Annotated in this window: 459 protein-coding genes, 3 tRNA genes, 2 rRNA genes, 3 pseudogenes and 1 riboswitch (2 of these 468 running past the window's edge); of the genes and pseudogenes, 250 read left to right on the forward strand and 217 right to left on the reverse strand. The window is 58.1% G+C overall.

Features of this window, described 5'->3' with window-relative positions; genetic code table 11:
- The 3 genes from ACR3E0_RS04920 to ACR3E0_RS04930 all read left to right on the forward strand — a co-directional run.
- Window positions 1–2,245 (forward strand): 23S ribosomal RNA (locus ACR3E0_RS04920); it begins 697 nt to the left of the window's first position.
- 188 nt (window positions 2,246–2,433) lie between these two features.
- Window positions 2,434–2,548, forward strand: a 5S ribosomal RNA gene (gene rrf, locus ACR3E0_RS04925).
- A gap of 125 nt (window positions 2,549–2,673) precedes the next feature.
- Window positions 2,674–2,750 (forward strand) — tRNA-Met (locus ACR3E0_RS04930).
- 552 nt (window positions 2,751–3,302) lie between these two features.
- On the opposite strand, the gene ACR3E0_RS04935 is transcribed toward ACR3E0_RS04930, so the two are convergent.
- From ACR3E0_RS04935 to ACR3E0_RS04950, 4 genes are read right to left on the reverse strand one after another with little or no spacing between them, the layout of a single operon-like run.
- Window positions 3,303–3,866, reverse strand: a complete 564-nt coding sequence (locus ACR3E0_RS04935; RefSeq protein ID WP_480476736.1) for a DUF1190 domain-containing protein — start codon at window positions 3,864–3,866, stop codon at window positions 3,303–3,305.
- 28 nt (window positions 3,867–3,894) lie between these two features.
- Window positions 3,895–4,305, reverse strand: coding sequence for a DUF350 domain-containing protein (locus tag ACR3E0_RS04940; RefSeq protein WP_480476738.1), 411 nt, complete (start codon window positions 4,303–4,305; stop codon window positions 3,895–3,897).
- A 20-nt stretch (window positions 4,306–4,325) separates the two neighbouring features.
- Window positions 4,326–4,970, reverse strand: coding sequence for a DUF2491 family protein (locus ACR3E0_RS04945; protein WP_480476740.1), 645 nt, complete (start codon window positions 4,968–4,970; stop codon window positions 4,326–4,328).
- Window positions 4,951–6,000, reverse strand: coding sequence for a potassium channel family protein (locus ACR3E0_RS04950; RefSeq protein ID WP_480476742.1), 1,050 nt, complete (start codon window positions 5,998–6,000; stop codon window positions 4,951–4,953). The genes ACR3E0_RS04945 and ACR3E0_RS04950 overlap by 20 nt, the downstream gene beginning before the upstream one ends.
- A 149-nt stretch (window positions 6,001–6,149) precedes the next feature.
- On the opposite strand from ACR3E0_RS04950, the gene ACR3E0_RS04955 reads away from it, so the two are divergent.
- From ACR3E0_RS04955 to ACR3E0_RS04965, 3 genes are read left to right on the forward strand one after another with little or no spacing between them, the layout of a single operon-like run.
- Entirely contained in the window at window positions 6,150–6,596 is a 447-nt protein-coding gene (locus ACR3E0_RS04955; RefSeq protein WP_480476744.1) for a DUF2170 family protein, read from the forward strand.
- Window positions 6,593–7,264 carry a PspA/IM30 family protein gene (locus ACR3E0_RS04960; protein WP_480476746.1) on the forward strand — a complete coding sequence of 224 codons (672 nt, stop codon included), beginning with the start codon at window positions 6,593–6,595 and terminating at the stop codon, window positions 7,262–7,264. The genes ACR3E0_RS04955 and ACR3E0_RS04960 overlap by 4 nt, the downstream gene beginning before the upstream one ends.
- A gap of 5 nt (window positions 7,265–7,269) precedes the next feature.
- Complete coding sequence (locus tag ACR3E0_RS04965; RefSeq protein ID WP_480476748.1) at window positions 7,270–8,433, forward strand: glutathionylspermidine synthase family protein; 1,164 nt, start codon at window positions 7,270–7,272, stop codon at window positions 8,431–8,433.
- A 353-nt stretch (window positions 8,434–8,786) separates the two neighbouring features.
- Here ACR3E0_RS04965 and ACR3E0_RS04970 read toward each other — a convergent pair whose 3' ends face one another.
- The gene (locus ACR3E0_RS04970; protein ID WP_480476750.1) at window positions 8,787–10,235 is read right to left on the reverse strand and encodes an NCS1 family nucleobase:cation symporter-1; all 1,449 of its coding nucleotides are present in this window, start codon (window positions 10,233–10,235) and stop codon (window positions 8,787–8,789) included.
- 169 nt (window positions 10,236–10,404) lie between these two features.
- Here ACR3E0_RS04970 and ACR3E0_RS04975 point away from each other — a divergent pair, with 169 nt between their 5' ends.
- Both ACR3E0_RS04975 and ACR3E0_RS04980 read left to right on the forward strand, forming a co-directional pair.
- Window positions 10,405–11,061, forward strand: a complete 657-nt coding sequence (locus ACR3E0_RS04975) for a GntR family transcriptional regulator (protein WP_480476752.1) — start codon at window positions 10,405–10,407, stop codon at window positions 11,059–11,061.
- A 603-nt stretch (window positions 11,062–11,664) separates the two neighbouring features.
- Window positions 11,665–12,422, forward strand: a pseudogene (locus ACR3E0_RS04980) (IS5 family transposase).
- An 86-nt stretch (window positions 12,423–12,508) separates the two neighbouring features.
- On the opposite strand, the gene ACR3E0_RS04985 reads toward ACR3E0_RS04980, so the two are convergent.
- The 3 genes from ACR3E0_RS04985 to ACR3E0_RS04995 form a co-directional block, all read right to left on the reverse strand.
- Window positions 12,509–13,801, reverse strand: a complete 1,293-nt coding sequence (locus ACR3E0_RS04985) for an O-antigen ligase domain-containing protein (RefSeq protein ID WP_480476754.1) — start codon at window positions 13,799–13,801, stop codon at window positions 12,509–12,511.
- Window positions 13,801–15,036 carry a GumC domain-containing protein gene (locus ACR3E0_RS04990; protein ID WP_480476756.1) on the reverse strand — a complete coding sequence of 412 codons (1,236 nt, stop codon included), beginning with the start codon at window positions 15,034–15,036 and terminating at the stop codon, window positions 13,801–13,803. Before ACR3E0_RS04990 ends, ACR3E0_RS04985 begins: the two co-directional genes overlap by 1 nt.
- Before the next feature lie 360 nt (window positions 15,037–15,396).
- Window positions 15,397–16,011 carry a LuxR C-terminal-related transcriptional regulator gene (locus ACR3E0_RS04995; protein ID WP_480476758.1) on the reverse strand — a complete coding sequence of 205 codons (615 nt, stop codon included), beginning with the start codon at window positions 16,009–16,011 and terminating at the stop codon, window positions 15,397–15,399.
- Between the two features lie 252 nt (window positions 16,012–16,263).
- Between ACR3E0_RS04995 and ACR3E0_RS05000 the strand changes: the two genes are divergently transcribed.
- The 4 genes and pseudogenes from ACR3E0_RS05000 (at window position 16,264) to ACR3E0_RS05015 (ending at window position 21,730) form a co-directional block, all read left to right on the forward strand.
- Entirely contained in the window at window positions 16,264–17,637 is a 1,374-nt protein-coding gene (locus ACR3E0_RS05000; protein WP_480476760.1) for a WecB/TagA/CpsF family glycosyltransferase, read from the forward strand.
- 20 nt (window positions 17,638–17,657) lie between these two features.
- A pseudogene (locus ACR3E0_RS05005) lies at window positions 17,658–18,538 on the forward strand (UTP--glucose-1-phosphate uridylyltransferase).
- A gap of 102 nt (window positions 18,539–18,640) precedes the next feature.
- The gene (locus ACR3E0_RS05010; protein WP_480476762.1) at window positions 18,641–19,147 is read left to right on the forward strand and encodes a putative pterin-binding protein; all 507 of its coding nucleotides are present in this window, start codon (window positions 18,641–18,643) and stop codon (window positions 19,145–19,147) included.
- Between the two features lie 45 nt (window positions 19,148–19,192).
- Window positions 19,193–21,730 carry an ATP-binding protein gene (locus tag ACR3E0_RS05015; RefSeq protein ID WP_480476764.1) on the forward strand — a complete coding sequence of 846 codons (2,538 nt, stop codon included), beginning with the start codon at window positions 19,193–19,195 and terminating at the stop codon, window positions 21,728–21,730.
- 1 nt (window position 21,731) lies between these two features.
- On the opposite strand, the gene ACR3E0_RS05020 is transcribed toward ACR3E0_RS05015, so the two are convergent.
- Window positions 21,732–22,892: a polysaccharide biosynthesis/export family protein gene (locus tag ACR3E0_RS05020; RefSeq protein WP_480476766.1), complete on the reverse strand. Its 1,161-nt coding sequence runs from the start codon at window positions 22,890–22,892 to the stop codon at window positions 21,732–21,734.
- Window positions 22,893–23,156: 264 nt separating this feature from the next.
- Between ACR3E0_RS05020 and ACR3E0_RS05025 the strand changes: the two genes are divergently transcribed.
- The 4 genes from ACR3E0_RS05025 to ACR3E0_RS05040 are packed head-to-tail and all read left to right on the forward strand — an operon-like array spanning window position 23,157 to window position 27,238.
- Entirely contained in the window at window positions 23,157–24,395 is a 1,239-nt protein-coding gene (locus ACR3E0_RS05025) for an oligosaccharide flippase family protein (protein WP_480476768.1), read from the forward strand.
- Complete coding sequence (locus tag ACR3E0_RS05030) at window positions 24,392–25,306, forward strand: glycosyltransferase family 2 protein (protein WP_480476770.1); 915 nt, start codon at window positions 24,392–24,394, stop codon at window positions 25,304–25,306. The genes ACR3E0_RS05025 and ACR3E0_RS05030 overlap by 4 nt, the downstream gene beginning before the upstream one ends.
- 20 nt (window positions 25,307–25,326) lie before the next feature.
- A complete protein-coding gene (locus ACR3E0_RS05035) occupies window positions 25,327–26,313 on the forward strand; it encodes a glycosyltransferase family 2 protein (protein ID WP_480476772.1) in 987 nt (328 codons plus the stop codon).
- 13 nt (window positions 26,314–26,326) lie between these two features.
- Window positions 26,327–27,238, forward strand: coding sequence for a glycosyltransferase family 4 protein (locus ACR3E0_RS05040; RefSeq protein ID WP_480476774.1), 912 nt, complete (start codon window positions 26,327–26,329; stop codon window positions 27,236–27,238).
- 395 nt (window positions 27,239–27,633) lie between these two features.
- Here the strand turns inward: ACR3E0_RS05040 and ACR3E0_RS05045 are convergent, their stop codons facing one another.
- Complete coding sequence (locus ACR3E0_RS05045) at window positions 27,634–29,079, reverse strand: autotransporter outer membrane beta-barrel domain-containing protein (RefSeq protein WP_480476776.1); 1,446 nt, start codon at window positions 29,077–29,079, stop codon at window positions 27,634–27,636.
- Between the two features lie 57 nt (window positions 29,080–29,136).
- Between ACR3E0_RS05045 and ACR3E0_RS05050 the strand changes: the two genes are divergently transcribed.
- A complete protein-coding gene (locus tag ACR3E0_RS05050; RefSeq protein ID WP_480476778.1) occupies window positions 29,137–29,391 on the forward strand; it encodes a hypothetical protein in 255 nt (84 codons plus the stop codon).
- A gap of 503 nt (window positions 29,392–29,894) precedes the next feature.
- On the opposite strand, the gene ACR3E0_RS05055 is transcribed toward ACR3E0_RS05050, so the two are convergent.
- From ACR3E0_RS05055 to ACR3E0_RS05065, 3 genes and pseudogenes are all read right to left on the reverse strand, one after another.
- Complete coding sequence (locus tag ACR3E0_RS05055; protein ID WP_480476780.1) at window positions 29,895–31,871, reverse strand: pyridoxamine 5'-phosphate oxidase family protein; 1,977 nt, start codon at window positions 31,869–31,871, stop codon at window positions 29,895–29,897.
- Between the two features lie 113 nt (window positions 31,872–31,984).
- Window positions 31,985–32,463, reverse strand: a pseudogene (locus tag ACR3E0_RS05060) (DUF1348 family protein).
- Between the two features lie 12 nt (window positions 32,464–32,475).
- Complete coding sequence (locus ACR3E0_RS05065; RefSeq protein ID WP_480476782.1) at window positions 32,476–33,099, reverse strand: glutathione S-transferase family protein; 624 nt, start codon at window positions 33,097–33,099, stop codon at window positions 32,476–32,478.
- Window positions 33,100–33,208: 109 nt separating this feature from the next.
- On the opposite strand from ACR3E0_RS05065, the gene ACR3E0_RS05070 reads away from it, so the two are divergent.
- Window positions 33,209–34,123 (forward strand): LysR family transcriptional regulator, encoded by a 915-nt coding sequence (locus ACR3E0_RS05070; protein ID WP_480476784.1) that lies wholly within the window; start codon window positions 33,209–33,211, stop codon window positions 34,121–34,123.
- 400 nt (window positions 34,124–34,523) lie between these two features.
- Here the strand turns inward: ACR3E0_RS05070 and ACR3E0_RS05075 are convergent, their stop codons facing one another.
- Genes ACR3E0_RS05075 through ACR3E0_RS05090 form a run of 4 tightly spaced genes read right to left on the reverse strand, consistent with a single transcriptional unit; the run spans window position 34,524 to window position 36,622 of the window.
- The gene (locus tag ACR3E0_RS05075; protein WP_480476786.1) at window positions 34,524–34,958 is read right to left on the reverse strand and encodes a c-type cytochrome; all 435 of its coding nucleotides are present in this window, start codon (window positions 34,956–34,958) and stop codon (window positions 34,524–34,526) included.
- Window positions 34,959–34,969: 11 nt separating this feature from the next.
- On the reverse strand, window positions 34,970–35,836 hold the full coding sequence (locus ACR3E0_RS05080; RefSeq protein ID WP_480476788.1) for a copper resistance D family protein: 867 nt from the start codon (window positions 35,834–35,836) through the stop codon (window positions 34,970–34,972).
- Between the two features lie 2 nt (window positions 35,837–35,838).
- On the reverse strand, window positions 35,839–36,180 hold the full coding sequence (locus tag ACR3E0_RS05085) for a copper resistance CopC family protein (protein ID WP_480476790.1): 342 nt from the start codon (window positions 36,178–36,180) through the stop codon (window positions 35,839–35,841).
- A 10-nt stretch (window positions 36,181–36,190) separates the two neighbouring features.
- Window positions 36,191–36,622, reverse strand: coding sequence for a c-type cytochrome (locus ACR3E0_RS05090; protein ID WP_480476792.1), 432 nt, complete (start codon window positions 36,620–36,622; stop codon window positions 36,191–36,193).
- 689 nt (window positions 36,623–37,311) lie between these two features.
- On the opposite strand from ACR3E0_RS05090, the gene ACR3E0_RS05095 reads away from it, so the two are divergent.
- Window positions 37,312–37,932 (forward strand): thermonuclease family protein, encoded by a 621-nt coding sequence (locus ACR3E0_RS05095; protein ID WP_480476794.1) that lies wholly within the window; start codon window positions 37,312–37,314, stop codon window positions 37,930–37,932.
- 24 nt (window positions 37,933–37,956) lie between these two features.
- The gene (locus ACR3E0_RS05100; protein ID WP_480476796.1) at window positions 37,957–38,568 is read left to right on the forward strand and encodes a hypothetical protein; all 612 of its coding nucleotides are present in this window, start codon (window positions 37,957–37,959) and stop codon (window positions 38,566–38,568) included.
- 184 nt (window positions 38,569–38,752) lie between these two features.
- Here the strand turns inward: ACR3E0_RS05100 and ACR3E0_RS05105 are convergent.
- Together ACR3E0_RS05105 and ACR3E0_RS05110 are read right to left on the reverse strand one after the other, a co-directional pair.
- Window positions 38,753–38,828, reverse strand: a tRNA-Ala gene (locus ACR3E0_RS05105).
- A gap of 140 nt (window positions 38,829–38,968) precedes the next feature.
- Entirely contained in the window at window positions 38,969–39,298 is a 330-nt protein-coding gene (locus tag ACR3E0_RS05110; RefSeq protein ID WP_480476798.1) for a TIGR02300 family protein, read from the reverse strand.
- A gap of 100 nt (window positions 39,299–39,398) precedes the next feature.
- On the opposite strand from ACR3E0_RS05110, the gene ACR3E0_RS05115 reads away from it, so the two are divergent.
- The 3 genes from ACR3E0_RS05115 to ACR3E0_RS05125 all read left to right on the forward strand — a co-directional run bounded on the left by ACR3E0_RS05115 (window position 39,399) and on the right by ACR3E0_RS05125 (window position 42,034).
- Window positions 39,399–40,094 carry a M48 family metallopeptidase gene (locus ACR3E0_RS05115; RefSeq protein WP_480476800.1) on the forward strand — a complete coding sequence of 232 codons (696 nt, stop codon included), beginning with the start codon at window positions 39,399–39,401 and terminating at the stop codon, window positions 40,092–40,094.
- Window positions 40,095–40,124: 30 nt separating this feature from the next.
- Window positions 40,125–40,772 carry a GntR family transcriptional regulator gene (locus tag ACR3E0_RS05120; protein WP_480476802.1) on the forward strand — a complete coding sequence of 216 codons (648 nt, stop codon included), beginning with the start codon at window positions 40,125–40,127 and terminating at the stop codon, window positions 40,770–40,772.
- A gap of 122 nt (window positions 40,773–40,894) precedes the next feature.
- Window positions 40,895–42,034: a lytic murein transglycosylase gene (locus tag ACR3E0_RS05125; RefSeq protein WP_480476804.1), complete on the forward strand. Its 1,140-nt coding sequence runs from the start codon at window positions 40,895–40,897 to the stop codon at window positions 42,032–42,034.
- A gap of 5 nt (window positions 42,035–42,039) precedes the next feature.
- Here the strand turns inward: ACR3E0_RS05125 and ACR3E0_RS05130 are convergent, their stop codons facing one another.
- Window positions 42,040–43,002 carry an acetyl-CoA carboxylase carboxyltransferase subunit alpha gene (locus ACR3E0_RS05130; RefSeq protein ID WP_480476806.1) on the reverse strand — a complete coding sequence of 321 codons (963 nt, stop codon included), beginning with the start codon at window positions 43,000–43,002 and terminating at the stop codon, window positions 42,040–42,042.
- A 124-nt stretch (window positions 43,003–43,126) separates the two neighbouring features.
- Between ACR3E0_RS05130 and ACR3E0_RS05135 the strand changes: the two genes are divergently transcribed.
- Window positions 43,127–43,960 (forward strand): AraC family transcriptional regulator, encoded by an 834-nt coding sequence (locus tag ACR3E0_RS05135; RefSeq protein ID WP_480476808.1) that lies wholly within the window; start codon window positions 43,127–43,129, stop codon window positions 43,958–43,960.
- 1 nt (window position 43,961) lies between these two features.
- Here ACR3E0_RS05135 and ACR3E0_RS05140 read toward each other — a convergent pair whose 3' ends face one another.
- Window positions 43,962–44,558, reverse strand: a complete 597-nt coding sequence (locus ACR3E0_RS05140) for a LysE family translocator (protein WP_480476810.1) — start codon at window positions 44,556–44,558, stop codon at window positions 43,962–43,964.
- A gap of 73 nt (window positions 44,559–44,631) precedes the next feature.
- Between ACR3E0_RS05140 and ACR3E0_RS05145 the strand changes: the two genes are divergently transcribed.
- Together ACR3E0_RS05145 and ACR3E0_RS05150 are read left to right on the forward strand one after the other, a co-directional pair.
- Entirely contained in the window at window positions 44,632–45,084 is a 453-nt protein-coding gene (locus ACR3E0_RS05145; protein ID WP_480476812.1) for an Lrp/AsnC family transcriptional regulator, read from the forward strand.
- A gap of 119 nt (window positions 45,085–45,203) precedes the next feature.
- On the forward strand, window positions 45,204–45,782 hold the full coding sequence (locus ACR3E0_RS05150) for a PA14 domain-containing protein (RefSeq protein WP_480476814.1): 579 nt from the start codon (window positions 45,204–45,206) through the stop codon (window positions 45,780–45,782).
- A gap of 74 nt (window positions 45,783–45,856) precedes the next feature.
- On the opposite strand, the gene ACR3E0_RS05155 is transcribed toward ACR3E0_RS05150, so the two are convergent.
- Window positions 45,857–46,819, reverse strand: coding sequence for an L-malyl-CoA/beta-methylmalyl-CoA lyase (locus tag ACR3E0_RS05155; RefSeq protein ID WP_480476816.1), 963 nt, complete (start codon window positions 46,817–46,819; stop codon window positions 45,857–45,859).
- Between the two features lie 294 nt (window positions 46,820–47,113).
- Between ACR3E0_RS05155 and dgcN the strand changes: the two genes are divergently transcribed.
- The 3 genes from dgcN to ACR3E0_RS05170 all read left to right on the forward strand — a co-directional run bounded on the left by dgcN (window position 47,114) and on the right by ACR3E0_RS05170 (window position 50,027).
- Window positions 47,114–48,115, forward strand: a complete 1,002-nt coding sequence (gene dgcN, locus ACR3E0_RS05160; RefSeq protein ID WP_480476818.1) for an N-acetyltransferase DgcN — start codon at window positions 47,114–47,116, stop codon at window positions 48,113–48,115.
- Between the two features lie 75 nt (window positions 48,116–48,190).
- Window positions 48,191–49,156, forward strand: a complete 966-nt coding sequence (gene dgcA / locus ACR3E0_RS05165; RefSeq protein WP_480476820.1) for an N-acetyl-D-Glu racemase DgcA — start codon at window positions 48,191–48,193, stop codon at window positions 49,154–49,156.
- A 10-nt stretch (window positions 49,157–49,166) separates the two neighbouring features.
- The gene (locus ACR3E0_RS05170) at window positions 49,167–50,027 is read left to right on the forward strand and encodes a D-amino-acid transaminase (RefSeq protein ID WP_480476822.1); all 861 of its coding nucleotides are present in this window, start codon (window positions 49,167–49,169) and stop codon (window positions 50,025–50,027) included.
- 70 nt (window positions 50,028–50,097) lie between these two features.
- Here ACR3E0_RS05170 and ACR3E0_RS05175 read toward each other — a convergent pair whose 3' ends face one another.
- The 3 genes from ACR3E0_RS05175 to ACR3E0_RS05185 form a co-directional block, all read right to left on the reverse strand.
- Window positions 50,098–50,412 (reverse strand): DUF1244 domain-containing protein, encoded by a 315-nt coding sequence (locus ACR3E0_RS05175; RefSeq protein ID WP_480476824.1) that lies wholly within the window; start codon window positions 50,410–50,412, stop codon window positions 50,098–50,100.
- Window positions 50,413–50,492: 80 nt separating this feature from the next.
- Window positions 50,493–50,732, reverse strand: a complete 240-nt coding sequence (locus ACR3E0_RS05180; protein WP_480476826.1) for a DUF6868 family protein — start codon at window positions 50,730–50,732, stop codon at window positions 50,493–50,495.
- Between the two features lie 87 nt (window positions 50,733–50,819).
- Complete coding sequence (locus ACR3E0_RS05185) at window positions 50,820–51,557, reverse strand: N-formylglutamate amidohydrolase (protein WP_480476828.1); 738 nt, start codon at window positions 51,555–51,557, stop codon at window positions 50,820–50,822.
- Window positions 51,558–51,674: 117 nt separating this feature from the next.
- On the opposite strand from ACR3E0_RS05185, the gene pyk reads away from it, so the two are divergent.
- The 5 genes from pyk (at window position 51,675) to rplT (ending at window position 56,166) form a co-directional block, all read left to right on the forward strand.
- On the forward strand, window positions 51,675–53,120 hold the full coding sequence (pyk, locus tag ACR3E0_RS05190; protein ID WP_480476830.1) for a pyruvate kinase: 1,446 nt from the start codon (window positions 51,675–51,677) through the stop codon (window positions 53,118–53,120).
- A gap of 276 nt (window positions 53,121–53,396) precedes the next feature.
- On the forward strand, window positions 53,397–53,834 hold the full coding sequence (locus ACR3E0_RS05195) for a universal stress protein (RefSeq protein WP_480476832.1): 438 nt from the start codon (window positions 53,397–53,399) through the stop codon (window positions 53,832–53,834).
- Between the two features lie 14 nt (window positions 53,835–53,848).
- Window positions 53,849–55,402, forward strand: a complete 1,554-nt coding sequence (locus ACR3E0_RS05200) for an alanine/glycine:cation symporter family protein (protein ID WP_480476834.1) — start codon at window positions 53,849–53,851, stop codon at window positions 55,400–55,402.
- A gap of 182 nt (window positions 55,403–55,584) precedes the next feature.
- A complete protein-coding gene (gene rpmI, locus ACR3E0_RS05205; RefSeq protein ID WP_039523697.1) occupies window positions 55,585–55,785 on the forward strand; it encodes a 50S ribosomal protein L35 in 201 nt (66 codons plus the stop codon).
- Window positions 55,786–55,800: 15 nt separating this feature from the next.
- Window positions 55,801–56,166, forward strand: coding sequence for a 50S ribosomal protein L20 (rplT, locus tag ACR3E0_RS05210; protein WP_480476836.1), 366 nt, complete (start codon window positions 55,801–55,803; stop codon window positions 56,164–56,166).
- A 150-nt stretch (window positions 56,167–56,316) separates the two neighbouring features.
- On the opposite strand, the gene ACR3E0_RS05215 is transcribed toward rplT, so the two are convergent.
- Together ACR3E0_RS05215 and ACR3E0_RS05220 are read right to left on the reverse strand one after the other, a co-directional pair.
- Window positions 56,317–56,934: a LysE family translocator gene (locus ACR3E0_RS05215; protein WP_480476838.1), complete on the reverse strand. Its 618-nt coding sequence runs from the start codon at window positions 56,932–56,934 to the stop codon at window positions 56,317–56,319.
- A gap of 268 nt (window positions 56,935–57,202) precedes the next feature.
- A complete protein-coding gene (locus ACR3E0_RS05220; RefSeq protein WP_480476840.1) occupies window positions 57,203–57,664 on the reverse strand; it encodes a hypothetical protein in 462 nt (153 codons plus the stop codon).
- A 186-nt stretch (window positions 57,665–57,850) separates the two neighbouring features.
- On the opposite strand from ACR3E0_RS05220, the gene ACR3E0_RS05225 reads away from it, so the two are divergent.
- Window positions 57,851–58,243 (forward strand): GFA family protein, encoded by a 393-nt coding sequence (locus ACR3E0_RS05225; RefSeq protein ID WP_480476841.1) that lies wholly within the window; start codon window positions 57,851–57,853, stop codon window positions 58,241–58,243.
- Between the two features lie 120 nt (window positions 58,244–58,363).
- Here the strand turns inward: ACR3E0_RS05225 and ACR3E0_RS05230 are convergent, their stop codons facing one another.
- Entirely contained in the window at window positions 58,364–59,755 is a 1,392-nt protein-coding gene (locus tag ACR3E0_RS05230; protein WP_480476843.1) for an aminotransferase family protein, read from the reverse strand.
- 219 nt (window positions 59,756–59,974) lie between these two features.
- Here ACR3E0_RS05230 and ACR3E0_RS05235 point away from each other — a divergent pair, with 219 nt between their 5' ends.
- Together ACR3E0_RS05235 and ACR3E0_RS05240 are read left to right on the forward strand one after the other, a co-directional pair.
- Entirely contained in the window at window positions 59,975–61,603 is a 1,629-nt protein-coding gene (locus ACR3E0_RS05235; RefSeq protein WP_480476845.1) for an acyl-CoA synthetase, read from the forward strand.
- Between the two features lie 114 nt (window positions 61,604–61,717).
- Window positions 61,718–62,482, forward strand: coding sequence for a hypothetical protein (locus tag ACR3E0_RS05240; RefSeq protein ID WP_480476847.1), 765 nt, complete (start codon window positions 61,718–61,720; stop codon window positions 62,480–62,482).
- A gap of 51 nt (window positions 62,483–62,533) precedes the next feature.
- On the opposite strand, the gene ACR3E0_RS05245 is transcribed toward ACR3E0_RS05240, so the two are convergent.
- The 8 genes from ACR3E0_RS05245 to hmgA all read right to left on the reverse strand — a co-directional run bounded on the left by ACR3E0_RS05245 (window position 62,534) and on the right by hmgA (window position 69,805).
- On the reverse strand, window positions 62,534–62,797 hold the full coding sequence (locus ACR3E0_RS05245; protein WP_480476849.1) for a DOPA 4,5-dioxygenase family protein: 264 nt from the start codon (window positions 62,795–62,797) through the stop codon (window positions 62,534–62,536).
- A 151-nt stretch (window positions 62,798–62,948) separates the two neighbouring features.
- Window positions 62,949–63,587 (reverse strand): maleylacetoacetate isomerase, encoded by a 639-nt coding sequence (gene maiA / locus ACR3E0_RS05250; RefSeq protein ID WP_480476851.1) that lies wholly within the window; start codon window positions 63,585–63,587, stop codon window positions 62,949–62,951.
- The gene (locus ACR3E0_RS05255) at window positions 63,584–63,808 is read right to left on the reverse strand and encodes a DUF2783 domain-containing protein (RefSeq protein ID WP_480476853.1); all 225 of its coding nucleotides are present in this window, start codon (window positions 63,806–63,808) and stop codon (window positions 63,584–63,586) included. Before ACR3E0_RS05255 ends, maiA begins: the two co-directional genes overlap by 4 nt.
- A 5-nt stretch (window positions 63,809–63,813) precedes the next feature.
- The gene (locus ACR3E0_RS05260) at window positions 63,814–65,424 is read right to left on the reverse strand and encodes an FAD-dependent oxidoreductase (protein ID WP_480476855.1); all 1,611 of its coding nucleotides are present in this window, start codon (window positions 65,422–65,424) and stop codon (window positions 63,814–63,816) included.
- A 132-nt stretch (window positions 65,425–65,556) separates the two neighbouring features.
- Window positions 65,557–66,507, reverse strand: a complete 951-nt coding sequence (locus ACR3E0_RS05265) for an MBL fold metallo-hydrolase (protein WP_480476857.1) — start codon at window positions 66,505–66,507, stop codon at window positions 65,557–65,559.
- A 10-nt stretch (window positions 66,508–66,517) separates the two neighbouring features.
- Window positions 66,518–67,774 carry a fumarylacetoacetase gene (fahA, locus tag ACR3E0_RS05270; RefSeq protein ID WP_480476859.1) on the reverse strand — a complete coding sequence of 419 codons (1,257 nt, stop codon included), beginning with the start codon at window positions 67,772–67,774 and terminating at the stop codon, window positions 66,518–66,520.
- A gap of 45 nt (window positions 67,775–67,819) precedes the next feature.
- Complete coding sequence (locus tag ACR3E0_RS05275) at window positions 67,820–68,443, reverse strand: LysE family translocator (RefSeq protein WP_480476861.1); 624 nt, start codon at window positions 68,441–68,443, stop codon at window positions 67,820–67,822.
- A 6-nt stretch (window positions 68,444–68,449) separates the two neighbouring features.
- On the reverse strand, window positions 68,450–69,805 hold the full coding sequence (gene hmgA / locus ACR3E0_RS05280; RefSeq protein ID WP_480476863.1) for a homogentisate 1,2-dioxygenase: 1,356 nt from the start codon (window positions 69,803–69,805) through the stop codon (window positions 68,450–68,452).
- Window positions 69,806–69,862: 57 nt separating this feature from the next.
- Between hmgA and ACR3E0_RS05285 the strand changes: the two genes are divergently transcribed.
- Together ACR3E0_RS05285 and ACR3E0_RS05290 are read left to right on the forward strand one after the other, a co-directional pair.
- Window positions 69,863–70,315, forward strand: a complete 453-nt coding sequence (locus tag ACR3E0_RS05285; protein WP_480476865.1) for a MarR family winged helix-turn-helix transcriptional regulator — start codon at window positions 69,863–69,865, stop codon at window positions 70,313–70,315.
- Between the two features lie 60 nt (window positions 70,316–70,375).
- Window positions 70,376–71,611: an adenylate/guanylate cyclase domain-containing protein gene (locus ACR3E0_RS05290; RefSeq protein WP_480476867.1), complete on the forward strand. Its 1,236-nt coding sequence runs from the start codon at window positions 70,376–70,378 to the stop codon at window positions 71,609–71,611.
- Here ACR3E0_RS05290 and ACR3E0_RS05295 read toward each other — a convergent pair.
- Window positions 71,608–72,417: a division plane positioning ATPase MipZ gene (locus ACR3E0_RS05295; RefSeq protein WP_480476869.1), complete on the reverse strand. Its 810-nt coding sequence runs from the start codon at window positions 72,415–72,417 to the stop codon at window positions 71,608–71,610. The genes ACR3E0_RS05290 and ACR3E0_RS05295 overlap by 4 nt on opposite strands.
- 218 nt (window positions 72,418–72,635) lie before the next feature.
- Between ACR3E0_RS05295 and ACR3E0_RS05300 the strand changes: the two genes are divergently transcribed.
- The 4 genes from ACR3E0_RS05300 (at window position 72,636) to ACR3E0_RS05315 (ending at window position 77,118) form a co-directional block, all read left to right on the forward strand.
- Window positions 72,636–73,523, forward strand: coding sequence for an AEC family transporter (locus tag ACR3E0_RS05300; RefSeq protein WP_480476871.1), 888 nt, complete (start codon window positions 72,636–72,638; stop codon window positions 73,521–73,523).
- Window positions 73,524–73,860: 337 nt separating this feature from the next.
- The gene (locus tag ACR3E0_RS05305; protein WP_480476873.1) at window positions 73,861–73,986 is read left to right on the forward strand and encodes a hypothetical protein; all 126 of its coding nucleotides are present in this window, start codon (window positions 73,861–73,863) and stop codon (window positions 73,984–73,986) included.
- A 195-nt stretch (window positions 73,987–74,181) separates the two neighbouring features.
- Window positions 74,182–75,777 carry an MFS transporter gene (locus tag ACR3E0_RS05310; protein WP_480476875.1) on the forward strand — a complete coding sequence of 532 codons (1,596 nt, stop codon included), beginning with the start codon at window positions 74,182–74,184 and terminating at the stop codon, window positions 75,775–75,777.
- A gap of 366 nt (window positions 75,778–76,143) precedes the next feature.
- Entirely contained in the window at window positions 76,144–77,118 is a 975-nt protein-coding gene (locus ACR3E0_RS05315; protein WP_480476877.1) for a nuclear transport factor 2 family protein, read from the forward strand.
- 146 nt (window positions 77,119–77,264) lie between these two features.
- Here ACR3E0_RS05315 and rpmE read toward each other — a convergent pair whose 3' ends face one another.
- The 3 genes from rpmE to ACR3E0_RS05330 all read right to left on the reverse strand — a co-directional run bounded on the left by rpmE (window position 77,265) and on the right by ACR3E0_RS05330 (window position 78,217).
- Window positions 77,265–77,486, reverse strand: coding sequence for a 50S ribosomal protein L31 (gene rpmE / locus ACR3E0_RS05320; protein ID WP_480476879.1), 222 nt, complete (start codon window positions 77,484–77,486; stop codon window positions 77,265–77,267).
- 11 nt (window positions 77,487–77,497) lie between these two features.
- Entirely contained in the window at window positions 77,498–77,881 is a 384-nt protein-coding gene (gene rplS, locus ACR3E0_RS05325; RefSeq protein WP_117869922.1) for a 50S ribosomal protein L19, read from the reverse strand.
- Between the two features lie 174 nt (window positions 77,882–78,055).
- Window positions 78,056–78,217: a hypothetical protein gene (locus tag ACR3E0_RS05330; protein WP_480476881.1), complete on the reverse strand. Its 162-nt coding sequence runs from the start codon at window positions 78,215–78,217 to the stop codon at window positions 78,056–78,058.
- 42 nt (window positions 78,218–78,259) lie between these two features.
- Here ACR3E0_RS05330 and ACR3E0_RS05335 point away from each other — a divergent pair, with 42 nt between their 5' ends.
- Window positions 78,260–79,063: a glycoside hydrolase family 25 protein gene (locus ACR3E0_RS05335; protein ID WP_480476883.1), complete on the forward strand. Its 804-nt coding sequence runs from the start codon at window positions 78,260–78,262 to the stop codon at window positions 79,061–79,063.
- On the opposite strand, the gene ACR3E0_RS05340 is transcribed toward ACR3E0_RS05335, so the two are convergent.
- The 13 genes from ACR3E0_RS05340 to ACR3E0_RS05400 form a co-directional block, all read right to left on the reverse strand.
- Window positions 79,060–79,485 (reverse strand): hypothetical protein, encoded by a 426-nt coding sequence (locus tag ACR3E0_RS05340; RefSeq protein WP_480476885.1) that lies wholly within the window; start codon window positions 79,483–79,485, stop codon window positions 79,060–79,062. The two genes, ACR3E0_RS05335 and ACR3E0_RS05340, sit on opposite strands and share 4 nt — an antisense overlap.
- A gap of 134 nt (window positions 79,486–79,619) precedes the next feature.
- Window positions 79,620–80,429, reverse strand: a complete 810-nt coding sequence (trmD, locus tag ACR3E0_RS05345) for a tRNA (guanosine(37)-N1)-methyltransferase TrmD (RefSeq protein ID WP_480476887.1) — start codon at window positions 80,427–80,429, stop codon at window positions 79,620–79,622.
- Window positions 80,426–81,241, reverse strand: a complete 816-nt coding sequence (locus ACR3E0_RS05350) for a hypothetical protein (protein WP_480476889.1) — start codon at window positions 81,239–81,241, stop codon at window positions 80,426–80,428. Before ACR3E0_RS05350 ends, trmD begins: the two co-directional genes overlap by 4 nt.
- The gene (rimM, locus tag ACR3E0_RS05355) at window positions 81,241–81,744 is read right to left on the reverse strand and encodes a ribosome maturation factor RimM (RefSeq protein ID WP_480476891.1); all 504 of its coding nucleotides are present in this window, start codon (window positions 81,742–81,744) and stop codon (window positions 81,241–81,243) included. The genes ACR3E0_RS05350 and rimM overlap by 1 nt, the downstream gene beginning before the upstream one ends.
- Window positions 81,737–81,886: a hypothetical protein gene (locus tag ACR3E0_RS05360; protein ID WP_480476893.1), complete on the reverse strand. Its 150-nt coding sequence runs from the start codon at window positions 81,884–81,886 to the stop codon at window positions 81,737–81,739. Before ACR3E0_RS05360 ends, rimM begins: the two co-directional genes overlap by 8 nt.
- Window positions 81,887–81,890: 4 nt before the next feature.
- Complete coding sequence (gene bluB, locus ACR3E0_RS05365) at window positions 81,891–82,526, reverse strand: 5,6-dimethylbenzimidazole synthase (protein ID WP_480476895.1); 636 nt, start codon at window positions 82,524–82,526, stop codon at window positions 81,891–81,893.
- Between the two features lie 12 nt (window positions 82,527–82,538).
- Window positions 82,539–82,934: a 30S ribosomal protein S16 gene (gene rpsP, locus ACR3E0_RS05370; RefSeq protein ID WP_480476897.1), complete on the reverse strand. Its 396-nt coding sequence runs from the start codon at window positions 82,932–82,934 to the stop codon at window positions 82,539–82,541.
- 42 nt (window positions 82,935–82,976) lie between these two features.
- A complete protein-coding gene (locus ACR3E0_RS05375; RefSeq protein WP_039541590.1) occupies window positions 82,977–83,273 on the reverse strand; it encodes a chorismate mutase in 297 nt (98 codons plus the stop codon).
- Entirely contained in the window at window positions 83,270–83,824 is a 555-nt protein-coding gene (locus ACR3E0_RS05380) for a GNAT family N-acetyltransferase (protein WP_480476899.1), read from the reverse strand. Before ACR3E0_RS05380 ends, ACR3E0_RS05375 begins: the two co-directional genes overlap by 4 nt.
- Window positions 83,821–84,372, reverse strand: coding sequence for a GNAT family N-acetyltransferase (locus ACR3E0_RS05385; RefSeq protein WP_480476901.1), 552 nt, complete (start codon window positions 84,370–84,372; stop codon window positions 83,821–83,823). Before ACR3E0_RS05385 ends, ACR3E0_RS05380 begins: the two co-directional genes overlap by 4 nt.
- Window positions 84,369–84,926 carry a GNAT family N-acetyltransferase gene (locus ACR3E0_RS05390; RefSeq protein ID WP_480476903.1) on the reverse strand — a complete coding sequence of 186 codons (558 nt, stop codon included), beginning with the start codon at window positions 84,924–84,926 and terminating at the stop codon, window positions 84,369–84,371. Before ACR3E0_RS05390 ends, ACR3E0_RS05385 begins: the two co-directional genes overlap by 4 nt.
- On the reverse strand, window positions 84,923–86,431 hold the full coding sequence (ffh, locus tag ACR3E0_RS05395; RefSeq protein WP_480476905.1) for a signal recognition particle protein: 1,509 nt from the start codon (window positions 86,429–86,431) through the stop codon (window positions 84,923–84,925). Before ffh ends, ACR3E0_RS05390 begins: the two co-directional genes overlap by 4 nt.
- A 207-nt stretch (window positions 86,432–86,638) precedes the next feature.
- Window positions 86,639–87,157: a hypothetical protein gene (locus ACR3E0_RS05400; RefSeq protein WP_480476907.1), complete on the reverse strand. Its 519-nt coding sequence runs from the start codon at window positions 87,155–87,157 to the stop codon at window positions 86,639–86,641.
- Between the two features lie 88 nt (window positions 87,158–87,245).
- Between ACR3E0_RS05400 and ACR3E0_RS05405 the strand changes: the two genes are divergently transcribed.
- Entirely contained in the window at window positions 87,246–87,776 is a 531-nt protein-coding gene (locus ACR3E0_RS05405; RefSeq protein ID WP_480476909.1) for a prolyl-tRNA synthetase associated domain-containing protein, read from the forward strand.
- Here ACR3E0_RS05405 and ACR3E0_RS05410 read toward each other — a convergent pair whose 3' ends face one another.
- Together ACR3E0_RS05410 and ACR3E0_RS05415 are read right to left on the reverse strand one after the other, a co-directional pair.
- Window positions 87,777–88,517: an aspartate/glutamate racemase family protein gene (locus tag ACR3E0_RS05410; protein ID WP_480476911.1), complete on the reverse strand. Its 741-nt coding sequence runs from the start codon at window positions 88,515–88,517 to the stop codon at window positions 87,777–87,779. It lies immediately after the preceding gene.
- A gap of 72 nt (window positions 88,518–88,589) precedes the next feature.
- Window positions 88,590–89,171, reverse strand: a complete 582-nt coding sequence (locus tag ACR3E0_RS05415; RefSeq protein WP_480476913.1) for an FMN-dependent NADH-azoreductase — start codon at window positions 89,169–89,171, stop codon at window positions 88,590–88,592.
- A gap of 121 nt (window positions 89,172–89,292) precedes the next feature.
- Here ACR3E0_RS05415 and ACR3E0_RS05420 point away from each other — a divergent pair, with 121 nt between their 5' ends.
- The 4 genes from ACR3E0_RS05420 to ACR3E0_RS05435 all read left to right on the forward strand — a co-directional run bounded on the left by ACR3E0_RS05420 (window position 89,293) and on the right by ACR3E0_RS05435 (window position 91,968).
- Complete coding sequence (locus ACR3E0_RS05420) at window positions 89,293–90,171, forward strand: LysR family transcriptional regulator (RefSeq protein WP_480476915.1); 879 nt, start codon at window positions 89,293–89,295, stop codon at window positions 90,169–90,171.
- Window positions 90,168–91,082: a DMT family transporter gene (locus ACR3E0_RS05425; RefSeq protein ID WP_480476917.1), complete on the forward strand. Its 915-nt coding sequence runs from the start codon at window positions 90,168–90,170 to the stop codon at window positions 91,080–91,082. Before ACR3E0_RS05420 ends, ACR3E0_RS05425 begins: the two co-directional genes overlap by 4 nt.
- Before the next feature lie 82 nt (window positions 91,083–91,164).
- The gene (locus ACR3E0_RS05430) at window positions 91,165–91,446 is read left to right on the forward strand and encodes a hypothetical protein (RefSeq protein WP_480476919.1); all 282 of its coding nucleotides are present in this window, start codon (window positions 91,165–91,167) and stop codon (window positions 91,444–91,446) included.
- Window positions 91,447–91,554: 108 nt separating this feature from the next.
- The gene (locus tag ACR3E0_RS05435) at window positions 91,555–91,968 is read left to right on the forward strand and encodes a universal stress protein (protein WP_480476921.1); all 414 of its coding nucleotides are present in this window, start codon (window positions 91,555–91,557) and stop codon (window positions 91,966–91,968) included.
- Between the two features lie 3 nt (window positions 91,969–91,971).
- On the opposite strand, the gene ACR3E0_RS05440 is transcribed toward ACR3E0_RS05435, so the two are convergent.
- Window positions 91,972–92,304, reverse strand: a complete 333-nt coding sequence (locus ACR3E0_RS05440) for an ArsR/SmtB family transcription factor (protein WP_480476923.1) — start codon at window positions 92,302–92,304, stop codon at window positions 91,972–91,974.
- A gap of 232 nt (window positions 92,305–92,536) precedes the next feature.
- Between ACR3E0_RS05440 and ACR3E0_RS05445 the strand changes: the two genes are divergently transcribed.
- The 7 genes from ACR3E0_RS05445 (at window position 92,537) to ACR3E0_RS05475 (ending at window position 97,447) form a co-directional block, all read left to right on the forward strand.
- Window positions 92,537–92,869: an AtpZ/AtpI family protein gene (locus ACR3E0_RS05445; protein WP_480476925.1), complete on the forward strand. Its 333-nt coding sequence runs from the start codon at window positions 92,537–92,539 to the stop codon at window positions 92,867–92,869.
- A gap of 2 nt (window positions 92,870–92,871) precedes the next feature.
- On the forward strand, window positions 92,872–93,630 hold the full coding sequence (locus ACR3E0_RS05450) for a F0F1 ATP synthase subunit A (protein WP_480476927.1): 759 nt from the start codon (window positions 92,872–92,874) through the stop codon (window positions 93,628–93,630).
- Between the two features lie 48 nt (window positions 93,631–93,678).
- On the forward strand, window positions 93,679–93,903 hold the full coding sequence (locus ACR3E0_RS05455) for a F0F1 ATP synthase subunit C (RefSeq protein WP_005981269.1): 225 nt from the start codon (window positions 93,679–93,681) through the stop codon (window positions 93,901–93,903).
- Between the two features lie 86 nt (window positions 93,904–93,989).
- A complete protein-coding gene (locus ACR3E0_RS05460; protein WP_480476929.1) occupies window positions 93,990–94,541 on the forward strand; it encodes a F0F1 ATP synthase subunit B' in 552 nt (183 codons plus the stop codon).
- 5 nt (window positions 94,542–94,546) lie between these two features.
- Window positions 94,547–95,107, forward strand: a complete 561-nt coding sequence (locus ACR3E0_RS05465; RefSeq protein WP_480476931.1) for a F0F1 ATP synthase subunit B — start codon at window positions 94,547–94,549, stop codon at window positions 95,105–95,107.
- Window positions 95,108–95,204: 97 nt separating this feature from the next.
- A protein-coding gene (locus ACR3E0_RS05470) for an IS3 family transposase (RefSeq protein ID WP_480424917.1) occupies window positions 95,205–96,331 on the forward strand; the annotation gives its coding sequence in 2 pieces (ribosomal slippage) (window positions 95,205–95,469 and window positions 95,469–96,331; 1,128 coding nt in all).
- A 366-nt stretch (window positions 96,332–96,697) separates the two neighbouring features.
- Entirely contained in the window at window positions 96,698–97,447 is a 750-nt protein-coding gene (locus tag ACR3E0_RS05475) for a phosphate ABC transporter ATP-binding protein (RefSeq protein WP_480480950.1), read from the forward strand.
- 63 nt (window positions 97,448–97,510) lie between these two features.
- Here the strand turns inward: ACR3E0_RS05475 and ACR3E0_RS05480 are convergent, their stop codons facing one another.
- Window positions 97,511–98,281 carry an FCD domain-containing protein gene (locus ACR3E0_RS05480; protein ID WP_480476933.1) on the reverse strand — a complete coding sequence of 257 codons (771 nt, stop codon included), beginning with the start codon at window positions 98,279–98,281 and terminating at the stop codon, window positions 97,511–97,513.
- 153 nt (window positions 98,282–98,434) lie between these two features.
- Here ACR3E0_RS05480 and ACR3E0_RS05485 point away from each other — a divergent pair, with 153 nt between their 5' ends.
- From ACR3E0_RS05485 to ACR3E0_RS05515, 7 genes are all read left to right on the forward strand, one after another.
- Entirely contained in the window at window positions 98,435–99,634 is a 1,200-nt protein-coding gene (locus ACR3E0_RS05485) for an aminotransferase-like domain-containing protein (RefSeq protein WP_480476935.1), read from the forward strand.
- A gap of 43 nt (window positions 99,635–99,677) precedes the next feature.
- Window positions 99,678–100,064, forward strand: a complete 387-nt coding sequence (locus ACR3E0_RS05490; RefSeq protein ID WP_480476937.1) for a hypothetical protein — start codon at window positions 99,678–99,680, stop codon at window positions 100,062–100,064.
- Between the two features lie 140 nt (window positions 100,065–100,204).
- The gene (locus tag ACR3E0_RS05495; RefSeq protein WP_480476939.1) at window positions 100,205–103,660 is read left to right on the forward strand and encodes a chromosome segregation SMC family protein; all 3,456 of its coding nucleotides are present in this window, start codon (window positions 100,205–100,207) and stop codon (window positions 103,658–103,660) included.
- Window positions 103,661–103,714: 54 nt separating this feature from the next.
- Window positions 103,715–104,068, forward strand: a complete 354-nt coding sequence (locus ACR3E0_RS05500; RefSeq protein ID WP_480476941.1) for a hypothetical protein — start codon at window positions 103,715–103,717, stop codon at window positions 104,066–104,068.
- Between the two features lie 322 nt (window positions 104,069–104,390).
- Window positions 104,391–107,789 carry a DUF3857 domain-containing transglutaminase family protein gene (locus tag ACR3E0_RS05505; RefSeq protein ID WP_480476943.1) on the forward strand — a complete coding sequence of 1,133 codons (3,399 nt, stop codon included), beginning with the start codon at window positions 104,391–104,393 and terminating at the stop codon, window positions 107,787–107,789.
- 81 nt (window positions 107,790–107,870) lie between these two features.
- On the forward strand, window positions 107,871–108,290 hold the full coding sequence (locus ACR3E0_RS05510; RefSeq protein WP_480476945.1) for an Imm50 family immunity protein: 420 nt from the start codon (window positions 107,871–107,873) through the stop codon (window positions 108,288–108,290).
- Window positions 108,291–108,555: 265 nt separating this feature from the next.
- Window positions 108,556–109,575: an IS110 family RNA-guided transposase gene (locus ACR3E0_RS05515; RefSeq protein ID WP_480476947.1), complete on the forward strand. Its 1,020-nt coding sequence runs from the start codon at window positions 108,556–108,558 to the stop codon at window positions 109,573–109,575.
- A gap of 262 nt (window positions 109,576–109,837) precedes the next feature.
- Here the strand turns inward: ACR3E0_RS05515 and ACR3E0_RS05520 are convergent, their stop codons facing one another.
- The 3 genes from ACR3E0_RS05520 to ACR3E0_RS05530 are packed head-to-tail and all read right to left on the reverse strand — an operon-like array spanning window position 109,838 to window position 112,908.
- Window positions 109,838–111,001 (reverse strand): lytic murein transglycosylase, encoded by a 1,164-nt coding sequence (locus ACR3E0_RS05520; RefSeq protein ID WP_480476949.1) that lies wholly within the window; start codon window positions 110,999–111,001, stop codon window positions 109,838–109,840.
- 18 nt (window positions 111,002–111,019) lie between these two features.
- Window positions 111,020–111,940 carry an adenosylcobinamide-phosphate synthase CbiB gene (cbiB, locus tag ACR3E0_RS05525; RefSeq protein ID WP_480476951.1) on the reverse strand — a complete coding sequence of 307 codons (921 nt, stop codon included), beginning with the start codon at window positions 111,938–111,940 and terminating at the stop codon, window positions 111,020–111,022.
- Window positions 111,937–112,908, reverse strand: coding sequence for a threonine-phosphate decarboxylase (locus ACR3E0_RS05530; protein ID WP_480476953.1), 972 nt, complete (start codon window positions 112,906–112,908; stop codon window positions 111,937–111,939). The genes cbiB and ACR3E0_RS05530 overlap by 4 nt, the downstream gene beginning before the upstream one ends.
- A 178-nt stretch (window positions 112,909–113,086) precedes the next feature.
- On the opposite strand from ACR3E0_RS05530, the gene ACR3E0_RS05535 reads away from it, so the two are divergent.
- Complete coding sequence (locus ACR3E0_RS05535; protein WP_480476955.1) at window positions 113,087–113,449, forward strand: response regulator transcription factor; 363 nt, start codon at window positions 113,087–113,089, stop codon at window positions 113,447–113,449.
- Here the strand turns inward: ACR3E0_RS05535 and ACR3E0_RS05540 are convergent.
- On the reverse strand, window positions 113,431–114,420 hold the full coding sequence (locus ACR3E0_RS05540) for a glutathione S-transferase family protein (RefSeq protein ID WP_480476956.1): 990 nt from the start codon (window positions 114,418–114,420) through the stop codon (window positions 113,431–113,433). The two genes, ACR3E0_RS05535 and ACR3E0_RS05540, sit on opposite strands and share 19 nt — an antisense overlap.
- A gap of 210 nt (window positions 114,421–114,630) precedes the next feature.
- Here ACR3E0_RS05540 and ACR3E0_RS05545 point away from each other — a divergent pair, with 210 nt between their 5' ends.
- Window positions 114,631–114,984, forward strand: coding sequence for a hypothetical protein (locus ACR3E0_RS05545; protein WP_480476957.1), 354 nt, complete (start codon window positions 114,631–114,633; stop codon window positions 114,982–114,984).
- Here ACR3E0_RS05545 and ACR3E0_RS05550 read toward each other — a convergent pair.
- Together ACR3E0_RS05550 and ACR3E0_RS05555 are read right to left on the reverse strand one after the other, a co-directional pair.
- Window positions 114,981–115,508 (reverse strand): L,D-transpeptidase family protein, encoded by a 528-nt coding sequence (locus ACR3E0_RS05550; protein WP_480476958.1) that lies wholly within the window; start codon window positions 115,506–115,508, stop codon window positions 114,981–114,983. The genes ACR3E0_RS05545 and ACR3E0_RS05550 overlap by 4 nt on opposite strands.
- A gap of 3 nt (window positions 115,509–115,511) precedes the next feature.
- On the reverse strand, window positions 115,512–116,684 hold the full coding sequence (locus ACR3E0_RS05555) for a MalY/PatB family protein (RefSeq protein ID WP_480476959.1): 1,173 nt from the start codon (window positions 116,682–116,684) through the stop codon (window positions 115,512–115,514).
- Window positions 116,685–116,784: 100 nt separating this feature from the next.
- On the opposite strand from ACR3E0_RS05555, the gene def (ACR3E0_RS05560) reads away from it, so the two are divergent.
- Genes def (ACR3E0_RS05560) through ACR3E0_RS05580 form a run of 5 tightly spaced genes read left to right on the forward strand, consistent with a single transcriptional unit; the run spans window position 116,785 to window position 119,194 of the window.
- Complete coding sequence (gene def / locus ACR3E0_RS05560; RefSeq protein WP_170435152.1) at window positions 116,785–117,303, forward strand: peptide deformylase; 519 nt, start codon at window positions 116,785–116,787, stop codon at window positions 117,301–117,303.
- Complete coding sequence (gene def, locus ACR3E0_RS05565; RefSeq protein WP_480476960.1) at window positions 117,300–117,794, forward strand: peptide deformylase; 495 nt, start codon at window positions 117,300–117,302, stop codon at window positions 117,792–117,794. Before def (ACR3E0_RS05560) ends, def (ACR3E0_RS05565) begins: the two co-directional genes overlap by 4 nt.
- 2 nt (window positions 117,795–117,796) lie before the next feature.
- Complete coding sequence (gene fmt / locus ACR3E0_RS05570) at window positions 117,797–118,711, forward strand: methionyl-tRNA formyltransferase (protein WP_480476961.1); 915 nt, start codon at window positions 117,797–117,799, stop codon at window positions 118,709–118,711.
- A 5-nt stretch (window positions 118,712–118,716) separates the two neighbouring features.
- Window positions 118,717–118,953: a hypothetical protein gene (locus tag ACR3E0_RS05575; RefSeq protein ID WP_170435158.1), complete on the forward strand. Its 237-nt coding sequence runs from the start codon at window positions 118,717–118,719 to the stop codon at window positions 118,951–118,953.
- Between the two features lies 1 nt (window position 118,954).
- Window positions 118,955–119,194, forward strand: coding sequence for a GlsB/YeaQ/YmgE family stress response membrane protein (locus ACR3E0_RS05580; RefSeq protein WP_480476962.1), 240 nt, complete (start codon window positions 118,955–118,957; stop codon window positions 119,192–119,194).
- A gap of 7 nt (window positions 119,195–119,201) precedes the next feature.
- On the opposite strand, the gene ACR3E0_RS05585 is transcribed toward ACR3E0_RS05580, so the two are convergent.
- From ACR3E0_RS05585 to ACR3E0_RS05615, 7 genes are all read right to left on the reverse strand, one after another.
- A complete protein-coding gene (locus ACR3E0_RS05585) occupies window positions 119,202–119,804 on the reverse strand; it encodes a COG3904 family protein (RefSeq protein ID WP_480476963.1) in 603 nt (200 codons plus the stop codon).
- A 62-nt stretch (window positions 119,805–119,866) separates the two neighbouring features.
- Window positions 119,867–120,490: a trimeric intracellular cation channel family protein gene (locus ACR3E0_RS05590; RefSeq protein ID WP_480476964.1), complete on the reverse strand. Its 624-nt coding sequence runs from the start codon at window positions 120,488–120,490 to the stop codon at window positions 119,867–119,869.
- The gene (gene rnhA / locus ACR3E0_RS05595) at window positions 120,487–120,954 is read right to left on the reverse strand and encodes a ribonuclease HI (protein WP_480476965.1); all 468 of its coding nucleotides are present in this window, start codon (window positions 120,952–120,954) and stop codon (window positions 120,487–120,489) included. Before rnhA ends, ACR3E0_RS05590 begins: the two co-directional genes overlap by 4 nt.
- The gene (locus ACR3E0_RS05600; RefSeq protein ID WP_480476966.1) at window positions 120,947–121,534 is read right to left on the reverse strand and encodes a class I SAM-dependent methyltransferase; all 588 of its coding nucleotides are present in this window, start codon (window positions 121,532–121,534) and stop codon (window positions 120,947–120,949) included. The genes rnhA and ACR3E0_RS05600 overlap by 8 nt, the downstream gene beginning before the upstream one ends.
- A gap of 2 nt (window positions 121,535–121,536) precedes the next feature.
- Window positions 121,537–121,989, reverse strand: coding sequence for a DUF3429 domain-containing protein (locus ACR3E0_RS05605; protein WP_480476967.1), 453 nt, complete (start codon window positions 121,987–121,989; stop codon window positions 121,537–121,539).
- Window positions 121,986–122,936, reverse strand: coding sequence for a 4-hydroxy-3-methylbut-2-enyl diphosphate reductase (gene ispH / locus ACR3E0_RS05610; RefSeq protein ID WP_480476968.1), 951 nt, complete (start codon window positions 122,934–122,936; stop codon window positions 121,986–121,988). The genes ACR3E0_RS05605 and ispH overlap by 4 nt, the downstream gene beginning before the upstream one ends.
- 189 nt (window positions 122,937–123,125) lie before the next feature.
- Complete coding sequence (locus ACR3E0_RS05615; RefSeq protein ID WP_170435173.1) at window positions 123,126–123,701, reverse strand: LabA-like NYN domain-containing protein; 576 nt, start codon at window positions 123,699–123,701, stop codon at window positions 123,126–123,128.
- A gap of 135 nt (window positions 123,702–123,836) precedes the next feature.
- On the opposite strand from ACR3E0_RS05615, the gene folK reads away from it, so the two are divergent.
- The 12 genes from folK (at window position 123,837) to ACR3E0_RS05675 (ending at window position 133,204) form a co-directional block, all read left to right on the forward strand.
- Window positions 123,837–124,406 carry a 2-amino-4-hydroxy-6-hydroxymethyldihydropteridine diphosphokinase gene (gene folK, locus ACR3E0_RS05620; protein WP_480476970.1) on the forward strand — a complete coding sequence of 190 codons (570 nt, stop codon included), beginning with the start codon at window positions 123,837–123,839 and terminating at the stop codon, window positions 124,404–124,406.
- 94 nt (window positions 124,407–124,500) lie between these two features.
- Window positions 124,501–124,854: a DNA-directed RNA polymerase subunit omega gene (gene rpoZ / locus ACR3E0_RS05625; protein ID WP_480476972.1), complete on the forward strand. Its 354-nt coding sequence runs from the start codon at window positions 124,501–124,503 to the stop codon at window positions 124,852–124,854.
- 25 nt (window positions 124,855–124,879) lie between these two features.
- Entirely contained in the window at window positions 124,880–127,012 is a 2,133-nt protein-coding gene (locus ACR3E0_RS05630) for a RelA/SpoT family protein (protein WP_480476974.1), read from the forward strand.
- 16 nt (window positions 127,013–127,028) lie between these two features.
- Window positions 127,029–127,727 (forward strand): DUF2062 domain-containing protein, encoded by a 699-nt coding sequence (locus ACR3E0_RS05635; RefSeq protein WP_480476976.1) that lies wholly within the window; start codon window positions 127,029–127,031, stop codon window positions 127,725–127,727.
- The gene (locus tag ACR3E0_RS05640) at window positions 127,720–128,466 is read left to right on the forward strand and encodes a pyridoxine 5'-phosphate synthase (RefSeq protein ID WP_480476978.1); all 747 of its coding nucleotides are present in this window, start codon (window positions 127,720–127,722) and stop codon (window positions 128,464–128,466) included. The genes ACR3E0_RS05635 and ACR3E0_RS05640 overlap by 8 nt, the downstream gene beginning before the upstream one ends.
- A complete protein-coding gene (locus ACR3E0_RS05645) occupies window positions 128,463–129,083 on the forward strand; it encodes a LysE family translocator (protein WP_480476980.1) in 621 nt (206 codons plus the stop codon). The genes ACR3E0_RS05640 and ACR3E0_RS05645 overlap by 4 nt, the downstream gene beginning before the upstream one ends.
- Entirely contained in the window at window positions 129,080–129,703 is a 624-nt protein-coding gene (locus ACR3E0_RS05650) for a LysE family translocator (RefSeq protein WP_480476982.1), read from the forward strand. Before ACR3E0_RS05645 ends, ACR3E0_RS05650 begins: the two co-directional genes overlap by 4 nt.
- A gap of 193 nt (window positions 129,704–129,896) precedes the next feature.
- Window positions 129,897–130,316 carry a holo-ACP synthase gene (acpS, locus tag ACR3E0_RS05655; RefSeq protein ID WP_480476984.1) on the forward strand — a complete coding sequence of 140 codons (420 nt, stop codon included), beginning with the start codon at window positions 129,897–129,899 and terminating at the stop codon, window positions 130,314–130,316.
- Between the two features lie 57 nt (window positions 130,317–130,373).
- Window positions 130,374–131,213 (forward strand): signal peptidase I, encoded by an 840-nt coding sequence (gene lepB / locus ACR3E0_RS05660; RefSeq protein ID WP_480476986.1) that lies wholly within the window; start codon window positions 130,374–130,376, stop codon window positions 131,211–131,213.
- Window positions 131,210–131,887 carry a ribonuclease III gene (rnc, locus tag ACR3E0_RS05665; protein ID WP_480476988.1) on the forward strand — a complete coding sequence of 226 codons (678 nt, stop codon included), beginning with the start codon at window positions 131,210–131,212 and terminating at the stop codon, window positions 131,885–131,887. The genes lepB and rnc overlap by 4 nt, the downstream gene beginning before the upstream one ends.
- A gap of 82 nt (window positions 131,888–131,969) precedes the next feature.
- On the forward strand, window positions 131,970–132,878 hold the full coding sequence (gene era / locus ACR3E0_RS05670) for a GTPase Era (RefSeq protein ID WP_480476990.1): 909 nt from the start codon (window positions 131,970–131,972) through the stop codon (window positions 132,876–132,878).
- Window positions 132,875–133,204: a DUF1491 family protein gene (locus ACR3E0_RS05675; RefSeq protein WP_480476992.1), complete on the forward strand. Its 330-nt coding sequence runs from the start codon at window positions 132,875–132,877 to the stop codon at window positions 133,202–133,204. Before era ends, ACR3E0_RS05675 begins: the two co-directional genes overlap by 4 nt.
- Before the next feature lie 2 nt (window positions 133,205–133,206).
- On the opposite strand, the gene ACR3E0_RS05680 is transcribed toward ACR3E0_RS05675, so the two are convergent.
- Both ACR3E0_RS05680 and ACR3E0_RS05685 read right to left on the reverse strand, forming a co-directional pair.
- Window positions 133,207–133,512, reverse strand: a complete 306-nt coding sequence (locus ACR3E0_RS05680; protein ID WP_480476994.1) for a hypothetical protein — start codon at window positions 133,510–133,512, stop codon at window positions 133,207–133,209.
- Window positions 133,513–133,655: 143 nt separating this feature from the next.
- Window positions 133,656–134,483, reverse strand: a complete 828-nt coding sequence (locus ACR3E0_RS05685) for a class II glutamine amidotransferase (RefSeq protein WP_480476996.1) — start codon at window positions 134,481–134,483, stop codon at window positions 133,656–133,658.
- A gap of 275 nt (window positions 134,484–134,758) precedes the next feature.
- Between ACR3E0_RS05685 and recO the strand changes: the two genes are divergently transcribed.
- A complete protein-coding gene (recO, locus tag ACR3E0_RS05690) occupies window positions 134,759–135,484 on the forward strand; it encodes a DNA repair protein RecO (RefSeq protein WP_480476998.1) in 726 nt (241 codons plus the stop codon).
- Here recO and ACR3E0_RS05695 read toward each other — a convergent pair.
- Window positions 135,468–135,860 (reverse strand): META domain-containing protein, encoded by a 393-nt coding sequence (locus tag ACR3E0_RS05695; protein WP_480477000.1) that lies wholly within the window; start codon window positions 135,858–135,860, stop codon window positions 135,468–135,470. The two genes, recO and ACR3E0_RS05695, sit on opposite strands and share 17 nt — an antisense overlap.
- 252 nt (window positions 135,861–136,112) lie before the next feature.
- Between ACR3E0_RS05695 and ACR3E0_RS05700 the strand changes: the two genes are divergently transcribed.
- Entirely contained in the window at window positions 136,113–137,327 is a 1,215-nt protein-coding gene (locus ACR3E0_RS05700) for a hypothetical protein (protein WP_480477002.1), read from the forward strand.
- Between the two features lie 126 nt (window positions 137,328–137,453).
- Here the strand turns inward: ACR3E0_RS05700 and ACR3E0_RS05705 are convergent, their stop codons facing one another.
- The gene (locus ACR3E0_RS05705) at window positions 137,454–139,145 is read right to left on the reverse strand and encodes an acyl-CoA dehydrogenase family protein (RefSeq protein ID WP_480477004.1); all 1,692 of its coding nucleotides are present in this window, start codon (window positions 139,143–139,145) and stop codon (window positions 137,454–137,456) included.
- Between the two features lie 144 nt (window positions 139,146–139,289).
- On the opposite strand from ACR3E0_RS05705, the gene ACR3E0_RS05710 reads away from it, so the two are divergent.
- The gene (locus ACR3E0_RS05710; protein WP_480477006.1) at window positions 139,290–140,054 is read left to right on the forward strand and encodes a sulfite exporter TauE/SafE family protein; all 765 of its coding nucleotides are present in this window, start codon (window positions 139,290–139,292) and stop codon (window positions 140,052–140,054) included.
- 4 nt (window positions 140,055–140,058) lie between these two features.
- Here the strand turns inward: ACR3E0_RS05710 and ACR3E0_RS05715 are convergent, their stop codons facing one another.
- The 3 genes from ACR3E0_RS05715 to ACR3E0_RS05725 all read right to left on the reverse strand — a co-directional run bounded on the left by ACR3E0_RS05715 (window position 140,059) and on the right by ACR3E0_RS05725 (window position 142,875).
- Complete coding sequence (locus ACR3E0_RS05715) at window positions 140,059–140,601, reverse strand: hypothetical protein (protein ID WP_480477008.1); 543 nt, start codon at window positions 140,599–140,601, stop codon at window positions 140,059–140,061.
- A 33-nt stretch (window positions 140,602–140,634) separates the two neighbouring features.
- Complete coding sequence (locus ACR3E0_RS05720; RefSeq protein WP_480477010.1) at window positions 140,635–140,925, reverse strand: hypothetical protein; 291 nt, start codon at window positions 140,923–140,925, stop codon at window positions 140,635–140,637.
- Between the two features lie 351 nt (window positions 140,926–141,276).
- A complete protein-coding gene (locus tag ACR3E0_RS05725) occupies window positions 141,277–142,875 on the reverse strand; it encodes a phosphoenolpyruvate carboxykinase (RefSeq protein WP_480477012.1) in 1,599 nt (532 codons plus the stop codon).
- Between the two features lie 346 nt (window positions 142,876–143,221).
- On the opposite strand from ACR3E0_RS05725, the gene ACR3E0_RS05730 reads away from it, so the two are divergent.
- Genes ACR3E0_RS05730 through ACR3E0_RS05760 form a run of 7 tightly spaced genes read left to right on the forward strand, consistent with a single transcriptional unit; the run spans window position 143,222 to window position 148,646 of the window.
- On the forward strand, window positions 143,222–143,926 hold the full coding sequence (locus ACR3E0_RS05730) for a response regulator (protein ID WP_480477014.1): 705 nt from the start codon (window positions 143,222–143,224) through the stop codon (window positions 143,924–143,926).
- Between the two features lie 32 nt (window positions 143,927–143,958).
- Complete coding sequence (locus ACR3E0_RS05735; RefSeq protein WP_480477016.1) at window positions 143,959–145,677, forward strand: ATP-binding protein; 1,719 nt, start codon at window positions 143,959–143,961, stop codon at window positions 145,675–145,677.
- Window positions 145,678–145,681: 4 nt separating this feature from the next.
- On the forward strand, window positions 145,682–146,152 hold the full coding sequence (locus tag ACR3E0_RS05740; protein WP_480477018.1) for an HPr kinase/phosphorylase: 471 nt from the start codon (window positions 145,682–145,684) through the stop codon (window positions 146,150–146,152).
- Window positions 146,137–147,030: an RNase adapter RapZ gene (gene rapZ / locus ACR3E0_RS05745; protein WP_480477020.1), complete on the forward strand. Its 894-nt coding sequence runs from the start codon at window positions 146,137–146,139 to the stop codon at window positions 147,028–147,030. Before ACR3E0_RS05740 ends, rapZ begins: the two co-directional genes overlap by 16 nt.
- Complete coding sequence (locus tag ACR3E0_RS05750) at window positions 147,027–147,419, forward strand: PTS sugar transporter subunit IIA (RefSeq protein ID WP_480477022.1); 393 nt, start codon at window positions 147,027–147,029, stop codon at window positions 147,417–147,419. The genes rapZ and ACR3E0_RS05750 overlap by 4 nt, the downstream gene beginning before the upstream one ends.
- 17 nt (window positions 147,420–147,436) lie before the next feature.
- Window positions 147,437–147,706, forward strand: coding sequence for an HPr family phosphocarrier protein (locus tag ACR3E0_RS05755; protein WP_480477024.1), 270 nt, complete (start codon window positions 147,437–147,439; stop codon window positions 147,704–147,706).
- A gap of 40 nt (window positions 147,707–147,746) precedes the next feature.
- Entirely contained in the window at window positions 147,747–148,646 is a 900-nt protein-coding gene (locus tag ACR3E0_RS05760; protein WP_480477026.1) for a lysophospholipid acyltransferase family protein, read from the forward strand.
- 48 nt (window positions 148,647–148,694) lie between these two features.
- On the opposite strand, the gene ACR3E0_RS05765 is transcribed toward ACR3E0_RS05760, so the two are convergent.
- Complete coding sequence (locus ACR3E0_RS05765; protein WP_480477028.1) at window positions 148,695–149,570, reverse strand: 3-hydroxybutyryl-CoA dehydrogenase; 876 nt, start codon at window positions 149,568–149,570, stop codon at window positions 148,695–148,697.
- Window positions 149,571–149,732: 162 nt separating this feature from the next.
- Here ACR3E0_RS05765 and ACR3E0_RS05770 point away from each other — a divergent pair, with 162 nt between their 5' ends.
- On the forward strand, window positions 149,733–150,542 hold the full coding sequence (locus ACR3E0_RS05770; RefSeq protein WP_480477030.1) for a DUF6473 family protein: 810 nt from the start codon (window positions 149,733–149,735) through the stop codon (window positions 150,540–150,542).
- Between the two features lie 50 nt (window positions 150,543–150,592).
- Here the strand turns inward: ACR3E0_RS05770 and ACR3E0_RS05775 are convergent, their stop codons facing one another.
- The 6 genes from ACR3E0_RS05775 to ACR3E0_RS05800 form a co-directional block, all read right to left on the reverse strand.
- Complete coding sequence (locus tag ACR3E0_RS05775; protein ID WP_480477032.1) at window positions 150,593–151,522, reverse strand: electron transfer flavoprotein subunit alpha/FixB family protein; 930 nt, start codon at window positions 151,520–151,522, stop codon at window positions 150,593–150,595.
- Window positions 151,473–152,279: an electron transfer flavoprotein subunit beta/FixA family protein gene (locus tag ACR3E0_RS05780; RefSeq protein ID WP_480477034.1), complete on the reverse strand. Its 807-nt coding sequence runs from the start codon at window positions 152,277–152,279 to the stop codon at window positions 151,473–151,475. The genes ACR3E0_RS05775 and ACR3E0_RS05780 overlap by 50 nt, the downstream gene beginning before the upstream one ends.
- A 236-nt stretch (window positions 152,280–152,515) precedes the next feature.
- The gene (locus ACR3E0_RS05785) at window positions 152,516–153,088 is read right to left on the reverse strand and encodes a cob(I)yrinic acid a,c-diamide adenosyltransferase (protein ID WP_480477036.1); all 573 of its coding nucleotides are present in this window, start codon (window positions 153,086–153,088) and stop codon (window positions 152,516–152,518) included.
- Window positions 153,089–153,292 (reverse strand): twin transmembrane helix small protein, encoded by a 204-nt coding sequence (locus tag ACR3E0_RS05790; RefSeq protein WP_480477038.1) that lies wholly within the window; start codon window positions 153,290–153,292, stop codon window positions 153,089–153,091. It abuts the gene before it with no gap.
- 83 nt (window positions 153,293–153,375) lie between these two features.
- Window positions 153,376–154,203 carry an SDR family NAD(P)-dependent oxidoreductase gene (locus ACR3E0_RS05795; protein ID WP_480477040.1) on the reverse strand — a complete coding sequence of 276 codons (828 nt, stop codon included), beginning with the start codon at window positions 154,201–154,203 and terminating at the stop codon, window positions 153,376–153,378.
- Window positions 154,204–154,271: 68 nt separating this feature from the next.
- Entirely contained in the window at window positions 154,272–154,892 is a 621-nt protein-coding gene (locus tag ACR3E0_RS05800; RefSeq protein ID WP_480477042.1) for an SH3 domain-containing protein, read from the reverse strand.
- A gap of 199 nt (window positions 154,893–155,091) precedes the next feature.
- Here ACR3E0_RS05800 and ACR3E0_RS05805 point away from each other — a divergent pair, with 199 nt between their 5' ends.
- The 3 genes from ACR3E0_RS05805 to tuf all read left to right on the forward strand — a co-directional run bounded on the left by ACR3E0_RS05805 (window position 155,092) and on the right by tuf (window position 159,420).
- Window positions 155,092–157,440, forward strand: a complete 2,349-nt coding sequence (locus tag ACR3E0_RS05805; RefSeq protein WP_480477044.1) for a DNA topoisomerase IV subunit A — start codon at window positions 155,092–155,094, stop codon at window positions 157,438–157,440.
- Between the two features lie 97 nt (window positions 157,441–157,537).
- Window positions 157,538–158,128: a hypothetical protein gene (locus ACR3E0_RS05810; protein ID WP_480477046.1), complete on the forward strand. Its 591-nt coding sequence runs from the start codon at window positions 157,538–157,540 to the stop codon at window positions 158,126–158,128.
- A gap of 116 nt (window positions 158,129–158,244) precedes the next feature.
- Complete coding sequence (gene tuf / locus ACR3E0_RS05815) at window positions 158,245–159,420, forward strand: elongation factor Tu (protein ID WP_480477048.1); 1,176 nt, start codon at window positions 158,245–158,247, stop codon at window positions 159,418–159,420.
- Between the two features lie 255 nt (window positions 159,421–159,675).
- Here tuf and ACR3E0_RS05820 read toward each other — a convergent pair whose 3' ends face one another.
- Window positions 159,676–160,107 carry a hypothetical protein gene (locus ACR3E0_RS05820; protein WP_480477050.1) on the reverse strand — a complete coding sequence of 144 codons (432 nt, stop codon included), beginning with the start codon at window positions 160,105–160,107 and terminating at the stop codon, window positions 159,676–159,678.
- Between ACR3E0_RS05820 and ACR3E0_RS05825 the strand changes: the two genes are divergently transcribed.
- The gene (locus ACR3E0_RS05825) at window positions 160,095–161,456 is read left to right on the forward strand and encodes a tetratricopeptide repeat protein (RefSeq protein WP_480477052.1); all 1,362 of its coding nucleotides are present in this window, start codon (window positions 160,095–160,097) and stop codon (window positions 161,454–161,456) included. The two genes, ACR3E0_RS05820 and ACR3E0_RS05825, sit on opposite strands and share 13 nt — an antisense overlap.
- 62 nt (window positions 161,457–161,518) lie before the next feature.
- On the opposite strand, the gene rpe is transcribed toward ACR3E0_RS05825, so the two are convergent.
- A complete protein-coding gene (gene rpe, locus ACR3E0_RS05830; RefSeq protein ID WP_480477054.1) occupies window positions 161,519–162,208 on the reverse strand; it encodes a ribulose-phosphate 3-epimerase in 690 nt (229 codons plus the stop codon).
- A 195-nt stretch (window positions 162,209–162,403) separates the two neighbouring features.
- Between rpe and phnC the strand changes: the two genes are divergently transcribed.
- The 5 genes from phnC (at window position 162,404) to ACR3E0_RS05855 (ending at window position 167,147) form a co-directional block, all read left to right on the forward strand.
- The gene (gene phnC / locus ACR3E0_RS05835) at window positions 162,404–163,225 is read left to right on the forward strand and encodes a phosphonate ABC transporter ATP-binding protein (protein ID WP_480477056.1); all 822 of its coding nucleotides are present in this window, start codon (window positions 162,404–162,406) and stop codon (window positions 163,223–163,225) included.
- A 65-nt stretch (window positions 163,226–163,290) separates the two neighbouring features.
- Window positions 163,291–164,193 carry a phosphonate ABC transporter substrate-binding protein gene (gene phnD, locus ACR3E0_RS05840; protein ID WP_480477058.1) on the forward strand — a complete coding sequence of 301 codons (903 nt, stop codon included), beginning with the start codon at window positions 163,291–163,293 and terminating at the stop codon, window positions 164,191–164,193.
- Between the two features lie 67 nt (window positions 164,194–164,260).
- Window positions 164,261–165,142: a phosphonate ABC transporter, permease protein PhnE gene (phnE, locus tag ACR3E0_RS05845; protein ID WP_480477060.1), complete on the forward strand. Its 882-nt coding sequence runs from the start codon at window positions 164,261–164,263 to the stop codon at window positions 165,140–165,142.
- A complete protein-coding gene (phnE, locus tag ACR3E0_RS05850) occupies window positions 165,139–166,506 on the forward strand; it encodes a phosphonate ABC transporter, permease protein PhnE (RefSeq protein ID WP_480477062.1) in 1,368 nt (455 codons plus the stop codon). Before phnE (ACR3E0_RS05845) ends, phnE (ACR3E0_RS05850) begins: the two co-directional genes overlap by 4 nt.
- A gap of 26 nt (window positions 166,507–166,532) precedes the next feature.
- Entirely contained in the window at window positions 166,533–167,147 is a 615-nt protein-coding gene (locus tag ACR3E0_RS05855) for an LbetaH domain-containing protein (RefSeq protein WP_480477064.1), read from the forward strand.
- Window positions 167,148–167,165: 18 nt separating this feature from the next.
- Here ACR3E0_RS05855 and phnF read toward each other — a convergent pair whose 3' ends face one another.
- Window positions 167,166–167,876: a phosphonate metabolism transcriptional regulator PhnF gene (phnF, locus tag ACR3E0_RS05860; RefSeq protein WP_480477066.1), complete on the reverse strand. Its 711-nt coding sequence runs from the start codon at window positions 167,874–167,876 to the stop codon at window positions 167,166–167,168.
- A gap of 103 nt (window positions 167,877–167,979) precedes the next feature.
- Here phnF and phnG point away from each other — a divergent pair, with 103 nt between their 5' ends.
- From phnG to phnN, 8 genes are read left to right on the forward strand one after another with little or no spacing between them, the layout of a single operon-like run.
- A complete protein-coding gene (gene phnG, locus ACR3E0_RS05865; protein ID WP_480477068.1) occupies window positions 167,980–168,438 on the forward strand; it encodes a phosphonate C-P lyase system protein PhnG in 459 nt (152 codons plus the stop codon).
- On the forward strand, window positions 168,438–169,013 hold the full coding sequence (gene phnH / locus ACR3E0_RS05870) for a phosphonate C-P lyase system protein PhnH (protein ID WP_480477070.1): 576 nt from the start codon (window positions 168,438–168,440) through the stop codon (window positions 169,011–169,013). The genes phnG and phnH overlap by 1 nt, the downstream gene beginning before the upstream one ends.
- Before the next feature lie 3 nt (window positions 169,014–169,016).
- A complete protein-coding gene (locus ACR3E0_RS05875) occupies window positions 169,017–170,108 on the forward strand; it encodes a carbon-phosphorus lyase complex subunit (RefSeq protein WP_480477072.1) in 1,092 nt (363 codons plus the stop codon).
- Window positions 170,105–170,701 carry an HAD family hydrolase gene (locus ACR3E0_RS05880; protein ID WP_480477074.1) on the forward strand — a complete coding sequence of 199 codons (597 nt, stop codon included), beginning with the start codon at window positions 170,105–170,107 and terminating at the stop codon, window positions 170,699–170,701. The genes ACR3E0_RS05875 and ACR3E0_RS05880 overlap by 4 nt, the downstream gene beginning before the upstream one ends.
- Window positions 170,698–171,558, forward strand: coding sequence for an alpha-D-ribose 1-methylphosphonate 5-phosphate C-P-lyase PhnJ (locus tag ACR3E0_RS05885; RefSeq protein WP_480477076.1), 861 nt, complete (start codon window positions 170,698–170,700; stop codon window positions 171,556–171,558). Before ACR3E0_RS05880 ends, ACR3E0_RS05885 begins: the two co-directional genes overlap by 4 nt.
- The gene (gene phnK, locus ACR3E0_RS05890; RefSeq protein ID WP_480477078.1) at window positions 171,555–172,325 is read left to right on the forward strand and encodes a phosphonate C-P lyase system protein PhnK; all 771 of its coding nucleotides are present in this window, start codon (window positions 171,555–171,557) and stop codon (window positions 172,323–172,325) included. The genes ACR3E0_RS05885 and phnK overlap by 4 nt, the downstream gene beginning before the upstream one ends.
- Before the next feature lie 10 nt (window positions 172,326–172,335).
- Window positions 172,336–173,019, forward strand: coding sequence for a phosphonate C-P lyase system protein PhnL (gene phnL, locus ACR3E0_RS05895; RefSeq protein ID WP_480477080.1), 684 nt, complete (start codon window positions 172,336–172,338; stop codon window positions 173,017–173,019).
- On the forward strand, window positions 173,016–173,564 hold the full coding sequence (phnN, locus tag ACR3E0_RS05900) for a phosphonate metabolism protein/1,5-bisphosphokinase (PRPP-forming) PhnN (protein ID WP_480477082.1): 549 nt from the start codon (window positions 173,016–173,018) through the stop codon (window positions 173,562–173,564). Before phnL ends, phnN begins: the two co-directional genes overlap by 4 nt.
- Here phnN and ACR3E0_RS05905 read toward each other — a convergent pair.
- Window positions 173,546–174,229, reverse strand: a complete 684-nt coding sequence (locus tag ACR3E0_RS05905) for a DUF1045 domain-containing protein (protein WP_480477084.1) — start codon at window positions 174,227–174,229, stop codon at window positions 173,546–173,548. The two genes, phnN and ACR3E0_RS05905, sit on opposite strands and share 19 nt — an antisense overlap.
- Window positions 174,230–174,281: 52 nt before the next feature.
- Here ACR3E0_RS05905 and ACR3E0_RS05910 point away from each other — a divergent pair, with 52 nt between their 5' ends.
- Window positions 174,282–175,424 (forward strand): alpha-D-ribose 1-methylphosphonate 5-triphosphate diphosphatase, encoded by a 1,143-nt coding sequence (locus tag ACR3E0_RS05910; protein ID WP_480480952.1) that lies wholly within the window; start codon window positions 174,282–174,284, stop codon window positions 175,422–175,424.
- A gap of 18 nt (window positions 175,425–175,442) precedes the next feature.
- Here ACR3E0_RS05910 and ACR3E0_RS05915 read toward each other — a convergent pair whose 3' ends face one another.
- The 7 genes from ACR3E0_RS05915 to ACR3E0_RS05945 are packed head-to-tail and all read right to left on the reverse strand — an operon-like array spanning window position 175,443 to window position 181,939.
- The gene (locus ACR3E0_RS05915; protein ID WP_480477086.1) at window positions 175,443–175,919 is read right to left on the reverse strand and encodes a class I SAM-dependent methyltransferase; all 477 of its coding nucleotides are present in this window, start codon (window positions 175,917–175,919) and stop codon (window positions 175,443–175,445) included.
- Window positions 175,920–175,938: 19 nt separating this feature from the next.
- Window positions 175,939–176,691, reverse strand: coding sequence for a polysaccharide deacetylase family protein (locus tag ACR3E0_RS05920; protein ID WP_480477088.1), 753 nt, complete (start codon window positions 176,689–176,691; stop codon window positions 175,939–175,941).
- Window positions 176,688–177,830 carry a glycosyltransferase family protein gene (locus ACR3E0_RS05925; RefSeq protein WP_480477090.1) on the reverse strand — a complete coding sequence of 381 codons (1,143 nt, stop codon included), beginning with the start codon at window positions 177,828–177,830 and terminating at the stop codon, window positions 176,688–176,690. Before ACR3E0_RS05925 ends, ACR3E0_RS05920 begins: the two co-directional genes overlap by 4 nt.
- Complete coding sequence (locus ACR3E0_RS05930; protein WP_480477091.1) at window positions 177,830–178,411, reverse strand: histidine phosphatase family protein; 582 nt, start codon at window positions 178,409–178,411, stop codon at window positions 177,830–177,832. Before ACR3E0_RS05930 ends, ACR3E0_RS05925 begins: the two co-directional genes overlap by 1 nt.
- The gene (locus tag ACR3E0_RS05935) at window positions 178,408–179,481 is read right to left on the reverse strand and encodes a glycosyltransferase family 4 protein (RefSeq protein WP_480477093.1); all 1,074 of its coding nucleotides are present in this window, start codon (window positions 179,479–179,481) and stop codon (window positions 178,408–178,410) included. The genes ACR3E0_RS05930 and ACR3E0_RS05935 overlap by 4 nt, the downstream gene beginning before the upstream one ends.
- Window positions 179,481–180,728 (reverse strand): glycosyltransferase family 4 protein, encoded by a 1,248-nt coding sequence (locus ACR3E0_RS05940; RefSeq protein WP_480477095.1) that lies wholly within the window; start codon window positions 180,726–180,728, stop codon window positions 179,481–179,483. Before ACR3E0_RS05940 ends, ACR3E0_RS05935 begins: the two co-directional genes overlap by 1 nt.
- Window positions 180,725–181,939, reverse strand: coding sequence for a glycosyltransferase family protein (locus ACR3E0_RS05945; RefSeq protein ID WP_480477097.1), 1,215 nt, complete (start codon window positions 181,937–181,939; stop codon window positions 180,725–180,727). The genes ACR3E0_RS05940 and ACR3E0_RS05945 overlap by 4 nt, the downstream gene beginning before the upstream one ends.
- 391 nt (window positions 181,940–182,330) lie before the next feature.
- Between ACR3E0_RS05945 and ACR3E0_RS05950 the strand changes: the two genes are divergently transcribed.
- Window positions 182,331–184,715 (forward strand): mechanosensitive ion channel domain-containing protein, encoded by a 2,385-nt coding sequence (locus ACR3E0_RS05950; protein ID WP_480477099.1) that lies wholly within the window; start codon window positions 182,331–182,333, stop codon window positions 184,713–184,715.
- A gap of 87 nt (window positions 184,716–184,802) precedes the next feature.
- On the opposite strand, the gene ACR3E0_RS05955 is transcribed toward ACR3E0_RS05950, so the two are convergent.
- Genes ACR3E0_RS05955 through ACR3E0_RS05975 form a run of 5 tightly spaced genes read right to left on the reverse strand, consistent with a single transcriptional unit; the run spans window position 184,803 to window position 192,026 of the window.
- On the reverse strand, window positions 184,803–186,158 hold the full coding sequence (locus ACR3E0_RS05955; RefSeq protein ID WP_480477101.1) for a CoA transferase: 1,356 nt from the start codon (window positions 186,156–186,158) through the stop codon (window positions 184,803–184,805).
- Window positions 186,155–187,309 (reverse strand): ABC transporter permease, encoded by a 1,155-nt coding sequence (locus ACR3E0_RS05960; protein ID WP_480477103.1) that lies wholly within the window; start codon window positions 187,307–187,309, stop codon window positions 186,155–186,157. The genes ACR3E0_RS05955 and ACR3E0_RS05960 overlap by 4 nt, the downstream gene beginning before the upstream one ends.
- Window positions 187,306–188,334 (reverse strand): ABC transporter permease, encoded by a 1,029-nt coding sequence (locus ACR3E0_RS05965; protein WP_480477105.1) that lies wholly within the window; start codon window positions 188,332–188,334, stop codon window positions 187,306–187,308. Before ACR3E0_RS05965 ends, ACR3E0_RS05960 begins: the two co-directional genes overlap by 4 nt.
- Window positions 188,335–188,347: 13 nt before the next feature.
- Window positions 188,348–190,261 (reverse strand): ABC transporter substrate-binding protein, encoded by a 1,914-nt coding sequence (locus ACR3E0_RS05970; protein WP_480477107.1) that lies wholly within the window; start codon window positions 190,259–190,261, stop codon window positions 188,348–188,350.
- Window positions 190,254–192,026, reverse strand: coding sequence for an ABC transporter ATP-binding protein (locus ACR3E0_RS05975; protein ID WP_480477109.1), 1,773 nt, complete (start codon window positions 192,024–192,026; stop codon window positions 190,254–190,256). The genes ACR3E0_RS05970 and ACR3E0_RS05975 overlap by 8 nt, the downstream gene beginning before the upstream one ends.
- Before the next feature lie 232 nt (window positions 192,027–192,258).
- Here ACR3E0_RS05975 and ACR3E0_RS05980 point away from each other — a divergent pair, with 232 nt between their 5' ends.
- The 7 genes from ACR3E0_RS05980 (at window position 192,259) to ACR3E0_RS06010 (ending at window position 200,311) form a co-directional block, all read left to right on the forward strand.
- A complete protein-coding gene (locus ACR3E0_RS05980) occupies window positions 192,259–192,756 on the forward strand; it encodes a class I SAM-dependent methyltransferase (protein WP_480477111.1) in 498 nt (165 codons plus the stop codon).
- A 77-nt stretch (window positions 192,757–192,833) separates the two neighbouring features.
- Entirely contained in the window at window positions 192,834–193,463 is a 630-nt protein-coding gene (locus ACR3E0_RS05985) for a glutathione S-transferase family protein (RefSeq protein WP_480477113.1), read from the forward strand.
- Window positions 193,464–193,576: 113 nt separating this feature from the next.
- Window positions 193,577–195,979: a GcvT family protein gene (locus ACR3E0_RS05990; RefSeq protein WP_480477115.1), complete on the forward strand. Its 2,403-nt coding sequence runs from the start codon at window positions 193,577–193,579 to the stop codon at window positions 195,977–195,979.
- 2 nt (window positions 195,980–195,981) lie between these two features.
- Window positions 195,982–197,532 (forward strand): trimethylamine methyltransferase family protein, encoded by a 1,551-nt coding sequence (locus ACR3E0_RS05995; protein WP_480477117.1) that lies wholly within the window; start codon window positions 195,982–195,984, stop codon window positions 197,530–197,532.
- Window positions 197,533–198,207, forward strand: coding sequence for a TetR/AcrR family transcriptional regulator (locus tag ACR3E0_RS06000; RefSeq protein ID WP_480477119.1), 675 nt, complete (start codon window positions 197,533–197,535; stop codon window positions 198,205–198,207).
- Window positions 198,204–199,508 (forward strand): NAD(P)/FAD-dependent oxidoreductase, encoded by a 1,305-nt coding sequence (locus tag ACR3E0_RS06005; RefSeq protein WP_480477121.1) that lies wholly within the window; start codon window positions 198,204–198,206, stop codon window positions 199,506–199,508. The genes ACR3E0_RS06000 and ACR3E0_RS06005 overlap by 4 nt, the downstream gene beginning before the upstream one ends.
- Window positions 199,509–199,564: 56 nt before the next feature.
- Window positions 199,565–200,311: a hypothetical protein gene (locus ACR3E0_RS06010; RefSeq protein WP_480477123.1), complete on the forward strand. Its 747-nt coding sequence runs from the start codon at window positions 199,565–199,567 to the stop codon at window positions 200,309–200,311.
- Here the strand turns inward: ACR3E0_RS06010 and ACR3E0_RS06015 are convergent.
- Entirely contained in the window at window positions 200,308–200,667 is a 360-nt protein-coding gene (locus ACR3E0_RS06015; RefSeq protein ID WP_480480954.1) for a DUF3307 domain-containing protein, read from the reverse strand. The genes ACR3E0_RS06010 and ACR3E0_RS06015 overlap by 4 nt on opposite strands.
- Before the next feature lie 245 nt (window positions 200,668–200,912).
- Here ACR3E0_RS06015 and ACR3E0_RS06020 point away from each other — a divergent pair, with 245 nt between their 5' ends.
- The gene (locus ACR3E0_RS06020; protein WP_480480956.1) at window positions 200,913–203,909 is read left to right on the forward strand and encodes a cyclic nucleotide-binding domain-containing protein; all 2,997 of its coding nucleotides are present in this window, start codon (window positions 200,913–200,915) and stop codon (window positions 203,907–203,909) included.
- A gap of 3 nt (window positions 203,910–203,912) precedes the next feature.
- Here ACR3E0_RS06020 and ACR3E0_RS06025 read toward each other — a convergent pair whose 3' ends face one another.
- The 8 genes from ACR3E0_RS06025 to ACR3E0_RS06060 form a co-directional block, all read right to left on the reverse strand.
- Window positions 203,913–204,200, reverse strand: coding sequence for an ArsR/SmtB family transcription factor (locus ACR3E0_RS06025; RefSeq protein WP_480480958.1), 288 nt, complete (start codon window positions 204,198–204,200; stop codon window positions 203,913–203,915).
- A gap of 111 nt (window positions 204,201–204,311) precedes the next feature.
- Window positions 204,312–205,544, reverse strand: a complete 1,233-nt coding sequence (locus ACR3E0_RS06030; RefSeq protein WP_480477125.1) for a mandelate racemase/muconate lactonizing enzyme family protein — start codon at window positions 205,542–205,544, stop codon at window positions 204,312–204,314.
- 24 nt (window positions 205,545–205,568) lie between these two features.
- Window positions 205,569–206,663 carry a Zn-dependent alcohol dehydrogenase gene (locus ACR3E0_RS06035; protein WP_480477127.1) on the reverse strand — a complete coding sequence of 365 codons (1,095 nt, stop codon included), beginning with the start codon at window positions 206,661–206,663 and terminating at the stop codon, window positions 205,569–205,571.
- Window positions 206,664–206,847: 184 nt separating this feature from the next.
- Entirely contained in the window at window positions 206,848–207,561 is a 714-nt protein-coding gene (locus ACR3E0_RS06040; protein WP_480477129.1) for an alpha/beta fold hydrolase, read from the reverse strand.
- Between the two features lie 13 nt (window positions 207,562–207,574).
- Window positions 207,575–208,363, reverse strand: a complete 789-nt coding sequence (gene pcaD, locus ACR3E0_RS06045) for a 3-oxoadipate enol-lactonase (RefSeq protein WP_480477131.1) — start codon at window positions 208,361–208,363, stop codon at window positions 207,575–207,577.
- A gap of 58 nt (window positions 208,364–208,421) precedes the next feature.
- Complete coding sequence (locus ACR3E0_RS06050) at window positions 208,422–209,396, reverse strand: threonine ammonia-lyase (RefSeq protein WP_480477133.1); 975 nt, start codon at window positions 209,394–209,396, stop codon at window positions 208,422–208,424.
- Window positions 209,393–210,220 (reverse strand): alpha/beta fold hydrolase, encoded by an 828-nt coding sequence (locus ACR3E0_RS06055; protein WP_480477135.1) that lies wholly within the window; start codon window positions 210,218–210,220, stop codon window positions 209,393–209,395. Before ACR3E0_RS06055 ends, ACR3E0_RS06050 begins: the two co-directional genes overlap by 4 nt.
- Window positions 210,220–210,906 carry a haloacid dehalogenase type II gene (locus ACR3E0_RS06060; RefSeq protein WP_480477137.1) on the reverse strand — a complete coding sequence of 229 codons (687 nt, stop codon included), beginning with the start codon at window positions 210,904–210,906 and terminating at the stop codon, window positions 210,220–210,222. The genes ACR3E0_RS06055 and ACR3E0_RS06060 overlap by 1 nt, the downstream gene beginning before the upstream one ends.
- A gap of 125 nt (window positions 210,907–211,031) precedes the next feature.
- Between ACR3E0_RS06060 and ACR3E0_RS06065 the strand changes: the two genes are divergently transcribed.
- Window positions 211,032–211,460: an FKBP-type peptidyl-prolyl cis-trans isomerase gene (locus ACR3E0_RS06065; protein WP_480477139.1), complete on the forward strand. Its 429-nt coding sequence runs from the start codon at window positions 211,032–211,034 to the stop codon at window positions 211,458–211,460.
- Window positions 211,461–211,493: 33 nt separating this feature from the next.
- Here the strand turns inward: ACR3E0_RS06065 and ACR3E0_RS06070 are convergent, their stop codons facing one another.
- The 4 genes from ACR3E0_RS06070 to fabA are packed head-to-tail and all read right to left on the reverse strand — an operon-like array spanning window position 211,494 to window position 214,300.
- Window positions 211,494–211,673, reverse strand: a complete 180-nt coding sequence (locus ACR3E0_RS06070; RefSeq protein WP_480477141.1) for a hypothetical protein — start codon at window positions 211,671–211,673, stop codon at window positions 211,494–211,496.
- A gap of 59 nt (window positions 211,674–211,732) precedes the next feature.
- A complete protein-coding gene (locus ACR3E0_RS06075) occupies window positions 211,733–212,524 on the reverse strand; it encodes an enoyl-ACP reductase FabI (protein ID WP_480477143.1) in 792 nt (263 codons plus the stop codon).
- 5 nt (window positions 212,525–212,529) lie between these two features.
- Window positions 212,530–213,759, reverse strand: coding sequence for a beta-ketoacyl-ACP synthase I (gene fabB, locus ACR3E0_RS06080; protein WP_480477145.1), 1,230 nt, complete (start codon window positions 213,757–213,759; stop codon window positions 212,530–212,532).
- A 31-nt stretch (window positions 213,760–213,790) separates the two neighbouring features.
- Window positions 213,791–214,300 (reverse strand): bifunctional 3-hydroxydecanoyl-ACP dehydratase/trans-2-decenoyl-ACP isomerase, encoded by a 510-nt coding sequence (gene fabA, locus ACR3E0_RS06085; RefSeq protein ID WP_480477147.1) that lies wholly within the window; start codon window positions 214,298–214,300, stop codon window positions 213,791–213,793.
- Between the two features lie 188 nt (window positions 214,301–214,488).
- On the opposite strand from fabA, the gene irrA reads away from it, so the two are divergent.
- A complete protein-coding gene (gene irrA, locus ACR3E0_RS06090) occupies window positions 214,489–214,905 on the forward strand; it encodes an iron response transcriptional regulator IrrA (protein ID WP_480477149.1) in 417 nt (138 codons plus the stop codon).
- A 4-nt stretch (window positions 214,906–214,909) separates the two neighbouring features.
- On the opposite strand, the gene ACR3E0_RS06095 is transcribed toward irrA, so the two are convergent.
- Window positions 214,910–215,806: a LysR family transcriptional regulator gene (locus ACR3E0_RS06095; RefSeq protein ID WP_480477151.1), complete on the reverse strand. Its 897-nt coding sequence runs from the start codon at window positions 215,804–215,806 to the stop codon at window positions 214,910–214,912.
- Between the two features lie 85 nt (window positions 215,807–215,891).
- On the opposite strand from ACR3E0_RS06095, the gene ACR3E0_RS06100 reads away from it, so the two are divergent.
- Complete coding sequence (locus ACR3E0_RS06100; protein WP_480477153.1) at window positions 215,892–216,689, forward strand: phytanoyl-CoA dioxygenase family protein; 798 nt, start codon at window positions 215,892–215,894, stop codon at window positions 216,687–216,689.
- Between the two features lie 6 nt (window positions 216,690–216,695).
- Here ACR3E0_RS06100 and ACR3E0_RS06105 read toward each other — a convergent pair whose 3' ends face one another.
- Window positions 216,696–217,559, reverse strand: a complete 864-nt coding sequence (locus tag ACR3E0_RS06105; RefSeq protein ID WP_480477155.1) for a glycosyltransferase family 2 protein — start codon at window positions 217,557–217,559, stop codon at window positions 216,696–216,698.
- 122 nt (window positions 217,560–217,681) lie between these two features.
- Between ACR3E0_RS06105 and miaB the strand changes: the two genes are divergently transcribed.
- The 12 genes from miaB (at window position 217,682) to ACR3E0_RS06165 (ending at window position 230,823) form a co-directional block, all read left to right on the forward strand.
- On the forward strand, window positions 217,682–219,001 hold the full coding sequence (gene miaB, locus ACR3E0_RS06110; protein WP_480477157.1) for a tRNA (N6-isopentenyl adenosine(37)-C2)-methylthiotransferase MiaB: 1,320 nt from the start codon (window positions 217,682–217,684) through the stop codon (window positions 218,999–219,001).
- A gap of 179 nt (window positions 219,002–219,180) precedes the next feature.
- Window positions 219,181–219,948 carry an outer membrane protein gene (locus tag ACR3E0_RS06115; protein WP_480477159.1) on the forward strand — a complete coding sequence of 256 codons (768 nt, stop codon included), beginning with the start codon at window positions 219,181–219,183 and terminating at the stop codon, window positions 219,946–219,948.
- A gap of 138 nt (window positions 219,949–220,086) precedes the next feature.
- Window positions 220,087–221,109 carry a PhoH family protein gene (locus ACR3E0_RS06120; RefSeq protein ID WP_480480959.1) on the forward strand — a complete coding sequence of 341 codons (1,023 nt, stop codon included), beginning with the start codon at window positions 220,087–220,089 and terminating at the stop codon, window positions 221,107–221,109.
- A gap of 43 nt (window positions 221,110–221,152) precedes the next feature.
- Window positions 221,153–221,647 carry an rRNA maturation RNase YbeY gene (ybeY, locus tag ACR3E0_RS06125; RefSeq protein ID WP_480477161.1) on the forward strand — a complete coding sequence of 165 codons (495 nt, stop codon included), beginning with the start codon at window positions 221,153–221,155 and terminating at the stop codon, window positions 221,645–221,647.
- A 36-nt stretch (window positions 221,648–221,683) separates the two neighbouring features.
- Entirely contained in the window at window positions 221,684–222,571 is an 888-nt protein-coding gene (locus ACR3E0_RS06130; RefSeq protein WP_480477163.1) for a hemolysin family protein, read from the forward strand.
- Entirely contained in the window at window positions 222,568–224,097 is a 1,530-nt protein-coding gene (gene lnt / locus ACR3E0_RS06135; protein WP_480477165.1) for an apolipoprotein N-acyltransferase, read from the forward strand. Before ACR3E0_RS06130 ends, lnt begins: the two co-directional genes overlap by 4 nt.
- A gap of 18 nt (window positions 224,098–224,115) precedes the next feature.
- Window positions 224,116–224,164: riboswitch (SAM-SAH riboswitch) on the forward strand.
- A 5-nt stretch (window positions 224,165–224,169) separates the two neighbouring features.
- The gene (gene metK, locus ACR3E0_RS06140; protein WP_480477167.1) at window positions 224,170–225,351 is read left to right on the forward strand and encodes a methionine adenosyltransferase; all 1,182 of its coding nucleotides are present in this window, start codon (window positions 224,170–224,172) and stop codon (window positions 225,349–225,351) included.
- 104 nt (window positions 225,352–225,455) lie between these two features.
- On the forward strand, window positions 225,456–226,166 hold the full coding sequence (gene trmB / locus ACR3E0_RS06145; RefSeq protein ID WP_480477169.1) for a tRNA (guanine(46)-N(7))-methyltransferase TrmB: 711 nt from the start codon (window positions 225,456–225,458) through the stop codon (window positions 226,164–226,166).
- 67 nt (window positions 226,167–226,233) lie between these two features.
- Entirely contained in the window at window positions 226,234–227,586 is a 1,353-nt protein-coding gene (gene aroA / locus ACR3E0_RS06150) for a 3-phosphoshikimate 1-carboxyvinyltransferase (RefSeq protein WP_480477171.1), read from the forward strand.
- Between the two features lie 5 nt (window positions 227,587–227,591).
- Window positions 227,592–228,218, forward strand: a complete 627-nt coding sequence (locus ACR3E0_RS06155; protein WP_480477173.1) for a (d)CMP kinase — start codon at window positions 227,592–227,594, stop codon at window positions 228,216–228,218.
- A gap of 91 nt (window positions 228,219–228,309) precedes the next feature.
- On the forward strand, window positions 228,310–228,825 hold the full coding sequence (locus tag ACR3E0_RS06160; RefSeq protein ID WP_480477175.1) for a type III secretion system chaperone: 516 nt from the start codon (window positions 228,310–228,312) through the stop codon (window positions 228,823–228,825).
- A 312-nt stretch (window positions 228,826–229,137) separates the two neighbouring features.
- Window positions 229,138–230,823, forward strand: a complete 1,686-nt coding sequence (locus ACR3E0_RS06165) for a tryptophan halogenase family protein (protein WP_480477177.1) — start codon at window positions 229,138–229,140, stop codon at window positions 230,821–230,823.
- Between the two features lie 48 nt (window positions 230,824–230,871).
- On the opposite strand, the gene ACR3E0_RS06170 is transcribed toward ACR3E0_RS06165, so the two are convergent.
- Complete coding sequence (locus ACR3E0_RS06170; RefSeq protein ID WP_480477179.1) at window positions 230,872–231,330, reverse strand: hypothetical protein; 459 nt, start codon at window positions 231,328–231,330, stop codon at window positions 230,872–230,874.
- A gap of 296 nt (window positions 231,331–231,626) precedes the next feature.
- Here ACR3E0_RS06170 and rpsA point away from each other — a divergent pair, with 296 nt between their 5' ends.
- The 7 genes from rpsA (at window position 231,627) to ACR3E0_RS06205 (ending at window position 237,239) form a co-directional block, all read left to right on the forward strand.
- Complete coding sequence (rpsA, locus tag ACR3E0_RS06175) at window positions 231,627–233,303, forward strand: 30S ribosomal protein S1 (RefSeq protein WP_010438032.1); 1,677 nt, start codon at window positions 231,627–231,629, stop codon at window positions 233,301–233,303.
- A gap of 271 nt (window positions 233,304–233,574) precedes the next feature.
- Complete coding sequence (gene ihfB / locus ACR3E0_RS06180; protein WP_050603110.1) at window positions 233,575–233,859, forward strand: integration host factor subunit beta; 285 nt, start codon at window positions 233,575–233,577, stop codon at window positions 233,857–233,859.
- Between the two features lie 7 nt (window positions 233,860–233,866).
- Window positions 233,867–234,217: a LapA family protein gene (locus ACR3E0_RS06185; protein ID WP_480477182.1), complete on the forward strand. Its 351-nt coding sequence runs from the start codon at window positions 233,867–233,869 to the stop codon at window positions 234,215–234,217.
- A gap of 9 nt (window positions 234,218–234,226) precedes the next feature.
- Window positions 234,227–234,868 (forward strand): phosphoribosylanthranilate isomerase, encoded by a 642-nt coding sequence (locus tag ACR3E0_RS06190; RefSeq protein ID WP_480477183.1) that lies wholly within the window; start codon window positions 234,227–234,229, stop codon window positions 234,866–234,868.
- A gap of 46 nt (window positions 234,869–234,914) precedes the next feature.
- Window positions 234,915–235,250 carry a hypothetical protein gene (locus ACR3E0_RS06195; RefSeq protein WP_480477185.1) on the forward strand — a complete coding sequence of 112 codons (336 nt, stop codon included), beginning with the start codon at window positions 234,915–234,917 and terminating at the stop codon, window positions 235,248–235,250.
- A 67-nt stretch (window positions 235,251–235,317) separates the two neighbouring features.
- Window positions 235,318–236,565, forward strand: a complete 1,248-nt coding sequence (gene trpB / locus ACR3E0_RS06200) for a tryptophan synthase subunit beta (protein ID WP_480477187.1) — start codon at window positions 235,318–235,320, stop codon at window positions 236,563–236,565.
- Between the two features lie 50 nt (window positions 236,566–236,615).
- Entirely contained in the window at window positions 236,616–237,239 is a 624-nt protein-coding gene (locus tag ACR3E0_RS06205) for a class I SAM-dependent methyltransferase (RefSeq protein ID WP_480477189.1), read from the forward strand.
- Between the two features lie 29 nt (window positions 237,240–237,268).
- Here ACR3E0_RS06205 and hmuQ read toward each other — a convergent pair whose 3' ends face one another.
- The 8 genes from hmuQ to ACR3E0_RS06245 form a co-directional block, all read right to left on the reverse strand.
- Window positions 237,269–237,589 carry a heme-degrading protein HmuQ gene (gene hmuQ, locus ACR3E0_RS06210; RefSeq protein ID WP_480477191.1) on the reverse strand — a complete coding sequence of 107 codons (321 nt, stop codon included), beginning with the start codon at window positions 237,587–237,589 and terminating at the stop codon, window positions 237,269–237,271.
- Between the two features lie 86 nt (window positions 237,590–237,675).
- A complete protein-coding gene (locus ACR3E0_RS06215) occupies window positions 237,676–238,053 on the reverse strand; it encodes a DUF2237 family protein (RefSeq protein WP_480477193.1) in 378 nt (125 codons plus the stop codon).
- Window positions 238,054–238,062: 9 nt separating this feature from the next.
- A complete protein-coding gene (locus ACR3E0_RS06220) occupies window positions 238,063–239,226 on the reverse strand; it encodes a serine hydrolase domain-containing protein (RefSeq protein WP_480477195.1) in 1,164 nt (387 codons plus the stop codon).
- A gap of 83 nt (window positions 239,227–239,309) precedes the next feature.
- Window positions 239,310–239,993 carry an aminoacyl-tRNA hydrolase gene (pth, locus tag ACR3E0_RS06225; protein WP_480477197.1) on the reverse strand — a complete coding sequence of 228 codons (684 nt, stop codon included), beginning with the start codon at window positions 239,991–239,993 and terminating at the stop codon, window positions 239,310–239,312.
- A gap of 136 nt (window positions 239,994–240,129) precedes the next feature.
- Window positions 240,130–240,786: a 50S ribosomal protein L25/general stress protein Ctc gene (locus tag ACR3E0_RS06230; RefSeq protein WP_480477199.1), complete on the reverse strand. Its 657-nt coding sequence runs from the start codon at window positions 240,784–240,786 to the stop codon at window positions 240,130–240,132.
- 247 nt (window positions 240,787–241,033) lie between these two features.
- Window positions 241,034–242,200 (reverse strand): alpha-hydroxy acid oxidase, encoded by a 1,167-nt coding sequence (locus ACR3E0_RS06235; RefSeq protein ID WP_480477201.1) that lies wholly within the window; start codon window positions 242,198–242,200, stop codon window positions 241,034–241,036.
- 135 nt (window positions 242,201–242,335) lie between these two features.
- Window positions 242,336–243,127, reverse strand: coding sequence for a tryptophan synthase subunit alpha (gene trpA / locus ACR3E0_RS06240; RefSeq protein WP_480477203.1), 792 nt, complete (start codon window positions 243,125–243,127; stop codon window positions 242,336–242,338).
- Window positions 243,128–243,206: 79 nt separating this feature from the next.
- Window positions 243,207–243,695: an acyloxyacyl hydrolase gene (locus tag ACR3E0_RS06245; RefSeq protein ID WP_480477205.1), complete on the reverse strand. Its 489-nt coding sequence runs from the start codon at window positions 243,693–243,695 to the stop codon at window positions 243,207–243,209.
- 201 nt (window positions 243,696–243,896) lie between these two features.
- Between ACR3E0_RS06245 and ychF the strand changes: the two genes are divergently transcribed.
- Window positions 243,897–244,994, forward strand: coding sequence for a redox-regulated ATPase YchF (gene ychF, locus ACR3E0_RS06250; RefSeq protein WP_480477207.1), 1,098 nt, complete (start codon window positions 243,897–243,899; stop codon window positions 244,992–244,994).
- Between the two features lie 136 nt (window positions 244,995–245,130).
- Here ychF and ACR3E0_RS06255 read toward each other — a convergent pair whose 3' ends face one another.
- On the reverse strand, window positions 245,131–246,006 hold the full coding sequence (locus tag ACR3E0_RS06255) for a hypothetical protein (RefSeq protein ID WP_480477209.1): 876 nt from the start codon (window positions 246,004–246,006) through the stop codon (window positions 245,131–245,133).
- A 435-nt stretch (window positions 246,007–246,441) separates the two neighbouring features.
- On the opposite strand from ACR3E0_RS06255, the gene ACR3E0_RS06260 reads away from it, so the two are divergent.
- From ACR3E0_RS06260 to ACR3E0_RS06275, 4 genes are all read left to right on the forward strand, one after another.
- A complete protein-coding gene (locus ACR3E0_RS06260; RefSeq protein WP_480477211.1) occupies window positions 246,442–247,323 on the forward strand; it encodes a LysR family transcriptional regulator in 882 nt (293 codons plus the stop codon).
- An 84-nt stretch (window positions 247,324–247,407) separates the two neighbouring features.
- The gene (locus tag ACR3E0_RS06265; RefSeq protein ID WP_480477213.1) at window positions 247,408–249,111 is read left to right on the forward strand and encodes an NAD(P)H-dependent oxidoreductase subunit E; all 1,704 of its coding nucleotides are present in this window, start codon (window positions 247,408–247,410) and stop codon (window positions 249,109–249,111) included.
- Between the two features lie 14 nt (window positions 249,112–249,125).
- Window positions 249,126–251,909, forward strand: a complete 2,784-nt coding sequence (gene fdhF, locus ACR3E0_RS06270) for a formate dehydrogenase subunit alpha (protein WP_480477215.1) — start codon at window positions 249,126–249,128, stop codon at window positions 251,907–251,909.
- A 113-nt stretch (window positions 251,910–252,022) separates the two neighbouring features.
- A complete protein-coding gene (locus ACR3E0_RS06275; RefSeq protein WP_480477217.1) occupies window positions 252,023–252,538 on the forward strand; it encodes a thioesterase family protein in 516 nt (171 codons plus the stop codon).
- A 21-nt stretch (window positions 252,539–252,559) separates the two neighbouring features.
- Here the strand turns inward: ACR3E0_RS06275 and ACR3E0_RS06280 are convergent, their stop codons facing one another.
- The 3 genes from ACR3E0_RS06280 to ACR3E0_RS06290 form a co-directional block, all read right to left on the reverse strand.
- The gene (locus ACR3E0_RS06280) at window positions 252,560–256,612 is read right to left on the reverse strand and encodes a translocation/assembly module TamB domain-containing protein (RefSeq protein WP_480477219.1); all 4,053 of its coding nucleotides are present in this window, start codon (window positions 256,610–256,612) and stop codon (window positions 252,560–252,562) included.
- A 29-nt stretch (window positions 256,613–256,641) separates the two neighbouring features.
- Window positions 256,642–258,447: an autotransporter assembly complex protein TamA gene (locus ACR3E0_RS06285; protein ID WP_480477221.1), complete on the reverse strand. Its 1,806-nt coding sequence runs from the start codon at window positions 258,445–258,447 to the stop codon at window positions 256,642–256,644.
- Window positions 258,448–258,596: 149 nt separating this feature from the next.
- Window positions 258,597–259,820, reverse strand: coding sequence for a urate hydroxylase PuuD (locus ACR3E0_RS06290; protein ID WP_480477223.1), 1,224 nt, complete (start codon window positions 259,818–259,820; stop codon window positions 258,597–258,599).
- Window positions 259,821–259,915: 95 nt separating this feature from the next.
- Here ACR3E0_RS06290 and ACR3E0_RS06295 point away from each other — a divergent pair, with 95 nt between their 5' ends.
- Window positions 259,916–260,830, forward strand: coding sequence for a LysR family transcriptional regulator (locus ACR3E0_RS06295; RefSeq protein ID WP_480477225.1), 915 nt, complete (start codon window positions 259,916–259,918; stop codon window positions 260,828–260,830).
- Between the two features lie 3 nt (window positions 260,831–260,833).
- Here ACR3E0_RS06295 and uraH read toward each other — a convergent pair whose 3' ends face one another.
- Window positions 260,834–261,190 carry a hydroxyisourate hydrolase gene (gene uraH, locus ACR3E0_RS06300; RefSeq protein ID WP_480477227.1) on the reverse strand — a complete coding sequence of 119 codons (357 nt, stop codon included), beginning with the start codon at window positions 261,188–261,190 and terminating at the stop codon, window positions 260,834–260,836.
- A 164-nt stretch (window positions 261,191–261,354) separates the two neighbouring features.
- On the opposite strand from uraH, the gene puuE reads away from it, so the two are divergent.
- The gene (puuE, locus tag ACR3E0_RS06305) at window positions 261,355–262,773 is read left to right on the forward strand and encodes an allantoinase PuuE (RefSeq protein ID WP_480477229.1); all 1,419 of its coding nucleotides are present in this window, start codon (window positions 261,355–261,357) and stop codon (window positions 262,771–262,773) included.
- Window positions 262,770–263,258, forward strand: coding sequence for an ureidoglycolate lyase (locus ACR3E0_RS06310; protein WP_480477231.1), 489 nt, complete (start codon window positions 262,770–262,772; stop codon window positions 263,256–263,258). The genes puuE and ACR3E0_RS06310 overlap by 4 nt, the downstream gene beginning before the upstream one ends.
- A 17-nt stretch (window positions 263,259–263,275) precedes the next feature.
- On the opposite strand, the gene ACR3E0_RS06315 is transcribed toward ACR3E0_RS06310, so the two are convergent.
- The 3 genes from ACR3E0_RS06315 to ACR3E0_RS06325 all read right to left on the reverse strand — a co-directional run bounded on the left by ACR3E0_RS06315 (window position 263,276) and on the right by ACR3E0_RS06325 (window position 265,574).
- Window positions 263,276–264,262, reverse strand: a complete 987-nt coding sequence (locus ACR3E0_RS06315) for a type I glyceraldehyde-3-phosphate dehydrogenase (RefSeq protein ID WP_480477233.1) — start codon at window positions 264,260–264,262, stop codon at window positions 263,276–263,278.
- A gap of 54 nt (window positions 264,263–264,316) precedes the next feature.
- The gene (locus ACR3E0_RS06320; RefSeq protein WP_480477235.1) at window positions 264,317–264,640 is read right to left on the reverse strand and encodes a hypothetical protein; all 324 of its coding nucleotides are present in this window, start codon (window positions 264,638–264,640) and stop codon (window positions 264,317–264,319) included.
- A 100-nt stretch (window positions 264,641–264,740) separates the two neighbouring features.
- A complete protein-coding gene (locus tag ACR3E0_RS06325) occupies window positions 264,741–265,574 on the reverse strand; it encodes a bifunctional allantoicase/(S)-ureidoglycine aminohydrolase (protein WP_480477237.1) in 834 nt (277 codons plus the stop codon).
- 175 nt (window positions 265,575–265,749) lie between these two features.
- Between ACR3E0_RS06325 and ACR3E0_RS06330 the strand changes: the two genes are divergently transcribed.
- On the forward strand, window positions 265,750–266,106 hold the full coding sequence (locus tag ACR3E0_RS06330) for a hypothetical protein (protein ID WP_480477239.1): 357 nt from the start codon (window positions 265,750–265,752) through the stop codon (window positions 266,104–266,106).
- 18 nt (window positions 266,107–266,124) lie between these two features.
- Here ACR3E0_RS06330 and ACR3E0_RS06335 read toward each other — a convergent pair whose 3' ends face one another.
- On the reverse strand, window positions 266,125–267,060 hold the full coding sequence (locus ACR3E0_RS06335) for a 2-hydroxyacid dehydrogenase (RefSeq protein ID WP_480477241.1): 936 nt from the start codon (window positions 267,058–267,060) through the stop codon (window positions 266,125–266,127).
- Window positions 267,061–267,187: 127 nt separating this feature from the next.
- Here ACR3E0_RS06335 and ACR3E0_RS06340 point away from each other — a divergent pair, with 127 nt between their 5' ends.
- The 4 genes from ACR3E0_RS06340 to ACR3E0_RS06355 all read left to right on the forward strand — a co-directional run bounded on the left by ACR3E0_RS06340 (window position 267,188) and on the right by ACR3E0_RS06355 (window position 270,859).
- The gene (locus ACR3E0_RS06340) at window positions 267,188–268,423 is read left to right on the forward strand and encodes an acyl-CoA dehydrogenase family protein (protein WP_480477243.1); all 1,236 of its coding nucleotides are present in this window, start codon (window positions 267,188–267,190) and stop codon (window positions 268,421–268,423) included.
- Window positions 268,424–268,429: 6 nt separating this feature from the next.
- The gene (locus ACR3E0_RS06345; RefSeq protein WP_480477245.1) at window positions 268,430–269,239 is read left to right on the forward strand and encodes a thioesterase family protein; all 810 of its coding nucleotides are present in this window, start codon (window positions 268,430–268,432) and stop codon (window positions 269,237–269,239) included.
- A 73-nt stretch (window positions 269,240–269,312) separates the two neighbouring features.
- Entirely contained in the window at window positions 269,313–269,960 is a 648-nt protein-coding gene (locus ACR3E0_RS06350; RefSeq protein ID WP_480477247.1) for a DUF1007 family protein, read from the forward strand.
- Window positions 269,945–270,859 carry a nickel/cobalt transporter gene (locus tag ACR3E0_RS06355; RefSeq protein ID WP_480477249.1) on the forward strand — a complete coding sequence of 305 codons (915 nt, stop codon included), beginning with the start codon at window positions 269,945–269,947 and terminating at the stop codon, window positions 270,857–270,859. The genes ACR3E0_RS06350 and ACR3E0_RS06355 overlap by 16 nt, the downstream gene beginning before the upstream one ends.
- A gap of 1 nt (window position 270,860) precedes the next feature.
- On the opposite strand, the gene truA is transcribed toward ACR3E0_RS06355, so the two are convergent.
- Entirely contained in the window at window positions 270,861–271,628 is a 768-nt protein-coding gene (gene truA / locus ACR3E0_RS06360; RefSeq protein WP_480477251.1) for a tRNA pseudouridine(38-40) synthase TruA, read from the reverse strand.
- A gap of 113 nt (window positions 271,629–271,741) precedes the next feature.
- Between truA and ACR3E0_RS06365 the strand changes: the two genes are divergently transcribed.
- The 10 genes from ACR3E0_RS06365 to ACR3E0_RS06410 all read left to right on the forward strand — a co-directional run bounded on the left by ACR3E0_RS06365 (window position 271,742) and on the right by ACR3E0_RS06410 (window position 284,340).
- Window positions 271,742–273,157, forward strand: a complete 1,416-nt coding sequence (locus tag ACR3E0_RS06365; RefSeq protein ID WP_480477253.1) for a YcjX family GTP-binding protein — start codon at window positions 271,742–271,744, stop codon at window positions 273,155–273,157.
- Window positions 273,154–273,609, forward strand: a complete 456-nt coding sequence (locus tag ACR3E0_RS06370; RefSeq protein ID WP_480477255.1) for an N-acetyltransferase family protein — start codon at window positions 273,154–273,156, stop codon at window positions 273,607–273,609. The genes ACR3E0_RS06365 and ACR3E0_RS06370 overlap by 4 nt, the downstream gene beginning before the upstream one ends.
- Window positions 273,602–274,591: a YcjF family protein gene (locus tag ACR3E0_RS06375; RefSeq protein WP_480477257.1), complete on the forward strand. Its 990-nt coding sequence runs from the start codon at window positions 273,602–273,604 to the stop codon at window positions 274,589–274,591. The genes ACR3E0_RS06370 and ACR3E0_RS06375 overlap by 8 nt, the downstream gene beginning before the upstream one ends.
- A gap of 59 nt (window positions 274,592–274,650) precedes the next feature.
- Window positions 274,651–275,361, forward strand: coding sequence for a VIT1/CCC1 transporter family protein (locus tag ACR3E0_RS06380; protein ID WP_480477259.1), 711 nt, complete (start codon window positions 274,651–274,653; stop codon window positions 275,359–275,361).
- Between the two features lie 85 nt (window positions 275,362–275,446).
- Complete coding sequence (locus ACR3E0_RS06385; RefSeq protein WP_480477261.1) at window positions 275,447–276,763, forward strand: SDR family oxidoreductase; 1,317 nt, start codon at window positions 275,447–275,449, stop codon at window positions 276,761–276,763.
- Window positions 276,763–277,242 carry a DUF2269 family protein gene (locus ACR3E0_RS06390; protein ID WP_480477263.1) on the forward strand — a complete coding sequence of 160 codons (480 nt, stop codon included), beginning with the start codon at window positions 276,763–276,765 and terminating at the stop codon, window positions 277,240–277,242. Before ACR3E0_RS06385 ends, ACR3E0_RS06390 begins: the two co-directional genes overlap by 1 nt.
- Before the next feature lie 102 nt (window positions 277,243–277,344).
- Window positions 277,345–280,062 carry a DUF2339 domain-containing protein gene (locus ACR3E0_RS06395; RefSeq protein WP_480477265.1) on the forward strand — a complete coding sequence of 906 codons (2,718 nt, stop codon included), beginning with the start codon at window positions 277,345–277,347 and terminating at the stop codon, window positions 280,060–280,062.
- A gap of 164 nt (window positions 280,063–280,226) precedes the next feature.
- Window positions 280,227–283,187, forward strand: a complete 2,961-nt coding sequence (gene ileS / locus ACR3E0_RS06400) for an isoleucine--tRNA ligase (RefSeq protein ID WP_480477267.1) — start codon at window positions 280,227–280,229, stop codon at window positions 283,185–283,187.
- Window positions 283,188–283,340: 153 nt separating this feature from the next.
- Window positions 283,341–283,796 (forward strand): methylated-DNA--[protein]-cysteine S-methyltransferase, encoded by a 456-nt coding sequence (locus tag ACR3E0_RS06405; protein ID WP_480477269.1) that lies wholly within the window; start codon window positions 283,341–283,343, stop codon window positions 283,794–283,796.
- A gap of 76 nt (window positions 283,797–283,872) precedes the next feature.
- A complete protein-coding gene (locus ACR3E0_RS06410; RefSeq protein WP_480477271.1) occupies window positions 283,873–284,340 on the forward strand; it encodes a hypothetical protein in 468 nt (155 codons plus the stop codon).
- Between the two features lie 20 nt (window positions 284,341–284,360).
- Here ACR3E0_RS06410 and ACR3E0_RS06415 read toward each other — a convergent pair whose 3' ends face one another.
- From ACR3E0_RS06415 to fsa, 4 genes are all read right to left on the reverse strand, one after another.
- Window positions 284,361–285,056, reverse strand: a complete 696-nt coding sequence (locus tag ACR3E0_RS06415) for a CDP-alcohol phosphatidyltransferase family protein (RefSeq protein WP_480477273.1) — start codon at window positions 285,054–285,056, stop codon at window positions 284,361–284,363.
- An 88-nt stretch (window positions 285,057–285,144) separates the two neighbouring features.
- Window positions 285,145–286,065: a tyrosine recombinase XerC gene (locus tag ACR3E0_RS06420; protein WP_480477275.1), complete on the reverse strand. Its 921-nt coding sequence runs from the start codon at window positions 286,063–286,065 to the stop codon at window positions 285,145–285,147.
- Complete coding sequence (locus tag ACR3E0_RS06425) at window positions 286,062–286,769, reverse strand: DUF484 family protein (RefSeq protein WP_480477277.1); 708 nt, start codon at window positions 286,767–286,769, stop codon at window positions 286,062–286,064. The genes ACR3E0_RS06420 and ACR3E0_RS06425 overlap by 4 nt, the downstream gene beginning before the upstream one ends.
- 195 nt (window positions 286,770–286,964) lie before the next feature.
- Window positions 286,965–287,618, reverse strand: coding sequence for a fructose-6-phosphate aldolase (gene fsa, locus ACR3E0_RS06430; protein WP_480477279.1), 654 nt, complete (start codon window positions 287,616–287,618; stop codon window positions 286,965–286,967).
- Between the two features lie 88 nt (window positions 287,619–287,706).
- On the opposite strand from fsa, the gene ACR3E0_RS06435 reads away from it, so the two are divergent.
- The 4 genes from ACR3E0_RS06435 (at window position 287,707) to ACR3E0_RS06450 (ending at window position 292,602) form a co-directional block, all read left to right on the forward strand.
- The gene (locus tag ACR3E0_RS06435) at window positions 287,707–289,902 is read left to right on the forward strand and encodes a primosomal protein N' (protein ID WP_480477281.1); all 2,196 of its coding nucleotides are present in this window, start codon (window positions 287,707–287,709) and stop codon (window positions 289,900–289,902) included.
- Window positions 289,903–289,980: 78 nt separating this feature from the next.
- Window positions 289,981–291,213: an MFS transporter gene (locus tag ACR3E0_RS06440; RefSeq protein ID WP_480477283.1), complete on the forward strand. Its 1,233-nt coding sequence runs from the start codon at window positions 289,981–289,983 to the stop codon at window positions 291,211–291,213.
- 65 nt (window positions 291,214–291,278) lie between these two features.
- On the forward strand, window positions 291,279–292,157 hold the full coding sequence (locus ACR3E0_RS06445) for a 50S ribosomal protein L11 methyltransferase (protein WP_480477285.1): 879 nt from the start codon (window positions 291,279–291,281) through the stop codon (window positions 292,155–292,157).
- A gap of 100 nt (window positions 292,158–292,257) precedes the next feature.
- Window positions 292,258–292,602 carry a hypothetical protein gene (locus ACR3E0_RS06450; protein ID WP_480477287.1) on the forward strand — a complete coding sequence of 115 codons (345 nt, stop codon included), beginning with the start codon at window positions 292,258–292,260 and terminating at the stop codon, window positions 292,600–292,602.
- A 107-nt stretch (window positions 292,603–292,709) separates the two neighbouring features.
- Here the strand turns inward: ACR3E0_RS06450 and ACR3E0_RS06455 are convergent, their stop codons facing one another.
- Entirely contained in the window at window positions 292,710–292,922 is a 213-nt protein-coding gene (locus ACR3E0_RS06455) for a DUF1127 domain-containing protein (protein WP_480477289.1), read from the reverse strand.
- A gap of 332 nt (window positions 292,923–293,254) precedes the next feature.
- On the opposite strand from ACR3E0_RS06455, the gene ruvC reads away from it, so the two are divergent.
- The 18 genes from ruvC (at window position 293,255) to ACR3E0_RS06545 (ending at window position 309,694) form a co-directional block, all read left to right on the forward strand.
- Window positions 293,255–293,752: a crossover junction endodeoxyribonuclease RuvC gene (gene ruvC / locus ACR3E0_RS06460; RefSeq protein ID WP_480477291.1), complete on the forward strand. Its 498-nt coding sequence runs from the start codon at window positions 293,255–293,257 to the stop codon at window positions 293,750–293,752.
- A complete protein-coding gene (gene ruvA / locus ACR3E0_RS06465; RefSeq protein ID WP_480477293.1) occupies window positions 293,749–294,426 on the forward strand; it encodes a Holliday junction branch migration protein RuvA in 678 nt (225 codons plus the stop codon). Before ruvC ends, ruvA begins: the two co-directional genes overlap by 4 nt.
- Before the next feature lie 4 nt (window positions 294,427–294,430).
- Window positions 294,431–295,450, forward strand: coding sequence for a Holliday junction branch migration DNA helicase RuvB (gene ruvB / locus ACR3E0_RS06470; RefSeq protein ID WP_480477295.1), 1,020 nt, complete (start codon window positions 294,431–294,433; stop codon window positions 295,448–295,450).
- A gap of 61 nt (window positions 295,451–295,511) precedes the next feature.
- A complete protein-coding gene (locus tag ACR3E0_RS06475) occupies window positions 295,512–296,135 on the forward strand; it encodes a hypothetical protein (protein ID WP_480477297.1) in 624 nt (207 codons plus the stop codon).
- The gene (gene ybgC / locus ACR3E0_RS06480) at window positions 296,132–296,515 is read left to right on the forward strand and encodes a tol-pal system-associated acyl-CoA thioesterase (RefSeq protein ID WP_480477299.1); all 384 of its coding nucleotides are present in this window, start codon (window positions 296,132–296,134) and stop codon (window positions 296,513–296,515) included. The genes ACR3E0_RS06475 and ybgC overlap by 4 nt, the downstream gene beginning before the upstream one ends.
- A 109-nt stretch (window positions 296,516–296,624) precedes the next feature.
- A complete protein-coding gene (gene tolQ / locus ACR3E0_RS06485; RefSeq protein WP_170431975.1) occupies window positions 296,625–297,320 on the forward strand; it encodes a protein TolQ in 696 nt (231 codons plus the stop codon).
- Between the two features lies 1 nt (window position 297,321).
- Complete coding sequence (tolR, locus tag ACR3E0_RS06490; protein WP_480477301.1) at window positions 297,322–297,792, forward strand: protein TolR; 471 nt, start codon at window positions 297,322–297,324, stop codon at window positions 297,790–297,792.
- 15 nt (window positions 297,793–297,807) lie between these two features.
- Window positions 297,808–298,911: an energy transducer TonB gene (locus ACR3E0_RS06495; RefSeq protein ID WP_480477303.1), complete on the forward strand. Its 1,104-nt coding sequence runs from the start codon at window positions 297,808–297,810 to the stop codon at window positions 298,909–298,911.
- Window positions 298,908–300,227 carry a Tol-Pal system beta propeller repeat protein TolB gene (gene tolB / locus ACR3E0_RS06500; RefSeq protein ID WP_480477305.1) on the forward strand — a complete coding sequence of 440 codons (1,320 nt, stop codon included), beginning with the start codon at window positions 298,908–298,910 and terminating at the stop codon, window positions 300,225–300,227. The genes ACR3E0_RS06495 and tolB overlap by 4 nt, the downstream gene beginning before the upstream one ends.
- 83 nt (window positions 300,228–300,310) lie before the next feature.
- On the forward strand, window positions 300,311–300,814 hold the full coding sequence (pal, locus tag ACR3E0_RS06505) for a peptidoglycan-associated lipoprotein Pal (RefSeq protein ID WP_480477307.1): 504 nt from the start codon (window positions 300,311–300,313) through the stop codon (window positions 300,812–300,814).
- A gap of 4 nt (window positions 300,815–300,818) precedes the next feature.
- A complete protein-coding gene (gene ybgF, locus ACR3E0_RS06510) occupies window positions 300,819–301,643 on the forward strand; it encodes a tol-pal system protein YbgF (protein WP_480477309.1) in 825 nt (274 codons plus the stop codon).
- Window positions 301,634–302,893, forward strand: a complete 1,260-nt coding sequence (gene tilS / locus ACR3E0_RS06515; RefSeq protein ID WP_480477310.1) for a tRNA lysidine(34) synthetase TilS — start codon at window positions 301,634–301,636, stop codon at window positions 302,891–302,893. Before ybgF ends, tilS begins: the two co-directional genes overlap by 10 nt.
- A 76-nt stretch (window positions 302,894–302,969) precedes the next feature.
- Window positions 302,970–304,886 (forward strand): ATP-dependent zinc metalloprotease FtsH, encoded by a 1,917-nt coding sequence (gene ftsH, locus ACR3E0_RS06520; protein ID WP_480477312.1) that lies wholly within the window; start codon window positions 302,970–302,972, stop codon window positions 304,884–304,886.
- Between the two features lie 105 nt (window positions 304,887–304,991).
- The gene (locus tag ACR3E0_RS06525; RefSeq protein ID WP_480477314.1) at window positions 304,992–305,567 is read left to right on the forward strand and encodes an MOSC domain-containing protein; all 576 of its coding nucleotides are present in this window, start codon (window positions 304,992–304,994) and stop codon (window positions 305,565–305,567) included.
- 165 nt (window positions 305,568–305,732) lie between these two features.
- Window positions 305,733–307,409 (forward strand): formate--tetrahydrofolate ligase, encoded by a 1,677-nt coding sequence (locus ACR3E0_RS06530; RefSeq protein WP_480477316.1) that lies wholly within the window; start codon window positions 305,733–305,735, stop codon window positions 307,407–307,409.
- 57 nt (window positions 307,410–307,466) lie between these two features.
- Entirely contained in the window at window positions 307,467–307,772 is a 306-nt protein-coding gene (locus tag ACR3E0_RS06535) for a chorismate mutase (protein WP_480477318.1), read from the forward strand.
- 50 nt (window positions 307,773–307,822) lie between these two features.
- A complete protein-coding gene (gene folD / locus ACR3E0_RS06540; protein WP_480477320.1) occupies window positions 307,823–308,713 on the forward strand; it encodes a bifunctional methylenetetrahydrofolate dehydrogenase/methenyltetrahydrofolate cyclohydrolase FolD in 891 nt (296 codons plus the stop codon).
- A 234-nt stretch (window positions 308,714–308,947) separates the two neighbouring features.
- Window positions 308,948–309,694, forward strand: coding sequence for a LytTR family DNA-binding domain-containing protein (locus ACR3E0_RS06545; RefSeq protein WP_480477322.1), 747 nt, complete (start codon window positions 308,948–308,950; stop codon window positions 309,692–309,694).
- Window positions 309,695–309,696: 2 nt separating this feature from the next.
- Here the strand turns inward: ACR3E0_RS06545 and pdeM are convergent, their stop codons facing one another.
- The 15 genes from pdeM to ACR3E0_RS06620 form a co-directional block, all read right to left on the reverse strand.
- Window positions 309,697–310,359, reverse strand: coding sequence for a ligase-associated DNA damage response endonuclease PdeM (pdeM, locus tag ACR3E0_RS06550; protein ID WP_480477324.1), 663 nt, complete (start codon window positions 310,357–310,359; stop codon window positions 309,697–309,699).
- A gap of 40 nt (window positions 310,360–310,399) precedes the next feature.
- Window positions 310,400–312,811 carry a ligase-associated DNA damage response DEXH box helicase gene (locus ACR3E0_RS06555; protein ID WP_480477326.1) on the reverse strand — a complete coding sequence of 804 codons (2,412 nt, stop codon included), beginning with the start codon at window positions 312,809–312,811 and terminating at the stop codon, window positions 310,400–310,402.
- A gap of 40 nt (window positions 312,812–312,851) precedes the next feature.
- Window positions 312,852–314,159 carry an ATPase gene (locus tag ACR3E0_RS06560; protein ID WP_480477328.1) on the reverse strand — a complete coding sequence of 436 codons (1,308 nt, stop codon included), beginning with the start codon at window positions 314,157–314,159 and terminating at the stop codon, window positions 312,852–312,854.
- A gap of 117 nt (window positions 314,160–314,276) precedes the next feature.
- Window positions 314,277–314,822, reverse strand: coding sequence for a prepilin peptidase (locus ACR3E0_RS06565; protein ID WP_480477330.1), 546 nt, complete (start codon window positions 314,820–314,822; stop codon window positions 314,277–314,279).
- Between the two features lie 3 nt (window positions 314,823–314,825).
- Window positions 314,826–315,674 carry a tetratricopeptide repeat protein gene (locus ACR3E0_RS06570; protein WP_480477332.1) on the reverse strand — a complete coding sequence of 283 codons (849 nt, stop codon included), beginning with the start codon at window positions 315,672–315,674 and terminating at the stop codon, window positions 314,826–314,828.
- A gap of 31 nt (window positions 315,675–315,705) precedes the next feature.
- A complete protein-coding gene (locus tag ACR3E0_RS06575; RefSeq protein WP_480477334.1) occupies window positions 315,706–316,287 on the reverse strand; it encodes a tetratricopeptide repeat protein in 582 nt (193 codons plus the stop codon).
- A gap of 7 nt (window positions 316,288–316,294) precedes the next feature.
- A complete protein-coding gene (locus ACR3E0_RS06580) occupies window positions 316,295–317,272 on the reverse strand; it encodes a type II secretion system F family protein (RefSeq protein ID WP_480477336.1) in 978 nt (325 codons plus the stop codon).
- Between the two features lie 10 nt (window positions 317,273–317,282).
- On the reverse strand, window positions 317,283–318,251 hold the full coding sequence (locus ACR3E0_RS06585; protein WP_480477338.1) for a type II secretion system F family protein: 969 nt from the start codon (window positions 318,249–318,251) through the stop codon (window positions 317,283–317,285).
- A gap of 11 nt (window positions 318,252–318,262) precedes the next feature.
- Entirely contained in the window at window positions 318,263–319,702 is a 1,440-nt protein-coding gene (locus ACR3E0_RS06590; protein WP_480477340.1) for a TadA family conjugal transfer-associated ATPase, read from the reverse strand.
- Window positions 319,703–319,725: 23 nt separating this feature from the next.
- Window positions 319,726–320,961, reverse strand: a complete 1,236-nt coding sequence (locus ACR3E0_RS06595; RefSeq protein WP_480477342.1) for a CpaE/TadZ family protein — start codon at window positions 320,959–320,961, stop codon at window positions 319,726–319,728.
- A 200-nt stretch (window positions 320,962–321,161) separates the two neighbouring features.
- Window positions 321,162–321,785 (reverse strand): OmpA family protein, encoded by a 624-nt coding sequence (locus tag ACR3E0_RS06600; RefSeq protein WP_480477344.1) that lies wholly within the window; start codon window positions 321,783–321,785, stop codon window positions 321,162–321,164.
- Window positions 321,786–321,802: 17 nt separating this feature from the next.
- Window positions 321,803–323,209: a type II and III secretion system protein family protein gene (locus ACR3E0_RS06605; protein WP_480480961.1), complete on the reverse strand. Its 1,407-nt coding sequence runs from the start codon at window positions 323,207–323,209 to the stop codon at window positions 321,803–321,805.
- A gap of 194 nt (window positions 323,210–323,403) precedes the next feature.
- Window positions 323,404–324,288, reverse strand: coding sequence for a Flp pilus assembly protein CpaB (cpaB, locus tag ACR3E0_RS06610; protein WP_480477346.1), 885 nt, complete (start codon window positions 324,286–324,288; stop codon window positions 323,404–323,406).
- Between the two features lie 290 nt (window positions 324,289–324,578).
- Window positions 324,579–324,821, reverse strand: coding sequence for a hypothetical protein (locus ACR3E0_RS06615; protein ID WP_480477348.1), 243 nt, complete (start codon window positions 324,819–324,821; stop codon window positions 324,579–324,581).
- A 376-nt stretch (window positions 324,822–325,197) separates the two neighbouring features.
- On the reverse strand, window positions 325,198–325,434 hold the full coding sequence (locus tag ACR3E0_RS06620; RefSeq protein WP_480477350.1) for a Flp family type IVb pilin: 237 nt from the start codon (window positions 325,432–325,434) through the stop codon (window positions 325,198–325,200).
- Between the two features lie 354 nt (window positions 325,435–325,788).
- On the opposite strand from ACR3E0_RS06620, the gene ACR3E0_RS06625 reads away from it, so the two are divergent.
- Window positions 325,789–326,655: a lytic transglycosylase domain-containing protein gene (locus tag ACR3E0_RS06625; RefSeq protein ID WP_480477352.1), complete on the forward strand. Its 867-nt coding sequence runs from the start codon at window positions 325,789–325,791 to the stop codon at window positions 326,653–326,655.
- Between the two features lie 46 nt (window positions 326,656–326,701).
- On the opposite strand, the gene ACR3E0_RS06630 is transcribed toward ACR3E0_RS06625, so the two are convergent.
- The 5 genes from ACR3E0_RS06630 to tldD form a co-directional block, all read right to left on the reverse strand.
- Window positions 326,702–327,328 (reverse strand): CoA transferase subunit B, encoded by a 627-nt coding sequence (locus ACR3E0_RS06630; protein WP_480477354.1) that lies wholly within the window; start codon window positions 327,326–327,328, stop codon window positions 326,702–326,704.
- Window positions 327,328–328,032, reverse strand: a complete 705-nt coding sequence (locus ACR3E0_RS06635; protein ID WP_480477356.1) for a CoA transferase subunit A — start codon at window positions 328,030–328,032, stop codon at window positions 327,328–327,330. Before ACR3E0_RS06635 ends, ACR3E0_RS06630 begins: the two co-directional genes overlap by 1 nt.
- A gap of 122 nt (window positions 328,033–328,154) precedes the next feature.
- A complete protein-coding gene (gene topA / locus ACR3E0_RS06640; RefSeq protein WP_480477358.1) occupies window positions 328,155–330,791 on the reverse strand; it encodes a type I DNA topoisomerase in 2,637 nt (878 codons plus the stop codon).
- 184 nt (window positions 330,792–330,975) lie between these two features.
- On the reverse strand, window positions 330,976–332,124 hold the full coding sequence (gene dprA / locus ACR3E0_RS06645; RefSeq protein ID WP_480477360.1) for a DNA-processing protein DprA: 1,149 nt from the start codon (window positions 332,122–332,124) through the stop codon (window positions 330,976–330,978).
- Window positions 332,125–332,363: 239 nt separating this feature from the next.
- Window positions 332,364–333,785, reverse strand: a complete 1,422-nt coding sequence (gene tldD / locus ACR3E0_RS06650) for a metalloprotease TldD (RefSeq protein ID WP_480477362.1) — start codon at window positions 333,783–333,785, stop codon at window positions 332,364–332,366.
- 176 nt (window positions 333,786–333,961) lie between these two features.
- On the opposite strand from tldD, the gene coxB reads away from it, so the two are divergent.
- The 11 genes from coxB to ACR3E0_RS06705 all read left to right on the forward strand — a co-directional run bounded on the left by coxB (window position 333,962) and on the right by ACR3E0_RS06705 (window position 343,945).
- Window positions 333,962–334,873 carry a cytochrome c oxidase subunit II gene (gene coxB, locus ACR3E0_RS06655; RefSeq protein WP_480477364.1) on the forward strand — a complete coding sequence of 304 codons (912 nt, stop codon included), beginning with the start codon at window positions 333,962–333,964 and terminating at the stop codon, window positions 334,871–334,873.
- A gap of 87 nt (window positions 334,874–334,960) precedes the next feature.
- Window positions 334,961–335,929 (forward strand): heme o synthase, encoded by a 969-nt coding sequence (gene cyoE / locus ACR3E0_RS06660; RefSeq protein WP_480477366.1) that lies wholly within the window; start codon window positions 334,961–334,963, stop codon window positions 335,927–335,929.
- Window positions 335,926–336,087 (forward strand): hypothetical protein, encoded by a 162-nt coding sequence (locus tag ACR3E0_RS06665; protein ID WP_480477368.1) that lies wholly within the window; start codon window positions 335,926–335,928, stop codon window positions 336,085–336,087. Before cyoE ends, ACR3E0_RS06665 begins: the two co-directional genes overlap by 4 nt.
- Window positions 336,087–336,662, forward strand: a complete 576-nt coding sequence (locus ACR3E0_RS06670) for a cytochrome c oxidase assembly protein (RefSeq protein ID WP_480477370.1) — start codon at window positions 336,087–336,089, stop codon at window positions 336,660–336,662. The genes ACR3E0_RS06665 and ACR3E0_RS06670 overlap by 1 nt, the downstream gene beginning before the upstream one ends.
- A 22-nt stretch (window positions 336,663–336,684) precedes the next feature.
- Entirely contained in the window at window positions 336,685–337,500 is an 816-nt protein-coding gene (locus tag ACR3E0_RS06675) for a cytochrome c oxidase subunit 3 (protein WP_480477372.1), read from the forward strand.
- A gap of 162 nt (window positions 337,501–337,662) precedes the next feature.
- On the forward strand, window positions 337,663–338,340 hold the full coding sequence (locus tag ACR3E0_RS06680; protein ID WP_480477374.1) for an SURF1 family protein: 678 nt from the start codon (window positions 337,663–337,665) through the stop codon (window positions 338,338–338,340).
- Window positions 338,337–339,725, forward strand: a complete 1,389-nt coding sequence (gene thrC, locus ACR3E0_RS06685; RefSeq protein ID WP_480477376.1) for a threonine synthase — start codon at window positions 338,337–338,339, stop codon at window positions 339,723–339,725. The genes ACR3E0_RS06680 and thrC overlap by 4 nt, the downstream gene beginning before the upstream one ends.
- Window positions 339,722–340,984 carry a M16 family metallopeptidase gene (locus ACR3E0_RS06690; protein ID WP_480477378.1) on the forward strand — a complete coding sequence of 421 codons (1,263 nt, stop codon included), beginning with the start codon at window positions 339,722–339,724 and terminating at the stop codon, window positions 340,982–340,984. The genes thrC and ACR3E0_RS06690 overlap by 4 nt, the downstream gene beginning before the upstream one ends.
- The gene (locus ACR3E0_RS06695; RefSeq protein ID WP_480477380.1) at window positions 340,984–341,568 is read left to right on the forward strand and encodes a GNAT family N-acetyltransferase; all 585 of its coding nucleotides are present in this window, start codon (window positions 340,984–340,986) and stop codon (window positions 341,566–341,568) included. The genes ACR3E0_RS06690 and ACR3E0_RS06695 overlap by 1 nt, the downstream gene beginning before the upstream one ends.
- 104 nt (window positions 341,569–341,672) lie before the next feature.
- Window positions 341,673–342,491, forward strand: a complete 819-nt coding sequence (locus ACR3E0_RS06700) for an MBL fold metallo-hydrolase (protein ID WP_480477382.1) — start codon at window positions 341,673–341,675, stop codon at window positions 342,489–342,491.
- A 38-nt stretch (window positions 342,492–342,529) separates the two neighbouring features.
- Entirely contained in the window at window positions 342,530–343,945 is a 1,416-nt protein-coding gene (locus tag ACR3E0_RS06705; RefSeq protein WP_480477384.1) for an FAD-binding oxidoreductase, read from the forward strand.
- Between the two features lie 39 nt (window positions 343,946–343,984).
- Here ACR3E0_RS06705 and ACR3E0_RS06710 read toward each other — a convergent pair whose 3' ends face one another.
- A complete protein-coding gene (locus ACR3E0_RS06710; protein WP_170432101.1) occupies window positions 343,985–344,467 on the reverse strand; it encodes a fasciclin domain-containing protein in 483 nt (160 codons plus the stop codon).
- Between the two features lie 172 nt (window positions 344,468–344,639).
- Complete coding sequence (locus tag ACR3E0_RS06715) at window positions 344,640–345,179, reverse strand: adenine phosphoribosyltransferase (protein ID WP_480477386.1); 540 nt, start codon at window positions 345,177–345,179, stop codon at window positions 344,640–344,642.
- 324 nt (window positions 345,180–345,503) lie between these two features.
- On the opposite strand from ACR3E0_RS06715, the gene ACR3E0_RS06720 reads away from it, so the two are divergent.
- A complete protein-coding gene (locus ACR3E0_RS06720; protein ID WP_170432107.1) occupies window positions 345,504–345,677 on the forward strand; it encodes a hypothetical protein in 174 nt (57 codons plus the stop codon).
- Window positions 345,678–345,683: 6 nt separating this feature from the next.
- Here ACR3E0_RS06720 and ACR3E0_RS06725 read toward each other — a convergent pair whose 3' ends face one another.
- The gene (locus tag ACR3E0_RS06725) at window positions 345,684–346,313 is read right to left on the reverse strand and encodes a LysE family translocator (protein WP_480477388.1); all 630 of its coding nucleotides are present in this window, start codon (window positions 346,311–346,313) and stop codon (window positions 345,684–345,686) included.
- A gap of 191 nt (window positions 346,314–346,504) precedes the next feature.
- Between ACR3E0_RS06725 and ACR3E0_RS06730 the strand changes: the two genes are divergently transcribed.
- The gene (locus ACR3E0_RS06730) at window positions 346,505–347,371 is read left to right on the forward strand and encodes an alpha/beta hydrolase (protein ID WP_480477390.1); all 867 of its coding nucleotides are present in this window, start codon (window positions 346,505–346,507) and stop codon (window positions 347,369–347,371) included.
- Window positions 347,372–347,386: 15 nt separating this feature from the next.
- Here ACR3E0_RS06730 and ACR3E0_RS06735 read toward each other — a convergent pair whose 3' ends face one another.
- Window positions 347,387–348,259: an S-methyl-5'-thioadenosine phosphorylase gene (locus ACR3E0_RS06735; RefSeq protein WP_480477392.1), complete on the reverse strand. Its 873-nt coding sequence runs from the start codon at window positions 348,257–348,259 to the stop codon at window positions 347,387–347,389.
- A gap of 217 nt (window positions 348,260–348,476) precedes the next feature.
- Between ACR3E0_RS06735 and ACR3E0_RS06740 the strand changes: the two genes are divergently transcribed.
- Entirely contained in the window at window positions 348,477–350,111 is a 1,635-nt protein-coding gene (locus ACR3E0_RS06740; RefSeq protein WP_480477394.1) for a SulP family inorganic anion transporter, read from the forward strand.
- Window positions 350,112–350,141: 30 nt separating this feature from the next.
- Here the strand turns inward: ACR3E0_RS06740 and ACR3E0_RS06745 are convergent, their stop codons facing one another.
- Both ACR3E0_RS06745 and ACR3E0_RS06750 read right to left on the reverse strand, forming a co-directional pair.
- Entirely contained in the window at window positions 350,142–350,783 is a 642-nt protein-coding gene (locus ACR3E0_RS06745) for a CatB-related O-acetyltransferase (protein WP_480477396.1), read from the reverse strand.
- Entirely contained in the window at window positions 350,783–351,388 is a 606-nt protein-coding gene (locus ACR3E0_RS06750; RefSeq protein ID WP_480477398.1) for a flavin reductase family protein, read from the reverse strand. Before ACR3E0_RS06750 ends, ACR3E0_RS06745 begins: the two co-directional genes overlap by 1 nt.
- Window positions 351,389–351,459: 71 nt before the next feature.
- On the opposite strand from ACR3E0_RS06750, the gene ACR3E0_RS06755 reads away from it, so the two are divergent.
- The 5 genes from ACR3E0_RS06755 to ACR3E0_RS06775 all read left to right on the forward strand — a co-directional run bounded on the left by ACR3E0_RS06755 (window position 351,460) and on the right by ACR3E0_RS06775 (window position 354,524).
- Window positions 351,460–351,954 carry a GNAT family N-acetyltransferase gene (locus tag ACR3E0_RS06755; RefSeq protein WP_480477400.1) on the forward strand — a complete coding sequence of 165 codons (495 nt, stop codon included), beginning with the start codon at window positions 351,460–351,462 and terminating at the stop codon, window positions 351,952–351,954.
- Window positions 351,955–352,007: 53 nt separating this feature from the next.
- A complete protein-coding gene (locus ACR3E0_RS06760) occupies window positions 352,008–352,751 on the forward strand; it encodes an EcsC family protein (protein WP_480477402.1) in 744 nt (247 codons plus the stop codon).
- Window positions 352,752–352,892: 141 nt separating this feature from the next.
- A complete protein-coding gene (locus ACR3E0_RS06765) occupies window positions 352,893–353,354 on the forward strand; it encodes an NUDIX hydrolase (RefSeq protein WP_480477404.1) in 462 nt (153 codons plus the stop codon).
- Between the two features lie 72 nt (window positions 353,355–353,426).
- Window positions 353,427–353,882, forward strand: a complete 456-nt coding sequence (locus tag ACR3E0_RS06770) for a DUF1178 family protein (protein WP_480477406.1) — start codon at window positions 353,427–353,429, stop codon at window positions 353,880–353,882.
- A gap of 3 nt (window positions 353,883–353,885) precedes the next feature.
- Window positions 353,886–354,524: an SDR family NAD(P)-dependent oxidoreductase gene (locus ACR3E0_RS06775; protein WP_480477408.1), complete on the forward strand. Its 639-nt coding sequence runs from the start codon at window positions 353,886–353,888 to the stop codon at window positions 354,522–354,524.
- Here ACR3E0_RS06775 and ACR3E0_RS06780 read toward each other — a convergent pair.
- Window positions 354,518–354,874 (reverse strand): hypothetical protein, encoded by a 357-nt coding sequence (locus tag ACR3E0_RS06780; protein ID WP_480477410.1) that lies wholly within the window; start codon window positions 354,872–354,874, stop codon window positions 354,518–354,520. The two genes, ACR3E0_RS06775 and ACR3E0_RS06780, sit on opposite strands and share 7 nt — an antisense overlap.
- Window positions 354,875–355,039: 165 nt before the next feature.
- On the opposite strand from ACR3E0_RS06780, the gene ACR3E0_RS06785 reads away from it, so the two are divergent.
- The 6 genes from ACR3E0_RS06785 to ACR3E0_RS06810 all read left to right on the forward strand — a co-directional run bounded on the left by ACR3E0_RS06785 (window position 355,040) and on the right by ACR3E0_RS06810 (window position 363,874).
- Entirely contained in the window at window positions 355,040–356,278 is a 1,239-nt protein-coding gene (locus ACR3E0_RS06785; RefSeq protein WP_480477412.1) for an aspartate kinase, read from the forward strand.
- A gap of 46 nt (window positions 356,279–356,324) precedes the next feature.
- Window positions 356,325–358,568 carry a phosphoenolpyruvate--protein phosphotransferase gene (gene ptsP / locus ACR3E0_RS06790; RefSeq protein WP_480477414.1) on the forward strand — a complete coding sequence of 748 codons (2,244 nt, stop codon included), beginning with the start codon at window positions 356,325–356,327 and terminating at the stop codon, window positions 358,566–358,568.
- A 163-nt stretch (window positions 358,569–358,731) separates the two neighbouring features.
- Window positions 358,732–360,177: a glucose-6-phosphate dehydrogenase gene (zwf, locus tag ACR3E0_RS06795; RefSeq protein ID WP_480477416.1), complete on the forward strand. Its 1,446-nt coding sequence runs from the start codon at window positions 358,732–358,734 to the stop codon at window positions 360,175–360,177.
- A 2-nt stretch (window positions 360,178–360,179) separates the two neighbouring features.
- Complete coding sequence (gene edd / locus ACR3E0_RS06800) at window positions 360,180–361,985, forward strand: phosphogluconate dehydratase (protein WP_480477418.1); 1,806 nt, start codon at window positions 360,180–360,182, stop codon at window positions 361,983–361,985.
- Window positions 361,986–361,990: 5 nt separating this feature from the next.
- On the forward strand, window positions 361,991–362,626 hold the full coding sequence (locus ACR3E0_RS06805) for a bifunctional 4-hydroxy-2-oxoglutarate aldolase/2-dehydro-3-deoxy-phosphogluconate aldolase (protein ID WP_480477420.1): 636 nt from the start codon (window positions 361,991–361,993) through the stop codon (window positions 362,624–362,626).
- Between the two features lie 51 nt (window positions 362,627–362,677).
- Entirely contained in the window at window positions 362,678–363,874 is a 1,197-nt protein-coding gene (locus ACR3E0_RS06810; protein ID WP_480477422.1) for a pyridoxal-phosphate-dependent aminotransferase family protein, read from the forward strand.
- Here ACR3E0_RS06810 and ACR3E0_RS06815 read toward each other — a convergent pair.
- Window positions 363,871–364,983: a pyridoxal phosphate-dependent aminotransferase gene (locus ACR3E0_RS06815; protein WP_480477424.1), complete on the reverse strand. Its 1,113-nt coding sequence runs from the start codon at window positions 364,981–364,983 to the stop codon at window positions 363,871–363,873. The genes ACR3E0_RS06810 and ACR3E0_RS06815 overlap by 4 nt on opposite strands.
- A gap of 140 nt (window positions 364,984–365,123) precedes the next feature.
- Between ACR3E0_RS06815 and ACR3E0_RS06820 the strand changes: the two genes are divergently transcribed.
- Complete coding sequence (locus ACR3E0_RS06820; protein ID WP_480477426.1) at window positions 365,124–365,906, forward strand: crotonase/enoyl-CoA hydratase family protein; 783 nt, start codon at window positions 365,124–365,126, stop codon at window positions 365,904–365,906.
- A complete protein-coding gene (locus tag ACR3E0_RS06825; protein ID WP_480477428.1) occupies window positions 365,903–366,274 on the forward strand; it encodes a VOC family protein in 372 nt (123 codons plus the stop codon). The genes ACR3E0_RS06820 and ACR3E0_RS06825 overlap by 4 nt, the downstream gene beginning before the upstream one ends.
- Here ACR3E0_RS06825 and ACR3E0_RS06830 read toward each other — a convergent pair.
- The 4 genes from ACR3E0_RS06830 to ACR3E0_RS06845 form a co-directional block, all read right to left on the reverse strand.
- Complete coding sequence (locus ACR3E0_RS06830; protein ID WP_480477430.1) at window positions 366,271–366,603, reverse strand: DnaJ family domain-containing protein; 333 nt, start codon at window positions 366,601–366,603, stop codon at window positions 366,271–366,273. The genes ACR3E0_RS06825 and ACR3E0_RS06830 overlap by 4 nt on opposite strands.
- Before the next feature lie 38 nt (window positions 366,604–366,641).
- The gene (locus ACR3E0_RS06835) at window positions 366,642–367,805 is read right to left on the reverse strand and encodes a benzoate/H(+) symporter BenE family transporter (protein WP_480477432.1); all 1,164 of its coding nucleotides are present in this window, start codon (window positions 367,803–367,805) and stop codon (window positions 366,642–366,644) included.
- A 138-nt stretch (window positions 367,806–367,943) separates the two neighbouring features.
- Window positions 367,944–370,973 (reverse strand): valine--tRNA ligase, encoded by a 3,030-nt coding sequence (locus tag ACR3E0_RS06840; protein WP_480477434.1) that lies wholly within the window; start codon window positions 370,971–370,973, stop codon window positions 367,944–367,946.
- Between the two features lie 92 nt (window positions 370,974–371,065).
- A complete protein-coding gene (locus tag ACR3E0_RS06845; RefSeq protein WP_480477436.1) occupies window positions 371,066–371,962 on the reverse strand; it encodes a phytanoyl-CoA dioxygenase family protein in 897 nt (298 codons plus the stop codon).
- Window positions 371,963–372,337: 375 nt separating this feature from the next.
- On the opposite strand from ACR3E0_RS06845, the gene ACR3E0_RS06850 reads away from it, so the two are divergent.
- Together ACR3E0_RS06850 and ACR3E0_RS06855 are read left to right on the forward strand one after the other, a co-directional pair.
- The gene (locus ACR3E0_RS06850) at window positions 372,338–372,625 is read left to right on the forward strand and encodes a hypothetical protein (protein ID WP_480477437.1); all 288 of its coding nucleotides are present in this window, start codon (window positions 372,338–372,340) and stop codon (window positions 372,623–372,625) included.
- A complete protein-coding gene (locus ACR3E0_RS06855) occupies window positions 372,603–373,679 on the forward strand; it encodes a DUF2235 domain-containing protein (protein WP_480477439.1) in 1,077 nt (358 codons plus the stop codon). The genes ACR3E0_RS06850 and ACR3E0_RS06855 overlap by 23 nt, the downstream gene beginning before the upstream one ends.
- Before the next feature lie 2 nt (window positions 373,680–373,681).
- Here the strand turns inward: ACR3E0_RS06855 and ACR3E0_RS06860 are convergent, their stop codons facing one another.
- Entirely contained in the window at window positions 373,682–374,443 is a 762-nt protein-coding gene (locus ACR3E0_RS06860) for a hypothetical protein (RefSeq protein WP_480477441.1), read from the reverse strand.
- 138 nt (window positions 374,444–374,581) lie between these two features.
- Window positions 374,582–375,151 (reverse strand): GcrA family cell cycle regulator, encoded by a 570-nt coding sequence (locus ACR3E0_RS06865; protein WP_480477443.1) that lies wholly within the window; start codon window positions 375,149–375,151, stop codon window positions 374,582–374,584.
- 126 nt (window positions 375,152–375,277) lie between these two features.
- On the opposite strand from ACR3E0_RS06865, the gene ACR3E0_RS06870 reads away from it, so the two are divergent.
- Window positions 375,278–376,081: an ABC transporter permease gene (locus ACR3E0_RS06870; RefSeq protein ID WP_480477445.1), complete on the forward strand. Its 804-nt coding sequence runs from the start codon at window positions 375,278–375,280 to the stop codon at window positions 376,079–376,081.
- On the opposite strand, the gene ACR3E0_RS06875 is transcribed toward ACR3E0_RS06870, so the two are convergent.
- Window positions 376,063–376,956 carry a DMT family transporter gene (locus ACR3E0_RS06875; protein ID WP_480477447.1) on the reverse strand — a complete coding sequence of 298 codons (894 nt, stop codon included), beginning with the start codon at window positions 376,954–376,956 and terminating at the stop codon, window positions 376,063–376,065. The two genes, ACR3E0_RS06870 and ACR3E0_RS06875, sit on opposite strands and share 19 nt — an antisense overlap.
- A 301-nt stretch (window positions 376,957–377,257) precedes the next feature.
- Here ACR3E0_RS06875 and ACR3E0_RS06880 point away from each other — a divergent pair, with 301 nt between their 5' ends.
- Both ACR3E0_RS06880 and argF read left to right on the forward strand, forming a co-directional pair.
- Window positions 377,258–378,445 carry an acetylornithine transaminase gene (locus tag ACR3E0_RS06880; RefSeq protein WP_480477449.1) on the forward strand — a complete coding sequence of 396 codons (1,188 nt, stop codon included), beginning with the start codon at window positions 377,258–377,260 and terminating at the stop codon, window positions 378,443–378,445.
- Between the two features lie 75 nt (window positions 378,446–378,520).
- Window positions 378,521–379,447 carry an ornithine carbamoyltransferase gene (gene argF, locus ACR3E0_RS06885; RefSeq protein ID WP_480477450.1) on the forward strand — a complete coding sequence of 309 codons (927 nt, stop codon included), beginning with the start codon at window positions 378,521–378,523 and terminating at the stop codon, window positions 379,445–379,447.
- Window positions 379,448–379,453: 6 nt separating this feature from the next.
- Here the strand turns inward: argF and ACR3E0_RS06890 are convergent, their stop codons facing one another.
- Window positions 379,454–380,065 (reverse strand): ferric reductase-like transmembrane domain-containing protein, encoded by a 612-nt coding sequence (locus ACR3E0_RS06890; protein ID WP_480477452.1) that lies wholly within the window; start codon window positions 380,063–380,065, stop codon window positions 379,454–379,456.
- A 19-nt stretch (window positions 380,066–380,084) separates the two neighbouring features.
- On the reverse strand, window positions 380,085–380,573 hold the full coding sequence (locus ACR3E0_RS06895; RefSeq protein ID WP_480477454.1) for a twin-arginine translocation pathway signal: 489 nt from the start codon (window positions 380,571–380,573) through the stop codon (window positions 380,085–380,087).
- Here ACR3E0_RS06895 and ACR3E0_RS06900 point away from each other — a divergent pair.
- The 3 genes from ACR3E0_RS06900 (at window position 380,573) to ACR3E0_RS06910 (ending at window position 382,873) form a co-directional block, all read left to right on the forward strand.
- On the forward strand, window positions 380,573–380,716 hold the full coding sequence (locus ACR3E0_RS06900) for a hypothetical protein (protein WP_480477456.1): 144 nt from the start codon (window positions 380,573–380,575) through the stop codon (window positions 380,714–380,716). The two genes, ACR3E0_RS06895 and ACR3E0_RS06900, sit on opposite strands and share 1 nt — an antisense overlap.
- A 145-nt stretch (window positions 380,717–380,861) precedes the next feature.
- Window positions 380,862–381,824, forward strand: coding sequence for a pirin family protein (locus ACR3E0_RS06905; RefSeq protein ID WP_480477458.1), 963 nt, complete (start codon window positions 380,862–380,864; stop codon window positions 381,822–381,824).
- Between the two features lie 74 nt (window positions 381,825–381,898).
- Window positions 381,899–382,873 carry a 2-dehydropantoate 2-reductase gene (locus ACR3E0_RS06910; RefSeq protein ID WP_480477460.1) on the forward strand — a complete coding sequence of 325 codons (975 nt, stop codon included), beginning with the start codon at window positions 381,899–381,901 and terminating at the stop codon, window positions 382,871–382,873.
- Window positions 382,874–383,150: 277 nt separating this feature from the next.
- Here ACR3E0_RS06910 and ACR3E0_RS06915 read toward each other — a convergent pair whose 3' ends face one another.
- A complete protein-coding gene (locus ACR3E0_RS06915) occupies window positions 383,151–383,609 on the reverse strand; it encodes an NUDIX hydrolase (RefSeq protein ID WP_480480963.1) in 459 nt (152 codons plus the stop codon).
- Window positions 383,610–383,800: 191 nt separating this feature from the next.
- Window positions 383,801–386,254 carry an ATP-dependent helicase HrpB gene (hrpB, locus tag ACR3E0_RS06920; protein WP_480477462.1) on the reverse strand — a complete coding sequence of 818 codons (2,454 nt, stop codon included), beginning with the start codon at window positions 386,252–386,254 and terminating at the stop codon, window positions 383,801–383,803.
- A gap of 246 nt (window positions 386,255–386,500) precedes the next feature.
- Between hrpB and meaB the strand changes: the two genes are divergently transcribed.
- From meaB to ACR3E0_RS06945, 5 genes are all read left to right on the forward strand, one after another.
- Window positions 386,501–387,478, forward strand: a complete 978-nt coding sequence (meaB, locus tag ACR3E0_RS06925; RefSeq protein WP_480477464.1) for a methylmalonyl Co-A mutase-associated GTPase MeaB — start codon at window positions 386,501–386,503, stop codon at window positions 387,476–387,478.
- A 159-nt stretch (window positions 387,479–387,637) separates the two neighbouring features.
- Window positions 387,638–388,774, forward strand: coding sequence for a Hint domain-containing protein (locus tag ACR3E0_RS06930; protein WP_480477466.1), 1,137 nt, complete (start codon window positions 387,638–387,640; stop codon window positions 388,772–388,774).
- Window positions 388,775–389,003: 229 nt separating this feature from the next.
- Entirely contained in the window at window positions 389,004–389,291 is a 288-nt protein-coding gene (gene rpmB / locus ACR3E0_RS06935; protein WP_008756960.1) for a 50S ribosomal protein L28, read from the forward strand.
- Window positions 389,292–389,695: 404 nt separating this feature from the next.
- On the forward strand, window positions 389,696–390,046 hold the full coding sequence (locus tag ACR3E0_RS06940; RefSeq protein ID WP_480477468.1) for a hypothetical protein: 351 nt from the start codon (window positions 389,696–389,698) through the stop codon (window positions 390,044–390,046).
- Between the two features lie 43 nt (window positions 390,047–390,089).
- The gene (locus tag ACR3E0_RS06945) at window positions 390,090–390,557 is read left to right on the forward strand and encodes a copper chaperone PCu(A)C (protein WP_480477470.1); all 468 of its coding nucleotides are present in this window, start codon (window positions 390,090–390,092) and stop codon (window positions 390,555–390,557) included.
- Between the two features lie 102 nt (window positions 390,558–390,659).
- On the opposite strand, the gene ACR3E0_RS06950 is transcribed toward ACR3E0_RS06945, so the two are convergent.
- Together ACR3E0_RS06950 and ACR3E0_RS06955 are read right to left on the reverse strand one after the other, a co-directional pair.
- Window positions 390,660–391,268, reverse strand: coding sequence for an HdeD family acid-resistance protein (locus ACR3E0_RS06950; RefSeq protein WP_480477472.1), 609 nt, complete (start codon window positions 391,266–391,268; stop codon window positions 390,660–390,662).
- 76 nt (window positions 391,269–391,344) lie between these two features.
- Complete coding sequence (locus ACR3E0_RS06955; RefSeq protein WP_480477474.1) at window positions 391,345–392,043, reverse strand: NAD-dependent deacylase; 699 nt, start codon at window positions 392,041–392,043, stop codon at window positions 391,345–391,347.
- A gap of 28 nt (window positions 392,044–392,071) precedes the next feature.
- On the opposite strand from ACR3E0_RS06955, the gene ACR3E0_RS06960 reads away from it, so the two are divergent.
- Window positions 392,072–392,521 (forward strand): low molecular weight protein-tyrosine-phosphatase, encoded by a 450-nt coding sequence (locus ACR3E0_RS06960; protein ID WP_480477476.1) that lies wholly within the window; start codon window positions 392,072–392,074, stop codon window positions 392,519–392,521.
- Window positions 392,522–392,885: 364 nt separating this feature from the next.
- Window positions 392,886–393,386, forward strand: coding sequence for a DUF7486 family protein (locus ACR3E0_RS06965; protein WP_480477478.1), 501 nt, complete (start codon window positions 392,886–392,888; stop codon window positions 393,384–393,386).
- Between the two features lie 51 nt (window positions 393,387–393,437).
- On the opposite strand, the gene ACR3E0_RS06970 is transcribed toward ACR3E0_RS06965, so the two are convergent.
- From ACR3E0_RS06970 to ACR3E0_RS06980, 3 genes are all read right to left on the reverse strand, one after another.
- A complete protein-coding gene (locus ACR3E0_RS06970) occupies window positions 393,438–394,391 on the reverse strand; it encodes a LysR family transcriptional regulator (protein WP_480480965.1) in 954 nt (317 codons plus the stop codon).
- Between the two features lie 73 nt (window positions 394,392–394,464).
- Window positions 394,465–394,776, reverse strand: coding sequence for a hypothetical protein (locus ACR3E0_RS06975; protein WP_170432237.1), 312 nt, complete (start codon window positions 394,774–394,776; stop codon window positions 394,465–394,467).
- A gap of 150 nt (window positions 394,777–394,926) precedes the next feature.
- Window positions 394,927–396,321 (reverse strand): hypothetical protein, encoded by a 1,395-nt coding sequence (locus tag ACR3E0_RS06980; RefSeq protein ID WP_480477480.1) that lies wholly within the window; start codon window positions 396,319–396,321, stop codon window positions 394,927–394,929.
- A gap of 36 nt (window positions 396,322–396,357) precedes the next feature.
- On the opposite strand from ACR3E0_RS06980, the gene lepA reads away from it, so the two are divergent.
- Window positions 396,358–398,172, forward strand: coding sequence for a translation elongation factor 4 (gene lepA / locus ACR3E0_RS06985; RefSeq protein WP_480477482.1), 1,815 nt, complete (start codon window positions 396,358–396,360; stop codon window positions 398,170–398,172).
- A 22-nt stretch (window positions 398,173–398,194) separates the two neighbouring features.
- On the opposite strand, the gene ACR3E0_RS06990 is transcribed toward lepA, so the two are convergent.
- From ACR3E0_RS06990 to ACR3E0_RS07010, 5 genes are all read right to left on the reverse strand, one after another.
- The gene (locus ACR3E0_RS06990; protein ID WP_480477484.1) at window positions 398,195–398,956 is read right to left on the reverse strand and encodes a hypothetical protein; all 762 of its coding nucleotides are present in this window, start codon (window positions 398,954–398,956) and stop codon (window positions 398,195–398,197) included.
- Entirely contained in the window at window positions 398,901–399,416 is a 516-nt protein-coding gene (locus ACR3E0_RS06995) for a DUF488 domain-containing protein (protein ID WP_480477486.1), read from the reverse strand. The genes ACR3E0_RS06990 and ACR3E0_RS06995 overlap by 56 nt, the downstream gene beginning before the upstream one ends.
- Before the next feature lie 395 nt (window positions 399,417–399,811).
- On the reverse strand, window positions 399,812–400,912 hold the full coding sequence (locus tag ACR3E0_RS07000; RefSeq protein WP_480477488.1) for a manganese-dependent inorganic pyrophosphatase: 1,101 nt from the start codon (window positions 400,910–400,912) through the stop codon (window positions 399,812–399,814).
- A 371-nt stretch (window positions 400,913–401,283) separates the two neighbouring features.
- On the reverse strand, window positions 401,284–401,643 hold the full coding sequence (locus ACR3E0_RS07005; protein ID WP_480477490.1) for a hypothetical protein: 360 nt from the start codon (window positions 401,641–401,643) through the stop codon (window positions 401,284–401,286).
- Between the two features lie 88 nt (window positions 401,644–401,731).
- Entirely contained in the window at window positions 401,732–402,454 is a 723-nt protein-coding gene (locus ACR3E0_RS07010; RefSeq protein WP_480477492.1) for a class I SAM-dependent methyltransferase, read from the reverse strand.
- A 248-nt stretch (window positions 402,455–402,702) separates the two neighbouring features.
- Between ACR3E0_RS07010 and ACR3E0_RS07015 the strand changes: the two genes are divergently transcribed.
- Complete coding sequence (locus ACR3E0_RS07015) at window positions 402,703–403,152, forward strand: hypothetical protein (protein ID WP_480477494.1); 450 nt, start codon at window positions 402,703–402,705, stop codon at window positions 403,150–403,152.
- Between the two features lie 1,124 nt (window positions 403,153–404,276).
- On the opposite strand, the gene ACR3E0_RS07020 is transcribed toward ACR3E0_RS07015, so the two are convergent.
- Window positions 404,277–404,414, reverse strand: coding sequence for an entericidin A/B family lipoprotein (locus ACR3E0_RS07020; protein ID WP_170432259.1), 138 nt, complete (start codon window positions 404,412–404,414; stop codon window positions 404,277–404,279).
- A gap of 161 nt (window positions 404,415–404,575) precedes the next feature.
- Window positions 404,576–404,917, reverse strand: coding sequence for an ArsR/SmtB family transcription factor (locus tag ACR3E0_RS07025; protein WP_480477496.1), 342 nt, complete (start codon window positions 404,915–404,917; stop codon window positions 404,576–404,578).
- A 327-nt stretch (window positions 404,918–405,244) separates the two neighbouring features.
- Here ACR3E0_RS07025 and ACR3E0_RS07030 point away from each other — a divergent pair, with 327 nt between their 5' ends.
- The 6 genes from ACR3E0_RS07030 to ACR3E0_RS07055 all read left to right on the forward strand — a co-directional run bounded on the left by ACR3E0_RS07030 (window position 405,245) and on the right by ACR3E0_RS07055 (window position 409,012).
- Window positions 405,245–405,877 (forward strand): ATP-dependent Clp protease proteolytic subunit, encoded by a 633-nt coding sequence (locus tag ACR3E0_RS07030; RefSeq protein ID WP_480477498.1) that lies wholly within the window; start codon window positions 405,245–405,247, stop codon window positions 405,875–405,877.
- A 132-nt stretch (window positions 405,878–406,009) separates the two neighbouring features.
- A complete protein-coding gene (gene clpX, locus ACR3E0_RS07035) occupies window positions 406,010–407,278 on the forward strand; it encodes an ATP-dependent Clp protease ATP-binding subunit ClpX (RefSeq protein WP_480477500.1) in 1,269 nt (422 codons plus the stop codon).
- 69 nt (window positions 407,279–407,347) lie between these two features.
- Window positions 407,348–407,719 (forward strand): Rid family hydrolase, encoded by a 372-nt coding sequence (locus tag ACR3E0_RS07040; RefSeq protein ID WP_480477502.1) that lies wholly within the window; start codon window positions 407,348–407,350, stop codon window positions 407,717–407,719.
- A gap of 79 nt (window positions 407,720–407,798) precedes the next feature.
- On the forward strand, window positions 407,799–408,182 hold the full coding sequence (locus ACR3E0_RS07045; RefSeq protein WP_480477504.1) for an NADH:ubiquinone oxidoreductase subunit NDUFA12: 384 nt from the start codon (window positions 407,799–407,801) through the stop codon (window positions 408,180–408,182).
- Window positions 408,183–408,194: 12 nt separating this feature from the next.
- Window positions 408,195–408,647, forward strand: a complete 453-nt coding sequence (gene mlaD / locus ACR3E0_RS07050; protein ID WP_480477506.1) for an outer membrane lipid asymmetry maintenance protein MlaD — start codon at window positions 408,195–408,197, stop codon at window positions 408,645–408,647.
- Entirely contained in the window at window positions 408,644–409,012 is a 369-nt protein-coding gene (locus ACR3E0_RS07055) for a DUF2155 domain-containing protein (protein WP_480477508.1), read from the forward strand. The genes mlaD and ACR3E0_RS07055 overlap by 4 nt, the downstream gene beginning before the upstream one ends.
- Here ACR3E0_RS07055 and aat read toward each other — a convergent pair.
- The 4 genes from aat to ACR3E0_RS07075 all read right to left on the reverse strand — a co-directional run bounded on the left by aat (window position 408,967) and on the right by ACR3E0_RS07075 (window position 412,200).
- Entirely contained in the window at window positions 408,967–409,599 is a 633-nt protein-coding gene (gene aat, locus ACR3E0_RS07060; protein WP_480477510.1) for a leucyl/phenylalanyl-tRNA--protein transferase, read from the reverse strand. The genes ACR3E0_RS07055 and aat overlap by 46 nt on opposite strands.
- A 48-nt stretch (window positions 409,600–409,647) precedes the next feature.
- Window positions 409,648–410,997 (reverse strand): acetyl-CoA carboxylase biotin carboxylase subunit, encoded by a 1,350-nt coding sequence (gene accC / locus ACR3E0_RS07065; RefSeq protein ID WP_480477512.1) that lies wholly within the window; start codon window positions 410,995–410,997, stop codon window positions 409,648–409,650.
- Between the two features lie 9 nt (window positions 410,998–411,006).
- Window positions 411,007–411,513, reverse strand: coding sequence for an acetyl-CoA carboxylase biotin carboxyl carrier protein (accB, locus tag ACR3E0_RS07070; protein ID WP_480477514.1), 507 nt, complete (start codon window positions 411,511–411,513; stop codon window positions 411,007–411,009).
- A 150-nt stretch (window positions 411,514–411,663) separates the two neighbouring features.
- Window positions 411,664–412,200 (reverse strand): helix-turn-helix transcriptional regulator, encoded by a 537-nt coding sequence (locus ACR3E0_RS07075; RefSeq protein WP_480477516.1) that lies wholly within the window; start codon window positions 412,198–412,200, stop codon window positions 411,664–411,666.
- 224 nt (window positions 412,201–412,424) lie between these two features.
- Between ACR3E0_RS07075 and ACR3E0_RS07080 the strand changes: the two genes are divergently transcribed.
- The 5 genes from ACR3E0_RS07080 to ACR3E0_RS07100 all read left to right on the forward strand — a co-directional run bounded on the left by ACR3E0_RS07080 (window position 412,425) and on the right by ACR3E0_RS07100 (window position 418,357).
- Window positions 412,425–413,720, forward strand: coding sequence for a helix-turn-helix domain-containing protein (locus tag ACR3E0_RS07080; RefSeq protein WP_480477518.1), 1,296 nt, complete (start codon window positions 412,425–412,427; stop codon window positions 413,718–413,720).
- A gap of 78 nt (window positions 413,721–413,798) precedes the next feature.
- Window positions 413,799–414,179 carry a response regulator transcription factor gene (locus ACR3E0_RS07085; RefSeq protein WP_480477520.1) on the forward strand — a complete coding sequence of 127 codons (381 nt, stop codon included), beginning with the start codon at window positions 413,799–413,801 and terminating at the stop codon, window positions 414,177–414,179.
- Window positions 414,176–414,487, forward strand: coding sequence for a hypothetical protein (locus ACR3E0_RS07090; RefSeq protein WP_480477522.1), 312 nt, complete (start codon window positions 414,176–414,178; stop codon window positions 414,485–414,487). The genes ACR3E0_RS07085 and ACR3E0_RS07090 overlap by 4 nt, the downstream gene beginning before the upstream one ends.
- Window positions 414,487–417,165: an ATP-binding protein gene (locus ACR3E0_RS07095; RefSeq protein ID WP_480477524.1), complete on the forward strand. Its 2,679-nt coding sequence runs from the start codon at window positions 414,487–414,489 to the stop codon at window positions 417,163–417,165. Before ACR3E0_RS07090 ends, ACR3E0_RS07095 begins: the two co-directional genes overlap by 1 nt.
- A gap of 79 nt (window positions 417,166–417,244) precedes the next feature.
- Window positions 417,245–418,357 carry a FliM/FliN family flagellar motor switch protein gene (locus tag ACR3E0_RS07100; protein WP_480477526.1) on the forward strand — a complete coding sequence of 371 codons (1,113 nt, stop codon included), beginning with the start codon at window positions 417,245–417,247 and terminating at the stop codon, window positions 418,355–418,357.
- A 12-nt stretch (window positions 418,358–418,369) separates the two neighbouring features.
- On the opposite strand, the gene ACR3E0_RS07105 is transcribed toward ACR3E0_RS07100, so the two are convergent.
- From ACR3E0_RS07105 to ACR3E0_RS07120, 4 genes are read right to left on the reverse strand one after another with little or no spacing between them, the layout of a single operon-like run.
- Window positions 418,370–418,801, reverse strand: coding sequence for a protein tyrosine phosphatase family protein (locus tag ACR3E0_RS07105; RefSeq protein WP_480477528.1), 432 nt, complete (start codon window positions 418,799–418,801; stop codon window positions 418,370–418,372).
- A gap of 9 nt (window positions 418,802–418,810) precedes the next feature.
- Window positions 418,811–419,242 (reverse strand): DUF6691 family protein, encoded by a 432-nt coding sequence (locus ACR3E0_RS07110; protein WP_480477530.1) that lies wholly within the window; start codon window positions 419,240–419,242, stop codon window positions 418,811–418,813.
- Window positions 419,242–419,670, reverse strand: coding sequence for a YeeE/YedE family protein (locus ACR3E0_RS07115; protein ID WP_480477532.1), 429 nt, complete (start codon window positions 419,668–419,670; stop codon window positions 419,242–419,244). Before ACR3E0_RS07115 ends, ACR3E0_RS07110 begins: the two co-directional genes overlap by 1 nt.
- A 34-nt stretch (window positions 419,671–419,704) precedes the next feature.
- A complete protein-coding gene (locus tag ACR3E0_RS07120; protein ID WP_480477534.1) occupies window positions 419,705–420,568 on the reverse strand; it encodes an MBL fold metallo-hydrolase in 864 nt (287 codons plus the stop codon).
- Window positions 420,569–420,814: 246 nt separating this feature from the next.
- Between ACR3E0_RS07120 and ACR3E0_RS07125 the strand changes: the two genes are divergently transcribed.
- A complete protein-coding gene (locus ACR3E0_RS07125) occupies window positions 420,815–421,030 on the forward strand; it encodes a hypothetical protein (RefSeq protein ID WP_480477536.1) in 216 nt (71 codons plus the stop codon).
- Between the two features lie 9 nt (window positions 421,031–421,039).
- Here the strand turns inward: ACR3E0_RS07125 and ACR3E0_RS07130 are convergent, their stop codons facing one another.
- The gene (locus tag ACR3E0_RS07130) at window positions 421,040–421,258 is read right to left on the reverse strand and encodes a hypothetical protein (protein ID WP_480477538.1); all 219 of its coding nucleotides are present in this window, start codon (window positions 421,256–421,258) and stop codon (window positions 421,040–421,042) included.
- Between the two features lie 164 nt (window positions 421,259–421,422).
- Between ACR3E0_RS07130 and ACR3E0_RS07135 the strand changes: the two genes are divergently transcribed.
- The gene (locus ACR3E0_RS07135; protein WP_480477540.1) at window positions 421,423–421,689 is read left to right on the forward strand and encodes a DUF2312 domain-containing protein; all 267 of its coding nucleotides are present in this window, start codon (window positions 421,423–421,425) and stop codon (window positions 421,687–421,689) included.
- A gap of 20 nt (window positions 421,690–421,709) precedes the next feature.
- Here ACR3E0_RS07135 and ACR3E0_RS07140 read toward each other — a convergent pair whose 3' ends face one another.
- A complete protein-coding gene (locus tag ACR3E0_RS07140; RefSeq protein ID WP_480477542.1) occupies window positions 421,710–422,630 on the reverse strand; it encodes a hypothetical protein in 921 nt (306 codons plus the stop codon).
- A 130-nt stretch (window positions 422,631–422,760) separates the two neighbouring features.
- On the opposite strand from ACR3E0_RS07140, the gene ACR3E0_RS07145 reads away from it, so the two are divergent.
- A tRNA-Thr gene (locus ACR3E0_RS07145) sits at window positions 422,761–422,836 on the forward strand.
- Here the strand turns inward: ACR3E0_RS07145 and ACR3E0_RS07150 are convergent.
- The 8 genes from ACR3E0_RS07150 to ACR3E0_RS07185 form a co-directional block, all read right to left on the reverse strand.
- Entirely contained in the window at window positions 422,799–424,346 is a 1,548-nt protein-coding gene (locus ACR3E0_RS07150) for a recombinase family protein (RefSeq protein ID WP_480480967.1), read from the reverse strand. The genes ACR3E0_RS07145 and ACR3E0_RS07150 overlap by 38 nt on opposite strands.
- Window positions 424,343–424,666 carry a hypothetical protein gene (locus ACR3E0_RS07155; protein WP_480477544.1) on the reverse strand — a complete coding sequence of 108 codons (324 nt, stop codon included), beginning with the start codon at window positions 424,664–424,666 and terminating at the stop codon, window positions 424,343–424,345. Before ACR3E0_RS07155 ends, ACR3E0_RS07150 begins: the two co-directional genes overlap by 4 nt.
- Window positions 424,667–424,793: 127 nt before the next feature.
- Complete coding sequence (locus ACR3E0_RS07160) at window positions 424,794–425,081, reverse strand: hypothetical protein (RefSeq protein ID WP_480477546.1); 288 nt, start codon at window positions 425,079–425,081, stop codon at window positions 424,794–424,796.
- A 123-nt stretch (window positions 425,082–425,204) separates the two neighbouring features.
- Window positions 425,205–425,453, reverse strand: a complete 249-nt coding sequence (locus ACR3E0_RS07165) for a hypothetical protein (protein ID WP_480477548.1) — start codon at window positions 425,451–425,453, stop codon at window positions 425,205–425,207.
- A 55-nt stretch (window positions 425,454–425,508) separates the two neighbouring features.
- Entirely contained in the window at window positions 425,509–425,787 is a 279-nt protein-coding gene (locus ACR3E0_RS07170) for a hypothetical protein (RefSeq protein WP_480477550.1), read from the reverse strand.
- A 23-nt stretch (window positions 425,788–425,810) separates the two neighbouring features.
- Window positions 425,811–427,418 carry a type IV secretory system conjugative DNA transfer family protein gene (locus ACR3E0_RS07175; protein ID WP_480477552.1) on the reverse strand — a complete coding sequence of 536 codons (1,608 nt, stop codon included), beginning with the start codon at window positions 427,416–427,418 and terminating at the stop codon, window positions 425,811–425,813.
- A 270-nt stretch (window positions 427,419–427,688) separates the two neighbouring features.
- A complete protein-coding gene (locus ACR3E0_RS07180; protein ID WP_480477554.1) occupies window positions 427,689–427,955 on the reverse strand; it encodes a hypothetical protein in 267 nt (88 codons plus the stop codon).
- A gap of 100 nt (window positions 427,956–428,055) precedes the next feature.
- A complete protein-coding gene (locus ACR3E0_RS07185) occupies window positions 428,056–428,496 on the reverse strand; it encodes a hypothetical protein (RefSeq protein ID WP_480477556.1) in 441 nt (146 codons plus the stop codon).
- 170 nt (window positions 428,497–428,666) lie between these two features.
- On the opposite strand from ACR3E0_RS07185, the gene ACR3E0_RS07190 reads away from it, so the two are divergent.
- Both ACR3E0_RS07190 and ACR3E0_RS07195 read left to right on the forward strand, forming a co-directional pair.
- On the forward strand, window positions 428,667–429,134 hold the full coding sequence (locus tag ACR3E0_RS07190; RefSeq protein ID WP_480477558.1) for a toxin-antitoxin system YwqK family antitoxin: 468 nt from the start codon (window positions 428,667–428,669) through the stop codon (window positions 429,132–429,134).
- A gap of 29 nt (window positions 429,135–429,163) precedes the next feature.
- Complete coding sequence (locus tag ACR3E0_RS07195) at window positions 429,164–430,819, forward strand: hypothetical protein (protein WP_480477560.1); 1,656 nt, start codon at window positions 429,164–429,166, stop codon at window positions 430,817–430,819.
- Window positions 430,820–430,841: 22 nt separating this feature from the next.
- Here the strand turns inward: ACR3E0_RS07195 and ACR3E0_RS07200 are convergent, their stop codons facing one another.
- On the reverse strand, window positions 430,842–431,300 hold the full coding sequence (locus tag ACR3E0_RS07200; protein WP_480477562.1) for a recombinase family protein: 459 nt from the start codon (window positions 431,298–431,300) through the stop codon (window positions 430,842–430,844).
- A gap of 294 nt (window positions 431,301–431,594) precedes the next feature.
- Here ACR3E0_RS07200 and ACR3E0_RS07205 point away from each other — a divergent pair, with 294 nt between their 5' ends.
- Window positions 431,595–432,116, forward strand: a complete 522-nt coding sequence (locus ACR3E0_RS07205; RefSeq protein ID WP_480477564.1) for a hypothetical protein — start codon at window positions 431,595–431,597, stop codon at window positions 432,114–432,116.
- Here ACR3E0_RS07205 and ACR3E0_RS07210 read toward each other — a convergent pair.
- From ACR3E0_RS07210 to ACR3E0_RS07225, 4 genes are all read right to left on the reverse strand, one after another.
- Window positions 432,113–433,060: a hypothetical protein gene (locus ACR3E0_RS07210; RefSeq protein ID WP_480477566.1), complete on the reverse strand. Its 948-nt coding sequence runs from the start codon at window positions 433,058–433,060 to the stop codon at window positions 432,113–432,115. The genes ACR3E0_RS07205 and ACR3E0_RS07210 overlap by 4 nt on opposite strands.
- A 237-nt stretch (window positions 433,061–433,297) precedes the next feature.
- Complete coding sequence (locus ACR3E0_RS07215) at window positions 433,298–433,804, reverse strand: hypothetical protein (protein ID WP_480477568.1); 507 nt, start codon at window positions 433,802–433,804, stop codon at window positions 433,298–433,300.
- 284 nt (window positions 433,805–434,088) lie between these two features.
- Window positions 434,089–437,973, reverse strand: a complete 3,885-nt coding sequence (locus tag ACR3E0_RS07220; RefSeq protein WP_480477570.1) for a hypothetical protein — start codon at window positions 437,971–437,973, stop codon at window positions 434,089–434,091.
- Window positions 437,974–438,030: 57 nt separating this feature from the next.
- Complete coding sequence (locus ACR3E0_RS07225; RefSeq protein WP_480477572.1) at window positions 438,031–439,470, reverse strand: ATP-binding protein; 1,440 nt, start codon at window positions 439,468–439,470, stop codon at window positions 438,031–438,033.
- 479 nt (window positions 439,471–439,949) lie between these two features.
- On the opposite strand from ACR3E0_RS07225, the gene ACR3E0_RS07230 reads away from it, so the two are divergent.
- On the forward strand, window positions 439,950–440,468 hold the full coding sequence (locus ACR3E0_RS07230) for an antirestriction protein ArdA (RefSeq protein WP_480477574.1): 519 nt from the start codon (window positions 439,950–439,952) through the stop codon (window positions 440,466–440,468).
- A 155-nt stretch (window positions 440,469–440,623) separates the two neighbouring features.
- On the opposite strand, the gene ACR3E0_RS07235 is transcribed toward ACR3E0_RS07230, so the two are convergent.
- From ACR3E0_RS07235 to ACR3E0_RS07250, 4 genes are all read right to left on the reverse strand, one after another.
- Window positions 440,624–440,857: a hypothetical protein gene (locus ACR3E0_RS07235; protein WP_480477576.1), complete on the reverse strand. Its 234-nt coding sequence runs from the start codon at window positions 440,855–440,857 to the stop codon at window positions 440,624–440,626.
- Entirely contained in the window at window positions 440,854–441,648 is a 795-nt protein-coding gene (locus tag ACR3E0_RS07240; protein WP_480477578.1) for a colicin E5-related ribonuclease, read from the reverse strand. Before ACR3E0_RS07240 ends, ACR3E0_RS07235 begins: the two co-directional genes overlap by 4 nt.
- Entirely contained in the window at window positions 441,645–443,180 is a 1,536-nt protein-coding gene (locus tag ACR3E0_RS07245) for a hypothetical protein (protein ID WP_480477580.1), read from the reverse strand. Before ACR3E0_RS07245 ends, ACR3E0_RS07240 begins: the two co-directional genes overlap by 4 nt.
- A 186-nt stretch (window positions 443,181–443,366) precedes the next feature.
- A protein-coding gene (locus ACR3E0_RS07250) for a relaxase/mobilization nuclease domain-containing protein (protein WP_480477582.1) crosses the window boundary here: on the reverse strand, window positions 443,367–444,344 show its 3' portion. The gene runs 330 nt beyond the window's last position; the window shows 978 of its 1,308 coding nt (coding positions 331–1,308); its start codon lies off the right edge, out of view — the gene reads right to left on this strand; the stop codon is at window positions 443,367–443,369.

Below are 444,344 nucleotides of genomic sequence, written 5' to 3' on the forward strand. Positions count from 1 at the left end.
AACCGAGTGATCTAGGCATGGCCAGGTTGAAGGTAAGGTAACACTTACTGGAGGACCGAACCCACATCCGTTGAAAAGGATCGGGATGAGCTGTGCCTAGGGGTGAAAGGCCAATCAAACTCGGAGATAGCTGGTTCTCTGCGAAATCTATTTAGGTAGAGCGTCATCCGAATACCCCGGGGGGTAGAGCACTGGATGGGTAATGGGGCCCCACAGGCTTACTGATCCTAACCAAACTCCGAATACCCGGGAGTACTAGATGGCAGACACACTGCGGATGCTAACGTCCGTAGTGGAGAGGGAAACAACCCTGACCTACGACTAAGGCCCCCAATTCATGGCTAAGTGGGAAAGCAGGTGGGACGACCAAAACAACCAGGAGGTTGGCTTAGAAGCAGCCATCCTTTAAAGATAGCGTAACAGCTCACTGGTCTAAATAAGTTGTCCTGCGGCGAAGATGTAACGGGGCTCAAGCCATGAGCCGAAGTCTAGGGATGCGTAAGCATCGGTAGCAGAGCGTTCTGTGAAAAAACGTCCTGCCTCTTCATAAACCTTTGTTTGACGGAAGATCGGGCCGCCGCGACGCTGGGGCGGGTTCCTGTGGAGAGATCTGCAGGGCCTCAAGTAGCGAAGCGATAGGCCAACAAAAGATCTTCTGATCTGCAACATGTGGTTTATGCGCAGGCATGGACGTTTGCGATGAAGCCAGGCTGTGAGGCACTGGTGGAGCGATCAGAAGTGAGAATGATGACATGAGTAGCGACAAAGAGTGTGAGAGACACTCTCGCCGAAAGTCCAAGGGTTCCTGCTTAAAGCTAATCTGAGCAGGGTAAGCCGGCCCCTAAGCCGAGGCCGAAAGGCGTAGGCGATGGGAACTAGGTTAATATTCCTAGGCCAGGAGGATGTGACGGATCACAGGTGTAGTTCAATCTTATCGGATTGATTGGGCTGCTGAGTGGTTCCTGGAAATAGCCCTCCATCAGACCGTACCCTAAACCGACACAGGTGGACTGGTAGAGCATACCAAGGCGCTTGAGAGAACGATGTTGAAGGAACTCGGCAAAATACCTCCGTAAGTTCGCGAGAAGGAGGCCCGGTTCCTAGGCAACTAGGGGCTGGGGGCACAAACCAGGGGGTGGCGACTGTTTATTAAAAACACAGGGCTCTGCGAAGTCGCAAGACGACGTATAGGGTCTGACGCCTGCCCGGTGCCTGAAGGTTAAAAGGAGAGGTGAGAGCCTTGAATTGAAGCCCAGGTAAACGGCGGCCGTAACTATAACGGTCCTAAGGTAGCGAAATTCCTTGTCGGGTAAGTTCCGACCTGCACGAATGGCGTAACGACTTCCCGCTGTCTCCAACATCGACTCAGCGAAATTGAATTGCCTGTCAAGATGCAGGCTTCCCGCGGTTAGACGGAAAGACCCCGTGCACCTTTACTACAGCTTCGCACTGGCATCAGGATTGTGATGTGCAGGATAGGTGGTGGGCTTTGAAGCCGGGACGCAAGTCCCGGTGGAGCCTCCCTTGAGATACCACCCTTCGCACTCTTGATGTCTAACCGCGGTCCGTTATCCGGATCCGGGACCCTGCGTGGCGGGTAGTTTGACTGGGGCGGTCGCCTCCTAAAGCGTAACGGAGGCGCGCGAAGGTTGGCTCAGAGCGGTCGGAAATCGCTCGTTGAGTGCAATGGCAGAAGCCAGCCTGACTGCGAGACTGACAAGTCGAGCAGAGTCGAAAGACGGCCATAGTGATCCGGTGGTCCCGAGTGGAAGGGCCATCGCTCAACGGATAAAAGGTACGCCGGGGATAACAGGCTGATACTGCCCAAGAGTCCATATCGACGGCAGTGTTTGGCACCTCGATGTCGGCTCATCTCATCCTGGGGCTGGAGCAGGTCCCAAGGGTACGGCTGTTCGCCGTTTAAAGAGGTACGTGAGCTGGGTTTAGAACGTCGTGAGACAGTTCGGTCCCTATCTGCCGTGGGTGTAGGAGACTTGAGAGGAGTTGCCCCTAGTACGAGAGGACCGGGGTGAACGATCCACTGGTGGACCAGTTGTCGTGCCAACGGCAGTGCTGGGTAGCTATGATCGGACAGGATAACCGCTGAAGGCATCTAAGCGGGAAGCCCCCCTCAAAACAAGGTCTCCCTGAGGGCCGTGGAAGACCACCACGTCAATAGGCCGGAGATGTAAGCGCAGTAATGCGTTCAGTTGACCGGTACTAATCGCCCGATAGGCTTGATTTGATCCAGTAATGGAAAGACAAATCACCAGAAGCATACACACCTTGAACAAGGACAGCGTCGCAGCGCCAAGCCGCGATGTTGGTTGATTATATAACCGTGCGGCAACGCGCCTTTATCTGCGATAAAGACGCTGCCTGCCGCGCGTCGCGCTTTTGCTCCGCAAAAGTCGCGACGTGGGCTTTCCTCGGTTTGGTGGTCATAGCGCAAGTGAAACACCCGGTCCCATCCCGAACCCGGTCGTTAAGCACTGCAGCGCCAATGGTACTTGGGCTTAAGCCCCGGGAGAGTAGGTCACCGCCAAACCTAGCAAAAGCCCACAATCTCTCTAAAACGATATCAGAATTACCGACCCCGGCCTCAAGTAGCGTAAGCGATAGGCCAACAATGGTCTCAAGTAGCCGAATAGGCGGTAGACCAAACCAAAGTGTCGCGGGATGGAGCAGCCCGGTAGCTCGTCAGGCTCATAACCTGAAGGTCGCAGGTTCAAATCCTGCTCCCGCAACCAAATCGGAATAGCCCAGATCAGCCCATTCAGGCTACAATTGATCGTAAGCGTTGCATCTGACCCCCTAAATATCACCTCATCCGGCCACTCTGAGCAGTCTATGATGCATCCAAAAGGATACAGGCATCATGAATTCTCTAGCTTTAGGTGAGCTCGCAAGTGACCAGAAAATCGAAAAAGTTTTCCATGCCTATGGCTACTCAATTCCCGTTGGGAAGGACGGCCGTCGACTGTGGCCCAGAAAATTCAAAAATGAAGTGGGTCAATGCATGAGAACCGGACGTCTATCAACACGCGATGTCGCAAAGCTGCCGCAAAGGGGGCCCGATGCAACGCTTACGACGTTTGGGATTTTACGCCAGCGACATAAGATGACGTAGCCCGACGGGCGCGTAAATTGCCCGTCAATAAGCATTGGTCAGATGTCGAGTACAGGAGAGAATTAGAGTGAATTCAGCCGTTCGGCGTTTGAGATGTGAGCCTACAACTTTCGCAAGCGCGTGAAATCGCAAAACTGTACATCGACGGAACAGAAGCCGATCAGCAAACTAGTCAACTCCCGAATGAACTTCCGCTGCGCGAGCCAAAGCCGCTGCGAGACGCTACGGTCGTTCTTGTTTGAACCCTGGGTGGCGCTTGTTTTACAGAGGGATTGTACTGCTGAATGTTGCTTCGAGACGTACCAAAACGTCCGTTGTCCATGTATCGGAGATAGCCACCTCCGGTCATGAAATAGCCTCTTCGGTCGCGCTCTCGGTAGACGGGCCGCACGAGATCGGAAATTGCTCCTCCTGCAATGGCGCTAGTGACGAAATAGCCAATGGGATTAGGCGAGTAGTACGTCTGCGCAGCGCCAGTCTCCCGCAGACACTCGCTGCGACCGTGTTCCGCTTCACACAGAGTCATGGTGTTGTATCTTGGGGCCGTAGCGACATGTATTCGCTGCCCTTCTTCCAACAGCGGAGTGCAATCACCATCCGGGACGAACTCCGCTTGTTCGCAATCAGAAACTGTCCGATAGACTTCGCCCTCGGTATCAACCTTCTCTTCGCATGCGGCGAGAGATAGCGAGGCTGACGCCATTGTGAGCAGTGTAATTGAGCGTGAACGTTTCATCAGCGTTTTCTCCGATCAGCCACGTGGGTCAATAGGTTATGCACGCTGCGTTCAGCAGCCCGACTGTAATCGCAAGACCTGCGAGCTTGATACTGACCGCGATTTCGCCCCGCGAAATGCGTTCGGATACCAGTGGATAAAACCGTCTGAAGACTTGATAAACCAACAACTGTGCGATCCCAGCGATGATACCCCATAGAATAAAGTCGATCAGGTTAATCGAATTGGCCGCTGCGCTAGCCAAGGGCAAAGAAAATCCAATAAACGCCGAACTAAGAACAACCGATGCCGCCGCGTTGTTTTCCTTGATCAATGCTACTTCGTCATTGGGCGTCATGCGCATGTAGAGCGCTACGAATGCAAGCAGCAAGAGAAGTGCGGTTGCAAAGTAAATCAGGAAGGGAGCGAGACCGGCCAGCGTGGCCATGATTGTCGTCATTTTTTTTGTCCTTTGCTGGATCAGATAATCAATGTGTGCTGCGGAAGCGCGCGACCAACTAGAAAGGATGCCGCGCGATCGCCGCTCTCGGGCTCTTCGAGATTGACAAGAAGCATCTCGTCGCGACCGTCGCCAAGACTGCGTCCAAATAGCATGGCCGTTTGGAAAATGCGCTTTTCTTTTTCGCTGTCGCGTTTCTCTCGCACCTCTTCCCAATAAGTCATTGGTTCTTCATCGGCATCGCTATGATCGAACCAGACTCGCTGAAAAGTCACTGAGCCAGTTTCGGTCGGTAGATCGAACTTGCGCCGGCGTTGCATAGACTTAATTTCCGACCATTCGCTATCTCGCGATAGATACCGAACATCATAGACGTACCAAAGAACAATCTCGTCGACGCGCGTGTCTCGGATGCCATCGCCTCCCTGAATCTGAAGTAGGTAACGGTCATCGTCAGGATAAAATCGATGAAGATGTGATTGCTCTCCCAGATCGCAATGCCCTTGCGCAGTGATCATGAAGCCGGTCGAGGGTGGTTCGAGTAATGAATCATCACTCTGCAGCTTGAGTTCAAGAGGGTCGATGGTCACGCTTCGCCCGATGGTCAGGCCAAGCATCTCTGGAATATTCTGCGGCTCTTCGCGGTTAAATAGTGATCGAAACATCGTCCTCCCCCAATCCACTCGCAATCTGTGCTGCCGACAGCCTTGTTTGGCACAGGTAATAGAATGTACCCTCTGCCTCCAACTGATCGGGAAACGGCGCAAACAGAAATGCAGGGTCATCCGATAGAGACATTGCGATCAATGTGGCGTCGTTGTTCTGAAGCGATGACCGCAAAGTCTCGACGGTCAGGGCCGATGCTGTTTTGGCAGAGAAGATGGTGGCGCCCACGTTTGCCGCGGAGAGCGCCATGAGGATCTGCCCCGCACCTGGGTCTTGCGCCGCGCGCACCAGCGCCTCAGACGCATTTGAAACGATCGCCTCCAGACCTGCAATCTTGGCGGCCCTTCGCGCGGTATCACGATCTTCAAAGAAAGCGGCAATGTGCAGCTTTTCGTTCAACTCGCGGATCGCCAGGCAGGTGTTGAAGGTTTCGGCATCAGAATGGGCATAGACCAGCACCTTTTCGGCGAATGGGATAGCCGCACGTTTCAACGAAGAAAGAGCATCGAGCCGGTCGGTCTTCACCAAGTATATCCCGTCGGGTAACTCAGCTTTGCTGCTTTTGGTCAACAATACAATTTTGTCGTCACCATCCTGACCAGCAATCAGGTTCTCAACCATAAGAGGCGTGTGATCCCGGTTGTAACCGACAATTACCGTCGCGCCTCGCATTTTTTCATAGCTGCCATGTCCATCAGTCATTCGCCTGATCCTTTCAACCATACCTCCCGCCAGCCACCCGAGCGCCGCAGAGAAAATGAGCAGTGAGCCGGGAAAAAACCAAAATGCAGCGATCAATCGCCCCGCTTCGGTTTGCGGAGAGTAATCTCCATATCCAACGGTCGATGCCGTTGTGGCTGCAAAGTATACGTAGACCGAAAAATTGCTTGTGAGTTCGTGCTCGCCAGCAAACCAGAACAGTACCCAGGAAACAACGAAGAAAACAAGTGCCATGAGGCACAAAAGCCACCATTTGAGCTCCAGAAATTCGCGATAAAATTTGGTGAGAAGCCTGTAGAAAATCGGCACGCGGCCTTGCCCTTGTTATTTTGAGTTCTGTGCAATCTTTGGTGCCTCTTCAGAAGGTTGTCAATTACACGAACGGCTTCGCCTTCTTGAAACCGGCGCCCCCGATGACTAGGAATGCATGTAGCAAAATTACCCTTTGGAGTAGCAAAATGTCAGACAATGCCCGCTCTTGGACTGTCTCATCCTTGAAGGAGGCGCTCACCGCGTCAGGCCCGGAGTACGGGCTTCGCTGCGCGCACGCCATCGGAACGAATATACTGGAAATCACAGTCGACAGCGCCGGCGATTTTGTTCTCCACGTGTCCGTTGGTGAAAGTCAAATTTTGACCTCGGCGATCTTGTGGCCACGCGACGCACAGGAGGATCCAACGAGCTTCGAAGCTATGATGCTGCGCAGCCATAAATCGCTTCTACCTCTCTGCGCTCTCTCGATCGATGTCATCGACGGACGGGAGTACTATGAGTTGTTCGGCGCTATGTCGTTGGATGCCTCTTTGAATGAAATTGTTACCGAATTCCTGACCATCTCTGATAGCGCACTTGAATTGGCGCGTGACATCGGGCCGCGTGGCCCCCGTTTGGAGGAAACAGCATGAGCGTCTGGAGAAAGCTTGTCACCGCTGTCAAAGGCACGGCCAACGACGCAGCCGAGGCCGTTGTTGATGCCAATCTGCTGAAAATTCTTGATCAGGAAATGCGCGAAGCGAAAGCCGCAATCTCAAAAGCCCGCGACGAGAAATCTCGCATGACGGCCAATCGTATCATGAAGGAAAAGTCAGTCGCCGAGATGATGACGGAGATAGAGCGGCGTACAGAAGCTGCGCGAAACGCCAAGCAGCAGGGCGATGAGCCTCTTGCGGTCGAAATCGTCGAGAGTGTTTTGAAGCTTCGCGATAGAGTGGAAGCCGACCAATCGCTTGCGGATCAATACCGGAAGACAGAAGACGGCATGGACAATGCACTGAAACTGTCCCAGGGCCGGATCGAAACGTTACAGCGCAAGATCGAGGCAGCCAAAGCAAACGAAGCACTGATTTCTGCGCAGAAGGCAACCGCTATCAATTCATCGTCTTCGAATGATCGATTGTCTAATGCGATGGCAAGCTTAGAACGGCTGGAACAGAGGCAGGTCCACCAACAAGCCATGTTGGATGCTGCTGAGGAAGAAGCCCAACAGATATCAGGCGAAGCCCTCGAAGATCGGATCAAAGCTTTGGAGAACCCGGCTAAGAACGACGTGCAAGCCATACTCGCCAAGCTGTAAAGCTGATGAAGAGGCATTTGTTGCCTGAGCGTCCCGGATGGCGGGCGCTGGCAGAGAGTTTGGGCTTTGGCTTTCATTCCATGTATGGAGCACCCTACTGGGATGAAAGCCGAGCCTATGTTTTCACCCTGGAGCAAATCGAAGCCAAGATCGAAGAGCCCACCGCCGAACTTTGGCAGATGTGCTTGGCTCTGGTGGCAGAGGTTGTGGCGGATCCATCGCTCATGCGTCGAATGGCGATCCCGGAGAGCTATCACTCCTGGATTGCCGAAAGCTGGCGTCGAGGCGATCCGTCGCTCTATGGCAGATTCGATTTTCACTACGATGGTTCTGGTCCGGCCAAGATGCTGGAATTCAACGCCGATACGCCTACTGCTCTATATGAAACGGGCTTTTTCCAGTGGGTATGGCTCGAACAGCAGATTGAGGCTGGCGTGCTGCCCAAAGATGCGGATCAGTTCAATTCGGTCCAGGACCAGTTGATTGATCGCCTCGGGAAGATGTTTGCTCCGGGCTATCACCTTCACTTCGCCAGCGTACAGGAAAACGAAGAAGAACGTGCGACGGTACGCTATCTTGAAGATTGCGCTAGGCAAGCGGGATTGATTCCGCATTTTGTAGCGCTTCAGGAAATCGGGCTTGATCTGCTCGGGCGTTTCGCGGACGGCGAGAGCTTTGTAATCGATACGGTTTTCAAGCTTTATCCATGGGAAGACATGTTTCGCGAAGAGTATGGCATCGCACTTCCTGATGCCCCAACGCGATGGCTCGAACCACCCTGGAAAGCGATCTTGTCCAACAAGGCAATTCTGCCGCTGCTTTGGGAGATGTACCCTGCTCACCCAAATCTTCTCCCCGCTTGGTTTGAAGCAAATGTGCCTGCGGAAGCCATCGAAGCTGCGCATGTAGTCAAACCCTTTTTCAGTCGCGAAGGCGCGAATATCATTCTCAAGCGTCCAGGTCAGCCGGACTTGGCGACGCCAGGAAACTACGGTGCCGAAGGTCGGATCATACAGAGCTATCAGCCTCCGGCGCGCTTCGATGGTTCCAACGCAATGTTGGGCTCTTGGATCGTTGGGGACGTGGCGTGTGGCCTTTGCATTCGAGAGGACAACCAGGAAATCACCCAGGACCTCTCGCGTTTTGTGCCGCACTTCATTCACGGGTAGCGACTTTGCGCCCATTCGCACAGTGCGCAGTATTGGTCGAAATGGGTTCCGTTCGGGCGCGGCGCAGCGGGTTCAACAACTGAGCCCATTTTTCCGAATGCTGCTCATTCCATAAAGGGGTATAGAGGGAGCGGGCCGAGTTTCGCAGCCGGTCAAAGAATGCCCCTCGCCTGCGCTCATCAACAAGCCCGTGAATCGTGAGAAGTTTCTACCCGACGATGCCGGCCGGACAAACAACTGGGGCTTGCTGTCGGTTCGTCTGCTATGCCTTACTTCTTCGCGAAGACACTGGTTTCAGGTCAATCACGCTGCCGGTGGAGATTGACCCCACCGGCAGATATCTCAGACCGTAGTCAGACTTTGACGTTGCCCTTGGCCAGGACGTTGTAGATCAAACCGCCCAATACGGCTCCAATCACCCAGGCATAGCCCGACAGCAACGAGAACCAGGGCACCCAGACGGTTGCGACCGAGAAGATGGCAGCCAGGCCGAAAGCCTTTACCGCGGCATGGTTCCAGCCGTTCTGGTAGTGATAGGTGCCCCCCTCCATGTTGTAGAGGTCATCCTCGTTCAGCTGCTCTTTCCGGTGCCAATAATAGTCAACGATCATGATGCCGAAGATCGGTGCCAGCGTCGCGCCCAGCGTGTTGACGAAACCGCTGATCCCGAATTGACTGATAAAGCTGTTCCAGAAGCCACCGATCACCAGTGCAAACACCGATGTGATCAGGCCCGCGTTCCGAAAGCTGATCTTTCCGGGTGCCACGTTGGAGATGCCATTTACCGCCGGGATGAAGTTGGCCACCAGATTGATGCCGACAGTGGCGGCAAAGAAGGTGATGGCTGCGATCACGCCCAGAAGCACGCTGTCGGTGCGTTCAACGATCTCGGTCGGGTTGATGATCTCTTCGCCGAAGACGACGGCCGCGCCGCCGGTCGTCAGCAAGGCAAGGGCCGAGAACAGGATCATATTCAGTGGCAACCCGGCAAGGTTGCCGATGATCATGGTTGGCTTGTCCTTGGCGTAGCGTGAGAAGTCGCTGAAGTTGATCATCACAGCCGCGAAATAGGCCACCATTGTGCCGACAATCGCAACAAAGCCTTTCAACTCGGTCCAGAAAGTGCCCTCCGGATTGGCAAAGATCGTTGCGGTGGCTTGCAGAAGCTGCCCGTCCGAACGCTGCCAAAGTACGACCACAAGGCCAATCATCACGACGTAGACGAAGGGGCCTGCGATGTTCAGGAAGGTTTCGACCCAGCCCATGCCACGCCAGAAGATGAAGATGTGAAAGGCCCAGACGATAACAAAAGAAAGCCAGTCGATACCGGTCAGGCCCAGGATTTCGGCACCGCCCGCTTCGGCGCCAGTGATAGACCGAATGAGAAGCGCCAGTGCGGTCGAGGCAAAATAGACCTGCACGCCATACCAGAACACAGCGACGGTGGCACGCAGAATGGCCGGCAGATTGGACCCTGCGGTGCCGAGACTGGCGCGCGCGAAGACCGGGTAAGGAATTCCGTATTTTTCACCCGCTGCGCCGGACAGGTTGACCATCCACATCACAAACAATCCGGCAAAGATCAAAGCCGCAAAGGCGGTCCAGCCGCCAACGCCGTAAGAGATGAAGAGAGACGCCACGAGCGAGTAGCCGAACAGCGATTGCACGTCATTTGCCCAGATGTTGAAGATGGCGAACCATCCCCAGGTTTTCTCGTCATCACCGACAGGGTTGAGCGTGTGCGTGCTCTCCCCCGCAATCGTATCACCATGGGCAACATGTATTTCTTCCGTTGACGCCATTTTTTCCTCCCAGTGTGCCTCACGAAGGGTGATTGCCGGTATGGCCGGACCCCTGTGAGAAGTTGTACTTGCAACTGACATTTTACATATTATCTTATTATGTATACTATCAATAATTTCATGTAGCACTTTAGCGAATTCAAAGATAATGCCGATGAGGAAGGCTGCGATGCACCAATTGAACGAGGTCCAACTTATGGCAACCCAGGCTCAGGAGGCTTTGTGGGCCGCGTTGCTTGCAGGAGAATTGCGTGAAGGGCAGTTTCTGTCGATGTCGCAACTTGTTGAAATTCTGGATTTTCCGATAGCTCCCATTCGGGAGGCGGTAAAGGTGGCAAGCGCGCAAGGGTTGCTGAGCGCGGTGCCGAAACGCGGCATTCGGATCATGGAAGCCCGCCCCGAAACGATCCGCGAATGTCTTGATTTCCGAATGGTGTTGGATCAGGAAGGTGCGCGGCGCCGGATCGCCGCCAACGCGCTTTCCGGGCTGGATGCGCTGCGGACACGGCATGTGGAGATGCGGGACGCCGCCAGAACCGACGCGGTGAAATCGCTGCCACCGAAGGCCACCGGGATCGATTTGTCATTGCACGATTTCCTGGCCGGAGGGCTGGACAACGCGCAGCTTGCAACGGTTTATGAGGCGAACCGGATACGCATCGGTATTATCCAGAATTCACGCCCGTTCCTGCAGGACCGGATCGTTTCGGCAATGGAGGAGCATATTGCCATTATCGATGCTCTGGAAAATGGCGACATTGAAACGGCGACAACCGCGATCCGACATCATTTTGATCAGACGCTTCGTTGGTGGGGTGTAACTTGAGTTCCGGCCCATTTCCAACTTCCGGGTGTTTGTCGCATACAAGATCACCTGAAGGTGATCTTGATAGTCATATCACAACAATTCGCGGCATAGTCATCGGTCCCAAGCGCAATTCCGATTTCGAAAATTTCGAGATTGATAGACGATTCAATCAAGTTTCCTCGGGGGTGTCTTCTCAATACCAATTGTCACGGCGCGCAAGCTCCATCTTCCCCCACGATGCAGAGCAGATCCATTCTCCCCTTAATTGGATCGCGCCTTGGCGATTGCTGCTCAAAACTCTTCCCATTTGGCAGCGGGGCGTACCCGCCTTGCGCCTGCGTCTCGTTGTGTCTGAACGAAGCGTAAGAAGCCAAGGCGAACTAACTCCTGATGTAAGGGAACGATCCTGCTCTTTCCGAACTTGACACGTTGGTATCCGCCCCCCTCTGGTGTGGGGTTGTATTAGAGTGTCCGGTAGTGGCCAACGGAAGTAATACATGCCGTGTCTGGACAGTGAGCGATACGCATGCAGCTTCATTTTGTGTCACACCGCTCTAGGCTCGGAATCCATTGATTTTTGCTTGGCTGCGTGATTCATTGCGCAGCAAGCAAGCGGTGACGATTTCTGATCTCTTCTGGTTAAGCGACGAGCAATTGGCCCGTCTTGAGCCCTACTTTCCCAAATCCCACGGCATGCCTCGCGTCGATGACCGACGCGTCTTGAGAGGCATTATCTTCATCAATCGCAACGGTTTGCGGTGGCGCGATGCATCCAAGGAATATAGCCCACACAAGACCCTTTATAACCGCTGAAAGCGATGGAGCGAGTAGGGCATATTTGCTGAGATGATGATGGGCTTGTCGGCTGACCATGGCGACGAAAAGACGGTCATGATCGATGCAACATATCTCAAGGCTCACCGCACGGCGTCCAGTCTTGCGGTGAAAAAGGGGACGTGGACGCCTGATAGGCCGAACCAAGGGCGGCATGAATACCAAACTGCATGCCATCTGCGACAGCCAGGGCCCGCCCTCTGAACCTTTTCATGACCGCCGGGCAGGTCAGCGATTACACCGGCGCGAAGGCTTTGTTGAGCAGTTTGCCAGCTGTTGATTGGCTACTGGGAGACCGAGGCTATGACGCTGATTGGTTCAGAGAAGCGTTGAAAGACAAGGGGATACGCGCCTGCATCCCCGGTCGAAAACAGCGCAAGAGACCGGTGCGATACGACAAACCGCGCTACAAGCGGCGAAATAGGATCGAGATCATGTTCGGCAGGTTGAAAGGCGGGCGGCGTGTGGCGACAGGCTATGACCGATGCCCCAAGGTCTTCTTATCAGCCATCGCATTGGCCGCACTCGTGATCTACTGGTTATGAGTCCTGACCCTAGAAACTTTGCAACAAAGCCCGCTACGACCGGTGCCCACAAGTCTTTCTGTCTGCCATCGCACTCGCAGCGCTCGTCATTTGCTGGCTATATGTCCAGAACCTCGATATACTGATTTGATCTCTCTCAGATGACAGCCGAGCGCCAATAGGGTTGGCCAGAGCAAATAGGTTTGAACCTCAACGTTTTCTCCAAAGGTAAGGAGGAGAATGGTAAGTAGCAGCCCCACCGGGAGTTTGCCTCGCTCAAACCTTATTGCGTCCAGGGTGACGACCGAGAAATGAACCAGAAACGGTATGAGAAACGCGGCAAATCCGGTCAGGCCTTTGACAAATAATAGCCCGTACCAGGTGTGATGGCTGCCGATCGGCATGTACTCAACAAGATGCGCTCCGGGTCTGACTGTGCCGTGCCCGAAAACCATCGCATCCGATTGCCAGCGCTCATACGCAATGCGCTGCAACGTTTCGCGTACGCGGGTGCTGTCGCCGCGCGCGGATTTGAAGCTGTAAAGGACCCGGTTGCCGAACTCGACAAAGACTGCGCCCCAAACGGCTACGGCGGTGGTGACTGCAGACAAAAGAATCCACCCCAAGCTGCGGGCTACAAGTGGCAACAGGCGGGGTGACAGCGAGCAGATCACCAATCCAACCAAACCCATTCGGGACTTGGACATCAGGATCATCAGAGCTCCGGCAGCCAAGCCGATGACCTTCCAACTGCGGTGCTTTTCTTCTAGGGCAAATAGGACCATGCAGACGCCCAACAAGGCCGCGAATGGCGACCAGGGCGCAAAGAACTGCCACCGTGGCGTGCCGCTGGCGGGGTCGATTGTATAGAGGTAGATCGAGAAATACTCGGGCCCCGGGCCGCCCACCGCTTTCAACGGGGACGTAAACAGCAGATGCGGCAGACCGGCATAGGGGGCGACAATGAACAACGGCAGAAGGCACAAGGTCCAAAGGCCCAGCACGCATTGCCCTCTGACTAGAAGCGCGCGCCGGATTGGTAAGACCGCCCCGGCAAGGATGAACAACGGAATCAACGCCCAACCCTTGGCCCATCCGATACTCGATTTGATCGTTTTGGTGGTGCCGAGGTTCCAATCTGCGTGACCAGCCCAAAGTGAGACAAGCATTACCAGCATGCCCGCGCTCCAAACCCAGACCAAAGCGGGTACAGGGCCGGTTGCACGCATATCCGAGCGGATCGCGGGGCCGAGATAAAGAGACAACCCAGCCATTGCAGCCAACATCCAACCCAGCACCGGACCAACAACATACAGCGCGCCAAGCCCGTAGAACGGCCATGTCCAGATCAGCGTGTACCAGACGATCTTTTCGGTTGGGGTTTCAGGGGCCACATGCATTAGACTTCGGCCTCTTTCTGGTCTTTCAGCAGCTTTGAGATCAGCGGGTTTCGGATCCAGGCCAGCACCAAACCCATCAGCAGCATAAGGCTTGCGGCGATCCCGGCGGTGATCGAGATTTTCTTGTTCGGTGAAGACGGGCGGGTCGGCAGAGACGGGTTCTCCAGCACTTGGATCAACGGGTAGGAGGCGTAGACATCGGTCTTTTTCGACTCGGACCGGGCGATGGCAGAGGCGAACACGGCTTCTGCCACGGCGAAATCTCTCTGCCGGTCCTCCAATTCAGCGGCGATGGGGGCGAGGTCTGACAAGTGCTGGGTTTCCAGACGAATTTGTTCGCGCAGTGTCGCGACCTGTTGTTCCAATCCGGCCCGTAAGGCATCTTCGCGCACCAACTCACTGAGCAACTGCGCCCGTTGCCCTTCCGGCGCGCGATCCAGTCCACCGAGCTGCTCGACCTCAAGACCAGTCACTTGCGACGCGCGTTGTAAGGCAACTGAACGCGCCCCTTCATAGTCGTTTTGGGCATTCACGTAGATCGGGTGGCGCGATCCGTAGGTCGCGTCGGCTTGTGCCAGCTTTGCAGCCCCCACCGACACGTCCTCAAGCAAGGATAAATACTGTGCATCGGCATAGAGTTTCAGCGTTGCCGCTGCTACATCAGAGGGCAGATTCAACGCGACCTGAAGTGCGGCGACACGTTCCGATTGGCGTGCCAGCTCGCTCTCCTGCTTTCGCAGTTCCTGCTTTGCACGGTCATTAGCGGCGACCTGCTCTTGGTATTGCGCGACTGATATCAGACCGCTTTGCGACTGCAGCTGTTTGATCTCGGCCCGCGTGGCCTGAATTGCGCGGGTATAGTCTTCGATCGCGCCTGTATTGCTGGCCTCGCGGGTGGCAATTTCATCGGCCCGCAGGGCGTCAATCTCAGCGAAAAAGGCGGCCACCAAGGCGTCACCATATTGCTGGGCATCCGCAGGAGAGGCCGCCTGAAGCTCGATATGTATAAGGCTGGTTTGATCGACCAGTTGCACCCGCGGCTTGCCAAACGCATCACGGTCAGCCTCTACAGCCTTGGCTGCCGCATCTAGAATGCGATCGGCCGACAATAGACGTTTATACGTCTCAGTTGGGCTGATCGACCCGTTGGCAAAGGCAGAATTCGCGTATGAAGATGCCTGACCGATATTGGCCAGATTGACCGATGCCGAAGCGCCAGATCCTGGCAGGATCAATGATGCGTTAGAGGTGTATTTGACAGGCGCGGATGCCAAGTAGCCGCTGATCGGGGCCCAGATGCAGCTCGCCCCTAGAAGAAATAGCGCCACGTAACGGGGCAGGCGGCCTGCATCGCTGAGGCGCCCTCCCTTTACGATGCGACGCCACCCGAGCGATCTGAAATTGGATCGCGAAATGCGCGCCCAATGCAGAAATTCTGTGTCGCGCGTGGAATCAGAGGAGTTCGAAATTTGTTGCGGCATGGAAAAACCCTTTCGTACAAGGGTGATACACCGCATCTGATCGCTGATCATTTGCTCAGCAGGCTAGGGGGCGAGGGGATTTGGAGCGCCCCCTATCCCTTCGGATAGTGAGGACTAGAACAACCCCGCCTCGCGTGCGGCCAAGGCGGCCTGCGTTCGATTGCTGACACCAACTTTGCGATAGAGCGTCTTCATATGCAGCTTGATCGTCGGCTCTGACAGATCCAGATCGCGGGCGATTTCCTTATTGGATTTGCCTTCAGTCAGCCCTTTCAGAACCTGCCGCTCACGCTCAGTCAGTTTTTGAGCCATAGGGTGGGAGTCTTCCGGCTGCTCTGCGTTCATGAAACCTGCAGGAAGGTATTGCTCTCCCATCGCCATAAAGCGGATCGCGTTGACGAGGGATTTGGCCGGTAGAGTTTTGGGGACGAAACCGGCCGCGCCAAGTTCCAGCGCGCGTTGCGCCAGATCGCGCGAGGTGTCGCCGGTAAACAGGGCCACGTGTTGGGCGCCGTCCAAAGCGATGCAGGTTTCAAGCCCGCTCAAACCGTTCATGCCAGGCATGTTCAGGTCCAGAAGGACCAAATCAAAGGCTCCGTCGTTCTCAATCAGAGTTTTCGCGGCCGGCAAATTCGGCGCGGTCTCAACCTCGATCCCGCCTGCAGCATCAATAAAGGCAACGAGCGTGTCCAAAATAAGCTCGTGGTCGTCAGCAATAAGAACTTTCATCTCAAATCTCCGTCTGCCCCCAACCACACCCAGATGTGTTAATAAATCATTGAACGCATGGCATGAAGCCTGCCCGACGGACAGGTGAATATCCAATCGGATAGGTCAGCGGGCCGTTTCCTCCACGCTATGTGCTGCGGGGTCGTTTGAATAGACCTATTCTCCGATCCCTCTCCGGATGCTCGCCTATCGGTTGCGAGATCACATTGGCAGTCTGAAGCCACAGATTGTCATACTTGATCGGAGAGTTCCATGCAGTTCCTGTCAGTCCAAGATATGTACAAAGGCGCGCAGCCGACACCCATACCAACTCTGGAAAAGACTGAGATTTTGGGTTTGCCAGTTGTGAATGCGCAATCCGGACAGGTGATTTCAAAACTGCTGGATGGGGCGCGCCGGACGGTGTTTTTCCTGAATGCACATTGCGCAAACATACGGGCCCGCAACCATACCTATCGAGCAGCATTGGCCCGGGCAGATATGATCCTACCTGACGGAATTGGGGTAGAGGTCGCGGCAAAGTTGCAAGGCGTCCAGTTGGCCGAGAACCTAAACGGCACTGATTTTATTCCCAAACTTCTGAAACGTGCGGCGCGTCTTGGGCAATCAGTCTACCTGTTGGGGGGACGTCCGGGAACAGCTCAGGCAGCGGCGGCGCGGTTGCAGCACATGATCCCCGAATTGGCCGTGGCCGGTACGCGCGATGGCCACCAAGGGGCCGCGCGGGTTAGTGAGGCGATCGACGATATCAACCAGTCCGGCGCAGACATCTTATTGGTCGCGATGGGCGTCCCGCTGCAGGAGCTTTGGATCACGCAGAACCGTCACAGGCTGGGCTCTCGCATCGCGCTGGGCGTGGGGGCTTTGTTCGACTTCCTGGCCGGCAATGTGCGGCGGGCACCGCGCATCGTTCGGCGCGCCCGGATGGAATGGGCATGGCGGCTGGCGATGGAGCCCCGCCGCATGGCCCGCAGATATCTACAGGGCAATTTTGAATTTCTCGGGCGTGCTGTGCACAATGCTCTTCCCAGGGTCTCAGCATGTCGCCTGCTGGACCTCACTCTGGCGGCGGTCGTGCTGTCTCTCCTGGTCCTGCCCATGGCCGCAATCGCCGCATTGGTGCGATTGGACAGTCGCGGCCCCGCCTTTTTTCGGCAGACACGCATTGGCCGAAACGGGGTGCCCTTCACGATGTACAAGTTCCGCTCGATGACGCAGGACGCCGAAGCGCGGCGTGCGGACCTGCTCATCCAATCGGATCGTGAGGGCGTGTGCTTTAAAGCCAAAAATGACCCGCGCATTACCCGTGTCGGGAAAGTTCTGCGCCGGTTTTCGTTGGATGAACTGCCGCAAGTCTTCAACGTGCTGAAAGGGGATATGTCGCTGGTCGGCCCGCGCCCGGCCTTGCCCGAAGAGGTTGCCGCTTATCCCGAACAAGCGCTGGAGCGCCTGCAGGTGCGCCCCGGTATCACCGGCCTCTGGCAGGTTTCGGGTCGTGCGGGCATCGGTTTTGATCGCATGATCGAGCTGGATAGGGCCTATGTCCGCTCCCGCTCGCCCCTTCTGAACCTCATCCTTATTGCGATGACCGCCCGCGCTGTCGTGTCGGGTAACGGCGCTTACTAATCAAACCTAGGAGCATTGAAATGGCGCGTATTCGCAAAGCCGTTTTCCCGGTCGCAGGTCTGGGCACAAGATTTCTGCCCGCCACCAAATCGGTGACCAAGGAGATGTTGCCGCTGATCGACCGCCCTTTGATCCAGTATGCGGTGGACGAGGCCCGCGCCGCCGGGATTGATGAATTCATTTTCATTACCTCAACCGGCCAATTCGCGCTGGAGGCGTATTTCGGGCGCAACTCGGGGTTGGAGCGCAAACTGAAGGATGGCGGCAAAACCACCCTGCTGAACCGCTTGCGCAGCACGAATCTTGAGGATGAGGCATATAGCTTTATCCAACAAGACAGCCCGCGCGGTTTGGGCCACGCCGTGTCTCTGGCGCGCGACTTTGTCGGTGATGAACCTTTTGCGGTGATCCTGCCGGATGATGTGATCCATGCGCAGCGTTCGGTCCTGGCGCAAATGGTACAGGACTTTGAAGGCAGCCATATGATCGCAACCGAAGAGGTTCCATCCGACCGCATCAGTGCCTATGGCGTGGTCGATATCGAGCATAGGACAGGGCAAGTGCAACATCTGAAAGGGCTGGTTGAAAAGCCATCCGCTGATCAGGCCCGTCCGAGTTTGGCATTGTCGGGCGCTATCTGCTGCACCCTTCGATCTTCGACCAACTGGATGGTTTGGCACCCGGCGCGGGTGATGAAATCCAACTGACCGATGCGATTGCGGCGGATATCGAAAGGACCGGATGCAATGGCTTCACATTTCAGGGAGAGCGCTTCGATTGTGGGTCGGTCGCCGGGTATCTTGAGGCAACCACCGTCTTTGCGTTGCAACGTGCCGAGCTGCGTGACGGGTTCAAATCCATGTTGCGTCAGCGCATGAACCTCCTGTCTGCCGCCGCATGAGACCGAGGCACCTATCCGTTCGGATAGGTGCGTAATCCCCATGCCCATCTGTCGCTACGGACCTCGTTCTGGTTTCTTTAGGTCAAAGAAATGGAGACTAAGATGCGTCTGTTTTTTACGATCCTCACAGCGGCGTTCGCTTTTTGCCTGACGTCTGCGCATGCCGAAGATTTGGCGACCCCGACAGGTGAGGTTGTCCTGACCATTTCGGGCAACATTGCACAGACCGGGCCCAATGGGGCGGCGCAGTTCGATATGGAAATGTTGCAGGCGCTGCCGCAGCGCAGCTTTGAAACCTCGACGATCTGGACCGAAGGTGGGACCAGCTTTGTCGGCGTTCCCCTGTCTGTCTTACTGGAACAAATTGGAGCAGAGGGCGCGACGATCCGGGCAACGGCGATCAACGACTACGCGGTTGAGATCCCTTTGGACTCAATCTCGGCGCAGGACCCGATTATCGCCTATGAGATGGACGGCGCGGCGATGTCCCGGCGGCAGAAGGGGCCGCTTTGGATCGTTTATCCCTATGATAGTGATACCAAGTACCAGACCGAGGTGATTTACTCTCGCAGCATTTGGCAACTCGACAGGTTGGAGATCGTTAAATAGCGTGGAGTTACAACACAGTATGACGTGGTTGATGCAGGAAAGATATTGACGGCTCAAAAACCTAACCAATCGCGGCGCCGGTGGGCTTTCGGGCTCATCGGTATCGCGGTTTTGGGTGCCCTTGCTTTGGTCGTGTTGCTGTCGGTCAAGGTGATGTCCGACCTGCGCGATCGGCAATCTGCCCGAACAGATAATGTGCAGTGGACGCTGACGCAAGTCGAGGTCGAATTCCTGTTCTACTTCAACGCGCTTGAGGCGAGTGTTTCGGATGCAGAGCCAAGCCCCGAAAACCTGGACCTTGTCCGTCGCCGTTTTGATCTTTTGTACAGCCGTATCGATATTCTGGACACCTCGCGTCTGTTTGAAACGCTGCGCGGTGACCCGAAATTCGCTGAACCTCTGAACGACGTATCCGCCTATCTGGAGGCCTCGGTACCTACAATTGACGCTGAGGATCCTGGCCTGATTGCGGGGCTGCCGGATCTCTATGAGGGCGCGCAGGGGATCGCTCCAAAGGTGCGAGAGCTTTCGGTCTCAGCGATCTCTTACTTCGCGGGCCAGTCAGATCAGCGCCGTGAAGACACCGCGCTGAGCCTGTTTCAACTGGCCGTTTTGTCCGGTGGGTTGTTTCTGATCCTGACTGCGGTCAGCGCCTATCTCTTGGTGGTCAACCGCAAGGCTGATCGACGTGGGCAGGCGAGCCGGCAGGCCAACCAGCGTATGAATACCATCCTGTCGACCTCATTGGATGCAGTAATCGTGGTCAACGCCGCTGGCAAAGTGCTGGAGTTCAACGCTGCTGCGCAGGCGATTTTCGGCTATTCTGAGGATGAGGCCAAAGGGCATTCGATCGGTGATCTGATTGTGCCTGCGCATTTGCGCGAAGCTCATACCACCGGAATAAAACGCATGCACAGAGGTGGGGATCGCCACGTCGTTGGCAAGGGCCGCGTTCAGCTTGAGGCGATGCGCAAGAACGGTGATGTCTTTCCTGTCGAACTTGCGTTGCAATCCGCCCAGACCGGGGATGAGGAAATCGTCATCGGTTTCGTCCGCGATATCTCGAAAAGCGTGGCGGATCAGAAAGAGCTCGTCTCGGCCCGCGACCGCGCCCTTGCCGGGGAAAAGGCCAAATCGGATTTCCTGACCGTTATGAGCCATGAGATCAGAACCCCGTTGAACGGGCTGCTGGGCAACCTCACCCTTCTCAAGAATACACGCACGACCAAACAGCAGTCTCAGTTTGTCCGAAACATGGAGATCTCGGGCCAGATCCTGCAAAATCATGTGGATGCGGTGCTGGATATTGCTCGGTTCGAGGCCGGTAAGCTGTCAGTCGCGCACGAGCTCACCGACCTGAACGCGATGCTGCAGGACTTGGCGGATGGCCAAAGCGGCAATGCAGCCTCTCGTGGCACCTCAATCTCGTGGCAATGGGTGGGCGGGGCCTATCCGCATGTCGCGACTGACGCGCAAAGGTTGCGGCAGATTCTGCTGAACCTTGTGGGCAACGCGATCAAGTTCACCGAAAACGGCCGGGTTTCGATTGAAATCGAAAGATGTGAACCAGCGGATCAGGCCAAGGCATATATCTACGAAGTGCGTGTGATCGATACCGGGGTTGGTATTGCTGAGGATGAAATCGACGCCATTTTTGATGACTTCTACACCAGCGACCCCTCAATCGGTCGTACGGTCGGTGGGACCGGGCTTGGCCTGGGGATTGCCCGCCGGTTCGCGCAGGCAATGGGCGGCGAGGTTGGTGCGGAAAGCACATTGGGCGAAGGCAGCGTTTTCTGGCTGCGGGTGCCATTGCAGCCGTCGGCGCGCGACCAACTGTTGGAAGCCGGTCAGATCAATACCGAGACTGTTCGCCCTCTGAACCTCCTGGTGGTCGAAGACAACGAGATCAACCTCGAAGTCATCTGCAACATGCTGGCGCTGGACGGGCACCGTGTGACGACGGCAGAAAACGGACAGGTTGGCGTGGACAAGGCTAACATGCAGCAGTTTGACGCGATCCTGATGGATATCAGCATGCCGGTGATGGATGGACCAACCGCCGCGCGCCATATTCGTGACGGTCAGGGGCAGTCTACAGATGTGCCGATTATTGCAGTGTCGGCCAATGTCCTGCCAGACGCGGTTGAGACCTTTCGCGCCGCTGGCATGACGGCTTTCATCGGCAAGCCGATCTCGCTTGATGCATTGCGCAAGGCGCTTTCGGTGGTCACCCGAGCCGAGGGACAGATTCCGGAGCATGCGCAGCCTGATCCGTTGGGGGAGTTGAAAGACAGCCTCGGGCCCGAGGTCTTTGCCCGCCTACAAGCCAAGTTTATTGCCGAGGGGGATGACTTTGTTGGGCAGATCGAAACCGGAGCATTTGACCGGTCCAATTTGAACCAACTCGCTCAGGCCTGCCACAAACTGGCTGGCAGTGCGGCAACCTTCGGCGCGGACGAGTTTCGAGAGGCATTAATTGCGGTAGAGACTGCAGCCAAGGAACACAAAGACATCACCAACAAACTGACTGCAGTCTCCACCGCTTGGGAACGGGCGAAAGCATCGCCCGCTCGGGGTTGATCTAGGGGGCCAGCAGCGCCGCTGCGCCGACGATACCCACCGCGCGGGCGACCTCGGTCAGGCCGGTCACCTTGCTGTCGTAGCAGGCAATCGCATCACCCGGCAGAACGTACGGATCATAATCATCCCGATCCCCGCGCCGCAGCAGCTTTTCGATGTTGCGTTCGATTACGATAGAGTTCCCGGTCATCGGGTTGCGGGTGAACAGGACCGCGCTGCGATTGGCATTGGTGGTCTTGGCCCCGCCGACACAGTTGGTGTCGACAACTGCCTGTAGATAGCGCGTACCATAGGGAACCTCGCGCACGTCGCGACCGATGGCCGACTCTGCGTTGCCGGTGGCAGGTTGCGTGAGGTTAGACATATACAGCGTCACCCCAGGCGGGCTGATCGGGCTGGGGCGCATCAAGTCATCCTGGAAACACCCTCGGCTGTTAACCACAATCTGATCCCCGGTCAGAAGCATGATGTCGGTCGGGTCTGAGCCTTCGAACACGCCGCGTAGGTCCATCCGGTAGATCGTGCCCTGCCGGTGCAGCTCGACCGCTGACAGATCCGCATCTGGGCGCACGCCTCCGGCGGCGCGAATGGCGACGGACAAGTTGCGCGCCTCGGTCGAGGCGCCCAGCACACCCTGGCGCCCTCGATCCAGCGCGTCGCCGGGGATGCCTCCGATCTCAACCGAGTGGGGCTCAAACACTGCGCCTTTCACGCCGACAGTGACCGAGGCGAAATCGCTGATGCGCGCCGTGACGCGCGGGATGCTGTCATAGAACTGCGCCGCCACCAGAACGCGGGCCACATCCCGCTCCACCTGCTCGGTTGCTCTGCCCTGCGCGCGCACCGGCGGCAGATAGGGCAGCTTTAGGTCGCCATCGCGGGACACAACATAGGTGTCGCTGAGAAGTTCATCCCCGTCGATGGCGATCTGCACCATGTCATTGCGCGAAAGCTTCTCGCCCAGCAGAGGGCTAAGCGCGGGCTGGGACCATTTGGCAAAAGCATTGGCGCCCTGTTCCCCGGTCTGAGGCATACAGGCGCGCCCATTCATATGCTCCGCTTGCAGCAAAGGCGCATTTGCTCGGCGCCGCGATGGGGCACGGTATTGCGCCTGATAACTGTCGCCTTTCGCGACGGGTTCGATGTTGCGCGGGGTTTTCATGCTACTGCAACCTGACATCGCAATCGCGCTGACGGCTCCTAAAACCAAAACTTTGAAATGTCGTCTCATATTGAACTCTCCTGAACTGCGTCCACAGCTACAGCAGTGTCTTGATGTGCGTCAGACCGGCATAGGGATTGCCGTTTATCTCATTCGGATAGGTCGCTCGCCCGATGGTTCGTCTGGCTGTCCTCCCGCGTCTGGGACAGAGGTGTCGCGGCTAATTAGAACTGATCCCAACACTGTTTTTGGACATTTGGCGACATGACTCAGCAATTGGTACATACCGGTTTTCTACGCCACTTGCTGGCCTACGCGGCGTCTGAAGTGGCGGCAAAAGCCTCGCGTCTCGTGGTGGTCATTGTTGTAGCCCGCAGCCTGAGCCCCGAGGCGATCGGTCTGGCTGCTGCTGCCCTCGCCGCAGGGGATATCCTCAAGGCGCTGACCGAGAACGGCGTGGGGCAGAGGATCATCCAAGCCCCTCAGGCTGAGTTGGAAGAGCGCTGCAACACCGCGCATCGTATTTTCTGGGTCTGGTGCGGGGCGCTGTTCTTGCTGCAACTGTCCATTGCCCTTGTCCTCTATGCGATGGGGTATCAGACTCTTGCACTGCTTCTGGCCATTCTGGCCGGAGAGTACTTGTTCATGCCCGCCGGTCTGATGCAGGCCGCGCTTGCGATGCGTGAGGGCAAGCTGCAACAGACCGCCGCCATTGCCGGAGGCCAGGTGGTTGGTGCGAATGTAATGGCGGCGCTACTGGCGCTGCTCTGGGCCTCGCCGCTGGCTTTGGTGCTGCCTCGATTGCTGGCTGCTCCGATCTGGTTGGTCCTGATGCGCCGCCTGCGTCCCTGGACATCTGACACCAAACAAGGCTTTGCCGCCCTTCGCCCCTTTGTTGGCTTCGGCTGGGCCGTTCTGGGCGTTGAGGTTGTCAAAGTTCTGCGTTTGCAGGCCGACAAGCTTGTGATCGGCGCGATGCTGGGGGCCGAGAGCCTTGGCATCTACTTCATGGCTTTCAACGCTGGGCTCGGCTTGGCGACATCGTTCACGCAGGCCTTTTCAGTCGTTCTTTTCCCACATCTTTGCGCAGCCCATGACAAAACCAAGGCGCTGCGTCACGGGCTCGGCACGTCCCTCCTGGTGCTGAGCCCGCTGGTTTTGCTGCAAGCCGCGCTTGCACCGGTTTATGTGCCGTTGCTCTTGGGTGCAGAGTGGCAGCAGATTTCACCGGTGGTCTCGGTGCTGTGCCTTGCGGCTTTGCCCAGCGTCATCTGGTCCGCCGTGGCCGGCTGGCTGCGGTCCGAGAACCGCGCGATCACCGAGCTGCGGGTCAGCGCAGCCTTGGCTTTCGCACTGATCCTCAACACTGCGTTCATGGCGCCGTTCGGGCTGATGCCAGTTGCGATTGGATACCTGCTGACCAGTGCTGCCCTGATGCTGACGGCCTCTTGGGTGCTGATGCCTCGCGATCACAAAACAACAGAAAGGCTCGGCTTCCAATGACCCGCTTTACCATCATCGTGCCGTTTCACACCGATGCGGACACAATTGCTGACACGCTGACCAGCATTCGCGCGCAAAGCTTCACGGATTGGGAAGCGATCTGCGTCGGCGACCGTCCCTCAAGCGCGTGCCTGTCCATCGTGCTGGACCATATCGCGCAAGACCCCCGCATCCAGGTCGCGAGCAGCCCTTTTGATGGCCCAAGTGCCGCCCGCAACTATGGGGCCGAACTGGCCAAGGGTGACATACTGGCGTTCTGTGATGCAGACGATCTGTGGCACAAGCACAAGCTGGCACAGCTAGTTGAAGCCTTCCAACCCGCCTCAACGGATGCGGTCTTTGGGCAGATCCGGTTCTTCGCCGATCAGCCCGGAGATTCTCAGACATGCTCGACCGTTCCTGGCGCTCCACTGACGATTCAGGACCTGTTGGCCGAGAACCCGGTCTGCACCATGTCCAATCTTTCGATCCGTCGTGAAGTCTTCAAAACCGTTGGCGCATTGGACACGAGAACGCTGCATAACGAAGACTTGGAGCTGTTGATCCGCCTCGCAGGCGAAGGTTTTACCGTCAAAGGGGTCAATCGGTTCCAGGTCTGGTATCGTACCAGCGCTAGGGGCTTGTCCTCGGACTTGAACGCAATGCGCGCTGGACGGGCCTACGCGGTGAAAACGGCTGCGTCTTATGGCGTGTTCCCGTCGCGGTCGTCCGAGGCCGTCTATCTGCGCTACCTCGCCCGCCGGGCGCTGCGGTTGGGGCATCAGGGTGAGGCCCTGTCTTACACACGCAACGGCTTGAGCTTGCATGCGCGCAGTTTCCTGCTGCCCCTGCGCCGAGGTCTGCCTACCGCAGCAGGGGCCGCGCTGGCGCCGATCCTGCCGCAAGCGATCAAACGCGCGTTGTTTTCATGAGAATTCTGAAGGAGACCGCCATGCCCACAGCATCCATCGTCGTACCCGCCTACAACGCCGAAGCAACCTTGGCCGAAACGCTCGCCTCACTGCAGGCGCAAACCTATGACGATTTCGAAATCATCATCGTCGATGACGGATCGCAGGATGCGACCGCCGAGATTGCGCGCGCGCACGAAAGCGACCCACGCGTGCGACTTGTCCAGCAAGCCAATCGAGGGCTGGCGGGCGCCAGAAACACAGGCATCGCCGCCGCGCGTGGTACGTTCATCGGCTTTTGCGACGCCGACGATTTGTGGATGCCCGAGAAGCTGGCGACCCATATTCACCATTTCAAGGCCGAACCGGATGTGGGGGTGAGTTACTCCGGCAGTGCCTTGATCGACGAGGCGGGGTGCATGATGGGGATCAAACAAGCACCCCGCCTGAGGGATGTGACCGCAGCCCATGTTCTGAAGCGCAACCCAATCGGTAATGGATCGGCATCCGTTATTCGGAAGACAGTGCTGGAGGCTCTGGCCTACCGACCGGGTTTTGAGACCGAGCGGGATTGGATCTTCGATGAGACCTTCAGGCAGTCCGAAGATATCGAATGCTGGATGCGGCTGATGTTGAAGACCGATTGGCAGATCGAAGGCGTTCCGGGGCTGCTGACCCACTACCGGATCAATGCGGGTGGGCTTTCTGCGGCTTTGGATCGCCAGTTAGAGGCATGGGAGAGGATGGTCACGAAACTGCGCCCGCTGAACCCTGAGTTCTTCACGCGCAACGAACCCTCAGCCCGTGCCTATCAGCTGCGCTATCTGGCACGACGGGCCATCACCAACCTCGACCAGGAGACAGCTTGGGAGTTGTTTGCGCGAAGCGTCCAGGAAAGCCTCCGCCCGGTGTTGGAGGAACCTCTGAAATCGTTCAGCACCTTCGCCGCAGCCCTCGTGTTGAAAACGTTTGGACCTGGTCCGATCACCCGGCTGGGGCAAATGAAATCCAAACTGCAATCGATCTGAGAGAGGCATCAGCATGATAAATAAAAAGATCCTCCATCTGGTAGACGACACGACAGCGGGCGGCGTGATGCGGATGCTCGACCATCTTATGGCGCAGTCAGATCTGTCCGGCGCGGTCGAACAAAAGGTGTTGAAGGTCAAACGGACCGCGTTTTCGTGGGGCAAACTGAATGCGGATGTCATCGTGTCCCACGTCGTACCAAGTTGGCGAAGCCTGCCTGCGTTCTCGGCCCTTCGCGCGACGCATCTGGACACGCGACTGATCCATGTCGAACACAGTTACACCCGGGCATTCACCACCTTGAACGTCCTGCATAAACGCCGGTTCTTTGCGATGCTAAGGGTGATCTATTCCTTCTTCGATCAGGTGGTCGCAGTCAGCCATACGCAGTCGGATTGGATGAAGGAACGACGTCTGATTGCTTCGGAAAAGCTGACCGTTATTCCTCCCACCGTTGATCTTGAACAGTTGTCGCGCAAGACGACGCCGCCCAGGTCAAAGATCACAATTGGTGCCATCGGGCGTCTTGAGCAGCAGAAAGGGTTCGACATCCTGATCCAGGGCTTTCGGTCAACCCGAACACCGGCAGCGCGTTTGTTGGTCTTTGGCGAAGGCAGCCAGCGTTCATACCTTGAGGCGTTGGCAGAGGGTGACCCGCGCATCGAATTTCGGGGCCACGCCGAGGACCCGGCAGAAGCCTATCAAGCAGTTGATATCGTCGCGATCCCATCGCGGTGGGAAGCTTACGGACTTGTGCTGGACGAAGCGCTTGCCGCCGGGCGCACGGTTATTTCCAGCAAAGTTGATGGGCTGCGTGATCGGGAGGGCGATGCAAGAGTATCATTCTGTAATCCCGATCCGGAATCTTGGCGACGTGCTATCAACGAATGTTTGCTTCCTGACCATACTGCGACTAGCCGCTGAACCCAGGCCTGCTATTCGATATTCGTGCTATCGCCGAGGCTTGCCAAGTATAGGTGATTGCATCCCCAAATAATTTGTCTAGGGGTTCTTCCGAACAGGCTAGCGAATCTACTCGCCATGTAGGCGCTGTACCTTTTGACACAAGACTTATGCACCGCGCCACAAGGGGGGCACCACTTTCGTGATGGGTCAAAAATGCTTAACGTTTGAGGCAGATTTGAGTGGCGTGGTTCGCAAGTTTGTAGAGGTTTTGGTGCTTGATTGAGCCAAAAATCAGCGACGTTCCACATCTCTTGTAAGGCCACACATAGTTCTTCCTTTTTCGACAGAACCTATCCTTTGCTGACGCGCAGTTTTGCTTTTGATCAGTATGGGCTGACAGATCACCCCCACCTCTAAAACCCGCTCCCGGTGAGGGTTGGGGGTAGCAAGTGCAACACAATTCGATTCCGTGTCAGGCCACCAAGGGAGACCCACGAGCAACTGCCTTCGTTTCTGAAAGAGACCCGCCCGTCTTCTTGTTCGGGGCATGACATCAAGTTCTTTGAAAATCGATAAGAACTACGCAAAGACGCGTCTGACATCCTGAGCAGATCGGCGCTGATAAAATGTTGATAGATCTCAGCTACCTCCGCAACTGTTTCAACTTCAAGCAGAGGGAAAACAAAAGAATCCACATTGGAGAACTCGTCGCTGCCAGAAGCAACGGCTGTGCTTCGTGTGAGTGCCAGTTTACTCACATATCTGGCTACGGAACCGAGGTTTGTGTTGCCCGAATAGTCACTGTTGTTCGACCCGGTGACATTAACCTGTGAATCTGCAGGCTCAGCGTCCCATGCCGCGTAGTTTACGTCATAGTTCAGCGACAAGGTGTCTTCCGTTCCGTCGGATTCGGTGCTCAGAGAGTATGTTACGATCGCCGTGTCCGAGACACTCAGGTCCATTGTGTCGCCTAACGAAGCCCCTTTGACGATCTCGACGCTTCCTGTCGCGCCATCGAGCGGCAAACTTTCAACGGGATTGGCAATAACAGTACCCGCAAGTGTTGCTTGCCCTTCCTCGATAGAAATTAAGTCGCCCATATTGCTATTGAACTCGAAATCCACCCAGACCGAACCGGTATCAGACTGTGTGATTGTCCCGGTGATCTCAGTGGTGGCCACGTCGTCCAGCGAGCCTCCGATACGCCCGACTGACCCTGCTGACATGATCCCGGCGTTTGTAACCTGAGACGTACTTTGACCCATGTCGAACTCGTTCCCAAGGCCCAGTGAACCACCTTCATAGTTTTGGAACGTGTTCTGGACAGGCGACCCGTTCAACTTGTTTGCAGCCAAAGAAACCGATCCGCTCCACACGCCGTAGTTTTCCACGGCAATCTCGCTATCGTAGGTTTTCAGCGCATATCCTGAGGTGCCGGTTTCGTTGTCAATAACCTCGGACCGCTCGATCGTGCCGTGATTGACCAGATTGTTCTCGCTGTTCCCCATCGCCCAGAGAATAGCTTCTGAGGTTTCTCCACCGGCTGTGATCGAGCCGGTTTCACCTACGTTCACTGAGATTTCACCATTGCCATCATAGCCTTCGCTTTGCAGTAAAACTGCGCGACCGCGCAGTCCAGTCGCGGAAATCTCGCTATTCACAACCAGGGAGATATCACCCGATTTCTGTCCGCCGTCCGTGTCAACTGCAGATCCGCTGACGCTTTGGGCAAAGATACCAACGGCGCCCGCACCCGAAACCGACACGGGGGCATTCACAGTGACATCGATATTGCCACCTGATCCGTAATCACCGCCGCCGCCAGCCCAAGAGACAGCTTGGTTCTCGGCACCGGACAAGCCGCCACCCCAACTTGACGCGCCACCGCTGCCACCGACAGATTGCGCCCAGACCCCATGACCGCGAATGCCTGTGGTGGTGATACCGCCCGATCCATCATCTGCATCACCGACCGATACGGTAACTTTACGGCCATTGCCGCCATTGCCCGCCGAAAGGGTTCCGCCTTGCGCAATGCCGACGTTCAAATTGACGCCAAAGGTGCCTTGCAAAGCGCGCGAAATAGCGCCCGCACGGCCTCCGCCACCACCAACGGACTGGGCAAATATACCCATTGCATCAATACCTGTTGTTGCGATAGTGCCGGTTGAAGTCACGTCAACCGTTTGCCCACCGCCACCACTGCCACCTGTCCCGCCGACAACAAATTCGCCAATTTCACCAGCACCTGAAGATACGGTCCCGCCATTGCCGCCACCGCCACCAACGGATTGCGCGTAAATCCCGTCAGTTGCAAAGCCCGTGGTTGAGATCGAACTCGAGTTAGTGACGGCTACCGTTCCAGCTTCGCCACTGTAGCGTGGTTTTTGTTGAAATGACCTTTCCAAACTGCGTGCGGGGCACGCAATACGGTGCAACCGACCATCACTACCGCGTCGCTGCGGTACCTAAAGCTATAACCCAAGTTTATCCCGGAGGTTTGGTTGCGATGCAAAGACAAGGTGTTCAACTGATGTCGATGGACGGCTTCGCAAAGTTCGCAAGTTCGATATCGGACACAGCGGTTCCGGACTAAGGTTCCGATTAGGTTCCGGGGTTCCGTCGCAAGTCACCAGTACAACGCCCTGCATGCACGGCGTTGTAAACTTTACGATCAGAAGATGAAGGATTCGCGATGACGTCTGCCTTCTTCGACGTCCAGTTCAGTGAGCGCCGCTTCGCCCCACGTCATTAGCGCATCAGGCCCGCACATATAGACCTCTCGCGTGTCGAGTTCTGAGATGGATTGAATATCGTCAGCCTGCACGCGCCGTTCTTCGAGTCGCAGCACATCATCGGGGAACGCCTGACGCAGATCATCCTCTGCGGATTGTGCGGCCAATGGGTCATCTCCTAAGCTCTGAAACGCCGCAACTCGGAGTTTCACCTGGGCCGGGATAGGGCCGCTGTGCGCCGCAAAGTGTTCCAGGACTTTGATATCGTCACTACGACCGGAAAATAAGAGCACGATTTCGGTCGATGTTTGTTGCGGGTGTGCGTTCGCCACCTCAAGGATACCGTCCCACATCGCCATGAATGGGGTAATGCCAACACCGCCAGCGATCCAAAGCATCTTGGATGGGATGTTTGGCGGAGCGCCTTCAATGCCTTGCGAAAAACAACTGAAGCCCGCACCGATGCCTTTGAATTCAATCGGCAGTTTGTCCGTGATCAGTTTGTGGGCGTTGTTGTGTAGAAGATTGGACATCAGGCCGCCCGGTTTGCGTTTGACCGTGACGCTCACACGACTGGTCGGGCGAAACGCATGGCTCTCGGCGTCAAAACCGGGCGTGTTCGAAAGCGTCCAGGTGCGCACGTAATCCTCGTTGACGAGTTGCGGGTTTGCTTCGCTCATATGGCGGTATCCGGCGCCCAGCAGACCCGAAAAGTCAAAGACACCGAACCCGCCGGGCAATGGCGCTGTGATCGGCTGCGAAAGCTCAAAGTTGAAAGTCGTTATGCTGTCAGACAGCGTATTTGTCGAAACGAGCGTGGCAGTGACTGGGGCTTCGTTTTCATCGGAAGACAATGCGCGCCCCATCTGTTGTAACTCCCGACGCAAGTGTTTCACCGGCGGATTGTAGGGCGAGAATTGCTCTTGTGACGTCAGTCTCAGGTTCAGACCGTCTTTGACAAAGACTGCCCCGGTCACCTTGATGCGCGTCAAGAGGCGGACACGCGGTATAAGCGCTTCCGCGTGATCATCGAGCAGGTTTTCAGCGCTACCCGTGATGTACAGAACGTCACCCGTGGTGAAATCTGGAAACACCAGCCCGACCTGCGGATCCGTTTCGATATTGCCTAGCGACTGGTAAAAGCGATTGCCGGAATGGTCCGGCAACACCAGATACGTCGTGATGCGACCGTCATTGGCCTCTTCGTAAATGCGGGTAAAACCCGGTGCGCCGCCGCGATGATTAACACCCATATCGGTTTGGGTGCCCGAAGTGCTTTCATCACCGATGTGCTTTGTCGCTAGAAACACGGTGCTTGCGCGGTTCACCACGGCCTTGGCATCATCCGGCAATGCGGATGTGTGGGTATCAAAGCTGTCGTTTGCGAGTTCGGCGGTGCGCTTTTCATAGGTCAGTGTGCGCACGGTAATGTATTTGGGGCAGTTCCCGAGGTGCTGATCGGAAACCAACTGCAAGCTGATCTTGCCCCCCTCGTCGACAGAGGACGCGCCAATTGCCCCCGCGATTTTATTGCGTCGCCGGTTGGTGAAGTCGACCCCGACCCCAGCAAAGAGCCGCCTTTCGTTGTCAGGCTTTCGCTCTTGGGTGAGAGAACGGGCAAATGGGTCGTAGGGATTGGTTTCAGCAACGACATCAATTCTGTTGTCGCCCGCCGAAACTTTGATGCCGATGGATGGGTCGTTTTCAGAGCGTGCAACCAAAATACTGACCCAGGGACGGCCATGACGATCCAGCGTTGCAAGCGGCAAATAGGGCAGATCAGCGAAAAACTCTGCATGCTGCTGCGGCATGTCAGCGTGGATGTATTGCGGAATGGACTCGATAAGTTCTCTTGGTGTATTGCGGCGGCCCTGAAGCAGCAGCTCACCTTTGTGAGATTTATGTATCTGTACCATGTCCTGATCCTTTCATCCGCCTGATGACACTATGCTCTCAAGGGTATTCGATACTGCCGATGACGCGTTTCATTCAGCCGAATATGTATGGAAAGCGTCACCGGTCGTCTTTGTCACAGCGCCAGGACTAAAGCCCCATCGCTTAAACCCGGATGATCATCTGGGCGACACCGCAGTGGCCGTTGGAACGTCCGGTCCGTCTTTTGAATTGGGTGCTCGTTGATGCTGGCAAAGCGACGTGCCATGCAACCCTTCTCATCGAACTCCCAATTCTCGTTGCCATAGGCCCGAAACCAGTTTCCACTGTCGTCGTGGTGCCCGTGGGCGTACCGTACCGCGATGCTACCGGTTATGACCCACAATTCTCTGATCAAGCGATATTCCAACTCTTTGGCCCACCTACGGGCCAAGAGCTACTCAATCTGAGCGCACCCTTCCGGAAATTCAGCACGAGTGTGCCACTTGCTGTCAGATGTGTAAGCAAGGGAAACTTTCGCCCGGGTTCCGACCGTCTTCGACGAGGCGCACCATTTTCAATGGCCGCCTCTTTCGTAAACGGAGGTAAAGGATGGCGCCGGGCTTCGGGCGTCATGTCAAAACCCCCTCACTCAGCCACAAGGCCGGCAGCCGTCGCCGGCATAGCTTCAAAATGGGGGAGAGCTTCAAAACGGGCAATCCAGGCGCGCACATTTGGGTAAGGCTCAAGCGAGACATTCCCCTCTGGCGCATGCGCGGTGTAGGAGTAGGTCGCGACATCGGCAATGGTTGGTCGGGCACCAACAAGCCAATCCCGGCCTTCAAGCCCATGTTCCAGCTTTATCATCGCTTTTTCGGCGTTTGCAGCAGCGAAGCCTGGATCCAATGGTGCGCCGAAAACGGTGATCAATCGCGCGGCGCACGAGCCAAACGCAATTTCGCCTGCCGCCAGGGTAAGCCAGCGCTGAACATTGGCTTCTCCGATTGCGTCGGTTGGCATCCAGTCAGGCGCATACGTCCGTGCAAGATAGACTAGGATCGCGTTCGAATCTGACACAATTACCTCGCCATCTTCTATAACAGGCACCTGCCCATCTGGGTTCATGCCGAGAAACTCGGGCGACTTGTGTTCACCGGCAACCAGATCAACGAGAACGGCTTCATGTGCGATCCCTGCGAGTTTCGCAAACACCAAAGCGCGGTGTGCGTGACCTGATTTTGCGAAATGGTGAATACGAACGGCGTCAGACATTTGAGGCTCCAGTCATCTTTTCAAGTTGCGATTATCCAGTACCTGTTGCGTATCTGGATGATAATTGTCTAACTTGGCGTATGTTTAAGCCCTGAGAGGGCGCAATAAGATGGACAAGATTGATCGTATGCGTGCTTTTGCGCTCGTCGCAAAGAACGCCTCTTTCACGATTGCGGCGCAGCGCATGGGGCGATCTGCGCGTCTGGTCAGCAAATACGTGGCTGATTTAGAAAACGCGCTTGGTGTGCAGCTGCTCAATCGTACGACGCGGAGTGTCTCTTTGACAGATGCAGGAGCGACATACCTGTCTTTGTGTGAGCCCCTCCTCGATGGGTTTGATGAGTTGGAGGACAGGGTCAGAAACGAGCAGACATCGTTGCGTGGTGCGATACACATATCAGCGCCCACAGGGTTCGGAGCACTGCGGCTTACGCCATCACTCGCAAGGTTTGGCGCAAAACACCCCAATGTGGAACTCGATCTGCAGTTCTCGGATCGCAGGGTGTCGATTGTTGAGGAAGGTTTCGACCTCGCCATCAGGATTGGCCCAATGCGTGACAGCTCACTCAAGGTCCGGCAACTTGGCCGCATGCCCTTGGTCGTCTGTGCGGCGCCTGATTATTTGGAGCAGGCGGGAACACCAAGCCACCCGCGCGCGCTGGCCACGCATGAGTGTATTCTCGACGGCAATATGACAGAACCCACTGTCTGGAGGTTCAAGATCAACGGCCAAGAAGAGGCTGTTTCAGTAAACGGACGCTTTCGGATGAACGCACCAGCAGGATCGGCGCGGCTTGCGGCAACGGGCACTGCAGTAGCGCGTTGCCCAGCCTATACGGTTGCAGATGCTCTGAAATCCGGAGACTTGGTGGAACTTTTTGCCGAGTACCGGGTCTCGCCATATGTTGTCGCGGCTCTTTTCCCGCAGAACCGGCGCCTTACAACCAGAGTGCGCGCACTCATTGATCATCTCGCAGGCGACCCGGCCTTGTGTCCTGATGGCGAAGCTGTGGGCGCAGGTTGATGCGTAAAAAAGCACTTAACTTCCGCTATGCCGCCTTGCGGAGCGCCTTCGCCATATCGACAAAAGCTCGCAGGCGGCGCGTCATATTGCGCTTACTATGATAATTGAGGGAATAACGGGGAATGGGCTCATTCCGGCCATTTGCTGCACGGAATATTTAAGGCCGCTTCGGTCCTAAAGGAAAATGCTGCTGCCAAAAAGGAAAAACTTTGGTGCTCATACCACCAGTTAGGTTTTGGTGGAGCCTAGGGGAAACGCCGCCGAACGTCTAATGCACTGATAGTAAACACTATTGTAGTGTGTGGGTTTGCAGTGTGTCTCACCATAGTGTCACACCTAGAAGTGCACAACCTGTTGCGTTGAACTGTGTATGTCCAAACACACAACAGACCACTGTCTCCTATTGGTGCGGAAGGTTGCGGCCGGCCTGCATTTGCTGAACATCGTCGGGCCAAGTGGAGCGTATGTAGGCCAACACGTCCCATATGTCTTCGTCAGTCAGGGTGCCTTCAAAGCCGGGCATGCCACTGTTGAAGTCTTTAATACCACGTGCTGACAATGCGTCTGCTCCACCTTGTTTGGTATACTCAAACAGTAGCTGGTTATCATGGTGCCATGTGTGCCCTGTCACGTCATGTGGTGGTGCAGGTAACACTCCGTCATCACCGGGTGTCTGCCAGTTGGGTTGGCCTTCCAGATTAGCTCCATGGCATGAGGCACACTGTTCTGCGTAGAGTTCCTGCCCACTCGCTAGGTCTCTATCTAACAACTCATGATCTGCAGCGACGCTAGTACCAATACTGCATATAGCGAGTGCACACAGGTGTTTGTTCATCTCTACCTACCTTAACTCGGAAGTGTTAGTACGCTGGTAAGTGCAGCCGTTGTCGCCAAGACCACTAATACGACTATTGCCTCAACCTCTATAGATCGAGCGAGGAGTCGTGCTGCTTTGACCTCTCCATTTTGCATGGACGGAACAAATCGGAGCTTGTTAGCTGCGGCGAGGATCAGCAACAGCCCCACAAGGAACACTTTTAACAACAGTGCCTGCCCGTAGCCAGTGAACAAGAGCCCTTGGAGATTGCCGATAAGTAACCAAACCATCCATAGGCCAGCACCGATCAATACCGATACAACCAACGCGGCAGTTTGCCCAAACCTATGACCAAGTTCAGCAGCATCTGTCAGGTGTTCAGGCATGAGAGCCATACTCCGCAGCGGGCTAAAGATACCCACCCAGAAGGCTACACATAGCAGATGCAACAGGAGCAAGAGTTGGACGCCAAAACTCTCTAGTTCGGGCACGTGCCCGATCTGTGCAAAGGACCACAAAGCCACCGTGCCACCCAACAATGCGATCCATAGACCAAAGTGAGGAATAGACAGGCCCACAAGGATCATCACTGCGCCTATAACGCGGTAAACAAGTACGTCGCCTACGGATGTCTGCCAAAGTAGACCAAGCATCTCTGGATCGACCATGCCGTCAACTCCGCCTGTTAAGGCGGCCCCACGAAGCATGAAGCCAACCACCGTTGCGGCGAGAGCAAGGCACGCCAAGGCCCTAGCTTGGCGCTTCATCATTCGGTGTATCGGTGAGACAAAGCCGGAATAGAGGCAGCTAACAATCATTAGTCCGGTGGCGCCCGCAAAGCCGATGTAGAGCCCCAGCTTTGCGAAGACTGCGGCAATACCCCAAATGTCTGGCATGCTCATTCCACAGTGAAGGAAAACTCACCCTGCATCGCATGGCCGTCTTCGCCTAAGCCTCGCCATTCAATGACATAGGTGCCCGTTCCATTGCTCGGCAGAGGGATAGTGAACTCCTGACCAAAACTTGTCTGGTCGCCCAAATCTAGGCTTACTGCCGAGTGTTCTTCATGGGCCATCTCTATCCGTGTCAGCCGGATGTCCTTAGAAAAGTTGAGACCAATTTCAGCGGGCACAGTGGTTATTGTGGCTCCGTCGGCAGGGGTTGTTTCTTCGACCTTGGAATGCGCCAGCAAGCCGCTGGGAAGAGTAACCATGAGTGCGAGCGGTATTATCTTTTTCATGGTCCTGTCCTCAATTTATCCCGTTGGCACGTTGAATTTCACGAATGTACGCGATCACCATAGCAACGTCACCTCGCGTCAGACCTTCTACTGGCGGCATGTCTCCAAACTGCCAATGGTGGCTTCTTACACCTTGTGAAACCGCCCGCTGAAAGGCTTCATCGGCATGGTGGCTGGGTTCGTATATTTTGTGGATCAGAGGCGGTCCTGCGCCTTCTACACCGACCGCATTGACGCCGTGGCAGGAGGCGCAGGAGACCTCAAAGACACGCTGGCCGATTGCGGCATTACCCTCTATGGGCGGTATCTGAATTGCGACCATAGCATCGCCTTCAAGTGGTTCTTGAGGTGCGGCCTCTTCGATTGAACCGGGCCGAAGAGTTATGAAAGCGGCGACGGCAGCGACGGCGCATACGCCGAATAGTAAGTATCTTTTTTTCATGGATTGGTCCTGACATTCTGTAAGCTGTTAACGCCGCGAGACATCGCGAACAGCCACACGTGCCGTTCGCCTAAGCTCGCAAGGATTTACGCGGCTTCAAACGTCAGGGGGCCTGTAAGGGCTATCTGGTTCATTCAGCTTGGCTTGGGATCTAATTTGGAACTCCGGGTCAATATCACGTTGACGCAGTACGGCCTCACTGTTCTGGACGAGCAATACAACTGCTTGACAGAAAGCGGGGTTACAATCCCCGGTTCCTGAACTGTCGGGGTCATGGTGGGTAGTTGAGGTTGTGATATCGCCACTGCTCATTGCTTCGACAGTGTGTTTCGCCGATTGCATTTGGCCTTCACAGTGGTGGCCGATGCAGCCAATTGATCGGGCCTGAGCAATGGTACCAAACCCGGTCAGGATGACCAGAACGCTGACTAGCAGAACACGGGAGTATCGCCTTATGACCATGGTTCGTGACGCTAATGCAGAGGAAGACACATTACAACGTTGGTACACTAGGTATTTTGTAGCGACAAGTTATGCCTTGGGTCCAAGGCGGATGTTCGAGACGTGATTTAGGCCACTTTCCACTGGATAAAACCTCTCACTCACACCAGTATCAACCATAACGTGCAGTGTGTTTGCGGACTTCTCTGCATTTGTTTTGAACTAAACAATTAACAAGGCCCGATCCTGTGGAAGTATTGATACTGCTTATCATTGTAGGGGTAGTTGTGCTGTTCGTGGTACGCAGCAAACGCCAGCCCGACAAAAGCACTAAGCCGACCTACCAACCAACTTCGGACTTGAAGCCGAGATTGGATGCATCCAGCCTCCAAGTGGTTCAGCAACCGTCACGTTTCGATGCTGGCAGTGCAGTACCAAATACCTCCATTACTGTCTTGGAAGGTGCTGCGTACGTTGTGGACGGTGACACGATAAAGATACAAAAAAAGCAAGTGCGCTTGTTTGGAGTTGATGCACCCGAGATTAACCACCCCTACAGAAAGAAGGCCAAGTGGGCTTTGGTATCCCTGTGCAAGGGGCAAAAAGTGAGGGCAGAGGTTACTGCAGAGGATGCCCACGGTCGTACCGTGGCAAAGTGCTACCTTGAAGATGGGCGCGACCTGTCTGCGGAAATGGTCAAGCTGGGGATGGCGATAGACTGGCCGAAGTTCTCGGATGGGAAGTACAGTGATCTGGAATTGCCCGAAGTGAGAAAGAAGTTGTGGCTGGCTGACGCACGGCAAAAGGGGCGCATAAAGGTTTGGGAGCAATTCGAAGCCAAGCAAGCACAGCGCAATCAGAACAAGTAGCGAATAACCAATGGCAAGACGACAATGGCGCTGGAAACATTGGGTTCTACTAATTACCTAATTTGCATGAAAAAATCGCTATGTTCGGCGTTGGTGACGGCACTCTTTCTCTGTTCCTTGCCAGTGTTTGCTGAGAACTCAATTGTACCGAAACCGGTTTTTCCCGAAGGGGTCGAAGTCGCAGTAGATGTTGTGTCCTGCGCAAACACTGTGAATGGCCATATTGAACCTGTCGACGGAACACCTTGGGAACTGACACAAGCTGTCCTCGAACTGCCATATCAACATGAGAGCGAACGGCTAGCTGACGGGTTCTTTTTTGTTGTCGGCAGAAGGCTTGGGTATCACGTGACTTGGGTCGCCCTTCTTGATGTCTCTCAAAGCGACAGGGTTGCGTATGAAGTTAGGGATGAACAAGCGGGCCTTTGGACTTTTGGAGCAAGTCTTGTGCCGCCAGAAGTCATTTCCGCGCTCGGTGAATGCAATGTAAGATGGGGTGGTTTTTGGGGCGATGAGTTCCCGACAGTCGTTGTCGACGCTCCTGCTATCACACCGTTACCTCCGGAACAGAGGCTTCCAGATAACCCGTTAAGAAGTGGCGCTGACTTGCTTCCACCAATTGTGGCGAACAAGTAATACACTCAGTCCTACGTGTGGTGCTTGGTCTAGTGCGGGGTTTTGGTGTCGTGTCGGGTAGGGGCCAACGGAAGTAGTAGATGCCGTGTCGGGACAGTGAGAGATACGCATGCAGCTTCATTTTGTGTCACACCTGTGTGTCACACCGCTCTAATGCTTGCTATCTAGTTGTTCCGTTAGGTTTTGGTGGAGCCTAGGGGAGTCGAACCCCTGACCTCTTGCATGCCATGCAAGCGCTCTCCCAACTGAGCTAAGGCCCCTTTCCTGAACCGTCTAAGCGGTGGACGGACGTTTATGAGACAGCGCGCGCGAGTGCAAGTCCAAAAATAGGTCTTGGCACAAGATTCCAGCACCGGGTCGAGCTGTGAAATGAGGCGGCCCTGGCCGCCCCTGGTCCGGTTTAACTTTCGTCTTCCGAGGGAACGTCGGCAATATCGTCCAGTGAAACGTTGTCGCCGTCATCATCATCATCGTCCAGCAAGTCGTCGTCCAGATCGACGTCGACATTCTCGTCATCATCGATGACCAGATCTTCTTCTTCGGACGCTTTTTCACGTGCCTTGGCCGAAGCGGCATCCTCGGCATCTGCCGAGATCATCCGGCTCTTGCCGGTCTCAAGCTCCACGACCTCGCCGGTGTAGGGGCTAACGATCGGGTCCTTGTTCAGGTCATAAAACCGTTTGCCGGTGGTCGGGCAAACGCGCTTTACGCCCCATTCTTCCTTGGGCATGTCAATTCCCCTTGATATCAGGTGAGTCGTAACAACGATTCAGCTCAGTTGCCACAGGCGGCGGGCACTGTCAAAGCCTTTGCGCAGGAGAAGCCGGGTTATGGGCAAACATGCATTACCGGGGAAACCGCCAGTGCCTCTGACACTGCGAAAATCGGCGCGTGCGCGCCGCATCAGCCTGCGGATTTCCCAGTTGGACGGACGGGTTACGCTGACCTACCCGCACGGAGTTCCTGAATCCGAGGCGCTGGATTTCGCGCGTGTGAAGGAAGACTGGATACGGGGACACCTGCAGGATCAACAGCACCCTGCGCCAGTTGAACTCGGACAAATGCTTCCGATCGAAGGGCTCGATCGGCGAATCGTGCCCGCCGATGGGCGACGGGTGCAGTTGCAAGGATCGGAGATCGCGGTGCCGGCAGGATCCGAGGCACGGCGGCTGGCCCGGTTCCTCAAGGAACTTGCGCGGGATCGATTGACCGAGGCCTGTGACGACTACGCGGCGATGCTGGACCGCACGTACAGCAGTCTGACCCTGCGGGACACACGATCTCGCTGGGGGTCGTGCAGTTCGCAGGGCGGGTTGATGTTTTCCTGGCGTTTGATCCTCGCCCCGCCCGAAATTCTGCACTACGTGGCGGCTCATGAGGTGGCTCATCTTGCCGAGATGAACCATTCGCCGGCGTTCTGGGCACAGGTCGAGCGGATTTTCGGACCCTGTAAATCTCAGCGGCGCTGGCTGCGCGACAATGGGGCAGATTTGCACCGCTACCGGTTTGATGCATCCTCGAGTTGACCCTGCGGGGATTTGTGATCACATGAGGTAATGTTGAACGCGCGCCCTACAGATTCTCAGACCGCCACCCATGATCGGGTGTATCGCGCGCTGCGGTCGCGCATCATGCACGGGCAGATTGCCCCGGGCCAGGCTTTGACATTGCGTGGGATCGGCAAGGAATTCGGTGTGTCGATGACGCCAGCGCGCGAGGCTGTGCGCCGATTGGCGGCGGAAGGAGCTTTGTTTCTGTCCACATCCGGGCGTGTGTCGACACCGGAACTGACCAACGACCGGATCGAAGAGCTGGCGGCTCTGCGTGCCTTGCTGGAGGTTGAACTGGCCAGCCGGGCTTTGCCGCGGGCGCATATTGCACTGATCGACAGGTTGCAGAGCATCAACATGACGGTTGCCGAAATGGTAACCAAGCGAGATGCGGTCGGGTATATCCGCGCAAATCTGGACTTTCACAGAACGCTGTATTTGCGTGCCCAGGCGCCAGCGATGCTGGCCATGGCCGAGACGGTCTGGTTGCAATTGGGCCCAACCATGCGCGCGCTCTATGGTCGGCTGCGGCGCACCGAGCCGCCGCATTACCACAAGCTGATTATCGCGGCGCTGAAGGCCGGGGATGAACCAGGGCTGCGCCTCGCGGTCCGCTCCGACGTGACGCAAGGGCTGCGCCTGTTGGTCAGCTGAGCAGGTTCTGGCAACCCACTGAGCCTCATGAAATTCGAGCCCTGTTGGCATCGCGTCGTTCTGGTCTGAACGGTCCGACTGGGTTACTCTGAAGAAAATCACAACAAGAGCAGATTTCAGTCATGATGAATCGACGGACCTTTTCCATAGGACTTGGATCAACCCTATTGGCGGCCTGTTCAGACGCCAATCCGCCGGCCCGGGCCCCTGCGTCCCGAATGCAGGCGGTGCCAAATTCAGGGTATGATGCCTGGGTTGCCAGCTTCAAAGGGCGCGCAGCGTCTCAGGGGATTTCGCAATCGACAATAAACCGAGCCTTTCAGGGAGCCGGCTACCTGCCCGGCGTGATCGAGCGGGACCGCAATCAGGTCGAATTCAAACGCTCACTCGAAGACTACCTCGCAATTGCCGCCTCGGATGAACGGATCAGCACCGGCCAGCAGATGCTGCAACGTCACGGCCCGACTTTGTCGCGGATCGAATCCCAGTACGGCGTCGACAAGGAAGTTGTCGTCGCGGTTTGGGGGCTTGAGAGCCGTTACGGCGCGCGGCGCGGGGATGTTCCTGTGGTGTCGGCCTTGTCGACTCTGGCCTATGACGGGCGGCGCGGGCAGTTTTTTGAAAGCCAGTTGATTGCAGCGATGAAGATTCTGCAGAACGGTGACACAACGCCTGCCAATATGACCGGCAGCTGGGCCGGGGCGATGGGACATACACAGTTCATTCCGACGTCCTATCTGGCCTATGCGGTGGATTTCACCGGCGACGGGCGGCGGGATATCTGGGCCGAGGACCCGACGGATTCACTGGCCTCGACGGCCGCCTATCTGGCGCGGTCCGGCTGGGTGCGCGGCCAGCCCTGGGGCGGTGAGGTCGGATCGGCGGCGGCGAATTCCGGCACTCCGGTTGCAGTGCTGCAGCCCCAGACTCCGGGGCCGCGCATCGCCGTGTTCCGCAATTTTCAGGTGATAAAGCGGTATAACAATTCTGACAGCTACGCGATCGGGGTTGGTCACTTGTCCGACCGGATCGCGGGTGGCGCTCCGTTTCAGGCCTCATTTGGACCCGACGCGACGGGTCTGACGCTGGACGACCGCAAAGAGCTTCAGAGGAGGCTGACGTCGGCGGGATACGACACACAAGGAGCCGATGGCGTGGTCGGCAAGAACACCGAAGCCGCAATCAGCGCATATCAGCGTGCCAATGGATTGCCTACCACAGGGCAACCCTCACTGGCGTTGCTCCGGCAACTGGGTGGCTGAAAAGATCAGGCCGCCAGACCCTTTGAACCGATATCCAGGAATTTCTGGCGGCGATCCTTGATCAGGGCCGCCGAATCTTTTCCGTCCAGTTCCTCCAACATCGCCGCGATTGCGGACCGCACGGACTCGACAGCCGCAGGGCGGTCGCGATGCGCGCCTCCCTTGGGTTCGGTAATAATGTGGTCGCACACGCCAAGCTTATGAAGGTCCTGAGCCGTCAGGCGCAGCGCCTCTGCTGCCTCGCGCATCTTCTCGGAATCCTTCCACAAGATCGAGGCACAGCCCTCGGGAGAAATCACCGAATAGACCGAGTGTTCCAGCATCGCGACGCGGTTGGCCGTGGCAAAGGCCACAGCCCCGCCCGATCCGCCTTCGCCGATGATGACAGAGACCAGCGGCACACCGATCTTCAGGCACATCTCGGTCGATCGTGCGATGGCTTCGGACTGGCCGCGCTCCTCAGCCCCTTTGCCGGGGTAGGCGCCTGCAGTGTCGATCAGGGTGATCACCGGCAGGCCAAACCGACCCGCCATTTCCATCAGGCGCACCGCCTTGCGGTATCCTTCCGGGCGGGCCATGCCGAAATTCCGTTCGATCCGCGATTTGGTGTCCGATCCTTTCTCGTGCCCGATCACCATCACAGGCTGATCGTCAAACCGGGCCAGCCCGCCGATGACGGCCAGATCGTCCGCAAAGTTTCGGTCACCCGCAAGTGGCGTGAACTCGGTGAACAACGCGTCGACATAATCGTTGCAGTGGGGACGCTCGGGATGCCGCGCCACCTGGCATTTCCGCCACGGGGTCAGATCGGCATAAAGCTCATCCAGCAGCTTCGCGGCCTTGGCGTCCAGTGCGGCGGCTTCTTCAGCCACGTCCATCTCTTCGTTTGCCCGGGCCAGCGCGCGTAGCTCTTCTGCCTTGCCTTCGATTTCGGCCAGCGGTTTCTCGAAATCCAGATACTGGGTCATGACGCCTCTCAACGCGGAAGTTCCCTGCTATATGACCAAAGGTCGACCGGGATGCAACTCAGCAAGATTTGTGGGTTGGGAATATGCGATCTCGATTTGGCAAGTAGACGAGAAGGATACCCATATGGCCACCAGTTACGAAGACCGTGTCTTGCGCGTACTGGCCTACATCCATGACAACCCCGCCGGGGACCTGTCACTGGACCGGCTCGCGGATGTTGCCGCCATGTCGCGGTTTCACTGGCATCGCGTGTTTCGCGCGATTACCGGCGAAACCTGTGCGCAATCCGTGCGGCGTTTGCGGTTGCACCGTGCCGCCACGATGCTGGTGCAGTCCGACAAGCCGGTCGCCAGGATCGCGGTGGAGGTCGGTTATCCCAACCTGAAGTCTTTTGCACGGGCCTTTTCCGAGGCCTATGGCCGAAGCCCGTCAGCCTTTCGAAAGGCGGGACAGTTTCTGCCAGCCAACCCAAACTTCAGAACCGGAGAATATCCAATGTACCCCGTGACAACACGAACAGAACCGGCCCGCCGCGTCGTAGCGCTTCTGCACAAAGGGGCCTATGGCGAAATTGGCAAGAGCTTTGAGGCCTTCGCCGCCCTCTGCGAGTCGCGCAAGCTGTGGCCGCAGGTCGGACCGATGATTGGTGTCTATCTCGACGGCCCTGACACCGTTCCCGCAGATCAGTTGCGCAGTTATGCGGGGGCTGAATTTGGCGGCAAAGAAACCCCGGACGGTATGGAAGACCTTGAAATACCGGGCGGGAAGACGGCTGTCATGACCTTCAAGGGTCCGTATTCCGGGCTTCAGGCCGCTTATCACAGCCTGTTTGGCAACTGGCTACCGGAGTCAGGAGAAGAACCGGCAGATCAGCCGTGTTATGAGATCTACCTGAACGATCCACGCGAAACGGCACCCGACGACCTTCTGACGGAAATCTGTCTACCGCTGAAATGACTCATCCGGGCCAGAGCACCGGATAGAGCGAGGCCACAAGCAGCACGGCCATTGTCCAATTGAACACCAGCAACCGGCGCGGGTTCGTCAGAACCCGCGCCATCTGTTGTCCCAGAACAGTCCAAGTGCTGACCGAGGGCAGGTTCACCGCTCCGAACACCAGTGCGACAATCACAATGGCATTCAGAGTTTGCCCGGGGGCATAGGCCGTAGTGGCTGTCAGCGCCATGGCCCAGGCTTTTGGGTTGACCCACTGGAAGGCCGCAGCCTGCAGAAACGTCATCGGCACCCCGGTCGCCGTCGCTCCCCGGGCCGGCGCAGCATGTGCGATCTTCCACGCGAGAAACAGCAGGTAGGCCACCGATGCGATCTTTAGGATCACGTAGCTGACCGGATATCTGTCGAATATCTGCACCAGCCCGGCTCCGACCAGCAAGACCATGAAGGTAAAGCCCAGACCTATCCCCAGCATATGCGGGATCGTGCGGCGAAAACCGAAATTGGCGCCGGAAGCCATCAACATCAGATTGTTTGGCCCTGGCGTGATCGAAGAGACAAACGCAAAGACCAGCAGGGCAAGCAGGAGGTCATAGGTCATACCGAGGATCATTGCCCATTTGGCAGCAAATGAAATTGCGTTCTTGTGCAAACTGGCATTACAGTCGCAACTAATGACGAAGTTTGACGAGAAAAACCGACAAATATTGCGCGAACTGTCGCGAGACGGTCGTATCAGCAATCTGGAATTGGCGGATCGTGTCGACCTGTCCCCCTCGGCCTGTCTACGCCGGGTGCAAGAGTTGGAGCGCACAGGTGTGATCACTGGATATAGGGCCGTTCAGAACCCGGCAGCGTTGGGTATCGGTTTTGTCGCCTATATCGGTGTCGGACTGGGGGAACACACCAAAGCAGCGCAGGAAGGGTTCGAACGTGCCTTGCAGGACGCGCCGGAAGTCGTGGAGTGTCACAACATCACCGGCACCATCGAATACCTGTTGCGCGTCGAATGCGCTGACCTGCCATCCTATAAAATGTTCCACACCGAAGTACTGGGAACGTTGCCGCATGTGACCTCAATCACATCCTACGTTGTGATGGGCTCGCCCAAGGATTTAAGGGCCTGACGTTTGAAAATGTGAACTTTCACTCTCTTGCAGGGTCAAAACTCACGTCCTAGTGTCATCTCGATGACGACGCCCAAGGGACAATCCCCAAAGAATAGGGCGCGCACAGGGAGACATATATGAAACTCGTTCGAACCGGAGCGATTGCAATTGCCATGGCGGTATTCGCTGGATCGGTTGTTGCCGCCCCTTTGAAACTGCAGCCCGCAAGCCCGCAGCCCAGCCCGCAATCGGGTCTGAATGTGAAATACGCATGGGAGGGGAACCCGCCCCGGAAAATTCAGAACCTGTCCAAAGTTGAACTCCTTCTGAAAAAGGCGAAAGCGGGGCCGCCTTTGCAGGGCTTGGACTATCGCGATACGGAAGATGGCGATCCGGTTCTGACATACAATCAGGCGTACAACGTTGCCGCCGAAATTACAGGTTACATCCGTTTCGATTCTGCTGGCGTTTATGAGCTGGAAACGTGGTCAAATGATGGGCTTGAAGCGTGGGTCGGTGGCCAGCAGATTGGCTATGTGAACGGTCGTCAACCCTGCGAAGCCAATCAGCGAACCGAAGTCGAAGTGCCGCAGGCAGGGTGGTATCCAATCAAAATCAACTACTTTCAAAAGTATGGGTCGTCGTGCCTGATGATGAAATGGGGCAAGCAGGGCGAGCGGTTCACCTGGACACCCAACGACGTCTTTGGCCGCTGATACCCTTGAGATAGTCACCTTGAATCGAAAAGGCGCCACATGGGCGCCTTTTCGCTTTTTGGGTTGCACCGGTGTTACCCGTTCGCGGCAATCAGTTCGGCCTGCGCCACGATTACTTCGGCCTGCTTGATTGAGGCGATATCGACCAGTCGGCCTTTGTATACCGTCGCGCCTTCGCCGTTTGCTTTCGCTTGTTCCATTGCAGCCAGGATTTCGCGGGCTTCTGATACCGCTTCGTCTGACGGCGTGAATACCTCGTTGGCCAACGCGATCTGCTTGGGGTGGATGGCCCATTTGCCAACCATCCCAAGCGTGGCAGACCGCTTAGCCTGTGCGATATAGCCATCGTCATCAGAGAAATCGCCGAACGGACCATCTACCGGCAGAACGCCATGGGTGCGGCAGGCGGCGACGATAGCAGCCTGAGCCCAGTGCCATGGATCAGACCAGTGCTTTTCGCCATCCCGCAGCATGTAGTAATTTTCCTGCGTGCCACCGATGCCGGTGGTCTGCATGCCCATCGAGGCTGCGAAGTCGGCAGCACCCAGGCTCATGGCTTGCATCCGCGGGGACGCCGCTGCGATCTCTTCCACATGAGCGATGCCTGCAGCGGATTCGATGATGACCTCAAAAGAAATTGGCTTGGACCGGCCCTTTGCGCGCTCAACCGCCGTAACCAGCGCATCAACTGCGTAGACGTCCGCCGCGCAACCGACTTTGGGAATCATGATCTGATCCAACCGGTCACCGGCCTGTTCCAGCACATCCACCACATCCCGGTACCAATAGGGTGTATCCAGCCCGTTGATGCGCACCGACATGTATTTGTTGCCCCAGTCGACGGTGTTGAGCGCTTCGATCACGTTTGTACGGGCGGCGTCCTTGTCCGAAGGGGCAACCGAGTCCTCGAGGTCCAGGTTGATCACGTCTGCGGCCGACGCGGCCATCTTGGGGAACAGCTTGGTGTTCGAACCGGGGCCAAACAGCTGGCAACGGTTGGGGCGGGCCGGGGCGGTGGGTTGAATGCGGAAACTCATCTTGACCTCGTTGGGTAATGAAGTTGCGATTTGCTCGCGTGCCGGGGTATTAAATTGCGCATGCTTGTGCAAGTCGCATTGTGCAATCGCGGCAATGCAAACGCAGAATGCACGGCGGATCGCGTATGTGGCGGCGATGAAAGTTTAATCAGTTTGCAAACTTCGGAGATTTTTGCGGGAAATCGGTAAAGCATGCAAAATTGTTGCATGTGCCTGCGGGCTGCGTAATCAAAACGCGAAACGCTCGTTTTAGCGGTTCTCTAGCTTATGCCAGAATCAAAGGAGTGCAGCGCAATGATCGAGACACCGTATCTGCTGTTTTTGGGTGATGCGCCCGACCAACTGGCGGCCAAAGTTGCGATTGGGATCAAGGACTGGCGCCCGGAGAATGCGGTGGGGCAGTACCGGATGGAGGGCTGCAAGGCTGATCTGGGCCTGACGGACATGACCCTGACCGAAGCGCGCGCTGCGGGAGCCAAGACTGTGGTGATCGGTGTTGCCAATCGGGGTGGGGTGATCAGCCAGGAATGGAAGAAGGTCCTCGTGATGGCGCTTGAGGAAGGGTTCGATCTGGCGTCGGGCCTGCACAATCTGCTGCGCGATGAGCCTGATCTGGTGGCCGTGGCCGAAGCAACCGGGCGCAAACTGCATGATGTCCGTGTTCCCGAAGTCGAGTACCCAATTGCCAATGGCATCAAGCGCAAAGGCAAACGGTGTCTGGCGGTCGGAACGGATTGCTCGGTCGGCAAAATGTACACGGCGATGGCAATGGATGCCGAGATGCGCACCCGCGGGATGAAATCCACGTTCCGCGCGACCGGTCAGACTGGTATCCTGATCACCGGCGATGGCGTGCCGTTGGACGCTGTTGTCGCGGATTTCATGGCAGGCTCGGTCGAATGGCTGACGCCAGACAATGACGACGATCACTGGGATCTGATCGAAGGGCAGGGGTCTTTGTTTCACGTCTCTTATTCCGGTGTGACAATGGCGCTGATCCACGGGGGCCAGCCCGATGCGCTGATTCTGTCTCACGAGCCAACACGCGAGCATATGCGCGGTCTGCCGACCTATCAGTTGCCGTCCCTCGAAACCCTCCGCGACACGGCACTCGATCTGGCGCAGGTTGCGAACCCCGATTGCCAAGTCATCGGCATCTCCGTGAACACCCAGCATATGAGCGAAGAAGACGCCAGCGCGTATCTCGCCAAGCTCGAAGCCGAAATGGGACTGCCAGCCACCGACCCCTTCCGGTTCGGGCCCGGCAAGCTGGTCGACGCGCTCGCCGCGATCTGATCTAAACGGCACGGCGGCGGTCGGCAGGCACTGCTTCCAGCGCGAATGGCTATCAAAAGATGAAGGAGTGTGCGGGTGCAGGTAGACGTCTCTCGCGATGTGTTCCAACTGGCGCAGGTCTTTACCATTTCGCGCGGATCGCGGACACAGGCTGAGGTTTTGACCGTGCGTATTTCCGACGGTACACACCAAGGCTGGGGCGAGTGCGTGCCTTACGTCCGGTACAATGAGACGCCGGCGTCGGTCGAGGCTGAAATCGCTGGCTTGCCCGAGGGTTTTAGCCGTACCGATCTGATGGGGCTGTTGCCCGCCGGGGCCGCGCGCAATGCTGTCGATTGCGCGCTCTGGGACCTCGAATGCAAACAAGCTGGCAAACGGGCGTGGGATCTGGCAGGCCTGCCCGAACCGGGGCCGGAGATAACGGCCTATACCTTGTCGCTGGACACCCCCGAAGCCATGCAAGCACAAGCCGCCCAGAACGCTTTTCGCCCGCTGCTGAAAATCAAGTTGGGCACAGCGGATGACATGCCGCGACTTGAGGCGGTGCGCGCAGGTGCTCCGAATTCAAAGATCATCGTGGATGCCAACGAAGGATGGTCGGCCGACGTCTATACCGATTTGGCACCACATCTTGTTCGGCTGGGTGTGGCGCTGGTCGAACAGCCCTTGCCCGCCGGTGACGATGATGCGCTGATCGGGATGGAGCGCCCGGTGCCGGTTTGTGCCGACGAATCCTGTCATGATCGCAACAGCCTGCCAGCCCTCAAAGGCAAATACGATGTGATCAACATCAAGGTCGACAAAACCGGTGGCCTGACCGAGGCGCTCGCCCTGCGTCAGGCCGCGCTGACGGAGGGGTATCGCATCATGGTCGGCTGCATGGTCGGCAGCTCTCTGGCCATGGCGCCGGCAACGCTTGTGGCGCAGGGTGCGATGGTTACGGACCTTGACGGCCCGCTCCTCTTGGCCGAAGACCGTGACAACCCGCTGATATTTGATGACGCCGGAGTGCACCCGCCTGGCGCGGCACTCTGGGGCTGAGGAGACAAAGATGACCCGTACCGTTTATGTGAATGGTGAATACCTGCCCGAAACCGAGGCCAAGATCTCCATCTTTGATCGCGGGTTCCTGATGGCGGACGCCGTTTACGAAGTCACAAGTGTGCTGGATGGAAAGTTGATCGATTTTGACGGGCATGCGGTCCGCCTCAAACGATCGCTCGACGAGTTGGACATGGCCGAACCGTGCAGCAAGGACGCGTTGCTGGAAATCCATCGCAGGCTGGTGGACCTGAACGATATCGATGAAGGTCTGATTTACCTTCAAGTCTCGCGCGGCAGCGATGGTGACCGGGACTTCGTCTTCCCGGCTGACGATACAAAGCCAACTATTGTCCTGTTTACCCAGAACAAGCCCGGGTTGGCGGACAGCCCCGCCTCGCGAAAAGGCGCCAAGATCATCTCGATCGACGACATCCGCTGGGGTCGCCGCGACATCAAGACCGTTCAGTTGCTCTATCCGTCCATGGGCAAGATGATGGCCAAGAAGGCGGGTGCGGATGATGCCTGGATGGTCGAGGATGGCTACGTCACCGAGGGCACCAGCAACAATGCCTATTTCGTCAAAGGCGGTAAGATTGTCACGCGTCCTCTGTCCAACGATATCCTGCACGGCATTACCCGCAAGGCGGTCTTGCGTATGGCCGCCGAGGCACAGATGGAGATCGAAGAACGCCTGTTCACGATTGACGAAGCGAAGGCGGCAGATGAAGCATTCACAACCTCGGCCAGCGCCTTTGTCATGCCGGTGATTGAGATCGATGGCGTGCAACTTGGGGATGGCACGCCGGGACCGATCGCGAAACGGCTACGTGAAATCTATCTGGACGAAAGCCGCAAAGCCGCCATCTGAGTGAGTTGAAGCTGATCAAGGAAAGGCCCGCCATTTTGGCGGGCCGTTGTTCTTGGCAAGGGTTCAGCCTTCACTCTTTCTTGCCAACATTCTCTTCGAAGGCGACTTCAAAAGCGGCCTGTTTTTCTGGGCTGGCCTCGGTCTGATAGTTGGCTTTCCATTCATCCATGGTCATGCCATAAAACTTCTCGCGGGCCTCGTCCTTGCCCATCTCGATGCCTTTTTCATTGGCCGCTTCCTGATACCAGCGTGACAGGCAGTTTCGGCAAAAACCCGTCAGGTTCATCATGTCGATGTTTTGAACATCGGTGCGATCTTCCATCAGGTGCTGTTGCAGCCGGCGAAAAGCGGCGGCCTGAAGTTCGATTTCTGTCTGCTGGTCCATGGGCGGTCTCCGAACGGTTGTCTTGCGTTTTGTTTATGACCTAACCATCCGAAGACTGCGTTACAACAAACACGCAAACCTCAAGCCAGTTTCAAAGCCGCCCACGGCATCAGGCAAAACACGATTGTCAGTATCTTGTAGTTGGCCAGATACTTGAAATACGCCTTTTTGACATCGGTACTGCCCATCTGAAACATCCTGCCGTGAATCCCGGCGATGCGATCCTGCAAGATCACGATCATCACGGTACTAAACAGCAAAACGGCAAAGTTTAGGACGGTCATCCATCCGAAGACGGTCGTCAGGAACTCCTGGGTCATGGTCGTCTCCTTTCCCGCTCAATATGGGGTTAAGGCGATGATTTCTCAAGGATATGTGGTTGAAAACCGACTACGCCTGACCCTGCGTCACAGACCGCTTTCTCCCAAAGCGTCCTGTAAAATAGGGGCCAGCCGTTCTGCCCAGGCGCGCTGACCGGTGTGGTCCGCGATCAGATTGTTGCGCAGCTCAATCAGAGCGTTGGGGCGTCCGAATGTCGTGCAATGCCGGTCAATGGCGTCCCCCGGCAGGACGCCTGTGTAGGGCTCATTGACGCCGATGCACAGATCGCCTTCGGCTTCGAGCCTGTCGATCAGCGGGCGCGAGAACCGTTCGTCGGGGGTATGCAATACGCCAACATGCCATGGGCGCGGTTCGCGTCCGCGCAGTTGCCGGGTAAAGGAGTGCATAGACACGACGATGGCATGAGGCAGCGCGGCCAAACGTTCCAGCGCGTCGTGATAGGGGCGATAGCACATGTTCAGCCGCCGCTCACGCTCCGCTGCATTCGCGTGTCGGTTCCCGGGAATGATTGACCCGTCATAGAGTTTCATCAGCAGGGTCGGATCGTCTTCACCCCGGTTCGGATCAATCACCAGTCGCGAAAAATTGGCTGCAATAACGGGCGCGTTCAATATCTCGCCCAAGTGCTTCGACACCTCGTATGCGCCCACGTCATATGCGATGTGACGCTCCATATCCTCACGCGGCAGACCCAGATCGCCGCCATTGATCTCGGGCGGGACGGCATTGGTTGCATGGTCGCATGTGATCAGCCAGCGGGATGGGCGATCCTCGCCGTGGATAAAGAACGGGGTGTACGTCATAAGCCTGTCATCAAGTTTGCCGCAGGTGTAGGGCAGTTGCCTGTGAAAGGGAATTGCGCAATAAGCACCTCAAGTACTGTTTGCGATAACATTGAGTAATCGAGGAGAGCAAGACCAATGCGACGCCTGAGAAATGTGAAAATCGTGGCGACGCTGGGACCGGCGTCCAGTGATTATGACACCATCCGCGCTCTACACGAGGCCGGGGCGGATGTGTTTCGCCTGAACATGAGCCACGGCAGCCATGACGAAATCCGTGAACGGCATCGCATCATCCGGCAGGTGGAAAAGGATCTGGACAGCCCGATTGCCATTCTGGCCGACCTGCAAGGGCCAAAACTGCGCGTTGGAGTGTTTGCAAATGATGCCGAAGAGCTGGAAGAGGGCGCGCCGTTTCGACTGGACCTCGACCCGGCGGCGGGTGATGCAACCCGTGTTTGCCTGCCACACCCGGAGATTTTTGCAGCACTCGAACCCGGTGCGCGCCTTCTTGTCAATGACGGCAAGATTCGTCTGACCGTGCAGGAGTGTGGTCAGGACTTTGCCAATTGCGCTGTCGAAATCGGCGGTACGATTTCGAACCGCAAAGGGGTCAATGTGCCAGATGTCGTCCTGCCGCTGGCCGCTTTGTCCGCCAAGGACCGCGACGATCTTGAGTTTGTCTGCCAGCTTGGCGTCGACTGGCTGGCGCTCAGCTTTGTGCAGCGCGCCAAGGATGTGTTCGAGGCCCGGTCGCTGGCCGATGGGCGCGCCGCGATCCTGTCCAAGATCGAAAAACCTGCGGCGGTTGAGGCGTTTGAGGATATTCTGGATGCATCCGACGGGATTATGGTCGCGCGGGGTGATCTCGGGGTGGAATTACCGGTTTCAGCCGTACCTCCGATCCAGAAACGTCTGGTCCGCCGGTGCCGCAGCGCGGCCAAGCCGGTGATCGTGGCCACACAGATGCTGGAAAGCATGATCGAAAGCCCGATGCCCACACGCGCCGAGGTATCAGATGTGGCGACGGCCATCTATGAGGGCACCGACGCAATCATGCTCAGCGCCGAATCTGCAGCCGGCTCTTATCCCGTCGAAGCGGTGCAGACGATGAACAAGGTTGCGATCGAGGTTGAAGCCGACCCAACATACACCCAGATCATCGCAGCCTCGCGCAGTGCCAAAGGAACAACCGTTGCGGACGGAATTGTCGCTGCCGCCCGCGAGATCGCGGAGAAAACCGAGATCAAGGCAATCTGCTGTTTCACCCAGAGCGGCACCACGGCGTCTTTGACGGCACGGGAACGGCCCGGCGTGCCTATCATTGCTATGACGTCACAAAAAGGCACCGCGCGCAGGCTGTGCCTGAGTTGGGGCTGCAATTGCGTCATGACACCGGAACTGGAGCGCTTCAAAGGGGCTGTTGTGAATGCGGCGCGCGCCGCAAGGGCAGGGGGATTTGCCACGGAATCCGACCAGATTGTGGTCACCGCGGGCGTCCCGTTCAATGTGCCGGGGACGACGAACATCCTGCGCGTTGCCCCGTGCGACGAACGTCTCATCTACAGCACCGATCCGGAGTAAGCGGCCACCCGTTTCTCTGAAAAAAGCCAAACTGAACCCACGGCCCCATCCGCCTCGGCATTGAATGGGGCCGTTTCTGTGCATTGCGACTGCAGAAAAAATCCTTGTTTTTCAGTAGGATTCGACCGTTTGGGACAAATTTGGAAAAATACATTTCATTTTCAGGTGGAATTTCCCGATATTCGACCCAAGGGCAGTCAAATAATTTGTTCCAAGTTCCGGCTGCCCTGCCGGGGGCACGGGCCCCGGATAAACAAACAATAACGGAGGAACGAGATGACAACGAAAATTGTCATAGGACTGGACGGGACAGATACCGGAGAACGCGCGATTGCTTTTGCCAAGGATTTGGCCGAACGGATCGGTTCATGCGAACTGCTGGTGGCCTATGTGATCGAATGGTCCCCCTACACTTTCCAGACACCGGAAGAAAACGCCCAGCGCCATAAGCGGCGCGAGGAAGAGGTTGAATTGGCGACAACACGTATCATCACGCCTGCGGTCGATGCATTGAAAGCAGCCGGGTTTGAGGCGCACGGTATTGTGCGTCACGGCGATGTTGCCGAGACATTGAATGCCATCACCGTTGAAAATGGTGGTTCGCAGATCGTTGTCGGCCGGGCATCCGAACACGGATTCAAGAAACGCCTGTTCGGCAGTTCGACTCAGAATCTGGTCATGCATGCCGATGTTCCGGTCACGGTCGTGAAGTAAAGGGAGGCAAAACAATGAATATGCTAAAACAACTGGGCCTTCCCGCCGTTGCTACGGTGTTGATGGCAAATATGGCCGCGGCGCAGGAGGCACCTGGTCTGGACGACAGGATCAATCAGGCCTTTGCCGATTTCACCGGACCGTTCGTCAGCTTCATCTTCGCTCCGTTTCCAGGAACGGGGTTCCCATGGATCGTGGGGTGGCTGGTGGTCGCCGCGACTGTGTTCACGCTCTATTTTGCCTTTGTGCAATTGCGGTTTTTCAGTCACGCGATCAGCCTTGTGAAAGGTGATTATTCTGACCCCAATGATGCGGGTGAGGTCAGTCACTTTCAGGCCCTGGCCACAGCGTTGTCGGGCACGGTTGGTCTGGGCAACATCGCTGGTGTGGCGGTGGCTGTCGGGATCGGTGGGCCCGGAGCCACATTCTGGATGATCGTCGCGGGCCTGCTGGGCATGGCGTCGAAATTCACCGAATGTACGCTGGGTGTGAAGTATCGCAACGAGTACGAGGACGGCACCGTTTCCGGTGGTCCGATGTACTATATGTCAAAAGGGTTCAGTGAGCTTGGGTTGCCGGGCGGCAAGATACTGGCCGTTCTGTTCTCGATCTTCTGTATCCTCGGTGCGCTGGGCGGCGGAAACATGTTCCAGGCCAATCAGGCACACCAGCAGATCGCGGGCATCACCGGGGACTATCCCGGCTGGATCACCGGCCTTGTCTTTGCGGGCATCGTGTTTGCGGTGATCGTAGGAGGCCTGAAGTCCATCGCGCGGGTGACTGAAAAGGTCGTGCCGTTCATGGGTGTCATGTACGTGCTGGCCGCTCTGGTCATCATCATCATGCACGCAGACCAGATTGGTTGGGCCTTTGGTCAGATCTTTGCCGGTGCCTTCACGGGACTGGGTGTTGCCGGCGGAATGGTTGGCGCGCTGATCCAGGGCTTCCGTCGTGCTGCGTTCTCGAACGAAGCGGGCGTGGGTTCTGCGGCCATCGCACACTCGGCCGTTCGGACCAAAGAGCCGATCACCGAAGGCTTTGTCTCGCTGTTGGAGCCGTTCATCGATACGGTTGTGATCTGTACCATGACGGCGCTGGTGATCATCATCACCCAGCAGCTCATCATTGATCCGGACACCGGCAATTACATGCTGAACGAGGCCGGCAATGCGATCGCCACTGTCGACGGCAATTCGGGTGTCAGCCTGACCTCGGCAGCCTTCGCAAGTGCCTTCAGCTGGTTCCCATACGTTCTGGCGATTGCCGTGGTTCTATTTGCCTTCTCAACCATGATCAGCTGGTCCTACTACGGCCTCAAGGCCTGGACCTACCTGTTCGGCGAGGGCCACACCAAGGAATTGGTGTTCAAGATCATCTTCTGCATCTTCGTGGTGATCGGTGCGGCGGCCAATCTTGGTCCGGTCATCGACTTCTCGGATGCGGCGATCTTTGCGATGGCGGTTGTGAACGTCTTTGCGCTCTACTTCCTGATGAAAGTGGTGCGTCAGGAGCTGGCATCTTACTCAGAACGGCTGAAAAGCGGTGAAATCCGCAAATTCAGCCATTAAACCCTTTCACCGGGGCGGCCTTTGTCGCCCCGGTGCCTGACCGGCCTGCAAAATCGGCAGAATCTGGTCCAAACCCCCTTGCCAGTATGACCGAACTTGCGTAAACGGCGCTTCTGATCGCGTGACCGGCCGAGATGGCATGCCGAGTCGCGTCAAGTACCGAGCCCCGAAAGGAGACGGAAATGCCTAAGATGAAGACCAAGTCGAGCGCCAAAAAGCGCTTTAAGGTGACCGCGACCGGTAAGGTCATGTCGGCTCAGGCCGGCAAACGTCACGGAATGATCAAGCGGACCAAGAAATTCATCCGCGATGCCCGTGGCACAACCACCCTGTCCGCCCCCGACGCAAAGATCGTCAAGGGCTACATGCCCTACGACCGCTAAGAGGAGATTTGCAAGATGTCCCGCGTTAAAGGTGGAACCGTAACCCACGCCCGTCACAAGAAGATCATCAAGGCTGCCAAAGGCTACTATGGCCGCCGCAAGAGCAGCTTCAAGGTTGCAACTCAGGCCGTCGACAAGGCCAACCAGTACGCAACCCGCGACCGCAAGAATCGCAAGCGCAACTTCCGCGCGCTGTGGATCCAGCGTATCAACGCCGCTGTGCGTTCGCATGACGAGGCTCTGACCTATTCCCGCTTCATCAACGGCCTGAACCTGGCCGGTATCGAAGTGGACCGCAAAGTTCTGGCCGACCTGGCCGTGCACGAGCCGGAAGCGTTCGGTGCGATCGTCGCCAAAGCACAGGCCGCTCTGGCTGCCTGATCCTCTTTCGAGAGACAGTGAAAGAAGGGCCGTTCCGAAGGGAACGGCCTTTTTTGCAAGCAGAAACAGGTTGGGTCCGCATAGAGCCCATGTTGTCATTTTAGCTGAAACAATTGGATGAGCAGATAGTTTTTGCCAAGTCTTGCTCTGCTAGCCCCGCTTAACCAAAACCACCGCACCGGCTCCGATTAGTAACGTGCCAGACGTTCGGTTCAAAATGCGCATTCTGGACGGGTTGTCAAAAAATGCCCCCGCTTTGCTTGCACTGAATGCATAGAAAGAAAATGCAGATCCAAGCACAGCCAAGAACACTCCCATGATCATGAAGATGTCGAAGACTGAAATAGTTGGGAGATCGAAAAAGGTGGGAAGAAAACCCAAATGAAACAAAATTGCTTTTGGGTTGCCAAGAGTGATTCCGAACCCCGTCAGGAAGCTTTTGAATGCATCGCTTGTCGCAGCGCTTGACGCCAGAGGTTTTCCGGGACCCTTTCTCCAAAGCGAGATGCCCAAGTAAATCAGGTAGATTGCGGCGAGAACACGGACGACAACGAAGAATTCGCCGAGAACTTGTCCCAAGGCAGCCAACCCAAGGAAGACCAACGACATATAGAATAGATCCCCCAATAGAATGCCGCCTATCAGGCTGAGCGTGGAGCGAAATCCGCTGGAAAGCGAGCGTCCGACCACCATCATGATCGCGGGTCCGGGAATGAGAGCCCAGAGCAAGAGTGCTGCAACAAAGGCCATTGTGGATTCTACAGTCATGAGCTTCTCCGACCGCAACCGATAAGGTTGCCGAATACATCTGTCTAAATGTTGGTAAGGCCCCCATAGGGTTGCTTTACAAGAACACACCGGCCAGCACAAAAGTCAAGGTCGGCTATTGCCTATCCGAAACCAATGGGCGGTTCGGGCACGGCGAAGTAGCGCTTTATCCGCTTTGTCGACGTCGAGAATGTCACCTGCGCTGATTCTTTAGACAAGTGACGCTTTTAGGAGTCTGGATTCCAAATCGGAACCTCACCCGATGAGGCTAGTTGTTTTTGCCCTTCTTCACCAGTTGCGCTGCAAAAGCTACGCCGGTTCCCGGACCGGCGTAGGTGAGCATGATGACGTCGTCGACGTAAACACCATTGAAAATCCCGGATGACACATCGTCCCCCGATATCCCGGCCTCGGCCAACACAAAGCGGGTCGGGTCATCCAGGCTGAAGGTGCCCATGGCCTCTTCGACGATCCATTCAGTGTCGCCAATGCGCCTCCAGCGGTTGGTGGCCGTGATCAGGTTGCCGTCCAGTTTGCTGATCTCCAGTTCCATCTCGGTGCGCAGCAGGCCTTTTTCGTGGTTCGGGTTCGATTTGGCAAAGGCCACCAGATAGGTGCCGTGCCAGGTGCCGACGATCTGGGGAAAGCCGCTGCCATCGCCGGCAGAGGCTGGAGCAGCGAATGTCAAGGCGATGGAAAGGGCGAGGCCACGGGCAAGAAACTGTATCATGGTAAGCGGTTCCGATTGCTGGATTGAATGTTCTCACGCTACCGCAGTGCAGACGTTTGGCAAGCCTTCCGGGCGCAGGGCATGCGACGTGTTGTCTTGCCGTTGAGCCTTCCGAAACGTTCCCAATCCACTTAGGATCAGGCGGACTTCAGTCCTCGTTACGGTTTTAATTCAGGAACTTGTCCGATGCCAAAACCCGTAGTCTACGCCGGGGGGTGCCTGTGTGGGTTCATCCGATTTGAAGCCACCGGGCCCGCCCTGAATCCTCACACATGCTCTTGCAGGATGTGTCAGCGGCACACTGGTGCTCTTACCGCCGTATGGGTTGAGTTCCCGAGCGACTCGGTCGTCTGGACCGGACCCGGAGGGCCACCCGCAACGTACCGGTCTTCTGATTTTTCAAGCCGCGCTTTCTGCCCGAAATGCGGAAGCAGCCTTGGCGCGATTGATGATGCACCGACAATCGCACTGCTGACGGGGTGCTTTGACAGCCCGGGTCGAAAAGACTTGATCCCAACGTCTCACTCCAATCGGGGCGCGCGCCCGAAATGGTGGAGCGTTGACATCAAAAGTGAATGACAGAGCCCGAGAGCCGAGGGTCTTGAATGCTTGTCCAGCGCGGCTCGCTCAAAAAAGAACCGGTACTGAAAGCACCGGTTCTTTGATTGTTTTTCGATTCAGTTGCGGTTGAAGCCGCGTCTATCCAAACACACGCCCCAACGCGCCATCAACGGCGTCAGTGATCTGGTCGATATCATCCGCCGTCGCAATCAGAGCTGGCGAGAAACACAGCGTGTTGTTGCGACCGGGCACCGAGCGGTTGGTAACACCGATGATCACGCCCTGTGCCATACAGTCGGCCACAACCGCCTGCGCCAGTTTCTCTTCCACCGGCTCGCGGGTTTCACGATCAGCCACGAGTTCCGCGCCCAGGAACAGGCCTTTGCCACGCACGTCGCCGACGACCTTGTGCTTTTCCATCAGTGCCTGAAGGTTGCTCGTCATGCGATCACCCATGGCCGCGCAGTTGCTCAGTAGGTTTTCGTCCTCGATGATCCGCATGTTCTCGATTGCCGCAGCCGGACCGGCTGTGCAGCCGCCAAAGGTCGAGATATCACGGAAGTAGTTCATCGGGTCCGCCGCGTCGTCTTTGAACATGTCAAAGACCTCTTCGGTGGTGACCATGCAGGCAATTGCGGCGTAGCCGGACGCGACACCCTTGGCCATGGTTACAAAGTCGGGTTTGACACCGTATTGCTGATAACCGAACCAAGTGCCGGTACGGCCGACGCCGCAGACGACCTCGTCGATATGCAGCAACACGTCGTACTTCTTGCAGATTTCCTGAACGCGTTGCCAATAGCCCTCGGGCGCTTCGATCACGCCGCCGCCAGCGGTGACCGGCTCAAGGCACAGCGCGCCAACGGTGTCGGGACCTTCGCGCAGGATCACCTCCTCGATCTGGTCCGCGGCCCATACGCCAAAGTTCTCTTCCGGTGCGCCATCCAGCTCATGCTTGCGGTATTCCATGCAATGCGGGACGCGCACAAAATCAGGCGCGAAGGGACCGTATTGCGCATTGCGCTCGTCCTGACCGCCGGCTGACATGGCAGCAAGTGTTGACCCGTGATAATCGCGGTCCCGGTACAAAATCTTGGTCTTCTTGCCGCCATAGCGCTTATGCGCAATCTGGCGGACCATCTTAAAGGCTTTCTCATTCGCCTCGGAGCCTGAGTTGGTGTAGTAGACACGGCTCATGCCGGGCATCTTTGCGATCAGGTTTTCGGCGAAGATTGCACCGGGGATCGAGCCCGCCGAATTCGCGAAATAGCACAGCTTCATCAACTGGTCATAGACCGCCTTGCAGATCGATTCGCGGCCATAGCCGACATTCACCGTCCATACTCCACCTGAAACCGCGTCCAGATGTTCTTTGCCATTCTGGTCCCAGACACGCATGCCTTTGCCTTCGACAATGATGCGGGGATCATTGGTTTCAAAGGGTTTGTGCTGGATCAGGTGATGCCAGATGTGGGCGCGGTCGGCCTCGACCACGCGGGAAAGATCGTTTTCGTTGAACGTGCCGTCCATGACATGTCCTTTCAAATTCTGAAGTGCTTCGGCGGCGGGAACAGCCCCGTCCCGGCATGTGTTTCCGATGGCTCAGATCACCGCGAAAGCCCGGCGGTAGATAGGGCCAGATTGCATCATCGCGTATCGCCAGTCCATGCGAATGCCGTATTAATACGGATTTGTCACAGGGACATCTTTGTGCTCAAGTCGCCCATGGCCGTTTGGGAGGACTGGCAGATGACAGCCACAAGTATTTACGAGCGTCATTTGGACAAATGCCGTGCAAATTATACGCCTTTGTCCCCACTGAGCTTTATTGAGCGAACGGCGCATGTCTACCCGGATTACCCGTCAGTTGTGTATGGCGGGCGCCGATACACATGGTCGGAAACCTATTCCCGCTGCCGCCGACTGGCCGGGGCGCTGGCGTCGCGCGGAATCGCGAATGGCGACACGGTGTCCATCATTGCCGCCAACATTCCAGAACTGTATGAGGCGCATTTTGGCGTGCCCATGGCGGGTGCGGTTCTGAATGCGATCAACACGCGGCTGGACGCCCCTATCATCGCCTTCATTCTCAACCATGCCGAGTCAAAGGTTCTGCTGGTCGATCCGGAGTTTTCAGGCGTGGTCAAAGAGGCGCTGGAGCGAGTCGATCACGACCTGCTGGTCGTTGATATCGAAGATCCCAGCTTTGACGGTGGCGAAAAACTGGGCGATCTGACCTATGACGCCCTGTTGAGCGAGGGCGATCCGGACTTCGCGTGGTCTCTGCCGGACGATGAATGGAACGCTATAACGCTCAACTACACCTCCGGAACGACCGGCAACCCGAAAGGCGTCGTCTACCACCACCGGGGTGCGGCGCTGAACGCGCAGTCGGATATCCTGGACTGGGATATGCCAAAGCACTCCGTCTATCTCTGGACCCTGCCGATGTTCCATTGCAACGGTTGGTGTTTTCCGTGGGCCATGGCTGCAAATGCAGGCGTTTCCGTCTGCCTGCGCGCCGTGCGGGCCGAGCCGATTTATGCTGCCTTCCGGGATGAGAAAGTCACGCATTTCTGCGGTGCGCCTATCGTGCTGAACATGCTGGCGCACGCGCCGGAACACCTCAAGGATTTTAGCCATCAGATCAAGGTGATGACTGCAGGCGCTCCGCCGCCCGCCGCCGTGATCGAAGCCATGGAGGCGATGGGGGTCGAGGTGACGCATGTTTACGGTCTGACCGAAACATATGGGCCTTCGGTGGTTTGCGCGTGGAAAGAGGAATGGAACGACAAGGGGTCTGCAGACCGCGCGGCGCTGAAAGTGCGGCAGGGGGTTCCGTATTCGGCCTTGTCAGGTCTGATGGTGGCCGATCCCGATACATTGGAGCCGGTGCCGTCCGATGGCGAAACCATGGGCGAGATATTCATGCAGGGCAATGTGGTGATGAAAGGATACCTGAAGAACCCAGAGGCCACTGACACGGCATTCCGCGGCGGTTGGTTCGCATCCGGTGATCTGGGCGTGATGCATCCCGATGGCTATATCGCCCTAAAGGACCGGTCCAAGGACATTATCATCTCGGGCGGCGAAAACATCTCGTCCGTCGAAGTCGAAGATGTCCTGTACAAGCACCCCGCCGTCATGGAAGCGGCCGTGGTCGCGCGCCCCGATGAAAAGTGGGGCGAAACGCCGTGTGCCTTTGTAGAGCTGAAGCCAGACACCGCAGTATCCGAGGCCGAATTAATCGCATTCTGCCGGGACAATATGGCCCATTTCAAAGCGCCAAAAACCGTGCTGTTCGGGACCTTGCCCAAAACCTCAACCGGGAAAGTTCAGAAGTTTGTACTGAGAGATCGGGCGCGTTCGATCGAGTAAGAGTTGACGTCGTTTGGAGGTTGTGTGTTTGTGCAGCAAATCTAAACAGTTGCATGAGCCAGCGGCACCACTCGGGTGATGTACCGCACCGTGCATTAGAATTGGGAGCTGCAGATGATCTCTGTCACCGAAATGATGGAAGCGGTCAATCGGTCCGAGATCCAAGCCTTGAAACTGGGTGCTTTTTCCAAATACGACATTCTGAATCTGACGCTACAAAGATCTGAGATACTGCATGATGTTCCGCGCTCTGGCCGGTTGATTAGAGCGTGGTCGTCTGGAAACCCTTCTCCCCTGTTATCTCATGTCGAAGATAAGGGGGACGAGTTGGCTCGCAGGGCGGCCGCGATCATCTTTTTGGAGTACCTTCAACTCAAGCCGATGATTGATGAAATTCAACCAACATCCGTTGCCGATATTGGGTGTGGGTATGCCCTTTTTGACTTGTTCTTGTGGCAAGATCACCAACCTCATCTGACGCTGATTGACTTGGAAACCTCGGATGAAAGGCACTTTGGCCTTCATGACACAGGAGCGGCCTATTCTGACCTATCCGTTGCCAGGAAGTTTCTGATAGACAACGGGGTAGACCACAAGAGCGTTGAGTGTCTGAACCCCGAAAAGGATGATGTGTGTGATGGAAGGCCGATCGATTTGGCCATGAGTTTCATTTCATGCGGTTTCCACTACCCTGCGGCGACATACGAAGAGTTTTTCAAAACGCGCGTCTCTGATGAGGGAAAGATCGTACTGGATTTGCGTGCACGAGTGGCAGCTCAGGGTATTCGAGAATTGGAGAAACTGGGTCGCGTTGCGGTGGTGACAGATGCCGCGCGCGGAAGCGCCAAAAGAGTGCTGGTACAGAAGGAAAGCGGCTGACAGCCCTGTTTTGATTACCTTGGGATGGACCCCGTTGTTTGAGACTGGACTTCAGTCAAAAATCGACAAGTCCAGGTCCAGCATCTCACCCATCCAGATGGCCCGATCGCGGTGATCGGCAAGATGATCGCCCGTTTCTGGATGTATGAAGATCGTCAGTCCTTGGCGGTTCAGCATCAGCCACGGAACAACCTGATCAAACGCGTCCGGTGCAAATCCCAGCTGGCAACTCCAGCGCGGGTGCGGGCCGACATTACGAGCGTGCATGCGACCGATTTGAACCGCAAAAAGACGGGCCGCGTCTTCGCGACCCACCGCGCCTTTTCCTGAGTGGCGGCGTCAAAATAGACATGCGCGTGGTAGCCGGTGATTTCTGACATCGGAGCCTCATTCATCTGATGAGGCAAACCTAAGAGCCCTCTGCGCGAATTCACACTCACATGGGCACACAGGGTCTGTGCAGTTCCTAGTCGGGACTGTTGGCGTCAGGATGCGCAGCCACAAAGGCAGGATGCTCGGCGCAGGCGGCTTCAACGCCCAGTATGCGCGGCAGGTCAGACAGGTCGACCTGCCATCGGCGCGCGTTGTAAAGCTGCGGTACGAGGCAGAGATCGGCCAGACCGGGCTTTGGCCCTGTGCAATACGGTGTTTGCTCAAACCCGGCCAGCAGCGCCTCAAAGGCTTCAAGCCCGGGCCGAATGAAGTGGCGCATCCAGTCGCCGGGCATGCCCTGCGCGTCGCCGCTGAGGTCGGATGCGTATCGGGCAACGGCGAGGTTGCAAACCGGATGCACGTCCACCGCAACGGAATAGGCCAGGGCCTGAACGCGTGCGCGTGGCGCCGGATCATCTGGCAGCAGGTTCAGGTGCCGTGTCCGATCAAGGTATTCCAGGATGGCCAGCGACTGAGTCAGGCGCAGACCGTCGATTTCCAGCACCGGCACAAGGCCTTGCGGGTTGCGCGCCAGATGCGCGGGCTCTCGTTGCGCACCGTTTGCCAAATCCACCGTGACCGCGCGATACGCGATAGCCGCCAAGTTCAGCGCAATTCGGACCCGGTAACTGGCAGATGATCTCCAATAGTCAAAGAGAACGACGTCGCTCAAGCAGCGTCTCCTATTCGGCCTGATCGGGTATCGGTCAGTGCGGCGGCCTTTATGGCCTGGCTTAGAACAGACGGATCGCCGATGTGATTTGCAAGAACCAGCACCAGCCGCGCGTTCAACGCATCGCTGTGGGCCTTGTCCAACCCGTCATGCGCAGCCAGCAAACTCGCGTAAAAATCATCTGCGTCTTCGATATTGGGGGTGACAATCAGATCAGCCATGGTGCTTACTCCTTGCCGGTGGCCCGGCGGATCGCTTGCCGGAAGGCGTTTTCTTCGTAACTGTCGCGCCGCGCGGCCACGTGTTGATCCGGGCGGATCAGATACACAGCGCGCTCGGCATCGCCGAGATAGCGACGTTTCAGTTCCAGCGTCAGGTCGTCCTTGACCGACAACGCAAGTCGCGTGACCTCGATCCCGTTTTCTTCCAGAACGTCCGGTGCGTCCGCGTCAATCGTCAGCAACGTGAACTTGCCAGCAAGCTTTGGCAACAGAAATTCATCACCCAGCGGCGCATCCGGGCAGGCCGACCCCGGCCGCGTCCGGGCTGGGCCGTTCAGGGCATCCGCTGAATTCAACGGTGATCTGTCGTAGATGCACGGCTCGCTCAATCGTCCGGAATCCACCAGCGGGCGGGCAAACTCGAAATGCTCGCTGAGATCCAGCACGGCGTCGCGCAACACACGTGACATCTGGGATCTCGGGGTGATGAAATCGGTTGAGCGGCTGGATTTCTTGATGTTTTCATCTGCGCCTTGAACACGCTCGGTATCGTAGCTGTCCAACAGCTGTTCCGGGGCATCGCCGTCGATGACCATCTTGAGTTTCCAGCACAGGTTGTCAGTGTCCTGCAGCCCCGAATTTGCCCCTCGGGCACCAAACGGGCTGACCTGATGTGCGCTGTCCCCGGCAAAGAGAACCCGGCCCCGGCGAAACTTTTTCATCCGGCGGCATTGGAACGTGTAGATCGACACCCATTCGAGTTGAAAATCGACATCCTCGCCCAGCATCGCCTTGAGGCGGGGGATTACATTTTCGGGGCGCTTTTCCCGCTCGGTGTCGATGTCCCAGCCCAGTTGCAGGTCAATGCGCCACACATTGTCCGGCTGTTTGTGCAGCAGCGCAGACTGCCCCTTGTTAAAGGGCGGATCGAACCAGAACCAGCGTTCGGACGGAAAGTCCGCTTCCATGATCACGTCGGCAATCAGAAAGTTGTCTTCGAACACGCGGCCCTCGAAGTCGATCCCCAACATCCGCCGCGTGGGTGAATTTGCGCCGTCACAGGCAATCAACCACTCGGCCTCGACCGTGTAGGGACCATCGGGTGTTTCGACCTCCAACCGCACATGGTCTTCATGTGTGCCTATGGCTTCGACCTTGTTGCGCCCGCGAATTTCCAAGGGTGCCCCCTCGGCCTGCAAGGCCCGCACGCGATCGACCAGGTAGTTTTCCAGGTGGTATTGTTGCAGGTTGATGAAGGCGGGGTTTGCGTAGCCTTCATCAGGCTGCAGATCAAAGTCATAGACCTCCCGGTTGTCGAAGAATACCTTGCCGCGATCCCATTGAACGCCTTTCTCCAACAGTTGCTGCCCGCATCCCAGCCGATCGGCGATGTCCAGCGTGCGCTGGGAAAAGCAGATGGCCCGGCTGCCGAAACTGACCTTGTCATTCTCGTCCAGGACGACGACCTCGACGCCTTGCTGTGCCAGATCGATCGCTGCGGCCAGACCAACCGGACCCGCGCCGATCACCATGACCTTGTGCCGGACCGGCGTGGCTGCATCCTGATCCGGGCTGCGTTCATAGGCGTATAGAGGGACTTCAAATATCTTGTTCATGGGCTTTCCCCAATGCTGGTGCGCCTTAGGCACACATGTCTTGTCCGCCAGTGCGGTGCGCTGGTGGTCTCGGACCATGGTTTCACCGATTCCATTGCAACAAAACGATCTGGATCAAGTTTTCCGCGAATTCTATCCCTGCAAGGCCTCCCACATCTCCAGATCGCGCTGGGCGGTCCAGATGCGGGGCGTGTCGATTCCGCGCGCCTCATCGTAAGCGCGGGCGACGTTGAAAGGCAGACAATGCTCGTAAATCGCGTAGTCCGAAAACTTCGGGTCACACTCTGCCCGAACGGAGTCCCACGCCTCTTTCAGCGACCCGCCACGCGCCGCAACCTTGGCGGCCGGGCGGAACGTGCTTTCAACGAAGTCGCGGGTGTTTTCGATGGCGGCGTTGACCATATCCTTGCCGACCAAAGCATCGCCCCGGCCCGGAGCGATGGCATCCACGTCGAACCACCGGATTTCGTCCAGCGTATCGCCCCAATCGCCAAAATGCCCGTCACCACAGTAGCAGGCCGAGTGGTATTCGACGATGTCACCCGTGAACATCACGTTCTGATCGGGCACGTGAATCACGATATCTCCGGCGGTATGCGCCCGGCCCAGATGCATCAAGTCGATCCGCCGGTTGCCCAGGTAGACTGTCATCGTGTCGCTGAAGGTTGTGGTGGGCCAGGTCAGGCCAGGGATGCTTTCGTGCCCTTCGAACAGGCGCGGAAAGCGTTGAAATTCGCTGTCCCAGTCCTCCTTGCCGCGCTCGACCACCATGGCGCGGGCCATATCGGACATGATGATCTGTTGTGCGCCAAAGGCCGAGGCCCCCAGGACACGGACCGCATGGTAGTGGGTCAGGGCCACATGGGTGATCGGCTTGTCGGTCACCGAGCGCACGCATTCGATGACCTTGTTGGCAAGGCGCGGTGTGGCCTGCGCCTCAACGATCATCACGCTGTCATCGCCGATGATGACGCCCGAATTCGGGTCACCCTCGGCGGTGAAGGCATAAAGCCCGTCGCCAACTTCGGTGAACGAAATTTTCTTTTCCGACATGTCCCCCTGGGACGCGAATGCCTTGGCCATGTTGGTTTCCTTATTGTGTAAAAGGATTTTCGAGTGCAGGCAGAACAGTCCCGGAGCAATCACCGAAGCCAATCGTATACCCGTCTCCTTTGGCCGCGCCCTTCAGGGTCAGCGTATCGCCATCCTCAATGAAGCTGCGGCTTTCGCCGGTATTCAGGGTCAGAGGCTCATTCCCGCCCCAGCTGAGTTCCAGGAGCGAGCCGCGCTCGGGTTTGGTTGGGCCGGAGATGGTGCCCGAGCCCAGCAGATCGCCGGTGTTCATCGGGCAGCCCGAGGTGGTGTGGTGCGCCAGTTGCTGCGCGGCTGAGTAGTACATTTGGTTGTAGTTGGTCTCGGCGATGGTCGTCGGGGCCTTGCCCTTGGGCGCCATCGTCACCGACAGGTCGATGTCATAGAGCATCGGGCCGCAGTCTTTCAGGTGATCCAGCAACTCGAACTCGCGTGCTGGCGTGTCACAACGGAACGGTTCCAGCGCTGCCTTGGTGACGATCCAAGGGCTGATCGACGTGGCTGTGGCCTTGGCCTGAAACGGGCCAAGCGGTTGATATTCCCAGGCTTGAATATCGCGGGCGGACCAGTCGTTCAGAAGGACGTAACCAAAGATGTTATCGTCAGCTTCCTGCACCGAGATAGGTCCATCGGATGGTGTGCCGACAATGGCCCCCATTTCCAGTTCGATGTCGAACCTGCGGCTGGGCAGGAAAGCGGGTGCGTCCTGATCGGGCGATTTCAACTGACCCCATGGCCGGCGAATATCCGTGCCCGAAACGACCACCGAAGACGCCCGACCGTTGTAACCAATGGGAATGTGCAGCCAGTTTGGTGGCAGTGCGTTTTCCGGGCCGCGAAACATGGTTCCGACGTTTTGGGCGTGGTCACGACCGGCATAAAAATCGGTATACTCGCTGACGGCGAACGGCATATGCATTTCGGCTGCGCTTTGGGCGACCAGAAGCGGCTCTACATCAGCCTGTTCCTCGGCGCCTTCTGCCAGCAGAGCCATAAGTCGCGCGCGCAGGGCGGCCCAGACCGCCGGTCCTTCTTCCATCAGCGGGTTCCAGAACGGCAGGTCGAACAAGGGGTCATCGGCGAGGGTGATCAAGCCTTTTCCCTCTGCGGCCGTAATGTCCAATATCATGTCACCAATGGCGACGCCGCATCGCGGATCGCTGCCTGCTGCCGAGAAGACGCCGTAGGGCAGGTTGTTCAGCGGAAACGGGTGAGTCGCGTCATTGGCTGAGGCCACCCAGGATTTCATCAAAGGCATTTTTTATCCTTTTGTCGTTCACGGTCCGAGGTCGAATTCATAAGGTTATGGGGAAGTGCGCAGGGATTTCAGCCCTAGCAGGAGAGCTGCCAGAATCATGAGGCCACCGCCGACCCTGTCCAGCCACTTCTGTGCCGGGCCTTGCAACTTGCGCGCCAACCAGCTTGCACATCCGCCATAAACGGTCAGGAACAGACCGTCTATGACCAGGTAAGTGACCGCAAGAACCCAGAATTGCGGCCAGAACGGCAAGGCACCATTGATGAAAAGCGGAAACAGTGCCGCAAAAAACACCACAGCCTTGGGATTCGCCGCCGACGTGACAAAGCCCTGTACCCAAAGGGATTTTCTGCTGGATGGGCGGGCCTTGCCGTATGTCTTGTTTTCGGCATGCATGATTTTGCGGACGCCCAGAAACATCAAATAGGCCACGCCGAGCCACTTGATCACCGCCAGCGCTGCACCAGATGTCGCGATCAGTGCGGCAAGGCCGAGACCCGCCGCCAACATCTGCAGTGAATTGGCTGTCAGATCGCCTGCCGCAGTGAACCACCCCCGTTTCAAACCGTTGGTGGCAGAGTTCGACAGCATCAGCAACTGGCTGGGCCCCGGTGTACTCATCATCAGCAGGACTGCGGCAACATAGGTGATCCAGATGTCAAAGCTCATGGGTGATCACTTCTTTCCCGGTGTGCCGTCGAATTTCTTTTCAAGCGACGTCCAGCAGTCAATGTAGTCGTCCTGCAGCGGCGCCTCACCGGCTGCAAACTCGGTCAGATGCTGCGGGAACCGGGTTTCGAACATGAACGACATGGTGTTGTCCAGCTTGTCCGGACCAAGGTTGGCATTTGAGGCCTTTTCAAAGGCTTCTTTGTCCGGTCCGTGCGGGATCATCATGTTGTGCAGGCTCATGCCGCCCGGAACAAAGCCCTGAGGTTTAGCGTCGTACTGGCCATAGATGTTGCCCATCAGCTCGGACATGATGTTCTTGTGGTACCAGGGCGGTCGGAACGTGTCCTCCATCACCATCCAGCGTTCGCGGAACAGGACAAAGTCGATATTGGCCGTGCCCGGTTGACCGGACGGGGCGGTCAGAACGGTGAAGATCGACGGGTCAGGGTGATCGAACAGGATGGCGCCCACCGGGCAGTATGTCCGCAGATCGTACTTGTAAGGCGCGTAGTTGCCGTGCCACGCGACCACGTCCAGCGGGCTGTGGTCGATCTTTGTGGTGTGGAATTGTCCGCACCACTTGATTGTCACGGTAGAGGGGGCTTCGCGATCTTCGAACGCCGCCACGGGTGCCTTGAAATCGCGCGGGTTGGCCATGCAGTTTGCACCGATCGGACCGCGCCCCGGCAATTCAAACTTCTGCCCGTAGTTCTCACACACAAACCCGCGTGCCGGTCCTTCCAGAACTTCGACCCGGTACAACAGACCGCGCGGGATAATCGCGATTTCCTTCGGCTCCAGATCGATGATGCCCAGTTCGGTCGCAAAGCGCAGGCGGCCTTCCTGAGGCACCACCAGCAGTTCTGAGTCGGCCGAAAAGAAGTAATCATCCACCATCGAGTCGGTGACCAGATAAATGTGGCTGGCCATACCGACCTGCGTGTTCACGTCACCCGCCGTGGTCATCGTGCGCATCCCCGTCAGCCAGTTCAGGCCAGAGTCGGAATGCGGAACAGGGTCCCAGCGATACTGGCCGAGGCTGATCACATCCGGATCGATGCATGGCGCGGATTTCCAGTAAGGCAGGTCGATTTTCTCGTAGCGGTGCGAGTGCTTAACCGATGGCCGGATGCGATAGCACCAGGTACGCTCCGGCGGGTTGGCCGTAAACGCCGTACCGCTGAGCTGTTCGCCATAGAGGCCATAATTGCACCTTTGCGGGCTGTTCATACCTTGCGGCAGCGCATCGGGCAGAGCCTCGGTTTCAAAGTCATTGCCAAAGCCGGGCATATAGCCGGCATGGGTTCCCACTGGCGTACTCGCCTGCGTCAGGTTTTGCGGATTCGTCGGACGATTCATCGTATGTTCCTCCGTTTGCTGCTTGTCGGATAATAGTTGATTTTGTAACTAACAAGCATGACAAAAGACGAACCTGGCAAAAAAGATCAGTTTGAACTGCAAATTTTCCTTCCATTCTTGCTGAATCAAGCCGCCGAGGAAAGTTCGCTGGAATTCCAACGCATCTACAAAGGCCGCTACGGGATGCTCAGAACCGAATGGCGGGTCCTGTTTCACCTGGGTGTTTTCGGAGAGATGACCGCGCGGGATATCGCCGAAAAAGCCAAAACCCACAAAACCAAGATCAGCCGCGCTGTGTACAAGCTGGAACAACGCCGCTATCTGAAACGGTCACGGGATGACTCGGATCGCCGGGTAGAGTGGCTGGCCCTGACGCCATCCGGCCAATCGGTTTATCAGGAACTGCGCGGAGTCGCCGAAGACTATGATGCGAAACTGGTCGGGAAGTTCTCACCGGACGAGGCAAGGCTGCTGCGGAGCATGCTTCAACGTCTGGCCGGAATGGTCTGAGCACTGGTAATTTCGTGCAGACACTCCCAGATGTGTCACAAATACGATACGGACAGAGTCATGGCGGCACCCAATTCCCTTACCCCTCCCTTGCACGAGATGATCGACTGGCTGGTCCAAAAAGGGTTGGACGGCGCCGCACAGGAGGAACTGCTGGAAGGGTTCTGCGCGCGGCTGGTCGATCTCGGCGTCCCATTGATGCGTTTTCACGCGGCACAATCTGCCCTGCACCCGGTATATGGCGGGACTGGTTACAGCTGGTACCACAACAAGGGCGGGGAATCGGAGACTTTCGAGAATACCGACGTGCCCAGCGACATGTGGCGCAGAAGCCCCCTGTACGCCTTGCTGCACGAGGATTTGGATGAGTTGCGTGTCCGGTTGGTCGATCAGAATGAACCCAGCCGCTTTCCCTTGCTGAATGAACTGCGAGAGGTTGGTGCGACGGATTATTACGCAACCGGTGTATCGTTCGAGCGAAATGGCGAGATGCGCCCGGATGGCGTCAAAGAAGTCAGCGACGGTGTTCTGATGTCCTGGACCAGCAATGCTCCCAAAGGGTTCGGGGATGGTGATTTGGCGTTGATCAACGAGGTATTGCCACATCTGGGCCTGGCTCTTAAATCGACCAAGAACCAGACAATGGCCCGCGACCTGATGCGGGTCTATCTGGGGCGGGACGCGGGACAACGCGTTTTGTCCGGAGAAATCAAACGGGGATCGTTGCAACAGATCGATGCGGTGATCTGGAATTTCGACCTCGAAGGTTTCACCAACATGTCCGAAGAACTGCCCGGACATGAGATCATCGAAATGCTGAACGACTATCTGGCTGTTGCCGTGGGAGTGGTTCACGACTGTGGCGGGAACATCCTGAAATTCATGGGCGACGGCCTGATGGCCATGTTTGACGTCGGTGAAATCGATGCCGATGCCCGGGCCGCGCTCAGCGCGGTTCCATTGTTGCAAAGCCGCATGCAGGATCTGAACGCTCAGCGTCGGCAGGCTGGACTGCCTGTCGCCCACTTCACCCTCGCATTGCACTCCGGTGAGATTCTGTACGGCAACATCGGATCCGAGACACGGCTGGATTTCACGGTCATTGGCCCGGCTGTCAATCAGGCGGCACGCATTGCCGGGATGCACCGGTCTTTGGGTCAGCGGATCCTGATTTCTGACGATGTTGCACGAGCTGCCCAGCCTTGTGCGCAGGAACTGGTTTCGGTTGGCCGCTACATGCTGCGGGGTGTGACCGAGCCCAAAGAGCTCTTCACCGTCTATACCCCGGAAGCTTAGAAATCGATCTCGACACCGGGCAGGTTCAGTTCGCGCATCATGTCGCGCAACTCTTGCCGAGCCGCGATGTTCGAGATGTTCAGTTGTTTGACGCCGATATCCTTGAGATCCAACAGAGTCAGGCCACGGGGAAACAGTTCGCGAAAAATCACGCGCTCGGAAAAGCCCGAGGCTACACGAAACCCGATCCGCTGTGACAGCATCTCGATGGCGCGCTGCATCTTTTCCTTGTTGACCATGCGCTGCGTACCGACGCGGTTTCGGACAACAACCCAATCGATCGGTTTCAGGCCGGCCTGCGCGCGCAGTTGCCGCGCGTTCCAAACCATCTCGGAATAGACCGATGGTCCGAGGATTTTTTCGCCCTTCGAGTCAATCCTCGCCAGCAGGTCGAAATCGATGAAACTGTCGTTCAGTGGTGTAATCAGCGTGTCGGCCAGCGAATGGGCCACCTGACTCAGCCTGGTGTGCGAGCCGGGGCAGTCGATCAGGATAAAGTCGCTGTCGCTTTCCAACTCGGAAACGGCAGCGGACAGGCGGTGGTCATAGATGTTCTCACCGGGCCTTAACGTGCTGGCATCGATCTCGGGCAAATCATGATGGCGGGGGCTGGGCAGCGTCACCTCTGCGCCATTCAGAAAGTTGCCGCGATTCTCGAAATAGCGACCAAGGCTGCGCTGCCGCAGGTCCAGATCCAGAGTGCTGACCTTGTGGCCCAGGCGCGCCAGCGCCGTAGCCACATGCATCGACACGGTCGATTTGCCTGCGCCACCCTTTTCGTTTCCGACCACTATGATATGTGCCATGCTTGTGTTCCCAAGTCTTGCCGTGTTTGTCCACACGTTGTTATGACCCACTATATGTTGTGTCAGCGGGGAAGGAAAGAACCTCACGCGGTGCTTTCGGCCAATATCAGGCTCTAATTTGGAAAACCGTGAGCAAAGCGCGGGTTACAGAGCGATGCTTGCTAAACCTGACGCCCTGATTCACTTTCAGATCAGGGTTTCGGCAAGGAGAACTTGGATTGGATCACCTGTTCCTGAACGTCTTCAACGTGGTTTTGCCCGTCCTCATCTGCGCCGGCATTGGGTATTGCCTGGCCCTGTTCAAGGCCCCGTTCGACAACAAGGTGATTGGCGGCATTGTATCAAATGTCGGATATCCAGCGCTGATCATTTCGCACCTGTCGGCAACCAAACTGGACCTCGGGACCTTTCTGGACATGATGACCGCGGCCGCCCTTGCGATAGCGGGTTTTGCCGCATTGGGGTTTGCGGCGCTCAGGATTCTGCGTCTGCCGGTGCGCGCCTTTCTGACCCCGATGATGCATGGTAATGTCGGAAATATCGGCCTGCCGATTACTCTGCTCGCGTTGGGCGATGCCGGCATGGCCTACACAATGGCGTTCGTGGTTGTTGTGCTGATCAGTATCTTTACGGTCGGCATGTGGATACCGGCCGGAGAATTCTCCCCCCGCAAGTTGGCAACGTCTCCGATTATCTATGCGGTGATCGTGTCTCTGGTACTGATGGCAACGGGGTACAGCCTGCCACAACCGCTTTCCAAGTCCTTTGATATTCTGGGTGGGCTGTCGATCCCCCTGATGCTGCTGACACTGGGGCACACGCTGGAAACCCTGAAAATAAACAAGCTGGGCCGCGCGATATTGCTGACCGGGTTGCATTTGGCGATGGCGGTTGTCATTGCCAGCACTTTGATCTGGCTGTTCGGTTTTACGGGAACCGAACGCGGGGCATTGATCCTGTGCTGCCTGATGCCGTCGTCCGTGGCGACCTATTTGTTCATCGACCGGCATGTCCCGGAATACGGGTCAGATGTTGCCGGTTTCATCCTGGTCTCGACCCTGACCACAATTGTCGTGCTGCCTGTCGCTTTGTCCTATTGGATTTAAGGATCAGCTCATTGATCTGTGATCTCTAGAGTGCCTACGCGGTTTTCATCTATTTGCTTTTTGTGCAAAACTTGACCGATTTTCCCGCATTTCATGAAAACCCGGGATCGGGTCCGAAATCTGTGGTGCCGCGTATCACGGGTTCTGAACGCGAGGTTTACTTTGCGCCGCGCCAGTTTGCACATTTAGGTCACCACCGGGCATGGCTGGAGTTTGTAGCGACCTCTACGCTCTATTTCGGCGCACCGGTAACCAGTCTTTGACTGTCGGAAACTGGTGGCTGACCGTTCCGTACGGTACCGCGGCAGCAGCCATGGTTTTGTAGGTCTATAGGCTTATGCACGACTTCATTCACGGTCCACATCACACCTATTTTGGCGATCTGGAACGCTGGGATATGTTCGAAATCTACGCGATATCACTGGCAGAGTGGCATGCAGCACAAAGATGGAAACGTCTCTAATGTCGGGTGTTGTTTTGCAGTCCTGATGGGACAGAGAACTTGCGGCTCGTCATAAGACCCACAGGCCCAGCACTATGCGGCGGGCTAAAATTTTGATTTAGTGCTGATATGTTATCTTTGCGAACCGACGGGTTCCGGCGGTATCAAGTCTTTGTTTTTCGGAGTCCCGAGCCGGTGCGATTTTGAGGTGTATTGATGTCGACGACCGAACAAGCTGAGTCATCAGATAAGGGCGGTGCACGGGTGGTTCTGGCCATGACCGCGATCTGCATGATGGTTGTGGGGTTCAACACAACGGCCGTCGCAACCATTCTGCCGAACCTCAAATCCGAGTTTGATCTGACGCCCTCGGGCCTGCAATGGGTGATGGCGATCTATACGGTCGCCAGCGCCACGCTGGTCACGATCGTCAGCCGTCTGGGCGACATCACCGGCAAAATGGGTGTGTTCTTTTTTGGAATGATCGTCTTTGCCTGTGGCTCAGCGTCTGTCCTGTTTTCGCAGGATGCGGCCATGTTGCTGATCGGGCGCGGCGCACAGGGCGCGGGGGCCGCCGCCCTTTTCGGAACGTCCCTCTCGTTGCTGACCGCCGCTACGCCGGAAGAGCAGCGGGCAAGCGTCACCGGGGCCTGGGGCGCCATCGTCGGTCTGGCTATCGGCGTCGGGCCGATCGTGGGTGGGGCGTTTGCACACTATCTGAGTTGGCGGGGAGTTTTCGCAACGGATCTTGTGCTTCTGGCGCTAGCCTTTGCCATCGGCTTGCGCGTGGCCAAACGCAACTATGTGCCTGAAACACGGCTGGAGGGCGCCAAGTTCGACTATCCCGGAGCACTGGCGATCATCTTGCTGCTGGGCCCGCTGTCCTTCGCGCTGAGCAATGGCGAAAGCAACGGCTGGGACAGCGCGTTTACGTTGGTTCCGCTGGGCGTATCCGCCCTGGCCGTTCTGGCCTTGGTGGCGACGTCACGGCGCAGCAAAGATCCCCTGATTGAGCTGCGGTATTTCCGCCATCCGCGCTACCTGATGGCGGCTGCGGGTATGTTCATTGCGGGCTTCACGCTCTTTTGCTTTTTTGTCTACTTCAACGTGTTCGTGCAATCCCCGGACGCGTTCGGATATTCCGCCATCGGCGCCGGTTTGGCTATTTTGCCGCTGAGTCTGAGTATGTTCGTCCTGTCGGTTACGGCGCCACGGTTCCTCGCGCCCTACAGCTTTCAATGGCCGGTGGTATTGGGAATGGGGGCCATGGCCATCGGATTCTGTTTGCTGGCCACGACGCAGAATTCCACGAATTATGCCGAAATCTGGTGGAAGCTGCTGATCGTGGGGATCGGAATTGGCCTGTGTTTTTCCCTTCTGCCGCGATTAGGCCTGCGATTGCTGCCCGAAGAACATGTTGGGCAGGGATCCGGTGTCATCAATGCGTTCCTTTATTTCGGCGCGACCATGGGGTCCGTTGTGGGCGGTCTGGCCGAAGCGATCACAATCCGGTTCGGCCTGTCCGAAGTGATTTCTGCGCTGCCAGCCGGATCGGCGCGGCGGGAGGACCTGGCCCATGCATTGGCCCACGGCACACCGAGCCAGATTCAGCAAACGATTGCTGGACTGGATCCGCAGACCAGCACCGCACTCGCCAGCGCATTGCGTGAGCTGCAAGACGATGCGTTCGACAGTACCATGCTGGTTACCGCCGTGGTTGCCTTGGCGGGAGTGATACTTGCGCTTTTGCTCCTGCGCGGACCGGTGCCGCCGGTACACAGCGCAGTCGATTTGACGAAAGAGTTGCGATAACGGGCAATGTAGCACGGGTGCCTTTGTCGGCGGCGTGTCCGAAACTAGTTGCTCCGCACAAACCCGGAAGATGCCGGAATTTTCGAACTCATGTGGTCACCTCGGATGACAACATGGGCCATACTTCGCTGCCATTATCCTCGTAACAAAGACTACGTTGCGGAGGATCTCAAATGGACGTTTTGCACGCGAAAGCTTGGGCAGACTTGCATTTCCAGACAGAGTTAATGGATGATGATTTCTACAATCAACACAGCTGCGACTGGCTTTGTTTTGTCAGGTCTGTGGTGAAAAGATCGCGACTACTGAAAGCTCGAAAATACAGTCGAGCACAAGGAAAACCCGAAACACTTGAGCAATAGGTCAATGACCCAGCCATCAAACACTCTTGCCGAAAATGCCGCTGTGATGGACGTGATTGCACGCGAAACAGAGATGTTTGTGCAGCAGGATTTCGACGGCTGGGCCGCGTGCTGGGTTCAGGATGATCGTACGCGCGAAGTCTGCATTTCGTCATCCTTCGGATCGACGGTTCTTGAGGGTTGGGAAAAGCTCAGCGGCTACATGCGTAACGTCATTGAAAGCGGCGCTGTCTGCAGACTCTCAGACGTAGAGCGTTACAACGTGAGTGTTACCGTAAGCGGAGACATCGCTCATGTTGTGTTTGATGAACGTTCCTTTCATGCCAATGGCCGGGTTGAACAGACTTTCGAAACCAGGGTGCTGGAACGTTCGGATGGAGTGTGGCGCATTCTCTACGCCTCTTTCATTCTGCGCGGACATCAACAAATCGATTCAAACAGGCTGGCCATAAACACAAACGGGGAAATTCAATGTGCTCCGGAAAAAGCGCGTGCACACCTAAAGCGGCACCCAGGTCTTCAAATCTCGAACAATCGGCTGCGGGCCGCTAAACCTGCCTGGGACAAAATTCTCCAAGCCGGTCTGGACTGTGCTGCCGAACAGCACGGGTACTTTCAGCACTACAGATACATGTCTGAAAGCGGAAAGAACTTTCGACTTCCGATAGTATTGGGAGAAACGGACGAAGGCGGTGTTGCTGTCTGTGTGCTTTTTGTCCGAGATGGGCTGACCTTTGTTGAAACGCAAATCGATGGGGATATTGAGGCGCGTTTGAACGTTGCCAAGATCGTCTTTGGCTTGTCTGACGGGCAGATGTCGCTCGCGCATCGAATTGTGTGTGGTGACAATCTAACAACTGCCTCAGAGGCCCTCGGCATCAGCATCAATACTGCCAGGACGCACCTGTCTCGTATATACGCCAAAACCGGTATCAATTCTCAAACCGCATTGGTGCGGACCTTGCTCAGCGTCGGATAGGATCAGTCAGGCCGTCACGACCCAGCAAGTATCTTGGCCCTAGCGCAGTTTAGGCAAACACGCCGCTGATTTAGATTAATCGTCACCAGTCGAACCAAAAAAGGCCGCCCAGTTGGACGGCCTTTTGAAATCGAAACGGATCAGGTTTAGAAACCCAGACCTTCGTATTTCTTCTTGAACTTCGACACGCGGCCGCCAGCGTCCATCAGACGGGTACCGCCACCGGTCCATGCGGGGTGCACGGAGGGGTCGATTTCCAGAGCCAGCTGATCGCCTTCGCTGCCCCAGGTGGATTTCATCTGAACCACGGTGCCATCGGTCATTTTGACGTCGATGACGTGATAATCGGGATGGATGTCTTTTTTCATCTTTCCGTTCCTTACGCTTCGGCGCCAGCCTTGGGCTTGTAGTTGGTGACCTCTGCGATACGCGCGGACTTACCACGGCGCGAGCGCAGGTAGTACAGTTTGGCGCGACGAACGCGGCCACGGCGGACAACGGTGATGCTGTCGATGTTGGTCGAATACAGTGGGAACACACGCTCCACGCCTTCGCCAAACGAGATTTTGCGAACGGTGAACGAACCGGCAATGCCATTGCCGTTGTTGCGCGCGATGCAGACGCCTTCGTAGTTCTGCACACGGGTGCGCGACCCTTCGGTCACCTTATAGCCGACACGAATGGTGTCACCGGCTTTGAAGTCGGGGATGTCTTTCCCCAGGGCGGCAATCTGTTCCGCCTCAAGCTGTGCGATCAGGTCCATCGCAGGTACTCCTATCTGCTCGTGGTTGGTCCACGAAGTTTGGGCACGGCCTGAGAGCTCTTGGTCTTCACCGGGTCCTGCTAGACAGCCCGCCAGAGGTCAGATCGAATGTTCCTTTGGTCTGGTTTGGTCTGCGGCGCCCTTGCCGAAGAAGGCGGGACGTATCCCCGAGACTCAACCCAAAACACCGGAGTCGCCAATGGCGGCACCGGATTGCGGTCGTGTAAAGGGTTTGCGGGCAGGGATCAAGCCCATTCTGCCAAAAAACAAGGCGTGAAACGGTGGCTTTTCGCCACCCACGAAATGGGTCGTTGCCTTGTTGCCGGGATCAGGCATTCTGAATGCAATTACAAGAGCAGATGTTTCACAGGATCCAAAATGCGATTTGCCCTCTCAATGGCCATTATCGGGGCCGTGCTGGTTGCTTGTGGACGCGGCGGACCGCAGCCCCAGGTGATCGAGGTTTCTCCGGGTGTGGACAGAACAGCGCCTGCGGTGATTTACCCGGATTTTGGCGATGCGGACCCCCATGACTGGGACGGGCGGCATCCCGGCCTTTATCCGGTTCATGGTCTCGATGTATCCCGCTGGCAGGGACCGATTGACTGGCGCACGGCCAAGGCGTCCGGCGTCAGCTTTGCCTTTCTGAAAGCGACCGAGGGCGGCGACATCGCCGACCCCTTGTTTGACGACCACCGGAGCGGTGCCCAGGCCGCGGGCGTGCCTTGGGGCGCATATCACTACTACTACTTTTGTCGACCTGCGCGGGAACAGGCGCGCTGGTTCATCCAAAACGTGCCCAAGGGTGCCGACCTGCCGCACGTTCTGGACATGGAGTGGACGCCGCATTCAAAGACCTGCACGCTGCGGCCTGATGGCGCAACCGTTCGGGCCGAGGCGCAACGGTTTCTCGATATACTCGAGCGTCACTATGGGCGCAGGCCGATTGTCTACACCACCGTGGATTTCTATGCCGACACTAATATTGGCCGCCTGCCAAAGACCGAGTTCTGGTTGAGGTCGGTCGCAGGACATCCCAGCAAGGTCTATCCACGCTCCGTCTGGCGGTTCTGGCAATACACCGGAACCGGGTTGGTTCCGGGCGTTCAGGGACAGGTCGACATCAACGTTTTCCACAGCTCTCCCGACGTTTGGGCACGGTGGAAAGCTGCGGGGCCTTAGGCCTGGGGTGTGCCGTAGGTTTCAATTGTGCCACCCCCAACCAGGTGGTCTAACCGGCGCACCCGCTCTTCGCCAAAGGCATCGTTTATCCAGAAGCGTTCGCCGTCTGTGAGGTCCCGGCGCTCAAAACCACGCTCGGTCATGCAGCGGTCAACCTGATCAATCTCGCCCTGCGCGCGGAGCCGGTCATCAAACGGGGCCGTGACGGCCGGGCCTATGATAGCACCCCAAATCAGGATGTTGGTGGCGTAACCGCCTATCACTGCAGCGTTGCCGCCGATGTCAGCCTCGGTCGCACAGGATTCCACGGCTACGCGCGCAGAATGCAGATTGTGACCCGCTTGTGTCGGCACTGACATCTCGAGAGGTTTGGTTGTGCAGGCCGACACGGCAAGCACACCTAAGCAAATGACTTTTTTCATCTATTCGTCCGCAACACATTGACAGGGAATTGCACAATGCAACATCTGGCGGATGAATAGCTTCGCCCGCACTCAGCTTCAAGCAGCAACCAATGAATGCGTAAATCTGCGGCATGCATGCCACATTCAGCGGGTCAATCTGACCGGCCGTCCCGCGCTTTCACATAGTCTTCCCAAAGATCAGGGCGGCGCTCGCGGGTAAGCCTTTCGGACATCTCGTGGCGCCACTCCGCAACGCGCCCGTGGTGCCCTGACATCAGAACCTCAGGGATCGGACGCCCTTTCCATTCGGCTGGCCGGGTATATTGCGGATGTTCCAACAGGCCCGAAGTAAAGCTCTCCTCCTCGGCTGATGCCTGATTGCCAAGCACGCCGGGGATCAGCCGCACCGTGGCATCGATCAGCGCCTGAGCGGCAATTTCGCCGCCGGTCATGACAAAATCTCCCAGCGATACCTCTTGGATGCCATATTGCTCGAGCACCCGTTCATCGACACCCTCGAACCGTCCGCACAAAAGGGTCATACCGTCGCATCGGGTCAGGTTCCGCATCATGCGCTGGTCCATCCGGCGCCCGCGCGGGCTGAGATAGATCAACGGCCAGCTTCCTTTTACACCCGCCATTGTATGTTCGATTGCATCGCCCAGAACGTCAGCGCGCAGCACCATACCGGCACCACCCCCCGCAGGGGTGTCATCCACGTTTTTGTGCTTGCCGATCCCGAACTGACGCAGATCGACGGTTTCCAATTGCCAAAGCCCCTCTTGCAGGGCCTTGCCGGTCAGGCTTTCGCCCAGAACACCGGGAAAGGCCGACGGAAACAACGTGATGACCTTGGCTTTCCAGACCCCATGCAGATCAGGCGTGGAAGACAGCAACTCGCGCGGCTTCAGCGTCGGGCGAATGGCCTTTCGGCCATGTGATTTGCCGGGTGTGTCAGTCATGTCGTGCCGATCAGATCGTTCTGCGCGCGTTCGATGAGCGCCTTTTTTTGCGCGATCAGCGCTATGTCGTCCAATGCTGACCGGTTCAATGCCAACATTTCGGCCAATACGCTTTCGGGCAGTGCGCGATTGGAATGTCGTGGCGGAACCAGCCGCGCGGCCTTGTCGCGTGACAGCTTCATGAAGTCCGCAAAGGGCGTTCCGGGGCCAAACCGACGTTCTTGCAGGTCTTCCAGCCATTCTTCCTGAACCGTCACTGACGGCAGCCGTTCCCGAATGCTGTTTGCCGTATCCTGCAACGACGGCAGATGATCCAGGGTTGCGCGGAAATCGTCAAAATCCCGAACCAGCCTGGAATGGTGCAGGTCATGCGCCCACAGGCTGCGCAGCCAGGCCCCGCGCTGCCGCAGGGACAGGTAAATCGTGACATCCACCTCATCATCCGGCAGGCGGCGGCGCACCAGGCTGACAAGCGTCGCTGCAAGTTCCGGTGCCGCGGCATAGCCCTCGGCGCTGTTCCTGCTGGGCCGCAGACCCGAGAAGTTTTCCTCGCTCAGGATCATCCCGCGCCGGGTGCCGAAATCCAGCGATTGCAGCAACTCGTTCACCTGCGTACCGAACGCGCTCAGCGTCGTGTCCAAACGGTAGATCGAGTGTCGCGTGGCGGCTTCGGACAATCCGGATTTGCGCGTTTTGTAGGGCAGGATCAGCGAGAAATGCGGCCAGATCAGCTCGCGGTTCTCGTAGAGAAATGACTGGGCTGCCGTTGTACCGGTCTTGTGCAAACCCAAATGCAGCAAAACGCGCCGCATCAGATCAGACCTTCTGGTGGATCTGCGATGATGCGACCTTTTTCCAGATCGACCGTCGGTACAGCGTCTCGCGTAAAGGGCAGCAGAACGGTCGATTTCAACCCCGGCCCGTGCAGTTCCAGCAGGTCCGCCGCGCCATGGTTCTGCACGGATTTCACCTGGCCCAGCAGGGTTCCTCCCGTATCATAGACCTCAAGCCCGATCAGGTCGGTGTGATAGAATTCGTCATCCGGCAGCGAAGGCAACTGATCGCGCCGGGCATAGAGGCGCAGGCCGTTGAGGCCGTCGGCTTGTTCTTTTGTCTCGACACCGCCCAGCCGGGCGGCAAAACCGTTCTTGATCGGGCGGGTCAGAACCACCGGGTAGCGTTCTTTGCCGTCTTCATCTGTCAGGGGGGAATAGGATTCAATGTCTTCCGGCACGGCGCAGAAGCTCTTGAGACGCACTTCGCCGCGCACACCATATGATCCCGATATGCTGCCTACGCAGATCAGATCAGTCATTGGACCCTTCCGTTGTCACACACAGCCCACCTTGCCATTGCCCGCGCGCCTCGCAAGCCTCGCGCTGGTTGCTGCGTTCAAAGAACACGCCCACAATAAATGCGATCAGCAACAGGATGGGAAGCCGTAACAATCCGAACATCGGCCTACCGAACCTCCACGGGCAGCGTGTCGCCCCGGGTTTCCCAGCCGACCTGCTCAAGTTCGGGTGTATCCGATAGGTCTTTGGGCCACCCGATGCAGAAATAGCCGATCAGCCGCCAAGTGTCCGGGACATTCAGATCGCGCGCCATCCGGTCTGGATCGAGGATGGACACCCAGCCCAGCCCCATCCCTTCTGCTCGAAGGGCCAGCCAGAACAGGGTAATTGCCGAAACAACGGAATAGCGGCGCATCTCCGGCATCGTGCCTGCGCCCAGCCCCATCCCCTTGTCGGTGGCATCGTCGCAGAAGACCGCCATCTGTACCGGAGCTTCCTGCATCCCGGATAGTTTCAGGCGGCTGTAAAGCTCCGCCTTTTTACCGGTGTAGCCCGACAAGGCGCCCTTGTTAGCAGATTGGAAATTCTCAAGTGCGGCTGCACGCGCTGCCGCGCTTTTGATGCGGATCACGCGCGAGGGTTCGCTCAGCCCCACCGAAGGGGCCAATCGAAACGCGTCGAGGCAGCGCGTCAGCACTGCCTCGTCAATTGCGTCAGAGCGGAACCGGCGCACATCGCGCCGGAGCCGCATCAACAGATCGAACTGCGTGCGAAAATCGTCAGTGAAAGCCTGTTCCCGCACGCGCCCGACTGCTTATTCTTCTGCCGCTGCGACTTCTTCTTCAGCGGGTGCCTCAGCGGCTTCGGTTGCTTCAGAAGCTTTGGCCGCTTTCTCTTCGGCGCGCTCCTGCGCTTTCTTGCCCGGCGTACCCTTCTGCGGGTTGTTGCGCTCGGCCTTGTCACGAGTGCCGGCAGCTTCCAGCATGCGTGCGATCCGGTCGGTGGGCTGGGCGCCCTGATCCAGCCAATACTGGATGCGCTCCATGTTCATTTTCACGCGCTCTTCGCTGTCTTTCGGAAGCAGCGGGTTGTAGGTGCCCAGCTTTTCGATGAAACGGCCATCGCGGGGCATGCGGCTGTCAGCAGCCACGATGCGGTAGAAGGGACGTTTTTTCGAGCCGCCGCGGGCGAGACGAATTTTCATTGCCATGGTGGTATCTCCTTTGAATGGCGTATCCGGCGTAGATGCCGGTTAGTTCTGATGTTTCTTGTGGTGTCGGATGACTTCCTGAATGATGAAGTTCAGGAAAGCCTTGGCGAAATCGGGGTCCAGATCGGCCTCTTTCGCCAGGTCTTCTAACCGTGCGATCTGCGCCGCTTCGCGCGACGGATCGGACGGGGGAAGGTCGTGTGCGGCCTTGAGCTTGCCAACGGCCTGCGTGTGTTTGAACCGCTCGCCCAGCGTATAGACAAGGATCGCGTCCAGCCGGTCAATGCTTTCGCGGTGGTCCTTCAGCAATGCTGCGGCCTGAGTCACGGGGTTTGTCATTGGCCGGTCCTCTCGGTGGTCAAAGCAGTGTCAGAAAGGTCGAGGGTCGGGTGTCGCCAGATCTGGGCGTGTTTGCCCAACAGCTCGGCATTCTCTTGTTCAAGTGTTGCACCCAGCCGCTCTGCCAGTGCGCGAGAGCGGTCGTTGGCATAAGCGATGTAGGAAATCACGCCGTTCAGCCCATTATGTCGCGCGGCGTAGAGGCGCGCGGCCTGTGCGGCTTCAAACGCAAGGCCACGGCCTTCGAATTGTTCCAGGAGGACCCAGCCCAGCTCTGGCTCTGCCCAGCCCGGTGCATAAATGATGCCAACCCAACCGGCGAACTCACCGGTTGATTTCTCTTCGATATGCCAGCCACCATAGCCGAGTGTCGCCCAGTGCCCGAAACGCCCCATCAGGGATCTCCAGCATTCGAATTCATCTTTTGGCCCGCCAACCATATGGCTGCGCTCGGTCGCGAAAAAGGCAACCATTCCCGGCAGATCGCCCATCACCGGTGCGCGTAGGGTCAGGCGTTCGGTTTCGACGGTGGGGATGCTGTAAGACGTCATGCGTAAGCCTCTATCCCACCGTTCACCAGATCGCCGGGGGCCGGGTGCCGCCAGACTTGCATCGTGCCGAAAGCCGGGTGTTCGAACATATAATCGAACTGCGCTCCCAGCCGTTCCGCCACGGCTTTGCTGCCCAGATTGTCCGGATCGATCAGAGAGATTGCGGTTTCCCAGCCCAGCACATCATAGGCATGCGCGCGCGCAGCCAGTGCCGCTTCGGTCGCATAGCCCTTGCCCGTTGCATGGTTCATCAGGGTCCAGCCAATTTCGGGCTCGGGCCAGCTATGAGGGTTCCACAAGCCAACATGGCCCACATAGGTGCCAGTGTCTTTTTCCTCGACGCCCCAGAAGCCATATCCCCGCATCGCCCAGTGACCTAACAGCATGGCAACGGCGCGCCATGTCTCATCCGGGCGTTTCGGGCCGCCGACGAATTTCGAGGCGTCGCTGGCAAAGAACTCTGCCTCAGCCTCAAAATCGGCCTCGCAGGGTGCCCGCATGATCAGGCGCTCGGTTTCGAGCGTCGGTATGGCCATGGCAAGTGTCATGCCTGCACCTCGCCGTATCGCCAGACATGCTGGGTTGGACCAAAGGCGCTTTCGGCAACGGTGTCGCGGGTCGCACCCAGACGCTGCGCCAATGCGTTCGAACGTGCGTTGGACTGCGAAACATAGCTTACGAACCGACCCGTCCCGAGCAGATCGAAGCCAAAATCGCGAACGGCGCTGCACGCTTCGGTGGCGTAGCCTTGCATGTGGAACTCGCTTCCGAACATATAGCCAAGCTCGGGCTCGTGATCGTCCCATTCGAGGCCCAGAATGACGAAACCAATGACCTGATTGTCACCTTTTAGCGAGACCGTGAACAGGCCATGACCATGCAAAAGCCAGCCCGATGTGTAGTAGGAAAACTCAGTCCAGGCGTCCTGTTCGGTATCGCCAAAGCTGTCCTTGCAGATTGACGTCCACACCGGCAAGTCGTCCAGTGTGGGCGCACGCAGAACCAGCCGCCGGGTCTGAATAACCGGCAGAACCGCGCGATACTGCGCTGCTGCCATCGCCGCCTTTCCGGACGGGGGCTGGGTGCAGCGTGCTGACGTCACTTTTTCTTTCCAAACCCGCTCAGGCCCGGGGGCAGGCCCATGCCGCCGCCCAGTCCGGGCAGGCCGCCGGGCATTTTACCGCCCATCGCCTTAGCGGCTTGTTCCAGCGCCTTGGGGTCCATGCCTGCAGCCATCTCGTCGGGGCTGGGGCCGCCTTTGCCAAACATGCCTTTCATGGCCTGTTTCAGCATCTTGCCTTTGCCCATCTTGCCCATCTTCTTCATCATGTCCGACATCTGACGGTGCATCTTGAGCAGCTTGTTGAGGTCGCTGACCTCCATCCCCGAACCAGCGGCAATCCGTTTCTTGCGGCTGGCCTGCAGCAGCTGTGGATTGGCACGTTCGCGTTTGGTCATCGACTGGATCATGGCGATCTGCCGCTTGAGCACCTTGTCGTCCATGCCGGCCTCTTCGACCTGTTTGGCCATCTTGCCCATGCCCGGCATCATGCCCATCATGCCCTGCATGCCACCCATCTGGATCATCTGTTCCAGCTGCATTTTCAGGTCGTTCATGTTGAACTGACCTTTGACCATGCGCTTCATCATGCGCTCGGTCTGTTCCATCTCCATCGTTTCCTGGGCCTTTTCGACCAGAGCAACGATGTCGCCCATGCCCAGAATACGACCGGCGATCCGGTCCGGCTCGAAGGTCTCCAGCGCGTCCATCTTCTCACCCAGACCGACAAAGCGGATCGGCTTGCCGGTGACCGCGCGCATCGACAGGGCCGCACCACCGCGCCCATCGCCGTCCATCCGGGTCAGGACCACGCCCGAGATGCCGACCTTGGCGTCGAACTCCTCGGCGACCTCGACGGCGACCTGACCGGTCAGGCCATCGACAACCAGCAGGGTCTCGCGCGGGTCAACCGCGTTGCGAACCTGCTCGACCTCGTCCATCAGCACTTCGTCGATATGCAGACGACCCGCAGTGTCGAGCATGTAGACGTCGTAGCCGCCCAAAGTGGCCTGCTGCTTGGCGCGTTTGGCGATATCAACGGGTTTCTGGCCCGGCACGATCGGCAGTGTATCTACACCAACCTGCGTTCCCAGAACCGCCAGCTGATCCATCGCCGCCGGGCGATAGACGTCGAGCGAGGCCATCAGGACCTTTTTGCCCTCTTTCTCTTTCAGGCGTTTCGCCAGTTTACCGGTGGTGGTCGTCTTACCCGAGCCCTGCAGGCCGACCATCAGGATCGGGGCAGGCGGGTTGTCGATCTTCAGTGCGCCGGGGTCTTCCTCACCACGCAGTGTATCAACCAGCGCATCGTGCACGATCTTGACGACTTGCTGACCGGGGGTGATCGACTTGGTCACCGCTTGGCCGGTTGCCTGTTCCTGCACCTTCTTGACGAACTCGCGCGCCACCGGCAGCGAGACGTCAGCCTCAAGCAGGGCAACCCGCACTTCACGCAGGGCGGTCTTGACGTCTTCTTCGCTCAGAGCACCCTGTTTGGTCAGCCGGTCAAAGACGCCGGAAAGGCGTTCGGATAGATTTTCAAACATGCCTTCGGCCTCCTATGCCGGTTGTCAGTTGGCGCTTCTCAAATAAGAAACCCCGGTTAAATGCACAATTGCCCCCTCCCACTGAATTAGACGTGGGGGTAATGCCAAATGGCATTGCCCCCACGGGCGAAACTCGCTGGTGGGGGGCGATCCCTGAACGACACAAGGGACCGGAAGGATCGTCTCTTCCGGATGTTTGGAGGGGCTTTAGGCGGATTGACTGTCAGAGTCAACCTTGCGCGCCGGAAGCCAGGTGTTGACCGCATCGACCAGCCGCTGCGCGCCGCGTCCGCTGACATAGGCTTCGACAATCGGGTGACGACCAGTGCTCATTCCCTTGTCCAGGATCAGAACGGGACGATGCATCTTGGACGTGGTCCTGACGCGGCTTGAGGTGGTGGTCTCCACCTCGGCATGGGACAGGTTCGACAGCTCATGTTCCACGGTGTCATATCCAAAGATCGATTGGCGGCGGATCAAAATGCTATTGCTGGTGCGGTCGAATATGACCTGCACGCGGCGCACAAAGACGCAGAAGGCGCCAAAGCCCAAACCGCCACCGACCAGGGCAAAGAAAATGCCGAACAATATACCCTCACCTCCTTCGGTGGCCATGAAGAGGCCACCGCCGACAAAACAGAGGATAAAGACGACCAACATGATGCCGATCAGCCAGGGCGTGTTGGACAGGATCAACTGGTCCGGGGTGGTGCGCGTCACTTTCATGGCGGCACGCTAGCATCGATTTCTTGGGCTGTCCTGACTTGAATTTGCGGGCGTGCTGCGCGATGAGCGTGCCAGACAGGAGGGTCCCATGGACGCATCATCCGCTTTTCAGAACACATTGCCGCTCAGTTCCGATGCGTTGCTGGCGCAGTTGGATGCGTGGGGGCTGACCTACCGGCTTCATACCCATGTGCCGCTGCGGACGGTCGAAGACGCCAAGGGCGTCGAAGAGCAATTCATGGTACCCGGCGAGAACGCTTTGCGCCTGAAGAACCTGTATCTGCGCGACAAGAAAAAGCGGAATTATCTGGTCACGCTGGAACAGAGCCGCGAGATCGACCTCAAGGCGTTGGGGGTAGAATTGGGGGCCGGCAACCTGTCCTTTGGGTCGGCGGACCGACTGTTCCAAAACCTCGGTATCCGTCCCGGCGCGGTTAGCCCCCTGGCGATGATCAACGGCGTAGGGAATAACGTACAGTTCTTCATGGACGCCGCCGCACAACAGGCGGACGTGATCAATATGCACCCGCTGGTCAATGACAGGACCGTGGTGCTGGCGCGCGCTGATCTGATGACCTTTTTTGATAACATCGGCTGCGAGGTGACCTGGCTGCCCTGATCAGCCCTCCAAAGCCTCTTTCAACGCGCGTGCGACATGCGCGGCCGAGGGGTTGATGAACAGGTGCCCATCGGCCTCGAACACCGGATCGTCCAGATGATCGGGAAAGGCCAGTGGCAATTCGGTGCAGGCCAGCAGGATGGCGGTGCCGGGACTGGCGTGGCGATTGCAGAATGCCAGCAAGCGGGTGCGCGCCGTTTCGGACGCACCGCCGTAGAAGTCGCTGTCAATCATTGCTTGCATCTCGGCAATCTCGTCCTCGGGCAGACGCACGTTTGCCACGATGCCTTCAGCAGCCAGACGGTCGGCATAATTGCGGGCCTGCATGGTAACGGTCGTACCGAGAACCAGCGCCTTTGACGCCCCGGTCGAGGCAGCGGCCTCTGCCGTTGCATCGAAGATGCTGAGAATGGGCATCGAAACCCCCTCGCGGATTGCATGAAGCCGGGCGTGCGGGGTGTTGGAGGCGATGATGCCAAAATCACAACCCGCAGCTTGTAGCGTCAGCAAAGCCTCACGAAACACCGCGTCGAACGCGGCCCAGCTGTTCTCATCCCCGGCTACACCGCGCAGGGCGCGGGTTTTGGCCTGAGTCACCGACTCGATTGTCATTGGGGGAACCGGCAGTGGCGATCCATGACCGCGCTCTGCAAAGTACCGGCCCGCCCCTTGAGCAATGGCGCGGTAGTAGTCCACGGTCGAGGCCCAGCCTACACCGCCCAGAATTCCGATCTTCTTCATGTCAAACGCCCAGCCTGCCGGTTCCCGTTCAGATGCAGACTGGACGTTTCGAGATACAAAGGCCAGAGCCGATCAGGCTGCCAGTTCTGACACCGCCTTGTGGGCGTTCTTGACCGCAGTTTCGGCATCCAGGGCCATCTGATCGGCTGCCACCACATCAACGTCGTGAATGCCAATAAAGCCCAGCACGTGTTTAGCGTATCCGGTGGCAAAATCGATTTCGGATCCCACAGCAGTTCCGCCTGACGCAATGGCGAGAACGGCGCGTTTGCCATCCAACAGCCCTTTGGGGCCGTTTTCGCTGTAGGCAAAGGTCAGACCGGCACGGGCGACCAGATCGATCCAGGCCTTGAACGCGGCGGGAACCGAGAAATTGTAAATCGGCAAACCGATGACAATCGTGTCGGCCTGTTGAAGCTCGTCCACCAGCTCATCCGACAGGGCCAGTTGATCGCGTTGAAGCGCATCCCGCTCTTCTACGGGGGTAAAGTTTGCGGCGATCCAATCCTCGGTCAGCAAGGGCAGGGGGGTGGCCAGATCGCGGCGGATGACACGTCCGGCCCCCAGATGCCGGACAATCCGGTCTGACAGGTCTCGGGTGGCTGACCCGGTGCGGCGGGCAGAAGCATCGATATGCAGGATGGTCTTGGTCATGGTTTTGGGTCCTTTTGGTCGGGGAAATCTTGTTCTGCCTCCAATATGAATGTTGCACACATGAACAAAAGTCGGATATATCAACAGTTATTGTTGGAAATTGCACAGAGACAGCTTGGCCATGGACAATTGGGACGAAGTGAGAACCGCGTATCAGGTGGCCCGGATGGGAACGGTCAGCGGCGCGGCCGAGGTGTTGGGTGTGCACCACGCAACGGTGATCCGGCACATTGACGCGATAGAAGCGCGGTTGGGGGTCAAGCTGTTTCAGCGCCACGCACGGGGCTACACCCCGACCGAGGCTGGCGAGGACCTGCTGCGCGTTGCTCAGGCCACCGAAGACCAGTTCAATCAGCTTGTCGGGCGGATGAAAGGGCGCGGGGACGATGTTTCTGGTGAACTTGTGGTTACCTCGCTGGCGTCTCTCGCACCGCTGGTTGTTCCGACGCTCAGCGAATTCCAAAAATCACATCCCGGGCTGATTGTACGCTACCTGACCGGGGACCGCCTGTTCCGGCTGGAATATGGCGAGGCACATGTGGCAATCCGGGCAGGCGCCGCACCGGATCAACCTGACAACGTCGTGCAGCCTTTTGTGGCCCAAGAGGTCGGGCTGTATGCCAGCAAGGACTATATCGCCCGTCGCGGCAAACCTTCCGGTGTGGAAGATTTTGCCAATCACGCCTTTGTAGGAAATGACGACGAAAACAGCCGCGCGCCGTTCTTCCGGTGGTTGCGGGAAACCGCACCGGCCGAAGCGATTACGTTCCGCTGCTCGAATAACTTCACCGCGGGCGAGGCGGTTCTGGCCGGGGCCGGCATCGGCTTTTTGGCCCGGTGGGAGGCGGCCCGTTACCCGTCGCTTGAAGAAGTGATGCCGCCTTTGCCGGAATGGTCGGGAAAGCTCTGGCTGGTGACCCATGTGGATTTGCACCGCACAACCAAGGTGCAGGCGTTCCTGAAATTTCTCAAGGAACAGGCAAAAGGCTGGTTGCCATGAGCCCACAGGCGCGTGGCCATCTGGCCATGCTCACGTTTTCGGCTCTGGTTGCGGGCAGCTTCTCGCTGGGTTCGATCATTGCCAATGACATCGAACCGGCGGCCCTGAATGCCATGCGATTTGTGATCGCGGCTATCATCATCGGCATCGCAGCAACCGTGACAACCGGCATTCCCCGGACCGCCGCCCAAGCCCCCTGGCGTTATCTAGTTTTAGGCGGCTTGTTCGTCGCGTATTTCGTGCTGATGTTTTACGGCCTGAAGACGGCGCCACCCGTCAGTGCCGCCGCCGTCTTTACCCTCACACCGGTTCTTTCCGCTGTTGCCGGCTGGCTTCTACTGCGTCAGATCACAACGCCGCGGATGGCCTTTGCGCTGACGGTGGGTGCGATCGGGGCACTATGGGTGATTTTCCGGGCCGATTGGTTGGCGTTTCGGGCCTTTGAAGTCGGCAGCGGCGAAATCATCTATTTCTGGGGCTGTGTGGCGCACGCGGTTTATACGCCGATGGTGCGCAAGCTGAACCGTGGCGAACCGGCGGTGGTGTTCACGTTTGGAACGCTTCTGGCGGGATGTCTGATTTTGGTGGTCTTTGGCTGGTCGGACATTCTGGCCACTGACTGGGCAGGCCTTCGGCCTATTGTCTGGGTTGGTATCTTGTACCTGTCGGTGTTCGCCACTGCGGCCAGCTTTGTTCTGGTGCAATTTGCCACCATGCGCTTGCCGTCAGCGAAAGTGATGGCGTACACCTATCTCGTCCCCAGTTGGGTCATTCTTTGGGAAGTTGCGCTGGGCAATGGAATACCAACCGCGCTGGTTATCGGCGGCATCGTTCTGACCGTTGTCGCGTTACTCCTGCTGCTGAAGGAAGAGATTGCAAACCCTGCGCCGGGGAGCCGGGTCCCGGATTAACCCTTGTTTTTCCGGTGCAGTCTGGCAGCATCCCGGCCACAAGACAGGTGCGATTTCAATCCATTCAAAGGGTCAAGTGAGTATGAGTTATTTCCGTAGCGTCATCGTTTTGCTTGCCGCGGGTGCCTGCGCGCAGAGCGGTCAGACCGGAGCCGATGCCGAGACCGATCTGCAGGCCAGCTGCGAGGCACTTGTGGCTGCAGAAACGGGCAGAGGTCCGGGCGATGTCATGGCGCTGTCCACCCAGACAAACCCGACAGGCACGGTCATATCCGTATCTGTTGCCGGTGCCGCAGCGCCTTGGCTGTGCCGCGCCGATGCTGGCGGGGTGATCACGAGCGTTGAATACAGTCAGGAAGGCTGACCCGTGCAGGGAAATTGTGCCTCTGTGTGGGCAAAGCTGCATTTGAGGCAGATCAATGCCATCAAAAACGGCTGGTCCTAGGCTAATTGCCTCAACGAGGAGGATGCCATGTTCAAACACATCATGATCCCTATAGATCTCCATATGCCACCCGAAGTGAGCAAGGCATCCGAAGTTGCCGCGGAAATGGCCAAGTGGCAGGGTGCCAAGATCACGGTTGTCAGCGTAACGGGAACCCAGCCTGGTGACGTTACCCAGTCTAGTGACAAGGTCGAGACGCAACTGGCAGAGATTGCCAATGCGCTTTCCGCACAAAGCGGCGCAAAGGTTGCAACTCGCAACATCCATTCCGTCGATGTTGCTGCCGAGGTTGACGGTGATCTTACCCGCGCCGCCGAGGAGATCGGCGCGGATCTGATTGTTGTTGGAACCCATGCGCCCCGGATTACCGATTATATCTTTTCGAGCCACGCGGGGTATCTGGCCAAACACGCAAGCATGTCGGTTTTTGTTGTGCGCTGATCCTCAGGCCTCATCCGAGGGCAGTTCGACCTCGAGAAACCGCTCAAACGCGTCCAGATTGACCGGTTCGAACTGTCCGAACCCTTGCATCCAGACCGAGGCCGCGCGCAGGGCGTCGGGCTCAAGCTTGCACCATTTGACCCGCCCGCGTTTCTCCTGGCTGATCAGCCCGGCCCGGGTCAGTATGACCAGATGTTTCGAGATCGCGGCCAGCGACATCTCGAACGGTTCCGCCACGTCCGTGACGGCCATATCGTCCTCCAGCAGCATCGCAAGGATGGTGCGGCGGGTGGGGTCGGCGAGAGCGGCGAATACGGTGTCGAGGTCTTTGGACATGCATCCGCTGAACCATAGTGCTCGGGTTTGGTCAACCAATTGGTTGAATATGCGTATCTGCGATGTTCCGTCCGAAGCTGGCAACGAGGCTGGAATTCGCAAACCCATCTCCTGGGAAATATTATATGAAAATCAGATGCTTATGTTGCGCACTCCCGCGTCATCAACGGCGTTGACTCTGCGCCTCTGGCCGCTTAGCACCTGTCCCCAAGACTGTGCGAGGAAAACGCCCGTGACCGATGATGACCAAAAGCAGCGTATGGCGCAGCTTGAGGCCAAGATCGACGCGGCGAAAAAGGCCAAAGCGCCCAAACCTCGCGCAGGCGCTGACGTGTCCGGGGGCGAGCTTGCCTGGAGGATGGTCATCGAAATGGTTTCCGGTCTGGGGATCGGATTTGGCATCGGATACGGGCTGGACAGCCTGCTCGGGACGATCCCGATCTTTCTGGTGCTGTTCACATTGCTGGGCCTTGTCGCGGGCGTGAAGGTTATGCTCCGCAGCGCGAAAGAGGTTCAGGAGAAACAATCGGCGGCGAGTGCAGCCGAGAAGGACGAGAGGGACTGAACGTGGCGACCGAGACCACCGCAGCAGAAGGCAGCAGCCTGGTTTTCCATCCGATGGACCAGTTCATCGTTAAGCCGCTTTTCGGCGACGGTGCGGTAGGTATGTTCACGATCACCAACGTCACGCTGTGGCTGTTCCTGGCAATCGTTGCGATCTTTGCTCTGCTGGTGCTCAGCACGTCCAAGCGCGCCATCGTTCCGACCCGGATGCAGTCGGTGGCCGAGCTGGCCTATGGCTTCATCTACAAGATGCTGGAAGACATATGTGGCAAGGAGGGCGTCAAGTTCTTCCCCTATGTCATGACCCTGTTCATGTTCATCGTCTGTGCAAACTTCCTGGGCATGATCCCCGGGTCCTTCACCACCACATCACATTTCGCCGTGACCATCCCGCTGGCGCTGGCCGTGTTCCTGACCGTGACCATCCTTGGTTTCGTCAAAAACGGTGCTGCGTTTCTGGGCCTGTTCTGGGTCTCGAGCGCACCGCTGGCGCTGCGCCCGATCCTGGCGATCATCGAGTTGATCTCGTACTTCGTACGCCCGGTCAGCCACTCTATTCGTCTCGCCGGTAACGTCATGGCGGGCCACGCTGTTATCAAAGTGTTCGCAGGCTTTGCCGCGGTCGCCGTGATCTCGCCCGTGTCCGTGCTGGCGATCACCGCAATGTATGGTCTTGAGGTGCTCGTGTCCTTCATCCAGGCCTACGTATTCACCATTCTGACCTGTGTTTATCTGAAGGATGCGCTGCATCCGTCGCACTAAGGTCCGAACCCCCAACATCGAAACTTCCAATTCGTAAGGAGATACATCATGGAAGGCGATCTCGCACACATCGGCGCAGGCCTGGCAGCAATCGGTTCCGGCGCAGCCGCAATCGGGGTGGGCAACGTTGCAGGCAACTTCCTGGCCGGCGCCCTGCGCAACCCTTCGGCGGCTGCTTCGCAGACCGCAACCCTGTTCATCGGTATCGCATTCGCAGAAGCCCTGGGGATCTTCGCATTCCTGGTCTCGCTGCTGCTGATGTTCGCCGTATAATCTGCGGAACCTGATCCTTACGCGCAGGTGGGTCCAAGCCATAGCGGCCCGCCTGTTGTAAAGACAAGTTTCCGACGGAGGATATCATGGCGACTGAACCCCTTACAAAAGAGGTAGCTGGCTCGTGCGTCGACTCCTATGGCTCTGCCATCGGGATGCCGCAGCTCTGCTTCGATTGGTTCCCCAACCAGATTTTCTGGCTGGTCATTACGCTGGTCGTCATCTTTCTGGTCCTGTCCCGCGTGGCTCTGCCACGCATCGCGGCAATCCTGGCTGAACGTCAGGGGACCATTACAAATGACCTGGCTGCGGCCGAAGATCTGAAAGCCAAAGCGGTCGAGGCCGAAGAGGCCTATAACAAGGCGCTGGCCGATGCCCGTTCTGAGGCACAGCGTATCGCTGCCGAAGCACGTGCTGAAATCCAGTCCGGTCTGGATGGCGCGATCGCCAAGGCGGATGCGGAAATCGCTGCAAAAGCGGCTGAATCGGAAAAGGCGATTGCCGACATCCGGGCCAGTGCGCTGGATAGCATTCAAGTGGTTGCCAAGGATACGGCGGCTGAACTGGTCACCGCGCTGGGCGGCAAGGCAGATGCCAAAGCCATCGACAGTGCTGTTGACGCACAGGTAAAGGGATAAGCGACATGCGGAACATTCTTGCCCTTGTCCTGACATTTGGTGCAGCCAGCCCGGCATTGGCGGCCAAAGGCCCGTTCTTCTCGCTGGGGAACACCGACTTTGTCGTTTTGCTGGGCTTAATCGTCTTCATCGCGATTCTGGTCTATTTCAAGGTTCCGGGCATGATCGGCGGTGCTCTGGACAACCGTGCCGACGGCATCAAGGCTGAACTGGACGAAGCCCGTGCCCTGCACGAAGAAGCCCGCAGCCTGTTGGCATCATACGAGCGCAAACAGCGCGAAGTGCAGACCCAGGCGGACGCCATCGTCGCTGCTGCAAAAGAGGATGCAGCACTTGCGGCCGAACAGGCCAAAGTCGACCTCGATAGGTCGATAGAGCGCCGTCTGGCGGCGGCACAAGACCAAATCGCATCGGCTGAGGCCTCGGCAGTCAAGGAAGTGCGCGATCAGGCGATCACCGTCGCGGTCTCTGCGGCAAACGCTGTGCTGGCGAAGCAAATGACTGCCGCTCAGGCGAACAAGTTGATTGATGCGTCGATTGCGGATGTTGGTGAAAAGCTGCACTGACGGGATTCCATTGCGCTTGTACTGCAACAGCAACAATGCCCTGATCCTCCCCCTCTGAAGTGGTCCGCCGTTATGGTTAAGAAAATGGAGGAACCACATGGCGAACAAGCGACCGAAGCCGGAAGAGATTGTCTCGAAGTTGCGGCAGGTTGAGATATTGATGGGGCAAGGCATGTCCCGTCTGGATGCGATCCGGCAGATTGGTGTTGTTGAACAGACCTATTATCGCTGGAGGAAGAAGTACGGCGGAATGGGTACGGATCAATTGAAGGAACTTAAGCGCCTTCAAAAAGAGAATGAGCGTCTTCGAAAGGCCGTCTCGGATCTTACCCTGGACAAACTGATCCTGACGGAGGCGGCCAAGGGAAACTACTGAGCCCCGCCCGTCGCCGTGCCTGCATCAACCATGTGCGCCACAAACTGCGTGTCTCAGAACGCCGGGCGTGTCGCGTCCTGAAACAGCACCGATCCACACAGCGAAAGCTGCCGAAAGGTCGAACTGACGAGAAGCGCCTGGTGGCGGACATGATAGAATTGGCCCGCCAGTATGGCCGCTACGGTTATCGCCGGATCGCGGCTTTGCTGAGAGATGCGGGCTGGCAGGTGAATGACAAGCGCGTCGAGAGGCTTTGGCGTCGGGAGGGGCTGAAAGTGCCAATGAAACAACCAAAGAAGGGGCGGCTCTGGTTAAATGATGGATCGTGTGTTCGGCTGCGGCCGGAGCATCGAAACCACGTCTGGAGCTATGACTTCGTGCATTGTCGAACGGATGACGGAAAGGCATTCCGCACGCTCAACGTCATTGATGAGTACAGCCGGGAGTGCTTGGCGATCCGTGTGGACCGCAAGCTGAACTCCAGCGATGTCATCGACGTGCTGAGTGACCTGTTCATCATGCGCGGTGTGCCAAGCTACATTCGCTCCGACAATGGCCCTGAGTTCATTGCCGTGGCGGTGCAAGACTGGATCAATGCAGTTGGAGCAAAGACCGCATACATCGAGCCAGGCAGCCCATGGGAGAACGGTTACTGTGAAAGTTTCAATGCGCGGTTCAGAGATGAGTTCCTGAATGGAGAAGTCTTCTACTGTCTAAGAGAAGCGCAGATTTTGATCGAAGAATGGAGGAAACACTACAACACAAAACGCCCTCACAGTGCTCTGGGATATAAACCGCCGGCCCCGGAAACCATCGTTCAAATGGACCAAAGGCCGGTCATGCACTAACAATCAAATTGGACCACACAAATGGGGCTGATCACAACCGATTGAACGGTCTTTGATTGCAGGCAGGTAGATTGTCGAACTTAATAAAATACATTTAAAAGCAACTATTTATATCGCACCTCCACAGATGAGGTCACCTGACGTAGAAGGTCAGTACCTCGCGATTTTCGAACAAGCAACGGGCGACGCCGAATAGATATCATGTGAAACTTTTGTGAAGTTTCGCCTTCCTTGTTTTGGATCAACCTGCGTTTCGCCCCGGCGTGTGAGGCATGTGGTGACAGATAAGAGGAGGCTCGCATGCTCTGCATCACAGAACAGGATTTCACGCGATCTGCATTGCAACTGAAGAATTCACCGCCGCTGATGGAGATCAGGGGGCTTTCGCTTTTCTATGAAGACAAACAGGCGCTGAAGAATGTCAGCTTTGACCTATATGACAACGAAATCCTCGCATTGATAGGCCCGTCTGGATGCGGAAAATCCACGGCTCTCAAATGTCTGAACCGGATGCATGACGAAACGCGCGGTGTGCGGATCGAGGGGGCAATCACAATGGGTGGCGAGGACATTCATGCGCCGCACATTGATCCGCCGGTTCACCGGAAGAAATTTGGTTGGGTCGCGCAGAAGCCGAACCCGTTTCCTGTTTCCATTTGGGAAAACGTTGCCTATGGCGCGCGCATTCACGGGTTCTTTACCCGGTCGGCAGAGCTTGAAGCCCATGTCGAGCAATGCCTGAAGCGGGCCCATCTATGGGATGAGGTCAAGGATGTTCTGCGCAGTAAGAAGGGGACAGACCTGTCTGGCGGGCAACAACAAAGGCTGTGCATTGCGCGGGCGTTGGGGACGAAACCGGACATTATGCTGATGGATGAGCCGACGGGCTCAATCGACCCGATTGCAACTGCAAAAGTCGAAGAGCTCATGGTGGACCTCAGGCAGGATCATAGTGTGGTCGTTATTACACATTCGATGATGGAAGCGCGCAGGATTGCTGACCGGGTCGCTTTCTTTCATCTGGGCGAACTGCTCGAAATCGGACCGACCGAGCAGGTTTTTGAGCACCCGGTTCACGAGAAGACCCGCGCCTTTGTCCGTGGCAAGACAGGCTGATCCCGATCAGCGACAAACGGTTGGACAGGGGAGGAGGACGAGCAGGTCAGATGCGGCTGCGCATCAATCCTGCTCTGTCTCATGGGCGAGACGCCGGAGCGCAATCTCCTCGTTTCGCTCGGCCTTTTGCTGATCTTCCATACAACGCTCGACATAGTCCAGATGGCGCTCGACGGCGTGCCGTGCCGCCGACGGGTCGCGGGCTTGTATGGCGGCGTTGATAGCGCGATGCTGGCCCAGGATGGCGTCGCGCGTCGCACGCTGCTGGAACATGATCTGCCGATTGTAGAACACGCCTTGTTGCAGCAGGTCATACATGGACCGCATCATGTGCAGCATCACAACGTTGTGGCTGGCCTCGATGATGGCCATATGAAACTCGGCGTCCAGTCTCGTTTCATCCTCGGTTACGTTGCGCGCATGCGCGGCTTCCATCTTGTCAAAGAGGGTCTGCACCACTTTCAGGTCACTGTCAGAACCCAGCCGGGCAGCGCGTTCCGCCGCCAGACCTTCCATGTCCCGCCGAAAGGACAAATAGTCAAACACCGCCTCTTCATGGCTGCCGAACAAACGGGTCAGAGCGGGCGAAAAGGCAGACCCCAGAACTTCTGCCACATAGATACCGGATCCGGCCTTCGCCGACAGCAGTCCCTGTTCCTGCAACTCGGAAATCGCCTCACGCAGGGAGGGGCGAGACACGCCCAGGCGCTCTGCCAATTCGCGCTCGGGCGGCAGGCGCTCGCCGGGGCGCAGAATACCGCGCAGGATCAGCAACTCGATCTGCCGGACGACTGCGATGGACAGCTTTTCGGTCTCAACTTTTTGAAAGGGCATCGTGCCGTCATCTGAAATTGGTCAAATCATATGACCACATAATACGGGGTGGATCAAGGATTTGGGGTCACGTTGCATGAAACATTAGGTCAGAAATATTGACTTTAATGAGCGCTTGCCTAGTCTGCGCCGAATACTGACCGGAGGAGCCAGATGTCCACACAGGCATTGTTCGCCACCCGAGCCTCTCGGATGAAAGCATCAGAGATACGTGAATTGCTGAAATTGCTGGATCAGCCGGGGATTATCTCCTTCGCTGGTGGTATTCCCGACCCGGCGCTGTTTCCTGCCGACGAATTTGCGCAAGCCTTTCAGGCCGCGCTGGGCCCCGAGCAAAAAGCGCAGGCGCTGCAGTATTCGATCAGCGAAGGATATGCGCCTTTGCGGGAATGGATCGCAGAGTACATGCGTGGGATTGGGGTAGCGTGTGAGATTGACAACATTCTGATCACCTCCGGTTCGCAGCAGGCATTGGATTATCTGGGTAAGCTCTACCTGTCCCCAGGCGATACCGCCCTTGTCGGCTGGCCCACCTATCTGGGTGCGATCAACGCTTTTGATGCGTATGAGCCGCGCTATGACCGGTTGAGCATCAATGGCAATCGGGGTGCTGCGGAATACAGGACCGCAGCCGGCGAGGGCTTAATCAAGTTCGCCTATCTGTCTGCTGATTTTGCCAATCCGACCGGCGAAACCGTTGATTTGCGGGGCCGCGAGGCGTTGCTGGATCTGGCCGAAGACCTAAACTGCGCGGTGATCGAGGATGGGGCCTATCAGGCCCTGCGCTATGATGGCGATCCGATCCCGCCCATTCTGGCGCTGGAACTCGCACGTAAGGGCTCGATCGAAGACTGCCGGACGATCTACTGCGGCACCTTCTCCAAAACCCTGTCTCCGGGCCTCCGGGTCGGCTGGGTCGTGGCAGCCAAACCGGTGATTTCGCAGCTGGTGTTGTTGAAACAGGCCGCCGATCTGCATTCTGCCACCGTCAACCAGATGGCGGTGCATCAGGTGGCGCAAGCCTGCTTTGAAACACATGTGCCAAGGCTGCGCGACGTCTATGGCGCGCGCCGGGATGCGATGATGGACGCACTGGCCCAGCATATGCCGGACGGGGTTGACTGGACCCGGCCCGAAGGTGGGATGTTTGTTTGGGTCACGCTTCCTAAAGACATGAATGGTGCCGACTTGCTGGAACGGTCGCTGGAAACGATCAAGGTGGCCTTTGTACCGGGTCAGGCTTTTTATCCTGATGACACTGGCGCCAATACGATCCGGCTCAGCTTCTCGAATTCCGACGCAGCGACGATCCGCGAAGGCATTCGCAAGTTGGGAGAGTTGTTGCGAACTTGAGCCGCGAAAGGTTCTGTTAACCATATTGCCGCAATGCTGCGGCATGATCCGGTATCTTGCCTTTCTGCTGTTGGCGGCGTGCTCGGCAGGCACGCCTCACTTCCGCGACGTGCCCGTAACCCGGGTTGCGGTGAATGGCAGCGTTTTCGACGTGCGGGTACGCGGCGAACTGGCCGAGGCGGTGCGGATCAACAGCCAATACGCACCGCGATTGGGCCCGATCCGTGATCGGGCCGCATTGGCGATGGCGCAGGTTTCGGGGTGCCCGCTTCTGGATGTGTTGGGCGACGCGGCAGTGACAATCGGCATTCTGGGATGTGACCGGGAACTAGGGCAAAAGCTGATTTTCGGCGCGCTCCTCCGCCGTCCCTATGAATGCGTCAATTACGGCGGGTACGACTACGCCGTGTACGAATGCACCCCTTATTGAAACGCGCGGATTGTTGCGAAAACTGGCAAGATATTGTGGATAACTCGAGTGATTGGTCCATATCCTGCGTATCTTCGTTGACTCAGGCCCCATCACTTGCGCAGACTTCTTATTCATAGGAATCATTCCACGAGCAGCCATTGCGCTTTAGCAAACTCAAACTGACCGGCTTCAAAAGCTTTGTGGACCCGACCGATCTGATCATCGCGGACGGGCTGACCGGTGTGGTGGGCCCGAATGGCTGCGGCAAATCCAACCTTTTGGAAGCCCTGCGCTGGGTCATGGGTGAAAATCGCCCCAAATCCATGCGCGGTGGTGCGATGGAGGACGTGATCTTTGCTGGTGCCGCCACGCGTCCGGCCCGTAATTTTGCCGAAGTTGTTTTGTCTCTGGACAATTCCGAACGCCTTGCGCCTTCGGGATTCAACGACAGCGACCAGCTTGAGATCGTCCGGCGCATCACCCGCGATGTGGGCAGCGCGTACAAGACCAACGGCAAGGACGTCCGCGCCCGCGACGTGCAGATGCTGTTCGCCGATGCCTCGACCGGGGCGCATTCACCGGCTTTGGTCGGTCAGAACCGCATCGCCGAACTGATCAATGCCAAACCCCGCGCCCGTCGCCGCATTCTGGAAGAGGCTGCCGGGATCTCGGGTCTCTATCAGCGCCGCCACGAGGCCGAGTTGAAGCTGAAAGCGACCGAGGCCAATCTGACCCGCGTCGATGACGTGCTGGAACAGCTTGGCACGCAACTGGCCCAACTCGCCCGTCAGGCGCGTCAGGCCGCGCGGTATCGGGAGATTGGAGAACTGCTCCGTCAGGCCGAAGGCATGTTGCTCTATCGTCGCTGGAAAGAGGCTGACATGGCCCGGCAGCAGGCCGAGGACAAGCTGCGCGACCGCATTACCGATGCCGCGCGCGCCGAGGCCGCTGCTCGCGAGGCCAGCGCCAAACGCGCCGAGATCGAAGAGACCCTGCCGCCCCTGCGCGAGGAAGAGGCCATCGCTGCCGCCGTCCTGCAGCGCCAGCAGGTTCAGCGCGATCAACTCTCGGATCAGGAAGCCCGTGCCCGTCAGACCATTGAAACGCTGACCGCCCGCATCCAGCAGCTTGGCAACGATATCGAACGCGAAACCGGTCTGAACCGGGATGCCGGGCAGATGATCGAGCGTCTGGAATGGGAAGCCCGTGAATTAACCAAGGCCGCCGAGGGACACGACGAAAAGGTTGCGCAAGCCGCCGAGGTTGCGCGCGAGGCCGCGTCGGTCTTGCAGGATCGCGAAGATCACCTCTCGCAGGAAACCGAGGACATGGCGCGCCTCGTGGCCCGTCATCAATCAGCGCAGCGCCTGGTTGAAGACAGCCGTAAGACTTTGGCCCGATCCGAAGGCGAAGAGGAAAAGGCGCGTACCGCTGTTGAGGAGGCGCAAACGGCGCTGACCCGCGCCGGCGAAGCCTTTGAGGCCGCTCAAAAAGGTGAGGAAGAAGCCCGAGACGCCGCCGATGCCGCCGAACAAGCACTGGCTGCCGCGGATGAGCTGCGCAATGAAACGCAGGGGCGCGAGGCCGAAGCGCGGGCTCAACGCTCCGAGGCCGAAGGTGAATTGGGGGCCATCCGGGCCGAGACCACGGCGCTGGCCAAGCTGGTGGAACGCGACACTGCCGAAGGCGGGCAGGTACTTGATCTGCTGCGCGTGGCACCGGGCTATGAAAAAGCTCTGGGGGCTGCACTGGCCGATGATCTGCGCGCGCCATTGGTTGAGGGCGACGGCCCGTCTGGCTGGGTACAGTTGGCAGGCTATGACGCGGACCAAGCGCTGCCGGATGGGGCCGAGCCGCTGGCGTTGCATGTATCGGGCCCGGATCGGCTCAGCCGCCGGATCGCGCAGATCGGGCTGGTCGATGGCGATCAGGGTGCGCGACTGCAGGCCGCTTTGAAGCCGGGCCAACGCCTCGTGTCGCGATCAGGCGACCTGTGGCGCTGGGACGGGTTCCGCGCCTGGGCCGAAGACGCCCCAAGTGCGGCGGCTTTGCGGCTGGAGCAGTTGAACAAGCTGGAGGCCCTGAAGCAGGAACTCACCCGCACCGAAGCGCAAGCCGAAGGGGCCCGTGCCGCACATGAGACCTTGTCGCAGCAGCTGGCCGAGGTGACCGAAGCCGACCGCCGCGCCCGCGAGGCCCGTCGCGCCGCTGATCAGCGCATGGCGGAAACCGCGCGCGCGCTCAGCCGGGCCGAAGCCGATCGCAATCTGGCGCAGGGCAAATTGGAGACCTTGACGCTGGCCGTCGACCGCCACAAAGAGGATGCCATGTCGGCGCGCGCGCAGTTGCGCGAGGCCGAAGGTGCATTGACCGGTTTGGGCGATCTCGACAGCGCGCGTGCGCAAGTCGAGGACATCAAACAGACGGTCGAGGCCGCGCGGATCACCATGCTCACCCACCGCTCGACCCATGACGAGTTGCGCCGCGAGGGCGAGGCCCGTACGCGGCGCACGCAGGAGGTCACCAAGGATCTCAGCGGGTGGAAGCATCGTCTGGAGACAGCAGAGAAACGCATCTCGGAACTGGCCGAACGCAAGGTGTCCTCCGAGGAGGAGCTATCCGAAGCCACCGCCGCCCCAAGTGAGATTGCCAAGGCGCGCGAGGACCTGAATGACCTGATCGAAACCGCCGAAGCCCGCCGGGCAGAGGCCGCAGACAAACTCGCGGCCGCCGAAACGCATCAGCGCGAGGTTGTTGTGGCCGAGCGAGAGGCAGAGCGTCTGGCCTCCGAGGCACGTGAAACCCGCGCTGCGGCAGAGGCGCGCTGCGATGCGGCCAAGGAAAGCGTTGTCGCTGCCGCCGAACGGATCGCCGAGGATCAGCAACTGACGCCGAACCAGCTGTTGAACCAGTTGGATGTGAACCCGGATCAGATGCCTGCCGCCGATGCGCTGGAGGCGGAAGTGAACCGCCACAAGCGTCAGCGTGACGCAATGGGCGCGGTGAACCTGCGGGCCGAAGAAGACAGCAAAGAGGTTCAGGAAGAATTCGATACGCTGAATAGCGAAAAGGCTGATTTGGAAGAGGCCATCAAAGCGCTGCGCAGCGGCATCTCCAGCCTCAACCGCGAGGGACGCGAGCGCCTTTTGACGGCATTCGAACAGGTGAACTCAAACTTTGCGATGCTGTTCAAGCATCTGTTCGGAGGGGGTGAGGCCAATCTGGTTATGGTCGAAAGCGATGATCCGCTGGACGCGGGTCTCGAAATCATGTGCCAGCCGCCGGGCAAAAAACTCTCGACGCTCAGCCTGCTGTCGGGTGGGGAACAGACCCTGACGGCGACGGCGCTGATCTTTGGCGTCTTCCTCGCAAACCCCGCGCCGATCTGTGTGCTGGACGAAGTCGACGCGCCGCTGGATGACGCCAATGTCACCCGCTTCTGCGATCTGCTGGACGAGATGTGCCGCCAGACCGACACGCGCTTCCTGATCATCACCCACCACGCGGTGACCATGGCGCGTATGGACCGGCTGTTCGGTGTGACGATGCAGGAACAGGGCGTCAGCCAACTGGTGTCGGTCGATCTGAAGAAAGCCGAGCAGATGGTCGCCTGAGCGATCACCGCAACGTTATGACCGATTCACCCAGCGTCAGAGTAGGGTGGCCATATGCTCAGATGGCTTCTCATCTTTTCCGTCGTTTTTGCCGCGCCCCTTTGGGCAAAGGAGTGGCCGGTCAAGCCCGGTGATGTTCCGCTCAGCCAGGCGGAGCTGGATGGATTGGCCGGGCGCACGCTGACCTTCTATGATGACGGCCAGTCGCGGTTCTCGGCCGGTGGCGCTTATTCCTACACCTATGCCAGCGGAGATTCCGCCTTTGGCACCTACAGCATCGCCGATGATGGCAGCGTCTGTATCGCCTATCGCAACGGGTTCAGTCGGTGCGACTTGTATGTCCGCAGCGGTGATAGATTGATCCTGATTGACGAAAAGGGCGACAGATACCCGGTGCGGCCAGAGTGACGGAGTTCAGCTTTGGAGCGATGCGTTTTCACGCGTCAGCTAAGCGGACAAACCCGCCTTATGCAAAAGCGTCTATTGCTGCCGCAGAATTTGTTCGCAATCGCACTATGATTTTCGCTGTGAAGCAGCATGTGTCACCAAAGCAGTCATTGAAAATAACGCCTGAAGGGCGGAATTCAATCGACCCCTTGCCATGACCACGATCCACCCCTTGTAGTGGAGATAACCCACTATTGTCGGCGGTTTACAACAAACCTCAGAAGCGCCTTTTACTCCACTCCGACCATATTTTTGCCACGAACGTTCAATCTATTGGCGAGCATTGAATTTGTTGGGAAATACTGTTGTGAATGCGATTCATTCGGAGTTGGTGCCAGCACCAAGCAATTCTTCTATTTTGACCCTCGAAACCGAGCTGACGAGCCAAGCCCGTACTGAACGATCTCGGCTGGATGCTCGAAGAGCATTCAAGCAGTTTCTTTTATTAGCAATAGCGGTGGGATGTCTGGCAGTAACATTTCTGGCTGAGCTTCTGGGCGGCTTTGTCGCTGCCTGGAATTCCGGGCTTGACCTGAGCACCGCTGGATCCAAACTCTGGGCTCCAATCCCGCTTGGTCTATTTTGTTTTTTTCTCGCCCGGTCACACGCATTGAGCGCTGGAAGTCTATGGGCGGTTTGGAGGGGTCGCGCGCCTGTAATTCTCAGTGCGACAGAACTCTATGATGGCAAAACGCAGTACACTGTCAAGAAAGACTACGTCGAAGTAGTTGAAGCCCACCAGACAGAGGCCTGGCATTTTTCGCATGTATCAAAACCAATGCGCGTTGGGCGGTTTGTGATCTGGAAAAGAGCGAGCTACGGATTGTTTTTTCTTCCAATGCCTTCGGATGAAGACGCCAGAGAGCTCGTGAAGAAGGTGAAAGAAGAAAGCAGGGCGAGGAATTCCAGCGGCTTTAACCCAAAAAACGCTCCGATAGAAGCCAAACACCAGTACATATCCGCGGCCGCAGCCTTTCATGCCTTGGAGGGACTATCCAAAAAACTGGGGACACCCTGTCCCGCCTGGTTGGCCTCAGTCTTCAACTATTTGGCGTATGCATGGATCTCGGGTCTCTCTATTTTTCTCTTTATTGTTTTGTTGACCGGGAAGTCATTGGATGCGGGTTTTCCGTTGTTTAATCAAATCGGTGTCATATTGCTGTTTGTCGCGATGACCACAGCAGCGGTAAATGATTGGCCCTATCTGCCAAAACTGCGCCATCTTCATTACTACCGTCACGGGCTTTTACGAGGTTTCGATTGGGGACTGACGGCAGTGAGTTGCGACAAGGCGGCCATTGAAATCTGGCGTGAAGGTAAACGATTGCGCCTTGATTGGTTTGCGGTTCGTGCTGTTCACAATGAAAACGACCTGACCATTATCGAGACAAAGGATGATCAGTTACATGTCGTTCCGGAAACACCCTCTGCGGCAAATCTCCTTTCCGCGTGCAGGGTGTCTCAGGGGCTGGGACCATGGGCAGACAACAAACGAACGGCAGCACAGAAAGTTGAGAAAAAGAGGTGGTGGCAGACCACATCTGCCAACATAGCAATTTGGGTCATCGTCTTTCTTGTCATATTGGGCTTGCTAAACTTGGTTGGTGCTAAACCTGCGTCAGCGGAACTGCTGCGCGATAAACACCTACCTGGATGGTACGTGGAAGTTTCACAGCAAGATCGGCAAGCGGCTTTGCATGCTGATGCACCCGTTAACCTACCCATTCACGACGAAAAAATCCGAGTCGAAGACAACGGATACCAGAGGGTCAGACAGAGTTTCTTTGCTGTGCATGATCGCTCAACGCTGGAACTCTATGGCGAAGTACAGCTGATGGTGGATCCGAATTTTGAACGCGCCACTCTTCATCGATTGCAGATCCACCGAGATAGCAACGTACTAGACCAACTCGACTTGCCGTTCGAAGAACTCCGGCGCGAACCGGAGCTCAACTCAGGTGTGATGCTGGGCGACATCGAGTATTTCGGTCAGATCGCCGATCTTCGCGTCGGCGACACTGTCGAGATGATCTGGTCGATATCAGCCAGTACACCCGTTTTCTCGGATCAGTTTCACTATCGTTCAGAAGGCGTCAGAGACTGGGGGTGGGAACAGAGGCGCACCTCCATAGACTTGCCCGCTGCAACGCGTTTTGGGCTGAACCACACAGATGAGTTCGATGTGCGGCGTGAAGAGGTTGCCGGCAGGACGATCTTACGATGGGAGCTTGAAAAAGCCGACGAAGACGACAGAAACACACGTTCTGCGGATGATTGGGACGTCTCGAACGATGGGCTGCAACTCTCCACTTTTCAGGATTGGCAGCAGATCGTTCAGGGATTGACCAATGACTATCGAGCCAGACCGGACTTGCTGCCTGATGACCTGGTCAAGCTGCTTGATGCAATGCTGGAACAGTCCGAAGATCCGCAATGGCGCGCGACCCAAGCCCTGCGTCTGGTACAGGACCGGGTCCGGTATTTCAGTGTCTCCATTGGCGAAGGTGGCTGGATACCCCGGTCCCCCGAGGAAGTCTGGCTGAGCGCATATGGCGATTGTAAAGACAAAGCGCTTCTTCTGATTTCCATGCTGGCGCATTTGCAGATCGAGGCCGATGTCGTTCTGGTCGACCACGACATGGGTCCCGCGTTGCCGCGCATGTTGCCATCTCCGTTTATCTTCGATCACGCCATTGTACGTGTCCGCGATCCGCAAGGTGACTGGTTCGTTGACGCCACCGACCTGCTGCAAGGTGGCGTGGGTCGCGAGATCCCACTGAGGGACTTCGCTTGGGGCTTGCCATTGGCAGAACACAGCACCGGTTTGGTTGAAATTGAAAGACATTTTCCTGACGAACCGACCAGAGAGGCCGTGCAGGAATATGTGTTCCTGGATGAAGGCCCGAATGCCGCCGTGCTCAATGTCACAGACACGTGGCGGGGGGTGGAAGCGGACAATATGCGCTGGCGCTATGACGGCGAGGACATGGAGGACCGGAGCAAGCAATATGAGAAGTGGTACGCCAAACGGTTTCCCGGAGCCACGCAATCAGAGGCGATGATCATTGAAGATGATCTCGATGCCAATGTTTTTAAGCTTGTCCAGCGCTACACATTGCCCCGCGAGGGGTTTGAAGAAAAGGACCTTTGGAATGAGCTGAACCACTATGGTTACGCTATTTCTGGTGAGCTTTATGAGTTCGATGACGATGAGGTGCTAGAAGGGCAATCTCGCGTAAACGCTTCGATGCACAACGTCCATAGGGTCGTTATGCGCAATGTTCCTGCCCCGATGAAAGAACCCAACGCGCTTGAGTTCGAAAATGACTTTATCAAATTCGCGACCGGCGGCGAGTGGAACGAGGCAGAAGGAACCTGGGCATACCAGTGGAACCTCAAAACAAAGGAAACAACGCTTAAGCCGGGCGACGAAGATGCATGGAGAGAGGGTGAGGATTATGTCGACAACAACGATGGATACTACGTCTACCTGCATCGTCGGCTGTTTGAAGTCGTCGAAGAAAAGCCAATCTACATGGGGTTGAATGCGACGCAGTTGATGGTTTTCCCGGTCTTCCTGCTGGTCGCAATGCTCATGGTGTTGTTCTTTCGGCAGGGAATACGTGCGGAGGTGCTTGCCGCCAAAGCCAAACAGGAAGAGGGTGAAGGTTGCGAACCCTGACACCGCTTTAGCTGAGCCAAAAGAACATGAACCAATTCCAACATTTCTATGAGTGTTTCAATAGGTCTGGAGCCTTGCGGAATGGGCGAAGATGAATCAGTTTCAATCTACAAAGCCATTCCTGGTGGTGAGGAGTTATTGGGTTGGTTTGGCAAGGTGCCCAGCTTCCACGATGCGGAAGTCCTGGACTTGCATCTAAAAAGCAAGGGGCGCTCAACACTGCGCATTCACGCGTGGAACATGACCAACAAAGTTAGGAACGGTTATTTTGTTCTGGAAAAGCATGCTGTTGTAGAGTTTTCGATTGACCGAATAGTTACCTTGGAGCTTGATGAGTTCAATCATCAGAATGTCATCAATGGGCTGACTCTTTCACGCGTGGAAGCCGGCGAAAAATGCCCAGCCTTTGAGTTGCTGTTGGAGCCGTCGTATGGGCTGGCAGGGATTATTCGCGCGGAAGAGATATCGATCAAGTGCAATCCTGGAAAGCCGGATAAATGACTTTCCTTAAACGACCACTTGGTCCGCGACCTGAAATTTCAAGCTGTTCTGACCGCTGTGCTTATCACGAATGACCGGTTTGCCAGCCGCATTGCAGCACCAGACACCAAGCACTTGCAGCGTTTTTTGCGCTGCGTGCGCGTGCAGCAAAATATCACAATGACCGCCTTGGCTCCAAAGCGGATGAGGTGGGTGGCTCCTGCTCCACCGGCATCGAATGTGCCAAAGTGCAGTTGTGATTGACTGCAAGGAAAGGAGCCACCCAATGACAGTAAAGACCGTCGGCCTCGATCTGGCCAAGGATGTTTTTCAAGTGCACGGCATTTCGGAGAATGGCCGTGTGATCTTCAACAAGGCGATCAAACGCGCGAAGCTGTTGGCGTTTTTTGAGACGTTGCCACCGTGTACGGTTGGCATGGAAGCCTGCGGCTCGTCTCATCACTGGGGCCGTCAGCTGCGCAAATTGGGGCACGACGTGAAGCTCATGCCCGCTGGATACGTCAAACCCTACGTGAAGCGCGGCAAGAACGACGCCGTTGATGCTGAGGCAATCTGTGAAGCGGTCCGTCGACCGACAATGCGATTTGTCGAGATCAAGACGGAAGAGCAGCAAGCCATTCTCTCAATCCACCGGACTCGAGATCTGGCCGTCCGGCAGCGCACCCAACTGGCCAACATGATCCGCAGCCTTTTGCGTGAGTTTGGGCATATCTTGCCCATCGGGATCGAAGCCGTGACGGCTTTTGCAAAGCGTCACCTTGATGGCGACCATCCAGAAATGCCGGAGATCGCCAATGGCATGCTCGGTATCCAGTGCTATCAGTTCCTCGGCCTGAACGAACGCATCGATGGCTATTCTAAGATGATCCAGCAACATGCCCTTCTGAATGCAGATGCGCGTAGATTGATGCGTATGCCTGGTATCGGCCCGATCACGGCGTCGGCGATTGTCACTACGATTGGCGATGCAAAACAGTTCCGGACTGGACGCGATCTGGCAGCGTGGTTGGGACTGACCCCGCTCAACAAATCCAGCGGTGGCAAGGAACGTCTGGGCAAGATCACAAAGCAAGGTGATCGCTACATTCGCAAGCTGTTGGTCGTAGGTATGACATCGCGCGCTGTGATGGCGAAACGTTCGCCAGAGAAGGTCGATTTGTGGACAGCAAAGATCATCGCAGACAAACCGTTCCGACTGGCAACAACTGCCATGGCCAACAAGGCCGCTCGGGCCATCTGGGCAATGCTCACGAAGAAACAGGAATACCGGCAGCCTGCGTTCTAACCGCGCCGATTGCCCACGAGATGCAAGACGTTGAAGTGATGATGCGGAAGTAAGTCAACCAAGAGCAAGGACACTCCGGGAACGGCAGCGGCCCTCTGAGGTCGATAAGCCGATTGGAACCTCGCTTGCGGAACTCATCAGGGCCAGTGGAGGCAATGCCAAAACATAAACAGGCCGGACAGACGACGGTACTGACGAAAACGACCGCAAAAATCACCAGAAAACACTTGCAATGCAGGAGCCACCCACAGATGCCGTTCCCTTACAATTGCTCCAGCAAGCCTGCAGTCGGCCACGCATCCGCTGGCAGCCCCGACCGCGACTGTTCCGCTTGAACCGCCGCTCGGGTCCCGGCCCCCAGAATCCCGTCGATCTTGCCCACATCATACCCACGCGCCTGCAGTTTGCTCTGCAACTGTTTCATCTGTACGCCGGACAGGCCTTGTGCCGGGTTGCCGGCATTGTAGATCGGTGCACCTTCCAGCCGTGTCCCGAAATAGGCGGCGGTCAGGACGTAGACAAAGCTCTGGTTCCATTCGAAATAGACGTCGAAATTCGGGTAGGCCAGAAAGGCGGGTCCTTTGTGCCCTTGCGGCAATATCAGCGAGGCCGGCAGGTTCGACAGCGATCCGTTGCGCGCCTGAACGCCCATAGCTTGCCATTCGGACACCGAACGTGGTTTGCCGGGCCCGGACACAGACCAGTCCATCTGTGCCGGTACCGTGACTTCCTGCAACCACGGCTGCCCGGGTTGCCATCCGAGATGCGACAGCATCTTGGCCCCTGACATCAGCGCGTCCGGGGCCGAGGTTTTCAGCGAGACCTTACCATCCCCGTCGCCATCCACACCATTGTCCAGAATGTCCTGCGGCAGCATCTGGACCATGCCGATTTCTCCAGCCCAGGCACCGGTTGTGCGGGCGGGGTCGAAATTGCCGCGTTGGTACAGCTCGATCGCGGCAAAAATCTGCGGCCTGAACAGCTCGGGTCGGCGGCAGTCATGCGCCAGTGTAACCAGCGCGTTGCGCGTATTGAAGTCTCCCTGAAACGCGCCGTAATCCGTTTCAAATGCCCAGAACGCCAGGAGCACGCCGCGAGAGATACCGTATTCGGCCTCAATCCGGTCGAACACGGCGTCGTATTTGCGCGACATGGACTGCCCGCGCTCGATCCGGTTTTGCGAGATCAGATGACGGGAAAAATCAATGAACGGTTTCTGAAACACACCCTGGGCCCGATCAGCTTGCAGAACCTTGTTGTCCTGTCGCACGCCGTTGAAAAAATCAGTCACAGTGCCTTGGTCGAACCCTTTTTGAGCGGCTTCGGTCTTCAATCCATCGACGAACTGGTTGAACCCACCACCACATTGGGCCAGGGCAGGTGAGATCAAAAGCGTGGCGGCAACGAGGCCAGAAAGAATGCGCATGGTCGAACCGGTCCGATCTTAGAAAACAAAGTTGACGATAACCCACACTGACACGAGACCAAGCGCAAGCCCCCAGACGGTCCAAAGCATGTCACATGCGCGGAAAACCTCGTATGCGCCGATGTCCCGCCGCCCGCTGCGATTGACCCAGGCGAGGTCCCGGACTTGTCCATCATAGCTGCGCGGCCCGGCCAGCGCGACGTTCAGGGCACGCGCCATTGCCGCTTCGGGCCAGCCGGCATTGGGAGATTTGTGGTGCCGCGCATCTTGCGCGATGTCCGACCATTGGGTCCACTGTCTGGAAATGGCGAGGATCATTGCGCCGGTCAGCCGGGCCGGGATCAGATTCAGCAAGTCGTCGAACCGGGCCGAGGCCCAGCCGAATTCCAGATACCTGTCGTTGCGATAGCCGATCATGCTGTCTGCGGTGTTCACGGCCTTGTAGACCAACACCCCCGGCAGCCCGGCTATCAGAAACCAGAACGCCGGAGCGATGACACCATCGCTGAGGTTTTCAGCGGCGCTTTCAATGGCGGACCGGGCGACCTGCGCCTGGGTCATGTCGGCCGTGTCACGTGAAACGATGCGGGCCACCACTTCCCGTCCTTCGCTCAAAGACGCGCGCAAGCCGTCGCCGACGTCCCGAACGTGGGTGACCAGCGATTTCTGTGCCAGTAGAATGGCGCAAACCACGATCTCGACGACCGGACCCAGCAGAGCGAGAAGCAGTCCAGTGGCATAGGCCACCATGACCAGTAGAACCAACGCAGCCAGACCTTTGATCCGACGCCGATGCCCCTTGTTCAGCCGGTCCTCCAGCCACCCGATTGCGGTTCCGATAATCACTGCAGGGTGTCGCAGTCGGGACCACAGCCAATCCGGTTCACCCAGCGCTGCATCCAGACACAGGGCACATACCAACAGCAGCGCAGTGCTCACAGCGCCGCCTCAAGCCGGTCCCAGCCGTCGGTCGGAGGCAAACCAAGGCGCAGGAAAGTTTCGGAATAGGGGAAAATCCGACTCCAGATATGTGCACGGGCCAAGCGATCCTGCCATGCGTGGGCACTGTCGACTTTGTAAAGCCGAAAAAGCGCGGTGCCGCCGACCAGGTCTGCACCTTTGCGCGCCAGCACAGAGTCGAGACGGTTGGCTTCGTTGGTCAGCAACCTACGGGTCTCCACCGCCCAGTCCGTATCTTTCAAAGCACGCGTGCCAACACGCAACGCCGGTCCGGAAACGGCCCAGGGTCCTGTCAGATCATTCAGCGCAGCGATCAGGTCCGGCTGTCCCACCGCAAACCCCAGACGCATCCCCGCAAGGCCCCAGAACTTGCCAAAGCTTTTGAGTATCAGGACACCCGGTCGCGCAGCCAGATGGACCAGGGATGCGTCCGGTATGACGTCGCAAAAGCTTTCATCAATCACGGTCAGCGCCGCGTTGGCGTCGCCCTTGCGCCAGATCCGACCATCAGGGTTGTTCGGATGCACGAGGACACGGGCCTCGGCGGGTCCGTTTTCTGTGACAGTCCAGCCCTGCGCCGAAAACGCGGCGGCATGTTCGTTGTAAGTCGGGGTGGTGATCTGAACGCGCCCCGGTGTTGCCAGCGCAGGTATGCGCGCAATCAGGGCAGATGCGCCAGGCGCGGGCAGGATGGCTGCGCCGTCCGGGACGTGCCAGAACTTGCGCGCAGCACTTGTGAGCCGGTCGAAGGCGCCATGATCCGGCAGGTCCATCCAGTCGCGGGGCAAAAGACCTGAGACATCATAGGGATGGGGATTTATTCCGGTGGACAGGTCGATCCAATCAGACCGGGTTCCGCCATACTGTTTGATCGCGTCATCCAGCCCGCCACCATGATCGCGCCTGGCGCGCGGGTTCAATTCGCCAACTGTGTCCGAAGTTTGCATTATGTACTCAAAATGCCGACTTTAGCCCGCTTGAAGCGGATTTTTGCCATTTTGCCAAGTCAATCCGCATGATCGTAGCCTGCTGAGATCATCGTTAACACTTTGTTAAGGAAATGGCGAGATGACGAACCACGGGGGTCGGCACCACACACCATAGCAAGTGCCGAGGTTGTTGCAAATGAAAGTTCTGATTGTTGAGAGTAACCCCGACCTGGGCCGGGTCTGGAAAAGGTATATGGAAAGGCAAGGCGCTGAGGTCACTCTGTCCGCCAGCCAGGAAGCTGCGATTCTTGCTCTGTACGGGACCGCCTTTGACATCATCGTGCTGGATCTGGTTCTGGAAACCGGCAGCGCATTGGCGGTGGCCGATTTTGCCAGCTACCGCCGCCCCGACGCACGCGTGATCTTTGTCACCAACACCACGTTTTTCTCGGACGGGTCGATCTTTGCCCACAGCCCGAATGCCTGCGCCTATGTCCAAAGCGGAACGCCGCCAGAGGATCTGGCGGCGATGGTAGAACATTACGCAGCAGGCCGCTGACCGCGCCTGTGCGGTTCCATGTAGTCCAGAACCGGGTTTACCGGGATAATCCGGTTTGGGTTTATGGTCTCATGGCTGTAGTGATAGTGGCGCACGATGTGCTTCATGTTCACAGTCTGTGCAACGCCGGGCCACTGGTACAACTCGCGGGTATGGGCCCAGAGGTTCGGGTAATCGATCAGGCGCCGCCGGTTGCACTTGAAATGCAGATGATAGACCGGGTCGAACCGGATCAGGGTGGTGAACAGCCGCCAGTCTGCTTCGGTCAGGCGGTCGCCCATTAGGTAGCGGTTTGAGGCCAGACGATCTTCGAGCCAGTTGAGCGTTTCGAACAGCGGACCAATGGCGGCATCATACGCGTCCTGCGAGGTGGCAAAGCCGGATTTGTAGACCCCGTTGTTGACGTCGGAATAGATACGCGCGTTCACCTCTTCGATCTGATCCCGCATCATCTCGGGCCAGTAGTCATCGCTATTGCCGGTGATCCCGTCAAAGGCCGAGTTGAACATGCGGATGATTTCCGAGCTTTCATTGGAGACGATGGTTTCGCGCTCTTTGTCCCACAGGATCGGCACCGTGACGCGGCCGGAATACGAGGGATCAGCCCTGGTATAGATTTGATGCGCGTAGTCCAGACCGTATAGCGTGTCGCCCGTGGCTCCGAACTCATCGGTCTTGAATGTCCAGCCCTTGTCCAGCATATCCGGGTGCACGACCGAGACCGAGATCAGATCGCTCAGCTCCTTCAACTCGCGGAAAATCAGTGTGCGATGCGCCCAGGGACAGGCGTGGCTGACATAGAGGTGATAACGGCCCGGTTCCGCTTTGAACCCGCCGGTGCCAGATGGGCCGGGGCTGCCATCGGCTGTCAGCCAGTTGCGAAACTGTGCGGCGCTGCGTTTGAACGCGCCGCCGGTGGATTTGGTGTCATACCAGGTGTCATGCCACACCCCATCGACCAACAGGCCCATAACAAGTCCTCCGAAACAAGATTGGCACATAGATAGGCCGATCCCGCGCCGCTTCCTACGCGAGGGCACGCGCAATGGGCCTGCGCCCGTGCACAGCCGGTCTGGATTTCTGTGCAACAGTTTGCTGAGTGGCCGGATTATGTGTCGCGGTTCACTGGATTTTTACGTTCCATCCCCCAAAATAGAAGGCATTAGCGGGGGAACGAATTGATGAGTACCTATGTTTCAAAGGAAATACGCGCTGAACTAAATGCGGCGCGAATCGCTGAGCTCAAAAAAACCAGCCGTCTACGTGTGGAAATGGGCGACAATACTTTCAAGATTCTCAAATTGTGGAAGGATGGTTTTTCCGTCGAAGCCGAAACCACACCCCGTCTGCGCGGGCTGGTTGATATCTACGATGGTGCCAACCACCTGTATCAATGCCTCATCATCGCCGATGAGGAAGAAGGCGGTGAAATGCGTTATGAGTTCAAGCGCAGCACGGCCGCGCACGACAAGGCCCCACTGGATTTCTACCGGGCGCCGGACGCGCCGATAGCGCTGTTGGGTCACGACGATTAGGGGCGGATTTCGACGGTCGTTCCGTTTGCGGTCAGCCGCCAAAGCTGTTCCATCTCGGCATTTGAGACGGCGATACAGCCCGCCGTCCAGTCTCCGGGTAATGTCAGGCCAGAAAGGCCATTTGGCTGTCCATGGATGAAAATGTCGCCGCCGGGGTTCTCGCCACGCTGTTGCGCGCGTTCCAAATCGTCCGGCTGCGGGTAATCGATCCCCAAAGACAGGTGATACGCACTCTGGGGATTGCGCCGGTTGACCTTGAAAATCCCGACCGGTGTTTTTCCGTCGCCTTCTACTTCTTTGTCGCCTTCAGGCGCAAAGCCAAGAGCGATATCGACCTGCATTACAACCGCACCGTTCTGTGAAGCGGTAAGGCGCCGCGCTGATTTTTCAACCAATATGTGGTCGATCCAAGCCGCTTCCGTGGCCATCTGCGGTGCAGGAGGGCGCGGACCATAGCGATGCCAGCCGAACCAACCTGCGCCGGTGACAATCAAAAGCAAGGTTATCAGGCCCAGCCGGCGCATGGCTCACTGTAAATCCGCGAAAGCGCCATTCAGCCGCGCGCAGGCCTCTTCGACCCGTGCGCGCTGTGTTCCAAGGTTGAAGCGCAGAAAATTCTCCCCGCCCGCACCAAATGTGGTGCCGTGATTGACTGCTATCTTGGCTTTCTGCTCGACCCGGTTCGTGAACTCGGCACGCTCCATCCCTGTGCCTGAGAAATCGACCCAAGCCAGGTAGGTCGCCTCCAAGGGCATGGATTGCAGGCCGGGAATACCCGCAATCGCCGCATCGAAAATACGGCGGTTTTCATCGATATACGTGACCAATTCCTCAACCCAAGCCGCGCCTTCGGCAGAGTAGGCTGCGGTGGTAGCGAACTGGCCCACGGAGTTCGAAGCCAGCGACAATGCCAGCATGCGTTTGGCAAACTGACCGCGCAGCTCTGGGTCGGGGATGATGACCTGCCCCGTGTGCAGGCCCGCTATGTTGAACGTCTTGGACGGTGCGGTCAGCATCAGCAATCGGTCGGTGATCTCTGGCGCGGCGTTCTGCATCGGGATATGCGTGTGGCCCGGAAAAACCACGTCTTGGTGAACCTCATCCGACATCAGCAGCAGGTCGTGGCGTTTGGCGAAATCGGCGACGGCCTGCAACTCGGATTGGCTCCAGACCCGGCCGCCTGGATTGTGGGGCGAACAGAGGATGACCATCTTCTCGTTGCCGGTCATCTGTGCGTCATAGGACTCAAAATCCATCTCGTAACGGCCATCGCTATTGACCATCTCGCATTCGACGACCTCGCGGCCAGCATTGCGGATCACCTTGGCGAACGCGTGATAGACCGGGGTGAACAAGACGATGCCGTCGCCCGGTTGTGTGAACGTGTCCAGGCACATGCCCACCCCGTTTACAAGGCCGGTCGTTGTGAAAATCGCGTCCGCCTCAACGTCCCAGTCGTGCCGCGTGCGCATCCACCAGCGGATCGCGTCCGTGTAGGGCTGATCCAGATTGACGTACCCGAAGATGCCGTGGTCCAGCAGTTCCCGCAGCTTGTTCAGTACTGGCGGTGGCGCGCGAAAATCCGTGTCCGCCACCCACATGGCCAAACCGTCCTCGGTCGGCACGCCATAAACCGGCTCCATCATGTCCCACTTTGCGCAATGGGTGCCGTGGCGGTCGATGAGGTCGTCAAAGCTCATGGGGGTCGTCTCCTGTCTGGTCGCAGGGCAAGCTATCCGGAATCGCGTCATGTGCAAGGGGGGCGTTGCGGCGCGACACGGGATGGCCTAAATCAGCCCCATGAAACGCAATATCCTGATCCACCCCGATCCGCGCCTGAAAAAGGTCTGCGCCCCCGTCGCCGATATCACGGACGACCTGCGGGCGCTGGCCGATGACATGCTGGAGACGATGTATGATGCACCGGGCATCGGCCTTGCCGCGCCTCAGGTGGGTGTTCTTGACCGGTTGATCGTGATTGATTGCATCAAGGAAGAGGGTGAAGCGCCGCGTCCCTTGGTCATGTTCAACCCCGAGGTCATCGCATCCTCGGACGAGACCAATGTGTACGAGGAAGGCTGCCTGTCGATCCCCGATCAATATGCCGAAGTTACCCGGCCCAAAGTGGTGGATGTCACGTGGATGGATCGGGATGGCAACTTGCAGACCGAAACCTTTGACGGGCTCTGGGCGACATGTGTGCAGCACGAAATCGACCATCTCAACGGCAAGCTGTTCATCGACTACCTCAAGCCACTGAAACGCCAGATGATCACCCGCAAGATGCAAAAGCTCAAACGCGAGCGCGCACGCGCATGACGGTCCGCCGCTGCCTGCCCTGGCCTGACAAGCACCTGCGCAGCAAGGCCAGCAATGTGACCGAGATCACGGATGAGATCCGGGAGATCTGGGACGACATGATCGACACGATGGAGGCGATGCCCGGCGTTGGCCTCGCCGCGCCCCAGATTGGCATCCTGCTGCGCTTGGCCGTGGTGGATGGTTCGGCTGAACGTGGTAAAGCCGTGCGGCTGGCCAATCCGGAAATCCTGCACAGCTCGGTCGAATTACGCGACCATGAGGAAGCCAGCCCCAACCTGCCGGGTGTTTCGGCCAAGGTCAAACGTCCGCGGGCGGTCACGGTAAAGTACCTGAACGAACATGGAATCGTGGATCGCCGTGATTTCGTGGGGATCGAGGCCACGAGTGTGCAGCACCAGATCGATCACCTCAATGGCAGGATGTATTTCGACCGCCTCAGCAAGGTCAAACGCGATATGCTGCTGCGTAAGGCCAGGAAACAGGGGTAGCAATGCGTGTCGTCTTCATGGGCACCCCGGACTTTTCGGTTCCGGTTCTTGAGGCTCTGGTCGCCGCCGGGCACGAGATTGCGGCCGTCTACTGCCAGCCTCCGCGTCCGGCTGGACGGGGCAAAAAAGATCGTCCAACGCCAGTGCAGGCGAGGGCTGATGCGCTGGGTCTGACCGTTCATCACCCCACCTCATTGAAATCGGCTGAGGAACAGGCCAGTTTTGCCGCGCTGAACGCGGATGTGGCTGTTGTCGTTGCCTATGGCCTTATCTTGCCACAACCGATCTTGGACGCTCCAAAACATGGTTGCCTGAACATTCACGCCAGCCTGTTGCCCCGCTGGCGCGGCGCGGCGCCGATCCATCGTGCGATCATGTCTGGTGATGCAGAAACCGGTATCTGCATCATGCAGATGCAGGCCGGGTTGGATACGGGCCCCGTTCTGTTGCGCAAAGCGATGCAGATTGGGGCCGAGGACACCACAGCTGACTTGCATGATCGATTGTCTTTCATGGGGGCCGAGCTGATCGTCGAAGCGCTGGCCAATCTGCCTGATCTGAAACCCGAACCGCAACCCGAAAGCGGTGTGACCTACGCGACCAAGATCGACAAATCCGAAGCCCGTATCGACTGGACACGCCCGGCGACTGAAATCGATCGCCAGATACGTGGCCTCTCGCCGTTCCCAGGTGCCTGGACCGAGGTCGGGGGCGAGCGTACCAAGCTTCTGGCCTCCCGCCTGACAGCGGGGCAGGGCGCTCCGGGCGAGGTTCTGGACGATGCGCTCCGCGTGGCCTGCGGGCAGGGTGCAATCGAACTGCTGCGCTTGCAAAGAGCCGGCAAAGGCGCGCAGGATAAGGAAACGTTTCTGAGGGGTTGGCCCATTGCAGCCGGCACCCGTCTGTTAGCGGAGTAAGCCAAGTGTTCATGGTCTTGATGGGTACCGTCGTGATTGCGGGGATCGTCGGATACCTGTCGGAAAAGACGGGGTTTACCCACAATGGATACCTTCAATCCATCATCATCTGCGTCGGCGGGGCGTTTTTGTTCTATTTCCTCCGCATCATGTTCGGCATCAGCTTTGGTCCGCCGGGGCTGGATGCAATGATTTCATCCATCGGCGCGCTGATCATCGTCCCGACCCATTGGAGGAAATGAGATGCCCGTTGTTGCCCTGATCGTCATCGGAGCTGCGGCCGGGTTTCTGGCCACTCGCCTGATGCGGATCGAAGCGGATATTCCGACCACCATGCTGATCGGCATTGTCGGCGCATTGCTCGGCGGGTTTCTGTTGCGCACGCTGGCAACCATGATGGGGTGGCTGTCCGGGTTTGTCGGGGCGGTGCTGGGCGCTTTGCTGGTGATCTGGATCTGGCAGACTTACCTGCGACGTCGGTAAACCCTGTTCATCGGGCATCGCACACGCTGGCTGATCCCAGACGCGGCGATGCGCGCGTGGTCAGGTCAAAGCGATCCGCTTCTGCCGCCGTCATCCAATGCATGCTGTCCGCAGGCGCGGCCTCCAGCGTAAACCAATAAAACGCCGCATCCACGTCAATATCTTTGAAGTAGTCCAGATACCGGTCATGTTCGGGGTCGTCCTCGGGCAGTTCGGTGGCCACAATGCCTGAACCCGCCCAACTATGGACCCCCACGCATGCGCCCGGTTGCAGGGTGCGCCGGGTCCCGGCCAGAAACAGGTCGGTGCCGCCCGACGCGACCAGCCCATTGGACGGCACGACCGTGTCGAAGCCTTCGTCATGAACAACCCGGCTGAAGACGACATTTGCATCATCGTCGACGGAGCCTTCGATGTTTTGCAGGACGAGCGTCCGGATGTCCGGGTTCTCGGCGATCACTTCTTCAAAGGCAGACAATGTGGTGTCATCGATCGTACCGGTTGCAATGATCTGATCCCCTTGCGCGACAAAGCTGACCGGGACGTATTGCGCGGTGCAGGACGCCAGCAGGGCAATGCACGCAACGAGAGACGGGAGCGCGTAATTCATTTCAACCTCACGCAATTCTTCTTGGTGGTATCAGTGCACAAGAAGCACGTCCACTCGGCAGCTTACTTGCGAGGCGGGCGAGCCTTGTAGACCGGCAGCCGCCACCCAAACAGCAACGACCCGGCCCGCAACGCCCAACAGACCAGCGCACAGGCACCCAGTGCCGGTAAAGTGGCCAGCCCGAATGTCGTCGCGATCACTGCCGTAAGCGCCCCGGCAAAGGCGCACGAGACGTAAAGCTCGCCTTGTTTCAGAACCAGTGGCACTTCGTTGCAGACCACGTCGCGCATCAACCCGCCCAGACAGCCGGTCGTCACGCCCATCAACACGACAATCACCCCGGATTGCCCAAGTGACAGGGCCGCACCGGTTCCGGCCGCCGCCGCAATCGACAGGGCAAAGCTGTCCAGCCAGACCAGCCAGTTGTAGCGGCTTTCGACCAGGTGGGCCGTGAAGAACACCAATACCGCGGCGGCGACAGCAATCAGGATGTAGTCGGGTTGTCCGACCCAGAAGACCGGATGGCGATCCAGCAGCAGATCTCTGACCGTGCCACCGCCCACGGCGGTGAGACAGGCAACAAAAGCAAAACCCACCAGATCCAGCTGCGCCCGGCTGGCCACCAGCGCCCCGGTCAGTGCAAAGACCAGAACCGAGGCGTAATCCAACAGCGCCAGTATGTTCACGCCTGCGCCTTTTTCGGTTTGAACGGGGCCATGCCCGCCCGGGCCAGTTCGTCGGCTTTTTCGTTTTCCGGGTGGCCCGCGTGACCCTTGACCCATTCCCAGGTCACGTCATGGCGGTCTTGCGCCTCATCCAGTCGTTGCCACAAATCGACATTCTTTACGGGCTTCTTGTTGGATGTTTTCCAGCCGTTCCGCTTCCAGCCAAAGATCCAGCCTGTCACGCCGTTTTTCACATACGCGCTGTCGGTGACGATTGTGATCTTCGACGGGCGGTCCAAGGCGTCCAGGGCGCTGATTGCAGCCAGCAACTCCATGCGATTGTTGGTGGTCTCGGCCTCTCCGCCGTTCAGTTCACGTTCTTTCAGTACCGTGTCACCGTCCATCGCCCGCAACAGAACGCCCCAGCCACCAGGACCGGGATTGCCGGAACAGGCGCCATCGGTATAGGCAAACAGATCAGGCATGCGCGGCCAGTGCAATCCAGTCCGAGACAGAGCCATCCAGCCCGGTTCCACTGCCGAATTTCTGCGAGGTGATGGTAAAACCAGCCTCTTGCAAGTAAATCTTCAACTCTTCCTCGTTGTAATAGCTGTAATACCGTCCCAGACGATCGGGCCCTTCGCCGTGCCCCAGTTTCATCGCGATGAAAAAAATACCGCCGGGTTTCAACGCTTGATGCACGGCTTCAAGGTGGTCCGGGAAATCACTTCGGCTGGCATGCAGCAGACTGAAATTGGCCCAGATACCATCATAGACCGCTACCGCCTCCAAGTTTGAAAACGCTGCCTGCCGTGCCGATACCCCGGCATGCGCCGAGGCCAGCCGAACCATCTCGACCGACGCATCCATCGCTTCGACGATCAGCCCGGCGCGCGCCATAATGGCCGAGGACGTACCCGGCCCGCAGCCCAGATCCAGCACTCGTCCGCCTGTCGGTACTGATTCTATGAACCGGGTCAGCTGAGGGTCGCCGGCATTGTCATCGTCCGTCAGTGCGGCATAGCGCGCGGCTTCCGCATCGTAGACAGAGATCGTGTCGCGCATGCTCATAGATACACCCCAACGGACAGGCAAAGAACCACAATTGCTGTCAGCAGAACACGCAGCTTCATCCACCAGCGCGGTGCCAGTCCCCAATACCAGAACAATACGTCCAACAGCAGTAATCCGACAAAGCCAACGATCAGGTTGATGCCTGCATTCACCGGGCCGCCTCCGGTCATGAAAAACGCCCAGAGCGCGGGCAAGACCGATAGCGCATAGCACGTCGCGGCGCGGCTGCCTGAGGTTTTTGTGGCAAACCCCCATAAGATGCCGGACATGAAACTCAGAATGACGGCGCCATAGAACAGTTGAACATACGGTCCCACCATCCGTGGGCCCAACGCACGCGATCCCCAAGCGGCGAGGTCTCCGTTCAGGTAAGTCAGTGCGCCCCAGACAAACGGGATCAGGCCAGCCAGACCCAGAATCAGGGGCGCGCGGGGCACGCCGTTCATGCGGGCTGCCGCAGGACGCGGGGAACTTTGAACTCAACGTTTTCCACGGCGGTTTCGACCAGTTCAACCGTCACGTCATAGTGTTCACGAAAGGCGTCGATCACTTCGTTCACCAGCACCTCGGGCGCCGAGGCCCCTGCGGTGAGGGCGATGCTGGAAATGCCCTCGAGCGCGCGCCAGTCGATCTCGGTGGCGCGCTGCACCAGTTGCGCATAGTCGCACCCGGCCCGTGCGGCAACTTCCACCAGCCGTCTGGAATTGGACGAGTTCGGCGCGCCGACCACCAGTAGGGCGTCGGATTTGGGCGCGACTTCCTTAACGGCTTCCTGCCGGTTGGTGGTTGCGTAACAGATGTCTTCCTTATGTGGCCCGACAATAGCCGGAAAACGAGTTTGGAGCGCTGTTATGATGTCCCGGGTGTCGTCAACCGACAGGGTCGTCTGGGTCACAAAAGCCAACCGCCCCGGATCCCGTACCTGAACCTGCGCCACGTCCTCGACCGTTTCCACCAACAGGACTTCGCCCTCGGGCAGTTGACCCATCGTACCGACCGTTTCCGGGTGCCCCATGTGGCCGATCATTATCATCTGCAACCCCGCTTCAAAATGGCGCTGGGCTTCGACATGGACCTTGGATACCAGCGGGCAGGTGGCGTCCACATAAATCATCTCGCGCTGAGCCGCCTCGGCAGGGACAGATTTAGGCACGCCATGGGCCGAGAAAATCACCGGGCGGTCATCGGGGCATTCACCCAGTTCCTCAACAAACACCGCACCCTTGGCGCGCAGCCCATCGACGACAAACTTGTTGTGCACGATCTCATGACGCACATAGACCGGTGCTCCCCACTTTTGCAGGGCCATTTCAACGATCTTGATGGCCCGGTCCACACCCGCGCAAAAGCCGCGCGGGGCAGCAAGGTATAGTGTCAGTGGCGGCTTGGTCATGTCGCTGTCTCCTTACGGCACAGGTAAGTCTTTTCCCGGCCTTGGTCCAGACAGGACTACGTCATTCATCTGACATGAATCGGTGTTAGCCAGACGTCGTTTTAGTACCTGATCCTAGTTAAAGATGCGCGGTCAGGATGATCTGTCCTGACCGCGCTTTTTTCATCCCCATCAATGTCAGCGGCGTGATCAGTTGCCGCTGGCAACTGCAACGCTGCGCGGCTCGGCCGGCACCTCGCGCGGGGGGCGACCGATTACGTCCCGCAGATCTTCAAGCTCGATGAAGTTATCCGCCTGCCGGCGCAGCTCGTCCGAAATCATCGGGGGCTGACTGCGGATGGTCGAGACGACCGAAACACGTACGCCCTGACGCTGCAGGCTGGCAATCAGCGGGCGGAAATCCCCATCGCCCGAAAACAGCACGATATGATCGACTCGTGGTGCCAGTTCCATAGCATCCACAGTCAATTCGATATCCATGTTCCCCTTGACCTTCCGACGCCCCATGCTGTCGGTGTATTCCTTGGCCGGTTTCGTCACCATGGTGAAGCCGTTGTAATGCAGCCAGTCGACCAGGGGACGGATCGGAGAATACTCGTCATTTTCCAGTAGCGCTGTGTAGTAGAAAGCTCTAAGCAATTTGCCGCGACGCATGAATTCCTGCCGCAGTAGTTTGTAGTCTATGTCAAAACCGAGTGCTTTTGCCGCTGCATAAAGATTAGAGCCATCGATGAACAGCGCTAGCCGTTCGTCCTTGTAAAACATAAATAGTCCCTTCCGGTATAATCCAGAACGCCGCGTGGTGGTGAGTGAGTGAGTTTCCGGGCGCACTGATGCGACTATAATTAGGGCATTTGCTGTGCACCGCAAGTATGCAGTTTGCCGAATAAAGAGAGTTTAATGGGCGTTTCGTCGCGAAATACTGTACTTGCGCTGGGCGCAAATCTCAATCTGGGCGGAAATGAACCCCAGGTGACCCTTGGCCTAGCCCTTGAGGCGCTTGAGGCTCAGGGTGTGGTGATTCGCGCCGTCAGCCGGTTTTTTTCGACCCCGTGCTTTCCGCCGGGCGCTGGCCCTGACTATGTCAATGCCGCTGCTTTGATTGAAACCGACAAAATACCTGCAGACCTGTTGCAGGTTCTTCATGCTGTCGAGCATCAGTTTGGGCGTGAACGCGCGCAGCGTTGGGGCATGCGGACACTCGATTTGGATCTGGCGGCTTGGGGCGATGCCGTGTTGCCGGATCGCGTGGAATTCGACCGCTGGCTCAACCTCTCGGCACAGGCGCAGCGGCATCAGGCGCCGGAGCATTTGATCCTACCGCATCCCCGCCTGCAGGATCGGGCATTTGTGCTGGTGCCGATGGCCGATGTTGCACCCGATTGGCGGCATCCTGTTCTGGGCAAGACAGTGACCGGGATGATTGCAGACCTGCCCGCCGCAGACGTCGCTGCTGTCACGCCTCTGTGATCCGCGCATTTGCAGCATTTCCTGCTTGTCAAGCCTTGCAATCGGCCTTAGATAGACCTCTTCCTGCCACGGATTCATTTACGGAGAGCGCCCCATGGCCCGCGTTACGGTCGAAGACTGTGTAGACAAGGTTCCCAACCGGTTCGAACTGGTGATGCTGGCGGCCCATAGGGCGCGCGAGATTTCCGCCGGTGCGGCAATCACCGTGGACCGCGACAATGACAAGAACCCGGTCGTGTCGCTGCGCGAAATCGCCGACGAAACCCAGAGCGCTGATGAACTGCGCGAACGCCTGATCGAGGCCAACCAGACCCAGATCGAGGTTGATGAGCCCGAAGAAGATCAAATGGCGCTGCTGATGGGTGCGGAAACAGACAAGCCTGCGGATGACGACATGTCCGAAGAAAAGCTCCTGCGCGCTCTGATGGAGGCTCAGGGCCAGGGGTAAGCCCCAAGACGAAGGTGCGGACCGGATGATTTCAGCTGAAGACCTGATTGCGCTGGTCCGCAACTACAACCCCAAGACAAATGTTGATCGCATCGCCCGGGCCTATGAGTTCGGCAAGCAGATGCATAACGGGCAGTTCCGCCATTCCGGCGAGCCCTATTTCACCCATCCCGTCGCCGTAGCCGCCATCCTGACCGAACAACGTCTGGATGATGCGACCATTATCACGGCGCTCCTTCACGATACGATCGAAGACACCAAGGCCAATTACGGTAAGGTCTCCGAGCTTTTTGGCGATGAAGTTGCCAAGCTGGTCGACGGTGTCACCAAGCTGACCAACCTGCAACTCTCCAGTCGCGAAACCAAACAGGCCGAAAACTTCCGCAAACTGTTCATGGCCATGTCCAAGGACCTGCGGGTCATTCTGGTTAAACTCGCCGACCGTTTGCACAACATGCGCACCATCAAGGCGATGCGTCCGGAAAAGCAGGTCGTCAAAGCACGCGAAACCATGGACATCTATGCCCCGCTGGCCGGCCGCATGGGGATGCAATGGATGCGCGAGGAGTTGGAAGACCTCGCCTTCCGCGTCCTCAACCCCGAGGGGCGTCAGTCGATCATACGCCGCTTTATCACGCTGCAACGCGAAACCGGCGATGTGATCCACCGCATCACCGGCGATATGCGGCACGAGTTGGATAAGGCCGGGATCGAAGCCGAGGTTTTTGGCCGCGCCAAGAAACCTTATTCGATCTGGCGCAAGATGCAGGAAAAGGATCAGGGCTTTTCCCGCCTGTCCGACATCTATGGCTTTCGTATCATCACCGGATCCGAGGAAGATTGCTATCGCACGCTTGGCGCGATTCATCAGCGCTGGCGTGCGGTGCCGGGGCGGTTCAAGGACTATATCAGCCAGCCGAAATCCAACGGTTACCGCTCGATCCACACCACGGTTTCGGGGCGCGATGGAAAGCGGGTCGAGGTGCAGATCCGTACCCGCCAGATGCACGACGTGGCCGAAACCGGAGTTGCGGCGCACTGGTCTTACCGCGACGGTGTACGCTCGGAAAACCCGTTCGCGGTCGACCCGGCCAAGTGGATCGCCAACCTGACCGAACAGTTCGACAGCGAAGAGGATCACGAGGACTTCCTCGAAGCCGTCAAGCTCGAGATGTATTCGGACCAGGTGTTCTGCTTCACGCCCAAGGGTGACGTTGTCAAACTGCCCCGTGGGGCCACGCCAATCGACTTTGCCTATGCGATCCACACGCGTATCGGTCATGCCTGCGTGGGGGCCAAAGTGGATGGGATTCGTGTTCCCTTGTGGACCCGGATCAAGAACGGGCAGTCGGTGGACATCATCACTGCAGATGGACAGACACCGCAGGTCACATGGCTTGAGATCGCAGTGACCGGCAAGGCGCGCACCGCCATCCGCCGCGCCCTGCGCGAGGTGGACCGCGAACGTTTCATCAAGCTGGGCAAGGAACTCGCCCGCGCCGGTTTCGAGAATGTGGGGCGTAAGGCAACCGACAAGGCACTGGACACAGCCGCCAAACACCTGCGCCTGAAGGACCGGCATGAATTGCTGGCCCGGTTGGGCAGTGCGGAACTGACAGCGCATGAAGTGATCAGTGCGGTCTACCCCAAGCTCACTCAGGATGATGGCGATGCCGTCCCTTTGAGACGTGCGGTGATCGGCCTGGAAGCAGGACAGAAATTCGACCGTGCGCCGTGCTGTCAACCGTTGCCCGGCGAACGCATTGTGGGCATTACCTATCGCGGTAAGGGCGTGGTTGTGCACGCCATCGACTGCGACAGGCTGAGCGAGTTCGAAAAGGAACCCGATCGCTGGGTCGATCTGCACTGGCATTCAGGCACCCATGCGGCCGTCTACGGTGCGACACTGGACCTGACCATCGGTAACGATGCCGGTGTGTTGGGGCGCATTTGCACGTTGATCGGCGAGAAAAAGGCCAATATTTCGAACCTGCAGTTCGTCGATCGCAAACCGGATTTTTACCGCCTGTTGATCAATGTCGAACTGCGGGACCTCGAACAGCTGCACTCGCTGATGCTGATGCTCGAGGCTGAAAGCGATGTTGCGGCGGTTGAGCGGTATCGGGACAGGACTAAATCCGCTGTAGCGGCTGGTTGAGAAGGGGTGATCAGGAGTGGTTTTCAAGCGCCGAGACCGACGCTCTCCTGTCCAGATCGCTTCGGAATTCGTCTATCCGCGGGGAGGTTGGACCCGCGCGTTTCTCTACGTCAAACACCGGGTGCGGCGAATTCCGGATTCGCCTGAGCGGATCGCGCGCGGGATCGGGGCTGGTGTTTTCGCCGCGTTTACACCGTTTTACGGCATGCATTTTGTCGTCGCCGCTGTCCTGTCGCGGCTGATCAACGGCAACTTGCTGGCCGCTCTCAGCGGTACGTTCTTCGGCAATCCGCTGACCTATGTGCCCATTGGTGTGGTCAGTCTTCAGACCGGGCATTTCCTGCTGGGTACGAGATTCCGCAAGGGCGACACCCACGGTCTGATGGGCAAGTTCGCCGATGCGATTGGCGATCTGAAAAACAACTTCTTTGCCATGTTCACCGACCGGGTCGCCGATTGGCATGGGCTCAGCCGGTTCTATGACGACGTGTTCTTTCCGTATCTGGTGGGCGGTGTCATTCCGGGGATCGTGGCCGGGGTGGTCTGCGGCTATCTCAGCCTTCCGCTGATCCGCACCTATCAGCAGCGGCGCCGCGCCAGGATCAAGGCGAAGTTCGAAGAAATCAAACGCTTGGCCGAAGAAACGGCTGACGTTTCCCATGCAATGCCACTAGGCTCAGGCCAAGATCGGAAAAAGGAATCCAGTGATGTCTGACAATCCCTTGCGTCTGGGCGTGAACATCGACCACGTGGCCACGGTCCGCAATGCACGCGGCGGCGCGTATCCGGATCCGCTGCGCGCCGCGAAACTGGCCGAGGAGGCCGGGGCTGACGGGATTACAGCGCATTTGCGCGAGGATCGCCGTCACATCTCGGACGCGGATATTGACGGTTTGATGGACGTCTTGTCGGTGCCGCTGAACTTTGAGATGGCCGCCACGGAGGAAATGCAGAAAATCGCCTTGCGCCACAAGCCGCACGCCGTCTGTATCGTTCCTGAAAAGCGCGAGGAACGCACCACCGAAGGCGGGCTTGAAGTTGCGCGCGAAGAAAACAAGCTGGCGCATTTCATCGCGCCCCTGCGCGAGGTCGGCTGCCGTGTCTCGATTTTCATCGCTGCCGATCAGCGGCAGATCGATGCCGCCCATCGCATTGGCGCCGAAGTCATTGAATTGCACACTGGTGCGTATTGTGACGCGTTTGCCGAAGGCAATATGGACGAGGCCGAACGCGAGTTGGAGGCCCTGCGTGAGATGTCAGCCTATGGGTATTCCCTGGGGCTCGAAGTGCACGCGGGCCACGGCCTCACCTATGACACGGTGAAGCCGGTCGCCGCCTTCCCCGAAGTGCGCGAACTGAATATCGGCCACTTTCTGATTGGTGAGGCGATCTTTCTGGGCCTCACCCCCGCGATCACCGAAATGCGCCGCCTTATGGACGAGGCACGGTCATGATTGACCTGGCATCCCTTGCTGTCACGGCCCTTGCCTTTTTCATCGTCGCGGTCTCGCCCGGACCCGCCAATATCTCCAACGCGGCAGTGGCGATGAGCAATGGGCGCAAAATCAGCCTCGTTTACGGTCTGGGGTTGTCCTGCGGACTGGTGTTCTGGGGTCTGATTGCCGCCAGCGGCATGGGCGCGGTGTTGCAAAGCTCGCTTTATATGCTGATGGTGCTCAAGGTGTTGGGTGGCCTCTACTTGCTGTGGCTGGCGTGGCAATCCGGGCGCTCCGCGTTGCGGCCTGACACAGGCACGGTATCTGTGCCTGCCACGGGCAAGTGGTTTTGGCGCGGGCTGATACTGAACATGTCCAACCCGAAATCGGTTATCGCGTGGATGGCGGCCTTGTCGGTTGGCCTCGGCCCGGATGACGGTTTGCTGTCCGTCGCCATTGCGACCCTGGTCTGCATTGCGGCAGGGTTCCTCAACAACTTCCTCTATTCGATGTTGTTTTCGGTCAGCGGTATGATGGCCGGATACCGCAGGTTCCGCCGCTGGATCGACGGGGTGGTCGCCGGATTGTTCGCTATTGCCGGTTTAGGCCTCATCAGATCGGCTTTTGCACGATGATCACGTCTGGTTTCATAGCAATCTGGATCGCCTGGCTGATGGCCGGGGGCTCTCCGGGCCCTGCAACGATGGGCATTGCGGGCACTGCAATGAACGAAGGCCGCACCGCGGGCCTGGCCTTTGCGCTGGGCATCTGCGCTGGCTCGGCCGCGTGGGGCATCGCCGCGGCCCTGGGACTGTCGGCCATCATGCTGGCCAATGTCTGGGTGTTCGAGGTGATCCGCTATATCGGCGTGGCCTATCTGAGCTGGCTGGCGTTCAAGGCCCTGCGCCGCGCGATGACGTCGGATGAGGTCGTGCTGGGCAAACCGGTAACAGGGTCACTGCCCACGATTTTTGCCAAAGGAGCGGCCATCCACCTGACCAACCCCAAAGCAATCCTGAGTTGGGGGTCGATCTACGCCATCGTCGCGCCAAATGACGCTGGCCTTGCGATGTTGCTGGGCTATTTTGCCTTGCTCTACGCTGGCTCTTTGCTGATTTTCATCGGCTATGCCTTCCTGTTCTCTTCGGAACGCATGGTGCGCACCTACCGCCGCACCCGCCGGGTGTTTGACTTTGCCTTTGCCGGGTTCTTTGGATTGGCGAGCTACAAGATCCTGACGGTGCGATTGTCGTGAGAGGCATTTGGATGACCGATCTACATGTTTTTCTTTACAGAATTCAGTACCGGGACCGGGCTGATTTCATGGAAGTCACTCGGCGAAATGCGACATTGCTGTTTTGGTCGGCAGTCTCATTTTTCCTGTGCCGTGCAACCCTGTGGCACGCGGCGGCGATAAAGCCGGCTTTTTTGGGCGGTAAAAGAAACAGATGATCCTCGGTGTCGGAACAGATCTCGCGAATATTGATCGCATTCAGGGCACGCTCGATCGTTTCGGCGACCGGTTCCGCAACCGTGTGTTCACCGATATCGAACAGCGCAAGGCGGAACGCCGCCACGACACGGCCGGGACCTATGCCAAGCGCTGGGCCGCGAAGGAGGCCTGTTCCAAGGCATTGGGCACCGGTCTTCGCATGGGGATCGCCTGGAAGGACATGGCCGTCACCAATCTGCGCAGCGGACAGCCCGTGATGCATGTGACCGGCTGGGCCGCCGAACGGCTTAAGGAAATGACCCCCGAAGGGCACGAGGCGATTATCCATGTGACCCTGACTGACGATCACCCTTGGGCGCAGGCTTTCGTAGTGATCGAGGCGCGTCCGCTTCACGATGGGTCCGCCCGGCCTTGACTTGCCCCCATACGCCCCGCATGTAGCACCCCGATAACGTAAGGACTGGAGAGCAGAATGGCCGAGGACGCCAAGACCGGAAACGCCGTTTGGGAGACGATCAAAACTATCGTTTATGCCCTGCTGATCGCGGGCGTTTTCCGCACCCTGTTCTTTCAGCCCTTCTGGATTCCGTCCGGTTCAATGAAACCCACGCTCCTGATCGGCGACTTCCTCTTCGTCAACAAGATGTCCTACGGCTATTCCTATGCCTCATGCCCCAGCTTGATCTTTCCAAGCGTCGGCCTGAACATCGACGCCGAGGATATCTGCGGCTGGATTCAGGGCGAAGACAACACCCGTATCCTGGGGAGCGAGCCCGAGCGGGGCGACGTCATCGTCTTCCGCCACCCCGTCACAGGGCGTGACTATATCAAGCGTCTGATCGGCATGCCGGGAGACCGCGTTCAGGTGCGTGAGGGCGTGATCATCCTGAACGGCACACAAGTGCCGCAAACCCCCGATGGCGTCTTTACGGAAATCGCCGCACCGCAGGGCCCGCAACGCCTGCGTCCACGCTGTGAAAACGGTCCTGTCGGGATCGGCGGTGCCTGCGAAAAGTCCCGCTTCATCGAGACGCTGCCAAATGGTGTTTCATACGAGGTGGTCAATATCGGCAATCAGGGCTCGGACAATACCGGCATCTACACAGTGCCCCAAGGCCACTATTTCTTCATGGGTGACAACCGCGACAACTCGGCTGACAGCCGCTTGCCGCAGTCCGCCGGTGGTGTTGGATACGTGCCTTACGAAAACCTGATCGGCCGCGCCGACCGGATCATGTTCTCGTCCTCAGGTCGTTCGATGCTGTTCTTCTGGACCTGGCGCAGTGATCGCTACTTCAAGGCGGTCAATTGAAGCTATCGGCCGAGATAAAGGCGTTCCAAAAACGGTTGGGGTATGAGTTCTCCAATCCCGGGCTGCTGGTGCGCGCCCTGACCCACGGATCGGTATCTTCGCCCACGCGACCCGACAATCAGCGGTTGGAGTTTCTCGGCGACCGTGTGCTCGGCCTGGTCATGGCGACTGCCCTGCTTGAGGCCGACAAAGAAGCTTCCGAAGGGCAACTTGCCCCGCGTTTCAATGCGCTTGTGCGCAAAGAGGCCTGCGCCGATGTCGCCCTGCAGATTGATCTGGGCGCGGTCCTGAAACTGGGTCGGTCCGAGATGCTGTCGGGCGGGCGCCGCAAGCAGGCCTTGTTGGGTGACGCGATGGAGGCGGTGATCGCCGCCATCTATCGCGATGCCGGTTTCGAGGCCGCGCGCGACGTGATTCTGGCCCTCTGGGGCGATCGCATCCACACCGTCGAGGCGGACGCCCGAGACGCCAAAACCGCTTTGCAGGAGTGGGCCCAGGCCCGTGGCCAAAGGCCGCCCAGCTATGTCGAGGTTTCGCGCAGCGGCCCGGATCACGCTCCTGTCTTCACCATCGCCGCTCGGTTGCAGGACGGCACCGAGGAACAGGCGACGGCAGGATCAAAACGACAGGCGGAACAGGCGGCGGCCAAGATGTTGCTGGCGAAACTCGCATAGCTTAGACGCCCTGCAAATCCCTCTGGCCGAAGGTTCCGTTCTGCTATAGGGATGCCCACCTGCAATCAGGATCGCTTCATACATGACCACACGTGCCGGATTTATTGCTCTGATCGGAGAGCCCAACGCAGGGAAATCGACCCTGCTGAACCGCATGGTCGGGGCCAAGGTCTCGATCGTGACGCACAAGGTGCAAACCACCCGCGCCCGCATTCGCGGCGTGGCGATGGAGGGCGACGCGCAATTGGTTTTTGTCGACACGCCCGGCCTGTTCAAACCCCGCCGCCGTCTGGATCGCGCCATGGTCGCTGCCGCGTGGGGCGGGGCCGCTGATGCCGATATCGTGGTCCTGATGGTCGAGGCCCATCGAGGCATCACCGAAGGGGTCGAACGCATCCTCGAAGGTCTGGAAGAGATCGGGCAGGGCCGTACCATCGCGCTCGCCATCAACAAGATCGACAAGGTGCCCTCGGAGAAACTGTTGATCCTAACCAGCGACCTGAACGCGCGTTATCCCTTTGCCGAGACCTTCATGATCTCAGCCGAAAAAGGCCATGGCGTTGACGATCTCCGCAAATGGCTGGCTTCGGAACTGCCCGAAGGCCCGTGGCTTTACCCCGAGGATCAAATTGCTGACCTGCCCCTGCGCATGATCGCGGCTGAGACGACGCGCGAGAAGCTAACCCTGCGCCTGCATCAGGAACTGCCCTATCAGCTAACCGTCGAGACCGAGAACTGGGAAGAGCGCAAGGATGGATCAGCCAAGATCGACCAGGTCATTTATGTCATGCGCGACGGTCACAAGGGCATCGTGCTGGGCAAACGGGGCGAAACCATCAAGGCCGTCAGCCAGGCCGCGCGGGTCGAGTTAGAAGAGTTCCTGGACCGCAAAATCCACCTGTTCCTGCAGGTCAAGGTCCGCCCCAACTGGTTGGAAGACTCCGAGCGCTATTCGGAAATGGGTCTGGACTTCAAAGACGGCAACGCATGACGCGCCTGACGGCCGAGTTCTGGGTGCACGCGTATCTGGCGCGGTTGCGGTTTCAGGAAATCCCGGCCTTTGTCGTGACTCATGGCGACGACACGGCTGGCGCGGTGCTGGTCAAGCTCAATACGCTGGACGGTCTGGCGGTTGCATTCCAGCGCAGCTTCGATCTGATGAGCGGCGAACGTAAGTGGATTGAACTCGCCAGCGGTCCCGAGGCGGATGTGGACACTGCTATCACCCGCCAACGCGGCTTTGACCCCGACCTCTGGGTGGTCGAGGTCGAGGACCGCCAAGGGCGGCATTTGCTGGACGAAGACGGGTTGGAGTAACTTTACCAGCCTGCGGTTTTTGCCAGGATATCGTGCCCGGTTGCTTCAGGTGATCCACCGGAGAACTCGCGGATTTTGCCTGCGAACTCTTTAAAATAGGGCTGCGATTGAACATGGGCCAGCGTTTCGGCGCTGTCCCAGCGACCCCAGTGGAAACGCGATACACCGTCGTCGGCAACAGCAACCTGATAGGTGAATTTCCCGGCGATGACGGGATCGTTGTCGATGGCGGCCATGAAAGTTCTGACTGTGGCCAGCCACTCGGGTTCGCTACCATCGTACGAGTAGGTGATCGTAATGCCGCGCACGAGAGTCTCCAATTTAACGGTTTTGTTAATTAGTGACTCAAATCAGGATATTGTCAAGTACGTGGCACAGCGGCGCCTACCAGCGGTGGAAGGTGCGCATCAGAATTCATCAACTGATTTGCCGAGCAACGGCACGAAAACTGCTACTGTATGACCGCCTGCTCTGGGGGCAGGTCCGTAACATGGGCGGAATGAACCTCAGTGATCGGGGCAAACCTGTGCACCTCAATCCCATCCCCTTCTGTTTCTATCGCCGTGTTGGCCGGGATTTCGATCCACTCTCCACTGTTCGCATCAAGTGGCTCAGAAGAGATGATGATTCCATCTTCGCAGGGTCGATAGTGGAGGCTGGGGGCGAACCGGTCCGACGCATACCGGGCCGCAAACAACCGTTGACCGTCCGACCAGCACGCGGCAAAACGCAGGTAAGGCAAGGCCCCCTTGCGTCGGGAGAGGGTTTCAACCCGTTCAACCGCCCGCTGCATGGCCCCGATTGGATCACTGTCCAGTCCCTCGCCATGCGCAATCAGAAAGATGGCCTCGCTTTCCGTGGCTCCCAGCCGATGGTTGTAGAGGTTCGGGGGAATCATCCCATCCAGTTCCTGACGGATGCGCTCGTGCCCTCCGGCCTGGCCGTTATGCATGAAGCTCCAGCGCCCGCAGCCAAAGGGGTGGCAATTGTTGCGGGACGTCGCTGTGCCTGTAGACGCTCGAACATGCGCCAGAAACAGACCGGATTGGGTATGATGCGTCAGCTGCCTCAGATTGGCGTCCGACCAGGCCGGGTTTGTGTCCTTGTAAAAACAAGGGTTCGTCCGGTCTGAATACCAAGCCAGCCCAAAACCGTCAGCATTAATCGGTGTCTTTCCGATCAGAGCATTGCGGCTCTGTTCCACAAGCGACTGCTCCTGATGCATGATAAGATCGTCCAGATAACGTTTTACCCCAACCCATGCCAAAAATCGACACATCGGACCTACCCCAGTGCGCTTGAAACTCAGGTATCAATACCATTTCTGTCGTGAGAAAAAGTCACATATTACTCGAGGAATGGCTTTAATATTCTATCAAATGATCACCATACACCCCAGTTTTCGTTCAAACCCTTGAGGCGCCCGACACGATAGAATGCCGTCCCGCCACGGTTGGTTGCCTGTAAACCAGAAACGCGAGAACCGAACCCCTTGCGAGTGCGAACCCTTTGCGGTCTGTTGGGCGAACACCACCAGCCATTACCGGAGCCCCTTTGGACTGGCGCGATCACGGCATACTCCTGAGCACCCGTCGCCATGGCGAAACAGCGGCGATTATAGAGGTCTTTACCGAGGCCCATGGCCGCCATGCGGGTGTCGTGCGTGGAGGAACCAGCCGCAAGATCGCGCCCATCCTGCAGCCCGGTGCGCAGCTGGATGTTCTCTGGCGGGCGCGGCTGGAGGAACATCTCGGTACATTTCAGGTGGAACCTCTGCGGTCGCGCGCGGCGGCGGCATTCTCTGGGCGGTTGGCGCTGGCCGGGCTGAATGCGGTGGTGTCGCTTTTGACTTTCTGCTTGCCGGAGCGCGAACCGCACCCGGCGATCTACCGGCGGACCGAGCAACTGATGGATTTGCTGGGACAGGATGAGGTCTGGCCGCTGGGATATTTGCGCTGGGAGCTGGCCCTGTTGGAGGAGATGGGCTTTGGTCTCGACCTCAGCCGCTGCGCTGTTACCGGCGCGACTGAGGGGCTGATCTATGTCTCGCCAAAATCAGGTCGCGCTGTCAGTGCTGCTGGCGCCGGCGAATGGGCGGACAAGTTGTTGCCGTTGCCGCCCTGCTTGCGCGGTGAAGGAGCGGCACCGGATATCGAAATTGCATCCGGACTTCAAACAACAGGTTTCTTTCTTGAGCACCGCGTCGCGCCATCGCTGGGGCACACGCCTTTGCCGGATGCGCGCGCCCGGTTTGTCGAACACGTCACTCGGCGGCTGTGAACACCATTTCGTGCCCGTCTTCGTTGCGCAGGATCAGAACGTCCCCCGATACCTCGGCCTGCGTCATTGCCAAAAGGGCGGCAAAATAGAACCCTTCAGCTTCAAGCGCCTCACAGGCGCGACGCGTGGCAACCAGATCACCGATGTCGAACCACGGGTAAGGCGCGCTCATGGTGCCGGTATAGGTGTTACACGGCGCAGACCCGGCGATCTCTCCCGCCGTCGGAATCTGTAGGGTTGCCCTGGCGGAAAAGGGCAAGGTGTTTATTTCCTGAAGGGACCAGACGTGATCGGCAGCTCCATAGGCAGCCACAGTTTCATCTCGATCACATTGAAGCAGGCCCAGCAGGGGCAGGATCAGAGCAAGTCGCAGCATAGATGGGTTTCCTGATCGTCAAAACACCGCGTTTAGGCCGGTAGGCGGTGGACGGTCAAGCGAACGTTGGAAACAGCGTTGTCAATCCAGCCAGATAGTTGACCGCTGATCGTAAATCGACATAGTGGCAGCGCGATTGTGCAGGGTCTATACTGTTGATCATTTGTTCCTTTGACGGGGCGTTGTATTTAGTATGCGCTTGGGTTTGCGGTGGTTTTTTAGTGGAGAGTTTCTGTGGCACAAAGTGACGACATGAACAAAGACGTACAGCCGCGGCGTTTCGTCAAGATAGTCATGATCCTGATCTACGCAATCTTTCTGGCCCTTCTGATCGAGTTGCTGTCCTATGTCGCCGTCGTGCATTTGTTTGATAACGCGCTTGGAAACAAAGCCGAACGCCACCTTTATTCCTCGATACGCGGGCATCAGCTGAACCCGGACTATAGTCGCGAGTTCGACACGGGCGGTCAGCGCATCCACTCGGATCAGGGCCTTCGTCGGGACACAGATGTTACCCTACCAAAGCCAGAGGATACGTATCGTATCTTTTTGATGGGAGGCTCGACCGCATATGCCATCGGGTCACAAGGCAGCGTCTACCCCGAGCATCCAACCCTGACCAATCAGGAAACCGTCTCACATTTTTTGGAACAGGGTTTGCGCGACCAACTGCAGGCCGAGATGCCGGGGGTCACAATAGAAGTCATCAATGCCGGTGTCGCGGCCTATCACAGCTTCCATCACGTGCTGTACCTCTATGAAACGTTGTATGAATACGAGCCGGACATGATCGTGTTTCTGGACGGGCACAATGATTTCTACAATGTGGGGGTTTCTAACCCGATCCAGAGCTACGGCTATTCTTCTGCGCGCATGGTGGACGCCCTGAACGAACGTAAACCTTTCTTCGCGACCTACGCATTCATGCGGTATTTTGCCGACCATTCCTACACGTTCAAGCTGGTCTCAAAGCTCACGCAAGGCCTGTACGACCGCTATGAAGCGCCACCCTATAACACCTATGGCGATGTCACCGCGCTTGAGCGTGACTTCTCCGCTGAACTTGAGGAAACCGCGCGTGTCGGTTTCCTGCGGAACTACAAGCTGATCGAGACCTTCGGCGACTATCACGGCTTTTGCTATCACGTCTTCCTGCAGCCCGAAGTCGTATTTGAGGACACGGTACATCTGAGTGAGACGGACCGCGAAATTGCCCGGATCACCCGCGACAGGTACATCCCCGGACGGGAAGATCTTATGAAACGCGCGCGTCCTGAATTCCCTGCGCTGTTTCAGCAAGCCGGAATACCCTTCACCGACATCGGAGAGATCGCGGCACCGGAACATCGGGATAAAACGCTGTATGTCGACTATACCCATCTGACGCCAGAAGGATCAAAGCTAGTGGCTGACCGGATGCTGCCGGTCGTAACCAGGCGGATCGCGGAATGCGGGCAGGCCAACTAGGTCGACACGCGGGGTTTCGTACGATCCGGACACGTGTAGAGGTCGGACAGGTGCAAACTGTGCGCTGCAAGAAAAGACCCGGCGCAAGGGCCGGGTCAGTTTAGGAAACAGGGGTGCCGTTTCGGGTCAGCCCAGCAAACGCCGTGCAATGACCTGTGCCTGAATTTCGGCAGCCCCTTCGAAAATGTTCAGGATGCGCGCGTCGCACAGCACCCTGCTGATCTTGTATTCCAGCGCAAAGCCGTTGCCGCCGTGGATCTGCAACCCGTTGTCGGCGGCAGCCCAGGCCACACGGGCACCCAGCAGCTTGGCCATCCCGGCCTCAAGGTCGCAGCGCTGACCGTGGTCTTTTTCCCAGGCAGAGAAATAGGTCAGTTGCCGCGCGATCATGATCTCGACCGCCATCATAGCCAGCTTGCCGGACACGCGCGGGAAATTGATCAGCGACTTGCCAAACTGCTTGCGGTCCTGCGCGTATTGCATGGCGATGTCGAGCGCGCTCTGCGCAACGCCGATGGCACGAGCGGCAGTCTGGATGCGCGCGGATTCGAAGGTTTCCATCAGTTGCTTGAAACCTTTGCCCTCTTCACCGCCCAAAAGGTTCTCACCCTTCACGTGAAAGCCGTCAAAACCCAGCTCGTACTCCTTCATGCCGCGGTAGCCGAGCACCTCAATCTCACCGCCGGTCATGCCCGGGGTGGGGAAGGGATCATCATCGGTGCCGGGTGTCTTTTCAGCCAGAAACATCGAGAGACCACGGTGGTCCGTTGACTCCGGATTGGTCCGCGCCAGCAGGGTCATGACATGAGTACGGGCCGCGTGCGTGATCCAGGTCTTGTTCCCGGTGATCTGATAATCACCGTTTTCGTCCTTGACCGCACGCGTGCGCAGACTGCCCAGATCAGAGCCCGTATTGGGTTCGGTGAACACCGCCGTGGGCAGAATCTCGGCGCTGGCCAGTTTCGGCAGCCAGTTGGCCTTTTGCTCATCCGTGCCGCCCGCAATGATCAGTTCGGCTGCGATCTCGGACCGGGTGCCCAGTGAACCGACACCGATGTACCCGCGCGACAGTTCTTCGGAGACGACGCACATCGAGGCTTTGGACAGACCAAAACCGCCAAATTCTTCCGGGATCGTGAGGCCGAAAACACCCATCTCTGCCAGCTCTTCGATGACCTCGATCGGGATCAGTTCATCCTTAAGGTGCCAATCATGCGCATAGGGTTCGACCTTTTCCTGAGCATAGCGGCGGAACTGGTCCCGGATCATCTCGAGCTCTTCGTCCAGACCGGATGCCCCAAACATCGTGGCACCGGACTGGTCCTGCATCAGGTCAACCAGACGCGTGCGCGCGGCCTGAGAATTGGCCTGCGCCATCAGCGTCTGCACCTCGGTGCACTGGAACCCGGACAGGGCGTCCCAGCCCAGACCCAGATCCTGCAGGCGGACGACTTCACCCTGGTTCATCGGGATACCGCCTGCGACCTGATGCAGGTATTCGCCGAATGCGATCTGGTGCAACAGCTGTTCCATTTCGCCGAATTTGCCGCCGGCCTCCAGCGCCTCAGCCCAACGCTGCATTTGCTGCAGAGACTGGCAGTATGTGGCCAACCAGGCGAACCCGTGCGCCGCTGTCTGGTGCGCCTCGATCAATGCGCCAGAGACTTTGCCGTCGGACGTGACCATTCCGCGAACCGCATCGCGGGCCCGTTCGAACACAGCTTCTACGGCCGGAACAGCCGCGCGGGTCAGCGTCAGAAGGTCGGGCAATATCGCAGCTGTTGTCATCTGGGTCACATCCTGTCCGTCATGGGCCATGATTCACGTCCTTCTCTGGGTCGTCCGGTCATATCATGCTGCACATGCAGCGCAACAAAAATACGAATTGCATATCGGAAAAGTTCAAATGTTACCGGATTAGTTTTGCAGTGCAGAGAAAACTCAGGGTGATATCAACGGATCATGACACTGTTTTCAATATTTTCTGTACAGGACTTGTTTCTCTCTGCAGCAATTGCCTTCCTCGCTGGCTGGATCAAAGGCATGGTCGGGTTCGCCATGCCCATGATTTTGGTGTCCGGGCTGAGCATGTTCCTTCCTCCTGATGTGGCGCTGGCGGGGCTGATCCTGCCCACTCTGGTGACAAACGGTGTTCAGGCTCTGCGGGAAGGACTGTCTGCGGCTGTGTCCTCAATCCGGCAGTTCAAGGTTTTTCTGACGGTTGGGCTGGTGTTTCTGCTGGCCGGTGCGCAGCTCGTCAGCCTCGTCCCGGCCTCGACCTTTCTGTTGATGATTGGTGCTCCGGTGACTTTCTTTGCCCTGATCCAGGTCTTGGGAACCAGACTGACACTGATGAAGCGTTCGGCGAAGATTGAGGCAGGCATCGGGTCGGTGGCCGGGTTTGTCGGTGGCATGTCCGGGGTTTGGGGGCCGCCGACGGTGATGTATCTGACCGCTCTGAACACGTCCAAAGCGGATCAGATGCGGGTGCAGGGCGTGATCTACGGGTTGGGTGCGGTGGCATTAACGGCAGCGCATTTGGGGTCAGGTATCCTGCGCGCTGATACCGCGCCATTTTCCGCTTTTCTGATTGCACCGGCCCTGTTGGGCATGTGGGTTGGGTTGCAACTGCAATCGCGAATTGATCAGGCCAGTTTTCGCAAGGTGACGCTGCTGGTTCTGCTGGTGGCGGGGCTGAACCTGTTGCGGCGTGGATTGTTTTATTGATTGCTCAGTGACGGCCGTCGATGAACCGGAACGCAAAGTACAAAATGAGCATCAAAAAGAACAAGCCAGAGATATCACCGATCAGAAACGCGATGTATTCCGCCGTTGGGCTACCAAACGCCAGGTTGGTCAGGCCGGAAACCAGGACCGAGGTTATGACCCCCACACCCATCACACAGCTCCAGCAGGGTTTGCGGTCAGATCGGGGGAACAGGTCCCACCCCAACCATTTGCACAAGTAAAACACGGCAGGCACCGTTGTGACCGCGATGACGATGGCCGCCAGGCGGCTTGGTAGAAAGACATCGGAGCCGGCTACAAAGGCAAACGACAGAAATACGCCGGGCAAAAGGGCAAAGATGGCCCGCCATCCCAGCAACCAGGCGGCCAGGACACGAACGCCATGGGGCAGAAACAGCAAACTGGCACGGCTGAGATATTCAGGAAAAAAAACGTTCTGAAGCGGCATCAGAACCTGAAACGTCAGGAACGATGCACCCAAATAGGCCAAAGAGGCAAAGAAAGTTTCAGTGGCCCACTTGCGCACAGGAGTCAGCTGCCCATGTGCAGGGCCGCTGCGCTACCTTGGGGCATTTACGACATACCGTCCCCGGTTGGCGCTGCCGCTTTGTGAAAGGTACCCTTTCTCAACCAGCGATTTCAGGGCGCGGAAGAATGTCGGGCGCGAGACGCTTTGGACCAGCGTATGCTCGATCAGCCCAAAGGTGCGTACTTCCTGATCGGCTTTGGACAGTTCCTCGGCCGCATAGTAAATGTCACGCTCAACCGGAGAGAGTGTTTCCAGCCCCAGTGTGCGTTCCATGCTCTGCATCAATTTACGCAGTTCAGTAAGTTTCGAGATTTCGGTCATCAGATCCCCATCGGTTTTTTTGCCCGAGTCTGCAGGGCAGTAACCATATGAACTATGCTGAACGCTGGTCGGTTCAGCATGTAACATATTGACACTTTTCCCCATCTGCTTAGACTATTTTGTTGATTAGGCAGTTTAAATCGCTGGTGTGAGTGTCCGCGCATGAGCTGCCAAAAAGCCTTTTCAGTTTCAGCCCGGTGCGTCAGCGCCGGGCATTTTCGTTCCAATAGTGCGCATAATTACCGCAACTGCACTCTTGGAACAATGTATTTGTATATGCAATTTCAGATTCACAACTATAAGATGAGCATTGGTTGGGAGGGCGGAGTGCGCGCCCGCCCCTTGTCCGGGTTAACCGATTGCCACGGCTTTGATGTCCTCGTCGATGAACGGCACATATTGCTCAAAGTTTTCGGCAAACATCTGGACAAGTTTTTCCGCCTGCTTGTCGAAGGCGGCCTGATCATCCCAGGTGCGACGCGGATCCAGCAGAACTTCGGGAACCCCGGGGACGGATACCGGCACATCAAACCCAAAATTTGCATCCTTGCGGAATTCCGCGTCGGCAAGGGATCCTTCCAGCGCGGCCGTCAGCAGGGCACGGGTGGCCTTGATCGGCATCCGGCTTCCGACACCGTAGGCGCCGCCGGTCCAGCCCGTGTTGACCAGCCAGCAGGTCGCGCCGTGCTGGGCGATCTTGTTGCGCAAGAGGTTACCATACGCTTCGGGGCGGCGCGGCATGAAAGGCGCGCCGAAGCAGGTTGAGAAGGTCGGCTGTGGCTCCGTCACGCCGCGTTCGGTCCCGGCAACCTTGGAGGTGAAGCCTGACAGGAAGTGATACATCGCCTGTGCCGGTGTCAGCCGCGCGATCGGAGGTAGTACGCCAAACGCGTCGCAGGTCAGCATGATGATGTTCTTAGGATGTCCACCCAATGCCGATTTGGATGCGTTTGAAATGTACTCCAGCGGGTAGGCGCATCGCATGTTCGCGGTCAGCGAGTCGTCGTCGAAATCCAGCTCTTTGGTTTCGGGATCGAACACCATGTTTTCGATGACGGTCGCGAACTTGGAGGTGGTTGCGTAGATTTCCGGTTCCGCCTCGGCGTTCAGGTTGATGGTCTTGGCATAACAGCCGCCTTCAAAGTTGAATGTGCCGCGATCCGACCAGCCATGTTCGTCATCTCCGATCAGCACACGTGCCGGGTCGGCGGACAGGGTGGTCTTGCCGGTGCCGGACAGGCCGAAGAAAACGGCGGTATCAACCGGGTTGCCCACAGCGTGGTTGGCCGAGCAGTGCATCGGCATAACGCCTTTTTCCGGCAGCATGTAATTCAGCAGCGTAAAGACGGATTTCTTGTTTTCTCCGGCATATTCGGTGCCGCCGATCAGGATCAGCTTGCGGTCGAAATTCAGTGCAATCACCGTCTCGCTCCGGCAGCCGTGCTTTTTGGGATCAGCCTGAAAGCTTGGGCAGTTGATGACGGTGAAGTCTGCGGTGAAGTCGTCCAGATCCTCACGATCGGGGCGGCGCAGCAGATGGCGGATGAACAGGTTGTGCCAGGCCAGTTCGGTAACCATGCGCACATTGATCGAATAGGCTGGGTCTGCCCCGCCAACGAGATCCTGCACAAAGTAGTCGCGGCCCTTCATATGGGCCAACATGTCTTGGTAAAGTGAGTCAAACCCTTCCGGGCTCATCGCGGCGTTGTTTTCCCACCAGATGCTGTCGGCAACGCTGTCGGTTTTGACAACATGTTTGTCCTTGGGCGACCGACCTGTGAACTTGCCGGTCGAGACAAGAAACGCCCCGCCATTGCCAAGCGTACCTTCGCCCCGCTTCAGCGCCTCTTCGATCAGCGCCGGTTCCATGAAGTTGTAATAGACATTGCCCAGACCCTCGATGCCCTGATCCTCGAGGCGGAATTGCGGGTTAACCCGTCCAGATGTCATGTGTGTCTTCTCCTGTGGCAGCGCTGCAGCAGTTCGGCCACGTGCGCTCTTGGGGCATTTTACCGGTATATCCCGGCGGATAGGCGCCTCTTATCATGGTCATTTAGGGCATGAACAGGACGGTTTGGCGCAGTTAGCGCAACCAAGCACAGGTTTAGCGCCACCACGAAATTCCTGTTGGAAATCCGGGCAACAATTCGGGCAGGGCAAGGCAATTTTGCCGCATCCCTGCCGCAAGAATGGCATGATTCGCAGTTACGGATTGATTCGGTGGCTCAAAACCGCCAACAATGCCTTACAAATAAGCGTATTATTGCGCGAGTGAGCAGGAATAGGGGTGAACCCGATGTCAAAGATTGCACTGGTGGATGACGATAGAAACATTCTGACGTCTGTGTCCATGACGCTCGAAGCCGAGGGTTTCGAGGTTGAAACTTATAACGACGGACAGGCCGCGTTGGACGCGTTCAACAAGAAACTGCCTGATATGGCGGTGTTGGATATAAAAATGCCGCGGATGGATGGAATGGATCTGTTGCAGCGCCTGCGTCAGAAAACGCAGATGCCGGTGATTTTTCTGACCTCGAAAGACGATGAGATCGACGAGGTTCTGGGCCTGCGCATGGGTGCGGATGACTATGTCAAAAAGCCGTTCTCTCAGCGCCTTCTGGTCGAGCGTATCCGGGCGCTGCTGCGTCGTCAGGAAGCCACCAGCGGGGATGTCTCAGCCGCTGCGTCCGGCGACACCAAGGTTATGGAACGGGGTGAGTTGCGGATGGATCCGCTGCGCCATGCGGTTAGCTGGAAGGGCACGGATGTGTCTTTGACGGTCACCGAGTTCCTGTTGCTGCAAGCGCTGGCACAGCGTCCGGGCTTTGTCAAAAGCCGCGACCAGTTGATGGATGTGGCCTATGACGATCAGGTCTATGTGGATGACCGCACGATCGACAGCCACATCAAACGCCTGCGCAAGAAAATGCGGGCGGCGGACCCAGAGTTTTCGGCTATCGAAACCCTGTATGGTATCGGGTACAGATACAACGAAGAATAGGCGCGGCCGACTGCAAGAGGTAATGGGGTTCCGTGCGCGACACCGAACAAGCAAACGAAGTGCGCGACGGTGATGTCGTTCTTGGGGATGACTGGGTCATTCCTCAGGACCCCGACTCTGCTGAACTGCGGGAAAAACGATCCCGGAGAAACCTGTTTTCACTACGCGGATCGCCTCTTGCCCGAAAGATCATAACCTTCAATTTGATCGCACTCGTGATCCTGGTGACAGGGCTGCTCTATCTGGACGATTCCCGCAAGGAGCAGGTTCAGCAGACGGCCCGTAACCTGATCGGGGACGCGCAGCTGGTCAGCAACGTGTTTGAAACCCAGTTGCGACAGGGCGCCTCTCAAAACCCACAGGGCGCCGGAAATCTGGATGTCAAAGACACGCTGGCTGGCCTGAGCCTGCCTGAAGGAGGTGAAGTCTTTGTCTACGATGCCGGCGGAACCCTGATCGGATGGACGCGCGGGGCGGCCCCGGCTTCGGAGTTGCCTGTCCTGCTTCGCACAGATGCCGAAGTGCAAACCGGTGCTACTGTCATCAGTGACGCGCTGAACGCGGTCTGGACTGGGGTATCTAAGATTTTCAACTGGTCAGAAGTCAGTGAGGCGCCGACACTTGCGCAACGCGTTCAGGCCATCATCCCACAGGCTTTATTGGGTGAAAAACAGGTTCAGGCAGTTCAGGACGATGCAGGCGAGACCGTGATCGTGGCCGCTGCGCCAATCCTGTTTGAAGGTAAGCCGGTAGGGGCTGTGGCCATTGCCGGTCCGGCAGGGGAAATTGATGCGCTGGCCCGACGTGAACAGGAACGTATTCTGCAGATGTTCGTTGTCGCCCTTTTGGTCTCGGTAGGCCTCAGTCTTGTTCTGGCGTCGACGATTGCGAACCCGCTGGCAGACCTCGCTTCGGCCGCGGAAATGGGTAAGGATCGTGGGACAGGCGTCAATCCGGGGCGTATCCGCATCCCGGACCTAAGTGCCCGGCCCGACGAAATCGGGCGCCTCAGCCGTGCGCTGCGGGGCATGGTGACCGCTCTCTACAATCGCATCGACGCAAACGAGCAGTTTGCGGCTGACGTCGCGCATGAAATCAAAAACCCGTTGGCCAGCCTGCAATCTGCCGTTGGGACGCTGCGGATGGTCAAGCGCGAGGATCAACGCGACAAGCTCTTGGGTGTGATCGAACATGACGTGCGGCGCCTGGACCGGCTTGTCAGCGATATCTCCAACGCTTCACGTCTGGACGCAGAACTGGTCAAGGAAGAAGAACAACCCTTTAACCTGCTCAAACTCTTGGGCAATATCGGTCAGTATCTGGGGGATGAGGCCCGTGCCAAAGGGATCGATTACATCACGGACCTGCCGTCCGAGCCGATTGTGGTCAACGGGCTTGAGGCGCGTCTGGCCCAGGTTTTCGTCAACCTAATCACCAATGCGATTTCTTTCTGCGAAGAAAGCGACGCGATCCGAGTCTGGGTTCGGCAGCGTGACAACCGCGTGCTGATCGTGGTCGAGGATACCGGCCCCGGTATCCCCGAACAGTCCCTGACCAAAGTGTTCAAGCGGTTCTATTCGCAGCGCCCAGAAGAGCATTTCGGGAACAACTCGGGCCTCGGCCTGGCGATTTCGAAACAGATCGTCGAGGCCCATGGCGGTGTCATCTGGGCCGAGAACATTCGCCCGACAGAGGCCGATATCACCTCGGATCCGCTCGGCGCGCGCTTCGTTGTCGGGCTACCCGTCTGAATCCATGAGTGTCCCAGCCCTGTCAGATGTGACGGACCGGGACACAGCCTGCATTCACGCCACCTGTGTCGCGGTCCACGGCAAGGGAGTCCTGATTGTCGGGGCTTCGGGTACAGGAAAATCAGGTCTGGGCTTGCAGATGATAGCGCTGGGCGCCGAGCTTGTAGCCGATGATCGGGTCGATCTGCGCATGGAAAACAATCAACTCATGGCTGCCGCCGTAGCACCGATCTCTGGACTGATCGAGGCCCGCGGCATTGGACTGCTGCGGGCGATACCGAGCGGCCCTGTGCGCGTGGGCTGTGTTGTCGATCTGGACCACAGCGCATCGGCGCGGCTTCCAGACCCGGTCACGATCCGGGTACTGAGGCAAACTGTTCCCTTGCTTCACGCCGCGGACATACCCAATTTGGCATCAGCCTTGATACAACTACTGAAAATGGGACGCGTGGACCCGGAATGGCCCAGCACATGACTTCGCAGCGGCGCATTGTTCTGGTGACAGGTCCCTCGGGCGCGGGACGGTCCACTGCAATCCACGTGCTCGAAGACCTTGGGTTCGAAGCCATCGACAATCTGCCTATGGGTCTCTTGTCCCGCCTGTTGGACGGAGCCGACGATGATCGGCCTGTTGCGCTGGGCATCGACGCGCGAAACCGGGACTTTTCGACAATTGGCTTTATTGAGTTGGCAGAGAAACTGGGTCGTATGGCCCAGGTGGACCTGACTGTGTTGTATCTGGATTGCAGCGATGAGGTTCTGTTGCGGCGGTTCTCGGAAACCCGCCGACGCCATCCGGTTGCACAGGATGCCGGGCCGGAAACCGGCGTCCGGCGCGAAAAGGAACTCCTGGCCCCGATTCGAGAGATTGCCGATACGCTGATCGACACCAGCGTGCTGAACGTCCACCAATTGCGGGACGAGGTTGAGCGTTGGTTTGCCCCGCAAGGTGGGCGGCACCTTGCGGTTTCCATTGAGTCCTTCTCGTACAAACGGGGTCTTCCACGAGGTCTCGACATGGTGTTCGATTGCCGGTTTCTGGCAAATCCGTATTGGCGCCCTGAATTGCGGGCGGCGGATGGTCGAAACCCGGATGTGGCGCACTATGTAGAGGCGGACATGAATTATGCTCCGTTTTTTGACCGGGTTGTCGATTTGCTGAATCTGTTGCTGCCGGCTTTTCGGGCCGAGGGCAAAGCGCACCTGTCTGTTGCCTTCGGTTGTACGGGGGGTCAGCACCGGTCCGTCGCCATGGCGGAAGCGGTTGCAAAGGCTCTTGCAGAGGGGGGACAGCAGGTGGCAGTTAGGCACCGCGAGATGGAACGTCGATCGTTGAATGTGAGGCCAGATTGATCGGGATTGTGATCGTAGCGCACGGGGGATTGGCGCAGGAGTATCTGGCTGCCATGCAGCACGTGGTGGGACCGCAACCCGGACTTGCGGCAGTCGCGATCGAGGCCGACCACGACCGCGATGAAAAGCAGGCCGAGATTTGTCGGGCTGCGGATCAGGTGGATGTGGGCGATGGTGTGATCATCGTCACCGACCTGTTCGGAGGCAGCCCATCGAATCTGAGTCTTCGGGCCTGCGCCCCCCAGGATCGCCGAATTCTCTATGGTGCAAACCTGCCAATGCTGATCAAATTGGCCAAAAGCCGCCACTTGCCTGTGGCCGATGCTGTCCGGCAGGCAATGGAGGCTGGACGAAAGTACATCAATGCGCAGAATGTGACATTGGATTAAGACCGGACTTTTTCGTAATGACCACCCGCAGCTTGAAAATAATCAATGAAAAGGGCCTGCATGCCCGTGCCTCGGCAAAGCTGGTTGAAGTTGTTGAAGGCTTTGACGCGAACGCGGAAGTCTCAAGGGAGGGACTTTCTGCCTCAGGTGACAGCATCATGGGTCTTTTGATGTTGGCAGCCTCACGCGGAACGACTATTGACGTCGAGACATCTGGACCGGATGCTGAGGCGTTGGCAGAAGCTTTGGAAACTCTGGTGAACGACAAGTTCGGAGAAGGGTTTTAGGCCGCCCCTGCCGGGACAGGAAGAACGGGAAGACCAGGAATTGGCGGAAACAACGCACGAGACCAAGACAGCCCCGGTGTTGGATGGGACCGAGGATCAGGGCGAAATCTACGACCGTAGAACGCTGACCTATGCGAACTCTTTCGACGATGCCTGGACTTCGACAGCCATCCGCGCCATCGAATGGTGCACGGGCAAGCTGACCATTTTGCGCATGGTCAACACGTTCGAGAAAAAGAACGAATACTACCGGGGCCAACGGTTCTGGGGCGGCGCGCTGGAGGTCATGGGGATCGACCTGACAACACCGCCGGAGCAGATTGCCCGGATCCCGAAAAAAGGACCCGTTGTAGTGGTCGCCAATCACCCGCACGGCATGGTGGATGGCATGATCCTGGCCGAGTTGATTGGGCAGGTCCGAAGTGACTACCGCATCCTGACCCGCTCGGTTCTGACCGGTTTGGACGAAGCCGCGACCTCGTTCATGATACCGGTGCCGTTTCCGCATGATCCTGAAGCGCAGGTCAAGATGCTGGAGATGCGCGGCAAGGCAATGGAGCACCTGAAAAACGGCGGTGTCGTGGCCCTGTTTCCGTCGGGTGTTGTCATGTCGTCGGACGACTGGTTCGGCCCGGCGATCGAACGGGAATGGAACGTGTTTACCGCCAAGATGATCCGGCGGTCCGGGGCGCAGGTGGTTCCAATTTTCTTTCCGGGACGGAACTCGCGCGCCTATCAGATCGCCAACAAGCTTTCGGCGATCTTGCGGCAGGGACTGTTGCTGCATGAAATAGTCCGGTCCTGCAACAAGCCACAGTCCCCGGTCATCGGCGAACCGATTTCCGATGAGGATATGCAACTGCTCGAGAAAGATCCGCGCGGTTTCATGACATGGCTCAGAAAACACACGATGTCATTGAGCCGCTTGCTCAAATCCTGACCTGCATAGTTTTCTTCCGGCAAACCCTACCGGCTTGCGACTGACCTTTTATCGCGTCGGTACAGGGACTTCTCCGCGGTAGTCGTAGAAGCCGCGTTCGGTCTTGCGCCCCAGCCATCCCGCTTCGACATATTTCGTCAACAGCGGGCAAGGTCGGTATTTGGTGTCCGCCAACCCGTCATGCAGAACGTTCATGATGGCCAGGCAAGTGTCCAACCCGATGAAGTCGGCCAGCTCTAACGGTCCCATCGGATGGTTAGCGCCCAGTTTCATGGATTGGTCGATGGACTGCACATTCCCGACGCCTTCGTACAGTGTGTAAACGGCCTCGTTGATCATCGGCATCAGTATCCGGTTGACGATGAAAGCCGGAAAATCCTCGGCGCTCGCTGCGGTTTTGCCCAGCCGATCCACCACTGTCTTGCAGGCGGCGAAGGTCTCTTCGTCCGTTGCGATTCCGCGGATCAGTTCGACCAGTTGCATCACCGGCACCGGGTTCATGAAATGAAAACCCATGAAACGCTCCGGCCGATCCGTCCGGCTCGCCAGGCGGGTGATGGAGATCGACGATGTGTTCGATGTCAAAATCGTATGGGGCAACAGATGCGGCTGCAGGTCCTCAAAAATTGCTTGTTTGATGGTTTCGCGTTCTGTCGCGGCCTCAATCACCAGATCTGTCTGGCCCAGTTTGGGCAGGTCCAAGGTCGTCGTGATCCGTTTCAGCGCGGCCTGCATCGCATCGTCGGTGATCTTGCCCCGCGACGCCTGACGCGCGAGGTTGCCCTCGATCGTGGACAATGCGCTATCCAACGCGTCCTGACTGACGTCATTCAGCAGAACATCATACTCCGCCAACGCCAGCACATGGGCGATACCGTTGCCCATCTGGCCTGCGCCAATCACTCCGACTGATTTTACGTCCATTGTCCGGTGCCTTTGTCTCGGGATGTAGGGCGACACTATCGGCAGATCGGGGCGGGCGGCAAGGGCGTCCGGCCAATGGTATTTGCTTCAAATCCGCACATTAGGATTTTCTCAACACTTGGGGCGGCAAGATGGCAACCGGGTGAAATTTGGGTGAGTGTCATGGGCTATCATCAAAAGGACTCGGGAGGGCGCGAAGAACCGGCCTGCCAATACGCAGGGTCCAAGCTGTGGTTTCGAGGGCCAAAGCGAACGCTGGATGAGCCCTATGTGGCATGCTTTGGCGGAGACGAAACATTTGGGCGGTTCGTGGAACACCCATTCCCGGCGCTGCTGGACAGGCGGATGGGTGGCAGGTGCGTTAACCTGGGCAGCGTGTTCTGCGGTGTTGAGGCGTTGTGTACCGATCAAGGTTTGCAAACCCTGCTGAACGGAGCCCGGTTGTGCGTGCTTCAGGTGCCGGATGTTCCGGGGCAGACAAACCGGTTTTACCGTGTGCATCCCCGTCGCAATGATCGATTTCTAGAACCAACAGCAGACTTGTTGAAGCTTTACCAAGACGTGGATTTCACGGACGTGCATTTCGTGCGCCATCTGCTGACGCTGCTGCAGGCCAAGAACGACGCGCGTTTTGAACTCGTCGTGCAGGAACTGCGCGCCGCGTGGCTCCGCAGATGCAGTGCATTGCTCAAGAAAATCGAGACGCCGGTTGTTTTGTTGTGGCTACGTGTTCAGCGACATAATGAACTGGCGCATGAGCATGTTCCCTTGGACGCATCATCGGTGGCTCAACTCCGGCCGTTTTGCGCAGGCGTCGTGGAGTTGTCCGTTTCCGTGTCCGGCGAGTCTGACGATCTGGAGGATTTGCTGTTTGGAACCCTGCAACAGCCGATGGCGGAACACATGATCGGGCCATCTGCGCACAGGGCGATTGCGGAGCGTTTGCTGACGATACTCCGGGACCTGAACTAAAAAAGGCCCGCTGTTTGGCGGGCCTTTAGGTGTTGTCTGGTTGAATATGATCAGCCGAGTTTTTCGGTCAGCTCCGGCACGGCCTGGAACAGGTCGGCGACCAGTCCGAAGTCCGCGACCTGGAAGATCGGGGCTTCTTCGTCCTTGTTGATCGCCACGATGACCTTCGAGTCCTTCATGCCGGCAAGGTGCTGGATCGCGCCGGAAATGCCGACAGCGACATAGAGATCGGGGGCCACGACCTTGCCGGTCTGACCCACCTGCCAATCGTTCGGCGCATAGCCCGAGTCCACCGCCGCGCGGGAGGCGCCCACGGCTGCACCCAGCTTGTCCGCGAGGGTCTCGATCATTTTGAAGTCTTCTTCCGAGCCCACGCCACGACCACCCGAGACAACAACGCCGGCCGAGGTCAGTTCCGGACGGTCGCTTTCGGCGACCTTGTCCTCGACCCATTGCGACAGGCCGGGGTTGTCGCCGACCGGGATGGTTTCGACCGGGGCCGAGCCACCTTCGCCCGCGGCGTCAAAGCTTGCGGTCCGCAGGGTGACAACCTTCTTGGCGTCATTCGACTTAACCGTCTGGATCGCGTTGCCCGCGTAGATCGGACGCTCGAAAGTCGAGCCATCGACCACGCCCGAGGCGTCCGAGATCACCATCACGTCGAGCAATGCAGCCACGCGCGGCATGACGTTCTTGGCGTCGGTGGTGGCGGGGGCAACGATGTGCTCGTACCCATCGGCCAGACCCACGATCAGCGCTGCGGTTGATTCCGCGAGGCGATGACCCAGCGAGGCATCCTCGGCCACCAGAACCTTGGACACGCCGTCGATCCTGGCAGCGGCTTCGCCGGCAGCAGCCGCAGACCCGCCTGCAGCCAGAACGGTAATGTCACCCAGTGCCTTGGCCGCGTTCACGGCCTTGGCGGTGGCGTCAAAGCTGAGTTCGCCGTTGTTGACTTCGGCAAGCAGAAGTACAGCCATTACACAGCCCCGCTTCTTTGAGTTTCTGGACCAGCTCGTCGACCGAGCCCACGACGATACCCGCGGCACGGGCCGGCGGCTCGTCGGTTTTGACAACCTCCAGACGCGGGGTGACATCGACGCCGTAATCAGCGGCGGTTTTCTCATCCAGCGGCTTTTTCTTCGCCTTCATGATGTTGGGCAGCGACGCATAGCGCGGCTCGTTCAGGCGCAGGTCGACGGTGATGATGGTCGGCATCTTGACGCTGATGGTCTGCAGGCCGCCATCCACCTCGCGGGTGACCTTGGCGGTGTCGCCTTCGATGTCCAGTTCGGACGCGAAGGTGCCCTGGGACCAGCCCAGCAGGGCCGACAGCATCTGGCCCGTGGCGTTCATGTCGTTGTCGATCGCCTGCTTGCCCGCCAGAACGATGCCGGGCTGCTCTTCCTCGACCACTTTGGCCAGGATCTTGGCAACCGCCAGGGGCTCGATGTCCTGGTGCACATCGTCGGCTGCCACAACCAGAATGGCGCGGTCCGCACCCATGGCCAGCGCGGTCCGCAGCGTTTCCTGCGCCTGCTTGACACCGATCGACACGGCGACAACTTCGTCAGCCTTGCCGGCTTCTTTCAGGCGGATCGCCTCTTCGACCGCAATTTCGTCGAAGGGGTTCATCGACATCTTCACATTGGCGAGATCAACACCGCTGCCGTCCGCTTTCACGCGAACCTTAACATTGTAGTCAATCACGCGCTTGACAGGCACGAGTACCTTCATTTTGGCGCTTTCTCCTCAAAAAACGGCAAGCCGCAGGGCGACTCCACCCATGTTCTCGCGGGCCTAGATAGCGCCTTGCGCCGCGTCACAACAGAGCAAAATCGTCACGTCATGACACCGGGACGTCGCGTTTCGTGTTTTTTGACGTAAAGGAACACTAATATGCATGTTTTGCAGATTGGCTCAGATGTCCAGTCTAGGGACATCGATCTTCCGGCTCTTTGCGACCGCTAATTTCAGCGGTTGGCGCCCGGAACCCACAAGACGTCATCTTTGCCGCCGTTATTGGCGCAGCGCGCGGCCACAAAGAACCAGTCGCTGAGCCGGTTGAGGTACTTTACGGCAACGTCGTTCACCGGCTCCATATTGGTCAGTTCCACCGACAGACGCTCGGCGCGGCGTGATACTGTGCGACAGACATGCAGATGCGCGGCCAACCGCGATCCACCGGGCAGGATGAAACTGCGCAGCGGTTCCAGATCCGCGTTCATTGCGTCGATCTCGGTCTCAAGCCGGTCGATCTGGGCAGGCACGATGCGCAGCGGCGGATAATCTGCCTCGGCATCTTTTTCCATGTCGGGGCGGCAAAAATCGGCGCCGAGATCAAAAAGATCATTCTGGATACGGGCCAGCGCTGCATCGGTCTCGCCATCGGCCTCGGTTCGGGCAACGCCGACAAACGCATTCAATTCGTCCACCGTCCCGTAAGCTGTGACGCGACCAGAGTATTTTGCTACCCGCTCACCATTTCCCAGCGCGGTTTTGCCGTCGTCGCCAGTGCGTGTGTAAATCTTGTTCAGAACGACCATTTATTGAACCCCTTGCCCGCGCAGAAAGACGTAGAGCACGATCAACACCACGGCAATAAACTGGAACAGGATGCGCAGGCGCATCATCTTGTTGCTCTTCTTGGCAGCTTCCATGCCGCTTTTTCCAAAATTGGCGATACCAATCGTCAGCACGACGACAACTGCCGCCATGGCCAGAAGGAGAACGACCATCAAAAGGTCCATAACCAGTCACCGTCCGTGTGTTTTTTGTTTCATTGCGCCCCATCTAGCGCCGACCTGATCAAAAGCGAACGGGGTATTTCGCCTCAGATGTCCGAGAGGATGCGGTCGATGGCCTTTGTGGGCAGGATTCGGCGCAAATACCCGGCTATGTAAGTCGGCGTCGTCACATAATAGCGCGATCTTGGGCTTTTGGCTTCTACTGCGTGTGCCAATTTTTCTGTGACGGCGGAGGCCGGCAGTTCAAACCGATCCGGTCCCGAGCTTTCATAGAGGCGCTTGAGGAGGGATCCCTCGTATTTGTCGCGCAGGGCCGAGTTTTCCCAGTCAATGAAACGTTCAAACAGCGGGATCGCCTTTTCCCGCAGCTTTGAGGTTATCGGGCCGGGTTCGATCAGCACCACCTTTATGCCGGTGTCCCGGAGTTCCAATCGCATTGTATCGGTCAGGCCTTCGACGGCATATTTCGTGGCCACATAGGCCCCGCGCCAGGGAAAGGCCACCAGTCCCAGAACGGAAGAGCATTGCACGATGCGCCCGTGACCCTGTGCCCGCATGACGGGAATCACCTGACGCGTCAGTTCATGCCAGCCGAAGACATTGGTTTCAAAGATATGGCGCAACCCCTCGGTCGGAACGTCTTCGACCGCGCCGGGCAGCCCATGCGCGCCGTTGTTGAACAGCGCGTCGAGGGTCCCGTCTGTTTCCTTGAGGACTTGAGCTAATCCTGAAGTGATGCTGTCGCCGTCCGTATAGTCGATTTGGGGACTGTCAAAGCCCTGCGCCCGCAAACGGTCGCAATCGCGCTGCTGTCTGCACGAGGCAAAGACACGCCATCCCCGCGCACGCATACCGTGTGCTGCATCCAGGCCAATACCGGATGAACAGCCTGTAATAAGAATCGATTTCCGCATGTCATCCCCGGAACTGCCTTCGCCAATAGCTATGGTCGGGAGGTGCTCAGGGCAATGACATGCATGTGTTAGTTTGTGGTTTTGCGAACCAGTGAGGCAGAAATCCACCCGACCTGTTGCCCTTGCAACACGCGCAAGCGCAGCCAGCCGGTGCCGGACTCGCTCAGCACTTCGACTTTCTGGCCGAGTGTGGCTTTGCCGATGACCGGATAAATCGTGCCCGGGCCGTCGCGCATATTCACGCGGGTTCCGGACACTTCGCGGATATCTTTTTCGGGTTCCGGTACCGCCGAGATTTCAACCGCCACAGGTTCAGCATCCGATTTGATCTGCTGCAACCCGGCGACGCCCTGTTCCAGAGAGGCCAGTGTCAGTGTCGTGCCTTGATCGTCGAACAGGGATGGGTTTGCCTGCAGCCCCGCCGCAACGTCAGCCAGCAGCGCTTCGGCCTCGTCGTCATCCAACACAGGCTTGGCATCAGGTAAGGGCGCAATCACATCAGTTGGTTTCAACACCACTCGAGTGACGAGTTGTTCCACCGGCGCCGACTCCGGAACCTGTACAGGTGTTTCGGCGACGCGTTGTGGACTGTCCGAGCGCAGACCGCGCGGTTCAAAATCGGAACCTCCACTGACCACGTAAAAGGTCCAGCCAAGTAAAGCAAAGGTAACAAGTATCAGGCGCGTCATGGCGCATCCCCCGGTAATCGTAACATCAAAAATAGGCAGCAATTCAATTGATGGAATTCTAACATACTTGTGGGTACGAGTCGAAAAACGGGGGAAATCTGATACTTGCCTCCCCCTGTTGCAAAAACCGCGACTTGTCCCCAGCAAAATGCACGCTGCTTGCTTTACCCGACACTCCTAGCGTCGTATCACATCATCTATGAACGACACGATCGATGACCCCAATATGGAGACCCCTGACAATGGGGGCGAGGTGGCCGAACCGCTGCGCCGCGCGATTGGTGAGCGCTACCTTACCTACGCGCTGTCCACCATCATGCACCGGGCATTGCCGGATGCGCGGGACGGTCTGAAGCCCGTTCACCGGCGAATCCTCTATGCGATGCGCGAGTTGCGACTCAGCGCAACCGGGGGATTCCGTAAGTCTGCGAAGATTTCCGGCGACGTGATGGGCAACTACCACCCGCATGGTGACGCCGCGATTTACGACGCGATGGCGCGTCTGGCGCAGGACTTCAACGTCCGTTACCCGCTGGTCGACGGGCAGGGGAACTTCGGCAACATCGACGGCGACAACCCGGCGGCCTCGCGTTACACCGAGGCACGGATGACCATCGTGGCCGAGGCACTGCTGGAAGGTCTGAACGAGGACGCTGTCGATTTCCGCGACAACTATGACGGCACGCTGACTGAACCGGTCGTGCTGCCCGCTCAGTTCCCGAACCTGCTGGCCAATGGCGCAAGCGGGATCGCCGTGGGTATGGCCACCAACATCCCGCCGCATAACATCTCGGAACTCTGCGACGCCTGTCTGCATCTGATCAAGACGCCCGACGCGCGCGACGACACCCTGTTGAATTATGTCCCTGGCCCGGACTTCCCGACCGGTGGCGTGATTGTCGAGCCGCCTGAGAATATCGCGCAGGCTTATCGCACCGGGCGTGGCTCGTTCCGACTGCGCTGCAAATATGAGGTTGAGGATCTGGGTCGCGGCCAATGGCAGATCATCGTCACCGAAATTCCCTATCAGGTTCAGAAATCCAAGCTAATCGAAAAGATCGCCGAACTGATCCAGACCAAGAAAATCCCGATCCTTGCCGATGTCCGCGACGAATCTGCCGATGACATCCGCCTGATCCTTGAACCGCGCTCCAAGAACGTGGACCCCGAGGTGCTGATGGGGATGCTCTACCGCAACTCGGACCTTGAGGTGCGGTTCAGCCTGAACATGAACGTGCTGATCGACGGGGTGACGCCCAAAGTCTGCTCGATGAAGGAAGTGTTGCGCGCTTTCCTAGATCACCGGCAAGAGGTGCTGCTGCGCCGCTCACGTCATCGTCTGGGCAAGATCGATCACCGTCTGGAAGTGTTGGAGGGCTTTATTGTTGCCTTCCTCAATCTCGACCGGGTGATCGACATTATCCGCTACGATGACGACCCAAAGGCTGCGCTGATGCGCGAGATCTGGGGCATCACCCATGTCCGCGCCACCAGCGAAGCGGACTATGTCTCACCCAAACCGAGCGAGGGCGAATTGTCCGAGATTCAGGTCGATGCGATCCTCAACATGCGTCTGCGCAGCCTGCGGCGTCTGGAAGAGATGGAACTGGTCCGTGAACGCGATGCTTTGATGGAAGAACGCGCCAACCTCGAAGACCTGCTGGCCGATCCCGCCCTTCAATGGGCCAGGATCGCCGAACAGTTGAAGGAGACCAAGAAGACCTTTGGCAAGGACTACGACGGCGGAACCCGCCGTACCCGGTTTGCCGAGGCCGGCAATGTCGAAGAAGTGCCGCTGGAGGCAATGATTGATCGCGAACCGATCACGGTTGTGTGCTCGCAAATGGGCTGGATTCGCGCCATGACCGGCCATATCGACCTGACCCGCGAGCTAAAGTTCAAGGATGGTGACGGGCCGCGCTTCATCTTCCATGCGGAAACGACGGATCGTCTACTGGTATTTGCCTCGAACGGGCGGTTCTACACGGTCAGTGCCGCCAATCTTCCCGGTGGGCGCGGCATGGGTGAGCCACTGCGCCTGATGGTCGATCTGCCAAACGAAGCGCAGATAGTGGAGATCTTGATCCACAAGCCTGGGCGCAAATTGCTGGTAGCCTCGGACGCGGGCAATGGCTTCATGGTGCCCGAGGATGATGTGCTGGCCCAGACGCGCAATGGCAAACAGGTACTGAACGTCAAGGACGATGAGACGGCGATGATCTGCAAACCGGTTGATGGCGACCACGTGGCGGTTGTTTCGCAAAATGGAAAATTCCTGGTCTTTCCGGTTGACGAACTGCCTGAGATGACACGCGGCAAGGGCGTACGCCTGCAGAAATACAATATGGCGCGCGGGCGTCAGGGGACGCTTGAACTGGATGGTGGACTGTCTGACGTGGCTACGTTCAACTGGGAGGAGGGCCTCAAATGGTCAATGGGGGGCGACAAGACACGGCACGAGGCAGATTTGTCCCAATGGCTGGCCAAACGGGCGAGTGTAGGGAAAAAACCGCCCTATGGCTTCCCACGCGACTATAAGTTTTCGTGAACAGCGCGCGGCGAAGGGGAAATTCTGCCGATACGACTTGGCATAAACCATGCTGGTGCGCTACATCCATTGAAAACAGGCCTATCGAGAAAAGATGATGCTGCGTATTCTGACCCTGATCACCGGATTGGCCCTCATGGGCGCATGTACCCAGACGCAGCTCTATGAAGAACCTGAATCGCTCGGCGAGTTCAAATTGCGGGTAAACTATGCTTTCGCAGACAAGGCCGTTCAGGGGCCTGTGTCGCGGGATGCAACGCCCAAGGAATGGACGGACGCCATTCAGAACGCGGTCGACATCCGGTTGGGCCGGTACGAAGGCGCACAGGAATACGACATCGGGATCAGCCTCGAAGGGTACATGTTGGCGCCTCCGGGTGTTCCAATCATCTACAACCCCAAAAGCACGGCCATCGTCTTGGTGAATGTCTATGATGTGGGCAAAAAGGAATTCGTGGCCAAAGGCAAGCAGTTCCAGGTGCTTGAAGATACAACCGGCGAAAGTGCCTTTGCCGGCTCGGGCAACACCCGTACCAGAGAAGAACAGATGAGCGGGCTTGCCTTGAAAGTGGCAGACCGAGTCGAAGAATGGCTGGCCGAAGAACATCTGGAAAACGGCTGGTTCGACAAACGTCCGGATCTGATCCAGCCCCTCGACTCCGTCGAGGTTACACAAAATCCGGCATAGGGCATGGCTTTTCCCTCAGGATGTGCTTGATTTTCCCCTTTGAACCAAATATCTCGCGCGCGCAGATGTAACCACGGGACCACGGGTCCCCCAAATCGCAAAAGGGCGCCTGAGGAATGGCAAAGGAAAAGTTTGAGCGTACAAAACCGCACGTCAACATCGGCACGATTGGGCATGTTGACCACGGCAAGACGACGCTGACCGCAGCGATCACCAAGTATTTCGGTGACTTCAAGGCGTATGACCAGATTGACGGCGCGCCGGAAGAGAAAGCGCGCGGGATCACCATCTCGACCGCCCACGTGGAATACGAGACCGACGCGCGCCACTATGCGCATGTCGACTGCCCCGGCCACGCTGACTACGTCAAGAACATGATCACCGGTGCCGCGCAGATGGACGGCGCGATCCTGGTTGTGAACGCCGCTGACGGCCCGATGCCGCAGACCCGCGAGCACATCCTGCTGGGCCGCCAGGTTGGCATCCCGAAGATGGTCGTGTTCATGAACAAGGTCGACCAGGTCGACGACGAAGAGCTGCTGGAACTGGTGGAAATGGAAATCCGCGAGCTGCTGTCTTCGTATGAGTACCCCGGCGACGATGTTCCGATCATCGCAGGCTCGGCTCTGGCCGCGATGGAAGGCAACAACCCGGAAATCGGCGAAGAGAAGATCAAGGAACTGATGCAGGCGGTTGACGACTACATCGACACGCCGGAGCGCGAAGTCGACAAGCCGTTCCTGATGCCGGTGGAAGACGTGTTCTCGATCTCGGGCCGTGGCACCGTTGTGACCGGTCGTGTCGAGCGTGGCGTGATCAATGTGGGCGACGAGATCGAAATCGTCGGCATCCGCGACACCCAGAAAACCACCTGCACCGGTGTCGAGATGTTCCGCAAGCTGCTGGATCGCGGCGAAGCGGGCGACAACATCGGCGCCCTGCTGCGCGGCATCGACCGTGACGGTGTTGAGCGCGGCCAGGTTCTGTGTAAGCCCGGCTCGGTGACCCCGCACACCAAGTTCGAGGCCGAAGCCTACATCCTGACCAAGGAAGAGGGCGGTCGTCACACCCCGTTCTTCGCGAACTATCGCCCGCAGTTCTATTTCCGGACCACGGACGTGACCGGCACCGTGACCCTGGCCGAAGGCACCGAGATGGTCATGCCTGGTGACAATGTCGGTTTCAGCGTCGAGCTGATCGCGCCGATCGCGATGGAAGACGGTCTGCGCTTCGCCATCCGCGAAGGCGGCCGCACCGTCGGCGCAGGCGTCGTCTCGAAAATCATCGAGTAATCGGTGGCGCCGACGGGAGTATTCGTCGAATAATCTCGGGCTCAACCGCTGCAACAAAATAGGCCGCCTCTCAGGGGCGGCCTATTTTTGTTACCTTTCGGCGTTTTAATCTGCGGACCACTCTTAGGAATAGATCACTCTCTACCTTCAGTCGTGAAGAGAAACCGCAGCAGGTCAAACACGGTGGTGGCACGGTATGGCATACCTTTGTTCATTCAGATTTGAACGTCCGGAAACCGCCGCCACGCATCCTGTTCAATTGCACGTTCCTGCCGCATGAAAGGGTGAAATATGTTTGGTACTCAGTTCGCAGTCAACTGCACACGACTTCTGCATAGCGACGATCTTGATGACATGCGGGACGCGATCCTGTGTGATCCGTCCACGAACGCAGATCACCCAGTTGATTCGGTCAAAGGAAAGGAAACGCCTCAAATGGACAAGGTCACTGCCCTGAAACGGTGCGGCTGATCCGCAAGCCGGGTGCAAAGCCGACGCCAGCGTCGATTTTGGAATTACCGAATAGTTGTGAAAAGCGGCGAGAGGTGTTCGCTCTAAACAAGCCCAAGGGCCCACTCCATGGAACCAAAGAAGGCCGTCCTGAAACAGGGCGGCCTTTTTCTCATCACATTTATGCGTATCCTGCTGGAAACAAAGCAGCCCTTTTGGACAAAATGTTCGCAGCATTAACCAATCTTATCAAAGTTATCACACTGGCCGTCTGTTTGACGGTCTCGACCAGCGACAGCGCTTTTTCCAAGCCGCTTCTCACAAATTCGCAGTCCACCTTCGTTTCCGCTTGCCTGGATCAACAGGATACATCCGAGCGCCTGATTGAAATCTGCCAGAGTGGGCTGGGCGAGGCCGGTGCCTCGGACAGGCAACGAATTGAAATGCTCGACGTGCTGGCCTGGGCCTATTTCGATCTGGATGATCTTGAGAAGGCCGAATCGGCATTTGACGAAATCCTGACATTAAGCCCCAACGCCGAGCCGGGCCTGCAAGGTCTTGGGTGGATGCGGTATTACCGCGACGACTATGTTGCAGCCGCCGATTTGTTCCGGCAGGCGGTGTCACGCAAACCGACGGCCCAAAACATGGCCGGACTGGCCGCAAGCCAATACAGCGGCGGTCAGATTGATTTTGATGCGTTTGAAGGCCAGATGCGCACGGCTTTGGCTCTGGAGCCAGAGTATAGCTGGGCAATCCGTGAATTGGCATGGGTGCAGGTTGACGAAGGTCTATATGACGACGCGCTGGCATCGTTCCGGGCTGCTGTAGACGTGGATTCCAGCGATCCCTATGCAGAATACGGTGTGGCCTATGTTCTGACCGAACAGGACGAGTGGGACAGTGCCTTTTACCACGTAACTCGGGCGCTGGAATTGTACCCTGATTTCATTTCCGCCAAATCGCGCCGGTCTCTTATTCTGCTGATGTTGGATCGCCCGAAACAGGCCTTGAAAGATGCCGAGGCCGTTATTGCAGCCAAGCCTGACGAGGCGGACGGCTATGTTCGAAAGGCACGGGCGCTGTCTGCCCTGGGTCGGCGGTCAGAGGCGCATACAGTTTTGGCAAATGCAGAAGGTCGGGCAGGTCCCAGCAGCTACTTGTTGTATTGGCGGGCAAGTTTGTTGGCCGATGATCTGGACTACGCGTCTGCGCTGACGCAAATCCGGCGAAGCGTTGAACGGGAGGACGCCGATCACTTTGACCACCGTCTCCACGCTGAAATCGCGCTCTGGCTGGACAGGGAGGAAGAGGCGCGTGGTGCCATCGACCGGGCGCTCGAACTGGACCCTGAGGGGTCGTACATTCAGTTCACGAATGCGCTGATTCTTTTAGGGGAAGGGAAGTTCGAAACAGCAGAAATGACGTTCGATGCGGCCATTGAGGCGGGTTTGTCCGAGGACAATTTGAGCGAATTTCTGTCGTCACTCGTGGCCGAGGGGCGGTTTGTACAGGCGATACGGATGCGATTGCGGTACAGCAATCGTGCGGTTGGAGCCGACGATGAAATCACGGAATTTAATTGACCGCAAACAGCGGCATGTCAGCGTCCCCACCTTTTGCAATTCAACCGCTTTCGCGATGTGTCTCAGGAAATTGCAGCTTCGGCTGCGCCTCGCACAGCCTTGATGTTGTTACCGTAAACCCCGGGATTTTCGACTGAACCGCCTTTGAATACAGCGGAGCCTGCAACCAGCACATCTGCACCTGCCGCAGCGACCAGAGGTGCGGTTTGAGGGTCAACGCCACCATCAATTTCGATATGGACCGGACGGTCGCCGATCATTTGGCGCAGGCGGCGCACCTTGCCGGTCATATCGATGAACTTCTGCCCGCCGAACCCCGGGTTCACCGTCATCACGCACACCAGATCGGCAAGGTCCAACAGGTGTTCGACGGCCTCTGCCGGAGTGCCCGGGTTCAGCGCAACGCCTGCTTTCATCCCCGCGGCGCGAATGGCCTGCAACGTGCGATGGGTGTGGGGACCAGCCTCGACATGGGCCGTCAGTATGTCGGCCCCGGCATCGGCATAGGCCTGAATGTAAGGATCGACCGGCGTGATCATCAGGTGAACGTCCATCACCGTTTTCACGTGCGGGCGAAAGGCTTTGACCGCCGGAGGCCCAAATGTAAGGTTCGGAACGAAATGACCGTCCATCACATCTATGTGGACCCAGTCCGCGCCCTGCGCCTCAATGGCCTGAATTTCCTGCCCGAAATTGGCAAAATCGGCAGACAGGATCGATGGGGCGATCTTGATCGTGCGGTCAAAGCTCATTGCGACCTCGTATTGGCAAATCGTTTGAAGAGCATATAGCGGCAGCATTCCCGGAAGGGTAGCCCTGGGCCTGTTCTGTTAGCGGGTATTCGGCGGAACCGTTGCTCCGGCGCCGTTACAAAACTTTCACGCAACCGACACAAAGCCGTTGAACGCCATCTGTAGCTGACCGCCAATACGAACTGGGGGTGGCACGTGCTGCGTATCGAAAAACTGACCAAGCGTTTTGGCGACAACACGGCCGTCGATTCTGCGACATTGGATGTCGACAAACCCTGCATGATCGGAATCATCGGACGGTCCGGTGCGGGCAAATCAACATTGCTGCGGATGATCAACCGCCTGACGGATTCCAGCGACGGTCAGATCCTGTTTGAGGGCCGCGACGTGACGCAGCTCAAGGGCCGCGAAAAACGTGCGTGGCAGGCGGATTGCGCGATGATTTTTCAGCAGTTCAACCTTGTGCCCCGAATGGACGTTGTCTCGAACGTATTGCATGGAACGCTGAACCGCCACTCGACTCTGGCGACCATGTTCAATCTGTTTCCGATGGAAGAGATTCACTGCGCTATCGATATTCTGGACCGTCTCGGTATCGCCGAGCACGCGCCAAAGCGGGCCGAGGCCTTGTCAGGTGGGCAGCAGCAGCGCGTCGCCATCGCCCGCGCCCTCATGCAAGACCCCAGGATCATTCTGGCGGACGAGCCGATTGCGTCGCTGGACCCGATGAATGCGCAGGTCGTGATGCAGGCTTTGCGCCGGATTCACGAAGAAGATGGTCGGACGGTGATCGCCAACCTGCACACATTGGACACAGCCCGTCGCTATTGCGACCGCGTGGTCGGAATGCGCGATGGGCGCATCGTTTTTGACGGGTTGCCAGAGCAGCTGACCACCGGCGTCGCCCGTGAGATCTACGGCGCAGATGCAAGCTTCTCCGAAGAGGCAACGTCGACGGAAATCGAATCGCTCGATGCCGCTCAGAAAGCTTTGATGGAAGCCGAAGCCACCATCTGAGAGACACCTTCCTTTCATCGCCCGGTCCGATGAGAGGCCGGGAACATCAACCTGGAGAGAGACAGATGAAGAAACTGCTTACTGCCCTTGTGGCAACTACGGCGCTGGCCACCCCGGTCATGGCTCAGGACATCAGCGAGTTCCGCATTGGTATTCTGGGTGGCGAAAACGCCCAAGACCGGCTGAACAACAACGAGTGCCTGCGCCAGTACACCGAGGAGGAACTGGGCGTTGAAACCAAGCTGTTTGCGCCTGCCGACTATGATGGCGTGATCCAGGGCCTTTTGGGTGGCACCATCGACATGGCATGGCTGGGGGCTTCGGGCTATGCCAAAACCTATCTGAGCGACCCCGAAGCGGTTGAGCCGGTTCTGGTCAAGGTGAACGTGGATGGCGGCTATGGGTATTACTCGATTGGATTTGCCCGCAAGGACAGCAACATCACCTCGCTGGAAGACATGAAGGGCAAGACCTTTGGCTTCGGCGATCCGAACTCGACCTCGGGTTATCTGATTCCTTCCATTGAGATTCCTCAGGCGACCGGTGCGACCATGGACTCGGGTGACTATTTTGGTGAAGTGAAGTTCACCGGCGGTCACGAGCAGACCATTGTCGCGGTGAACAACGGCGACGTTGACGGTGGTGTGACCTGGGCCGACGGTCTGGGCGACTGGGAAGACGGCTTTAACTCGGGTGCCCTGCGCCGCGCGGTTGACGCGGGTCTGGTCGACATGAACGACATGGTCATGATCTGGCAGTCCCAGCCGATCCCGGAAGGCCCGGTTGTTATCCGCAAGTCGTTGCCGGCCGAGGTAAAGGCAAAAATGACCAAGCTTTGGGATGAGTTGAGCGAAAAAGATCGCGAGTGTTTTTACGGCGTCGCGGCAGGCGAAGCAAAGAGCTTCGATCCGATTACACATGAGGCCTACGAAGTCATCATCGAAGCCCGCAAGCTGAAATCCAACTAAGCCTGCAACTCCAATAAACGGGGTCCGGTGCGAAACCGGACCCCGTTTTTCCGCTCGGGAGCATTCCATGACAGACCTGACGTCAGGGTCCTTCAGCGTCGACCGAATTCGCGACGACTACACTGCTATGACACGACGCAAGCGGGTCTATGGTGGCATTCTTCTGATCCTCTTCGTGGCCCTGATGGCTGCCGGGTTTCGCACCGCCGATAGTCGGAACGCCGGCAGTTTCATCGATGGCTGGCACCGTGTTTTGGACTATCCGACTGAAGTTCTGGCCGAGGCGTGGGAGAAAATCGGCGCCATGCCGGAAAACCTCGTCAGATTCTACCCGGCCCTGATTGAGACCATTAACATTGCCGCCGCATCGACGCTGATCGGTACGATCGTCGGAACGTTTCTGGCCCTGATGTCGACCCGGGGTATGGCGCTCTGGCCTTCGCTGATCCCGCTGTTTCGCCGCATCGCCGATATCTGCCGCGCAGTGCCTGAAATCGTAATCGCACTGGTACTGATCTTTGTGCTTGGCGGGGGACCGGTTCCTGCGATGATCGCCATTGCCATCCATACCGCCGGTGCGCTGGGCAAACTGTTCTCGGAAGTGAATGAAAACGCCTCGCTCAAGCCCATCGAGGGGCTGCATTCCGTCGGGGCCAACTGGTCGCAGCGGATGTATCTGGGCGTGATCCCGCAGGTCGGCCCAAACTATGTCAGCTATGCCCTCCTGCGGCTCGAGATCAACATCCGGGCATCGGCCATCCTGGGTTTCGTTGGTGCAGGTGGTCTCGGGTACGAGTTGCGAAACTCGATGTCCTGGGGGCAGGGCCGCTATGACGAAGCTGCCGCCATTTTCCTCCTGCTATTTGTTACCATTGTCATCGTGGATCAGATATCGGGCTATCTGCGCGACCGCCTGACCCACGGGTCGGAAAAAGGAGCCTCGGCATGAGCACCTTCGCGACCGACCTGTCGATGGATGAATTGAAGGCAGAGGCTGAGCGCCTGTTCAGCCGCAAGCGGCTGATGAACTTTGGTCTGCCCGCGCTGGTTCTGGTGTATCTGGTTTACGTCTTCTTCGCTTTTGACGTCCCCGGTTTGGCGGCGCGGGCCAATTGGGACAACGGCAAGACATTGGTTGCCGACAGTTACAGCTACAAGACGCATGTCGAACGTGACAATCGCACCGGTGAGATTTCCGCCGCCATCGAAGGCGAGCGCAAAGGTGCGTACCCGGAAGGTGAAGCCCCCGATTGGGTAACGCTGGGCGAAACAACCGTGATCGACCTCGAAGACGGCCATGTTGTGCGTTTTGGGCCGGAAACTATCGAATATGACATACCTGGTTACGGGACCGTGCGCGCCACCCCAACCCGCGCGGCAGGCGTTCAGGCAGAGCTGCCAGCTGGCGATGTGCCAGATTGGATCAATGTTTCGAAAAACCGTCTGGCCATCACGACAGATGCCGGTCGTCTGACCGTGACCCGCAACCGATCCGAGGTGTTCCGCTATTTCAATGGTTGGGAATTGTTCTGGTTCACGCTGGACAGCCCCTATTACGGCCAATCAGTCTCGGACCTTGTGGGAAAGGCGACGTCGGGTGAGACCGGCGCGATACTGAACGACTTCTGGACCAACAAGATGTGGCGCCATCAGGATGTGGCCTGGGCCATCTTTGAAACAATACTCATGGCGTTTCTGGGCACGTTCGGCGCGGCCATTGTCGCCTTGCCACTGGCCTTCCTTGCAACGCGGAACTTCAACCCGCTGAGGTCGGTTCGCTTTGTTACACGCCGCATCTTTGACTTTGTGCGCGGTGTCGATGCACTGATCTGGACGGTCATTCTGGCCCGGGCGTTTGGCCCCGGCCCCCTGACCGGCGCGTTGGCAATGCTGGTCACGGACACAGGCACGTTCGGTAAGATCTTCTCGGAAGCGCTGGAAAACGTGGATCAGAAACAGATCGAAGGCGTTCAATCGACCGGCGCGAATGCACCACAACGCTACCGGTTTGGCGTCATCCCTCAGGTGACACCTGTATTGCTCAGCCAATTGCTGTATTTCCTCGAGTCGAACACCCGCAGCGCGACGATTATTGGCGCAATCACCGGGGGCGGGATCGGTCTGTTGCTGACGCAGGCGATTATCACCCAGAAGGATTGGGAAGAGGTGGCGTACTACATCGTTCTTATCATCCTAATGGTGATGCTGATGGATTGGTTCTCGGGTGTATTACGCCGCCGGCTGATCAAGGGCGAAACAGGTAAAGAACGCAAACCCAAGCCCACTAAAACGCAGAAGGCAACGACCGTCTGAGACATACAGGAAGATTGGAAAGACCAATGGCGCGACTAAGCCCGGACCAGCCGTTCATTCATAACGATTGCAGTATTACCGGCAGCACCTTTGGAGCCTATGTGGAGATCGGTGCGGGCAGCCGGATCGCAAACTCGGTCGTGGGGGACTATTCCTATTGCGATCGGACCTGTGACGTTGCCAATGCCGAGATCGGCAAGTTCGCAAACATTGCGAGTTTCACGCGGATCGGGGCAACCGATCACCCGATGGACAAGGCGTCTCAGCATCACTTTCTGTATCGGTCCGCGAGCTACTGGGACGATGAGGCAGATGATGCCGAATGGTTTGCTTACCGCGCCAGCCGGACGTCACGGATCGGGCATGATACATGGATCGGCCACGCGGCCATCATCAAGCCCGAAGTCGAGATTGGTCACGGCGCGGTCGTTGCTGCCGGGGCGGTCGTCACCAAGGACGTTCCGCCCTACACGATTGTCGGAGGCGTGACGGCACAACCCATCCGTCGACGCTACGCGCCAGAGATTGCCGACAGGATGTTGGCGTTGTCCTGGTGGGACTGGGACAATGAACGCTTGCGCCGGGCCCTGCCGGATTTCCGGGCACTTAAGGCCGAAGCTTTTCTGGAGAAGTACGAATAGGCCAAACCCTGTTGCGTTTCAGTCTTCATTCAGAGTCAGGGTGACCCGTTCACCGGCAAAAACGGTTCTACCGTATTCGACCGGCACACCCTCTGGGTCCGCGTTTATGCCGACCGAGAACAGAATCGGCGCGCCTTCTGCCAGTTTGAGGTGCAATGCCTGGGTCGCTGTCGCCGCCCGGGCGGTAAGCCGCGTGGAAACCCGGGTGTAGTCGGTGACGCCAAATTGTTGCAAGGCCCTGGTCACGGATTGGGTTTCGGTCAGAGCCTGCAGGATGTCTGGAAACCGGTTGGCGGGAAACACGCTTTGAAACAGGCCGATCGGTTGACCATCTGCCAGTGACAGGCCGTCATAGACATGCACAACATCGCCGGTTTGCAAGTTCAAAGCCTTGGCCTCTGCCTGATCCGCCGCACGTGTTGTGAGGGCGAGGATCGTTTTGCCCGGTATCTTGCCACTTGCCGAAATGCTCTTGTGATACCTGACGCGTTTGCCGATCGGGTAATCCGTCGGTTGGGCAGCGACAAACACGCCCGCCCCGCGTCTGGCATGTACAAGACCCTGTTCCGCCATGTCAGCCAACGCGCGGCGAACTGTATGGCGATTGACGCCGTGTGTGGCTGCCAATTGCGCCTCGGTCGGCAGTCGGTCGCCGGTGTGATACCGCCCTTCGGCGATATCCGAGGTCAGGCTCAGGGCGATGCTTTTCCAGACAGGTGTTTTGCTCATGTCATCAAATATTCACAGAGTTGCGGATTGCGAGTCACGCCAGCGGGCTGTAGTATTTGTCTAGTTGTATATTTCATGTAGACAACCCGGCCAAGAGGCTTTGATGACACATCAGACAGAAATCGCGCTCGCCGCGCGCAAGGAGTGGATGGGGCTTTTGGCCCGCGCCCCAGAGCACGCGGTAACGACGCTTTGGGACAAGGTTCCCGACCATCCGTCCTTTGAATGGCTGCGCAGCCCCGAGGTTGGCGGCGTAATGGTGCGCGGGCGTACCGGAGCAACGGGCGCTCCGTTTAACCTGGGCGAAATGACGGTTACGCGCTGCTCGTTGGTCTTGGCGGACGGCACCGTCGGGCATGGCTACGTGCAGGGCCGGTCCAAAGCTCAGGCCGAAAAAGCCGCGCTGGTTGATGCGCTGATGCAAACACCGGCGGCTGAAACGGTGCGCGCGCGGGTTCTGGACCCGTTGAAGCAACAGGCACGTGCGGCCAAGACCACACGTGCCGCCAAAGCGGCGGCAACGAAAGTCGAGTTCTTCACGATGGTGCGGGGGGAAGACTGATGAACGCTCAAACCCAGTTCTCGGGCGGGTTCAGAAATGCGCCGGTGGACGCGGCCCATGCGTTTCGCGCGGCAATGACAGTGATGGCCCGTCCCGGCGAAATTCGCAGGTTATCGGGCGCCGAGGCACCCGCCCCGCTTTCCACGGCAGCCGGTACTTTATTGCTAACGCTGTGTGATCCGGAAACCAAAGTGTATCTCGCCGGTGCCGTCAATACGGACGCGGTGCGCCAATGGCTCACGTTCCACACCGGCGCGCCATTCGTGTCGGCCTCCGAGGCGGATTTTGCCGTAGGGACGTGGGATGCTTTGGGATCGCTCAACACCTATCGCATTGGCACGCCGGAATACCCGGATCGCTCGGCCACACTGATCGTTGAATGTGAAAGCCTGCAGCAGGACGGCGCGGTTCTCAGCGGTCCGGGCATCAAGGACAAGGCGCGACTGTCGTTGCCCGATACCAACGCGATGCGGGCCAATGCAGCGCTGTATCCGCTGGGGTGTGATTTCTTTCTGACCTGCGGCGACCAGATTGCTGGGCTGCCACGCAGCACGCAAATCGGGATGGAGGGCTAGACGATGTATGTGGCTGTAAAAGGGGGCGAAAAAGCCATCGATAACGCCCATGCCTGGCTGTCCGAGGAACGGCGCGGGTCAACCGATGTGGCGGAACTGAGCCTTGCCCAGATCCGCGAGCAACTGAGCCTTGCGGTGAACCGGGTCATGGCCGAAGGGTCTCTGTTCGATCCCGATCTGGCGGCGTTGGCCATCAAACAGGCGCGCGGCGACCTGATCGAGGCGATCTTCTTGATCCGTGCGTATCGCACCACGCTGCCACGGTTCGGCTACTCCAACCCGGTTGAGACCGGAGAGATGGCGTGTGATCGTCGGATCTCGGCCACGTTCAAGGACGCGCCAGGGGGGCAAGTGCTGGGGCCGACCTTCGACTACACCCACCGGTTGCTGGACTTCAAGCTGGCCGCAGAAGGGGACGTGCCGTCTGCACCTGAAGGAACCGCGCGACAGGAGCGCACCCCGCATATCACCGAGTTCCTAAAGGGCGAGGATATCATTCAGGACGAGCTTTCAACCGATCAGACGCCGGGCGACCTTACCCGCGAACCGATGGAGTTCCCGTCGAACCGGCCGCTGCGCCTGCAATCGCTGACACGTGGCGACGAAGGGTTTGTTCTGGGAATGGCCTATTCCACCCAGCGTGGCTATGCCCGCAACCACGCCTTTGTCGGCGAATTGCGGATCGGTAAGGTGTCGGTTGAAATGGAGATCCCGGAACTGGGATTTGCCATCGAGATCGGTGAAATTGAGCTGACCGAATGTGAAACGGTGAACCAGTTCAAGGGCTCCAAAACCGAACCACCCCAGTTCACGCGTGGTTATGGTCTGGTTTTTGGCCAGTCCGAGCGCAAGTCGATCGCAATGGCTTTGGTGGATCGCGCTCTGCGTTGGAAAGAGCTTGGAGAAGACAATCTGGGCGCACCCGCACAGGACGAGGAGTTTGTCCTTAGCCATGCGGACAACATTCAGGCCACAGGGTTCCTGGAGCATATCAAACTGCCGCATTATGTGGATTTTCAGTCCGAACTGGAACTGGTCCGGAAACTGCGCCGCGAGGCCGAAGAGCGGATCACGCCCAAGGAGGCTGCGGAATGAAAGCGGTCGTTTTTGATATCGGTGGCGTTCTGGTCGATTGGCAGCCGCATTTGGCATGGCTCGAGGAACTGGGCTCGGAAGAGGCTGCACATGCTTTCGTCGAGCGCACAGATTTTCGGGCCCGGAACGCCCGTGGCGACAACGGAGAACGCTTTGCGGACCTCGCCAAAGAACTTGATGATCCAATGGATCAAAGCCTGTTTGCGGCCTATGTCGAGTTGTATACACGGACGGTTAGAACCCCCATTCACGGCACCTGGCAGGTCCTGGACCGGCTCAAAGCGCAAGGCACACCCGTTCACGCCATCACCAACTGGTCGGCTGAGACCTGGCCGGAAGGGCTAAAGGTTCACCCGCGTCTTGCCGAAGTGTTCGGAACGCTTGTTGTTTCGGGGCAGGAAGGGGTGATGAAGCCGGATGCGCGGATCTTCAGGTTGCTGTGCGACCGGGCAGGGATCGCGCCTGAAGATTGCGTTTTCATCGATGACGGGCCGCACAATGTCGAAGGCGCGCGCGCCGTCGGTATGGAAGGCATCCATTTCACCACGCCACGGGCGCTGGAAATCGCGTTGATCGAAAGAGGTTTGCTATGAGCGAGTACAACTTCGCCTATCTGGACGAACAGACCAAACGGATGATCCGCCGGGCGATCCTGAAGGGGCTTGCCGTACCGGGCTATCAAGTGCCCTTCGCAAGCCGCGAAATGCCGATGCCCTATGGGTGGGGGACGGGTGGGGTGCAGGTTTCCGCTGCAACCCTGACGCCGGATGACACGTTCAAGGTGATCGACCAAGGCGCAGACGACACGACCAACGCGGTGTCGATCCGCAAGTTCTTTGAGAACACCGCCGGAGTTGAGACGACCGAAGAGACGGACAAGGCGACCGTGATACAGACCCGCCACCGCATTCCCGAGGCGAAGCTGACCGCCGATCAGATCATCGTCTATCAAGTGCCCATCCCGGAACCGCTGCGGTTTCTGGAACCGCGCGAGACCGAGACCCGCAAGATGCACAGCCTTGAGGAATATGGGTTGATGCATGTGAAACTGTACGAGGATATCAGTCAGCACGGGGCGATCTCGACCTCCTACGCCTATCCGGTGAAGGTTTCCGAGCGTTACGTGATGGACCCGTCTCCAATCCCGAAATTTGACAACCCGAAACTTGAGATGGACGCGATCCAGTTGTTCGGCGCCGGGCGGGAACAGCGGATTTACGCGGTGCCGCCCCATACCAAAGTGGTCAGCCTCGATTTCGAAGATTACCCGTTCGAAGCCACCAAAGCGAACCACCCCTGTGATTTGTGCGGGGCCGAGGACAGTTACCTGGATGAGGTCATCATGGATGATGCGGGCAACCGGATGTTTGTCTGCTCGGACACCGATTATTGCCGGTCGCGCCGCGCGGCGGGACATGTGGGCCGATTGGCCGAGGAGAACGCGGCATGACCCCCCTGTTGCAAGTCAAAAACATCGAAAAACGTTACGGTGCGCGGATCGGATGCACGAATGTGAGTTTCGATCTCTACCCTGGAGAGGTGATGGGGATCGTCGGCGAAAGCGGATCGGGCAAGTCGACGCTGCTGAACTGCATGGCCGGTCATCTGGAACCCGATGCAGGGCAGGTGATCTTTGACACAAGGGCGGACGGCCCGGTGGATACCATCACCATGTCCGAGCCTGAGCGTCGGATGCTGAGCCGCACCGACTGGGCCTTTGTGCACCAGCACGCCCGTGACGGGCTGCGTATGTCGGTGAGTGCAGGCGGCAACATCGGCGAGCGGCTGATGGCCGTTGGGGATCGCCATTACGGCGACATCCGCGACAAGGCCATCGACTGGCTGGGGCGGGTGGAAATCGAGGAAGGGCGCGTTGATGACCGCCCGACTGCATTTTCCGGCGGGATGCAACAGCGGTTGCAGATTGCGCGCAATCTGGTGACCGGACCGCGACTGGTGTTCATGGACGAACCGACGGGTGGCCTCGACGTTTCGGTGCAGGCGCGGCTGTTGGACCTGTTGCGCGGGCTGGTGCGCGAAATGGGGCTGAGTGCGATCATCGTCACGCATGACCTTGCCGTGGTGCGCCTGTTGGCGGACCGGTTGATGGTGATGAAGGACGGCCACGTGGTCGAGGCCGGTCTGACCGATCAGGTGCTGGACGATCCGCAACATGCGTACACGCAGTTGCTGGTTTCCAGCGTGTTGCAAGTGTGAGGGCGATGACATGATTGAACTCAAAGACGTGAGCAAAAGCTTCACCCTTCACAATCAGGGCAGCGCGGTTATCCCGGTCATGGATGGTGCGTCGCTCAATGTTGCGCCCGGCGAATGCGTTGCCCTGACCGGCGCATCCGGGGCCGGAAAGTCCACGCTGATGCGCGTGATCTACGGGAATTATCTGGCCGCTGCGGGACAGGTCCTGGTCGGTGGTTTGGATGTGGCCAGGGCCGAGCCGCGCGAGATTCTGGCGCTACGGCGCGAAACGCTGGGGTATGTCAGCCAGTTTCTGCGCGTGGTGCCCCGGGTACCGACGCTGGAGGTGGTTGCTGAACCCTTGTTTGCCCTTGGCCGGGATCGGCAGGTGGCGCTGGACAAGGCGGCCGCGCTGCTCGGCCGGTTGAACATTCCCGAACGGTTGTGGGCCCTCAGCCCGACAACCTTCTCGGGCGGTGAGCAGCAGCGGGTGAACATTGCGCGGGGGTTCGCGCACGACTACCCGGCGATGCTCTTGGATGAGCCGACAGCAAGCCTGGACGCTCAGAACCGTGAAACCGTGTTGTCGCTGATCATGGAAGCCAAGACCCGGGGCGCGGCGATTGTTGGCATCTTCCACGATACCGATGCCCGCGAGCGGGTCTGTGACCGAGAGGTCAACGTATCAGAATTCACGCCCGGACTGGCCGCATGAACCTGTGCCCGGTCATAGCCGTTGTCGGCCCATCCGGGGTTGGCAAGGACAGTGTGATGGAAGCGTTGGCCGCAAGCGCCCCCGATATTCACCGAGTCCGGCGCGTGATCACGCGGCCCGAGGGCGAAGAGGGCGAAGATTTTGACCGGGTCTCGATCGAGGTGTTCGAGCAGATGGTGCTGGATGGCGCTTTTGCGCTGCATTGGCCCGCGCATGGATTGCTTTACGGCGTTCCGTCCGAGATTTCTCAGCAGCGGCAGGTGGCGGCCGCCGTGCTTGTGAATCTGTCCCGTGCCGTCTTGCGGCAGGCCCAAGAGGTCTTTGGCAACCTGATCGTGATATCGCTGACCGCAGATGCGGAGGTTCTGGCGCAACGCCTGTCCAAACGGGCGCGCGAAAGTTCGGGCGAACAGGCGCGACGTCTTGGTCGGGCCAAGGCTCCGTTGCCGGACGGCCTGAACCGCGTCATCGAAATCGACAATTCAGGGGCCCTGGACGATACGGTCGGTGAAATCCTTGCCGTTCTTCAGCCGGAAAGCGCGTAGCGATGGATCAGATGAAAGCGCCCGTCCTCAGCCTCGCCCACCAGCGCCAGATCGTTGATCTGAAATGGCGCCGGCAGCAAGGGTGCCAGGTTTGTGTCCAGCGCGGCCTGTACATTGGTCAGTGTCGTTTTGTCCAGCTTGCCACTCAAGGTGATGTGAAAACGGAACGAGCCCAGCACGTAGGGATAGCCCCAGCGGACCAGATTGGCGTCCTGCTCTGGGGTCAGACCATTGGCGCGTCGACGGTCCAGCTCTGCCTGGGTCGCGGGAGCCCGAAACTGGTCCAGGTCCTGAACACAGGCCGTGGCCAACGCGTTCAGCGCATGCGGATTGCCCAAGGGTCGCAAGGCGAGAAAGCGCCCCAGACGTGCGATCTCAAGACCGTCCAATGCGACAGGCGTGCTTCTGTGCGCCAACGCAGCGCAGGCCTCTTGCAACGCGCCGAACGACTGCCCATGGCACAGACGAAACGGCGGTTTCAGGGTCGCGTGCAACCCGTACTTGCGCGGCACTTCTGTGATGGCCGAAGCATCAACGCCTTCGATATTGGGGTGAGGCATCTCGGCCCCTGCCTCCATGTCCCAACCCAGCCACCGGGTTGCAAATTTCGTCCATTCCGCCTCGGCGGGTGGCGCAAAATAGATCGCGTATCGCGTGAATGTCACATTGGCCTCCTATTGCGTGGCCTTCCAATAGCTTTAAATGCGTGAAGTTCAGATGACAGAAGACTTGATCCTTGCCAATGCCACGCTTGTGTTGCCCGACGAAACCGTGACCGGCAGCGTTCGGATCGTCGGCGAGATCATTGCCGAGGTGGATACAGGAGCATCGGTTCCACCTGGTGCGATTGATTGCGAGGGTGACTACATCAGCCCTGGCCTCGTCGAGCTGCACACAGACAACCTCGAACGTCACATTCAGCCGCGTCCTAAGGTGGACTGGCCACATGCCGCAGCGATTATTGCCCATGACGCGGAACTGGCCAGCACGGGGATTACAACGGTGTTCGACGCGATGCGGGTCGGGTCCATCCCATCCGGCGCTGGGCGGTACCTGAAATACGCCCGTGGCCTGTCGCGGGAACTGTGGCAATTGCGAGAGCAGGACGCGCTCAAGATCAGTCACTTCCTGCATCTCCGGGCCGAGGTCTGCTCAGAAACCCTCGTCGAGGAACTGGACGAGTTCGGTCCCGAGGACCGGGTAGGGCTGGTCTCGATCATGGATCATACGCCCGGCCAGCGACAGTTTCGCGATGTGTCGAAGCTGGAAGCCTACATGAAGGGCAAGCATGCCATGGACGATGACATGTTCATGCAACATGTGGCCCAATTGAAAGGCCTGCGTGACCGACACGGCGACAAACACGAGATCGAAACGGTCAAAGCGGCACGACGGTTCGGGGCGGTTCTGGCCAGCCACGACGACACAACCGAGGATCAGGTGAAGGTGTCAGCCGGCCATGGGATTCGCCTTGCGGAATTCCCCACGACGGTTGAGGCCGCGCGGGCCTGTCATGATCACGACATCAAGGTCATGATGGGTGCGCCAAACGTAATCCGGGGCGGGTCGCACTCGGGCAACGTCGCGGCGCAAGAGCTTGCCGAACTCGGCCATCTGGACATTATGTCTTCGGACTACGTGCCCTCCGCGCTGTTGTTGTCGGCAGCGATGTTGGGCGCGCTTTGGGGAGACATGGCACGGGGCATGAAAACCGTGACGCTGACCCCGGCGCGTGCGGCGGGCTTGGACGACCGGGGCGAATTGCGCAGTGGGGCACGCGCCGACCTGATCCGCTTTCGCATGCGCGCGGGCGTTCCGGCGTTGAATGCGGTCTGGTCGCGGGGTCGCCGGGTTGCGTGAAAGCTCGAAAATTCCCGGTCAGGCCATGTAAAACAGGTAGCGGTCGGGCGCGATGCAGTCCGGCCCATCAATCCGATCAAACCCCACAAGCGGCTGTCCGGATATCAGCAGACCGCCAGGTTGCATCACGCGGGCAATCAGCGGACTGAGACGGGCCGCTTCGGCCACATCTTCGTCCTTGATCCCCCGACCCAGATCGTAATGCGCCATCACAATTTTTCGGCCCGTTTGGGCGAGTTGTTGCAACATCGGCTCGGCTTCGCCTTCCAGAAAATCCTCGGGCGGAGGTGTGCTGCTTGGGTGGCATTGCAGAACCCTGTCCATCACCCAGATCCTGCGATCCGGCAGAATTTCCCGAAGATGGTCATAGGTACGCCCGTTTCCGAGCCCCAGATCCAGAATATCGCCGTCCCTGTCCCCAATCCGCGCCGCTGCCCAGTTCAGGCCGTCGCGCTGGGCTGTCAGACGGCGTAGCATGGAATCCAGTCGGCTCATCAGGCCCTCCGTGTCGGTTTCAGATCTTTGGAGCGGTCCACGCGGTTCCGGGACCATCCAGCAACAACCGAAGCAATGTTTCGGTAAAGGTCCAGATGTCTTGATCATGAACCAGATGGTGGGTCAACACGCCAAATGGTTCGGTATTGTCAGCCCGGCCCTCGCGTCGGTCCTGCAACAAACTGACGGACCTGGCGATCAGTGTCTCCGGCGCGATCAACCCTCCAGTTCCGCGCCAGTCAATCGGGTCGAGATGTGTGTTGATCTGTTCCAAACCCGGAGCCGCCCACCGCGTTTGCCGCGGCGTCGCCGTCGACAGGATGCAAAACCCCAGGTCTGGCAGGGTCGCTGTGACCTCTGGAGCTATTCGGTTCCAGGGCGGGACAAACATGGGGCGTAGCGCCCTCCCAAACAGATCGTGCAGGCAGACAAACCCGGCCTGCGCGTCAGCGACCATCGCATCAATCGGGCGATGCAACTGGAACTCCGCCTTCTTTTCTCCCTCTGTGGCATGGTTCTTGTGCGCCCACCCATGAACGACCGGAACCAGTGTATTCTGTTTCGCCACGTACTCCGCCAATTCGACCGCCGCATTGTGCGGGATGACAGCCAAGTGGACGGGTAGGTCCAGCCGTTCGGACAGGGCGGTCAGTCTGTCCAACTGTGGAGTCGGCGCGACCGCATCATCATCGCGCCACCACAATGGCAATGACAGCCCCTGATCTGACCAGTGTTGCAATTCCTTTTCAAGCGGGCGCCAATCCGGGGTCATTTGCGAGCCTCCAGCAGGCGTTTTACGATTTCAACCGATTGCTGCGCCCCGTTGAAACCGAAATCGCGTGTTGCGCGCGCGCCATCTGAAATGACGCGATTTACTGAATCCGCCAGTGTGTCGCCGCTTAGGGTCTCGCTGCTCACCACTTCAATGGCGGGCAGCTCCGACAGGCTTTGACCGCGCAAGCCCTGCTCCACTTCGTTGCCATCGTCGAAAGGCACAAAGACCGCAGGTGTCCCGCTTTGCAGGACGTCCAGGGCCGTGTTGTAGCCGCACATGCTGACCGAGGCTGCCGCATGTGGCAACATTTGCCGAAAATCCGGTCGCACCGGTTCCAGAACAACAGACGTGCCTTCCGCAATCCGCGAGAGCTCCGCAATACGCGTTTCGGCATCCCGACCGCCGACCAACAGGCGCCAGCGCCGGTTGGTCATCTTTCGGGCGGCCTCGATGGCGGCCCGAAAGATCGGCTGCCCCACGGATCCGCCACCCGCGCTGACGAGTACTTCGTCTTTACCTGCGTGCTGCGGGTGCGGTTGAGGTGGCCGAGGCGCGACAAACCCGGTGTAATGCAGGCGTTTCGCCAGACGGTCCGTCACCGGCCAACTGATCGACAAGGGCGTTACGCTCTCGGTGGAATGTACAAGAACGCCGTCGTAGAATCGGTTCACAACCGCTTCAGTTCTTTCGGCCTTTGATGGTTTGGAAGGCGGGGCCAGAATGTCCCGGACCGATCCAAGAATTATTGGGCGCCGTGGCAGGTTCTGCGCGGCGTTCAAAGCCGCCTCGAACTCATTGGCCAGTGACCTGCGGCCAAAAGGATATAGTTCGGTTATCACGACATCAGGCTGGAAATGCTGAATGGCTTTGACCAACGCGCTTACCCGCACGGCTTTGTACGTGTCATCGGCGAGCTCGCCGCTGTCCGTCAAAAGCCGGGTGAAATCCGTTCCGTCCGATCTTAAAGGTGGCAGGTGCAGAAGTGTCAGGCCTTGCCCGTCTAACTGGGGTGCGGGCACTCCGCCGGACACGACCTGAACGTCGTGGCCATCTTCGGAAAAAGCCCGCCCAAGCGTTAGCGCGCGGCTGAGATGACCTGTCCCCAACAGGTGCGTGACGATGATCATCACCCGCATCACTGCAGCCCCTTCTTCTCAAGGCGTATCGGGTCGGGTTCCGGTGCAAGACACTTCATGTCGACGACATACAAGCGGTTGCGCTTGATCTGAAAGGGCGCGGGGCCGTCAAAACCCCATTTCCAGGCGCGGGCCAGAATGACCCGCATGATACCTATGTGACACACTGCAACCGCGTCTTTTTGCAGATCTGACAGCCAGGGCGACAGGCGCCCCCAGACATCAGCCGGGCTCTCTCCGTTTGGGGGCCGGTAATCCCAACCCCAATCCTCGATATGCCGGTAACCGCTGTCACTCTGCTCGATCAGGTCAATCCCGCGCTGGCCTTCCCAATCGCCCCAGTTCATCTCGATAAGCGCATCGTCGAGGCGCGGCGCGCGACCCGATATCAGCAACGCGGTTTCACGGGCACGTTTCAGGGGGCTCGACCAGATTTCTGCACTGCTCCACTCGGATGGCAGACCGTAGCCGGACAGTTCCTGGCGCGCGTTTTCGTCCAGCGGAATGTCACTGCGACCCTGAATGCGGCCCGCGCGATTCCAGTGCGTGTGCCCATGGCGAAGCAAGGCCAAGCGGGTCATGACGCCTCCAACAGTGGTCGAACCGCTGCCCAGAACCGTGCGGTGGCCCCTGGCATCAGGTGACGCTGTGCGAGATACGTCCGCGCATCCATACCCAGATCCCGGCGCATTTGAGTGTTGTCCAAAAGCAGTTGCATGCGATTCGCCAAACCCTGCGCCCCCGTTTCGACGGCAGGATAATCGGCTGGTGCCAAAACGTCTCGGACCCCGGGTCGATCCTGTGCGACAACCGGTAATCCTGCGGCCTGCGCCTCAAGATAAACCATCCCGTAGGCCTCGTTCACACCCGGCCAGACCAGCATGGAGGAATGCAGGTAAGCGTCTTGCATACCAGCGCGATCCAGCATCCCCAAAAAGCGTACCCGATTGCCGAAGGGAGCCATAAGCGCCTCAACTTCGCCCCGGGCCGGACCATCGCCCGCGATGTCCAGTGTCCAATCGCCGTTCAGATAGGGCAGGGCGTTTGCCAGAATCCTGTATGACGCCAGCTTGTCGCCATGCCGCATCATCCCGACGGTCAACATCGAACCGTTGCCGGTCGTTTCAGGGGGCAAAACCGACATCGGCAGAAACGGCGGCAGTTCGACCAGTTTCTGGTCTCCAAAACGCTCTCTTTCCAGGGTGATCAGGTCGTTCGCTGTGTGGTAAAAGATCACTTGCGCGGCATCGCAGGCATCGTGGGCGGCCTTGGCAAATTCAGACCATGGTCCTGTTAAACGGCGGGTTGCGCGGGTGCTTTCCAATTGCACATACGGAATGCCTTTCGCCGCGCAGACAAACGGGCCCAGAAGATCAGGGGCCTTGTAGTAGTTGTGATAGGTGACCCAGAGGTCTGTATCGACAGGCAGGTCATTCACCAATCGCTCCACCTCGGCCTCTGCCGCGTCGCGAAGTGCCTGCTGCCTTTCCGGATCGCCGGATTTGTCAAAGATACGTAACCGTGACACCAGATCGACCGAATCGCCATCGGCAGCAATTGCGCGCATCAGGTTCTTGGCCATTTCCCGGTCCCCCGAAGGAACGGGGCTGTCGGGTGGTTTCATCGGTGCGTAAAAGGCGACGCGGGCCATTATGCGTTGTCCGAACACAAGGCGTTCAACCGAGCCGACAGGCGCGCAATGCCGGGGTCCATCCGAAACTCGGACACCAGGCGGTCATAAGCTTCGGACGCCATACGGGTGGCTTGTTCAGGATTGGCCGCAAGAGCCGCGATCGCCGATGCAAGCGCGGTTGAATCATCCTGTGACAGAAGCCCGTGCGTTCCGGAGGTGATAAATTCCGGGATCGCCGAAACCGGTGTCGAAAGGATGGGCAGATGCTGCGAGGCGGCCTCCATCAACACATTGGGCAGCCCGTCGCGATCCCCGTCCTCGGCAACCCGACTGGGCAGAACAAACAAGTCCGCCCGATGCATGGCTGCAATCACTTCCGGTTGGTCGCAGGCCCCTTTCCAAGTGATCCGGTCAGAGAGCGCGGCCATGTCGGCCTTGTTGCGCAGCGTATCTCCCAAGGTGCCGCCGCCGATATGCGTCCAGTGCCAGTCCAACGACGCGGGCAGTTGCGCAAAGGCGTCGATCAGCCGATCAAATCCTTTCTTTTCGACGAGGCGTCCGACCGACAACATGTGGAACGGGTCATCAGCGGCGCGCGCATTGCGCTCAGGCGGTTTGGGAAACCGGGACAGATCCAACCCGTGATAGATCAGATCGATACGTGTTGGAGTGTCGGCGAGGCCCCGCAGGTGTTCAGCACCGATCGCAGTGCAGGTTGCCCCAAAAGCGGCACCATATGTAGTGGCCTGCAACTTTTCGCGCTTTTCCCAGTCAGGCGACGTCCAGATGTCCTTTGCATGGGCCGAAAAGCTCCACGGCAGGCCGCACATGATCGCCGCGTAACGGGCCACTGACGATGGTGTGTGCAGGAAATGCGCGTAGAGCGCCCGGGTCGCCTTGGGCAATTCAGCCGCTAGAACACAGGCCTGTCCGAACCGGCGGATTCGGTTGTGAGACAGATCGCGTCGCAGATCCTGCCGCCAGACCTCGTAAGCCTGTGCATAGCCTGGCAAGGCCTGAGCGATCACCCGTCCTGCCCAAACGCGCTCGGGTTCTTCGTACAGATATTCCGGCAAGTATTGGACCCGGCCTTTGAACTGATCATGCAGCGGGTGGCGTTTGGTATCGGTGGGATGGCGCAGGGACCAAATGTCAAACCGGTGGCCTGCCTTTTGCAAGGCCACCAGTTCCTGCGCAATGAACGTCTCGGACAGGCGCGGCCACCCTTTGACCAGCACCGCCAGTTTGGGTTCGGATGCGCTCATCCGATAGCTCGTTCCTGTTCCGGGCTCAGCAGCGCCCCAATCCGGTCGGTGACGTAATCCAACCCGTCCAAAAGCCCATCCTGAATGGCCTGAGAAGGCAGGGGCTGATTTGGCAAATCGCGAATGGCCTGAATCATGGCCTGTGACGTCAAACCGTTGCGGCTTTCATCCAGCATCCGCACAAGACCGAGGCCTTCGGCGCGCGACGCCCTGATCCATTGTTCCAGCCGCGGCGTGGTACGCGGCACGATGACGGCGCGCTTGTCGAACGACAAAACCTCGCAGAATGTGTTGTACCCGCCCATGCAGACCACGCCCGCAGCACCCGCAAACAGGGTTTCGATCTGGGACTCGAACCCAACCGCCGTGACCCGTCCGTCCAAGGCGGCTACGCGCGTCTCAAAGTCCTCGCGCAATTCACCGGACAGAAAAGGGCCGTAGACGAGAACTGCACGCGGTGACAAACTTGGGTCTTGTTCATAGGCGGACAGGACAAGGTTCACCATGGCCTTGCCGTCGCCACCACCCCCCGGGGTGATCAGGATATAGGGCTGTTCCGGCGGCTCACCGACGGGGCCGAGGTCCCGTCGCAAGTAACCGGTCCAGTGAATGCGGGATTGTGCCGCGACGCTCAGCGGCAGGCCTTCGGTCGGATCATAGATGGACCGCAACCCATAGACCCAGATTTCGTGGTAAAACCGTTCGGTTGCAGCGATGGCCTCTTTCCGCGCCCATTCTGCCGCCAACACCTCCGGTTCATCCAGAACATCGCGCAAGCCGAGGATCAGCTTGGTTCCGCCGGCGTTGGACAAATGTTCGAGCGTTGGCAGCAACTCACCCCGAAACCCCGTCGGTTCTTTGTCCACAATCAGAATATCGGGGTCGAATTGCTGGACTGCGGTCTGGATCAGGCCTGACCGTAGCTCTGTTACTTCGTCAATGCCCATGCCTATTGTGCGTGCGGCGTAGGATCCATCTGCACGTTTTGTCACGCCTGGCAGTCGCACGTGATCGACGCGGCGCGGAAAGGTGAAGCGACCAGCCACAGGCGATCCGGTCAGGATCAGGGCCGAGGCCTGAGGGTTGGCTTCCGTCATCGCGGCCGCCAGTGCACGAGATCGGCGCAGGTGGCCCAAGCCGAAAGTATCGTGGCTGTAAAACAGTATCCGCGGCGCGCGGCCGGTCTTGGTGTTTGCTGTGCCTAGGCTCATATAGTCGCCCGTTATCCTGGTCTTGGTGCAGTATCCGCGCGTTCGCACCTGATACCGTACATTCTGAAGCTTCGCTTGCCAAAGGCAGAAATGCATACCCGCAAATGTTCCAAACATTGCGATTTGGCAACAGGATATTGATGGTTCTGGTGCATTTCGCGCCAGAGTTGGCTTGGTCGGCGGGATCAATGACATAAACGGGCAACCGGGGAAGTTCTGTTCCGTGTGTCCAGTCAGCTTTCGGTTCTGGCAAATCGAAAATACCACCTTGGGTACTGTGCGCCAAAAACACGGCCCGACACGATGTTGAGACACTTGGATGTCAAGGTTTGAACAGGCCCGAGCGGTTCTGTAATCTAACCGTTATCTAAGAAACAGGATGTAAGGCCCTATGAAACCGAACTTTCTAACCGGATTGGTCCTGGCGATCTGGGCTCTCATTCTGACCAATCCTGCCGTGGTGGTGGCACAAACTTCGCTGATACCGGGATATCCGTCGGGGTCCGACAGCGAAACAGAGACATCGGGTGACAGCGACCTGTCTGCGGCCATTCGGGCGGCAAGTGACGCCGGTGCCAGCGTTATTGTCATCGACAGCACCGGTCAGGTCGTTTCGTCGACGGCGGGCGAGACATCTTCAGAAAACGCTGTCGAACCGGACCATCCGATGGGCGAAGGTTCGCAACTGATGAAAGCGCAGGAGCGGTTCTCAAAGTTTCGGGAATCGGTCGAATCGCGCCTTCAGGCGTTGCCGTATTCGGTGTTTGAAGTTCGGTACATCCTTCGGCAAACCAGCCCGGATGGCCGTATCCAGACCTATGTTGAGGTTTTGGGGTGGAACATCCTGTTCCTGCTACTGGGTCGATGGCTCTCGGTTGAGATCTATGGCAAGCGCATCGCCAAACGATTTGTCGTGGCCCGGATCAAAGAGAACCCGCAAGGGTACCGGGAAAAAATGCCGTTCCTCGTGATGCGGTTCGTCATGGGCATTGGCGCGACGGTGTTTGCCATGCTGATGGCTTTGATTGTCGGGTATCTGATCTTTGGCGAGGCCGAGGACATCTCGGTCCAGTTTACAATAACGGCCATCTTTACGGCATTCTTTCTGGCACGAACGGTCTCTGATCTGTGGCGGATGGTTCTATCACCGTACCTGAGTCAATATCGTCTACCGCCTTTCTCTGATCGCGACGCAAAACGATTGTACTACTGGGCATCGGCGCTTGCGACGTACGATATTTCGGTTGTCCTGTTTTCGACCTGGGTGGCAGACTTCGGGCTGAACTACAACGTCTATGCGATGGTCTATGGCAGCCTGACGATGTTGGGGGCATTGGGCAACGTTCTGATGGTCCTGTTCAATGCACGGGCGATCTCAAATGCCATCCGGGGCGGGCGTGCACCCGATCAGGTCTCGTGGATTTTGCGGTTTATCTCGTATGCCTGGGCTCCGGTGCTGATCATCTACATGGTGTTCAGCTGGTTCAAGCTGGCCGTGGATCTGGTTCTAGAGAACGAGAACTCCCTCCCGATTGTTGCAAGCAGCTATATGATCTTCATGTCCGTGGTCGTTGCCTATGGCGCGATGAACTACCTGCTTGAGCGCTACTTTGACCGCAACCGGCAGATCGAGGAGCTCAATGCAGAGGCCGATCAGTCGTCGGATGAAGAAGATTTCGAAACGATAGAGACGCCCCAGGCCGAGAAGCGCAAGCATACCATCCTGACTTATGAAGACCTGGCCCGCCGTGTCGCTGGTATTCTGGCCTTTGTTGTCGGGCTTTATGCACTGGTTGTTATCTGGAACCCAGAGACCAGCTTCAGCGAAGACTTACCGATTGAGCAGGCACTGGATGTGTTGGTGATCCTGTTCATCGGCTACATTCTGTTTCACTTTTTCCGCATCTGGATCGACACAAAGATTGCAGAAGAGGAAGATGACGGCGGGGCAGAGGCTGAGTTGGGCGACGAAGGTGGCGAAGGCGGACAAAGCCGTCTGGCGACGCTGCTTCCGCTGTTTCGTGGTGCAATTCTGGCCATTGTCGTGGTGACCATTGCGCTGATTGGTCTGATGGAAATTGGGATCAATGTCAGCCCTCTGTTCGCCGGTGCCGGCGTCGTCGGGCTGGCGGTCGGCTTTGGGTCTCAGACCCTGGTGCGGGACATATTTTCAGGCGCGTTTTTCCTGATGGACGACGCGTTTCGAAAGGGCGAATACATCGACATTGGCGATGTGAAAGGGACAGTCGAAAAGATTTCGGTCCGGTCCTTCCAGTTGCGCCACCATCTGGGCGCGCTCAACACCATTCCGTTTGGCGAGATCAAGGTTCTGACCAACTATTCGCGTGACTGGGTGATCATGAAACTGCCGTTGCGGGTGACCTATGACACCGATGTCGAGAAGGTGCGCAAACTGATCAAGAAACTCGGTCAGGAGTTGCTGACCGATCCGGTGATCGGCGAAAACTTCATTCAGCCGCTCAAGTCGCAGGGTGTGATCGAGATGCAGGATTCTGCCATGATCATCCGGGTCAAGTTCATGACCAAACCGGGCGATCAGTGGCTGGTGCGCAAAAGGGTGTACCAGGATATCCGAGAGCTGTTTGCGCGCGAAGGCATTCGCTTTGCGCATCGTGAGGTGACGGTTCGTCTGGCGGATGACAAAGAGGCCGAGGACCTGACGCCCAAACAACGCGAGGCCGTCACGGGCGCTGTGCAGGCTGCAATTGATGAAGACTATCTCGACGATATCGGCCCCGGCGGTGATGATCGCTGAGGCGGTCTCCCGCCCCTTTGATCTGTGCCCCTGACGGGACACCGCCCAAAGCGTTGGGCCGGGCCGCGCGTTCCGCGCGGCGGGAAGTCAAGCGTTGAGCGAAGGCCAGGACGCGTCGGCGGTGCCCAGTTTGGAGGCGGGCAGACGCCATTGCATTCTGGCGGATCCAACACTCAGGGCCGATTTCAGACGATGGCCCTGTCCCCAACCCGTGTCCTCGACAGATGATGCGTAGTCTTTTGAGGTTGCGGCTGTGATGTCCTTGCCTTCGCTGGTTTTGCCGAGGACCGCCAACAATTCGGCCGTTCGCGCCAGCGAAAGATGTGCGTGCATGATCGGGTCGCCCGCTGCGGCCTGCGCAAGGGCCGACAAGACTGCGGCTGCCATAAGATAACCGGTTGCATGATCCAGCGCCTGAACCGGCAAAGGCGTCGGTTTGTCGGCATGGGCCCACTCCATACCTGAAGCCGCAATACCGGTGCTCATTTGCACCAAGCTGTCAAAGCCACGCCGCGTGGACCATGGTCCTTGCCAGCCATAGGCATCCAGCGTGACTTCGACCCGGTTGGGTGCCAGTTCGTCCCGTTTTGTCTTTGTCAGCCCCAGTGCGTCCAGGGCGCCGGGCCGATACCCGTGCACAAAGACATCGGCCTGTGACAGCAGCAATTGCAGACGGTCCATACCGTCCTGTGACTTCAGATCCAGATAGGTGCAGTTTTTACCCAGCGAGATATCGGGAATCACACCGGGTTCATCCCAATCCGGCGGGTCCACGCGCAGCACCTCGGCGCCAAATCCTGCCAGCGTGCGCGTTGAGACCGGACCTGCCAGAACGCGGGTCAGATCAAGCACCCGTAGCCCCGCGAGCGGACGTGCAGCGGTCGCTGTGGGCCTGTCACGCAAGGTGACCCGGCGCGGTCCCTGCCAACCGACAAGAGGATCGCGGGCCACCGCCCGCCCCTGTGGGTGGTCCTGCCACTCGATCCGGCTGCGCATGGCTGCGGCAACGCCACCCTCTGCCACGACCGCGTTTTCCAAATCCCCGACTGCCCATGTCCGGACGGTGCGGGACACCGCGTTCCGGTCAGCCGGAACGGCCAGCACTTTGAGCGCCGCTGCGCGGTGATGGGGCAGGTTGGTATGCAACCTGATCCATCCGTCAGACCCCTGATAATCGCCGGCAATAGTGTCCCAGAGGTTCGGCATCTCCCACCCCTCGGGCCTTAAGGAAAAGCCGTACCAAAGCGACGCCAGCCTGTGATCGACTGTTACTTCGGGAGGTGTGGGCGCCAAATTCAACGCCGTCACCAAATTGGCCAGTTCCTGACCAACGGTGGCAAAGCTGGCGGTCGCGAGTTCGGAGACTGCAAAGGCACTTGGGCGCGACCCCGACCCTTTTGTGCGATAGCTGTCAGCAGCTGGAAGGGACGCGAGCAGGCTCATTGCTGATAGGGGTCGAGACTATCGCGCAGCCCGTCGCCAAGGAAGTTGAAGGCCAGAACAACCACGATGATCGGCAACATCGGAATGGCGGTCCATGGATAGATTTCGATCGAGGCAAGGTTCTGCGCGTCGTTCAGCATCACGCCCCAGCTGACGGCCGGTGCCCGCAGCCCAAGACCTAGGAAACTGAGCGCGGTTTCGCCCAGGATCATGGCTGGAATGGACAGGGTCGCCGAGGCAATCAGGTGAGACATGAAGTTCGGCAACAGGTGTTTGCGTATGACCCGTCCCGAGCTTGCGCCCATCATCTCGGCAGCGCGGACATATTCCTCTTCGCGAAGGGACAGGAACTTGGCGCGCACCGATCGTGCCAATCCGGGCCAATCGAGAATGCCCAGAATGATCGAGATGATGAAAAAGACGGCCACGGGGCTCCAGTTCGATGGAACGGCGGCTGACAGCGCCAACCAGAGCGGCAGTTCCGGCAGGGACCGCAGAACTTCGATGACCCGGTTTATGACCCAGTCGATGCGTCCACCGAAATATCCGGCGATGGACCCGAACAGGATGCCCAGAAAGAACGATACGGATATGCCGATCAGGCCCACCGTAAGGGACAACTGCGCACCATAAAGAATACGGCTGAAAATGTCGCGGCCCAAGCGGTCGGATCCCCACAGAAACAACGTTGCTCCTTCTGGCGCGCAGAACAAATGCGTGTCTGACGGAATAAACCCGGCCAGCCGGTATTCGGACCCTTCGCAGAAGAACCGGATGGGGCGCGGGTCATCCGTATCGGGCACGAACTTCCACTGGAATGTCTCAAGGTCAGCCTCGGCAACGATCGGATAGACGTACGGCCCAACAAACTCACCTTCGTGGAACCAGTTGACTGACTGGGGCGGGGCATACAGGTGCTCTCCGTTCCGGTCATTTGGCCCGTAAGGAGCAATGAAACCGGCAAAGGGCAGCATGAGATAGCACAGCAGCAGAAACGCGCCCGAAATCAGACCGAGCTTGTGCGTCTTGAATTTGCGCCAGACCAGAACCCAGTTGGGGGCATCCAGATCGGCACGCTCCAACTGCTGTACGGACGCCTCGGGATCAAACGGGGCGTCGTCGACAAAGCGATCTTCGGGACGGTCGGTCATGCCTCGCGCCCTTCATATCGGATGCGCGGGTCCAGCATGACCAGCAGAATGTCTGAGATCATCGTGCCGATCAGGGTCAGCAGGGCGACGAACATCAGGACAAAGGCGGACAGGAATTGATCTTGTGTCTTGAGCGCTGTCAGCAAGGTGGGCCCGATGGTCTGCAGGCCCAGAACGACCGAGACCAGAACCGAACCCGACACCATGGAAGGCAGGAGATTGCCGATATCCGCGACAAACGGGTTGAACGCAACGCGCAAGGGGTACTTGGTCAGCATCCGAGACGGTGCCATGCCCTTGGCGATGGCGGTCTCAACATAGGGTTTGCCCAGTTCGTCCAGCATATTGGCGCGCAGGCGCTGCATCATGGCGGACGCACCCGATGTGCCGATGACAAAGGTCGGAACGATCAGATGGATAAGGATGGATTTTAACTTGTCCCAGCTCATTGGCTGGCCTTCGAACTTTGGATCCATCAGGCCGCCGATGGGCAGGTCAAAATACTGGTGTCCGTAGTAGAACAGGATCAGCGCGAGCAAGAAGTTGGGCGTCGCCAGCCCAAGATATCCCACAAAAGCCGAGGTATAGTCGATCCACGTCCGTGACCGCGCAGCGGCAATCACGCCCAGAGGCAGGGCGACGGCATAGACGAACAGGATTGCGGCCAGATTGACGACAACGGTCAGCCACAATGTATCACCAACAATCTCGGACACCGGGCGGTCAAATTCAAAGGACCAGCCGTAGTTGCCCTGCAGCAGACCGGAAAATCCGTGTGGCCCCGGCCAGAATCCCATCCAGATCAGGTACTGTTCCCACATCGGGCGATCCAGCGCATATTCGGTGCGCAGAAACTCGGCCTTGGCGACACCTGCGGACTGGCCCGAAGCCTGAAGCTCGGCGATTTGGTTGCTCAGATAGTCACCGGGCGGGAGGTTGATGATGACGAAAATCAGGACCGACACCACAAGCAGGGTCAGCAGCATCGTGAAAAAGCGATACACCACATAGCGCAGCATTATCATTTAGCTGCTCCTGTCAGTCGGCAAAAAAGAACTCGTCCGGGCGGTGTACGCCAAAATGTGCACCGGGTTCCCATGCCCACATGGCCTGTTCAGGTACATTGCGCAGGCGGTTTGAAACCACGATGGGCTGCGGGGCGCCGTTCAGGATACCGATGGCATAGAGCTGTTCCGCATGTATGTTCAGCATCTCTGACCACACGGCCGCGCGCTCATCGTCGGTTGTCGCGATTTCCCAGTCATGGGCAAGTGTCATAAGGCGCTCGGCTTCGGGCATGTCGGGCGCTTCGCCGACCTCGCCGCCAGTCTGATAGTACTGACCCCATTTCGGCCAGGCCAGGAATACCTGATCGGTAGGAGCAAGATAGGCCGGCGAGGTGTGAACTTGCGGGATACCGTCATCCCAGCCGAACCAGACCGAGGCCATGGTGTTGCCGGCAAAAACCCGGTTGCGCAGGATATCCCGATCCAGCGGGCGCATGACCAGTTTCACACCAATGTCGCGCCAGGTGTCAGTCACGATCTGCAGCGCGTTTTCAACTTCCTGCCGCTCGCCCGCAGTTTCCACGACCAGTTCCATCGGTCGACCGTCAGGCAACAGGCGAATGCCGTATTTGTCGCGCTGGTCCAGCCCAGCCTCATCCAGCAGGGCATTGGCCTGATCAATGTCGAACTCGGCCCAGGCTTTGGCGTTCGCTTCGGTGTAAAACGGCGATGCAGGCAGAACAGACATTGCACCCGGATGGGCGAGTTTGAAGTAAAGCGCCTGATTGATGGTCTTGCGGTCTATGGCGAGCGAAAGCGCGCGGCGTACGCGGACGTCGCGCAGAACGTTGCGCCAGGCCTCGTCCTCAAAGTTGAGGTTCGGATAGATCGCGATCTGAGAGGCAACGCCTGTTTTCCATAGCATTGTCTTGTAGTCGCCCTGTGCTTCGCCCTTTTTCAGGATTGAGGCGTCCCGGAAGGCCAGGCCACGGCCCTGCAGATCGCTTTCGCCCGCATTGGTCTTTGCTGCGACAAGGCCGGGGGCGACAATCTCCATTTCGACCACATCGATATATGGCAGTTGAACGCCGTTGGTGTCGATGCGATGGTAATAGGGGTTTCGCACAAAGTTGTGCCTGATTTTCTTGCCCGAACTGGCATTCAACCAGGGCTGCAGCGTCGGCAGTTCGTGATTGTCGAACTTGTAGAGGTTGTCCAGTTTGTTGTGCAGCGCCGCCCAGCTTTTGACGCGCGCATCCTCGACCGCAAAGGCAAGGTCGTCCGGATTTGCAAACTTCTCATGGTACTGCTTCAGAAACTTCGAAGGGCGGTAGATAAAGGGGGGTCGCGCCTGCGCCAGCGACTGCAGGAAATCGGGATTGGGGTCGGCCCATTCATAGATCACCGTTGTCTCGTCGGGAAAGCTGACCGTCGGCAAATTGCCTTCGACGATCAGGAAATCGGGCGGGCCGGAGGGGCTGAGCAATTCGTTGTTGGCCACGTCCTCCCACCAGTACCGGAAGTCTTCGGATGTGAACGGTGTGCCGTCGGACCATTTATGGCCGTCGCGCAGTTTCAGGGTAAATTTGCGATTGCCATCGTTCTCGAACGCGGCCAGCAGATCGGGCACAATTGCATAATTCTCGTCGAACCCGACCAACCGGGCATAACCGTAAACCACCATTTGCCGGATGTCCTTGGACCGCGTAACCATGGTGCGCAGGGTTCCGCCGGGTGTTCCGAACTCGCGCCCCTTTTCGGCCAGATCAACGACCAACGGGTTTTGCGGCAGGCGATCCTGGATGGGTGGCAGGTTGCCCGCATCCACTTCTGCGGCCCAAAACACCGTTTCTTGTGGAGTCGGGACGGTTGACGCTGCGGCGGGCAGCATCCAGGTGAGGACCAGCAAGGTGGCCGGGATCAGATGTCGAGTGGTCTTAAACATGGCAACGTACCTTATGGCCCGGCTCCAATTCCACCAGAGAAGGTAACACGGTGTCAGAGAAACGAAAGGCTTCATCCCAACTGTCTGGTGCGCCGGCACCCAGTGAAACCATTTGCAGGTCGATCGGGCGATTGATGTCGGGTTCGGGTTGAGCGGCAATCAACGCCTTGGTGTAGGGGTGGCGCGGATTGTAGAACAGGGTTTCGGGAGGGGCTTGTTCGACCACAAGACCCCTGCGCATCACGGCAACTTCGTCGGCAATGCGCGCCACGACGGCAAGGTCATGAGAAATAAACAGGTAGGACAGGTTCAGACTGTCCTGCAACGTTTCGAGCAGGGTCAGGATTTGATCCTGCACAGATACATCCAGCGCCGAGGTCGGCTCGTCACAAACGATCAGCTGCGGGTCCAGCATCATCGCCCGCGCAATGGACAGACGCTGCCGCTGGCCGCCGGAAAAGGCATGCGGGTAGCGTTTGAGCATGTCTGAGTTCAAACCCACCCGTTGCAGCATCTCAGCTGCTTTGTCCCGTTGGTCCGAGGCCGAGCCGATGCGATGAATCTCCAGTGGTTCGGTCATTGCGTCCTGAATGCGCATCCGGGGGCTGAGCGAACTATAGGGGTCCTGAAACACCATTTGTGCTTTGCGCTGAAAGGCGGTGCGCTGGGTACGGGTCATGTTGTGCACGGTAATTGGATCTTCGCCCGGCGCGGTGCGGAACAAAATCTCACCCCCGGGATCAGGCAGTTCCGCGCCCAGTGCAATGCGGGCCGCCGTTGTTTTGCCAGAGCCGCTTTCCCCGACGATGGCCAGCGTCTTGCCGCGCGCAAGGTTCAGGTCGACGCCACGGCAGGCGTGGATTTCCCTGTCAGCCTGCCACCCCTTGCTGGCGCGCATCGTGTAGGTCTTGGACACATCCTTCATCTGCAGGATCAGGTCCTCATCCGGCATCGGCAATCCGACCGCTTCCTGGTCCGGAATCGCCGGGGCAGCATCGAACAACTGCCGGGTATAAGGGTGCGCGGGCGCGGTCAGGATGGGTGCGGCCGGGCCTGCTTCCATGACCCGGCCCTTGTGCATGACAACGACCTGCTCGGCCATGTTTGCCACCACGCCCAGATCATGCGTCACAAGGATCAGCGCCATCCCGGTTTCTCTCTGCAACTCCTTGATCAGACCAAGCACCTGCGCCTGTGTGGTCACATCCAGCGCCGTCGTTGGTTCGTCGGCAATCAGCAATTCGGGCTTTGAGACCATGGCCATGGCGATCATTGCCCGTTGGCGCATACCGCCGGATAGCTCAAACGGATAGGAATCATAGGCGCGTTGCGGATCCGGAAAGCCCACGCGTTCGAATTGTCTCAGGACCTCATTGCGGGCTTGCGCCTCCGACGCGCCCCGGTGCAGCCACAGAACCTCGCTGACCTGATTGCCAATCTTGTGCAGTGGTGACAAGGACCGCATCGGTTCCTGAAAAATCATTGATATCCGATTGCCGCGTATCCCCCGCATTTCGCGCTCACTGATTTTCATCAGCTCCGCCATGCCTTTGGAATCGTTCAGAGTAATACTGCCGCTGCGGATCTGCGCCGTGCGTGGCAGAATCCGCAGTGCCGCCCGGCAGGAGATGGTTTTGCCCGAGCCGGATTCCCCGACCAGTGCGAGTGTCTGTCCGGCCTCAACGTCAAAGTTCACATCGCTGACGACAGGGCTACCTGTGCCAAAACCGATGCTGAGGTCTCGGACAGACAACAACGCACTCATGCGGGTATTCCACCCGTCTGACCGTCTGGTGACATCAGCTTCTTCAACTCCCTGTGTTTTTTAGGCAGTCTCGCGCGGTTGGGGTTGACTAGTCAAACGTGTTCTTAGGGTGAAATGTCGCGAAAACGTGAAACTTTGGGCGAGGTGACTACACAAAGTCTTGAGTTTTTGTCATCTACGGCAATGTTGGCGGCATCTATGCTCCCGAGCAGTATCAAAGAGAGATTTCCCTATGTCCGACACCAAGAGCCGGCTCGACTTGTTCATTGACCGCATGGTGTCACAGCGTGCCTGCCTGGACTTTGCGATTTCGCAGACGGCAGGAATGCCGGGGCCTGTATTCGAGCTGGGGTTGGGCAACGGACGAACATATCACCATATGATTCAGCACATTCACGACCGCCCGGTCTATGTGTTCGAACGCGCGGTGGCCTCACATCCAGATTCTACACCACCAGAAGATCGCGTGATCCTGGGAGACGTACGCGAGACATTACCTGCTTCGGTTGATCGCTTCGGGGCATCGGCCAGTTTGATCCATGCCGATCTGGGCGGACATAATCGCGAAAAGAATGACGCCTTTGCCCGCCTTGTTTCGCCCCTGATCGAGCCGCTGCTGGCATCTGGCGGTTTGATGGTGTCGAGCGACAGGATGTATTTCGATGCACTGACCGAGTTGCCTCTGCCGGTGGGGGCGGTCGAGGGGCGGTGCTTTGTCTATCTTCGTTGAGCTTTGCTCGGAAAGACACGGCAATGGCCTGTGCCTTTCTGAACGGTCACTGACGCACACGAAAAAGGACTACAGTCATGCTCTTTTATGATTGTTCAACGGCCCCCAGCCCGCGCCGGGCCCGCATATTCATCGCCGAAAAGGGTGTTCAGATCGAGAGCCGCGACATTTCGATCGCAAAGGGCGAACAACTCGACGCGGCTTTTCGAGCCATTAATCCGCGCGCGACACTGCCGGTTCTGGTGACGGATGAAGGGGCGGTTTTGACGGAAAATCTGGGCATTGCCGCCTATCTCGAGGCGCGTTTTCCCGAACCACCCCTGATGGGTCGCACACCTGACGAAAAAGGTCTCGTGCTGATGTGGAATGCGATCGTGGAGAGTCAGGGTGCCGCGCCAATTGCCGAGGCGTTGCGGAACAAGCATCCGGCTTTTGAAGGCAGGGCTATTCCGGGACCGGTCGACTATGCTCAAATCCCTGAACTGGCGCAGCGCGGTCTTGAACGAACGCATGTTTTCTTTGATCTGCTCGAAGCCAGATTGCGAGACAGCCCATTTGTGGCTGGCGAGGAGTACACGCTGGCGGACATATCAACTTTTGTATTCGTGGATTTCGCAAGAGTGATCAGGCTGGAGATTCCCGAGAATAACATCGCCACGCGGGCGTGGTTCGATAAGGTTCAGTCCCGACCCAGCTCAGCCCTCTGACCCCTGTTTTTTGGGTGCAGGAGTTTCGAGTAACCCGCACTGTACAGAAATGTCTAGACAGAGGTGAACAGTGCCACTAGCGTCTCCGCAGAATCTGTTCAGGGGAGGTCGGGATGAAGTCCCAGTATCGTGTCGTGGTCATCGGGGGCGGCGTTGTTGGCGCCTCGGTTCTGTATCATCTGGCCAAATTTGGTTGGTCGGATGTCGTCATGCTGGAACGTCGGCGTTTGGCGTCGGGTTCGTCCTGGCACGCGGCCGGCGGTATTCACGCGTTGAATGCCGATCCGAACATGGCATCTCTGCAGGCCTACACCATCGACCTTCTGAGCGAGATCGAAAAGGAATCCGGGCAGAATATCGGCTTGCACATGACTGGCGGTCTGACACTGGCTGGCACGCCCGAGCGCTGGGAATGGCTGCAGGCGAACTATCGCATTTTCCAGTCTATTGGAATCGATGACTGCGAGTTGCTGACACCGGAGGAAGCGCAGAAGCGTTGCCCGATCATGTCGACGGATGGTGTTCTGGGTGCCATGTGGGCGGATCGTGAGGGCTATATCGACACAACCGGTACGGTTCAGGCCTATGCAACTGCTGCCAAGAAGCGCGGCGCGGAGTATTACGAGGAAACAAAGGTCGAGGAGCTGATCCAAACCGATGATGGGTGGCAGGTTGTCACCGACAAGGGCACGATCACTTGCGAACATGTGGTCAACGCGGCCGGTTTGTGGGCGAAACAGGTCGGGCGCATGGCGGGTGTCGAATTGCCGGTCTCGCCGCTGAAACACCACTATCTGATTACCGATTCCATTCCCGAGGTGGCCGCCGCCGGTTTTGAGATGCCGATGACGGTCGACCTCGAAGGCTTCACCTATATGCGGCAGGATCAAAAGGGCGTTCTGATCGGCATCTACGAGGTCGATCATGAACACTGGGCGATGGATGGCGCACCGTGGAACTACGGCGAAGAGCTGTTTCAGGAACAACTGGACCGGATCGAGAATGAACTGACGCTGGGCTTTGAGCGCTACCCTTCCATTCAGGACGTGGGCATCAAGACCTGGGTCAATGGCGCGTTTACCTTCTCGCCCGATGGCAATCCGCTGGTGGGACCCGTGCCGGGCAAACGGGGCTACTGGTCGGCCTGTGCCGTGATGGCCGGCTTCCTGCAGGGCGGCGGCGTTGGCAAGACACTGGCCGAGTGGATGATCCATGGCGAGCCCGAGGCAGATGCCTGGCCGATGGACGTGGCGCGCTACGGCGATTTCGCTCAGAACAAACGTTACATCCGCGAAACCACCGGTCAGTTCTATTCCCGACGCTTCGTGATGACTTATCCGAATGAGCAACTGCCCGCAGGTCGTCCATTGAAGATGGCGCCTGCCCATGACGCGATGACCGAGGCGGGTTGCAAATGGGGCGTCAGCTGGGATCTCGAGGTTCCGCTCTACTTTGCACCAAAGGGGTTTGAGGAGACCCCGACGCTCAAACGCTCGAACGCGCATGACATCGTGGCTGAAGAGTGCAAGGTGATCCGCGAAGGTGTGGGCCTGATGGACATTTCGGGCTTTTCCCGGTTTGAAGTCTCGGGTCCGAATGCCGAAGCGTGGCTGGATAAGGTCATGGCTTCGAAACTGCCTGCGCCGGGCCGCGCCAAACTGGCGCCAATGTTGGGCGAGAACGGGCGGCTCAAGGGTGATCTGACCGTGCTCAACTGGGGCGATGGCACCTGGTGGATCATGGGCAGCTACTACTTGCGCGCTTGGCATATGCGCTGGTTTGACGACCACATGATGGATGGTGTCACTGTCCGCGATCTGGGCGAGGAATATTGTGGCTTTGCCGTTGTTGGACCGAAATCTCAGGCGGTGGTCGAGAAGCTGGCGGAACAGGATATCTCGGGCCTGAAATTCATGGGCTGCGGTGATTACGATATCGGCCTCGTCCGTGCGCGGGTCGCCCGGATGTCAGTGACCGGAGAAAAAGGCTATGAGATCAACTGCCGATATGGCGATCACATCAAGCTGCGCCGCATGTTGCTGGAGGCGGGGGCCCAGGAAGGCATCCGCGAATGCGGTTTCAACGCCATGCTGTCGACACGGCTTGAGAAGAGTTTTGGCATCTGGTCGGCGGAATTTACGCAGCTTTATACACCGGGTATGACTGGGATGGATCGCTGGATCGACTGGGATAAGGACTTTGTCGGTAAGGCGGCTGCCGTTGCTGAACGCGATGGCAACGGTCCGGCACAGATTCAGGTGACCTTGGAAATCGATGCTCTGGACGCGGATGCCAGCGGATATGAGCCCGTCTGGGCGGGAGGCGAACGTGTCGGCTTTGTCACCTCCGGCGGTTACGGGCACTACACCGGCAAATCACTGGCCATGGCGCTGGTGGACCGCGACAAGTCAGAGCCGGGCACGGAGCTGTCTGTGCATGTGGTCGGTGTCGAACGGCCATCCCGTGTTGTTGCGCCCTCACCTTACGATCCGCAAGGCAAAGCGATGAGGGGGTGAGCATGATTGCGCAAACCCCGGAGCGCGGACGGAGACGGCGCGGGCGCGGCGCCGATGCCGCCCCGCCGGTGAGCCGCGATGTGAATTACCGTCAGCTGAAGAATCCATTTCCTTTGATGGAGGTATTCCCGGCGGATCAGATCGCGGACATGCACGAAACGGCCTTGCGCGCGATTCAAGACCTTGGGATCAAAGTCCTCCTGCCCGAAGCGCGCCGCCTGTTTGGCCAAGCCGGTGCACGGGTGGATGAAGAGACTGAGATGGTGTTCATCGGGCGCGAAATTGTCGAGGCTGCGATTGCCTCGGCGCCTAAATCCATTGCGTGTCGCGCCGGCGCGCGCCGGCGCGATTTCACATTGGAGCTGGGAAGTCTGGTGTTTCAGCCGGGGGCGGGTGCACCAAACGCCACCGATCTCGAGCGCGGGCGTCGGCCCGCGACCGGGCGAGACTATCTGGACTTCCTCAAGCTCACCCACCACTTCGACGTGTTCCAGATGATCTCGCCGCAGGTGGAGCCGCAGGATGTGCCGACCCACGTGCGGCACTATTTCACGACCAAGGCGCAGATGGAGCTGACAGACAAGTTCCCGTTCTTCTTCTCACGCGGGACGCCGCAGGTGATGGACTGCTTCGAGATGCTCTACACCGCTCGCGGCCTGTCCGAAGATGAATTCCACGCCAATCCCCACTGCTACACGATCATCAACACCAACAGCCCGCGCACTCTGGACATCCCAATGGCGCAAGGGCTGATTGATTTCGCGCGGCACGGTCAGATGTCGATCATCACGCCGTTCACGCTGATGGGTGCGATGGCCCCGATCACAGTGGCGGGTGCAATCACCCTGTCTCATGCCGAGGCGCTGGCCGCGCTGACGCTGACCCAGCTGGCAAATCCGGGGGCTCCGGTGTGTTACGGCACGTTCACCAGCAACGTGGACATGAAATCTGGTGCGCCTGCCTTTGGGACGCCTTCGCATTTTCAGGCCTCGCTGGCTGCGGGACAGTTGGCGCGCCACTTGGGCCTGCCGTGGCGATCCGCCGCCGGGTCGGCATCGAACGTCAACGATGTGCAGGCGGCCAATGAAAACCAGTTCGGCCTTTGGGGGTGTCTGATGGCCGGGGCGACGGTGATCATTCACTCTGCAGGCTGGCTGGAGGGTGGCTTGACCGTGTCTTTCGAAAAACTGATCTGCGACGCCGAAGTGCTGAACATGGTCGCCGAGCTTTGCGCCGGTGCGCAGGCCGGACCCTCCGAGATCGGATTTGACACGGCGTTGTGCGAGGTGGAACCAAGCGGTCACTTCTTTGCCTCCAGTCAGACGATGGAGCGGTACAACACTGAATTCTATGAACCGCACGTTCATGACTATGCCAATTTCGGCACCTGGACTGAGCGAGGGTCGGTGGATGCAAATCACCGGGCCACGGGTGTCTGGAAAGGCATTCTCAACGATTTCAAAGCCCCGGCAAGTGACAATGACCGATTGGGAGCTTTGCACGATTTTATTGCCTGTCGCACGGCAGAGGGCGGCGCACCGCCGGAGAGCTGAATGAACACGAAACCGATACTGCACAGGGATGATCCAAAGGCCGAGCCACTGGTCGGCAACATCAAGGTCACGCGAGACGACTGGCTGAACGTCGCGATGGACGTGCTGATCTCGGACGGGGTGGACCAGATCAAGGTTCTGAACCTGGCTGAACGCATGGCGGTGTCGCGGTCGTCGTTCTATTGGTATTTCAAGTCTCGCCAGGAACTGCTGGATGCGTTGCTGGCCCGTTGGCAGGCCACCAATACGGCCGCTCTGATCGCACAGGCCGAAGCACAGGCAGAAACCATCACCGCAGCCGTGTGCAACGTGCACCGGTGCGTTGTGAACACTGCCCTGTTCGATACCGCTTTGGATTTTGCCGTGCGGGATTGGGCGCGAAAGTCCGGGAAAGTGCGCCGTGTTCTGGACCAGTCGGACGCCAAACGGCTTGAGGCTTTACACGCCATGTTCGCTCGCTACGGATATTCCGCGATCGAAGCGGAAACGCGTGCCCGCGTGCTCTATTACATGCAGATCGGATATGATCTGGCCCAGTTGAACGAGCCAATGAACACGCGGATATCGATGGTGCCGCACTATCTTTATGTCTTCACCGGTGTCGAACCCAGACCCGAAGAAGTTGAGGAATTCAGCGCCTATTCAAAGCGCTATTGGCAAGGAGACACAGAATGAGCCAACCAGACGCAATCATCATCGGCACCGGTGTCATCGGCGCCGCCATCGCGTTCGAAATGGCCAAAGCCGGTTGGAAAACCTTGTCCCTGGACCGCAACAGCCAGGTCGGCCACGGCTCTACCGCGGGTTCCTGCGCGATCATTAGGATGCACTATTCGACGTTCGACGGCACCGCCTTTGCGTGGGAGGGGTATCATTACTGGCGTGACTGGGCCGAGTATCTGGGTTTGCCCGAGGATGCCAATCTGGCGCAATTCCGCGAAACCGGGTGTCTGGTGATGAAGACCGAAGCAAACGGGTTGCTGGAAAAACACATGCACAACAGCGCCGATCTGGAGTGCCCGTTCGAAGAATGGTCGCCCGAGAAGATCACCGCGCGTTTGCCTGTCTATTCGCTGGACAGCTTTGCCCCGGCCCGCCGCATGGATGATCCGGAGTTCGGCCAGCCAAACGGTGGGAAAATGGCGGGTGGCGTGTTCTGGCCGCAGGCGGGATATGTCACAGATCCCGCCTTGTCGGCGCAAAACCTGATGGACGCTGCAAAACAGCAGGGAGCGGAAGTGCAGACTGGCGCGGAGGTCGTCGAGATTTTGACCAAGGACGGGCGCGTTGCCGGAGTTAAACTGGCCTCGGGAGAAGAAATCCATGCCAAAGTGGTCGTGAATGTCGCCGGGCCGGGATCGGCGATCATCAACAAGATGGCCGACGTTCTGGACGATATGACCATCGAGACCCGCCCCCTGCGGCAGGAAGTGGTACATGTCCCCGCGCCCGAGGGGTTCGACTTTGAGAATGATGGCACGATTGTCTCGGACAGCGATATCGCCTGCTACTGCCGCCCAGAGCACGGCAACCACATCCTGGTCGGATCGGAAGATCCCGAATGCGATCCGCATCAGTGGTGCGAGGACGACCTCCAATACAACCACGATTTCACCGACCAGTGGACCACGCAGGCCATGCGCTATGCGCAGCGGGTACCAAGTCTCGGCATTCCATCCAGGACGCGGGGGGTCGTCGATCTTTACGATGCCTCGACCGACTGGATTCCGATCTATGACAAATCCAGCCTGCCGGGATTCTACATGGCCTGCGGCACCAGCGGCAACCAGTACAAGAATGCGCCGATTGCGGGCAAGATGATGACCGCGTTGATCAACTATTGCGAGGGCGGTGCGGATCATGACACCCAACCGCTGCAGTTCGAACTGCCCTATATCAAGCGGATGATCGATGTCGGGTTCTACTCGCGTAAGCGACCGATCAACGAAGAAAGCAGTTTTTCCGTTCTGGGCTAGCCGGCGTTTTGAAATGCTCTAGGTTGCACGGGACCCGCAACAAAGGCGGACCCGCAATGACCGATCCACAGAACCGCGTTCTGATTCTGGGCAGTGCCCCGTCTGCTGTAGCTGCGCGGACTTGGCCCCGTGAGGCCTTTACGCATATTGTGGCGATCAACAACGCTTGGCGCATTCGTCCGGACTGGGATGTCCTGATCCACCCAGAGGATTTTCCGGTCACTAGACGCCCAAAACAACTTAATGACACGCAGCGGATTGTCAGTGCCGCGGACTATGTCCCCAAGCAAAACGACTATGGCGGGTTCGTTTACGCGGGCGGCACAATGGCCTTTACTGCGGGATACTGGGCATTGTCCGTGCTGCGGCCTGCGGTGCTGGCCTATTTCGGATGTGACATGGTGTATTCAGATACCGGTCAGACACATTTCTACGGCAATGGCACTGCTGATCCGTTGCGCGCGGACATAACGCTGCGATCGCTCGAAGCGAAGTCCGCCAGGTTGGCGATGTTCGGTGCCGCACAGGATTGCCGGGTGGTACGGTTGTCCCGAGGGAAAAGTCGACTTGTTTTCCCAACTGTCGGTTTGGATGATCTGCAAGGCTCTTCACTGCCTTCCACACGTGGCATGGGCGCAGTGTTGGAGGCCGAGGCTGAAACGGGGTATTTCGTTGAATCGGGGCGGTATTGGGAGAACGAAGACCAGTTTGATCCCGAAAAGGTGGATGAACTGGATCAGCTGTGGCTGACTGCTTACCGTGCAGGCGCACCGGAAAGTACTGCAGAACACGCCGCTGCTTAGGCCGCAAACTCCAGCCACGCCCAGACCATCGCAATATAGGTCAGATTGTGCAGACACTGGTCTAGCCCGGCCGCGCGCCAAAAGGCGGCCTGGTTCGGCGCGAGCTGCTTTTTGTCCGAGTAGCTGGCCTTGGCATAATCAATGTTGAAATGAACGAACCATTCCAGGGCAACAATGACCACGATAAAGGGGATTGGCGCGCCGAACAGCAGAAACACAATAACTGAGCCCACAGCATGCACACCAGCATGTTGCGCGCGACCCATATGAAAATACTCGCCACGTCCGGAGAGCATTTTGGGCGTTTGAAGGTAGTAGTCGGCAAACATATGTTTGATCTGCAATAAGCAGAGCATAACCAACACTGCGCCAAAACTCGCAGCCAAAATTACCCTCCCGATAACGTCCCTGTGTAAACAGTAGGCATTAAAACATCGCTGCGCAAATGAACTAGTTCACACAACGCGAATAAACCTCATCCGAGGGAAACTATTTGCCTATTTTGTCAGGATTGCTGTAAATTCAGGATGTTGACTTTGCGTGCATTACACCAAAATCGAACCGTTGATAAGCAGCAGGGGCGGGTTCCATAGAACGCACGATTTTCCGGTTTATTTGGAAATACTCCAAACGCGACCAGCTGATCCTGCTGGCCGTTACGTCCACGCTGTTTCCACTGCTGTACCTGACGCTGGAACTGCCCAAGCGCATCATCAACGACGCGATTGGCGCAACAAGCAGCGTGGTCGAGGTCTGGGGCTATAGCCTGCCGCAGACGAATTTCCTAATCATCCTGTGCTTTGCCTTTCTGGCTGCCGTGCTTGCGCACGGTCTGATGAAGATGCGGATCAACACGATGAAAGGCGTGTTGAGCGAGCGGATGCTGAGACGGTTCCGCTACCAGTTGATCAGCCGCGCCCTGCGGTTCCCGCAACCCTATTTCGAGCGGGTCAGCCAGGGCGAGATGGTGTCCATGATCACCGCCGAAAGCGAACCGATGGGCGGGTTGATGGGTGATGCGATCAGTCAGCCGGTTCTGCAGGCCGGGCAGATGATCACCATCCTGTCTTTCCTGTTCCTGCAAAGTGTCTGGTTCGGTCTGGCGGCTGTCGCCCTTATCCCGGTGCAGGCCTGGCTCATTCCGCGCCTGCAGCGTCAAATCAACCTGCTGAACAAGAAACGCATCCAGGAAGTCCGTGTGCTGGCGGCCCAGATCGGTGAGAACGCAGCCGGCGCCGCGACATTGCGTGCCAACGGCGGCTGGCGGTACCGCCGCGCCATGGTCTCGGATCAGTTGGGACGATTGTTTGGAATTCGGTTCGAGATTTACCAGAAGAAGTTTTTTATGAAGTTCATAAACAACTTCATCTCACAACTGACGCCGTTCATGTTCTATCTGGTGGGCGGCCTGCTGGTTCTTCAGGGCTCCGTGTCACTAGGTGCGTTGGTGGCAGCGTTGGCGGCTTACAAAGACCTCAGTTCGCCCTGGAAGGAACTGCTTACCTATTACAACCAGACGCAGGATATGGGGCTGCGCTGGGATGTGGTGATCGAACGCTTTGCGCCGTCGGGAATGCAGGACGAAAAGCTGTTCGAGGGTGAAGCAGAAGACCGTCCGCACCTGATTGGCGATGTCGTTCTGGACCGTGTTTCAGTTCGCGACATCGATGGAAATCAGGTGCTGGATGATCTGGAGCTGACCTTCCCGGGTGGAAAGACCATCGGTATTGCCGCACCCAGCGAAGAGGACAGGCGGGCCATTGCAGAATTGCTGACCCGGGAAATCCTGCCCAGTGCCGGACGGGTCGAGATCGGAAGTCGGAACCTGGCGGAGCTGCATCAAGGCGTTGTTGCAGCGCGCATTGGTTATGCCACCTCTCGACCGGTCATGTTTCAGGGCACACTGGGTGACAACGTTATGATGCCGATGCGGTACAAGCCGCTTTCGGAGGTCTCGGATGATCCCGGGTTTGCCGAAACACTCCGTGCCGGCAACAGCACCGATCCGTTTCAGGCGGATTGGCTGGACCCGTCTCTGGCCGGATTGGAGAACGCCAACGCCTTGCGGGATTGGTGGCTCAAACTGATCGACGGAATGGGATCGGGGGCAGCCTTGTTCCAGCGCGGTGCCGAACAGGCGTTTGACCCGGACAAATACCCGGCACTGGCACAAAAACTGGTCGATCTTCGACCGTTGGTGCAGCAATCGATCAAAGACGCCGGGCTGGAGGAACAGGCCCTGATCTTTGATCGGAACGCCTACAATCCGGCCTTGCCGGTCGCAGAGAACCTGTTGTTTGCCACCCCGCGTGTTCCGGTCACGCAGGAGTTGCTCGCGCAACAAACCGTCTTCCTGGGGCAGCTGCGCGAACTGGGTCTGGACGAGACCCTGATCGCACTCACGCGTGATGTGATCGATATGCTGCGGCAGATCTTTGGTCTGGACGGGACGGACCATCCTTTGTTCCGCAAGCTGGGTCTGGAAGCCCAGACATATGAAGCGGCAGTCGAACTGGTCGAACGCACCCGCAAGGATGGGGCGGCGGGGCTGGATGACGCCCAGCTCGCTAATCTGCTGGCCGTACCCTTGGTCATCTCGGCGGAACAGATCGGTCCAGCCTTTTCAGATGAATTGAAGGACCGCATTCTGGAATTGCGTCACAGCCATTCTGAGAAACTGTTGGAGCGTCTCCGCGATGTTTTCGTTCCGTTGGACCCGGAGGCTTCCGCGCCCGGTTTGACGGTTATGGAAAACGCCCTGTTCGGTAAAGTCAGCCAGATCGGCGGCGCGCGTTCGGATGAAGCGCGCAAGATGATTGTCGATGTCCTGGACGAGAATGGAGCCCGTCCGCTGGTTGTTGAACTGATCTACGATGTCCCCGTGGCCCTTGGGGGGCAGAACCTGCCAGCCGTGTTTGCCGAACCGCTGGCCTTTACCCGCGCCACGATCAAGAAGCCTGACATCCTGATTCTGGAAAACGCGCTGGCCAGTTATGACATGCAAACACAAGTGGCAGTTTACAAAAACCTGCGTGCGCTGTTGCCTGAGACAACCGTCATCTATCTGAATGACCAATTCGAGAATCCTGATGTTTTCGACATGTATGTCGAAATCCGTCAGGGTCGTGTTGTCTCGGACGAAGGACCAGCGGACGTGGAAGAAGACAGCGCTGCCTCGGCAGACCTTGCGCGGAAACTGCGCGCACTGGAGCAAACACCCCTGTTTTCAGGGCTGGATCGCAGGCAATTGCGCCTGCTGGCATTTGGTGCACGCTGGTTCGATGCCGCGGCCGGACAGGTTGTTTTCCTGAAGGACGACCAGCCGACAGATGGCGCATATGTGGTTTTGGAGGGCGAAGCGGGGCTGTACCTGCCGCAAACTGACGGGCCGGATCAGTTGATTACCAAGGTCGGACCCGGTGCACTTGTCGGCGAACTTGGCTTGATCCGGAAAGAACCGCGCGCCCTGAGCATGATTGCGGAAACCAAGCTGTCCTGTTTGCGCATCGGTGAAGAGGAATTCCTTGCCGTGGTCGAAAACGACGCTGCGACCGCGTTTAAACTCTTGCAAGTCATCGCAGGCTACGTTTCGAACTGACGATCAACCGTCCGGGTTGCAGAACAGGTCATACAGCAGTGCAATGACTTGCGCGGTATTCCCGTCTTGCAGCGAGTAATAGACCGTTTTTCCGTCCCTGCGCGCGTTCACCAGACCTTCATCGCGCAAACGCGCCAGCATCTGGCTGACAGCGGCTTGGCGGGTCTGCAGTAAAGCCTCCAGTTCACCCACTGATTTTTCACCGTCGCCCAGATGACACAGAATCATCAGGCGGCCCTCATGCGCCAGCGTTTTCAGAAAGGCCGCTGCTTCGGCAGCGCTGCTTTGCATATCCGCGGGCATTTCTGACCGCCGCTTTTGAGGTTTGATTTGGTCGAGTGTCACGAAAGAGCTGTCCAGCACATGAATTTGCCGCAATATGACTCAACCCGGTCGCGCTTGTCACCCCTTGGTCGCTGGGGCTCCTCCCTGAAACGCGTTGCCATTGACGTAGTCGCACGGCTCTTCCTGCATCTCGAGGTGCAAGCCGTCCCCGGTGTAGGGGTGCGCGCGCGCCAGGTCTTCGTCGACATCGATGCCCAGACCGGGTCCTGTCGGGGCGGCAACAAAGCCATCCTCGACACGCAAGCTGCCCTTGATCAGTTGGTCGTGAAACGGTGTTTCAATGGATTCCAGCAACAACAGGTTTGGGATTGAAGCAGCCAGTTGAATATTCGCCGCCCATTCCACCGGCCCTGCGTAGAGATGCGGGGCCATCTGTGCGTTGAAGACTTCGGCAATTGCGGCGACCTTTTTCATTTCCCAGATGCCGCCTGCCCGACCGAGTGCCGGCTGCAGGATTTCCGCCGCACCTGCTCGCAAGACCGCGCCAAACTCGGCTTTGGTGGTCAGACGTTCGCCTGTGGCCACCGGGATGCGCACGTTACGTGCCACCCGCGCCATGTCTTCGATCATATCGGGCGGTGTCGGTTCTTCGAACCAGAGCGGAGAATAGGGCTCCAGTGCCTGCCCAAGGCGAATGGCTCCGGCGGTGTTGAACTGGCCATGGGTGCCAAACAGCAGGTCGGCCTTGTCGCCTACCGCTTCGCGAATTGCCTTGCAGAATGCGACTGACATCGTGATGTCGGACATGGCAGGCATATGCCCGCCCCGAACCGTGTAGGGCCCGGCAGGATCAAATTTCACGGCGGTGTATCCACGCCGAACCATTTCAGCCGCGCACTCTCCGGCTTGCTCGGGCGATGTCCAGAAATCCGTGAGATCGTGGTGGGGCAGGGGATAGAGGTAGGTATAGGCGCGAATTCGGTTGTTCATCTTTCCGCCAAGCAACGCATGAACCGGCCGGTCACGATCCTTACCCAAGATGTCCCAGCACGCAATCTCAAGCCCAGAAAACGTCCCCATCACGGTCAGGTCCGGGCGTTGAGTGAAGCCACTGGAGTACGCGCGGCGGAACATCAGTTCGATGTTTTCGGGATTTTCGCCCAGCATATGCCGCTCGAACACGTCGCGGACCACCGAACGCATGGCGTCCGGCCCAACCGAGGACGCATAGCATTCACCCCAACCTGTGATGCCCGTGTCGGTGGTCACCTTGACCAAAATCCAATACCGTCCGCCCCAACCGGGTGCAGGGGGTGCGGTCACGATGATGTCGAGATCCTGCAGTTTCATCAGGTGTCCTCCCGCCTGGTGGTGTCAGCCATTGCTGAACATAATCACATTGCGCTTGGCAGACCCGGTCTTGGTGTCCGCGATCGCCTCATTGATCTGTTCCAGCGACCAGCGGCCCGAGATCAGTTCGTCCAGCTTCAGACGTCCTTGTTCATAGAGATCAATCATCCACGGGATGTCACGCTGAATGACCACATCACCCATTTTCGATCCCACAAGACCCTGACCCAAGGCCGCCAGAATGACCGGCTCATAGCGGGCTTCATCTCCGGAATGTGGCATTCCAATCATCACGGCCTTGCCGCCGGGTCCAAGGTACCGGGGGGCCTGGTCGTAGGCCGGGATCGCGCCGACCGTGATCAGAACCGCATCCGCCCCGCGCCCGCCCAACGCCTTGTAGGCGGCTTTCCACGGTTCTTTCAAACTGGCCAGCACACCATGGGTCGCACCAAATTCCTTGGCGATCTCCAGCTTGTCCTCGGTCATGTCAACGGCAACGATCCGGCGCGCGCCGGCGATCCGGGCACCCTGAATGGCGTTCAATCCAACCCCACCGGCCCCGATCACCACCACGTCCTGACCCGGACGCAGCCCGGCGGCGTTGACCGCTGCGCCAACACCGGTGATGACGCCGCAGGATAGCAGGCTGGCTAAATCTTTGGGCAGGCTCTCGGGGATTTTGACGATTTGCCGATGACTGACCACGACTTTTTCGGCAAAGGCACCGCAGGCCATGGCCTGCTCCAAGGGTTCGCCATCACCGGTTCGCAACGGCCCCTTGACCTTATCATAGGGTGTTTCGCAGATCGTGGGCTTACCACCCGCGCAGGACGGGCAGGATCCACAGGCACGGATCAGGGTCACCACTACAGGATCGCCGATCTTGAAGTCTCCTACGGCCTCACCGACCGCGCTGATGATCCCTGCGGCTTCGTGCCCGTAAACGGCGGGTAGAAATCCGCCCCACGCGCCATCTGCGTAGGAAATGTCCGAATGGCAGATGGCCACGGCGTCCAGCGTCACCTCGACTTCTCCGGCGCCCGGGTCGGCCAGCTGAACCTCTTCGATGACCAGAGGTTCTTTGAACGCCCGGCATACTGCGGCTTTGATGGTTTGCATGTGGTCCCTCATTCCCTTTGTTGCACGGTGGCGCGGGAACTCACGGGCCGCAAGGTGGAAACCGGCATGAAAGTGTCGTTGTTATGCCTAGGCAAGCCGTATTGCGGGCTAGGGGCGCTGCCGCTTGGCTTGCGTCCCGCTCCCAGGGGACCAGAATGTCCCGGCACCTAAAGTGAGTGTCGCGTTAGAGCTTTGATTCAAGCTCGTGGATTATTTCGGCCAACTGGTGGGGATGAGAGAAAAACGAGGAATGCGAACTGTCGATCGTTCGGCGCAATGCTAACGGGATGCAGTCGCTCATCTGCTCCTGATATTCGGTCGGAATTGTCCGGTCATCCGTGCTGCGGATGTACGCCTTTGGCATGTTTGCGAACCGGTCGCCAAGCGGCAATGGCGTATCTTGTGGCCGTATCGCCTGAGGACACAGGCGGGCCAGGGCATAAGGCACAATGTTTGCCGGGCAATCATGATAAAACAGAGCCTGAACACAGTCCGGCCGGACTGTGTAGGACAGACCGTCGGCGGATTTTTCGACGGCGTCCTTGATGGTCTGGCTCGGTCCATTTCTGCGCATCTGGACCATCGACAGACCGTCATGCGGCACATAAGCGCTGAGGTAGATCAGGGCCCGCATGGCGTCCGGTTCCGCCTCGGCGGCGGCGCTGATCGGATAACCTCCCCAGGAATGACCGACAATGAGTGTTTCGGGTGTGGTCGCAGCCAGAATGGCATCGCGACACCCGTCCAATGTGACCTCGGAAATCGGCGTCGGGTCCGCGCCATGGCTGGGCAGATCAACCGCCCGCGCAGTGTGGCCCAAAGTCTCGAGTTCCGGAATCAGATCACGCCAACACCAGGCGCCGTGACATGAGCCGTGGATCAACAGGAAATCTGCCAAGGGGAACGCTCCTTCAAATATGTCCAATATGGGTCAAAAAATGTTGCAACAGATCGGCGTATTCCGCGGGCCGCTCGACACAGGGCAAGTGGCCCGCGCGGCGCATCAACTCAAACCGAGAGCCGGGAATGAGGTCGACGGTCTCCCGGACGAGATCGGGTGGTGTCGATCCGTCCTCGCTGCCTGCGATTCCAAGCGTCGGCAGGCGCAGGCCGCTGGTGGGTGTGTAAAAGTCAGTGCCTGCTACGGCCGCACAGCATCCCAGATACCCTTCGACGGGTTGTCGAATCATCATGGTGCGCCACGCAAGGTGGTTCTGATTTGTCCGGAAATCTTTGGAAAACCAGCGTTCCATGGTGACATCGGCGAGCGCTTCGATCCCACCGGATCGCACGGCAGTCATTCGGTGCTGCCACGTCTCGGGCGTGCCGATTTTTGCGGCGGTGTTCGACAGGACCAGAGCACGAACCTGATCCATTCTTTTCACGGCCAGGCCCTGCGCAATCATCCCGCCGACGGACAAACCGACAAAGACACAGTCCCTGACTTCGAGGTGGTCCAACAGCGTTTCGGTATCCCGGATCAATGCCCCCATCGAATATGGCCCGGACGGGGTTGATGATAGCCCATGGCCCCTTTTGTCAAACCGGACGATCCGCAGGCCTTCCGGCAGATAGGGCAGGACCGCGTCCCACAGGCGCAGATCGGTTCCCAGGGAATTGGCAAACACCACCGGTGCGCCATCGGGTGTACCGTCGATCCGGTAGTGAAGCTGTACGTCGCCGAGATTAGCGATGTTCATTTGTCAGGTCCTTACCGCACGGATTGCCAGATCAGGTTGCACCTATCTGATGCACTTGTCAGTCAAGGAACTCCAAGGCGCGACCAAAGACCTCGGGGTCGGCATTGCCACCCGAGGCAACCACGATCACCGCATCGCCTTCGATTTCGTCGTTGCGAAACAAGGCCGAGGCCAGTGCAACAGCCCCGCCCGGCTCCAGCACAATTTTGAGCCGCAAAAATGCCTGCGCCATCGCGCGCAGTGCTTCGTCTTCGGCGACCGAAAAACCCGGGCCGCACAGACGTTTCAGGATCGGAAAGGTGATGCTGCCTGGCTGTGGCGTCAGGATCGCATCGCAGATGTTGCCGGAGGTCGCGCGATTGTTCTGAATCTCCCCGGTCGCCAGCGAGCGTTTGACGTCGTCGAACCCTTCGGGCTCACAAGGGCGGGCGCGCAACCCGCTCGCGTGCTTGTTCAACGCCAGAGCAATGCCCGATGTCAGACCTCCTCCACCGCAACAGACCAGCACATCGGCCTGCGTGACGCCCATCTCCTCGGCCTGTCGTGCGATTTCCAGACCGGTTGTGCCTTGGCCTGCAATGACCTGTGGCTCATCATACGGGCGGATCAGTGTCAGCCCTCGTTCTGCGGCCAATCCCTCACCGATGTCCTCGCGGTTTTCGGTCGCCCGATCATACAGGACAACTTCGGCGCCAAGGGCTTTGGTGTTGGCGATTTTCAGCTGCGGTGCGTCTGAGGGCATGACGATAACTGAAGCAACGCCATGTTTTGAGGCCGCCATCGCAACGCCCTGTGCGTGATTGCCGGAGGAGTAAGCGATCACTCCCCGCTTGCGTTGCGCCTCTTCCAGAGCGGAAATCGCCGACCAGGCGCCGCGGAATTTGAAGCTGCCTGTATGCTGCAGACATTCGGGCTTCACCAGCACACGGCGGCCCGCGATTTCATCCAGGAAAGGCGAGGTTAGAATCGGCGTTTCCCGGACATGTCCTTTCAGCCGCCCCGCGGCGGCTTCGATCATTTCAATGGTACTCATACTGTGCTCAAAACCCTGCGAATAATATCTAGGGACTGTGGTTCGTTCAAAAACGGGACATGCCCGCGGTCTGGGACCTCCGTTGAGATCAGGCCGGGGTGACGCAGATGCATTTCGGCCAAGGTATCTGCGCTCAGGACATCGGAATTCGCCCCTCTTATGACGCCTGTGGGGATATCACGCAGGGCTTCGAAGAACATCCACATATCCGGTATCGCTCCGGCAGCGGCCTGTTCGATCAGGGCCGCACGCAACGCCGGGTCATACCGCAGGGCAAGGCCATCATCCTGTTTTTCATACTGAATTTCCGCCTGTCTCCGCCAAATGTCAAGCGGCACGCCGGGAAACTGCGGCTCCATCACCTGTTGGAGAACGGCGGCTGCCTCATCATAGGTTTTCGATGCCGGTTGTGCGCCGACATACTCCATGATCTTGGCGATGCCGGCCGGCTCGATCACGGGGCCTACATCATTTAGGATCACGCCGCACAGACGTTCGGGATGGCTGGCGGCCAGCGCCATGGCGATCAGCCCTCCGCGCGAGGTTCCCAGAACGGTCGCCTTTTCGAGGCCCAGATGGTCCAGCAATTCAATGGCGTCATGGGATTCACGAAAAATGTTGTAGTTCATGTAATCCGGATCGTATTCGGACCGCCCGCGTCCCCGATAGTCCATCGTGATCATGCGCAGGTCGGTGACATGCGGCGCAAGGAACGAGAAATCCCGGCTGTTTCGGGTCAAACCGGCGAGGCAGAGCAATGGCGTACCGGCGCCGGTGTCTTCGAAATAGATGCGTTTTCCGTCGGACGTCGTGAAGTCAGCCATCACAGCCCCGCAAGGCTCGGGATCGCCGTCAAATCAGGCAACACATGTGCAGGCGTCCAGGGCAGGCGGTCCATGGGTTCACCGGATCGGTTGACCCAGGCGGTGACGAAACCGTAGCCGCTGGCCCCCGCCGCGTCCCAGCCGTTCGAACTGACGAAAAGCACTTCGTCCCGGGCGCAGCCAAATCTGGCCCCAACCAAATCATAAACGCGGGCATGAGGTTTGAACACGCCGACGCTTTCGACTGACAAAACATCGTCCAAAACGTCTCCGATCCCGGCGGACTGGACCGCGCCGTCAAGCATTGGCGGGGAGCCGTTGGACAGGATTGCGGTCTGCAGCCCCCCGTCTTTCAGCGCCTTCAGCATCTCGGGGACCTCAGGATAAGCGCGCAGTTGCCAATACAGATCCAGCAAACGCTGGCGCAATGCCGCATCCCCCTGCAATCCAGTAGCTTCCAGCGCCCAGTCCAGCCCGTCCTGAGTCACGTCCCAGAAATCAGCATGGGCATCCGCCACGGCCCTTAGCCAGGTGTATTGCAACTGCTTCAGGCGCCAATGATTGGCAAGGTCGGGCCATTTGTCCTGCAACGCTTCGAAACCCGGTTCTGCGGCGGCCTGCCGCGCGGCGGCAGCAACATCGAACAGTGTGCCGTATGCATCAAAAACGCAGGTCTTTATCGCCATCTGCCCCTCCCTTGTTTGCGCGCAGGTTGGCACAAGAGTTGTGGGCGTAAAAGGGCCAAGGGTTTACTTAATAAAATCAATCCCTAGGGTTGCCCCCTAAAACCGCAAAAAGGCCGGAGGCCAGTATGGCAGAAATCAAACAGGGCGACACCATTCGCATCCACTACACCGGAACGCTGTTGGACGAGACCGTCTTTGACAGTTCTGAGGGGCGGGAGCCGCTGGAATTCGTGGTCGGGTCCGGTCAGGTCATTCCCGGGCTGGACAGCGCCATGCCGGGTCTGTCGGTTGGTGAGAAAAGGCGGGTGGAGATCGCCTGTGTCGATGCATATGGACCGATCAATCCCGCCATGCGACAGGAAATTCCGCGTGAAGGTATTCCCGATAACATTCCGCTGGATCCCGGTACTCAATTGCAGATGAAGACACCTGAGGGCCAAGAATTGTCGGTGACCGTGATCGAGGCCAATGACGCAACCGTGACACTCGATGCAAACCATCCCCTGGCCGGTCAGGATTTGATTTTTGATGTCGAAGTGGTCTCGATCAACTAGCGTTGGTTGTGAGCTGTCCGGACGAACCTGAGTCTAGCCCAAAAGCGCCTCAAGCGCCGCGCGCACTTGCGGTTGCGTGAAAAACACGAACAAAAGCAGCAGTGTCGTCAGTGTCAGCAACAGAACGCGCGCACGATTGCTGAGAAAGCCTTGCTTTCTCCGCGCCCGCGACCCACGCGGGCTGCTGGTAATGATCTGGTCGATCTTGCTCATGCTCTAAACTCTGCCCGCGAAAGATGGTGAAATCTAGGCGGCGGCGGGGAAAGATGTGGTCACATGAAATCGGGCTGTGGCATGCCCAGCACATGAAATCCGCCATCCACGCGGATGATTTCACCAGATGTACATGCCCCGGCATCGGATGCCAGGTAAACAGCGGTGCCACCAACGGCCTCAAGCGTGGCATTCGAACGCATCGGCGCGTTCTGATCGCAGAATTTGTAGGTCTTGCGGGCACCGCCGATCGCCGCCCCTGCCAATGTTTTCATCGGGCCTGGCGAGATCGCATTCACGCGAATACCTTCGGGGCCCAGATCGTTGGCCAGATAACGGGTTGCGGACTCTAACGCGGCCTTGGCCACACCCATGACGTTGTAATTGGGCACGACCCGGTTCGACCCCTGATACGTCAGCGTCAGCAGAGTGCCGCCATTATCTTTCATCATCGGATAGGCGCGACGGGCCACCTCGATCAGGGAATAGGCCGAGACATCCATCGAGTGCTTGAAGTTGGCTCGGGTGGTGTTCAGAAACCGACCGGTCAACTCGGATTTGTCCGAATACGCGATGGCGTGGACCACAAAATCGATGGTTGGCCAGCGCACCGCCAGATCTGCAAACGCGCGATCCAGCGAAGCATCGTCCGTCACATCCGCATCCACCATGAAGTCGCTGCCAAGACTTTGGGCCAGCGGTTCCAACCGCTTGCCGAATGCCTCGCCCTGATAGGTGAAGGCCAGTTCGGCGCCGGCCTCGTGCATCGCTTTGGCAATGCCCCAAGCAATGGAACGGTCGTTTGCCACGCCCATGATCAGGCCGCGCTTACCCTTGAGAACATCCGACATCGTTTTCACCCGTTATACTTTGACAGAACCATGGACCCGTTTGTGCCGCCAAAGCCGAAGCTGTTGGTCATCACGCTGTCCAAGCCTGCATTTTCAACCACTTGAGTTGCTATTTCACCGGGCAGGATGCCTTCGGCAAGTGTGTCGACGTTGATCGACGGAGTAATAAAATCATTGTCCAGCATCAAAAGGCAGAAGATCGCTTCGAGGGCGCCCGCTGCACCCTGCGCGTGGCCGGTCATCGATTTGGTTGATGAGATTGGGGGTACATTCCCTTCGCCGAAGATTCGGCGAACAGCCTCGACTTCCCCGACATCGCCGACCGGTGTCGACGTGCCGTGGGCGTTGACATACCCGACCTTGCGGTCTTCGGGCAGGGTCGACAAGGCAAGCCGCATGGCGCGCTCACCGCCCTCACCGGACGGAGCCACCATGTCGTGACCGTCCGACGTGGCCGCGTAACCCGTCACCTCCGCATAGATTCTTGCACCACGAGCAAGGGCATGGTCCAACTCTTCCAAAACCACAATGCCGCCGCCACCCGAAATGACAAAGCCATCGCGGTCCTGATCGAAGGCCCGCGACGCCTTGTCCGGGGTGTCGTTGTACTTGGACGACATTGCGCCCATCGCATCGAACAGGCAGGACAGCGTCCAGTCCAGTTCTTCTGCACCGCCTGCGAACATCACATCCTGCTTACCAAGCATGATTTGCTCTGCTGCGTTGCCGATGCAGTGCAATGAGGTCGAGCAGGCCGAGGTGATCGAATAATTGATCCCTTTAATCTTGAACGCGGTCGCAAGGTTGGCCGAAATCGTCGAGCACATGCATTTCGGAACCGCAAATGGCCCGATCCGCTTGGTCGCGCCGTTCTTCAGCACGGTTTGGTGCGCAGTCAGCATGGCGCTGGTCGACGGACCCCCGGACCCGGCGACAAGTCCGGTTCTGGGGTTCACGACCAGATCCTCTGACAGTCCGGCGTCTGCAATGGCCTGGCTCATCGCGATATGGGCATAGGCTGCGCCGGGCCCCATGAAACGCAGGGTGCGCTTGTCCACATGCTCAGCCACGTCGATCTTGAGCGATCCGGCGATTTGACTACGAAACCCGTGTTCGACCATCTGCGCGTTGGACTCGATACCGGACTTGCCAGCCTTCAGAGAGGCCAGAACCTCCTGGGCATTGTTCCCGATGGAGGACACAACCCCCAAACCGGTGACAACTACTCGACGCATGTGCGTGCTCCTTGTTTCGGGCCAGTCAGGCTCAGGCTTCTGAAAGAACGACTCTCATGTCTTTGACGTCGTAGATCATTTCACCATCTGCTTCGACGATACCATCCGCCACACCCATGGTCAGCCGGCGGGTCTGGATCGCTTTTTTGAAGTCTATTTTATAGGTCAAAACCTTGCGATCCGGGCGAACCATGCCGGTAAGCCTGACCTCGCCAACGCCGACGGCCATGCCGCGTCCCTGCCATCCGCGCCAGCCCAGATTAAAGCCGGTCAACTGCCACAGCCCGTCCAGGCCCAAACAGCCGGGCATGATCGGATTGCCTGGAAAGTGACATTCAAAAAACCAAAGATCGGGCGTGATGTCGAACTCGGCCAACACATGGCCCTTACCATGCTCGCCTCCGTCTCCGGAGATGTCGGTGATCCGGTCCACCATCAGCATCGGCGGGGCAGGCAGCTGCGCGTTGCCGGGACCGAAAAGGTCGCCGCGGGCGCATTTCAGCAGATCATCCTTGTCAAAGCTGCTCGGGAATTGGGCCATTCTGCCGACTCTCCTGCCAGGGGTCCGTTGGTTTTATCTGGCCTCGTCTAGCACCCGTTTGCAAGGTCCTGCAAGAGCCGCAAGCCACATCATGTTGTGCGCCAGACATAGTTTGCGAATGAATTTCATTTGAAATTACCAAGGGTGCGCACCTATATATAGGGTCAGCAAAAACGGGTATCGGATCAATGACACCTCAGAGCCGCGACATCGCGACGAAATGGCTGGTAGATGCCGGACTGCGTCCCACGCGTCAGCGTGTGGCGCTGGCTGAGCTTTTGGTCGGGGACGGTCGGCACCGTCACGTGACCGCTGAAAGCCTTTTCGCGTCGGCCAAGGTAAATGGAGATGCGGTATCGCTCGCAACCGTCTACAACACCTTGCGGGCCTTTTGCGATGCGGGCGTGTTGCAAGAGATTACGGTTGACGGATCCAAGAGCTATTTCGACACCAACACGCATGACCATCCACATTTCTTCTGGGAAGACGAAAGCCGTCTGAGCGACGCGCCGTCGGAAGAGCTGGTTATCCAACGATTGCCGGAAGCCCCTGAAGGGGTCGAGATCGTATCCGTTGACGTGGTTATTCGCCTGCGCAAGACATAATCCGCTAGACAGATTTCAAACAGTCCACAATTGCGCGCTCGGCTGCTGCAATTGTCGAGTCTGCTGGTCCCGTTCCATGACGCGCCAGAACAACCGCTTCGGTCGCATCAGCGTTGGTGATCGGCATGCGGACCAACTCCGTTTGATCGTAGCTGAAGGCATTGGGCGGGCTTGCATAGCTGATCCCGATGCCCTCGCCATGTGCCGCCAGGCTTCGCTGGATTTCCAGCGACGCGGCACGATGGGCCACGGTGGGGTTGAGGCCGTTTTGCCGGAACAATCCCAGGAAATGCTGCGCGGACAACCCTTCCTGAGACAGAATGAGGGGATGGTTTGCCAATTCGGACAGTGTGACTTGTGCGGACTGTGCCAGCGGATGATCTGGCGATAGAAGCGCCATTGGTCGGCTGTCAAACAGGTGGTGTCGGGTAAACCCGGCGTCCAGAACCAATTCGTAGGTGATTGCGATATCGATCCGACCATCGATCTGACCATTCAGCAGGTTTTCGAATGTCTCAACCGCATAGGTCACTGTGACGTTGGGCAAAGCGGCCTGCAACTGGTGCAGAGCGGGGGCCAGGTGAAACGGTGCCAAATCCATAAAACACCCCAGCCTGAGATGTTTTACGCCTTGTCTGGCGGGATCGGACGTCTCGATTCGCGCTGCGCTTTCTAACAGATCCTCCGCCTGTCCGATGAACCTGCGCCCCTGTGGTGTGACAGCCATCGCAGCGCCGCGCCGACGGACGAACAAGGGATACCCCAGGCACGCCTCCACACGCGTCAGGGCAGTCGAAAGGGCCGGTTGCGAGACATTCAGGTTTTGCGCTGCCGCTGACAGGCTACCGCATCGCCCGATGGCGCAGACATATTCGTATTGGCGCAGAGAAATATATAACATGAGATTAATTCTACCTTTGAAAGATATGATTTGAACAGAAGTTATGTTTTGAGGCAGAACAGGGCGACAAAATCAGGAGACCGACATGCCACATCCGCTTGTTTCCCAAGACATGATCGACACCTACCAGAGGGATGGCGTCGTGCTGGTAAAAGGGTTGTTCGCAGACCACGTAGATCAATTGCGCGCGGGCGTGGCAGCGAACATGGAGGAGCCCGGGCCTTATGCGTCCGAAAACAAGAAAGAGGGTGAGACGGGCCGGTTTTTTGATGATTATTGCAACTGGACCCGCATTCCCCAGTTTCGAGAGGTGATCGAAGCCTCTCCGGCGGCCGAGGTCGCGGCGGATCTGATGGAATCGCAGAGCGTGCAGATGTTTCACGACCATGTGCTTGTGAAAGAGCCGGGGACGTCCATGGCGACACCCTGGCATCAGGACGGGCCATATTATTTTGTGGAAGGGCAGCAGACGATCAGTTTCTGGTCTCCACTCGACCCAGTGAAACAGGCCACTCTGCGTTGTGTGGCCGGATCACATCGTTGGGAGAAGGAGGTGCTGCCGACCCGTTGGGTGTCCGAGGAAGGTTTTTTCCCGGATGAAGGCCGCTATATCCCGGTGCCGGATCCGGACGCCGAAGACCTGAAAGTCGTCGAGTTCGAAATGGAGCCGGGTGACGCGGTTGCGTTCAACTACCGGACCTTGCACGGGGCGCGCGGGAATCGCTCAGACAGCCGCCGCCGCGCGTTCTCACTGCGTCTGGTCGGGGATGATGCGCGGTATGTCGAACGTCCGGGTCCTACGTCGCCGCCATTTCCGGGGCACGCGATGCAGCCAGGGCAGCGTCTGCGAGAGGATTGGTTTCCTGTCCTTTTTCAGCGCTAGGATGTCTCAGAACCACTGACCGGATTCGATCAGGCCGAGATCAAGCAACTGACGCGATTTCCAGTGGAAAGGGACAGAGTTGCGCCAGCGGAAACTGGCAATGTCAAAGGTAGACCCTGCGTTGCTTTTCAAGGCCTTGGCTGCGCGGAATGAGCATATGGCCGCAGTCAGATTGTTGTGCCACGGGCAGGAATAGGTGTTGTACTCTGCCTCGTTAAAGGTGTGGTCCGGCAACAGCGTCAGGCCCTTTTGTGCCTTGAACAAAGCGATCCTGTCGATGCGGCGACGTTCGTACGGGATGTGGTCCTCAAACCGCCAGCGCAGCCCTCCGGACATATCCAACTGGCGCTCCAGTGGCTGGCCCGCTGAATCATGGCGTGTGTGGGCGTAATAGCCGGTACTGTCCAGCATGGCATGAGCAGGGTCCACACCGTTGGGAAAGCGCGCCAGATCATCGGCATACAGGTCGATAACATGGCTCAGCATGCTTTTGCGGCGTTCCTCACTGTGAAAGGCCAGCATTTCTCCGACGCTCCGCGACTCGCAGAAAGGGTAGAACAGGTACTCGGCGTTGTAGCAGTAATACATCCAGACGCCGGGTGCGGCCTGAATGATTTTATTGATCGTCTCAAAGACGACGGTCCGGGGCGCGCATTTCAACGTGACGCGGTGGATGTTTTGACCCAGATCCTCACTGAGCTGAAACTCAGCCGGCATGAACGCAACAATGGCTTTGAATCCCAGCGTCTGGTGATGTCGCAGAGTGCTCTCCAACTCCACGTCATCCTCGGCAAAAACCAACGCAATCGGACCTTTGGCCAGAACCGCCTGACCTGCTTTCAGAAATTGATCGGGGGATTCGTACTGCATGCTCTGTTTTCGGTCCCGCATTGCTGGAAAGTTCCGCCAAATTCGGGTAATTGCGCCTGCATTGCAAGCGGCGTGCCAAGCATATACATGACGCCGGTCCAGCGAACGCAAAGGCCCGATCCATGTCCGAACCAAAAAAGCTGTTTATCAAGACCTACGGCTGCCAGATGAATGTTTATGACAGCGAGCGGATGGCCGAGGCGCTGGGCGGGCAGGGCTATGTCGAGACCAAAAGCGCCGATGACGCCGACATGATCCTGCTGAACACCTGTCACATTCGGGAAAAAGCGGCCGAAAAAGTTTATTCAGAGCTGGGTCGCTTTAAAGGTCTGAAAGCTGAAAAACCCGATCTGAAAATCGGAGTAGCAGGCTGCGTGGCGCAGGCGGAAGGTCAGGAGATCATGCGCCGACAGCCGCTTGTCGATCTGGTGGTTGGCCCGCAAAGCTATCACCGCCTGCCGGAAATGGAAGCCAGGACCCGCGCCGGCGAAAAGGCCCTGGACACGGATTTCCCGGAAGAAGACAAGTTCGAGAAACTCAAGAACCGACCGAAAGCCAAGCGCGGCCCGACAGCTTTTCTGACCGTTCAGGAGGGGTGCGACAAATTCTGCGCCTTCTGCGTGGTGCCGTATACCCGAGGGGCGGAAGTCAGCCGTCCGGCAGACCGTATCCTGCGCGAAGCACGGGATTTGGTTGACCGCGGTGTTCGCGAGATCACGTTGCTGGGCCAAAATGTGAATGCCTATCACGGTGCTGGACCCGATGGGGAAATGACACTGGCGGGTTTGATCTGGGAACTGAACAAGGTCGATGGGCTGGAACGCATTCGGTTCACGACCTCGCATCCGAACGACATGGCGGACGACCTTATCGAAGCGCACGGAACCTGCGAAAAGCTGATGCCCTATCTGCATCTGCCGGTCCAGTCGGGCTCGGACAGGATACTGAAGCGCATGAACCGCAGCCATACCGCCGAGAGCTATCTGCGACTGATCGAACGGATTCGGGCAGCCCGTCCGGACATCGTCATGTCGGGGGATTTCATCGTCGGTTTTCCGGAAGAAACCGAAGAGGATTTTCAGGCGACCCTGGATTTGGTGGAAGAGGTGAAATACGGATACGCCTACTCGTTCAAGTATTCCACGCGCCCGGGGACGCCTGCCGCTGAACGGCCGCAGGTCGATACCAAGGCCGCGGATGACCGGCTGCAACGGCTGCAGGCTCTGATCACACGGCATCAACGGGAAATTCAGGATTCGATGGTCGGTCGGACAGTGAAGGTTCTGTTCGAAAAACCGGGCCGGATGCCTGGACAGATGGTTGGTAAATCCGAGTATCTTCACTCGGTTCACGTCACCGGGACGGAAATTTCGGCTGGGGATTTACGGAATGTCCGGATCATGGAATCCGGGTCCAATTCACTTGCAGGCGCGCTGACCTGAGCGGTAGATTGGTTGCGACTCGGACACCATAGCAGGTTGTTGTTTCTAAAATTTACCCTTGATTTATCGCTTTGAACTATGTTCCGAGGAAAGCCACATTTTCCTGACGCAAGAATGCGCCAATGGAAAATTCAATCTGCGCTGATCCGGCCACTGGTTTGGGGCGAGGGAGGGTACGAGTGACGATCCTGACGCGAGTTTCACTGCCGAAGTTTTGGCGTGTATTGCCGGTAGCCTCTGTGGCGGCGTTTTTTTCAGCCGGCACAACCATAGCAGCAGATCTTGGCGGCACTGCATCCGACCCGGAGGTCATCAGTTCCAAACGGTTCGGCGACGATGTGCATGCGTTCTATCTTGGGGTCAGCGGCGGTTTCGGTGGCGGCGGAGATGATCGGTTCGGACTGAGAACGCCTTCGGGGACTTTCGAGATTGGAGAGCAGGACCTGACGGGGACATACGGCGGGATCAGGGGCGGATGGCGTGGCATACTGCCGGCAAGGGGTGGCCGGGACTTCGTTTATGGCTTTGAAATTTCGTATGATTTCGGCTCGCTTGACGACACTGTAACGGCACAATTTGGCACGGATATTGTTCAGGGCGGTACGAAGATTTCGGACGTTCTCGCGTTGCGCATTCGCAATGGCCTGACGAACCGCAGCGGTCGTATCCTGTATTTTGTCAGCCTTGGTTACGTCTGGGGTGACATAGAAACAACAAACAGCATCACTTCGGGATCAACGGTTCAGTCCTTTGAGAACTCGGATCGGCGGGGCGGCTTTTCGGCAAGTATCGGGGCGGAACACAAGCTGAATGAGGATTGGTCGATCACCGGCGAATACGAATATGTGCAGTTCGAATCCGAAAATGTCCGGTTCGGATCTGGGTTTTCCACCAAATCCACGCCTAACTACCGCGGATTGCGGTTTGGGTTGAACTACAAGTTCTAGTTTAGCGGCAATTGTTGCGCATTCGGTTGGCCTGTCGGCGGTTTTGTCTTCTGGTGCGGAAATTTTGAAACTGTGGCTTGCGCCCACCGAGTCTTGTTGTCTACGCTGAGGATGAAAACGCCAAGACAGGAGAACGGATTGGCCATCGGTGCCCTGACCCCACCGCAAGATGACATGCCCCAGCGCGAGGCGTTTGTTGAATTCCCCGACAACCGATTGTTGATTGATTTATGCGGCGAGTATGACCGCAATCTGGCCGAGATTGAGCAGAAGCTGTCTGTTCAGATCGTGCGCCGGGGAAATCAGCTTGTGGTTATGGGCGACGAGGAAGCGCAGAAACAGGCCCTGGAAGTTCTGCAGTCCCTCTACACGCGATTGGAAGGTGGGCGCGACGTTGAAGCGGCTGATGTGGATCGCGAACTGCGCATGGGAGGCTCGGAACAGGGGACGGGCAGCCGTGATGGCGACCAGCTTGAGATGTTCAAGGGCGGGACGGTCGAAATCAAAACCCGCAAGAAACTGGTCGAACCGCGTACGGATGCCCAAAAGGCCTATGTCCAATCGCTGTTCAGCAATGAACTTGCCTTTGGCATTGGGCCCGCAGGTACCGGGAAAACCTATCTGGCGGTTGCCGTCGGCGTGTCGATGTTTATCGGCGGCCATGTGGACCGGATCATCCTGAGCCGCCCGGCTGTCGAGGCCGGTGAAAAGCTGGGTTATCTTCCGGGTGACATGAAGGACAAAGTGGATCCTTACATGCAGCCATTGTATGACGCACTGAACGATTTTCTGCCGGGCAAGCAACTCGCCAAACTGATCGAGGAAAAGCGGATCGAAATTGCGCCGCTGGCATTCATGCGCGGCCGGACCCTATCGAACGCCTTTGTGGTCCTTGATGAGGCGCAGAATGCCACCACCATGCAGATGAAGATGTTCCTGACCCGACTTGGCGAAGGCAGCCGCATGGTCATCACCGGTGACAGGTCTCAGGTTGATCTGCCGCGCGGTGTTCAGTCGGGGCTGGCGGATGCAGAACGGCTGCTGAAGACGATTCCAAATATCAGCTTCAACTATTTCACGTCGAAGGATGTTGTGCGTCACCCGCTTGTTGCGGCCATTATCGAGGCATATGAGGCTGAAGCGGGCCGTGAAGCGGGGTGATCTCAGGGTCTGCGCCCGTTGTTAGGCCGCCGAAAGTGTCGAAATGAATCTGGAAGTCACTGTCGAGGACTCGCGTTGGCAGAACCTTGAGGATCTGTCCCGGAGGGCGATTCGCGCAGTGCTCTCCCACCTGGGGCTGGACCCGGAAATCTGCGAAATCAGCGTGTTGGGGTGCGACGACGAACGTATCTCCGAGTTGAATACCGAGTTTCGGAAAAAACCAACGCCAACAAATGTGCTGAGTTGGCCGGGCACAGATCTGAGTGTGGATGAACCCGGACAGGTACCGGCATGCCCGCAACCGGATTTCACCGGCGAAATCATGCTGGGTGACATCGCAGTTGCGTATGAAACGTGCAGGCGCGAGGCTGCTGAGGCCGGGAAATCCATGGATGATCACGTGACACACTTGATCGTTCACGGAACCTTGCATTTGCTGGGCTATGATCACATTCGTGACCCGGACGCCACTTTGATGGAGGCGGTTGAGGTCGAGATACTTGGCAAAATGGGTATCGATGACCCATATAATACGTGACGTGGGTTATGTGACCCGATCAATTGGAACAGGATAATGGGCGATATAGACGGCAGTTCTAGGGCGGCGCACAGCGCGCAACCACAGAACAGCGGCAACGACATCGAAGAAAAAGGCGGCTTTTTTTCGCGGATTTTTGATGCTTTCTCCGGACCGGACGAAGTAAAGGAACATTCGGTTAACGGGCATGAGGCGGTTGCTGTACAGCCCCGTGGCATGATCAACCTGCGCCGTATGCGGGTTGAGGATGTGGCGATCCCGACCGCAGAGATCATCTCGGTTCCGTCCACCATCTCCAAAGAGGAACTGGCTCAGGTGTTCCGCGACAGCGGACTGTCCCGGGTTCCGGTCTACGAGGGCACGCTGGACACGCCTCTGGGTTTTGTGCATCTCAAGGATTTCGCCTTGACCCACGGTTTCAACGGTGGTTCGGACGAGTTCGACCTTAAATCGATGCTGCGTACATTGCTGTTTGTGCCGCCGTCGATGCCGATTGGCGTACTGCTGACAAAGATGCAGACGGAACGGCGTCACATGGCGCTGGTCATTGATGAGTATGGCGGCGTTGACGGGTTACTCACGATCGAAGACCTGATTGAGCAGGTCGTGGGCGAGATCGCCGATGAACATGATGCCGACGAAGACCAGCTTTGGATTCAGGAGAAACCTGGATGCTACGTGGTTCAGGCTCGTGTTCTTCTGGAAGACTTCGAAGCTGAGATCGGTCGGTCTTTGACCAGTCACAAGGATGTTGACGACGAGGACATCGATACGCTTGGAGGCCTGGTCTTCATGCTGTCGGGGCGTGTTCCCACGCGCGGCGAAGTTGTTCTGCATCCCGAGGGTCCGGAGTTCGAAGTGATCGATGCCGACCCGCGCCGCATCAAGAGACTGCGCGTCATGTTGCCGGATATTGCTGCATGAACCCTGCCCGGGGTTGGCCTGTTTGGGTGAGGCTTGCACTGGCGGCAGGGTTGGGTGCGCTGGGGGCGTATGGACTTGCACCATTTGGGTATTGGCAGGCGACCCTGGTCGCGCTGATCCTGATCGCGCCACTTTTTCTTGCCAGCGAGACCCGCGCCCGAGCGGCGTGGCTCGGATGGGTGTTCGCGACCGGCTATTTCGCGCACGCGCTGAACTGGATCCTGGAGCCGTTTCAGGTTGATGCCGCACGACATGCCTGGATGGCGCCTTTCGCTCTGGTGTTTATGGCGGGCGGGCTGGCTCTGTTTTGGGCGTTCGCTTTCTGGATATCTCGGCAGTTGGCTGCGACGGCCTTGCGTCAGGGTATTTTGTTGGCGCTGGCGCTCTCGATTGTTGAATTCGGGCGGGGGTATTTGTTCACCGGTTTTCCATGGGCCGGCGTGGCACAAGTCTGGGTGGATACGCCGGTCGCTCAGCTTTTGTCTTTGTTGGGACCATATGGTCTTGGGGCGCTGACGTTTGCAGCGCCGCTTCTCATCGGTGCCGCTCTCTCGGAACACATTTCACTGCGCCGTCTTACCGGACCTTGTGTCTTTGCCATTGGATGTGGAGCGTTGGCTCTCTCCTACGCTGCGATGCGGCCTGCTGTTCACGACACTCAAAATACCGTTCGTTTGGTGCAACCCAACGCGCCTCAACACCAGAAATGGGACCCGGACTACGCACCGCTGTTCTTTGCACGGCAGTTGGAATTCACGGCTGCGAATCCCCGGCCCGATCTGATCATCTGGCCGGAAACCGCCGTGCCGGCCTGGTTGGGCAATGCGCAACCCTACCTGACCGCAGTCACAGAGGCAGCGCAAGGCACGCCGGTCATTCTGGGCATTCAGCGCAGTGAAGGGCCGCGCATCTACAACTCGATGATCGTGCTGGGTGAAGACGGTCGTCAACAGGGCCTGTATGACAAACATCATCTGGCTCCGTTTGGCGAATATGTTCCGTTCGGCGACCTGATGGCGCGTTTCGGTATCCACGGTCTTGCAGCGACGACGGGCAATGGTTTCAGCGCAGGACCCGGTCCCCGACTTCTGGACACGGGAAAACTTGGTAGCGCCTTGCCACTGATCTGTTACGAGGCTGTTTTTTCCCAAGATGTTCTGGGTGCGCCCGGTCGGGCGGATTATTTGCTGCAGATCACCAATGACGCATGGTTCGGCACGCGTTCGGGGCCGTATCAGCATCTGGCACAGGCGCAAATGCGTGCCATCGAGCAAGGCCTGCCCATGATGCGGTCGGCAAACACCGGTGTCTCGGCAATGATCGATCCGCTGGGGCGGATTACGGCGTCACTCCCTTTGGGGCAGGCGGGGTATGTTGACGCCACTCTGCCGAAACCGCAGGCGCCGACGTTTTATTCACGCATGGGCGATAATCCGATCCTGATCCTGCTATTGGTGATGTTCGCGGTGTTCTGGCGCAACGCCCGGAAAGGTCAGCGCCGATTTCCGATTGACCCTGCCCCCTAAGGCGCGTATCCCGACCGTCGCCTGTCACAACGGCTTCCTGGCGTGGCAGAGAAATCTCAATGGAGCACTTTTATGTCCCGACAGAACTACACATTCACTTCGGAATCCGTTTCCGAAGGACACCCCGACAAGGTCTGCGACCGTATTTCCGACGCTGTCCTTGACGCCCTTCTGAGCGAAGAACCCGAAGCCCGCGTCGCGTGTGAAACCTTTGCCACAACAGACCGTGTGGTCATCGGTGGCGAAGTGGGTCTGTCGGATCAGGATAAACTGCATGACTATATGGGCCGCATCGATCAGATTGCGCGCGCCTGTATCAAGGATATCGGGTACGAGCAGGACAAGTTTCATCATGGCACGGTCGAGGTGACCAACCTGCTGCACGAACAGTCGGCCCATATCGCGCAAGGTGTTGATGCCGCTCACAACAAGGACGAAGGTGCCGGTGATCAGGGCATCATGTTCGGCTACGCGACCACCGAAACGCCGGCATTGATGCCTGCGCCGATTCAGTATTCCCACGCAATTCTGCGCCGTTTGGCCGAGGTCCGTAAGAATGGAACCGAGCCTGCGCTGGGTCCGGATGCGAAATCGCAATTGTCGGTGATTTATCGCGATGGCAAGCCGGTTGGCGTCAGTTCGGTCGTGTTGTCGACCCAACATCTGGACGAGGCTCTGACTTCGGACGATATCCGCGAGATTGTCGAGCCATACATTCGCGAAACGCTGCCGAACGGCTGGCTGACGGCTGAGACCGAGTGGCATGTGAACCCGACCGGCAAGTTCGTGATCGGCGGACCCGATGGTGACGCTGGACTGACCGGACGCAAGATCATAGTTGATACCTATGGCGGCGCAGCGCCCCATGGAGGCGGCGCCTTCTCGGGCAAAGACCCAACCAAGGTGGACCGCTCGGCTGCATATGCCGCTCGCTATCTGGCCAAAAACGTTGTTGCAGCCGGAATGGCAGAACGTTGCACCATTCAGCTGAGCTATGCGATCGGAGTGTCCAAGCCTCTGTCGATCTACGCTGACACGCATGGCACGGGGCAGCTTCCTGACGCGCAGATCGAAAAAGCCGTCGGGCAGGTGATGGACCTGACGCCGCGTGGTATCCGCCAGCAACTTGAGCTGAACAAACCCATTTATCAGCGTACCGCTGCTTATGGACATTTCGGACGCGAGCCGGATGCTGATGGCGGCTTCAGTTGGGAACGGACCGATCTGGTCGACGCACTGAAGCAAGCGCTCTGATACCGACCAAGTAAAAACGCGCCGGTTTCGGCGCGTTTTTTGCATTGCATCGGATAGGCGGGCGCCCCTTGCAACGCCTTGGACGGCGCAGTATGGCCAGCGCCATGAGCACCAAGACCCCACAACGCCCACGCAGAAACTTCTACGGCCGCCTCAAGGGAAAGACCCTCAAGCAAAGCCAAAAGACCTATCTGAGTGAAGATCTCGATGCCTTGTCTCCGGGCGCAGTGGATTGGGAATCCAACCCCGAGCGGCACCCGCTGAACCTGACGGCCTTGTTCGGCGGCAAGGATGTCTGGCTTGAGATTGGTTTCGGCGGTGGCGAGCATCTGGTGCATCAGGCGGCGCGCAACCCGAATATCGGTATCATAGGGGCCGAGCCCTACATCAACGGCGTCGCAATGTTGCTGGGAAAAATCCGCCGCGCCGGCGTTCACAACCTCGCCGTGCATCCCGGCGACGCGCGCGATTTGTTTGATGTGTTGCCCGATGCCAGCATCTCGCGGGCGTTCTTGCTGTATCCGGACCCCTGGCCGAAAACGCGGCACCACCGCCGCCGTTTTGTGACACCCGAACATCTGGAGCCGCTGGCTAGCGTGCTGAAACCCGGCGCGATCTTCCGCGTCGCGACCGATATTCCCGACTATGTCCGGCAAACACTGGAAGAGGTCCCGCGTGCAGGGTTTGAATGGTTGGCCGAGCGCCCCACCGATTGGCGCGAGCCCTGGGATGACTGGATATCCACACGCTACGAACAGAAAGCCTTGCGCGAAGGCCGCACACCACATTACCTGACCTTCCGCCACAAGGGGTGATTGCGCTGGACCAAGCGGCGGCAATTCGCTAAGCGGCCTAGGACTGATAGCGCAAAAGGAGCCCTTAATGTCCGGACACGGCACGCCGATCCCGATGACTTCACATCCTTGTGGCCCGCTGACCGGAACAGCGGAGGTGCCCGGAGACAAGTCAATCTCGCACCGGTCGCTGATCCTGGGCGCCATGGCTGTTGGTGAGACAAGGATTTCGGGCCTTCTGGAGGGTGAGGACGTTCTGGACACTGCCAAGGCGATGCGCGCCTTCGGGGCCGAGGTAACCGATCACGGTGGTGGTGACTGGACCGTGCATGGCGTGGGTGTCGGCGGCTTTGCGGAACCCGATCAGGTGATCGATTGCGGTAATTCAGGGACCGGCGTGAGGTTGATCATGGGGGCTATGGCGACCTCTCCGATCACCGCGACCTTCACAGGCGATGCCAGTCTGAACAAGCGCCCGATGGCACGCGTCACGGACCCTTTGTCATTATTTGGAACGCAGTCCGTTGGACGGTCAGAAGGACGACTGCCGATGACCATCGTGGGGGCTGCCGAACCTGTGCCTGTGCGATACGAAGTCCCGGTTCCGTCCGCACAGGTGAAATCCGCCGTATTGCTGGCGGGCCTGAATGCGCCGGGCAAAACCGTGGTGATTGAAAAAGAGGCCACCCGAGACCATTCAGAGCGCATGCTGGCCGGGTTTGGCACAGAGATTACTGTTGAAGACACCGACGAGGGACGTGTTATCACCTTGACCGGTCGTCCTGAATTGAAACCGCAGATCATCGCCGTTCCCCGCGATCCGTCCAGTGCGGCGTTTCCGGTTTGTGCAGCCCTGATCGCGCCGGGATCGGACGTTCTGGTCCCCGGCATCGGCTTGAACCCGACCCGCGCCGGCCTGTTCACCACGTTGCGTGAGATGGGCGCCGATCTGACCTATGAAAACGAGCGTGAAGAAGGTGGTGAGCCGGTGGCCGATCTGCGCGCGCGGTATTCGCCGGACATGCAGGGCATCACGGTTCCGCCGGAACGCGCGGCGTCGATGATCGATGAATATCCGGTCCTGTCCGTGGTCGCAGCAAACGCAAAGGGGACCACGATGATGGGCGGCGTCAAAGAACTGCGTGTCAAGGAAAGTGACCGGATCGACGCGATGGCGCGCGGTCTGAGGGCCAACGGGATCACTGTTGAAGAAGGCGACGATTGGTGGTCCGTGGATGGGCTCGGGATCGGAGCCGTTCCGGGTGGCGGTATCTGCGAGAGCTTTCTGGATCACCGCATTGCCATGTCCTTCATGATCCTCGGGATGGGTGCGCAGAAACCGGTGACTGTGGATGATGCCGGGCCAATCGCCACGTCTTTCCCGATTTTTGAGCCTTTGATGGCGCGGCTTGGCGCACAGTTGGTTCGCAACAATCGGTAACCCTGATGGCAACAACCAGCTTCACAGTGGCGATCGACGGTCCGGCGGCGGCGGGGAAAGGAACAATCTCCAAGGGTATCGCCGCGCATTTCGGGTTTGCCCATCTGGATACCGGGCTGCTCTACCGCGCGGTTGGCCGTGAAACGCTGAACGGGGTCGATGCTGTTTCAGCGGCGCATGCGCTAACGGCTGAGGCGTTAGACCATGGCGATCTGCGCACTGCCGACATTGCGCAAGCCGCCTCCAAGGTCGCAGTCATTCCCGAAGTGCGATCCGCTTTGGTCGATTTTCAGCGCGCCTTTGCCAGGCGGGCTGGCGGTGCGGTTCTGGACGGCCGGGATATCGGAACGGTGATTTGCCCTGCGGCTGAAGTGAAACTGTTCGTTACCGCAAGCCCAGAGGTGCGGGCGGAACGGCGTTTTCTGGAGCTTGATGCAAAAGGCGCTGACGTCACCCGGGCGCAGGTTCTGGCCGATGTGCGCGAACGCGATGCGCGCGATGCGGAACGCAGCGCGGCTCCGATGAAACCGGCGGAGGATGCGGTTCTGTTGGATACCTCTGACTTGTCGATCGAAGAGGCCCTTGGCAAGGCGATCGCCTTGATCTCGAAACGGCGACCCACCGTCTCGTAACGCCACATCGGAAATATTGTTCACCAGGCTTTGTTTGGTCTGTGTCCTGCTACGCACCTATTGTTGAGTCATAATCTGCAGGAGAACGATTATGATCCGCCTTGCCCTTGCGCTGATGTTGTTGGCCGGAAGCCTTGCCGCCCAAGAGGCTGAGCCACCGATGGACTACGAAAGGCTGGGCAAGATCCTGTTTGCCCTCGACCCCGAGACGCAGCCGAACGGGCCGGGTTTTGAGCTGACGGTCTCGGACGTGCCGGTTCTGGTCATAGTGGATGCCAATACTGACCGGATGCGCGCGATGGTGGCGATCCGTGGTGCCGATGAACTCACAGACGACGACCTGCGCCGTATGTTGCAGGCCAATTTCGACACGGCGTTGGATGCCCGCTACGCGATTGCCAATGGCACCGTTTGGGCGACCTTTATTCACCCCCTTTCATCTTTGGACAAAGATCAACTGATTTCTGGCCTGGCGCAGACGGTCAACATCGCCGAAACCTACGGCACATCCTATACCGGCGGTGCGATTCAATTTGGTGGGGGTGACAGCGATGACTTGCAGCGGCAATTGATCGAAGATCTTCTGAAAAAAGGCGAGGAAATCTAACCCGCCCCTTGAGTTCTGTACTTGTCAGCGCATCCCCCTCCGTTCGCAAAAGCTCCCATGTCGATCAAGATATGTGGAGGAATTTACTTCGAACACCGCGCGGTCCCCGTTGTGTGACCCGGATGCGGAAGATCGAGTCATCTGAGTCGAAGGATCAGATTGAGACTTATTCAAATTTGTCAAGGGTATAGATTGACGCAGCAAAGCTGCTATAGTCCCCGGCACGCCAGAGAGGGAAGGCTGCTTCAAAAGCCCGAAAACAAAAAGGGCAGGCAGCTACAAAATCCCCCCAGCCAACAGGGACATAAGAAAATGAATAATCGTTTGCGCAAGATCACCATCGTGGGTGGTGGTACGGCAGGTTGGATGACCGCGCTGATCCTGGACATGGTGTTTTCGCGCACCTCAGGGCCCAATGACCGCCCGAGTATCTGTCTGATCGAAAGCCCCAATATCTCAACCGTGGGCGTCGGCGAGGCCACGGTTCCACGCATGCCGGTCACGCTGCGCCAGGCGGGCATTTCGGAGCGGGACTTTTTTCGCGAGACAAACGCGTCATTCAAACTGGGCGTAAAGTTCTGCAACTGGAACAAGGACGCCAAGGGTAAGCGCATTGACTATGTGAACCCCTTTGCCCATGGCCAGATGCTGGAGGGCTTGGAGTCTGCCGAGTATTTCTTGCGCTTTGGAAATGGGGATCGGGATTTCACGCAATCCATATCGCCGCACGACGATCTGGCCCGCCTGTGCAAGGGCGCGCGGCCTTTGGGTCAGCCCGAATTTGAGCAGCGCTTTGGGTATGCGTATCATCTGGACGCGGTGAAGTTTGCGGGCATGCTCACCAAGGTCTGCACTAAGCGCGGTGTGGAGCATATCCAGGACGAAGTGCAATCTGTTGAACTGGACGAGCAGGGCAATGTCAGCCATCTGATGTTGGAACGCAATGGCCGCCACGACATCGAGATGGTTGTGGATTGCACCGGGTTTCGCGGGTTGATTATCAACCAGGCGCTTGGCGAGCCGTTTATGGACTATTCGGAATATCTGCCAAATGACCGGGCCATGGCGTTGCAGATCGAGCATCCCAATCCCAGGAAGATCGAAAGCGTCACCCGGTCTACCGCACTTGGCGCAGGTTGGACGTGGCGTGTGCCGCTCTACAATCGTGTGGGCACGGGCTATGTGTTCTCATCCGCGCATCGCACGGATGACCAGGCTGCAGATGAATATCTCGAATGGCTGGGGGACAGCGGCAAGGGTGCGACGCCGCGTGTGATCCCGATGCGCATCGGGCGCGTGCGCAATGCCTGGGTCAAGAACTGTGTGGCGATTGGTCTGTCCGGCGGGTTTATCGAGCCGCTGGAGAGTACGGCGATCCATATGATTGATCATGCCATACGCTGGTTCGCTGAACACTTGCCCACGCGAGACATCGAGCCGTCACTGCGCGCAAGATATAACCGGCAGATGAACAAGCTCTATGACGAGGTTCTGGACTTTATCTGTCTGCACTATCGATTGGGCAACCGCACGGATGACCAATACTGGATCGATGCCCGCACTGAGATGAAGATACCAGATCGGCTGGCCGAGAACCTGGAATTATGGCAGCACCGCCTGCCGATGGAACATGATATCGAGTTCGCGACGCTGTTCAATTTCCGCGTTTATCAGACGGTTCTTTTGGGCAAGCAGGTCTATGATACGGGCTATGGTGCGGGCATCCGAGATCGACTGCGGCCGCTGAAGAAAGCGATTTGGTTTCAGTGGTGGAAGGGCGCGAAAGTGGACCTTGCCCAGATACTCAAAACGATGCCGGATCACAAAACGCTGCTGCGCGATATCCGAGGCGAGTTGAAGCAGCCAACCTTTGCCATGGCGGCACCGACGAAACCGACAGTGGCAATGCCGGGTGTCGCACCGGAACCCGTTGTGATCCAGAACATGCCAAACCTTGCCGAAATCCAAAGCGGCAAAAAGGATCTGCAACTGTTCTAGAAACTCCTTGCACTCTCCGCTGAGGGCGGGGGTGGTAAATCTCTGCCTTCAGGTGGGCACGGGCTCAGGTGTTCTGTCTCCAAGCAGGTATCGGATGACATCGATATAGTCGAAGATCAAAGAGATCGTGATGATCAGCAATATGGCGCGAATGATCCATGTCGGCAGAACCGGCAGGTCTGCACGTGTTTGCTGCCGCCAGAGGTAGATCGCCACCGGTGTCCAGAACACCACATGCCCCAGCCCCATAAGACGCACGTATCCCAGTTGGCTGAAAATCACTAATACCCCCGCCGCGCCCAGAACGCTGCCAGCCAGCGTAATGACCGAGACCAGCCGGGTTTGACGCCAGACCAACAGGGTGACGGGTAGAATGAATGCCCCGAACCCCAAAACATTCAGCCAGATCTGAAGCCATTGCGGTTGCTGCGCGACAATGAGATTAAAGTCTTCCATGTTTGTCGATAGCTCCGGTTGCAGCGGGTTTCCGGATTGCTGATCGGACATGTTCACGAAAACCAGCAATGCGCGGAAACAAGAAGAACAGGTCAATACTCGTTTGGCAATATCAGGCGACCCGGCTGCCAGATTGTGCTTTCGGGTTGCGGGAACTTCGCCGAGCCGCTATAGAGCGCGCGTCGACAAGGCGATTTGAGCCATAAAACAATGAGACGAGCAGGGTCGGAACCAACCGGCCCTCTTTGTTTTGTGGCAGCAATGCCAAATCGTCTGACCAACCCACAAGACCGGCGGAGACAACCGCTCGGCCAGCAAAAACGTACTGTAAAGGAAAACAACGCCACATGGCTAACGCATCCATGGAGGAATTCGAAGCCCTCCTGAACGAAAGCTTCGAAATGGACACACCCGAAGAGGGGTCTGTTGTCAAAGGTAAGGTTCTGGCGATAGAAGCCGGCCAAGCCATCATCGACGTCGGCTACAAAATGGAAGGCCGCGTTGATCTGAAAGAATTCGCAAATCCCGGCGAAGCCCCTGAAATCGCTGTAGGTGACGAGGTCGAAGTTTATCTGCGCGCCGCAGAAAACGCCCGTGGCGAAGCCGTCATCTCGCGCGAGATGGCCCGCCGTGAAGAGGCATGGGACCGTCTGGAAAAAGCATATGCCGACGACCAGCGCGTCGAAGGTGCAATCTTCGGTCGCGTCAAAGGTGGCTTCACCGTCGATCTGGGTGGCGCAGTTGCGTTCCTGCCCGGCTCGCAGGTTGACGTGCGCCCCGTGCGCGACGCTGGCCCGCTGATGGGTCTGAAGCAGCCGTTCCAGATTCTGAAAATGGACCGCCGTCGTGGCAACATCGTTGTGTCGCGTCGCGCCATCCTGGAAGAATCGCGTGCCGAACAGCGTGCCGAAGTCATCGGCAACCTGTCCGAAGGTCAGACCGTCGAGGGTGTTGTCAAGAACATCACCGAATACGGTGCATTTGTTGACCTGGGTGGCGTTGACGGCCTGCTGCACGTCACCGACATGGCATGGCGCCGTGTGAACCACCCATCCGAGATCCTGACGATCGGCGAAACCATCAAGGTTCAGGTCATCAAGATCAACAAAGAGACTCACCGCATCAGCCTGGGCATGAAGCAGCTGCAAGAAGATCCGTGGGATCTGGTTGCTGCGAAATACCCGCTGGGCTCGGTCCATCAGGGTCGCGTCACCAACATCACCGACTACGGCGCGTTCGTCGAGCTGGAAGCCGGTGTCGAAGGTCTGGTGCACGTGTCCGAGATGTCCTGGACCAAGAAAAACGTCCACCCCGGCAAGATCGTTTCGACCAGCCAGGAAGTTGACGTCATGGTTCTGGAAATCGACGGCGCCAAGCGTCGCGTATCTCTGGGCCTGAAGCAGACTCAGCGCAACCCATGGGAAGTGTTTGCAGAAACGCACCCCGAGGGCACCGAGGTCGAAGGCGAAGTCAAGAACATCACCGAATTCGGTCTGTTCATTGGCCTCGAAGGCGACATCGACGGCATGGTTCACCTGTCCGACCTGTCCTGGGACGAGCGTGGCGAGGATGCGATCCAGAACTACCGCAAAGGCGACATGGTTTCGGCTGTTGTCTCGGAAGTTGACGTTGAAAAAGAGCGTATTTCGCTGTCGATCAAAGCCCTGGGCGGTGACAAGTTCGCCGAAGCCGTGGGCGGCGTGAAGCGTGGCTCGATCGTGACCGTCGAAGTGACCGCGATCGAAGATGGCGGCATTGAGGTCGAGTACGAAGGTATGAAGTCGTTCATCCGTCGTTCGGACCTGTCGCGTGACCGTGCTGAGCAGCGCCCCGAGCGTTTCTCGGTCGGCGACAAGGTCGACGTCCGCGTCACCAATGTCGACAGCAAGACCCGTCGTCTGGGCCTGTCGATCAAGGCACGCGAGATCGCCGAAGAGAAAGAGGCCGTGGAACAGTACGGTTCCTCTGACTCGGGTGCATCGCTGGGCGATATCCTGGGTGCAGCGCTGAAATCTGGCGACTAAGCCCGGTCCGTATCCTGAACGAGAGTAACGGCCCCGCGCTTTTGCGCGGGGCCGTTTTTGTTGCGAATCAATGCGTTCTGATTCGTAGGCTTGTTTTGGCCGCCGTTCGCGCTTTGATTGTGGAAATGCGGGTCAGATGCAAAAAAATATGTGAGATTGCCACAAATTGAAGCCTCGGTGCCCAGAGTTTGCGTTCCACCGAACCGGGTTTTTTTCTATACTGTCCAAAACAGTAGACATGTCACACTGGCCGCCTGGGAGGGTATCACGCATGATCCGTTCAGAACTGATCCAAAAAATTGCAGACGAAAACCCGCATCTCTATCAGCGTGATGTTGAGCGGATTGTGAACACTGTATTTGAAGAAGTGACGGATGCCATGGCCCGTGGCGACCGCGTGGAACTGCGCGGGTTTGGGGCGTTCTCGGTCAAAAAACGCGACGCTCGCGTTGGCCGGAACCCGAGAACAGGTGAAACTGTTCAGGTCGAAGAAAAATGTGTTCCGTTTTTTAAAACTGGTAAGTTGCTCAGGGACCGATTGAACGGTAAAGCCTGACCTTATGATGCGCTATCTACGATATGCTTTTTTGGCGATCCTGGGGATCGTTCTGATTTCGGTATCACTGGCCAACGTCCAGTCAGTGGAATTGAAACTGATGCCGGACACCCTGGCCGAGCTTCTGGGCTTTAACCTGAGCACAACCCTGCCGCTGTTCCTGGTGGTTCTGGGCGGCGTTGTCGCCGGTCTGGTTATCGGGTTTCTCTGGGAGTGGTTGCGCGAGCACAAACATCGCCGCGACGCGACCGCGAAGAAAGGCGAAGTGCGCAAGCTTGAGCGCGAGGTCAAGAAGCTCAAGAAAAAGCAGAATGAAGGCAAAGACGAGGTTCTGGCCATTCTGGATGAGGCGGGCTAAACCGGCGCTATGCCTGAAGTAGCTGTCAAAATCTGCGGTCTGACCGCACCGGATCACGTGCGCGCTTCGGTGGATGCCGGTGCGCGGTATCTGGGATTTAACTTTTTCCCCAAATCGCCGCGCTACGTCTCGCCCGAGCAGGCGGCAGACTTGGCGGCCCATGTGCCGGAGGGCGTCGCCAAGGTGGCTTTGGTCGTGAATGCCACGAATGAGCTGCTCGACAGCATCACGCAGACCGCGCCATTCGACATGCTGCAATTGCATGGGGCCGAGACCATCGAACGCGTGCAAGAGGTCAAGGACCGGTATGGCTTGCCCGTGATGAAGGTGATTGGTGTTGCCGATGCCGAAGATCTGGCCGCGATTGATACCTACAGCGATGTCGCTGACCAGCTGCTGATCGATGCCAAAGCGCCGAAGAACGCGGTTTTGCCGGGCGGGAATGGTTTGGCGTTTGATTGGCGTTTGCTGGCCGGGCGCAAATACTGGCGAAAGCCCTGGATGCTGGCCGGCGGACTTAACCCAGGCAACGTGGCTGAAGCCATTCGTATGACAGGCGCGCGGCAGGTCGACGTGGCATCCGGTGTCGAAAGCGCGCCAGGGGTCAAAGACCCAGACCTGATCAAGGCCTTTATCAGCGCTGCCCGGTGATCTGAGCGTCTGTTGATTGCGTATCTCTTTTTGTGGAGGACGCAAAATGCTGGCAGCCATTGGCGGAGTTTCTATCAGACACTGGTACCATGTACCCGAGTTCTACTGGCGGGCGGGGCGGGCCTTGCGGCAGGCACAGGCAGACCCCGCATGTGGGCATGCCGAGGTGTTTCGGCATGACGGGCTCTATTTCTCACTGAGCGTCTGGCGCGACGCGGATGCGATGTTGGGTTATGCGCGATCCGGCCCGCATCGGGGCGTGATGCAGGCCGCGCATCGGCTGGCACATGTATACACTTTCCACCATTTTGAGTGCGATACGGTGCCTTCCACAGAACAAGCGGTGCGCGCGTGGACACAGAACACTCGCGCAGCGGAATGATGCGTTTTGCCATGGCAAAACGGCCCGGCACCACATATGAACATCGGGTACGACGAGGGAGACACCCATGGCCAACGATCTTTTCAATTCCTTCATGTCCGGCCCTGATGAGCGCGGCCGTTTTGGCATTTTCGGCGGGCGGTTTGTCAGCGAAACGCTGATGCCGCTGATCCTGTCGCTGGAAGAGGAATACAACAAAGCCAAGGATGATCCGACCTTCTGGGCCGAGATGGACGATCTGTGGGCCAACTATGTGGGCCGCCCCTCGCCGCTCTATTTCGCGGAGCGCCTGACCGAGCATCTGGGCGGCGCGAAAATCTACCTGAAACGTGATGAGCTTAACCATACCGGTGCCCACAAGATCAATAACGTGCTGGGTCAGATCATTCTGGCGCGCCGCATGGGCAAGACCCGGATCATTGCCGAAACCGGTGCAGGGCAGCACGGTGTTGCAACGGCGACCGTTTGCGCAAAGTTTGGCCTGAAATGTGTGGTTTACATGGGCGCGCATGACGTGCAGCGTCAGGCCCCGAATGTATTCCGCATGCGCCTGTTGGGGGCCGAAGTGATCCCGGTGACGTCGGGCAGAGGTACGCTGAAGGACGCAATGAACGATGCGCTGCGCGATTGGGTGACCAATGTGCGGGATACGTTCTACTGCATTGGCACCGTTGCCGGTCCGCACCCCTATCCGGCGATGGTGCGGGACTTCCAGTCGATCATCGGCAAGGAAGCCAAAGAACAGATGCACAAGGTCGAAGGTCGCCTGCCGGACACCCTCATTGCGGCCATCGGTGGCGGTTCGAATGCGATGGGTCTGTTCTACCCTTTCCTCGACGACAAAGAGGTCAACATCATTGGTGTCGAAGCCGGCGGCAAAGGCGTTAATGAAAAGATGGAGCACTGCGCCTCGCTGACTGGCGGTCGCCCGGGTGTCTTGCACGGCAACCGCACCTACCTGCTACAGGATGACGATGGTCAGATTCTCGAGGGCTATTCGATATCGGCTGGTCTGGACTATCCCGGCATCGGGCCCGAGCATTCCTGGCTGCATGAAATCGGTCGCGCTCAGTATGTCTCGATTACCGACAAGGAAGCGCTTGAGGCGTTCCAACTGTGTTGCGCGACGGAAGGTATCATTCCAGCGCTGGAACCCTGCCACGCTCTGGCGCATGTCATGAAGATTGCGCCGGACCTGCCCAGGGATCACATCATCTGCATGAATATGTGCGGGCGCGGGGACAAGGACGTTCAGACCGTTGCGAAGTATCTGAACTTCGACATGTCGGATACCGAAGGCCGCACGGCTGACTGATACTTGCCCGGGGCTTTGCGCCCCGGCCGTTTCATGTCACGGTGCGTGGCATGCAACATGCATCCAGTTCGGACAAGCTCGATCAAAAGTATGACACGGCCGCCCCCGGTTGGGCCGACAAGATGCGTTTGCTGGGGTATTTCGATGCCTATCTGGGATTTCTGTCGACGGCGTCTGCCGGGGGCCTTGGTCGCAACGGGTTGGACGTTGGCTGCGGCACTGGCGCTTTTGCTGAGGCGCGTGCCGTTATTCAAACCGAAGGCCAGGTCACTCTGATGGAGCCGGTCAAAAAAATGCTGCGGCAGGCCGAGAAAGCGCTGTCTCAAAGAGGTGTTGCTGCCAAAACAGTGCAATCAAGACTGGAAGACTATCAGACCGTTGAACCGCATGATTGCATTCTTGCGGCTCATATCCTGGAGCATTGCTCGGATCCGACCAATGCGCTGCGCTATATGCGCAGACTGGCCACGGCTGACGCCAAACTGTGGCTTGTCGTCAGCAAACCGCACTGGTGCAACGCCATTATCTGGTTCCAATGGCGTCACCGTTCGTACCGACCGCACAGAGTCGCCGAAATGCTCAGGGATTCGGGATGGGTTTTGGAAGCAGAACACAGCTTTCCAACCGGACCGCCATCACGCACGTCGCGCGGATACCTGGCCCGCGCTGCGTGACACCTGAACCGGTACGCCAAGAGGGTGGGTCAGCTTTGATGCAGAACCGTTTCGAAACCCTCAAATTGAGGTGGACCCATCAGGGCGGATTGTGTGCTGCTTTTCCCGGCATTCTTGTGCGCATCGCGGAATTGTTCGGATTTGGTCCAGGCTTCAAAATCTGCGCGACTGTCCCAGATGACATGGCTGGAGTACAGTCTATAGCCGTCGCCTTCCGGCCCTTTTAACAGGCGGAACTCTTGAAAACCCGGCAGCTCCTTTAAACGGCTTTCGCGGTCCTTCCAGACAGATTCGAAATCGGCTTCGCTGCCGGTAAGGACTTTAAACCGGTTCATAGCGATGAAACTCATGGTTTACCTCGTCAATGGTCGATGAGATGCTGGCAGAAGCGAACGCTGGCTGGCGGATATGCGTGCATTCTGTATATCAGACTGATTTAATCAGTCTTGGCGGCGTGTTGACGCAATATCTCGATCGGCGTGACGTCCAGCGCGCGCTCATGTGTGGCTTCCAGGTGAACCTTTGGCGCACATCCCTCATCATGGGCCTGAAAAAACCGGCTGGCGCACAGGCACCAGCTGTCACCGGGCTTGAGGCCGGGAAAATCGAATTCCGGTCTGGGTGTGCTCAGGTCATTGCCGACATATTTTGAGAAGGCCAGAAACTCTGCTGTCATCACCGCACAGACCGTGTGGCTGCCCTGGTCTTCGGGGCAGGTGTTACAGGCACCATCCCGGAAAAAGCCGGTTAACGGTTTGCGCGAACACGGCGCGAGCACGCCTCCCAAAACGTTGATGCTGTCTTGCTTTTGCATGGTGGCACCTTAAAGGTTTCGGGCGATTGTACGGAACACTTCCACGTTCCGAGCGTTGACTCCGGGCTCGCGGAATTGTCGGTCCGCGCCGGTGGTGACGATCAGGACGCCGCGCGCTTGGTCAAAGTAGATGTATTGTCCGTAAACGCCCCGGGCAAGAAACTCTCCATCCTCGGCACCAATCGGAATCCACCACTGATAACCATAGCCTGTTTCATCAGCGTCCGTCGGCGCGCTGGCATGGGTTGCCTCGGCGATCCAGTCCGCCGGTACCAGTTGCTGCCCGTCGTGAGTTCCGTTTTGCAGGATCATCTGTCCAAATCGCGCAAAGTCACGGGTTGTAAAGTTCAGGCCGCCCAGCACAAACGCCACTCCGGCACCGTCGGTGATATAGTACCCATCCCGCTCCAGGCCAAGCGGCTGTATTACCTTTTCGGTCATCAACTCTGAAACGCTGCGACCTGTCGCACCGCGGATCACCATGCCGACGACGTGGGTGTCAATTGAAACGTATTGCCAGGTTTCTCCGGGTGCCGTGAAACTGTCCTTGAGCGATGCTGCAAAATCGTCCAGTTCTCCACCCAGCGCCACCACACGACCCATCCGATTTATGTCGGAGTTATAGTCCAGATAGTCCTCATCGAACGTGACACCGCTGGCCATATTCAGGACATTTCGGATCGTCGCCGTCTTGTAGGCGCTGTCCTGCAGATCGGGCGCATATTGCACAACCGGATCGTCCAGAGACCCGATGGCACCTTCATCCATAAGAATACCCAGCAGGGCCGAGAGATAGCTTTTGGCAACGGACCAGGAAATCCGCCGGTCCTCGGCCGCGGTGCCCAGATAGTATTCCTCGAACCGAATCTGTCCATCTTGCATGACCAGCAATGAGGTAACCGATCGGTCCTCGATCCACGCGTCGGTGCCGTCCGGCAAATCGAATCCGGTGCCGTATGGCAACTCCCAGGTTGGTCCGTCGCCACGCGGCAGGTCCGTCGTCAGGAAAGCTTCATCCATATGAGAGAAATTGTGAACGATCTTATCTTGAGAAAAGAGTGAGTTCACCGCCATGAGGCGCTGTATCTCTTCGCGTTTCCACAGGCCGACGACGACAGCCGCCAGCACTAACGCCAAAACGATACGCAACACCCACTTGAACACTGTCCGCATCTGAATCCTCCCTCTTCGGGCCACATTGGAACGCGGGATGGTTCAATCCGCAATTGCTACGTTACGGAAGGTAAAGGCCTGAATCACCTGAATTTGTCCAAAAGTCGTTGCATCGCCGATCGTTCATCCGAGGTGGGTTCGGGCGACGGTTCGGGGACGGCGTCTGGCTTTTGGGCTGCGGGTGTTTTGGATGATCGCGGAGGTGCCGTGCGCAGGGCGACCGCGTTCATGAACTTGCCACCGTCCTCTTGTGCCAGATGTATTGCACCGTCCGATACCCCGCGCAGCACATTGTCCAGCCATTCGCCATCGGACTTCGCAAAATCGCTGAGCACATAGGGCGAGACCATTTCCCTGCGGCCGGGATGTCCGATGCCCAACCGGACCCGGTCATAGGCCGCCCCGATGTGGTCGTGAACCGAACGCAGCCCGTTGTGACCTGCGTGGCCGCCCCCAGCTTTGACTCGGACCTTTCCAGGGGCCAGATCCAGTTCGTCGTGAAAGACAGTGACATCTGTCGAGTCGAGCTTGTAGAACCGCATCGCTTCGCCCACCGACTGGCCAGAGCGGTTCATGAAGGTCATAGGCTTCAGCAGCAGAACCTTTTCGCCGCCGAGACGCCCCTCGGCGATGTCACCCTGGAACTTTGACCTCCATGGACCAAACCCGTGATCCCCGGCAATCCTGTCAACGGCCATGAAACCGATATTGTGCCGGTTTCGGGCATATTTTGGTCCGGGATTTCCCAACCCGACAAACAGCTTCATGACTCAGCCCTCACGTCGCGCTGACATTGCTTGCGTTGTCCCGTGCTTGCACGGTTTCACCGAGAAACGCCAGTCTCAAACAAAAAAAGAGGCCCCGAATGGAGCCTCGATTCTTCGCTTTCAGATGGTGAGGCGATTATTCTTCGGCTTCTTCGCCGATCACTTCGACTTCATCTGCGGCGACTTCTTCTGCTTCGCCTTCTTCCTCGTCATCCGAGGCCAATCCTGTCGGAGCGGAGATGTTCGCGATCACGAAATCCCGATCGATGGTTGGTTTGGTGCCAGCTGGAAGATCGACGGACGAAATGGTCGCAACGTCGTTGATTTCCATGCCGGTCAGATCAACGGTGATCTTCTCGGGAATATCGCCCGCCGTACAGACCAGCTCAACCTCGGGGCGGACAACTGTCAGAACGCCACCCTTCTTGATGCCCGGAGCTGCGTCTTCGTTGATGAACTCAACGGGAATGAACAGCGCGATTTTGGTGCTCCGACGCAGGCGCATCAGGTCCAGATGGGTCGGCAGGTCTTTAACGACATCACGCTGAACGTCGCGGCAGATGACGCGGACGTCTTCGTGGCCTTCGACCTTCAGGTTCCAAAGGGTCGACTTGAACCGGCCTGCTTTCAGGCGCTTGAACAACTCGTTGAACGGTATCTGAATCGGCAGCGGATCGTTGTCGCCACCAAATACAATGCCCGGAACCATGCCGTCGCGGCGTGCCTGACGAGCGGCGCCCTTGCCTGTCCCCGTCCGTTCCAGAGCTACGAGATCAGGAATCTCACCAGCCATGTTAATTCTCCAAAGTTAGGGCGGACATCCTCCAAGGCTGTATGCCCGCGTGAAGCCGCGTCCTTATCTCGATTCATTGGGTTTGGAAAGGGGTTTTTGCGGGATTGTCCTATTGCGAGGCTCTGCCTCGCGCTCCGAGGTATTTTTGGCCAGATGAACAGGGAATCCGGTTTTAAATGGCGGCAAGTCGCTCGGGGCAGACGCACATCGTGAAGCGGTGCAGAGATCCGATTCTTACAATTGCCAGTCAGTTTTGCCAACGCCCGCCAAAATCCTCGGGTATCAGCAGGTTGTGATGTCCCAGGTCGCTTACATTTCGCTCTCCGCACAGCGCCATGGTCGTGTCCAGTTCCTTTTGGATAACATCCAGTGCAGTGCTGACGCCTTTCTGGCCCATGGCACCCAACCCATAGACAAAGGCGCGGCCGATATAGGTGCCCTTTGCCCCCAGTGCCAGCGCTTTCAGAACGTCCTGGCCCGAGCGAATGCCGCTGTCGAAATGGACTTCGACATCACCCCCGACCGCATCCATGATCTCCGGCAGCATGCGGATCGAACTGAGGGCACCGTCCAACTGGCGGCCGCCATGATTGGACACAATAATGGCGTCGGCGCCCAGCTTGGCGGCCATTTTAGCGTCTTCGGCATCCAGTATGCCCTTGAGGATCACCTTGCCGCCCCATTGCTCCATCAGTTTCTCGACCTTGGTCCAGTCGAGGCTGGGATCGAATTGTTCGGCTGTCCAGGCCCCCAGTGACGAGGCATCCGAGATCCCTTCGACATGGCCGACAATATTGCCGAATTCGCGCCGCTTTGCGCCGAGCATCTCAATGCCCCATGCCCATTTGGTCATCAGGTTTGCGATGGTTTTAGCGGTCAGCTTGGGCGGGGCAGACAGTCCGTTTTTGAGGTCCTTGTGGCGCTGCCCCAGTATCTGAAGGTCCAGTGTGATCACGAGCGCTGAACAACCCGCATCCTTTGCGCGCTGAATCAGACGGCTGACGTAGTCGCTGTCCTTCATGGTATAGAGCTGGAACCAGAACGGCTTGTCAGTGTATTCCGCTACATCTTCGATCGAATTGATCGACATTGTGGACAGAGTGAAGGGCACCCCGAACTCTTCGGCGGCCTTTGCGGCCTTCATCTCGCCGTCTGCGTGTTGCATGCCCGTCAGGCCCACAGGGGCCAACGCAACCGGCATAGCCACCTCTTCACCGATCATGTGGGACGCTGTCGACCGGCCGTCCATGTCGACGGCGACCCGCTGACGGAGGCGGATCTTCTCAAAATCAGAGCTGTTCTCGCGAAAGGTTTGTTCTGTCCAGCTTCCGCTTTCTGCATAATCGTAGAACATGCGGGGGACGCGCCGCTCGTAAATCCGCCTCAGGTCTTCGATTGTCGTAATTACGGGCATTATCAGCGGCCTTGTTGGGTTAGATTGCGTCTTTGTACCCAATTAGCGCCTTGAATCGCAACGTAAACCCGGTCAAAATCTCAACCCGGTTGAACGTTGGCTGCGGTTGAAACGCTGCGAACCCGGTTCGCCCCACTAAGCCGAGTGGGCGCCGTCCGCCAGCGTTTTGACAAACTCCAGAATGTCGGCCACCGGCTTTCCTGCGCCGATCTGGCTGACGATTGCCGATCCCACAACGGCCCCGTCAGCAACGGTGGCGATAGCACGGGATTTTTCAGGCGTGTTGATGCCGAATCCAACGATGACCGGCAAATCTGTTGCAGCCTTGATGCGTGCAACTTCGGGGCCGACATTCGCGGCCTGGGCTTCGGCGGCACCGGTGATTCCTGTGATGGACACATAGTAGACGAAGCCAGAAGTATTCTGCAGAACGCGCGGCAGGCGTTTGTCGTCGGTGGTTGGTGTCGCCAGACGAATGAAGTTCAGGCCGGCTGCTTGGGCCGGCAGGCAGAGCTCATCATCTTCTTCGGGGGGCAGATCGACCACAATCAAACCGTCGATACCGGCCGCTTTGGCGTCGGCAAGGAACGTGTCGACACCGCGATTGTAGATCGGATTGTAGTATCCCATCAGCACGATCGGTGTCGTGTCATCGGCTTCCCGAAAGGCGCGGGCAAGATCCAGCGTGCGTTGCAGTGTCATGCCGCCATCCAGCGCCCGTTGCCCTGCGGCCTGAATGGTGGGGCCGTCAGCCATTGGGTCTGTAAACGGCAATCCCAGTTCGATCACATCAACCCCTGCGCCGGGCAGGCCTTTGACGACCTCAAGCGATGTGTCGTAGTCAGGGTCGCCTGCCATGATATAGGCCACAAAAGCCTTTTTCCCTTCCGCTTTCAGGGCGGCAAACTTGGCGTCGATACGGGTCATGGACTGTCCTTGCAATCAGGTTTCGACCTGATGTGCAGAAACTTTGCGTGAAAATCAATCCCGCCGCATCGAGAATGAGTCAGAAGCCCAGGTGATACCGAAGTAGGACCGCGTTTACCCCAGGGTTTTCCTCTTGGGTGCTGGCATTGGACTTGTGGGTGATCGCGACAGAGACCTTGTTCCCGCTATTCAACGTATAGCCGACGCCCAACAGGCTGCGGATTTGAAAGCTGCCACCCAGATCGTTCAGTTCGTTGGAGTTGTCATAGTATCCGGGCATAACGCTGCCTTCGACAAACCAGCGATCATTGAATGCATAGACTCCGACCAGGCCCGCACCGATATGCGTGTCGCCGTCCACATCCACGGAAAGCGCCGCCCCCCATGTCGCGCTGAACCGGGTCGCCTGATGAAACGGTCTGTGCTGGTATTCCAGTGAGAAAATGGCCTGATCCTCGGACTGACTGTCCGAGTAGTCGGCGTATCCCGCCCCGAAAATGATGGTTTGGGCCGGCGCGGTCGTTGCGATGCTGGTTGCCGCAGCGGCAATAAGAAGGTGTGTCTTCATATCAAATCAGTCAGTTGGTTGTTTAGGGTCGTTCGCTAAGTGGGGACAATAGGGCGCATTTTTCAACTCACGCAAGGACGCAATTCGGGAACAAAGCCGTGATGTGGCCAATCGGACTCTATTCGATGCGTTCCACCCAACCGCTTGCGCATCGACACGGACCTGCCTAGAAGCAGCCGCGAATGGTATCAGGAGGCCGTGATGGGCTTTAGAATGGGAATCGTGGGTCTGCCGAATGTCGGCAAGTCGACGCTCTTCAATGCGCTGACCAAGACCGCAGCCGCGCAGGCTGCGAATTTCCCGTTCTGTACCATCGAACCCAATGTGGGGGACGTGGCGGTTCCGGATGACCGACTGGACAGGTTGGCGGCGATTGCATCGTCCAAGCAGATCATTCCCACGCGAATGACCTTCGTCGATATCGCTGGTCTGGTAAAAGGCGCCTCAAAGGGTGAAGGGCTGGGCAACCAGTTTCTGGCCAATATTCGCGAGACCGACGCGATTGCCCATGTGCTGCGCTGTTTTGAAGACGGTGACGTGACCCATGTCGACGGTCGCGTTGATCCCGTGGCTGATGCCGACACGATTGAGACCGAGTTGATGCTGGCCGATCTGGAAAGCATCGAAAAGCGCCGCGCCAATCTGGTGCGCAAGCTGAAGGGCAATGACAAAGAGGCACAGCAACAGGATCGCCTGCTTGCCGAAGCGCAGGAAATGCTGGAAAACGGCAAGCCCGCGCGTCTAGTCGAAGTGTCCGCCGAAGATGCCAAGGCGTGGAAGATGCTGCAGCTGCTGACCACCAAACCAGTGCTCTATGTTTGCAACGTCTCCGAGGAAGAAGCCGCCGAAGGCAACGCATACTCCGCCAAAGTGGCGGAAATGGCTGCCGCTCAGGGCAACGCCCACGTCATCATCAGCGCCAAGATCGAGGAAGAGATCAGCCTGCTGGAGGATGACGAGGCCCAAATGTTCCTTGAGGAAATGGGCCTTGAAGAGCCCGGTCTGGATCGCCTCATCCGCGCGGGCTATGACCTGCTGAAACTGGAAACCTATTTCACCGTCGGCCCGAAAGAGGCCCGCGCCTGGACCATCCGCACCGGCACCGCCGCGCCGCAGGCCGCAGGTGTGATCCACGGTGATTTTGAAAAGGGCTTCATCCGCGCCGAGACCATCGCATATGACGACTATATCGCCGCCAAAGGTGAGCAGGGCGCGAAAGAGGCGGGCAAGATGCGGGCTGAGGGGAAAGGTTACATCGTCAAGGACGGCGATGTGATGCACTTTCTGTTCAACACATGAGCGCACTCGGATTGATGTGTTGAAAATGGAGATGAGAGCAGACTAAGTCCGCTTGGAGCCCTTACCGACTACCTTTCAAAAATTACTTTCTCAATATTTGTGTTTCACACTGCTACAGAGCGACTGTTCGATCTGGCTAGAAAGGAATTCCGGTCGACGGGCCAAAGATGAATGTTACGGTTCCGTCTGGATTTGTGACGGGAATGAACACCCATGTAGGTGCGGGAGCAGGAATCCTCGGATCATCCTCGCGATGGCGGCGCAACAGAGACTTTTGTTTTTGTCCGAAATAGACGCGAAGACCCAATGAAACAGCATGGTCTCCGCCTTCGAACGTTGCACCTTGCGCAAACGCCGAAACCGCAGAACGGCTTTGACTGGGCAAGGCCCACTCTGCACCATAGTTGAAGCTGTTTGTTCCAAAGCTGTAGCTTTGACCAATAAATAAATTCAGGTCGTCAATCGGATAGTAACTGATACGGATGTCATCAAAGAAATCGGTACTCATAAGGTCGCCATGTTGGGCACCGATAGTACCATCAATGGAAAAGCGGTCGAAATAGAGCGCGCCTTCAACACCGGCAATGTAGGATTGAAGTCCACCAAAGGAGTCGACATGGAGGACGTTGGCATAAGCGCCCAGAAGCCCACGGGACGGATCGCGCCAAAACAAGTGCGCGCCAAGCGAATACACGGGGATACTACCGAAGAGATCACTGTTGATCTCGGCAGCTACACCGTCAATCTGCAATCCGTACTGATGCCCAAGCGGTAACGAAAAAGACCCTTCCAGATAGTTCGCGTCGAAACCATCGGCAACTGTTCCCAAGGCCAGTTTCCCATTGAAGCCATCTACAGCTGGCAACGAACTATTGCTTGAGAAACCCTGATCCACAGAGCTAACTTGCCCGACTTCGTTGTCGGAGGAATTGGAACTCAAATCAACCGATTGCCCTTGCGCCAGAGAACCGCTCAAGAGAAAAATGAATACCGGGGTGATTATCTGTTTCATGTTTAGCAATTGAGGGCCCTGCAATAGTCCAGAATGCAACCTGGAGATGTTCTCGTTAACTTGAAGCTAGGGCGCTGCTGGTGATGGGCTCAAGAGCAACTTCACGGATCAGCGCCTCGTAGGTCCTTCTAGTGGACTTGTGTTGCGCGATACCAACACTGCCCGCCATTGCTCAATCCATGTTCATGTGTGCTTGTTGTTTTGGCTTGAAGGCGCCCCACACGATATCTTGGGGTTGCGAACCTTGGCTCAACTCGACTCAAGGTCCCCTTTGTCCCGCCGAGTTGACTTTTGTATTGCATTCGTTCTGTCCGGTTTCTAGAAGCTTCACACCAATTCTAATCCACCCTTCGCTCTACTTTAGTCATCTCCCGCTTTCTCCTCGCGCAAAACTCGATAGTCTGCGGTTCAGTCTAATTGTTGGGGCGCCCTCAGATGATCGAAATCCGCGACCTGCAACTGCTCAGCGCTCTGGCGCGGCACCGCCATTTTGCCAAGGCGGCCGAAGAATGTGGGATATCTCAACCGGCGTTCTCGATGCGTATCCGCAACCTCGAAGACCGGCTGGGCGTCTCGATCGTCCGCAGGGCCAACCGGTTTCAGGGTCTGACCGAAGAGGGCGAGATGATCGTTGTGCGGGCGCGGCGCATTCTGGATGACACCAAGGCGCTGGAGCAGCAGGTGCTTGCCTCGAAAGGGGAAATCACCGGTACCTTGATCCTCGGCGTGATTCCGACGGCGATTGCTTTCACCGGACGGCTGATAAAGCGCCTGCAGCAGGCCCATCCGCAGATTGTAACGCGGATTGAGACCATGTCCGCCAGTGCCGTTCAGCATCGGCTGGATGAGGGAAGTCTGGACGCGGGTATCACCTATGGTGACAGCATCGGCACCGATCTGCGGCAGGTGCAGCCTCTGTATGAAGAAACCTATGTTCTGTTGATCCCTTCCCATATGAGCTCGGAAACCGGCCCGATCCCATGGGCGCAGGTCGCGGAATTTCCACTCAGCCTGTTGGAACCGCAGATGCAGAACCGACGTATCCTCGACCGGATATTTGCGGAACAGGGCCTGCATCCACATGTCGTGGCAGAAACCAGTGGCTTCACGGCATCTATGGTGATGGCGCGCGAGGGGCTCGCTGCGACCGTGGTGCCTCGGGTTCTGGTGCGCGCGCTGGGGGATTTGAAGGGAACGAAAGTGCTCCCTCTGATCGATCCCGTTGTCAGCAAGCCGATTTGTCTGGCGACTCTCAACCGTGATCCTGAACTGCCAACAGTTGGAGCTTTGAAGGGCGTTGTGACGTCTTTGCGATGATAAGCTGTCGTTATCGTGTATTTAAGATATGCGATTTGACGATATATTAATCTGATGAGACATGGGTCTCAATCGGAGGGCATCATGGCACCATTAGATACCAAGCCATCAGGCGCACCCAAGGGCGTCTGGAAGTCAGGTAAAGGCAAGGGGCGGCACACGCCCAAGGGCCGTCAGTTCACGGATGAGGCACAGGCTGAAATTCACCGCCTGCTGGGCGACCGACCGCGCCGCCGTGACCTGCTGATCGAATTTCTGCATTTGATTCAGGATGAACACGGTCATATCAGTGCCGACCACATTGCCGCCCTGGCGGTTGAGATGCGGATCGGTCAAGCCGAGGTCTATGAAACGGCAACCTTCTACGCGCATTTCGATGTGGTGAAAGAGGATGAGGTGCCGCCCCCCGCGCTGACCATTCGGGTCTGTGATTCGCTCTCCTGCGAAATGGCCGGTGCCCAGCAGTTGCAAAAGGCACTGGAAGACGGGCTGGACCCGGCCGAGGTCCGCGTTGTCCGCGCGCCCTGTATGGGACGTTGCGATACCGCTCCGGTCTTGGAGATCGGCCACAACCACATCGACCATGCGACCCCCGAAAAAGTACAGGCGGCGATTGCTGCGGGCGACACGCACGCCCATCTGCCCGACTACGAAGCCTTTGCGACATATGAGGCCAATGGCGGCTACGCCAAGCTGAAAGACCTGCGCTATGGCGGCGACTGGGAGAAGGTGCAGGAAGACGTTCTGTCCTCGGGTCTGCGTGGTCTGGGGGGTGCTGGTTTCCCGTCCGGCAAGAAATGGGGCTTTGTTCGCATGAACGAGGGTCCGCGCTATCTGGCCGTGAACGGCGACGAAGGTGAACCGGGTACATTCAAGGATCGCTACTATCTGGAGCGTACCCCGCATGTCTTCCTCGAAGGCATGTTGATCGCTGCCTGGGCGGTCGAGGCCGAGACTTGCTTTATCTATATGCGCGATGAATACCCGGCGGTTCTGGAGATTTTGCGCCGCGAGATCGCCGCGCTGGAGCAGGCCGGTATTGTTGAACAAGGCTATATCGACCTGCGTCGGGGTGCCGGTGCTTACATCTGCGGCGAAGAATCGGCGATGATCGAGTCGATAGAAGGCAAGAAAGGCCTGCCGCGTCACCGCCCTCCGTTCGTGGCGCAGGTCGGGGTCTTTAACCGCCCAACCTTGGTGCACAATGTCGAGACGCTGTATTGGGTGGCAAAGGTCTGTCGTGAGGGTCCGGAATGCCTCAACAGCACCGAAAAGAACGGCCGTGTCGGTCTGCGCAGTTACTCGGTCTCGGGCCGCGTGGCGAAGCCGGGCGTCTATCTACTACCTGCCGGGTCGACCATTCTGGATGTGATCGAGGCCGCCGGTGGTATGGCCCAGGGTCATGTGTTCAAGGCCTATCAGCCGGGTGGGCCGTCGTCTGGTCTGTTGCCCGCCAGCATCGATGATGTCCCGCTCGACTTCGACACCCTGCAACCGCTGGGGACCTTCATCGGGTCCGCTGCCGTGGTGGTTCTGTCCGATCAGGACACCGCCCGCGATGCGGCGCTGAACATGCTGCGGTTTTTCGAAGACGAAAGCTGCGGCCAGTGCACACCTTGCCGGGCAGGCTGCGAAAAGGCGGTGAAGCTGATGCAGGCGGACAAGTGGGATCAGGACCTGCTGGAAGATCTGTGTCAGGTCATGGGCGATGCCTCGATCTGCGGTCTGGGGCAGGCTGCTCCGAACCCGATCCGCCTTGTCATGAAACATTTCGCTGATGAAATCTGAAGGGAGACAGAGCCATGCTAGACGCAAGCCCAACCAAGACCGTCACCTTCAACCTGAACGGCGAAGATGTCACCGTGCCCGAAGGCTGGACGATCTGGGAAGCCGCCAAGGGGCAGGGGTTCACCATCCCTCACCTGTGCCACAAACCTCAGCCGGGCTACAAACCCGACGGAAACTGCCGTGCCTGTATGGTCGAGGTGGAAGGCGAGCGTACGCTGGTTGCCTCGTGCATCCGGCCTGCAGCAGACGGGATGGTGGTGAAAACCGACAGCGAACGCGCCGAGAAATCGCGCGCCATGGTGATGGAGTTGCTGGTTGCAGACCAACCCGAAGAGGCGCACGACACCTCCAGCCACTTCTGGGACATGGCCAAGCTGACCGATGTCAGCATCAGCCGTTTTCCGACAAAAGAGCCCGAGAAAATCCCGCTCTTGGATGACAGCCACGTTGCGATGCGCGTCAATCTGGACGCCTGCATCAACTGTAATCTCTGCGTCCGGGCCTGCCGCGATGTGCAGGTCAATGATGTGATCGGAATGGCCGGTCGTGGCCATACCGCACAGGTGGTCTTCGACCAGAACGACCCGATGGGCGACTCAACTTGCGTCGCCTGTGGCGAATGTGTTCAGGCCTGCCCAACCGGTGCCCTGATGCCCGCCACTGTTCTGGATGACCAGCAGCGTGGCGACAGCAAGGATTACGATAGTGAAACGGAAAGCGTCTGCCCGTTCTGCGGCGTGGGCTGCAAGGTCTCGTTGAAGGTCAAAGACGGTAAGGTGAAGTATGTCGAGGGCATCAACGGCCCGGCAAATGAAGGACGTCTGTGCGTCAAAGGCCGCTTCGGTTTCGACTATATCCACCACCCGCATCGCCTGACCAAGCCATTGATCCGGCGCGAAGATGCGCCCGAGAAGGGCCTGAACGTCGATCCGTCGGACCTGTCGACCCATTTCCGCGAGGCAACATGGGAAGAGGCGATGGATCTGGCCGCCACCAAGCTGAAAGCCTTGCGCGACGAGGATCCGCGCAGTGTTGCTGGCTTTGGCTCGGCCAAGTGCACCAATGAAGAAGCCTACCTGTTCCAGAAGTTCATCCGTCAGGGCTTCAAGCACAACAACGTCGACCACTGCACGCGCCTGTGCCATGCGTCGTCTGTGGCTGCGCTCATCGAGAACGTGGGCTCAGGTGCTGTGACCGCGACCTTCAATGAGATCGAAAACGCGGATGTGGCGATCATCATCGGGGCCAATCCGATCGAAAATCACCCGGTGGCTGCGACCTATTTCAAGCAGTTCACCAAGCGCGGCGGCAAGCTGATCGTGATGGACCCACGCGGTGTGGGCATGCGCAAGTTCGCAGATGAGATGCTGCAGTTCCGCCCGGGTGCGGACGTCTCGATGCTGAACGCGATCATGAACGTGATTGTCGAGGAGGAACTGTACGACAGCCAGTACATCCACCGCTGGACCGAGAACTGGGAGGCCGAGAAAGAGCACCTGCGTGCCTTCACGCCCGAGGCGATGGCGCCGATTTGTGGCGTCGAACCGGATCAACTGCGCCGCGTGGCCCGGACCTTTGCACAGGCCAAGGCCGGTTTGATCTTCTGGGGCATGGGCGTCAGCCAGCACATCCACGGCACCGACAACTCGCGTTGCCTGATTTCGCTGGCATTGATGACCGGCAATGTTGGTAAACCTGGCGCGGGTCTGCACCCGCTACGCGGACAAAACAACGTGCAGGGCGCGTCCGATGCAGGTCTGATCCCGATGTTCCTGCCGGACTACAAAACGGTCACGGATGACAACATCCGCGCGCAGTTCACCGATGTCTGGGGGTCTGAGGATTTCTCGAACGAGAAAGGTCTGACGGTTACCGAGATCGTCGACCAGATTTATGCCCGCAACATCAAGGGGATGTATATTCTGGGCGAAAACCCGGCCATGTCCGACCCGGATGTGAACCATGCGCGCGAGGCGCTGGCCAAGCTGGAGTTGATGATCGTGCAGGATATTTTCCTGACCGAGACGGCGAACTATGCCGACATCATCCTGCCCGCGTCTGCGCTGTATGAGAAAAACGGAACGGTGTCGAACACCAACCGTCAGGTCCAGCGGGTGCGCCCTGCCGTGGCGCCCCCGGGTGAGGCGCGCGAAGACTGGCAGATTACCGTCGATCTTGCGCAACGGATTGGGTTGAGATGGGACTACACGGATGTGTCTCAGATCTTCAACGAAATGAAGCTGACCATGGAATCGCTCGACAACATCACGTGGGAGCGTCTGGAAACGGAATCCATCACCTATCCCTCGCTCAGCGAAACCGATCCCGGACAGTCCATCGTGTTCGGTGATGGTTTCCCGCGCGCAGACGGCAAGGCCAAGTTCACACCGGCCAGCATCATTCCGCCAGACGAATCCCCGGATGAAGAGTATCCGATGATCGCCACGACAGGCCGTCAGCTTGAGCACTGGCACACTGGGTCAATGACACGCCGCGCAATGGTTCTGGATGCGGTCGAGCCTGAAGCGAATTGTTCGATGAATCCGCGCACGCTGAAACTGATGGATATTGAACCGGGCGAGACCATCCGCCTGACGACCCGACGCGGGTCGATCGAAATTATGGTGCGCGCCGACCGGGCGATCGCCGAGGATATGGTGTTCATCCCGTTCGCCTATGTTGAGGCGGCGGCGAATATCCTGACCAACTCGGCCATCGACCCTTACGGCAAGATCCCCGAGTTCAAGTTCTCGGCCATTCGTGTGGAAAAGATCGACGACGCCATCGCGGCAGAGTAGCGGCACGTAAACAGACAAGAAGGGCGGTCCGGATCAGGGCCGCCCTTTTTCGTTTTGTGCGCTGGACACAGCCTTGGTTTCCCGCCTTCATGTCTCCGTAAAAGGAGGCAGTGATGTCACAATACCCAACAGGTGGTCATGACGGTCCATACCCGGCACCGATTGAAATTCCGGGCCGTCCCATCAATCCTGCCTGGATTGACTATAACGGCCATATGAATGTGGGCTATTACGGCGTCGCCTTTGACATTGCGTTGGAGCAGATGCTGGTCGACCATCTGGGTCTGGGCGAACCACAGGTCCAGGCTGCGGGGCAGGGCCCCTATATTCTTCAGTCTCATCTGACGTTTCTGCGCGAAGTCACCCAAGATGCGACAGTCAGTTTTCACTTTCGGATGCTGGATGCCGATTCAAAACGCGGGCACTATTTTGCTCAGATGATCTCGGCCTCTGACAACGAAGTCTGTGCGACCCAGGAAGCACTGTTCATGAATGTCAGCCATGATACGGGGCGTGCCGTCGCTTATCCGGAATGGGCCGTTGCTCGTTTGGCGCAGATGGTGGCCGATCACAAAGCGTTGGACCGCGTTGATCAAATGGGCCAGCCTATCGGGATTCGGCGGAAATAGGCGCGGCGGCCGGCCGGTCGCTCAGTAGTCCCGCTCGAAAAAGAGGCCGATACCGGTTTCGCCCCTTCCGTCCACCGTGCCGCGGACGGTGAAGTTGTCGGTGACGTCGAGGTTCAGGTTCACCTCGGTATCGCCTTCGGTGTTCACCGTGAAATCCGTATAGAGATTGTCGCTCAGATACGCACCGGCCCCAAGTCGCCCGGCGCCGCCTTCGGTCGCGCCTATGTCAATCGTGTCGACGCCAGTTGATTTACGCAGGCCACTGGTGGTGTCCCCGCCAGCCCCGCTGAGCTGCGCCAGCGAGGCCGCCATCTGGGCGACGACAAACGGTGAAAGCTCGGAAAACCTGTTGCCGAATAAGAGTATGGCGAGAGCTTCTTCAGCGGGACGTTCGGGATCGGAAAAGACGTCGACTTCGGGCGAGTCGAGCGGGCCGGCAATCTCGATCGTGGCCGTCCCGTCGGATGTGCTGGCCGAAGACTCGAACTCGATATACGGGGTCAGATCACCCTGCAGCGTGACAATGCCCTTGGTCAGCGCCAGCCTGCGCCCGAGGATATCAAAGCTGCCGCGGATCAGTTCGATCTGACCTGACGGAACAACCGAGGTGGTGGTGCCGCCAATCACGATCCGACCGCCCAATTCCGCGTTCACGCCCCGACCGCGCACAAAAACGGCTTTGGGGGCGGAAAGGCTGATATCCAGAGAAATACGAGAGGCGCTTTGGCTGCCGTCATCGGTGGCAACCAGCTGTGCCCTCTCACGTGTGATGTAGCTGGCGCGGCTTTCGTTCAGATGCTGGATTTCGGGAATCGGTGCAGCGCCAACAGCGCCCGAGGCGGCGGCAAGGTTGATATTGGTCTCGGCAAAGGTGATCTGCCCGGCCAGCGCACTGTTGCCCGCCAAAGCCCCGGTCATCGCGATCTGGCCGTTAAGAGTTGTTTCGTACAACAACTGATCCGTCAGCACGAGACTATTGATCGCGGTGGTGATCTGCGCGTTGAAGGGCGGCGTCAGATCCACGGGCCCGCTGACGGTAAATCCGCCGCCCGCGCGTACGCCGCCGTTCAGCGAAATCGTGGCGCGGCTGTTTGCCAGATTTACCGACCCAGTGATCCCTGTGATCGTTTGGCCAATGGACGGGATCGCCAATGAAGTGCCGGATGTTGTGATCGAACCGCTGACGGACTCCAGCGCCGGTTTACCCTTGAGCGCCAGATCGAACCGGGCGGAACCATCGATCTTGTTGGGTGTGATGAAGATGTTTGCAAGCCCGATGTTGATGCCGCCCTGCGCTGTCAGGTCTGCCTCACCAGACGTCTCATTGAACGTACCCGCAACAGTCGTGTTGATATCTGCCGGTCCGCTGGACTTGGCATTGATGGCCCAGACTCCGTTGGCGCGTTTTGCCGTGCCGGTTGCGGCAATGGTTCCGGGAAAATCTGGCGCGAACCGTTCGATCCGGTTGAATTTGGCATCGAATTCCAGATCGGCAGCGCCGTCTGTATCCACAGTGCCCTTGAGATTGGCATACGAGCTGTCAGGGCCCTCAAGGCTCGCCGTGCCTTCCAGTCCGGAGCCGGACGGTGCAACATTTCCGTTCAGCGTCAGCGGTCCTGAGAGGGTGTTCGACAGCCGCGCCAGATCATCCAGCCGGGCAGTGAAGTCGAGGCCACCCGAGTCCCGATCCAACTGACCGGATGCATTGGCCGACAGGGCCGTGCCGTTCAGGCTAAAGGTGCGAATGTTGAGACCTTGATCGTCGTTCACAGCGTCAACCGTCAGCTCAGTTCGGCCCTGTATCAGTTTGTCGATCGGTTCGATGCCGGTGCTGACATCGTCGGCTTCCACTGTCCCTTGCACCTCAAAGGTCTTGCTGCCTTGTGCGCCCTTGCCCTGCACATCAGCACGAATTGATCCGGCCAGATCGCGCTGTGCAAGGGCCGAAAAGAGCGACAGGTCCGGAACTGTCAGTTTGCCTTGGCCGTCCACCGCCAGATTGCCCGTCGGATCGTCAACGGTCGCAGCAACCTCTGCGGTGAGGGCGGATCCGTTTACCTTGGCCTGTCGGATTTCGATCTGATCCTGACTAATGGCACCATCAAACTCAATGGTTGCCCGACCCGACAGCAAGGGATCGATGTCCGCCATCCCGGTCTTGATATTCTGACCGGTCACGCTGGCTGTTCCATCATATTCCAATGTCTGAATCGTCCCCTTACCCTCCAGACTGGCCTGAAGCGCGCCATCCAGATCACGTTTGGCCAGACCGGAAAACACAGACAGGTCGCGGGAGTTCACGCTGGCTTGCCCATCGATTGAGACATTGCCATCCGGGGTTGTCACGGTGCCGCTGGCCTGGGCGCGCAGCGCATCTGCGATCACGGTGAACTCGCGGACCGACACACCGTCAGTATCGCGTTTGGCATCAAGCGTTATTGTGGTTTCGCCTGCAATCACCGGGTCGATATCGTCGCGTCCGGTGGACAGGTCGCTGCCCTCGACAACCAGTTTGCCGTCAAAGCTGCCTTCCAGGGGTGAGCCGCTGCCCGTGACCTGCGCCGAGGCCTGCCCGCCCAACTGGAGCCTTGCCAGATCGGAAAACCGAGACAGGTCCGACGCCTCCAGCGATGCGGACCCATTCACATTCAAGCCGCTGGTCAAACCGCTGATCAGCGCGTCAACCCCCAATATGTAATCGGACCCGACCAGTTCGAACCCCGACAGGTTCAATGACTGTTCGCTGCCGTAGTTGAATAAGCCATCCAGAGTGATGCGGTCACCCAGAGCCTTGTTCAGCGCCGGATCCACCATGTCGACCCCGTCCAATGCCGCTTGGACATCGCCATCCACCGCCAGGGTGTTGCCCTGCACCAGCGTGCCCTGGGCAGTGATTTGGGCCCGTTGCAGGTTAATTTGTTTCGACGTGAAAGCGTCAGCCGTCAGGCTCAGATCCCAATGGTCGCCGTTCTTTTGATCGAACAGGGCCGAAATCTGTGCGGCCTCAATGGACGTGTCCCCACCGGATACCGGCAGCACCACCGTTTCTCCATCCGGCGGCGTAATGCGACCCTGCAGCGCTGCAAGCTGCAGCGTGCCGCCGGTCGCAAGTTGCAGTTCCCCTTTCAGGTTCATCGCCTGCGACGTGAACTCCAGATCGCTGATGTCGAGCGCACCATCCGGATGGGTCAGGCCGTCGACAAAAAGGCGCGTCTGGGTGCCGAAAAAAACGTCCATGTTCTCGGCAACGAACGGCGTCAGATCACCGCCCAGATCGGCGGTGAAGGCTATTCCGTCACGCGCGCTTGCGGCGGCTGTTGGCGCAGATCGCAATCGAACCTGGCCTGTGACACGCTGCTGGTTGTCGCTGCTCAGACCGATATCAGCGGTGAAATCCGTGACCGGACCGGACCCCTTTGCCGTCAACTCAATCGGAGGGCTGTTCGGAATCTTAAGGGCGGTCGAGATCAGACCGCCCGACGCTTCGACCACCTGCAGATCCAGATCGATCTGGCTGTTCGAATTCTCAAAGCCCGCCGTCAGGCCGATCTGATCACCCGGTTGATCCAGCCGTGTGATCTCCAGATTTGTGGCCAGCGTTCCATCTGCGAGGGAGAGGTCGCCGCTGACGGACAGTTCGGCTGCAACGCCAATCAAGGGTTCTCCCAATGCAAGGTCATCAATCCGAATTTCGCCGATCTCGATGGCGATCGGCAACTCGGGCAACTGGAAGGGCTGGGTTTCTGCGGATGGCGGCAGTTCATCTTTCGTCGTGGTGCCCGGCGCGCGGGCAATGTCGATCTCTTGGGCAGTCAGCGTGTTGACAGAGAACCTGCCCCGGATCAGGGCCAGACGGTTCCAGTCCAGTTCGGCATCCCTGATGGTCAGCCAGACGCCTTCATCATCTGCAACCGTGATTTCCCCGATTGTCGCGCGCGAACTCAGGGCCCCTTGCAACCCCGTGACCCTGACATTCTGATTGTCCCCGGACAGCGTGTCCTGCAGGAACCGCTCGATCATGCTGCCGCCGCCGTCATCCTGCGCTATCAACGGTGCGGGCGCGGTCAAAGCCACTAGCAGAAAGGGATATGAGAGACGCCAGTTCAAAATGCCTGTCCGATCCCGATGTAAAATTGCAGGCCATTGCCGGTGTCGCCCTGAACCGGGTAGGCGAGGTCAAAGCGCAGCGGTCCAAAGCCGCCCAGGTCATACCTGACCCCGATCCCGGCACCGGCGTGGTCTTCGGCACCGCTGCCGACAAAGGATGACGTGTCTACGATACCGTAATCGTAAAATCCGACCAGAGACAGGGCGTCAGTGACCTTGCCGCGGACTTCTCCGGAAAAGCCCAGAAACGATCTGCCGCCCGCAATGCCGGTTCCAACCGGGATGCCAAGGCTTTCATAGGGCTGACCCCGCACCGTGCCAGCGCCGCCGGAGAAGAACAGGAAATCCGGTGTAACACCGTCCGCAGGTGGACCGATAACCGAGCCCAGTTGAACCCGCCCCGCCAGCACCAGGTTTCCACCGGTTCCGAGGCTGGTATAGGCGCGCCCATCAAAAAACAGCCGAATGCCGGTATCTGTTCCGGATAAGCCAACAAAGGGCATGACTTGAGAATCCAGGTAATATCCGCGGGTTGCGCTGACCTTGCTGTCGCGCCGGTCCCATTCCGATCGGAACGGCAGGATGAAATACCGGAATTTGCGGCCGTCGCCATAAGCGTCGTCTGCATCGGACCATTGAAAGCCTGCCGACGCCTCTGCATAGAGCTGATCGGAAAAAGTGCGCCGCGCGCCGTATGAAAAAGATGCGACGGTGACATTGTAGTTGTCGGTGTTGCGCCGCTCCAGCAGGGCGCTCCAGAACGTGTTGTCATCCGGGCCCAGCCGGTCCGGTTGATCCAGCCGCAGCCCGATCCGCCCGTCCAGATCCTCGGAGCCGCCGATGTTTCGCAGTGCGGCCTCAAAACGCAACCGCTCTGCGCGCCTGAATACGTTTCGGTGCGTCCAGCTTGCGGTCACGTCCACGCCATCGCGCGAGGCCAGTTCCACACCAAATGTCAGGCGGCGTTTGGGCAGGTCTTCGAAGGTTGCATCGAAATCCAGCGTACCGTCCGGGTTGGGCGTGTCCCGTTCCTGTAGCGAGACAGTGCTGAACGTGCCGGTTCGACGCAGCCGGGTTCCGACCTTTTGGATCTGTGCGGGTGAATAGACCTCGCCGCTCGGGAACCCTGCGATCTTTTCAATCGAACGGTGCCGCACATCCGTGTCACCCGTGACGAACATCTTGCCAAAGGTCAGCCGTCGACCCGGATCCAGATCGATCTCTGCGTCCAGCCGGGCCTGAGCATGACGTGCTATGACTTTCTGGTCCGCGACATCGGCCTTGGCATGACCTGCATCTCTCCAGGCCTGCACACCGGCCGAGGCAGCTTGTTGAATGGCACCGGTTGTCGCGCGCTGACCCGGGGCAAACTCTTCGGGCAATTCGGTTTCGGGTGCCAGCGGTTGAACAACGGCTGTTCCAAAGGTGAATGTCGGGCCGGTTTCGATATCAATCACGGCGCGGTTGATTTGCGCCGGCACGCTGAACGAGCTGAGGTCGGCGGCTTCCTGTCCATCCAGTTTGATGCTGACAACGGGGCTGAAATACCCTTCGTCATATAAAATTTGGACGATGGTGCGATAGTCGGAAAGAGCGGCGGAGAGGATTTCCAGCGGCGTATCCAGGCCGCGGGATTCCGCCGTCGTGATCGAAGATGTTTCTTCGATCCGTTGAACCAGGTCTTTCGAAGCGCCCGGGATGTTCAGCGTTGTCTCAAGGGCCGACAATGTGGTCGGAGCAAAAGTCAGCAACAGGCCAATAAGCACGCATATCAGTTTGCCGCGCGGCTTGCTCCGTTGCATCAGATGGCTCCAACTGTCCCTAGTCGAAATCAATTTCGCCGCATTGTGATTGTATTGCGGCTTATTAACCTTAGGTTAGAGCATTTGAAACCAGTTGGGGAAAGGGTTTAAAAGTTTCCCCGACCGAATAGGCCCAGATTGTGGTCGCGTTACAGGCCGGCGCTACGGACCCAGCGTATGATGGCAGCGCGGTCCTCCGGCTCCATATACGTCACATTCGCGGGCGGCATTGCATGGCTGACGCCCGCCTGCAGATAGATTTGCCGCGCATTCCGGGCGATGTCCGCTTCGGTTTCAAGCAGGACACCATTGGGCGCCCACAGGATGCCTTCCCATACGGGTTCGCGCGCATGACACATGGAACAGCGGCCCAGCACAATGTCGTGGGCTTCTTCAAACCCATCAGCCGCCGCGAACCTCTGCTCATAAGGCGTCAACGGCTGCGCCTCTGCCTCTTCCAGTGGTTTGTACATGGGCGCCGTCGACAGCCACATGATGGCAATGAACAAAATCGCGGTGACCAGCCAGGTCCAGGTGGGATTGCCGGCGCGGGCATGACGGGTGTTGAAGTAATGCCGGATGGTGACGCCCATCAGAAACACCAGCGCGGCAATGATCCAGTTGTATTCAGTTGCGAAGGCCAGCGGATAGTGGTTCGACAACATCAGAAACACGACAGGCAGCGTCAGGTAGTTGTTATGCGTCGACCGCAGCTTGGCGATCTTGCCGTATTTGGGGTCTGGCGTCCGCCCGTTTTTGAGATCGTCGACCACAATGCGTTGGTTCGGCATGATGATGAAGAACACGTTTGCTGTCATGATCGTTGCCGTGAACGCCCCCAGATGCAGCATCATGGCGCGTCCGGTGAAAATCTGATTGTAACCCCAGCCCATTGCCACCAGCAGCACGAATAACAGGACCATCAGGAGGGTGGGGCGCTCGCCCAGACCGGATTTGCACAGAAAGTCATAAACCAGCCAGCCGATGGTCAGGGACGCTGCTGAAATCAGGATACCTTGCCACAGTGCCAGATCAGCTTTCTGGGCGTCAATCAGATACAACTCGCCACCGACCCAGTAGACAATCATCAGCAGCGCCGCGCCGCTGAGCCACGTGGCATAGCTTTCCCACTTGAACCATGTCAGATGGTCCGGCATCCGCTCGGGCGCGACCAGGTATTTCTGGATGTGATAAAATCCACCGCCATGGACCTGCCATTCCTCACCGTCCGCAGGACCTGGAATGTCGCGGTTCAGACCCAGATCCAGCGCAATAAAGTAGAAGGACGATCCGATCCAGGCGATAGCGGTGATGACGTGCAGCCAACGCACGGCAAAGGCCAGCCAGTCCCAGAACACGACGAGGTCGTACATATACAGTTCTCCGATTGCTTGCCGCCACACTAGGCAAGCGGGCTTTTCTTCGGTATTCCCGTATATTGTCAAACTGTATCAAAAAAAACGATAAGATGTCCTATCTCGACAATATCCGCACCTTTGTCCGAGTCTACGACTTGGGGAGCATGTCCGCCGCCGGGCGGGACATGCGGATTTCGCCTGCCGTAACCTCGGCGCGGATATCGCAGCTCGAGGATCATCTGGGTGTTCGCTTGTTCCAGCGCACGACCCGGAATCTGACGCCAACCGAACAGGGCCGCGCGTTTTATCCTGGTGCGGTGTCCGTTTTGGATGCCGTGGACGAGGCAGAAGCCCAGGTCACACATCTGACCGAAGCGCCGCGCGGGTCGCTGTTCGTGGCCGCTCCGCTTGGGGTCGGGCGCCGTCTGTTGGCGCCTCATGTGCCTGATTTTCTGTCGGAATACCCAGAGATTGATATCCGTCTGCGATTGACCGACCGCTCGGTGGATCTCACGACCGAAGGTCTGGATCTGGCCTTTTTCCTTGGCCAGCCCGAAGACAGCACGCTACGCATTCGAAAGATCGCCGATTGTCAGCGCGTTCTGTGCGCTGCACCGGAATACGTGGAACGGCGCGGCATGCCAAAAACGGGGGCAGAACTGATTTCGGATAAGCACGAATGTCTGAACCTTCGGTTTCCAGGTGCGACCGAGTTTCAGTGGATGCTTGAGACGTCAGACGGTCCGAAACGGTTCGCTGTGTCGGGACGGTTTGAATGTGATGACGGGGATGTGCTGACCGATTGGGCCTTGTCCGGGCAGGGAATTGCGATGAAACCCGTTTTCGAAGTGGCAGAGCACCTGAAAACCGGCCGTTTAGTATCGGTCGCGTCTGAAACGCCGCCCGTGCCGGTGCAGATGGCCTGCCTTTACACGCATCGTCGCCATCAGGATCCCAAGGCGCGCCTGTTCATGGATTTCATGGTCGAGCGGATCGGCAAGGTGGTGCGGAACTCAGAGGTCTGACGATCAACTGCCGCGATAGGTCGAATACCCGTAAGGCGACAGCAAAAGCGGTACGTGGTAATGAGCGTCTCGATCGGACATTCCGAAGCGGATCGGCACCTGATCGAGAAACAACGGATCATCCCCATTCTGACCGGTGGCACGCAAATAGTCTCCGGCGAAGAATATCAACTCGTACGTCCCCGTTTCAAAATCTTTCTCCGGCAGGATCGGGCCATCCGTTCGACCGTCGGTATTCGTTTCCATCTCGATCAGTTTGCGATGAGAAGTCTCTGATATCTGATAGAGCGCGATTTTCATTCCCTCGGCCGGGCAACCGCGCGCCGTGTCCAGAACGTGTGTCGTGAGGTAGCCTGCCACGGGTCTCTCCTTTGATGTGTTCTTGGGTTTGCCACAATCTGGAACAAACATCAAAAGGGAGGAAATGCCGAAAGAAACGGAAACACTGTTCGGATTGATTTGATAATCAAAGGCGTCTTTCTAGGGTAAAGCTGTCAAAACACTTGATCAGGATGGAAGACACTATGCAGCCCCCTCGATATCCCCGCGACATGATCGGATACGGTGCCTACGCCCCGGATGCGCAATGGCCAGGCGGTGCGAAACTCGCTGTGCAGATCGTGCTGAATTACGAAGAGGGGGGCGAGAACTGTGTTTTGCATGGGGATGCGGCGTCCGAGGCGTTTCTGTCTGAAATCGTCGGGGCCGCGCCGTGGCCCGGGCAGCGGCATTGGAATATGGAATCGATCTATGAATACGGCGCACGAGCCGGGTTCTGGCGGTTGCACCGTTTGATGCGGGATTTGCCGATCACAGTCTACGGGGTGGCCACTGCGCTGGCGCGTTCGCCTGATCAGGTCGCAGCGATGCAGGCCGCAGGGTGGGAGATCGCCAGCCACGGGCTGAAATGGGTCGAACACAAAGACATGTCAGAGGTGCAGGAACGCGCCGAAATCGCAGAGGCCATCCGGCTGCATACCGAAGTTGTCGGAGAGCGCCCGCGCGGCTGGTACACCGGGCGGTGTTCTGAAAACACGGTGCGACTGGTCGCGGAAGAGGGCGGTTTTGCCTATGTATCCGATACGTATGCCGACGATTTGCCGTATTGGCTGCGGACTGAAGACAGGGACCAGCTGATTGTTCCCTATACGCTGGATTGCAACGACATGCGCTTTGCAACGCCACAGGGGTTCAACTCGGGCGATCAGTTTTTCTCCTATCTCAAGGACAGTTTTGACGCGCTTTATGAAGAAGGCGCAGCCGGAGCGCCAAAGATGCTGTCTATCGGATTGCATTGCCGTCTGATCGGGCGTCCGGGCCGGGTGATGGCGCTGAAGCGCTTTCTGGACTATGCGCGCAGTGTTCCGGATGTCTGGTTCGCGACGCGTCTGCAGATCGCCGAGCATTGGTCGGAGACGCATCCGCCCCTGACACTTCCGCGTCCCTCGCAGATGCGAAGGGAGGATTTTGTGGCGGCATTTGGTGGTGTTTTTGAACACTCTGACTGGATCGCCGAGCGCGCCTTTGATCTGGAACTGGGGCCTGCCCACGACACGGCAGGGGGATTGCACAATGCCCTGGCGCGCATGTTTCGATCCGCCTCAGTGGAAAAACGCCTGGGTGTGCTGACCGCCCATCCAGATTTGGCCGGCAAGCTGGCGCAGGCCAAGCGGCTCACCAAGGAAAGCACCTCGGAACAGGCCTCAGCCGGGTTGGATGCCCTGACGGATGATGAGCGCAAAACGTTCACCGAGTTGAATCAGAGGTATACGGAGAAGTTTGGATTTCCCTTTATCATTGCGGTGCGGGACCACGACAAAGCGTCGATCCTGCAGGCTTTCCAGCATCGGATCGAGCAGGACCGCGATGCTGAACTTGCCGAGGCCTGCCGCCAGGTCGAACGGATTGCCGAGTTTCGGCTGCAGGACATGTTGCCGTCATGAGCCGACAAATCCATGTGGAACCGATTTCCGCGGGCGCGTTCGCCTCTTTTGGGGATTTGTTGGAGGTATCCGGTCCGCCGAGCAAGCTCATCAATCAGGGTCAATGTGGGCGGCATCATGATCTGGCTGGTCTGGATTTTTCGGATGGACGTGCGGGTATCAGCCTTTTTGATGCCAACCCGCGCGCCTTGCCTTATCGACTGGATATGGTTGAGCGCCACCCGGAGGGCAGCCAGGCCTTCATTCCCATGACGCACCAATCGTTTCTGGTCATCGTCGCTGCGGACGAAGGGGGTGTTCCCGGGCACCCCCGCGCCTTTGTCACAGAACCGGGGCAAGCGGTGAACTACCATCGTGGAACATGGCATGGTGTTTTGACCCCGTTGCACGCACCCGGTCTGTTTGCGGTGGTCGATCGCATTGGCGATGGCGCAAATCTCGAAGAATTCTGGTTTGATGCACCTTACAAGGTCGTACCGGCCTGAGGCGGCTATCCGGTCCGTCAGCCTGACGCCATCAGACGGGCGACATCCAGCATCCGCGCGGAAAATCCCCACTCGTTGTCATACCAACCGAATACCCGAACCTGAGCCTCTCCAACCATCCTCGTCTCTGGACCGGCAACAACCAGCGATTCAGGACGTGCCCGAAGATCGGAAGACACCAACGGCTCATCTGTCCAGCCGAGAACGGAGGAGCCATCCACGGCGTCCCGCAACGCGGCTTCGAAGGTTTCTGTGCGCATTCCACGTTCCAGTGTGACCACGAGGTCCACGGCAGAAACGCTCGCCGTTGGGACGCGCACCGCTGCGCCCGAGATGCGGCCGACCAGGTGCGGCAGGACCACATCGATCAGATGAATTGCGCTGGAGGTCGTTGGCACCATCGAAAGCGCACCGGCGCGGGATCGCGCAAGGTCACCGCGCGGCGCGTCGACCATCGGCTGGCTGTTTGTGTAACAATGGATGGTGGTCATATGACCGCTCGCCACGCCGCCGATGCCGTCCAGAATTTTGACCAAGGGCGCCAGACCATTGGTGGTGCACGAGGCGTTCGAAACGATCCTGGCACTGCCCAGTTGATCTTCATTTGCGCCCAGGACGATGGTCAGTTCAGCCGCGGGCGAAGGGCCAGAGATCAGCACCTTTCCTGCGCCCGCAGTCAGACCGCGCCGCGCCACATCCGAACTGCGGGCGATCCCGGTGCAGTCCAGCAGGACGTCCACACCCGACAAATCGACCTTTGCCAGATCGGTGCTTTGCGTCATCGGAACGGTTCGCCCATCCACGATCAAGGCCGCGTCCCCTGCCGACACTGTGCCGGGATAGGGGCCAAATGTGCTGTCGTATTTGAACAGATAAGCGCAGGTTTCCAGCGGTGCGATATCGTTGATCAACACCAGTTCCACATCCGATTCCTTCGGCAATGCCAGAACCTGCCGGAGGATCGTGCGGCCAATGCGGCCGAATCCGTTGATCGCGAGTTTCATGCGCAAGCTATGGCAGTCGGATCAGGCGACCTCAATGAAAGTATTGTACCAATATCAGTTGCAGCTGACCTGCGAGAAAAACTGGCCAGAGATATTCTGATACATGCTGGGTACGATGGCCTTGCAGCCGGTGGCCGCCTGAATCGCGGCAATCGCCTGAACCGTGCGCAGGCGTGGCGGCGGGCCAAACGGATTCAAGTTGTTGTTGTCCCGTGTGGCCCGATAAACCACCGGTGCATCCGAGACCTGCGTCACAGCCCAGGTGCGGCTCATGACAAAAACGGATTTGGTTTCTCCCTTGGCCGAAACAGGCGTCGCGTCAAATGCTGCAAAGCCAATCAGGACGGCCAAGGCCACCATCGTTCCGCGCAGTACCATCGAACTATCTCCAAAGCTAAAAACTCTGTTATTTCACCAGATTCATCGGCTTATGTGAACCCCTGAAGGCGAAACGTCTGGCAAACACCGGTTTGCACGTTCAGCGCTGCGGCAATGACAGGGGCATGTGGCGATTGACGTCCTTGTAGAGGAGATAGCGAAAGCGCCCCGGTCCGCCAGCGTAGCAGGCCTGAGGACAGAACGCGCGCAGCCATATGTAATCGCCAGCTTCAACCTCGACCCAATCCTGATTGAGCCGATAAACCGCCTTGCCTTCCAGCACGTAGAGCCCGTGTTCCATCACGTGGGTTTCGGCAAAGGGGATTACTCCGCCGGGTTCGAATGTCACGATGTTGACATGCATGTCGTGGCGCAGATCCTGGGGATCGGCGAACCGTGTCGTGGCCCAGCGCCCCTCGGTACCGGGCATCGGGATCGGGACAATGTCGCGTTCGTTGGTTATGATGGGATCCGGCTCAGGCAAACCAGGCACAGCGTCGTATGCTTTGCGAACCCAGTGGAATCGCGCGATCGCGTCTGAACGGTTGTGCAGGGTCCACTCCGCGCCCGCGGGGATATACGCATATCCACCGGTTTCCAGCGTATGCGTCTCGCCATTCAGCGTTACGGTGATGGCACCCTCGACAACAAACAGAACCGCCTGCGCCCGGCGGTCGCTTTCTGGTTTATCGCTCCCGCCTCCGGGCTGAACTTCCATAATATACTGTGAAAAGGTCTCGGCAAACCCGCTCAGAGGGCGGGACAGAACCCATAGTCGCGTGCCGGTCCAGAACGGGAGGTAGCTGGTAACGATGTCGCGCATCGTACCTTTGGGAATTACGACATAGGCATCGGTGAACATGGCCCGGTCGGTCAAAAGCTGTTCCTGGCCGGGGTGTCCGCCACTGGGCGCATAGTAGTTTGGATGTGTCATCTTATGTCTCAGCATCGTTTCATGGGCACTATGCTGGGAATGCCTCAGCACTCCTAGGTCCGTGAATGCGATAGGTTTTTTCGGAATAATTTGAAGGTGGGGGGACGGGGCTTGGCCACACCCGAACAGCGGTGTAATCTTGAGGCAGAACTGATTTCAGCACAGCGAGGCGAGTATGAAAGCCCGGATTTTTTCAGCATTGGTGGCATTGAGTATTGTGGGATCTGCCGGGATCGGTCAGGCTAAACCACTGTCACGCATCATTGCCGAGATGGGCCTTACCCCTGCCGATTTCGAAGTGGTCACCCAAACCTCGGATGCGTTGCTGAACAGCGGCACGCCAAGCACGGGTCAGGAGCGTTCCTGGATGAATGAGGAAACGGGCTCCAAGGGCATTGTCCGGGTGCGTGATGTGCAGGGCGATTGCGTCAACCTGCAACACTTCGTCCAGCCGGCGGGGTCGGATCAAACGCGCGAGGTCAGAACCCGGCGCTGCAAGGATGCCAGCGGGAACTGGCTTCTGGCTCCCTGATCGGAACGTGCTGTGGGGTCAGTAGCCCTGGGTCCGATCCACCTCGTGCAGCAGTGGTTCACCGGCGTTCAACCTGCGGAAATTCTCGGCCACATCGGACAGGGCGTCCCCCAGATGCCAACCGGATACATGTGGGGTGATCGTAACACCGGGATGCCGCCACAGCGGGCTGTTTTGTGGCAAGGGTTCCTGGCACGTCACATCCAGCACTGCGTGACCGGGTGTGCCGCGACCCAGTGCCGCGATCAGCGCATCTTCGTCGATCAGATCGCCGCGGCCAGCGTTCAACAAGTGACTACCGGGTTTCATTTCGGCCAGTATCTTCTCGTCAAACAATCCAACTGTGCCTGGGGTTGAAGGCAGAATCGCGCAGACATAGTCGCATTGGCTGAGCAGGTCCGGAAGTGATCCCTCGCCGTGCAGGCAGCTCACACCTTCGATCTGTTTCGGCGACCGGCTCCAACCCATGACCCGAAATCCCACCGAGTGCAGCATCCGGGCCGTGCGCGCGCCGATGTGACCCAGACCCAGAACGCCGACCACGGTATCCGGCGTAAAAATTGGTGCTTTGGGTGCCCATTCGGCCCTGTCCTGCGCTTTGGAATAAAAGGTCATGTGCCTTTGGGCGCGCAGAATATAGGCCAGAAACCACTCGGCGATACCTTGCGCCGGGGCATCGGGTTTGAGGCGCGCCACCCGCATGTGAGCGGGCAGATCAGGATTGCCAAGTATCGTTTCCACCCCTGCGCCAAGCTTTTGAACCAGTTGCAGATTGGGCAATCGGCGCAGGTGTTCGTCCCGCAAACCCACCAGCGCGACCATCGAAATCTCATCGGGATTACCGATGGTGTCCGGGGTGCGGACGTCCGCCGCGGGTGTAAGCCGAAGGATATCCCCGGCGATTTCGGAGTCGCTGATCCAGTCGCTCATTCCTGTGTCGATTAACAATGCCATTTGCACCGCTCCTAATTTCATTTTGATTGGCGTGACGTTCCGTCACTCAACTGGACAGGGTTGCGGCAGTTAAGCCATCCTCGGGCAAAAGGTACAGCCCGGTTCAAACGCCGTAGGAGGAATTCTCATGAATATGTCATTCAGCTTGCGCGAGGAAAATCGCGCCCTGCTACAGCGTGTGAAAGACATGGTCCGGGACGAGATCATGCCGCTTGAAGGGGAGTATCAGGCAGAAATCAACAAGGGCGACCGCTGGCAGTATACCGAACGTCAGGCCGAGATTTTGGAAGGATTGAAGGCCAAGGCCAAAGCCGCCGGCCTGTGGAATTTCTGGCTGACCGACAGCGAAAAGGGCTTTGGCCTGACGACCGTAGAATATGCGTATTTTGCAGAAGAAATGGGAAAAACCCCACTGGGTGCAGAGGTGTTTAACTGTTCGGCCCCCGACACTGGCAATATGGAGGTGTTCGAGCGGTACGGGACCGACAGGATGAAGGAACAATGGCTGCGGCCACTGCTCGACGGTCAGATCCGCTCAGCCTACCTGATGACCGAGCCGGATGTTGCGTCCTCTGACGCGACCAATATTTCGATGTCCTGTGTGCGGAAGGGAGACAGCTATGTGCTGAACGGGGAAAAATGGTGGTCCTCGGGCGCGGGTGATCCGCGATGCAAGGTCTATATTGTGATGGTCAGAACCGGCGGTGACGCGCAACCGGTTCACAAACGTCAGTCGATGATCGTGGTGCCTGCTGACACGCCGGGTATCGATGTCTTGCGGCCCATGGAGGTTTATGGGCATGACGACGCGCCGCACGGCCATATGCACATCCGGTTCACGGATGTAAGGGTGCCGGCCGAAAACATATTGCTGGGTGAAGGGCGCGGCTTTGAAATTGCGCAAGGTCGACTGGGCCCGGGCCGGATTCACCACTGCATGCGCGCGATCGGGCAGGCCGAAACGGCATTGGCACAAATGTGCAAGCGATCCCTGCAGCGCGAAGCCTTTGGCAAGAAACTGGCCCAGTTGGGGGCCAATTTCGACATTATCGCGGAATGCCGGATGGAGATCGAAATGGCCCGCCTGTTGTGCCTCAAGGCGGCGTGGTACATGGATCAGGGCGATGCACGGGCCGCCGCACCTTGGATCAGCCAGATCAAGGTGGTGGCCCCGCGCGTTGCGCTCAAGGTAATCGACGAAGCCGTTCAGATGTTTGGCGGGCAGGGCGTCAGTCAGGACACCCCATTGGCGGCAGCCTGGACGCATGTGCGCACGCTGCGGCTGGCGGACGGACCGGATGCGGTGCATCGCCGTCAGGTCGCGCGCGCCGAGTTGAAGAAACACACTCAGGAAAAGGTGTAAACCGACGTGGGTGACACGCAACCAGCACAACAGGCGCAGGCATATTTTCACATTGGCGCCGACGGCTCATTTGTCGGCAATGACCCTGTGCGCGGGCCATGGTCCGCCGACCACTGCCACGCCGGACCCGTGACCGGCCTGATCGCGCGCGCTGCCGAAACCGAAGTGGGGCAGGACAAGATGCTGACGCGGCTGACGGTCGACCTGTTGCGCCCATTGCCTTTGGCGGGTCTTCGGGTCGCCGCCGAAACAACGCGCCACACCAGAACGCTGGCGACGACGCGGGTCACCGTGCATGATCTGGAAGATACACTCTGTGCGACCGCAACCACCATGCATCTGGTGCGCAAGGATCTGGGCCACGTTCCGAATGCCGCAACCAAGCCCATCAGTTTCGACGAAACCGTGGGTGGGCCTTTCCCGATCCGTCAGATGCGGCACGATCTTCCGGGGTTCGCGCATTTTGTGGACGTGGTCTATCCGAAAAACGGGAATCAGGGTCCCGGGCCCAAGACCATCTGGATGCGGACACCACAGTTGCTGGATGGCGAGACCGCCTCGCCCGTTCAATCGCTTTGCCCGCTGGCCGATTGCGGAAACGGTATATCGTGGAATGTTCCGCCGACCGAAATGGGGTTCATGAATACCGATCTGACAGTGCATATTCACCGTGAGCCGGTGTCCGACTGGCTTGCGTCGGACTCGATTTCGCACTGGCAGCCGACGGGAATAGGGATGTCCCAATCCGTGCTTTACGACACTCAAGGGCCGGTTGGCACGGCGCTGCAGACATTGGTTTTGTTCCCGCCCCAGTGATGCGGCTGGCCGATTTTTGCACGCGTCCGTAAAACGCGTTGCCGCCGAATGCCCCAACCCCTATCTTCAGCGCATGCGCTGGCTTGCCACAATCATAACCTGCTGTTTGCCGCTTCCTGCGATAGCCCATCCGCATGTGTTCATCGACACCGGACTGGAGTTCATAGTGGATGATGCCGGCCAGTTGACCCATGTGCGTGTGACCTGGGCCTATGATGAGCTGTACTCTCTGATTGTGCTGGAAGATATGAAGCTGGACCCGGATTTCGATGGCGTTCTGACGGAAAGTGAACAGGCGTTTCTGGCCGGTTTCGATGCGCAATGGGTCGAGGGGTACAACGGTGATCTGGTTGTGCGGGCCAATGGAGCGATGGTGCCGCTCTCAGGCCCGATGGACGCACAGGCAACCACCGAAGACGGCCGCATCGTGACCTCACATCTACGCGCCGTTGAAGATGGCAGTGTTCCGGCCAGCGGGTTGTCGGCTAAAGCATTCGACGAAACCTATTACACGGCCTATGAGGTTACCCGGCCCGTCACGGTGGCTGGACCGGCCTTGTGCGAGATCGCACGCATCGACCCGGATATCGACGGGCAATTGGCGCAGATGCAGGCCTTCTTGCTGACTTTGGATGCAAATTACGACCTCGAAGAGAATGACATCCCTCTGGTCGGGGAAAGCTTTGCAACCGAGATTCTGCTTTCATGTCCAAATTCCTGATTATTCCTGTCGCCGTGGCGGGTGGTCTGTTGCTGTGGTTTTGGGGCAGTGGCGGGTTCGACCATCTGGCGGCCTGGGCCGCAGGCGAACAGAGAGAGTTTCAGAACCAGATCGCCCGCGCCCTGCGCGCGGCACGCGCCCAACAGCCAGAGGCTGTCGCAACTCTGCTGACCGTGTGTTTCGCCTATGGGTTCTTCCATGCCATCGGCCCGGGTCACGGCAAAGTCCTGATCGGTGGCTATGGTCTGGGGCGCCGGGTTGCCTTTCTGCGTTTGTCTGCCATCAGCGTGCTGTCCAGCCTTGGTCAGGCGGTGACCGCGATCGTCCTCGTTTACGCAGGCGTATTCCTGTTTCAAATGTCCCGGGAAAGCCTTGTGGGAATGACCGAGCAGGTCATGGCCCCCATCAGCTACGGGGCAATTGCGGTGATCGGCCTGTGGCTGGTGTTCCGGGCCATGCGCAGTTTCGCGAGGCGAAAACGCAAGGAGGCCCAACCTACGCATCACGGCGATCACCAACACGATCACGGGGCATGTTCCGATTGCGGGCATCGCCACGGACCCAGCGCCGAGGAAGCAGCGCAGGTGGGGAGCCTGCGTGAAGCCCTGGTTCTGATCGCGGGGATCGCTGCACGACCCTGTACCGGTGCCTTGTTTGTTCTGATCCTGACATGGCAGATGGGCATAGCGGCGGTTGGCATTGCGGGCGCTTTTGCGATGGCATTGGGGACTGCGACCGTCACGACTCTGGTGGGCTGGACATCATTTGGGTTGCGTGGAGGGCTGCTGGCCTCGGCATCCGCCACCCGTTTTGCAGCGGTTCTGGCCCCGACCATCGAGTTGGTGGCCGGATTATTGATCGCCGTGGTTGCGGGCGGTTTGCTGCTGCGCGCAATCTAGATCATTGGAAGACAGGCTCTGGGTATCCCACCCGCGCCAGATAGAGACCTTGCGGAGGACAGACTGGTCCGCACGCAGCCCTGTCAGTGGCTTCCAGCGCGTCCCGTACATCTTCCGGCGACCACGCGCCCGCGCCAACCCGTTCCAATGTGCCGACGAAACTGCGCACCTGATTGTGCAAAAACGACCGGGCCCGCACATGGAAGTGGATTTCCGGGCCAGAGAACCCGTCCACAGGCTCCAGCCGCAGCTCGTCCAGTGTTTTGACCGGGCTCGCAGCCTGACAGATGGATGAGCGGAAGGTCGTGAAATCATGTCGCCCGATCAGCAAGTCAGCCGCAGCCTGCATCGCGTCGACATCCAGTTTGTGGTTGATCCGCCAGACCTGACCTCGGTCGTGGGTCGCCGGTGCTCGGCGCATCAGAATGCGGAACAGATACTGCCGCTCGGTCGCCGAGAACCTTGCATGCCAGTCGTAGTCAACCTGTGCTGACGCAACGATGGCCACGGGTTGCGGCTTGAGGTGATGGTTCAGCGCCTCGGACAGGCGAAACGGGTCCCAGTCCTTGATCAGATCACAATGCGCAACTTGCCCGAGCGCATGAACCCCGGCATCGGTGCGACCGGCTGCTGCTATCGTGTGTTCGCCCGGTTGGATCCGCGACAACGCGGTTTCAATCGCGCCCTGTACGGACGGCAAATCCCTTTGCCGCTGCCATCCTGCAAACGGTTCCCCATGGTATTCGATTTTCAGCGCATATCTGGGCATATCGCGCTGTATCGTGCCATGCGGGCCCGGGCAAGTGCAGGTCTGGCAAAAGCTCTGGCAAGTCTCGCAACCTCTACCTATCTTGGGGCAAACAAAAAAAGCGAGGCGACGGCTTGGTCATCTCATCATTGGCAGACAGTCTGGTGCGCGGTGTCGAATCCGTTGGCGACCGCGTATCCGAGACGTTTTTTGAGCCGGTGATCCGATTGGGCGTCACAGGACTCGCACGATCCGGCAAGACCGTGTTCATCACGTCGCTGGTGGCAAACCTGCTGGACCGCGGGCGCATGACCGGGCTTGTTGCGCAGCAGGAGGGGCGGATCACCGCGGCTTATCTTCAGCCGCAGCCAGATGATACCGTTCCACGGTTTGCCTATGAATCCCACCTGTCGGACCTGACGGGACCAGAACCGCACTGGCCGGACAGTACCCGGGCGGTTTCTGAACTGCGCCTGTCGTTCAAAGCGCGTCCGGCCGGATTGCTTGCGGGGCTGCAAGGCCCTCGCAAAATTCACCTGGATATCGTCGACTACCCCGGTGAATGGCTGCTGGACTTGGCCTTGCTGGACAAGTCTTTTGACGCGTGGTCGCAGGACACGCTGACACGCATGGGCAGCCGTCCCATGGCGACGGAGTTCCTGTCGCAGGTGAAGGCAACAGATCCCGCCGGTCCGCATGATGAGACCGCATCCCAGGGGCTGGCGCGGGCGTTTACAACCTACCTCAATAGGGCCCGTGAGGCTGGATTCTATGATTGCACCCCGGGACGTTTTCTGCTGCCCGGCGATCTTGCCGGGTCGCCGGTTCTGACCTTTGCGCCGCTGCCGGTGTCAGGCGCGTCGCGCCGCCGCACGCTGCACCGCGAGATGGAGCGGCGCTATGAGGCATACAAGTCGCAGGTCGTAAAGCCGTTCTTTCGTGATCACTTTGCCCGGATCGATCGGCAGGTTGTGTTGGTCGATGCGCTGGGCGCGATCCACAAGGGACCGCAGGCGGTCGAGGATATGCGGCGGGCCATGGCAGACATCCTGTCGGCCTTTCGCCCCGGGCGCAACGCATGGCTCAGTCAGCTTTTACTGGGCAAACGGGTCGAACGCATTCTGTTCGCCGCCACCAAGGCCGATCACCTGCACCATCTACAACATCCCCGCCTGACGGCGATCATGGAAGCCCTGACGCGCGACGCCCGGGACCGGGCAAATTTCGCGGGCGCTGAAACGGCGGCGCTGGCGCTGGCATCGCTGCGCGCAACAACCGAAGAGATGCGCACCCATAATGGGGCTGACCTGCCATGTGTGCGGGGCACGTTGCTGGACGGGGGCAAACAGGCCGCGTTCTATGCGGGCGAGCTGCCGGACGACCCGGCGCACCTGCTGGGCCCGGCCCGTGACGGCGCCGCCAAATGGCTGGGTGAGGATTACGGGTTCATGTCCTTTGCGCCGGCGCATCTGACATTGCGCCCGGGGGATGGCCCGCCGCATATCCGGCTGGACCGCGCCGCCCAGTTTCTGGTTGGAGATCGGTTGTGACGGCTATCCTCCGCCCCGCTCGCAGTACCGATGCCGGCGCGGTCGGAGAGATTCTTCACGCCTTTTATCGTGAACGCGACTGGATGCCCGAGCTCTATTCTTGTGCCGAAACCATCGCTTTTTGCGGACGCATGATTGACTGGAACTGGGTTACTGTCGCGGAGACGGATCAGGGTGTTGCCGGGTTTTTGGCGCGCGATGGCGCGAACATCCATTCGCTCTATCTGACGGCCGCCGCGCGCGGGCAAGGGATTGGGCGTCAGCTGTTGGACGATGCCAAATCAATGCGATCGCATTTGTCTTTGTTCACATTCCAAGCGAACACAGCCGCGCGCCGGTTCTATGAGCGGAATGGTTTTTCCGAAGTCATGCGTAGCGATGGCTCCGAAAATGACGAAAACCTCCCGGACATAAAATACATGTGGCACAGCGAGGGCGCGAGTGATGGCTAAAGGCCCGGTACTGATCGATCTGGATACAGATGAAACGGCTGCGGATGTCGCGCAGGCGCCTCCGGTCCCCGACATCGCACAGCCGCAGGGGCAGGCGATGCAGGGGGCGGCAAGGCTGGCCACGCGCAGGCCTTCGCCCCTGTCCCGGTGGTTCTGGGGGTTGGCTCTGGCGCTTGTTGGTGCGGCGATCTCCGTTGCGGCCTGGGACTTTGCGCTCTCATTGATCGAGCGCGCACCGGTTCTGGGGTGGATTGTCACAGGGCTGATTGCTGCTTTTGTCCTGGTGGCGTTGATCATCGCCCTGCGAGAACTGGCGGCAATTGGTCGTCTGTCTCGCGTAGACGGGATGCGCCGGGCCGCGGATGCTGCGTTGGCAGAGGACGATCTCGCGCAGGCGCGCGCTGTGACTCACCGGCTTGTGGCGTTCTATAAGGGGCGTGACGAAACCCGCTGGGGCCGAGACCGGCTGGCCGAGCGGACGGCAGATCAATTCGATGCGTCCGGTCTTTTGACGTTGGCAGAAGATGAGCTGCTCGCGCCGCTGGACGCCGCTGCCAGCCGGGAGGTCGAAGCAGCAGCCCGGCAAGTCGCCACGGTGACCGCCTTGGTTCCACTGGCACTGGCGGATGTCGCGACGGCGCTGGCAGCGTCCCTGCGGATGATCCGGCGGGTCGCTGAAATCTATGGAGGGCGCGCCGGATTTCTGGGCGGCTGGCGCCTGACCCGTGCCGTTTTTGTGCACCTTGTTGCCACCGGAGCCGTGGCCGTGGGCGATGACCTGCTGGAGCCGGTCCTGGGCGGGTCGGTCCTCAGCAAGCTGTCCCGACGGTTCGGCGAGGGGCTGGTGAACGGCGCCCTGAGCGCTCGTGTGGGCGTGGCAGCAATGGAAGTGTGCCGACCTTTGCCATTTTCGGACAGGCACAGACCATCGACGCGCGGAATGATCAAACGCGCTCTGCGGGGTTTGTTTTCAAAAGGTTGATCTAGCGCAAGGCTTCTGCGCTATCCCTTCGGCACATTGGGTGTGACGGAGGCCCAGCCATGACCGATCACGGTCACAGCCAGCAGGAGATTGTCGACCGCATCAACGCCCCGCCCGGGCGCGGCGTGCTGCGGGATGTGGTCTATGGCGGTATCGACGGATCGGTGACAACTTTTGCCATCGTGGCGGGTGTGGCCGGAGCAGGATTGTCGCCCTTTGTTATCATTGTCTTGGGGCTGGCGAATGTTTTGGCCGACGGCTTTTCCATGGCGGCGGGCAACTATTCAGGCACCAAGGCCGAATTGGACAACATTCGCCGCATCCGGGCGATCGAAGAACGCCACATCAAACTCTACCCGGCCGGAGAGCGCGGCGAAGTGCGCGAAATTCTGTCTCAAAAGGGCCTGTCGGGGCCTGTCTTGGAGGAGGCGACCACGGCGATCACAGCCGACCGAGACAACTGGATCAATCTGATGATCGAAGGGGAATACGGGTTGGGCAGTGTCGATCCACACCCGATCAAGGCGGCGTTTGCGACCTTTATTGCATTCCTCGTTGCAGGACTAATCCCGCTTCTGCCGTTCCTGCTCTCGGTCGAGAATGCCTTTGCCGTGTCGGCTTGGATGACGATGGGTGTCTTCTTTGCCATCGGCGCCTTGAAAAGCCGCTGGTCGTTGGCCCAATGGTGGCGGTCTGGCGTCGAGACACTGTTGATCGGCGGCCTTGCGGCTTCGATCGCGTATCTGGTTGGATCTCTCTTTCACCTCTGACAGGAACTGTTGTCGCAAGCTGCATGTCGCATCTAGCGGGCACTACGTAATTCGCTACTGTGATCCAAAACGGATATGAATGACCATGCCGGATCGGGATCTGCAGGGAAAAAGCGTTTTTGTTCTGGGCGTTTATGGCTTCATTGGAGCGGCGGTTGCGCGTAGCCTGATTGCACGAGGGGCCAGTGTCACCGGTCTTGGCCGCAGCGCTTCAATGGGCACCCGCGTTCTGCCCGGTATCCCGATGCGACAAGGCGATATGCGCAACTTCCGACGGCCCAAGGACTGGGAAGCCGTTTTGCCGAACGTGGATGTCGTGGTGAATTGTGCAGGCGCTTTGCAGGACAGTCCGGCCGATGATCTTGACGCTGTGCATCATACAGCAATCGCCGCGTTGGGTGAGGCTTGCGCGCGGGCCGAAACGGCCATTGTCCAGATTTCCGCAATCGGGGCCGAGCCGGATGCAACCACGGTATTCATGCGCACTAAGGCGGCTGGGGATGCGTCCCTAAGAGTTTCAGGTGCGCCGCTTTGGATTCTCAAGCCGGGACTCGTGATCGGGCAGTCAGACTACGGCGGAACCGCGTTGCTGCGGATGTTGGCCGCTGTTCCGTTTGTTCAGCCTCTGGCATATCCCGACACGCAGGTTCAATGCGTTGGTCTGCCGGATCTGTGTGATGCCGTGGCTCTTGCGGTCGCCGGGAAGCTGCCTCAGGGGGCATATGATCTGGTCGAAGACAGCACGCATTCCCTGTCCCAAGTTCTGGCTGCAACACGCTTTTGGCTGGGGTTTCGACCTGCCCGGGTAAAGCTCACGATACCGCCGTTTCTGACCAAGGCGATTGCGGCTATCGCTGATCTGCTGGCCCATTTGGGGTGGCGTTCTCCGCTGCGCAGCACGGCGATGCAGGTGATGTCGCAAGGTGTGATCGGTGATCCCGAAGCGTATCGGGCCGCTTCGGGACAAGGATTGGAGCCATTGGCGCAGGTCTATGCGGCGTTGCCCTGTGCTCGCGAACACCGGCTGGCAGCGCGGATGACGTTACTGATGCCCATGGTCGTTGCGGTCCTGAGCTTGTTTTGGGTGCTTTCGGGCCTTTTCGGTCTTCTGCGGATGGACCGCGCTGCAGAGGTTCTGACGGTTGCAGGATGGTCTGCGCAATTGGCAATGCTTGGAGTCGTTTTCTGGTCACTGGTTGATATAGCATTGGGGTTGGCTGTTTTGTGGCGGCCCTGGGCCAGGCGGGCTTGCCTTGCTCAAATTGGCGTGGCGGTGTTCTACCTTGTTGCGGCCTCAATGACCGTCCCAGATCTCTGGGCCGACCCGTTGGGGCCGTTGGTGAAAATCCTTCCGGCCATGATGCTATCGCTCGTCGCCTTGCCAATGCTGGACAGCCGCTGATGGACCCCGATCTCATCCTGCGCTGGTTGCACGTCATCGGGGCGTGCGTTCTGCTTGGGACCGGGGCGGGGATCGCCTTTTTCATGTTGATGGCACACCGCAGCCGCGATCCACATATCATTGCACACACGGCTGGCATCGTGGTCTTGGCGGATTTGCTGTTCACGGCCACCGCGGTTGTTTTGCAACCCGTTACCGGCGTGCTGCTGGCCTGGCGGCTGGGCTGGCCGCTGACCGAGGGATGGATTGCGTTGTCTTTGGTTCTCTATGTCCTGACCGGGATGTTCTGGCTCCCGGTGGTGTGGGTTCAGATCAGGCTGCGCGACTACGCGCGCCTGGCTGCCCAGCAGAACGCTCCGTTGCCGACGGGCTATGAACGCCTGTTCCGATTTTGGTTTGCCTGCGGCTTTCCTGCCTTTTTAGCGGTGCTGGCGATCCTTTGGCTGATGCTGGCGCGTCCGGAGCTATCTGTGTTCTGACGGATACGGCCCGCAAAGTGCTGAAACCTTACGGGTTTCCTGACTGTTGTCCGCAGCTCTCCCACGCTAGCCTATGGGTCAGGCATCAAACGGAGGTCGCTTTTGGAATCTCTTCTTGTTCTCGTCGGCCTTATCATTCTGGCTATCCCGGTGACACTGATTGTGCTGTTGGTGGGCCACACGCGACTAAAGCGCCGTGTTGAGCAACTGGAAACGCAACTAGGCACTTTAGCCGGAAACGCTGGGGCAGAGGAAAGGGATTCGGTACAGGCCCAACAAACCCCTGTCGAGCCCGTGCAACAGGAAGAAACCCGCCCGGCACCCTGGTCCGCCGCGAAACCGGCCCGCACAGAAGCGCCGCAGAGCGAACCACCAAAAGAGGCTACGGAACCTGCCGCTGCGGTTGTCTTTCGTGGGGATCGGCTTACCGAACTCGGTACGTGGCTGCGGGAGAACTGGTTTTATGCGGTTTCCGCCCTGTCGCTGGCCCTGGCCGGCATCTTTTTGGTGCAATACGGCGTCGAGAACGGGTTCCTGCCACCCACCGCGCGTGTGTTGGCCGCATTGGCGTTCGGTTGCTTGCTGATTGGTGCGGGCGAAGTTGTCCGCCGCAAATTCGGGGATGACGAAACCTCCAGCACCGCCTATCTGCCTTCCGTATTCTCTGGCGCAGGGCTGGTCACTTTGTTCGGAGGGATTCTGGCCGCGCGCCAGCTCTACGATCTGATAGGAGCCGAAACAGCCCTGGCCGGTCTGGTCGCGGTTGCGCTGATTGGCCTTGTGCTGGGGTGGTTCCATGGGCCTTTGCTTGCCGCAGTCGGCCTGATCGGGGCCTTCGCCGCGCCCTTCGCTGTCGGAGGGGCGTCGGAGGATCCGACCTGGCTCTATGGGTATTTCTTTGTTTTGGCGGTTTTGGGATTGGGAATCGACACCGTGCGGCGCTGGGCCTGGGTCTCGGTTCTGACGCTGTTTGGGGCATACACGGCGAGTCTGCTGCTCGTATTGTCCTCCCCCCTGACCGAACCGGGCTACCTGACTTGCATTGCCGCATTGGCGCTGATCGCCATTGCGATCCCGGTTCGACGCATCTGGCCGGATCACTCCGGCCCAATGGTTGTCGAGATGATCCGGCGTTCCAAGGGCGCGCCATGGCCGGAGTTTCCCACGCGCCTGGCTGCAGGCGCGGTCACCGCCAGCACCATTATCCTGTCCCTGCACTGGGCTGACTCGGCGGGCGAGTTCTGGCTGGGCGTTTGCTTGCTGGGCGGCCTGACATTTGCCTTGATTCTATGGGCCAAAGAGGCGCGCGGGTTGCAGGATCTGACGGCGCTGCCGGCTTTGGGCCTGATCTGGTTCGTGCTGGCGCACGGGCTCGACTATGGCGCGGTTCAGCTAACCTTTGTCGCGACCTATGCCGAGACGAACGAGGCCGATTTTCCGTGGGTGATCACCATTCTCGTGTCCCTGTCCGCACTTTTGTCGATCCTCGCAGCGTGGCGGTCGTTTGGGGCCGAGCAATACGCGGTTGCGTGGGCCGCTGCCGCAGTTTTGTTTGCCCCCGTGATGGCAATCGCGTTGGAAGTCGGCTGGCACCCCGCTGAGGTGATTGGGGCATACCCATGGGCGTTGCACGCCATTGCACTGGGCACTCTTATGGTGGGCATGGCCGAAAGGTTTGCGCGGGTTGACGGGGACAATCGGATGCGTCCGGCACTGGCCACGTTATCCGCACTTTCATGCCTGAGCTTCGCCTGTGTCGTTGTCCTGAGTTCGGCCGCGCTGACGATTGCTCTGGTCGCGACAATTGTCGTTGCGGCCGCATTGGACCGCAAATTCACTTTGCCGCCGATGAGTTGGTTTATCTGGGCCGGCGTATTCACGGTAACAGTGCGGCTGGTTCTGAACCCCGGCCTCGACTGGGCCAATTCTGCGCCCGTCTCCGAGATGGCGCTGGTCTATGCGACGGCAACGGCCGGGTTCCTGGCTGCTTGGCTTCTCATCAAACCTCTGCCACGGCCCGTGGCGATTTTGCTGCTGGAAAGTGCGGCCTGGGCCACCGGCGGCATTCTGCTTTCCCTGTTGTTGTTGCGCTGGCTCGAGAGCTTAGGTGCGGGTGGGGCCGATGACAGCCATTGGGGCCTTGGTCTGCTGTCGGTGATCTGGCTATTGCTGGCCTATGCGCAGGTTCAGAGGTTCGAACTGGGCGGCAAACTGAATTACGCGCGGTATCTGCTCGTAGTGTTCTTTGCGGGTCATGGCCTGATGCGCCTTGGGCAGGCTCTGAGTGACGCAAACCCGCTGCTGAACCCCTTTGCCGACCCGGTTCTGGGACCACCGGTCCTGAACACGCTGGCAGTTGCGTATCTGCTGCCCGCTGTTGCAATCGGGTTTTCGGCCTGGCGCATTCCCGCGATGCCTGTGTGGTTGAGGCAAGCCAGCTATGGATTGGCCGGCGCATTGTCGGCGTTCTGGCTGGGGATGACGATCCGCCATGTCTGGCAGGGTGCGGGCGGTATGTACGAGGCCAACGGCGTCACCCAGCCCGAGCTGTATAGCTACACCATGACGCTTCTGGTGATCGGTGCGGTGCTGTTCTATCAGTCGCTCGCACGGCATTCCGATGCCATGAGAAAAGTGGGATTGGGTGTGATCGGACTGGCGGTTGCCAAGGTGTTTTTGATCGATATCGCCGGTTTGGGCGGTCTGATCCGCGTGTTTTCACTATTGGCTCTGGGGTTGTCGCTGGCCGGTCTGGCATGGCTCAATCGCTGGGCCAAACTGCGCCATGCGCCGCAAGGCTCGGACCCTCTGGACCATTAGGTGCAGGCGTCCTATAAGCGCGGCCATGTTTGACCGTCTGGCCATCATTATTCGAATTATATCCCCGGCGCTCTGATATCGCGAGACGCCGGGCAAAGGTGCTTGAGATATCGCACTGACCGCTTCGATCCAAATACAACAAGATCACCCTGAGGACGCCCCCAATGTGCGCCGACACGACCCAGACACCTGACTACAAAGACACGCTGAACCTGCCCAAAACCGATTTCCCCATGCGCGCGGGTTTGCCCAAGCGCGAGCCCGCATGGCTGGAGCGCTGGGAGAAAATCGGCGTCTATGACCGCCTGCGCAAGAAGGAGGGCCGCAAACCCTTCACCCTGCATGACGGCCCGCCCTACGCCAACGGCCACCTGCATATCGGTCACGCGCTGAACAAGACCATCAAGGACATGATCGTGCGGTCCCATCAGATGATGGGTTTCGACTCGCGCTACGTGCCCGGCTGGGATTGCCACGGCCTGCCCATCGAATGGAAGATCGAGGAACAGTACCGCAAGAAAGGCAAAAACAAGGACGAGGTGAACGTCGTCGATTTCCGTCAGGAATGCCGCAAGTTCGCTGACGGCTGGATCGACATCCAGCGCGAAGAGTTCAAGCGACTGGGGATCACCGGCAACTGGGCCGACCCCTATATCACCATGGACTATCACGCCGAGGCTGTGATCGCCGACGAGTTCATGAAGTTCCTGATGAACGGCACGCTCTATCAGGGCTCGAAGCCTGTGATGTGGTCGCCCATCGAAAAAACCGCGCTGGCCGAGGCCGAGGTCGAGTATCACGACAAGGAAAGCTTCACCATCTGGGTGAAGTTCAAGGTATTGCTGAATGAAACCACGCCGCCGGTTACCGGCGAGGTGGGTCAGGTGCAGCCGCTCAGCGATCTTGACGGGTCCTACGTCGTGATCTGGACCACGACACCCTGGACCATGCCGTCCAACAAGGCGGTGGTGTATGGTTCGGACATCTCTTACGGCCTTTACGAAGTCACCGGTTGCCCCGATGAATGCTGGGCGCAGATCGGGGATCGCTATTTGCTGGCCGATGACCGAGCAGCGGATGTGTTTGCACGGGCGCGTCTGGATGATTCCATGTATCGTCGCCTGCGTGATGTGACTCAGGACGAGCTGGCTCAGCTTCGGCTGGCCCACCCGCTGGCCGGTGCCGAAGGCGGCAATGGCGAATGGGACGATATCCGTGATTTCCGCGCCGCTGAGTTCGTGACCGACACCGAAGGAACCGGCTTCGTCCACTGTGCGCCCTCACACGGAATGGAAGAATTCGAACTCTATCGCGATCTGGGCATGCTGGAGCAGGTCATCACCTACAACGTGATGGATGACGGCTCGTTCCGCGCCGATCTGCCGTTCTTTGGGGGCACCTACATCCTGTCCCGCAAGGGCGGAGAAGGCGACGCCAACAAGGCGGTCATCGATAAGCTGGCCGAGGTCGGTGGGCTGCTGGCGCGTGGAAAGATCAAGCACAGCTATCCACATTCGTGGCGCTCGAAAGCGCCGATCATCTATCGCAACACACCGCAGTGGTTCGCATCCGTTGACCGCAAGCTGGACGACGGCATGGGCGAGATGGGCGACACCATCCGTGAGCGCGCCCTGCGCTCGATCGACGAACTGGTGAAGTGGACGCCGCAGACGGGCCGCAACCGCCTGTATTCCATGATCGAGGCGCGCCCGGACTGGGTTCTGTCGCGCCAGCGTGCCTGGGGTGTGCCGCTGACCTGTTTCACCAGGAAGGGTGCTCTGCCGACCGATCCGGACTTCCTGCTGCGGGATTCGGCGGTAAATGCCCGGGTCAGAGAGGCGTTTGAACAGGACGGGGCCGATTGCTGGTATGTGGAAGGGGCCAAAGAGCGGTTCCTGGGCAACGATTACAATCCGGATGACTGGGATCAGGTCTTTGATGTTCTCGATGTCTGGTTCGATTCAGGCTCCACCCATGCCTTCGTTCTGCGCGACCGAGAGGACGGCACCGAAGACGGCATCGCCGATGTCTACATGGAGGGCACCGACCAGCACCGTGGGTGGTTCCATTCGTCGATGTTGCAGGCCTGTGGCACCAAGGGGCGGGCACCGTATCGCAATGTCATCACTCACGGCATGACGCTGGACGAAAAGGGCATGAAAATGTCGAAGTCCATCGGCAATACCATCGTGCCCGAGGAAGTGATCAAGCAATACGGCGCGGATATCCTGCGTCTGTGGGTGGCACAGACCGACTACACGACCGACCAGCGCATCGGGCCGGAAATCCTGAAAGGCACAGCCGACAGCTATCGCCGGTTGCGCAACACCATGCGATTCATGCTGGGGTCACTGGCGGATTTCACCGAAGCGGACCGGATAGACCCGGCAGAGATGCCGCGTCTGGAACGTTGGGTCCTGAGCCGTTTGGCTGACCTGGATGAGCAGGTGCGGCAGGGGTATGCGGCGTTCGATTTCCAGGGTGTGTTCAGCGCGGTGTTCACCTTTGCCACCGTTGACCTGTCCTCTTTCTACTTCGACGTCCGAAAGGATGCTTTGTATTGCGACGGAGACAGCTTGCGTCGCCGTGCCGCCCGAACGGTACTGGATATTCTCTTCCACCGTCTGACCACCTGGCTGGCACCCGTCCTGGTCTTTACCATGGAAGAGGTCTGGCTTGAACGTTTCCCGGCGGATGACAGTTCGGTGCACCTCGTCGACTTCCCGAATACGCCGGCTCAATGGCGCGACACGGAGCTGGAAACAAACATGGCCAAAGTCCGCCGCGTGCGCCGCGCAGTAACGGCGGCGCTTGAGGTTCAACGGCAAGACAAGGTCATTGGTTCCAGTCTCGAAGCGGCGCCCATTGTGCATGTCGAGGATGCGGTAACCCGGGATCTGCTGGCGATCTTTGACGTGGACGACATGTGTATCACCTCGGGTCTCTCGATCACCGGCGATCCAATCCCGGCTGAAGCTTTCCGCGTGCCGGAAATCGAAGGCGTGGGCGTGGTGTTTGAAAAGGCCGAGGGCGCCAAGTGCCAACGCTGCTGGAAAATCCTGCCTGATGTTGGGCTGCACGCGCATCCCGGCGTGTGTGGTCGCTGCAACGACGCCTTGGGTTAAAGAAGGCTGCGCCCCTTCCAAGGCGAGGGGGCGCACCATGGGCTCAACAGCATTTTTGGTTGGAGGTCGCCCCGTTCCGCGTGGAAACTGTCAGATGCTGGTCTGCCCCATTACTGGCTTGCGGAGAGTGACCTGATCTGAAACCGTGTGATCATGCCCATGATCGCAGTCGATACGCAGTTCGGTCGGTTAGGCGTCGAGGAAACCGACGGCGCCATCACCCGCCTCGTGTGGAATGGCCAGAACGATGGCCACGTCACGCCGTTGCTTGCGGACGCATTAGCTCAACTAAAAGCGTATGACGCCGGGCGATTGGATCGGTTCGACCTGCCATATCGGATCGCAGGGTCTGAATTTCAGCGGCAGGTCTGCGATCTGATGTTTGCGATTCCGCTGGGTGAAACGCGGACATATGGAGAGATTGCCAAAGACCTGAACCAACCCGCGCAGCCGGTTGGACAGGCCTGCGGCGCCAATCCCATTCCGATCATCATTCCCTGCCACCGGGTGCTCGCCGCCAATGGTCTGGGTGGTTTTTCAGGAGACGGTGGTATTGAAACCAAGGTGGCCCTGCTGCGGCACGAAGGCGCGGCCAGCCTGCTGATCTGACTGGTCGAAATCAGTTGCAATCCCGCGATGCCGGGACCAACTTATATCAGATGCTGAATTTGAAGGACCCCGCTGAATGACAGCTGCAACAGATCGTGTAACCCGCAAGAAAACAATCATTGACCGGCTGATGTCTCTTGAGGCGCAGGAACTGGCGACTGCCCAGGCGCATTACGACGCGTTTCTGAAGGACGCGCAGTTGGATGACCGGGAAGGCCACGACAAAGACGATATCGCCGCTTCGCGCGAAAATGCCGATCTTGCGGCGGCTTTTGATGCGCCGGTTCACGCACACCACGCCAAGATTGATGTGATCGAAAACACCGATTTCGGTTTGACCGATACTGTGAAACCGGGCGCGGTCATCAAATTCAACAACCGGCGTTTTGTGGTTTGCGTGTCCACCACACGGTTTGATGTGGATGGAAAGACCTATATGGGAATTTCAACACAAAGCCCGATCTATCTGGCCATGGCAGGCCTGCAGGAAGGCGACGTGTTTACCCATAACGGAACCGAATTCGAGGTACAGGAAGTTTTATAGCGTGCCTTTGCGCGTCGCTCCTAGCCACCTCGCTGTGGGATCAGTTGCTGCACGATGCCAGCGGATACCAGATACAGGCTGGTGATCACCAACCCCCAGTGCGCCCAGCTTTCGGGGTGGAAATCCACCCAGGCCGCCCAACCCGCAAAGAACGTCCAGGCAAACGCCATCGGCAAAGTCAGGCTGCGCCACCGTTCCGTCCGGACCGGGTGAACGAATTTGAGCGGCAGGAACATGGCGATCGCCAGCAGCGTGACGAGAACAAGGCTGAACCAGAAATTCGGCTCCAACGCAAAGATCACGATGACCACCATGTTCCAGCATCCCGGGAAACCCGAAAAAGAATTGTCCTTTGTTTTCATCCGGGTGTCCGCGAAGTACATCGCACTGGCGAAGGTGATGACGATGATCGCAAACCACCCGGTCCACCCGTCCATCAGGCCGGACTTGAACAACGCGTAAGCCGGAATGAACACGTATGTCAGGTAGTCGATGATCAGATCCAGAAGAACGCCATCGAACTCTGGCGCGTTCTTTTTGACATGATAATGCCGGGCCATAGGACCGTCGATGCCGTCTACGATGAAGGACACGACAAGCCAGAGATACATCAGGCTCCATTCTTCTTCGACAGCAGCCAGCATTGCCAACATTGCAAAAACGGCACCGGTTGCAGTGAACAGATGAACGGCAAGGGCTTTGAATCTCAGTGTCATTCACGTGTCATGTACGAAGCGCAAACCAGATGCAAAGCAAAAAGCCGGACCGCATGGTATCGGGCTGGCTGTGTTGTCCATAAAGGCCTCAGGCCTTCGGGTGGGCGCGATTGTAGACTTCCATCAGCCGTGCCGTGTCCACTGCGGTATAGGCCTGTGTCGTGGACAGTGATGCGTGACCCAGCAGTTCCTGAATGGCGCGCAAGTCCCCCCCTGCAGAGAGGAGATGTGTCGCAAAGCTGTGGCGCATCGCATGCGGCGTAGCCGTCGACGGCAGCCCGAGTTGCATCCGTGCCTTGGCCATGACACCCTGAATGGCACGCGGGTTCAGTGGACCACCCCGAACGCCCCGGAACAAAGCTGCATCTGTGGACTGTGGGTGAGGACACAAGTTGAGATAACGATCGACCGCGTCGCGGGCCGCAGGAATGACGGGCACGACCCGTTCCTTGTCTCCTTTGCCCAGAATGCGCAGGGTCGGCGGCAATGGCGCATCTGCGCCGGTCAGGGACAAGGCCTCGGAAATCCGCAGCCCACAGCCATACAGGAGGGTCACAACAGCAGCGTCGCGGGCGGCAATCCAATCCGACGTCGATTGCATCTCGACCGTCTCGATCATGGCGCGCGCGGCGTCTTTGGCCAGCGGGCGCGGAAGCTTTTGCGTGAATTTGGGCGCGCGTGTTGACAAAACGGCGGTGGGCTCAAATCCTTCGCGCTCTGCCAGCCAGCGGTAAAAGCTCTTGACGGCCGAAAGCTTTCGGGCCAGCGATCGCGCGCCGACGCCCGAGGCGCGCTGATCCGCCATCCAGGCGCGCATATCCGAGATCGAGATGCGTTGGAGCGCCGCCAATCCCTGACGCTCACTGTGATGCAATGTCATAAACGACAGAAACTCAGTGACGTCTCCGCAATAGGCTGATTGCGTGTTCTCGGACCGGCCAGCCAATGCCCGCAAACTGTTGAGCCATTGCTGCAACGCATCGCGGCAGGCCGGGGAGATCAGGCTCACGACAACCAGTGGCGCATCGAGCGTTCGAACACGCCTGCGAAAAAGGTCAGAAGATCCGTGCCCAACTGAGGGGTGAAGTGCCGTGGGTCTGTGGCGCCCATGACGATCATTCCGGGCAACCGTCCTGGACCCAGATCCAGCTTGAGACACGCCTCGGAGCGCAATTGATCGGCCTGCGCCCCAAACACCCGGCGGCTCGGTTGATGGACCTCGCGCAGCGTAACCTCACGCGCCGGACCGCTGCGGTCATAGGTCAGGTACTGATCGACAAAACCGGGTTCCGTCACGGTTAGCACCCCGCCAAGCCGGTCGATAGCCGGGTCGTTCTGGACCACAGTGGTTTCCAAAACCAATGTGATCCGATCCACCCGCAGAATATCGGCCACGTCGCTGCCCAGCGCGCGCAGGAAGTCTTCGAACTCAACCGGTTCCAGAAGGCGCAGTATGGCCCGGTGGACCTGATTGGTCCCCGCCAGATTCTCGTATGCTGCGGCAATGACGGAGCGGTGGGTGTCTTCCAGCCGGTCCAAACGCGCCTCGAGCCGTTGCATCGCAATGCCGCGCAGGTCGATAACGTTGTCTCCGCGTGCCTGTTCATTCGCCGCGACAAGGGCCTGCATGAGGTCTTTGTCATCCAGAATGGCGTCCGGCTCAGCCAGAATCGCGGCACGGAGGTTGTCCTGTAGTTTCGGGTTGCTGCTCATGTCCTGTCCGGTCTTTTTTTGTTGAGCGGCTTATAACATGGGTTGCCCGAAATGCCGTAGGAAAAATGCACGTATGAGTGGATTTGTATCCGGTGTGTGACCGGGGCTCCCGCCTGCAATTCCCTGATCACAGATCAGGGAATTGCCGTTGGGCCGGGCACGGCGCCGCTCGGCGCTGTGCGGTTGGGCAAAAGATCAGAGGATTTTCTGGCCCGTTTTGGCCCAGTCTGCCAGAAACGCGTCCAGACCCTTGTCCGTCAGCGGGTGATCGGCCAGCTTTTTGATCACGCCGGGAGGCGCAGTAATAACATCTGCGCCGATGCGCGCACTGTCGGTCACATGGTTTACCGTGCGGATAGAAGCCGCCAGAATTTCCGTTTCAAATCCGTAGTTGTCATAGATCTGCCGGATGTCCGCGATCAACTCCATGCCATCCATGTTGATGTCATCCAGGCGTCCGATGAACGGCGAAATGAAGGTTGCGCCCGCCTTAGCCGCCAGCAGTGCCTGGTTGGCCGAAAAGCACAGGGTCACGTTGACCATCTGGCCTTCGTCGGTCAACGCCTTGCAGGTTTTCAGGCCGGCCCAAGTCAGCGGAACCTTGACGGCGATGTTCGGCGCGATTTTGGCCAGCTTGCGCCCTTCGGCGATCATGTCATCGGCCTCGGTTGCAACAACTTCGGCGGATACCGGGCCATCGACCAGATCGCAGATTTCCTTGGTCACTTCCAGAATGTCGCGGCCGGATTTCAGGATCAGTGAGGGGTTGGTGGTCACGCCGTCCACCATGCCCAAGTCATTCAGTTCGGCAATGGCGTCGATCTCGGCGGTGTCTACGAAGAATTTCATGAGCGCAGTCCTTTGATGGGTTGGCCTTGGTCGCGGATGGCTTTACCTCAAAGAGACCCATGCTGGAACCCCTTGCGAAGGATATACCGTGAGCGCTAACGGATTTTTCGACGAAGGAGAGTTGGTTGCGGTTCTGACCACGCAGCCTCTGGACCGGACGTTGGACTACAAGGCGCCCGAAGGGGGGTGCTTTCTGGGCGCGTTTGTCGAAGTGCCGCTGGGGCCGCGCAAGGTACTGGGCGTGGTTTGGGGGCCGGGGCAGGGCGGGTTCGATCTGGCCAAGGCGCGGTCGGTGATCCGGGTGCTGGACGTTGCGCCCATGCGCCTGGAGATGCGGCATTTTCTGGGAAAGGTTGCGGATTATACGCTGACGCCGATGCCTGCAATGTTGCGTCTGGCGACACGTGCGCCGGGGTTGGGTGATCCGCCATCCATGCGAAAAGTCTATCGGTTGGGTGACGGTGAACCCGATCGCATGACCGATGCGCGGACCCGGGTGCTGGAGGTTTTGCGGGACTATGGCGGGTTGGCATTCACGCTGAAGGAACTGGCTGAACAGGCGGGTGTGACGTCTTCGGTCGTCAAAGGTTTGGTCAAACAAGGCGCTGTGCGGGAAGAGGATAGTCCGCGTGATCTGCCGTATCCGCATCTTGATCCGGATTTGCCGGGCAAGGACTTGACGGATGATCAGGCAGCAGCAGTGGTGCGGCTGCAGGCCGGGCAACGCTCGGACGCGTATGGTACGACCTTGCTGAAAGGCGTCACCGGCTCGGGCAAGACCGAAGTGTATTTGGAGGCTGTGGCAGAAGCGCTGCGTATGGGGCGTCAGGCGCTGGTTCTGTTGCCGGAAATTGCCCTGACGGCAGAGTTTCTGACCCGTGTTGAGCAGCGGTTTGGCGCGCGGCCTGCCGAATGGCACTCGGGTGCGACGATGACCGAGCGTCGGCGTGTCTGGCGCATGGTGGGGCAGGGCGATGTGCAACTGGTGGTTGGCGCCCGGTCGGCGCTGTATCTGCCGTTTCGCAATCTCGGCCTGATCGTGGTCGATGAAGAGCACGACACCTCGTACAAACAGGAAGATGGTGTGCACTACAGCGCGCGGGACATGGCGGTATTGCGTGCAGCGATTTGCGGGGCCCGCGTGATCCTGGCCAGCGCAACGCCGTCGCTGGAAAGCTGGGCAAATGCCGAGGCCGGAAAATACAACCGGCTGGACCTGACGACGCGGTTCGGGGCGGCGGTTCTGCCTGATATGAAATCCATTGATATGCGCGCCGAACAGATGCAGACGGGGACATGGATTTCGCCCACATTGCGTCAGGCGGTGCGGCAGCGGATCGAAAAAGGTGAGCAGTCCCTGCTGTTTATCAACCGTCGCGGTTATGCGCCGGTGACCCTTTGCCGGGCCTGCGGTGAACAGATCGGGTGCGATCATTGCGATGCGCGCATGGTTGAACACAGGTTCCTGAAACGGTTGGTGTGCCACCAATGCGGCGAAACCAAGCCCATGCCCGAGTCCTGTCCGTCCTGTGGTGTCGAGGGCATGCTGGCGCCTGTCGGACCGGGGATCGAGCGGCTGGCCGAAGAGGCTGAGGCGACCTTCCCCGACGCGAAAATCGTTATGCTCAGTTCTGATCTGTTTGGATCGGCACGGGCGTTGAAAGCCAAGATTGAAGAGATCGCCCAAGGGGACGCTGACATCATCATTGGCACACAACTGGTGGCCAAGGGGCACAACTTTCCCAAGCTGACTTTAGTGGGTGTCATAGATGCCGACCTGAGCCTGCACGGAGCAGATCTGCGCGCCGCGGAACGGACATTTCAGTTGATGCGCCAAGTGGCGGGGCGCGCGGGACGTGCGGACAAACCGGGGCAGGCATTGTTGCAGACCTATCAACCGGAACATCCGGTGATCCGGGCGATTTTGTCTGGTGATGAGGAAGGGTTTTGGCGGGCCGAAGCGGCTGGACGTCAGGCGGCAGGCGTTCCGCCCTACGGGCGAATGGCAGGAATTGTTTTGTCCGGCCCCGAGGTTGGCCCGGTATTCGACCTTGGTAACGCGATGGCGCGCAATGACGCCCCGCTGAGGGACATCGGGGCGCAGGTCTTTGGACCCGCCCCGGCCCCGATTGCACGCATTCGCGGACGGCACCGGGTGCGTCTGTTGGTCAAAGCCCCCAAGGCCGCGCCAATTCAGGACGCAATTGCGCGCTGGATCGCCCCGTTGCGCCTGAAGGGGGGCTTGCGCCTGACCGTGGACATCGATCCACAGAGTTTTTACTGATCTCTGCATCAGTGCAGAGGCGTTGTGCACCCGGTCTTTTCCCTCGCCAAACAGATGCAATGGGCGTAGAGGACTCTCATGCTGAAACCCATGCCCCTGTCAGAGGCGCAGAGCCTTCCGTTCTGGCGTCGTCCGGTGACGCTCCTGTTCGTGATGGCGTTGACCATGCCGATTGCGTTCAACGGGTGGAGCGCGCTGCTGAACAATTTCGTCATCGAGGTGGCAAATTTTGACGGGGCAGATATCGGCCTGCTGCACACCGTGCGCGAGATTCCGGGGTTTCTGGCGGTCGGCGTAATTGCAGTGATCCTGTTCGTGCGCGAACAGGTGCTGGCCATGATATCGCTGATGATGCTGGGCGTGGCCACGGCGGTTACCGCTTGGTTTCCAAGCCTCGGTGGTCTGCTGTTTGTGACGCTGTTCAGCTCGATTGGCTTTCACTACTACGAAACCGTGAACCAGTCATTGCAGTTGCAATGGTTGCCCAAGGACCGCGCACCGCAGGTGCTGGGATGGCTGGTCGCGATGGGATCGGCCTCGACTGCGGTTGTTTATGGCCTCATTGTTCTAACCTGGGACCGGTTCGATCTGTCCTACAACACGGTTTTCATGGCGGCTGGTGGCGTCACAGCGCTGCTCGCCCTGTTTTGCCTGTTCGCCTATCCGCAGTTCGATGCGCCAACACCGCAGACCAAGAAACTGGTGCTGCGCCGCCGGTACTGGCTGTACTACGCCTTGCAGTTCATGGCCGGTGCCCGGCGGCAGATATTCGTGGTCTTTGCCGGTTTCATGATGGTCCAGAAATTCGGGTTCGAGGTGCACGAACTGACCAGCCTCTACCTGATAAACCTGGTGATCAACATGGCGGCGGCGCCGATGCTGGGCAAAGCGGTGGCCGTTTTTGGTGAACGCCGCACACTGATCTTTGAATATGCGGGACTGGCCATCGTGTTCGCAGCCTATGGCGGCATCTACTGGTTTGGCTGGGGGGTGCTGCTGGCCGCAATCCTGTACGTGATTGATCACGTCTTGTTTGCGCTGGCGCTGGCTTTGAAGACGTATTTTCAGAAAATCGCAGACCCTGCAGATATCGCGCCCACGGCTGCCGTGGCATTCACGATCAATCACATCGCGGCTGTCTTCCTGCCCGCGCTACTGGGCTTGCTCTGGGTGGTTTCTCCCGGTGCGGTTTTTGGGCTTGCCGCCGGTATGGCGATGGTGTCGCTCGGCTTGTCACTGCTGATCCCGCGCCATCCTGAACCGGGCAATGAAACGATCCTGTCGAAATACGCGCCTGCGCCTGCTGAATGAGCGTTGGTGCTTGACCTTACCGGCCCATCCCCCTAGGCGCTCAGGCAATTCAGACGGGAGGCAACATGCCCACATTCACAGCGCTGACGACGCTAACCGGAAAGACCGCAGCCGAAGGTTTGGGGGAAGCGATGGAGCGTCTTGACCCCGAACCCACAGGCGTTGGCGTGTTCGAGGTCGAGGATGGCTCGGGCCTGTGGGAAGTCGGCGGCTATTTCACCGAAGCACCGGATGACACCGCGCTGGCGGTTCTGGCAGTCGCATTTGAGGCCAGGCCCTTTGTGGTTTCGGAACTGCCCGAAACCGACTGGGTTGCCCATGTCCGCAGGGAACTGGCCCCGGTCGAGGCGGGCCGGTTCTTTGTTTACGGAGCCCATGATGCGGACAAGGTGCCGGCAGACAGCGTCCCGCTATTGATCGAGGCGGCGATGGCTTTTGGAACTGGCCACCACGGGACAACGCTCGGATGCCTCAAGGCCCTGGATCGTCTGCTGGACAACGGGTTCACCGCAACCAGGGTGGCAGATATCGGTTGCGGTACCGCCGTTCTGGCCATGGCAGCGGCCCGTGTTTGGGGTGGTGACGTTCTGGCGAGCGATATTGATCAGGTGGCCGTCGATGTGGCCGAAGCCAATCTTAAAGCCAATGACATGTCCGGTGCCGTTAGGTGCGTAGAAGCGGCGGGTTTCGATCACCCCGAGCTGCGATCCCACGCGCCTTATGACCTGATTTTTGCCAATATTCTCAAAGGCCCTCTGATTGCGTTGTCGCCTGAAATCGCCGCGAATCTGCGGGTTGGCGGCCATGCGATTCTGTCGGGAATCCTCAATGAACAGGCCGAAGATGTGGTGTCGGTTTATTCACAGAACGGGTTCAATGTGGTCCACAAAGGCCAGATTGGTGAATGGACGACGCTGATCTTAAGCAAACAGGGCTTAAATTAGACCATTTGCAGGAGTTTTGTGGATTTTTGCCACGGTTTTGTCGCAATCTCTTTCTACCGTTTTCTGACGAAGTCGAGGGGGGCGGTTTTAGGAGGCTGCCATGACGGGAAAGCAACTGGAATTTGGTCAGCGCGTTCATCGCCTGAACAAGAAACATCAAAAGATGAGCCGTGGCTATCGCGCGACGATGCGCAAGGATGGCCTGGTCGTTATGAAGCCGCAACGGGTCCGCTCGGCGGTTCCGGTCAAGGTTTTGGTGCTGTGCCTGATTGCGTTCTTCGCCTTCAAGGCGTTTTTGCTGTCCAGCCTTGGGCCATCCGGATATCAATACAGGATCGACGCTCTGCAGCAGGGTACGTCCGTTGAACAGGCCGGTGCCTGGGTCATGCAAATCGATCCCCTTACACAGATTCTCTCGGTTCAACTGAACAAAGTCTTGTACTAGGTTCAGCCCGACACGAAAAACACCGCGTGCCTTCGAGGCGCGCGGTGTTTTCGTTTGCCCCCGAGGGGAGGAGATGGGGGCGTATGTGAGTGGGTGTCGATTAAACCTTAGATCCGACCTTCGGCGATATCGTCGATGTCGCCACGGCACAGGCCGATATCTTCCAACTCGCGGTCGGTCAGACCTTTCAGCGCGTTACGGGTGACGCGGGCGTCATTCCATTCAACCACGGCGTTTACGACCGATGCGAATGTTGCGCCGATACGGCCGACGAGGCCGAATGAGCCAGAGGTGGTGCGGATGTTATCCAGTGCAGCCATATCCTGTTTCCTTCTGTTTGTGTTCACGTTGCGATCTTGCGATCTGACCGGCACTTAGTGTTGCCATATGACCAGCGCAAGCTCAGTTTTTGCATGTGTCCTATGCAATTTGTGCAATGCTCGAACGGACTGTAATCGCCTTAAATAATTGGTGAATTTACCTTCATAAACCTGTCGGTTTCAGACGGTTTCACGTCGCGATTTTGCGGTGTTGTCGCGACCGGAACAGTCATGTCGTTTTCATGCGTGAGGTCAATTCGCTTGGAAAATGTTCATGTTTCGTGCTAATCGATGAAAAAAGGTCACATAACCCGAGCAGGCCGAGGCAAAACATGCGAATTCTGGGCATTGATCCGGGGCTGAGAACCCTGGGATGGGGCGTCATCGAATCGAATGGCAGCCGTCTGAGCCATGTCGCCAACGGTTTGTGTAAATCGGACGGAGATGATCTGGGCGAACGGCTGCTTTCACTGCACAACCAGATTGTCGAGGTGATCGCCGCGCATCGCCCCGATCAGGCAGCTATCGAACAGACTTTTGTGAACAAGGACGGCGCAGGAACGCTCAAGCTGGGTCAGGCCCGCGGTGTCGCATTGCTGACTTTGGCACAGGCGGGCTTGACCGTTGGGGAATACGCGCCCAACCGGGTCAAGAAAACCGTTGTTGGGGTTGGACACGCGGAGAAGGAACAGGTCCTGCATATGGTCAAGCTTCAACTGCCGGGCTGTTCGCCCAAGGGGGCCGACGCGGCAGATGCCTTGGCGATTGCTATCTGTCATGCCTATTACGGCAAGACGCAGCAGGTGCAGTTGAAAGAGGTACGGGCATGATCGGCAAACTGACCGGGCGGCTGGATTATCGGGCGGCAGATCATGTGCTGATCGATGTGCGTGGTGTCGGCTACATTGTTTTCTGCTCGGATCGCACCATGGCGGCTTTGCCGGGTGTGGGCGAGGGGATTTCGCTCTACACCGATATGGTTGTGCGCGAAGACCTGATGCAGCTTTACGGATTTCTGTCACTGGTCGAAAAGGAATGGCACCGATTGCTCTGCTCGGTGCAGGGTGTCGGCGCCAAAGTCTCGTTGGCGATTCTGTCCGCGCTGGGGCCGGACGGCGTGAGCCGCGCGATTGCCTTGGGCGACTGGGCATCCGTAAAAGCGGCGAAAGGCGTTGGGCCCAAAACGGCGCAGCGCATCGTTCTGGATCTGAAAGACAAGGCGCCCGGTGTCATGGCCATGGGTGGCACTGTGACCGAAGCAATGGACGGTCCGATGCTGGAAGTTGTCGAGACTGCAGATCCCGGTCCAACACAAAAGCGATCGCCTTTGCCAGCGTCTGGGGCAGGCGCGGCGTCTGCCGGTGCATTGTCTGCCCTGTCCAATCTGGGGTATGGCCCGTCGGACGCGGCAGCAGCGGTGGCCGAGGCGGCAGCGCAGATGCCCGATGCGGGTGAGGCGGATCTGATCCGCGCCGCGCTGAAACTGCTGGCTCCGAAAGGCTGATTGAATGGTAGACGCCGATCCCACCCTGCGCCCCGAGCCGTTGCCCGAAGACAATGATCGCGCGCTGCGCCCGCAGGGCCTGGATGAATTCATCGGTCAGGCCGAGGCGCGGGCCAACCTGCGCATCTTTATCCAATCCGCCCGTCAGCGTGGCGAAGCGATGGATCACACATTATTTCACGGGCCTCCGGGTCTGGGAAAAACCACGCTGGCACAGATCATGGCGCGTGAGTTGGGGGTGAATTTCCGCATGACTTCGGGCCCGGTCTTGGCAAAAGCAGGGGATCTGGCGGCGATCCTGACCAATCTGGAATCGCGGGACGTGCTGTTCATTGATGAGATTCACCGTCTGAATCCGGCCGTCGAAGAAGTTCTGTATCCGGCGATGGAAGACTTTGAACTGGATCTGGTGATCGGTGAAGGCCCGGCCGCCCGCACCGTTCGGATCGAGCTTCAGCCCTTTACACTGGTGGGGGCGACCACACGGATGGGCCTGTTGACGACCCCGTTGCGGGACCGGTTTGGCATTCCAACCCGCCTGCAATTCTACGAGGTCGATGAGTTGCACGAGATCGCTACCCGTAACGCGCGTAAACTGGGTGCGCCGGCGGACGATGATGGTGCGCGGGAAATCGCGAAACGGTCTCGCGGGACCCCTCGGATTGCAGGTCGGTTACTGCGGCGCGTCGTCGATTTCGCAATCGTCGAAGGCGACGGACGGATCACGCGCGCGCTTGCGGATGGCGCCCTCACACGGTTGGGCGTGGACAATCTGGGTCTCGACGGGGCGGATCGGCGCTATCTGAAGCTGATCGCAGAGAACTACGCGGGCGGGCCTGTCGGAATCGAAACTTTGTGCGCGGCGTTATCGGAAAGTCGGGATTCGCTGGAAGAAGTGATTGAGCCGTATCTGCTGCAGCAAGGCCTGATCCAGCGCACGCCGCGCGGCAGGATGCTTGCGCAAAAGGCATGGGCTCATTTGGGGCTGCCGGCTCCGAAAGGTCAGAGCGATCTGTTTGGTTGAAGCCGGGCGTCTGAGATTTTATGCCTTCTGCGAAAGTGTTTTTAATGATGAAGGATTGCGCGTGACCCCGGACGAGATCGAAGCCTTGTTCACCCGTGACAGCGGAGAATTCCTCTTCGCGCGCTGGGGGCGCCCGATTGTTCCGGTTGTCTTTGGGGTTGAGGATGACACCTTGGCAATTGTCAAAGGCGCGTTCGAGGCGGTGGTGACACTGGCGGATCACCAGATGGCCGAGACCGATCCGGAGCTTGCCGTGAACTGCATGGTGTTCTTTTTCCGGGACTGGCAGGAATTGCCCGAGGTCCCGGATCTGGATCGCCTGATCCCCGACCTCGGGCCGCTGGTGGAGCGTCTGATCGCGGCGGATGCCAACCAATACCGCATTTTCAGGTTCGAAGAGGACGGCGCAATCCGCGCCGCGTTTGTCTTTCTGCGCATGGATGCCGAATTGTCAAAGGTGCCGGCCGAAACCCTTGCGCTCAGCCAGGTGGTGCAAACTGTTCTTCTGTGGTCGGATGCTGCTTTTCGTGACAAATCGCCCTTAGCCATGGTAGGTGACGCAACGATCCTGCGCCCCGAGATTGCCGGGCTGATCCGCGCCGCATATGATCCTGTTTTGCCGAGGGCGGCGCAGGACCCGTCTCACGCATTGCGATTGTTTGCCCGGTTGGAGCAACCCCAATGAAACACACCTATCCGGTTCGCGTTTACTATGAAGACACCGATATGGGGGGTGTGGTCTACCACGCGAATTACCTGCGTTACATCGAACGGGCGAGGTCAGACTGGGTGCGTCAACTGGGCAATGACCAGAACGCCATGCGTGACCAAGGTATTGTCTGGGTCGTGCGCCGGGTCGAGGCGGATTACCTCGCGCCGGCGAAATTCGAGGATGAACTGGTGGTCGAAACAGACGTAGTTTCATTGTCTGGTGTGCGGCTGACCATGGCGCAACTGGTGCGTCGTGGCGAGACCGTGATCTTTCGCGCGACGGTCACCGCCGTCTGCATCAACAAGGCCGGTAAGCCGGTCCGCCTTCCGGCAGAGATTCGCGCATTGATGTAACAATTTGCCGGGCCGGGGTGGTTCTGTTGGCTTTTCGCACCCAACTGCGATAGCGTCTGGCAAAACAAGGCCAAACGAACGGCCGTCAGGCAAAACAAAGAGCAGGTTCATGGAAGCTGAAACGCTGGCGCTGGCGCAGGAGATCGACTTCTCCATGTGGGGGCTGTTTGCCCGCGCGACCTTTATCGTCAAACTGGTGATGCTGATGCTGGTGGTCGCATCCTTCTGGTCCTGGGCGATTATCATCCAAAAGCTTATCAACTATCGCGCCGCACGCCGCGAGGCGCAGGTGTTTGATGAAAGTTTCTGGTCCGGCAACCCGCTGGATGAATTGTTCGAACAGATTGGCACGCAACCCGATGGCAGCTCTGAAAAGATTTTTGCGGCTGGCATGATCGAATGGCGCAGGTCGCATCGTACCGATGGCGGATTGATTGCGGGGGCGACGGCCCGAATTGACCGGTCGATGGACGTTGCCATCGCCAAAGAGGCCGAGACCCTGAACAAGGGTCTGCCCATCCTTGCAACCGTTGGCTCGACTGCACCCTTTATCGGCCTGTTCGGCACGGTCTGGGGCATCATGAATGCCTTTATCGAAATTGCGGAACAACAGAACACGAACCTTGCCGTCGTGGCCCCGGGGATCGCCGAAGCTCTGCTGGCCACCGGTCTTGGGCTCTTGGCCGCGATCCCAGCGGTGATCTACTATAACAAGCTGAGCGCGGACAGCGATCGGATCGTAGGTGGCTACGAAGCTTTTGCCGACGAGTTCGCGACCATCCTGTCGCGGCAGTTGGATAGCTGATATGGGCGCGGCGGTCCAGCAACCCTCGGGCGACAACGGACGCAGGCGCGGCCGGCGTCGCGGACGCGCGCAGCCGATGTCCGAGATCAACGTGACGCCCTTTGTGGATGTCATGCTGGTGCTGCTGATCATCTTTATGGTCGCTGCCCCGTTGCTGACGGTGGGTGTGCCCGTCGACCTTCCAAAAACCGCGGCCAGTGCGCTGCCCGGTGACAACGAAGAGCCGCTGACCGTCACCCTGACCGCAGACGGTCGGGTACAGATTCAGACCACAGACGTGCTACGCGAAGAGTTGATTGGCAAATTGCGCGCCATTTCTGCAGAACGCAGCAGCGATCGTGTTTTTCTGCGGGCCGATGGCGCGATCCCCTATGCCCAGGTGATGCAGGTCATGGGCGCGCTGAATGCGGGCGGGTTTTCCAATGTGGGCCTGGTGACAGATACCGGCGGGCCGACGCTGGATGACGGGTAAGGGTGAGGCTGCGCGGTGGATACCGGCACCAAGATTTCGGCGATTGCCCATGTGAGTCTGATAGGATGGGCGTTGTTTGGCGGGACGTTTCGGTCCGAACCGTTGCCGATGGCCGTCCAGGATGTTTCCGTGATCAGCGCTGAGCAGTTCGCCGCGATGACCGCGCAGCGCGATGCGCCTGACGTGCCCGTTGAGCCGAGCGCATTGCAGCCACCTCCGGAGCCAACGGAAGAGGCCAATGCGCCCGATCCGACGCAGGAAGAGCAGCCGCGTCCCGAACCGATCACTCCGTCTGAACCCGAGCCTGAGCCTGAGCCAGAGACGGTCGAAGCTCCGCCCGAGCCTGAAGTACCCGAGGAAGCGCCGGTTTTGATCGAACCCGAACCGGAAACTGCCGCGTTGCCGGTGCCCCCTGGCCCCGAAGCACAACCACGCCCTGCCGACCGGGTGGCCCCGGAGGCGATTGCGCCACCACCGCCCGAAGTCGAGATTGATGACATTGAAACGCCTCCCGTGTCGCTGGACGAAGGTGCGGAAACGCAACAGGAGCAGCAGGATCAGACAGCCCCCGAAGAGGCTGCTCCGGAAATTGTGACCGAAGCCGAGGAATCGGACGAGCAGTCTCCGTTGACGTCCCCGCGGCCCCGGGTCCGGCCCAATCGTCCAGCACCGCCGCCGGAACCTGTAGTGGCAGAGGCACCGGAACCGGCCCCTGAAAACCCGGCACCAAGCGACGACTCGGCAATCAATGATGCTTTGGCCGAAGCGTTGGGCAGTGGAACCGAACCTACGGGACCGCCCCTGACGAGCGGAGAAAAAGATGCGATGCGTCTGGCGGTATCCAGGTGCTGGAACGTTGGATCATTGTCGACGGATGCCCTGAACACCGTTGTTGTTGTCGGGTTCTCTCTGAACCGCGACGGAACTGTCGTAGGGGGCAGTCTGCGCCTGCTGGACAGTTCCGGTGGGTCGGCTGGTGCCGAAAAACAGGCGTATGACGCCGCCCGGCGGGCAATATTGCGCTGCGGAGCCCGAGGATACGAACTGCCTGCTGACAAATACGCGCAGTGGCAGGATATTGAGATTACATTCAATCCCGAGAGGATGCGGATCAAATGATGAAACTTCTGACCAGCCTCTTAGTTGGCCTGACCCTGTTGTCGGCGCCGGTTTACGCTCAGAGCGGGCCACTGCGTTTGGAAATCGACGAAGGCATCATCGAACCGATGCCCTTTGCGGTTCCAAACTTCGTGCCGGATGGCCCTGCGGCGGCGCAATATGCCAGCGATATCTCTCGTGTTGTGGCAGCGGACCTGACGGGAACCGGATTGTTCCGCGAAATCTCTGCCGATGCGTTCATCAGCCGGGTCAGCAGCTTTGATGCGCCGGTGCAGTTTGCGGATTGGAAAGCGATCAATGCGCAAGCTTTGGTGACCGGCGCGGTCAATGTCTCGGGCAAACGTCTGACGGTTCGGTTCCGGGTCTGGGACGTGTTCTCGGGTCAGGAATTGGGCAGTGGCCTGCAACTGGCCGGTACAACCGATGGATGGCGTCGGATGGCGCACAAGGTCGCCGATCAGGTCTATAGTCGGATCACAGGCGAGGGCGGTTATTTCGACAGCCGCGTCGCCTTTGTGTCGGAAAGTGGCCCCAAGGATCAGCGTCTGAAACGTCTGGCCATCATGGATTACGATGGCGCAAATGTGCAATTCCTGACCGACAGCGCGGCCATTGTGCTGGCCCCACGCTTTTCGCCGTCAGGCGACCGTTTACTGTACACAAGCTATGAAACGGGTCGACCGCAGATCTATGTCCTCGATGTTGCCAGCGTCAGGCGGCAGGAGCTGAAGACACAGGAAGGCACGATGAGTTTTTCGCCCCGGTTTTCTCCGGATGGCCGATCCATCGTCTATTCCCTGTCGCAGGGCGGTAACACGGACCTGTGGCGGATGGATCTGGCCTCGGGTCAAAGCACAAGGCTGACCAATACGCCTGCCATCGAAACTGCGCCCAGCTATTCGCCGGACGGCAGCCGGATTGTGTTCGAAAGCGACCGCTCCGGCACGCCGCAGCTCTATGTCATGCCGTCGAGCGGCGGAGAGCCAACCCGGATCAGTTTTGGTCAGGGGCGCTATGGCACCCCGGTCTGGTCTCCGCGCGGCGACCTGATCGCCTTCACCAAGCAAAACAAAGGCCGGTTCCATATTGGGGTGATGCGCACGGACGGCAGCGAAGAGCGGCTGCTGACGTCATCGTTCTTGGACGAGGGACCCACATGGTCGCCAAACGGACGTGTCATCATGTTCACACGCGAAACGCAGGGCGCCAGCGGGCGGTCCACTTTGTATTCGGTGGATATTTCGGGCCGCAATCTGCGTCCCGTTCGAACCCCGGATGGAGGCAGCGACCCGTCCTGGGGTCCGCTGCAGAATTGATCGCAATCGCGATGCGGCAAAGTTCACAAGAAACCGCCGTTGTGGTAGACAGGCGGCAATAATCAAAACACGAGGCACCTGAAATGAACGTATTGAGCAAAATCCTGGCGGCGGGCGCGCTGAGCGTGGTCGCTGCCTGCGCGAGTAATGATCCATCGGCACTGGGCGGTGGCCCCGGCGGCAGTGGCGCGCTTGTGCCGGGATCGCCGAGCGATCCACGCTCACCGGCCTATTTCCAGCAAACCGTCGGTGACAGGGTTCTGTTTGCGGTGGACCAGTCCACATTGTCCCCTCAGGCGCAGACCACCCTGCAGGGGCAGGCCGATTGGCTGATGGCCAATCCCGATTTCGTGGCGACAATCGAGGGCCATGCGGATGAGCAGGGAACACGCGAGTACAACCTCGCGCTTGGCGAGCGGCGCGCAAATGCGGCACGGGAATACCTGATCTCGCGCGGCGTCGCCGGCAACCGACTGCAAACGGTCACATACGGCAAGGAACGCCCGATCGAGATTTGCAGTACCGAGGAATGCTATTCCAAAAACCGGCGCGCGGTAACGGTGTTGACCGGTTCAACCTTGGGGTAAGACGATGAGACTTGCAGGATGGGTTCTGGCCGCGGTTGTGGCAGCGGCTGGCGTAGCACAAGCACAGGATCAACAAACGCTTGCGGATATCCGGCAGGAACTGACGGTCCTGCACGTGGAGATACAACGCCTGAAGCGTGAGCTTTCGACCACCGGTTCCCCGGCGCCAGACCTGTCCGGCAGCTCGATCCTGGAACGCGTCGATGCAATCGAGGCCGAGCTTCAACGCCTGACCCGTCAAACAGAGCAGTTGAATCAGCGCGTGCAGAATATCGTCACAGACGGCACCAACCGGATTGGTGACATGGAGTTTCGTCTTTGTGAATTGGAAGCAAACTGCGAAATTTCTGGTGAGCCGACGAGTACTTTGGGTGGTGAGGATAGCAAAGGGGGTACGCCAGTCGTTTCTCCTACTGAACCATCTGTTTCCGAGCAGGCGGAACTGGCCGTAGGCGAGCAGGCGGATTTTGAAGATGCGTCGCAGGCGCTGGCCGATGGTGATTTCCAGACTGCTGCGACGATGTTCGCGCAGTTTGACACATCTTACCCCGGCAGCCCTCTTGCGCCCGAGGCGCATCTGAAACGGGGGCAAGCCCTGGAAGGGATGGGTGACACCCGTGAGGCCGCGCGTGCCTTTCTGGCCAGCTTCACCGGCGATTCCGAGGGCACATTCGCGCCGGAGGCTCTGTTCGAACTGGGCGCTGCGTTAGGGCGCTTGGGACAGACCGATCAGGCTTGCATTACCCTGAGCGAGGTTGGCGTGCGTTTCCCGGCCTCTGTCACGGTGTCCGACGCCACGCAGGAAATGACGTCTCTGGGGTGTTCTTGACCCAGGACACCGACACTTTACGAGTTGAACTGCGCGAGAAGCTGCCCGAAACACTACCAGCCAGATTGGGCGTCGCAGTGTCTGGCGGCGGGGACTCCATCGCCCTGATGCATCTCTTGTACGGAATTGCGCGGGACGAAGGTGTCGATCTGTCTGTTGCAACGGTTGATCACGGACTTCGATCCGAAGCAGCGCAAGAGGCGGAGATTGTTGCAAATCAGGCTGCACGCTTGGGCCTTCCACATGAAATCTTGCGATGGGAGGGGTGGGATGGTCGTGGAAACCTGCAGGATCAAGCCCGCAAAGCGCGCTATGAGCTGCTTGCATCCTGGGCGCACAGCAATGATATCACCGCGATTGCCTTGGGTCATACCGCGGATGATCAGGCGGAAACGGTTTTGATGAGATTGGGGCGGGCTGCGGGTGTAACCGGCTTGTCCGCCATGCCCGCAGCCCGAAACGCGTACGGTATCCAGATGCTCCGCCCGATGTTGGGGATCACCCGGCGGCGCCTGCGTGGATACCTGACCGAGATTGGGGTGAGTTGGATCGAAGACCCATCGAATCAGGACAATCGTTTCGATCGGATCAAGGCCCGGACGGCTCTGCCGGACCTTGAAAAGCTTGGAATCACGCCCGAAACGCTGTCGCGGGTGGCTGAAAACATGTCACATGCGCATGAGGCATTGTCGCACTATGCGCAGGATTCCGCCCGACAGGTCTCAAAAACGGAGACAGGGAATGTCATCATCGACCGTGTCGCGTTTGCTGCATTACCCGGCGAAATCCAACGCCGCATCATAGTGGGCAGCATTTCGTGGATCAGGGGGCCGGGATATCCGCCGCGCCAGTCGACAGTTGACCGGGCGATGAACGCATTGCAGGGGGGGCAGGCGGGCACCATCAACGGCTGTCTGCTACTGCCCGACGGCGATAAAGCGTGGATTTGCAGGGAGTTTAAGGCGGTCGAGGCGCGGTCCACCCCGGTTGGGCGCGTTTGGGACGGAAGGTGGGCAATCACCGGTCCGGGAACGTCGGGGGCTGAAATCCGGGCGCTTGGTGAGACTGGATTGCAGGCTGTGCCGGACTGGCGCGCAACAGGTCAGCCGCGTCTTGTCCTGAAATCCTCACCGGCTGTCTGGCAGGGGGACCAACTGCTTGCGGCGCCGCTTGCAGGCTATCCAAACAGTTGGACAGCCGCACTAACCCCGGAATGGCCCGAGTTTTACGCATCGTTTTTATCGCATTGAACCTGCCACAATCCTCTCTATTTTAAGGAGTAACCCGGCAGGACCCCATCTGCCGTAATCTTTTGGGAGATTTTCCTTGGGCAACGCTCGCAATATCGCATTCTGGGTCGTTCTGTTTTTACTGATCCTTGCACTGTTCAACCTGTTCAGCGGACCGGGTGGAACGCTACAGAGCAACGAACGAACATATTCCGACTTTGTGAGCGCGGTGCAGAGCGGTGAGGTCAAAAATGTAACCCTGGATGGCGAACAGATTCGGTACACCACCGAAAACGGCGGCACCTACGTCACGATCAAGCCCGGCGATGCCGAAGTGACCAAACTGCTGATTGACGAGAACATTCCGGTGCGCGCAGAAAAGCAGCAGCAATCGGGCTTTCAATCGTTCTTGATCACGCTGCTGCCCTTCCTGCTGCTGATCGGTGTCTGGGTCTATTTCATGAACCGGATGCAGGGTGGCGGCAAAGGCGGCGCGATGGGCTTTGGCAAGTCCAAGGCCAAGATGCTGACCGAGAAACATGGCCGCGTGACCTTTGATGACGTTGCTGGCATCGACGAGGCCAAGGAAGAGCTGGAAGAGATCGTTGAATTCCTGCGCAACCCGCAGAAGTTCAGCCGTCTGGGTGGCAAGATCCCCAAGGGCGCTTTGCTCGTTGGCCCTCCGGGCACCGGTAAGACTCTTCTGGCCCGGGCCATTGCGGGTGAGGCGGGTGTGCCGTTCTTCACCATCTCGGGTTCGGACTTCGTTGAGATGTTCGTGGGTGTCGGTGCATCCCGTGTGCGCGACATGTTCGAACAGGCCAAGAAGAACGCGCCTTGTATCGTGTTCATCGACGAAATCGACGCCGTGGGTCGCCATCGTGGTGCTGGATATGGCGGCGGCAACGACGAGCGCGAACAGACCCTCAACCAGTTGCTGGTTGAGATGGACGGGTTCGAGGCCAATGAAGGCGTGATCATTCTGGCGGCCACCAACCGCAAGGACGTTCTGGACCCCGCGCTGCTCCGCCCGGGCCGGTTCGACCGCAACGTCACCGTCGGCAACCCCGACATTAAAGGCCGTGAGAAGATTCTGGGTGTTCACGCACGCAAGACGCCTCTGGGCCCCGATGTCGATCTGCGCATTATTGCGCGCGGCACGCCGGGCTTCTCGGGTGCCGATCTGGCGAACCTCGTGAACGAAGCCGCGCTGATGGCCGCCCGTGTGGGCCGCCGCTTTGTCACCATGGAAGACTTCGAGAACGCCAAGGACAAGGTGATGATGGGCGCCGAGCGCCGTTCGATGGTGCTGACTCAGGACCAGAAGGAAAAGACAGCATATCACGAGGCTGGTCATGCTGTGGTTGGACTGGAACTGCCGCTCTGCGATCCGGTCTACAAGGCGACTATCATTCCGCGCGGTGGTGCGCTGGGTATGGTTGTGTCGCTCCCTGAAATGGACCGCTTGAACTATCACCGGGATGAGTGCGAGCAAAAGCTGGCTATGACCATGGCCGGTAAAGCCGCCGAGGTGATAAAATACGGTGAAGACCACGTCTCAAACGGCCCGGCTGGCGACATCATGCAGGCCAGCCAACTGGCGCGGGCCATGGTGATGCGCTGGGGCATGTCGGACAAGGTTGGCAATATCGACTATGCGGAAGCCCATGAGGGTTATCAGGGCAACACCGCCGGGTTCTCGGTTTCCGCGCATACAAAGGAGCTGATCGAGGAAGAGGTCAAACGCCTCATCCAGCAAGGCTATGAACGGGCGCACAAGATTCTGAGCGACAAGAGCGAGGAATGGGAGCGTCTGGCACAAGGTCTGCTGGAATACGAAACCCTGACCGGCGACGAGATCAAGCGCGTGATGAACGGCGAATCCCCCGGCGAAGGGGACGACGAAGGCGACACGCCGGATCAGGGCAGTGCACCGAGCGTCACCGCGATCCCAAAGACCAAGGCAAAGAAATCACCGCCCGAGGGCGGGATGGAGCCGGAGCCAACGGCATAGTGATACAGACCCGGGCTTGCCCCGGGTCTTTTCATTTCAGCCTTCCATTTTGACCGCGACGGCCCAATATGAGCCGGCAGAAACGGGATCAGGAATGAGGTTCACATGCCAGTGCTCCGGGAAACAGATTATAGCGCCGAAGTGATCTGGCTAGGCCACGTACCCGCAGACACGTCGATCCGGGCGCAGTCTGTCGACACATTGACCCTTGGATTCTCCGGTGACGATGGTGCGCGGCATGAGGGCGTCAACCGCCGGTCCTGCGTCCGGGTCAAAAACCTGTATCCGGAAGGGACCGAGATAAGGAATGTGCGACAACTGACTGTGCTGTCCGCGGAAGAACTGTCCGCGATCGCCGATGAAATGGGCCTTACTCGCTTGGACCCATCCCATCTCGGCGCGTCGGTCGTTTTGCGCGGCATTCCGGACTTTACCCACGTTCCGCCATCGTCGCGTCTTCAAGTGGCGGATGGGCTGACCTTAACGGTGGACATGGAAAACCGGCCCTGCGTGCTGCCGGGGCGGGAGATTGAGGCAGATCAGCCTGGCCACGGCGCGGCCTTCAAACCTGCAGCCCAAGGCCGTCGCGGCGTGACCGCTTGGGTCGAACGGCCGGGCAATCTGAAGCTGGGCGACAGGATGAAATTATTTGTGCCGGATCAACGCAATTGGGCGCCGTAACTCTCAGCTGTTTCCGATTCGAAACCGACGATATGTCCCGACGCCGTTTCGCGACGTAATTATGTCGGAATCCTTAGCCATTCGCATTGTGCACAACGGTATGGGTTACCCAGCACCGGCGCGGCACGCCGGTTTCGCGCGGCATTAATTCAGGGACCCTGCCCAATGAGCTATAAATCCGACATCGAAATCGCCCGCGAGGCGAACAAAAAGCCGATCCAGGACATCGGCGCCAAGCTGGGGATCTCCAGCGACGATTTGCTGCCCTATGGCCACGACAAGGCGAAGGTCAGTCAGACCTTTATCAACTCGGTGCAGGACCGCGAAGACGGTAAACTGATCCTCGTGACCGCGATCAACCCGACTCCGGCGGGTGAGGGGAAGACAACGACCACGGTCGGGTTGGGCGACGGTCTGAACCGAATCGGCAAGAACGCGATGATCTGTATCCGCGAGGCCTCGCTCGGCCCGAACTTCGGCATGAAGGGCGGCGCTGCAGGTGGCGGTTACGCGCAGGTCGTTCCGATGGAAGAGATGAACCTGCACTTCACAGGGGACTTTCACGCCATCACCTCGGCACATTCGCTGCTGTCGGCGATGATCGATAATCACATCTACTGGGGCAACGAGCAGGAAATCGACACGCGCCGTGTCGCGTGGCGCCGTGTTGTCGACATGAACGACCGGGCTCTGCGCCTGATCACCGCCAGCCTGGGCGGCGTGTCGAACGGCTTCCCGCGGGAAGCTGGCTTTGACATTACCGTGGCATCCGAAGTCATGGCGATCCTGTGCCTCGCCAACAACCTGAAAGATCTGGAAAAGCGTCTGGGTGACATCATCGTGGCCTATCGACGGGACAGAACGCCTGTGTATTGCCGTGACATCAAGGCCGAAGGTGCAATGACCGTGCTGTTGAAGGACGCGATGCAACCGAACCTTGTGCAAACGCTGGAAAACAATCCGGCCTTTGTTCATGGTGGACCGTTCGCCAACATCGCACATGGCTGCAATTCAGTCATCGCGACCAAGACCGCGCTGAAAGTGGCCGATTATGTTGTCACCGAAGCAGGTTTTGGTGCCGACCTGGGTGCCGAGAAATTCATGAACATCAAATGCCGTAAGGCGGGCATCGCCCCATCGGCTGTGGTGCTGGTTGCCACCGTGCGCGCGATGAAGATGAACGGCGGCGTTGCCAAGGCCGATCTGGGCGCGGAAAACGTCGACGCGGTCAAATCGGGCTGCGCCAACCTTGGCCGTCACATCGAAAACGTGAAGTCCTTCGGCGTACCGGTCGTCGTCGCCATCAACCACTTCGTCACCGACACGGATGATGAGGTGCAGGCGGTCCAGGACTACTGCGCCGACCACGGGGTCGAGGCGGTTCTTTCGCGCCATTGGGAACTGGGTTCGGAAGGTTCGGCACCCCTGGCCGAGAAGGTTGTCGAAATCGTAGAAGGTGGCACCGCGAATTTCGCGCCGATCTACCCCGACGACATGCCTCTGTTTGAAAAGATCGAGACCATCGCCAAGCGCATCTACCGGGCGGACGAAGTTCTGGCCGACAACAAGATCCGCAACCAACTGCGGGACTGGGAAGAGGCCGGTTATGGCAACTTGCCGGTCTGCATGGCGAAAACACAGTACTCGTTCTCGACCGATCCGACACTGCGCGGTGCACCCACGGGACACTCGGTCCCGGTTCGCGAAGTTCGCCTGTCCGCCGGTGCCGGCTTCATCGTGGTTGTGTGCGGTGAGATCATGACAATGCCGGGTCTGCCCCGCAAACCGGCAGCCGAAACCATCTGCCTTAACGCCGCAGGCGAGATCGAGGGCTTGTTCTAGGCCATCGAATGATACATCTCGTGGTCCGGGGATGTCCCCGGGCCACAGGAGACCGAAATGCCCAATCTGATACCGCCTCAGGACTGTCATTCAATGCAGGAATTGCGGCCTCAGATCGACAAGCTGGACCGCCAATTGATCGAAATGCTGGTGACGCGCGCAAGCTATATTGACCGCGCATCCGAACTGAAACCCGATGAGGGTCTGCCGGCCCGCATACCGGAGCGTGTCGAAGAGGTGGTGCATCGTGTGCGCACAAGGTCAGGTGAGTTGGGGATGGACCCCGACCTTGCCGAGAGGCTTTGGCGCATTTTGATTGACTGGTCGATTGCCCGCGAAGAACGTGTGATCGGCTCGGACTGAATGATCGGACGGTTTCACGTCCGTTCCGTTTTGGAAGAAGGGATCGAAGGATGGTAGCTGAGGTTATCGACGGCAAGGCCTTTGCGGCCAAAGTGCGCGCTCAGGTTACGGATCAGGTCGCCAAGCTCAAAGAGGAAAACGGGATTACACCGGGCTTGGCGGTTGTTCTGGTGGGTGAAGATCCGGCAAGCCAGGTCTATGTGCGATCCAAGGGCAAGCAGACTGTCGAGGTCGGCATGAACTCCTACGAGCACAAGCTGGATGTCGATACCTCCGAGGCGGACCTGATGGCTCTGATCGATACGCTCAACAATGATCCGGCGGTCCACGGCATTCTGGTTCAATTGCCGCTGCCCAAGCATCTGAACGAAGACCTCGTGATTAACGCGATTGATCCCGCCAAGGACGTGGATGGGTTTCACATTTCCAACGTCGGCTTGTTGGGGACCGGGCAAAAGTCGATGGTGCCCTGCACTCCGTTGGGGTGTTTGATGATGTTGCGGGACCATCACGGCTCGCTGTCCGGTATGGATGCTGTCGTTGTTGGCCGCTCGAACATTGTGGGCAAACCAATGGCACAGTTGCTCTTGGGCGATAGCTGCACCGTGACCATCGCGCATTCCCGGACCAAGGACCTGCCTGACGTGGTGCGTCGCGCAGACATCGTTGTGGCCGCCGTCGGTCGGCCCGAAATGGTCCCGGGCGACTGGATCAAGGACGGCGCTACCGTCATCGACGTGGGCATCAACCGGATCGAGCGTGACGGCAAGAACAAGCTGGTGGGCGATGTAGATTACGCATCAGCCGCCGAACGTGCGGGTGCTATCACCCCGGTTCCAGGCGGTGTCGGTCCCATGACAATTGCGTGTCTGCTGGCCAATACGCTGACCGCCTGTTGTCGCGCCAACGGGCTGCCGGAGCCAGAAGGCCTGACTGCCTGAGGTTTGGGGGCCGCGCCGCAAGGCGCGGTTCGACACCTGTCGGTCGTGTCAATGGTGCGCCCAGTCGATTTTGATCTTACTTTGGACCTCTGTGCGCGACGCGGCGGCCTGTGTCAAATTCATTTGACTGCGCAGAATATCGTGATATCCCTGTAATTCCAGCCAGTTACCAGCGTTAGGTTGTGACGGTCTAAGGCTTTTGGCTGAGCCTTGGGGGTTAATTGTTCTAGCGGTATGACGTCAAAGCGAAGCCGGATACGCACAGTGTGCACGCGTCAGAGAGTGGCTGCGGCTTTGGTGTTCCTCCCATTGCTGGCCTACGCATTCCCACCCTTTATGGTCCCGGATCTGCCGTTCCTTCTGAGCCTGCTGTTCTGGACGGGTGTCATGATGATCGCTCTGTGTGTGACCTGCGCGGCGCGATGGTTGATCAATGATCGGCTGTTGCCGCTGAGGCTGCCTGTCCGGCAACTTGTGTTTGCGGCCTTGCTTCTGGCCTTCTTCACACCGTCGTTGTGGCTGTTGGCCTGGGTTCTTTTTTCCTTTGGGGACTATGGAAAACCGGGGCTGCTGACAGCGGCAAACTATGGGGCTCTGTTCTCCGCCGGGTTGGTTCTGGTGCGGCGTGGTGAAAGGAACACTCCGGCGAGGGTTCACGGCAAAGCTGCTCCTCCGCGCCTGATGAAACGGCTGCCGTCCGGATTTCACGGCCAAATCCACCGCCTGACCGTTCGCGACCACAGTGTTGACGTTGTAACGTCGGAGGGCACATTTACCATTCGATCCCGGTTCACGGATGCCATCGCCGAGATGGAGCCGGTGCCGGGACACTGCGCTCACCGGTCTCACTGGGTCACGGACGCATCCATTGTCGGGGTTGAAAAGTCAGACGGCCGGACCTGGCTGCGTCTTGTAAACGGCGATCTTGTGCCAGTCAGCCGAAAATACAGGCCAAATCTGGAAGCGGATGGTCTCATCTGAAGCTAACGCGGCATCGGAACCATTTGTGGGTTTGAACCGGTCAGGATGGCCATCGCATCCGGTCCAAGTAATTCGGACACCGCGCGGTCCGTACTGCGCAGCCCCCCGGTGTACACCCCGTAGGCAGGCAGAACCAGGCGCTGTCGATCCAGCAGGAAAGCCGGGCGCGTAATGGACCGCCCTCGGGCACGCATGCTGACTTTGGGATGGAAATGACCCGATATTTCGCCTTGACCGTCGGTTTGCGCGATGTGCCGAAAGACCAAGGGTCCGCACGTCCATTCTGACAGATGCGTGCCACCCAGTTCGATGGGCCCCGGATCATGGTTGCCCTCGATCCAGATCCAGAGGCGTCCGGCCTGCAATGCCGCGATGCGCAGCTTTTCCGCTGGGTCCAGAGCAACCGACGCCTCCAGATCGTCGAAACTATCCCCCAGGCTGACGACTGTTTCGGCTTCGGTCCTGTCCAGATCGGCGGCCAGACGATCCAGGGTTTCCCGGCTGTCATACGGCGGCAGCGCAGGTCCACCACGGCGGGCTACACGTTCAGACTTTCCCAGGTGCAGGTCTGATACGCACAATGTCTTCTTGTTCGGCCACCAGAGCGCCCCGGATGGAAGGGCGCACAGGTGCTGACCCGAAAAAGAAAACTCACACGCGTTCATGAAACGTTCTTTGCCTGTTTCGGGCCTGCGCGCAAGGGGTTCAATTGGGGTCCAGTCCCGCCGTCCGCAAAAGCCGCGCGCTTTCTTCTGCCAACAGGCGTTCTTCGGCAGAACCTTTGACCGGCACCTTGCCAACCTCCAGAAACAAGGGCGCCGCAAGTGGGGACACGTGATCCAGCCGCAGCAGGTCGATCCGGTCTCCTATACGCGCCACCATGGCTTCGATCCGTCCGAAGTCGACGAGTCCGCGCATCGCCTCTTCGCGGGTGATCTGCATCAACAGGTGGTCGGGGTCATATTTCAGAAGCGTGTCATACAGGATGTCCGAGGAAAACGTTGCTTGTCGCCCGGATTTCCTCTGCCCGCCGGTATTGCGTTCAATCAGCCCTGCAATCGTGGCCGAAGCGCGAAACGTGCGCTTCATCACCGCGTTTCCCGCAAGCCAAGTATCCAGCCCGTCCCGCAACGCATCCAGTTGGAACAAAGGGCGGGGATCGGTGACCGCATCCAGCCCCCAGATCAGCGTTGCATAGTCAGTGGCGACAAAACCCAGTGGAGCCTGACCGGTTTCCTCCATCCGTTTTGTCAGCAACAGACCCAGTGTTTGCTGGGCGTTTCGCCCGGCAAAGCCGTAGACGCACAAATGCTCGCGCCCGTCATTGGGAAAACTCTCGATCTGCAGCCGGTCGCGTTGGGGCAGGCGGGACATATCCCGCTGCAGCGCCAACCAATCGGCGGTGTGCTGAGGCAATTGAGGCCAGCTCTCCTGCGAGAACATTCGCAAAATGCGGTCGCTCAACTGTGTCGACGTCGCAAATTTCGTGCCCATGAAGGTTGCAATCTTGGGTTTCTTATCCGCCCGTCTGCTGACTTCGACAACCATTTCCCGCAGGCCTTCATAACGGACAATCTGCCCGCCAATCAGAAACGTGTCTCCGGGAGTGAGCGACGCCGCAAAGCCCTCTTCGACTTCACCCAAAGGTTTGCCGCCGCGATTGCGCCTCAGCCGTACTTTCAGCGTGTCTGTATCCTGAATGGTGCCTAAATTCATCCGAATGCGCTGGGCTGCGCGCGGATCGCGCAATTGCCACAAACCGTCAGATCGTTGCTGCAGACGTTGCCAGCGGTCATAGGCCCGCAGGGCGTAGCCACCATTCACGCAGAACTCCAGGCAGGCATCGAATTCAGTGCGTGCGAGATGCGCATAGGGCCCCGCAGAGGTCATTTCTACATACAAGGCATCAGCGTCGAACGGTTCGGCGGCGGCCGCGATGAGTATGTGTTGGCAGAGCACATCTCTGGGACCGGCTCCGCGTGGGTCGCCATCCAGGTCATGCGCCCTCGCGGCTTCGAGCGCGGCCACGCATTCAACCACTTCGAACCGGTTGGCCGGGACCAACAGGGCCTTGGACGGGGCGTTGTAGCGGTGGTTGGCACGCCCAATCCGCTGCACCAGCCGTTTCACATTCTTGGGCGCTCCGATCTGGATCACGAGATCCACATCGCCCCAATCAATCCCGAGATCCAGGCTGCCGGTGCAGACGATGGCGCGCAGGTCACCGCGCACCATGGCGGCCTCGACCCGGTCCCGCTGCTGCCGGTCCAGACTGCCGTGGTGAATTCCGATCGGCAGACCTTCGTCATTGGCCAGCCAGAGATTGTGAAAAAAGATCTCGGCCTGCGCCCGGGTGTTGTGAAAAATCAGCGTGGTTTTGTGCTGCCGGATCTGGTGCAAAACCGCAGGGATCGCGTAAGCCGCACCGCCACCGGACCACGGGGGCATTTCCTCGGTCTCCAGCATCGCTATGTCCGGATCCGGCCCGGGGTCCGCCTGAATGATCTGGCAGGGGTCAGGATGTCGGGCCAGAAACTGCGCAATTGCACCCGGGTTTTCGACTGTCGCCGACAAACCCACGCGGCGCAGGTCAGGGCAGAGAGTCTGTAAGCGGGCCACTGCCAGCATCAGCTGGTCCCCGCGTTTGCTTTCGGCAAGGGCGTGGATTTCATCCACGATCACCCGTTTTACACCGTGGAACATACGCGGCGCGTCCTCGTATGACGTCAGCAATGCAAGGCTTTCGGGCGTAGTTAACAGGATATGCGGCGGGTCCACGCGCTGACGTTTTTTTTGCGTCGCGGTGGTGTCGCCTGTCCGATCCTCGATGCGGATGGGCAGACCGATCTCATCCACCGGTGTACGGAGATTGCGTTTGATATCTGCCGCCAGCGCCTTGAGCGGCGAGACATAGATCGTATGCAGACCCCGGTATCCCCCGTTTGCAAGCTCTGCCAGGGAGGGTAAAAAACCGGCCATGGTTTTGCCCCCGCCAGTGGGCGCGATCAGCAGGGTCGCCGGGTCCTGTGCCCGGTCGAACATATCTTGCTGATGGGGGTGGATGGACCAGCCTTTGGCGGAAAACCACTTGCTGATCCGGTCGGGAATCTGCGTCATGAACGCAGACTACCCGTCCCGTTACCAGAATGGCATGGCGTTATTTGACGATTTTCTCGTCTTTGACGAACATGTTCGACCACGCGCGGTCAATCAACTCGGGGCTCATTTGATAGGGAATGCCTTCAAATTCGCAGATTGAGATCATCTGATCAATCAGGAAGATCGGCTGGTAGTTGGCATAGATGTTGTCGATGGTCGGGTATTTCACCTTAAGCAGATGAACCAGTGCCGACTCGTCAAGCGGCATACCGCGTTTGCGGGCGACCATGGCAAAGATTTTCAGGAAGTTCTCCTGGTTCGGCCCGTCGATCTTGATCTTGAAGAAAATCCGGCGCAGGGCGGCTTGGTCGAAGATTTCATTCGGGTGGAAGTTGGTCGAAAAGATCACCAGAGTGTCAAACGGCACTTCGAATTTTTCGCCCGATTGCAGGCCGAGAATGTCCTTGTTTTCCTCAAGCGGAACGATCCAGCGGTTGATCAAAGCCTGTGGTGGTTCGGCCTGGCGGCCAAGGTCGTCCACAATGAAGATGCCGCCGGTCGATTTCAACTGCAGCGGGGCCTGATAGGTCCGTGCGGTGGGGTTGTAGACGAGGTCCAGCATGCTGAGTGACAATTCACCGCCCGTCACCACGGTCGGTCGCTCGCACTGCACATACCGCGTGTCAAAGCGCTTCCGGCGGCGCAGGCTGTTCGGGTCGTCCGCTTCTTGTTCGATCGCGTTGTGTACGATCGGGTCATAAACCGTAATGACCTGACCGGCATATTCGATGGCGCGTGGTACGTAGACATTGTCACCCAGGGCGTCGCGAATCCCGTTGGAAATCGAGGATTTACCATTGCCCGGTGGGCCATACATCAGCACCGAGCGGCCTGCACTGACCGCCGGGCCAAGCTGGTCCAGCAGGCTGTCGGGCAGGACCAAGTGGCCCATGGCTCCGGTGAGCTGGTCTCGGGTGACCTGAATGTTGCGGATCGACTGGCGTTTGACCTGTTCGCGGTAGACATCCAGCGGCACCGGCATGGCACCAAAATATTCCGACTGACTCAGGGCGTCCAATGCCCGCGCCTTACCGGCATCCGTCAACTGATAGCCCATTTCGTTGCCGCTGTTGGCGTTCAACGTACCGGTTGCTTCAAGCAGTTTTTGCTCGCGCGCGATGTCGATCAGCTCCTGGGTAACAGATCCGGGAAGGCAAATGGCTGCTGCAACTTCCGAGACGGTGTCGACATTCTTGCGAAAGACGGTTTTCAGCAGAATATCCCGCATCATCACCAGCGGGAGTTGCATCTCGCCCAAGCCTTTTGGGGCAGGGGGGGCCATAACGGATGAGGCTTGCATATTCATGAGCGTTGCTCGTTTTTCCAGTTGTCACGCCAAATGCCCGGTTCAGGGCGACTTTCCGGAAATCTGGCGCAGCTTTGTGGCGGCACCATGGCGGTGACAAGGCGTGCAGATGATAGTTTACGATCCGTAAACAGTGCCTAATATCAAATACATGGCGAGCGCCCCCGCAAGGGCCAGACCCATCGGGAACTGCTTGCCTCGATCCCAGCTGTCCCAATGTGGCGCAATGGTGCGTAATCTGGTGTGTTTTGCCAGCCGATGCGTTGCCACCGCGCCCAATACACAGGCGGTCAGGATCGCGCCCAACAGCAACAAATCCCCGAACCATACAAATGGGGACGCCGCAGCCAGAAACTTCGCATCGCCCGCACCCATGGCGCCAGCCGCGTTCAGAACGATGCCGACCAGCAAAACGATGACAATATGCAGCAATTGCCAGATGTAAATGGGCAAGGCGACTGAAAATGGTCCGAGGTTTCCGCTGATCGAACCCGTTGACCAAGGCCACAGAACGAATAATCCGACGACGACAAACACGATGGCCAGTGCACTGACCGCATGGTTCTTGATCCGCATCTCGCGCATGTCCGTGAACGCGACATAAAAGCAAATCGGCAGCACGAATGGCAGAAACCACATCGCCGCAACCGCAGGGATTTCCATGTGTCAGGTGTCCTCGAGCGCGCGAAGCGACCGAACGGCTTCGTCAAAATGCTGTGGGTGGGTTGCAATCGCTTCGCGGAACAGGTTCTTAGCGGTCGCCAAATCGCCTTGTTTTACGGCTGAAATCGCCATCGTGTTTAAAAGCCGCGCGCGCTCGACCTGAGTCATTGGAACAACCGGCATGCTATAGTTGCCCTGTGCGGACCGGGCCAGAACCAGATTGTTCTTTGCCGTGAACAGCGATTTGTCCTGGCGGATCGCATCGGTAAACAGCCGCTCGGCTTCGGCATACTCACCGCGTGTGAGCTTGGAATAGCCCCAGTTGTTCATAACACCGCCCGGTCGCGTCGTCAGCCCTACCGCGGTTTCGTAGAAATGATCTGCGCGCTTCCAATCTTCTCTGGAATCTGCAACAAGCGCCTCAAGGCGGTAGCGTTTGAACGTCTCAAACGTCGGCGGAACCGAGTCCAACACGGTTTTTGCCTCGGACCAGTTTCCGTTCCTCACAAGGGCATCGGCATACTCGACCTTGTCGGCGTTGTTTGCGCCTTTCATCGAGGTCACACGTTTCCAGGCCGCTGATGCTTCGGTCGTGCGTTTTGCTCGCCCCAGCGAAATTGCCAGCCCCCGTTGCAGATCAATTCGGTCAGGGTTCTTACTGACGGCGCCCAGGAAATAGGTCACCGCTTCGTTGGGATCGGCGGCGTTCAACAGAACTTCATTCAGGTTGGTTTCGTCAATGACGTTCACCTCCTGAAAGGTACGTTCCACTTTATCCTCTTCGGACTCCTTAGCGCAGGCGGTTAAAACCAGCCCGCCCAGAATGATAGACGGAATCAAGAATTGGCGCATTTTTCTGCGTCCTTTACTGCTCTTGCCTCGGTTACTGGATTTTGCGCAGCGAGAATTGCCCGTCGCCAAGCTGTTCCAGCGTATATTCTTGTTCTTGGGCGGTATTATTAACAGGATTTTCCATTTTTGCGAGTGCTAACCGCAGATTGTCCCGGATTGCGTCACTTTCGCCATTGTCCAGCGCAAAGGCGCGTTGAAAGACCTGGGCGGCCTCAGGGTACTCCTGCATCTCCATCAAAAGAACACCAAGGTTGTTCCATGCGACGGGCCAGTCCGGGTCATCCTCGACGGCACGACGCAGCAGGGTTTCCGCCTGACCCAAGCGTCTCAAACCCAGGTTGGCGGTTCCCATCGAAGTAAGGATCTGTGTCGTCATGCCCTGATCCAGAGCGGCGCGGGTGAATGTATCCAGGGCGAGTTCGTATTCGCCTGCAACCATTAACCGGTTTCCAACGGTGATGTAATCCTCTGACTCGCCTTTCGGGTCAATTCCCGGTGCATCAAGAGTGCCGGATGGGCCTCCATCAGTGCAAGAAGCCACCACGGCGGCTACCACGGTGGCCTGGAACAGCCGGGGAAGCCTTTCAAAGGCACACCATTGTATCACTTTCATCAGGTGACTACCTGCTTCCGAACTCCGAGATCACGTTGGCCGAAGGTCCGACCAGAATGACGAGCAGCGGTGGGACCGTCAGCATCATTGTGGCGAGTGTCATCTTGGTTGGCAACTTGTTCGCGGCCTCTTCGGCGCGCATAACACGCTTGTCGCGCATTTCACCTGCATAGACGCGAAGCGCTTCTGCAATAGACGTACCAAATGTCGCCGACTGGATCATCACGGTCACAAAGGAATTGACATCCTGTACCCCGCACCGCGTACCGAAGTCGCGAAGGACCGTGTTTTTATCCTTACCGGCCTTCATCTCGTAGGCAACAATCTCAAATTCCAGCGCGATATCCGGGTAGGAGGCCTTCATCTCTCCAGCGACTCTGACAATCGCCTGATCCAGAGATTGGCCCGCCTCGACGCAGACCAGCATCAAATCCAGCGTATCGGGAAAACCGGAAGTGATCGCTTCTTTCCGTTCTTCTACCCTACGCGTAATCCAGTACTTGGGAAGCCAGTAGCCGATGGCGCCGGGCAACAGCACACGGATTAGGATCTGTTGTGTTGTAAACTCCTCGCTGCCAGCAAATACGGTGACCAAAAGGACCCCAATGACAATGCCGGTGATTCCAAGCGCGAACTGCGCAAAGTGAAAAAAGCGGACGGAATCCTTGGATTGATATCCGGCCTGACGCAACTTCAGCTGCATCGCAGACAGGTCTTCTTGGTTCTGGGGTTCAAGAAACGTTGCAAACTTCTCTAGCTGCTCGTTTCGTCCCGAGTTACGCAGTTGGTCTTTTTTGGCCTTCTTTTGCTTTTTCGGCGCTGCATTGGACCGCTGTAGCTTTTTCAGAGGGTCCTCTGGTTGATTCAGCATCAAGGAAACGGCCACGAGTACCATGACCATCCCAAGGACACCTACCACGATCAGAGGGCCGAACTCCCCCAAGTGCTGGGTCAGCATGTCATTGATTTGGGTCAGCAATTCCATCGATGTACCCTCAGACCTTAATATTTGTGATGATCTTCATGACGATCAGGTTCAGGGTCAACATGATGCCAACAAAGAAACACATCGGAATGAACCACGGGTGATCCAGGACGTCGTCATAATATCCCGGATCCTTCACAAGAATGAAGGCCAGACAGGCCAGCGGAAAACCCGACAAAAACTTGCCGGACCATTGGGCTTCTGCGGTGATCGCTTTGACACGGCGGAACAACCGGAAGCGGGCACGAATAACCTGCGCCAAACCTGCCAGAATCTCAGCCAAGTTACCGCCTGATTGCTGCTGGATACCCACAGCAACGGCCAAAAAGCGCATATCCTGCATGTCGAGCCGTTCGGCCATGTCCTTGAGCGCCTCTCCGACATCGCGGCCATAGGCGCATTCGTCGGCAATCACGCCGAACTCAGTTCCCAATGGGTCTTGCACTTCGTTTGCAACGACCTGAACCGTTGACACGAATGGGTTCCCCACGCGCAAAGACCGGACCATAAGTTCAACAGCCTCAGGCAATTGCTCTTCAATCATGCCCATGCGCTTTTTTGCCTTGTGGTTGACCCAGGCGTAAACGCCGCCAACCCCAATCGCGATTGATAACGCAATCCGAAGGACGGTATCGGTCGCGGTACCAATGCTCAGCCCCATAAACGCGACAGCAGAGACGAGGCACATAATCATGATCAATTGTCTCGGTGAAAACGCGATCGCGGCTTTCTGTGCTTTATCCGCCAGCAGGGAATAGAGCGGGATGCTCTGCGAATTCATGTGCTGCTGCATTTCCTTGCGCAGTTGCTCCAGAACTTGCTCGCGGCCGACACCCTTATCAAGCATGTCGAGGCGCCGGTTGACCCGGCTGTTCAGGCTGATGGATTTGCCAAAGGCAACGAGATAAATGCCCTCGACCAAGGCCAGGACCCCTACGAAAATGGCGACATAGATAAGCGCCTCGATCGGCAGTTGCATATCCGTATCTCCTACATTGTCGTTGGGTCGTAGATGGATGCCGGCAGGTCAAAGCCCCACAGGCGGAACCGCTCCGAGTAGTGGCTGCGCACGCCTGTCGCCGTAAAGTGACCGATGATCTTGTTGTCCGGAGTCAGGCCAACGCGTTGAAACCGAAAGATTTCCTGCATGGAAATCACGTCACCTTCCATGCCCGTGATCTCTGTGATCGAGGTCATGCGGCGCGAACCATCCTGCAAACGGCTGGCCTGAACAAGCAGGTTCACAGCCGATGAGATCTGGCTGCGCACCGCCTTGATCGGCATCTCGATCCCCGCCATCGCGATCATGTTTTCCAGACGTGAGATCCCGTCCCGGGCAGAGTTGGCGTGGATCGTAGTCATCGATCCATCGTGACCGGTGTTCATCGCCTGAAGCATATCGATAACCTCAGCGCCCCGTGTCTCACCCACGATGATGCGGTCCGGACGCATACGCAGGGCGTTTTTCAGACAGTCGCGCGGGCTGACCTCGCCTTTGCCTTCCACGTTGGGCGGGCGGCTTTCCATGCGGCCCACATGAGTCTGCTGCAACTGAAGTTCCGCCGTATCCTCAATTGTCAGGATGCGTTCGGCGTCGTCAATAAAGCTGGATAGGGCATTCAGTGTGGTCGTTTTACCGGAGCCCGTACCGCCAGAGACGATGATGTTCAGGCGTGTGGAGACAGCGGCCTGAAGGTAGGCGGCCATTTCTTCCGTAAAAGCACCAAAATTGACGAGGTCATCGATGCCCAGCTTGTCCTTTTTGAACTTACGAATTGAGACCAGCGAGCCATCGACCGCAATGGGCGGCACCATTGCGTTGAAACGCGACCCATCCGCCAGACGGGCGTCCACGTAAGGGTTTGATTCATCGACGCGACGACCGACGGCGGACACGATCTTGTCGATGATCCGCATAAGGTGCTTTTCGTCCTTGAAGGTGATGTCGCTGATTTCCAGCTTGCCTTCGCGTTCCACAAAGATCTGCTGCGGCCCGTTCACAAGGATATCGTTGACACTTTCATCACGCAGCAAGGTTTCCAGCGGGCCAAGGCCGGTTACCTCATCATACAATTCCTTGTTCAGCTGGGACCGGTCTTCGCGATTCAGGACGATGTTCTTGGCTTCCAAAACCTCACTGGCGATTGCGCTGATCTCGGCGCGCAGTTCAGCTTCCTCGGCGTTTTCCAAGGCGCCAAGGTTGAGATTTTCGAGCAACTCGCGGTGCAATTCGATCTTGATCTCACCAAGACGCTCCTTGCGCTTGCGATCACGATCCGAACCGGCGACTTCGGCACCTTTTTTTTGCAAAGGTTTGCGTGCCACAGCGTTGGCGGTCGGAGCTGTTGTCGCGGTTGCTACTGCCTCCGGGGCTTTGGCCGGAGTTTGCACCGGCTGTGCGTCAGTTTGTTTTTTGTATCTCGAAAACACGGCGTTTCCCCCTCGGGACTACGTTACGCAGCTTCGGCGCTGCTGCTGCCCAGGCTGTGAAGCGACTTGGCAAGTTTCGCGATCTCGCGCCTTAGCGGGTTTTTTGCCGCCGAGTTGGCAAGCGGCAGACCATGATCACCGCTTTGCATCACGGGCTTGCCACCATCCGGCAATTGAAGATCAATCGAGATGCCCAGACTTTCACCCATGCGTTTGACACGGCTCTTGCCGTTCAGATCGGTGAACTTGGGGGCCCGATTCAAAGCAAATCGGAGTTTGTTGAACGGAAGTTCTTCGGCCTGCAGCGCGCGTTTCAGGCGCAATGCGTTTTGGGCGGAGCGCATATCCAGTTCAATCATGGCGAAATACACATGCGCGGCCTGCAAAACCGTTTCCGACCACAATACGAGTGTTTTGGGCATGTCGACCACGACATAGTCGAAGTGTTTGCGCGCCGTATCAATCACCCGCTGAATGTCTTCTGGCGTAATTAGGTCCAGTGGCACCATATCCGAGGGCGCAGTTAGAACATGCAGTTTTTCTTCAAAGTTTTGAAGAGCTTGTGAAAAAACATCGTCATCCATGGATGCGGTGTCCGATAACATCTCGAACACTGTCTCACGCCGTGGCAGGTCCAGATATGTCGAAACCGTGCCGTATTGCAAGTCGAGGTCGATCAAGCACACCGAGGGCGCGTCTTTGTCCGACACGTTTGCAAGCTCCCATGCAAGGTTGACCGCCATCGTGGTGGAGCCGACACCACCGGCCAAACCCTGGACTACGAACATCGCACCTTCTTTTGATCCCCCCGTCGCCAGCGGCGCGGCAGATGTCTGGGCGGCAACAACCGGATCTGGCTGGTTCATCCGCTCAATTGCTTCCTGCAATTCACCTTCCGGAAGCGGGTAGGGGACAAACTCATCAGCGCCTTTGCGCAACAACTGATGCAGGGAGGCCGGCGTTACGTCTTCTGCGATCAGAACGACTTTGACTTTCTTGTCCTTAGCCTGGCTGATGATCTCGCCCATCAGGGAAAGATCTTCCTCGTCTTCGCCATCAATGGCCAAGGCCACAAACTGCAAAGATTCGGCCTCAGGCTGGCTAAAAAAGGCCAGTGCCTCTGCAAAACCGAGATCGCCCCAACGCTCACCCAGTGCAGTTTCCATGTCTTCGATCAAAAGGTCGAAGTTCTGCACGTCCCTACTGATCGTGCAGGCGAGGATAGCAGTATCGTTGTCTTGCGGTGTCGCACTGGTCATTAACACAATCCTCGTCGTGAGGGCTTGGCATATCATGTGAACGTTGAACGCCCGGGTTGATTTGCTGTTGCCCCTGTGCGGTCAATTCAGGCCGCAGGTCACCCTATTGTTCACAATGTTGCTTGAAAGTTGGGCGAGAATTTGGCGCAAAAGAACCAATTGTAGGGAAATGGGCGACGATGCCGCCCATTTCATATGTATTATTCAGTCGTGTCGGTCGCGCTTACTTCTTGGATCGCACTTTTGGTGGTCGCGCTTTCGACATATTCGCGATACACGATCTCTGCATACTTTCCGTCAAGCTGATTGGGCGCGCGATCCACAAATCCTGCGACTTCAGTCACAGTACGGCGGTTCCGGCGATCCCGATTCGGCGTTGCGACTAAAGGTCGGGTTTTTCCGAATGAAACGACTGCTTCGAGGCGAGAGCGTGAAATTCCCTGCTGTGAGAAAAACGCGACAACGGCCTGAGCACGACGCAATCCAAGGCTTTGGTTGTAGCTTGTGGAACCGACGGCGTCCGTATGACCATATACGCGAAACCGAGCCTCTGGGAACTGCTTGATCCAATCAGCTTGCTGCAGGAGTATCTGCTGGGCGGACGCATCCAGTTGGGAACTGTTGAATGCAAAGTTTATTTGGCTGGGCACTTCTGCAGCAAAACGTCGGCTCAGAATGTCCGCATATGTGAGTTCGCCGTTCATAACCTGCATGTTGTTCAGAGTCGCATTTCCGAACGTGCCTTGATCAATCTCGTAGCCGGCCTCTCGCGTGCAGGCGGCAACAGCGACCGAAAGACCCAGTGTGATGATCCACTTGTGCATTGGTCCTATCCTCCTAATCAATCTAGGACGTAGCCGTAGGAACTGCCGAAGTCTTGCTTGGCAACTTCGGAGGCTCCGCCAGCGCCGACACGTTCCGTACGTGCGACACGGCCGTTTACGAACAGATCAAACTCGCTTGGTGGCTTAACGCGATCAGTCGGCAACGCCAGCGCTTCGCCGCGTGTTGGAGATACCAGATGCGCAGTGATGATGATGATAAGTTCGCTTTGTTCTCGCTGGTATTGTGCGCTGCGGAACAAGGCGCCGATCACAGGGACGTCGCCCAACCAGGGAACCTGGTTGCTTAGGTCGGCAAAGTCGTCCTCGATCAAGCCAGCGATGGCAAAGCTCTCGCCGTCACGCAGCTCAACAGTGGTTTTGGTCTGGCGCGTAATAAAACTTGGAACCGTGTCACCATTGATTGTGAAGTTTGAACTGGTATCGATACTGGAAACAGCCGTGCCCAGTTCGAGATTGATCAAATCGCCATCAACAACGCGCGGAACAAAGTCTATCTCAACACCGAAGGCCTTGTACTCGATGGCAACCACGCCGTCATCCTGTGGAACGGGAATTGGAACCTCGCCACCTGCCAGGAAAGACGCTTCCTGCCCGGACAACGCCGAAAGGTTCGGCTCGGCCAAAGAGCGCGCAAGCCCCTTGGTTTCCAGAGCTTCCAGCAATAGACGCACTTGTGTGGAACCCGCACCAAAGCCGAACAGGATCGCTCCTGTGTTTGACTGCACTGTCGGAATATTGTTTGCAAGCGCATTGTTCAAAGCAAACTGGTTGTTCAACGTGTTGAAACCAGCGGTCACGTCACCGCCGCCAAAGCCAAGAGAGGCGGACAGGTTTTTGGCGACCGAGCGATTCATTTCTGCAAAGCGTACTTTGAGCATGACCTGTTGGACGCCACCTACGGACATTAAGTTCGACACGCGTTCCGGTGCGTATCGTTCCGCCAGTTCCAGCGCGCGGGCCAGCTTTGCTGAGCTCGATACCGTACCAGACAAAACAATGCCATCATTTGCCGTGCGAACTTCAATTTGCTCGTTCGGGAGAATTTGCCGCAAACGCTCTTTGAACTCCGTCACGTCAGGGGCAACCCGCACCCTAACATTGGCCAGCAAGTTGCCGGCGCCGTCGAACAGTGTCAGCGTGGTCAACCCCGGTGCTTTGCCTAATACATAGATTGTGCGGTCCGAAAGGGACGAAATATCGGCGATACCCGCATTTGCGATGCTGAGTTCTGCAAATGGTTGCTCGCTTTCTACAACGATCGCGCGATTCACTGGAACATCCAGTGTTTCCACCGTGCCCTTTTTTACCACGCGAAGAGTTTCGGCCCAGGCGGCATCGCCGACCGGGCCCACAACAAGCGACAACCCCAGCAGGGTTGCGCTGATCCAGGAACGTATTGTCATGTGACCTGCCTCTCCGATCACGCCTCGTTTTTTTGGGTCTTCTGCCCTATAGTGTTAGAGAGTGCGCGAATTCCGAATTTATTGCAATAATCAATGGTTTCTGGAATTTTCCTTATGTGGATAATCAGCAACATACCAAACGAAGGAGCCGCGCCCTTGGCGCGGCTCCAAACTTGTAACATACTGAATTGACGTCAGTTTGTGCAGGGGATTTCAGTTGTCACGATCTCTCCACCGCGACGCGTGCGAATTGTGCAGACCGGCTCCGCAGCTTGAACAGGCGCAGGTGCGACCTCTTCGATGCCCAGCAGTGTTTTCTGATCAATCTCGATTGTCGTGGACGCGACCGTATCATCATTCACACCGACCAAGGCGAGGGAAAGGCGCCCGGTGTTTTGTGCCTGCGCCAGAGCTAGGACTTGTTCAGGTGTGACCGCCACGGTGACAGTTCGGGCGATCGTCGCGCCGGTAACATCGCTGCCAGCAATCTGATCAACCGCTATCAGCCTGATATTGGTTTGAATCAAACGTGTTATCTCGCCATTGGCTCCTTCTGTCGCCCCCCTTCGTGTGCCTGTCCAGTAGACGTCAACATCGTCCCCGGGCCGCAAAAAGCCGGACACGCCGGTCGCCACATCAACGCTAATGGCGTATGCCCGCATCCCTTTCTCGAGACGAGACGTCAAACCAGCTGCCTCACCGGGCTCGGTGACTTTGACACGCATAACCGCTTCGTCCTTTTCCATCGCCCTCAGAATGTAGCGATCTTGGTCACCTGTTTCCGGGAAAAGAACTGTCATGTCGGTAAAGCTGCCCTCCGGGATCGCGTTTTCAGGCCAGTCGACAAGCCGCACATCTTCTGTTGTCAGCTTTTCGCCATACTGCAGGGTGCGCGCAGACACGATGACGCCTACTGTAGGAATCACTTCCACGTTTGCGTTCGCCAATGCCTCTTGGGCTGCCTGTCGTTCGCGCGCCAATTCAGCTTGATATGCTGAGATGTAGTTGCGCGCCATATAGACCGCACCTCCAGCCAGCGCGATCCCGACGAGAAGGACAAGTCCAAAAACTGCTCGCATCTAGGCACCTCTTTGGTTTCTTTGGTCGGACGTTCTGGCGACCAATGCGTACTGATAAAACAGCATATCTTCTAAGAGGAAATTGTGTCGAAAAGTTGGACAAAAGTTTTTTTTTGAGAGGATCTGATGATGTTTCGGCAACGTGGCTCTTGATCGATGCAAGGGAGACGGATTCTCGATTCGGCATACATTTTTTTGTAAGATAGGTGATGGTCGCTGAAAAAAGGGCTCCCATTTTCGTGGAAGCCCTGCAATCCAAATACCAAAGTGAAGGTGCCGTAGCAGAAAGGCTAGTTCCCGCCGCCCGCGGTGCCAGCCGAAGTGAAGCCGCCGCTTGCGCCGCTGCTGGTTCCCGTGCTGACGGTTGAACTGCTCAGTGCTGAGTTGACATTGCCACCCATTCCGACTGCGCCGGTTTGGATGGCAAAAAAGAGCAATGTAGCAAGCCCGATAATCAAAGCAGTCAAAACAACCCAGTCCACCGTGACGGCGCCGTCTTCTGACACTCGGAAGGTTTTAAAGAACCGTGTCATGTTGTGCCTTTCTAGCAGACCATCGTCAGGTAGCGCCTGACGAAGTATTGAAGTTAAACCCGCGTACTCCCCGTAGCGCGCTGTGATCTTTTCTAATGAAGCGGGATGGCGGGAATTTGGCAAAACATTGATTTATATGCGGTAAAAACGAAATAGCGGGAACAATTTGCTCCGCTGAATGGCTTTTGTTTTGATAGATAATTGCGAGCAATGCTGTTGTTATGCGCGTTCAACAGCGATTGGCGTCGTTGCCTAGACTTTAGTGTAAGTTCCGCGTTTAAATCGCGAGATTTTAAGATTTCGACCAACAAGAAAAGCCGCACCCATTTCTTGGGTGCGGCTTCGCTTCTGATGTAGAAGAATTTGCTCAGGGCAATTAGCCGCCGTTCGTGCCGGCCGCGGTGATCCCACCTGCAGTACCGTTGGTGTCGCCGGTGCTGATGGTTGCGCCCGACAGAGCGGTGTTCACGTCGGTCGCCAGACCAACTGCACCACCCGAAATCTGGGTGTAAGCCACGGTGCCCAGGCCGATGACTGCTGCGGTCAGAACAACCCAGTCAACTGTTACCGCACCGTCTTCGTCTTTGCGGAAGTTCTTGATGAACTTGATCATGTTACGTCCCTCCTAAAGGATCTAAAAAAGTCTGTTAAACCTCGGCGTCTTACAGAGCTTTCTCTCTCAGTCCGCTCCCGACCGTCTCGGTATGGCACTATGTTTGCCCTTTGCGCGTGGCAGGAATTGGGCCAAAGGGCATTTTTTTTCCCTTCGGCTTAACTTTTTCGGAAATTTTTTTACAACCAACTGAAAGTAAAGAAAAAAATTTTCGATTTTGGTTAACGCCAGATGGCCGAGCGATGCATATTTGCGCCAAATGAGGCGAAATCGCCCCATTTCGCTTTGTTTTTCTGGCCTTGCGGGAAGATTCGGGGTTCAAATCGCCTAAAACGAATACATGAGGCAGGCAAAATGAATCTCCGGGTCGCAATAGGATGCGCCGGTGTGTTGGTGTTTCTCGCAGCAGGGATCGCGCCAGCAGCCGCGACCGAGGTGGAGCCGCGTGGCGTTTACAAACGGATCAAGGCACCAAAGCCGGGTGAGCGTCCGCGCGGGATCGTACAAATCTCACCCGAGGAACACGCCGCAAACCCGTCCGCTCCAAGCACAGGCAATGAGCTGGTTGTGCCCGAAATCATTGCGCGTACGAAAGTGATGCCGCCGCCGGTTCCTGGGTCGGCCCCGAAAGGTGCGGTAAAGGGATCTTACAAGGCCTTCTGGGACAGGATTTCGCCGGAGCTTGCACAAGCGGGTGCCGGACGGTTGGACGCTGCGATCAACGCACTGGCAGCGACCAGCGTTTCTTCGCCACGGCTCCAGACCCTGCAGAACATCGCGCAACGACAAGGCGTGGACATCCTGCGTTCGACCGTTGACACCAATGTCTCCCCAGCCCTGGTTCTTGCGGTGATCGCGGTGGAATCCGCCGGGCGGGTGGACGCAGTCAGTTCAGCGGGCGCGCAGGGTCTTATGCAATTGATGCCGGCCACGGCAGAACGTTTCGGTGTTCAGGACAGCCTGCAGCCGGCTCAAAACATCGCCGGGGGCGTGAAGTACCTTAACTGGCTTATGGAAGAGTTCGGACATGATCCGATTTTGGTGCTGGCCGGATACAATGCAGGGGAGGGGGCCGTGCGCAAGCACAGCGGCGTGCCGCCTTATGCAGAAACCCGGGATTATGTGCCCAAGGTCCTTGCGGCGTTTCAGATCGCGCGCGCTTTGTGCGCGACACCGCCTGACCTGATATCGGATGGATGCGTGTTTCAGACGCTGAACTGAAAAGGACCCGCCAAGATCTGGCGGGTCCTTTGATCTGATCAAGCGCTCAGTTGACGATCTTTGCTTCGGTCGCGGCGCGTATCTCGTCTTCGGTGACGCCTTCGGCGATCTCGACGATCTTCAGACCGCCGTCGACAACGTCCAGTACACCCAGGTTTGTGATGATGCGGTCCACCACCTGTTTTCCGGTAAGAGGCAGGGTGCACTTTTTCAGAAGCTTTGATTTGCCGTGTTTGTTGGTGTGATCCATCACAACGATCACACGGCCAACGCCAGCGACCAGATCCATGGCGCCGCCCATACCTTTGACCAGTACGCCGGGGATCATCCAGTTGGCCAGATCACCTTCTTCATCGACCTCCATCGCGCCCAGTACGGCCGCGGCAATCTTGCCACCCCGGATCATGGCAAACGACGTTGCACTGTCAAAATAGGCCGTACGGGACAATTCTGTGATCGTCTGCTTGCCGGCGTTAATCAGGTCCGGGTCTTCCTCACCTTCATAAGGGAAGGGACCCATGCCCAGCATACCGTTCTCGGATTGCAGGGTGATGTCCTTGTCGCCCACATAGTTCGCCACCAGCGTCGGAATGCCGATGCCGAGGTTCACATACATGCCGTCTTCAAGTTCCTGTGCCGCGCGTGCGGCCATCTGATTGCGGTCCCAGGGCATTATGCGTCCTCCTTCTTGCGGGTGGTGCGCTGTTCGATGCGCTTTTCGTGCTCGCCCTGAATGATCCTATGGACGTAGATGCCGGGCAGGTGGATCGCGTCCGGATCCAGCGATCCTCGGGGAACGATTTCCTCAACCTCAGCCACACAGATTTTGCCGCAAGTCGCGGCTGGCACGTTGAAGTTGCGTGCCGTTTTGCGGAAAATCAGGTTGCCGGTGTCATCGGCCTTCCATGCCTTGACGATTGCAAGGTCAGCGAACAGACCCTCTTCCATGATATAGGTCTCGCCGTTGAAATCTTTGTGCTCTTTCCCTTCGGCGATCACAGTGCCCACGCCGGTTTTGGTGTAAAAGCCCGGAATGCCGGCACCACCGGCCCGCATCCGTTCTGCCAGAGTGCCCTGAGGATTGAATTCCAGTTCCAATTCGCCGCTCAGATATTGGCGCATGAATTCGGCGTTTTCACCGACATATGAGCTGATCATCTTTTTGACCTGCTTGGTCTGGAGCAGGATACCGATCCCGAAATCGTCCACACCGGCGTTGTTGGACGCGAAGGTCAGATCTTGTGTGCCAGCGTCCTTGATCGCGTCCAGCAGCAATTCGGGAATACCGCACAGGCCGAACCCGCCGGCTGCGATGAACATGCCGTCATGCAGCAGCCCATCAAGCGCCTCGGCGGCATTGGCATAGACTTTTTTCATGGAAAACTCCCCCAATGACATGGTGATGGGCAGGTTGTGCCGCTGCGTCACGGGGAAGTCAATGAAACCAAGGCTCAGTTGGTATTTCTACCTATGGAATCCCAGCGTTCCAGTACCGGCCATTAGCTGGCGGCCTTTTTAGCTGTCGCTTTCTTCTTGGGTGCGGCTTTTCGCTTGGTTCCCTTCTTCGCGGCCTTTTCATTGGCCAGCGCAACCGCCATTTCCAGGGTCACATCCTCGGGGTTGATGTCCTTGGGCAGCGTTGCGTTAACCTTTTCCCATTTCACATAGGGGCCATAGCGCCCGTCCAGCACCTGAATTGCGCCGCCATCGGGGTGTTCCCCAAGGGCCTTCAGTGGTTTGGCCGCCGCCTGACCGCGCCGTCCCGGGTTTGCCCGCTTTTCGGCGAGCACCTCGACCGCCCGGTTCATCCCGATTTCGAACACGTCGTTGGGATCTTTCAGGTTTGCATAAACCGGTTTGGCCTCATCGGGCAGTTGATGCATCAGGTAGGGTCCAAAGCGTCCAAAGTTGGAGGTGATCAGGCCACCTTCGGGATGTTCTCCAATCTGGCGCGGCAGGCTGAGCAGGGTCAGGGCCTTGTCCAGATCCATATCGTCCTTGCTCCAACCGCGCGGCAGTGAGGCGCGCGGCGGTTTCTTGTTCTCGGGTGTAGGCTCTCCCCGTTGCACATAGGGACCAAAACGTCCGGACTTCAGCCAGATCTCGTCACCGCCATCCTCCCCCAGCAGGCGTTCGTCACCTTCCGCACCCTCACCGGCGATCGGCCTTGTATAGGTGCATTCGGGATAGTTTCCACAGCCCACAAACCCGCCTGTACGCGAAGTTTTGAGATGCAGCCGTCCAACCCCGCACTTGGGGCAGATACGCGGATCCGATCCGTCCTCGCGCGGCGGATAGAGCTGTGGCGCCAGGGCCGCGTCCAGCTTGTCGAGCACTTCGGAGATGCGCAACTCGGACGTTTCGCCAATCGCTGCCGAGAAATCCCGCCAGAATTTGCCCAGCAAGTCCTTATAGTCGCGATCACCTGCGCTGACGTCATCCAACTCTTCTTCCAGGTTGGCCGTGAATTCATAGCCCACATACTGCCGGAAGAAATTCAGCAGAAAGATCGTGACGATCCGCCCCTTCTCTTCGGGGATCAGGCGGTTCTTGTCCTTGCGCACATATTCGCGATCCTGAATCGTCGTTACAATAGATGCGTATGTAGACGGCCGACCGATTCCCAGCTCTTCCATTCGCTTGACCAGGGTTGCCTCGGTATAGCGCGGCGGTGGCTGGGTATGGTGTTGCAGGGCAAGGACAGCTTCGTTCTCGGACAGAATGGCTTCTTTCGTGATTTTTCCATCGCCCGATGCGCTGCCGCTGGTTGCCTTGGCAAACTGATCCTTCAGGGAGGCTCTGGCAAACGGCGCCGGATCACCCTGTGTTATCTGGGGCAGACGCTTGTCGTCCTCGTCAACCACATCGTCACGGCCTTCCTCGTAGACGCGCATGAATCCGTCAAACATCACCACCTGTCCTGTTGCGCGGAGCCCGACCTGCCTGTCATCGCTGCCGATCTCAACTGTGGTGCGTTCCAACCGGGCGGCGGCCATCTGGCAGGCGATTGTGCGCTTCCAGATCAGATCATAGAGCTTGCGCTGATCCTCATCCGTTACCTTCAGGGCCTTGGCATCTCGCGTCATGTCCGTAGGGCGAATGCACTCGTGCGCCTCTTGCGCGTTCTTGGCCTTGTTCTTGTACATGCGGGGGCTGTCAGGCACGTATTGTGCGCCGTATCGGTCGGCAATCGCGTCGCGCGTGGCCGTGACGGCCTCGGGGGCCATGTCGATGCCGTCCGTCCGCATATAAGTGATGTAGCCAGCCTCGTAGAGCCGCTGCGCCACCTGCATGGCATGGCGTGCGCCCATTCCGAACTTGCGGCTGGCCTCCTGCTGCAGGGTTGAGGTCATGAACGGCGCGCTGGGATTGCGGGCAGCAGGTTTGGCCTCGACCGAGGTGACACTGAGCGCGCGGCTGGTGATCGCCTGCACGGCGAGTTCGGCCTGCGTCGCATTGGCCAGATCGTGTTTGTCGAGCTTCTTGCCCGCAAGGGTGACAAGGCGCGCCTCATAGTTCTGACCGCGAGGTGTTTCGAGCAGTGCCTTAACAGACCAGTATTCCACCGGCTTGAAGGCTTCGATTTCCATCTCGCGTTCGACGATCAGGCGCAGACAGACCGATTGCACGCGTCCCGCCGATTTCGCGCCTGGCAGCTTGCGCCATAATACCGGCGACAGGTTAAAGCCCACCAGATAATCCAGCGCACGGCGCGCCAGATAGGCTTCGACCAGAGGCATGTCCACTTCGCGCGGGTTCTGCATCGCCTCGGTTACGGCCTCTTTCGTGATCGCGTTGAATGTGACGCGGCTGACGGGCGTATCCTTCTTGATTGAGCGCCTTTTGGTCAGCGCCTCCTGCAAATGCCAGCTGATCGCCTCGCCCTCGCGATCCGGGTCGGTCGCGAGGATCAGCGCATTGTCGTCCTTCAGGGCGTCCGCAATCGCCTTGACGTGTTTGCGGCTGTCGTTTCCGACCTCCCACGTCATCGAAAACTCATGGTCCGGATCGACCGATCCGTCCTTGGGCGGCAGGTCCCGCACGTGGCCATATGAGGCCAAAACAGTGTAGTCTGAGCCAAGATACTTGTTGATCGTTTTTGCTTTGGCCGGAGATTCTACAACAACTACGGGCATTTAGGGGAAATCCTCGCTCGACGGGCTTTGCGCTTTGTATGGCGGTGCAAAATGTGTGCGGCAAGACGCAATTGTCAATGCGTTCCTTTTTCTCAGGGTATTTTGCGCAAAACTCTTGGACGGGTTGCGGAGATTGTCCGCGCAAGTCCTGTAATTACGAATCTACGGACGTGACAAGACCGCGTCAGGCTGAGAGGGACAACAATCCGCCCGGCTGTCTTTGAATTTTGCCGTCAAGTTCCAGATCCACAAGAACGGGGCCGATTTCCCCTGCCGTTGCGGCCACATCCCGTATCAGTTGATCTTCGGCAACCGGAGAAGGACCCAAACGGGACAGGATTTCCTGATGCAAGGCTGCGGCTGATGCGGCCTTGGGAGCCAGATTTGCAGGGTGCTGGTCGTTCGGTGTCGCGTCCTCGGTTTCCAACATGGTCGTCTGCCGCGGTGGCAGCGATTCAATCACGTCCTCGGCGGACCGAACCAGAGTTGCACCGTCACGGATCAGCAGATTGCATCCCGCTGCCCGGGCATCGAACGGATGACCGGGAACAGCCAGAACCTCGCGGCCCTGATCCAGAGCATCCCGGGCTGTGATCAGACTGCCGGATTTGGCAGCGGCCTCTACAACGATCACGGCCTGTGCAAGGCCCGAGATGATGCGGTTCCGTCGCGGAAAATGGCGCGCTTGCGGGGTTACACCCATTGGCTGTTCCGACAGGCGAAGACCTGTCTCCGCAATATTGCGGGCCAGGTCCGTGTTCTCCGCCGGATAGATCACGTCGACGCCACCTGCCAATACCGCCACGGTACCGGTTTCCAGCGCAGCGAGATGGGCCGACGTGTCAATGCCCCGCGCCAGACCTGACACCACAACGAACCTCTTTTCACCCAGTTCCCGGGCCAAACCCCGTGCCATTCTGGCCCCCAGGGACGAGCAGTTCCGCGCACCGACGATGGCGATCATCGGGCGGTTCAAGACGGTTGAATCTCCGATGGCCCACAGCAAAGGCGGCGCATCCGGCAGAGTGTTTAACGGGTCCGGAAAGTCGGCGGCCCCAAGGCACAAAAGCCGCGCATTGGCGGCTTTTGCGGCCTTGAGTTCCGCCTCAATCACGCCGGGCGGGCAGATTTCATACCCTTCAATTCCGGCAGCGCGTGCCATTTCAGGCAGCGCGGCCAGCGCGTTCTGCGCCGAGCCATGTTCGCGCAACAGGCGCCGGAACGTTGCCGGGCCAACCTTGCGCGAGCGCAACAGACGAAGCCAGGAAAACCGGTCCTCTTCCGTGGTGGGTGGGAGTGGGGGGTGATTGGAAGAAAGCTGCTCTTCAGTCATCCGATGCTCCGCCTGATTGCAGAACTGGTTTACGGGAGCCTGGGTTAACAGCCTGTGAATCTCAGAAAATTATACGCAATCTTTTCCAACTTCGGAAAAAGCGCCCCATTTAAGTGTCTGAAAATAATGCAAAAGCCTACAACTCGCAGAATGCGCCCCGCACAGTACACAGCGCAAAACAGCACCCCAGCCAAGCGGCAGATTAACCCAGTTCCCTAGCGTCGAGGACCTTTGGCGACTCAGGCGGCCGAGCCGCCAACCGTCAACCCGTCCATCAGCACTGTCGGCTGACCCACGCCCACCGGCACCCATTGCCCGTCTTTGCCGCAGGTGCCCATTCCCGGGTCCAGAGCCATGTCATTACCCAGCCCGCGAATGCGTTTCAGCGCCGAGGGGCCATCACCGATCAGTGTTGCTCCTTTGACAGGCGCGCCGATCTTGCCGTTTTCAACGCGATAGGCCTCGGTGCACGAAAACACGAACTTGCCATTGGTGATGTCGACCTGCCCGCCGCCAAAACCAACCGCCCAGATGCCATCCTTGATGTCAGCAACCAGCGCTTCCGGGTCCGCCTGTCCGCCCAGCATGACCGTGTTGGTCATGCGCGGCATCGGCTTGTGGGCATAGCTCTGACGCCGACCGTTGCCGGTGGGGGACACACCCATCAGGCGGGCGTTCTGGCGGTCCTGCATGTAACCGGTGAGAACGCCATCTTCGATCAGAACCGTCCGGGAACTGGGTGTGCCCTCGTCATCTACCGTGATCGACCCGCGCCGATCCGCGATGGTGCCGTCATCCACAACCGTGACACCCTTGGAGGCGATTTGTTGGCCCATCAGGCCTGCGAACGCAGAGCTGCCCTTGCGGTTGAAATCCCCTTCAAGCCCGTGACCGATGGCCTCGTGCAACAGGATGCCGGGCCAGCCGGGACCCAGGGCCACCTCCATGACGCCCGCCGGCGCGGGAACAGCGTCCAGGTTGACCAACGCGATCCGCAATGCTTCGCGCGCCTTGTCCTGCCAGTCGGCCGGGTCAATCAAACCGTCCAGCCCCACGCGGCCTCCACCCCCAGCCGAGCCACTTTCTCGGCGACCGTTTTGTTCGACGATCACCGAAACGTTCAGTCGCGTCATCGGACGGACATCGCGCACCAGCACGCCGTCCGGGCGTAAGATGTCCACTTCCTGCACAGAGGCTGCAATGGTGGCGCTGACCTGAACGACACGTGGGTCGAGGTCCCGGGCAAAGGCGTCAATTTCGCGCAGGGTTTCGACCTTGATCGGGAAACTGGCGGATTCGATCGGGTCTTCGTCTGTGTAAAGACGCGTGTTGGTGGCACGTGGCGCGTCAGACAGCGTACCGCCGCCGTCACCCACGGCAAGCCGCGCCGTTTCCGCCGCGCGTTTCAGTGCCGGAATCGAGACATCGGTCGAATGCGCATATCCGGCAACCTCACCCTGTACCGCCCGCAGTCCGAATCCCTCGGAGGCATCGTAGGATGCGGTACGCAGGCGTCCGTCATCAAACACCAGCGACTCGGATTTCCGCCGTTCGACAAACAGCTCTCCATCTTCGGCCCCGGCCGTTGCCGACTGCAAAACAGCCAGCGCCTCATCATGCGGAAGAGCGCTTTCAAATGGGCGAAACGGGGCTTGAGACATCGGTTGCGGCCTTTCGGGTTTGATCCAGATCAAAAACAGCGTCTGTTTGACGCAAGAATTTTGCTTTATCTACCCGCTCGAATATGGTTTTTAACGCGGCCAAAGACAACGGGTGAGGTGTGACCGATTCACGCCTATTCCCCAAAGACGTAAAGATCAAACGATCAGGACAGATTATGAAGAATGCTTTGATGCTTTCGGGCTTTGTGACAGCCCTTTCCAGCCTTCCTGCCATGGCTCAGGACCTTGAGATCATTGGCAAGCCGGTTGATGGCGGCCTGGGGTTTCAGCCCGCAGCCACAAGCCTCGCAGAGGGCATTCATCGTCTGGATGCGATGATTCTAATCATCATCACCGCCATTTGCCTGTTGGTGGCGGGTCTGCTGCTCTACTGCATCGTGCGGTATAACCGGCGCGTCAATCCGACACCTGCGCAGTTCTCGCACTACACCCCGGTCGAGATCGCCTGGACCCTCGGCCCGATCCTGGTTCTCGTCTTCATCGGAGCGTTCTCGCTGCCGGTTCTGTTCAAGCAGCAGGAAATTCCCGAGGGTGATGTGGTGATCAAAGTGGTCGGTAACCAGTGGTACTGGACCTACGAGTATGTAGATCATGACTTCGCGTTCGACAGCTATATGCTGGGTCACCCGGCGACATTGGACGAAGGGGCACGGCCTGCGGACGCGGATGTGACCCCGTTTGTTCTGAACGACGCAATGCGCGCCAAACTGGCAGATTCGGGCTACAGCGACGATGAATGGCTGCTGGCAACGGATACCGCGGTGGTTGTCCCGGTGAACAAGGTCATCGTGATGCAGGTCACGGCGTCCGATGTGATCCATTCGTGGACCATCCCATCCTTTGGCGTGAAACAGGACGGTGTCCCCGGACGTCTGGCGGAACTGTGGTTCGAAGCCGAGAGAGAAGGCGTGTATTTCGGCCAGTGCTCGGAACTGTGTGGCAAGGATCACGCCTATATGCCGATCACCGTCAAAGTGGTCAGCCAAGAGGCTTATGACCAGTGGCTGCAGGGCGCGATCGACGAATATGCAGGCCTGCCGCAAAGCTATCAAGTCGCTTCAAAGTGAATGCCCTGAGGGCGGGCCGAACCCCGTCCTGACCTAGATGCAGGCTGTGCGTGAATTCGCGCAGCTTTCGACCCAAAAGGATCGGAAATGACCGACGCAAGCATCAATGCCAGCGCTGTGACTGCCAAGGCCTCCGCACCGTCCCATGCGGATGAGGCCGGCTTTGGCGACTACTTCGCCCTGTTGAAGCCGCGCGTCATGTCCTTGGTCGTGTTCACGGCTCTGGTCGGTCTGCTGGCCGCGCCTGTTGCGGTGCATCCCGTCGTCGGATTTTGCGCCATTCTGTTCATCGCCATTGGCGGCGGCGCCTCGGGCGCGCTGAACATGTGGTGGGATGCCGATATCGACAAGGTGATGAAGCGTACCAAGGGCCGTCCGATCCCATCCGGCAAAGTTGACGCGGGCGAGGCTCTGGCTCTGGGGCTGGCGTTGTCGGGCCTGTCCGTCATCATGCTGGCCCTTGCGACAAACGTGTTTGCCGGTGCGTTTCTTGCGTTCACCATCTTCTTTTATGTCGTCATATACACGATGTGGCTGAAACGGCTGACGCCGCAGAACATCGTGATCGGCGGTGCTGCCGGTGCGTTCCCACCAGTGATCGGCTGGGTTGCGGCGACCGGAACGATGTCGGTTGAACCGTGGCTGATGTTTGCCCTGACTTTCATGTGGACCCCGCCGCATTTCTGGGCCCTGGCGCTGTTCATGCGCTCGGACTACGATGATGCCGGTGTTCCCATGTTGACAGTGACACATGGTCGTCGCGCGACGCGTACCCATATTCTGATCTACACTGTCCTGCTGGCCATACTGGCCGTCGGAACCGCGTTCTCCAGCATCGGCGGTCCGATCTACCTGACGGTTGCCTTGGTGCTGAACGCCTTGTTCCTGCGTGGCGCATGGGCGATTTCGCGCAGGACCGAGGACGATTCGGAAGCAGACAACTTCAAGGTCGAGCGCCGGTTCTTCAAGCTGTCATTGCTCTACCTGTTTCTGCACTTCGGGGCGATACTGGCCGAGGCGCTTCTGAAGCCTTATGGTTTGGGGGGCTGGTCGTGAGCCTGCGCAAAAGCCACGAACTGCACAACCGTCGATTTGGCCGCAATCTGGGCGTTGGGCTGACACTGGCGGCCTTCATCGTGATTATCTTTGGCCTGACGGTCGTTAAGGTCTCGGGCACCGATTTTGGGATGGCAACGGAAGAGGTACAGAACTGATGGCATTGTCTGGTCCGCAAAAGACAGTCGCGCAAACGGTGGGTGTGGTCATTTTGATGGGCAGCCTTGCCTGGGCAGCCGTGCCTTTCTACGACTGGTTTTGCCGCGTCACGGGTTTTGGCGGCACCACCGGCGTTGCCGAAGAGGCGCCGGACGATATTCTGGACCGCGTTGTCACCGTGCGCTTTGATGCGTCCAAGGCGAAAGGTATGGCCTGGGAATTCAAGCCGGTCGAGCGCGAGATGCAGGTGCGCATCGGCGAAACCGGCCTTGCCTTTTACGAAGCCTATAACCCGACGGATCGCCCCATAGCCGGACAGGCCTCTTACAACGTGGCACCGTATTCCGCTGGCGGGTATTTCCAGAAAATCGCCTGTTTCTGTTTTGAAGAGCAGGTGCTGCAACCGGGGGAACGGGTTGAGATGCCCGTCAGTTTCTTCGTCGATCCTGAGATGGTTGAAGACCTCGAAGCGAAATATGTGCATACGATCACTCTGTCGTATACATTCTACGAAATTGACCTGCCCGAGGGGTATGCCGCCCTGGATGTGCAGGCAGATACAAATACGAACTAACGCCTTTAGGTGAGGGACGCTGATGGCACACGCTAAGAACCACGATTACCACATTCTGAACCCCTCGATCTGGCCGCTGATCGGCGCGATTGGCGGGTTTGTCATGCTGTTCGGAGCCGTCCTTTGGATGCACGGCATAACCGCCTGGATGTTCTGGATGGGGTTCGTGGCCGTTATCTACACCATGTTCGCCTGGTGGTCCGAGGTCGTCGCCGAAAGCCGTCAGGGCGATCACACGCCTGTCGTGCGTATCGGTCTGCGGTATGGCTTTATCCTGTTCGTCATGTCCGAGGTGATGTTCTTCTTCGCCTGGTTCTGGTCGTTCTTCAAACATCGCATGTACCCGATGTACGACTATGCCGGCACCGAATACATCCAGCCGGATATCTATGCGGTTGACCCGTTTCACCTGCCGCTGATCAACACGCTGGTTTTGTTGCTGTCGGGCTGCGCCATCACCTGGGCCCACCATGCGCTGGTGCATGACAATGACCGCAAGGCGTTGGTCAATGGTCTGGCGATCGGGATTGTGCTTGGCATCGCCTTTACCGCCCTTCAGGCATATGAGTATTACGAGCTCCTGGCCCATAAGGAGTGGGAATTCGGTGGCGACCAGTTCTATTCGAACTTCTTCATGGCGACAGGATTTCACGGGGCACATGTGATTATCGGAACGATCTTTCTGATCGTCTGTCTGATCCGGGCGATGCGCGGAGACTTCACGCCCGAAAAGCATGTCGGTTTCGAGGCCGCGGCCTGGTACTGGCACTTCGTTGACGTTGTCTGGCTGTTCCTGTTCTTCGCCGTCTACATCTGGGGACAGGCGCCTTACATGTAAAACATGCCGCTCAAGCAAGTTGCAAAAGCCGCCTTTGGGCGGCTTTTTCTCTATCCGGGATGCTACATTGCGCCCCACACAATTGCGTGGTTGCATTTCCGTCTCTGCACCCCTTAACAAGGCGCCGGTTTCCGCGCTTTTTTACGAACACACAGGTTTGATATGCGTCGCATCCTGTTCCTGCTCATCTTCGGTATCGCCGGTCTGGCGATCCTGTTGTCGCTGGGCATGTGGCAGGTTCAGCGATTGGCCTGGAAAGAGGGTCTTCTGGCGGAGATTGACGCGCGAATTACTGATATGCCTGCAGGGCTACCGGACGCCGTTGATCCTGAAGCCCATCGATATCTGCCGGTGAGCGTCTCCGGAGCCATACTTCCGAAGGAAATCCACGTTCTGGTGTCAGTCAAACAAGTCGGTCCCGGCTACCGCATCATCGCGCCACTCAAAACCGGTGACCGAACGATCCTGATTGACCGTGGTTTTGTGCCAACGACTGCGAAACAGGCCGTGCGCTTGACCGGGGAGATGGAGGTGACCGGCAACCTCCACTGGCCGGACGAGATTGACAGCTATACGCCTGAGGCTGATATCGATGACAATATCTGGTTTGCCCGCGACGTCGCCGCGTTGTCGGCGCAGCTCGGCACCGAACCCGTGCTGTTGATCGCCCGATCGGAAACGGATCCAAACGTAATGCCGTTGCCGGTCGATACCGCAGGCATTCCGAACGACCACCTGCAATATGCAGTCACCTGGTTTGGCCTTGCGCTCGTCTGGGCGGCCATGACCGGATACTTCCTGTGGCGCAGCCGCGCCCCGTCTGAGAGTGAAGAGACATGAAATACATCTCGACCCGTGGGCAGGCGCCCGAACTAACGTTTGAAGAGGCGATGCTGACCGGGTTGGCCCGTGATGGCGGTCTGTACCTGCCTGCCGAAATCCCGGTGATGAGCCACGATGAGATCGCGGCGCTGGCCGGGTTGCCGTATGAAGAGATTGCATTCCGCGTGATGTGGCCCTATGTCAGCGGCTCATTTGCCGAGGACGAGTTCAAGGCCATCATTGCCCGCGCCTACGAAGGGTTCGGTCACGATGCCCGCGCGCCGTTGAAGCAGTTGAACGAGAACCACTTCCTGCTGGAGCTGTTCCACGGGCCCACATTGGCCTTCAAGGACTTTGCCATGCAACTGATCGGCCAGTTGTTCCAGGTGGCTCTGAAACGCCGCAAGGACCGCGTGACCATCGTGGGCGCCACCAGCGGCGACACCGGCTCCGCCGCCATCGAGGCGTTCCGGGGCTTGGATGCGGTGGATGTGTTTATCCTGTTCCCGCATGGCCGCGTGTCCGAGGTGCAGCGCCGCCAGATGACCACGCCGGCCGACAGCAATGTGCATGCGCTGGCCGTTGACGGCGATTTCGACGATTGCCAGGCTGCATTGAAGGATATGTTCAACGATTTCGAGTTCCGCGATGGTGTGAAACTGGCAGGTGTGAACTCGATCAACTTTGCCCGTGTGCTGGCGCAGATCGTGTACTATTTCTCAGCTGCCGTCAGCCTCGGTGCGCCGCATCGCAAGGTCAGCTTCACCGTGCCGACCGGCAATTTCGGGGATATCTTCGCCGGCTATCTGGCCAAGCGTATGGGCCTGCCCATCGATCGTCTGGTGGTGGCCACCAACCAGAACGACATTCTGCACCGTTGCCTGTCGGGTGAGGGGTACTTCAAAGGAGACACCATCCCTTCGATCAGCCCGTCGATGGATATTCAGGTCAGCTCGAATTTTGAACGGGCGCTCTACTATGCCTACGGCGAGGAGGGCAGCGCCGTCGCTCAGTTGATGGAAGAACTCAAAAACGGCGGCTTCACCGTCAGCCAGGGTGCGATGGAAGCGTTGCGCGAAAGCTTTGACTCAGGCCGCGTGTCTGAAGACGATACGCTGGCAACGATCAAACACACGCTGGCCCACAGCGCCGAACTGGTCTGCCCGCACACCGCCGTTGGCATCAAGGTCGCCGAAGAACATCGCGCGACAGATGTGCCGATGATCACTCTGGCCACCGCGCATCCCGCGAAATTCCCGGCGGCGGTCGAGAAAGCAAGCGGCGTGCATCCGCCTCTTCCATCCCGCATGTCTGATCTGTATGAACGTCCGGAGCGGGTGACGCGGATTGCCAACGATCTGGGTGCCCTTGAGGATCATATCAAAGGGCATATCGCCGAGTGACTGTCAGACAAGATCAACTGAAGAACGGCTTTCGTATCGTCAGTGAACACATGCCGGGGCTGCAATCGGCAGCTATCGGCATCTGGGTGACCGCCGGCGGGCGGCATGAGCGGATTGAGCAGAACGGGATCGCCCATTTCCTTGAGCACATGGCGTTCAAGGGAACCAAACGGCGATCCGCGCTGCAAATCGCCGAGGCGATTGAGGATGTGGGCGGTTACATCAACGCGTACACCTCGCGTGAAGTGACAGCCTATTACGCGCGCGTCCTCAAGGACGACGTTGCGCTGGCGATGGATGTCATCGGTGACATCGTCCTGAACCCGGTGTTTGACCCGCGCGAGATCGAGGTCGAACGCGGCGTGATCCTGCAAGAGATCGGACAGGCCCACGACACCCCCGACGATGTGATCTTTGACTGGCTGCAGGAGCAGAGCTATCACGATCAGCCGCTGGGCCGCACCATTCTGGGACCTACGGACCGGGTCAGTGCATTTTCGCGCGAGGACCTGTCCGGCTTTGTGGCCGAGCATTACGGCCCCGAACAGATGATCCTGTCTGCGGCTGGGGCCGTCGACCACGACGCGCTGATGAAAATGGCCGAAGAGATGTTCGGTCATCTGCAACCCTGCAAGGGTCTGGTCGCAGAGCGCGCTCGTTTTACCGGCGGTGAGGCCCGCCAGGACAAGCAACTGGAACAGGCGCACTTTGCGCTGGCATTGGAAAGCCCCGGTTACCGTGACGATGCGATCTATACGGCGCAAATCTATTCAACCGCATTGGGCGGCGGCATGTCCTCGCGTCTGTTTCAGGAGGTGCGGGAATCGCGCGGCTTGTGCTACACGATCTTTGCCCAGACCGGCGCTTATGCCGACACCGGCACGACCACGATCTATGCGGGCACCTCGGCTGATCAGATCACCGAACTGGCCGATATCACCATCGACGAGATGAAGCGCGCCGCGGAAGATATGAGCGGTGACGAGGTCGCCCGAGCGCGCGCTCAGATGAAGGCGGGGATGCTGATGGGGCTGGAAAGCCCGTCCAACCGTGCTGAACGATTGGCGAGGCTGGTGCAGATCTGGGGCGAAGTACCCTCGCTGGAGGATACGGTGACCAAGATCAACGCAGTCCGCACCGAAGACGTACGTGCCTTTGCCGAAGAGATGGCCGTGCAGGCCCCGGCGGCGCTGGCGCTGTACGGACCTGTCTCGGGCGCGCCAACGCTGGCACAGCTGCAGGAGAGGCGTGCGGCGTGATGCTACTCGGCAGACGCAAGCTGAAACTCGAAACCGAGCGGCTGAGCCTGCGCCCGCCTGTCCATTCTGATTTCAATGATTGGTCTGCCCTGCGGCGCGCCTCCAAGGAGTTTCTGACCCCGTGGGAGCCGATTTGGGCCAAGGATCACCTGAGCCGCAAATCCTTTACCAATCGCGTCTATTGGGCGCAGCGGTCGGTTGCAGGCGGCACGGCGATACCGCTGTTTCTGTTCCGGCGCAGCGATGATGTGCTGGTGGGGGCGATCACACTGGACAACATCCGGCGCGGTCCGGCCCAGGCCGGAACGCTTGGCTATTGGACCGGTCAGACCTTTGCCCGGCAAGGATACATGCGCGAGGCCATCGGCGCGGTTGTTCATCACGCCTTTACGCGTCTGGATCTCAGTCGGATCGAAGCTGCCTGCCTGCCGGAGAACGCTGCATCGCGCGGATTGCTGGAAAGCTCGGGTTTCAAGTACGAGGGCGTGGCGCAGTCTTACCTGCAGATCAATGGGCGCTGGCGGACGCATGTTCTGTATGCCAGCCTGCGGTCGGACCGGCGCGGCAAGACTGACGCGGGGTAGCTGGCCCCTGCGGGTCCATTGGGGCTCTGCCCCAAACCCCGAGGTATTTTGGGCCAGATGAACAAGGGGCATGACTTGGCTGGCGGTTGCGCTACACTCATTTCATGCGCTGGATTCTTGCGGCATTGATGGTGATCTCGGGTGGGGCGGCGGCGCAGGAGCGGCGACCGAGCCACTGTATCGCCATTGTGGACGCTGCGCCCGGGATCGAATACGTGCACAAGGCGGCATGGCAGGACCCGGTGCCTGAGTTTTCGGTGCGGATCAGCTACATCGCGCACGCATCTTTTCTGATTCAGACGCAAGGCGGGCTGAACGCGGTTACGGATTTTACCGGGTTCATCGGGGGGGCCGATCTGATCCCGGATGTCGTGACGATGAACCACGCTCACAGCACCCACTGGACAGCCAATCCCGACCCGGCGATTCCGCATGTTCTGCCCGGCTGGGGTGATTTCGGTCAGGGGATCGAGCATCATCTGGATCTGGGTGAAATACTTGTCCGCAATGTCTCGACCGATATCCGGTCGCCCTATGGCGGGGTCGAGGAGAAGGGAAATTCGATCTTTGTGTTCGAGATCGAAGGCCTGTGCATCGGCCATCTGGGCCATCTGCATCACGTGCCGTCGGATGAACAATTCGCAGCGCTGGGGCGGTTGGATGTGGTCATGGCGGCTGTGGATGGCGGAACGACCATGCCTTTGCCGGAGATGATCTCGGTTCTTCGGCGGCTCAAGAGCTCGGTCATCATTCCGATGCATTGGTTCTCGGGCTTTTCGCTGGACCGGTTTCTGGTCGACATCCGTAACGATTTTCCGGTGGAACGCGAGGGCGTGTCCGAACTCACAGTGTCATTGCGCACCTTGCCGGACCGGCCAACGGTTGTGGTTCTGGAGCCGCGCTACCTGATTGATCTGGAATAGGACTTGTCGGGACGAGCCGTCTTGGGCAAGGAAGAGGCATGACCCTGAACCCTGCCGGTGACCGCCTTGCAAAAGCGATCCGCGCCGATCTCGGCGATGGTGTAATTCGGCCGGTTTCGGACCGTTACCTAGAAGAGCCGCGTAACAGGTTCGCGGGTCATATCGGTCTTTTGGCGTTACCGCGCAGCGTGGAAGACGTGGCCAGGCTGGTGCGACTGGCCTCGGACGCCGGCGTTCCGATCATCCCTTACGGCGGGGGCACCGGGCTGGTGGGCGGGCAGGTGATGACCGACGGTCCGGCCCCTTTGTTGATTTCGCTGGAACGAATGACGGCGATCCGGGCGATCTACTCGACCGAAAATGTTCTGATCGCCGAGGCGGGTGCCGTTCTGGCTGACGTTCAGGCGGCGGCCGAGGCGGCCAACCGCCTGTTTCCGTTGTCTTTGGCTGCGCAGGGTTCATGCCGGATCGGCGGCAATCTGGCCACCAATGCAGGGGGTGTGAATGTGCTGCGTTACGGCAATGCGCGTGACTTATGCCTTGGAATCGAGGCGGTTCTGCCGAATGGTGAGATCTGGCACGGCCTCAGTCGTTTGCGCAAGGACAATACGGGTTACGATCTGCGTGACCTGCTGATCGGGTCCGAGGGAACCCTCGGGATCATCACGGCCGCTGCGCTCAAGATGTTTCCGCGCCCGACCGCACTGGGCACAGCGATGTTTCAGGTGGGCTCACCGGAGGCCGCCATAGATCTCCTCGCGCTGGCCCGCGATCAGGTGGGTGAGGTCGTCAGCACGTTTGAATTGATCCATCGGCAGGGTTTCGAGTTTCTGTCGGAGGTATTGCCGGACGTTCGACAGCCTTTCGAGATCCATCCAGAATGGTGTGTTCTGATTGAACTGGGGCTTTCGGGCGGGCACAAACCCGTCGACGCATTGGAAGGCATATACGAGAAAGCGGAAGGGCTGGGTCTGGTCAGTGATGGGGTCATCGCGATGAGCGAAGCACAGCGCGCGGACCTTTGGGCTGTCAGGGAACGCATCCCCGAGGCCAATCGCCTGATCGGATCGGTTTCAAGCCATGACATTTCGGTCCCTATCTCGCGCATCCCTGACTTCATTCGGCAAGGCGCAGAAGTCGTGGGCGCGCTGGGTCCGTTTCGCATCAACTCTTTTGGCCATTTAGGCGATGGAAATCTGCACTACAACGTATTCCCGCCGAAAGGTCGAAGCCGGGCAGAATTCGACCAAGAACGCATGCTGGTCAAATCTGCCGTGCACGATCTTGTGGATGCTTACGAGGGGTCGGTCAGCGCGGAACACGGGGTGGGCCGTCTGAAAACCGGGGATCTCGAGAAATATGGCGATCCGGCGAAGCTGAACGCCATGCGTGCCATCAAGAAGTCGCTTGATCCAAAGGGGATCATGAACCCCGGAGCGGTTCTGAAACGGTGAACACGGCCCGGTCCGACCAGGCCGTGTTGCTTGGTTCATTCAGGATGCAGGCAAGATCACCTTGTCGATCACGTGGATCACGCCGTTCGACGTCTCGATGTCGGCCTGAACGACGTTGGCGTCGTTGACCATCACACCGGAATCGAGATCGATGGTGATGTCACCGCCTTGAACGGTGGCTGCGGTCATATCGTCCGACAGGTCGCCGGACATCACTTTGCCCGGAACAACATGATAGGTCAGAACGGCGACCAACTGATCCTTGTTCTCGGGCTTCAGCAAATCTTCAACGGTGCCTGCCGGCAACGCGGCAAAGGCGTCATCGGTGGGTGCAAAAACGGTAAACGGACCTTCGCCCTTGAGCGTGTCGACCAGTTCGGCGGCCTGAACGGCGGCAACGAGGGTCTCAAAGCTTCCAGCCGCAACGGCTGTGTCCACGATATCTTTACCGTGGCCGTCGGCCATGGCCGAAGTGCTCAGCAGGATGGATGCGAAACCGGCGACGGCGAGTTTGCGGAACATGGTTTAGTCTCCCTAGGTTTGAAATGCCTCAAACAGCATCAACCGGGATACGGGGGCGCCCCACGAAAAGATCACCATGTTTGAGCAATAAACCAGCTTGAATTCGTGCCCTTCCGGCCTAAGCCTGCACGACTTCAAAATTCCAGTCACGAATATGTGATTTCCAGACCCGTTACAGCCCTTCGAATTCGCACAGGACGTGGACGTCCATGCCCATATCCTCAAGCACTTTGCGGCCGCCAAGCTCGGGCAGATCGATGATAAATGCGCAGGAGACGATTTTGCCCCCCAGCCGTTCGATCAGCTTGATCCCGGCAGCAGCCGTACCACCAGTCGCCAACAGGTCATCAACCACCAGGATCGTTTCGCCGGGCTGGATGGCATCATCGTGGATTTCCACAATCGCCTCGCCGTATTCCAGCTTGTAGTCCTGACTGATCGTGGTGCCCGGCAGCTTGCCCTTTTTTCGGATCGGGACAAACCCGACGCTGAGCTGATGGGCAATGGCGCCGCCCAGGATAAAGCCGCGCGCCTCAAGACCGACAACCTTGTCGATCCGCTCACCTGCATATGGGTGCAGCATCTGGTCGATTGCGATGCGAAATCCGCGCGGGTCGGCGAACAGGGTTGTCACATCCCGGAACATGATCCCTTCATGCGGGAAATCGACAATGGTCCGAATGTAGTCTTTGACTGTCTTATGTCTGGACATGAGCCAACCCTGTTACCTGAAAACACGCGGCGGTGTTTGGCCCATCGGGGTCAGTCTTGCAAGAAAAGATTGTTGCCCGTGCTTACTTACGACGGGCGGATGGGGCGTTCGGCAGTCCATAGTAGCGATACAGCGCGGGGGGCAGCCACGAGAGGTGTGGTTTGCGCCAGTTGCGCTGGTCTCGCAATAGAAATGCCTGAGCGACATGAAGGTTCATTGCCATAATCCTTTTTTTGTTGTTAGGTGCCCGATATCTACATCCTCTATCCAATGTATATACAATGCATAGAGACATGAATCAAGTGTTTGACGGGAACAAGGCGCGTGGCAAAGAAAGACGGTAAGAGATCTACCAAGAAAAACAGTCAGTTGGTCCTGCGGCTGGACAAGGATGAACGCGACGCTTTTGTGGACCTATGCAAGGAACTCGACACTTCGGCGGCACGTGAGATCCGGCGCTTCATCCGCGGTTTCATGAAGGAAAACGCAGAGGACTAGCAGTGTTCACGCTGGTCGGCGCAAGACCGCTGTGGCCACACCCATACCGATCAGAGTTAGTCCTCCAAACCGGGTCAGCGCAGTGATCACGCCCGCGCGCCCGATGGTTCGACGCAGCCGGTCGGCCAACAGGGCATAGGCTAGGGCGTTTAGCCACGCCAACCCGACGAATGTTGCGATCAGGATGGCAAATTGCGGACCCAGCGGGTCGGCCGGGCGGAGGAACTGCGGAACAAACGCGATGAAGAAGGCAATAGATTTTGGGTTCAAAGCCGTCACCATCGCGGCGTGACCAAAGACACTGCGGGCTGAGACGTCGCGCCCGGTGTCAACCGGATTCAATCCGCTAGAGGGCGCGCTGCGCAGCAATTTCAGGCCCAGCCAGACCAGATAAGCTGCGCCCACCCATTTCAGAACGGAAAACAACGTCGCCGAGGCCAGAACCAGCGCACCCAGTCCCAGCAAAGACGCGGTCATTGCCACCAGATCACCCACCGCGACCCCGGTCGCCGACGCAACCGCGACGCTGCGCCCCTTAGACAGAGCGTAGCTGAGCACCAACAATACCGTCGGCCCGGGGATCAAGAGAAGTGCGGTCGAAGCAGCCACAAAGGCCAGCCAAAGGTCCAAAGACATGGGTCATCCTGCTATTGTCGTGAGGCGCAGCAAGCCTTGAAGATTTGGTCCGGTCAAGAGATTTCTATGCGGCGGCATGCGCCTCGGACACAGGTCCAAAACTAAAGATCTGATTAAGCTTGAAGCGTGTTTCTTGAATCCGCGCCATCAATTCCCAAGCTTTTAGAACCTGGTTTAAATTGGAGGACCAGATGGCACAGTCAAAAACCGTATTCTCTCGGGTCTCAACATGGCACACGTGGTTTGACGCGCAGCGATCAAGAAAGGCCCTGATCGCGCCAGTTGTTCTGGCGGGTACGCTCTACGCCGCGGCCATTGGATACATGTACCTGAACCAGCGCTCCCTGCTGTTCAAACCCGAAGGCGTGTTACCCAATCCAGCCGTTGTGGGGCTTGCAGACATAGATGTCACGACAGCGGTCATGCCTGACGGAACAGAACTGACCGTTTGGTCCGCGCCACCGATCATCGAGGATGCGCCGACGGTACTGTTCTTTCACGGGCAAAGCGGCAATCTTGGTGATCGGTCCGAACGCTTCGGGGAAATCCTCAACAGCGGCTACGGGCTTCTTGCGCCCAGCTATCGCGGATATCCCGGCAGCGGCGGGGATCCCACCGAGGCGGCGCTGATCTCGGACGGGGTCGAACTGTTCGACATGTTGGACGAACAGGGGCAATCCGTGATCCTTCACGGCCAAAGCCTTGGAACGGCAATTGCGGCTGCGGTGGCGGAGCAACGACCCGATGCGGAACTGCTGGTTCTTGAAGCGCCGTTCACGGCAACGGTCGACGTCGCCGCCGAGCGTTATCCGTGGCTGCCAGTGTATGCGCTAATGAAGGACCAGTTCGCGACGCGCGACATTATTGACCAGATCGAAGTGCCAACATTGATTTTTCACGGCACCGAAGATGAGACTGTACCGCTGCACCATGGTGAAAACCTGGCCGCTATCGCCAGCGATAAAACGCAGTTACTCGTGATATCAGGCGGAACGCATAACGATCTCTGGTCTCACGGATTGTGGCAGGTGGTCGACGATACGCTGCAACAGCACTGAACCTGACAAAAGGCGCTACAACACCCGGCCAGCGACCGCATCCAGTTTTGCCAGCAAGGCCGGATCACGTTTCTCGGGCGCGGTCAAGATCGCGTAGTCGAGGGCTCGGTCGCACCCGTGCGGGCACAAATCCCGCTCCGACCCCAACAGAGCAGGCAACCCCTTGACCAGCGCGCGGCCCTTGTCGGCATTACCTGTAAGCGTAGCGATAATCGCGGCCACATCCACCTCACCATGATCCGGGTGCCAGCTGTCGTAATCCGTGACCATGGCAATTGACGCGTAGCAGAGCTCCGCTTCACGTGCGAGCTTGGCTTCGGGCATGTTGGTCATCCCGATGACATCGCAGCCCCACTGTTCCCGGTACATCCTGGATTCCGCAAGGGACGAGAACTGAGGGCCCTCCATTGCCAGATAGGTCCCACCTCGATGGATGGTGATACCCGCCGCACGCCCCGATGTTTCACACGCATCGCTCAGACGCGCACAGGTGGGGTGGGCGACGCTCACATGGGCGACGCAACCCGTTCCGAAAAAGCTTTTCTCTCGCGCAAATGTCCGGTCGATGAACTGATCGACGACCACAAAATCTCCCGGCGCCATGTGCTCGCGGAACGAGCCACAGGCCGAAACCGAGATCACATCCGTGACGCCCAGCCGCTTCAGCGCATCGATATTGGCGCGATAGGGCACGTCGGTCGGTGAATGAACGTGACCCCGCCCGTGGCGCGGCAGAAAGGCCATGTCCACACTATCCAGCGATCCGGTCAGAATCTGATCCGAGGGCGTCCCCCACGGGGTTTCAACCGTGACCCAGTCCGGACGCTCCAGCCCATCGATGTCGTAAATGCCGGATCCGCCGATAACGGCAATTTTGGTCTGGGTCACAACGGCTCTCCTCTACAGATTTCTTCCTAGAGAGTTCTGCGGGTCCCAGTTGTTTTTGGCAAGTGGCTCCAACGGTTTGTGTGCCCGACTTTGGTTTGAAGGGCCCAGCTATGCGCTAGGCGCATACCCGGTTCTCGTCAGGCGCGGTATCTCGACGGGCCTCTGAACGCTAGAAGGCGCCTTTCGCGCGAACCCACCTGACCGACAGGACCGTCCCATGCACCGAGCCTTGCTGGCAAGTTTTGCCAACCGCCTTGCCATACCCGATCTCCGCTGGATGCCGGACGAGGGCCTGACCCTGTCACGTCTGCGGATTGAGCTTCTGTCGGGTCTGACCGTTGCCCTGGCTCTGGTGCCCGAGGCGGTGGCTTTTGCGTTTGTGGCGGGTGTTCACCCCTTGGTTGGTCTTTACGCAGCGTTTCTGGTTGGTCTGATCACGGCGCTGATCGGCGGTCGCCCCGGCATGATCTCGGGCGCGACGGGGGCCCTTGCTGTTGTCATGGTGGCTTTGGTCGCCCAGCACGGGGTCGAGTACCTGTTTGCCACCGTGGTTCTGATGGGCATTCTGCAGGTCATCGCAGGGATGATGCATTGGGGGCGGTTCATCCGCCTGGTGCCGCATCCGGTGATGCTGGGCTTTGTGAACGGTCTGGCCATCGTGATCTTTCTGGCGCAGATGGGTCAGTTCAAAGTACCCGGCACTATGGAAAACACCGGTCACGGCATGAGCGGTGGTGAATGGCTGTCAGGTATGCAGCTTTATACGATGTTGGGTCTGGTGGCGTTGACCATGGCGGTGATCTGGGTCATGCCGCGCGTTACGCGCATCGTACCCGCACCTCTGGCAGGCATTGTCGTTGTTGCGGCACTGGTGATTGGCTTTGGTCTGGACGTCCCGCGCGTCGGAGATCTGGCGTCGATCGAGGGCGGTCTGCCTGCGTTCCACATCCCGATGGTGCCGCTGAACTGGGAAACCTTTGAAATCATCCTGCCATATGCCGTCATTCTGGCTGCAATTGGTCTGATTGAATCCCTGCTGACGCTGAATCTTGTGGGTGAAATCACCGGCAAACGCGGCGGTGCCTCGCAGGAGTGCATCGCGCAGGGTGCGGCCAACGTCGTGACCGGATTTTTTGGCGGCATGGGCGGTTGCGCGATGATCGGTCAGTCGATGATCAACGTGAAATCCGGTGGGCGGACGCGCGTTGCGGGCATTGCGGCGGCACTGTTCTTGCTGATCTTTATTCTGTTTGCTTCGCCGTTGATCGAACAAATACCGCTGGCTGCCTTGGTCGGGGTGATGTTCATGGTGGTGATCGGCACCTTTGCCTGGAACTCGTTCAACATCATGCGCAAGGTTCCATTGACCGATGCGTTCGTCATCGTTCTGGTCACCGTTGTGACGGTGATGGAGGACTTGGCTGTTGCGGTCGTTGTGGGAGTTATTGTCTCGGCCCTTGCCTATGCCTGGAATAACGCCACGCGCATTCACGCTGTCACACGGGACTCGGAAACCGAGAAAGGCGCCAAGGTCTACGAAATCAATGGCCCCCTGTTCTTTGGTTCTTCTGAGGGTTTCGTCGAACTGTTTGAAATTGCAAGCGATCCGGACACTGTGATTGTGGACTTCGCGGAGAGCCGTGTGGTTGACCAGTCGGCGCTGCAGGCCATCGAAAATGTTGCGGGCAAATACGAAGCGGCTGGCAAACGCGTGATGCTGCGCCATCTCAGCCGCGATTGCCACAAACTGCTGAACAAGGCCGGACACCTGATGGTCGACAGCGATGATGACCCGGATTACGGGCTGGCCGTGGACTACTCGGTCCGCACCGGCATTCTGGGTGGGCATTGAGGCGCGACAGGTGGCCAGTTTGGCCACCTGTTACGTTGGCGCGATGCGTTCCAGCGTTTCAATATCGCCGGACAAAAGCGCCTCTTCGGCTTTGGCGATCAATTCGACGGGCCAATCCCACCAGCTCAGGGTCAATAGCTGGTCGATCGTTTCTTGATCGAACCGGAAACGCCGTACTTCGGCCGGATTTCCGGTGACAATCGCATATGGCGGAACCTGACCCCGCACGACCGCGCCCGCGCCGATGATCGCACCGGTGCCAATCTGCGTTCCAGGCAGGATGAGCGCTCCATATCCGAACCAGACATCATGCCCCACAATCGTGTCGCGGGTGTCGGGTTGATACCCCGACATGCGATCCGGATTGAACACCGGGAACGGAAAACATGTCAGACCGTCCATCGCATGATTGGCCGACGACGTGATGAACCGGACACCATGCGCGATCTGGCAGAATTTTCCCAGCTTCAGTTTCTCTTCGGCAAACGGAAACAGGTACGGCGCCAGCCGTGTGGCCCAATCCTGGGGCGGGTCGAAATCCGAGGCGTAGCTGTACGCCCCGGCCTCGAAACAAGGATGATCAATGACTTCCGACAGAAAGACCGTGCCCGTGTATTCTGACCCGTCGGGCAGAGTGATCGGATACCGGCGTGAGGGATCAGGTAAGGGCATCAGTCATCCGGTCTTGCGAGGCTGAACAGGTCGTTCACGACCGAATAGTCTCGATATCCCAGTCGGGCCAGAGGTCGGAACGAGGTGACGTCGAACTTGCCATCCCGCATATGGTCGTCATGCAGATGCACGCCCGTGACTTCGCCGAACACCACCCGGTTGGAGTCGCCCGGCAGGGTCACGATCTGCGTCAGTTTGCATTCCAGTGCCGCCGGGCCCCCCTCGATCCGTGCGCAAGGGATTGTTTCGCATTCGACGGGGACCAGACCCGCGTGATCAAATTCATCGACATGTTTTGCCAGACCTTCGGAACTGGCATTCATGGCGTCCCGATGCGCATAGGCCACGACATTGACGCAGAAGACACCGGTCGCCTCGATATTGGCGATGCTGTCCTTGCCGCCGTTTTGATCATGTTTGCTGCCTGTCGACGCGAACATGACCTGCGGTGGCGTGTAGGCCGCCCCGTTGAAAAAGGAATACGGTGCGAGGTTGTTGACACCGCTGGCATCACGGGACGAAATCCAGCCGATCGGACGGGGCGTGATGATGGCGTTGAACGGGTTATGCGGCAATCCATGGCCGTCTTCAGGGCGATAGAACATCTGATCTCCAAGCGTTTGCCCAAGGCGTATCGAAGTGCTAGGGCGAATGCCAGTCAGGAAAAGAGGGCAGGGTGCAGCAGTTCGAAATCAGACCGGAAGAACCGGATGATTGGTGGGAGGTTGAGGCCCTGTACGACCTGTGCTTCGCGCCGGGTCGCGAGGCACTGTCGTCTTACCGCCTGCGGGATGATGTTCCGCCCGTCCCGGGCCTCTCTCTGGTCGCGCGCGACAGGCAGGGCATTCTGGCCGGGGCGATCCGGTTCTGGCCGGTCCACATCGGGGTGCATGACGCGCTGCTTCTTGGGCCTGTTGCTGTCCATCCCACGCATCAGGGCGAAGGTCTGGGCGGTTTTCTTATACATCGGGGGATTGATGCCGGGCGTGGCAAGGGCTGGGAACGGGTGATGCTCGTGGGCGACGCGCCCTACTACGCCCGGTTCGGTTTCGCGCGTCTAAACGGGATCGAGATGCCACCGCCGACCAATCCCGACCGCATTCTGGGGCACGACCTGACGCCCGGCGTATGGGATGGTGTGCAGGGTCCCGTCACCCGCTGGACCCGCTGACCTATTGAAACGTCTCTGCCCGATACCGATGTTGAAAGGGCAGGAGGGTACAGATGCAGGACGTGGTTCTTGTCGAAGAGGTCGATGCCGAAGCCGAGTTGGATCGATTGGCGCAGCATTACCGAACGGCCGGCGGCGCTGGAGTGAAGCTGCTTAACCGTCTGGGCGGATCGGCTGAATCGTTGTTGGAACAGCTGCCGGAGCCCGTGCGTCAAGGCCTGACCGGAGCAACCGAGCAAGCGCTCTGGATTGCCATGCAGGCCGCGCAGGGATCGCGCCGGGCCGTACCGGATCAAAAACCGTGGGTGAATACTGCCGTGACGACCGCCATGGGCGCCGCCGGGGGATTAGGCGGCGTTTCCACAGCCTTGATGGAACTGCCTGCGACCACAACCATGTTGTTGCGATCTATTCAGGGGGCCGCCGCGCGGGAAGGCTTTGATCCCGAACAGGAAAACGTTAAATTCGACTGTGTCCGGGTGTTGTCGGCCGCCGGGCCCATGACCCATGATGACGGGGCGGATCTTGGGTTCTTTTCCGTGCGTCTCACACTGACGGGTCCCGCGATGCAGCGGTTGATCGCTGCCGTGGCGCCGCGCTTGTCCGTGGTTCTGGGCCAGAAGCTGGCCGCGCAATCGGTGCCGGTGCTCGGCGCCATTGCCGGCGGCGGAACCAACTACATCTACACGCGCTATTATCAACAGATCGCTCATGTGCATTTTGGTCTGAGACGCCTGGCGATGGATGCCGATATCCCCCATGACGAGCTGGTGCAAAAACTGTCTGCGCGCATGTAAGCCTCTGCCACCTGGCTTTCCGTCGACCTTGGCTTGATTCGCATCATGTGGTATTCATGATGGAACGAACCGCAAAATATCACAAAAACTCAGCGGTTTGGTGTACAGGCATGAACCCCGTTCGAAAGGCGCCACGGCGTGATGGATGCAAGGCTTTCGCCCCATGTGCTGCGCAGGACCGGAAAGATTCCCGTTCTGCCGCAATCAGCTGCATTATGCTACCGCGTGGAACGGGGGCGGTCGGAAGTGTTGTTGATCACAACCCGGAGGTCTCGACGCTGGATCATCCCGAAAGGCTGGCTGATCGACGGGCTCACCCCATCGGAAACCGCCGCACAAGAGGCATGGGAAGAAGCCGGTGTCGTCGGAGAGTGCATCTCAGACAGGCTTGGCCGATTTTCTTACCTCAAGCAACGCCCGGATCACGGGGCGGCATTGTGTCTGGTGGACGTGTTTCCCCTGCACGTGCAATCCTTGGCGTCGTGCTTCCCGGAGAAAGGAGAGCGTCGGCTCAAGTGGTGCTCGCCCAAAAAGGCCGCACTTAAGGTCACGTCACCGGAACTTGCTGCATTGCTGCACAAGTTTAGGCCGTACCCGCACTGAGTTGACGTCAGAAAGACTTGATATTGCCATACCGGTGGGTATCTATTCGCCAAGCGATATTTTGGGCAAAACATGATTCAATATGCGTTAAAATGCAGCGAAGGCCATACGTTTGACAGTTGGTTCCAATCTGCCGAAGCCTACGACAAACTGTCAGCAGCCGGCATGGTGACATGTGCGGTATGTGGGTGCCAGCAGGTTGAAAAGGCTGTCATGACGCCGCGTGTTCGCCCGGCGCGCACTGCGCAGGCACAGCCCGAGACCGCACCGGCAAAGGCAGAACAGATCAATGTCTCGACCCCGTCGCCCGAGGTTGAAAAGGCTTTGGCGGATTTGCGGCGCAAGGTTGAAGAAAACCTGGACTACGTGGGCAAGGATTTTGCGAACGAGGCGCGGAAAATTCACCTCGGTGATGCGCCGGAACGCGCGATTTACGGTGAAGCAAAGCCGGACGAGGCCAAGGCCTTGATCGAGGATGGCGTGCCGGTTGCACCGTTGCCGTTTATCCCCAGCAGAAAGACAAACTGATCCATGCACACTGTGATTACCGGGGCCAATCGCGGAATCGGGCAGGCCCTGGCGGATCGCTACCGTGCGCAGGGCGCGGATGTCACCGGCACCGCGCGTGATCACAGCGCGCAGGTCAGATTAGATGTTTCGGATCCGGGTCAGCAAGCCGAAATGACCCAAAAACTACAAGGCCAACCCGTTGACCTGCTGATCTGCAACGCCGGTGTATATCTGGACAAGGGGCAGAGCATTGATGGCTATCCCGCTGATATGTGGGCACAAAGCTTTGCAACCAACGTGACCGGTGTCTTTCTGACAATTCAGGCCCTGTTGCCCAATCTGCGCGCCGCAGGTGGTAAGATCGCGGTTTTGTCGTCGCAAATGGCGTCGCACACCCGGGCCCCCGGGGGCAGCTATATTTACCGTGCTTCCAAGGCAGCGGTGTTGAACCTTGGCCGCAATCTTGCGACTGATCTCAAGGGAGATGGTATTGCCGTCGGTATCTACCATCCCGGTTGGGTTCAGACCGATATGGGAGGCTCAGCCGCCGCGATCACCGTTGATCAGGCGGCGGCAGGGCTGATCAACCGGTTTGAGGCGCTGTCGCTAAACACCACCGGCTGTTTCGAGACCTGGGAAGGCGTATCTCACGCCTACTGATTGCTCAACGCCGCGCGGGGAATCTCGTAAACTTCACCGGGCTCGATGAAGATCACAAACAGGTCTCCGGGCGTTTCATAGCTGAGTTTCGAGGCCGAACTGCTCGAGTCCGGTTTTCCATCGGTAAAATAGATGTTCCGAACTTCTCCGGTTGGCAGCATTACTGCAAGAGTGGCTGTTCCATCGTCGCGACGCCGCAATTCCGCGTTGCAGTTCTGCAGCGGGTCTCCGGCCAATGCCGCACATGGCACAGTGCCTAGGGCGTTTTTCCCATCTGTTCCGGCCTGTGTCGCGACTTGTGCCAGAGCAGGTGATGATAGAAACGTCAGGGCGATGGCAATGCGCAGCATGAATAACCTCTTGGAACTACAGACGCGCACAGGCTTGCATTACGCCAAAGCATTGTAAAGCGGCTGTGTAATGCAGGCGGAACATCGCAGCGCCCTTGCCCTTGCGATCCCCCTCGCATATGAGGCTCGGGACTATGAATCCCAGGCGCGGAGACACTTGCCCCCATGCCCGTACTCGTAATGAAATTCGGTGGTACATCGGTTGCCAATCTCGACCGCATTCGTCGTGCGGCCAAGCGTGTGGGCGTCGAAGTGGCCAAGGGGTACGACGTGATCGTCATCGTCTCGGCCATGTCGGGCAAAACCAATGAACTGGTGGGCTGGGTCGACGAGACATCGCCGCTCTATGATGCACGCGAATACGATGCCGTAGTGTCGTCGGGTGAGAATGTGACCGCTGGTCTGATGGCGCTGACCTTGCAGGAAATGGATGTCCCCGCGCGCAGCTGGCAAGGCTGGCAGGTGCCGCTATTGACCACCAGCGCCCACAGCCAGGCCCGGATCGAGGAAATCCCGACCGAGAATATCAGCCAGAAATTCGACGAAGGCATGAGGGTCGCGGTTGTCGCCGGGTTTCAAGGCCTGAGTTCCGAAGGCCGGATTACCACGCTGGGCCGGGGCGGGTCGGATACGACGGCGGTGGCTTTTGCCGCAGCCTTTGGGGCCGAGCGCTGCGATATCTATACCGATGTCGATGGTGTCTACACCACCGACCCGCGCATCTGCGAAAAGGCGCGCAAGCTGGACAAGATTGCGTTCGAGGAGATGCTCGAACTGGCCTCGCTGGGGGCCAAGGTGCTGCAAACCCGTTCGGTGGAGCTGGCGATGCGCTACAAGGTGCGCCTGCGGGTGCTGTCCAGTTTCGAGGAACAATCCGACAATGCAGGCACGCTGGTCTGCGCCGAGGAGGATATCATGGAATCCAATGTTGTGGCCGGTGTGGCTTATTCCCGTGACGAAGCGAAAATGACCGCGGTGTCCGTTGCCGACCGTCCCGGCATCGCCTCGATCATCTTTACCGCGCTCAGCGATGCGGGCGTGAACGTGGACATGATCGTGCAAAACATCTCGGATGAGGGGCGTACGGACATGACTTTTTCCTGCCCAACCGATCAGGTGGCGCGGGCTGAAAAGGCGCTGCTGGAGATCAAGGAAAAGGGCGAGCTGAACTATGCCGAACTGGTCGCGGACGAGGATGTCTGCAAGGTTTCGGTGGTTGGAATCGGTATGCGATCGCAATCGGGTGTTGCAGCCAAGATGTTCAAGGTACTCTCGGATGAGGGGATCAACATCAAGGTCATTACAACCTCCGAGATAAAAATTTCCGTTCTTGTCGACAGGAAATACATGGAACTTGCTGTTCAGGCACTGCATGATGCCTTTGAACTGGACAAGGCGGCCTGAGCTTATCGGCCAAGGGTTTCGCCTGACATAGTAAACTGGTTAGGCCATGGCGGACGGCACCGAAACAGAATCCCGCAAGCTGCTTGGACGGCTGCGCGAGGAGATGGCGAGCGAAGTCGCCGGTCAGGAACGTCTTGACCGGATCACCACGCTGATTGCCGACAGTATTCAGAGCGAGGTGTGCTCGATCTATCTGTTCCGCGACGAAGACACGCTTGAGCTGTGCGCAACCGAAGGCCTGTCCCCCGAATCGGTGCACAAGACCCGCCTTCGTCTGGGTGAAGGTCTCGTGGGTCGCGTTGCGCAATCCGGCAAGGTGGTTAATGCGGCGGATGCGCCGTCGGCCAAGGGGTTCCGGTTCATGCCGGAAACCGGCGAAGAGCGGTACTCCTCGTTTCTTGGCGTACCGGTCCAGCGTCTGGGTCAGAAACTGGGGGTTCTGGTGGTCCAGTCGCGAGAAGCTCGCGAGTTTTCCGCAGACGAGGTCTATGCTCTGGAAGTGGTGGCCATGGTGCTCGCCGAAATGGCTGAGCTGGGTGCATTTGTGGGCGAAGGTGCGGCTCTGTCGCCGCTTCACCAGCAATCCGTTCTGTTGCGCGGGGGTCCGGCGCAAGAAGGATCGGCCGAAGGCCATGTCTGGCTGCACGAACCGCGTGTGGTTGTCACCAACCCGATCGCCGACGATCCGCATCGCGAACGCGAACGCCTGACCGAGGCGGTCGAGGAGCTGCGGGTCGGTGTCGACAAAATGCTGGAAATCTCGCGGGGCGGCGATACCGATCAGCTCAAGGTTCTCGAAGCCTACCGGATGTTTGCCAATTCCAAGGGATGGATGCGCCGGATGGAAGAGGACATCGCGCGGGGCCTCAGTGCCGAAGCGGCGGTGGAAAAGGAACAATCACAGGCGCGTGCCCGCATGGGACAGGTCACAGACCCGTATCTGCGGGAACGTCTGGCCGATCTGGACGACCTCAGCAACCGCTTGCTGCGCATCCTGACCGGGCAGGGCAACACCGAAAGCGCGGATTTGCCGGCCGACCCGATTTTGGTGGCGCGTAACATTGGCCCCGGGGATCTGCTGGAATATGGCCGTACGCTCAAGGCCATTGTGCTTGAAGAAGGCTCGGTTGGCAGCCATGCCACCATCGTGGCCCGTGCGCTGGCGATCCCACTGGTGGTACATGTCGGGCGGATCACCACCGAGGCGCTGAACGGTGATCACATCATGGTCGATGGCGATCAGGGTGTTGTTCATCTGCGTCCCGAAGACACGGTCGTCAGTGCCTTCCGTGACAAGATTGCGATGCAGGCCAAGGCACAGGAGCGTTATGCTTCGATCCGCGACACGCCAACTGTGACCAAAGACGGGGCCCGCATCAATCTGGTGATGAACGCCGGGCTGATGGCCGATCTGCCCTCTCTGGGCAACTCCGGTGCCGAGGGTGTTGGGCTGTTCCGGACCGAACTGCAGTTCCTGATCCGCAACCAGATGCCCAAGCGGTCGGAACTTGTGGCGCAATATCAGCGCGTTCTGGACGCAGCCGGTGACAAACGCGTGGTGTTTCGCACGCTCGATATCGGATCGGACAAGGTTCTGCCGTATATGAAGCACGTGTCCGAGCCGAACCCGGCCCTTGGCTGGCGGGCCATTCGCGTCGGGCTGGACAAACGGGGCGTCATGCGCATGCAGTTGCAGGCCCTGATCCGGGCCGCTGATGGACGCCCGTTGACCGTTATGTTCCCGTTTGTCGCGCAAGCGGACGAATATCGCGAGGCCCGATGGGAAGTCAGTAAGACCATCGAGCGCGAAAAACGCCTTGGTCATGTCCTACCCGAGACGCTTGAGGTGGGCGCGATGCTGGAAACGCCTTCGCTCGGTTTTGCGCCTCAGAAATTCTTTGACGAAGTCGATTTTGTCTCTATCGGCGGCAACGATCTGAAACAGTTCTTTTTTGCCGCCGACCGGGAAAACGAACTGGTGCGCCGCCGGTATGACACCCTGAATGTCAGCTTTCTCAGTTTCATCGAACGTATCGTGGAACGCTGCGACATCTCGGACACGCCACTTAGCTTTTGCGGCGAGGATGCCGGCCGTCCGGTCGAGGCCCTGTGTCTTGCCGCCATGGGTATTCGCACCCTTTCGATGCGCCCGGCCTCGATCGGGCCGGTCAAAAGCCTTCTGCTGCGTTCGAACCTACAGGATGTTCGCAAGATCATCGCGGACGCCCGTCATCGTGGCGAACAATCTGTGCGCCCGTCGGTGATGGAGTGGTTACGCAAACACGGATAGGTCGGGTAGCCGGGGAACCCGGCCATTCTTTGCTTGATTTTTATGCACCGTCTTTCTATTTACACCCTGAATGTTAGCGATAACAGAAAGTGCTCTGCATGTTTCCCAATAGTGCCGAGTGCCATGCTAAGCTGCCTGCGGTAAACTCGAAAGGAGCCTGGTCATGGTCTCACGCGTAATTCCAGTAGATCCGTTCGACCTCGTTTTGTTTGGTGCAACCGGCGATCTTGCGCAGCGCAAAATCCTGCCGGGCCTGTATCACCGTTTTCAGGTCGGTCAGATGCCGGACGAGGCGCGGATTATCGGCACCGCCCGTTCGGAAATGGATAGCGACAGTTTCCGCGATCAGGTGCGGGCCTCGATGACAGAGTTTGCGCCGCAGTTCGACAAGGACACGTTGGATCGTTTCCTGTCTCGCGTCGAATACGTACCGGTGGACGCGCTGGGCGATGCGGGTTGGCCCGCGCTTGCCAAAATGCTGCGCCCCGATGTCGTCCGCGCCTTCTATTTGTCCGTGGGTCCCAGCCTGTTTTCCGGCATTGCTCAGCGTCTGAATGATCTGGGCCTTGCCACACCGGAGAGCCGCATCGTTGTGGAAAAACCCTTTGGCCACGATCTTGCATCCGCACAGGCACTGAACGAGGGCCTGCGCGCCTGTTTCGATGAGCATCAAATCTACCGGATCGACCACTATCTGGGTAAGGAAACGGTACAGAACCTCATGGCGCTGCGCTTTGCCAATTCTCTGTTCGAACCGCTTTGGAACTCCACCCATATCGACCACGTTCAGATCACCGTCGCCGAAACGGTCGGCATCGAAGGGCGTGGCGCGTATTATGACCAGTCCGGTGCCATGCGCGACATGATCCAGAACCATCTGGTTCAACTGCTGTGTCTCACCGCGATGGAGCCGCCATCGAAATTCTCGCCCAACGCGGTGCGGGACGAAAAGGTCAAAGTGATCGAGGCGCTGGAGCCGGTTGCGCAAGTCGACATTGCACGTGGTCAGTACCGCGTCGACAAGGGCAATGACGGGTATGTCGATCATGTGGGCAACCCGGCCAGTCGCACAGAGAGTTTCATCGCGCTCAAGGTTCATCTGGGCAACTGGCGCTGGGCCGGGGTGCCATTCTACCTGCGTACCGGAAAACGTCTGCGGGCCCGGGAATCCGAGATCGCGGTCTTCTTCCGCGACCCCCCGCACACTATCTTTCCCAATGTGGGCCCCTTGCGGGGCAACGTTCTGGTCATCCGTCTGCAGCCGGACGAGGGGATTACATTGCGCACGACCATCAAAGACCCCGGTCCGGGTGGGTTCCGTCTGTCCGATGTCTCGTTGGACATGAGCTTTGCCGATGCGCTGGGCGACGAGGCCAGCCCGCCAGATGCCTATGAACGTCTGGTGATGGACGTGATCCGAGGCGACCAGACGCTGTTCATGCGGGGTGATGAGGCCGAGGCCGCCTGGGCCTGGGTCGATCCCATCATACAAGGCTGGGAAGACCGTGGCGATCGCCCATCACGCTACGACCAGGGCAGTTCGGGACCCGAAGAAGCATTGATGCTGATGCATCGTGACGGGCGTCGCTGGCGCCAGATCGGAGGTTAGACATGGTTCACACCGTCATCGCGGATGTCACGCAGCGGATCATTGACCGCAGCCGGGATCAGCGCGGCCCGCACTTGAAGCGGATGGAGCAGGCCAAGTCCAAAGGTCCTGCGCGCGGGCACCTGTCCTGCAGTGGTCAGGCCCATGCCTACGCCGGGGCGGGTGAAGATCAGCAATCGATGGCGACGGGCACTGCCGGAAATCTGGGCATTGTCACCGCCTATAACGACATGCTCTCGGCCCACCAGCCGTTTGAACGCTACCCGGAACTGATCCGTCAGGCCATCCGTGCAGCAGGCGGGACCGCGCAGGTTGCGGGTGGTGTGCCCGCCATGTGCGATGGGGTTACGCAAGGCGAGGCCGGGATGGAACTGTCGCTGTTTTCACGTGATGTGATCGCGCTGGCGGCAGGCGTGGCGCTCAGCCACAACACCTACGACGCGGCTGTTTTCCTTGGTGTCTGCGACAAGATCGTGCCGGGTCTTGTCATTGCCGCCCAGAGTTTTGGCCATCTGCCCGCCGTCTTCCTGCCCGCAGGCCCCATGACCAGCGGCCTGCCGAACGACGAAAAGGCCAAGATCCGTCAGCAATTCGCTGCCGGAGAGGTGGGACGCGAAGAGCTCATGGCTGCCGAAATGGCCGCTTATCACGGCCCCGGCACCTGCACCTTTTACGGCACCGCCAATACCAACCAGATGCTGATGGAGTTCATGGGCCTGCACCTGCCGGGCTCAAGTTTCATCAATCCCAACACACCGCTGCGGGATGCGCTGACCGAGGAAGGGGCGCGTCGCGCGCTTTCCCTGAGTGCGCTGGGCAATCATTACACGCCGGTTTGTCAGATCCTCGACGAACGGGCCTTTGTGAACGGTATCGTTGGTCTGATGGCCACGGGCGGGTCGACCAACCTGTTGATCCACCTGATAGCCATGGCGAGAGCGGGCGGCATCGTTCTCGATTGGCAGGACTTTTATGAGATTTCCGAGGTCGTGCCCCTGATTGCCCGCGTCTATCCCAACGGTCTCGCCGATGTGAATCACTTCCACGCAGCCGGAGGCCTTGGCTACTGCATCGGCACGTTGCTCGAAGACGGGTTGCTGCACCCCGACACGCTCACTGTTGCCGGGCAGGGGCTGCATCGATACACGCAGGAACCCAAACTGATCGACAACGCATTGGTCTGGCAGGATGGTCCGGAGCAAAGCCTGAATGAAAAGATCGTGCGCTCGGCCAAGGATCCGTTCCAGCCCACGGGTGGTCTTTCACGTTTGACCGGCAATCTGGGAACGGGCGTGATGAAGGTTTCAGCCGTGGCCCCAGAGCATCAGGTCGTAGAGGCCCCCGTGCGTGTCTTCCATGATCAAGGCGATGTCAAAGCGGCGTTCAAAGCCGGTGAGTTCACCGGCGATGTGATCGTTGTGGTCCGCTTTCAGGGACCAAAGGCCAATGGGATGCCCGAGTTGCACTCGTTGACCCCCATCCTGTCCGTTCTGCAAGGGCGTGGCCAGAAGGTGGCACTGGTCACCGATGGCCGCATGTCCGGCGCCTCGGGCAAAGTCCCCGCCGCCATTCACATCTGCCCCGAGGCGCTGGACGGAGGCGCCATCGCCTATCTGCAGGATGGTGACCTTGTGCGGGTGGACGCAATCAAGGGTGAGTTGGAAATCCTTACGCCTGGCGTGCTGGACCGCGCGCCCGTCACAGCCGACTTTTCGGCGAACCAATATGGCGTCGGGCGGGACCTGTTCGGCAACTTCCGCCGCACTGTCGGCTCTGCCGATACCGGCGCCAGCGTATTCGGAGTCTGAGCCCCATGTCCGCAAAAACCCAACGCACCCGGGAAATCTGTGCGCTGGCACCCATCGTGCCGGTTCTGGTTGTCGAGGACGCAACGCAAGCTCGCCCACTGGCCGAAGCTCTGGTCGCCGGCGGCCTTCCCGCATTGGAAGTCACCTTGCGCACCCCGGCTGCACTGGACGCGATCTGCGCCATGGCCGACGTGCCGGGTGGGGTGGTCGGCGCCGGTACCCTGGTCACGCCCGAAGATGTCCGCGCCGCGAAAGAGGCCGGTGCGCAATTCGGTGTCTCCCCCGGTGCCACCGACGCCTTAATCGCCGCCTGCGAGGCCGAGGGCCTGCCTTTGTTGCCCGGTGCCGCCACCGCCAGCGAGGCGATGCGGTTGCTTGAGCAGGGCTATGACATGCTGAAATTCTTTCCAGCCGAGGCCTCGGGCGGCGCGCCTGCCCTGAAAGCCATCGGTGCGCCCTTGCCGCAGATCACCTTCTGCCCGACCGGCGGCGTGTCGCCATCTAACGCGCGGGATTACCTGTCCCTGTCCAACGTGGTTTGCGCTGGTGGCAGCTGGGTTGCACCAAAACAGATGGTGGTCAACGGCGATTGGGCCGGGATTGAATCCCTCGCCCGTGAGGCATCAAAGCTGATGGATTGACGTCGCTTCAACCTGCGTTAGGGTAGGCCCCAATTCAGACAGGTTGACCCCATGACAAACCAAATCTCCCTTGCGCAGGGGCGCGAGTATCTGGCGATTCCCGGGCCTTCGGTCATGCCCGACGCCGTTCTTCAGGCCATGCACCGCCCGTCGCCGAACATCTATGACGGCGAGTTGATCGAGATGATGCCCGCGCTGACCCGCGATCTGCGCCGCGTGGCCCGTACCGAACACAACCTTGCCATCTACATCGCCAACGGTCACGGGACGTGGGAAGCGGCACTCAGCAACGTTATCGCTCCGGGCGAAACGGTTCTTGCCCCCGCTTCGGGCCGGTTCACCCATGGTTGGGCCGAGATGGCCAAGGGCATAGGCGCCCAAGTCGAGTTGCTGGATTTCGGAACGGCCGCGCCATGGGATTTTGACCGCATAGGCGAAGTGCTGCGGGCGGATACCGAGCATCGGTTCAAGGCGGTGCTGGCGGTGCATGTGGACACTTCAAGCTCAATCCGCAACGACATACCCGCCCTGCGCGCGTTGCTGGATGAGCTGGGTCACCCGGCGCTGCTGATGGCGGATTGCATCGCCTCGCTCGGCTGCGACCGGTTCGAGATGGATGCCTGGGGGGTCGATGTCACGGTGACGGCCTGCCAGAAGGGGCTGATGACACCGGCGGGCGTGGGCTTTGTCTTTTTCAATGACAAGGCGCAGGCCAAAAGAGCTGAGATGCCGCGCGTATCGCAGTACTGGGACTGGCAGCCCCGCGCCAACCCGGAGCTGTTCTACCAATACTTCAACGGAACAGCCCCGACCCATCACCTCTATGGCCTGCGTGCCGCGTTGGACATGATCCATGCCGAGGGCCTCGAAAATGTATGGTCACGTCACGAAAGGCTGGCGCGGGCGGTCTGGACAGCCTGCGAAATCTGGTCAGAGGGTGGAGCGCTGAGCCTGAACGTCGCTGACCGCGAGCACCGCAGCCACGCCGTCACCGCATTGCGGCTGACCGACGGTCGCGGGAAACCTCTGCGCGACTATACAGAATCTCAGTTGGGTCTCACCCTAGGTATCGGTCTGGGTATGGAGGATGCCAATGGATGCTTCCGTTTGGGTCACATGGGTCACATAAATGGGCAGATGGTAATGGCAATGCTTGGCGGAATGGAGGCTGGGATGGCCAGTTTGAGCATTTCGCGTGGAAAGGGTGCATTGGACGCCGCCGCCGCTGAGTTATCGGTCGCAAGCTAGGCACTGCCTCGTGCGGCCAGCAACGCCTTGGGCAACGCAGCGGAAAACGCCTCCAGGTCCGAGGGTTTTCCGCAACTGACCCGGATACATCGGTTCTGCGGGGCGGCAAAGGGCATGCGGACAAACACGCCCTGATCCACCAGCGAGTCCAGAACCGCCTTTGCAAAAGCGCCGTCTCGCCCGCAATCGATGGCGACGAAATTCGTGGCCGAGGGCAATGGGGTCAGCCCGTTCTCCGCTGCGATCTCACCAATCTGGTCACGCGCCTGTGCGATCCGTGCCTGAACGTCGGACAGCCACGCATCATCCTTCAACGCGGCAAGTGCAGCGGCCTGTGCGGCGCGGTTCATGCCAAAGTGATTGCGCACCTTGTTGAAGGCGGATATCAGGTCCGGCGCACCTATTGCGTAACCAACACGCACCCCGGCCAACCCGTAGACCTTGGAAAAGGTTCGCATGCGGATCACGCGCGGATCGTTTGCGCTGACCGGGGCCGACGTGCCCTCGGGCGCGCATTCCACGTAGGCCTCATCCAGCACCAGCAGGCAGTCGCCCGGCAAGCTGTCCATCGCGGTAACAATGTCCGCGCCGCGATTCCAACTGCCCATAGGGTTGTCAGGATTTGCCATGTAAACCAGTTTCGCGCCCACCTCGGCAGCTTTTGCAAACAGGGCCACTGGGTCTTCGTGATCGGCGGAATAGGGAACCTTGTGCAAGACACCGCCATATCCGGCCACATGGTAATTGAAGGTCGGATAGGCCCCGTCCGAGGTAACAACGGCGTCTCCCGGCCCCACGATCAGACGCACCAGGTACCCCAACAGCCCGTCGATGCCTTCGCCGACAACAATATTCTCAGGTGTCACATCATGAAATTCCGCCAGTGCGTGCCGCAGGTCATGATTCTCGGGATCGCCATACATCCAGATGTCGCTGGCCGCCTGCCGCATCGCTTCGATGGCGTTTGGTGACGGGCCAAACACGCTTTCATTTGCGCCCAGCCGTGCCTGAAACGGAGCACCGCGCTGCCGTTCTTGGGTTTCCGGTCCAACAAACGGAACAGTTGCGGGCAGGGATTTGGCGAGGGATGTGTAACGCGGACCAGTCATGCGCGCAGATAACCGCAAGCGGGTCAGGCGGGCAAGCATTCGCTCGGGTCAGGCGCCTGCGCTGATCTGCCCTGACGTCGCAGTGGCATTGGGCCCGGGTTTCGGGGCATGGTTGGCGAAACAGGATTGGGAGGGCCCCGATGGCACGCGTATCTGTCGAGTACAAGGACCATATCGCTCTGGTCACGCTGACCCGTAGCGACAAGATGAATGCGCTGGATGACGCCATGATCAAGGCGATCCTGTCCGCCGGGCAGGAGGTTGCCGCCTCGGGCGCGCGCGCCGTGGTCTTGTCGGGCGAAGGCAAAAGCTTTTGCGCCGGGCTGGACATGGCCAGTTTCGCGACCATGGCCCACAAGGACCCGACCGAATGGCTGATGACCCGCAGCCACGAGGATGCCAATGAAATGCAGGAACTCGCGTTGGTCTGGCGGCGTGTGCCGGTTCCGGTGATCTGCGCCATTCAGGGGGTGGCCTATGGTGGCGGCCTACAGATCGCGTTGGGCGCGGATATCCGCATCGCGCATCCCGAGGCAAAACTAGCCGTAATGGAAATGAAATGGGGCATCATCCCTGATATGGGCGGGATGGTTCTGTTGCCACACCTGGTCCGCTCGGACGTTCTGCGCCTGCTGACCTACACAGCTCGCCCGATCGGTGCACAACAGGCTGCGGATTGGGGGCTGGTGACAAAACTGTCCGACGATCCGCAGACCGAAGCGCTGGCGCTGGCAGAAAACATTGCCAATCAGAGCCCGTCGGCAATTCGCGCCGCCAAACGTGTGATCGACGTTGCCGAGACGAAATCCCGCGCCGAGGTATTGCTGGCGGAATCTGCGGAACAGGTCGAGTTGATCGGTAAACCAGACCAGATGGAAGTGATTTCGGCCCAGATGCAGGGCCGTACACCCGAGTTTAAATGACGGGCCCGTCTCTCACGCGTCTGATCCTATACACCAAGCGCATGGACGAGATGGTGCGCTTTTATGAAACGCACTTTGGCTATATCGCGCATCAACTGGCGGGTGATCGAATTGTTGAACTCGTCCCTCCGGGCGGCGGTGCGCACCTTCTTCTGCACCCGGCGAGCAAATCAGCGCGCGAAGGTCAGGTGGCAGTGAAACCTGTATTCGATGTTCGGGACGTCGCAGGCTTTTGCGAGCAGGCCTTGGCGGGGGGGGTGCGCTTTGGCTCTATACACCAAGCTGATGGCTATCAGTTTGCAAACGCCAAAGACCCATCAAAGAACTCCATTTCTGTGTCGAGCCGCGCGTTTCTGCAGTCTTCTTAGCGCATGAACGCCCGTCGCGCATCGCGCGCCATGTTGTACCGCATCTCAAGCTCGGCGATTTTCGCCATCGCCACCTTGCGATCATCAGGGTTAGTCAGGGAGGCATAGGCCGCGCGCGCCGCGTCCAGCTGTTTCTTGATGTCGAACTCCTCGGGCAGGACGCCGGCCTGCGCCATGATCCGGTGTCCGGTGGCGAGTGCCGGGTCGCTCTGCGCCTCTGAGGATCGGTCGGGCAGGGGCCGTCCTTCGCCCTCCAACCCTTCAAGCTGTCCTTCAGCCTGGGCCTTTTTGATCTGGCGTTCGACCAGTTTTCCAAGTGATCCGCGCATGATCCAAGTATAGGCGTTCTGGCGCGGGTGCAAAAGCATTACCGCACTCGGTTCGACGCCAGATAGGCAAGGCCGCCAGCCATCAGGCCCCAGACTGCCGCGCCCAGGCCGAACACGGTGATCCCTGAGGCCGTGATTGCAAGCGTCAGGATCGCGGCTTCGCGTTCGGCTGGCACCTCAAGCGCGGCAAAGGCCGCATTGGCCATCACGCCAATTAGCGCGACGCCGGTCAGGGTTCCCATCAACAACGGATCGGCATGGGCGGCGAAGCCGGTGATGGCCACTGCAAAAATACCGAAAAGGCAATAGAACACGCCCGCCATGATTGCCGACCAATACCTCTGGCCGGGGTCCGGGTGGCTGTCTTCGTTTGAACACATCGCTGCGGTGATGGCCGCCAGGCAGGTGGCGGGCGCGCCAAATGGCGCAGACAGAATACTGGCGCCACCTACCGATGAGAACAACCGACCAGCCCGGGGCGTGTAGCCATAGCTGCGCATGACCGCAACGCCGGGGATGTTCTGGGTTGCCATTGTGACAATGAAAAGCGGCAATCCGATCCCTATGGCGGACGCCAGCGAAAAGCTTGGCATGGTCCACACCGGTGCCGCCAGATATTGCGCGGGTCGCACCGACGTGTCACCCGAGCTGAAAACGACGACAAGCGCCGCAGCCACCACCGCCGCAGGCACGGCGAACAGGCGATTGAACCGTCCGGCGATGAACCATGTCAGGATCACGGGCAAAGCCTGCCACGGCAGTTCGACCGCCGCCGTGAACGGCACGATACACAGCGGCAGCAGCACGCCTGCCAGCATGGCCTGCGCCAGGGTGGTCGGGATCGCAGCCGCCAAGCGCCCCAGCGGACGCCACAGACCTGCGAGGACGGTCAGAGCGCCGGCGCACAGAAAGGCTCCAATCGCGCCCGAAAACCCCTCGACCGGGGTTGCCGACACCGCCAGCAGCGCCGCACCCGGTGTAGACCAGGCCACGCTGATGGGTTGTTTGTACCATAGGCTCAGGACAATCGCCGCCAGACCCATGGCTATGGCCGCACTCATCAGGCCCGAGGCTGCCTCGGAGGGTGATGCACCCATTGCCGCAAGGCCCTGTAGGACAATCGGGAAGGAACTGAAAAAGCCCACGACGGCAACCACCAGCCCGGTGGAGACGGTTTGCATTGGGGGTAGGGGCTGCGACATCGGCTCCTCGGGGTTGCCACCCGCACTTGCTAGCAACGGCAAGACGCTGACAACAAGGGGAAATGCGACAGCCCCAAAGGAAAACCCGCCATCACTCAGTTGGCGGGTTCGAGGTCTTGGTAAAAAATATGAACGGGATCAGGCGATCTCGGCCAACCGGTCCAGCGCCTCGTTCAGCTTGGCCTCTTCCTCTTCGCGGGCGGCGAGATTGGCCTTGGCTTCGGCGACAACCTCTTCCGGGGCCGAAGCCACGAACTTGGGGTTGTTCAGACGTCCGCGCAGACCGCCGAGTTCCTTGGCCAGTTTGCCCTTGGCTTTCTCCAACCGTTCCTTTTCTGCGCCGATGTCGATGATATCGGCCAGCGGCAGGCCGAAGGACGCGCCGGGGGCGGCGATGGAGATGGTGCCTTTGGGCAGCTCATCGGCCTTGGTCAGGCTGTCGATACGGGCCAGACGTTTGATCAGTGCTTCATTGCGATCCCATGCGGCTTGGCCATTGGCGTCGATCTCGGTCACCAGCATCGGCACGTAAAGTCCAGCAGGCACTCGCATCTGCGCTCGGGCCGAACGGGTGTTTTCAATCACCGAGATCACCCAGTTCATCTCACGATCCGCCCCCGCGTCGATCAGATCAGCGGCGGCGTAGGTCGGCCAGTCAGCGTGGACGACCATTTTCGTGCGGGTACCGGTCAGGCCCCAGAGTTCCTCGGTGATGAAGGGCATGATCGGGTGCAGCAGGACCATGCACTGATCCAGAACCCAGCGCATGGTGGCACGGGTTTCGGCCTGCGCCTCGGCGTCATCACCTTGCAGAAGGGGTTTTGACAGCTCCACGTACCAGTCGCAGACTTTGCCCCAGACAAAGGCATAAAGCCCGTTGGCCGCATCGTTGAAGCGATAGCTTTCCAGTGCCGCGTCGACCTCTTCGCGAACACGGGCGGTTTCGCCGATGATCCAGCGGTTCACGGCGGCCTTGGGTTTCAGGTCGGCCACGTCTAGGTGCGGAACAGCGTCGGTGAAGACCTCGTTCATCTCGGCAAAGCGGACGGCGTTCCACAGTTTGGTGCCGAAGTTACGATAACCGGTGATGCGCTCGCGGCTGAGTTTCAGCACGCCGCCAATCGCCGCCATCGAGGCGTTGGTAAAGCGCAGCGCGTCGGCGCCGAATTCGTCCACGATCTCAAGCGGGTCGATGACGTTGCCGGTGGTCTTGGACATCTTCTTGCCCTTCTCGTCACGGACGAGTTGGTGCAGATAGACGGTGTGGAACGGAACCTCGTTCACCACGGCCAGTTGCATCATCATCATCCGGGCGACCCAGAAGAACAGGATGTCGAAGCCGGTGATCAGAACGTCCGTGGGGAAGTAGCGCTCCAGTTCCTCGGTCTGCTCGGGCCAGCCCAGCGTACCGATGGGCCAGAGGCCGGAGGAGAACCAAGTGTCAAGGACGTCGGGGTCGCGGTAGATTTTGATTAAGGTATCAAAGTTCTCTGGTTTGTTCTGCTCATCAGCATAAACTTTCGTTACGTAGTCTATGCCCTCATTGTAATATGCCTCAGCTTTAGCAAAAGCTTCGGCCTCTGTCGGCGCGCAGAACGCTACTTCATTTCCAAAAACGTCATTCTTGTCCGGCCCATACCAAACCGGAATCTGATGCCCCCACCACAGTTGGCGCGAGATGCACCAGGGCTCGATGTTTTCCAGCCAGTGGTAATAGGTCTTCTCGCCCGACTCGGGGATGATCTTGACCGTGCCGTCCTTGACCGCATCCAGCGCGGGGCCGACGACCTTTTCGGCGTCCACGAACCATTGGTCGGTGAACATCGGCTCGATGACCACTTTTGAGCGGTCGCCGAAGGGCTGCATGATCGGTTTGCTCTCGACCAGCGGCACCAGCTTGTCCGCGCCCTCATGGTCCGGCTTCAGAGCGGTCGAGCCCAGACGCGGATCATCCGCGCGGGTCATCACGGCCAGACCATCAGCGGTGATCTCTTCCACCACCTTGGCGCGCGCCTCGAACCGATCCAGCCCGCGCAGGTGATCGGGGACAAGGTTGACCGCGTCGATCTCGTTCTCGGTGAAGTCTTTGCCGCGTGCAAACTTTTGCGCCAAGTCCGCCGCCTCAGCATAAGGCGCCCCATCGGCTCGCATCGCGCCCTTGGTGTCCATTAGGCGGTACATCGGAATACCGCCACGCTTGGCAACCATGTTGTCGTTGAAGTCATGCGCGCCGGTGATCTTCACCGCGCCCGAGCCGAAGTCGGGATCGGGATAGTCATCGGTGATGATCGGAATCTGACGGCGATGTTCCTTTGGGCCAACCGGGATTTCACAGAGTTTCCCGACAATTGGCGCATACCGTTCATCCGAAGGATGAACCGCAACCGCACCGTCGCCCAGCATGGTCTCGGGGCGCGTGGTGGCGATCGAGATGTAATCGCGCTCTTCCTCCAGCGCGATATTCCCGTCCTCGTCCTTCTCGACGTAAGTATAGGTCTCGCCCCCGGCCAGCGGATATTTGAAGTGCCACATGTGGCCCGCGACTTCGATATTCTCGACTTCGAGGTCCGAGATTGCGGTTTCGAAATGCGGGTCCCAGTTGACCAGTCGCTTGCCGCGATAGATCAGGCCCTTTTCGTACATGTCGACGAAAACCTTGATCACAGCATCATGGAAATTCGGCGAGTTCTCGTGCCCCGTGCGCGGGTCACCCGGCGCGCCAGCCATGGTGAAGGCGTTGCGCGACCAGTCGCAGCTGGCGCCAAGACGTTTGAGCTGTTCAATGATCGTGCCGCCGTATTCGCCCTTCCATTCCCAGACCTTCTCAAGGAATTTCTCGCGCCCCAACTCGCGTCGCCCTTCGTTGCCCTGCGCCGCCAGCATCTTTTCCACCTGCATCTGCGTGGCGATACCGGCGTGGTCCTGACCGGGCTGCCAGAGCGTGTCGAACCCACGCATCCGGTGCCAGCGGATCAGGATGTCCTGCAGCGTATTGTTGAACGCATGACCCACGTGTAGCGCACCTGTCACATTGGGGGGCGGGATCATGACGGTGAAGCTCTCGTCGCGTGAGCGGTTCGCGCCAGCCTTGAAGGCTCCGGCCTGCTCCCAGGCCTCATAGATGCGGGCCTCGGCCTCAGCCGCGTTGAATGTCTTTTCCATCGCCATGGGGTGCGTCCTGCGTCATCGATCTCGGGTCAGCGCCTGCAATAGCGAATGGACGCGGGAAGGGGAAGGCCCCGAACGCCCCTGACGGTCTTCTACCCCTGATCCGAAGACGATCCATAGAGTGCAAGGCCCTCGCTTGCGCCCTGCGCCATCGCCTTGGCCTGATCGGCCCGAATGCGGGCATGCAGATCCAGCGCTTGGGCCGAGAACAACTCGGTCGGCGCCGGGATATGCACAAAGTTCCCGACCCGGTCTTCGCCGCGTGCCAGAATAGCGTAATCGCGGTCTGCCACCTTTTGCTGGGCATTGGGGTTGAGATAGCGAATGGCCAGTCCGATGCGCCGGTCATCAGACACGTTGGGGCCCGAACCGTGAATGGTCAGTCCATGATGCAGGGACATCTGACCCGGCAGCAATTCGATATGAGTTTTATCCGCGTCCGCGACGTCCACGGACACCTCCTGCCCCCGCGACAGCAGGTTGTTGTCCGAGAACGTATCGGTATGCGGCAGGATCGGGTTCTTGTGGCTGCCCTTGACGAAATCCATGCACCCGCTTTCCACAGTGGCGGGCGACAGCGCGATCCAGGCCGTCAACTGATCCGGCGTTTCGCCCATGCCCCAGTAGGTCAGATCCTGATGCATCCCCACAACCTGTGTCGTGCGCGGTTCCTTGATGAACAGTTCTACCGACCAGAGCAGCAGGTCGGGTCCTAGAATGCCCTCTACCACGTCCAAGACACGCGAATCCAAAGCGATCCGCGCTGCCAATGGCATCACCACATGGGCGTTGACCCGTTTGTAACTGTTCAGCGGCAAGGGCAGATCGGCCTCGCGCCATGTGTCTTCCAGGGCTTCGAGTTCTGCGCGAAAGCCTGCGACTTCGTCGGTCGGAAACACGGTGATGGGAAAGGCAAACCCATCAGTCCAATAGGCGTCGACGGTCTGACTGTCCAAACGTCCGTTCGTCAGTGCGATGGGAGCAGGCATGTGACCTCCGGGAAACCTCACCTCACCCTCACACTAGGGAGCATGTTTCGGAAAATGCCACGCCGTTTGCGACATACAGGTCGCGACAGGTCATTATGCCGGGTGCAGGGACCAAAAGTGCCGGGACTGGCGTGTCCTTAAAACGTTCAGGCACGCAACTCGCTCAAGATGCCGGTCAAACACATCCGTGTGTTCCGAATTGGTTCTCGGATACGATTTCGTAAGGCTTTTGCGGGACCCTTTCTAAGATGCAGTGTTCGGCTAATGTGGGATCGCAACGGTAAACTTTTGTGGCCCGACATGTTCTTACGGATTGGGCAATGGGGCCGCGGCGGTCTGATTCAAGCTGTTGATCCGGCGTTTGACAGGCATGTGATGCCTGATGCCGACGGGCAACGGCTCACGGGTTCGTTCATGGATTACGCCTTGCCGCGCGCAGCCGAGATACCCATCATTAAGGGTACCTCGGCGCCGGTTTCGTCGACGGCCAATCCGATGAGGATCAAAGGCTGGGGCGACGCAGGCACCGTGAGGGCGCTGACCGCTGTTGAAAATGCGGCGCGGGATGCGCTCTGGGATCACCGGGTGCGGCTGGCGGATATGCCTTTCACACCTTTCAAAGCTTGGGATTTGGTGGCACATGAATCTGTCGCGGCTGAGTAGAAAAGTACTGGGATGGCTTGGGCGACCTCTGCGGTCCGAGCATTCGGCCGAAACCCGACACCGCGAACCGATCAGCCATGTGATCATCCTTGACGGGACCATGTCCACGCTGGAACCGGGCTTTGAAACCCATGCAGGCCAGACCCTGCGTCTGTGCTGTGAGATGGGCAGCAAAGTCTCAGTGTTTTATGAATCCGGCGTGCAGTGGGACAGCTGGAAATCTTCACTTGATGTCATGATGGGGCGCGGCATCAACCGCCAGATCCGCCGCGCCTATGGTTATCTCGCGTCACGCTACAAACCCGGCGACCGGATCTTTTTCATCGGCTATTCGCGGGGGGGCTATGGCGTACGCAGCCTGGCCGGCGTGATCGATATGATCGGCCTGCTCAAGGCCGAACACGCGACCGAGCGCAATATCAAGCAGGCATACCGGCACTATGAGTGCAACCCCGGCGGCACTGCGGCCCGGGATTTCCGCCGCAAATTCTGCCATGACTCGATCGCGATCGAAATGGTCGGTGTGTGGGATACGGTCAAGGCGCTGGGCCTGCGTCTGCCGCTGCTTTGGCGCTGGGCCGAGGAACGCCACGCCTTTCACAACCACCGGCTGGGACCATCGATACGCCACGGGTATCACGCGATGGCGCTGGACGAAACGCGCGAAGTCTACGAGCCCGTTCTGTGGCAGTGTTCGCCCGAGTTCAAGGGCCATGTCGAACAGGTCTGGTTCCGCGGCACCCATGGTGACGTCGGCGGTCAGTTGAACGGTTTTGAGAAGGCCCGTCCGCTCAGCAACATTTCCCTGATCTGGATGCTGGACAAGGCCGAACTGCACGGCCTGCCATTGCCCGAAGGATGGCGCGACCGCTTCCCAACCGACGCCCATGCCCCGTCTGTGGGTACATGGCGTGGCTGGGGCAAGATCTTTTTGTTGCGCAAACACCGGAAAATCGGCCGGGATCAGTCAGAGCGGTTGCATGTTTCGGTGTCGCCCGACGAGTTGCCGGGATGGGTGCCGATGCCGGACTTACCGTCGCACCCTGCGCAATAAGCTCAGCTTGGAACGCAGACGTCTCTGACAGGTGCAACTAATGCATCCGGATTGGCGACATAGTCGAACCGCCATCGTCTCGGGGACCAGTTGTAAACTCGGTGTCCTTCTGGATGCTCGACAATCATCAATCCATGAAAGAACCATTCGGACGTGGATTTGTATCCTGTTTCCTCTGTGTAAAACGAAAACCCACGCAGCTCATGCAGTGCTTCAACCGGAGAATTCGATGAGTGATGGGCGATGCAATAGGGCGAATCTTCGGCGATTATGCGCGCCTGCGTCAGGACCATCGGAACGGTCAGCAGCGACCAGAACGCCGCAATCGTTGACACCGCTATCCTGACTTTTGCCAAACGCGAAGGCCGTGCCCATGCGTCACACCCAGACCACACGAGAACGCTCGAAACGACGGCAATCGTTAGGGTAACACCATGCAGTATTTGTGTGTCCGAAAACAGTGAAAGGACCCCAGATGCAAATGTCAGAACGAAGCCAGCAACCGCAAGAAAAGCCGCAATCCAATTCGCAATACGTGACGGTATGCGGCGTAAGCCAAACACTGTTAACAGGGAAATTAATGCGGGCAGCGCCGGAGCAATCCAGGCTGAAAGATACAGTCCAATAACTAAGGACGATTGGGGGTTTCCGGTGCGACCAAATGTGAACACCGATTGGTTCAGGGGCTGCATGTAAGCCGCGAAGATCAGAGCCGCGTAGAGGCTAAAAAGCACCCTCGGCCTAAAAATATCATTGTTTTTCAAATGCTTGCTGAGTCTCGACCTTGGTTTCAAAATCGACTGCTCACCTCAGAATGGAAGGCCTGCAGCCAACTCGAACCTTTTGCAGCGCAGCTTTGCCCATGCGTCGGCAACAATACTGTGTGTGCGTGCCGGTTAAACTTACCGCCGCCGGTCGCGGCGCGAGCTCATCGGTTGAAAGGCCACGCCCACATGTGCCTCGCAATAGGGCTTGCCTGCCTCAACCGGCAGGCCGCAGAACCAGAAATCCTCGGTCGCGGGGTCGCCAACGGGCCATTTGCAGGTTTTCTCGGTCAGTTCCATCAGCGTCAGCTTCTTGGCTTTTTTCTCGATCTCGTTCACCTTGGCCAGGGCCTCGGGGCTGATTTCATTGGCCGAAGGCTGCGGCGGCAGAGGTTGTCCAGCCGGGATGATCTGGCGGCGGGCCGGCGTTGCCGGTTTCGCCTCGGCTGACGGGGCAGGGGTTGGGCGCGCAGGCTCTGTTTTGGGTGCGGGTTTGGGCTTGGCCTCGGCTTTGGGTGCGGGCTTTTCCTTTGGCTCGGATTTGGCCGGGCTTGCGCCGGTGGCCCGGTTCGACAGGCCCAGACGGTGGACCTTGCCGATCACTGCGTTGCGGGTCACGCCGCCCAGTTCCTTGGCAATCTGGCTGGCCGACTGGCCTTCGCCCCACATTTTCTTCAGCAGTTCTACACGCTCATCTGTCCAGGACATGCGCTTCCTTTCAAAAGCGGGAAAGCGGCCCCGGATTCGGGCCGCCTTCGGAATTCTCTCAGCCCCCTATTCTAAACACTGCAGCCCGAGTTACAAGCTGTCTTCGAATCAGGTAAGGGGCAAAACATGCAGATTCCCGCAGAGCAGGGCGCGCGCCGTTTCGGAGCAGTCAATTGGATGGGCCTTTACACCTTGGCGCAGCGTGAAACCCTGCGCTTTCTCGCGGTCTGGACCCAGACGTTGCTGGCGCCGCTGGTAACCGCCGGGCTGTTCCTGCTGATCTTCAACATCGCCATCGGCCCGGGCCGATCGGACGTGATGGGGGTGCCGTTTCTGACCTTTCTGGCCCCCGGTATCATGATGATGACCGTGATCCAGAACGCTTTTGCCAACACCTCGTCCTCGATGGTGATCGCCAAGGTGCAGGGCAACATCGTGGACACGCTGATGCCGCCGCTGTCGCCGGTCGAGATTTTGCTGGGATATCTGGCGGGCGGTGTCGCGCGCGGCGTGCTGATCGCGCTGGTTGTCGCAATCGCATTGGGGCTCGTTCTGGGTTTGGTGCCGCAAAACCCGCTGATTGCCCTGATCTTCGTCATACTTGGCGGCGCGTTCATGGGGGCGCTGGGCTTGCTTGCCGGAATCTTTGCCAACAAGTTTGACCAGATGGCCGCGATCACCAATTTCATCGTGACGCCCCTGGCGTTTCTGTCCGGCACCTTTTACTCGGTCGAGGCATTGCCGCCATTGCTGAACCGCCTCAGTCACGTAAACCCGGTGTTTTACCTGATCGACGGGCTGCGCTATGGCATGATCGGCGTGTCCGACAGTTCCCCGTATCTTGGGGTTTTGGTGTGCAGCGGTGCGACGGTGCTGATTGGCGGGCTGATCTGGCAGATGCTGCGCACCGGTTACCGTCTCAAACCCTGACGTTGCCGGGCTTCGCGCCAGATCAGGATCAACGCCCCTGTCAGGATGATCGACGATCCTGTCACGCTGATCACATCCGGCATCACACCGAAGATGGCAAAGTCATAAAACGCGGCAAAGATAAGCGTGGCATAACTAACGGGTGCCACGAATGAGGCATCTGCCCGGGCCATCCCGTTCACGAAACAGGCCTGGGCGCAGGCCATCAGGATGCCAATACCTGCCAGCGCCGCCCATTGCGCCATGGTGGGCACCTGCCAGACAAAAATCACCGCGACCGAGGCGATACCCAGCCCCATCGCGTTGTTGACAAGCAGGATCTGGATCGGACTCTCGCGCCCCGAGAGCTTTTTGATGAAGATCAGTTCCACCCCGATTACCACTGCGGCAGACAGCGCCAGCAAGGCTGCAGGCTGAAAACTCGCAGGGGTCGGTCGCAGCAGGATCAGCGCCCCGGTCAGCGCCACCGCTGCCGCGAACCAGCGCCACGGCCCAACGCCCTCTTTCAGCAAGGGAATGGCCAGAACCATGGCAAATACGGGGTTCAGAAACGAGATCGCGGTCGCATCGGCCATTGGAATATAGGCGACGGACGCAAACATCAGCGTAATCCCGAGCCAGCCAAAACTCGTACGCCCGATATGCAGCCTCCAATGTGGTCGCTGCAGTCGGGGACGTAATACTGCGACCGCGCTGATGATTGTCAAAAAGGCAAACAGGAAGCGTCCATGGCTGATCTGCATCGGGTGCAAGGGCGGGCCCAGCGTGTTGGTTCCAAGCGCCTTGGCCAGCAATGTGGTTGCCGCGATGAACGCGCTTGCGACGAAGATCAGCAGCGCCGCAAGGGGCGGATTATGCGTTTTCGGAACGAACATGCGATAGCGGTGGAGCCTGGGGCGCAAAATGGCAAGCCGGAAATGCGCCCGTGCGGGTCTCAAATCGAAATTTCACCGGGCGGCGAAATTCGGGGTTTTCAGATCGCGCCAGCCCCGCTATACGGCCCGCATGATCAAAGTTGCACATATCCTGCGCCTCCGACGCCGACGTCTCACCGCGTAACCGGCCCGCTTGATCCATATGCGCTGTTCAAATCGGCGCAAACTCCACCAAATCAGTTGACGAACCCGGCCTCTGTGTATCAGTCACGAGGTCAAACCTGTTGAAAAGGATGATCCGATGATCCCGTCCGTTCTGCCGACCTATAATCGTGCGCCCCTGACTTTCGTGAAGGGCGAAGGCGCCTGGCTGACCGAGGCGGATGGCCGACGTTTTCTGGACCTCGGCGCCGGGATTGCGGTGAATGCGCTGGGTCATGCCCACCCCGCTCTGGTCAACGCGCTGACCGAACAGGCGCATGCACTGTGGCATGTCTCGAACCTTTACAACATCCCGCAACAGCAGGCGTTGGCCGACAAGCTGGTGGAACATACCTTTGCCGACACGGTGTTCTTCACCAACTCGGGCACCGAGTCTTGCGAGTTGGCCGTGAAAATGGCCCGCAAGTATTTCTATGACAAAGGCCAGCCCGACAAGGTCGAGATCATCACCTTCGACGGCTCGTTCCATGGCCGCTCTTCCGCCGGAATCGCCGCTGCCGGGTCCGAGAAAATGACCAAGGGTTTCGGCCCGCTGCTGCCCGGCTTTGTGCATCTGACCTTTGGCGATCTCGACGGTGTTACCAACGCCATCACCGAGGAAACTGCCGCGATCCTGATCGAACCCATTCAGGGCGAGGGTGGCATTCGCCCGGTAGCCGATGCCGAGCTCAAAGCTCTGCGCCAGATCTGCGATGACAACGACCTGCTCTTAATCCTTGACGAAGTTCAGTGTGGCGTTGGCCGGACAGGCAAACTCTTTGCCCATGAATGGGCGGGCATCACCCCTGACATCATGATGGTCGCCAAGGGCATAGGCGGCGGCTTCCCTCTGGGTGCGGTACTGGCGACAGAAGATGCCGCCAGCGGCATGACTGCAGGCACCCATGGATCGACCTATGGCGGCAACCCGCTCGGCTGTGCCATGGGCTGCGCGGTGATCGATCAGGTCGCGACACCCGCCTTCCTCGAAGGCGTCAACCGCAAGGCCGGCTTGCTGCGCCAGAAACTCGAAGGTCTGGTGGCCGACCACCCGGACGTATTCGAAGAGGTGCGCGGCGCGGGGCTGATGCTGGGCCTCAAATGCAAGGTGACCAACATGGATGTGGTGAACGCCGGTTATGACAATGAGGTCATTACCGTCCCGGCTGCCGACAATGTCATCCGACTGTTGCCACCTCTGACGCTGACCGAGGACGACATCGCTCAGGCCATGATCCGCCTCGAGAAAACCGCCTCGCAGGTCGCGGCCTCTCTCGAAACGGCTTGACCTTCATCTTTCTCCAAATATTCGAGGGGTGTGGGGGCTGGCCCCCACGCGCCGTTCAGAAAAAAGCGAAATAAAATGAACCACTTCCTGGATATCCATAAAACCGACGCGACTGATCTGCGGGCGATGATCGATCAGGCCGGTGCAATGAAGCAGGCGCGGCTGGGACGGGCCAAAGCGGCACCCGATGACGATCAGCCGCTGGCCGGTCGCATGGTGGCCCTGATCTTCGAGAAACCATCGACGCGGACGCGTGTGTCGTTTGACGTGGGCGTGCGTCAGATGGGCGGGCAGACCATGGTGCTGTCCGGCAAGGACATGCAACTTGGCCACGGGGAAACCATTGCCGATACCGCCCGCGTCCTGTCGCGCTATGTCGACATGATCATGATCCGGACGTTTGACGAAACCATCCTGACCGAGATGTCGGAATACTCGGATGTTCCTGTTATCAACGGCTTGACCGACCGGACCCATCCCTGTCAGATCATGGCCGACGTGCTGACCTTCGAGGAACATCGCGGGCCGATAAAAGGCAAAAAGGTGGTCTGGACCGGCGATGGCAACAATGTCTGCGCCTCGTTCCTGCACGCGGCGGGCCAGTTCGGCTTTGACCTGACCTTCACAGGCCCATCCCAGTTTGACCCCGAAGAAGAATTCATGGGCCTTGCCCGCCGGCAAGGTTCAAGGATCGTTGTCGAGCGTGACCCTTACAAAGCTGTCGAAGGTGCCGATCTGGTTGTCGCTGACACTTGGGTGTCGATGCACGATTCCCAGTCCGCCAAAGAACGTCGCCACAACCTGTTGCGGCCCTATCAGGTCAACGCCGAGCTGATGTCCCACGCCAAACCCGACGCGCTGTTCATGCATTGCCTGCCGGCGCATCGTGAAGAAGAGGCCACATCCGAGGTCATGGACGGGCCAAACTCAGTCATTTTTGACGAGGCCGAGAACCGACTGCACGCACAAAAGGCGATCATGCGCTGGTGCCTCGGGGTCTGATCCCCGTTACGTATCCCGGCGGGACCCAACGGCCCAGACGCGCAGATGGGCGAGCGTTTTTGCGCTCGCCAGCAGCACCAGCGCGCACAGGGCCGTCTTGGTCATGATCTCCATCGTTCCTTCGACCAGCATGGCGTGCACGACGCTGCCGATCACGGTTGTCGCGGCCAGGCTCGTGTGACCCAGGCGCCAAATCCGAAACCGCAACCGCAGCGGTTTGCGCAAGATAGCAAGCGCCGCGGCAGCGAACACGGCCCACATCGCCACCACGCCCCAGTCCGAAAATGGGGTCGGTGACACGAATAGCAGCGCATCCACCACGTCCGGCGGGCTACTGATCCATAGCGCAACAACATGGGTTGTGACCGCCAGAACAAGCGCGCCGCCCACGCAACGATGCAGGTAACGACTTCGAAAGGGGGACAATCCCGGCAGGTATCCACCGGCCAGCAAAGGCTGAAACAGCAAAAGGCCCATGGCGATGATCCCGGCAAACCCCGCAAGGATGTAGACCGGCGACCGCCACGCCAGCAACGGACTGATCGCCGCCGCAGCGACCGGCAGCAGAACCGCAAGCGCCAGCGCCGCCCATATCAGGATCGTCCGCGCGCGGTTCATCGGCGTGGTCCGGATACGGTCAGACAGGTTGCAACACGAAATGGGCGCTCAGGGTCGTGTCCTTGGCGCTGCTCATGACTGGCCGCAGAAACACTGTCTCGAATTCTCCGCTGTCATACGCCAGATGCCCGTGCGGTTGGCCGAAGGCCGGGACAATCTGCGGCATCTCCAGCCGAAATTCTCCTTTTGCATCGGTCAGAGTGGCACCATGGCTCTGCGGATCCCGCTCATAGCCTTCGGTTGTGTGCGCCCAGATTTGGATGCGCTGACCGGCCAGTGGCGCGCCATCCCCGGCGCGGCGAACCGTGCCGGTCATCCAGAAGCCGCCCCCGCCGATCTGGTCGACGATTGGTGCTCCCGGGCGGTAATTGTTGGATCCGCCCCGCATCGACGGTGTCGGGGCAAGACCTGCCGCCCTTGCGGGTGCGATCAGCCCGGACGCCCCGGTCGCGACCGAGCCAACCCCCGTGGCGATGAAGGTACGACGTGTCATGTGTAGGCGGGTCATTGCAAACTCTCCTGTCGATCTGGCCCAATCTGAAACCGGCCTTTACGAACCGGCAGCACCCGATACCTGAGAATAGCACGATTGGCCGTGAATCCGAGGGTCGGCAGGTGGAGTATGCGGTGATCGGCTTCACGGCTGTGTGAGGACTTGATCAAGACACGCGCTACCCCGGCAGTCTCGTGCACGAACCCTGTGCAGGAACGCGCTTTTCGAAGGGCCAATCGGCCATATATCCTTCGGCAAAGTACATGAACGTTATGGCACAGCCAAATCCCAGGGAGATCAGGAATGAGTTGGAACCCCACCCATAGCCCCGAATGCCTGTCCGAAAACGCGGCCTTGGAGACCTTGATCATCCCGCGCGCCCGCGACCTGGGCGGGTTCGAGGTGCGCCGCGCCCTGCCTTCGGTCAAACGCCAGTTGGTGGGACCGTTCATATTCTTCGATCAGATGGGACCCGCCGAGTTCATCACCGAAGGCGGCATCGACGTTCGCCCGCACCCGCATATCGGGCTGGGCACGGTCACTTACCTGTATCAGGGCGAGTTTGAGCATCGTGACAGCCTCGGCACCCATCAGATGATCTACCCCGGTGAAGTGAACTGGATGGTCGCAGGGCGCGGCGTCACCCATTCCGAGCGCACCAGCGACGAGACGCGCGGCAAGAAGCACAGCCTGTTTGGCATCCAGACCTGGATCGCGCTGCCCGAAGCGCAGGAGGATATGGCCCCGGACTTCGAACATCACAAGCAGGGCGCACTGCCGCATATTCAGGACACGGGCGTCAGCGCACGGCTGATTCTGGGCTCGGCCTACGGCGATAGCAGCCCAGTCACGATGCTCTCCGAAACCTTCTACCTCGACGTGCAGTTAGAGCCCGGCGCGTCCTTCCCTCTGCCGGACGATCACGAGGATCGCGGCGTCTACGTGACCGAAGGCTCGGTTGAGATCGCGGGCGATGTGTTCGACTCCGGACGTATGATGGTGTTCCGTCCGGGTGATAAACTGTCCGTCAAGGCGGGCCCCTTGGGTGCGCGCCTCATGCTGCTGGGCGGCGCGACTCTGAACGAAGATCGCTATATCTGGTGGAACTTCGTGTCCTCTTCAAAAGAGAAGATCGAGACCGCCACCCGCGAATGGAAAACCGCCGACTGGGCCAACGGGGCCTTCCATCTGCCGCTCGGGGACGATCAGGAATTCATCCCGATTTCGGCCGAACTTGAGCGGACCAAGCCGCGTCTGGCCCGCTGAACGCCACGTCAGCGGGCACCCGACTTGCCCGCCGGTCCATTCCCGGCAATCCTGTTAGATGACGGAGGATTGCAATGAAACTCGTTATCGCAGGGGCAGGCAGCATCGGATGTTACTGCGGCGCCTTGCTGGCCGATGCCGGGCACGACGTATCCCTGCTGGGGCGTGCGCGCATTCTGGACCCGATCCGCGAACGGGGCCTGACGGTCACGGATTTCTCCGGGTTGCGCCGCACTGTCCCCGCTGACAGGCTGTCCCTTTCTGAAGCCCCGTCCTGCCTCGCCGACGCAGACCTGATCATCGTGACCGTCAAGTCGGGTGCGACGGCGGAAATGGCGGGTCTGATCCTTGCACATGCCCCCGCGACAGCGCCGATCCTGTCTTGGCAAAACGGGATGGAGAATGCGCGGACCCTGCGCGCAGCGCTGCCGGGTCGCGACGTGCGCGCGGGCATGGTGCCGTTCAACGTCGTTCCAACCGACCCGGCCACTTATCACCGCGCCACGTCGGGCGACATTGTCATCCAGACCGGTCCCGGCGATCTGGCGGCCCGTCTCAGCAGCGGCGACCTGCCCATCACGGACAGTGACCGGATTGAGGCGGTGCAATGGGGCAAGCTGGTCATCAATCTGAACAACGCGTTGAATGCCTTGTCCGGCTTGACCCTGCGCGAACAGCTACTGGACCGCAAGTGGCGGGGCCTGATGGCCGATCAGATGGCCGAGGCGCTGGCCGTTCTGAAGGCCGCAGGTAAACCCGTCGCTTCGACCACACCGCTGCCGGCGTGGATGACGCCGCATATCCTGCGGCTGCCGACGCTACTGTTTTCGCGCATCGCTGCACGCATGCTCACCATCGACCCGACCGCGCGCACGTCGATGTCTTATGACCTCATGGCTGGTCGTTCGACCGAAATCGACAGCCTACAGGGAGAGATCATGCGGCTCGGCGAGGCCCACAATGTCGATACACCCTTTTGCACCAAGGTCGCGTCTCTGATCGTGAAAGCTCCAACCGGGCCGCTTTCTCCAGATCAGATCAGGCCATAAGCCCCATCATTCGGGATCACCCAAATGCGGTCAGTGTCCAGAAGATCATCAGTATCTTCTGATCCGCGAGCACAACAAGGGCCAACGCCAGTTGCGGCTCTGGAATGGGTTGAACTTTGCGGAAATCTCCGTCTCGACGCGCAAATGTCCAAGCGAGCTTAGGCGCGACCCGGCCTCGGGTTTGGTATCGGATCAACTGTACATCTGTTCAGCATGCTGGCTGCTACAGGCCTCCCGCAGCGGAGCATGTGTATTCTGGAAAGCCGCGGCAGGTGCCTCACATTTGCAGCAGCAAGGCCTGCAATTCGGGTTCCTGAACCCGTTTGGCCGCAACCTGGGGGGACACCCAGCGCCGCTTGCGCTGACCCACCTCGGGGTAATCCTCTGCCAGTTCGTTCACTTCAATATGGTAGACGCTGGTCAGAACCGGCTCGGCAGAGCCGTCTTTGAGGATTTTGTCATACGTGAAATGACCTACGGGATCCTTGTCCACCGCTTTCGCGCGAACGCCGGCCTCTTCCCACGCTTCCTGTGCGGCGGTTTCGGCCCCGTCCAGCCCATCAATCGGCCACCCCTTCGGGATAATCCAGCGCCCGGTATCCCGGCTGGTGATCAGCAGGACGTCTTCGCCATCGCCGCTCTGGCGTGTGCACAACGCTGCAACCTGCACCCGTTTGGGGCGCCGGAAGACCGATCTTACGGCCTCATCCAAGGTATGCTGCAGCCATGTCATCATCGTACGATACATACTAAATGTGGTCTCTTAAGATGACGTGACATAACTATGAAGTGTTTCAGATGCAACTTTATCGGTGGAATCTGCCTGAATCTGCCCGAAAACTGTTACTCATTTTCGCCAGGTATGGATTTTTAACCATATACGCGCGCGGATCGGATGCGGTGCAGCAATCGTAAGACCAATCTGGCCTATTTCTGCCTGCGCTTGGCCCGCAGGGTGGGGTCGGCCTGGGTCGGGTCTTCCGGCCAGGGATGCTTGGGATATTGTGCCCGCATGTCTTTGCGTACGTCAGCATAGGAGCCCGCCCAGAACCCGGGCAAATCGCGCGTGATCTGAATCGGTCGCTGCGCAGGGGACAAAAGTGTGATCTTCAGCGGGGTGCCACCCACCACAGGGTGCCGTGTGACGCCGAACATTTCCTGCAATCTCACCGATATTTCGGGCGCCGCGCCGCCATAGTCAATCGCCACCTTGCGGCCCAGCGGCGTTTCAAAGGATGCCGGTGCGCGCCTGTCCAGTTCCTGTGTCTGGGACCAGTCCAACCGCGCACGCAGGGCTGGCAACAGATCAAACCGCTTCCAGTCGTCAGCATTTCGAACGCCCGATAGCACTGGCAACAGCCAGTTTTCGAGATCTGCCAGCAATCCTGCATCAGAGAAATCCGGCAGATCCACCCCATCCGCGCGCACCAGCTCAACCCGCGTCGCCAGCCGCGCGGCCGCGCCGTCCAGCCTCAACCCAAGGTCCCGCACCCCATCCAGCATGGCCTGTGCCACGGCGTCTTCGGGCACGTCCTTCCAGATGCGGTCCCCCAGCATGACAGCGCCCAAGCGTTCCTGTCGGCGCGCGACGACCCTTCGGTCCCGCTTGGACCAGACACAGTTGTCCGCCCAGGAAATCTGGTCTGAAAACAGATCGCGGATTTCACGCTCGGTGATTTGCACGGCCATCCGCACACGCGCCTCTCGCGGGTTTCCATCGGTGTCGGTGACGACAAGATAGGGGGCGGTGGCCAAGGTGTCGCTGCTGTCGAGACTTACCCCCTTGCCGCCTGAAAGTACGTAGCGGGGGTTGTCGCCCTTTCGCCGCTGTCCGATCCGGTCGGGATACGCTAGAGCAGCCATGGCCGCAGAGCTCTGCCTCTCCGCAGTACGCCCAGCCTGAGACGCCAACCGCCGGGCCTCGGTGTTGATCCGCTCCACGGCGCCTGCGTTCACTTGCCAGACCCGCTTGCGTTGAAAGTCTCGCACATTCCGGAGCGCTTCTAACCGCAAAGCGATGTCTGATGGCGCCCCCTTGAGAGGATCCCGATCTGCCATCAGCGCCGCCAGCGGGGCGGCCTGTGCCCCCGCAGTCACCAGCATATGCGCCAACCGTGGATGCAGGGGCAGCGCCGCCAGGTCCCGCCCGTGCCCGGTGATCCGCCCCTTGCCATCCAGCGCACCCAGCATGGCCAACAGCGTGCGGGCCTCAGACAGCGCACCCGCCGGCGGCGGCGTCAGAAAGGCCAGATCCCCGGCATCCGCGCCCCACAGCACCAGTTCCAACGCCAGTCCCGTCAGATCGGCCGCTTCGATCTCGGCGGGGGGATATGCGGCCAGCGCACCGTCCTCACCCTTGGACCACAGCCGATAGCAAACCCCCTCGGCGACCCGTCCGGCGCGTCCCGCGCGTTGCGTCGCTTCGGCCCGGGTGACTCGTTCGGTCACCAGCCGGGACATGCCCGATCCCGGATCGAACCGTGCCCGGCGGGCCTGTCCCATATCGACCACAACCCGAATATCTGGAAGGGTCAGAGAGGTTTCGGCAATGGACGTCGCCAGCACAACTTTGCGCCCTTGATCTAGGGGCGCAATCGCCGCGCGCTGGGCGGCAAAGGGCAGGGCCCCGAACAAAGGCCGAACACAGCAATCCGGCGGCAAGCGGCCAGCCAACGCCGCTTCGGCGCGCCGGATTTCACCCTCGCCGGGCAGAAACACCAATATCCCGCCGCCGGTCGCGCGGGTGTCCTGCTCGGCCTGAACGACCAGATCGATCAGCGCATCCAGACGTCTGGTCCGGGCGGGCAGGGGCCGGTCCAGCCATCGCGTTTCAACTGGATAGCTGCGCCCGTCCGAGGTCACCAGAGGCGCATCCATCAATTGCGCCACCGGCCCGGCATCCAGCGTTGCCGACATCGCCAGCAGGATCAGATCGTCGCGCAGCGCTTGCGTGACCTCCAGGCACAGGGCCAGCCCCAGATCGGCATTCAAAGACCGTTCGTGAAACTCGTCGAATATGACTGCGCCCACGCCGGGCAGGTCAGGCTCGGATTGAAGCACCCGGGTCAGAATTCCTTCGGTCACCACTTCGATCCGGGTTGTCTTGGACACCTTGGCGTCGCCGCGCACGCGGTATCCCACCGTCTGCCCGGTGCGTTCGCCCAGCGTTTCCGCCATTCGGTCCGCCGCTGCCCGTGCCGCCAGCCGTCTGGGCTCCAGCATCATGATCTTGCCCGGGCACAGGTCCGCCTGAAGCATCTCCAGCGGAACCCGCGTGGTTTTGCCCGTACCGGGCGGGGCTTGCAGAACGGCCCGGCCCCGGTCCCGCAGGGCTTGCAGAAGTTCAGGAATTGCGTCGTCGATGGGCAGGCGGGTCTTCATCCGGCCCTTATCCGATATCGGGCCTATGCCGTCCAGTTCCGGCTATTTGGCCATTTTGACGCCCGGTGCGCGCAACGAAAAACGCTCGTGCTGCTGCTCAGCCAATCCAAAGCCGGGCAGTGCAACATCGGTGCAAGTCAAGAAATTGGCAATCAATCGACATCGCTTGCAATTCCTGCCCGCTCCGGACTGGACAAACAGCCCGGGAAAACGGCAACTACTCCTGCCGCAAGGATCGGGACGAGAATGCAAGAACACAGCCTTGGTGACAGGATTTTGAAGGGCGAGCGCCGGGCGCTGGCCCGCGGGATTACTCTGGTTGAAAGCAACCGGGCCGATCATCGGGCGCAAGCCTCAGACTTGCTGGCGCATCTGGCAGGGTCAGGCCGGCAGTCGCTGCGCATCGGTTTGTCGGGAACACCGGGCGTGGGTAAATCCACCTTTATCGAGAGCTTTGGCATGATGCTGACGGGGCAGGGGCTGCGCGTTGCGGTTTTGGCGGTCGACCCCAGTTCGGCCCGCTCAGGGGGTTCGATTTTGGGGGACAAGACCCGGATGGAACGCCTGAGCCGGGAAAAGAACGCCTTTATCCGCCCGTCCCCCAGCCAGACGCATCTGGGCGGCGTGGCTCGTAGAACGCGCGAAGCCATCGCCCTGTGCGAGGCCGCTGGCTATGATGTGGTCCTGATCGAAACCGTGGGTGTGGGACAATCCGAAACGGTCGTGTCCGAGCTGTCCGACTTGTTCCTGCTCCTGCTGGCACCGGCCGGAGGTGACGAATTGCAGGGTGTCAAACGCGGGATCATGGAGATGGCTGATATCATCCTGATCAACAAGGCGGATGGCGACCTGAAAACCACTGCCACCCGGACCTGCGCCGACTATGCGGGTGCGCTGCGCCTGTTGCGCAAACGCCCGCAGGACCCTGAGGGTTTTCCCAAGGCGATGACCGTCTCGGCGGTCGAGGAACACGGGCTGGACAAAGCGTGGGAAGAAATCAAAACTCTCACGCAATGGCGGCGCGAGGCGGGCCATTGGGATGCCAACCGCGCGGCACAGGCACGATACTGGTTTGACCAGGAGGTCCGGCATGCACTGCTTGCCAGATTGGACACACCCGAGGCCCGAACCGAAATGGAGCAACTCAGCAATCTTGTCGGTTCAGGCGACCTGAGCCCTTCTGCCGCTGCGGATCGCATGCTGAAACTCTTGTCGACGGTCTGAGAATCGCCTTTGCATTGTTCGCTGCAAAAGTGGCGCGATCATCTCTAATCATGTATGACGAGTGAATATTCAGTTTTCAGACGCGCGCTTTGACGTTCCGAGGTGCGTGAAACACCACGCGTCTTCGCAACCGGACCGGCTTAACAGGACCCGTCGATCATGCCTGACATAAACGGCACCAATTCTGACGACGATATTGAAGTCACAAACAACAACGGTACCCTGAATGGCACGCCACAGGGCTCGCCGATCGACAATATTCGCAGTCGGCAGGGCGATGACGAGATCACGGTTACCAACAGCACGATTGTTGGCGTTGTACGCGGCAATGGCGGCAGTGACGACATTACCATCACTGGCAGCACAATCGGCGGGACTTTGGCCGCCGGCGCCGACGCGGACACCGTCACCGTGCGCGGGTCGGATATCGCCAATATCCGGCTGGGCGGCGGCAACGATACCCTGGATTTCCGCAGCACCAGCGTGTCGGGCGACGTTCGGGGCGGTGGTGGGACCGACACCCTGAACCTGCCCGAGGGGACTGTTATCAATGACAGCACCTTTGGTTCATTTACCGTTGTGGCCGGAACCAGCTATTCCCTGTCCAGCGGGACGTTCACATTGCCATCCGGCACGACCGTCACTTACTCGGCATTTGAAAACGGCACCGGTGTTCCTTGCTTTACGCGGAACACTCTGATCCGGACGCAAAGAGGCGATGTGAGCATTCAGGAACTGCGCCCCAACGAAATGGTCTTTACAGTTGGCGACGGGTTTCAGCCGATCCGTTGGATAGGGTGCCGAAAGCTGGACGCCACCGCGCTGGCAGACAACCCAAAGCTTCGTCCGATTCGCATCATGGCCGGCGCGTTGGGCGGAGGACTGCCCAGTTGTGACCTGTTGGTATCCCGCCAGCACCGCATGCTGGTGAATTCGAAAATCGCGATGCGCATGTTCGGCGCGTCCGAGGTCCTGATCCCGGCGATCAAGCTGATTTCCCTGCCCGGTATTTATGTCGATGAACAGACAAACAGCGTCGAATATTACCACCTGCTGTTTGACCGGCACCAGATTATTTTTGCAGAGAACGCACCGACGGAAAGCCTGTTTACCGGGCCCGAAGCGCTCAACGCCCTGACGGCAGAGGCCCGGCGTGAAATCTTTACCCTGTTCCCTGAACTGACCGATCTGGCCCATGTCACCGATCCTGCCAGGTACATCCCGCGAGGGCGCCAGCAAAACCAGTTGGTCGCACGGCATCTCAGAAACGGAAAGCCGCTGCTCCGGGCTATCTGAGCAAGCTGCCGTTGCATCGGGGATGGGGACATCTCAGCAGATTGAGGCGGGAGGCTGTGCTTTTGCAACCTCGCGGGCAGGGCGGAAAGATTTCGCGTTGGCTGTCTTGACCCTTCTGGCGATTCCCACTACACGCATCCAACCAGTTTTCGGGCGCGACTTCGGGTTGCGCCCCTTGTGATTTGGCCGCGGGTCTTGTACCCGGCCTCCAGAAACAAAGGAAGAAACCATGTCGCGCCGTTGCGAACTGACCGGAAAAGGCCCGATGACTGGCAACAATGTCAGCCACGCCAAAAACAGAACCCGCCGTCGTTTTCTGCCCAACCTGAACGACGTCACTCTGCAGTCGGAAACCCTGGGTCGTGGCGTCAAGCTGCGCATCTCGGCGGCTGCCCTGCGTTCCGTGGACCACCGTGGTGGTCTGGACGCGTTCCTGGCGAAAGCCAAGGATGACGAGCTGTCCGCAAACGCATTGAAAGTGAAGAAAGAAATCGCCAAGGCACAGGCATCGGCCTGATCTTCTTCAATCTCGGATTTTAAGCCCTGCACCTGGTGGTGCGGGGCTTTTTTGTTCTTACACAGGAAACTCTCTGCCTGAATTGTCCATGATTTGGAAAAAAGTTCCGGATCGGTGACCTCGTTCACATACTTTGGCTCTTTGCGCGAATTAGACTGGGCTCATCGGTTTTGGGGGACCATCCTATGTCTTTAAAGAGTTTTTATTTTTTCCTTGTGGTGGCAGCCTTGGTCGGCAAAACAATCGCGGCTTGCAGCCGGATGCAGCGCTGGGTGAACCGCTCTCACACCAGCCTCACCAAAGGGTCGGTCAAGCGGCCCGGACTGGATTACTGAACCCGGGCTTCAAGCGCGACCCTTTGGCGCTTGAAGCGCATTTCGTCCCCGGCCTATACCGGTGCCAGGATGAGAGTTGTTCTGACGAAATCTCTGCCCCTCGTGCTGTCCCTGCTGGTGATTCTGACCGGGCAGGGGGTCGCGGCGTCGCGCGGTATCGACAATGCGGTCGGACAGATCGTGCTGTGCACCGGGTCTGGCCCGGTTGTCGTCCACGTTGACGAGCACGGGCAGCCAACTTCTCCGCCTCACTACTGCCCGGATTATGCGTTGGCGCTTTTGGGTGCAGTTGCGGCTGCGCCTGTGACGCTGCCGGACGCCCCGCAGCTCACGCAACCCGCGCCGCCGCAGCAATCCGGCAGTCTCATCGCCTTGCCGGTGCCGGATCAGCCGGCCCGGTCGCCACCTGTGATGGTCTGACGCAAATCCCAAGTTTTTCAGACCTTTACACAGGAGAGGCACGATGTCCCTCAAAACTACTCTGTTCACAACGCTCGCGGCCATGTCGTTGGCGATTCCCGCCCTTGCCGAAGGCACCATCGTGGTCGAGGACGCCTATGCCCGGTCCGCCGGTAAGTCGGCAATGGCTGGTGCGGCCTTCATGATGATCCAGAACCAGGGAGACACGGATGACCGTCTGGTCAGCGCAACCTCGGACGTCGCCGCCCGTGTCGAGTTGCATACGCACCAGATCGATGACGCTGGCGTCGCCAAGATGGTCCATGTCGAAGAGGGCTTTGTCATCCCGGCCGGAGAGGCTCATATGCTGAAACGCGGTGGAGATCACGTTATGTTCATGGGGCTGAAGGCGCCGTTTGAACAGGGTGATACGGTTCCCGTCACCCTCATCTTTGAGCAGGCAGGTGAAGTTGTACTTGAGGTTCCCGTCGATCTGGAGCGTCACGACAAAGGCGGTCACGGGACAAATTAGGCCGAGTACGCCTGTCTTCGGGCCGCTTCGCGGCCGTCATCCATGCGTCAGGCCGGGGGATGCCCGGCCTGTTTTCGTAGGTGGCTGTCGCTGCGCTGCCGCCTATCTGTTGATCGTTTTCATACCCACTTGATCGCCCGCCCGCTGGAATCGCGCCGCCAGCCAGAACATGACACCGGCGAAAGCCAGTGCAGAAAAAGCAATGGCCCAGCCCAGCGCGACCAGACCGCTGCCGGGCCAGAAGATCAGGACCAGACCGATGATCAGCGCGATCAGACCCGAGTTGCGCATGGTGACGCGTTGAGGATCCGATTCATGCATCTGCCGTCCCGCCATCAGCGACCCAATTCCGATGATCAGCGCCCAGGCCCCGATCAGGAAAAAGGCCAGTCTGGCCGCGCCTTCGGGCCAGACCAGCAAGATCAGGCCAATCAAGGCCGCAAAAACGCCGAATCCTCCGATAAGGCCACGCCGCCCAAAGCCCAGCAGCGTCAACGCGCCGTCGAGTACCAGCAGGGCACCAACCAGCCGCAACAGAAACGAGATACTTCCGGTGGGCCAGAACAGGGCGGCAATACCAACTGCGGCCGCCAGGCAGCCGCGCAGCAAAAAGGTCCACCACAGGCCAGCCAGCTTGTCGCCCAGCCTGTCCCGCTCCTTCATGCTGTCGTCCTCAAGAATTTCGCCGGTTCGGGGATCCTGATCTGTCATGACAAAAACCTCTTCTGAATGCGGCTCAGACTAACCGACAAAACCCTGCGGCGTCTGCAGTTATTGCGATCCCGGCTCATGGCGTCTGTCCCAGCAACCGATCCACCCAGTGTGGCACGGTCTCGGTGGCCTTGCCGACAAGCTGGTCGTCGAACACTCGGGCGCCGACCGATGGCGCAAGATTGATTTCGATTGTCTCGGCCCCGGCCGCTTGCGCCTCATGCACAAAAGCCGCAGCGGGATAGACCTGGCCGGATGTGCCGATTGCGGCAAACACCGATGCGCCGGCCAGATGGTCGTAAATCTGGTCCATGTGATATGGCATCTCACCAAACCAGACCACGTCGGGCCGTGCTGCAGGCGCGTGGCAGGCGATACAGGGTTCTCCTACCTCCATTTCCGGTGGGGCTGTCCATCGGTGCCCGCACGCGCCGCAAAGGGCGCCGGCCAGAGTGCCGTGCATATGGATCACACCCCGGGCGCCACCGGCCTCGTGCAGACTGTCGACATTCTGCGTAACAATCACCACCTCTTCGGGCCAGTCCCTCTGCAACCGGGCCAGCGCGCGGTGTGCCGCGTTTGGCTGCACCTTTTGGGCCTGAACCCGCCGGGCGTTGTAGAACCCCTGCACCAAGGCCGGGTTGCGGGCGAACCCCTCGGGCGTGGCGACATCCTCGATCCGGTGTTGCGCCCACAGACCACCGTCATCGCGAAAGGTGCTCAGCCCGCTTTCTGCGGAAATCCCGGCCCCTGTCAGGATGACGATCTTTCCCATTTCTTCTCTCCGCGCTAAACCGAGACCCATGACACACCGTATCCTCTTTGTCTGCCTGGGCAACATCTGCCGGTCTCCTGCTGCAGAAGGTGCGCTTCGCGCGCGTGCGCCGCATCACAGGATCGACAGTGCCGGGACGATGGGGTGGCACGCTGGCAACCCGCCTTATGGGCCGATGCAGACGGCCGCCGCCGCCCGCGGGATTGACCTCAGCCCCTTGCGGGCGCGGCAGTTCACGGCGGCCGATTTCGACCGTTTTGACCTGATCATTGGTATGGATGCAGCCAATATCGCCGATATCGAGGCCTTGCGTCCCGCAACCAGTGAAACACCTGTGCGCCTGCTGACTGACTTTGCGCCCGAAGCAGAAGCCGACCATGTGCCCGACCCGTATTACACAAGGGATTTCGAGGGCGCGCTGGACCTGATCGAGGCAGCGGTAGAAGGGTTGGAAGGGCGTTTGCGAGCCCAGCGATAAAAACCCGAACAACTTTGGATTCTTGGGTCGGCAAGGTTTCACGGACAGCCTCCAGGCTCCGAGCGACCGGTCTTTGTGAGTTGCCGGATGTCTTTCGTCAGGATCAGATCAAAGGATGCGCGTTCACTGAACTGCACTTGTGCCACCACGACATAGAATCTGATTCTGTGCCTTTGCCGGGCTTGGAACCCGTTTTGAAGAGGGGGCAGGAAAGCTGCAACGAGTTGACAGGCGATTCGCGTTCCGGCTACGGATTATTCAACCATAGAGAGCTTTGAACACGTGACCTTCAGAGACGTTTTGCGCAAAGGAGATCAAAAAAATGCTCACTCGTGAGCTTTTCGCAAGTATTGGATTTTCGGCAATGTTGGCAGCGGGCCCCGTTGCCGCAGAGAATGTTTGGCACATCAAGTGCCTGGCGTCGCATGGAGAAACTCTGGCAGTTAAGGCCTTTGACGATGGCGGCAACACGTTTGATATCAAGGCCTTGAAAGAAGAAAGCGACGATCTGCTTCACATCAAGGCTTTGAACCATCTCAGCGATGAAGAGTTGCACGTTAAGGTGCTTCCGAACACAGCGGTTGATGACTATTCCGATGTAAAGGCCATAACCGCAGATAACACTCTGTTGTCGATAAAGGGGCGTACCGACAACGGAGATACGCTGGATGTCAAAGCGTTTCTGAATGAGGACTCCGGGGTCTATGACATCAAGTGCCTTGAGGACGATGGTACACGCCTTGGGCTGAAGGCGATTTCACCTTCTGGTACTGTCTATGACGTTAAAGGTCTTGTGGATCACGAAGGCGCGGACGAGCTCGAAATCGAGATTGAAGCGCACATCAAGGCGATCCCACAGGGCTGAATTGTCTGTAAGATTTTTTCTCTTCGGGTAACCGAAAAGGGGACCGGCAGCCTAACTGCTCATCACCTTCAACCGGTCGGTCAGCCAAGGCACCTGCACAAGCGCAGGATCGACGATCTGGCTCTGCATCAACCTCCGCATCATCCCGGCCACTTCGCGGGGCACTTGATCGGACCAGTCGGACCGGGTGAACAGGGAAATCATCCGCGCAAAGTCGCCAAACGGGGCCGGGTGGGCCTCGATCCCGTCATGGAACCGTGCGGCCCGCATATAGCCCAGCGGCGTGGTGATGGCCCAGCCAACACCCCGGGCCACCATCGCCATCAGCGCCAGATGCGACCCGATCTCGAACCGTTCCTCGAACTCCATCTGTTGCCGGGCCAGATGGCTCTCGATCTGCCGACTGATCAACTGCTCGCGGGCATAGCGCAAAAACGGCAAGTCCTGCAGCGCGGCCTCGACGCCGCCAGCGCCTCTGGGCGCGACCAGAATGAACGGATCCCGAACCAGCGGGTACTCGACCACCCCTTCCAGAACCTCACCGCTATGGGCCGAGACAGCCAGGTGCAGGCGCTGCGACTCCAGCGCTTCGAAAATCTCAAGGCTGGGCAGGGTGATCAGCTTGAACTTCGACCGTGTCAGACTGTCCGCCAGCAAGGTTGCCAGACGCGGCGTCAGGTCATTGTCGAAATCGTCGATCAGACCGATGGACAGAGTCGTCAGATGCCCCAGATCCATCACTGTCAGTTCGCTCTGCGCCATTTGCAGCTCGGCCAGAACCGCCTCGGTGCGCGCCAGAAAGCTGCGCCCGGCCTGCGTCAGCCGCATCGGCCGCCGCCCGTGATCCACCAGATCGGTGCCAAGCGCCTTTTCCAGATTGCGGAGTTGCTGGCTGACCGAGGGCTGGCTGAGCCCCGTGATCTCGGCCGCCTGCGCCACCGATCCGGTCCGCGCCAGCGCTTCGAACACTTCGAGCCCGCGCAGGCTCAGCCCTTTCATCACCATGAAATAAACCTTTCGCTGCGCCATTTCTGAGGCGCAGCCGGGATCAGGTCAAGCACGCAGATTGTAAGTGGCTCTAGCGGCAGATCGCCTGTGCCAGCTGACCAAAGTTCTGATACCGATCCCACAACGCGTCATCGCGCGCGGTTTTCGACATCTTCAACTCCTGCGCCTGATGCGGGTCGGTGAACCATTTAGCGACGGTTCTCTGGTCGCCATTTGTCAGCGTGTCATTGGCCACGCCCTGAATACATCTGCACCGCTGTCGCGTCGCTGCAGCCCGGTCGGATGCCAGACACGCCCGCTTGATCTGCGAAGCCTCGACGGCCTGCGGCGCCACAGCCGAGATCGACGTGGCGCAGAGTGCGATTAGGAGGAACTGTTTCATGCTCTTGCCTCGTGTTTGCCTGCCCGGACGGGTCTGCGCCCCTCTCGGTCTGGGGCGGAGTATGAATCAAACTGGATTCGGGATCAATCACACGTTGCGAAAAAGTGATTGCACGAGTCTAAGAGGCTGGGTTTTATCCTTGGGCGGCATTTACTTGTCGCCCGCTTCTCCGCTGTCCTTGGGTTTCAACAATTCCTTTGCAGCTTGCGTTGATTTCATCTGATTGGTTATCAACCCACCTACAGCTGCACCCGCGAGTGGTTGACCTAACATCGCGCCAATTCCTGTTGCCGTCAAAACAATGCCTGTCGGTACCGTTGCTTCCGCCATATTTTCGGGAGACGAATAGTGCGCCAGTTTCGTCCACAAAACACCTCTGTAGTCGCGAAGCCATAGTGCGATACGTCCGGTGAGATCTTCACTTATCTCATTGGTTGACTGAGGTAACGATTCAAGCAATTGCTGAAGGTGTCGATGAAAGTAGTCAATGAACTCGAGAATTTCGCAGCGCAAACCCGCTTCGAGTGAATTCATGCCCCTGATCTTTTCTCGAAAAGCTTCCACTTGCTCGATCAACCCTGCGGTGGACACCGCAATTGCATCACGATTCTGAACAACTGATTTCTTAACCAATGATTTTTCGTATTCGGTTGGCCCTATGGGGGCACGAGCAGCTCGTTGCTGTTGCTCCAACTCTTTTCGAATGCGTTCGATTTCTGCTGCGACTGTATCCGGGCCGGATTCCCAGATTTCATCATCGATCTGGACGACTCGTCTTTGAAGTATCGGTTCTAGACTTCGACCTTCTAAGAAGCTGTGAAACCACTCCGACCAAAATGACCAGCGAGGTTCAAAATCTAAGAAACCAACTAGATTTTGGCTCAACTCTAACTCAGTTGGCGTCGCGGAAGTGGGCGCTGGCTTCGTCAAACCGTTGGAGAGCGCGGAGCCTATGAATGTTGACCCTTTGGGGTGATTAACCAGAACATTGCGAGCTAGTTCAAATGCTTCAACTGCAAAACGGTCTCGGTCCGTATTTGTGAATTCCTCAGCGTAGAAGACTGCACATAGTGGTTTCAGTGCGTTTCCAATTCCATACAGGTAAGAGTTATCTGCAGTTGGAGTAGTGTCGCGATTCCCACTATCAAAACTTTGAGCATCAAAAGCGGATGAAAACTTAACTGATATCGAACTGCCCCCAACATTGCGGACAAAAAACTCAGCGCAGCTAAATGCTTGATCAGCCGCATTAAAGTTTGCGGCGTTGGTCGTCTCTAGGCAAGTTTCGATCGTTAACAAAATCCGCAAATAAGCTAGTGTGGTCAAAGCCGGTAGAGCTTCATAGTCATAAGTGAGGTTTTGGTCTTGCGTATTGGATGATCCGTCCGCAGCACCATGATTACCATCTGCTGCACTTATGGACCGCATTTTGTAGGGTCCGGTCGCTCCAAATGCATACATCAGCTTCCGAAAGACTAGATGAGGCGAATTGGCGGATGAGGGCGTAAAAGAAGAGTCATACGGATCGTTCGTGCTTTCATCCATTGACCAAACTCCAGAATCTATACATATCCCCAACCCATGACAGACCTCGCGCATATCCGCAATTTCTCCATCGTCGCGCATATCGACCATGGCAAATCCACCCTTGCTGACCGGCTCATTCAAGAGACCGGAACGGTCAAGGATCGCGACATGAAGGAACAGCTGCTCGACAGCATGGATATCGAGCGCGAGCGCGGCATTACGATCAAGGCCAACACGGTTCGCATCGACTATACCGCCGACAATGGCGAGGCATATGTGCTGAACCTGATCGACACCCCCGGCCACGTGGACTTTGCCTATGAGGTCAGCCGGTCCATGCGTGCGGTCGAGGGCTCATTGCTGGTTGTGGACTCGACCCAAGGGGTCGAGGCGCAGACGCTGGCGAATGTATATCAGGCCATCGATGCCGATCATGAGATCGTGCCGGTGCTGAACAAGATCGACCTGCCGGCCTCTGACTGCGACCGCGTGGCCGAACAGATCGAGGATGTGATCGGCATCGACGCGACCGATGCCATTCAAGTCAGCGCCAAGACGGGGCAGGGCATCCACGAAACGCTGGAGGCCATCGTGCAGCAACTGCCCGCGCCGCAGGGCAATCTCGACGCGCCGCTCAAGGCGATGCTGGTGGATTCGTGGTACGACGCTTATCTCGGCGTCATCGTTCTGGTCCGCATCATGGACGGCACGTTGAAAAAGGGCATGCGGGTCAAGTTCATGTCGAACGGCACCCTGCACCATGTGGACCGCGTCGGTGTTTTCCGGCCCGAGATGGAGATGGTCGACAGCCTTGGCCCCGGTGAGATCGGCTTTCTCACCGCTTCGATCAAACAGGTCCGCGACACCCGCGTCGGTGACACCATCACCAATGACCGCAACGGCGCCGAAGAGGCCCTGACGGGCTTCAAACCCGCGCAGCCGGTGGTGTTCTGTGGCCTCTTCCCCGTCGACAGCTCCGAATTCGAAGACCTGCGCGACGCGATCGACAAACTGGCCCTGAACGACGCCAGCTTCAGCTTTGAAATGGAAACCTCTGCCGCTCTTGGCTTTGGCTTCCGCTGCGGTTTCCTTGGCCTTCTGCACCTAGAGGTCATCCGCGACCGCATCGAACGCGAATATGATATCGAGCTCATCACCACCGCGCCGTCGGTGATCTATCACGTCTACATGAAAGCCAAAGAAGGTTCAGAGGGGGAGATGATCGAGCTGCACAACCCCGCCGACATGCCCGACCCCTCCAAGGTTGACCATATCGAGGAACCGCGCATCAAGGCGACCATCTTAGTTCCGGATGAATACCTCGGCGACGTGCTGAAACTCTGCCAGGACCGCCGCGGCATCCAGCTGGACCTGACCTATGCGGGCAGCCGCGCCATGGTCGTCTATGACCTGCCGCTGAACGAGGTCGTCTTTGACTTCTACGACCGCCTGAAATCGGTGACCAAGGGCTATGCCTCGTTCGACTACCAGATGACCGGTTATACCGAGGACAATCTGGTCAAGATGTCGGTGCTGGTGAATGACGAGCCGGTCGATGCGCTGTCGACCATGGTTCACCGCGACCGGGCCGAGATGCGGGGCCGGGCGATGTGCGAAAAGCTCAAGGACCTGATCCCGCGCCACATGTTCAAAATCCCGATCCAGGCGGCCATCGGCGGCAAGGTCATCGCGCGCGAGACCCTGTCCGCCTTACGCAAGGACGTGACCGCCAAATGCTACGGAGGCGACGCCACGCGGAAACGCAAACTGCTGGACAAGCAGAAGGCTGGGAAAAAGAAGATGCGTCAGTTCGGGAAGGTGGATATCCCGCAGGAGGCGTTTATTTCAGCACTTAAAATGGACAGCTAATGCTGTCTGACCGCTTGAGTGTTCAGAGGTCGAACAAGTCTTTTTGAGTTGGTTCCTTAACTGGAAACACTCCAAGAAGTTGCCACGTTTGAGGACGTCTCTTCATGTTACCAAGCGCCAACACCAATCCGGTGTCGACATATTCTTCGCAATATGTTCGTTGTAAATGCTGGAGAACTTCGGGCTCAGAGTAGGAGTGGCGAAGGCTAAAATATGCAGCTGATGTCTCCCAGTCTGCACAGGTCTTGGTGTGTTCTCCATCAGCATCTTTGTACCGAAGTTTAAACTTGAAAGGGCAAGGTTCGTAGGCTGCAAGCTCCTCTTCTAAAAGCGATAGCTGCTTAGCTTGATCTGCAAACTTCTGCCGGTCAGATTCAATTTCAGATTTGGATAGGCGTTCCCAAGATAAAGAAACATCGTTTGGCCGAACGAGCGCCAACGAATGACCGCTATTGATCGCTGATTTTTCCGAAGGCTGAATAGCTCGTTCAACTAGGTTGGATTTTTCTTCCGATCGTTTGCACTTGCCTACAATTCTGATGCTTTCTTCATGCACCCTGCAACTTTCGGCCCGATTGTCATCTCTGGGAGGGCTATACGTAAAGTCCACGATATCCCACCGCGAAAAAGCCTGACTGCCGGTTAGACGTCTAAAGCGAATGGGGAAAAGCCTCTTCCAGGTGCCATCTTCGCGCAACCCCGCACAGCAGACGGTTTCTGAGTGCTTCTTACTCGGCTGCGGCGAGGCTTTGACGAGGATGGTAACGCGGGATTTCAAATCCATCTTTTTGGTACTGCTCTGGTCTGTCTGCGACTAAATTGTAAACTTCAAAGTTTTCAGATGCAGCCGCATCTGCAATGTAAGAGCGATGGCAATGGGTTGCGCATCTTTCAAAGCACATCATGCAAGTTTTTTCGTCGGCAGCAATCATGAGTAGTTCACTGAATGCATCTTGCGCATTTTGGGTTTCAAAATGGTTAAGAAAAATGGCTTCGAATTTAGTAAAGTTACCGGATTTGGCCGCCTCACGACCTTCCTTGGGGTCTCCCAATGCTCTAAAGTGTATGTATTTAATGCCTACTTCGCCCAAACGTTCTGCAAGCTTGTTCTTCGAAAGCCCTTTTTTTCTCGAAATCGGCAACTCACGAACGTCTGCCAGCACCTTGATCTGCAATGCGACAAGCGTTTCGATAAGGTTCTCGACTGAGGAACCTTCATATCCGATGGTATATAGTTCCTTCACTGTGCCCTCACATTTTTGTTTGCAGAACGAAGCGTTCTGTTTCGAAGAACGATAAAACGAAATTGTGCCAATAGTAGGTTTTTCTTTGCTTGAAAACACAGAGCGGTGCGTGATTGCAATTTACTTTGCGCGGAACCCAACCGCCCGGCGGCACTGCCGGGCCGCGCCGACCCGCCCCCGTCAAACCGAAGGTTTGCCTCCGGCAAAACGGGCGGCGCGTTTGCGCCCCGGGGTTCCGCCCGTTCGGCCCTGAGGGCTCCGCCCGTTTGGAAGCGAAACCATCCACTGGATGGTTTCCGGGAAGCTTTCTCACTCCACTGGACCGCTTCCGAGACGGGCCTCACCCCCCTCGGGTCGGTCGCGGACCGCAGTTTCAGTGTTCAACGGTTCAGGTGTTACTGACTCTCAACCGCTTTTTGTATCGCCGGACCAATCTGACGCTTGCGGGAGATCACGTCTTCTGCTTCCAGCATGTCATTCGCGATCTCTCCGCCGAATGCGGTAAGAACCAGGTCCTTGTCGGTGTCATCCCCCCACAGCATGTAGGATTTCTGATCGCGGGTATCGACAATCGCAAAGACCAGGTGGTCCAGACCGCTCGCATTCTTTTGCGTTTCGATCGCGGCTTTTAACTCGTGACGACGGTCGATCAGCTGCTGCGCCGTCAATGTCTCGGCGACCCCGATGCCGACATTCTTGCCGCCATACACGAAGTCCTTGTAGTCCAGCAGAACGATATCTTTCGCCGACAGCGCGCTAAGGTCGGATTTGGCCAGCAGCATGTTTTCCGCAAACGTATCGACATCCTCAATGCCAGCCTGCTGCGCCAGTTCCTGCACATAGTGGCGGTCATAGTCCGTGGTGGTTGGCAAGGTCAGGTTGACGGTATCGGACAGGATCGCGGCCATCCCGATGCAGGACAGGGAGGCAGGCAGTTCAACGCCAAGCATCTGCGCCTGGTCGGCCAGAATTGTCGCTGTCGATCCCCATGGCCGCATCTCGATGCTGATGGCCTCGGACAGGTTGACCGGCGATCCACCAAGCGCGTGATGGTCGATCAAGGCGACGATGGTTTCAGGGTCAATGCTGGGCGGAAGCTGTGTGCTTTGATTGAAGTCGACCAGCCCTACAGTCATTCCCGAAAAATCATCGATAGCCTTCGGTTCAATCGCATTGCACTGTTCAATTGCGAACCGGGATTCTGGGTTGATCGAACCCGGAACTCCGGGCTGCCCACCATAGATATGGGCTGCCAGCAAACTGGCGCCAACCGAGTCGGTGTCCGGGTTGAGATGCCCGGTCCAGACCAGCCCTTGTACGTTTGCCAGATCTTTTTGCAGATAGTCCAAAGCAGCCCCATGCGGCCCGTCGGATTGCGCCCATGATGCGGTGGCGGCAAAGCAGGATGCCGCGACTACAGTCGCACGAACCTGGCCGATTGGAACCGACTTTGAATGTGTGGCGGAGTTGGATTGGCTCGCTTTCCTAAACTGCATAAGAGATCTCCGTCTGTTCACCGATTGCAAGATCTGACTGTGTCTGAGACAAACGTTGCGCCCGGCAAGTTTGATCAGTACCAAAGGGTTACGTAAGTTTTGCCTCACATGCTTCGCATTAAGCCAAAATGAACATTTCTTAAGGGTTCTTTTGGGCACTTCAGTCAAAAAGCTACCAAGCCAAACCGGGCGCATTGTCTGGTGGGTGTGATCCCAGGCATCGTAGGAAGGGTTTTCAAACCATCAACCCGCATGATTTCTTTTCAACCCACCCGCCCAGTTGCGCTCAGCTCTGCTGATCAATCGCTGCAAACGCGTTTGCGCCCCGGGGCTCCGCCCGTCTCAGGTCGGTGCGACCCTGATTGCCTTGTTCAAACAACCCGAGCGCTTTCAACCAACGCCTCAAATCCCGTCGGGTCCGCTTGCTTCAACTTCCGCAACGCCTCCTCCGCGTGATCCCGCAGGGCCTGTTTGCACTCGATCTTGACCGCTTCAACCCCGTCGACCAACGCGTCGATCTCGTGCAGGTCAACCCCGGTTGCTTCGGACAGGGCTTGCAGCGCCGCCAGCACCTTGCCCAGTTGCGTGCCATAGCTCGCCACATCGCGTTGCACCCGGTGTTCAATCGCGGGCACGCCCCGTATGCCGAGGGTGGGTTCGATATCCTGTTGCACATCTCCGCTCAGTGGAAAACGGAACTCGGGCGACCAGACCGAAAACGGACCAAACATCATGAAATCTCCTGAACCAAAATAAGACCCAGTTTCCGCTGCGCCGCAGCATCGTGTCAAGCGTTTGCGGGTTCGGGGCAGGAGATGTCTATTTCACAACGGTCAGGATGCGGTGTCCGCGGGCCATTTCGACGCCGATATCGTTGTCGCCGATATGGCGCGCCATGCCCAGCTTCAGCATCTGCTGCATCCCGATCCGCACCGGGCCAAGCTGGGTATCGTCGACGATGACCCGCGCCTGCTCGGTCAGGCAGGGGTAGATCGCCCGGAACTCACGCAGATGGGTGTCTTTGGCACCGTCCAGATGCAGCAAATCGATGGTGCGATCCGGGTGGTCCTGTGCGTAGCGCGGCAGCTCGACAAGTGAGTTGCCGGTGATGAACTCGGCCCGTCCGGGAAAGGCAACCTGCAGCCAGCTGAACGCCGCAGGCACATAGATGTCGACCCGCGCCCAGTCGGGGTCCACCTGATGGCAGATATCCACCGCGGTGACCCGCAGGTCGGGATTGGCGCAGAGCGACAGAAACAGCGAGTGACCACCGTTGACCCCGACCTCAAACAGGTGGCGTGCATTTCGAGCCAGCGCGAACATGTTGCGGCGCTTGCCTTCAAATGCCGGCAGAAGATCGTGCCCTGAAAAGTCGCGGGCCTTGTGCGCATAGGACAGGTTGCCGTTCAAAACCGTCTCGGCGTGCGCGGCTTGCAAGACCCGGGTCAGATGGGTGTTCAGTGATGTGAGTGCGGCCTGCCACGCAGCGCACGAAATCATATCGTCGTAGTGATGGTATTCGGGTAGGTTCAGCGCGTCCAACTCATCCGCCTTTTGGTCTTTTGGGCGTAAGGCTCGCGGAGAACCGCCCCAATCCTCGGTGTTACCCGCCGTCTTATCATTGCGCAGCGCGACTGCATAGATGAACCGAAATGCGCGTGCGCGTCTCTGTACCTAATGCCTGGATTAACCCAGGATGAAGTTTTCCTCAGGTAAGTTGTAACCCGCGCCGACCCTCCCAATCTGTTTGCCAAGGCCAGCGATGGCCCAGACCAAATCGGAGAGAGCCGATGACCAGATACATGACTGCCGGAGCAGCCGCTTTGGCCACAACCCTCGCCCTCGGCACCGCTGCGCTGGCCGATACAACGCCGGATCTGCGCGGTACATGGGCCGGGTCCTATACCACCGTTCAGCCCAGCCATTACTACAAAGGTGACGAGCCGCGGTTCAATCAGGCGGAATGGGTGATCGACATCCAGAAGCAGCAGGACAACGTGTTCTGGGGTCCCAGCAAGTGGCGCAGCGAAACTGTCGATGAGTGGCACGAATACGAGGTTACCGGTGCGATCAGTCTGGATGGGTCCGGCAAGATCGGTCTGGTGGAAACCTCACCTCTGGTCATCGGGGCCAATGCGCTGATTGATGCGCGCTATGAGGATGGCAAGATCTATGCGGATTTCCGTAGCCTGCGGAACGGAACGACCTACAGCACCGTTCTGGAACGTCAGGTGAACTGAAGCGTTTCCGGCCCGTCCGAATGTAGGGGGTATGTACCGCCGCTGCACATTGTTTGTGGCGGAGAGTAGTAGGTTACCAAGGGCGGGTCGGGACGCTTCTCAAAAACGGAATCAGCGTCTCCACAGCGAGGAGGCGCGCTGGGCGGCCAGTTCCGGTTGGCTTCGGTGATCGAAACCAGTGCGGCCAGTGGTTGGCCGTGATGGCTCAGCACAATGACCTCGCGGGGGGTCTGGATCCGAGTCACCAGCTCTCCCAAATGGGCATTTGCAGGCGAAATGGTACAGCGTATCGGCGAATCTCCGTTTGCGCGATTCGAAAGATCGGGGGTCGGACTATGGTAGAAAACCTGTAATTTGCGCCTGAGCCATCGTGTGCGGCCTTCGCACCTGCAGAAACGGCCGAAAATCAGGCGGGCGATGGCGATTTTCAGTTTTCCATATCCAACCCTGCCAAGAGTCGGGAATTCTGGAGTTATCCACATCACTCTCCCGGCGGATATCAACAGTTTATCCCCGTCTAATTTTCATGCTGCAGTGCTATTTTCTTGTCGGATCACGGCCCGAATGCAAAAGTCTGATTACCGCAACGGTTCTTCGGAGCAAGAGCGGGACGCACAGGCCAAAGGGGGTTGCGGCGGCGAGGACGGATCTTAGGATTTGTTTTATGTTGCAATGACCTACCGGTGGATGGTCGGCTGGATCGGACCTCGTGTTCGGATCAGGCGGTCACCCTCTCAAAAGGTCGATGCGTGCTGCGGCGCGGCTCTGTTCGCGAAGCAGCGGCTTTAGTCCCCACGGGGGCTGGGGCAACTGGATCGGGACGTCCCTCGGGCGTGTCGAACCGGCAAGGCGTCAGGAGTGTCCGAAAGGATACATGCAAAGACCGCGTCTGCGCACCTGACGCCTTTTCCTATTCAGAACCCCGGGTTCATACAGGCTACCACCCACCTCCCCCTCAGTACGGGAAAGGGGCTCTTCTGCATGTGCAAAAGAGCCCCGATTTAGTGTCAGAAGATGCAATGCCGCGTCTGTGCACCTGTAAGACGCAGCTTAGCGTGTCTGTATATGTGTTTCAACCAGATATTGCGGCGCCCGGCATTGGGTTCGCAATATGCAGGCAGAAATCAGAGGTTTTCCTGCACATCCGTCGCGGCGCTCTGAATCGCATCGCCCGCGTTTTCAATATCTTTGCCCGCGCCTTTTGCGGTTTCGCAGGCGGCCAGTGCAAACAGGCTCATGCCAATCAGAATTACTCGGATCATGCTCGTCTCCTTCATACTTGATCTTATTTTTGGGTAGCACCTTTCGTATGGTCGAACCAGTGTTTTGCACCCGCTTGTGAAACAGCCACAAACGGTGGCGGCGACATGGTTCATTTCCGCCTCACGAAGCGCAGGGCATATCACATGGCGCGGACACCATGTCAGGCCGTATCGGTCTCGCAAAACAACTCGTAAACAACTTCCAGCATGCGGCGGGGACGATCATTTGCCAGACGGTAGTAGATGGCCTTGCCTTCGCGGCGCGGTGTGACCAGCCCCTCCAGACGCAGGCGCGACAATTGCTGCGAGACTGCGGCCTGACGCGCTGACAAAAGGTTCTCCAGTTCAGTGACGGATTTTTCACCGGAGACCAGGTGGCACAGGATCATCAGACGACCTTCGTGGCTGATGGCTTTGAGGAAATTCGATGCGCGTGTCGCGTTGTCGACCATACGGTCGAGATCTTCCGGCGACATGTCCTCGGATAACTGGGGCAATGCCATTCTCATCTTCCTCTCAGGCCCGTCCATCGGGCCGGGTTTCCACGTTGGTGATCGCGTTTAGTACAAGTTTCGAACAACTCGTTCCATAAGCATGAATCAAAATGCTGTGATGGTTAGAGGGCAAAAGAACGGCGAGAACAACTCCAGCGATGCGTATCGCCGTGGCATGGGACGGCGTCTTGAACTTGACAGACTCCCGTTATCCTTGCGCGCAGCCGCCGCCCGAAGACGGCAACCCCCCTTGCAGCCCCCCGGTGGCGACACTAAGACTCGGGTAACTCATGTTGGGATAATGTCCCGATCCATCGCAAAGCAGGCAGGTTCCGAATGTTCGATCCAGTAGACACCTATATGAATACGCTCGTTCCCATGGTCGTCGAGCAGACCAGCCGGGGCGAGCGGGCTTACGACATTTTCTCACGCCTTCTGAAAGAGCGGATCATTTTCATCAACGGTCCGATCCATGATGGAATGAGCCATTTGATTGTGGCCCAGCTGCTGCATCTTGAGGCGGAAAACCCGAACAAGGAAATCTCGATCTACATCAACTCACCTGGCGGTGTGGTGACCAGCGGATTGTCCGTTTACGACACAATGCAGTACATCAAGCCGAAATGTTCCACATTGGTAATCGGTCAGGCGGCTTCGATGGGGTCGGTTCTGCTGGCCGGGGGCGAGAAAGGGATGCGCTTTTCGCTGCCAAACAGCCGCATCATGGTGCACCAGCCCAGCGGCGGGTATCAGGGTCAGGCCAGCGACATCATGATCCACGCGGCCGAGACACAGAAGCTCAAGGATCGCCTGTATGACATCTATGTGCGTCATACCGGGCAGACCAAAAAGGCGGTTGAAAAAGCGTTGGACCGTGACAATTTCATGAGCCCGGAAGAAGCCAAGGACTGGGGTCACATCGACGAGATTGTGGAAAACCGGGCAAAAATGGATTTGGAAGAAACGTAGTTACGAAACCCCGCGTCAGTTTTGCGGGGTTCATTTTGAGATTGTAGCTGCCACAGCGCTGGCCTAAGCTGCATGAACAGGCGCAAGCGCGACCCGCAAAGGGGCGCAGGGATGGAGCCCGAAAGGTAGATCATGGCGACAAACTCAGGCGGGGACAGCAAAAACACGCTCTACTGCAGCTTTTGTGGAAAAAGCCAGCATGAGGTGCGCAAGCTGATCGCAGGTCCGACCGTGTTCATCTGTGACGAATGCGTCGAGCTGTGTATGGACATCATCCGGGAAGAGACCAAGGCCAGCGGGCTCAAGTCCTCGGACGGGGTACCAACGCCCAAGGATATCTGTGAGGTCCTCGATGACTATGTGATTGGTCAGGCAACGGCCAAGCGGGTCCTGTCGGTTGCCGTGCACAATCATTACAAACGCCTGAACCATGCCCAGAAAGCCGGCAGCGATATCGAACTGGCGAAATCCAACATTCTGCTGATCGGTCCCACGGGCTGCGGCAAGACTTTGCTGGCGCAGACTCTGGCGCGGATTTTGGACGTGCCGTTCACGATGGCGGATGCGACCACACTGACCGAAGCGGGTTATGTCGGCGAGGATGTCGAGAACATCATCCTCAAGCTGTTGCAGGCAAGCGAATACAATGTCGAACGCGCGCAGCGCGGCATCGTCTATATCGACGAGGTCGACAAGATCACCCGCAAGTCGGAAAACCCGTCGATCACGCGTGACGTGTCAGGTGAGGGTGTTCAACAAGCGCTGCTGAAACTGATGGAAGGCACTGTGGCCAGTGTTCCGCCTCAGGGTGGGCGCAAGCATCCGCAGCAGGAATTCTTGCAGGTGGATACCACAAATATCCTGTTCATCTGCGGCGGTGCCTTTGCCGGTCTGGACAAGATCATTGCGCAGCGCGGTAAAGGCTCGGCCATGGGCTTTGGCGCAGATGTCAGGGATAACGACGAGCGCGGTGTGGGCGAAATCTTCAAGGAACTCGAGCCCGAAGATCTGCTGAAATTTGGTTTGATCCCCGAGTTTGTCGGACGCCTTCCGGTTCTCGCAACACTTGAAGATCTGGACGAGGATGCGCTGGTGACCATTCTGACCAAGCCGAAGAATGCTCTGGTCAAGCAGTATCAGCGCCTGTTCGAACTTGAAGATGCAGATTTGGGCTTTACGGATGACGCATTGAAAGCGATCGCCAAGAAGGCCATTGAACGCAAGACCGGCGCACGCGGATTGCGGTCGATCCTCGAAGATATCCTGTTGGATACGATGTTCGAACTGCCCGGCATGAAGAACGTGACCGAGGTTGTGGTGAATGAAGAGGCTGTGTCGTCCGACAAACAGCCGCTGATCATTTATGCAGATGCGGCACAGGAGTCGGCGTCAGCCGGTTAATTTCCGGGCCAATAGTTGCAACCCAACGGCGCGCGTTGACTGCGCCGTTTTCCGTGTGGGGAAACAAAAATGATCAAGCGAATTCATTCTGGCGGAGAATACGAAGAAAAAGTTGGCTATTGTCGTGCTGTGGTGGCAAACGGCTTTGTGTTCGTCGCGGGAACCTGCGCCCAAGGCGATGAAATTCCTGCAGATATCGTTGGCCAGTGCAAATCGTCTCTGGACGCGATTGGGAAAGCGTTGGGTGAGGCAGGATCGAGTTTCAAAGATGTGGTTCGCGTGAACTATTACTTGCCGGATATGAATGAGTTCGAACTCTGCTGGCCACTTTTGAGGGAAGCTTTCGGTCCGAATCCGCCTGCTGCGACCGTAATCGAGTGCAACCTCATTACACCAAAAGACCGGATCGAAATTGAAGTCACCGCTGCCTTGCCGGAATAGCGTAGATACCCTGCGCGCTCTGGACCTCGGCCTACCTTTGGTCCATACCTCTCTTCGACCAAATTGCCGGAGGCAGCCGATGGGAATCCTGAATACTCTATTGCGGGCCGTGACCTGGTGGAACGGGGCGACCTTGAACACGCAGATCTACACTGCGCGCAAAGGGGTTAAAGTTGGGGAAGATGATGAAGGCAACGTCTTTTATCGCACCGCTGATGACAGCAGGCGTTGGGTGATTTTCAACGGTGAGGCAGAGGCCAGCCGGATTGATCCCGACTGGCATGGATGGCTGCACCGCACCTGGGACGAGCCGCCGACCGACAAGCCACTGCGACACAAATCCTGGGAAAAGCCGCATCAGGAAAACCTGACGGGAACCGCCCTGGCCTACACGCCGGCGGGGTCGTTGCGTCGGGCAGATCCGGTAGATCGCAAGGATTACGAAGCCTGGAGCCCGGAATAAGCGAGGCGCGCAATGTCGACACATAACTGGACCGAAGTGATCGTCGGCGGCGCGGTCTTGGCCTGCGCCGTGGCCTTTGGCGTATATGCCAGCCAATCAACAGGCTTGTCGCAAAATCGCGCAGGCTATGAACTCGGGGCATCGTTCCGCTCACTCGAAGGGGTGTCGGTGGGTACAGATGTCCGTCTGGCAGGCGTCAAGATAGGGACCGTGACAGACGTACAGTTGAACTCGGAAACCTATCGCGCGGATACGACGTTTTCGGTTGCGGATGGGGTGCTTGTGCCAGATGACAGCGCGGTTGTGATCTCGTCCGAAGGTTTGCTGGGCGGCAATTTCGTTGAGGTTATGCCCGGCGGATCCCCCTTCTATTTCGAGCCGGGTGACGAGATCGAGGACACGCAAGGTGCGGTCAGCCTGATTTCGCTGCTTGTAAAATTTGTCACCGGAGACGGCAGCGAATGATGCGCATCATCCTGATGGCTCTGTTGTTCGTGGGCTCGGGCGCAGCGGCGCAGCAAAAGGTTCAATCCGGGCCTGGCGCGATGCTGCGTGGCCTGGACAAGGTCAGCGGCCAGACGGTGGACGTCGAAATGCAAAGCGGCGAGACACAGCCCGTTTTTGGATTGGACGTCGCTTTGGGCGATTGCCGTTTCCCGGTCGACAACCCCACCGGTGACGCCTTTGCCTATCTGACGATTTGGGAAAAAGGCAAGGCAGATCAACTGTTTGACGGTTGGATGATTGCCACATCTCCGGCTTTGAACGCACTGGATCATGCGCGCTATGACGTCTGGGTGATCCGCTGTATGACGCCATCGGCAGACTGAGATATCGGGGCGGTAAAATCCGCGCTGGCGTCGATCGCGTCCGCCAGTTCTATTCGGTATTGGTTGCGCGGAATTTCTATTGCGCCGAGCGACGCAAGATGGGCTGTCAGGAACTGCGTGTCAAAAAGCGTGAAACCGGTCTGCCGCAGCCGGTCCACCAGATAGGCGAGGGCAATCTTAGAGGCATCTGTGCGGCGCGAAAACATGCTCTCGCCAAAGAACGCGCCTCCAAGCGCGATTCCGAACACGCCGCCAACCAGGTTTTTCCCGTCCCAGACTTCCAAGGAATGCGCCTGACCGGACTGGTACAATTCGTGATACAACCGCGCCAGTTCTGTATTGATCCAGGTGTCCGACCGATCTGCGCATCCGTTGATGACACCGGAAAAGTCCCGATCAATGGTCACGTCAAAGCCGCAGTTCCGAATACGGCGCGCCAGACTGCGCGACATGTGAAACCCGTCCAGGGGAATCACGCCGCGCAGTTTGGGATCGACCCAGAACAGGTCCGGGTCGTCACGGTGTTCCGCCATCGGAAATATGCCGATGGAGTATCCGTGCAGCAAAAGCTCCGGCGACAGGCTCATACCGCAGACCCAGGTGCCGGAGCGCACCGCTCCCCCGGGGAACGGGTCTTACTGGGCCATATTCTCCGCAAGCCAGTGCTCCAGCCAGTGGATGTTGTAATTGCCGCTTTGGATATCGGGCTCCTGCAGCAATGCGTGAAACAAAGGCACGGTTGTGTCTATCCCGTCCACGATCAACTCGCCCAATGCGCGCTCAAGACGGGCCAGCGCCTCGTTTCGGTCCCGGCCCTGTACGATCAGTTTGCCAATCAGCGAATCGTAGTAGGGTGGAATCGAGTATCCGTCGTAAAGCGCTGAATCCATTCGCACGCCCAGACCACCGGGCGCGTGATAGGCCGTGATCTTGCCAGGGCAGGGCGAGAAGTTAGGCAGCTTTTCCGCGTTAATCCGAACCTCGATGGCATGGCCGTTGATCACCAGGTCATCCTGGCCGAATGACATCGGCTCACCTGCGGCGACGCGGATTTGTTCGCGCACCAGATCGACGCCAAAGATGCCTTCGGTCACCGGATGCTCGACCTGCAGGCGGGTGTTCATTTCGATGAAGTAGAACTCACCCTTTTCGTACAGGAACTCGATGGTGCCCGCGCCAATATAGTTGATCTTTGCAACCGCGTCGGCGCAGACCTTCCCGATCTTGGCGCGCTCCTCTGGGGTGATGCAGGGGCCGGGGGCCTCTTCAAACACCTTCTGGTGGCGACGCTGCAGCGAACAGTCGCGTTCGCCCAGATGGACAGCTTTGCCCTTGCCGTCACCAAAGACCTGAATTTCGATATGGCGCGGCGTGGTCAGGTATTTCTCGATATAGACCTCGTCATTGCCAAAGGCGGCTTTGCCCTCGGCCCGCGCGGTCATGAAGGCGCTTTCCATCTCATCGGCGCTCATCGCGACTTTCATGCCGCGTCCGCCGCCACCGGCGGTGGCTTTGATGATCACGGGATAGCCGAATTCCTCACCGATCTTCTTGGCGGTTGCCAGATCCGGCACGCCACCATCCGATCCCGGAACACAAGGCACGCCAAGCGCCTTCATCGTGTCCTTGGCCGTGATTTTGTCACCCATGACGCGGATATGCTCCGCAGTGGGGCCGATGAAGGTTATGCCGTGATCTTCAACGATCTGCACGAACTCGGCATTCTCAGAGAGAAAGCCATAGCCGGGGTGGATCGCCTGCGCGCCGGTGATTTCACAGGCTGAGATGATCGCTGGCACAGAAAGATAGCTTTGCGGGCTGGGAGGCGGGCCGATGCAGACAGACTCGTCCGCCATGCGTACATGCATCGCATCGCTGTCGGCGGTGGAGTGCACGGCAACCGTCGCAATCCCCATCTCGCGCGCGGCGCGGATCACGCGCAGGGCGATCTCGCCTCGGTTGGCAATCAGGATCTTGTCGAACATGCGCGCGCCTTACTCAACGATGACCAGAGGGGTGCCGAATTCAACGGCGTCGCCATCACCCACCAGGATGCGCTTGATCGTGCCTGATTTCGGCGCGTGGATATGGTTCATGGTTTTCATCGCTTCGACGATCAGCAGGGTGTCGCCTTCGGCGACTGAGGCTCCGACACTGATAAAGGACGGTGCGCCGGGTTCGGGCTGCATATAGACAGTGCCGACCATGGGTGAAGTTACCGCACCGGGGTGGCTGGCCGGATCTTCGGCCGCTGGGGACGCCTCGGCGGCTGCAGGGGCGGGGTTTGCGGTCGCAGCCGGGGCTGCTGTCGGTGCAGCGGCTGGAACCGCAACCTGAACCGGAACTGGGGCCGCTTGCGCCATGCGGCTGACGCGTACGTTCAGGCTGTCTTCCTCACCATACTCGCGTTTGACCTGCAATTCGGTCAGGTCGTTTTCACGCAGCAATTCGGCCAGTGCCTTGATGAATGCCACATCCGCTTCGTGTTTGGTATCTGTCATGAGTGTCCTCGACGGTTCCCCTTTGGCCCGTCTGTTCTGTGCGGGCTTTGGTCTGATTACGCAGGGTTATAAGCCATGCGTCCGGCCATGAAAAGCGCAGTCTGGGCTTGTCAAACCGGTGTCTCGACCGGATGCCGGAGGCCAAGCGGGTCAGAGCGGCATACCCGAAAGCTTGGCCACCAGTTCTGGCAATTTGCGCGCGCCGAATTTTTCCAGAAGCCGGGCGCGGTAGGCCTCGACCGTACGATAGCTCAGGCGCAGTTCCACGCCGATCTCTTTGGCGGACAGGCCGCGGCAGGACAGGATTGCGACTTCGCGCTCGCGGACTGTCAATTCAACAAGCGGGCGTTCTTCGGAAATGTCGGAAAAGCTCCAGATTCCGTGGCGAAACGGGTCGTCAGGGGTCAATGACCGTCCTCGCGCTCGGCACCAGAACAGATCGCCGTCGCGCCGCCGCATCACGCGTTCGTCCGTGTAATACCCTGTGTCGCGCATGACCTGAAGGCTCCGTTCTCCGATCCTCTCCCAGTCGGCTACGGACGGATAGAGATGAAGCAGCGGCATGTTGCGATAATCGGGTTCTTCTCCGCCAAATGTGCGGGCGAACTGAAGGTTGCACCGCCGGATGATCCGGTTTTCCAGTTCGACCAATCCGATCGGCGCGTATTCAAAGGCAGGGTCGCTCATCCTGGTATCGTGACGGCAAACCGATGGAAATTGAAGGGGCTTAGCATAAACGAATGAAATTTCAGTGTGAATCCGAAAGCGGCGCTTATGAAGACCGGGCGCTCAAAACAGTAAAGGCTGTAAACAACCTATGAAAATGAGCGCGTAAGCTTTAGAAAAGGATAGATTGTTCTGCAAATTGCCCATTGCGACACCGGTGTGTGCAGGTTCAGGGGATAAAGGTCATGCGCGATACGCTCACGGGCAGTCGAATTCGGGAACGGCGGCAGATCGCAGGCTTGCGGCAGGCCGAGCTCGCGCGTCGTGTCGGGATTTCGGCGTCCTATCTGAACCTGATCGAACACAATCGCCGTCGGATCGGGGGGAAGCTGCTGGTTGATATCGCCGCCGCGTTGTCGGTCGAGCCTTCCTTGCTGACGCAAGGGATCGAGGCGACCCTGATCTCCGCCTTGCGCGAGGCTGCGGTCGATGCGGTGGGTCAACAGGCCGAGGTGGATGGGCTGGAGGAGTTTGCGGGGCGATTCCCCGGATGGGCGGGTGTCCTCGCTCAGATGCATCGGCGGGTCGTATCGCTTGAGCGCACGGTGGAAACCTTGTCGGACCGGTTGACCCACGATCCGCATCTGGCAGCGTCCATGCACGAGGTGTTGTCCACAGCCGCCGCGATTCGATCGACGGCCGCTATTCTGGCCGACACGCAGGATATAGATACGGAATGGCAGGATCGGTTTCACCGAAATCTGCATCAGGATGCCGAACGTCTGGCCGACAGCTCCAAAGCGCTGGTGACCTATCTGGACGACAGTGACTCGGTGGCGGACCCGCGCGGCGTTCCGCTGGAAGATGTCGAGGCGTTTTTTGATGCGCGCGGACATCACTTTCCGGAAATAGAATCAACCGGCGACGGGTCGCAAATCAACCTGAATGATCTGGACACCGCAGCGGCGCGGGCGGTGGCCCAGGAAATGCTGGATCTCTATGCCTCTGACGCCAAGGCGATACCGTTGGCTGACCTAAAGTCGGTCCTGCAAGAGGCAGAACCGGACCCGATCGCATTGTCCGTTCGGTTTTCGGTTGATATGGCAACGGTTCTGCGGCGCCTGGCCTTTTTGCCCGATGAGTTTCTCGCCCGCCCTGCGGGCTTGGTGATGTGCGATGCGTCAGGCAGCATTCTGTTTGTCAAAACGGTTCCCGGGTTTGTCCTGTCCCGCCACGGTGAAGCCTGCCCGTTTTGGCCCTTGTTTGCCGCTCTGAATCGGCCATTGGTTCCAATCCGCAAGCGTGTCACGCAACTGGGCCGGACAGCGGCGGAGTTTGACTGTTTCGCCTACGCCTGGCCGCATGCCGTTCCGGGGTATGATCTGGAGCCTGTGTACCGGTCCGTGATGCTGGTACAGCCCCTCGAAGAGACTGCGCCGCGCGTGGGAACAGCGGCCCATGTGGGGCCAAGTTGCCGCGTCTGTCCAAATGGTAATTGTGGGTCGCGGCGCGAGCCTTCGATCTTGAGCGAAGGTTTTTGACAGTTTCCAAACAGAACGCTTAATCTAAACGGGACAGTTGGATGGAACGGACATCTGTCACGGGGAGGAACTGAAAGTATGAGCCGAAAGGTTCTATTGATTGAGGATGAGCCGAACATTGCCGAGGCGATCCGGTTTCTGCTGACCCGCGAGGGGTGGCAGGTCGAAACCCATAGCGAGGGCACAGATGCTGTTCAGGTGATCCGGGGGATGAAACCGGATCTGGTGATACTGGATGTCATGCTGCCGGGCAAAAGTGGCATGGATATCCTGCGAGACCTGCGCGACGTGGAAGACATGCAAAGCCTGCCTGTGCTCATGCTGACAGCACGTGGTCAGTCCCGTGATCGCGAGATGGCCGAGAATGCGGGGGTCAGCCGGTTCATGACCAAGCCCTTTTCCAACGCAGAGGTGCTGACCGCTGTTCGCGACCTGCACGCCCAAGCGTCGCGGTTATGACGGACGACGAGGGACAAAAAGAAAAAAGACCGCCGGGCGCAAGGCCCTCGCTTTTCCTGGAACGGCAGAGTTACCGGCGCCGGCGGCTGACCGATGCGGCCCGGCTGCTTCCGTTTCTGGGGGCGGCGTTACTGGCCATTCCATTGCTGTGGCCGAGCGACCCTTCACTTGGGCGAACGGTTCCGCTGTCGTCTGCCATCTTTTACGTTTTTGTTTGTTGGGGGGGGCTGATTCTGGTCAGCCTGATCTTTGGCTTTGCGGCTGCACGTATGGGCGGACGCGACGACACTGACGCGGATCCGGACTGATGGCGACGCTGAATGTCCTGATCCTTGTTTGCTTGGGCTATGTCGTCCTGTTGTTCGGCGTGGCTTTTGCCGCTGATCGAATGGCTGCAGCCGGGCGCGGCAAGTGGTTGCGATCACCGCTGATCTACACTCTGTCCCTGTCGATCTATTGTACCGCCTGGACGTTCTACGGCGCGGTTGGAAACGCCGCTCGTTCGGGGCTGGAGTTTGTCACCATCTATCTGGGTCCGACTCTGGTGATGGTCAGCTGGTGGTGGGGTCTGCGCAAACTGGTACGCGTCGGACGCAGCCAGAGGGTGACATCGATCGCCGATTTGATTTCGTCGAGATATGGCAAGTCGAACACACTGGCGGTTTGCGTGACCATTCTGGCGGTGCTGGGCGGCACACCGTATATCGCATTGCAACTGCAGTCGATCACGCTGTCCTTTTCGATCTTTGCCGACGCCGATACGACAGGTCTGTATCGCGAAGGATCCAGCGTCTTCTGGGTGGCCGCTGGTCTGGCCGTGTTTGCGATTCTGTTCGGAACACGCAACCTTGATGCAAATGAGCGCCACCACGGCGTTGTGACAGCCATCGCACTGGAATCTGTTGTCAAATTGTTCGCGCTGCTCGCAGTAGGGATCTTTGTGGTCTGGGGCATAGCAGGGGGCATTGGCCCGATGATGGAGCGCATTGATGCCTCGGACATCGGCCAGTGGAATGTGGATGCGGGACGGTGGACAACCTTCATCTTCCTGTCAGCGGCCGCTTTTATCTGCCTCCCACGCATGTTCCAGGTCATGGTGGTCGAAAACGACGATGAGGGGCATTTGAGGACCGCCGCCTGGGCCTTTCCGCTTTACCTGTTGTTGATGAGCCTGTTCGTGGTGCCCATTGCGGTGATCGGGCTGGATCTGCTGCCTGCCGGGTCAAACCCCGACCTGTTTGTTCTTACGGTTCCACTGTCACAGGGGAATGACGGTTTGGCCATGCTGTCGTTTATTGGTGGCTTCTCTTCGGCTACATCCATGGTCATCGTGACTGCAATGGCTTTGTCGACGATGGTGTCGAACCATGTCGTCATGCCCATCTGGCTGAACACTCAGGAAGGCACCGGATCGGTGTCCGGAGACGTTCGCAACGTTGTTCTGCTGGCGCGTCGGGTGTCGATCGCTGTCATCATGGCATTTGGATACTTTTACTACAGCCTGTCCGGCGGTGGCGCGGCTCTGGCATCCATAGGGTTGGTTGCCTTTGCAGGGATTTCACAGATTTTGCCGGCATTGGTTGGCGGGTTGTTTTGGCGCGGCGCAACTCGAACCGGCGCGCTGGCAGGGCTTACGGTTGGCTTTGTGCTGTGGGTATACACTTTGCTGTTGCCCGGTATGGGCGCGGCCTGGATGTCCGAGGCCGTTTTGCAAAACGGTCCCTTTGGCTTTGGCTGGCTACGTCCTCAAGCCTTGTTTGGGATCGAAGGCATCGATCCAATGGTGCACACCGTGATGTGGTCTATGTCGCTGAACACGATCGCGTTTTGTGTCGTCTCGCTTTTGAGTTTCCCAAGCCCGCTGGAGCGGCTGCAGGGCGCGCAATTCGTAAATGTGTTTGATCATTCCGTCGCGCCACGCGGCTGGACCGGGTCCGTTGCGCAAAGCGAAGATCTGATGATCATGACCCAGCGGATTCTGGGTACCGGACCAGCACAGGAGTTTTTTCAGGCCGAAGCCGAACAGCAAGGGGGCCGCACACGGCTTCCGGAGCCGACACCGGGATTTCTGGAACGCTTGGAACGCGAACTGAGTGGGTCGGTCGGCGCGGCGGCCGCACACGCAATGATCGGTCAGATCGTGGGCGGATCGTCGGTTTCTGTCGAGGACCTGTTGGCTGTTGCGGATGAATCCGCGCAATTGCTGGAATACTCCAGCCAGTTGGAAGTGAAATCAGCCGAACTGAGTCGGACTGCGCGTCAACTGCGCGAAGCAAACAATAAATTGACACAGGTGTCCGAACAAAAAGACAGCTTCTTGAGCCAGGTCAGCCATGAACTGCGCACGCCCATGACGTCAATCCGCGCGTTCTCTGAGATTTTGCGCGACACACGGGGGCTCAGCGCTGCCGAACAGACACGCTATGCGGCTGTTATCCACGACGAAGCCCTGCGTCTGACGCGCCTGTTGGATGATCTTCTGGATCTGAGTGTTCTGGAGAGTGGGCAGGTCAGCCTGAATGTCGGCGATGACAGCTTGCGCTCGGTTCTGGATCGCGCGGTGTCTACGGCGCTGGCCGGAACCGATCAGACCTTGAGCGTGCGGCGCAGCCGTATGGCGGAACGCATCCCGCTGCACACCGACCTTGATCGCCTGGGGCAGGTGTTCATCAACCTGATCTCGAACGCTCAGAAATATTGCGATGCGGACGAACCTGTGCTGACAATTTCTTCACATGATGTCGGAGGGCAGGTCGTAATTGACTTCGCGGACAACGGCAGTGGGATTCCGACGGACGCACAGTCGATGGTCTTTGAAAAATTTGCCCGCGTCGGCGCCGACAAAGCGGGTGGGGCTGGCCTGGGCTTGGCAATCTGTCGCGAAATCATGCAGCGCCTGGGTGGCGAAATCAGCTATTTACCGGGGCAGGGCGGTGCCGCTTTCCGCGTGAGCCTGCCCCTGGCATACCGGCAGGCAGCGCAGTGACTGCGGCATAAACAACTTCGTAACCGTCACCGGGTTAGACCTGAGAGAAGTCGCAGGATCATTTGATGAATGTGAGGCAATGGCACAGACGGTCAGCGCCGCTTTGGCGCGCAAGCTATCGATGGGACAGGACGATTTGGGGGATCGTCCGCGCTCGGTCCTGCGAGCGCTGCGCCTGAGCTTTGCGCGGGCAGCCTCTGATTGCCTGAACCTGCCGCTGACCGTCATCGGGGCGAAACAATCGAACCGGCTGCCGGATGATCTGGCCAAGGTGATTGGTCAGGACTGGCTGTTGCTGTTGTTCGTCGGGTCCGAAGGTGTGGCCGCCGTGTGCCTGGATCCCAATACCGTATCTGCGATTGTACAGACACAGACTATCGGCGAGGTTACCGCTGATCCGCCTGCAGACCGTGAATTCACTGACACAGACGCGGCGATGGCAGCGCCATTGGTTGAAGACGCGCTGGCGCGCGCCGCATCGCTGGTCGAGGCCGCTACAGATCAAGCCCGCTTGTCCGGATATGAGTTCACATCGCGCGCCGCCGATCTGCGATCACTGTCCCTGGCTCTGCTGGAGGAATCCTACCGGGTGTTTGATCTGACCGTGGAGATGTCGGGCGGGGTGCGGCAGGGTCAGATGTCCATCCTGTTGCCGGATCCTCCGATATCCGTCGAGACCGGTGCAGAAGCCCTAGGCGAAGCCGGGCCGTGTCTTGAGCAGGCGTCAGGCGTCATACGCGCCGAACTGAACGCGGTTCTATGCCGTATGACATTGCCCCTGACAGGGCTGTCTGAACTGTCTGTCGGGGATGTCTTGCCGCTCATCGGGTCGCGGTTGGACAAAACTGAAATCCTGACCATTGACCGCGCCCATGCGGCGGTTGGACGTTTGGGACAAAGCGGGGGCCTGCGTGCGATACGGCTGAACGAACCGACCCTTGTACCAGCCCTATCGAGCACCGGTGACCCGGAATTCATCGAAAGCCGAACTGCGACGTCGTCGCAGGAGAATCCCCAAGCACTGGTGCAGGATACTCTGGACGTCACGCCCTACGACGCGGGGGCCGGGCTCCAAGATATCCAAGAGTTAGAGGGCGACCTGAACTTAACAAATTCCGAACTGATGGTCGCAGAGATATCGCAACTGGCAGGTTTGCCGGGGCCAGATGATTCCGAGGGCTCGGTCGACTGATCTTTGGTCGGGTCAGTCTGTCAGGCTGCGGATGTGTTCCAGTGCCGGACGCAGGTTTTCCAGCTGATAGCCTGCTTTGGTCGTGGCGGAGAGAATTTCATCCGTGCTCATGCGATCGCACTGGCCCAATGCCCAGATTACCGAACAGCGTGTTCCCGACGCGCAATACGCCAGGACCGGCCCGCTGCAGCCTTCCGCCATGTCCCGTTGACGCGCGACATTCTCTGGCGTCATGGTCTGGTGCGTGAGCTCCAGAACTTCGTAGTCCATTCCCGCAGCCCGCACCGCCTCTCCTATGATGTCGGATTGAAGGTCCGGCGGAATTTCGGAATTCGGACGGTTGCAGATCACTTTGACGAAGCCGGCTTCGGCGATGGCTGGAACGTCCTCGACTGTGATCTGAGGCGAAACGGCGTAGCGGGGCGTTATCGGGCGAATCTCCATGCCAGTTCCTTATGTCGCGCTTGCGGGACTGTCCAGTTGGGCGCGCAGTGTTGGCGCAATTAGCATTCCAGTGATCATCGCAACCAGAAACACCACGCCGCCAAGGCCACCATATGTCAGCGATGCCATGGCCGGTCCGGGGCACAGCCCGGCCAGCCCCCAGCCCATTCCAAACAGGACCGATCCGACGATCAAACGGCGATCCAGTTCGGGTTTTGCCGGTACCGGGAAATCTCCTCCGGTCAGAGGTTTGTGCCCGGACGTCAGCCTCCACGCTACCAGCATCGGAAGAATGGCGCCGCCCATGACAAAGGCCAGGGTCGGGTCCCAATCTCCGAATACATCCAGCCACCCCTGCACTTTGGTTGTGTCGGTCATGCCCGATATCAACAGGCCGACACCAAACAGCGATCCGGCGATCAGCGAAATGACAATCCGCATCAGATCAGCCCCCACATGTGTCTGAAAAAGAGAAGTGTCAGCCCTCCGGCCGCGATGTAGACGATCGTGGCGATAATGCCGCGCAGGGAAAAGCGGGAAATACCGCAGACGCCATGACCGGACGTACAGCCATTGGCGATGCGGGTACCGATGCCAACCAACAGGCCAGCCGCGATCACCACCGCCAGATTGCCGGTCAGGTGAGTTTCGGCGGTCGGTGCGATCAAAGGGCGCAGCACCAGAGGCATGGCTACCACGCCCGCAATAAAAGCCAAACGTTCCATCCAACTGGTGCGGTCACTGCCGTCAACCAAGCCTCCGAGAATGCCGCTTGCCCCCATGATTCGGCCATTGCCCAGCAGGTAAACCGCTGCGCCCAGGCCGATCAGCAGACCGCCAAACAACCCCGATATCCAAGCTGAGTCCATTTCAATTCATCCTGTATTAACTGTTTTGCGCGGGTCAGAGTTTGTTGATGGGGACCTTCAGGAACACATCACCCTGTTCGTCCGCTGGCGGCATCTGCCCGGCGCGCATATTGACCTGCAATGAAGGTAGGATCAGCCGCGGCATGGCCAATGTCGCGTCGCGGGCGTCACGCATGGCGACAAAATCCTCGATGCTGCGTCCTTGACCAATGTGAACGTTCAACGCTTTTTGCTCGCCCACAGTTGTTTCCCAGGCGTATTCATCCCGACCTGGCGCTTTGTAATCATGACCGACAAAGATTCGGGTCTCGTCGGGCAGGGTCAGAATCTTTTGGATCGAATCGTACAGCTTGGCCGATGATCCGCCTGGAAAATCGCAGCGCGCCGTGCCAAAATCCGGCATGAACAACGTGTCACCCACAAAGGCCGCATCGCCGATGACATACGTCAGACAGGCTGGTGTGTGGCCCGGCGTGTGCAGGACGTCCCCGCGCATCTGTCCAATGTGAAAACTGTCCCCTTCGAAAAACAGAGCGTCGAACTGGCTGCCATCGCGCTGAAACTCGGTCCCTTCGTTGAAGACCTTTCCAAAGGTGTCCTGCACCGTGACGATTTCCGCCCCGATGCCGATTTTGCCACCCAGTTCCTGTTGCAGGTACGGTGCCGCAGAGAGGTGATCGGCATGTACGTGGCTTTCCAGAATCCATTCGACCTTAAGCCCTTCTGCGCGCACGTGGTCGATAATCCGGTCCGCAGAGGCGGTGGTCGTACGACCGGCGGCATGATCAAAGTCCAGAACACTGTCAATGATCGCGCACGCTTTACCTTGCGGTTCATGTACGACGTAAGAAACCGTAAAGGTCTGTTCGTCGAAAAAGGCTTTCACTTTTGGTGTCATGGACTCCTCCGAGGGTATGTGCTAATCATATATCAAATTTGGAATGTGAGGCAATGGCCAATTCGTTTTTTGATGTCTGTCAAGGCGGCGCGCGTTCAATCCGATTAATCTTTGATCTAACTGCTCCAGAATGCCGAACCTTGCACAATTCGCAGGCAAGATTCCGCACAACGCCAAGTTAAACTCTTCGGGTCTTATTCCCGTTACTTATATTTGACATACTGGCACCAAGTGGGAGGATGGAAAATGACAACAACAAATCTCTATTCCGAAGCCGAACAGCTTGAAAAGAAGCTTCACAACGCCTGTCTGGATACGCGCTTGGCGCTTCAGCCGAGCGTAAGCAAAGTTGTTGACCGTATGCGTCAGCAAGGCATGCATGTCCCGTCGCGCCTGCGCCGTCTGGACGCAGCACTGTGCGAAGACGCCATGGAAGCGCGGTTCGACAATTTGCCTGTGTAAGGCCTCAGGTCATCCGAAGGAAATTCCGAGGATGACCATCATCAAGCCAATCACCGACAGAAACAGCGAGGCCATGTTCCATGGCAGCACGCCTTGGACAACGGCGCGCAGTTCGTCGTCTGACAGGCCTGCTTTGCGTGCCCTCATCACGCGGAGAATGCACCAGATCAAACCGGCCAGCCCCGCCAGCGACAGGGCCGCGCCGCCCCAGGTGATGAACTCGAACATGTGTCCCCAAAAATCATCCGTAACCGTTACCCGCGCTTAGCGGATCGGATCGCGCCGTTCAAGCCCGGCACCGGATTGCACGCTTGCGACCCGTGCGGCGGCGATGTATCCGGCATACTGCCCGATGTCACAGCATCGATTTTCAGATTCTGGGAGAGACTCATATGGAAGACATGACCGAAGATCAGGCTGCCGCCAACTACCGCGTGACTGCCGGCGAGTTGCGTCAGTTCATCGAACGGTTTGAGCGGCTGGAAGCGGAAAAGAAGGACATCGCGGAACAGCAAAAAGAAGTGATGGCCGAGGCCAAGGCACGTGGATACGACACAAAGGTCATGCGTAAACTGGTTACCCTTCGCAAGCGTGATAAAGACGATATAGCAGAGGAAGAAGCTGTGTTGGAGATGTATAAAGAAGCGCTCGGCATGTAGCCCCATATGCATGAGGGGGTTCAAGGTTTGAGAACGCGAATCCCCGGCATGGATTGGATGTGACCGAGATCCTGTTCATACAGTTCCGAAAACGCGCCGATTACGTCTTCGCTCCACCCCGGAAGATCTAGTTCTTCTTCAATCTTCTCTGGTTCCGCGTGGTTTTCAAAGATGCGCCTGACCTCTTCACGCGCGACCTGCTTGTCTTGCGACGCGCTGTGCTGGTTTGCGACCACGAGTTCCCGTTTTCCGTTTTCCGTCAGAAGCGATGCCAACAAAGCGTATTCATCCTCCAGTGCCGCGTCCTCAGGCAAACCGCACGCCGCGCGCATGATATCGCCCCAGATCAGTGGAGTATCCTCATGCTCCCACAGTGTCAGTCGGACGCCAGGGGCTAGGTCGCGCAGATCTTCGATCATGCTCAACCAGCTCAAGCAGCTCAAATCGGTGCTGTTGAGAATAGTGCGACGCAGGTCGGTGCGCAGGGACATCAGGATATTCGGGATAAAGCTGGCAGGATTGACCAGGCCAAAACAAAGCTCGATTTGGGCGTCTTCCAACAGCCCATCAGTATAGGCCGTGCGCTGACCGGCCAGGGGATAAAGCTGCCCGTCCTGAATCGCGGTCCTTCTGGGCCCAAAGAACTTGTCGCTGGACACCAGAACGCGCTGGGCGTTGGAGCCGTTTGGCAGGGTGCTCTCGAGATCATGCCTCGCATTGGAAAGGGAAACGTCGTTCGCAAGCGTGTCCGACATCACCTTAACAAACTGACGGCAGTGACGTGGACCCAGAGGCACAATCTGCCGCTGCTCCAGTGCGGTCCTGTTCGCCTGAATCGAGCGCATCAGCAAACCTTCATCGGTAAATGCGACGCCCGCGTGGATAACAACCTGCATCTTTTCCGAACCCTCAGGCCTGGCCGACCGCTTTGCGATCAACACCTTTGATCTTTTTGGCACACTGCCCGTTGTCCGCCATTTTCACATCTTCTGAAGAAATGCGGCAATCCCTAAGTTAGGGTGAAAATTGAGGCTTGCAGTCCCCTGCCAGAGACAGTAATCGACAGCAAGCGCCCCTATAGCTCAGCTGGTAGAGCAACTGATTTGTAATCAGTAGGTCCGCGGTTCGAGTCCGTGTGGGGGCACCATTTTACAGTTCTTATTCAAATCGCCTAAAAACCCAAATATTACAGATGTTTGCGGAGTTCTATACCCTTCGTTTCGCTGATAAGGTAAACGCTCCGAAAACGCCAGTTTCAGCACCAGTCTGCGATGGTCTGGATTCCCAGAAACCCATATCTTCCAAGGGTTTGACACGAACTGTAGGGCGAGTTCTATGTTCTTGGATGCTGTGCACTTTGGCACGTCGGTTTGCGCCAGCTTTTCCTGAGTGACTAGCTTGTCTTCTTCCAAGCGCTCGATCTTACGCTCGTAGGCCTTCGCGGCATGCGCGCTACCAGTTTCACCAATGCGATCCAGGAAGGCGTCAATTTCCTTCTCCAGCTTGGAGATGCGCTTCGCAAGAGCTTTCTTGCCAGCTGCAAGTTGATCAGTACGCTGCGCCCAGGCATCGGCAAACATTTCTCTAACTATGCCGATCAAGCCCGGAGTGGGCCGCATCGTTTTGAGAAGGTGTTCAAACTCGCCCTCCATGACATCGCGCGGGACCGACTTGCCATACGACGCACAGGACTTTGTGTGACACAAATAGTATGCGTATCGTCTTCCAGTTCCCGAACGAGACTCGCAGCTGCGATAGGGCTTGCCGCAGTCGCCACAGCTCACAAAGCCACGCAATGCAAACTTCTCACCAAGGTTCTTCCGCTGAGGTGCGATAGCCTTAGCTTTCAATCGTTCTTGAATCTTCTCGAATGTCTGTACGGAGATCAGGCCATCATGCCGTCCTTCGCGTAAAGCGATCCCCCATTTCGGTGCTTGTACAAACCCGGCGTAGAGCGGGTTGCGTAGGATGTCAGAAACCTTCTGGATGCGAAGGCCGCCGGCTGGTTTCGGGAACTCTGGTTCGGCTTGAAGGAACGCTAGGACTTCGCTCTGTGTTTCCAATAGCCCCGAGGCAAAACCTTCCAGCGCATCGGTGACTATTGATGCAACGGGTTCATCACGAACAAGGATTTTTCCTTCGCCGCGCGTCTGAACATACTTGTATCCTGGCATTTTCTTGAACACCCAATAGCCATTTTCGATACGGGCCTTCATCCGGTTAGCAGAAGTTTCCGCGATCTTCTCACGCTGGTGCTGCGACACAGAAGCCAGCAGGTTCTCAACAAGCTTGTCGTCGCTGGTCGTCCCGAAAGTCACGGAGGGGCTTTCCAGTTTCCCCCCGGCCTTGTCCAAAAGTTCGCGTAGCTTCCAGTGAACAGTCACCTCGCGTGAGAACCGAGAGAGGTCGTCTATAATGACAGCATAGGTGCCGTCCTCTTGTGCGAGCAACCAGCCGAGCATCTCCTGCATGGCCGGGCGGTCCAGCACGCCACCGGAGACTCCCTTGTCATGGTAGACCTTGACGACCTCATAGCCTTTTCGCCGGGCATAGTCCTCGCAGCGATGCTGCTGGGATGAGAGTCCATCGCCTTCATCAAGCTGTTTGGTGCTGGAAACCCTGCAATAAATCAGCGCCTTAGTTGGTTTTTGTGTCATTCACTGCCTCCCTCTGCCATCGTTTTTGAGTTGGCAGTCTTGTCGTTGAAGCATTCGGGCAAGTTAGAAGACAACCCTAACATATCGGCGCTGTTTTCGCGGACATGCTCGTCGTTTCTTGACGCTTGTCCACAGGCATTATCGGCGGGTTTTACCTCGAAGCCCAAGTCCACAAACGACACCACAAGCAGCCACAGCGCTTCAAGCACCTGCCTTCGTTCCTCGGCGCTCATCTCCGAAGCATCCAGCATGACCTGATACTTCTCTACATCAAGCGTGAGTCTACGGCGGGTGGGCGTTGTGTCGGTCTGAGGTGGCATCTTGGCTTGTGTTCCTTTCTAGCGGGTTTTGGGTGCCATGGGTTTGTCTTCATCCAGAGCAAACAAGGCGGGCATTTTGCCCGCCTTGCCGCTACTCAGTTGGTACGCAGTGAACGCAGGCGGGGTGTCATCTCCCACGACTGGGACCTCGGTCCTGTTCATAGTGGCGCGCTTCGTCTTCACGGCGGCGCTCCTTGAATTCTCTAAGTGTTAGTCGGCCATCGACAGGCATAGCTTCCATCTGAACATCGAATCCTTGACCGTCTTTGTGCGCCCAGGCGGCACCCAATCGCGTCCAGACTGCGTCCTGATCCAGTCCGCGATCCTTGATCGTATAGCCGATGTAATCCGGCTTGCGCCCACCATCGCGGTGAGGCGTTGCTTCCTGTCTTTTTCTGTTTTCTCTTTCGGCCATCTTGACCTCCTTTCTGGTTGTGAAATTGTAAGAACAAAACAAGAACATATATTTTTTCAGTTAGCAAGAAATATATATTTTACATATACTTAGATTTGACTTCAGGCGATGAAGATGTGGATTCTAGCGGACCGCGCGATGAATGTAGCCAACGACTGAAGCTACTGCGTCAGCCATGTCGTAGCCCATCTCCGCCTTGGTCAGGCGGGCCAGACGGACGATCTCTTCTTCTGTGTAGTGCGTCGCGTCCAGGATCAGATCGAGCGTTCTCCAGGTGAGGGCGAATCCATCGACAGTTATTGTCCCGCCTCCTGGTGTGCGAAGGGATCGGGCTCGTCGCTCCAGACTGGCTTCGATTTCTCGTTCTGTCATAAATCGGATCATCTTCAGATTGTATCAAACCTCCTGTTTTTCATGCAAATTTGACTCACCGACCACACCGGAAGTCATTGCGAGCGCGGTCTTTCATGCGCCCGAGCCGCTTGTGCAGAAACTGAATGCGGCGTTCGTTTTCGGCATGGCCCGACGGATCGATTTCGCGCCTGGTTATTCCACCCGGTTCGAGACGGAAGTCATGCGTTGGTTCTTCACGCAGCTTCTCGCGCGCGCTCAGTTCTTTCTTTGTCACAGGTGTGTCGGTGATCCGCTTGTGGCGCTCATGGGCTTTCTTGAAGTCCCGGCGGAGCCTCTCTTTGAGATGGTCCATTCTTCTCTCCTTTGGGGGTGCGACTACGGTCCAATACGGGACCAATGGCCATCCTGGTATTGGGGCAGGTGTGCAAACTTGGCGGGCACGCGTTCGCGGATGACGGGACGCCAGCGGTGCCCAATCAGGGTCTTAACCCGAACCCGGTCCAGCGGCGGGTGATAGGGAGACGGATGGAACCGCCCGGCCATCCAGTGTTGCTCGTAATAGGGCTTGCGATCAGCCAGGATCGGCTTGTTCACTTCATCGGTGAAGATCACCGCTTTGTTCGACGGCAGCTTCAGAACTTCTGCCGGGTCCATCAAAGCGCGTTGCTGTAGACTCCGATGACGCGCTTCTCTGGCATGATGCGCCATGTCCGTACATGCGCGCATCAGATCGCCGCCAGCTAGCAGCTCCTGCACCGCGCGCCGCTTCGCGTGGGCCGCGCGCTCTTGAATAAGCGGATCGTCGTATTCCAGTGTCTGGGAACCGATCATGTCGGAGAGCTTGCGGGCCGTCTCGTAGTCACGAACCCCGAAGTAGATTTGGGTTGCCGCGCTGGCGGCTATGATCTTGTCAGCGTCTTTCCCAAGGGTCGCCATTTGGGGAAAGCTCTGAAAGATCGATATTGGGCGAATGCCAACGCCAGCACCCAGCGAGTAGAGCTGCGGGATCAGCGGAAAGCCTTTGTCACCCGCCAAAAGGGCGCATTCGTCGAGCATCCAGTTCTGGTGCGGTGCATCCGGTCGGCGTGACTTGGCAATGAAAGCCGACGTGATAATTGCGCGCTGGATGGATGACCACGCCCCCATCATCTCGGGCGGCGGGTACAGATACAGTTGCCGTATCGCCCCGGACTCACAAAGAACCTCTGCGGAGCAGTCGAACGGGGGAGACACAGATTCCATCAACATTGGGTCTGAAAGGCAGGCAAAAGCCTTCAGCAGTTCACCCATGATGCCTGAAAGGGCCGCGCTGCCCGTTGCGTGCCCTTCGGCTATCTCGGCAGCAACCTGACGGCATACCAGGAATTGGCTCCTCGCCATATGTTCAGCAAAGGCAAAGAACTCCTCTCCACCCGCCGCTCCCAGGTTGATGACTTCGTAGAGGGATTTCGGGATGACTTTGCCTTCAACTTCGGCAAGCGTCAGCATGAATCCTTCTCCAAAGCTCTGTGCGCGGCCCTCGAAGTATTCGCCTTGAGGATTGCCGGAGAACGGCAATATCTGTGCCATTGTGAACTTCACGTCCGACACAAGCATCGGGTTGCCGATGTGCAGGTTAGGAAACATGTCGATACGGTGTTGGGGGATGCCCTCACGGGCGGCTGGGTTCCAGCAGTATCGGTGCGCACCATCAGCTGTTTGGTTCTGCGATATGATTCCGTTTTCCAGCTTCAGGTCCAGGCAAAGGAAGTTCTCCTGAAGGATACCTGCGCAAGCATTGTAGACCGCGAAGTCGCGCCCCTTGCCGCTGCGCGCACCGGCCACGCAGATGATGCCACCGGGGCCGCTTAGCCATAACGGGTGGTGCCTGAAATAGCATCCGAATACAGAGTTCCGTTGCCGCGTCACCAAACCGGAGGGTGCGATATCGCTCCATTCCGCGAATTCGGACGAGCCGAAGGGTTTCGACGAGTTATTGTTCATTTCTCGTTCTCCAAAAAAAAACCCGACAACCGGCTAGGTTGTCGGGGCTTTGGTTCTTGCCAAAGGGGGCCGCTTACATGTTTCCGATCACTGCCAGGACGATCAGACCGATGAAGATCGCCCAGCCCCACGGAAACTTGTCTTTCTTTTCGAACACATCGAAGCGTCCGCCGCCTTTGTGATCCCAAGACATGATATTCTCCTTTTGATGGATGGTGCGATGTGAATCGCTGCAATTAAGATAAGCGACCGAAGCCGCTCATCTGGGTGTTAAAACACTTGGTAAAGGACTCCAGATACGAAGAGCGTCGCAAGAAAGCGAATGACATCGCGCGCGATGAAGAAGACCAAGGCACCTGTAACGCATGCCCATCCTGCCTGAATAATGGGAGTGAATTCTCTCCCATAATTGGCCTCAAGAATTGGGGAGACATAGGGCTCTGTGAGACCGTAAAGCGCGGGCGCCCCAATGAAAGCCGCCGTAAATGCCAGGATATTCGGCAATGCTGAAGGTTTTGGATGATTTTGATTGGGCATCTGAGACCTCATGAACTGTGCGAACTATTTCGCAGTAGGGAGGCAATAGTCGAATGAGGAATGCGATCCGGGGGATATACCGCCCGGATCGCGACGCGCGTCACTCTACTATGCAAGAAGGCTGTTGGTTGTCGTTCGCCGGAGCCATCGGCCAGGTTGAAGCCCTCACCGGATAAGCCGCCCGCAATATCGTTGCCAAATTGCGCACCCGTTCTCGGGCCTCTTTCCGTACGCGGGGTTTCACGTTGGGTGGACACGGTGTGCAGCAAAAGTCCCTGAACCATTCGCGAATCGACGGACGTTCGAACTCATCCATATCAAGGAAGACTTCAGAACCGCTCTCGTCGCGCACCCATCCGCCGAAGTCACGGTAGAGGTCGCCAACATGTTCAAGCCAATCGCTATCGGAGACACCTTCATCGAAGGCTACCTCTTTCACGGCACGAAGGAAGTGGTGGTTTTCTAACTCCTCGTTCGTAACGCGTAGAACATCAAGCTTTCGGCAGTAGCCGAGAAAGCGGCACTCTGGGCATTGTGGCATTGCTTTTCCCTCATCTGGGGCGGCAGTGATTCCGCGGTGATGAAGACGGCATGCATGGTTGGAATCCGTTGACCAAAGGCCAACTTAAGTGGAAACCGTTGGTTTCCGTTGGGCATTGTTTTTGAACAATTAAATTTGATATTAGGTCAGCAAATATGATATATTTTCATATGACATTTATCGAGCCAGGCAAGTATCAAGTGACAGTCCAACGTGAAGAAAATGAGCCCGCCCTATGGGAAGAACGTTGGGTCCCAGAGGATTCGCCTGATACCGCGGTATATGTGAACGGTGGGGAAAGCGGTTATCGGCACTACACGTTCGAACAAAACGGAGTTAAGCATAGGGACGATGGCCCCGCTGTGCTGACGGTGGCACCCGATGGTCGCGTTGAAAGCCAGGCTTGGTATCGAAACGGCAAAATTCACCGAACCGATGGTCCTGCCGAAGTCGCGTTTTTCGAAGGCACAAAAAAGGTCGAGCACCTGGGGTACTGGGAGAATGACTTGCCTCATCGCGATGACGGTCCCGCGAGCATTCGATACGATGAGACTGGTCGGGTTGTTAAACAAGACTACTACAAACACGGCGAGCAGTATTTCCCCTTCCAATCAGACGATGCCGCACCTAACGTCTAGGGCTGAGTATTTTCGAATGGGGTCCGGTATTGTCCAATCTGGATGCAGACGCGTGTCACCTCTTCACGGAGACGATTGAAACACTCGCGGAAGAGCGAAAAATCATTCATCCAAAGGATTGCATGGGACAGGAGTTCTTTGCTTTCATTACACTTGAATATCGAAAGATACTTGACGACCCAAAGAAGCGTCTCATTGACGACGCAAGTAGCATGTCGATCCTGCAAATTTGCAAAGACAACCCGGCGTTCATTCCGGACTATTTGATCGACCCAAAAGACAGCTGGTCGGCAAGAAAAGCCCGCTCGCGCGACATGAAGGAAGGGCGCGGTGCATCGGAACATTTTTGCCACGCCTTTTTTTGGATGTTGTCTAGGTTTCCGGAGAACGTTCACACAAAGAGAATTGAGCATATCGTTTTTAAAGAAAAATCTTTCGAGAGGTTCTTTGGGTTCCCACTCCCCTTACAATCAGATCAAGCGAGACGCCTTTTCGGCAAATGGGAACTGGAAAATTCGCAAGATAGCTATTCTTCCGACCCTGATGCCGCCACAGAAAGCACACAAACCAACCAAGGCTACCAATCTGCCTTGGAAAACAAATCTACTATTGAGAGCGAACAGAAGAGTCCCGAGACTCGCAGAAATCGAAGGTGGTTACACCTATCACTTCTGGTTATTGGCGTTGCAACTGTCTCCGTCGTTGCATTTCTCGGCTCAATCCAGTCATTTTTATCGAGTGCAATAAACTCGGCTCTAACAAAGAGCACTTTCGAGCTCCATTCTGAGTATTTCCCTGTAGAACACTACAGTACGCAGCTTTATGCCTATCCGGTTTATGATGACTTGCCTCAAGGGTTGGACATCTCTCGCAATATAAGCGGCGTAATGCTTTTCGACACTTTCTCGTATACCGGATTCAATAGTGCGCGATTGATCTCTCATACCAGCCGTAGCGATGATGACATTGACTGGCCCTTTGAATACCTCGCAGGTAGTGGCGATAGGGTTTACGGCAAACCAGACCAATTACTTAAGGAGGATGGACGGTTCCTGACGACATATAACTTTGAAAGCTATCCATTGGATTGTCCTACTGTCTTTGCCCCTATCTCTCTTTCGTCAAACTATGCGGTTGGCCAGCCCAGTTGCCGAGAAGTAGCGATTTACTACGAAAAGCCAGGCGAATGGAAAAGGACGATCGTTGATTTTTCAGAGACACTTGCCCCTCATTTTCCATCCCAACTTCCAAAATTTGATGCGGTGAATATCGAAATTGCCGAGCTTTCGGATGGAATTTTGACTTCCATGAGACCAACCGGCCCTGGATTCGAAAGCATCTCGTTTATTGCAAGTCACAGATGGGATGTATTGTCCGGATGGGGGTTAATTTTTGAGTCCGAAACAGTGACCGCGTTTGAGATCGGAAGAACGCAATCTGAAAAAAGCGTCTTGGTGTATGCAGAAGACAAAGGAAGTGGTGGGGCAAGTCGATTTCTGGTAGTGAATTATTATACTGGAGAAGTTCACCTAAAGTTAAAAATCCCGAGAAAAGTCAGGTTTTTTGACGTAGATCACGCAGAATGTGCCCGTACTTGCAAGTTAACCGTAGCAACGGACAGCGATGTCTACGTTTTTAGTCTTTCCTATCGAAGCGATCCTCCCCGTCGTCTCCTGGACTATTGAGAGATCGATTGGATGGCGGCAGTTAGGCAATTAACCTCGGCCTTCCAGGCAGTCGCCCTTCCTTCGCTGCTTCGGCCATGCCTGCCAACGTTCTTTCACGGATGATGGATCGTTCCAACTCGGCTACGGCTCCTAAAATGTGGAAGATAAACCTGCCCATCGCGGTTGCTGTGTCGATCTTCTCATTCAAGCTTTCGAAGAACACGCCGCGCGCAGTCAGATCATCATTTAACTCTATCAAATGCTTGAGTGACCGTCCAAGACGGTCCAGCCGCCAAACGATCAGCGTGTCACCATCCCCAAGCTCAGCCAACGCCTCATCCAACGCAGGACGGCTAGCGACCGCGCCTGACACGCCTTCATCCTCAAAAGTCAGATCGCACCCCGCCGCTTTTAGCGCCGTGACCTGATAGGCTAGGTTCTGTTCTGCGGTGGAAACGCGGGCATAGCCAATCTTACGACTCGTAGTGTTTTTGTTCATAGGGAAGTCCTCTCTAGAAAATATGTTGAATCAAGCTTGAGGCCGCGCATCCCGCGCGATCCCTGCAACACATCCTCTGAGATAAAAAAGGACCCTTTTTCGGATATTGGCGATTTTGCCAGTTCCTGAGCCTTCGTGTCCGCCAAAACCACTGCACAACAATGGCTTAACTTTCAAAACGCAACGTACCACAAAATGAACACCCCTTGCAAGAAAAAGGGTCCTTTTTCTGGCTTAAGATCAATATGTTAAGCGATCATAGCCTACGTTCCGCCCAAAGTAGGATTGAAGCGTATGGCTTTGGAAAAACTCAGAGAAAACTTCATTGGACGTGCCGTCGGAGCAGGCATGGTTGGCTTGGCCGCAATCACGCCGATGCCTGCTTTTGCACAGGACATCGCCCCAACTGAAGTCGCTGTATGGACCGATGAACTTCGTGAACTTCATGAAGCTGCCATTGCCGCCAATGCATACGCCTCAACACATGGAGCGGCGATCTTGCTGCATGTTGGTATGGATATTCAAAACCATCCCCAGCGCGATGCTGTGCTGCAATGGGTGGCAGATACATACAAGGGGCACTTTGAACCGCACGGCATTGAAATCGAGGTGTTCCCAAGAATGAATGATGCCTCTGCAACTGTTTTGGAATATCGCGTAGGGCCAAAACCATACACGCCAGTCGGTCAGCCCGATCCGATACTTGGAATGGAAACCGCTGAGCGCCCTGAAGTTGTTGCTGATGTCGCCAAGCAAGCGGCTCTTCAGCTTGAGATGGCCTTGAGTATTCAGCCGGAAGTTACACCTGACGGTTAAGCAGGTTTCATATCAATTTCATTTGACGGATTACTATTTGGCACCGTTTCACTGGCGCTCGAAGCTTCGGCAAATTGGCTTTGCATGTCTTCGGAGGCTGCGGCGAGGGTAGTGCTCGTAGCCGCAAATCGGTTCATGAATGAACTGGCTTCCGCACTTTCTACCGTCCCGTTCGCATCATTATCGCTAAAACTATCTTGGCCATTTCGCCCGTCGATCCGCAAAACTTCTGTTTTGGCATGCTCTCCATAGGCATCAGCCTCAAGCACACTTGACGCGATTTCTGTGCCTGCATCCGCTCTTACTGTGGCAATACTCTCTCCGTTTTCTAAGCGCTGGTCTTTGTCTTTGACAGATGCGACGACTTCTTTTCGGAACTCATGGTCACGGATGAAACGGGCAACGGGATCATCCTCATATTCAGGCTTGATTGATCCGTCTTCATCCAGAATTTCTTCGATAATTTCATCCATGATCCGGCGTTGATATTCCATGTCGGACTCGCCTGCACGGCGTTCAGGAAGCTCTCCAAGAATGTCTTTGGCGTAGTCTTCAAAGCTCATTCCGGTTTCCGCTTCGATATCGCCAACAAGATCGGAGAATTCCTCATCATCCATACCTGCAACGATGTTCTCGGCGATATAGCTGTCCAGTTCCCCTTGCTGCATCATGGCGACCCAAAGTGCCACGTCGTTGGAGGTCTTTGCGGCTGCGCTCTGGCGGTCAGCATTTTGCTTTGCTGTCTTAACCTGGATATCTGAGTTTGCACGGCCCGCCACGCTCACAATCGAGCCACCGGGAAGACCAAGCAATTCTTCCTGAGCCTTGGCCGACGCGCGTTCGATCATCTCTTTTGAGTGCAAACGCTGAGGATCCAGGTCCAACGCAATAGCGGATTGCCCCGTTACATCTTCCATATTGGCCCTGAAGGCGGTGATACTCATAGTCTTCTCCCTGTCACACACGTAAGTCCGCCTGATCCGTTGACCGGATCGTTGTTTTATTTGCGGAGTACATTTGGGCAATTTGCGCTACAAAAGCGCTCTGGCACCCAATTTGACGCCAATCGCCCTGTGGCCATTGCCAACACACAGCGATTGGCCACGCTATGAGTGTACTCAAAATTGGTTAATATTTTATTATGTAAATAGATGGCATTTTAGCTAAATGCCTGGGAAAATTCACGATTTGTTAAGAGAAGCAATCAGCTTCAATAGGAATTTTCTGTGCGAAAGGCGAATTGATTTCTGCTTACCCGTCCTGATCTTGTGAAGCGTGGCTGCGCCGAGGCCTTCGGGTGCGTCATAGGCTTTAAGTAAGTACCCAACGGACAGCCGGGTTAGGTCAAAGGCTGCGTTCAACTGAGTTGAAAACTCAGGTTCTATCGGAACACGCGTAGACGATTTGTCGTAGGTGCTTGCTTGATCGCTGTCTGAAGGGAGGGAGCGAAGCACTTCCAGAACGGATGAAAGGACCTCGGGATCGACGGTCTTTAGTCTGTCATTGTATAGGACCGAAGAGATCATGCCAGATGTCATGCGATCATGTCCCGGCAGTTGTTTGGCGGTTATTTGGTTTTTGATGGCAACATCACCCCAACGGGTTTGAGCGTGAAGGGACTTTACCTCAATTCGAAGTTCAGGCGTGTAGGGAATGCGATTGCGTCTGGTGCGTTTGTCTTGGTTCATGTGCCTCCAAATTGAAGATATCCAGAATAGCATGGGGATCATCTCAGGGAGTGGTCAGAAGTTGGTGGAGGATGAGTTGTGCACAGACATGACGTGTCACCCGCGATGCAGGTGGCACGGTTTGTGATCACATTTGAATTTTGGGCTGGTTGGAGAGTTTTCGACTTACGCAAGATGTGCGTGGTAGTACCACGCATCTTGTACTGCGGGCGGCTGCGCCGTCCTCGGCAAGGGAGCCCGCTGCGCGCTCCCGTTGCATCCCTCCGGCTGGATTATCAATGAAGTTACTTCTTAAAGTCAGCATCGCGGTTCGCGTCTCGTTTCCGCTCCGCGACGATGGTTCTATCGAGCCGTGAAATTGTCCTGTCTACCCAGTGCAGAACAATGGGATTGGATGAGACTTCCTTCAACTGGAATAACTGCTCTCTCTCGCCTTCAAGCTTGTTGGCAAATGATCCCCACCAGGTACCGGATGTCAGCCTTGAGGCAACAGCGTCAAGGGAATCCGCATCGTCGATGTGTTGATCAATGAAGTCGACAAAGGTTTCCGACCACTTTCGGTTGTCTTCCTCTCCAACAAATAGCTCAATCCATCCCAGAATGAACGGTAAGCGCACTTTCTTGCTTTGAAGCATCCAAGAAACACTAATTTCTAGCGGGATATCGTTTAAGACGCCTGCGTTAGCGGGGCTTCCAACACCCGCTTCGAAAAGGCTTTCAAGACGGTATTCTCCCATACTGTCCGAACTTTCCCGAAGCCTGTGATACTCGTTCCACACCAGCTCAGGATCAATTGATATCAGACTTCGAAGTATTTTCTGCGCGTAGTCATCAAACGCAAGCTGGACATTATACTCTTCGACTTCAGTCACACTCAAAATGAACTGCAAAATAGCCTCCACGAAGTTCTGATCAGCGTGCCCGCCATCGATCAGCTTCGAGGCAATATCGTGCCAATGATACCAATCCATATTTGAGTACCGCTCGCGCTCAAACAACGCTTTATTTGTGACCGCATTCATGACGGTTTTGATCAACGGTCCTTCTTTTAGTTTATCTCTGTAGAGCATTCTCCCTACGAACTCGATGGAAGCCCATGCGCCATCGCTTCCACGTTGTTCTAAAACACCGAGCAGTTCGGCGATCAGATCAACGTCGATGGTTTCCAATGTCTCAGAAAATGCAATCGCGTCAGTTGTGTGTGGTTCAATATCTTCATCTTTCAGAAGCTGTATTACTCGCTTCATCAGTTTATCATCTAGGCCCGCAGCAGCGATCAGAATCACAGCATGCGGAACGAGTTCCGTCACTGCAAGTGCCTCATCCAAGCATAGAATTGCGGTTTGCCGATTTTCTCTTCTTGCACCACCGATAACACTCCTTGTAAGGCCCGCTATTTTTCCAGCGTTTTCTTGTGAGATATCCTTGGTCTTTAGGTGCTCGAATAACATCAGCGGGTCATTCACATGTGCGGCGATTCTATCAACCGTTGACCAACCAGAACTAAACTCACCTTGAGAAAAGGCGTCCAAAACAGGAAAAAAATACGCTGCATCTTTAGGACTGCGTGTGACTAATTCTTCAACCTTGTTCTGGCAATATTTGTAGTCGTTTTCGCCCTCACGATTGTATGTAACATCGGGGTCATGAATATCTATCGCCCAGCCCGAACTGTAAACTTGGACAAGTTCGAGGTCGGATTTTGGCAATAGAACATCGTAGTATGCGCGAAGTTTGGTTTGGTATTCTTCGGGCGCATCATCACGATCAAAGTATAGCCATTGGTTTACGCCCATAAGCGGTTTAGTCCAATGCGGATAGCGCTCCAAAAGTCGCGCGATCAGGTCTTGCACTTCGCCCAGCAAAGCTTGAATGCTCAGCAAACTTCTCAAGTGCGACCCAATTGAGTTTAAGGCAATCTCGGCATGTTCGGGGTGATCGCCAAGCGCCAGTTTCTCCAGGCGTTTTAGTGCTTCTCGATAGTAGTCGAAGATTTCGCCATAAGTTTTAGGGTACCAATCGTTGAGAGCTTCGTCTGCACCAATGTTCTCGTTTCCGCCCGATCTGGAAAAATGACCACTCTCCAACATTCTATCCAGCGCCGATAGGCAGATATCTCTGACGCGCTGGTCTTTGTCGGACAACCCTTCATCTAGAACAATTAGTTTTTCTTGCGGGCTGGCTTCTGTGCCCGAGAGTTGAAGCTGATAAAGTCCTTTAAATTGTCCGGTAGCATTGTTCCCCCACGTCTCATTTTCTGCGGCAGCTAGTCGGAGCAGAAGCCTCGCGGCAGGCAGAAATGTCTGATGCCTAAAGACGAGCTTATCTAAAGCCCAAACAACGTGGCGGCGTCCATTCTGAAATGTTTCAAGATCATTGATTGATTTCTCACCTAAAAGCCGTTGCAGATGATCCATCGTTGCGTCTGGCGCTAGATGTACAAATCGATCAAGAAGTTTTGAGCCAAACTCAGTATCAAGCGAGACTACGTCCGGTAAGGCTTCGTTAATTAACACACATGCAAATTCGCTGACCTTTTCCGACCAAGATACCCACCTCAAACGCCCAACCATGCGCAACTTCATATCTTCACTCAAAGATCGGAAGAAGGCCTCCAACGTTCCAGACTGTTTGGATTCGAGCCACATATTCGACAGCCTCATTGCAAGCGGTAGAGGTTGCACTTCGGCATAGTCACCCTGCCTGTGAATCACACCTGTATCCACGAAGGAAGTCAGGTCTGTGAACATGGTTTTTTCGGTGCTTCCTGAGAATTTGGCAATTTCTTGGAGTTCTCCGCTTACCTCACCCTCAACTCCAACAAGAGTGAAGAGACTCAATAGCTGGAGGGTTTCTAATGCCGCAACATTCTCATCGCGCTCCCCCCAAACAATTCGAGAAATCAATGCTTCGACCGAGCTTAGCTCAAAATCTTTGTCCTCCAATGCCCGTGCCGCAAAAACCGCCATTCTTGGAAACCCCTGCGCAAGGTCTCGCACCAAGGTAGCGTTGCGCCCTTTTGCCCGCTCGTGCACAGCACAAGCGATATCAGTAATATGTTCATCTGACGCTGGGTTGAGTTGCACTACGAGGTTCTTGCGCATCGATTGCGCTTTGGATTCAACACCAATCGTGATTGCAGCGCAATTTGAGCCTTTCCGGTGTACCGTCTCACTTATGCGCGTGTGGATAGAAGTTGGGCAATCATCGACTATCAACAGAGCACGAGAGCCGGAGTCGGCCAGTTCGCGCGTTAAATTCAATATTCTATCGCTGACGTCTTCGTAGTTGCAATATACGACTTGTCTTGAATCCAACGCATCATCCGGTTGAGATTCTGCGTTGATAAGCTCAAATACAAACCGGGTCTTTCCGAAACCCGACGGGCCAAAAACACGGATTGCGCTGCCTTTTTCTTTTAAGAAATCAAAGACGAGCTGACGTATACCTGGGAGATCCTTTTCCTCTGCAATGCTGGGATCGTCGTTTCTCCAGATTCGTATTTCCGCGCCTTTTGCAGAGAACCTTGGTTGCTTGCTTTCTTGATATGGAACTTCTGAAACTTCAGGTGCTTTCCCCCAATCCTCGTGAGTTTGAAATCCGCCCAGATGCACGTCTCGCAATAGTGTATTGAGCCACAGGCTTACCGCTGGATGAGTGCTTGCCCAACTCGCTAGTCGGTTACAGTCATAAATATCTATAGACGTAAGGCGCTTTGGGTCATGCCCTGCTTCACGTATCCCGGCGCGAATTGCGTTGATCCGGTCATCGCGTTTAGTGCCGACTGCCGCTGTTGTTGTAACGACGACGTATGCTCCGCTATTCTGGATTGCTTGAACAATGGCGTCATTCAACACCCGTGTTTCCCCGGCATTTTGTGAAGCTTTCGTCCAGGTTTCCTTCTTCAATCCAGAAGGGGATGTCGACCCCCTTTTGCTCTGAAAAACCGAATAACGACTGGGTAACCAATCCGTTTGATTTGGACCGCCAGACCACTCAACCCGACCGTCTTCGCCGCCATCAGCGATGTTGATCTGAGCGGGTACGCTACCTGAACGAAGTGGAATGTCATGCTTGAGTAACTCTGCATGCACCAACCGTCGCAAAAGCTCTACAACCTGATTTGCGTCTAGCCTCTCAATTTGGGTTGAGCTGACTTCAAAAATCATATTGGGAAATGTCCTTTTCAGGGTTTGTTGTTAAATCAAAAATTCGATCCCACACCGCTAAGGCGCGCGCCCTTCAGCCACGTTCTTACCAATCTGATAGCAATGCAGGGCGCAGGGAAAGTGGCGGATCATGATGCCGTCGATGACAGTTTCGCGGGTCATGGTTTTGGTGGTTGCGCCGACAGGCAGATTTACATCGGCGTTACGCCTTGCTAGTTCGATCAGGCCGCGCAGCTCACCGGGTTGATCATCAGCATAGCGATCCGACCATTTGATCTCATACGCCCATGTGGGCTTGAGGCGCGCAGGATCAACGCGAACCAGATCGACTTCTAAATCAGCACGTCCCTTTTTCCAGCGCGCATAGTGGATATTACTCATCAGGTCAGAGTGGAACCACTGGCTGAATAGCGCCGTCTCGGCCATTGCACCCATAGGCTCATCGCCATCACTGATCGGCGCAAACAGAGCCGAGCGCATCGAGGGGTTGGTCAGGTAGACTTTGAAATTGCGCATGCGCTGGAATGTTTTGCCCGTATCGTCCACGCGCCTGACACGGACGATCAGGAACGCCGCTTCCAGGTAGTCTAGATATTTGGTGATGGTGTTTTTGGCGACGCCTGAGCTTTGGGCCAGGCCATCCAGGCTGATCTCGTTGCCCGTATGATACGCAATTGTCGTGAACAGACGGTTGAGTTCCTGAATGTCCTGGATGCCGTAAAGGCTGGGCAAGTCGCGCAGCAGAACTTTGTCGATGATGTCCCGTCCGAGGTAGCGCTGCACATCGGCCTGAATGCTTTCATTCAGAACCGCTTCCGGGTAGCCGCCGAAGTTCAGGTAGTTGATGAACTCTTCGTTCAAGCGCTCAATGTCGCTTGTCACGTAGCGTATCGTGGCCCCGGTCTGGCCGATATCAATCAGCTCATCCTCAAGCTTTCGAAAGGCAAGAAATTCGGCAAAGGTCAGAGGCGGCAGAAAGAAATCTGTAAATCTGCCTGCGCCGGATTCTTGGCTTTTGAGCTTGAGGGCCGCTGCTGCTGAGCCCGAGGCAATGAACCGCGTGTTGGGATGCTGATCCGTCAGCACCTTCAAATGCACTTCCCAATCTTTGAGATACTGGATTTCATCGAAGATCACGATGCGTTTGTCTTGCGGATCATGACCTGTTTGCTCTTCGAAGAAGGTCAGCAACCGGTCCAGAGGCATGCCGCTGTAAAGCGGCGTATCGACAGAGACAAAAAGGATGCTGGAGCCATCAAAACCATCACGCACAGCCTGATCGATCAACTGGCGTAACATTACAGTCTTGCCGACCCGCCTTGGTCCCATCAGGATAGTTGAACGCCGGACGCTCCAATCCAATGCCCGCTCTGCGAAGGGTTTGAAATAGGCGCGTTTTTGCGTGTATGCGTCCTTCGGCGTTGTATAGCTGTCTGCCCACCAGGGGTTATCTCGGTTTAGGCTTTTAAGTATGTCGTTTTTGGAAATCTCAAGCATGTTATTATAGTATCAAGATGGTGATGTTAAAACAACATAATGTTTCATCTATTTGTTTTTCAATGTGAAATCTGGTCGCTTTAGTGGGGAAAATACTCCCCTAGCGCTCGTTTCTATACTAGTTTGACGCCCGATTTGGCTGCATAGGCGAGCACCAAGAATTGCCTTTGTGGCGACCTCTAAGCCGAAATACCCGAATTTGTATCCATAAACACCCAAATCCTAAGCGTTTTGAACGCATCCTTGCAGGCCAGGCTCTCGTGAACCAAGCCGCAGGCTTGCGTCTTGTCCATTCGGCATCGATCCCTTGCGCGGACTGGGGCTGCCGCCCCTAGCGCACTTCACCAAAAATAGACGGTCTCCCGAGGCTCGCGGGGCAGGCCCGCTGCGCCCGCCGTCGATTTTTGTCTCCGTTTGCCCCCCGCTTCTCGGCGAAGGCCAAGGGTTGCATGCGCAACCCCTGTCCCAAGGAGAAGAAAATGGAGACTGCACGCTCAGAGATACGAATTTATGTGGCCTGCCTTGCGGCCTACAATGCTGGGCATTTGCATGGCAAATGGATCAATGCGGATCAAGATGTCGAGCACGTTCACAAAGCCGTCAAAGAGATGCTGGAGGCGTCCCCCATCGATAGCGCAGAAGAATTTACCATCCACGACTATGACGGTTTTGAAGGCTACTGCCTATCAGAGTATGAAGACATTGAGCAGGTCTGTGAAATCGCATCATTCATCAGCGAACACGGAAAGCTGGCAGCAGCGCTTCTCGAACACTACGACAGTCTGAGCGATGCACGTCGCGCGCTCGAAGATCACTATGCGGGGTGCTATGAAAGTGCCGCAGGTTTCGCCCAGGAAATCACTGAGCAAACGCAAGACATTCCCGATCAGTTAGCTTTTTACATCGATTATGAAGCCATGGCGCGGGATATGCTGATCAATGATGTTTTTGCGATAGAGCTTGGCTTCAGAGAAACTCACATTTTTTGGTGCCATTGATGCAACCATGCTGATGGGGAATACAGTGTTACGCCGATCAATGTGCTTTTGCGGTAGAGCTTCCGAAGCTCGGAGTATCTCCTGCGCCCGCCTTCTGCCATTGGGCTTGCCGTTTTGGATCATCCGTCCATGCATGCTTTGCTTGAGCGATCTTCTTAAGTCGTTATCTCGAACAGTCCAGACTCGAAAGATCGAATGAAATCCTGTGCGATTTTATGACAGTCTTGAGGGGGAGGGTCGCCGAGATCGAGAATTCCCTCCATGTCCGGCTCAAACATACCGTTTTCCACTACAAGCAAGCGATCAATCCCAAAAATGGGCCTGCCTCTTGTTTTGTAGTCCTCGATAGCATCAAGTGCCTCCTGCTTGGTAAGGTACTTTTTCTTCATTTGAACTCGCTCTTCCAATTCGGGTTGTTTCGATCCGAAATGGCTACAATATCATGATTTAAATCATTTTTCACAACATAGTGCTCATCCTTGCGGATATAGGCTGTGGCCGGATCATTCCGTCTTCCGGAGCCGTCTGGCAGATGCCGATGATCAATTGTGGGCTGTGTTCGATACGGCGATGCGACTGTGTTCTGTATATCTTGGTTGGTCCATCCTCTAGAGTCTGCTTGCCGCTGGATTTTTGGACCTATGTTGATTGCTTGCGTCTTTTCAGCTTTTTGAAGCGCCGCTCCAAGTTCTTCACGTTGCTTACCCTGCGGCACCTGGTCGATGCCTTGTTTCATATTGGCAATTGCAGTCTGTTGGTTTGGCTGTTGCGACAACGCTGGATTGGCTTGCTGAGCTTTCTTTTGTGCCGCTAACTCTGCCTCACGACGTTTGGCCGCGACGGCAGCAGCGTTCTGAGTGGCTTGTTCATTCAGCTTCTTCTGGTCGAGCGCTTTCTGTGCTTGCAGATTTGCTTCTTGCTGTTTCTTTGCGAGCGATTGTTCATCAAGCAGACGTTTGGATTCGAGTGCGCGTTGCTCTGCTTCGCGCACCGCTCGCCGAGACGCCTCCGCCAGATCGTCTGCCTGTTTCTTTGCGGTTTGTGAGAACGCATTGTTGGCTGCGCAACTCAGGCGTCCAGCAGCGGAGCCGCCTTGGCAATCAGCCGAAGCTGAACTGGCACCTAAAAAAACGGCAATGACCACACTTGCTAGAAAACCAGTTCTATTAAACATGCTCATTTACCTCGCTTCTTCGAAATGGCCTTTGCATTGCCGAATAGGCTACTTGATAGATAGCCGCCTGCAGCGCCAATTCCAGCAAGTGTCGCAGTATCTTTAACCCTTTTTGCAAGCGGTGTGCCTGGTGGCGCAGTACCCAAACTCCACAACGCACTCTCACCAGCCTCCAAAACAGTGTCCGCTAGACGAGCGCCAGCCGCTTTCTTCATACCGGACTTCACAAAGGAGTTTTTAACTGCCTTTTTCCCAATGAGTCTCACGGCGGAAGGCGTGACAATCGCAAACCACTGGGAGTTTACGTAGGTGTCCAATTCTTTCTGGCGTGCAAGTCCGCGTGCCTGTTCCTTTTGCCACTTGCACTCGGCGGCATCGATGTACTCAATCCCAGCCTCGTTTCGCTTGTTGTATTTTTCGCCTTTGATCTGGCTTCGACCAAATTCCCAAAGCTTACTGACACCGTTAGCCGCCCCACGAAGCGCGTTGTTTCCGTAGCAGAGCGCCCATGGCGTTTGTCCGAAAGAAACAGCGTCTCCTACGCCATACCAGAAAGCTAGTCCTGACTGATCCCCGGCGTGGGCATGGTAGCGTACGTTGAAGTAGTAAGGCGCTTCAATAACCAGCTTCTGCGTTCCGCGTAGGATTTCGTACCTTACGAGTGTTTCGATGCCATGGTCGCGCGATAGTCCATGATTGATCAGCAATTGCGCTAGGTCAGCTTGTCCAAAGACTTCACTGCCGTTCACCTTTAGGATTGCGTCACCGCTTCTCAGAAGCTGTGGTTCGCCGAATACGTTCTTTTGCGGCATTTCAAACAGCCAAACCCCAGGGTTTAGCGGACCGTTCTGATCTTCCATGCGTCCGCCCGCGATGAATGGGGCTTTACCGCGCCACTCTCGCTCATAAAAAGTTTGTCGCCCTATAGACCTTTCAAGCCGTTTTGCACTCGCAAGCCCCTGTTCCAAATCGGATTCAAAATCCCCCGATGACTTCAACAATGCTAGATCAGGGTGTTCCCAGACAAAGTTCCAACTCTTGCGGCTTTTCATCGAGAACGCGGGCTGCAAACCCGCTAAGTAAAAAGAAATTGGACAATGGTCGGGCGAAAAAAATTCGCGCTTTTCTATAGGTGTTGGCGTGGGAAAGCACGTGTGCGCCACGCCCCAATATTGGACTTCATCAGCCTCAAGAGGGTTCGAAACGCCGTCTCCACCATCATGTGTATCGGCGTTTTTGATGTCCCGAACAAGGCTGTAGGTGAATTGGCTTTGAGAAGGAATCGAAGTGTGAACGAAAAACTCAGGGGATCCGAACCAAAATCGCTTCTTTGCGGTGATGCAGGTTCCGGGCGCTAGACTCGTTCTCCCAGAGAGTGCGGTCAGTTCTCCGTCAATATTTGCAAAAGCAATATGATCGGTCGTGTAAGGAGACGCATTGCAGACATCCAATGATGCCTTCGGGGAAAAGACAAAAAGAAGAATAACTACCAGCACAGCGACTGGTGGAAAATACTTATAGACAGGATTTGCAACCATATTCGCCCCCAAAAATCGTTACAATCTATGAGTCGAAGCGAAACAGGGGTGCAGCTCAGCGTCAAGTATTGAAAACTGTCACGCCGCGAGCGCGTCAACAACTTGTTTAGCGGGCCACCGTTGAAAGTAACGCTAGAATTTTGGGAGCTGTGCACTACTTGACGCCCTAGTAGTAGAGTAATCGCTCTAGCGGCTGAAATCTGGCCCATCGCGTGTTCTACCGCGTCTGGGCCGTTCAGAGACCTTTTTCCGCCTTTGCTTAAATGCCTCGCGATTTTGTTCCGCAGCTTCTTTTCGACGAAGGGCGGCGGCATCAACGGCCAGCTCCCATTGCACCTGTTTGAACTCATCTCGGATACGCTGTTCGCGTGCCTTGGTTTCAGCGCGGGAGCGCTCCTGCGCCTCTACGACACTCCGCCGTTGTTGGGTATCGCGGGCGTTTGAGGCATCTGCGTCGCGGGCATTTTGTATGAGCGTTTGTTTGCGCTTGCCTGTCAGGCGATCCAGCAAGCCTGCAAAACCTTTGCGCAAACGCGCGTCCCGCTCGGCTTTCTCTTGTCTTTGCCGCTTTGCTTGTTCGCGTTTGAGCCTCTCGCGGTGCTGACGTTGGGCGCGGGCTTGCTCACGACGTTCCCGTTCTAATCGTTCGGCTTTGACGCGCTGGCGTTGTTGTTCTTCGCGCCTGATCTCATTGAGGCGTTCGGCAATCACATCCTTTGCGGCCTGTTGTGCTTGCTGGACCGACGGCAGATCATCAAGATCGCCAATTCGCGCTCGAACAGCTTTGGCCTTCACACCCAACCATCGCGAAACCGGATAGACCTCGCCTTTGAAATCAACCGCTACATGTCCACGCCGATCCCCGCGCGCCAGATGAAAGCCGCGTTCGCGCAACGCGTTCTCAAATGCCGACTTTGAGTCCGACATCGCCCAGCAATCCTGAAACATCGCCTTGAGTTTGGCAGGGTCTTTCTCGGCGCGCTTGGCTTGTTGCCATTCAGCGAGGCTGTAGTTGCGCGGATCACGAAACTCCGTGCGCTCGAACCCGCGCGGCATGGTCCAGCCATGCTCGCGGTATAACTCTCGCGATAAATCCTGCATTTTGCGCTTGGTGAAAGAGAGCTGGACGGCCTTCATGTTCTCTGTGTCAATCCGACACCAGAC

This window comes from Ruegeria sp. AJ12 (genome assembly GCF_056536245.1).

Bases quoted from the DNA above. Each gene is read 5' to 3' on its own strand.
- ACR3E0_RS04935 (WP_480476736.1), bottom strand. From the start codon at position 3,866: ATGAAACGTTCACGCTCAATTACACTGCTCACAATGGCGTCAGCCTCG.
- ACR3E0_RS04940 (WP_480476738.1), bottom strand. From the start codon at position 4,305: ATGACGACAATCATGGCCACGCTGGCCGGTCTCGCTCCCTTCCTGATT.
- ACR3E0_RS04945 (WP_480476740.1), bottom strand. From the start codon at position 4,970: ATGTTTCGATCACTATTTAACCGCGAAGAGCCGCAGAATATTCCAGAG.
- ACR3E0_RS04955 (WP_480476744.1), top strand. From the start codon at position 6,150: ATGTCAGACAATGCCCGCTCTTGGACTGTCTCATCCTTGAAGGAGGCG.
- ACR3E0_RS04960 (WP_480476746.1), top strand. From the start codon at position 6,593: ATGAGCGTCTGGAGAAAGCTTGTCACCGCTGTCAAAGGCACGGCCAAC.
- ACR3E0_RS04965 (WP_480476748.1), top strand. From the start codon at position 7,270: ATGAAGAGGCATTTGTTGCCTGAGCGTCCCGGATGGCGGGCGCTGGCA.
- ACR3E0_RS04970 (WP_480476750.1), bottom strand. From the start codon at position 10,235: ATGGCGTCAACGGAAGAAATACATGTTGCCCATGGTGATACGATTGCG.
- ACR3E0_RS04975 (WP_480476752.1), top strand. From the start codon at position 10,405: ATGCACCAATTGAACGAGGTCCAACTTATGGCAACCCAGGCTCAGGAG.
- ACR3E0_RS04985 (WP_480476754.1), bottom strand. From the start codon at position 13,801: ATGCATGTGGCCCCTGAAACCCCAACCGAAAAGATCGTCTGGTACACG.
- ACR3E0_RS04995 (WP_480476758.1), bottom strand. From the start codon at position 16,011: ATGAAAGTTCTTATTGCTGACGACCACGAGCTTATTTTGGACACGCTC.
- ACR3E0_RS05000 (WP_480476760.1), top strand. From the start codon at position 16,264: ATGCAGTTCCTGTCAGTCCAAGATATGTACAAAGGCGCGCAGCCGACA.
- ACR3E0_RS05010 (WP_480476762.1), top strand. From the start codon at position 18,641: ATGCGTCTGTTTTTTACGATCCTCACAGCGGCGTTCGCTTTTTGCCTG.
- ACR3E0_RS05020 (WP_480476766.1), bottom strand. From the start codon at position 22,892: ATGAAAACCCCGCGCAACATCGAACCCGTCGCGAAAGGCGACAGTTAT.
- ACR3E0_RS05025 (WP_480476768.1), top strand. From the start codon at position 23,157: ATGACTCAGCAATTGGTACATACCGGTTTTCTACGCCACTTGCTGGCC.
- ACR3E0_RS05030 (WP_480476770.1), top strand. From the start codon at position 24,392: ATGACCCGCTTTACCATCATCGTGCCGTTTCACACCGATGCGGACACA.
- ACR3E0_RS05035 (WP_480476772.1), top strand. From the start codon at position 25,327: ATGCCCACAGCATCCATCGTCGTACCCGCCTACAACGCCGAAGCAACC.
- ACR3E0_RS05040 (WP_480476774.1), top strand. From the start codon at position 26,327: ATGATAAATAAAAAGATCCTCCATCTGGTAGACGACACGACAGCGGGC.
- ACR3E0_RS05050 (WP_480476778.1), top strand. From the start codon at position 29,137: ATGACCGCGAATGCCTGTGGTGGTGATACCGCCCGATCCATCATCTGC.
- ACR3E0_RS05055 (WP_480476780.1), bottom strand. From the start codon at position 31,871: ATGGTACAGATACATAAATCTCACAAAGGTGAGCTGCTGCTTCAGGGC.
- ACR3E0_RS05065 (WP_480476782.1), bottom strand. From the start codon at position 33,099: ATGTCTGACGCCGTTCGTATTCACCATTTCGCAAAATCAGGTCACGCA.
- ACR3E0_RS05070 (WP_480476784.1), top strand. From the start codon at position 33,209: ATGGACAAGATTGATCGTATGCGTGCTTTTGCGCTCGTCGCAAAGAAC.
- ACR3E0_RS05075 (WP_480476786.1), bottom strand. From the start codon at position 34,958: ATGAACAAACACCTGTGTGCACTCGCTATATGCAGTATTGGTACTAGC.
- ACR3E0_RS05080 (WP_480476788.1), bottom strand. From the start codon at position 35,836: ATGCCAGACATTTGGGGTATTGCCGCAGTCTTCGCAAAGCTGGGGCTC.
- ACR3E0_RS05085 (WP_480476790.1), bottom strand. From the start codon at position 36,180: ATGAAAAAGATAATACCGCTCGCACTCATGGTTACTCTTCCCAGCGGC.
- ACR3E0_RS05090 (WP_480476792.1), bottom strand. From the start codon at position 36,622: ATGAAAAAAAGATACTTACTATTCGGCGTATGCGCCGTCGCTGCCGTC.
- ACR3E0_RS05100 (WP_480476796.1), top strand. From the start codon at position 37,957: ATGGCGCTGGAAACATTGGGTTCTACTAATTACCTAATTTGCATGAAA.
- ACR3E0_RS05110 (WP_480476798.1), bottom strand. From the start codon at position 39,298: ATGCCCAAGGAAGAATGGGGCGTAAAGCGCGTTTGCCCGACCACCGGC.
- ACR3E0_RS05115 (WP_480476800.1), top strand. From the start codon at position 39,399: ATGGGCAAACATGCATTACCGGGGAAACCGCCAGTGCCTCTGACACTG.
- ACR3E0_RS05120 (WP_480476802.1), top strand. From the start codon at position 40,125: ATGTTGAACGCGCGCCCTACAGATTCTCAGACCGCCACCCATGATCGG.
- ACR3E0_RS05125 (WP_480476804.1), top strand. From the start codon at position 40,895: ATGATGAATCGACGGACCTTTTCCATAGGACTTGGATCAACCCTATTG.
- ACR3E0_RS05130 (WP_480476806.1), bottom strand. From the start codon at position 43,002: ATGACCCAGTATCTGGATTTCGAGAAACCGCTGGCCGAAATCGAAGGC.
- ACR3E0_RS05135 (WP_480476808.1), top strand. From the start codon at position 43,127: ATGGCCACCAGTTACGAAGACCGTGTCTTGCGCGTACTGGCCTACATC.
- ACR3E0_RS05140 (WP_480476810.1), bottom strand. From the start codon at position 44,558: ATGACCTATGACCTCCTGCTTGCCCTGCTGGTCTTTGCGTTTGTCTCT.
- ACR3E0_RS05145 (WP_480476812.1), top strand. From the start codon at position 44,632: ATGACGAAGTTTGACGAGAAAAACCGACAAATATTGCGCGAACTGTCG.
- ACR3E0_RS05150 (WP_480476814.1), top strand. From the start codon at position 45,204: ATGAAACTCGTTCGAACCGGAGCGATTGCAATTGCCATGGCGGTATTC.
- ACR3E0_RS05155 (WP_480476816.1), bottom strand. From the start codon at position 46,819: ATGAGTTTCCGCATTCAACCCACCGCCCCGGCCCGCCCCAACCGTTGC.
- dgcN (WP_480476818.1), top strand. From the start codon at position 47,114: ATGATCGAGACACCGTATCTGCTGTTTTTGGGTGATGCGCCCGACCAA.
- ACR3E0_RS05170 (WP_480476822.1), top strand. From the start codon at position 49,167: ATGACCCGTACCGTTTATGTGAATGGTGAATACCTGCCCGAAACCGAG.
- ACR3E0_RS05175 (WP_480476824.1), bottom strand. From the start codon at position 50,412: ATGGACCAGCAGACAGAAATCGAACTTCAGGCCGCCGCTTTTCGCCGG.
- ACR3E0_RS05180 (WP_480476826.1), bottom strand. From the start codon at position 50,732: ATGACCCAGGAGTTCCTGACGACCGTCTTCGGATGGATGACCGTCCTA.
- ACR3E0_RS05185 (WP_480476828.1), bottom strand. From the start codon at position 51,557: ATGACGTACACCCCGTTCTTTATCCACGGCGAGGATCGCCCATCCCGC.
- pyk (WP_480476830.1), top strand. From the start codon at position 51,675: ATGCGACGCCTGAGAAATGTGAAAATCGTGGCGACGCTGGGACCGGCG.
- ACR3E0_RS05195 (WP_480476832.1), top strand. From the start codon at position 53,397: ATGACAACGAAAATTGTCATAGGACTGGACGGGACAGATACCGGAGAA.
- ACR3E0_RS05200 (WP_480476834.1), top strand. From the start codon at position 53,849: ATGAATATGCTAAAACAACTGGGCCTTCCCGCCGTTGCTACGGTGTTG.
- rpmI (WP_039523697.1), top strand. From the start codon at position 55,585: ATGCCTAAGATGAAGACCAAGTCGAGCGCCAAAAAGCGCTTTAAGGTG.
- rplT (WP_480476836.1), top strand. From the start codon at position 55,801: ATGTCCCGCGTTAAAGGTGGAACCGTAACCCACGCCCGTCACAAGAAG.
- ACR3E0_RS05215 (WP_480476838.1), bottom strand. From the start codon at position 56,934: ATGACTGTAGAATCCACAATGGCCTTTGTTGCAGCACTCTTGCTCTGG.
- ACR3E0_RS05220 (WP_480476840.1), bottom strand. From the start codon at position 57,664: ATGATACAGTTTCTTGCCCGTGGCCTCGCCCTTTCCATCGCCTTGACA.
- ACR3E0_RS05225 (WP_480476841.1), top strand. From the start codon at position 57,851: ATGCCAAAACCCGTAGTCTACGCCGGGGGGTGCCTGTGTGGGTTCATC.
- ACR3E0_RS05230 (WP_480476843.1), bottom strand. From the start codon at position 59,755: ATGGACGGCACGTTCAACGAAAACGATCTTTCCCGCGTGGTCGAGGCC.
- ACR3E0_RS05235 (WP_480476845.1), top strand. From the start codon at position 59,975: ATGACAGCCACAAGTATTTACGAGCGTCATTTGGACAAATGCCGTGCA.
- ACR3E0_RS05240 (WP_480476847.1), top strand. From the start codon at position 61,718: ATGATCTCTGTCACCGAAATGATGGAAGCGGTCAATCGGTCCGAGATC.
- ACR3E0_RS05255 (WP_480476853.1), bottom strand. From the start codon at position 63,808: ATGGCTGATCTGATTGTCACCCCCAATATCGAAGACGCAGATGATTTT.
- ACR3E0_RS05260 (WP_480476855.1), bottom strand. From the start codon at position 65,424: ATGAACAAGATATTTGAAGTCCCTCTATACGCCTATGAACGCAGCCCG.
- ACR3E0_RS05265 (WP_480476857.1), bottom strand. From the start codon at position 66,507: ATGGCCAAGGCATTCGCGTCCCAGGGGGACATGTCGGAAAAGAAAATT.
- fahA (WP_480476859.1), bottom strand. From the start codon at position 67,774: ATGCCTTTGATGAAATCCTGGGTGGCCTCAGCCAATGACGCGACTCAC.
- ACR3E0_RS05275 (WP_480476861.1), bottom strand. From the start codon at position 68,443: ATGAGCTTTGACATCTGGATCACCTATGTTGCCGCAGTCCTGCTGATG.
- hmgA (WP_480476863.1), bottom strand. From the start codon at position 69,805: ATGAATCGTCCGACGAATCCGCAAAACCTGACGCAGGCGAGTACGCCA.
- ACR3E0_RS05285 (WP_480476865.1), top strand. From the start codon at position 69,863: ATGACAAAAGACGAACCTGGCAAAAAAGATCAGTTTGAACTGCAAATT.
- ACR3E0_RS05290 (WP_480476867.1), top strand. From the start codon at position 70,376: ATGGCGGCACCCAATTCCCTTACCCCTCCCTTGCACGAGATGATCGAC.
- ACR3E0_RS05295 (WP_480476869.1), bottom strand. From the start codon at position 72,417: ATGGCACATATCATAGTGGTCGGAAACGAAAAGGGTGGCGCAGGCAAA.
- ACR3E0_RS05305 (WP_480476873.1), top strand. From the start codon at position 73,861: ATGCACGACTTCATTCACGGTCCACATCACACCTATTTTGGCGATCTG.
- ACR3E0_RS05310 (WP_480476875.1), top strand. From the start codon at position 74,182: ATGTCGACGACCGAACAAGCTGAGTCATCAGATAAGGGCGGTGCACGG.
- ACR3E0_RS05315 (WP_480476877.1), top strand. From the start codon at position 76,144: ATGACCCAGCCATCAAACACTCTTGCCGAAAATGCCGCTGTGATGGAC.
- rpmE (WP_480476879.1), bottom strand. From the start codon at position 77,486: ATGAAAAAAGACATCCATCCCGATTATCACGTCATCGACGTCAAAATG.
- rplS (WP_117869922.1), bottom strand. From the start codon at position 77,881: ATGGACCTGATCGCACAGCTTGAGGCGGAACAGATTGCCGCCCTGGGG.
- ACR3E0_RS05330 (WP_480476881.1), bottom strand. From the start codon at position 78,217: ATGCCTGATCCCGGCAACAAGGCAACGACCCATTTCGTGGGTGGCGAA.
- ACR3E0_RS05335 (WP_480476883.1), top strand. From the start codon at position 78,260: ATGCGATTTGCCCTCTCAATGGCCATTATCGGGGCCGTGCTGGTTGCT.
- ACR3E0_RS05340 (WP_480476885.1), bottom strand. From the start codon at position 79,485: ATGAAAAAAGTCATTTGCTTAGGTGTGCTTGCCGTGTCGGCCTGCACA.
- trmD (WP_480476887.1), bottom strand. From the start codon at position 80,429: ATGACTGACACACCCGGCAAATCACATGGCCGAAAGGCCATTCGCCCG.
- ACR3E0_RS05350 (WP_480476889.1), bottom strand. From the start codon at position 81,241: ATGCGGCGCGTTTTGCTGCATTTGGGTTTGCACAAGACCGGTACAACG.
- rimM (WP_480476891.1), bottom strand. From the start codon at position 81,744: ATGACTGATCTGATCTGCGTAGGCAGCATATCGGGATCATATGGTGTG.
- ACR3E0_RS05360 (WP_480476893.1), bottom strand. From the start codon at position 81,886: ATGTTCGGATTGTTACGGCTTCCCATCCTGTTGCTGATCGCATTTATT.
- rpsP (WP_480476897.1), bottom strand. From the start codon at position 82,934: ATGGCAATGAAAATTCGTCTCGCCCGCGGCGGCTCGAAAAAACGTCCC.
- ACR3E0_RS05375 (WP_039541590.1), bottom strand. From the start codon at position 83,273: ATGACAAACCCCGTGACTCAGGCCGCAGCATTGCTGAAGGACCACCGC.
- ACR3E0_RS05380 (WP_480476899.1), bottom strand. From the start codon at position 83,824: ATGACGTCTTACAGCATCCCCACCGTCGAAACCGAACGCCTGACCCTA.
- ACR3E0_RS05385 (WP_480476901.1), bottom strand. From the start codon at position 84,372: ATGACACTTGCCATGGCCATACCGACGCTCGAAACCGAGCGCCTGATC.
- ffh (WP_480476905.1), bottom strand. From the start codon at position 86,431: ATGTTTGAAAATCTATCCGAACGCCTTTCCGGCGTCTTTGACCGGCTG.
- ACR3E0_RS05400 (WP_480476907.1), bottom strand. From the start codon at position 87,157: ATGAAAGTGACGCGCACCACCCCGGACCAGTTGATCCTGTCCAACACG.
- ACR3E0_RS05405 (WP_480476909.1), top strand. From the start codon at position 87,246: ATGGACGCATCATCCGCTTTTCAGAACACATTGCCGCTCAGTTCCGAT.
- ACR3E0_RS05410 (WP_480476911.1), bottom strand. From the start codon at position 88,517: ATGAAGAAGATCGGAATTCTGGGCGGTGTAGGCTGGGCCTCGACCGTG.
- ACR3E0_RS05415 (WP_480476913.1), bottom strand. From the start codon at position 89,171: ATGACCAAGACCATCCTGCATATCGATGCTTCTGCCCGCCGCACCGGG.
- ACR3E0_RS05420 (WP_480476915.1), top strand. From the start codon at position 89,293: ATGGACAATTGGGACGAAGTGAGAACCGCGTATCAGGTGGCCCGGATG.
- ACR3E0_RS05425 (WP_480476917.1), top strand. From the start codon at position 90,168: ATGAGCCCACAGGCGCGTGGCCATCTGGCCATGCTCACGTTTTCGGCT.
- ACR3E0_RS05430 (WP_480476919.1), top strand. From the start codon at position 91,165: ATGAGTTATTTCCGTAGCGTCATCGTTTTGCTTGCCGCGGGTGCCTGC.
- ACR3E0_RS05435 (WP_480476921.1), top strand. From the start codon at position 91,555: ATGTTCAAACACATCATGATCCCTATAGATCTCCATATGCCACCCGAA.
- ACR3E0_RS05440 (WP_480476923.1), bottom strand. From the start codon at position 92,304: ATGTCCAAAGACCTCGACACCGTATTCGCCGCTCTCGCCGACCCCACC.
- ACR3E0_RS05455 (WP_005981269.1), top strand. From the start codon at position 93,679: ATGGAAGGCGATCTCGCACACATCGGCGCAGGCCTGGCAGCAATCGGT.
- ACR3E0_RS05460 (WP_480476929.1), top strand. From the start codon at position 93,990: ATGGCGACTGAACCCCTTACAAAAGAGGTAGCTGGCTCGTGCGTCGAC.
- ACR3E0_RS05465 (WP_480476931.1), top strand. From the start codon at position 94,547: ATGCGGAACATTCTTGCCCTTGTCCTGACATTTGGTGCAGCCAGCCCG.
- ACR3E0_RS05475 (WP_480480950.1), top strand. From the start codon at position 96,698: ATGGAGATCAGGGGGCTTTCGCTTTTCTATGAAGACAAACAGGCGCTG.
- ACR3E0_RS05480 (WP_480476933.1), bottom strand. From the start codon at position 98,281: ATGCCCTTTCAAAAAGTTGAGACCGAAAAGCTGTCCATCGCAGTCGTC.
- ACR3E0_RS05485 (WP_480476935.1), top strand. From the start codon at position 98,435: ATGTCCACACAGGCATTGTTCGCCACCCGAGCCTCTCGGATGAAAGCA.
- ACR3E0_RS05490 (WP_480476937.1), top strand. From the start codon at position 99,678: ATGATCCGGTATCTTGCCTTTCTGCTGTTGGCGGCGTGCTCGGCAGGC.
- ACR3E0_RS05500 (WP_480476941.1), top strand. From the start codon at position 103,715: ATGCTCAGATGGCTTCTCATCTTTTCCGTCGTTTTTGCCGCGCCCCTT.
- ACR3E0_RS05510 (WP_480476945.1), top strand. From the start codon at position 107,871: ATGGGCGAAGATGAATCAGTTTCAATCTACAAAGCCATTCCTGGTGGT.
- ACR3E0_RS05515 (WP_480476947.1), top strand. From the start codon at position 108,556: ATGACAGTAAAGACCGTCGGCCTCGATCTGGCCAAGGATGTTTTTCAA.
- ACR3E0_RS05520 (WP_480476949.1), bottom strand. From the start codon at position 111,001: ATGCGCATTCTTTCTGGCCTCGTTGCCGCCACGCTTTTGATCTCACCT.
- ACR3E0_RS05530 (WP_480476953.1), bottom strand. From the start codon at position 112,908: ATGCAAACTTCGGACACAGTTGGCGAATTGAACCCGCGCGCCAGGCGC.
- ACR3E0_RS05535 (WP_480476955.1), top strand. From the start codon at position 113,087: ATGAAAGTTCTGATTGTTGAGAGTAACCCCGACCTGGGCCGGGTCTGG.
- ACR3E0_RS05540 (WP_480476956.1), bottom strand. From the start codon at position 114,420: ATGGGCCTGTTGGTCGATGGGGTGTGGCATGACACCTGGTATGACACC.
- ACR3E0_RS05545 (WP_480476957.1), top strand. From the start codon at position 114,631: ATGAGTACCTATGTTTCAAAGGAAATACGCGCTGAACTAAATGCGGCG.
- ACR3E0_RS05550 (WP_480476958.1), bottom strand. From the start codon at position 115,508: ATGCGCCGGCTGGGCCTGATAACCTTGCTTTTGATTGTCACCGGCGCA.
- ACR3E0_RS05555 (WP_480476959.1), bottom strand. From the start codon at position 116,684: ATGAGCTTTGACGACCTCATCGACCGCCACGGCACCCATTGCGCAAAG.
- def (WP_170435152.1), top strand. From the start codon at position 116,785: ATGAAACGCAATATCCTGATCCACCCCGATCCGCGCCTGAAAAAGGTC.
- def (WP_480476960.1), top strand. From the start codon at position 117,300: ATGACGGTCCGCCGCTGCCTGCCCTGGCCTGACAAGCACCTGCGCAGC.
- fmt (WP_480476961.1), top strand. From the start codon at position 117,797: ATGCGTGTCGTCTTCATGGGCACCCCGGACTTTTCGGTTCCGGTTCTT.
- ACR3E0_RS05580 (WP_480476962.1), top strand. From the start codon at position 118,955: ATGCCCGTTGTTGCCCTGATCGTCATCGGAGCTGCGGCCGGGTTTCTG.
- ACR3E0_RS05585 (WP_480476963.1), bottom strand. From the start codon at position 119,804: ATGAATTACGCGCTCCCGTCTCTCGTTGCGTGCATTGCCCTGCTGGCG.
- rnhA (WP_480476965.1), bottom strand. From the start codon at position 120,954: ATGCCTGATCTGTTTGCCTATACCGATGGCGCCTGTTCCGGCAATCCC.
- ACR3E0_RS05600 (WP_480476966.1), bottom strand. From the start codon at position 121,534: ATGCGCGACACGATCTCTGTCTACGATGCGGAAGCCGCGCGCTATGCC.
- ACR3E0_RS05605 (WP_480476967.1), bottom strand. From the start codon at position 121,989: ATGAACGGCGTGCCCCGCGCGCCCCTGATTCTGGGTCTGGCTGGCCTG.
- ispH (WP_480476968.1), bottom strand. From the start codon at position 122,936: ATGACCAAGCCGCCACTGACACTATACCTTGCTGCCCCGCGCGGCTTT.
- ACR3E0_RS05615 (WP_170435173.1), bottom strand. From the start codon at position 123,701: ATGTTTTACAAGGACGAACGGCTAGCGCTGTTCATCGATGGCTCTAAT.
- folK (WP_480476970.1), top strand. From the start codon at position 123,837: ATGGGCGTTTCGTCGCGAAATACTGTACTTGCGCTGGGCGCAAATCTC.
- rpoZ (WP_480476972.1), top strand. From the start codon at position 124,501: ATGGCCCGCGTTACGGTCGAAGACTGTGTAGACAAGGTTCCCAACCGG.
- ACR3E0_RS05630 (WP_480476974.1), top strand. From the start codon at position 124,880: ATGATTTCAGCTGAAGACCTGATTGCGCTGGTCCGCAACTACAACCCC.
- ACR3E0_RS05640 (WP_480476978.1), top strand. From the start codon at position 127,720: ATGTCTGACAATCCCTTGCGTCTGGGCGTGAACATCGACCACGTGGCC.
- ACR3E0_RS05645 (WP_480476980.1), top strand. From the start codon at position 128,463: ATGATTGACCTGGCATCCCTTGCTGTCACGGCCCTTGCCTTTTTCATC.
- ACR3E0_RS05650 (WP_480476982.1), top strand. From the start codon at position 129,080: ATGATCACGTCTGGTTTCATAGCAATCTGGATCGCCTGGCTGATGGCC.
- acpS (WP_480476984.1), top strand. From the start codon at position 129,897: ATGATCCTCGGTGTCGGAACAGATCTCGCGAATATTGATCGCATTCAG.
- lepB (WP_480476986.1), top strand. From the start codon at position 130,374: ATGGCCGAGGACGCCAAGACCGGAAACGCCGTTTGGGAGACGATCAAA.
- era (WP_480476990.1), top strand. From the start codon at position 131,970: ATGACCACACGTGCCGGATTTATTGCTCTGATCGGAGAGCCCAACGCA.
- ACR3E0_RS05675 (WP_480476992.1), top strand. From the start codon at position 132,875: ATGACGCGCCTGACGGCCGAGTTCTGGGTGCACGCGTATCTGGCGCGG.
- ACR3E0_RS05685 (WP_480476996.1), bottom strand. From the start codon at position 134,483: ATGTGTCGATTTTTGGCATGGGTTGGGGTAAAACGTTATCTGGACGAT.
- ACR3E0_RS05695 (WP_480477000.1), bottom strand. From the start codon at position 135,860: ATGCTGCGACTTGCTCTGATCCTGCCCCTGCTGGGCCTGCTTCAATGT.
- ACR3E0_RS05700 (WP_480477002.1), top strand. From the start codon at position 136,113: ATGAACAAAGACGTACAGCCGCGGCGTTTCGTCAAGATAGTCATGATC.
- ACR3E0_RS05705 (WP_480477004.1), bottom strand. From the start codon at position 139,145: ATGGCCCATGACGGACAGGATGTGACCCAGATGACAACAGCTGCGATA.
- ACR3E0_RS05710 (WP_480477006.1), top strand. From the start codon at position 139,290: ATGACACTGTTTTCAATATTTTCTGTACAGGACTTGTTTCTCTCTGCA.
- ACR3E0_RS05720 (WP_480477010.1), bottom strand. From the start codon at position 140,925: ATGACCGAAATCTCGAAACTTACTGAACTGCGTAAATTGATGCAGAGC.
- ACR3E0_RS05725 (WP_480477012.1), bottom strand. From the start codon at position 142,875: ATGACATCTGGACGGGTTAACCCGCAATTCCGCCTCGAGGATCAGGGC.
- ACR3E0_RS05730 (WP_480477014.1), top strand. From the start codon at position 143,222: ATGTCAAAGATTGCACTGGTGGATGACGATAGAAACATTCTGACGTCT.
- ACR3E0_RS05740 (WP_480477018.1), top strand. From the start codon at position 145,682: ATGAGTGTCCCAGCCCTGTCAGATGTGACGGACCGGGACACAGCCTGC.
- rapZ (WP_480477020.1), top strand. From the start codon at position 146,137: ATGGCCCAGCACATGACTTCGCAGCGGCGCATTGTTCTGGTGACAGGT.
- ACR3E0_RS05755 (WP_480477024.1), top strand. From the start codon at position 147,437: ATGACCACCCGCAGCTTGAAAATAATCAATGAAAAGGGCCTGCATGCC.
- ACR3E0_RS05765 (WP_480477028.1), bottom strand. From the start codon at position 149,570: ATGGACGTAAAATCAGTCGGAGTGATTGGCGCAGGCCAGATGGGCAAC.
- ACR3E0_RS05770 (WP_480477030.1), top strand. From the start codon at position 149,733: ATGGGCTATCATCAAAAGGACTCGGGAGGGCGCGAAGAACCGGCCTGC.
- ACR3E0_RS05775 (WP_480477032.1), bottom strand. From the start codon at position 151,522: ATGGCTGTACTTCTGCTTGCCGAAGTCAACAACGGCGAACTCAGCTTT.
- ACR3E0_RS05780 (WP_480477034.1), bottom strand. From the start codon at position 152,279: ATGAAGGTACTCGTGCCTGTCAAGCGCGTGATTGACTACAATGTTAAG.
- ACR3E0_RS05785 (WP_480477036.1), bottom strand. From the start codon at position 153,088: ATGGTCGTTCTGAACAAGATTTACACACGCACTGGCGACGACGGCAAA.
- ACR3E0_RS05790 (WP_480477038.1), bottom strand. From the start codon at position 153,292: ATGGACCTTTTGATGGTCGTTCTCCTTCTGGCCATGGCGGCAGTTGTC.
- ACR3E0_RS05795 (WP_480477040.1), bottom strand. From the start codon at position 154,203: ATGCGGAAATCGATTCTTATTACAGGCTGTTCATCCGGTATTGGCCTG.
- ACR3E0_RS05800 (WP_480477042.1), bottom strand. From the start codon at position 154,892: ATGACGCGCCTGATACTTGTTACCTTTGCTTTACTTGGCTGGACCTTT.
- ACR3E0_RS05805 (WP_480477044.1), top strand. From the start codon at position 155,092: ATGAACGACACGATCGATGACCCCAATATGGAGACCCCTGACAATGGG.
- ACR3E0_RS05810 (WP_480477046.1), top strand. From the start codon at position 157,538: ATGCTGCGTATTCTGACCCTGATCACCGGATTGGCCCTCATGGGCGCA.
- tuf (WP_480477048.1), top strand. From the start codon at position 158,245: ATGGCAAAGGAAAAGTTTGAGCGTACAAAACCGCACGTCAACATCGGC.
- ACR3E0_RS05825 (WP_480477052.1), top strand. From the start codon at position 160,095: ATGTTCGCAGCATTAACCAATCTTATCAAAGTTATCACACTGGCCGTC.
- ACR3E0_RS05820 (WP_480477050.1), bottom strand. From the start codon at position 160,107: ATGCTGCGAACATTTTGTCCAAAAGGGCTGCTTTGTTTCCAGCAGGAT.
- rpe (WP_480477054.1), bottom strand. From the start codon at position 162,208: ATGAGCTTTGACCGCACGATCAAGATCGCCCCATCGATCCTGTCTGCC.
- phnD (WP_480477058.1), top strand. From the start codon at position 163,291: ATGAAGAAACTGCTTACTGCCCTTGTGGCAACTACGGCGCTGGCCACC.
- phnE (WP_480477060.1), top strand. From the start codon at position 164,261: ATGACAGACCTGACGTCAGGGTCCTTCAGCGTCGACCGAATTCGCGAC.
- phnE (WP_480477062.1), top strand. From the start codon at position 165,139: ATGAGCACCTTCGCGACCGACCTGTCGATGGATGAATTGAAGGCAGAG.
- ACR3E0_RS05855 (WP_480477064.1), top strand. From the start codon at position 166,533: ATGGCGCGACTAAGCCCGGACCAGCCGTTCATTCATAACGATTGCAGT.
- phnF (WP_480477066.1), bottom strand. From the start codon at position 167,876: ATGAGCAAAACACCTGTCTGGAAAAGCATCGCCCTGAGCCTGACCTCG.
- phnG (WP_480477068.1), top strand. From the start codon at position 167,980: ATGACACATCAGACAGAAATCGCGCTCGCCGCGCGCAAGGAGTGGATG.
- phnH (WP_480477070.1), top strand. From the start codon at position 168,438: ATGAACGCTCAAACCCAGTTCTCGGGCGGGTTCAGAAATGCGCCGGTG.
- ACR3E0_RS05875 (WP_480477072.1), top strand. From the start codon at position 169,017: ATGTATGTGGCTGTAAAAGGGGGCGAAAAAGCCATCGATAACGCCCAT.
- ACR3E0_RS05880 (WP_480477074.1), top strand. From the start codon at position 170,105: ATGAAAGCGGTCGTTTTTGATATCGGTGGCGTTCTGGTCGATTGGCAG.
- ACR3E0_RS05885 (WP_480477076.1), top strand. From the start codon at position 170,698: ATGAGCGAGTACAACTTCGCCTATCTGGACGAACAGACCAAACGGATG.
- phnK (WP_480477078.1), top strand. From the start codon at position 171,555: ATGACCCCCCTGTTGCAAGTCAAAAACATCGAAAAACGTTACGGTGCG.
- phnL (WP_480477080.1), top strand. From the start codon at position 172,336: ATGATTGAACTCAAAGACGTGAGCAAAAGCTTCACCCTTCACAATCAG.
- phnN (WP_480477082.1), top strand. From the start codon at position 173,016: ATGAACCTGTGCCCGGTCATAGCCGTTGTCGGCCCATCCGGGGTTGGC.
- ACR3E0_RS05910 (WP_480480952.1), top strand. From the start codon at position 174,282: ATGACAGAAGACTTGATCCTTGCCAATGCCACGCTTGTGTTGCCCGAC.
- ACR3E0_RS05915 (WP_480477086.1), bottom strand. From the start codon at position 175,919: ATGAGCCGACTGGATTCCATGCTACGCCGTCTGACAGCCCAGCGCGAC.
- ACR3E0_RS05920 (WP_480477088.1), bottom strand. From the start codon at position 176,691: ATGACCCCGGATTGGCGCCCGCTTGAAAAGGAATTGCAACACTGGTCA.
- ACR3E0_RS05925 (WP_480477090.1), bottom strand. From the start codon at position 177,830: ATGCGGGTGATGATCATCGTCACGCACCTGTTGGGGACAGGTCATCTC.
- ACR3E0_RS05930 (WP_480477091.1), bottom strand. From the start codon at position 178,411: ATGACCCGCTTGGCCTTGCTTCGCCATGGGCACACGCACTGGAATCGC.
- ACR3E0_RS05935 (WP_480477093.1), bottom strand. From the start codon at position 179,481: ATGGCCCGCGTCGCCTTTTACGCACCGATGAAACCACCCGACAGCCCC.
- ACR3E0_RS05940 (WP_480477095.1), bottom strand. From the start codon at position 180,728: ATGAGCGCATCCGAACCCAAACTGGCGGTGCTGGTCAAAGGGTGGCCG.
- ACR3E0_RS05945 (WP_480477097.1), bottom strand. From the start codon at position 181,939: ATGAGCCTAGGCACAGCAAACACCAAGACCGGCCGCGCGCCGCGGATA.
- ACR3E0_RS05950 (WP_480477099.1), top strand. From the start codon at position 182,331: ATGAAACCGAACTTTCTAACCGGATTGGTCCTGGCGATCTGGGCTCTC.
- ACR3E0_RS05955 (WP_480477101.1), bottom strand. From the start codon at position 186,158: ATGAGCCTGCTCGCGTCCCTTCCAGCTGCTGACAGCTATCGCACAAAA.
- ACR3E0_RS05960 (WP_480477103.1), bottom strand. From the start codon at position 187,309: ATGACCGACCGTCCCGAAGATCGCTTTGTCGACGACGCCCCGTTTGAT.
- ACR3E0_RS05965 (WP_480477105.1), bottom strand. From the start codon at position 188,334: ATGATAATGCTGCGCTATGTGGTGTATCGCTTTTTCACGATGCTGCTG.
- ACR3E0_RS05970 (WP_480477107.1), bottom strand. From the start codon at position 190,261: ATGTTTAAGACCACTCGACATCTGATCCCGGCCACCTTGCTGGTCCTC.
- ACR3E0_RS05975 (WP_480477109.1), bottom strand. From the start codon at position 192,026: ATGAGTGCGTTGTTGTCTGTCCGAGACCTCAGCATCGGTTTTGGCACA.
- ACR3E0_RS05980 (WP_480477111.1), top strand. From the start codon at position 192,259: ATGTCCGACACCAAGAGCCGGCTCGACTTGTTCATTGACCGCATGGTG.
- ACR3E0_RS05985 (WP_480477113.1), top strand. From the start codon at position 192,834: ATGCTCTTTTATGATTGTTCAACGGCCCCCAGCCCGCGCCGGGCCCGC.
- ACR3E0_RS05990 (WP_480477115.1), top strand. From the start codon at position 193,577: ATGAAGTCCCAGTATCGTGTCGTGGTCATCGGGGGCGGCGTTGTTGGC.
- ACR3E0_RS05995 (WP_480477117.1), top strand. From the start codon at position 195,982: ATGATTGCGCAAACCCCGGAGCGCGGACGGAGACGGCGCGGGCGCGGC.
- ACR3E0_RS06000 (WP_480477119.1), top strand. From the start codon at position 197,533: ATGAACACGAAACCGATACTGCACAGGGATGATCCAAAGGCCGAGCCA.
- ACR3E0_RS06005 (WP_480477121.1), top strand. From the start codon at position 198,204: ATGAGCCAACCAGACGCAATCATCATCGGCACCGGTGTCATCGGCGCC.
- ACR3E0_RS06010 (WP_480477123.1), top strand. From the start codon at position 199,565: ATGACCGATCCACAGAACCGCGTTCTGATTCTGGGCAGTGCCCCGTCT.
- ACR3E0_RS06015 (WP_480480954.1), bottom strand. From the start codon at position 200,667: ATGCTCTGCTTATTGCAGATCAAACATATGTTTGCCGACTACTACCTT.
- ACR3E0_RS06025 (WP_480480958.1), bottom strand. From the start codon at position 204,200: ATGCAAAGCAGCGCTGCCGAAGCAGCGGCCTTTCTGAAAACGCTGGCG.
- ACR3E0_RS06030 (WP_480477125.1), bottom strand. From the start codon at position 205,544: ATGAAACTGCAGGATCTCGACATCATCGTGACCGCACCCCCTGCACCC.
- ACR3E0_RS06035 (WP_480477127.1), bottom strand. From the start codon at position 206,663: ATGCAAACCATCAAAGCCGCAGTATGCCGGGCGTTCAAAGAACCTCTG.
- pcaD (WP_480477131.1), bottom strand. From the start codon at position 208,363: ATGAACATCGCTAATCTCGGCGACGTACAGCTTCACTACCGGATCGAC.
- ACR3E0_RS06050 (WP_480477133.1), bottom strand. From the start codon at position 209,396: ATGAGTACCATTGAAATGATCGAAGCCGCCGCGGGGCGGCTGAAAGGA.
- ACR3E0_RS06055 (WP_480477135.1), bottom strand. From the start codon at position 210,220: ATGGCTGACTTCACGACGTCCGACGGAAAACGCATCTATTTCGAAGAC.
- ACR3E0_RS06060 (WP_480477137.1), bottom strand. From the start codon at position 210,906: ATGGCGATAAAGACCTGCGTTTTTGATGCATACGGCACACTGTTCGAT.
- ACR3E0_RS06065 (WP_480477139.1), top strand. From the start codon at position 211,032: ATGGCAGAAATCAAACAGGGCGACACCATTCGCATCCACTACACCGGA.
- ACR3E0_RS06070 (WP_480477141.1), bottom strand. From the start codon at position 211,673: ATGAGCAAGATCGACCAGATCATTACCAGCAGCCCGCGTGGGTCGCGG.
- ACR3E0_RS06075 (WP_480477143.1), bottom strand. From the start codon at position 212,524: ATGTCGGATGTTCTCAAGGGTAAGCGCGGCCTGATCATGGGCGTGGCA.
- fabB (WP_480477145.1), bottom strand. From the start codon at position 213,759: ATGCGTCGAGTAGTTGTCACCGGTTTGGGGGTTGTGTCCTCCATCGGG.
- fabA (WP_480477147.1), bottom strand. From the start codon at position 214,300: ATGGCCCAATTCCCGAGCAGCTTTGACAAGGATGATCTGCTGAAATGC.
- irrA (WP_480477149.1), top strand. From the start codon at position 214,489: ATGACACCTCAGAGCCGCGACATCGCGACGAAATGGCTGGTAGATGCC.
- ACR3E0_RS06095 (WP_480477151.1), bottom strand. From the start codon at position 215,806: ATGTTATATATTTCTCTGCGCCAATACGAATATGTCTGCGCCATCGGG.
- ACR3E0_RS06100 (WP_480477153.1), top strand. From the start codon at position 215,892: ATGCCACATCCGCTTGTTTCCCAAGACATGATCGACACCTACCAGAGG.
- ACR3E0_RS06105 (WP_480477155.1), bottom strand. From the start codon at position 217,559: ATGCAGTACGAATCCCCCGATCAATTTCTGAAAGCAGGTCAGGCGGTT.
- miaB (WP_480477157.1), top strand. From the start codon at position 217,682: ATGTCCGAACCAAAAAAGCTGTTTATCAAGACCTACGGCTGCCAGATG.
- ybeY (WP_480477161.1), top strand. From the start codon at position 221,153: ATGAATCTGGAAGTCACTGTCGAGGACTCGCGTTGGCAGAACCTTGAG.
- ACR3E0_RS06130 (WP_480477163.1), top strand. From the start codon at position 221,684: ATGGGCGATATAGACGGCAGTTCTAGGGCGGCGCACAGCGCGCAACCA.
- lnt (WP_480477165.1), top strand. From the start codon at position 222,568: ATGAACCCTGCCCGGGGTTGGCCTGTTTGGGTGAGGCTTGCACTGGCG.
- metK (WP_480477167.1), top strand. From the start codon at position 224,170: ATGTCCCGACAGAACTACACATTCACTTCGGAATCCGTTTCCGAAGGA.
- trmB (WP_480477169.1), top strand. From the start codon at position 225,456: ATGAGCACCAAGACCCCACAACGCCCACGCAGAAACTTCTACGGCCGC.
- aroA (WP_480477171.1), top strand. From the start codon at position 226,234: ATGTCCGGACACGGCACGCCGATCCCGATGACTTCACATCCTTGTGGC.
- ACR3E0_RS06155 (WP_480477173.1), top strand. From the start codon at position 227,592: ATGGCAACAACCAGCTTCACAGTGGCGATCGACGGTCCGGCGGCGGCG.
- ACR3E0_RS06160 (WP_480477175.1), top strand. From the start codon at position 228,310: ATGATCCGCCTTGCCCTTGCGCTGATGTTGTTGGCCGGAAGCCTTGCC.
- ACR3E0_RS06165 (WP_480477177.1), top strand. From the start codon at position 229,138: ATGAATAATCGTTTGCGCAAGATCACCATCGTGGGTGGTGGTACGGCA.
- ACR3E0_RS06170 (WP_480477179.1), bottom strand. From the start codon at position 231,330: ATGTCCGATCAGCAATCCGGAAACCCGCTGCAACCGGAGCTATCGACA.
- rpsA (WP_010438032.1), top strand. From the start codon at position 231,627: ATGGCTAACGCATCCATGGAGGAATTCGAAGCCCTCCTGAACGAAAGC.
- ihfB (WP_050603110.1), top strand. From the start codon at position 233,575: ATGATCCGTTCAGAACTGATCCAAAAAATTGCAGACGAAAACCCGCAT.
- ACR3E0_RS06185 (WP_480477182.1), top strand. From the start codon at position 233,867: ATGCGCTATCTACGATATGCTTTTTTGGCGATCCTGGGGATCGTTCTG.
- ACR3E0_RS06190 (WP_480477183.1), top strand. From the start codon at position 234,227: ATGCCTGAAGTAGCTGTCAAAATCTGCGGTCTGACCGCACCGGATCAC.
- ACR3E0_RS06195 (WP_480477185.1), top strand. From the start codon at position 234,915: ATGCTGGCAGCCATTGGCGGAGTTTCTATCAGACACTGGTACCATGTA.
- trpB (WP_480477187.1), top strand. From the start codon at position 235,318: ATGGCCAACGATCTTTTCAATTCCTTCATGTCCGGCCCTGATGAGCGC.
- ACR3E0_RS06205 (WP_480477189.1), top strand. From the start codon at position 236,616: ATGCAACATGCATCCAGTTCGGACAAGCTCGATCAAAAGTATGACACG.
- hmuQ (WP_480477191.1), bottom strand. From the start codon at position 237,589: ATGAGTTTCATCGCTATGAACCGGTTTAAAGTCCTTACCGGCAGCGAA.
- ACR3E0_RS06215 (WP_480477193.1), bottom strand. From the start codon at position 238,053: ATGCAAAAGCAAGACAGCATCAACGTTTTGGGAGGCGTGCTCGCGCCG.
- ACR3E0_RS06220 (WP_480477195.1), bottom strand. From the start codon at position 239,226: ATGCGGACAGTGTTCAAGTGGGTGTTGCGTATCGTTTTGGCGTTAGTG.
- pth (WP_480477197.1), bottom strand. From the start codon at position 239,993: ATGAAGCTGTTTGTCGGGTTGGGAAATCCCGGACCAAAATATGCCCGA.
- ACR3E0_RS06230 (WP_480477199.1), bottom strand. From the start codon at position 240,786: ATGGCTGGTGAGATTCCTGATCTCGTAGCTCTGGAACGGACGGGGACA.
- ACR3E0_RS06235 (WP_480477201.1), bottom strand. From the start codon at position 242,200: ATGCCCGTAATTACGACAATCGAAGACCTGAGGCGGATTTACGAGCGG.
- trpA (WP_480477203.1), bottom strand. From the start codon at position 243,127: ATGACCCGTATCGACGCCAAGTTTGCCGCCCTGAAAGCGGAAGGGAAA.
- ACR3E0_RS06245 (WP_480477205.1), bottom strand. From the start codon at position 243,695: ATGAAGACACACCTTCTTATTGCCGCTGCGGCAACCAGCATCGCAACG.
- ychF (WP_480477207.1), top strand. From the start codon at position 243,897: ATGGGCTTTAGAATGGGAATCGTGGGTCTGCCGAATGTCGGCAAGTCG.
- ACR3E0_RS06255 (WP_480477209.1), bottom strand. From the start codon at position 246,006: ATGAAACAGATAATCACCCCGGTATTCATTTTTCTCTTGAGCGGTTCT.
- ACR3E0_RS06260 (WP_480477211.1), top strand. From the start codon at position 246,442: ATGATCGAAATCCGCGACCTGCAACTGCTCAGCGCTCTGGCGCGGCAC.
- ACR3E0_RS06265 (WP_480477213.1), top strand. From the start codon at position 247,408: ATGGCACCATTAGATACCAAGCCATCAGGCGCACCCAAGGGCGTCTGG.
- fdhF (WP_480477215.1), top strand. From the start codon at position 249,126: ATGCTAGACGCAAGCCCAACCAAGACCGTCACCTTCAACCTGAACGGC.
- ACR3E0_RS06275 (WP_480477217.1), top strand. From the start codon at position 252,023: ATGTCACAATACCCAACAGGTGGTCATGACGGTCCATACCCGGCACCG.
- ACR3E0_RS06285 (WP_480477221.1), bottom strand. From the start codon at position 258,447: ATGCAACGGAGCAAGCCGCGCGGCAAACTGATATGCGTGCTTATTGGC.
- ACR3E0_RS06290 (WP_480477223.1), bottom strand. From the start codon at position 259,820: ATGTACGACCTCGTCGTGTTCTGGGACTGGCTGGCCTTTGCCGTGCGT.
- ACR3E0_RS06295 (WP_480477225.1), top strand. From the start codon at position 259,916: ATGTCCTATCTCGACAATATCCGCACCTTTGTCCGAGTCTACGACTTG.
- puuE (WP_480477229.1), top strand. From the start codon at position 261,355: ATGCAGCCCCCTCGATATCCCCGCGACATGATCGGATACGGTGCCTAC.
- ACR3E0_RS06310 (WP_480477231.1), top strand. From the start codon at position 262,770: ATGAGCCGACAAATCCATGTGGAACCGATTTCCGCGGGCGCGTTCGCC.
- ACR3E0_RS06315 (WP_480477233.1), bottom strand. From the start codon at position 264,262: ATGAAACTCGCGATCAACGGATTCGGCCGCATTGGCCGCACGATCCTC.
- ACR3E0_RS06320 (WP_480477235.1), bottom strand. From the start codon at position 264,640: ATGGTACTGCGCGGAACGATGGTGGCCTTGGCCGTCCTGATTGGCTTT.
- ACR3E0_RS06325 (WP_480477237.1), bottom strand. From the start codon at position 265,574: ATGACACATCCAAACTACTATGCGCCCAGTGGCGGACACCCCGGCCAG.
- ACR3E0_RS06330 (WP_480477239.1), top strand. From the start codon at position 265,750: ATGAAAGCCCGGATTTTTTCAGCATTGGTGGCATTGAGTATTGTGGGA.
- ACR3E0_RS06335 (WP_480477241.1), bottom strand. From the start codon at position 267,060: ATGGCATTGTTAATCGACACAGGAATGAGCGACTGGATCAGCGACTCC.
- ACR3E0_RS06340 (WP_480477243.1), top strand. From the start codon at position 267,188: ATGAATATGTCATTCAGCTTGCGCGAGGAAAATCGCGCCCTGCTACAG.
- ACR3E0_RS06350 (WP_480477247.1), top strand. From the start codon at position 269,313: ATGCGCTGGCTTGCCACAATCATAACCTGCTGTTTGCCGCTTCCTGCG.
- ACR3E0_RS06355 (WP_480477249.1), top strand. From the start codon at position 269,945: ATGTCCAAATTCCTGATTATTCCTGTCGCCGTGGCGGGTGGTCTGTTG.
- truA (WP_480477251.1), bottom strand. From the start codon at position 271,628: ATGCCCAGATATGCGCTGAAAATCGAATACCATGGGGAACCGTTTGCA.
- ACR3E0_RS06375 (WP_480477257.1), top strand. From the start codon at position 273,602: ATGGCTAAAGGCCCGGTACTGATCGATCTGGATACAGATGAAACGGCT.
- ACR3E0_RS06380 (WP_480477259.1), top strand. From the start codon at position 274,651: ATGACCGATCACGGTCACAGCCAGCAGGAGATTGTCGACCGCATCAAC.
- ACR3E0_RS06385 (WP_480477261.1), top strand. From the start codon at position 275,447: ATGCCGGATCGGGATCTGCAGGGAAAAAGCGTTTTTGTTCTGGGCGTT.
- ACR3E0_RS06390 (WP_480477263.1), top strand. From the start codon at position 276,763: ATGGACCCCGATCTCATCCTGCGCTGGTTGCACGTCATCGGGGCGTGC.
- ileS (WP_480477267.1), top strand. From the start codon at position 280,227: ATGTGCGCCGACACGACCCAGACACCTGACTACAAAGACACGCTGAAC.
- ACR3E0_RS06405 (WP_480477269.1), top strand. From the start codon at position 283,341: ATGCCCATGATCGCAGTCGATACGCAGTTCGGTCGGTTAGGCGTCGAG.
- ACR3E0_RS06410 (WP_480477271.1), top strand. From the start codon at position 283,873: ATGACAGCTGCAACAGATCGTGTAACCCGCAAGAAAACAATCATTGAC.
- ACR3E0_RS06415 (WP_480477273.1), bottom strand. From the start codon at position 285,056: ATGACACTGAGATTCAAAGCCCTTGCCGTTCATCTGTTCACTGCAACC.
- ACR3E0_RS06425 (WP_480477277.1), bottom strand. From the start codon at position 286,769: ATGAGCAGCAACCCGAAACTACAGGACAACCTCCGTGCCGCGATTCTG.
- fsa (WP_480477279.1), bottom strand. From the start codon at position 287,618: ATGAAATTCTTCGTAGACACCGCCGAGATCGACGCCATTGCCGAACTG.
- ACR3E0_RS06440 (WP_480477283.1), top strand. From the start codon at position 289,981: ATGCTGAAACCCATGCCCCTGTCAGAGGCGCAGAGCCTTCCGTTCTGG.
- ACR3E0_RS06445 (WP_480477285.1), top strand. From the start codon at position 291,279: ATGCCCACATTCACAGCGCTGACGACGCTAACCGGAAAGACCGCAGCC.
- ACR3E0_RS06450 (WP_480477287.1), top strand. From the start codon at position 292,258: ATGACGGGAAAGCAACTGGAATTTGGTCAGCGCGTTCATCGCCTGAAC.
- ACR3E0_RS06455 (WP_480477289.1), bottom strand. From the start codon at position 292,922: ATGGCTGCACTGGATAACATCCGCACCACCTCTGGCTCATTCGGCCTC.
- ruvC (WP_480477291.1), top strand. From the start codon at position 293,255: ATGCGAATTCTGGGCATTGATCCGGGGCTGAGAACCCTGGGATGGGGC.
- ruvA (WP_480477293.1), top strand. From the start codon at position 293,749: ATGATCGGCAAACTGACCGGGCGGCTGGATTATCGGGCGGCAGATCAT.
- ruvB (WP_480477295.1), top strand. From the start codon at position 294,431: ATGGTAGACGCCGATCCCACCCTGCGCCCCGAGCCGTTGCCCGAAGAC.
- ybgC (WP_480477299.1), top strand. From the start codon at position 296,132: ATGAAACACACCTATCCGGTTCGCGTTTACTATGAAGACACCGATATG.
- tolQ (WP_170431975.1), top strand. From the start codon at position 296,625: ATGGAAGCTGAAACGCTGGCGCTGGCGCAGGAGATCGACTTCTCCATG.
- tolR (WP_480477301.1), top strand. From the start codon at position 297,322: ATGGGCGCGGCGGTCCAGCAACCCTCGGGCGACAACGGACGCAGGCGC.
- tolB (WP_480477305.1), top strand. From the start codon at position 298,908: ATGATGAAACTTCTGACCAGCCTCTTAGTTGGCCTGACCCTGTTGTCG.
- pal (WP_480477307.1), top strand. From the start codon at position 300,311: ATGAACGTATTGAGCAAAATCCTGGCGGCGGGCGCGCTGAGCGTGGTC.
- ybgF (WP_480477309.1), top strand. From the start codon at position 300,819: ATGAGACTTGCAGGATGGGTTCTGGCCGCGGTTGTGGCAGCGGCTGGC.
- ACR3E0_RS06525 (WP_480477314.1), top strand. From the start codon at position 304,992: ATGCCAGTGCTCCGGGAAACAGATTATAGCGCCGAAGTGATCTGGCTA.
- ACR3E0_RS06530 (WP_480477316.1), top strand. From the start codon at position 305,733: ATGAGCTATAAATCCGACATCGAAATCGCCCGCGAGGCGAACAAAAAG.
- ACR3E0_RS06535 (WP_480477318.1), top strand. From the start codon at position 307,467: ATGCCCAATCTGATACCGCCTCAGGACTGTCATTCAATGCAGGAATTG.
- folD (WP_480477320.1), top strand. From the start codon at position 307,823: ATGGTAGCTGAGGTTATCGACGGCAAGGCCTTTGCGGCCAAAGTGCGC.
- ACR3E0_RS06545 (WP_480477322.1), top strand. From the start codon at position 308,948: ATGACGTCAAAGCGAAGCCGGATACGCACAGTGTGCACGCGTCAGAGA.
- pdeM (WP_480477324.1), bottom strand. From the start codon at position 310,359: ATGAACGCGTGTGAGTTTTCTTTTTCGGGTCAGCACCTGTGCGCCCTT.
- ACR3E0_RS06555 (WP_480477326.1), bottom strand. From the start codon at position 312,811: ATGACGCAGATTCCCGACCGGATCAGCAAGTGGTTTTCCGCCAAAGGC.
- ACR3E0_RS06560 (WP_480477328.1), bottom strand. From the start codon at position 314,159: ATGAATATGCAAGCCTCATCCGTTATGGCCCCCCCTGCCCCAAAAGGC.
- ACR3E0_RS06565 (WP_480477330.1), bottom strand. From the start codon at position 314,822: ATGGAAATCCCTGCGGTTGCGGCGATGTGGTTTCTGCCATTCGTGCTG.
- ACR3E0_RS06570 (WP_480477332.1), bottom strand. From the start codon at position 315,674: ATGCGCCAATTCTTGATTCCGTCTATCATTCTGGGCGGGCTGGTTTTA.
- ACR3E0_RS06575 (WP_480477334.1), bottom strand. From the start codon at position 316,287: ATGAAAGTGATACAATGGTGTGCCTTTGAAAGGCTTCCCCGGCTGTTC.
- ACR3E0_RS06580 (WP_480477336.1), bottom strand. From the start codon at position 317,272: ATGGAATTGCTGACCCAAATCAATGACATGCTGACCCAGCACTTGGGG.
- ACR3E0_RS06585 (WP_480477338.1), bottom strand. From the start codon at position 318,251: ATGCAACTGCCGATCGAGGCGCTTATCTATGTCGCCATTTTCGTAGGG.
- ACR3E0_RS06595 (WP_480477342.1), bottom strand. From the start codon at position 320,961: ATGACCAGTGCGACACCGCAAGACAACGATACTGCTATCCTCGCCTGC.
- ACR3E0_RS06600 (WP_480477344.1), bottom strand. From the start codon at position 321,785: ATGCACAAGTGGATCATCACACTGGGTCTTTCGGTCGCTGTTGCCGCC.
- ACR3E0_RS06605 (WP_480480961.1), bottom strand. From the start codon at position 323,209: ATGACAATACGTTCCTGGATCAGCGCAACCCTGCTGGGGTTGTCGCTT.
- cpaB (WP_480477346.1), bottom strand. From the start codon at position 324,288: ATGCGAGCAGTTTTTGGACTTGTCCTTCTCGTCGGGATCGCGCTGGCT.
- ACR3E0_RS06615 (WP_480477348.1), bottom strand. From the start codon at position 324,821: ATGACACGGTTCTTTAAAACCTTCCGAGTGTCAGAAGACGGCGCCGTC.
- ACR3E0_RS06620 (WP_480477350.1), bottom strand. From the start codon at position 325,434: ATGATCAAGTTCATCAAGAACTTCCGCAAAGACGAAGACGGTGCGGTA.
- ACR3E0_RS06625 (WP_480477352.1), top strand. From the start codon at position 325,789: ATGAATCTCCGGGTCGCAATAGGATGCGCCGGTGTGTTGGTGTTTCTC.
- ACR3E0_RS06630 (WP_480477354.1), bottom strand. From the start codon at position 327,328: ATGCCCTGGGACCGCAATCAGATGGCCGCACGCGCGGCACAGGAACTT.
- ACR3E0_RS06635 (WP_480477356.1), bottom strand. From the start codon at position 328,032: ATGAAAAAAGTCTATGCCAATGCCGCCGAGGCGCTTGATGGGCTGCTG.
- topA (WP_480477358.1), bottom strand. From the start codon at position 330,791: ATGCCCGTAGTTGTTGTAGAATCTCCGGCCAAAGCAAAAACGATCAAC.
- dprA (WP_480477360.1), bottom strand. From the start codon at position 332,124: ATGACTGAAGAGCAGCTTTCTTCCAATCACCCCCCACTCCCACCCACC.
- tldD (WP_480477362.1), bottom strand. From the start codon at position 333,785: ATGTCTCAAGCCCCGTTTCGCCCATTTGAAAGCGCTCTTCCGCATGAT.
- coxB (WP_480477364.1), top strand. From the start codon at position 333,962: ATGAAGAATGCTTTGATGCTTTCGGGCTTTGTGACAGCCCTTTCCAGC.
- cyoE (WP_480477366.1), top strand. From the start codon at position 334,961: ATGACCGACGCAAGCATCAATGCCAGCGCTGTGACTGCCAAGGCCTCC.
- ACR3E0_RS06670 (WP_480477370.1), top strand. From the start codon at position 336,087: ATGGCATTGTCTGGTCCGCAAAAGACAGTCGCGCAAACGGTGGGTGTG.
- ACR3E0_RS06675 (WP_480477372.1), top strand. From the start codon at position 336,685: ATGGCACACGCTAAGAACCACGATTACCACATTCTGAACCCCTCGATC.
- ACR3E0_RS06680 (WP_480477374.1), top strand. From the start codon at position 337,663: ATGCGTCGCATCCTGTTCCTGCTCATCTTCGGTATCGCCGGTCTGGCG.
- thrC (WP_480477376.1), top strand. From the start codon at position 338,337: ATGAAATACATCTCGACCCGTGGGCAGGCGCCCGAACTAACGTTTGAA.
- ACR3E0_RS06695 (WP_480477380.1), top strand. From the start codon at position 340,984: ATGCTACTCGGCAGACGCAAGCTGAAACTCGAAACCGAGCGGCTGAGC.
- ACR3E0_RS06700 (WP_480477382.1), top strand. From the start codon at position 341,673: ATGCGCTGGATTCTTGCGGCATTGATGGTGATCTCGGGTGGGGCGGCG.
- ACR3E0_RS06705 (WP_480477384.1), top strand. From the start codon at position 342,530: ATGACCCTGAACCCTGCCGGTGACCGCCTTGCAAAAGCGATCCGCGCC.
- ACR3E0_RS06710 (WP_170432101.1), bottom strand. From the start codon at position 344,467: ATGTTCCGCAAACTCGCCGTCGCCGGTTTCGCATCCATCCTGCTGAGC.
- ACR3E0_RS06715 (WP_480477386.1), bottom strand. From the start codon at position 345,179: ATGTCCAGACATAAGACAGTCAAAGACTACATTCGGACCATTGTCGAT.
- ACR3E0_RS06725 (WP_480477388.1), bottom strand. From the start codon at position 346,313: ATGTCTTTGGACCTTTGGCTGGCCTTTGTGGCTGCTTCGACCGCACTT.
- ACR3E0_RS06730 (WP_480477390.1), top strand. From the start codon at position 346,505: ATGGCACAGTCAAAAACCGTATTCTCTCGGGTCTCAACATGGCACACG.
- ACR3E0_RS06740 (WP_480477394.1), top strand. From the start codon at position 348,477: ATGCACCGAGCCTTGCTGGCAAGTTTTGCCAACCGCCTTGCCATACCC.
- ACR3E0_RS06745 (WP_480477396.1), bottom strand. From the start codon at position 350,783: ATGCCCTTACCTGATCCCTCACGCCGGTATCCGATCACTCTGCCCGAC.
- ACR3E0_RS06750 (WP_480477398.1), bottom strand. From the start codon at position 351,388: ATGTTCTATCGCCCTGAAGACGGCCATGGATTGCCGCATAACCCGTTC.
- ACR3E0_RS06760 (WP_480477402.1), top strand. From the start codon at position 352,008: ATGCAGGACGTGGTTCTTGTCGAAGAGGTCGATGCCGAAGCCGAGTTG.
- ACR3E0_RS06765 (WP_480477404.1), top strand. From the start codon at position 352,893: ATGGATGCAAGGCTTTCGCCCCATGTGCTGCGCAGGACCGGAAAGATT.
- ACR3E0_RS06770 (WP_480477406.1), top strand. From the start codon at position 353,427: ATGATTCAATATGCGTTAAAATGCAGCGAAGGCCATACGTTTGACAGT.
- ACR3E0_RS06775 (WP_480477408.1), top strand. From the start codon at position 353,886: ATGCACACTGTGATTACCGGGGCCAATCGCGGAATCGGGCAGGCCCTG.
- ACR3E0_RS06780 (WP_480477410.1), bottom strand. From the start codon at position 354,874: ATGCTGCGCATTGCCATCGCCCTGACGTTTCTATCATCACCTGCTCTG.
- ACR3E0_RS06785 (WP_480477412.1), top strand. From the start codon at position 355,040: ATGCCCGTACTCGTAATGAAATTCGGTGGTACATCGGTTGCCAATCTC.
- ptsP (WP_480477414.1), top strand. From the start codon at position 356,325: ATGGCGGACGGCACCGAAACAGAATCCCGCAAGCTGCTTGGACGGCTG.
- zwf (WP_480477416.1), top strand. From the start codon at position 358,732: ATGGTCTCACGCGTAATTCCAGTAGATCCGTTCGACCTCGTTTTGTTT.
- edd (WP_480477418.1), top strand. From the start codon at position 360,180: ATGGTTCACACCGTCATCGCGGATGTCACGCAGCGGATCATTGACCGC.
- ACR3E0_RS06805 (WP_480477420.1), top strand. From the start codon at position 361,991: ATGTCCGCAAAAACCCAACGCACCCGGGAAATCTGTGCGCTGGCACCC.
- ACR3E0_RS06810 (WP_480477422.1), top strand. From the start codon at position 362,678: ATGACAAACCAAATCTCCCTTGCGCAGGGGCGCGAGTATCTGGCGATT.
- ACR3E0_RS06815 (WP_480477424.1), bottom strand. From the start codon at position 364,983: ATGACTGGTCCGCGTTACACATCCCTCGCCAAATCCCTGCCCGCAACT.
- ACR3E0_RS06820 (WP_480477426.1), top strand. From the start codon at position 365,124: ATGGCACGCGTATCTGTCGAGTACAAGGACCATATCGCTCTGGTCACG.
- ACR3E0_RS06825 (WP_480477428.1), top strand. From the start codon at position 365,903: ATGACGGGCCCGTCTCTCACGCGTCTGATCCTATACACCAAGCGCATG.
- ACR3E0_RS06830 (WP_480477430.1), bottom strand. From the start codon at position 366,603: ATGCGCGGATCACTTGGAAAACTGGTCGAACGCCAGATCAAAAAGGCC.
- ACR3E0_RS06835 (WP_480477432.1), bottom strand. From the start codon at position 367,805: ATGTCGCAGCCCCTACCCCCAATGCAAACCGTCTCCACCGGGCTGGTG.
- ACR3E0_RS06840 (WP_480477434.1), bottom strand. From the start codon at position 370,973: ATGGCGATGGAAAAGACATTCAACGCGGCTGAGGCCGAGGCCCGCATC.
- ACR3E0_RS06845 (WP_480477436.1), bottom strand. From the start codon at position 371,962: ATGCCTGCTCCCATCGCACTGACGAACGGACGTTTGGACAGTCAGACC.
- ACR3E0_RS06850 (WP_480477437.1), top strand. From the start codon at position 372,338: ATGCCTGATGCCGACGGGCAACGGCTCACGGGTTCGTTCATGGATTAC.
- ACR3E0_RS06855 (WP_480477439.1), top strand. From the start codon at position 372,603: ATGAATCTGTCGCGGCTGAGTAGAAAAGTACTGGGATGGCTTGGGCGA.
- ACR3E0_RS06865 (WP_480477443.1), bottom strand. From the start codon at position 375,151: ATGTCCTGGACAGATGAGCGTGTAGAACTGCTGAAGAAAATGTGGGGC.
- ACR3E0_RS06870 (WP_480477445.1), top strand. From the start codon at position 375,278: ATGCAGATTCCCGCAGAGCAGGGCGCGCGCCGTTTCGGAGCAGTCAAT.
- ACR3E0_RS06875 (WP_480477447.1), bottom strand. From the start codon at position 376,956: ATGTTCGTTCCGAAAACGCATAATCCGCCCCTTGCGGCGCTGCTGATC.
- ACR3E0_RS06880 (WP_480477449.1), top strand. From the start codon at position 377,258: ATGATCCCGTCCGTTCTGCCGACCTATAATCGTGCGCCCCTGACTTTC.
- argF (WP_480477450.1), top strand. From the start codon at position 378,521: ATGAACCACTTCCTGGATATCCATAAAACCGACGCGACTGATCTGCGG.
- ACR3E0_RS06890 (WP_480477452.1), bottom strand. From the start codon at position 380,065: ATGAACCGCGCGCGGACGATCCTGATATGGGCGGCGCTGGCGCTTGCG.
- ACR3E0_RS06895 (WP_480477454.1), bottom strand. From the start codon at position 380,573: ATGACCCGCCTACACATGACACGTCGTACCTTCATCGCCACGGGGGTT.
- ACR3E0_RS06905 (WP_480477458.1), top strand. From the start codon at position 380,862: ATGAGTTGGAACCCCACCCATAGCCCCGAATGCCTGTCCGAAAACGCG.
- ACR3E0_RS06910 (WP_480477460.1), top strand. From the start codon at position 381,899: ATGAAACTCGTTATCGCAGGGGCAGGCAGCATCGGATGTTACTGCGGC.
- ACR3E0_RS06915 (WP_480480963.1), bottom strand. From the start codon at position 383,609: ATGATGACATGGCTGCAGCATACCTTGGATGAGGCCGTAAGATCGGTC.
- hrpB (WP_480477462.1), bottom strand. From the start codon at position 386,254: ATGAAGACCCGCCTGCCCATCGACGACGCAATTCCTGAACTTCTGCAA.
- meaB (WP_480477464.1), top strand. From the start codon at position 386,501: ATGCAAGAACACAGCCTTGGTGACAGGATTTTGAAGGGCGAGCGCCGG.
- ACR3E0_RS06930 (WP_480477466.1), top strand. From the start codon at position 387,638: ATGCCTGACATAAACGGCACCAATTCTGACGACGATATTGAAGTCACA.
- rpmB (WP_008756960.1), top strand. From the start codon at position 389,004: ATGTCGCGCCGTTGCGAACTGACCGGAAAAGGCCCGATGACTGGCAAC.
- ACR3E0_RS06940 (WP_480477468.1), top strand. From the start codon at position 389,696: ATGAGAGTTGTTCTGACGAAATCTCTGCCCCTCGTGCTGTCCCTGCTG.
- ACR3E0_RS06945 (WP_480477470.1), top strand. From the start codon at position 390,090: ATGTCCCTCAAAACTACTCTGTTCACAACGCTCGCGGCCATGTCGTTG.
- ACR3E0_RS06950 (WP_480477472.1), bottom strand. From the start codon at position 391,268: ATGACAGATCAGGATCCCCGAACCGGCGAAATTCTTGAGGACGACAGC.
- ACR3E0_RS06955 (WP_480477474.1), bottom strand. From the start codon at position 392,043: ATGGGAAAGATCGTCATCCTGACAGGGGCCGGGATTTCCGCAGAAAGC.
- ACR3E0_RS06960 (WP_480477476.1), top strand. From the start codon at position 392,072: ATGACACACCGTATCCTCTTTGTCTGCCTGGGCAACATCTGCCGGTCT.
- ACR3E0_RS06965 (WP_480477478.1), top strand. From the start codon at position 392,886: ATGTTGGCAGCGGGCCCCGTTGCCGCAGAGAATGTTTGGCACATCAAG.
- ACR3E0_RS06970 (WP_480480965.1), bottom strand. From the start codon at position 394,391: ATGGTGATGAAAGGGCTGAGCCTGCGCGGGCTCGAAGTGTTCGAAGCG.
- ACR3E0_RS06975 (WP_170432237.1), bottom strand. From the start codon at position 394,776: ATGAAACAGTTCCTCCTAATCGCACTCTGCGCCACGTCGATCTCGGCT.
- ACR3E0_RS06980 (WP_480477480.1), bottom strand. From the start codon at position 396,321: ATGGATGAAAGCACGAACGATCCGTATGACTCTTCTTTTACGCCCTCA.
- lepA (WP_480477482.1), top strand. From the start codon at position 396,358: ATGACAGACCTCGCGCATATCCGCAATTTCTCCATCGTCGCGCATATC.
- ACR3E0_RS06990 (WP_480477484.1), bottom strand. From the start codon at position 398,956: ATGGATTTGAAATCCCGCGTTACCATCCTCGTCAAAGCCTCGCCGCAG.
- ACR3E0_RS07000 (WP_480477488.1), bottom strand. From the start codon at position 400,912: ATGCAGTTTAGGAAAGCGAGCCAATCCAACTCCGCCACACATTCAAAG.
- ACR3E0_RS07005 (WP_480477490.1), bottom strand. From the start codon at position 401,643: ATGTTTGGTCCGTTTTCGGTCTGGTCGCCCGAGTTCCGTTTTCCACTG.
- ACR3E0_RS07015 (WP_480477494.1), top strand. From the start codon at position 402,703: ATGACCAGATACATGACTGCCGGAGCAGCCGCTTTGGCCACAACCCTC.
- ACR3E0_RS07020 (WP_170432259.1), bottom strand. From the start codon at position 404,414: ATGATCCGAGTAATTCTGATTGGCATGAGCCTGTTTGCACTGGCCGCC.
- ACR3E0_RS07025 (WP_480477496.1), bottom strand. From the start codon at position 404,917: ATGGCATTGCCCCAGTTATCCGAGGACATGTCGCCGGAAGATCTCGAC.
- ACR3E0_RS07030 (WP_480477498.1), top strand. From the start codon at position 405,245: ATGTTCGATCCAGTAGACACCTATATGAATACGCTCGTTCCCATGGTC.
- clpX (WP_480477500.1), top strand. From the start codon at position 406,010: ATGGCGACAAACTCAGGCGGGGACAGCAAAAACACGCTCTACTGCAGC.
- ACR3E0_RS07040 (WP_480477502.1), top strand. From the start codon at position 407,348: ATGATCAAGCGAATTCATTCTGGCGGAGAATACGAAGAAAAAGTTGGC.
- ACR3E0_RS07045 (WP_480477504.1), top strand. From the start codon at position 407,799: ATGGGAATCCTGAATACTCTATTGCGGGCCGTGACCTGGTGGAACGGG.
- mlaD (WP_480477506.1), top strand. From the start codon at position 408,195: ATGTCGACACATAACTGGACCGAAGTGATCGTCGGCGGCGCGGTCTTG.
- ACR3E0_RS07055 (WP_480477508.1), top strand. From the start codon at position 408,644: ATGATGCGCATCATCCTGATGGCTCTGTTGTTCGTGGGCTCGGGCGCA.
- aat (WP_480477510.1), bottom strand. From the start codon at position 409,599: ATGAGCCTGTCGCCGGAGCTTTTGCTGCACGGATACTCCATCGGCATA.
- accC (WP_480477512.1), bottom strand. From the start codon at position 410,997: ATGTTCGACAAGATCCTGATTGCCAACCGAGGCGAGATCGCCCTGCGC.
- accB (WP_480477514.1), bottom strand. From the start codon at position 411,513: ATGACAGATACCAAACACGAAGCGGATGTGGCATTCATCAAGGCACTG.
- ACR3E0_RS07075 (WP_480477516.1), bottom strand. From the start codon at position 412,200: ATGAGCGACCCTGCCTTTGAATACGCGCCGATCGGATTGGTCGAACTG.
- ACR3E0_RS07080 (WP_480477518.1), top strand. From the start codon at position 412,425: ATGCGCGATACGCTCACGGGCAGTCGAATTCGGGAACGGCGGCAGATC.
- ACR3E0_RS07085 (WP_480477520.1), top strand. From the start codon at position 413,799: ATGAGCCGAAAGGTTCTATTGATTGAGGATGAGCCGAACATTGCCGAG.
- ACR3E0_RS07090 (WP_480477522.1), top strand. From the start codon at position 414,176: ATGACGGACGACGAGGGACAAAAAGAAAAAAGACCGCCGGGCGCAAGG.
- ACR3E0_RS07095 (WP_480477524.1), top strand. From the start codon at position 414,487: ATGGCGACGCTGAATGTCCTGATCCTTGTTTGCTTGGGCTATGTCGTC.
- ACR3E0_RS07100 (WP_480477526.1), top strand. From the start codon at position 417,245: ATGGCACAGACGGTCAGCGCCGCTTTGGCGCGCAAGCTATCGATGGGA.
- ACR3E0_RS07105 (WP_480477528.1), bottom strand. From the start codon at position 418,801: ATGGAGATTCGCCCGATAACGCCCCGCTACGCCGTTTCGCCTCAGATC.
- ACR3E0_RS07110 (WP_480477530.1), bottom strand. From the start codon at position 419,242: ATGCGGATTGTCATTTCGCTGATCGCCGGATCGCTGTTTGGTGTCGGC.
- ACR3E0_RS07115 (WP_480477532.1), bottom strand. From the start codon at position 419,670: ATGGACTCAGCTTGGATATCGGGGTTGTTTGGCGGTCTGCTGATCGGC.
- ACR3E0_RS07120 (WP_480477534.1), bottom strand. From the start codon at position 420,568: ATGACACCAAAAGTGAAAGCCTTTTTCGACGAACAGACCTTTACGGTT.
- ACR3E0_RS07125 (WP_480477536.1), top strand. From the start codon at position 420,815: ATGACAACAACAAATCTCTATTCCGAAGCCGAACAGCTTGAAAAGAAG.
- ACR3E0_RS07130 (WP_480477538.1), bottom strand. From the start codon at position 421,258: ATGTTCGAGTTCATCACCTGGGGCGGCGCGGCCCTGTCGCTGGCGGGG.
- ACR3E0_RS07135 (WP_480477540.1), top strand. From the start codon at position 421,423: ATGGAAGACATGACCGAAGATCAGGCTGCCGCCAACTACCGCGTGACT.
- ACR3E0_RS07150 (WP_480480967.1), bottom strand. From the start codon at position 424,346: ATGACACAAAAACCAACTAAGGCGCTGATTTATTGCAGGGTTTCCAGC.
- ACR3E0_RS07155 (WP_480477544.1), bottom strand. From the start codon at position 424,666: ATGCCACCTCAGACCGACACAACGCCCACCCGCCGTAGACTCACGCTT.
- ACR3E0_RS07160 (WP_480477546.1), bottom strand. From the start codon at position 425,081: ATGGCCGAAAGAGAAAACAGAAAAAGACAGGAAGCAACGCCTCACCGC.
- ACR3E0_RS07165 (WP_480477548.1), bottom strand. From the start codon at position 425,453: ATGACAGAACGAGAAATCGAAGCCAGTCTGGAGCGACGAGCCCGATCC.
- ACR3E0_RS07170 (WP_480477550.1), bottom strand. From the start codon at position 425,787: ATGGACCATCTCAAAGAGAGGCTCCGCCGGGACTTCAAGAAAGCCCAT.
- ACR3E0_RS07175 (WP_480477552.1), bottom strand. From the start codon at position 427,418: ATGAACAATAACTCGTCGAAACCCTTCGGCTCGTCCGAATTCGCGGAA.
- ACR3E0_RS07180 (WP_480477554.1), bottom strand. From the start codon at position 427,955: ATGCCCAATCAAAATCATCCAAAACCTTCAGCATTGCCGAATATCCTG.
- ACR3E0_RS07185 (WP_480477556.1), bottom strand. From the start codon at position 428,496: ATGCCACAATGCCCAGAGTGCCGCTTTCTCGGCTACTGCCGAAAGCTT.
- ACR3E0_RS07190 (WP_480477558.1), top strand. From the start codon at position 428,667: ATGACATTTATCGAGCCAGGCAAGTATCAAGTGACAGTCCAACGTGAA.
- ACR3E0_RS07200 (WP_480477562.1), bottom strand. From the start codon at position 431,300: ATGAACAAAAACACTACGAGTCGTAAGATTGGCTATGCCCGCGTTTCC.
- ACR3E0_RS07205 (WP_480477564.1), top strand. From the start codon at position 431,595: ATGGCTTTGGAAAAACTCAGAGAAAACTTCATTGGACGTGCCGTCGGA.
- ACR3E0_RS07210 (WP_480477566.1), bottom strand. From the start codon at position 433,060: ATGAGTATCACCGCCTTCAGGGCCAATATGGAAGATGTAACGGGGCAA.
- ACR3E0_RS07215 (WP_480477568.1), bottom strand. From the start codon at position 433,804: ATGAACCAAGACAAACGCACCAGACGCAATCGCATTCCCTACACGCCT.
- ACR3E0_RS07220 (WP_480477570.1), bottom strand. From the start codon at position 437,973: ATGATTTTTGAAGTCAGCTCAACCCAAATTGAGAGGCTAGACGCAAAT.
- ACR3E0_RS07225 (WP_480477572.1), bottom strand. From the start codon at position 439,470: ATGCTTGAGATTTCCAAAAACGACATACTTAAAAGCCTAAACCGAGAT.
- ACR3E0_RS07230 (WP_480477574.1), top strand. From the start codon at position 439,950: ATGGAGACTGCACGCTCAGAGATACGAATTTATGTGGCCTGCCTTGCG.
- ACR3E0_RS07235 (WP_480477576.1), bottom strand. From the start codon at position 440,857: ATGAAGAAAAAGTACCTTACCAAGCAGGAGGCACTTGATGCTATCGAG.
- ACR3E0_RS07240 (WP_480477578.1), bottom strand. From the start codon at position 441,648: ATGAGCATGTTTAATAGAACTGGTTTTCTAGCAAGTGTGGTCATTGCC.
- ACR3E0_RS07245 (WP_480477580.1), bottom strand. From the start codon at position 443,180: ATGGTTGCAAATCCTGTCTATAAGTATTTTCCACCAGTCGCTGTGCTG.